At 50.9% G+C, this 461,373-nt stretch carries 450 protein-coding genes, 4 pseudogenes, 2 riboswitches and 1 other annotated feature (1 of these 457 cut by a window edge); of the genes and pseudogenes, 351 read left to right on the top strand and 103 right to left on the bottom strand.

Translation table 11 applies throughout. The features are described from left to right. Nucleotides 1-229: 229 nt before the first annotated feature. Nucleotides 230-388, top strand: a complete 159-nt coding sequence (locus MHI42_RS04875; protein ID WP_179093555.1) for a hypothetical protein — start codon at nt 230-232, stop codon at nt 386-388. 151 nt (nt 389-539) lie between these two features. Here the strand turns inward: MHI42_RS04875 and MHI42_RS04870 are convergent, their stop codons facing one another. The 3 genes from MHI42_RS04870 to MHI42_RS04860 all read right to left on the bottom strand — a co-directional run bounded on the left by MHI42_RS04870 (nt 540) and on the right by MHI42_RS04860 (nt 2,067). Continuing rightward, nucleotides 540-1,442, bottom strand: coding sequence for a manganese catalase family protein (locus MHI42_RS04870; RefSeq protein ID WP_042136694.1), 903 nt, complete (start codon nt 1,440-1,442; stop codon nt 540-542). A 103-nt stretch (nt 1,443-1,545) separates the two neighbouring features. Further along, nucleotides 1,546-1,851, bottom strand: coding sequence for an HNH endonuclease signature motif containing protein (locus tag MHI42_RS04865; protein WP_342422973.1), 306 nt, complete (start codon nt 1,849-1,851; stop codon nt 1,546-1,548). Nucleotides 1,852-1,854: 3 nt separating this feature from the next. Beyond that, nucleotides 1,855-2,067, bottom strand: a complete 213-nt coding sequence (locus MHI42_RS04860) for a hypothetical protein (RefSeq protein ID WP_039298136.1) — start codon at nt 2,065-2,067, stop codon at nt 1,855-1,857. Nucleotides 2,068-2,395: 328 nt separating this feature from the next. Here MHI42_RS04860 and MHI42_RS04855 point away from each other — a divergent pair, with 328 nt between their 5' ends. The 19 genes from MHI42_RS04855 (at nt 2,396) to MHI42_RS04765 (ending at nt 27,512) form a co-directional block, all read left to right on the top strand. Next, nucleotides 2,396-3,757 carry an extracellular solute-binding protein gene (locus MHI42_RS04855; protein WP_342422972.1) on the top strand — a complete coding sequence of 454 codons (1,362 nt, stop codon included), beginning with the start codon at nt 2,396-2,398 and terminating at the stop codon, nt 3,755-3,757. A 121-nt stretch (nt 3,758-3,878) separates the two neighbouring features. Next, complete coding sequence (locus MHI42_RS04850; protein ID WP_039298140.1) at nt 3,879-4,832, top strand: sugar ABC transporter permease; 954 nt, start codon at nt 3,879-3,881, stop codon at nt 4,830-4,832. Continuing rightward, a complete protein-coding gene (locus MHI42_RS04845; protein ID WP_039298142.1) occupies nt 4,829-5,692 on the top strand; it encodes a carbohydrate ABC transporter permease in 864 nt (287 codons plus the stop codon). Before MHI42_RS04850 ends, MHI42_RS04845 begins: the two co-directional genes overlap by 4 nt. Before the next feature lie 84 nt (nt 5,693-5,776). Further along, nucleotides 5,777-7,504, top strand: coding sequence for a sensor histidine kinase (locus MHI42_RS04840; protein WP_171716378.1), 1,728 nt, complete (start codon nt 5,777-5,779; stop codon nt 7,502-7,504). A gap of 14 nt (nt 7,505-7,518) precedes the next feature. Beyond that, the gene (locus MHI42_RS04835; protein WP_342422971.1) at nt 7,519-8,886 is read left to right on the top strand and encodes an extracellular solute-binding protein; all 1,368 of its coding nucleotides are present in this window, start codon (nt 7,519-7,521) and stop codon (nt 8,884-8,886) included. A 21-nt stretch (nt 8,887-8,907) separates the two neighbouring features. After that, complete coding sequence (locus tag MHI42_RS04830; RefSeq protein WP_342422970.1) at nt 8,908-10,503, top strand: response regulator; 1,596 nt, start codon at nt 8,908-8,910, stop codon at nt 10,501-10,503. 718 nt (nt 10,504-11,221) lie between these two features. Beyond that, nucleotides 11,222-12,427 (top strand): MFS transporter, encoded by a 1,206-nt coding sequence (locus MHI42_RS04825; RefSeq protein WP_342422969.1) that lies wholly within the window; start codon nt 11,222-11,224, stop codon nt 12,425-12,427. A gap of 121 nt (nt 12,428-12,548) precedes the next feature. Continuing rightward, nucleotides 12,549-13,616 carry a fatty acid desaturase gene (locus tag MHI42_RS04820; RefSeq protein ID WP_039303661.1) on the top strand — a complete coding sequence of 356 codons (1,068 nt, stop codon included), beginning with the start codon at nt 12,549-12,551 and terminating at the stop codon, nt 13,614-13,616. A gap of 151 nt (nt 13,617-13,767) precedes the next feature. Beyond that, complete coding sequence (locus tag MHI42_RS04815) at nt 13,768-14,904, top strand: sensor histidine kinase (RefSeq protein WP_042136703.1); 1,137 nt, start codon at nt 13,768-13,770, stop codon at nt 14,902-14,904. Beyond that, nucleotides 14,904-15,506, top strand: a complete 603-nt coding sequence (locus MHI42_RS04810; RefSeq protein ID WP_042136705.1) for a response regulator transcription factor — start codon at nt 14,904-14,906, stop codon at nt 15,504-15,506. Before MHI42_RS04815 ends, MHI42_RS04810 begins: the two co-directional genes overlap by 1 nt. A gap of 565 nt (nt 15,507-16,071) precedes the next feature. After that, the gene (locus MHI42_RS04805; RefSeq protein WP_342422968.1) at nt 16,072-17,517 is read left to right on the top strand and encodes an SWIM zinc finger family protein; all 1,446 of its coding nucleotides are present in this window, start codon (nt 16,072-16,074) and stop codon (nt 17,515-17,517) included. Nucleotides 17,518-17,591: 74 nt separating this feature from the next. Then, nucleotides 17,592-19,439 carry a HEAT repeat domain-containing protein gene (locus MHI42_RS04800; RefSeq protein ID WP_342422967.1) on the top strand — a complete coding sequence of 616 codons (1,848 nt, stop codon included), beginning with the start codon at nt 17,592-17,594 and terminating at the stop codon, nt 19,437-19,439. A 60-nt stretch (nt 19,440-19,499) separates the two neighbouring features. After that, the gene (locus tag MHI42_RS04795; RefSeq protein WP_039303646.1) at nt 19,500-20,603 is read left to right on the top strand and encodes an AAA family ATPase; all 1,104 of its coding nucleotides are present in this window, start codon (nt 19,500-19,502) and stop codon (nt 20,601-20,603) included. Beyond that, nucleotides 20,600-22,948, top strand: a complete 2,349-nt coding sequence (locus tag MHI42_RS04790) for a DUF5682 family protein (protein ID WP_342422966.1) — start codon at nt 20,600-20,602, stop codon at nt 22,946-22,948. Before MHI42_RS04795 ends, MHI42_RS04790 begins: the two co-directional genes overlap by 4 nt. Further along, a complete protein-coding gene (locus tag MHI42_RS04785; RefSeq protein ID WP_342422965.1) occupies nt 22,949-24,175 on the top strand; it encodes a VWA domain-containing protein in 1,227 nt (408 codons plus the stop codon). Nucleotides 24,176-24,297: 122 nt separating this feature from the next. Continuing rightward, on the top strand, nt 24,298-25,383 hold the full coding sequence (gene asd / locus MHI42_RS04780) for an aspartate-semialdehyde dehydrogenase (RefSeq protein WP_342422964.1): 1,086 nt from the start codon (nt 24,298-24,300) through the stop codon (nt 25,381-25,383). Nucleotides 25,384-25,529: 146 nt separating this feature from the next. Then, nucleotides 25,530-25,727, top strand: coding sequence for a DUF3934 family protein (locus tag MHI42_RS04775; protein ID WP_171719634.1), 198 nt, complete (start codon nt 25,530-25,532; stop codon nt 25,725-25,727). Between the two features lie 85 nt (nt 25,728-25,812). Beyond that, on the top strand, nt 25,813-26,514 hold the full coding sequence (locus tag MHI42_RS04770; RefSeq protein WP_342422963.1) for a pseudouridine synthase: 702 nt from the start codon (nt 25,813-25,815) through the stop codon (nt 26,512-26,514). Between the two features lie 56 nt (nt 26,515-26,570). Continuing rightward, entirely contained in the window at nt 26,571-27,512 is a 942-nt protein-coding gene (locus MHI42_RS04765; protein WP_342422962.1) for a hypothetical protein, read from the top strand. A gap of 89 nt (nt 27,513-27,601) precedes the next feature. Here the strand turns inward: MHI42_RS04765 and MHI42_RS04760 are convergent, their stop codons facing one another. The 9 genes from MHI42_RS04760 to MHI42_RS04720 all read right to left on the bottom strand — a co-directional run bounded on the left by MHI42_RS04760 (nt 27,602) and on the right by MHI42_RS04720 (nt 36,118). Next, nucleotides 27,602-29,434, bottom strand: coding sequence for an ABC transporter ATP-binding protein (locus MHI42_RS04760; protein ID WP_342422961.1), 1,833 nt, complete (start codon nt 29,432-29,434; stop codon nt 27,602-27,604). Further along, nucleotides 29,434-29,910, bottom strand: a complete 477-nt coding sequence (locus MHI42_RS04755) for a MarR family transcriptional regulator (RefSeq protein WP_042136727.1) — start codon at nt 29,908-29,910, stop codon at nt 29,434-29,436. Before MHI42_RS04755 ends, MHI42_RS04760 begins: the two co-directional genes overlap by 1 nt. A 207-nt stretch (nt 29,911-30,117) precedes the next feature. After that, complete coding sequence (gene thiE / locus MHI42_RS04750; protein WP_342422960.1) at nt 30,118-30,789, bottom strand: thiamine phosphate synthase; 672 nt, start codon at nt 30,787-30,789, stop codon at nt 30,118-30,120. Beyond that, nucleotides 30,786-31,613 carry a bifunctional hydroxymethylpyrimidine kinase/phosphomethylpyrimidine kinase gene (gene thiD / locus MHI42_RS04745; protein ID WP_342422959.1) on the bottom strand — a complete coding sequence of 276 codons (828 nt, stop codon included), beginning with the start codon at nt 31,611-31,613 and terminating at the stop codon, nt 30,786-30,788. Before thiD ends, thiE begins: the two co-directional genes overlap by 4 nt. A gap of 24 nt (nt 31,614-31,637) precedes the next feature. Then, nucleotides 31,638-32,435 (bottom strand): hydroxyethylthiazole kinase, encoded by a 798-nt coding sequence (gene thiM, locus MHI42_RS04740; RefSeq protein WP_342422958.1) that lies wholly within the window; start codon nt 32,433-32,435, stop codon nt 31,638-31,640. Between the two features lie 77 nt (nt 32,436-32,512). Continuing rightward, nucleotides 32,513-33,610: an ABC transporter substrate-binding protein gene (locus MHI42_RS04735; RefSeq protein ID WP_342422957.1), complete on the bottom strand. Its 1,098-nt coding sequence runs from the start codon at nt 33,608-33,610 to the stop codon at nt 32,513-32,515. Then, nucleotides 33,607-34,383 (bottom strand): ABC transporter permease, encoded by a 777-nt coding sequence (locus MHI42_RS04730; protein ID WP_342422956.1) that lies wholly within the window; start codon nt 34,381-34,383, stop codon nt 33,607-33,609. The genes MHI42_RS04735 and MHI42_RS04730 overlap by 4 nt, the downstream gene beginning before the upstream one ends. Next, nucleotides 34,364-35,131: an ABC transporter ATP-binding protein gene (locus MHI42_RS04725; RefSeq protein ID WP_342422955.1), complete on the bottom strand. Its 768-nt coding sequence runs from the start codon at nt 35,129-35,131 to the stop codon at nt 34,364-34,366. The genes MHI42_RS04730 and MHI42_RS04725 overlap by 20 nt, the downstream gene beginning before the upstream one ends. Before the next feature lie 126 nt (nt 35,132-35,257). Next, nucleotides 35,258-35,360: riboswitch (TPP riboswitch) on the bottom strand. A 68-nt stretch (nt 35,361-35,428) separates the two neighbouring features. Next, nucleotides 35,429-36,118, bottom strand: coding sequence for a TetR/AcrR family transcriptional regulator (locus MHI42_RS04720; protein WP_342422954.1), 690 nt, complete (start codon nt 36,116-36,118; stop codon nt 35,429-35,431). A gap of 296 nt (nt 36,119-36,414) precedes the next feature. On the opposite strand from MHI42_RS04720, the gene MHI42_RS04715 reads away from it, so the two are divergent. From MHI42_RS04715 to MHI42_RS04700, 4 genes are all read left to right on the top strand, one after another. Beyond that, nucleotides 36,415-37,935, top strand: a complete 1,521-nt coding sequence (locus MHI42_RS04715) for a DHA2 family efflux MFS transporter permease subunit (protein WP_342422953.1) — start codon at nt 36,415-36,417, stop codon at nt 37,933-37,935. A gap of 497 nt (nt 37,936-38,432) precedes the next feature. After that, nucleotides 38,433-39,287: an amino acid ABC transporter substrate-binding protein gene (locus tag MHI42_RS04710; protein ID WP_171719245.1), complete on the top strand. Its 855-nt coding sequence runs from the start codon at nt 38,433-38,435 to the stop codon at nt 39,285-39,287. A 95-nt stretch (nt 39,288-39,382) separates the two neighbouring features. Further along, nucleotides 39,383-40,051, top strand: a complete 669-nt coding sequence (locus MHI42_RS04705) for an amino acid ABC transporter permease (protein ID WP_042136746.1) — start codon at nt 39,383-39,385, stop codon at nt 40,049-40,051. Between the two features lie 12 nt (nt 40,052-40,063). After that, nucleotides 40,064-40,813, top strand: coding sequence for an amino acid ABC transporter ATP-binding protein (locus tag MHI42_RS04700; RefSeq protein WP_342422952.1), 750 nt, complete (start codon nt 40,064-40,066; stop codon nt 40,811-40,813). 115 nt (nt 40,814-40,928) lie between these two features. Here the strand turns inward: MHI42_RS04700 and MHI42_RS04695 are convergent, their stop codons facing one another. Next, nucleotides 40,929-41,603, bottom strand: coding sequence for an S-layer homology domain-containing protein (locus tag MHI42_RS04695; RefSeq protein ID WP_340987459.1), 675 nt, complete (start codon nt 41,601-41,603; stop codon nt 40,929-40,931). A gap of 132 nt (nt 41,604-41,735) precedes the next feature. Beyond that, on the bottom strand, nt 41,736-42,311 hold the full coding sequence (locus MHI42_RS04690; RefSeq protein ID WP_171719248.1) for a hypothetical protein: 576 nt from the start codon (nt 42,309-42,311) through the stop codon (nt 41,736-41,738). Between the two features lie 253 nt (nt 42,312-42,564). On the opposite strand from MHI42_RS04690, the gene MHI42_RS04685 reads away from it, so the two are divergent. Both MHI42_RS04685 and MHI42_RS04680 read left to right on the top strand, forming a co-directional pair. Beyond that, nucleotides 42,565-43,038 carry a transcriptional repressor gene (locus MHI42_RS04685; RefSeq protein WP_171719249.1) on the top strand — a complete coding sequence of 158 codons (474 nt, stop codon included), beginning with the start codon at nt 42,565-42,567 and terminating at the stop codon, nt 43,036-43,038. Nucleotides 43,039-43,176: 138 nt separating this feature from the next. Continuing rightward, nucleotides 43,177-43,767 (top strand): TetR family transcriptional regulator C-terminal domain-containing protein, encoded by a 591-nt coding sequence (locus tag MHI42_RS04680; RefSeq protein WP_342422951.1) that lies wholly within the window; start codon nt 43,177-43,179, stop codon nt 43,765-43,767. 102 nt (nt 43,768-43,869) lie between these two features. On the opposite strand, the gene MHI42_RS04675 is transcribed toward MHI42_RS04680, so the two are convergent. Next, a complete protein-coding gene (locus tag MHI42_RS04675; protein WP_076244752.1) occupies nt 43,870-44,550 on the bottom strand; it encodes a TIGR00266 family protein in 681 nt (226 codons plus the stop codon). A gap of 269 nt (nt 44,551-44,819) precedes the next feature. Here MHI42_RS04675 and MHI42_RS04670 point away from each other — a divergent pair, with 269 nt between their 5' ends. Continuing rightward, nucleotides 44,820-45,032 carry a hypothetical protein gene (locus MHI42_RS04670; protein ID WP_342422950.1) on the top strand — a complete coding sequence of 71 codons (213 nt, stop codon included), beginning with the start codon at nt 44,820-44,822 and terminating at the stop codon, nt 45,030-45,032. Between the two features lie 2 nt (nt 45,033-45,034). On the opposite strand, the gene MHI42_RS04665 is transcribed toward MHI42_RS04670, so the two are convergent. Next, nucleotides 45,035-45,853 (bottom strand): helix-turn-helix domain-containing protein, encoded by an 819-nt coding sequence (locus MHI42_RS04665; protein ID WP_039303582.1) that lies wholly within the window; start codon nt 45,851-45,853, stop codon nt 45,035-45,037. A gap of 313 nt (nt 45,854-46,166) precedes the next feature. On the opposite strand from MHI42_RS04665, the gene MHI42_RS04660 reads away from it, so the two are divergent. Genes MHI42_RS04660 through MHI42_RS04640 form a run of 5 tightly spaced genes read left to right on the top strand, consistent with a single transcriptional unit; the run spans nt 46,167 to nt 51,126 of the window. Continuing rightward, entirely contained in the window at nt 46,167-46,934 is a 768-nt protein-coding gene (locus MHI42_RS04660; RefSeq protein ID WP_342422949.1) for a sugar phosphate isomerase/epimerase, read from the top strand. After that, nucleotides 46,927-48,024: a Gfo/Idh/MocA family oxidoreductase gene (locus MHI42_RS04655; RefSeq protein ID WP_342422948.1), complete on the top strand. Its 1,098-nt coding sequence runs from the start codon at nt 46,927-46,929 to the stop codon at nt 48,022-48,024. The genes MHI42_RS04660 and MHI42_RS04655 overlap by 8 nt, the downstream gene beginning before the upstream one ends. A gap of 48 nt (nt 48,025-48,072) precedes the next feature. Further along, entirely contained in the window at nt 48,073-49,143 is a 1,071-nt protein-coding gene (locus MHI42_RS04650) for a Gfo/Idh/MocA family oxidoreductase (protein ID WP_342422947.1), read from the top strand. Nucleotides 49,144-49,182: 39 nt separating this feature from the next. Next, complete coding sequence (locus MHI42_RS04645) at nt 49,183-50,151, top strand: sugar phosphate isomerase/epimerase (protein WP_042136766.1); 969 nt, start codon at nt 49,183-49,185, stop codon at nt 50,149-50,151. 3 nt (nt 50,152-50,154) lie between these two features. Then, nucleotides 50,155-51,126 (top strand): aminoglycoside phosphotransferase family protein, encoded by a 972-nt coding sequence (locus MHI42_RS04640; RefSeq protein ID WP_342422946.1) that lies wholly within the window; start codon nt 50,155-50,157, stop codon nt 51,124-51,126. Nucleotides 51,127-51,211: 85 nt separating this feature from the next. Here MHI42_RS04640 and fabV read toward each other — a convergent pair whose 3' ends face one another. Next, nucleotides 51,212-52,402, bottom strand: a complete 1,191-nt coding sequence (fabV, locus tag MHI42_RS04635; protein WP_342422945.1) for an enoyl-ACP reductase FabV — start codon at nt 52,400-52,402, stop codon at nt 51,212-51,214. A gap of 270 nt (nt 52,403-52,672) precedes the next feature. Here fabV and MHI42_RS04630 point away from each other — a divergent pair, with 270 nt between their 5' ends. The 3 genes from MHI42_RS04630 to MHI42_RS04620 all read left to right on the top strand — a co-directional run bounded on the left by MHI42_RS04630 (nt 52,673) and on the right by MHI42_RS04620 (nt 56,116). Next, a complete protein-coding gene (locus MHI42_RS04630; RefSeq protein WP_342422944.1) occupies nt 52,673-53,215 on the top strand; it encodes an HXXEE domain-containing protein in 543 nt (180 codons plus the stop codon). Between the two features lie 140 nt (nt 53,216-53,355). Then, nucleotides 53,356-54,426, top strand: a complete 1,071-nt coding sequence (locus tag MHI42_RS04625; RefSeq protein ID WP_171719257.1) for an ABC transporter ATP-binding protein — start codon at nt 53,356-53,358, stop codon at nt 54,424-54,426. A 295-nt stretch (nt 54,427-54,721) separates the two neighbouring features. Then, complete coding sequence (locus MHI42_RS04620) at nt 54,722-56,116, top strand: glycoside hydrolase family 43 protein (RefSeq protein WP_342424685.1); 1,395 nt, start codon at nt 54,722-54,724, stop codon at nt 56,114-56,116. 117 nt (nt 56,117-56,233) lie between these two features. Here the strand turns inward: MHI42_RS04620 and MHI42_RS04615 are convergent, their stop codons facing one another. Next, complete coding sequence (locus MHI42_RS04615) at nt 56,234-57,400, bottom strand: MFS transporter (RefSeq protein WP_342422943.1); 1,167 nt, start codon at nt 57,398-57,400, stop codon at nt 56,234-56,236. A 166-nt stretch (nt 57,401-57,566) separates the two neighbouring features. Here MHI42_RS04615 and MHI42_RS04610 point away from each other — a divergent pair, with 166 nt between their 5' ends. Then, a complete protein-coding gene (locus MHI42_RS04610) occupies nt 57,567-58,442 on the top strand; it encodes a LysR family transcriptional regulator (RefSeq protein WP_342422942.1) in 876 nt (291 codons plus the stop codon). Between the two features lie 406 nt (nt 58,443-58,848). Here MHI42_RS04610 and fabF (MHI42_RS04605) read toward each other — a convergent pair whose 3' ends face one another. Then, entirely contained in the window at nt 58,849-60,087 is a 1,239-nt protein-coding gene (gene fabF, locus MHI42_RS04605; protein ID WP_342422941.1) for a beta-ketoacyl-ACP synthase II, read from the bottom strand. 171 nt (nt 60,088-60,258) lie between these two features. Here fabF (MHI42_RS04605) and MHI42_RS04600 point away from each other — a divergent pair, with 171 nt between their 5' ends. Continuing rightward, complete coding sequence (locus MHI42_RS04600; RefSeq protein WP_342422940.1) at nt 60,259-61,110, top strand: helix-turn-helix transcriptional regulator; 852 nt, start codon at nt 60,259-60,261, stop codon at nt 61,108-61,110. 114 nt (nt 61,111-61,224) lie between these two features. Then, the gene (locus tag MHI42_RS04595) at nt 61,225-62,334 is read left to right on the top strand and encodes a citrate synthase/methylcitrate synthase (protein ID WP_342422939.1); all 1,110 of its coding nucleotides are present in this window, start codon (nt 61,225-61,227) and stop codon (nt 62,332-62,334) included. Between the two features lie 179 nt (nt 62,335-62,513). Here MHI42_RS04595 and MHI42_RS04590 read toward each other — a convergent pair whose 3' ends face one another. Together MHI42_RS04590 and MHI42_RS04585 are read right to left on the bottom strand one after the other, a co-directional pair. Then, nucleotides 62,514-63,842, bottom strand: a complete 1,329-nt coding sequence (locus MHI42_RS04590) for a site-specific integrase (protein WP_342422938.1) — start codon at nt 63,840-63,842, stop codon at nt 62,514-62,516. A 20-nt stretch (nt 63,843-63,862) separates the two neighbouring features. After that, the gene (locus MHI42_RS04585) at nt 63,863-64,291 is read right to left on the bottom strand and encodes a hypothetical protein (protein ID WP_342422937.1); all 429 of its coding nucleotides are present in this window, start codon (nt 64,289-64,291) and stop codon (nt 63,863-63,865) included. A gap of 114 nt (nt 64,292-64,405) precedes the next feature. Between MHI42_RS04585 and MHI42_RS04580 the strand changes: the two genes are divergently transcribed. Next, nucleotides 64,406-64,726: a LytTR family transcriptional regulator DNA-binding domain-containing protein gene (locus MHI42_RS04580; protein ID WP_342422936.1), complete on the top strand. Its 321-nt coding sequence runs from the start codon at nt 64,406-64,408 to the stop codon at nt 64,724-64,726. 190 nt (nt 64,727-64,916) lie between these two features. Here the strand turns inward: MHI42_RS04580 and MHI42_RS04575 are convergent, their stop codons facing one another. Further along, the gene (locus MHI42_RS04575) at nt 64,917-65,162 is read right to left on the bottom strand and encodes a helix-turn-helix transcriptional regulator (protein WP_342422935.1); all 246 of its coding nucleotides are present in this window, start codon (nt 65,160-65,162) and stop codon (nt 64,917-64,919) included. 207 nt (nt 65,163-65,369) lie between these two features. Beyond that, entirely contained in the window at nt 65,370-65,720 is a 351-nt protein-coding gene (locus tag MHI42_RS04570) for a helix-turn-helix transcriptional regulator (RefSeq protein WP_342422934.1), read from the bottom strand. A 163-nt stretch (nt 65,721-65,883) separates the two neighbouring features. Here MHI42_RS04570 and MHI42_RS04565 point away from each other — a divergent pair, with 163 nt between their 5' ends. The 25 genes from MHI42_RS04565 to MHI42_RS04445 all read left to right on the top strand — a co-directional run bounded on the left by MHI42_RS04565 (nt 65,884) and on the right by MHI42_RS04445 (nt 81,188). Beyond that, nucleotides 65,884-66,123: a helix-turn-helix transcriptional regulator gene (locus MHI42_RS04565; RefSeq protein ID WP_342422933.1), complete on the top strand. Its 240-nt coding sequence runs from the start codon at nt 65,884-65,886 to the stop codon at nt 66,121-66,123. After that, the gene (locus MHI42_RS04560) at nt 66,124-66,438 is read left to right on the top strand and encodes a DNA-binding protein (RefSeq protein WP_342422932.1); all 315 of its coding nucleotides are present in this window, start codon (nt 66,124-66,126) and stop codon (nt 66,436-66,438) included. 129 nt (nt 66,439-66,567) lie between these two features. Continuing rightward, entirely contained in the window at nt 66,568-67,083 is a 516-nt protein-coding gene (locus tag MHI42_RS04555; RefSeq protein ID WP_342422931.1) for an XRE family transcriptional regulator, read from the top strand. Between the two features lie 11 nt (nt 67,084-67,094). Beyond that, nucleotides 67,095-67,388, top strand: coding sequence for a hypothetical protein (locus tag MHI42_RS04550; protein ID WP_336101435.1), 294 nt, complete (start codon nt 67,095-67,097; stop codon nt 67,386-67,388). Beyond that, nucleotides 67,385-67,654 (top strand): hypothetical protein, encoded by a 270-nt coding sequence (locus MHI42_RS04545; protein WP_342422930.1) that lies wholly within the window; start codon nt 67,385-67,387, stop codon nt 67,652-67,654. Before MHI42_RS04550 ends, MHI42_RS04545 begins: the two co-directional genes overlap by 4 nt. A gap of 318 nt (nt 67,655-67,972) precedes the next feature. Then, nucleotides 67,973-68,218, top strand: coding sequence for a hypothetical protein (locus MHI42_RS04540; protein WP_342422929.1), 246 nt, complete (start codon nt 67,973-67,975; stop codon nt 68,216-68,218). Further along, a complete protein-coding gene (locus MHI42_RS04535) occupies nt 68,215-68,445 on the top strand; it encodes a hypothetical protein (protein ID WP_342422928.1) in 231 nt (76 codons plus the stop codon). Before MHI42_RS04540 ends, MHI42_RS04535 begins: the two co-directional genes overlap by 4 nt. Before the next feature lie 104 nt (nt 68,446-68,549). Beyond that, a complete protein-coding gene (locus MHI42_RS04530; RefSeq protein ID WP_342422927.1) occupies nt 68,550-68,810 on the top strand; it encodes a hypothetical protein in 261 nt (86 codons plus the stop codon). Beyond that, nucleotides 68,807-70,795, top strand: a complete 1,989-nt coding sequence (locus tag MHI42_RS04525) for a hypothetical protein (protein WP_342422926.1) — start codon at nt 68,807-68,809, stop codon at nt 70,793-70,795. The genes MHI42_RS04530 and MHI42_RS04525 overlap by 4 nt, the downstream gene beginning before the upstream one ends. Then, nucleotides 70,796-71,863 carry a recombinational DNA repair protein (RecE pathway) gene (locus tag MHI42_RS04520; protein WP_342422925.1) on the top strand — a complete coding sequence of 356 codons (1,068 nt, stop codon included), beginning with the start codon at nt 70,796-70,798 and terminating at the stop codon, nt 71,861-71,863. A gap of 3 nt (nt 71,864-71,866) precedes the next feature. After that, entirely contained in the window at nt 71,867-72,574 is a 708-nt protein-coding gene (locus MHI42_RS04515) for an MBL fold metallo-hydrolase (protein WP_342422924.1), read from the top strand. Nucleotides 72,575-72,795: 221 nt separating this feature from the next. Continuing rightward, a complete protein-coding gene (locus MHI42_RS04510) occupies nt 72,796-73,719 on the top strand; it encodes a hypothetical protein (RefSeq protein ID WP_342422923.1) in 924 nt (307 codons plus the stop codon). Continuing rightward, complete coding sequence (locus tag MHI42_RS04505) at nt 73,679-74,029, top strand: replicative helicase loader/inhibitor (protein ID WP_052429615.1); 351 nt, start codon at nt 73,679-73,681, stop codon at nt 74,027-74,029. Before MHI42_RS04510 ends, MHI42_RS04505 begins: the two co-directional genes overlap by 41 nt. A 4-nt stretch (nt 74,030-74,033) precedes the next feature. Next, the gene (gene dnaB / locus MHI42_RS04500; RefSeq protein ID WP_342422922.1) at nt 74,034-75,425 is read left to right on the top strand and encodes a replicative DNA helicase; all 1,392 of its coding nucleotides are present in this window, start codon (nt 74,034-74,036) and stop codon (nt 75,423-75,425) included. A 12-nt stretch (nt 75,426-75,437) separates the two neighbouring features. Continuing rightward, nucleotides 75,438-75,911 (top strand): hypothetical protein, encoded by a 474-nt coding sequence (locus MHI42_RS04495; protein ID WP_342422921.1) that lies wholly within the window; start codon nt 75,438-75,440, stop codon nt 75,909-75,911. 11 nt (nt 75,912-75,922) lie between these two features. Continuing rightward, entirely contained in the window at nt 75,923-76,084 is a 162-nt protein-coding gene (locus tag MHI42_RS04490) for a hypothetical protein (RefSeq protein ID WP_342422920.1), read from the top strand. Next, nucleotides 76,081-76,263, top strand: a complete 183-nt coding sequence (locus MHI42_RS04485) for a hypothetical protein (protein ID WP_342422919.1) — start codon at nt 76,081-76,083, stop codon at nt 76,261-76,263. The genes MHI42_RS04490 and MHI42_RS04485 overlap by 4 nt, the downstream gene beginning before the upstream one ends. Before the next feature lie 138 nt (nt 76,264-76,401). Then, nucleotides 76,402-76,815 (top strand): RusA family crossover junction endodeoxyribonuclease, encoded by a 414-nt coding sequence (locus MHI42_RS04480; RefSeq protein ID WP_342422918.1) that lies wholly within the window; start codon nt 76,402-76,404, stop codon nt 76,813-76,815. A gap of 53 nt (nt 76,816-76,868) precedes the next feature. Further along, nucleotides 76,869-77,864: a hypothetical protein gene (locus tag MHI42_RS04475; protein WP_342422917.1), complete on the top strand. Its 996-nt coding sequence runs from the start codon at nt 76,869-76,871 to the stop codon at nt 77,862-77,864. A 34-nt stretch (nt 77,865-77,898) separates the two neighbouring features. Next, the gene (locus tag MHI42_RS04470) at nt 77,899-78,135 is read left to right on the top strand and encodes an IDEAL domain-containing protein (RefSeq protein ID WP_342422916.1); all 237 of its coding nucleotides are present in this window, start codon (nt 77,899-77,901) and stop codon (nt 78,133-78,135) included. Further along, complete coding sequence (locus tag MHI42_RS04465; protein WP_342422915.1) at nt 78,104-78,532, top strand: hypothetical protein; 429 nt, start codon at nt 78,104-78,106, stop codon at nt 78,530-78,532. The genes MHI42_RS04470 and MHI42_RS04465 overlap by 32 nt, the downstream gene beginning before the upstream one ends. A gap of 17 nt (nt 78,533-78,549) precedes the next feature. Continuing rightward, nucleotides 78,550-78,984, top strand: coding sequence for a DUF5348 domain-containing protein (locus MHI42_RS04460; RefSeq protein WP_342422914.1), 435 nt, complete (start codon nt 78,550-78,552; stop codon nt 78,982-78,984). A gap of 37 nt (nt 78,985-79,021) precedes the next feature. After that, nucleotides 79,022-79,147 (top strand): hypothetical protein, encoded by a 126-nt coding sequence (locus MHI42_RS04455; protein ID WP_342422913.1) that lies wholly within the window; start codon nt 79,022-79,024, stop codon nt 79,145-79,147. Between the two features lie 152 nt (nt 79,148-79,299). Further along, nucleotides 79,300-79,494 (top strand): zinc-finger domain-containing protein, encoded by a 195-nt coding sequence (locus MHI42_RS04450; protein WP_342422912.1) that lies wholly within the window; start codon nt 79,300-79,302, stop codon nt 79,492-79,494. A gap of 14 nt (nt 79,495-79,508) precedes the next feature. After that, nucleotides 79,509-81,188 (top strand): DNA cytosine methyltransferase, encoded by a 1,680-nt coding sequence (locus MHI42_RS04445; RefSeq protein WP_342422911.1) that lies wholly within the window; start codon nt 79,509-79,511, stop codon nt 81,186-81,188. A 92-nt stretch (nt 81,189-81,280) separates the two neighbouring features. On the opposite strand, the gene MHI42_RS04440 is transcribed toward MHI42_RS04445, so the two are convergent. Beyond that, a complete protein-coding gene (locus MHI42_RS04440) occupies nt 81,281-81,433 on the bottom strand; it encodes a DUF255 domain-containing protein (protein ID WP_342422910.1) in 153 nt (50 codons plus the stop codon). Between MHI42_RS04440 and MHI42_RS04435 the strand changes: the two genes are divergently transcribed. Together MHI42_RS04435 and MHI42_RS04430 are read left to right on the top strand one after the other, a co-directional pair. Beyond that, complete coding sequence (locus MHI42_RS04435) at nt 81,433-82,404, top strand: site-specific DNA-methyltransferase (RefSeq protein WP_342422909.1); 972 nt, start codon at nt 81,433-81,435, stop codon at nt 82,402-82,404. The genes MHI42_RS04440 and MHI42_RS04435 overlap by 1 nt on opposite strands. Continuing rightward, nucleotides 82,401-82,511 carry a hypothetical protein gene (locus tag MHI42_RS04430; protein WP_342422908.1) on the top strand — a complete coding sequence of 37 codons (111 nt, stop codon included), beginning with the start codon at nt 82,401-82,403 and terminating at the stop codon, nt 82,509-82,511. The genes MHI42_RS04435 and MHI42_RS04430 overlap by 4 nt, the downstream gene beginning before the upstream one ends. 45 nt (nt 82,512-82,556) lie before the next feature. On the opposite strand, the gene MHI42_RS04425 is transcribed toward MHI42_RS04430, so the two are convergent. Further along, nucleotides 82,557-82,841 carry a phosphatidylinositol kinase gene (locus MHI42_RS04425; RefSeq protein WP_342422907.1) on the bottom strand — a complete coding sequence of 95 codons (285 nt, stop codon included), beginning with the start codon at nt 82,839-82,841 and terminating at the stop codon, nt 82,557-82,559. A gap of 446 nt (nt 82,842-83,287) precedes the next feature. Between MHI42_RS04425 and MHI42_RS04420 the strand changes: the two genes are divergently transcribed. After that, entirely contained in the window at nt 83,288-83,656 is a 369-nt protein-coding gene (locus MHI42_RS04420; protein WP_342422906.1) for a hypothetical protein, read from the top strand. A gap of 66 nt (nt 83,657-83,722) precedes the next feature. On the opposite strand, the gene MHI42_RS04415 is transcribed toward MHI42_RS04420, so the two are convergent. After that, nucleotides 83,723-84,064, bottom strand: coding sequence for a hypothetical protein (locus MHI42_RS04415; protein ID WP_342422905.1), 342 nt, complete (start codon nt 84,062-84,064; stop codon nt 83,723-83,725). 41 nt (nt 84,065-84,105) lie between these two features. Continuing rightward, the gene (locus MHI42_RS04410) at nt 84,106-84,378 is read right to left on the bottom strand and encodes a hypothetical protein (protein ID WP_342422904.1); all 273 of its coding nucleotides are present in this window, start codon (nt 84,376-84,378) and stop codon (nt 84,106-84,108) included. A gap of 184 nt (nt 84,379-84,562) precedes the next feature. Between MHI42_RS04410 and MHI42_RS04405 the strand changes: the two genes are divergently transcribed. The 25 genes from MHI42_RS04405 (at nt 84,563) to MHI42_RS04285 (ending at nt 106,099) form a co-directional block, all read left to right on the top strand. Then, the gene (locus MHI42_RS04405; RefSeq protein WP_342422903.1) at nt 84,563-85,048 is read left to right on the top strand and encodes a hypothetical protein; all 486 of its coding nucleotides are present in this window, start codon (nt 84,563-84,565) and stop codon (nt 85,046-85,048) included. A 299-nt stretch (nt 85,049-85,347) separates the two neighbouring features. Further along, nucleotides 85,348-85,656, top strand: a complete 309-nt coding sequence (locus tag MHI42_RS04400) for a hypothetical protein (protein ID WP_342422902.1) — start codon at nt 85,348-85,350, stop codon at nt 85,654-85,656. Nucleotides 85,657-85,671: 15 nt separating this feature from the next. Continuing rightward, entirely contained in the window at nt 85,672-85,845 is a 174-nt protein-coding gene (locus MHI42_RS04395; RefSeq protein ID WP_342422901.1) for a hypothetical protein, read from the top strand. Nucleotides 85,846-86,110: 265 nt separating this feature from the next. Continuing rightward, a complete protein-coding gene (locus tag MHI42_RS04390) occupies nt 86,111-86,476 on the top strand; it encodes a hypothetical protein (RefSeq protein WP_342422900.1) in 366 nt (121 codons plus the stop codon). Nucleotides 86,477-87,398: 922 nt separating this feature from the next. Beyond that, a complete protein-coding gene (gene terS, locus MHI42_RS04385) occupies nt 87,399-88,217 on the top strand; it encodes a phage terminase small subunit (RefSeq protein ID WP_342422899.1) in 819 nt (272 codons plus the stop codon). Further along, nucleotides 88,214-89,476: a PBSX family phage terminase large subunit gene (locus MHI42_RS04380; RefSeq protein ID WP_342422898.1), complete on the top strand. Its 1,263-nt coding sequence runs from the start codon at nt 88,214-88,216 to the stop codon at nt 89,474-89,476. The genes terS and MHI42_RS04380 overlap by 4 nt, the downstream gene beginning before the upstream one ends. Nucleotides 89,477-89,544: 68 nt before the next feature. Then, nucleotides 89,545-89,757: a hypothetical protein gene (locus MHI42_RS04375; protein ID WP_342422897.1), complete on the top strand. Its 213-nt coding sequence runs from the start codon at nt 89,545-89,547 to the stop codon at nt 89,755-89,757. Between the two features lie 57 nt (nt 89,758-89,814). After that, nucleotides 89,815-91,314: a hypothetical protein gene (locus tag MHI42_RS04370; protein ID WP_342422896.1), complete on the top strand. Its 1,500-nt coding sequence runs from the start codon at nt 89,815-89,817 to the stop codon at nt 91,312-91,314. Nucleotide 91,315: 1 nt separating this feature from the next. Beyond that, on the top strand, nt 91,316-92,371 hold the full coding sequence (locus MHI42_RS04365) for a phage minor capsid protein (RefSeq protein WP_342422895.1): 1,056 nt from the start codon (nt 91,316-91,318) through the stop codon (nt 92,369-92,371). 174 nt (nt 92,372-92,545) lie between these two features. Next, a complete protein-coding gene (locus MHI42_RS04360; protein WP_342422894.1) occupies nt 92,546-92,836 on the top strand; it encodes a hypothetical protein in 291 nt (96 codons plus the stop codon). Nucleotides 92,837-93,080: 244 nt separating this feature from the next. Beyond that, nucleotides 93,081-93,758, top strand: coding sequence for a scaffolding protein (locus MHI42_RS04355; RefSeq protein WP_342422893.1), 678 nt, complete (start codon nt 93,081-93,083; stop codon nt 93,756-93,758). A gap of 15 nt (nt 93,759-93,773) precedes the next feature. After that, the gene (locus MHI42_RS04350) at nt 93,774-94,355 is read left to right on the top strand and encodes a hypothetical protein (protein ID WP_342422892.1); all 582 of its coding nucleotides are present in this window, start codon (nt 93,774-93,776) and stop codon (nt 94,353-94,355) included. Nucleotides 94,356-94,390: 35 nt separating this feature from the next. Next, entirely contained in the window at nt 94,391-95,476 is a 1,086-nt protein-coding gene (locus tag MHI42_RS04345) for a major capsid protein (RefSeq protein WP_342422891.1), read from the top strand. Between the two features lie 62 nt (nt 95,477-95,538). Further along, nucleotides 95,539-95,898, top strand: a complete 360-nt coding sequence (locus tag MHI42_RS04340) for a hypothetical protein (RefSeq protein ID WP_342422890.1) — start codon at nt 95,539-95,541, stop codon at nt 95,896-95,898. Between the two features lie 10 nt (nt 95,899-95,908). Continuing rightward, nucleotides 95,909-96,295, top strand: coding sequence for a hypothetical protein (locus tag MHI42_RS04335; RefSeq protein ID WP_336101395.1), 387 nt, complete (start codon nt 95,909-95,911; stop codon nt 96,293-96,295). After that, nucleotides 96,292-96,609, top strand: coding sequence for a hypothetical protein (locus tag MHI42_RS04330; RefSeq protein WP_342422889.1), 318 nt, complete (start codon nt 96,292-96,294; stop codon nt 96,607-96,609). Before MHI42_RS04335 ends, MHI42_RS04330 begins: the two co-directional genes overlap by 4 nt. After that, nucleotides 96,602-97,054 (top strand): HK97 gp10 family phage protein, encoded by a 453-nt coding sequence (locus tag MHI42_RS04325; RefSeq protein WP_342422888.1) that lies wholly within the window; start codon nt 96,602-96,604, stop codon nt 97,052-97,054. Before MHI42_RS04330 ends, MHI42_RS04325 begins: the two co-directional genes overlap by 8 nt. Nucleotides 97,055-97,058: 4 nt before the next feature. Further along, entirely contained in the window at nt 97,059-97,460 is a 402-nt protein-coding gene (locus tag MHI42_RS04320) for a minor capsid protein (protein ID WP_342422887.1), read from the top strand. A gap of 164 nt (nt 97,461-97,624) precedes the next feature. Then, on the top strand, nt 97,625-97,798 hold the full coding sequence (locus tag MHI42_RS04315) for a hypothetical protein (RefSeq protein ID WP_342422886.1): 174 nt from the start codon (nt 97,625-97,627) through the stop codon (nt 97,796-97,798). Between the two features lie 20 nt (nt 97,799-97,818). Next, the gene (locus MHI42_RS04310) at nt 97,819-98,370 is read left to right on the top strand and encodes a hypothetical protein (RefSeq protein ID WP_342422885.1); all 552 of its coding nucleotides are present in this window, start codon (nt 97,819-97,821) and stop codon (nt 98,368-98,370) included. A gap of 80 nt (nt 98,371-98,450) precedes the next feature. Beyond that, entirely contained in the window at nt 98,451-98,858 is a 408-nt protein-coding gene (locus MHI42_RS04305; RefSeq protein ID WP_342422884.1) for a hypothetical protein, read from the top strand. A 32-nt stretch (nt 98,859-98,890) separates the two neighbouring features. Continuing rightward, a complete protein-coding gene (locus MHI42_RS04300) occupies nt 98,891-99,157 on the top strand; it encodes a hypothetical protein (protein ID WP_342422883.1) in 267 nt (88 codons plus the stop codon). A 3-nt stretch (nt 99,158-99,160) separates the two neighbouring features. Next, nucleotides 99,161-103,645 carry a phage tail tape measure protein gene (locus MHI42_RS04295; protein ID WP_342422882.1) on the top strand — a complete coding sequence of 1,495 codons (4,485 nt, stop codon included), beginning with the start codon at nt 99,161-99,163 and terminating at the stop codon, nt 103,643-103,645. Further along, nucleotides 103,642-104,436, top strand: coding sequence for a phage tail domain-containing protein (locus MHI42_RS04290; protein WP_342422881.1), 795 nt, complete (start codon nt 103,642-103,644; stop codon nt 104,434-104,436). The genes MHI42_RS04295 and MHI42_RS04290 overlap by 4 nt, the downstream gene beginning before the upstream one ends. Before the next feature lie 16 nt (nt 104,437-104,452). Continuing rightward, a complete protein-coding gene (locus MHI42_RS04285) occupies nt 104,453-106,099 on the top strand; it encodes a hypothetical protein (RefSeq protein WP_342422880.1) in 1,647 nt (548 codons plus the stop codon). Here the strand turns inward: MHI42_RS04285 and MHI42_RS04280 are convergent. Then, nucleotides 106,070-107,458 (bottom strand): oligosaccharide repeat unit polymerase, encoded by a 1,389-nt coding sequence (locus MHI42_RS04280; protein ID WP_342422879.1) that lies wholly within the window; start codon nt 107,456-107,458, stop codon nt 106,070-106,072. The genes MHI42_RS04285 and MHI42_RS04280 overlap by 30 nt on opposite strands. A 209-nt stretch (nt 107,459-107,667) precedes the next feature. Between MHI42_RS04280 and MHI42_RS04275 the strand changes: the two genes are divergently transcribed. The 11 genes from MHI42_RS04275 to MHI42_RS04225 all read left to right on the top strand — a co-directional run bounded on the left by MHI42_RS04275 (nt 107,668) and on the right by MHI42_RS04225 (nt 114,860). After that, a complete protein-coding gene (locus MHI42_RS04275) occupies nt 107,668-108,315 on the top strand; it encodes a hypothetical protein (protein WP_342422878.1) in 648 nt (215 codons plus the stop codon). Nucleotides 108,316-108,366: 51 nt separating this feature from the next. After that, entirely contained in the window at nt 108,367-110,397 is a 2,031-nt protein-coding gene (locus tag MHI42_RS04270; RefSeq protein ID WP_342422877.1) for a phage tail protein, read from the top strand. Between the two features lie 75 nt (nt 110,398-110,472). Then, nucleotides 110,473-111,015: a hypothetical protein gene (locus MHI42_RS04265; RefSeq protein ID WP_342422876.1), complete on the top strand. Its 543-nt coding sequence runs from the start codon at nt 110,473-110,475 to the stop codon at nt 111,013-111,015. A gap of 21 nt (nt 111,016-111,036) precedes the next feature. Next, nucleotides 111,037-111,420, top strand: a complete 384-nt coding sequence (locus MHI42_RS04260; protein WP_342422875.1) for a hypothetical protein — start codon at nt 111,037-111,039, stop codon at nt 111,418-111,420. A 132-nt stretch (nt 111,421-111,552) separates the two neighbouring features. Further along, entirely contained in the window at nt 111,553-111,711 is a 159-nt protein-coding gene (locus MHI42_RS04255) for a hypothetical protein (RefSeq protein ID WP_342422874.1), read from the top strand. Nucleotides 111,712-111,797: 86 nt separating this feature from the next. Then, nucleotides 111,798-112,082 (top strand): hypothetical protein, encoded by a 285-nt coding sequence (locus tag MHI42_RS04250; protein ID WP_042215747.1) that lies wholly within the window; start codon nt 111,798-111,800, stop codon nt 112,080-112,082. A 1-nt stretch (nt 112,083) separates the two neighbouring features. Next, nucleotides 112,084-112,299, top strand: coding sequence for a hypothetical protein (locus tag MHI42_RS04245; RefSeq protein WP_342422873.1), 216 nt, complete (start codon nt 112,084-112,086; stop codon nt 112,297-112,299). After that, nucleotides 112,289-112,657 carry a hypothetical protein gene (locus MHI42_RS04240; RefSeq protein WP_340840956.1) on the top strand — a complete coding sequence of 123 codons (369 nt, stop codon included), beginning with the start codon at nt 112,289-112,291 and terminating at the stop codon, nt 112,655-112,657. The genes MHI42_RS04245 and MHI42_RS04240 overlap by 11 nt, the downstream gene beginning before the upstream one ends. Next, nucleotides 112,657-113,574 (top strand): peptidoglycan recognition family protein, encoded by a 918-nt coding sequence (locus MHI42_RS04235; protein ID WP_342422872.1) that lies wholly within the window; start codon nt 112,657-112,659, stop codon nt 113,572-113,574. Before MHI42_RS04240 ends, MHI42_RS04235 begins: the two co-directional genes overlap by 1 nt. Before the next feature lie 11 nt (nt 113,575-113,585). Further along, a complete protein-coding gene (locus MHI42_RS04230; RefSeq protein WP_342422871.1) occupies nt 113,586-113,948 on the top strand; it encodes a phage holin, LLH family in 363 nt (120 codons plus the stop codon). Between the two features lie 102 nt (nt 113,949-114,050). Then, on the top strand, nt 114,051-114,860 hold the full coding sequence (locus tag MHI42_RS04225; protein WP_342422870.1) for a hypothetical protein: 810 nt from the start codon (nt 114,051-114,053) through the stop codon (nt 114,858-114,860). 41 nt (nt 114,861-114,901) lie between these two features. Here MHI42_RS04225 and MHI42_RS04220 read toward each other — a convergent pair whose 3' ends face one another. Continuing rightward, nucleotides 114,902-115,129: a hypothetical protein gene (locus tag MHI42_RS04220; protein ID WP_342422869.1), complete on the bottom strand. Its 228-nt coding sequence runs from the start codon at nt 115,127-115,129 to the stop codon at nt 114,902-114,904. Between the two features lie 131 nt (nt 115,130-115,260). Between MHI42_RS04220 and MHI42_RS04215 the strand changes: the two genes are divergently transcribed. The 6 genes from MHI42_RS04215 (at nt 115,261) to MHI42_RS04190 (ending at nt 117,218) form a co-directional block, all read left to right on the top strand. Continuing rightward, nucleotides 115,261-115,524 carry a hypothetical protein gene (locus MHI42_RS04215; protein WP_342422868.1) on the top strand — a complete coding sequence of 88 codons (264 nt, stop codon included), beginning with the start codon at nt 115,261-115,263 and terminating at the stop codon, nt 115,522-115,524. A gap of 249 nt (nt 115,525-115,773) precedes the next feature. After that, the gene (locus MHI42_RS04210) at nt 115,774-116,019 is read left to right on the top strand and encodes a hypothetical protein (RefSeq protein WP_342422867.1); all 246 of its coding nucleotides are present in this window, start codon (nt 115,774-115,776) and stop codon (nt 116,017-116,019) included. Between the two features lie 49 nt (nt 116,020-116,068). Next, entirely contained in the window at nt 116,069-116,257 is a 189-nt protein-coding gene (locus tag MHI42_RS04205) for a hypothetical protein (RefSeq protein ID WP_342422866.1), read from the top strand. A 122-nt stretch (nt 116,258-116,379) separates the two neighbouring features. Beyond that, nucleotides 116,380-116,580 carry a hypothetical protein gene (locus MHI42_RS04200; RefSeq protein WP_342422865.1) on the top strand — a complete coding sequence of 67 codons (201 nt, stop codon included), beginning with the start codon at nt 116,380-116,382 and terminating at the stop codon, nt 116,578-116,580. 55 nt (nt 116,581-116,635) lie between these two features. After that, nucleotides 116,636-116,878, top strand: coding sequence for a hypothetical protein (locus MHI42_RS04195; protein WP_342422864.1), 243 nt, complete (start codon nt 116,636-116,638; stop codon nt 116,876-116,878). A gap of 13 nt (nt 116,879-116,891) precedes the next feature. After that, nucleotides 116,892-117,218 (top strand): YolD-like family protein, encoded by a 327-nt coding sequence (locus MHI42_RS04190; protein ID WP_342422863.1) that lies wholly within the window; start codon nt 116,892-116,894, stop codon nt 117,216-117,218. 55 nt (nt 117,219-117,273) lie between these two features. Here the strand turns inward: MHI42_RS04190 and MHI42_RS04185 are convergent, their stop codons facing one another. Together MHI42_RS04185 and MHI42_RS04180 are read right to left on the bottom strand one after the other, a co-directional pair. After that, on the bottom strand, nt 117,274-117,510 hold the full coding sequence (locus tag MHI42_RS04185) for a hypothetical protein (RefSeq protein ID WP_342422862.1): 237 nt from the start codon (nt 117,508-117,510) through the stop codon (nt 117,274-117,276). A 23-nt stretch (nt 117,511-117,533) separates the two neighbouring features. Then, nucleotides 117,534-117,737, bottom strand: coding sequence for a helix-turn-helix transcriptional regulator (locus MHI42_RS04180; RefSeq protein WP_342422861.1), 204 nt, complete (start codon nt 117,735-117,737; stop codon nt 117,534-117,536). 172 nt (nt 117,738-117,909) lie between these two features. On the opposite strand from MHI42_RS04180, the gene MHI42_RS04175 reads away from it, so the two are divergent. Beyond that, the gene (locus MHI42_RS04175) at nt 117,910-118,107 is read left to right on the top strand and encodes a hypothetical protein (protein ID WP_342422860.1); all 198 of its coding nucleotides are present in this window, start codon (nt 117,910-117,912) and stop codon (nt 118,105-118,107) included. A 180-nt stretch (nt 118,108-118,287) separates the two neighbouring features. On the opposite strand, the gene MHI42_RS04170 is transcribed toward MHI42_RS04175, so the two are convergent. Next, nucleotides 118,288-118,575 (bottom strand): hypothetical protein, encoded by a 288-nt coding sequence (locus MHI42_RS04170; RefSeq protein WP_171719264.1) that lies wholly within the window; start codon nt 118,573-118,575, stop codon nt 118,288-118,290. A 359-nt stretch (nt 118,576-118,934) separates the two neighbouring features. Here MHI42_RS04170 and MHI42_RS04165 point away from each other — a divergent pair, with 359 nt between their 5' ends. After that, a complete protein-coding gene (locus MHI42_RS04165; RefSeq protein WP_039303545.1) occupies nt 118,935-119,702 on the top strand; it encodes an exodeoxyribonuclease III in 768 nt (255 codons plus the stop codon). 79 nt (nt 119,703-119,781) lie between these two features. On the opposite strand, the gene MHI42_RS04160 is transcribed toward MHI42_RS04165, so the two are convergent. Then, nucleotides 119,782-121,332, bottom strand: coding sequence for an amidase family protein (locus tag MHI42_RS04160; RefSeq protein WP_342422859.1), 1,551 nt, complete (start codon nt 121,330-121,332; stop codon nt 119,782-119,784). Between the two features lie 30 nt (nt 121,333-121,362). After that, nucleotides 121,363-122,454 carry a VanZ family protein gene (locus tag MHI42_RS04155; RefSeq protein ID WP_342422858.1) on the bottom strand — a complete coding sequence of 364 codons (1,092 nt, stop codon included), beginning with the start codon at nt 122,452-122,454 and terminating at the stop codon, nt 121,363-121,365. A 256-nt stretch (nt 122,455-122,710) separates the two neighbouring features. On the opposite strand from MHI42_RS04155, the gene MHI42_RS04150 reads away from it, so the two are divergent. From MHI42_RS04150 to MHI42_RS04130, 5 genes are all read left to right on the top strand, one after another. Next, nucleotides 122,711-123,058 (top strand): hypothetical protein, encoded by a 348-nt coding sequence (locus MHI42_RS04150; protein WP_171719267.1) that lies wholly within the window; start codon nt 122,711-122,713, stop codon nt 123,056-123,058. Between the two features lie 135 nt (nt 123,059-123,193). Next, complete coding sequence (locus MHI42_RS04145; RefSeq protein ID WP_342422857.1) at nt 123,194-123,742, top strand: hypothetical protein; 549 nt, start codon at nt 123,194-123,196, stop codon at nt 123,740-123,742. Between the two features lie 103 nt (nt 123,743-123,845). Further along, nucleotides 123,846-125,078 carry an aminopeptidase gene (locus MHI42_RS04140; protein WP_342422856.1) on the top strand — a complete coding sequence of 411 codons (1,233 nt, stop codon included), beginning with the start codon at nt 123,846-123,848 and terminating at the stop codon, nt 125,076-125,078. Between the two features lie 172 nt (nt 125,079-125,250). Continuing rightward, entirely contained in the window at nt 125,251-125,787 is a 537-nt protein-coding gene (locus tag MHI42_RS04135; RefSeq protein ID WP_342422855.1) for a sigma-70 family RNA polymerase sigma factor, read from the top strand. Then, nucleotides 125,777-126,910 carry a DUF4179 domain-containing protein gene (locus MHI42_RS04130; protein WP_342422854.1) on the top strand — a complete coding sequence of 378 codons (1,134 nt, stop codon included), beginning with the start codon at nt 125,777-125,779 and terminating at the stop codon, nt 126,908-126,910. Before MHI42_RS04135 ends, MHI42_RS04130 begins: the two co-directional genes overlap by 11 nt. A gap of 81 nt (nt 126,911-126,991) precedes the next feature. Here MHI42_RS04130 and MHI42_RS04125 read toward each other — a convergent pair whose 3' ends face one another. Then, nucleotides 126,992-127,612 carry a histidine phosphatase family protein gene (locus MHI42_RS04125; protein ID WP_342422853.1) on the bottom strand — a complete coding sequence of 207 codons (621 nt, stop codon included), beginning with the start codon at nt 127,610-127,612 and terminating at the stop codon, nt 126,992-126,994. Nucleotides 127,613-127,719: 107 nt separating this feature from the next. Beyond that, a complete protein-coding gene (locus MHI42_RS04120) occupies nt 127,720-128,283 on the bottom strand; it encodes a hypothetical protein (RefSeq protein WP_342422852.1) in 564 nt (187 codons plus the stop codon). A 234-nt stretch (nt 128,284-128,517) separates the two neighbouring features. Here MHI42_RS04120 and MHI42_RS04115 point away from each other — a divergent pair, with 234 nt between their 5' ends. After that, nucleotides 128,518-128,853 (top strand): antibiotic biosynthesis monooxygenase, encoded by a 336-nt coding sequence (locus tag MHI42_RS04115; protein WP_039303525.1) that lies wholly within the window; start codon nt 128,518-128,520, stop codon nt 128,851-128,853. 232 nt (nt 128,854-129,085) lie between these two features. Here the strand turns inward: MHI42_RS04115 and MHI42_RS04110 are convergent, their stop codons facing one another. Next, the gene (locus MHI42_RS04110) at nt 129,086-130,384 is read right to left on the bottom strand and encodes a DUF5050 domain-containing protein (protein ID WP_342422851.1); all 1,299 of its coding nucleotides are present in this window, start codon (nt 130,382-130,384) and stop codon (nt 129,086-129,088) included. A gap of 291 nt (nt 130,385-130,675) precedes the next feature. Between MHI42_RS04110 and MHI42_RS04105 the strand changes: the two genes are divergently transcribed. Beyond that, on the top strand, nt 130,676-130,921 hold the full coding sequence (locus MHI42_RS04105) for an SDR family NAD(P)-dependent oxidoreductase (protein ID WP_342422850.1): 246 nt from the start codon (nt 130,676-130,678) through the stop codon (nt 130,919-130,921). Continuing rightward, on the top strand, nt 130,921-131,151 hold the full coding sequence (locus MHI42_RS04100) for a hypothetical protein (protein ID WP_246354484.1): 231 nt from the start codon (nt 130,921-130,923) through the stop codon (nt 131,149-131,151). The genes MHI42_RS04105 and MHI42_RS04100 overlap by 1 nt, the downstream gene beginning before the upstream one ends. A 93-nt stretch (nt 131,152-131,244) precedes the next feature. On the opposite strand, the gene MHI42_RS04095 is transcribed toward MHI42_RS04100, so the two are convergent. The 3 genes from MHI42_RS04095 to MHI42_RS04085 form a co-directional block, all read right to left on the bottom strand. Further along, entirely contained in the window at nt 131,245-132,402 is a 1,158-nt protein-coding gene (locus MHI42_RS04095) for a hypothetical protein (RefSeq protein WP_342422849.1), read from the bottom strand. A 64-nt stretch (nt 132,403-132,466) separates the two neighbouring features. Continuing rightward, a complete protein-coding gene (locus tag MHI42_RS04090) occupies nt 132,467-134,038 on the bottom strand; it encodes a DUF4179 domain-containing protein (protein WP_342422848.1) in 1,572 nt (523 codons plus the stop codon). Continuing rightward, nucleotides 134,007-134,588 (bottom strand): sigma-70 family RNA polymerase sigma factor, encoded by a 582-nt coding sequence (locus tag MHI42_RS04085; protein WP_342422847.1) that lies wholly within the window; start codon nt 134,586-134,588, stop codon nt 134,007-134,009. The genes MHI42_RS04090 and MHI42_RS04085 overlap by 32 nt, the downstream gene beginning before the upstream one ends. 265 nt (nt 134,589-134,853) lie before the next feature. Here MHI42_RS04085 and MHI42_RS04080 point away from each other — a divergent pair, with 265 nt between their 5' ends. Next, entirely contained in the window at nt 134,854-135,783 is a 930-nt protein-coding gene (locus tag MHI42_RS04080) for a hypothetical protein (protein WP_342422846.1), read from the top strand. Nucleotides 135,784-135,806: 23 nt separating this feature from the next. Here the strand turns inward: MHI42_RS04080 and MHI42_RS04075 are convergent, their stop codons facing one another. The 3 genes from MHI42_RS04075 to MHI42_RS04065 all read right to left on the bottom strand — a co-directional run bounded on the left by MHI42_RS04075 (nt 135,807) and on the right by MHI42_RS04065 (nt 138,836). Further along, nucleotides 135,807-136,652, bottom strand: coding sequence for an ornithine carbamoyltransferase (locus MHI42_RS04075; RefSeq protein WP_342422845.1), 846 nt, complete (start codon nt 136,650-136,652; stop codon nt 135,807-135,809). A 111-nt stretch (nt 136,653-136,763) separates the two neighbouring features. Next, nucleotides 136,764-137,483 carry a L,D-transpeptidase family protein gene (locus tag MHI42_RS04070; protein WP_342422844.1) on the bottom strand — a complete coding sequence of 240 codons (720 nt, stop codon included), beginning with the start codon at nt 137,481-137,483 and terminating at the stop codon, nt 136,764-136,766. Between the two features lie 240 nt (nt 137,484-137,723). Continuing rightward, entirely contained in the window at nt 137,724-138,836 is a 1,113-nt protein-coding gene (locus MHI42_RS04065; RefSeq protein ID WP_342422843.1) for a serine hydrolase, read from the bottom strand. A gap of 159 nt (nt 138,837-138,995) precedes the next feature. Here MHI42_RS04065 and MHI42_RS04060 point away from each other — a divergent pair, with 159 nt between their 5' ends. Further along, entirely contained in the window at nt 138,996-139,922 is a 927-nt protein-coding gene (locus tag MHI42_RS04060) for an AraC family transcriptional regulator (protein ID WP_342422842.1), read from the top strand. A gap of 363 nt (nt 139,923-140,285) precedes the next feature. Here MHI42_RS04060 and MHI42_RS04055 read toward each other — a convergent pair whose 3' ends face one another. The 3 genes from MHI42_RS04055 to MHI42_RS04045 are packed head-to-tail and all read right to left on the bottom strand — an operon-like array spanning nt 140,286 to nt 143,891. Continuing rightward, on the bottom strand, nt 140,286-141,425 hold the full coding sequence (locus tag MHI42_RS04055) for a toxic anion resistance protein (RefSeq protein ID WP_342422841.1): 1,140 nt from the start codon (nt 141,423-141,425) through the stop codon (nt 140,286-140,288). 27 nt (nt 141,426-141,452) lie between these two features. After that, nucleotides 141,453-143,141 (bottom strand): VWA domain-containing protein, encoded by a 1,689-nt coding sequence (locus tag MHI42_RS04050; protein ID WP_342422840.1) that lies wholly within the window; start codon nt 143,139-143,141, stop codon nt 141,453-141,455. 27 nt (nt 143,142-143,168) lie between these two features. After that, entirely contained in the window at nt 143,169-143,891 is a 723-nt protein-coding gene (locus MHI42_RS04045; RefSeq protein ID WP_342422839.1) for a hypothetical protein, read from the bottom strand. A gap of 213 nt (nt 143,892-144,104) precedes the next feature. Here MHI42_RS04045 and MHI42_RS04040 point away from each other — a divergent pair, with 213 nt between their 5' ends. The 9 genes from MHI42_RS04040 (at nt 144,105) to MHI42_RS04000 (ending at nt 154,748) form a co-directional block, all read left to right on the top strand. Beyond that, nucleotides 144,105-145,589: a chromosome condensation regulator RCC1 gene (locus tag MHI42_RS04040; protein WP_342422838.1), complete on the top strand. Its 1,485-nt coding sequence runs from the start codon at nt 144,105-144,107 to the stop codon at nt 145,587-145,589. A gap of 141 nt (nt 145,590-145,730) precedes the next feature. Further along, nucleotides 145,731-146,069, top strand: a complete 339-nt coding sequence (locus MHI42_RS04035; RefSeq protein WP_342422837.1) for a BlaI/MecI/CopY family transcriptional regulator — start codon at nt 145,731-145,733, stop codon at nt 146,067-146,069. 2 nt (nt 146,070-146,071) lie between these two features. Further along, nucleotides 146,072-148,183, top strand: a complete 2,112-nt coding sequence (locus tag MHI42_RS04030) for a M56 family metallopeptidase (protein ID WP_342422836.1) — start codon at nt 146,072-146,074, stop codon at nt 148,181-148,183. Nucleotides 148,184-148,253: 70 nt separating this feature from the next. Then, a riboswitch (purine riboswitch) is annotated at nt 148,254-148,363 on the top strand. 86 nt (nt 148,364-148,449) lie between these two features. After that, nucleotides 148,450-149,415 carry a DMT family transporter gene (locus MHI42_RS04025; RefSeq protein ID WP_342424684.1) on the top strand — a complete coding sequence of 322 codons (966 nt, stop codon included), beginning with the start codon at nt 148,450-148,452 and terminating at the stop codon, nt 149,413-149,415. 330 nt (nt 149,416-149,745) lie between these two features. Continuing rightward, nucleotides 149,746-150,582, top strand: a complete 837-nt coding sequence (locus tag MHI42_RS04020; RefSeq protein WP_342422835.1) for a PRD domain-containing protein — start codon at nt 149,746-149,748, stop codon at nt 150,580-150,582. 102 nt (nt 150,583-150,684) lie between these two features. Beyond that, entirely contained in the window at nt 150,685-152,583 is a 1,899-nt protein-coding gene (locus MHI42_RS04015; RefSeq protein WP_340987426.1) for a beta-glucoside-specific PTS transporter subunit IIABC, read from the top strand. Nucleotides 152,584-152,619: 36 nt separating this feature from the next. After that, nucleotides 152,620-154,077 (top strand): 6-phospho-beta-glucosidase, encoded by a 1,458-nt coding sequence (locus MHI42_RS04010; RefSeq protein WP_342422834.1) that lies wholly within the window; start codon nt 152,620-152,622, stop codon nt 154,075-154,077. A 121-nt stretch (nt 154,078-154,198) separates the two neighbouring features. Next, entirely contained in the window at nt 154,199-154,402 is a 204-nt protein-coding gene (locus tag MHI42_RS04005; protein WP_342422833.1) for a hypothetical protein, read from the top strand. A gap of 25 nt (nt 154,403-154,427) precedes the next feature. Next, nucleotides 154,428-154,748 (top strand): hypothetical protein, encoded by a 321-nt coding sequence (locus tag MHI42_RS04000; protein ID WP_342422832.1) that lies wholly within the window; start codon nt 154,428-154,430, stop codon nt 154,746-154,748. Nucleotides 154,749-154,875: 127 nt separating this feature from the next. Here the strand turns inward: MHI42_RS04000 and MHI42_RS03995 are convergent, their stop codons facing one another. The 3 genes from MHI42_RS03995 to MHI42_RS03985 are packed head-to-tail and all read right to left on the bottom strand — an operon-like array spanning nt 154,876 to nt 156,347. Next, nucleotides 154,876-155,631 carry a class I SAM-dependent methyltransferase gene (locus tag MHI42_RS03995; RefSeq protein WP_342422831.1) on the bottom strand — a complete coding sequence of 252 codons (756 nt, stop codon included), beginning with the start codon at nt 155,629-155,631 and terminating at the stop codon, nt 154,876-154,878. Next, nucleotides 155,609-155,992: a cupin domain-containing protein gene (locus tag MHI42_RS03990; RefSeq protein WP_171719290.1), complete on the bottom strand. Its 384-nt coding sequence runs from the start codon at nt 155,990-155,992 to the stop codon at nt 155,609-155,611. The genes MHI42_RS03995 and MHI42_RS03990 overlap by 23 nt, the downstream gene beginning before the upstream one ends. A gap of 16 nt (nt 155,993-156,008) precedes the next feature. Further along, the gene (locus MHI42_RS03985) at nt 156,009-156,347 is read right to left on the bottom strand and encodes a cupin domain-containing protein (RefSeq protein WP_342422830.1); all 339 of its coding nucleotides are present in this window, start codon (nt 156,345-156,347) and stop codon (nt 156,009-156,011) included. A 147-nt stretch (nt 156,348-156,494) separates the two neighbouring features. Between MHI42_RS03985 and MHI42_RS03980 the strand changes: the two genes are divergently transcribed. From MHI42_RS03980 to MHI42_RS03960, 5 genes are all read left to right on the top strand, one after another. Continuing rightward, a complete protein-coding gene (locus MHI42_RS03980; protein WP_216626738.1) occupies nt 156,495-157,166 on the top strand; it encodes a Crp/Fnr family transcriptional regulator in 672 nt (223 codons plus the stop codon). A gap of 240 nt (nt 157,167-157,406) precedes the next feature. Continuing rightward, the gene (locus MHI42_RS03975) at nt 157,407-158,783 is read left to right on the top strand and encodes a DHA2 family efflux MFS transporter permease subunit (protein WP_342422829.1); all 1,377 of its coding nucleotides are present in this window, start codon (nt 157,407-157,409) and stop codon (nt 158,781-158,783) included. Nucleotides 158,784-158,933: 150 nt separating this feature from the next. Next, a complete protein-coding gene (locus MHI42_RS03970; protein WP_216626728.1) occupies nt 158,934-159,893 on the top strand; it encodes an ABC transporter substrate-binding protein in 960 nt (319 codons plus the stop codon). Between the two features lie 174 nt (nt 159,894-160,067). Then, nucleotides 160,068-160,367, top strand: a complete 300-nt coding sequence (locus MHI42_RS03965; protein ID WP_171719294.1) for an iron-sulfur cluster assembly accessory protein — start codon at nt 160,068-160,070, stop codon at nt 160,365-160,367. A gap of 256 nt (nt 160,368-160,623) precedes the next feature. After that, complete coding sequence (locus tag MHI42_RS03960; protein ID WP_342422828.1) at nt 160,624-162,213, top strand: ABC transporter substrate-binding protein; 1,590 nt, start codon at nt 160,624-160,626, stop codon at nt 162,211-162,213. Between the two features lie 72 nt (nt 162,214-162,285). Here MHI42_RS03960 and MHI42_RS03955 read toward each other — a convergent pair whose 3' ends face one another. From MHI42_RS03955 to MHI42_RS03940, 4 genes are all read right to left on the bottom strand, one after another. Then, nucleotides 162,286-163,635 carry an FAD-binding oxidoreductase gene (locus MHI42_RS03955; RefSeq protein ID WP_342422827.1) on the bottom strand — a complete coding sequence of 450 codons (1,350 nt, stop codon included), beginning with the start codon at nt 163,633-163,635 and terminating at the stop codon, nt 162,286-162,288. A gap of 115 nt (nt 163,636-163,750) precedes the next feature. After that, nucleotides 163,751-164,764, bottom strand: coding sequence for an iron ABC transporter permease (locus MHI42_RS03950; RefSeq protein WP_042136839.1), 1,014 nt, complete (start codon nt 164,762-164,764; stop codon nt 163,751-163,753). Next, a complete protein-coding gene (locus tag MHI42_RS03945; protein ID WP_342422826.1) occupies nt 164,761-165,783 on the bottom strand; it encodes an iron ABC transporter permease in 1,023 nt (340 codons plus the stop codon). Before MHI42_RS03945 ends, MHI42_RS03950 begins: the two co-directional genes overlap by 4 nt. A gap of 95 nt (nt 165,784-165,878) precedes the next feature. Then, nucleotides 165,879-166,850, bottom strand: a complete 972-nt coding sequence (locus tag MHI42_RS03940) for an iron-hydroxamate ABC transporter substrate-binding protein (RefSeq protein WP_342422825.1) — start codon at nt 166,848-166,850, stop codon at nt 165,879-165,881. Nucleotides 166,851-167,074: 224 nt separating this feature from the next. Between MHI42_RS03940 and MHI42_RS03935 the strand changes: the two genes are divergently transcribed. Beyond that, a complete protein-coding gene (locus MHI42_RS03935; RefSeq protein ID WP_342422824.1) occupies nt 167,075-169,459 on the top strand; it encodes a polyprenyl synthetase family protein in 2,385 nt (794 codons plus the stop codon). A 7-nt stretch (nt 169,460-169,466) separates the two neighbouring features. Here the strand turns inward: MHI42_RS03935 and MHI42_RS03930 are convergent, their stop codons facing one another. Next, nucleotides 169,467-170,321 (bottom strand): alpha/beta hydrolase, encoded by an 855-nt coding sequence (locus MHI42_RS03930; RefSeq protein WP_342422823.1) that lies wholly within the window; start codon nt 170,319-170,321, stop codon nt 169,467-169,469. 193 nt (nt 170,322-170,514) lie between these two features. On the opposite strand from MHI42_RS03930, the gene MHI42_RS03925 reads away from it, so the two are divergent. Then, nucleotides 170,515-171,498, top strand: coding sequence for a diaminopimelate dehydrogenase (locus MHI42_RS03925; RefSeq protein WP_342422822.1), 984 nt, complete (start codon nt 170,515-170,517; stop codon nt 171,496-171,498). Nucleotides 171,499-172,165: 667 nt separating this feature from the next. On the opposite strand, the gene gdhA is transcribed toward MHI42_RS03925, so the two are convergent. After that, entirely contained in the window at nt 172,166-173,551 is a 1,386-nt protein-coding gene (gene gdhA, locus MHI42_RS03920) for an NADP-specific glutamate dehydrogenase (protein WP_342422821.1), read from the bottom strand. A 378-nt stretch (nt 173,552-173,929) separates the two neighbouring features. On the opposite strand from gdhA, the gene MHI42_RS03915 reads away from it, so the two are divergent. The 7 genes from MHI42_RS03915 (at nt 173,930) to mnhG (ending at nt 180,427) form a co-directional block, all read left to right on the top strand. Further along, entirely contained in the window at nt 173,930-174,538 is a 609-nt protein-coding gene (locus tag MHI42_RS03915) for a universal stress protein (RefSeq protein ID WP_042136847.1), read from the top strand. 65 nt (nt 174,539-174,603) lie between these two features. Continuing rightward, complete coding sequence (locus tag MHI42_RS03910; RefSeq protein WP_342422820.1) at nt 174,604-177,468, top strand: Na+/H+ antiporter subunit A; 2,865 nt, start codon at nt 174,604-174,606, stop codon at nt 177,466-177,468. Further along, nucleotides 177,468-177,803, top strand: a complete 336-nt coding sequence (locus MHI42_RS03905) for a Na(+)/H(+) antiporter subunit C (protein WP_039306114.1) — start codon at nt 177,468-177,470, stop codon at nt 177,801-177,803. Before MHI42_RS03910 ends, MHI42_RS03905 begins: the two co-directional genes overlap by 1 nt. Then, nucleotides 177,800-179,293, top strand: coding sequence for a Na+/H+ antiporter subunit D (locus MHI42_RS03900; RefSeq protein WP_342422819.1), 1,494 nt, complete (start codon nt 177,800-177,802; stop codon nt 179,291-179,293). The genes MHI42_RS03905 and MHI42_RS03900 overlap by 4 nt, the downstream gene beginning before the upstream one ends. A 6-nt stretch (nt 179,294-179,299) precedes the next feature. Further along, the gene (locus MHI42_RS03895; protein ID WP_042136855.1) at nt 179,300-179,779 is read left to right on the top strand and encodes a Na+/H+ antiporter subunit E; all 480 of its coding nucleotides are present in this window, start codon (nt 179,300-179,302) and stop codon (nt 179,777-179,779) included. Beyond that, nucleotides 179,776-180,069: a Na(+)/H(+) antiporter subunit F1 gene (locus MHI42_RS03890; protein ID WP_039306104.1), complete on the top strand. Its 294-nt coding sequence runs from the start codon at nt 179,776-179,778 to the stop codon at nt 180,067-180,069. Before MHI42_RS03895 ends, MHI42_RS03890 begins: the two co-directional genes overlap by 4 nt. After that, complete coding sequence (gene mnhG, locus MHI42_RS03885) at nt 180,044-180,427, top strand: monovalent cation/H(+) antiporter subunit G (protein ID WP_342424683.1); 384 nt, start codon at nt 180,044-180,046, stop codon at nt 180,425-180,427. The genes MHI42_RS03890 and mnhG overlap by 26 nt, the downstream gene beginning before the upstream one ends. Before the next feature lie 65 nt (nt 180,428-180,492). Here the strand turns inward: mnhG and MHI42_RS03880 are convergent, their stop codons facing one another. Next, complete coding sequence (locus MHI42_RS03880; protein ID WP_342422817.1) at nt 180,493-181,746, bottom strand: MFS transporter; 1,254 nt, start codon at nt 181,744-181,746, stop codon at nt 180,493-180,495. 173 nt (nt 181,747-181,919) lie between these two features. Here MHI42_RS03880 and MHI42_RS03875 point away from each other — a divergent pair, with 173 nt between their 5' ends. After that, nucleotides 181,920-183,032 carry a metallophosphoesterase gene (locus MHI42_RS03875; RefSeq protein WP_342422816.1) on the top strand — a complete coding sequence of 371 codons (1,113 nt, stop codon included), beginning with the start codon at nt 181,920-181,922 and terminating at the stop codon, nt 183,030-183,032. A 124-nt stretch (nt 183,033-183,156) separates the two neighbouring features. Here the strand turns inward: MHI42_RS03875 and MHI42_RS03870 are convergent, their stop codons facing one another. Both MHI42_RS03870 and MHI42_RS03865 read right to left on the bottom strand, forming a co-directional pair. Next, on the bottom strand, nt 183,157-184,527 hold the full coding sequence (locus tag MHI42_RS03870) for a deoxyribodipyrimidine photo-lyase (RefSeq protein ID WP_342422815.1): 1,371 nt from the start codon (nt 184,525-184,527) through the stop codon (nt 183,157-183,159). Then, nucleotides 184,524-185,051 (bottom strand): MepB family protein, encoded by a 528-nt coding sequence (locus MHI42_RS03865; RefSeq protein WP_342422814.1) that lies wholly within the window; start codon nt 185,049-185,051, stop codon nt 184,524-184,526. Before MHI42_RS03865 ends, MHI42_RS03870 begins: the two co-directional genes overlap by 4 nt. A gap of 156 nt (nt 185,052-185,207) precedes the next feature. On the opposite strand from MHI42_RS03865, the gene MHI42_RS03860 reads away from it, so the two are divergent. Beyond that, nucleotides 185,208-187,121 carry a serine hydrolase domain-containing protein gene (locus MHI42_RS03860; protein ID WP_342422813.1) on the top strand — a complete coding sequence of 638 codons (1,914 nt, stop codon included), beginning with the start codon at nt 185,208-185,210 and terminating at the stop codon, nt 187,119-187,121. Between the two features lie 154 nt (nt 187,122-187,275). Here the strand turns inward: MHI42_RS03860 and MHI42_RS03855 are convergent, their stop codons facing one another. Then, the gene (locus MHI42_RS03855; RefSeq protein ID WP_342422812.1) at nt 187,276-189,564 is read right to left on the bottom strand and encodes an accessory Sec system translocase SecA2; all 2,289 of its coding nucleotides are present in this window, start codon (nt 189,562-189,564) and stop codon (nt 187,276-187,278) included. Between the two features lie 263 nt (nt 189,565-189,827). Continuing rightward, nucleotides 189,828-190,586 carry a DUF975 family protein gene (locus MHI42_RS03850; protein WP_342422811.1) on the bottom strand — a complete coding sequence of 253 codons (759 nt, stop codon included), beginning with the start codon at nt 190,584-190,586 and terminating at the stop codon, nt 189,828-189,830. Between the two features lie 131 nt (nt 190,587-190,717). Here MHI42_RS03850 and MHI42_RS03845 point away from each other — a divergent pair, with 131 nt between their 5' ends. Beyond that, entirely contained in the window at nt 190,718-191,401 is a 684-nt protein-coding gene (locus tag MHI42_RS03845) for a type IV toxin-antitoxin system AbiEi family antitoxin domain-containing protein (protein WP_342422810.1), read from the top strand. A gap of 181 nt (nt 191,402-191,582) precedes the next feature. Here the strand turns inward: MHI42_RS03845 and MHI42_RS03840 are convergent, their stop codons facing one another. Beyond that, nucleotides 191,583-192,440, bottom strand: a complete 858-nt coding sequence (locus MHI42_RS03840; protein ID WP_342422809.1) for a sulfurtransferase — start codon at nt 192,438-192,440, stop codon at nt 191,583-191,585. A 153-nt stretch (nt 192,441-192,593) separates the two neighbouring features. After that, a pseudogene (locus MHI42_RS03835) lies at nt 192,594-192,851 on the bottom strand (sigma factor); the annotation flags it as partial. A 117-nt stretch (nt 192,852-192,968) separates the two neighbouring features. Here MHI42_RS03835 and MHI42_RS03830 point away from each other — a divergent pair. Continuing rightward, a complete protein-coding gene (locus tag MHI42_RS03830; RefSeq protein ID WP_342422808.1) occupies nt 192,969-193,934 on the top strand; it encodes a phosphotransferase in 966 nt (321 codons plus the stop codon). 104 nt (nt 193,935-194,038) lie between these two features. Here the strand turns inward: MHI42_RS03830 and MHI42_RS03825 are convergent, their stop codons facing one another. Both MHI42_RS03825 and MHI42_RS03820 read right to left on the bottom strand, forming a co-directional pair. Continuing rightward, nucleotides 194,039-194,971: an aminoglycoside phosphotransferase family protein gene (locus MHI42_RS03825; protein ID WP_342422807.1), complete on the bottom strand. Its 933-nt coding sequence runs from the start codon at nt 194,969-194,971 to the stop codon at nt 194,039-194,041. A 239-nt stretch (nt 194,972-195,210) separates the two neighbouring features. Beyond that, nucleotides 195,211-195,582, bottom strand: coding sequence for a hypothetical protein (locus tag MHI42_RS03820; protein ID WP_042136889.1), 372 nt, complete (start codon nt 195,580-195,582; stop codon nt 195,211-195,213). 271 nt (nt 195,583-195,853) lie between these two features. Here MHI42_RS03820 and MHI42_RS03815 point away from each other — a divergent pair, with 271 nt between their 5' ends. The 5 genes from MHI42_RS03815 to MHI42_RS03795 are packed head-to-tail and all read left to right on the top strand — an operon-like array spanning nt 195,854 to nt 199,385. Next, the gene (locus MHI42_RS03815) at nt 195,854-196,825 is read left to right on the top strand and encodes an ABC transporter ATP-binding protein (protein WP_342422806.1); all 972 of its coding nucleotides are present in this window, start codon (nt 195,854-195,856) and stop codon (nt 196,823-196,825) included. Continuing rightward, nucleotides 196,818-197,567 carry an ABC transporter permease gene (locus MHI42_RS03810; protein ID WP_342422805.1) on the top strand — a complete coding sequence of 250 codons (750 nt, stop codon included), beginning with the start codon at nt 196,818-196,820 and terminating at the stop codon, nt 197,565-197,567. Before MHI42_RS03815 ends, MHI42_RS03810 begins: the two co-directional genes overlap by 8 nt. After that, the gene (locus tag MHI42_RS03805) at nt 197,567-197,941 is read left to right on the top strand and encodes a GntR family transcriptional regulator (RefSeq protein WP_171719315.1); all 375 of its coding nucleotides are present in this window, start codon (nt 197,567-197,569) and stop codon (nt 197,939-197,941) included. The genes MHI42_RS03810 and MHI42_RS03805 overlap by 1 nt, the downstream gene beginning before the upstream one ends. Nucleotides 197,942-197,955: 14 nt before the next feature. Continuing rightward, nucleotides 197,956-198,657 (top strand): ABC transporter ATP-binding protein, encoded by a 702-nt coding sequence (locus tag MHI42_RS03800; protein ID WP_342422804.1) that lies wholly within the window; start codon nt 197,956-197,958, stop codon nt 198,655-198,657. Next, the gene (locus tag MHI42_RS03795) at nt 198,651-199,385 is read left to right on the top strand and encodes a hypothetical protein (RefSeq protein ID WP_342422803.1); all 735 of its coding nucleotides are present in this window, start codon (nt 198,651-198,653) and stop codon (nt 199,383-199,385) included. Before MHI42_RS03800 ends, MHI42_RS03795 begins: the two co-directional genes overlap by 7 nt. A 92-nt stretch (nt 199,386-199,477) precedes the next feature. Here MHI42_RS03795 and MHI42_RS03790 read toward each other — a convergent pair whose 3' ends face one another. Further along, nucleotides 199,478-199,819, bottom strand: coding sequence for a PilZ domain-containing protein (locus MHI42_RS03790; RefSeq protein ID WP_342422802.1), 342 nt, complete (start codon nt 199,817-199,819; stop codon nt 199,478-199,480). Between the two features lie 183 nt (nt 199,820-200,002). Between MHI42_RS03790 and MHI42_RS03785 the strand changes: the two genes are divergently transcribed. Continuing rightward, on the top strand, nt 200,003-200,608 hold the full coding sequence (locus tag MHI42_RS03785; RefSeq protein WP_042136898.1) for a pentapeptide repeat-containing protein: 606 nt from the start codon (nt 200,003-200,005) through the stop codon (nt 200,606-200,608). 126 nt (nt 200,609-200,734) lie between these two features. Here the strand turns inward: MHI42_RS03785 and MHI42_RS03780 are convergent, their stop codons facing one another. After that, nucleotides 200,735-201,022, bottom strand: a complete 288-nt coding sequence (locus tag MHI42_RS03780; RefSeq protein ID WP_231637862.1) for a hypothetical protein — start codon at nt 201,020-201,022, stop codon at nt 200,735-200,737. A 265-nt stretch (nt 201,023-201,287) separates the two neighbouring features. Here MHI42_RS03780 and MHI42_RS03775 point away from each other — a divergent pair, with 265 nt between their 5' ends. Further along, nucleotides 201,288-202,922, top strand: a complete 1,635-nt coding sequence (locus tag MHI42_RS03775; RefSeq protein WP_171719317.1) for a sensor domain-containing diguanylate cyclase — start codon at nt 201,288-201,290, stop codon at nt 202,920-202,922. A gap of 419 nt (nt 202,923-203,341) precedes the next feature. Continuing rightward, a complete protein-coding gene (locus MHI42_RS03770) occupies nt 203,342-203,446 on the top strand; it encodes a sporulation protein YjcZ (protein ID WP_197073088.1) in 105 nt (34 codons plus the stop codon). A 103-nt stretch (nt 203,447-203,549) separates the two neighbouring features. Here the strand turns inward: MHI42_RS03770 and MHI42_RS03765 are convergent, their stop codons facing one another. After that, nucleotides 203,550-204,326, bottom strand: a complete 777-nt coding sequence (locus MHI42_RS03765; RefSeq protein ID WP_340987387.1) for a DUF3169 family protein — start codon at nt 204,324-204,326, stop codon at nt 203,550-203,552. Beyond that, a complete protein-coding gene (locus MHI42_RS03760; protein ID WP_340987386.1) occupies nt 204,319-204,543 on the bottom strand; it encodes a helix-turn-helix transcriptional regulator in 225 nt (74 codons plus the stop codon). The genes MHI42_RS03765 and MHI42_RS03760 overlap by 8 nt, the downstream gene beginning before the upstream one ends. 195 nt (nt 204,544-204,738) lie before the next feature. Between MHI42_RS03760 and MHI42_RS03755 the strand changes: the two genes are divergently transcribed. From MHI42_RS03755 to coaD, 10 genes are all read left to right on the top strand, one after another. Beyond that, entirely contained in the window at nt 204,739-205,542 is an 804-nt protein-coding gene (locus MHI42_RS03755; protein WP_342422801.1) for a glucosaminidase domain-containing protein, read from the top strand. 5 nt (nt 205,543-205,547) lie between these two features. Further along, entirely contained in the window at nt 205,548-205,829 is a 282-nt protein-coding gene (locus MHI42_RS03750; protein ID WP_039305999.1) for a holin, read from the top strand. 100 nt (nt 205,830-205,929) lie between these two features. Next, nucleotides 205,930-206,352: a hypothetical protein gene (locus MHI42_RS03745; RefSeq protein WP_171719319.1), complete on the top strand. Its 423-nt coding sequence runs from the start codon at nt 205,930-205,932 to the stop codon at nt 206,350-206,352. 151 nt (nt 206,353-206,503) lie between these two features. Further along, on the top strand, nt 206,504-206,638 hold the full coding sequence (locus tag MHI42_RS03740) for a sporulation protein YjcZ (RefSeq protein ID WP_099052468.1): 135 nt from the start codon (nt 206,504-206,506) through the stop codon (nt 206,636-206,638). A gap of 142 nt (nt 206,639-206,780) precedes the next feature. Further along, nucleotides 206,781-207,032 carry a hypothetical protein gene (locus MHI42_RS03735; RefSeq protein WP_042136908.1) on the top strand — a complete coding sequence of 84 codons (252 nt, stop codon included), beginning with the start codon at nt 206,781-206,783 and terminating at the stop codon, nt 207,030-207,032. Between the two features lie 52 nt (nt 207,033-207,084). Beyond that, on the top strand, nt 207,085-207,549 hold the full coding sequence (locus tag MHI42_RS03730) for a GNAT family N-acetyltransferase (protein ID WP_171719321.1): 465 nt from the start codon (nt 207,085-207,087) through the stop codon (nt 207,547-207,549). A 77-nt stretch (nt 207,550-207,626) separates the two neighbouring features. Then, a complete protein-coding gene (locus MHI42_RS03725) occupies nt 207,627-209,354 on the top strand; it encodes an alpha/beta fold hydrolase (RefSeq protein WP_342422800.1) in 1,728 nt (575 codons plus the stop codon). A 56-nt stretch (nt 209,355-209,410) separates the two neighbouring features. Continuing rightward, a complete protein-coding gene (locus MHI42_RS03720) occupies nt 209,411-209,791 on the top strand; it encodes a hypothetical protein (RefSeq protein ID WP_171719323.1) in 381 nt (126 codons plus the stop codon). Between the two features lie 361 nt (nt 209,792-210,152). Then, nucleotides 210,153-210,761 (top strand): 16S rRNA (guanine(966)-N(2))-methyltransferase RsmD, encoded by a 609-nt coding sequence (gene rsmD / locus MHI42_RS03715; protein ID WP_342422799.1) that lies wholly within the window; start codon nt 210,153-210,155, stop codon nt 210,759-210,761. Continuing rightward, nucleotides 210,745-211,263 carry a pantetheine-phosphate adenylyltransferase gene (gene coaD / locus MHI42_RS03710; RefSeq protein ID WP_144026102.1) on the top strand — a complete coding sequence of 173 codons (519 nt, stop codon included), beginning with the start codon at nt 210,745-210,747 and terminating at the stop codon, nt 211,261-211,263. The genes rsmD and coaD overlap by 17 nt, the downstream gene beginning before the upstream one ends. On the opposite strand, the gene MHI42_RS03705 is transcribed toward coaD, so the two are convergent. After that, on the bottom strand, nt 211,235-212,488 hold the full coding sequence (locus tag MHI42_RS03705) for a nucleoside recognition domain-containing protein (protein ID WP_342422798.1): 1,254 nt from the start codon (nt 212,486-212,488) through the stop codon (nt 211,235-211,237). The two genes, coaD and MHI42_RS03705, sit on opposite strands and share 29 nt — an antisense overlap. A gap of 160 nt (nt 212,489-212,648) precedes the next feature. On the opposite strand from MHI42_RS03705, the gene MHI42_RS03700 reads away from it, so the two are divergent. Next, nucleotides 212,649-213,689 carry a S16 family serine protease gene (locus tag MHI42_RS03700; protein WP_342422797.1) on the top strand — a complete coding sequence of 347 codons (1,041 nt, stop codon included), beginning with the start codon at nt 212,649-212,651 and terminating at the stop codon, nt 213,687-213,689. Here the strand turns inward: MHI42_RS03700 and MHI42_RS03695 are convergent. Continuing rightward, a complete protein-coding gene (locus MHI42_RS03695; RefSeq protein WP_342422796.1) occupies nt 213,679-214,917 on the bottom strand; it encodes a nucleotidyltransferase in 1,239 nt (412 codons plus the stop codon). The two genes, MHI42_RS03700 and MHI42_RS03695, sit on opposite strands and share 11 nt — an antisense overlap. Nucleotides 214,918-215,121: 204 nt before the next feature. Between MHI42_RS03695 and MHI42_RS03690 the strand changes: the two genes are divergently transcribed. The 26 genes from MHI42_RS03690 (at nt 215,122) to MHI42_RS03565 (ending at nt 242,345) form a co-directional block, all read left to right on the top strand. Next, nucleotides 215,122-215,643: a DUF177 domain-containing protein gene (locus MHI42_RS03690; RefSeq protein WP_171719327.1), complete on the top strand. Its 522-nt coding sequence runs from the start codon at nt 215,122-215,124 to the stop codon at nt 215,641-215,643. Nucleotides 215,644-215,696: 53 nt separating this feature from the next. Next, nucleotides 215,697-215,870 carry a 50S ribosomal protein L32 gene (gene rpmF / locus MHI42_RS03685; RefSeq protein WP_019911234.1) on the top strand — a complete coding sequence of 58 codons (174 nt, stop codon included), beginning with the start codon at nt 215,697-215,699 and terminating at the stop codon, nt 215,868-215,870. A 312-nt stretch (nt 215,871-216,182) separates the two neighbouring features. Next, nucleotides 216,183-216,779 carry a transcription factor FapR gene (gene fapR, locus MHI42_RS03680; RefSeq protein WP_039307413.1) on the top strand — a complete coding sequence of 199 codons (597 nt, stop codon included), beginning with the start codon at nt 216,183-216,185 and terminating at the stop codon, nt 216,777-216,779. Beyond that, nucleotides 216,763-217,752, top strand: a complete 990-nt coding sequence (gene plsX / locus MHI42_RS03675; protein WP_342422795.1) for a phosphate acyltransferase PlsX — start codon at nt 216,763-216,765, stop codon at nt 217,750-217,752. Before fapR ends, plsX begins: the two co-directional genes overlap by 17 nt. Nucleotides 217,753-217,760: 8 nt before the next feature. Further along, nucleotides 217,761-218,750, top strand: a complete 990-nt coding sequence (locus MHI42_RS03670) for a beta-ketoacyl-ACP synthase III (protein WP_144026103.1) — start codon at nt 217,761-217,763, stop codon at nt 218,748-218,750. A gap of 90 nt (nt 218,751-218,840) precedes the next feature. Then, nucleotides 218,841-219,764 (top strand): ACP S-malonyltransferase, encoded by a 924-nt coding sequence (fabD, locus tag MHI42_RS03665; protein ID WP_171719330.1) that lies wholly within the window; start codon nt 218,841-218,843, stop codon nt 219,762-219,764. Between the two features lie 51 nt (nt 219,765-219,815). After that, complete coding sequence (fabG, locus tag MHI42_RS03660) at nt 219,816-220,565, top strand: 3-oxoacyl-[acyl-carrier-protein] reductase (RefSeq protein WP_039307455.1); 750 nt, start codon at nt 219,816-219,818, stop codon at nt 220,563-220,565. Nucleotides 220,566-220,686: 121 nt separating this feature from the next. Then, nucleotides 220,687-220,920, top strand: a complete 234-nt coding sequence (locus MHI42_RS03655) for an acyl carrier protein (RefSeq protein ID WP_039307421.1) — start codon at nt 220,687-220,689, stop codon at nt 220,918-220,920. Nucleotides 220,921-221,141: 221 nt separating this feature from the next. Next, complete coding sequence (fabF, locus tag MHI42_RS03650; protein WP_171719331.1) at nt 221,142-222,380, top strand: beta-ketoacyl-ACP synthase II; 1,239 nt, start codon at nt 221,142-221,144, stop codon at nt 222,378-222,380. Between the two features lie 12 nt (nt 222,381-222,392). Continuing rightward, a complete protein-coding gene (gene rnc, locus MHI42_RS03645; protein ID WP_039307426.1) occupies nt 222,393-223,097 on the top strand; it encodes a ribonuclease III in 705 nt (234 codons plus the stop codon). A 192-nt stretch (nt 223,098-223,289) separates the two neighbouring features. Then, nucleotides 223,290-226,859 carry a chromosome segregation protein SMC gene (smc, locus tag MHI42_RS03640; RefSeq protein ID WP_171719332.1) on the top strand — a complete coding sequence of 1,190 codons (3,570 nt, stop codon included), beginning with the start codon at nt 223,290-223,292 and terminating at the stop codon, nt 226,857-226,859. 142 nt (nt 226,860-227,001) lie between these two features. Then, nucleotides 227,002-228,000: a signal recognition particle-docking protein FtsY gene (gene ftsY, locus MHI42_RS03635; RefSeq protein ID WP_042136924.1), complete on the top strand. Its 999-nt coding sequence runs from the start codon at nt 227,002-227,004 to the stop codon at nt 227,998-228,000. A 761-nt stretch (nt 228,001-228,761) separates the two neighbouring features. Further along, a complete protein-coding gene (locus tag MHI42_RS03630) occupies nt 228,762-229,082 on the top strand; it encodes a hypothetical protein (RefSeq protein ID WP_342422794.1) in 321 nt (106 codons plus the stop codon). A 551-nt stretch (nt 229,083-229,633) separates the two neighbouring features. Continuing rightward, nucleotides 229,634-231,097 carry a circularly permuted type 2 ATP-grasp protein gene (locus MHI42_RS03625; RefSeq protein ID WP_042136925.1) on the top strand — a complete coding sequence of 488 codons (1,464 nt, stop codon included), beginning with the start codon at nt 229,634-229,636 and terminating at the stop codon, nt 231,095-231,097. Nucleotides 231,098-231,155: 58 nt separating this feature from the next. Next, a complete protein-coding gene (locus tag MHI42_RS03620) occupies nt 231,156-232,109 on the top strand; it encodes an alpha-E domain-containing protein (RefSeq protein WP_171719335.1) in 954 nt (317 codons plus the stop codon). After that, nucleotides 232,106-232,972 (top strand): transglutaminase family protein, encoded by an 867-nt coding sequence (locus tag MHI42_RS03615; protein WP_039307438.1) that lies wholly within the window; start codon nt 232,106-232,108, stop codon nt 232,970-232,972. The genes MHI42_RS03620 and MHI42_RS03615 overlap by 4 nt, the downstream gene beginning before the upstream one ends. Before the next feature lie 184 nt (nt 232,973-233,156). Continuing rightward, the gene (locus tag MHI42_RS03610) at nt 233,157-233,966 is read left to right on the top strand and encodes an SDR family NAD(P)-dependent oxidoreductase (protein ID WP_042136926.1); all 810 of its coding nucleotides are present in this window, start codon (nt 233,157-233,159) and stop codon (nt 233,964-233,966) included. 114 nt (nt 233,967-234,080) lie between these two features. Next, complete coding sequence (locus MHI42_RS03605) at nt 234,081-234,656, top strand: TetR/AcrR family transcriptional regulator (RefSeq protein WP_171719647.1); 576 nt, start codon at nt 234,081-234,083, stop codon at nt 234,654-234,656. Nucleotides 234,657-234,724: 68 nt separating this feature from the next. Further along, nucleotides 234,725-235,558: an oxidoreductase gene (locus MHI42_RS03600; protein WP_042136927.1), complete on the top strand. Its 834-nt coding sequence runs from the start codon at nt 234,725-234,727 to the stop codon at nt 235,556-235,558. Nucleotides 235,559-235,614: 56 nt separating this feature from the next. After that, nucleotides 235,615-236,307: an epimerase gene (locus MHI42_RS03595; RefSeq protein ID WP_342422793.1), complete on the top strand. Its 693-nt coding sequence runs from the start codon at nt 235,615-235,617 to the stop codon at nt 236,305-236,307. Nucleotides 236,308-236,343: 36 nt separating this feature from the next. Then, nucleotides 236,344-236,688, top strand: a complete 345-nt coding sequence (locus tag MHI42_RS03590; protein WP_342422792.1) for a DUF1801 domain-containing protein — start codon at nt 236,344-236,346, stop codon at nt 236,686-236,688. Between the two features lie 152 nt (nt 236,689-236,840). Further along, the gene (locus MHI42_RS03585) at nt 236,841-237,635 is read left to right on the top strand and encodes a DUF2087 domain-containing protein (RefSeq protein WP_342424682.1); all 795 of its coding nucleotides are present in this window, start codon (nt 236,841-236,843) and stop codon (nt 237,633-237,635) included. A gap of 56 nt (nt 237,636-237,691) precedes the next feature. Beyond that, on the top strand, nt 237,692-238,081 hold the full coding sequence (locus MHI42_RS03580; RefSeq protein WP_171719337.1) for a GIY-YIG nuclease family protein: 390 nt from the start codon (nt 237,692-237,694) through the stop codon (nt 238,079-238,081). Between the two features lie 64 nt (nt 238,082-238,145). Beyond that, on the top strand, nt 238,146-238,541 hold the full coding sequence (locus MHI42_RS03575; RefSeq protein ID WP_342422791.1) for a DnaJ family domain-containing protein: 396 nt from the start codon (nt 238,146-238,148) through the stop codon (nt 238,539-238,541). A gap of 543 nt (nt 238,542-239,084) precedes the next feature. Next, nucleotides 239,085-241,577 carry an ATP-dependent helicase HrpB gene (gene hrpB, locus MHI42_RS03570; RefSeq protein ID WP_342422790.1) on the top strand — a complete coding sequence of 831 codons (2,493 nt, stop codon included), beginning with the start codon at nt 239,085-239,087 and terminating at the stop codon, nt 241,575-241,577. Nucleotides 241,578-241,688: 111 nt separating this feature from the next. Continuing rightward, a complete protein-coding gene (locus tag MHI42_RS03565) occupies nt 241,689-242,345 on the top strand; it encodes a general stress protein (RefSeq protein ID WP_171719340.1) in 657 nt (218 codons plus the stop codon). Nucleotides 242,346-242,478: 133 nt separating this feature from the next. Here the strand turns inward: MHI42_RS03565 and MHI42_RS03560 are convergent, their stop codons facing one another. Continuing rightward, entirely contained in the window at nt 242,479-242,997 is a 519-nt protein-coding gene (locus tag MHI42_RS03560) for a GNAT family N-acetyltransferase (protein WP_342422789.1), read from the bottom strand. 1,822 nt (nt 242,998-244,819) lie between these two features. On the opposite strand from MHI42_RS03560, the gene MHI42_RS03555 reads away from it, so the two are divergent. Then, a complete protein-coding gene (locus tag MHI42_RS03555) occupies nt 244,820-245,179 on the top strand; it encodes a helix-turn-helix transcriptional regulator (protein WP_039292873.1) in 360 nt (119 codons plus the stop codon). A gap of 34 nt (nt 245,180-245,213) precedes the next feature. Here the strand turns inward: MHI42_RS03555 and MHI42_RS03550 are convergent, their stop codons facing one another. Then, a complete protein-coding gene (locus tag MHI42_RS03550; RefSeq protein WP_342422788.1) occupies nt 245,214-245,777 on the bottom strand; it encodes a TraR/DksA C4-type zinc finger protein in 564 nt (187 codons plus the stop codon). A gap of 190 nt (nt 245,778-245,967) precedes the next feature. On the opposite strand from MHI42_RS03550, the gene MHI42_RS03545 reads away from it, so the two are divergent. The 6 genes from MHI42_RS03545 to MHI42_RS03520 all read left to right on the top strand — a co-directional run bounded on the left by MHI42_RS03545 (nt 245,968) and on the right by MHI42_RS03520 (nt 252,862). Further along, on the top strand, nt 245,968-246,351 hold the full coding sequence (locus MHI42_RS03545) for a DivIVA domain-containing protein (RefSeq protein WP_042136936.1): 384 nt from the start codon (nt 245,968-245,970) through the stop codon (nt 246,349-246,351). A gap of 100 nt (nt 246,352-246,451) precedes the next feature. Further along, entirely contained in the window at nt 246,452-249,193 is a 2,742-nt protein-coding gene (locus tag MHI42_RS03540; RefSeq protein WP_342422787.1) for a CHASE3 domain-containing protein, read from the top strand. 336 nt (nt 249,194-249,529) lie between these two features. Beyond that, nucleotides 249,530-250,396 (top strand): PRD domain-containing protein, encoded by an 867-nt coding sequence (locus tag MHI42_RS03535; RefSeq protein ID WP_171719345.1) that lies wholly within the window; start codon nt 249,530-249,532, stop codon nt 250,394-250,396. 21 nt (nt 250,397-250,417) lie between these two features. Beyond that, on the top strand, nt 250,418-250,927 hold the full coding sequence (locus MHI42_RS03530) for a PTS glucose transporter subunit IIA (RefSeq protein ID WP_342422786.1): 510 nt from the start codon (nt 250,418-250,420) through the stop codon (nt 250,925-250,927). A gap of 42 nt (nt 250,928-250,969) precedes the next feature. Further along, nucleotides 250,970-252,421, top strand: coding sequence for an N-acetylglucosamine-specific PTS transporter subunit IIBC (nagE, locus tag MHI42_RS03525; RefSeq protein WP_171719347.1), 1,452 nt, complete (start codon nt 250,970-250,972; stop codon nt 252,419-252,421). A 126-nt stretch (nt 252,422-252,547) separates the two neighbouring features. Beyond that, on the top strand, nt 252,548-252,862 hold the full coding sequence (locus MHI42_RS03520) for a hypothetical protein (protein ID WP_076244921.1): 315 nt from the start codon (nt 252,548-252,550) through the stop codon (nt 252,860-252,862). Between the two features lie 229 nt (nt 252,863-253,091). Here MHI42_RS03520 and MHI42_RS03515 read toward each other — a convergent pair whose 3' ends face one another. Beyond that, nucleotides 253,092-253,364 carry a hypothetical protein gene (locus MHI42_RS03515; RefSeq protein WP_342422785.1) on the bottom strand — a complete coding sequence of 91 codons (273 nt, stop codon included), beginning with the start codon at nt 253,362-253,364 and terminating at the stop codon, nt 253,092-253,094. A gap of 241 nt (nt 253,365-253,605) precedes the next feature. On the opposite strand from MHI42_RS03515, the gene MHI42_RS03510 reads away from it, so the two are divergent. From MHI42_RS03510 to MHI42_RS03495, 4 genes are read left to right on the top strand one after another with little or no spacing between them, the layout of a single operon-like run. After that, complete coding sequence (locus MHI42_RS03510; RefSeq protein ID WP_042136946.1) at nt 253,606-254,121, top strand: sigma-70 family RNA polymerase sigma factor; 516 nt, start codon at nt 253,606-253,608, stop codon at nt 254,119-254,121. Nucleotides 254,122-254,144: 23 nt separating this feature from the next. Further along, on the top strand, nt 254,145-255,269 hold the full coding sequence (locus MHI42_RS03505; protein WP_342422784.1) for a hypothetical protein: 1,125 nt from the start codon (nt 254,145-254,147) through the stop codon (nt 255,267-255,269). Beyond that, nucleotides 255,266-256,249 carry an ABC transporter ATP-binding protein gene (locus MHI42_RS03500; RefSeq protein WP_342422783.1) on the top strand — a complete coding sequence of 328 codons (984 nt, stop codon included), beginning with the start codon at nt 255,266-255,268 and terminating at the stop codon, nt 256,247-256,249. The genes MHI42_RS03505 and MHI42_RS03500 overlap by 4 nt, the downstream gene beginning before the upstream one ends. After that, nucleotides 256,246-257,127, top strand: coding sequence for an ABC transporter permease (locus tag MHI42_RS03495; RefSeq protein ID WP_342422782.1), 882 nt, complete (start codon nt 256,246-256,248; stop codon nt 257,125-257,127). Before MHI42_RS03500 ends, MHI42_RS03495 begins: the two co-directional genes overlap by 4 nt. Before the next feature lie 74 nt (nt 257,128-257,201). Here MHI42_RS03495 and MHI42_RS03490 read toward each other — a convergent pair whose 3' ends face one another. Next, a complete protein-coding gene (locus tag MHI42_RS03490) occupies nt 257,202-257,528 on the bottom strand; it encodes a helix-turn-helix domain-containing protein (protein ID WP_039292833.1) in 327 nt (108 codons plus the stop codon). A 293-nt stretch (nt 257,529-257,821) separates the two neighbouring features. Between MHI42_RS03490 and MHI42_RS03485 the strand changes: the two genes are divergently transcribed. The 9 genes from MHI42_RS03485 to MHI42_RS03445 all read left to right on the top strand — a co-directional run bounded on the left by MHI42_RS03485 (nt 257,822) and on the right by MHI42_RS03445 (nt 265,741). Continuing rightward, entirely contained in the window at nt 257,822-258,604 is a 783-nt protein-coding gene (locus tag MHI42_RS03485; RefSeq protein WP_342422781.1) for a GTP cyclohydrolase II, read from the top strand. A 110-nt stretch (nt 258,605-258,714) separates the two neighbouring features. After that, on the top strand, nt 258,715-259,770 hold the full coding sequence (locus MHI42_RS03480; protein ID WP_342422780.1) for an ABC transporter ATP-binding protein: 1,056 nt from the start codon (nt 258,715-258,717) through the stop codon (nt 259,768-259,770). Nucleotides 259,771-259,840: 70 nt separating this feature from the next. After that, nucleotides 259,841-260,635: an ABC-2 family transporter protein gene (locus tag MHI42_RS03475; protein ID WP_342424681.1), complete on the top strand. Its 795-nt coding sequence runs from the start codon at nt 259,841-259,843 to the stop codon at nt 260,633-260,635. Between the two features lie 6 nt (nt 260,636-260,641). Continuing rightward, entirely contained in the window at nt 260,642-261,427 is a 786-nt protein-coding gene (locus MHI42_RS03470) for an ABC-2 family transporter protein (protein WP_039292825.1), read from the top strand. Between the two features lie 184 nt (nt 261,428-261,611). Next, nucleotides 261,612-262,586 (top strand): ROK family protein, encoded by a 975-nt coding sequence (locus MHI42_RS03465; protein WP_171719353.1) that lies wholly within the window; start codon nt 261,612-261,614, stop codon nt 262,584-262,586. 319 nt (nt 262,587-262,905) lie between these two features. Beyond that, nucleotides 262,906-263,838 carry an NAD-dependent epimerase/dehydratase family protein gene (locus MHI42_RS03460; RefSeq protein ID WP_342422779.1) on the top strand — a complete coding sequence of 311 codons (933 nt, stop codon included), beginning with the start codon at nt 262,906-262,908 and terminating at the stop codon, nt 263,836-263,838. Nucleotides 263,839-263,869: 31 nt separating this feature from the next. Then, complete coding sequence (locus MHI42_RS03455; protein WP_171719355.1) at nt 263,870-264,616, top strand: 4'-phosphopantetheinyl transferase superfamily protein; 747 nt, start codon at nt 263,870-263,872, stop codon at nt 264,614-264,616. 214 nt (nt 264,617-264,830) lie between these two features. Continuing rightward, the gene (locus MHI42_RS03450) at nt 264,831-265,361 is read left to right on the top strand and encodes a hypothetical protein (protein ID WP_342424680.1); all 531 of its coding nucleotides are present in this window, start codon (nt 264,831-264,833) and stop codon (nt 265,359-265,361) included. A gap of 41 nt (nt 265,362-265,402) precedes the next feature. Then, nucleotides 265,403-265,741 (top strand): DUF6054 family protein, encoded by a 339-nt coding sequence (locus tag MHI42_RS03445; protein WP_042136964.1) that lies wholly within the window; start codon nt 265,403-265,405, stop codon nt 265,739-265,741. A gap of 112 nt (nt 265,742-265,853) precedes the next feature. On the opposite strand, the gene MHI42_RS03440 is transcribed toward MHI42_RS03445, so the two are convergent. Next, the gene (locus tag MHI42_RS03440) at nt 265,854-266,297 is read right to left on the bottom strand and encodes a DUF4395 domain-containing protein (RefSeq protein WP_171719357.1); all 444 of its coding nucleotides are present in this window, start codon (nt 266,295-266,297) and stop codon (nt 265,854-265,856) included. Between the two features lie 185 nt (nt 266,298-266,482). On the opposite strand from MHI42_RS03440, the gene MHI42_RS03435 reads away from it, so the two are divergent. The 8 genes from MHI42_RS03435 (at nt 266,483) to MHI42_RS03400 (ending at nt 274,808) form a co-directional block, all read left to right on the top strand. Next, on the top strand, nt 266,483-267,052 hold the full coding sequence (locus MHI42_RS03435) for a TetR/AcrR family transcriptional regulator (protein ID WP_171719358.1): 570 nt from the start codon (nt 266,483-266,485) through the stop codon (nt 267,050-267,052). A 93-nt stretch (nt 267,053-267,145) separates the two neighbouring features. After that, nucleotides 267,146-268,600, top strand: coding sequence for a DHA2 family efflux MFS transporter permease subunit (locus tag MHI42_RS03430; RefSeq protein WP_342424679.1), 1,455 nt, complete (start codon nt 267,146-267,148; stop codon nt 268,598-268,600). A gap of 468 nt (nt 268,601-269,068) precedes the next feature. After that, the gene (locus MHI42_RS03425) at nt 269,069-269,401 is read left to right on the top strand and encodes a PadR family transcriptional regulator (RefSeq protein ID WP_342422778.1); all 333 of its coding nucleotides are present in this window, start codon (nt 269,069-269,071) and stop codon (nt 269,399-269,401) included. Then, nucleotides 269,398-270,732, top strand: coding sequence for an FtsW/RodA/SpoVE family cell cycle protein (locus MHI42_RS03420; RefSeq protein WP_342422777.1), 1,335 nt, complete (start codon nt 269,398-269,400; stop codon nt 270,730-270,732). Before MHI42_RS03425 ends, MHI42_RS03420 begins: the two co-directional genes overlap by 4 nt. Nucleotides 270,733-270,798: 66 nt before the next feature. Beyond that, nucleotides 270,799-271,575 carry a M15 family metallopeptidase gene (locus tag MHI42_RS03415; protein ID WP_342424678.1) on the top strand — a complete coding sequence of 259 codons (777 nt, stop codon included), beginning with the start codon at nt 270,799-270,801 and terminating at the stop codon, nt 271,573-271,575. A 100-nt stretch (nt 271,576-271,675) separates the two neighbouring features. Then, nucleotides 271,676-272,446: a stalk domain-containing protein gene (locus tag MHI42_RS03410; protein WP_342422776.1), complete on the top strand. Its 771-nt coding sequence runs from the start codon at nt 271,676-271,678 to the stop codon at nt 272,444-272,446. Between the two features lie 208 nt (nt 272,447-272,654). Next, on the top strand, nt 272,655-273,278 hold the full coding sequence (locus MHI42_RS03405; RefSeq protein ID WP_042136974.1) for a TetR/AcrR family transcriptional regulator: 624 nt from the start codon (nt 272,655-272,657) through the stop codon (nt 273,276-273,278). Nucleotides 273,279-273,308: 30 nt separating this feature from the next. After that, nucleotides 273,309-274,808: a DHA2 family efflux MFS transporter permease subunit gene (locus MHI42_RS03400; RefSeq protein WP_171719362.1), complete on the top strand. Its 1,500-nt coding sequence runs from the start codon at nt 273,309-273,311 to the stop codon at nt 274,806-274,808. 25 nt (nt 274,809-274,833) lie between these two features. Here the strand turns inward: MHI42_RS03400 and MHI42_RS03395 are convergent, their stop codons facing one another. Continuing rightward, nucleotides 274,834-275,013 carry a hypothetical protein gene (locus MHI42_RS03395; protein WP_342422775.1) on the bottom strand — a complete coding sequence of 60 codons (180 nt, stop codon included), beginning with the start codon at nt 275,011-275,013 and terminating at the stop codon, nt 274,834-274,836. 316 nt (nt 275,014-275,329) lie between these two features. Here MHI42_RS03395 and MHI42_RS03390 point away from each other — a divergent pair, with 316 nt between their 5' ends. Beyond that, nucleotides 275,330-275,893 carry a PadR family transcriptional regulator gene (locus MHI42_RS03390; RefSeq protein WP_342422774.1) on the top strand — a complete coding sequence of 188 codons (564 nt, stop codon included), beginning with the start codon at nt 275,330-275,332 and terminating at the stop codon, nt 275,891-275,893. Beyond that, complete coding sequence (locus MHI42_RS03385; RefSeq protein ID WP_342422773.1) at nt 275,890-276,807, top strand: alpha/beta hydrolase; 918 nt, start codon at nt 275,890-275,892, stop codon at nt 276,805-276,807. The genes MHI42_RS03390 and MHI42_RS03385 overlap by 4 nt, the downstream gene beginning before the upstream one ends. Here the strand turns inward: MHI42_RS03385 and MHI42_RS03380 are convergent. Beyond that, nucleotides 276,802-277,704 carry a DMT family transporter gene (locus MHI42_RS03380; RefSeq protein ID WP_342422772.1) on the bottom strand — a complete coding sequence of 301 codons (903 nt, stop codon included), beginning with the start codon at nt 277,702-277,704 and terminating at the stop codon, nt 276,802-276,804. The genes MHI42_RS03385 and MHI42_RS03380 overlap by 6 nt on opposite strands. A gap of 119 nt (nt 277,705-277,823) precedes the next feature. Between MHI42_RS03380 and MHI42_RS03375 the strand changes: the two genes are divergently transcribed. From MHI42_RS03375 to MHI42_RS03365, 3 genes are all read left to right on the top strand, one after another. Next, nucleotides 277,824-278,699 carry a LysR family transcriptional regulator gene (locus tag MHI42_RS03375; protein WP_171719367.1) on the top strand — a complete coding sequence of 292 codons (876 nt, stop codon included), beginning with the start codon at nt 277,824-277,826 and terminating at the stop codon, nt 278,697-278,699. Nucleotides 278,700-278,766: 67 nt separating this feature from the next. Continuing rightward, nucleotides 278,767-279,693: an AEC family transporter gene (locus MHI42_RS03370; RefSeq protein WP_342422771.1), complete on the top strand. Its 927-nt coding sequence runs from the start codon at nt 278,767-278,769 to the stop codon at nt 279,691-279,693. 143 nt (nt 279,694-279,836) lie between these two features. Then, nucleotides 279,837-281,000 carry a Gfo/Idh/MocA family oxidoreductase gene (locus MHI42_RS03365; protein WP_342424677.1) on the top strand — a complete coding sequence of 388 codons (1,164 nt, stop codon included), beginning with the start codon at nt 279,837-279,839 and terminating at the stop codon, nt 280,998-281,000. Between the two features lie 57 nt (nt 281,001-281,057). On the opposite strand, the gene MHI42_RS03360 is transcribed toward MHI42_RS03365, so the two are convergent. Beyond that, nucleotides 281,058-281,927 carry an AraC family transcriptional regulator gene (locus MHI42_RS03360; RefSeq protein ID WP_171719369.1) on the bottom strand — a complete coding sequence of 290 codons (870 nt, stop codon included), beginning with the start codon at nt 281,925-281,927 and terminating at the stop codon, nt 281,058-281,060. 124 nt (nt 281,928-282,051) lie between these two features. On the opposite strand from MHI42_RS03360, the gene MHI42_RS03355 reads away from it, so the two are divergent. The 3 genes from MHI42_RS03355 (at nt 282,052) to MHI42_RS03345 (ending at nt 284,846) form a co-directional block, all read left to right on the top strand. Next, nucleotides 282,052-282,939, top strand: coding sequence for a sugar phosphate isomerase/epimerase (locus MHI42_RS03355; protein ID WP_342422770.1), 888 nt, complete (start codon nt 282,052-282,054; stop codon nt 282,937-282,939). Between the two features lie 21 nt (nt 282,940-282,960). Next, nucleotides 282,961-284,025 carry a Gfo/Idh/MocA family oxidoreductase gene (locus MHI42_RS03350; protein WP_342422769.1) on the top strand — a complete coding sequence of 355 codons (1,065 nt, stop codon included), beginning with the start codon at nt 282,961-282,963 and terminating at the stop codon, nt 284,023-284,025. Between the two features lie 227 nt (nt 284,026-284,252). Next, nucleotides 284,253-284,846, top strand: coding sequence for an SAM-dependent methyltransferase (locus tag MHI42_RS03345; protein WP_342422768.1), 594 nt, complete (start codon nt 284,253-284,255; stop codon nt 284,844-284,846). Between the two features lie 94 nt (nt 284,847-284,940). Here MHI42_RS03345 and MHI42_RS03340 read toward each other — a convergent pair whose 3' ends face one another. After that, the gene (locus tag MHI42_RS03340) at nt 284,941-285,147 is read right to left on the bottom strand and encodes a DUF1657 domain-containing protein (RefSeq protein WP_171719373.1); all 207 of its coding nucleotides are present in this window, start codon (nt 285,145-285,147) and stop codon (nt 284,941-284,943) included. Nucleotides 285,148-285,368: 221 nt separating this feature from the next. Here MHI42_RS03340 and MHI42_RS03335 point away from each other — a divergent pair, with 221 nt between their 5' ends. The 11 genes and pseudogenes from MHI42_RS03335 (at nt 285,369) to MHI42_RS03285 (ending at nt 298,516) form a co-directional block, all read left to right on the top strand. Further along, nucleotides 285,369-286,229, top strand: coding sequence for a DUF421 domain-containing protein (locus MHI42_RS03335; RefSeq protein ID WP_171719374.1), 861 nt, complete (start codon nt 285,369-285,371; stop codon nt 286,227-286,229). Nucleotides 286,230-287,404: 1,175 nt separating this feature from the next. After that, nucleotides 287,405-288,574 (top strand): annotated as a pseudogene (locus tag MHI42_RS03330) (right-handed parallel beta-helix repeat-containing protein); the annotation flags it as partial. Nucleotides 288,575-288,670: 96 nt separating this feature from the next. Further along, on the top strand, nt 288,671-289,648 hold the full coding sequence (locus tag MHI42_RS03325) for an aldo/keto reductase (protein WP_342422767.1): 978 nt from the start codon (nt 288,671-288,673) through the stop codon (nt 289,646-289,648). Nucleotides 289,649-289,832: 184 nt separating this feature from the next. Continuing rightward, nucleotides 289,833-291,278, top strand: coding sequence for a spore germination protein (locus MHI42_RS03320; RefSeq protein ID WP_342422766.1), 1,446 nt, complete (start codon nt 289,833-289,835; stop codon nt 291,276-291,278). Then, on the top strand, nt 291,278-292,426 hold the full coding sequence (locus tag MHI42_RS03315) for a Ger(x)C family spore germination protein (protein ID WP_342422765.1): 1,149 nt from the start codon (nt 291,278-291,280) through the stop codon (nt 292,424-292,426). Before MHI42_RS03320 ends, MHI42_RS03315 begins: the two co-directional genes overlap by 1 nt. 18 nt (nt 292,427-292,444) lie before the next feature. Then, complete coding sequence (locus MHI42_RS03310; protein ID WP_342422764.1) at nt 292,445-293,536, top strand: GerAB/ArcD/ProY family transporter; 1,092 nt, start codon at nt 292,445-292,447, stop codon at nt 293,534-293,536. A gap of 94 nt (nt 293,537-293,630) precedes the next feature. Beyond that, nucleotides 293,631-294,608, top strand: coding sequence for an AAA family ATPase (locus tag MHI42_RS03305; RefSeq protein WP_342422763.1), 978 nt, complete (start codon nt 293,631-293,633; stop codon nt 294,606-294,608). A 3-nt stretch (nt 294,609-294,611) separates the two neighbouring features. Continuing rightward, on the top strand, nt 294,612-295,700 hold the full coding sequence (locus tag MHI42_RS03300) for a DUF58 domain-containing protein (protein ID WP_340987325.1): 1,089 nt from the start codon (nt 294,612-294,614) through the stop codon (nt 295,698-295,700). Then, nucleotides 295,697-297,040: a hypothetical protein gene (locus tag MHI42_RS03295; RefSeq protein ID WP_342422762.1), complete on the top strand. Its 1,344-nt coding sequence runs from the start codon at nt 295,697-295,699 to the stop codon at nt 297,038-297,040. The genes MHI42_RS03300 and MHI42_RS03295 overlap by 4 nt, the downstream gene beginning before the upstream one ends. Nucleotides 297,041-297,067: 27 nt before the next feature. Then, the gene (locus tag MHI42_RS03290) at nt 297,068-297,475 is read left to right on the top strand and encodes a MerR family transcriptional regulator (protein ID WP_342422761.1); all 408 of its coding nucleotides are present in this window, start codon (nt 297,068-297,070) and stop codon (nt 297,473-297,475) included. Between the two features lie 99 nt (nt 297,476-297,574). Beyond that, nucleotides 297,575-298,516 carry an alpha/beta hydrolase gene (locus tag MHI42_RS03285; protein WP_342422760.1) on the top strand — a complete coding sequence of 314 codons (942 nt, stop codon included), beginning with the start codon at nt 297,575-297,577 and terminating at the stop codon, nt 298,514-298,516. Between the two features lie 4 nt (nt 298,517-298,520). Here the strand turns inward: MHI42_RS03285 and MHI42_RS03280 are convergent, their stop codons facing one another. From MHI42_RS03280 to MHI42_RS03270, 3 genes are all read right to left on the bottom strand, one after another. Next, the gene (locus MHI42_RS03280) at nt 298,521-298,847 is read right to left on the bottom strand and encodes an AzlD domain-containing protein (protein WP_042137016.1); all 327 of its coding nucleotides are present in this window, start codon (nt 298,845-298,847) and stop codon (nt 298,521-298,523) included. Further along, nucleotides 298,838-299,557, bottom strand: a complete 720-nt coding sequence (locus MHI42_RS03275) for an AzlC family ABC transporter permease (protein ID WP_042141160.1) — start codon at nt 299,555-299,557, stop codon at nt 298,838-298,840. The genes MHI42_RS03280 and MHI42_RS03275 overlap by 10 nt, the downstream gene beginning before the upstream one ends. Nucleotides 299,558-300,151: 594 nt before the next feature. Beyond that, nucleotides 300,152-302,215 carry a beta-galactosidase gene (locus tag MHI42_RS03270; protein WP_342422759.1) on the bottom strand — a complete coding sequence of 688 codons (2,064 nt, stop codon included), beginning with the start codon at nt 302,213-302,215 and terminating at the stop codon, nt 300,152-300,154. Nucleotides 302,216-302,359: 144 nt separating this feature from the next. Here MHI42_RS03270 and MHI42_RS03265 point away from each other — a divergent pair, with 144 nt between their 5' ends. From MHI42_RS03265 to MHI42_RS03245, 5 genes and pseudogenes are all read left to right on the top strand, one after another. Beyond that, nucleotides 302,360-303,193 carry an AraC family transcriptional regulator gene (locus tag MHI42_RS03265; RefSeq protein ID WP_342422758.1) on the top strand — a complete coding sequence of 278 codons (834 nt, stop codon included), beginning with the start codon at nt 302,360-302,362 and terminating at the stop codon, nt 303,191-303,193. Between the two features lie 183 nt (nt 303,194-303,376). Continuing rightward, nucleotides 303,377-305,974, top strand: a complete 2,598-nt coding sequence (locus tag MHI42_RS03260; protein WP_342422757.1) for a hypothetical protein — start codon at nt 303,377-303,379, stop codon at nt 305,972-305,974. A 64-nt stretch (nt 305,975-306,038) separates the two neighbouring features. Further along, a pseudogene (locus MHI42_RS03255) lies at nt 306,039-306,698 on the top strand (ABC transporter ATP-binding protein); the annotation flags it as partial. Nucleotides 306,699-306,940: 242 nt separating this feature from the next. Beyond that, on the top strand, nt 306,941-308,332 hold the full coding sequence (locus MHI42_RS03250; RefSeq protein ID WP_342422756.1) for an ABC transporter permease: 1,392 nt from the start codon (nt 306,941-306,943) through the stop codon (nt 308,330-308,332). 24 nt (nt 308,333-308,356) lie between these two features. Further along, nucleotides 308,357-309,460: an efflux RND transporter periplasmic adaptor subunit gene (locus MHI42_RS03245; RefSeq protein WP_340987318.1), complete on the top strand. Its 1,104-nt coding sequence runs from the start codon at nt 308,357-308,359 to the stop codon at nt 309,458-309,460. 285 nt (nt 309,461-309,745) lie between these two features. Here the strand turns inward: MHI42_RS03245 and nagZ are convergent, their stop codons facing one another. After that, nucleotides 309,746-311,119 carry a beta-N-acetylhexosaminidase gene (gene nagZ / locus MHI42_RS03240; RefSeq protein ID WP_342422755.1) on the bottom strand — a complete coding sequence of 458 codons (1,374 nt, stop codon included), beginning with the start codon at nt 311,117-311,119 and terminating at the stop codon, nt 309,746-309,748. A 116-nt stretch (nt 311,120-311,235) separates the two neighbouring features. On the opposite strand from nagZ, the gene MHI42_RS03235 reads away from it, so the two are divergent. The 5 genes from MHI42_RS03235 to MHI42_RS03215 all read left to right on the top strand — a co-directional run bounded on the left by MHI42_RS03235 (nt 311,236) and on the right by MHI42_RS03215 (nt 315,055). Continuing rightward, nucleotides 311,236-311,739: a ferritin gene (locus MHI42_RS03235; RefSeq protein ID WP_039292730.1), complete on the top strand. Its 504-nt coding sequence runs from the start codon at nt 311,236-311,238 to the stop codon at nt 311,737-311,739. Between the two features lie 325 nt (nt 311,740-312,064). Then, entirely contained in the window at nt 312,065-312,928 is an 864-nt protein-coding gene (locus MHI42_RS03230; RefSeq protein ID WP_171719392.1) for a cation diffusion facilitator family transporter, read from the top strand. A 121-nt stretch (nt 312,929-313,049) separates the two neighbouring features. Next, entirely contained in the window at nt 313,050-313,955 is a 906-nt protein-coding gene (locus MHI42_RS03225; RefSeq protein ID WP_342422754.1) for an NUDIX domain-containing protein, read from the top strand. A 202-nt stretch (nt 313,956-314,157) separates the two neighbouring features. After that, complete coding sequence (locus MHI42_RS03220; RefSeq protein WP_081969990.1) at nt 314,158-314,571, top strand: bacteriohemerythrin; 414 nt, start codon at nt 314,158-314,160, stop codon at nt 314,569-314,571. Between the two features lie 67 nt (nt 314,572-314,638). Next, nucleotides 314,639-315,055, top strand: coding sequence for an HIT family protein (locus tag MHI42_RS03215; protein ID WP_342422753.1), 417 nt, complete (start codon nt 314,639-314,641; stop codon nt 315,053-315,055). Nucleotides 315,056-315,095: 40 nt separating this feature from the next. Here MHI42_RS03215 and MHI42_RS03210 read toward each other — a convergent pair whose 3' ends face one another. Next, nucleotides 315,096-315,731, bottom strand: coding sequence for a hypothetical protein (locus tag MHI42_RS03210; protein ID WP_342422752.1), 636 nt, complete (start codon nt 315,729-315,731; stop codon nt 315,096-315,098). Between the two features lie 201 nt (nt 315,732-315,932). Here MHI42_RS03210 and MHI42_RS03205 point away from each other — a divergent pair, with 201 nt between their 5' ends. The 7 genes from MHI42_RS03205 to MHI42_RS03175 all read left to right on the top strand — a co-directional run bounded on the left by MHI42_RS03205 (nt 315,933) and on the right by MHI42_RS03175 (nt 323,718). After that, nucleotides 315,933-317,123 (top strand): metallophosphoesterase, encoded by a 1,191-nt coding sequence (locus tag MHI42_RS03205; protein ID WP_342424676.1) that lies wholly within the window; start codon nt 315,933-315,935, stop codon nt 317,121-317,123. 1,103 nt (nt 317,124-318,226) lie between these two features. Continuing rightward, nucleotides 318,227-318,778, top strand: coding sequence for a MarR family transcriptional regulator (locus MHI42_RS03200; RefSeq protein WP_342422751.1), 552 nt, complete (start codon nt 318,227-318,229; stop codon nt 318,776-318,778). Between the two features lie 2 nt (nt 318,779-318,780). Continuing rightward, a complete protein-coding gene (locus tag MHI42_RS03195) occupies nt 318,781-319,614 on the top strand; it encodes an SDR family oxidoreductase (protein WP_342422750.1) in 834 nt (277 codons plus the stop codon). 72 nt (nt 319,615-319,686) lie between these two features. Continuing rightward, nucleotides 319,687-320,364, top strand: a complete 678-nt coding sequence (locus MHI42_RS03190) for a response regulator transcription factor (RefSeq protein WP_342422749.1) — start codon at nt 319,687-319,689, stop codon at nt 320,362-320,364. 17 nt (nt 320,365-320,381) lie between these two features. Next, nucleotides 320,382-321,746 (top strand): HAMP domain-containing sensor histidine kinase, encoded by a 1,365-nt coding sequence (locus tag MHI42_RS03185; RefSeq protein ID WP_342422748.1) that lies wholly within the window; start codon nt 320,382-320,384, stop codon nt 321,744-321,746. A gap of 173 nt (nt 321,747-321,919) precedes the next feature. Further along, nucleotides 321,920-323,044 (top strand): ABC transporter permease, encoded by a 1,125-nt coding sequence (locus MHI42_RS03180; protein WP_342422747.1) that lies wholly within the window; start codon nt 321,920-321,922, stop codon nt 323,042-323,044. After that, nucleotides 323,041-323,718, top strand: coding sequence for an ABC transporter ATP-binding protein (locus MHI42_RS03175; RefSeq protein ID WP_042236243.1), 678 nt, complete (start codon nt 323,041-323,043; stop codon nt 323,716-323,718). Before MHI42_RS03180 ends, MHI42_RS03175 begins: the two co-directional genes overlap by 4 nt. Nucleotides 323,719-323,939: 221 nt before the next feature. Here MHI42_RS03175 and MHI42_RS03170 read toward each other — a convergent pair whose 3' ends face one another. Then, the gene (locus MHI42_RS03170; protein WP_039292705.1) at nt 323,940-324,509 is read right to left on the bottom strand and encodes a TetR/AcrR family transcriptional regulator; all 570 of its coding nucleotides are present in this window, start codon (nt 324,507-324,509) and stop codon (nt 323,940-323,942) included. A gap of 119 nt (nt 324,510-324,628) precedes the next feature. Between MHI42_RS03170 and MHI42_RS03165 the strand changes: the two genes are divergently transcribed. The 10 genes from MHI42_RS03165 to MHI42_RS03120 all read left to right on the top strand — a co-directional run bounded on the left by MHI42_RS03165 (nt 324,629) and on the right by MHI42_RS03120 (nt 341,242). Next, nucleotides 324,629-325,639, top strand: a complete 1,011-nt coding sequence (locus tag MHI42_RS03165; protein WP_342422746.1) for an NADP-dependent oxidoreductase — start codon at nt 324,629-324,631, stop codon at nt 325,637-325,639. Between the two features lie 93 nt (nt 325,640-325,732). Beyond that, nucleotides 325,733-326,032, top strand: coding sequence for an antibiotic biosynthesis monooxygenase (locus tag MHI42_RS03160; RefSeq protein WP_342422745.1), 300 nt, complete (start codon nt 325,733-325,735; stop codon nt 326,030-326,032). Between the two features lie 743 nt (nt 326,033-326,775). Beyond that, the gene (locus MHI42_RS03155) at nt 326,776-329,028 is read left to right on the top strand and encodes a hypothetical protein (RefSeq protein ID WP_342422744.1); all 2,253 of its coding nucleotides are present in this window, start codon (nt 326,776-326,778) and stop codon (nt 329,026-329,028) included. A 158-nt stretch (nt 329,029-329,186) separates the two neighbouring features. Further along, entirely contained in the window at nt 329,187-332,189 is a 3,003-nt protein-coding gene (locus MHI42_RS03150; protein WP_342422743.1) for a glycosyl hydrolase, read from the top strand. Nucleotides 332,190-332,330: 141 nt separating this feature from the next. Continuing rightward, nucleotides 332,331-333,293, top strand: a complete 963-nt coding sequence (locus tag MHI42_RS03145) for an ABC transporter permease subunit (RefSeq protein ID WP_342422742.1) — start codon at nt 332,331-332,333, stop codon at nt 333,291-333,293. 76 nt (nt 333,294-333,369) lie between these two features. Next, nucleotides 333,370-334,269: a carbohydrate ABC transporter permease gene (locus MHI42_RS03140; RefSeq protein WP_336100224.1), complete on the top strand. Its 900-nt coding sequence runs from the start codon at nt 333,370-333,372 to the stop codon at nt 334,267-334,269. Nucleotides 334,270-334,320: 51 nt separating this feature from the next. Beyond that, nucleotides 334,321-335,982 (top strand): extracellular solute-binding protein, encoded by a 1,662-nt coding sequence (locus MHI42_RS03135; RefSeq protein ID WP_342422741.1) that lies wholly within the window; start codon nt 334,321-334,323, stop codon nt 335,980-335,982. A 138-nt stretch (nt 335,983-336,120) separates the two neighbouring features. After that, on the top strand, nt 336,121-337,686 hold the full coding sequence (locus MHI42_RS03130) for a response regulator (RefSeq protein ID WP_342422740.1): 1,566 nt from the start codon (nt 336,121-336,123) through the stop codon (nt 337,684-337,686). A gap of 1 nt (nt 337,687) precedes the next feature. Continuing rightward, entirely contained in the window at nt 337,688-339,406 is a 1,719-nt protein-coding gene (locus MHI42_RS03125; RefSeq protein ID WP_342422739.1) for a sensor histidine kinase, read from the top strand. Nucleotides 339,407-339,448: 42 nt separating this feature from the next. Further along, on the top strand, nt 339,449-341,242 hold the full coding sequence (locus tag MHI42_RS03120; RefSeq protein WP_342422738.1) for a glycoside hydrolase family 36 protein: 1,794 nt from the start codon (nt 339,449-339,451) through the stop codon (nt 341,240-341,242). A 222-nt stretch (nt 341,243-341,464) separates the two neighbouring features. On the opposite strand, the gene MHI42_RS03115 is transcribed toward MHI42_RS03120, so the two are convergent. Continuing rightward, a complete protein-coding gene (locus MHI42_RS03115; RefSeq protein ID WP_342422737.1) occupies nt 341,465-342,226 on the bottom strand; it encodes a LysR family transcriptional regulator in 762 nt (253 codons plus the stop codon). Between the two features lie 197 nt (nt 342,227-342,423). Here MHI42_RS03115 and MHI42_RS03110 point away from each other — a divergent pair, with 197 nt between their 5' ends. Further along, the gene (locus MHI42_RS03110) at nt 342,424-343,512 is read left to right on the top strand and encodes a YeiH family protein (RefSeq protein WP_342422736.1); all 1,089 of its coding nucleotides are present in this window, start codon (nt 342,424-342,426) and stop codon (nt 343,510-343,512) included. A 37-nt stretch (nt 343,513-343,549) separates the two neighbouring features. On the opposite strand, the gene MHI42_RS03105 is transcribed toward MHI42_RS03110, so the two are convergent. Further along, nucleotides 343,550-344,404, bottom strand: a complete 855-nt coding sequence (locus tag MHI42_RS03105) for an SDR family oxidoreductase (RefSeq protein ID WP_039292674.1) — start codon at nt 344,402-344,404, stop codon at nt 343,550-343,552. Between the two features lie 137 nt (nt 344,405-344,541). Then, nucleotides 344,542-345,219, bottom strand: a complete 678-nt coding sequence (locus tag MHI42_RS03100; RefSeq protein WP_342422735.1) for a GntR family transcriptional regulator — start codon at nt 345,217-345,219, stop codon at nt 344,542-344,544. A gap of 210 nt (nt 345,220-345,429) precedes the next feature. On the opposite strand from MHI42_RS03100, the gene uxaC reads away from it, so the two are divergent. After that, complete coding sequence (gene uxaC, locus MHI42_RS03095) at nt 345,430-346,839, top strand: glucuronate isomerase (RefSeq protein WP_342422734.1); 1,410 nt, start codon at nt 345,430-345,432, stop codon at nt 346,837-346,839. A 641-nt stretch (nt 346,840-347,480) separates the two neighbouring features. Here uxaC and MHI42_RS03090 read toward each other — a convergent pair. Further along, entirely contained in the window at nt 347,481-348,314 is an 834-nt protein-coding gene (locus MHI42_RS03090; protein WP_342422733.1) for an AraC family transcriptional regulator, read from the bottom strand. Nucleotides 348,315-348,473: 159 nt separating this feature from the next. Between MHI42_RS03090 and MHI42_RS03085 the strand changes: the two genes are divergently transcribed. The 8 genes from MHI42_RS03085 (at nt 348,474) to MHI42_RS03050 (ending at nt 356,160) form a co-directional block, all read left to right on the top strand. Continuing rightward, nucleotides 348,474-349,637, top strand: coding sequence for a Gfo/Idh/MocA family oxidoreductase (locus MHI42_RS03085; protein WP_171719411.1), 1,164 nt, complete (start codon nt 348,474-348,476; stop codon nt 349,635-349,637). A 70-nt stretch (nt 349,638-349,707) separates the two neighbouring features. Then, entirely contained in the window at nt 349,708-350,484 is a 777-nt protein-coding gene (locus MHI42_RS03080) for a sugar phosphate isomerase/epimerase (RefSeq protein ID WP_342422732.1), read from the top strand. Beyond that, complete coding sequence (locus MHI42_RS03075) at nt 350,481-351,569, top strand: Gfo/Idh/MocA family oxidoreductase (RefSeq protein ID WP_342422731.1); 1,089 nt, start codon at nt 350,481-350,483, stop codon at nt 351,567-351,569. The genes MHI42_RS03080 and MHI42_RS03075 overlap by 4 nt, the downstream gene beginning before the upstream one ends. Nucleotides 351,570-351,607: 38 nt before the next feature. Next, the gene (locus tag MHI42_RS03070; RefSeq protein WP_342422730.1) at nt 351,608-352,633 is read left to right on the top strand and encodes a Gfo/Idh/MocA family oxidoreductase; all 1,026 of its coding nucleotides are present in this window, start codon (nt 351,608-351,610) and stop codon (nt 352,631-352,633) included. Nucleotides 352,634-352,808: 175 nt separating this feature from the next. Beyond that, nucleotides 352,809-353,390: a TetR/AcrR family transcriptional regulator gene (locus MHI42_RS03065; protein ID WP_342422729.1), complete on the top strand. Its 582-nt coding sequence runs from the start codon at nt 352,809-352,811 to the stop codon at nt 353,388-353,390. Between the two features lie 24 nt (nt 353,391-353,414). Continuing rightward, a complete protein-coding gene (locus tag MHI42_RS03060; RefSeq protein ID WP_171719416.1) occupies nt 353,415-353,849 on the top strand; it encodes a GNAT family N-acetyltransferase in 435 nt (144 codons plus the stop codon). A 95-nt stretch (nt 353,850-353,944) separates the two neighbouring features. Next, nucleotides 353,945-354,457: a peptide-methionine (S)-S-oxide reductase MsrA gene (gene msrA, locus MHI42_RS03055; protein WP_342422728.1), complete on the top strand. Its 513-nt coding sequence runs from the start codon at nt 353,945-353,947 to the stop codon at nt 354,455-354,457. 344 nt (nt 354,458-354,801) lie between these two features. Further along, a complete protein-coding gene (locus tag MHI42_RS03050; protein WP_342422727.1) occupies nt 354,802-356,160 on the top strand; it encodes a glycoside hydrolase family 64 protein in 1,359 nt (452 codons plus the stop codon). A 110-nt stretch (nt 356,161-356,270) separates the two neighbouring features. Here the strand turns inward: MHI42_RS03050 and MHI42_RS03045 are convergent, their stop codons facing one another. Next, a complete protein-coding gene (locus MHI42_RS03045; RefSeq protein WP_342422726.1) occupies nt 356,271-357,533 on the bottom strand; it encodes a hypothetical protein in 1,263 nt (420 codons plus the stop codon). A gap of 146 nt (nt 357,534-357,679) precedes the next feature. Between MHI42_RS03045 and MHI42_RS03040 the strand changes: the two genes are divergently transcribed. The 4 genes from MHI42_RS03040 to MHI42_RS03025 all read left to right on the top strand — a co-directional run bounded on the left by MHI42_RS03040 (nt 357,680) and on the right by MHI42_RS03025 (nt 363,295). After that, entirely contained in the window at nt 357,680-358,870 is a 1,191-nt protein-coding gene (locus tag MHI42_RS03040; protein WP_342422725.1) for a cell wall-binding repeat-containing protein, read from the top strand. 933 nt (nt 358,871-359,803) lie between these two features. Next, on the top strand, nt 359,804-360,970 hold the full coding sequence (gene ltrA, locus MHI42_RS03035) for a group II intron reverse transcriptase/maturase (protein WP_342422724.1): 1,167 nt from the start codon (nt 359,804-359,806) through the stop codon (nt 360,968-360,970). A gap of 191 nt (nt 360,971-361,161) precedes the next feature. After that, nucleotides 361,162-361,920, top strand: a complete 759-nt coding sequence (locus MHI42_RS03030; protein ID WP_342422723.1) for a response regulator transcription factor — start codon at nt 361,162-361,164, stop codon at nt 361,918-361,920. Next, nucleotides 361,910-363,295: a HAMP domain-containing sensor histidine kinase gene (locus MHI42_RS03025; RefSeq protein WP_342422722.1), complete on the top strand. Its 1,386-nt coding sequence runs from the start codon at nt 361,910-361,912 to the stop codon at nt 363,293-363,295. The genes MHI42_RS03030 and MHI42_RS03025 overlap by 11 nt, the downstream gene beginning before the upstream one ends. Here the strand turns inward: MHI42_RS03025 and MHI42_RS03020 are convergent, their stop codons facing one another. After that, nucleotides 363,296-363,973, bottom strand: coding sequence for a DUF1796 family putative cysteine peptidase (locus MHI42_RS03020; RefSeq protein ID WP_171719422.1), 678 nt, complete (start codon nt 363,971-363,973; stop codon nt 363,296-363,298). A 229-nt stretch (nt 363,974-364,202) separates the two neighbouring features. Next, the gene (locus MHI42_RS03015; protein ID WP_342422721.1) at nt 364,203-364,688 is read right to left on the bottom strand and encodes a DUF6803 family protein; all 486 of its coding nucleotides are present in this window, start codon (nt 364,686-364,688) and stop codon (nt 364,203-364,205) included. Nucleotides 364,689-364,809: 121 nt separating this feature from the next. Between MHI42_RS03015 and MHI42_RS03010 the strand changes: the two genes are divergently transcribed. The 10 genes from MHI42_RS03010 to MHI42_RS02965 all read left to right on the top strand — a co-directional run bounded on the left by MHI42_RS03010 (nt 364,810) and on the right by MHI42_RS02965 (nt 380,876). Then, nucleotides 364,810-365,475, top strand: a complete 666-nt coding sequence (locus MHI42_RS03010) for an HAD family hydrolase (RefSeq protein ID WP_342422720.1) — start codon at nt 364,810-364,812, stop codon at nt 365,473-365,475. A gap of 454 nt (nt 365,476-365,929) precedes the next feature. Further along, on the top strand, nt 365,930-367,843 hold the full coding sequence (gene thrS / locus MHI42_RS03005) for a threonine--tRNA ligase (protein WP_342422719.1): 1,914 nt from the start codon (nt 365,930-365,932) through the stop codon (nt 367,841-367,843). 59 nt (nt 367,844-367,902) lie between these two features. Continuing rightward, the gene (locus MHI42_RS03000; protein WP_342422718.1) at nt 367,903-368,499 is read left to right on the top strand and encodes a GNAT family N-acetyltransferase; all 597 of its coding nucleotides are present in this window, start codon (nt 367,903-367,905) and stop codon (nt 368,497-368,499) included. A 245-nt stretch (nt 368,500-368,744) separates the two neighbouring features. Further along, entirely contained in the window at nt 368,745-369,827 is a 1,083-nt protein-coding gene (locus MHI42_RS02995) for a hypothetical protein (protein WP_342422717.1), read from the top strand. Next, the gene (locus MHI42_RS02990; RefSeq protein ID WP_342422716.1) at nt 369,824-371,329 is read left to right on the top strand and encodes a hypothetical protein; all 1,506 of its coding nucleotides are present in this window, start codon (nt 369,824-369,826) and stop codon (nt 371,327-371,329) included. The genes MHI42_RS02995 and MHI42_RS02990 overlap by 4 nt, the downstream gene beginning before the upstream one ends. A gap of 11 nt (nt 371,330-371,340) precedes the next feature. Then, nucleotides 371,341-372,099, top strand: coding sequence for a DUF6063 family protein (locus MHI42_RS02985; protein ID WP_342422715.1), 759 nt, complete (start codon nt 371,341-371,343; stop codon nt 372,097-372,099). Then, a complete protein-coding gene (locus MHI42_RS02980) occupies nt 372,086-376,579 on the top strand; it encodes a hypothetical protein (RefSeq protein WP_342422714.1) in 4,494 nt (1,497 codons plus the stop codon). The genes MHI42_RS02985 and MHI42_RS02980 overlap by 14 nt, the downstream gene beginning before the upstream one ends. Nucleotides 376,580-376,614: 35 nt before the next feature. Continuing rightward, a complete protein-coding gene (locus MHI42_RS02975) occupies nt 376,615-377,448 on the top strand; it encodes an aldo/keto reductase (RefSeq protein WP_179093643.1) in 834 nt (277 codons plus the stop codon). Nucleotides 377,449-377,573: 125 nt separating this feature from the next. Continuing rightward, nucleotides 377,574-379,217: a TPM domain-containing protein gene (locus MHI42_RS02970; protein WP_342422713.1), complete on the top strand. Its 1,644-nt coding sequence runs from the start codon at nt 377,574-377,576 to the stop codon at nt 379,215-379,217. Between the two features lie 195 nt (nt 379,218-379,412). Further along, nucleotides 379,413-380,876, top strand: coding sequence for a TPM domain-containing protein (locus MHI42_RS02965; RefSeq protein ID WP_342422712.1), 1,464 nt, complete (start codon nt 379,413-379,415; stop codon nt 380,874-380,876). Nucleotides 380,877-380,912: 36 nt separating this feature from the next. Here the strand turns inward: MHI42_RS02965 and MHI42_RS02960 are convergent, their stop codons facing one another. Further along, the gene (locus MHI42_RS02960; protein WP_342422711.1) at nt 380,913-381,764 is read right to left on the bottom strand and encodes an aldo/keto reductase; all 852 of its coding nucleotides are present in this window, start codon (nt 381,762-381,764) and stop codon (nt 380,913-380,915) included. A gap of 166 nt (nt 381,765-381,930) precedes the next feature. Here MHI42_RS02960 and MHI42_RS02955 point away from each other — a divergent pair, with 166 nt between their 5' ends. Then, nucleotides 381,931-382,380: a MerR family transcriptional regulator gene (locus MHI42_RS02955; protein ID WP_340945903.1), complete on the top strand. Its 450-nt coding sequence runs from the start codon at nt 381,931-381,933 to the stop codon at nt 382,378-382,380. Nucleotides 382,381-382,592: 212 nt separating this feature from the next. Here MHI42_RS02955 and MHI42_RS02950 read toward each other — a convergent pair whose 3' ends face one another. Next, a complete protein-coding gene (locus MHI42_RS02950; RefSeq protein ID WP_342422710.1) occupies nt 382,593-382,961 on the bottom strand; it encodes a VOC family protein in 369 nt (122 codons plus the stop codon). Nucleotides 382,962-383,092: 131 nt separating this feature from the next. Continuing rightward, nucleotides 383,093-384,043, bottom strand: a complete 951-nt coding sequence (locus tag MHI42_RS02945; protein WP_342422709.1) for a YafY family protein — start codon at nt 384,041-384,043, stop codon at nt 383,093-383,095. Between the two features lie 254 nt (nt 384,044-384,297). On the opposite strand from MHI42_RS02945, the gene MHI42_RS02940 reads away from it, so the two are divergent. The 15 genes from MHI42_RS02940 to MHI42_RS02870 all read left to right on the top strand — a co-directional run bounded on the left by MHI42_RS02940 (nt 384,298) and on the right by MHI42_RS02870 (nt 401,277). Further along, complete coding sequence (locus MHI42_RS02940) at nt 384,298-385,425, top strand: phosphodiester glycosidase family protein (protein WP_342422708.1); 1,128 nt, start codon at nt 384,298-384,300, stop codon at nt 385,423-385,425. 118 nt (nt 385,426-385,543) lie between these two features. Further along, nucleotides 385,544-386,476, top strand: a complete 933-nt coding sequence (locus MHI42_RS02935; protein WP_039291538.1) for a LysR family transcriptional regulator — start codon at nt 385,544-385,546, stop codon at nt 386,474-386,476. A gap of 15 nt (nt 386,477-386,491) precedes the next feature. Next, nucleotides 386,492-387,607, top strand: a complete 1,116-nt coding sequence (locus MHI42_RS02930) for a 5-methyltetrahydropteroyltriglutamate--homocysteine S-methyltransferase (RefSeq protein ID WP_342422707.1) — start codon at nt 386,492-386,494, stop codon at nt 387,605-387,607. Between the two features lie 476 nt (nt 387,608-388,083). Beyond that, nucleotides 388,084-388,348: a binding site (T-box leader), on the top strand. A gap of 109 nt (nt 388,349-388,457) precedes the next feature. After that, the gene (gene lysS / locus MHI42_RS02925) at nt 388,458-390,011 is read left to right on the top strand and encodes a lysine--tRNA ligase (protein WP_342422706.1); all 1,554 of its coding nucleotides are present in this window, start codon (nt 388,458-388,460) and stop codon (nt 390,009-390,011) included. A 94-nt stretch (nt 390,012-390,105) separates the two neighbouring features. After that, on the top strand, nt 390,106-390,825 hold the full coding sequence (locus tag MHI42_RS02920; RefSeq protein WP_039291545.1) for a YebC/PmpR family DNA-binding transcriptional regulator: 720 nt from the start codon (nt 390,106-390,108) through the stop codon (nt 390,823-390,825). Between the two features lie 139 nt (nt 390,826-390,964). Continuing rightward, complete coding sequence (locus tag MHI42_RS02915) at nt 390,965-391,144, top strand: hypothetical protein (protein WP_042236321.1); 180 nt, start codon at nt 390,965-390,967, stop codon at nt 391,142-391,144. 192 nt (nt 391,145-391,336) lie between these two features. Further along, entirely contained in the window at nt 391,337-391,771 is a 435-nt protein-coding gene (locus MHI42_RS02910; protein WP_342422705.1) for an NUDIX domain-containing protein, read from the top strand. Nucleotides 391,772-391,893: 122 nt separating this feature from the next. Next, nucleotides 391,894-392,658: a TSUP family transporter gene (locus MHI42_RS02905; RefSeq protein ID WP_342422704.1), complete on the top strand. Its 765-nt coding sequence runs from the start codon at nt 391,894-391,896 to the stop codon at nt 392,656-392,658. A gap of 23 nt (nt 392,659-392,681) precedes the next feature. Next, nucleotides 392,682-393,116, top strand: a complete 435-nt coding sequence (locus tag MHI42_RS02900; protein WP_342422703.1) for a GNAT family N-acetyltransferase — start codon at nt 392,682-392,684, stop codon at nt 393,114-393,116. Nucleotides 393,117-393,118: 2 nt separating this feature from the next. After that, on the top strand, nt 393,119-394,291 hold the full coding sequence (locus MHI42_RS02895; protein WP_342422702.1) for an alanyl-tRNA editing protein: 1,173 nt from the start codon (nt 393,119-393,121) through the stop codon (nt 394,289-394,291). Nucleotides 394,292-394,422: 131 nt separating this feature from the next. Then, nucleotides 394,423-395,994, top strand: coding sequence for an ABC-F family ATP-binding cassette domain-containing protein (locus tag MHI42_RS02890; protein WP_340987260.1), 1,572 nt, complete (start codon nt 394,423-394,425; stop codon nt 395,992-395,994). Nucleotides 395,995-396,130: 136 nt separating this feature from the next. Then, nucleotides 396,131-398,482, top strand: coding sequence for an ABC transporter permease (locus tag MHI42_RS02885; protein ID WP_342422701.1), 2,352 nt, complete (start codon nt 396,131-396,133; stop codon nt 398,480-398,482). 42 nt (nt 398,483-398,524) lie between these two features. Next, nucleotides 398,525-399,301 carry an ABC transporter ATP-binding protein gene (locus MHI42_RS02880; RefSeq protein WP_342422700.1) on the top strand — a complete coding sequence of 259 codons (777 nt, stop codon included), beginning with the start codon at nt 398,525-398,527 and terminating at the stop codon, nt 399,299-399,301. 22 nt (nt 399,302-399,323) lie between these two features. Beyond that, nucleotides 399,324-400,004 carry a response regulator transcription factor gene (locus MHI42_RS02875; RefSeq protein WP_342422699.1) on the top strand — a complete coding sequence of 227 codons (681 nt, stop codon included), beginning with the start codon at nt 399,324-399,326 and terminating at the stop codon, nt 400,002-400,004. Beyond that, complete coding sequence (locus tag MHI42_RS02870) at nt 399,991-401,277, top strand: HAMP domain-containing sensor histidine kinase (RefSeq protein ID WP_342422698.1); 1,287 nt, start codon at nt 399,991-399,993, stop codon at nt 401,275-401,277. The genes MHI42_RS02875 and MHI42_RS02870 overlap by 14 nt, the downstream gene beginning before the upstream one ends. Nucleotides 401,278-401,375: 98 nt before the next feature. On the opposite strand, the gene MHI42_RS02865 is transcribed toward MHI42_RS02870, so the two are convergent. Beyond that, the gene (locus tag MHI42_RS02865; protein WP_171719451.1) at nt 401,376-401,579 is read right to left on the bottom strand and encodes a TOBE domain-containing protein; all 204 of its coding nucleotides are present in this window, start codon (nt 401,577-401,579) and stop codon (nt 401,376-401,378) included. 207 nt (nt 401,580-401,786) lie between these two features. On the opposite strand from MHI42_RS02865, the gene MHI42_RS02860 reads away from it, so the two are divergent. From MHI42_RS02860 to MHI42_RS02830, 7 genes are all read left to right on the top strand, one after another. Continuing rightward, nucleotides 401,787-402,629 carry a GNAT family N-acetyltransferase gene (locus MHI42_RS02860; RefSeq protein WP_342422697.1) on the top strand — a complete coding sequence of 281 codons (843 nt, stop codon included), beginning with the start codon at nt 401,787-401,789 and terminating at the stop codon, nt 402,627-402,629. Nucleotides 402,630-403,230: 601 nt separating this feature from the next. Further along, nucleotides 403,231-404,214 carry an aldo/keto reductase gene (locus tag MHI42_RS02855; protein WP_342422696.1) on the top strand — a complete coding sequence of 328 codons (984 nt, stop codon included), beginning with the start codon at nt 403,231-403,233 and terminating at the stop codon, nt 404,212-404,214. Between the two features lie 9 nt (nt 404,215-404,223). After that, a complete protein-coding gene (locus MHI42_RS02850) occupies nt 404,224-406,182 on the top strand; it encodes a translation factor GTPase family protein (RefSeq protein ID WP_342422695.1) in 1,959 nt (652 codons plus the stop codon). A gap of 15 nt (nt 406,183-406,197) precedes the next feature. Further along, nucleotides 406,198-406,599 (top strand): NUDIX domain-containing protein, encoded by a 402-nt coding sequence (locus MHI42_RS02845; RefSeq protein ID WP_342422694.1) that lies wholly within the window; start codon nt 406,198-406,200, stop codon nt 406,597-406,599. 182 nt (nt 406,600-406,781) lie between these two features. Further along, a complete protein-coding gene (locus MHI42_RS02840) occupies nt 406,782-407,207 on the top strand; it encodes a DMT family transporter (protein ID WP_039291582.1) in 426 nt (141 codons plus the stop codon). A gap of 30 nt (nt 407,208-407,237) precedes the next feature. Then, nucleotides 407,238-407,936, top strand: a complete 699-nt coding sequence (locus MHI42_RS02835) for a cyclic nucleotide-binding domain-containing protein (protein WP_342422693.1) — start codon at nt 407,238-407,240, stop codon at nt 407,934-407,936. 48 nt (nt 407,937-407,984) lie between these two features. Then, a complete protein-coding gene (locus MHI42_RS02830) occupies nt 407,985-408,479 on the top strand; it encodes a DMT family transporter (protein WP_042137149.1) in 495 nt (164 codons plus the stop codon). A 573-nt stretch (nt 408,480-409,052) separates the two neighbouring features. Here MHI42_RS02830 and MHI42_RS02825 read toward each other — a convergent pair. Further along, on the bottom strand, nt 409,053-410,099 hold the full coding sequence (locus MHI42_RS02825; RefSeq protein WP_342422692.1) for an anthranilate phosphoribosyltransferase: 1,047 nt from the start codon (nt 410,097-410,099) through the stop codon (nt 409,053-409,055). A gap of 12 nt (nt 410,100-410,111) precedes the next feature. Next, the gene (locus tag MHI42_RS02820) at nt 410,112-410,708 is read right to left on the bottom strand and encodes an ANTAR domain-containing protein (protein ID WP_342422691.1); all 597 of its coding nucleotides are present in this window, start codon (nt 410,706-410,708) and stop codon (nt 410,112-410,114) included. A gap of 342 nt (nt 410,709-411,050) precedes the next feature. On the opposite strand from MHI42_RS02820, the gene nirB reads away from it, so the two are divergent. The 5 genes from nirB to MHI42_RS02795 all read left to right on the top strand — a co-directional run bounded on the left by nirB (nt 411,051) and on the right by MHI42_RS02795 (nt 415,986). Further along, nucleotides 411,051-413,477, top strand: coding sequence for a nitrite reductase large subunit NirB (nirB, locus tag MHI42_RS02815; RefSeq protein WP_342422690.1), 2,427 nt, complete (start codon nt 411,051-411,053; stop codon nt 413,475-413,477). 19 nt (nt 413,478-413,496) lie between these two features. Further along, the gene (gene nirD, locus MHI42_RS02810) at nt 413,497-413,808 is read left to right on the top strand and encodes a nitrite reductase small subunit NirD (protein WP_039291804.1); all 312 of its coding nucleotides are present in this window, start codon (nt 413,497-413,499) and stop codon (nt 413,806-413,808) included. A 29-nt stretch (nt 413,809-413,837) separates the two neighbouring features. Further along, the gene (locus MHI42_RS02805; protein WP_342422689.1) at nt 413,838-414,707 is read left to right on the top strand and encodes a formate/nitrite transporter family protein; all 870 of its coding nucleotides are present in this window, start codon (nt 413,838-413,840) and stop codon (nt 414,705-414,707) included. Further along, nucleotides 414,704-415,471 carry a uroporphyrinogen-III C-methyltransferase gene (gene cobA / locus MHI42_RS02800; protein ID WP_342422688.1) on the top strand — a complete coding sequence of 256 codons (768 nt, stop codon included), beginning with the start codon at nt 414,704-414,706 and terminating at the stop codon, nt 415,469-415,471. The genes MHI42_RS02805 and cobA overlap by 4 nt, the downstream gene beginning before the upstream one ends. 194 nt (nt 415,472-415,665) lie before the next feature. Then, nucleotides 415,666-415,986: an iron-sulfur cluster biosynthesis family protein gene (locus tag MHI42_RS02795; RefSeq protein WP_171719461.1), complete on the top strand. Its 321-nt coding sequence runs from the start codon at nt 415,666-415,668 to the stop codon at nt 415,984-415,986. A gap of 71 nt (nt 415,987-416,057) precedes the next feature. On the opposite strand, the gene MHI42_RS02790 is transcribed toward MHI42_RS02795, so the two are convergent. After that, nucleotides 416,058-416,816, bottom strand: coding sequence for an SDR family oxidoreductase (locus MHI42_RS02790; protein ID WP_039291601.1), 759 nt, complete (start codon nt 416,814-416,816; stop codon nt 416,058-416,060). Between the two features lie 127 nt (nt 416,817-416,943). On the opposite strand from MHI42_RS02790, the gene MHI42_RS02785 reads away from it, so the two are divergent. Then, a complete protein-coding gene (locus MHI42_RS02785; RefSeq protein WP_342422687.1) occupies nt 416,944-418,338 on the top strand; it encodes an FGGY family carbohydrate kinase in 1,395 nt (464 codons plus the stop codon). Between the two features lie 103 nt (nt 418,339-418,441). After that, complete coding sequence (locus MHI42_RS02780) at nt 418,442-419,359, top strand: class I SAM-dependent methyltransferase (protein WP_342422686.1); 918 nt, start codon at nt 418,442-418,444, stop codon at nt 419,357-419,359. A gap of 27 nt (nt 419,360-419,386) precedes the next feature. Here MHI42_RS02780 and MHI42_RS02775 read toward each other — a convergent pair whose 3' ends face one another. Together MHI42_RS02775 and MHI42_RS02770 are read right to left on the bottom strand one after the other, a co-directional pair. Further along, nucleotides 419,387-420,028, bottom strand: coding sequence for an AAA family ATPase (locus tag MHI42_RS02775; protein WP_342422685.1), 642 nt, complete (start codon nt 420,026-420,028; stop codon nt 419,387-419,389). Beyond that, nucleotides 420,028-420,930, bottom strand: coding sequence for a LysR substrate-binding domain-containing protein (locus MHI42_RS02770; RefSeq protein ID WP_342422684.1), 903 nt, complete (start codon nt 420,928-420,930; stop codon nt 420,028-420,030). The genes MHI42_RS02775 and MHI42_RS02770 overlap by 1 nt, the downstream gene beginning before the upstream one ends. 141 nt (nt 420,931-421,071) lie before the next feature. On the opposite strand from MHI42_RS02770, the gene MHI42_RS02765 reads away from it, so the two are divergent. The 10 genes and pseudogenes from MHI42_RS02765 to MHI42_RS02720 all read left to right on the top strand — a co-directional run bounded on the left by MHI42_RS02765 (nt 421,072) and on the right by MHI42_RS02720 (nt 433,063). After that, nucleotides 421,072-421,308: a thioredoxin family protein gene (locus tag MHI42_RS02765; protein ID WP_342422683.1), complete on the top strand. Its 237-nt coding sequence runs from the start codon at nt 421,072-421,074 to the stop codon at nt 421,306-421,308. 170 nt (nt 421,309-421,478) lie between these two features. Continuing rightward, a complete protein-coding gene (locus tag MHI42_RS02760) occupies nt 421,479-421,958 on the top strand; it encodes a GNAT family N-acetyltransferase (RefSeq protein ID WP_342422682.1) in 480 nt (159 codons plus the stop codon). Between the two features lie 159 nt (nt 421,959-422,117). Then, nucleotides 422,118-422,570, top strand: a complete 453-nt coding sequence (locus MHI42_RS02755; RefSeq protein ID WP_342422681.1) for a MarR family winged helix-turn-helix transcriptional regulator — start codon at nt 422,118-422,120, stop codon at nt 422,568-422,570. Between the two features lie 129 nt (nt 422,571-422,699). Then, nucleotides 422,700-423,593: a (Fe-S)-binding protein gene (locus tag MHI42_RS02750; RefSeq protein WP_342422680.1), complete on the top strand. Its 894-nt coding sequence runs from the start codon at nt 422,700-422,702 to the stop codon at nt 423,591-423,593. 346 nt (nt 423,594-423,939) lie between these two features. Next, nucleotides 423,940-427,885: pseudogene (locus MHI42_RS02745) on the top strand (discoidin domain-containing protein). Nucleotides 427,886-428,013: 128 nt separating this feature from the next. Beyond that, entirely contained in the window at nt 428,014-429,603 is a 1,590-nt protein-coding gene (locus MHI42_RS02740; protein WP_342422679.1) for a peptide ABC transporter substrate-binding protein, read from the top strand. 118 nt (nt 429,604-429,721) lie between these two features. After that, entirely contained in the window at nt 429,722-430,642 is a 921-nt protein-coding gene (locus MHI42_RS02735) for an alpha/beta hydrolase (protein WP_342422678.1), read from the top strand. 14 nt (nt 430,643-430,656) lie between these two features. Continuing rightward, nucleotides 430,657-431,568: a fumarylacetoacetate hydrolase family protein gene (locus MHI42_RS02730; protein WP_342422677.1), complete on the top strand. Its 912-nt coding sequence runs from the start codon at nt 430,657-430,659 to the stop codon at nt 431,566-431,568. Nucleotides 431,569-431,823: 255 nt separating this feature from the next. Continuing rightward, complete coding sequence (locus MHI42_RS02725; protein WP_171719474.1) at nt 431,824-432,597, top strand: NAD(P)H-dependent oxidoreductase; 774 nt, start codon at nt 431,824-431,826, stop codon at nt 432,595-432,597. Nucleotides 432,598-432,643: 46 nt separating this feature from the next. Further along, complete coding sequence (locus MHI42_RS02720) at nt 432,644-433,063, top strand: FMN-binding protein (RefSeq protein WP_171719475.1); 420 nt, start codon at nt 432,644-432,646, stop codon at nt 433,061-433,063. Nucleotides 433,064-433,122: 59 nt separating this feature from the next. Here MHI42_RS02720 and MHI42_RS02715 read toward each other — a convergent pair whose 3' ends face one another. Both MHI42_RS02715 and MHI42_RS02710 read right to left on the bottom strand, forming a co-directional pair. Then, entirely contained in the window at nt 433,123-433,806 is a 684-nt protein-coding gene (locus MHI42_RS02715) for a YitT family protein (protein WP_246354495.1), read from the bottom strand. A gap of 351 nt (nt 433,807-434,157) precedes the next feature. Further along, on the bottom strand, nt 434,158-435,141 hold the full coding sequence (locus MHI42_RS02710; RefSeq protein ID WP_342422676.1) for an SHOCT domain-containing protein: 984 nt from the start codon (nt 435,139-435,141) through the stop codon (nt 434,158-434,160). A 225-nt stretch (nt 435,142-435,366) separates the two neighbouring features. On the opposite strand from MHI42_RS02710, the gene MHI42_RS02705 reads away from it, so the two are divergent. The 20 genes from MHI42_RS02705 to MHI42_RS02610 form a co-directional block, all read left to right on the top strand. Beyond that, complete coding sequence (locus MHI42_RS02705) at nt 435,367-438,027, top strand: sensor histidine kinase KdpD (protein WP_342422675.1); 2,661 nt, start codon at nt 435,367-435,369, stop codon at nt 438,025-438,027. Continuing rightward, the gene (locus tag MHI42_RS02700; protein WP_042137193.1) at nt 438,020-438,736 is read left to right on the top strand and encodes a response regulator transcription factor; all 717 of its coding nucleotides are present in this window, start codon (nt 438,020-438,022) and stop codon (nt 438,734-438,736) included. Before MHI42_RS02705 ends, MHI42_RS02700 begins: the two co-directional genes overlap by 8 nt. 229 nt (nt 438,737-438,965) lie before the next feature. Next, a complete protein-coding gene (locus MHI42_RS02695; protein ID WP_342422674.1) occupies nt 438,966-439,292 on the top strand; it encodes a hypothetical protein in 327 nt (108 codons plus the stop codon). A gap of 588 nt (nt 439,293-439,880) precedes the next feature. Continuing rightward, nucleotides 439,881-441,557, top strand: coding sequence for a potassium-transporting ATPase subunit KdpA (kdpA, locus tag MHI42_RS02690; RefSeq protein WP_342422673.1), 1,677 nt, complete (start codon nt 439,881-439,883; stop codon nt 441,555-441,557). Nucleotides 441,558-441,575: 18 nt separating this feature from the next. Further along, the gene (gene kdpB, locus MHI42_RS02685; RefSeq protein WP_342422672.1) at nt 441,576-443,609 is read left to right on the top strand and encodes a potassium-transporting ATPase subunit KdpB; all 2,034 of its coding nucleotides are present in this window, start codon (nt 441,576-441,578) and stop codon (nt 443,607-443,609) included. A gap of 253 nt (nt 443,610-443,862) precedes the next feature. After that, nucleotides 443,863-444,486 carry a potassium-transporting ATPase subunit KdpC gene (kdpC, locus tag MHI42_RS02680; protein WP_342422671.1) on the top strand — a complete coding sequence of 208 codons (624 nt, stop codon included), beginning with the start codon at nt 443,863-443,865 and terminating at the stop codon, nt 444,484-444,486. 77 nt (nt 444,487-444,563) lie between these two features. Continuing rightward, a complete protein-coding gene (locus MHI42_RS02675; RefSeq protein ID WP_342422670.1) occupies nt 444,564-446,885 on the top strand; it encodes a universal stress protein in 2,322 nt (773 codons plus the stop codon). Between the two features lie 171 nt (nt 446,886-447,056). Further along, nucleotides 447,057-447,998, top strand: a complete 942-nt coding sequence (locus tag MHI42_RS02670) for a 2-dehydropantoate 2-reductase N-terminal domain-containing protein (RefSeq protein WP_342422669.1) — start codon at nt 447,057-447,059, stop codon at nt 447,996-447,998. A gap of 185 nt (nt 447,999-448,183) precedes the next feature. Beyond that, nucleotides 448,184-448,519: a hypothetical protein gene (locus MHI42_RS02665; RefSeq protein WP_076245963.1), complete on the top strand. Its 336-nt coding sequence runs from the start codon at nt 448,184-448,186 to the stop codon at nt 448,517-448,519. Beyond that, complete coding sequence (locus tag MHI42_RS02660) at nt 448,506-448,991, top strand: nitroreductase family protein (protein ID WP_342422668.1); 486 nt, start codon at nt 448,506-448,508, stop codon at nt 448,989-448,991. The genes MHI42_RS02665 and MHI42_RS02660 overlap by 14 nt, the downstream gene beginning before the upstream one ends. Before the next feature lie 31 nt (nt 448,992-449,022). Then, nucleotides 449,023-450,768 carry an ABC transporter ATP-binding protein gene (locus MHI42_RS02655; RefSeq protein ID WP_342422667.1) on the top strand — a complete coding sequence of 582 codons (1,746 nt, stop codon included), beginning with the start codon at nt 449,023-449,025 and terminating at the stop codon, nt 450,766-450,768. After that, nucleotides 450,752-452,596 (top strand): ABC transporter ATP-binding protein, encoded by a 1,845-nt coding sequence (locus tag MHI42_RS02650; RefSeq protein ID WP_342422665.1) that lies wholly within the window; start codon nt 450,752-450,754, stop codon nt 452,594-452,596. The genes MHI42_RS02655 and MHI42_RS02650 overlap by 17 nt, the downstream gene beginning before the upstream one ends. A gap of 149 nt (nt 452,597-452,745) precedes the next feature. Then, the gene (locus tag MHI42_RS02645) at nt 452,746-453,426 is read left to right on the top strand and encodes a response regulator transcription factor (RefSeq protein WP_342422664.1); all 681 of its coding nucleotides are present in this window, start codon (nt 452,746-452,748) and stop codon (nt 453,424-453,426) included. Then, entirely contained in the window at nt 453,423-455,177 is a 1,755-nt protein-coding gene (locus tag MHI42_RS02640) for a HAMP domain-containing sensor histidine kinase (RefSeq protein WP_342422663.1), read from the top strand. The genes MHI42_RS02645 and MHI42_RS02640 overlap by 4 nt, the downstream gene beginning before the upstream one ends. A gap of 57 nt (nt 455,178-455,234) precedes the next feature. Beyond that, nucleotides 455,235-455,759 carry a CDP-diacylglycerol--serine O-phosphatidyltransferase gene (gene pssA / locus MHI42_RS02635; protein ID WP_171719489.1) on the top strand — a complete coding sequence of 175 codons (525 nt, stop codon included), beginning with the start codon at nt 455,235-455,237 and terminating at the stop codon, nt 455,757-455,759. 6 nt (nt 455,760-455,765) lie between these two features. Beyond that, nucleotides 455,766-456,260 (top strand): DedA family protein, encoded by a 495-nt coding sequence (locus MHI42_RS02630; protein WP_342422662.1) that lies wholly within the window; start codon nt 455,766-455,768, stop codon nt 456,258-456,260. Between the two features lie 190 nt (nt 456,261-456,450). Beyond that, the gene (locus MHI42_RS02625; RefSeq protein ID WP_342422661.1) at nt 456,451-459,573 is read left to right on the top strand and encodes a GNAT family N-acetyltransferase; all 3,123 of its coding nucleotides are present in this window, start codon (nt 456,451-456,453) and stop codon (nt 459,571-459,573) included. 20 nt (nt 459,574-459,593) lie between these two features. After that, nucleotides 459,594-460,475 carry a TatD family hydrolase gene (locus MHI42_RS02620; RefSeq protein WP_342422660.1) on the top strand — a complete coding sequence of 294 codons (882 nt, stop codon included), beginning with the start codon at nt 459,594-459,596 and terminating at the stop codon, nt 460,473-460,475. A 3-nt stretch (nt 460,476-460,478) separates the two neighbouring features. After that, a complete protein-coding gene (locus MHI42_RS02615; RefSeq protein WP_342422659.1) occupies nt 460,479-460,910 on the top strand; it encodes a cupin domain-containing protein in 432 nt (143 codons plus the stop codon). A 178-nt stretch (nt 460,911-461,088) separates the two neighbouring features. Next, nucleotides 461,089-461,373, top strand: the beginning of a protein-coding gene (locus MHI42_RS02610; RefSeq protein ID WP_342422658.1) for an alpha/beta hydrolase. 474 nt of this gene lie beyond the right edge of the window; only the first 285 of its 759 coding nucleotides appear in the window; its start codon is at nt 461,089-461,091; its stop codon lies beyond the right edge, outside the window.

Below are 461,373 nucleotides of genomic sequence, written 5' to 3'. Positions count from 1 at the left end.
TGAGGTGAAGATCATCACAGGTTGTTCGCTGCTCTCCTCCATTAATGATGTTAATACAAAGATAAGTCTCAGCGGCGGACCCGGACTTTATTTTTCAAGTCTGGGTCCGCTATTTCCATTTTTCTGAGATAAAACTGTTTAGGAACTGAAAGAGCGGGTTATATAAGGGATAAGATATTTCGCACTCACGCAAACTAAGGTGAAGATTACAGAAGGAGGTTGAACTTCAATGAGTATGAGCGTACATAATCTTATGGCTTTTAATCATCAGTTTTTTAGACCTCAGCCCGTTCTCAATCCTAAGCCGCAGAGATCAGAAGACAAAGTCCAGAGCTTTCAGGAAGTTCTCAATGAGAAGCTCAGTGCCTATGGCGATAGGAAGAAATGAATCTTTACTAGGAACCACCAGATGCAGAATATATCGCAGCAAACTATAGAACCAGCAGAAGCAGGTGCCTTCCATCATAGGAAGGCACCTGTTTTTTTTGCAATATTTATTTGTTAACTCTTCTTGCTTATGATGGTTAAACCTTGAAATCCTATTCTCTTATGTTGGCTGCTGACTGCAGACGTGCTGCAATAGCCAGAAATTCCTCTTCGGAGAATCCCGGTGCGAATTCTTCCGGTACTTCAGGTGCATCGGGAACCGGGAATCCCTTAGGCGAGCCTTCGATGACTTCAAGCGGCTGGCCGTCCTCCGGATGCGGTCCCTTCCAGATCTGCTTAATCGCCGTGAAATCACCTTCGCTGTTCGTGTACAGCTTCGTGTGCAGTCCGCGTGATTCGTATTTGCGTGTCTCGTTGAAGGCTTTGTTGCTGAGGGAAGGGATGGGGACGAGTTTGCTTACATCAACTCCCGTGGCCATCTCCAGCGCTTTGGCATAAGCCACGACATGGACTCCGCCGCGGACGAGCAGATAGCCTACTACTTCACGTGCTGCCGGATGATCCGTTAATTCGTACACCTTCATTTTGTGCGCACGGGCTCCGCATTCCAGGAAGAAGTTGTGCAGCAGATCGAGAATCAGGTTCCCGCTGTTGAACACATATTCCCCGCTCCAGGGACGGCCCATCGAGTCAAAGGGCATAGACGACTGCGCACCGCTGAGCGCAAAATAAGTGTTTCGCGCATCTTTGAAAGGTTCAAGCGGAGTCTGATCCGGGTCCTTGTACGATGTCGATCCGAACAGGCATTTATTGACCGCATGTGACACCAGCTCTACATGCCCCAGCTCTTCGGCAGTGATGCTCGTAACGAGGTCATAGAAGGGCTTGAGCTTTTTTTTGCCGCGGAAATTGAAGGACTGGAACAGATAGTTGTTCAGAGTCGACATCTCGCCGAATTTACCGCCCATCAGCTCTTGAACTGCAGCCGCGGCATTTGGGTCTGGACGCTCTACTTCGGGAATCTCAATGGCAATTTCGTCAAAGCGCTTGAACATAAATGCACCTGCCTCACTATAGATTGTGGTTAGCCTGTCGGCCATTCTCTGCTCTATAGTGTCTCTATAACAGGCAATCTATTCATGCATAATGCCAAGCCGCCTAACGTCCGCCCCGCACATGTTTGGATTTACGAAGCTTAGGCTCGGAACCGGGCGGCTGCCTGGTAATCCATTTTAGATAAGCGGCAATCTGTGAGTCGCGCCTCAGGTTGTCCAGCGTGGTCAGGTTAAGAACAACCAGATCACTATTGGTATATAGGGCATGAATCTGCCGGTGGCAAGCCTTGCAGAGAAGTGCGGTAGGCAGCAGCGCTCCGCCTTTCTCCCTGGGAGTCAGATGATGGACGGTGGTTGCGAGAGGGGAACGGCCGCATAGCTCACACTTGCCCAAGGCTTGTTCCTTCATGGGCTACGGCCGGACTTCGAAGAATTCGCAGCGGCTGCGCGAATAATAGGTTAAATCGCTGACCCGGGACTGGATAACAACATCCGAGTCTGTGAAACGGACCACCGTCGCACCTGAATTCACCAGATGGTCATCCTGGAATACACGGACGGGCAGCTTGCGGTCAATCGCTTCCTGCAGATCGCTGTCGGTCAGCAAAGGACGGTTGATGGGCATGGGATAATTCTCCTTTATATCGGGATAACTGCTGTACAGCAAATACAATTAGTATACCTGGGTCCACGCTTCAAATCCACTTCGGCAGCTTCAGTCACCGGAATTCCACCGCGAATAGCAGATGAGATGAAGAAATCCGGGGGCGGGCAGCAGCCGGAAGTCCAAATGTCACCGCAGTGACGATGAAGCTTCAAGTTCAAACTTAAGTGCATCTTATATAAATCATAAATATTTCTACCATAAACCGGGAGTTTGCCTCCTCAAAAAAAACATCTGCCTACTGTACACTAAATCTTGTAAGAGAAACCTTTGAGAGGGGTACAGAGGAATGAAAAAAGGAAAAAACCTGGCGCTGACGCTGGTTTCCATCATGCTCATGAGTTCGCTCGCGGCATGCGGAGGAAACAACAACGGCGGCAACAAGGCTGCAGAAGGTAATACAGGCGGCAACGCAGCAAGCACTAATGCACCGGCAACTGAAGGGGCTAATACAGAGCCAGCAGAGAAGGTGGAGCTATCCTTCTGGACACTGGGCAACGTGAACTATGAAGAACTGGCTACTGAATACACTAAGGAACATCCGAATGTAACCATCAAGGTACAGAACACCGGTGACCAGACGGCCCACCACAACAACCTGACCACAGCGTTGTCGGCCGGTTCGGGCGCACCTGATATTTTCCAGCTTGAAATCGGTTTCATGGAACGCTTCCTGGGCGCACAGGACAAATTCTACAACCTGAACGATCTGGGTGCCAAAGACATCCAAGCCAACTATCTGGACTGGAAATGGAAACAGGCTTCTTCTATTGACGGCAGCTTCCAGCTTGGACTTCCGACAGATATCGGACCTACTGTAGTCTATTACCGTACCGATCTGGCTGAAGCAGCCGGCCTGCCAAGTGATCCTGAAGGGTTCAGCGCAGCGATCGATACCTGGGATAAATTCGCTACTGTAGCCAAAGCCTTCAAAGATAAAACCGGCAAATACTTCTCCGATCTGACGGATCTTACGTACAACGCGCTGCGTGACCAGTCTGCTGACGAAATCTACTTCAGCAAAGCGGACGGAACCTTCATCGGCGACACCAATCCGCAAGTGAAGAAAGCCTATGATTTTACTGTAAAAGGCATTCAAGAAGGCTGGATCAGCAATGTTATGCTCTGGTCGCCTGAATGGGGTCAAGGCATGAACGACGGTTCGTTCGCAGTGGTTATGGGCCCGGCATGGATGGCTGGTAACATCAAGAGCAACGCACCTGATTCCTCCGGCAAATGGAAAATTGCCCAGCTTCCTGAAGGAGCCGGCAACTGGGGCGGTTCATTCATCACCCTTCCTAAGGAAGGCAAGCATTCGAAAGAGGCTTATGATTTCATCCAATGGCTTGTTAACAAAGACAACCAGCTGGAATCCTTCAAGACCAAAGGTCTGATGCCTTCCATCCCTGCACTGTATGAAGATCCTGCATTCGTAGACTTCAAGGATGAGTTCTTCGGCGGTCAGCAGACAGCTGTTGAATTCGGTAAAGCGGCTAACCGCGTTAAACCGGTATACTACGGACCGCTGCATGACCAGACGGATACCTTCTTCAAGAATGCGCTCAAGAACGTACTTGAGAAGAAAGCTGATCCGGCAAAAGAGTGGGAAGATGCTGTAAAGCAGTCGAAAACTCTTGCAGAGCGCGGCTAAATTCCTGGTGACGCTAATCTTAGTCTATTGAGGAAGACGATTCCTCAAATGTCCGGATTCACGGAGAGCGTCATCCTCTGTGAGTCCGGATTTATATTTACGAATTCACTGGAGGTGTGACATGGCTGAGCCCGTATTAGCGAGTCCGCATGCCGAGAGCAAACGTCCTTTTTTGACCGAACAAAGACGGAGCCGCTTCACTGCGTATACATTTATTTCACCGTTCTTTATTCTGTTCTCGATATTCGGACTGTATCCGATCTTCTTCACATTCTATTTATCATTCTTCAAGTGGGATGCACTGGGTCCCATGAAATACGTGGGCTTCAAAAACTACGATCTGATCACCAGCGATCCGACCTTCTGGATCTCATTCAGCAACACGCTGATCATGGGCCTGATGGGTACTGTGCCGCAGGTGTTCCTGGCGCTGCTTCTGGCTGTGCTGCTGCACTCGGGCATGACCCGGTTCAAAAAGACATTCCGCATTCTCTATTTCATGCCGAATATTACTTCCATCGTTGCCGTTACGCTCGTATTCAGCACCCTGTTCGGCAACAACGGGATGATCAACTGGCTGCTTAACGGAATAGGTGTAGAGAGCATGGCCTTCAACTCCGGCTGGTGGGGTGTCAAAATTGCCATTTCAACGATGGTGATGTGGCGCTGGACGGGCTATAACGCGATTCTGTTCCTCTCCGGACTGCAGAGTATTCCGATGGATCTGTATGAATCGGCCCGGATCGACGGGGCTAACCGCAGACAGCAGCTGTTCTCCATCACCTTGCCGCTGCTCAAGCCGTTTATTATTTTCGTAACCCTGCAATCGACGATTGGTGCCCTGCAGCTCTTCACAGAGCCGTATGTCTTCCTCGGCCAATCCGGAACCGGATCTACCCGGCAGGAAGGTATCACGATGGTTACCTATTTGTATAGCGAAGCATTCCGCAACGGATTCTTCGGTACAGCGGCGGCTACAGCAGTTCTGCTGTTCCTCGTCACGATACTGTTCTCTGTCCTGAACATGCTGATTTCCAGAAGCGGCAGCAGAGAGACTGGAGGGAAAAAAGCGTGAGCACACTTCGTATGTTCAGAAAAAAACCGGATGATCTCGGCTTTTTCGGCAAGCTGGGCTTCTATTGTCTGCTGATCCTCGGGGCACTGGTCTCTATCTTCCCGTTCTATTGGATGTTCGTCGTCGGTACGAATGACAAGGGAGCTGTGTTCCATGTACCGCCGCTATTGACGGTTGGAGACCAGTTCTTCGACAACTTCAAGCGTGTGCTGGAAAAATCGGACTTCTTCCAGGCGCTCGGCAACTCGCTGTTCGTATCGTCCATGGTGACGATCTCGGTCGTGTTCTTCTGTACACTGGCCGGTTATGCGTTCGCCAAATATGAATTCCCGGGCAAAAATATGCTGTTTGTATTCGTAATCGCTACACTGATTGTTCCGCAGCAGCTCGGGGTATTGCCGACCTATGTTATTATGGCTAAGCTGCACTGGATTGACAGCTTCAAGGCGCTGATTGTGCCGGCGATGGTTAATGCTTTCGGGATTTTCTGGATGCGCCAGTACATATCCGCTGCGGTTCCAACCGAGCTGATTGAAGCCGGACGGATCGACGGCGGCGGGCACTTCAGAATTTTCTGGAAGATTGCGGTGCCGGTAATTACACCTGCAATGGCTACACTGGGTATTCTCAACTTCATGACCGTATGGAATGATTTCTTCTGGCCGCTGGTGGTGCTGAAGAACAAGGAGCATTATACAATACAGATTGCTCTGCAGCAGCTGTTCACTACCCGTGACGGTCTGGATTATGGAATGATTATGTCCGCAACCTTCACGGCAACCTTGCCGCTGCTGGTCGTATTCCTGCTGTTCAGCCGCTGGGTTATTGCCGGTCTGACCTCAGGCGCTATCAAGAGCTGATGAACTGTTATTGGCTGTAACAGGAAATATAGAATGCTGTGAAGAATAATAATGGACAGAGTCAGCAGGAGGAAGGGACCATACATGAAGCTCCGCCGCAAGATCTTGTTCGCTATTATTCTTCTCGTATTCATTCCCGTGATCGTTATGGGGATTGTTACGTATGTCAATTTCTCCAATGCCATGGAGAAGAAATCAAGCAATTTCTACTGGATTTCACTGCTGGAGACGGACCGCAAGCTCAAGTTCGCGCTCAGCGAGATTTCATCAATTACCAATTCTGCGATCACGCAGCCGGCGATTCAGCAATCGCTCAAGCAGCAGAACTTTGTGCTTACCTATGACCGCAAGCAGGAGATTAACAATCTGCTGATCAATCATCCGATGGTCACATCCTTCAGTCTGTACGGTAAAGACCGGCTGCTGTATCAATATAATGCGCCGATGTCTTTTGCCGATATGCACAAACAGGTCTGGTTCGGAGCGATGGAGAGCGCTGAAGGGCGTCCCGTCTGGTCCGGTCCCGGGGAGAACGGCTCGGCAAGCGCGGGCAAACCGGTGCTGGTACAGGCCAGAGTCATTAAAGATTATTATTCACTGGAGGATATCGGCTACCTGGTTGTGTATGTCAAGCCGGATTTGCTAGATCAGATCTTCTGGGAAGCGGCGACCCTGAAAAAAGGGGATATTCTGCTGGTGAACAAGCAGGGCAATATCGTCTTCAACAAGTCCGGAGAGTATATTGGACAAAGGACGGATTTTCCTTTTTTGCAGGAGAATTATACCCAGGAGCAGGACTATTACATTGACAATTATCAAGGGGAGCGGTCTCTGATCACTTTCCTGCCTTCACATAATACAGACTGGTATCTGGCCGCGATTACCCCTATGAATCTGATTTCATCGGAATCGGTGTCCATCCGCAATATCGCCATTATTCTTGGGATGGTATCGCTGCTGTCTGCTTTTCTGTTCGACCATTATTTCATCCGCAGGCTCGTCCGCAGCATTAACAGTGCGGTGAACGGGATGAAGCGGGTCAAGCAGGGGATATTCATGCCGATCACGGTGCCGCTCCGTGCCAATGATGAGAGCGATTCGCTGATCGACGGCTTCAACCGGATGAGCTCGCAGATCAATGAGCTGATCGAGCAGGTACAGACCGAGCAGGGGCGCAAGAAGGAAGCGGAGATGCAGGCGCTGATGGCGCAGATTAACCCGCATTTCATCTATAATTCACTGGAATCCATTAACTCGATGGCGGTGCTGGCCGGCAACAAGGATATCAGCAAAATGGTCATCTCGCTCGGCAGGCTGCTGCGCATCAGCATCAGCCAGAATCAGGAGCTGATTCCGCTGCAAATGGAGTTCGAGCATGTCCGCCACTATCTTGATATTCAGAAGTTCCGTTTCGAAGAGAAATTCTCGTATGAGCTGGACCTGCCCGATTCCCTGAAGATGGTGATGACCCAGAAGCTGATTGTCCAGCCAATCGTAGAAAACGCTTTATATCATGCCATTGAGCAGATGGAGGAGCATGGCACCATTACGGTCAAAGCCCAGGAGAACGGCAAGGATATCATTATAATCGTCAAGGATAACGGGCCGGGCTTTGACCTTGCGGTGCTGATGAGCCAGTGGAACAAGGAACGGGCCAATCTGAGGAAATACAGCGACAGCGGGGTAGGGCTGAAGAATGTACATGAGCGCTTGAACATCCGGTTCGGCAATCCTTATGGCATTCTGGTCTGCTCATCCCCCGGCTTCGGATCAGCGGTTTGTATCCGCATTCCGAAGATTCAGCCATCATGAGAAGGAGAAACGGAATGAAGGACCAGCGGAACGTTGCGAGATGGTTGACCAACTGGGGGTGGATTCTGCTCTACATCGTGCTCATGTCCGGTGCGGTCTGGTTCATTATGCAGGAGGACCGGGAGCCGATTGAAGATAACTCTCCCGAGAAAATCACCTTAACGTTCCGGCACTTCTGGAACAAAGAGCATGACCGGCCGCTGCTGGCCATCTTCGAGGAGGTTGTGCGGAGCTACCAGGAGAGCCATCCGAACGTGAAGGTGAACTTCGAAGGACTGGACCAGAACATTCACCGGGAACAGAAGCTGAAGAGCGAGATGGTGACGGGTACGCCGCCGGATATGTTCGTTTTGTTCGGCGGGGCGGAGATTGAGCCTTATGTCCGTTCGAACCGGCTGATGGATCTGACCGAATTCACGGACATGAACGGATTAAGCAATCAGTTCAAGGACCTGCATCTGTGGACCTTTAACAAACATATTTATGGCCTGCCCATTGAAGGTAATGCAGAGCCGCTCTATTACAACAAAACTATTTTTCATAAGCTTGGACTGGAAATTCCGGAAACAGTGGCGGAACTGGACGAGACGATTGTGAAGCTGAAGCAGGCGGGCTATATCCCGTTCGCGCTAGGGAATGAGGACCGCTGGCCTGCCGGGATCTTCGCCCATTACTTAATGGACCGCTATGCCGGGCCGGAGCTGATTCAGGAGCTGGTGACAGGCGAGAGTGAAGCCGGATTTCAGAACAGCGGCTATATGAAGGCCTTCCAGCATCTGAACCGGTGGATCGGTGAGGGCGCTTTTAGCAGCGAATCCAACGATACGTCAACCGAGAATGCAGTGCGTCTGTTCACTGACGGGAAGGCGGCGATGTATCTTAACGGTAACTGGGACATCAATCTTTTCTCAGGCCAGACAGCTCCGGCGGAATTCCAGAATCAGGTGGGTGTGATTCCGTTTCCGGCGCTGGTCAAAGGGGCGGAACCGTCGATTGCCGGCGGCTACACCATGGGGATCGGGCTGTCATCGAGCCTTACGGGTGCGAAACGGGAAGCTGCGCTGGAGCTGATGAAAGGCTTTTATACCAAGGAAATCCAGACGCGTATTGTGTACGAAGGCCTGAGAATACCCTCGATGCGGATTGCCTTCGATCCGGATAAGACCGGACCGGTATTCGCTCAGGTGATGGAACTGATGGAAGAGAGCCACCAGAGCTTCGTACCCTACGATAATCTGTTGTCTCCTGAAGTGAAGAAGACATTCTTAAGTGTGATTGAAGAGATGATCGGTGGAGGAATGCAGGCCGATCAGGCTCTGCAGCAGCTGCAAGACGCGTCCAAGCAATACTGGAATCTGATCCGGAGCTCGGACGTTCAATAAAGCCTGGGGGGGTGCAATAAGATGAGTGAGCATCAGGAGAAATATAAAGTATTGCTCGTAGATGATGAGCCGATTATTCTGCGCAGCCTGAAGGTTGCGATTCCTTGGGAAGAGCTGGGTTTGACTATTGTTGGTGAAGCGAAGAACGGGGAGGCCGCTCTGCAGCTGATTCAGGAGACTTCACCGCAGATCATCATCAGTGATATCCGCATGCCGGTCATAGACGGGATTGCTCTGATGAAAGAGGTGCTGCCGCGCAGCTCCAAGCTGATCTTCATCTTCATCAGCGGGTACGGCGAGTTCGAGTATGCCAGGGAAGCTTTGCGGCTCGGCGCGTTTGATTATCTGCTGAAGCCGATCGATCATGAGGAACTGGCGGTCATGCTTGCCCGGGCCAGAGAACGGCTCGACCGCCAGAAGGAGAATGAGCAGCTGATGCTCTCCGTCCAGACCTTGTCGCTGCTTGCCCGTGAGCGGATGCTGGCCGAGTTCACGCTCGGCAATCCGCGCCCGCTGCAGCATCTGAAGTGGCTGGAGAACAGTGAGCTTGAGGAAGAATATTTCATGGCCGTTGTCCGTCTGGACGACTATGCCGGCCTCACGGCCAAGTGGAGTGCAGAAGAGAAGCATCTCTGGCTGTTCGCGGTCCGCAACATTCTGGAGGAATGGTCGCTGGAGAACGGGGCGCTGTCGATCTTCCCGTTCTATAACGGGGAGTGGATCCTGCTTTTCCCGGCCGCCATCAGCACCGGCAAAAGAGCGCTAGGTGAACAGCTGATCAACGGCATCAAGAGATACTCTAAGCTGAACTGCTCTGTGGGCATCAGCCGCACCACCCAGGGGATAGATCAGTTAAGCACGGTGTATCCCTTGGCCGCGCAAGCCTTGTATCAGCGTTTCTATTCCGGTCAGGCGGGCGTGTTCATCGAAGAGGAGACTGCGGCAGCCGGCAGCCGTGAGGTGAAATATCCCAAGGAGCTGGAGCTCTCGCTGATTGAGAGTATCCGCACATTGAACCTGGAGCGTATGCTTGCCCTGTTTGATGAAATGTCTGTCTTCATAGAATCCCAGGCCCTGCCGCAGCAGCTGGCGGAACGCCTGATTATTGAGATGAGTGTGGTGCTTTACCGGCAGTTCGAGCATCTGAACACGCATAATGAATGGTCGGTAGAGAGTCTGTTAAGCAAGCTGCATGGCCTGGGAACGCTGTCGGATATGATTGAAGTGCTCAAGGCGGAATTCCGCGAATGGCTGCAGCAGAGTCACAGTACGGCAGCCCGCGAAGACGGGCGCAGCATCATTGAGAAAGTCAAACGGTACATTGAATCCAATTACCACAAGGATCTCAGCATCGAGGAAGTGTCCGAGGTGGCCGATCTCAGCATCAGCCATTTCTGTACCCTGTTCAAACAAATCTCGGGCTATACCTTCCTGGAATTCGTCACCCACTGCCGGATGGAGAACGCCAAGTACATTCTTCAGAACAGTACGGTGAAGGTCTATCAGGTAGCTCCAATGGTCGGTTATCAGGACCCGCGGTATTTCACGCAAGTGTTCAAGAAGGCCACGGGCAAGACGCCGACGGAGTATCGTGAGGAGCATGTGAAGCAGGCTTGATGCAGCGGGGCGGCTCTAACTGTAAAGAGTAGATAAGGAAAGATAGCATATAGACCATAGGAATGTAGGAATGTAGGAACGTAGGAATGTAGGGAAATAGGAACATAAGAACATAAGAATATAAGCATAAGGACGAGCACAAGCACATTTGGCACCTTCGGGTGCTTTTTTTTATGGTTATAGAAATGATGATATTCTTCAGTAACCCCTCTGGTTTCACCGGACGCGAGCCTAGGGAGAGCCAATGTATGCGAAAAACCGAATACAATGTGTCTCCGCGAAGGTAATCCGGCCGAATGTATGCGAAAAAACGAATACAATGTGCTTCCGCGAAGGTAACCGGGCCAATGTATGCGAAAAACCGAATACAATGTGCCTCCACGGAAAAATGAGGAGGATACGGGCGTTTGTTTGCTGGCGGCGGCCCAAAAGTAATCTAAATGAAGTAATGTGCAGTGGTCTTCTTAAGATTCTTATAAGCTGAACAAGCCGCACAAGCTCCACAAGCTCCAGGATCATTCACTTGATTGGAGCTTTTTTTATGGAACAGTGTCCGTCTGTGACGTTATAGGATTCGAGCTACATTCACAGTTGGAAATTAGATTGATGAAATAATAATCTATTTTATAACTAGACAAAACAACTTAATATCTATATATTAATAAACAAATTAGATATATATCTATTTAGTCTATATTAATGTATGGGGGATAGGATCGTGTTAAGGAACAAATATGTAAGAACGATTATTATGTCAAGGGTTTTGCTGCAGCTCGGAGTATGGGTGAGGAACTTTGCGATTCTGCTGTACGTGACGGATATTACGCATAATGATCCCTTCTATGTCTCGCTCATTTCGGTGGCCGAATATGCTCCGATTTTTCTGTTTGCCATTATAGGCGGTACCTTCGCGGACAGGTGGCTGCCCAAGCGGACGATGATGATCAGCGATGCGTTATCGGCGTGTTCCGTCTTTGTGGTGCTGCTGGTTGTCATGTCCGGATCGTGGAGAGCACTGCTGCTGGCCACCCTGGTATCAGCAATATTGTCACAGTTCTCGCAGCCTTCTGCGATGAAGCTGTTCAAACAGCATGTGCCTGAAGATCAGCTCCAGAGTGTGATGGCCATGTTCCAGTCGCTGTCTGCTTTCTTTATGGTAATTGGTCCGGTAATCGGCGCTTTCATCTATAATCATTACGGGATTGAGGTATCGCTGGCTGTAATGGGCGGTATGTTCATTGGCTCAGCGCTCATACTGGGCCTGCTGCCCAAAGACGCGCCGCAACAGGCCGGAAAGCTCCGGAACGGGATCATGGCTGAAATGAAATCCGGACTGGATTATGTGCGTTCGAGCCGGGTGCTGAGGAATCTGGGCGCGGCTTTTGCGTTTGCGGGACTTGCCGCAGGACTGATCCAGCCGCTGGGGATATTCGTAATCATTGAGAATCTGGGCAGAGACAGAGGGTTCCTGCAGTGGATTATGATGGCGAACGGGGCATCGATGCTGCTCGGCGGAATGCTCATTATGAGCAAAGGCAAGGCCGTGAAGCCACAGACGATGCTTGCATTCGGTCTGCTGGTCAGTGCGGCTGGAACGGTCGGCGTGGGGTGGTCGCATCATACAGCATTGACGATCACACTGCAGACGCTGACCGGATTCTTTTACCCGTGTATCCATATCGGCATCAACACACTGATTCTGCGGAATACCGAGGCCGGCTATATGGGCAGGGTTGGCGGAATTATGGGTCCGATGTTCATGGGCTTCATGGTGATCGGGATGACTGCGGCGGGTTATTTGAAGGAAGCCTTCTCGCTGTTCACGGTATTCACCGGAAGCGGCATACTGTTCCTGATCGCGATGCTGATTCTGCTGCCGATGGTCAGGGCGAAGGAGCCGGGACAGCAATCTCTTCAGGGGTGACTATGACATATGTCATACACCGGGGTTGATGTTTGTGACTTACAGGGGTGACACTTTCTTCTCTATAATGTAGAGAGATAAGTATCCTTGAATGGATGCATCCGAGGAGGAAACGATCCCGATGACTACAAACCAGACATCCCAGCTCTCCAGCTTGAAGAAAAGCGTAGCCCCTTACGAAAAAACAGACCGTAAAGCGAGCATCTACCAGCTCATTAATACACTTGGACCACTAGTGCTCCTATGGACTGCTGCTTATTTCAGCTTATCCGTTTCCTACTGGCTGACGCTGCTGTTCGCCGTTCCGGCTGCAGGTTTTGTCATCCGCACCTTTATTATTTGTCATGACTGCTGTCACGGCTCATTCTTCAAGAACCGCAAAGCGAACGATATTTTCGGAACAATAACCGGTGTGCTCACTCTGGTCCCTTACCGCCAGTGGAAGCACAGCCATTCGATACATCATGCGGGAAGCAGCAACCTCGACAAAAGAGGCATCGGCGACATCTGGATTATGACCGTGGATGAATATGCAGCCGCGAAACCTCTGCAGCGACTATACTACCGGATCTATCGTAACCCTCTGGTTTTGTTTGTACTCGGACCCATTGCCGTCTTCGTGATCCAGTACCGTTTCAACGCCAAAGGTGCCAGACGCAAGGAACGCATGAATACGTATTTGACGAATGTCTCGATAGTAGCTCTGTACGGTACGATGATTATGCTTGTCGGTTGGCAGGCATTCCTGCTGGTGCAGCTGCCGGTTGTGTTCGTCTCCGGGTTTCTCGGCATTTGGCTGTTCTATGTGCAGCATCAGTTTGAAGATACCTACTTCGAGCATGATGAGGAATGGAGCTATGTCAACGCCGCAGTAGAAGGAAGCTCCTACTATAAGCTGCCGAAGCTGCTGCAGTGGATTACCGGTAACATCGGTTTTCACCATGTGCATCATTTGAGCCCGAAGGTGCCCAATTATAATCTGGAGCTGGCCCATAATGCCACACCGCCGCTGCAAAAAGCGACAACCATCACGCTCAGCACCAGTCTGCAGGCCTTGAAATACCGTCTGTGGGATGAGGAGCACAAAACGTTCGTCAGCTTCAAGGAAATGAAGCAGCGGCTGCAGCAGAAGAAGCCTGCGGCAGCCGAGGTGCTGAAGGTAATCAAACCGGGATTCCAGAGTAAATAGAAGCCGTCATAGAAGAGAAAGGCAGGACCGGGAGATCATGCCGCAGGTTCTGTTCTTTCTTTTTGTCCAAATCATTCTGCAGAATTGCCGGTTTACATAAGGTTTGTGCTAAAATGGGGGTATAATCTTGCTGGCAAAAAGGATGGCTAACATGCAGAAGTGGCATCATATTTTTCATAAAAGCACGGGACTGAGCCCCTATGTATGGGTCGTTTTTTACATTCTTCCGTTCTATTCGATCTTTCGCTCGGCCTCGGCAGGCCGCTGGGTATACGGAATTCTGATGATTATCGTCTTCTTCGCCTGCTATGTGCTGGCGTTTAAGTCGAAAGGATGGGTAGTCTATTTCTGGACCAGTGTGCAGATTGTTGTCTCGATAACGATGACGCTGCTCTTCGGGTATATGTACTTTGCGCTGTTCCTGGCTTTTTTCATCGGAAATATCCAGAAACGGGCTGCTTTCTTCACCCTGTATTCGATTCATCTGCTGACAACGATCGTGGCCATCAACTATGAGCTGATTACGCGTAATCCCGTGTTCCTCTCGCAGCTGCCGTTCGTGCTGGTCAGTATCATTGCCGTGGTGCTGCTGCCTGTCACGACCTATAACCGCAACAATCAGGATAAGCTGCAGGGACAGCTGGAGGATGCCAACAAACGGATCTCCGAGCTGGTCATTATGGAGGAGCGCCAGCGGATCTCCCGTGATCTGCATGATACGCTGGGGCAGCGGCTGTCGCTGATTGGCCTTAAGAGTGACCTGGCAGGCAAGCTGATCACCAAGAATCCGGCGCAGGCCCAGATCGAAATTAATGATGTCCGGATGACGGCCCGCAGCGCCCTCAAGGAAGTCCGGGAAATGATTACCCAGATGCGGGGCATCCGGCTTGAAGATGAGCTGATCCGTATCCGGCAATTACTCCAGGCGGCAGAGATTGGCTACATGCTGGAGGGTGACCCTAACCTGACCAACACTTCCCTGATTACCGAGAATGTGCTGAGCATGTGTATGAAGGAGGCCGTGAACAATGTGGTCAAACATAGCGGTGCCTCGCTGTGCCTGATTCAGATCGAACCTTCCCGGACCGACCTGATCATCAAGGTGAAGGATAACGGCGCGGGAATTGAAGGGACTAATCACTACCATAAAGGTCATGGGCTGCAGGGGATGAGGGAACGGCTTGAATTCGTCAACGGCAGTATGGAAGTGGTGCGTGACGAAGGAACAACGATTGTCATTAAGGTGCCCAATGTTGCACAGCGGCCGGAAATGGAGGTAAATGTGTAATGATTACGATAGTGATTGCCGAAGATCAGCGCATGCTGCTGGGGGCGCTCGCTGCTCTCCTGGATCTGGAGGAGGATATGAAGGTTGTGGGCCGGGCAGGCAACGGGGAAGAGGCTGTGAAGCTGGTGAAGCAGCATCAGCCGGATATTTGCATCATGGATATTGAAATGCCGGCCATGACGGGTCTCGAAGCGGCGGAAGCACTGAAGGGATCGGGCTGCAAAATCATGATTCTGACCACGTTTGCCCGGACCGGTTATTTCGAACGTGCGGTCAAAGCCGGAGTTGATGCCTATCTGCTCAAAGACAGTCCAAGCGAAGAGTTGGCCTTGTCGATCCGCAATGTGATGGACGGCAGACGGATATACGCGCCGGAGCTGATGGATGAGGCTTACAGCAGCGAAGCTAATCCGCTGACGCAGCGTGAGAAGGAAGTGCTGGGGCTGATCGCGGACGGCAAGAATACGAAGGAGATCGCCAGCCAGCTGTATATTACGACCGGAACGGTCCGCAACTATATCTCTGTGATCCTGGACAAGCTGGATGTCGGCAACCGGATTGAAGCGATCACGCGCTTTAAGGAAAAAGGCTGGTTTAAATAAAATAATTTGCTTGGAATATTGAAACGGCAGCTGTCTTCTGTGACAGCGGGCCGTTTCTTTTTTTTGCAGACAGAGACAAGGCTTATTCTAGTGGTAGGGCAGACGGGCAGACGTAAGGAGTGGAGCAGAGGCGGACTTTGCTTGAAGCAGAGAAACCAGCCTGGCTCTAACTGTATTTAGTGCAACTAAAATCGCCTGACAGTTCGAGTTAAGCAGGATAACTGTATTTTATACACTTATATAGACTGCCTTTCGTTGAATGATCACTTTTCGTAATTTTTAGTTGTACAGAATACAATTAACGGGACAAATCCGCTGGAAAGCCTGTTTTTAACTGCACGAAATACACTTATTCCCTGCCTGCGCTAACTGGATAAGTAAGCTAGGTCATATTAACTATTTTAACCCTGTGACAGCCTTCTGGATTGGATCGGTGGAATATTTTTGCTAAGATAAATGCAAACATGTGATCTTATCCGTTGAAGTTGGGTAATAACTTGCATGTGTCATAACCGCACTCCTATTTATGCCGCGTACATCCTATTTCAGCCGGGAGGAATCTGATTTGCCTGAACTTACTTCATCATACGTTGATTCACTTGCACCCAATGCTGCAGCCATCAAGAACGGTCAAGGTCTGGTCCGCAAAAAAAGCTTCATAGAGCTCCATCAGTCGGAGGACGGAGAGCTGCTGTTTGGAAAATGTGCAGGGAGCGGCAAGACTCCCTATGAGTGTTCTGTGGATTTCATCGTGCCGGACAATCCGGTATTCCGTTGCAGTTGCCCCAGCCGCCAGTTTCCCTGTAAGCATGCGTTAGGGCTGCTCTATGCCAAGGCCGAAGGCCAGACGTTCAGCCCTGCTCCCGTCCCTGAGGACATAGCCTCCAAGCGTGAGAAGGCTGAGAAGCGGGAAGAGAATAAGGTGAAGCAGGCGGCCGAAGGGGCAGAGCCTAAGCCGAAGAAGATTAACAAATCCGCGCTTAAGAAAAAAATTACCGCCCAGCTTGAAGGGCTCGATATGCTTGAGAAGCTGGTGCTGGGGTTCGTCCGCGGCGGACTGTCCACCATTGACCGTTCGAGCATGAAGACGATTCAGGAGCAGGTGAAGCAGCTTGGCAACTATTATCTGTCAGGAGCACAGATTGAGCTGCGCCGGTTCACGATTCTCATGTTCGGCGGCAAGGACCAGGAACAGAATTATACATATGCGATGGAGCAGCTGTCACGGCTTCATGCATTTATTAAGAAGGGCCGGGCGTATCTGCTGGCCCGGAGCGAGGACCCGGAGCTTGCACTCGACCATGAATCGACCATCGATGAGTGGCTGGGACATGCCTGGCAGCTGAGCGAACTGAAGGAATACGGGCTGGTGAAGGATGGGGCAGAGCTGCTGCAGCTCGCCTTCTACAGCTTCAATGATATGGCCCGGCTGGAATATGTGGATCTCGGGTATTGGGTGGACCTCACTGCGGAAGGCGGGAGGATCCACCGGACGGTCAATTATCGGCCGTATAAGGCCGCTAAGCTGATGCGGGAGGAAGACAGCTTCTTCGAGATTGCTGTTGTCCCTCAGCTCTATACTTATCCGGGCGATATGAATGCACGGGTCCGTTTTGAAGCCATGTCTCCAAGAACAGTGCAAGGCCCGGATATAGAACGGGCTACTGCCCAGGCTCACCGCTCCTACGCGGAAGCTGTCAAGATGGTGAAGAACCAGATCAAGAATCCGCTCAGCGACAAGCTGCCGGTGATGCTGCTGCATGCCGCCAGTCTGGGCATTACGGAGAGCGGACAATATGTCATAACGGATGAATCCGGCAGCAGGCTGGCGCTGGAGGATATTCCGTCCCTGCCGCAGGGAACCGTGCATATGCTGCCGTTTGTGCCGGCTGCCGCGCATACGGATTGCTACCTGCTGGTGATGTTCGAGCATAACCTGGACAAGGGAAGGCTGACTGCCCAGCCGCTGACAGTCATTAAGGGTGAAGAAATCATCCGGTTGCTGTATTAGAAGTTCAAGGAAGGACAGCGGCGAGCATCTGAATTCTAAGGTAACTCAAGTTCATTCATATAGGAGGACAGTCCATGAGCACAGCGTTATTACAGGAGCTGCATCAGGAGATTAGAAGACTGTATATTGCCGGAAGCGGGCTGGCGGCCGGAGACTTCCGCCTGAAACGACTGCTTCCGCAGTTTCAGCAGCTGGGGGAACGCGCACCGGTCTTTAAGAAGCTGGGCGAGGGCGTGGCTTCATTACTGGAGCCTGACGGTGCTGAAGAGGCCGCTCCCGGTGTTCAACTGCAGGAGCTTACGCTGCTGCTGGAGTCGGTGCTGTATACCCAGGGGACAACAGCAGTTGACGGAACCCCCGGACCTTTGCCGGCCTTGAGCTTTGAACTTAAGACGAATCAGCCCTACCGCAAGATTGGTGCCGTTCAGCAGGCGCTCAGTACAACGGGAAGCGGAAGATATGAAATTGTAATTGATGCTTTTAAGGACGGTGTTTTTCAGGATTTGCGGCTGCTCCCGCCGGCAGTCTCGGCACTGAACGATCCATATTCGGAACTTGCAGACTTTGCCATGACTGATATTCTTCCGTCCTATGGACCGGACATTGCCGGATTCCTCTTCGAAAGCCTGGATCCAGCCGGCGGCAGGAGCGAGGTCCGCAAGCTTGAGGTGATCGGCAAGGTGGGAGGAGACCGGTATCTGGAGGAGATGTTCCGCATCGCCGGAAGCGGCAGTGAAGACATCCGGGTAGCCGCTATGAAATGGCTCGCCGGTCATGAGCCGTATGTGGACGCACTCTTGGAGTGGACAACAGATAAGAAGAAGGCCATACGTGAAGCTGCCTTCTCGGCGCTGGCTGCAGGCGGTTCGCAGCAGGGCGGTGAACGGCTTGTGGAGGCTTTCACGGCGAAAAAGGACCGTGAGATGGTTGCCGGTGTACTGGCTGGCAGAGCTTCCGCAGAGGTGTCTGATAAGCTGGCGGCATTGTTCATGGAAGAACTGCAGAAGGCGCCGCAGAATAATGCGGACAAGAAGCTGACAGAGAGTGCATGGAATAGCCTTCTTCCATTCTTGACCGCTCTGCGCCATGAGCGGAGCCCGCAGCTGGATGAAATCTACAGCTATATCCTTCAGGAGTACGCCCGGTTCTCCCCGCTCGGCTGGATTCCGCTCATTGACCAGGCAGCCTGGTATAAAGAGAATACTCCGGGCGGAGCTGCGCTGGCAGAGCTGGAGGCACTGGATAAGCGCAGTGTGCGTTTCCTGCCGAATTATTTCCACGCCGCCCAGCGGGTAATGACGCCCAAGGAGCTGTACAGCCGGTTCGGCGGAACCTTTATGGACAAATTGAAAGCACTGGTGGGCAAGGATGCCAAAGATGCGGCTCAGCGCGCCCAGCTGCTGATTAGTACGATTGAGGAGCAGATCGTGGATATCCGCCGGAGAGCGTATGAGGTAGAGTGGGATGCTGCAGGAATCAGGCAGCCTTACAGCAGGGAGATGCTGTCAGCCGAGGAGATTGCGGCAGCCTGGGATTCCCGGTGGCTGGACTGGTTCATTCAGCATGATGCGGTGAACCTGGCAAGCGCTTTTGCCCGGCCGGGGCATAAGGGCGTGCGGGACTACCTGCTTGGCAAGCTGCAGGAGCCATTTAAACGCACGACTTATGATCTCCTTTCTAATATTTTCAAGGGTCTGGAGAGGGCGGGGGTGCCGGAGCCGGAGCGTCTTGAGCTGCTGATGACAGCCCTGGAGAATAAAAATGTTCATACAGCTTACACATTTGAGCTCTACTTGTTTAAACTGATGGAGCGCTTCCCGGCCAGCTATGCAGGACGTCTGGAAGCGATTGTCCCTAAATATAGATATGAATGCAAGCAGCAGCTGGAGTATGTGCTGAACAGCTTGAAGAGTGTGCAATAATCCAGGGCGGATGTAGCTTAAGAAATCTAATTGATGAGTTCTTATAAAGGAGAGGTGTTCATGTCGACGGAACAAAGTCAGCTTCAGGATTACATGCGTCTGCCAGCCGAGGTTCTATACCGTGAGGAATTGGAGGCGTTGCGCAGGGAAGATACAGGCCGTATCCCTGCCGGGTGGCAGATGTCGCCGCGTTCGGTGTTAACCTTCATTGCCGGAGGCAAGGCGGGCAAGACCGTGATTACCCCGAAATATATCGGTAACACGCGGCTGATAGAGATGGCAGTGGCCACGCTGGTAACAGACCGGGCGCTGCTTCTGATCGGTGAGCCGGGAACGGCGAAGTCCTGGCTGTCCGAGAATCTGGCGGCTGCGATCTACGGCAACTCGGGCCTGGTCGTGCAAGGGACTGCCGGAACCAGTGAGGAGCATGTACGTTATTCATGGAACTATGCCATGCTTCTGGCGAACGGGCCAACGCCGGAGGCGCTGGTCAAGAGTCCGATTATGCGGGCAATGGAGGACGGCGGGATAGCCCGGTTTGAGGAGATTTCCCGCTGCGCTTCCGAGGTGCAGGATGCGCTGATCTCCATCCTCTCGGAGAAGACGATCTCCGTGCCGGAGCTGGGCAAGGAGACCAGTGCCCGCAAAGGCTTCTCCATTATTGCCACTGCCAACACGCGTGACCGCGGCGTGAACGAAATGTCAGCGGCGCTCAAGCGCCGGTTCAACATCATTGTGCTGCCGGCACCGTCTGATCTGGAGACCGAGCTGTCGATCGTGAAGAAGCGGGTTGCAGAGATTGCTTCTTCGTATGAGCTTCAGGCTTCTGTTCCGGCGGATGAAGCACTGCTCAAGGTAGTGACGATCTTCCGCGAGCTGCGCAGCGGCATGACGCTCGACAAGAAGGAGAAGGTGAAGACACCGGCCGGTGTAATCTCCACGGCGGAAGCCATCTCCCTACTGACGAACAGCATGGCCCTGGCAGCCAGCTTCGGCAGCGGAGAATTGACCGATGGGGATCTGGCTGCCGGCCTGCAGGGGGCTATCGTCAAGGATGATGACAAGGATAAGCTGGTCTGGAAGGAATACCTCGATAATGTAATGAAGAAAAAAGGAGCGGACTGGCGCGGATTGTATCAAGCCTGCAAGGAGATGAACGAGTGAGTGGGGCGGCTGTTGCTGCCGTTGTGAATATTTTCGGGGTGCGCCATCTGTCTCCGGGCGGTGCGAAGCATCTGCTGGAATACTTGAATGAGCTTCAGCCGACCGCCGTCCTGATCGAAGGACCCAGTGATGCAACTGATGAGATCCGTCATTTGACTCACACCGTCACGAAACCTCCGGTTGCGATTCTGGCCTTTACTGAGGATTTGCCTGTGCGGACGGTGCTGTGGCCGTTCGCTGTCTACTCCCCGGAATACCAGGGGATGCGATGGGCAAAGGAGCATGGGGCAGAAGCGGAATTCATCGATCTTCCCTCATCCGTAACCCTGGGTCTGCAGGATGCCCTGCGGCTTGAATCCGGGAGCAGGCCGGTGCTTAAGCCTGCGGCGGATGAACAAGGTGAGCCTACGGATGATGAGCTGCAGGAGCAGGAATCGGTATACAGCCGGATTGCCCGGCTCGCCGGTGAATCTGATTATGATATGTATTGGGAACGCAATTACGAGCATAACGCCAGCAGCGGAGCGTACCGTGCGGCGATACTGGCGTTCTCAGCCCGGATGCGTGAGCTGTCAGAGTCCCGGGAGCTGGTAGAGCAGCCACGCGAATATGCTTATAACGCGCTGCGCGAAGCTTATATGCGGCGCCAGATCCGGAAGAAGATTGAAGCCGGCCATCAGCCGGAGAAGATAGTAGTGATCTGCGGCGCTTACCATGCTGCTGCACTGGCAGACCTTGCAGACGGGATGACCGACAGCGAGCTGGCGTCACTGCCTACACGCAGCACGAAGCTGACGCTGATGCCGTATTCGTATTACAAGCTCTCTACAATGTCCGGCTATGGTGCAGGCAACGGGGCTCCGCATTACTTCGAGCTGATGTGGGAGCTGATGGAGTCCGGCAGGGCTGAGGAGCTGCCGCATCTCTACCTTTCCTCCGTGGCTAGGCAGGTACGCGGTTCCGGGACGCACCGCTCCACCGCTGAAGTCATTGAAGCGGTCCGGCTGGCAGAGTCGCTGGCAGCACTGCACGGCGGGAGCGCGCCTACACTGCGTGATCTGCGCGATGCCGCCCAGACACTGCTCGGCCATGGCGACCTCTCGGTTGTTGCCGAATCGCTGGCCCGGGTAGATGTCGGTACGGCGATTGGCAGCCTGGCCGAAGGTGTCAGCCAGACACCGATCCAGGATGACCTGAACCGGCTGCTGAAGCGGTATAAGCTGGAGAAATACAAGTCCACTGTAGCCAGTGACCTGGCGCTCGATCTGCGGGAGAACCGCCGGGTATCCAGCGCCGAAGCGGCCTACCTGGATCTGCACCGTTCCGTGCTGTTTCACAGGCTGGAGCTGCTGGGCATATCCTTCGTGCGGAATATGCCAAGCGGTCAGTCCGGGGCAACCTGGTCAGAGCACTGGATTATCCAGTGGTCACCGGAGGTGGAGATTCAGGTGGTTGAATCGACTCTCCTCGGCGAGACCATTGAAGTCGCTGCAGCTTATGTGCTGAAGGAGAAGCTGCTGGAGTGCCGCTCCATTACTGATGCGTCTGCGCTGATCCGCATCGCCTGCCAGTGTGCGATGACCTCGCAGATGGAGGAGAGCAGCCGGGTGCTGCAGAGCCTGGCGGTGGACAGCCGCGATGTAGTTGCTATTGCCGCCGCTGCCCGGGATATGGCGACAATTATCGGCTTCGGCGATATCCGCAAGGTGGATACCGCTCCGCTCGTGCCGCTGCTGGAGGAGCTGTTCCGGCGCGGCTGCCTGTTCCTGCTGGATGCGAGCGGCTGCAATGACGAAGCTGCGGCGCTGATGATCAGCGCCATGAATGAGCTGAACGGCATCTCGCTGGAACATAGCGGGACTCTGGATACTGCCCTGTGGCTGCAGGAGCTGCAGCAGCTGTCACAGCGGGATGACCGTAACCCCCGGCTGTCCGGCTTCGCCTGCGCGATCCTGATGGAGCGGGCTGCGGTCTCTGCGGAAGATGTGGCTGCAGAGGTGTCACGCCGGCTGTCTCCGGGTATCCCTGCTGATCTGGGGGCGGGCTGGTTCGAAGGGCTGTCTATGCGTAACCGCTACGGCCTGTTATCGCGGATGAGCCTGTGGGAGCAGCTGAATGATTATATTAATGCCCTGGACGATGAGGAATTCAAACGTGCCCTGGTCTTTCTGCGCCGGGCATTCAGTACCTTCTCTTCCCGGGAGAAGACGATGATCTCCGAGCTTCTGGGTGAGCTGTGGGGTGTGAACACTGAACAGGCTGCTGAGATTCTTACAGGCGAGCTGAAGGAGGAGGAAGCCAAAATGCTGGATGAGCTGAATGATTTTGACTTCGGTGACCTATAGATGGCGGAGGATATTAAGGATAACGGGCGGAACGGGGCGGTATCGCGTTGGCGGCTGATTCTAGGCCAGGAAGCTGAGGAAGCCTTATCCGGTTACGGGGCAGGCGGCGGACCTACACTGACCGAGGAAGAGCTGATTATGGATGCGGCGCTGGCTGCCATCTATAATGAGGCAGGTGCTGGCGGAGCTGACGGGACCTCTCAAGCGGGTTCGAAGGGCAGAGGGGCGGGATCAGGGCATGCCGCTATTAACCTGTCCAAATGGCTTGGGGATGTGCGCACCTTCTTCCCGGAGGATGTTGTCTCGATTATCCAGAGTGATGCCATGGAGCGCAAAGGCTGGAAGCAGCTGCTGTTCGAGCCGGAGCTGCTGGCGGCCGTGAAGCCGGATATCCAGCTGGTGGGTACGCTTCTGGCACTCAAAGGTAAAATTCCCGAGAAAACAAAGGATACCGCAAGAATGCTAGTCCAGGCACTGGTTGATGAGCTGGTCAAGCTGCTGGAGACGGATATCCGCCGTGCCGTCACCGGCGCGCTGAACAAGCGGCAGCATTCTCCGCTGCCGTCCCTGAGCGGGCTGGACTGGAAGCGGACCATTGAGCGCAATCTGAAGCATTATGATGCAGAGCGGCGGATGATTATCCCCGAGCGGTTCTTTTATTTCGACAGGGCCCGCCGCAGCAAGGAATGGACCGTGATCGTGGACATTGACCAGAGCGGATCGATGGCCAGCTCTGTCATCTGGGCTTCGGTGATCGGCTCAATCTTCGCCAGCATTCCGGCGCTTAACACGCGTGTGGTCGCTTTTGACACTGAGGTCGTAGATTTGACTGAGCAATGTGCCAATGATCCGGTAGACATGCTCTTCGGCATTCAGCTTGGCGGCGGCACGGATATCCATAAGTCCGTGAAGTATTGTGAGCAGTTCATTGAGGAGCCGAAGAAGACGCTGTTCATCATTGTTTCCGATCTGTATGAGAACGGCAACCAGGCCGGACTGGTCCGGCGGATGCGTGAGCTGCGCGAATCCGGTGTGCGGACGATGACACTGCTGGCCCTGTCGGATGAAGGGAAGCCTTCCTACGACGAGCGCCTGGCCGCCCAGCTCACCCGTGACGGAACCCCTTGCTTTGCCTGTACTCCGGCGTTACTGCCTATTTTGGTCGAGGGAGCGCTCAAGGGCCAGGATCTCGGTGAATTGTCCAAGCGTCTGGGGATGGCGCGATAATTTTTAGGAACAGGAAACACTTACTTTATAATCACATATTGTGTAACATGCATATATCATTTATAATCGGTTATTAAAAAGCACCTATCGCTAGGCGCTGCTTGAAAGGAAATGAATTTCTTATGTCAAGTAAGTTGAGAGCGGGTATTGTTGGCGGTACCGGTATGGTCGGCCAGCGTTTCATTGCACTTCTTGAGAATCATCCCTGGTTTCAGGTAACGGCTATTGCCGCGAGCGCGAATTCGGCCGGTAAGACGTACGAAGAGTCCGTCAAAGGCAGATGGAAGCTGTCTTCACCCATGCCGGAGGCCGTTAAGAGCATTATGGTTCAGGACGCATCCAAGGTAGAGGAAGTGTCTGCGGATGTGGATCTGATCTTCTGCGCTGTAGATATGAAGAAAGAAGAAATCAAGGCACTGGAAGAAGCCTACGCACGCACCGGCACTCCGGTTATATCCAACAATTCCGCGCACCGCTGGACGCCGGATGTTCCGATGGTGATTCCTGAGATCAACCCTGAGCATCTTGAGGTGATTGCCCAGCAGCGCAAACGTCTGGGTACCGAAACCGGATTTATCGCTGTCAAGCCTAACTGTTCCATTCAGAGCTACATGCCTACACTGCATGCGCTTCATGATTTCAAGCCTTCGAAGGTTGTTGTGACGACGTATCAGGCGATTTCAGGAGCCGGTAAAACCTTTGCCGACTGGCCGGACATGGTGGACAACGTGATTCCATTCATCGGCGGCGAAGAAGAGAAGAGCGAGCAGGAGCCTTTGCGGATCTGGGGGAAGGTAACTGAAGAGGGGATTGTCAAAAGCGAACAGCCAGTGATCACCACACAGTGTATTCGTGTACCGGTTGCTGATGGCCATATGGCTGCGGTATTCGCATCCTTTGAGCAGAAGCCTAGCAGGGAAGAGATTCTGGAACACTGGAACAGCTTCCAGGGACGTCCGCAGCAGCTGGGACTGCCAAGCGCACCTAAACAGTTCATTACCTATTTCGAAGAAGAGAACCGTCCGCAGACCCGTCTGGACCGTGATATTGAGAACGGAATGGGAATTTCAGCCGGCAGACTCCGTGAAGATTCACTCTATGACTACAAATTTGTCAGCCTGTCCCACAACACTGTAAGAGGTGCTGCCGGCGGTGCTGTCCTGATCGCTGAACTGCTGAAGGCCGAAGGTTATATTCAGCCGAAATAAGCAGCAGGAACAACTTCATTTCAGTTCGTAATGCAGCCTGCCGGAGCTTCTCCGCGCAGGTTGTTTGCGGTTTTACCTGACATTACCCCAGGAATAATGGTAAGATAGAGGAATGCATGACGAAAACTGAATACTGACGGAGTGATATTGTGGCAAAAAGTAAAGGCGGCGGCACAGGCAGAGGGACAGGGAGCAAGGGCTGGACCCGCTGGAATAAGACGGCGAAACCCGTGAAGCCGGCAAAAAGCGGACCTCCCGGAAGCCCGGGTACCAAACCGGGAACCAAGGGAGCAGGCGCAGCCAAGGGCAGCGGCGGCGGCAACAAAACCGGAGGCAGTAAATAAGGCGGCCTTGTGCCCATATGCAACATCTGATTTGTAAGTGAATCAGGTGTTCTTTAATATGTAGGGCAGGAAAGCGGGTACTGGAGTGAGAATTAATAAATATATAAGTGAGACAGGCGTATATCCGCGCAGAGAGACGGACCGGCTGATTGCGGCGGGACGTATAACCATTAACGGTATAGCCTGTGCAGCGGGGGCCAGTGTTGAGCCTGGAGATACGGTGGCCGTTGACGGCGTTACGCTGAGCCCAGACCGGGAAGAACGGGTCTATCTGGCTCTTAACAAGCCAGTTGGGATTACCTGTACAGCTGCCCGGCAGGTGGAAGGGAACATCATTGATTATGTCGGTTATCCTTCCCGGATCTTTGCTGTTGGCAGGCTGGACAAACAGTCCGAAGGGCTGATACTCATGACCAATGACGGAGCCGTGGTTAACCGGATGATGCGCTCCGAGCATGGGCATGAGAAGGAATATAACGTTACGGTGGACAAGCCGGTGACTGAAGCATTCCTTCAGGAGATGTCAGCCGGTGTGGATATTCTCGGGACCCGGACCAAGCCTTGCCTCACCCGCAGGATCACGGACAACGAGTTCGCGATTATTTTAACCCAGGGACTGAATCTGCAGATCCGCCGGATGTGCAAAGAACTGGGTTACCGGGTGCTCCGCCTGGAGCGCATCCGGGTCATGCACATTACGCTCAGCGGCCTTGAGCGGGGGCAGTGGAGGCATCTGACCGCAGAAGAGCAGGCTGAACTCCACTCCAGACTGGACGCAGAGCAATAGGGATTCACAGCATTTAAGCGTTTGCTGACACACTGACAAACCATCAGGAGGATCAAATGAGAATAATAAGTTTGCTATTAGCGCTAATGGTTATAGCCGGCTGCTCGGGAACCGGCAGTAATGAAACTGCAGAGCCGCCGGAAGCATCTGTATCTTCAGAAGCAGCACAGTCAACTGCACCACAAGCCTCTCCGGCGGATACAACCGCTGATTTTACGGGGGAAGTACCGGAAGTCTCCCCGGAGATTTCGGATGAATATTCAGGATTCTTACATATGGATGCCGTTCAGCTGAACGGGCAGATCTACGAGGTGTATTACTGGAACAAAGGGGAATTTACGTATACGCAGTTTGCGGTTGTGAAGGACGGGAAGATTGTCTTTGACAGCAAACAGGCCGGAATTAAGATGGAAGGCGGCAATATCTGGAGTGAGGAAGATGATCTCTGGGCGGAAGCGCTTGTGCAGAATAACCATGCCACCTTTTTGTTCAGTCTGATGGATAACCGTCCTGAATCATCCTATATTGTCGTGGAGGAAATCGACGGAGTCATGCAGGTAACTGTTAACGATAATGTCTCGGTGAACTATGAGGATACGGATCAGGACGGAGATGAGGATTTGCTGGCAAGTCCCTTTTCCGGGCAAATGCCGCTTGGTCCAGCGCTGGTAGGCGTGTATGAGCTTCAGGGAACGCGGTATGTACCGGATAAGACCCTCACCAAGTTATATGCGGAAGATCAGCTGCGGCTAAGTGAGCAGGAGTACAAAAATAACCCCACAGACCTGACACTGGACAGCTTGCTCAGTGCCTATCTGATTCTGGAGCAGCGTAGTTTTGCGTTGACGCGGTTTGAAGAATTCTATGAGTGGGCAGGACAGCGTGCCGGAGACGGCGGTTTTGTGGACGAATATTATGACCGCTTGAAGAAGAATGAGACGCCGGAATACTTCAGCGGATGGATGGACAAGCTGGAGCCATTGCGTACTGAGAGATAAACCTGGATTTGTCTGTTCAATTATAAAAAGGGATTCTGGAGGCAGCCGTTAATGGCCTTCTGGAATCCCTTTTTTCATTCCGTACAACATCAAGTGGCGGACTCTGACGCCTGAAACTGCTTGTTATACAAATCCCTGTAGACCCCGTTGTCCGCCAGCAGAGAAGCATGTTGTCCAGACTCCACAATAGCGCCGTCCTGAACGACAAGAATGGTATCGGCAGCCATAATGGTGGAAAGCCTGTGGGCGATAACGATGCTGGTCTTGCCCAGCAGCAGCTGATGCATCGCCTGTTGGATATAGAACTCCGACACTGTATCCAGTGACGAGGTGGCTTCATCCATGATGATAATAGGCGGATTCTTGAGCAGCACGCGGGCGATCGAGATCCGCTGCTTCTCTCCGCCGGACAGCTTGATTCCCCGGTTACCGACTACCGTGCTGTAGCCTTCAGGCAGCTTCATAATGAAATCATGAATATAAGCGGCTTCACAGGCGGCAATCATCTCAGCTTCAGTGGCACTGGCGCTTGCATAGAGCAGATTCTCTTGGATGGTCCCGTTGAACAGATACGTATCCTGGGTAACCAGCCCGATCTGAGAGCGTAAGGAGTGCAGCGTGAATTCACGGATATCCTTGCCGCCGATGCTGATCACACCTGAATCCAGTTCATAGAGTCTGGGGATGAGGGTGGTAATGGTTGTTTTACCCGCTCCGCTGGGGCCGACCAGCGCAGTCAGTGATCCGGCGGCAGCCGTGAAGGAAATCCCCTGCAGGGCCGTTTTGCCCGGCTGATAGGCGAAATTTACATTTTCAAAGACGATATTCTGACCGTCAGCACTGCTTGGCAGGGCCAGCGGCGAATCCACAATCAGCGGGTCCATATCGAAATAGTCAAAAATCCGTTTAAACAGCGCCACCGACCGGTTCACATCCACATACAGATTGGTCATTTGCATCACAGGCCCGTATAATCTGCCCAGCAGCGCCACAAAGGTGATAATCGCACCAACCGTCAGCTCTCCCTGAATAAATAAATACCCCCCGTACAGATATATCAGCATGGGCCCGATACTGGTGAAGGTGGTGAGAACCAGCATAAACCAGCGGCCGGCCATCGATTCCCGGATCTGCAGGCGTGTCGCCTGGGCATTAACGGTTCTGAAGCCCGCCAGCTCGGTGTCTTCCTTGGTGAACAGCTTCATGAGCATATATCCGCTGAGACTGAGCGTTTCCTGGATGATCTGGTTTTGCTCGGAGATCTTCTCCTGGGTTTCCTTGGCCAGCTTCCAGCGCACATTGCCCATTTTGCGGGTTGGCATAATGAACAGGGGGACGACCAGTATGCCCAGCAGCGCCAGCTTCCAGTTCATAATAAACAGAGTTGCCGCTGTCGTAGTCAGAATGAACAGATTGCTGGCAAAATTGACGATGGTGCTGTTGAACACGCCCTGTATCCCGGCAATATCACTGGTCATCCGGGTAATGACTTCCCCTTGCTTAACCCCTGAGAAGAACTGCAGCGGCATGCCCTGCAGATGGCGGTACATCTGATTTTTCATATCGTGGACAATATTTTGCGAGATAAAAGAGTTCAGGTAATTCTGCAGCACGCCCAGCAGACCGGACACTACAGTTGTACCGAGCGAGGCGAGGACGAGCAGAACCAGCAGCCTCAGGTTTTTATCCGGGAGCGCACGGTCGATAATATGCTGAATCAGAATCGGTGGAAGCAGCCCGAGCACTGCAGTAATGCACAGCACAATCATCACCAGCAGGGTCTGCTTCCAGTAAGGCAGGAAATATTTCACGATGCGGAGCAGCAGCGTCTTGGATATATCCGGCTTCGCCTCATCATCATCGAACTTTAATTTGCCATGTCCGGGTCCGCCGAATCCCATTGGACCGAAACCTCTGCCCATTATTCATCACCAGCTTTGTGTGTATTTAAGTTATCCTGATCCCGGGTCAGCTGTTCGAGCAGCTGTGAGTGCATTTGAATGAGCGACTGGACTTCTTCTCCGGAAAAATGATCCAGCGCCGCCCCCAGCATTTGGTATGAATAGGCGTCTTCATTGTATTGCCTGCACAGCGCTTCACCTGCCGGGGTGAGATTCAGCCTCGTTTCCCTGCGGTCTGCCTCGGAGGCGGTCCGGGTCACCAGTTCCTTCTCTGCCAATGCATCAATATGCAGGCTTACGCGGCTCTTGGCAAATACCAGACGCTCCGTTATTTCCTTCTGCGATTGACCGGGATGCTTGAGCAGAGAATTCAGTATACCGATCTGATGCACGGTTAATCCGAGATCCGCAGCGCTCTGATGGGCCAGCTTACGGAGCTGGCGGGCAACGGCGAGCAAGGAATGATACACCTCTATCGTTTGCGCCGGATCTGTCATGGGGCAACCTCCTCTGACCTGATAATAGTTTCTTTTGTTAACAGTTAACAATGTAAACTGATTATACGCCTGAATATTCCAAAAGTAAATGTTACGCTGAAATAGCGGTAAACAGGTTATGCCGGAATGCATAAGAAACACCCGCAGCGCCTGTGTGAAGGCAGCTGCGGGTGTTTTTGGAATTGAAATACACTCATTTATTTAAGCTCATTCCGGAAGCATTCCGCTTTGTATAATCCGCCCGAACGCCCTTGCGGTCTCCCGGATATCCTCCGCTCCGGCTATGGCCGAGATTACGGAGATTCCGTCTGCACCGGCCCGGATCACCGGCAGGGCGTTATCCAGGGTTATACCGCCGATCCCTACCAGGGGAATATTAAGTCCGCTGCGGCGGAGCGTATCAATGACAGCCGTCCCTTGAACGGCTTCGGCATCGTCTTTGGAGGAGGTGGGGTAGACCGGACCGACCCCGAGATAATCGGCTCCGTCCGCAATCGCCTGCTGCGCTTCCGCGGGATTATGGGCGGAAACGCCGATGATCTTGTGCTCACCGAGCCGCTGGCGGATCGTCCGGGCCGGCAGATCATCCTGGCCCACATGGACCCCGTCTGCATCAAGTGCAACCGCCAGCTCCAAGTCGTCATTGACGATGAACGGAATCCGCTTGTCCCGGCAGATTGCCCGGAGCTGCTGTCCAAGCTCTAGCAGAGCAGCGCCGGTCAGAGCACCGGGACCCTTTTCACGGAACTGGAATAAGGTGATTCCCCCGTCTGCTGCGGCAGATAAAGTCTCGGCTGGAGAGAGGCGGCAGTTCACGCTGCCCATAATGAAATATACCTTAAGGAGCTTGCGTATATGCTGACTGTCAATCCGTTTCATAGCTGCTGCCCCCCTGATCTGATGCGGTTCCCGTAAGCAAAATGATTGGTCGGCCCATGTCCTGCCCCGATATTCAGACTGTCCTCGATGGCTGCCTGAATGAAGGCTTTGGCTGTATGCACCGCTTCATTTATAGAGTGGCCGAGCGCAAGTCCTGCCGCCACCGCCGCCGAGAAAGTACAGCCGGTCCCATGCGTATGCCTGGTCTCGATCCGCGGACTGGTCAGATATTGGAATTCCCGGCCGTCATAGAGCAGGTCCACCAGCTGATCGCCTTCCGGATCATGTCCGCCCTTAAGAACAATGTACTGCGGCCCCATCTGATGCAGGAGTCTTGCAGCCTGTTCTCTGTCTGCCATTCCATTAATCTTCATCCCCGTGAGCATCTCTGCTTCGGGAAGATTGGGGGTAACCACAAGAGCCAGAGGCAGCAGTCCGGTAATCAATGCCTGCACGGCTTCCTGCAGCAGCAGAGCGGACCCGCCCTTGGCAATCATTACCGGGTCGATCACAAGCCGCTGCTGCCAGCCGTACGCTGTCACCTTATCCGCGACAACACCGATAATCTCACTGCTGAACAGCATGCCGGTCTTAATGGCATCAGGTGTCAAGTCACTTCCAATAGAATCCAGCTGCGCAGCAACGGCTTCCGGCTCCAGCGGATATACACCTTGAACGCCTAAGGTATTCTGTGCCGTAACCGCAGTGAGCGCGGACATTCCGTAGACTCCAAGTTCCTGGAAGGTCTTCAGATCAGCCTGGATACCGGCACCGCCGCCGCTGTCAGAGCCGGCAATCGTTAACGCTTTACGTATACGGGTCATCGGTTATTCTCCTTTAAGGTGCGGTTATTGTTCAAGCAGCTGCAGGCGTGACCGGCTGCTGTAGATATCTGGTGTCACCAGGGACAATTGATTCAGGAACTCCATCTGGAAGCTGCCGGGTCCTTGTCTTTCAGCGGCTTCAGCGGCAATCTCGGCCGCCACGCCGTAGAACGAGAGTGCTTCGGCTGCTGCCTCAAGCACATTCCCTCCGCTTACTGCAAGAAATGCGCCAACTACGGCACTGAGCAGACAGCCGGTTCCCGTGACTTGGGTCAGGATGGAATGGCCGTTGCTGGCGATGTAGGTGCGCGTGCCGTCACTAATGATATCTTCCTTGCCGGTGATGATCACCACGCAGTTCAGCTTCCGCGCAGCCTTGTTCGCCAAGGCGATCACATCGCCTTCACCTGCTCCGGCATCGACGCCTTTGCTGGCCCAGCGCTCTCCGGCGACATTGGCTACTTCGGCCACATTACCGCGCAGAGCGGTCAGCTGCAGCTCACCCAGCAGCTTCGCGGTAACGTCAGTGCGGTACGGTGTAGCGCCTGCTCCAACGGGATCAAGCACGAGCGGGACACCATGCCGGTTTGCGGCTTGTCCAGCCTTCACCATTGAAGCGATGGCGGCTTCATTCAGTGTACCGATGTTCAGCACGACCGCCCCTGACATCGCGGCAACATCCGCCACCTCTTCCAGTGCGTCGGCCATGAACGGGGAAGCCCCCAGCGCCAGCAGTCCGTTAGCGGTGAAATTAGCCACAACAATATTAGTAATGTTATGTACGAGCGGATTTGCCAGCCGTACCTTGGATAGAAAAGACATGAATTATTCCTCCTGAAAGTTTTGATGGCATACGCATCCTTGAGATCACTTCGCAAAACTAACTTCGAAAGCATGTTCTATAAATTAATAAAAGCATCCGCACTGTCAACTTGCTCTGCCAGCAGACCGCCCTCGCTCAGCCATTTGCGGACATTCTCCCAGGAAGCGGTATCCTGATAACCGAAGGGCTGTGACCCGGCGTCCATCAGCGGCAGCAGAATCTCCAGGCTGCGCTTCTCGATGGCTTCATCAAGCGGTGCGGTGGCATCCTGATGCTCCAGCAGAAGCTTCAGCGCCTGCTCCGGCTGCTTAGTGACGAATTGCTGACCCTTGCGCGCAGCATTCATGAATTTCTGGAAATATTCCGAGGAATCCTGCAGACCCTGCTCACTTGCGACCAGCACCAGCTCATAATAATCAGGAACCCCGTAGTCTACCGGATTGAAAGAACGCACAGGATGGCCTTCCTGTTCTAATATCAGCTGCTCATGGTTGATGAAGCCGCCCATAATTCCATCCACACGCCCGGTGGAGAGGGCAGGGATAAGCTCAAAGCCGACGTCAATCAGCTTCAGGGCGGCGGGATCACCGCCATCGGTTTGGATCATAGTGTGCAGCATGGCTTCATACAGCGGAATGGAGGAGTAACCGGCTTGCTTGCCTGAGAGCTCCCCGGGGCGGGTTATTCCGCTGTCTGCGGAAACCATGAGATGGTTCAGGGGATGCCGTACCAGAGCGGCGACGGATTTGACCGGAATCTGCTCTCCCCGGGCCATCAGCACCTGCGGCTGGTAGCTGAGGGCCAGATCGACTTGTCCGGCAGCTACCAGCTTCAGCGCGTCGTTGCTGTCGGCAGGCATCTGTATCTCAACATCGAGCCCCTCTTCGGCAAAATACCCCTCACTCTGTGCCGCATACAAAAAGGAATGAACGGCGTTCGGATACCAGTCGAGCATGATCGTCAGCTTATGGGCTGTACCGTCTGCGGCTGCCGCCGGAGCGGATGATGCCGATGATGAGCCGGAGCCAGCCGGCACGTTATTGCCAGCCGACCCGTTATTGCCGGCGCAGCCTGGCAGAACCAAGAGAACAGACAGGAGCAATACATAAGGCAGCAACTTATAAGGTTGAGCACTACGGGTGTAGGGATAACGGTTATAGCGGATTGGAGTCATGAATAACGTCCTCTTTTCTTCAGAAATAACTTCTCGAGCGTAGCAATACACAGAAACAAAGTGATCCCAAGGGCGGACAGCAGCACAACAGCGGCAAACATCTCGGCACTCTGCAGATTGCCGGCCATTCTCCGGCTGAAATAACCGAGCCCCCGGCTGCCTCCAAGCCATTCGCCGATGGTAGCTCCAATGACGCAGTACACCACCGACAGCTTCAGTCCGGAGAAAAAGGACGGCAGGGCCAGCGGAACAGCAGCCTTGCGGAGAATCTGCCAGCGGTTTGCGCCTAAGGTAAGCAGCAGCTCACGGTACTGCTCCGTATTCTTGCCCAGCCCGTCGTAGGTGCCGACAACCACCGGGAAGAAGGCGGTCAGGAACACTACGGCAACCTTACTCCACAAGGTATAGCCGAACCACATGATAAACAGGGGAGAGAGGGCAACCAGCGGAATCGTCTGGCTGATAATCAGCAGCGGATACAGCGCTTTGGCCAGCGGCCTGAACAGATGCATGCCTGTTCCCAGCAGACTTCCGCAGAAGACGGACAGAGCGAAGCCTGTAAGTACCTCAAGCAGTGTTGCGGGCAGGTGCACACCGAAGAGCAAACCCCGCTCCTCCATCAGAGCGCTCCAGATGGCCGTGGGAGCCGGCAGGATGAACGGAGGAATCAGCCCCAGCCGGGACACCGTTTCCCAGACCGCAAAGATCAGCAGCACGAGCAGAATAGACGGGCTGTATTCCCGCAGCAATCTTCTATAGAAGACGGTTGTCATACAGCTTCAGCTCCAAATCCTGCCGCAGGGCAACAAACTGCGGTTCGTAATTCAGACTATGATGTCTGGGGCGGGGAAGACCGGTGATGAACTCCTGCATACCGCCCCCGGCACCGCCGGTCATCAGATAGATACGGTCACTAAGCAGAAGCGCTTCTTCAAGGTCATGGGTAATGAACAGCACAGTCTTGTCCAGTCCCGACCATAATTCCAGCAGCCAGCGGTGAAGCTCCCGCTTGGTTATGGCGTCCAGTGCCCCGAACGGCTCGTCCAGCAGGAGCAGATCATTCCCGGCGGCAATGGTGCGGAGTACTGCAACCCGCTGGCGCATACCGCCCGACAGCTCATGCGGATACGCAGCCCCGGTCTCACCAAGACCGAACTGCTGCAGCATGCTGCGGATCTGAATAACGGCTTCCTCTTTGGAGCCGTTCCGCTTCAGTTCCCAGGGCAGCAGGCAATTGTCCAGTACGGTTCTCCAGGGCAGCAGGAGATCCTGCTGCGGCATATAGCCGACCTGGCCGAGCCGCTCCGAGGCGCTATTAGGCGGTTGCCCGTGCAGGGCAACCTCGCCGCTGCCGGGTTCCAGCAGGCCGGCGATAATCTTGAACAGCGTGCTTTTGCCGCAGCCGCTGGCACCCACAACGGAGATGAACTCCCCGCGGCGGACCTTCATGGAGATCCCGGAGAAGACCGGAGCCCTTGAAGCTGCGCCGAAAGAATAGGACAGGTTAGCGATGTTGATCATAGGATGGGGAAGCAAGCCTCCTTAGGAAAAGTGATTACGCTACGAAAACAAGAAAGACCCATCCATTTCCGGAGGAAATGAATGGGCCTGAAGGTACAGTCAGTTTGCAAAGACGCGGAACCGCTGATACATTCTGCTCCACTTCCCTCCGCTGGTATGATCCAGATCAGGTTCCAAGGGTCCGGAGCTTAAGCTCCGTCTCAGTCGGCCGACTCCCCTAGTGAAATAACAGGTGCTATTGAATTCGTAATTGCTACTTAATATACCATAATTTCCCCGCTTGTAAAGAGCCTGTGCTCAGCGCTTGGAGAGGCCGGTGATGAACAATGCAACAATTCCCCGCGAGATTTCCTCTTTGGAGGAGCCGTTCCGTTTCTGTTCATACAGGTAAAGATCGGGACTAAGTACAGAGATCAGCGCTGTGGCAGCGAAGCGGGGATCGATCCCGATAATCTCTCCATTCGCGGATGCGCGGTGCAGAAGTTCACCCATAATCACCCCGAGCCGCTGGAAAAAAGGATGTTCGAACTGGGTAAGCTGCTTCTTGCCGGTGAATTCGGATTTGATCATATTCAAGAGCTCCGCATATTGCTCAATGAAACCAACGACCTGCTCAATGCTGCTCTGGAGATGCGTGAGGGCAGCCGTTTCACCGGCGCTGGCAGCGAGCTGCTGTTCCATTCCCGACAGAAACTGCTCGGTGCTGTCCAGCAGCAGGGCGGAACAGATTTCGCCCTTATCAGTGAAGCGGCGGTAGAGCGATCCCTGCCCTATGCCGGCCCGTTTGGCGATGCCGTACATACTGACAGCTTCGAGGCCGCTCTCGGTGAACAGCTGGCGGGCCGCCTCGAGTATCCGCTGCATATAGGGATCGGCGGGTTCTTTTGCAGCGATGTCTGTGTTCACTGTGTTATCTTTGTTCTCTGTGTTCTCTATGTTCCCCGGAGCTGATGTTACAGGTTCAACTTCTGTCTCTGTTTTTTTCATGATGTCCCCTTTCATATTCTTGCATTTCCTACAACAATCCATCCGGATACCCGGCTATCCATGAATCAAAGCTGCAAAATATACAACATTTATGCCTACAGTGCGTACTAAGAAGTCTCTATTCTACCGGTAAACGAATCAAGTGTGGGGAATTGGCGTATTCCGCTTGACACATCGGACAATTGTCCGTAGACTATGAAATGCGATAACGGACAATTGTCCGTTCACTAATTATATAGACAAACCTGCCCGCAGGTCAACGTGGTTGAAGCGGACAGTTCAGGAGGAGAAGGAGTATGAATCAGACCTTGAAGCAGGATGCGGATTTTCGGTTATCTAGCATTTTAGTTCCGCTGCTGGCGATTATTGCCGGCGTATTTATGGTTGTCCTGGACAGTACAGCAATGAATGTGGCTTTATCCAGGCTGGTCGTGGATTTCAAAACAGATCTGCACACACTGCAGTGGGTTGTAACCGGATATATGCTTGCGCAGGCTTCGGTGATTCCGCTGTCGGGCTGGCTGTCTGACCGGTTCGGGGCTAAGAATGTCTTTTTGACAGCCGTTATTGTGTTTACGGTTGGCTCGATTCTGTGTGCAACGCCAAGCAGTGCAGAATGGCTGGTCGTTTTCCGGGTATTGCAGGGTCTTGGAGGGGGTTGTGTGCTCCCGGTCGGGATGGCGTATGTATACAGACTGGCTCCGAAGAGTAAAGTGGGCGTTGTTATGGGGATTATGGGAATTCCCGTGCTGTTCGCACCGGCGATTGGTCCTGTATTGTCCGGCTGGCTGGTGGAATACCACTCCTGGCGCTGGATCTTCCTGATTAATATCCCCATCGGTATTATCTGTGTGCTGATCGGGCTGCGTAAGCTGCCGAATGCGGCGAAGAACACCGTTCCCGGCATGGATAAATTCGGAATGGTGCTCGGACCGCTGGCTTTTGCTTCACTCACTTACGGTGTAAGCCAGGGGGCGCAGAGCTGGACCTCGGACAAAACGCTAATCGGGTTATCTCTGGGAGCTGTTGCACTGATTGCCTTTGTCATTGCCGAGCTGCGTTCCAAGACCCCTTTGCTGGAGCTGCGGATTCTGAAATCTGTGGATTTCACCACCGGAATTATCGTGCAGTGGATCGCCCAGTTCGGCTTATACGGTGCTTTATTTCTGCTGCCGCAGTTTCTGCAGCAGGCCCGCGGCTTCGGCGCATTTGATACCGGACTGACCCTGCTGCCGCAGGCCATTGCTTCCGGGCTGATGATGCCGATTGCCGGCATTCTGTTCGACCGGATCGGAGTGCGCTGGCTGGTGGTCTGCGGACTCAGTCTGGTCTCTGGCGCATTGTTCCAGTATTCCCATGTGGATCTGACCACCCAGAGCCGTGATCTCATTCTTCCGCTGATTATGTGCGGTGCAGGGATGGGGATGATGATGATGCCGATGAATACGCATCTGCTGAACAAGGCGCCAGGCGATCTGGTCAACCGGGTAACCTCCCTCACCAACTCGATGCAGCAGGTCATCAACTCACTTGCAGTGTCGACACTGGTTACGATTCTGACGGCCAGAACCTCCGCGCGTGGTCTTGAAATGCAGGGGGCGGCAGCCGCTGCCGGGCAGACGGTGGACGGAGCCTCGAAGGAGGCCCTGCAGCTGGCCAAGCAGACTGTATTGGCCCAGGGCTTTGCGGATACCTTCCACATTATGATTTTTGTAGCTTTAGGCGGCGCCGTCCTTGGGCTGCTGCTGCGCCGGGGCCGCAAATCAGAAAGCGGAGGCTCCAAGGAGAAAGCGGTGCCTGAAATCATGCACGGTTAAGGTGCAGCTGCCAATCAGCGCGGGTGGTTGTAATAGTTTAAGCAGTCTGGTTGATTTGATACCGTTATAAATAAGAACCCGGTAAGATTTAGAGCAGCGATTCTCCGTTACTGGGGAGTCGCTGTTTTGCGTTTTTGATCATTTAGATTGCCATCCACTTAAACAGCGGAGAGGACGGACTGATTGTGGAAAAGCGGAGCGTTCGCCTTTGTGCCCGGATTTTCACCGCTAAGGAGAATAAATAAAATCTGGGCACAACAGCGATTGGAACAACGGTCCGTTCGTGGAGTGTCCACCCAAGCGCTTACGGTAATCTTTCCTGGGTAATCCTGATGCATAAGCATATTTCGGGGCAAGCTAAACTATCAAAAACCGATATAGCATAAATCCGATGTTTATTATCGGAAAAAGTTATTGACGGATGTAACAGCTCAATGTTACGATTCATTTTGCCGGCAAGTCCGGAACATAAAGAGAGATGAGAGGGGATTAATCTTATGAAAAAACTTAGTCTGACAATTATGCTGCTCCTGACCATGGCCGTGGTTGCGGCATGCGGCAACAACAATAACAATAATGCAGCAACAGGCGGCAATACGGCGGCTGAACCTACTGCAGCAGCTACAGATAGTGCGGCACCTGCTGAGCAGAATAGCCTGGAAGCTGTCAAAGCCAGCGGCAAGCTGCGTATCGGAACAGAAGGCACCTATGCCCCGTTCACATATCATGATGCCGACGGCAAGCTGACCGGCTTCGATGTCGAAATTGCTGAAGAAGTAACTAAACGTCTGGGCGTGGAAGCCGAGTTTATCGAGACTCAGTGGGACGGTATTTTTGCCGGTATGGATGCCAAGCGGTTCGATACGATCTTCAATGAAGTTTCCATTACGGATGAGCGCAAAGTGAAATATGATTTCTCTGACCCGTATATCGTATCCAAGGCTGTGCTGATCGTCAGTGAAGATAATGAAGATATCAAATCATTCGCGGACCTCAAGGGCAAGAAAGCCGGCCAGTCCCTGACAAGTAACCTCGGACAGATTGCAACGGATAACGGTGCAGAGATTGTATCCACAGAAGGCTTCAATCAGGCAATTGATCTGCTGACCTCCGGCCGGATTGATGCAACCGTCAATGATGGCTTGTCCTTCCTGGATCTGAAGAAGCAGAAGCCGGATATCAAGATCAAGCAGGTGGATGAGATTGCAGAAGGCTCGTATAGTGCAGCGGTCTTCCTGAAGGGTAACGATGAGCTTGTACAGGCAGTGAATGAAGCGCTGACTGCCATGCATGATGATGGGACATATCTGAAGATTTCCGAGAAATACTTCGGAGCTGATGTATCGAAATAAGCTTGCCTGTGTAACGGCAGTCTCAAATAACTTATGGACTCAAGGCGGAGCCGGTTGTGCTTCCGCCTTGCCGTTCCAAGAAGGATGTCAGAACGATGGATGACCGCAAAATACAAATATTTCTCGATTCACTGCTGCCTCTGTTCAAAGCCGGGGTGGCTTTTACCATTCCGCTGACCCTGGTCTCCTTTGCGCTTGGGCTTACACTTGCTGTAATTACTGCGCTTGTGCGGCTCTCTTCCTGGAGAATTCCGAAGCTGATTGCCGGCTTCTACGTCTGGGTCATCCGCGGAACACCGCTGCTGCTGCAGCTGTTTATTATTTTCTACGGGCTGCCTACGGTAGGCATTGTGCTTGATCCGTTCATCGCAGCTGTGATCGGCTTCACCCTTAGTGTCGGGGCATACTCCTCGGAAATTGTCCGGGCGGCTATTCTCTCTATACATAAAGGCCAATGGGAGGCTGCCTTCTCCGTCGGGATGAGCCGTGGACAGGCTTTGCGGCGGGTGATTCTGCCTCAAGCTGCCCGGGTATCGGTTCCGCCATTATCCAATTCATTCATTAGTCTGGTGAAGGATACATCACTTGCAGCAAGCATCACATATGTAGAAATGTTCAGAAAAGCTCAGCAAATTACAGCCACTACCTATGAACCGCTGCTGTTGTATTGCGAAGCGGGATTATTTTATCTGTTATTTTGCTCAGTATTATCGGTGCTGCAGAAATACCTGGAGAAGCGGCTGGACCGGTATTCGGCCAGTTAAGGAGGCATACCCATGATTGAAATACGTGATTTACATAAATCCTTCGGTCCGCTGCAGGTCTTGAAGGGTGTTGATCTTACCGTTGAGCATGGCCAGGTGATGGTCATTATCGGACCTTCCGGCTCCGGCAAAACCACCCTGCTGCGATGCTTCAACCTGCTGGAGACTCCCGACAAGGGCAGCCTGGCTCTGAATAATATTAAGCTGGATTTCACTCCCGGCGGCAAAATTCAACAGCGTACCGTGCTGTCTCTGCGCCAGCAGACGGGAATGGTCTTCCAGTCCTACAATCTGTTCCCGCATATGACGGCACTCGGCAATGTAATGGAGGGCCAGGTGACCGTTCAGAAGCGTTCCAGGGAGGAAGCCAGAACGAAGGCGCTTGCCCTTCTGGACAAGGTAGGGCTGGCCGACAAGGCGGATACCTATCCGCATCAGCTGTCCGGCGGCCAGCAGCAGCGCGTGGCGATTGCCCGGGCGATGGCGGTCGAGCCGGAGGTGCTGCTGTTCGATGAGCCAACCTCGGCGCTCGATCCGGAGCTGGTCGGTGAGGTGCTGAAGGTCATCAAGCAGCTGGCCCGGGAAGGAATGACGATGGTCATTGTTACCCATGAGATGAAATTCGCGGCCGATGTGGCCGACCGGATCATCTTAATGGATAACGGGGTCATTCTGGAGCAGGGGACTCCGCAGCAGGTGCTGGAGCAGACGAAGAATCCGCGCGCCCTGCAGTTCCTGAACCGGCTCAGCGGAGAAGACTAAACGAATGTTGGCATTAATGCAAAAAGGCAGTCCGGGAGGGGAATCCCGGACTGCCTTTTCTGCTTGTAAATTCATCATGCGCGGGGGAGGGCATGAAGGATTACTCAGCCATTAGTTAGTTCTGTGTTGCTGCATCACTGCGTGAGTTCAAATAGTCCAGTGCGTTGTAGAGCATAATTGCCGCTTCGGCGCGGGTGAGCTGGCTCTTCGGGTTGAACTTGCCGTTAGCATCCAGTGTGTTGATGTTGTATTTCAGGGACCGCTGGATAGTGCCCTGGTAGGATGGCTCAAGCGCATCTGCATCGGTGATATCCACCGGCACGATGTTGATCATCGGCAAGTTGCCTGCCTTCTCAACGCCTTGAATCAGCAGGCTGGTGAACAGCTCTTTGGTAATCGGTTTGGATGGATCAATATCAGCGGGAATATCCACGTCATTATAGTGTGCATTGATGAAGGCTTCTGCGTACCAGGCGTTGTCTTTTACTTTGGAGAAGATCGCACTGGCTACGGGAGCCTTGTTGAAACTGATTGCGGCCAGACTAAGCTGGAGTCCGCCCGTTATAAACTGAACGCCTTGTGCTGTAGTTACAGTGGATGCGGGCAGAAACTGGGTATCCGATATCCCTTTGATCAGGCCCTGCTGCTTCAGAGAGTTGATTTTGTCCTTACCGGTTACACTGTCAATATCCTTAAAGCTGCTGCCGGCTGCAAAAATTTGTCCGCCGAAAGAGAAGGTAAGAAGCGTTACGGCTGTAAAAGCTGCGATCGTGTTTTTTTTGATACTCATCTGAATTCCACCTCTATTGTAGGTTGTACCACTAGATTTCCCGCTGATCCGGTGATTGTCCGTTACAGGACGGCGTAACCGTTTCAACTTGACTCTAATGACGCAATGACAATAGAAAAGGTTGCAGACGTTCTACATCATTTCCTGAAACAGCAGGTTGCGGTAAGGGTATTTACTGAACCGGGTTCTGAACAGCAGCGCGATCCCGCTCTCTTCAATGGTTACGGATTTAAGCGAATCCGCTGTGACGAGGCTGCGTACCATCGCTGTTACCGCACCGCGGTCCCTGCGCCGGATGGCTGCAGCCAGACTCTCCGCGAAGCTGTTATTTACAGAGAGCTCCCGGTAGAGCGGAATAACGGCCCGTGCGATGCTCCGGTGGGCTGCTGTACTGAAGGTGAACTGGACCGTGCCCGGCGGAATCGTTGTTCCATTCGTGTAGAACGCAACCGGCAGCGGAAAAGGAAACGAGATGAAATAGCCGATGCCGTTCGTCCCATAATTCTCTACCCTGGCAAGGGTGGGAATTCTGGCCAGCAGTCTGCCCATCAGATCAAGATCTGCGGAGACAACAGCGGTTGTCCAATCAGCGGCATAACTGCTGTTGCCGGCAATTTTCCGGTAGAACGGCAGCATGGCCGTGGCTACTCTGCGCAGTACACGGGCTGTCACAAGCCGCTGGGTCTGCTTAGGTTTTATTTTCACCATCCGGATCATCCTCACTTATAAGAGATTTAGTCTATATAAGGTATGGAGGGAGGGCGCACTTCGGATTGGGCGTAAGACTAGCCGGCGATAATATAATCATAATCCGCAGAACCTATTTATACGTTTTTGGGGAAAAGTGATGTTATACTGGTGTCAGGCCTTTTCTTTGACGGACAAGTTTGTTATGCTTATATCGTAAAGATTACTAATTATTGTCGGGAATTGTTCAACTTCCGGAAAGGTGGGAACCCGGGTGAACCGAGTAGCAAATATCAGCCAGCAGTTTGCGGCGCAGAATTATAAGCTTACGCCACAGCGCGAGGCTATAGTAAGAGTATTGCTGGACAACGAGAAGGATCACTTAAGCGTGGAAGAGGTCTATATGCTGGTCAAGCGCAGTTATCCGCATTTGGGACTTGCGACCGTATACCGTACCTTGGAGCTACTGTGTGAACTTCATATTGTAGAAAAGATGAATTTCGGCGATGGCGTTGCCCGCTACGACCTGCGCGGTGACGATCATGTTCATATGCACCACCACCTGATCTGCAGTGTATGCGGCAAGCTGGAGGAGATCAAGGATGATTGGCTGGCGGACCTTGAAGCGCGGCTGGCCCGTGAGTACGGCTTCAGTGTGACCGATCACCGGCTTGATTTCAAAGGCACCTATAATACCTGCAAGGGAAACGGCTGCAAGGGCGATAAAGAATGCCGGGCTGTATCCTGAGCCGCAGCAGGGGCACATTCAAAGACGCAGGGCTGATTTAACAGCCGGCGTCTTTTTATTTGATTGCAGCGGAGAATCAGCGCATTTGCGACTTATGGAGCAGGGATATGAGGCTGGTGCACATGCTATAATGACGTTATGCCAAAAAAAGTGGACCATGACGAACGCCGTAATCATCTGGCGGAGGCGGCTTGGCGGATCATCCGGCGTGATGGTCTGGAAGCTGTATCCGTGCGGAATGTTGCCAGGGAGGCGGGCATGTCGCTGGGATCGCTGCGGCATTATTTTGCCAGCCAATCCGAGCTGCTTGCCTTTTCCATGAGACTTGTGAGTGAACGAAGTTACCAGAGAGTTGAGGTCTTTCAATACTCGGGGAATCCCCGGGAGGATGTGGAAAGGCTGATTCATGAATTAATGCCTATTGATGAAGAGAGGAGAGCGGAAGCGGAGGTCTGGCTGGCTTTTGTCGGACGGGCAGCAGCGGACCCCGCCATACAGGCGCTGAAAAAGGAAGTACATAACGGGCTGTATAGCGGCTTCTGCCAGATGATGGAGTACCTGGATGCCGTGAATCTGTTAAGAAAGGACCTGGATCTGGACCGGGAAATCAAGACGCTGCATGCATTAGTAGACGGATTGGTCGTCCATAGTGTGATCTATCCCGAGATGGTTACACCGGAAGATATGATTCAGCTCATTTCCAGTCATTTCGACAAGCTGATGGCCTAAGTACCCGGTCAAACGCGGATGAAATTCCAAAAAGATTGAACCTGTGATTATTCTATACAAGTTCAATCTATTTTTATGTTCGGAATCGGCAGCCCGCCGCTGCTACGGCCGGTTCGGCACGAAGGACTTGATCCACGTCCCGAAGCTTCCGGGATTGCGGGTCTGGACCAGAACAACACCTTCGCCGCGGAACCGGCAGACCAGTGCCTCCCCGCTGGTTAAGCTGTTCAGCCAGCCGGAGGCTGCCTTTTCCACCTTATAATCCATATAATCCGGCCAGGCCACGAGGTGGCCGTTATCAATGATCATTTCCTCGCCAGGGCCGAGGTTGATGGCGTGAATGGCTCCGAAGGAAGAGAGAAAGACCGTACCTCTGCCGCTGATTTCTACAATGAAGAAGCCTTCGCCGGAGAATAGGCCGCGGGTCAGATTCTGCATTTTGGTGTTCACTTGAATACCGTGGGTTCCAGCCAGGAAACCATCCTTCTGCACCATCAGCTTGTACGATCCGTCCAGCTCAATAGCCTGAATATCCCCGATTGCCCCTGGTGAGAGCAACACTTCACTCTGTCCGCGGGTGGCGGTCAGCTCCTGGAAGAAGAATTTCTCCCCGCTCAGCATCCGGCCGAGTCCGCGCATGAGACCGCCGTCTACCGTGCCTCTCAGCTCCACATTCGGCGACATGGCGACCATCGCCCCCATCTCCGCCTTCACACTTTCGCCTGACTCCAGGACTACCTTCAGCATGGCAAAAGCGCCGTCATACAGCACATCGTATTTCATTAATATCTCCTCCTGATTCTGCCTATTCCATTCTAAGTATAACTGATGACTTTCTTCTGCCAGACGCATGTACCTTGTCCATCAAGAATACTGTAATAAGCTGCACCGCCGCAAGCCGGGGACAAGGCGGTTTAAGCTGACCGAAAAGGAATAAACAATTATAGTTAATTATACCGGGCAGCGGTGTGGTGATTATGTTAAAATTAAGATAACAGTACCGCATGTAACGCATGTACTGAATAAGCTTATGACAAGGAGTGTTACCGCATATGGCACGTACACGCACGCAAAAAGCTCTGCTGAAGGCAGAACGCTCCGGCACCTGGTGTGCCGAAAGAAACCGCAGGATGAATCAGGATTACGGCGCCATCTCCCAGCATGTACGGATGACACCCGGCAAGCGCCAGCAATTGAATAAAGTCAAACACAAGGAGCGGATCTATGGTGATGGCGCTCCTTTTGCATGTCTCCTGGTCTCGTGAGCTTACGCCTGCGCCCTGCTATGAATACGGTACTGCTTGGGTGACATTCCGAACCGGCTGCGGAAGACACGGTGGAAGTACGTATAGTTGGCAAACCCGCAAGTTTCAGATACATGCTCCAGCGGCATCGGGCTGAAGGTAATCTTCTCCCTGGCCATATCCAGCCTGACGTCATTTACATATTTCACAATCGTAGTGCCGAACGCCTCTTTGAACAGATGAACCGCGCGGGAGACGGAAATATCGACATGGCCGGCCACATCCTCCAGACGGAAGGCGTACGCGGCATGCTCTTCGACATATTGCTTCATCCGGTAAGCAAGATAGGCCTTGGGTGAAATTGCCGGCTGCTCGGACATCAGCCTGTCAATCTCCATACATAGAATCTGCAGATAACACGCGGAGATATCCGGTGAAGAATCCGATAAACGGCGCTGCTCCAGTACAAGCTGGCGGAACAGGCCAAGAATATGATCGCTGAGCGGCAGCCGGAGTACGGCCGGGCGATGCTTGCGTCCCCACCATTCTTCAATCCAGGGACCGCTGCAGAAAATATGATAGTCACCGCTCTCAATCCGCGGCTTGCCGACAGGGTAGACTTCCTTGTCGATACTTAAGTAGTAGGGATCGGTCGGTGCGAAGAGCATCAGATTGCCGCTCTCCACAGTAGTGATGACTCCGCCCTCCATGGTCCGGCTGCGTCCTTCGGTCTGGAGGCGCAGCAGATAATACTGGACGCCTTCGCTGCGGGACATATGAAACGGCTTGCGGTGGAAGGAGAATCCGGCGGATAGGATGTGGCAGGCTGCGTTAGGTGTCATGAGTCCTCCTAGTTGTTAAATGATAAGCAGATTGTTCATGTTTTAATCATATTATTCATTTTATTATATACGCTTTCATATTACCATGTACCTAAGCAAAAAACATACAAATGATGTGGGGGAGGCTGTATTGCGGCTCTGATCGCTACATAGGCAAACACTGGAAGCAGCGGATGGCAGATAGACAGCTATATTACATCCTATGTTTACAGCCCGTTTGTTCAGGTGGAATGCCTGGCATAGGTGCGGGGCAAAGGGCGGTGGCGGCAAGATCAGTCGGACTCTCGGATCAAACTTAGGAGTGAGAGCAATAATGTTGAAGGTAGGACTTCAGCTGTATACGCTGAGAGACGAACTGGAACAGGATTTCGAAGGGACAATACGCAAGGTTGCCGAACTGGGCTACAGCGGTGTGGAATTCTTCCACTATTTCGGCCGGACGGCCGGGCAGGTGAAGGCACTGCTTGAGGAAACAGGACTCATTGCTCTCGGAGCGCATCGCCCGTACGATGTTATGCTGAACGATACGGAACAGGAAATCAGCTTCAATCTGGAGATTGGCAACCGTAATCTGATCGTGCCATTTCTGACGGAAGAACAGCGTAATTGGCCTGAAGTGGCTAAGAACCTGCGGCTGATCGGCGACAAATGCCGGGCAGGCGGAGCTGTTCTTTCTTATCATAATCATGATTTCGAATTCACGGAGAAGGTGGGCGGCCGCACAGCTTTTGACTACCTGTTCGAAGAGGTGCCTGCTGAGCAGCTTCAAGTGGAAATGGACACATGCTGGGTGTATTATGGCGGATATGATCCGGTAGAATACATCAATAAATACGCAGGACGCCTGCCGATCATCCACCTCAAGGACCTGAAGAAACGCGAAGACGGTTCTCCGGAGACTGTTGTACTGGGTGAAGGTGAAGTCGATCTGGCTGCAATTATTGAAGCAGCAGCGGCGGCTGGTGTGGAATGGGCAGTGGTTGAACAGGATTATTGCAGCCGTTCACCGCTTGCCAGTGTAGCTGACAGTTTGAATTGGATCAAATCATATGGTAATCAAGGAGGAAATATTCATGTCTAACAAACTCAAAATTGCTATTATCGGTTGCGGTGGTATCGCAAACGGCAAACATATGCCAAGTCTTTCCCGTCAGGCGGATGCCGAAATGGTGGCATTCTGTGACATCGAAGAAGAACGTGCTCAAGAGGCTGCCAAGACCTACGGCGCTGAAGGCGCTGCTGTATTCACCGATTTCCGTGAGCTGCTGGCTGCCGGCGGATTCGACATCGTGCATGTATGTACACCTAACGACAGCCACTCCGAGATCACTGTGGCCGCCCTCGAAGCCGGCAATCACGTGCTGTGCGAGAAGCCGATGGCGAAGACCACTGCCCAGGCGAAGGAAATGCTGGATGCCGCCAAGCGCACAGGCAAGAAATTGTCCATTGCCTATCAGAACCGTTTCCGCGCAGACAGTGATTATCTGAAGGGGCTGTGCGAGAGCGGAGAACTCGGCGATATCTATTACGGTAAGGCTATTGCGCTTCGCCGCCGTGCCGTTCCGACTTGGGGCGTATTCCTGGATGAAGAGAAGCAGGGCGGCGGACCGCTGATCGATATCGGTACACATGCACTGGATCTGACGCTCTGGCTGATGGATAACTACAAACCGCGTATGGTTGTAGGCTCTACCTTCCACAAGCTGGGCCAGAAGAAGAATGCGGCGAATGCTTTCGGTCCATGGGATCCGGAACAATTCAAGGTGGAAGATTCCGCATTCGGCTTCATTACAATGGAGAACGGTGCTACAATTGTGCTTGAAGCCAGCTGGGCGCTGAATGTGTCAGAATTTGGTGAAGCCAAAACGATGCTCGCCGGTACGGAGGGCGGAGCAGACATGAAGGACGGCCTGCGTCTGAACGGCGAACGTGCCGGACGCCTGTACGAAACCAAGGTTGATCTTGGATCAGGCGGAGTAGCCTTCTACTCCGGTGCTGCTGAGACTGAAGCTGACCGTGAAGCGCGTCTGTGGCTGGAAGCGGTAAGAGAAGATAAAGATCCGGTTGTATTGCCGGAGCAGGCTTTTGTTGTTACCCAGATCCTTGAAGCAGTGTATGAATCAGCACGTACCGGTCGTGCCGTTTATTTTGACGGAAGTTCTGACAACTAAGAGCACCTCCGGTTCACGCGACTATTAGAGAAAACAGGAGTGGAATCCATGAGTTCAATCAAACATACTGTAGTTATCGTTGGTTACGGCGGAATGGGAAGCTATCACACGCAATTAATTAAAGAAAGTGACCGCGTGATAGTGAGCGGAGCCTTCGATCTGCTGGAGGAGCGGCGCGCTCTGGCTGCCGAAGCAGGTTACACCGCTTATTCCAGCTATGAGGAAGTACTGGCAGATCCGGAGGTGGACATTATTCTGATCGCTACACCGAATGATGTGCACAAGGATATTGCTGTTCGTGCATTTCAGGCGGGCAAGCATGTGGTCTGTGAGAAGCCGGTGGCCATGTCTTCGGCCGAATTTACCGAGATGCAGGCAGCGGCAGATGCGGCCGGACGTGTGCTGATGGTGCACCAGAACAGACGCTGGGATGAGGATTTCCGCGTAATCAAGGAGATGTATGAGAAGGAGACGATTGGATCACTCTTCCAGCTTGAGTCCCGGGTGCATGGTGCTAACGGGATTCCCGGCGACTGGCGTCATGTGAAAGCACAGGGCGGAGGGATGCTGCTGGACTGGGGCGTTCATCTGCTGGATCAGCTGCTGTTCATGATTGACAGCAAAGTCACAAGCGTAAGCAGCAGCCTGAGCTATATTCTCGGCAATGATGTGGATGACGGTTTCGAGGCCAGCCTGCAGTTTGAGAATGGGATCAAAGCCATCGTTGAAGTCGGAACCACCAACTTTATCACGCTGCCAAGATGGTATGTGAAGGGACTTGAGGGAACGGCTATTATTGAGGACTGGTCTCTGAGAGGAAGAATAGTCACCCGCAATAACGCATCCGAGAAAATAGAACCGACACCGATCCGTGCAGGTGTAGGCTTAACCAAGACGATGGCTCCGCCATCGGAAGGCTCGACAATTACCGGAGACCTGCCGGCGGCGTCTGAGCTATCCTCCAGCTTCTATGATAATCTGGCTGCTGTAATCGAAGGTACAGCTGAACCGATTGTCAAGAACGCTGAAGTGCTGCGTGTGCTTATTCTGATTGAAGCTATCTTTGAAGCGGCAGAGAAGAATGAGACCATCAAGAATTTCGATATCTACGGTGCATAACAAGATACGAGAACTGATCAGGGAGAGGTGGCAACATCAATGAAACTTGGAGTATTTATGGTATTGTTCGGCGGCCGCAAGCTGGAGGAAGCGCTGGATTACGTAGCATCCAAAGGGCTGAAGGCAGTTGAGATCGGCACCGGAGGTTATCCCGGCAACAGCCACTGCGATCCGAAGCTGCTGCTTGAGAATGAAGCGGCGCTTAAGGAATTCAAGCACGCGGTAGAATCCCGCGGTCTGATTATCAGTGCGCTTAGCTGTCACGGCAACCCGCTGCATCCGCAGAAGGAGCTGGCAGCCAAGGATCATGAGGATTTCGTGAACACGGTTAAGCTGGCACAGAAGCTGGGTGTTAAGGTTGTGAATACCTTCTCCGGCTGCCCTGGTGACCACGAAGGCGCGAAATACCCGAACTGGCCGGTTGCACCTTGGCCGAATGATTACCAGGAGATCCTGACCTGGCAATGGGAGAACAAAGTGATCCCTTATTGGACGGAGCAGGCTGCTTTCGCAACTGAGCATGATGTGAAGATTGGCCTTGAACTGCACGGAGGATTCTCGGTGCATACGCCAGCTACGCTGCTGAGACTAAGAGAAGCCGCAGGGGAAGCCATCGGTGCGAACCTTGACCCGAGCCATATGTGGTGGCAGGGGATTGATCCGGTGCAGGCGATTCATATTCTGGGCCGTGAAGGCGCAATTCATCACTTCCATGCGAAGGATACGGTAATCGATCCGGTCAATGTCAACAAGCATGGCCTGACCGATATGCAGTCCTATACGAATATGCTTGACCGCGCATGGCAGTTCCGTTCCGTAGGCTACGGACATGATGTCAAGGTGTGGGCGGACATGATGAGTGCGCTCCGCCTTGTAGGATACGACTATGTGGTCAGCATTGAACACGAAGATGGCTTGATGTCCATTGAGGAAGGCTTCTCCAAGGCTGTAGACAATCTCCGCCAGGTACTTATTGAAGAGCCTCTTTCCGAGATGTGGTGGGTCTAACAGATGGAGAGCTTCACCAAGGTCAAGCTGAATGACCAGGAGCTGAGTCTATTGGCAGCCAGCGCCTTCGGTGCAGATGTAGCGGTTGTCAGCAGCAGAGAGCTGACCGGAGGTTTTTTTAATACAGGATATGATCTGGAGCTAAGCGATGGACGGTCGGTCATCCTTAAGGTTGCTCCTGGGCCGGAGACAGCGGTGCTTAGCTATGAGAAGAATATTATGCGTGCTGAAGTCGGAGCGCTCCGCCTGGTCCGTGCCGCAGGCGGGATTCCTGTGCCTGAAGTCTACAGTTATGATGAGAGCCTGCAGCTGATTCCATGCCCTTATTTCTTCATGGAGAAGATTGAAGGTGAGCCGTACAGTGATGTGAAGGAGAGCCTGTCTCCAGAGCAACGTTCTTCCATCGAGTATGAACTCGGGCGGTACCAGCGTCTGATCAATGAGATTAAAGGGCCAGTCTTTGGATTATTCGGTGCAGATCCTGCCGGAGGCGGAATGGCCTGGAGGGAGACCTTCAAGGCGATGCTGCTGAATGTGCTTCAGGATGCTGTGAGACTGGATGCCGCGTTACCTGCATCGCTGCCGGAAATTGAGCAGGCGCTGGGGCGTTATCTGCCTGCGCTGGATGCAGTGACGCAGCCGCGTCTTGTACACTGGGATTTGTGGAACGGTAATATTTTTGTGCAGGATGGCAGGATCGTATCTATTATTGACTGGGAGCGGGCCATGTGGGGCGATGTGCTGCTGGAGTATTATTTCCGGCATTTCGAGAACTCGGAAGCGTTCTATGAAGGGTACGGGACAGTTTTCAGCAGTCCGGACGAATTGCTGCGGAAGCGGCTGTACGACCTGTATCTGGATCTTATCATGGTAATTGAATGTTATTCACGCCAGTATAAGGATGAGAATCATGTAAACTGGGCCCACGAGAACCTCGCGGAGTCCTGGAAGCTGTTCTCGGCTGTAACAGGATAATACAAACAGGAGGCCGGTTCTCTTCGGAGATCCGGCCTCCTGGCTGTTGTTGAGTACATCAGAACAGAAGGATTTCAGTCAGCACTTAGTACCTGTTACGGATGGCGATAACGGGATTAATGTCTGCTTCGTAGTCAACGCCGTCAGTCTCGAAGCCGAACAGCTGGAAGAACTCACGTCTGTAGCCGTCCAGATCGGAATATTGATAGACATTCTCCGTACTTAGCTTGGGCCAGATGCGGTCCACTTCTGTCTGCACAGCGGGGCTCATCTCATGATCATCAATCCGGATACGCCCTTGTCCGTCTACCGGAGTCCCTTCCGGGTTGTACAGGAAACCGGTATACAGCCGGTATGCTTGTTCGATGCAGCCTTCGTGCAGTCCCTGTTCTTTCATGACCTTGTAGAGGACGGAGATGTAGAGCGGAACTACAGGGATCGCCGAGCTGGACTGGGTGACCAGGCCCTTGCTGACTGCTACATAGGCGCGGCCTCCGCTTGGTGATAATTGGGCATTCAGCTGTAAGGCTGTGGCTTCCAGATGATCTTTAGCCCGGCCGATGGTGCCGTCGCGGTAGACGGCCTGTGTTAGCTCCGAACCTATATAGGAGAAGGCGAGGGTGACCGCATCTGCGGCCAGAACACCGGAATTCCGGAGCGCTTCATTCCAGAGCTGCCAGTCTTCTCCGCCCATCACATGAACCGTGTCATCGATTTCAGCTTCGGTGGCCGGTTCAATCTGTACCGTGCTTAGTTCTCCGGTATGGAAATTGACCGTTGTATTGGTATAAGTGCTGCCGATCGGCTTCAATACAGACTGATGAACTTCTCCGGTCTCTGGGTCTGTTCTGCGTGCCGAGGCTACGCTGTAAATGACAAGATCAACTTGTCCGAGCTCACTGCGGATCAACTCTATGGTCCGTTCTTTCGTTTCAGCGGTGAAAGCGTCCCCGCATACGCTGTAGGAGCACAGGCCGGCTGTATAGGCCATTTCCTCAAAAGCTGCGGAATTATACCAGCCTGCGGAGGCCGTCCGCGTCTCGCTGGCTGTGCTGGGTCTATAGACACCTACAGTTGCTGCTCCTGCACCGAAGGCTGCAGCAATCCTGACTGCAAGTCCATACCCGGTTGAAGCCCCGATTACGAGTACATTGCGGGGGCCTGTAAATTTTCCCTGATTTTGTACATAGTTCACTTGCTGCTGTACCTGATGCGCACAGCCTGCGGGGTGGGCAGTCGTACAGATGAAACCGCGCGTTCTGGGTTTTATGATCATTATAATATTGACCTCGCTTTCATCGATGGTTGCAGGGATTGTAGAATCGAGAGGAGTTGCCTGATTCGGAGTGAGTATTTTCTCATGGTGAACCTCTCAGGTGATCCTTATAATGAAGTGAAGAAACATCTGAGCTCCCAGATCAGGCTGTATGATTGCTATATTGATCTAATTTACTTCATTGAATGTTATTCCCGCAAGTAAGGCAGGGACGACGGGCAGCAGAGAACATACCGGATGACAACTTTCCCGCGAAAGGAGACGGATGTTATGATGTTGAACTGGCTGCAAATACATATGGACGTAACAAGCTTGCTCTGGCTGCTGCCTGTATTCTTCATGTTTCATGATTTTGAGGAAATTCTTACAGTTGAGGCATGGGGGAACAAATACGGTCCAGCTATAACATCGTCGCTTTCCCCGTCATTGCAGAAGCGCCTGGCGCCTATGATGGGCATGACCACCAGGAATTTTGCTATGGATGTGCTCTTCGTGTATATTCTGATAGTGGGGGTAACCTTCGTTGCGGTGTTTTTAGAGTTCTACTGGCTCTACTTAGCCGTGCTCGCTGTGTTTCTGCTGCATGTCTTCACACATTTGGCACAAAGTATTGTTCTGAGGCTGTACACCCCGGGTGTAGTGACTGCTGTGCTCGTAGCATTGCCGTACTCGATATATGCTTTTTACCGCCTGCTGTATGAGAATGTTGTCAGCGAAGCTGACATAGGGTGGTCGGTGCTGCTCATGCTGATCCTGACACCACTGCTTGTATGGGGCATGATGAAGAACAGGACAAGACATAACAGCAGCTGAGAATGATGATTTGTTACGGTGACGTTTTCAGAAAAATCTTGACGTGACCCCCTAATGATAGATAAAATAATATTATTGCGTGTTTTTTGGCTACTGAGAATTATTATCATAATTTGAAAAGAAGCAGAGAGGGTGACAGGATGGAGCGCCTTTTAGAGGTAAAAGACCTAGCTATATCATTCAGAACACGCGGAGGAGAAGTCCAAGCAATCCGTGGTGTCAGCTTTCATGTAAATAAAGGGGAGACTCTGGCGATTGTAGGCGAATCCGGTTCCGGTAAGAGCGTAACCTCGCAAGCAGTCATGAAGCTGGTTCCTCAGCCTGCGGGCGAATATAAGCGTGGACAGATTCTGTTCGATGGACAAGATCTGATCGGCAAGAATGAGAAGCAAATGCAAAAAATCCGCGGTAAAGAAATCGGTATGATTTTCCAGGATCCGATGACCTCGCTGAATCCGATGATGAAAGTCGGCAGACAGATTACCGAAGTACTGTTCAAGCACGAGAAAATCACTAAAGAAGCTGCTTACAAACGCGGCATCGAGCTGCTTAATCTGGTGGGAATTCCTTCACCTGAACGCCGTTTCCAGCAGTACCCGCATGAGTTCAGCGGCGGGATGCGCCAACGTGTCGTGATTGCTATGGCACTTGCCGCTAACCCTAAGCTCCTGATTGCCGATGAGCCGACAACCGCGCTTGACGTTACCATTCAGGCACAGATCCTGGATCTGATGAAGGACCTGCAGAAGAAGATTGATACAGCGATCATTTTCATCACCCATGACCTTGGGGTTGTGGCGAGAATGGCAGACCGTGTAGCCGTAATGTACGCCGGTCAAATCGTTGAAATGGGCACAGCGGAAGAGATCTTCTATGATCCAAGACATCCGTATACTTGGGGCTTGCTGGCTTCCATGCCTAGCCTTGAGAGCAAGGGTTCCCTGCTTACAGCGATTCCGGGAACACCTCCCGATCTGATCAAGCCGCCTAAGGGTGATGCCTTCGCACTGCGGAGCACATATGCCATGGCGATTGACATGGAGAAAGAACCGCCAATGTACAAGGTTTCAGATACTCATCTTGTGAAGTCCTGGCTGTTGCATCCGATGGCACCTGCGGTAGAACCGCCGGATGTCGTGAAGAAGCAGCGCCGCGTCTTGAGCAATGCGTATCCGGAGCCGGTTCTCGTGCAGAACAGCAGCGAGTATTAAGAACCGGGCTATAGCACATACTATTAAGATTAGCGTCAGGCCGATTGCGGCTTGGCGCTTTTTTGACGATTCAGGAAGCAATGAGTTTCTTCGAAGGTGGACGAAGCTTAAAGTTACCGCAAAGAACATGCCCGGCCGATCTGCCTGACTTTAAGTTTATATAAATATAAAATAATACAAATATATATAAATAAAAGTATTGACTAATTTGTCATTGCGCAGCAAAATGTAAGGGTATACATAAGGGGGTTATAAGTTGAGAACAAGAACGCTAACATCTTTGATATCCTTAGCTTTGCTGTCTGCCTGCAGTGGCGGGAATGCTGCAAGAACACCTGAGTTTGAGAATGTATCGGTACACGATCCATCCGTGATCAAGGCAGACGATACTTATTATGTGTTTGGTTCACATTTGGCCTCGGCCAAATCCAAGGATCTGATGTCATGGACTCAGATTTCCTCCGGGGTAACGGATGACAATGTGCTTATCCCCAATGTAACGGAGGAACTCAGTGAGACTCTCAGCTGGGCACAATCGGACACGCTCTGGGCGCCTGATGTCATTCAACTGGCGGACGGGAAATTCTACATGTATTACAATGCCTGCCGGGGGGATTCACCGCTGTCGGCACTCGGCATCGCAGCCGCTGACAAGGTCGAAGGTCCTTATAAGAATAAAGGAATTATCCTTAAGTCGGGAATGGCCGGCACCGGAGATGACGGTGAGGTCTATGATGCTACCGAGAAGCCGAATGTAGTAGACCCTGATGTGTTTTTTGATAAGGACGGAAAGCTGTGGATGGTCTACGGTTCGTATTCCGGAGGCATCTTCATTCTGGAGCTGGACCCGGCTACGGGATTCCCGCTGGCAGACCAAGGGTATGGCAAGAAGCTGCTGGGGGCGAATCATGCCCGGATAGAAGGGCCTTATATGCTGTACAGTCCGGAGACGGATTACTATTACTTGTTCCTGTCTTACGGCGGGCTCGATGCGAACGGCGGCTATAATATCCGTGTTGCCCGCTCCAAGAATCCGGACGGACCGTTTGAGGATTCTGAAGGCAAAGCTATGATTGACGCGCAGGGGACGGCTGGTGTTCTGTTTGATGATCCGGCATATGCCCCTTACGGGGTGAAGCTGATGGGGAATTATGAGTTCCTGAACACGGATCAGGAACCTTCTGCCAGCGGTGCAGGGTATGTCTCTCCCGGACATAACTCGGCATATTATGATGAGAAGAGCGGGCAATATTATCTGATTTTCCATACCCGGTTCCCGTATCTTGGCGAGCAGCATGAAGTGCGGGTACACCAGATGTTCCTGAACGAAGCGGGCTGGCCGGTTGTGGCACCTCACCGCTACAGCGGGGAGAAGATCGGCAAGTACTCCGGTAAGGATGTGACCGGAGAGTACAAATATGTGAATCACGGTAAGGATATCACCGCTGAGATTGTGAAGTCGGAGATCATTAAGCTGAACACAGACGGTACGATAAGCGGCGCAGCAACAGGTACATGGAGCCTGGGTGATGAGCATAATGCGAAGCTGACTATAGACGGGACGGAGTATAGCGGCGTGTTCCTGCGTGAATGGAATGAAGCGACCGCCAGCAACGTAATGACATTCACGGCATTGTCGGCGGAAGGCATCTCAGTCTGGGGAAGTCATGTATCCCCGCAGAACAAGTGAATTTATCCCGGTCAAGGCTATAGTTATTGTAAGCAGAAATATAAAGTAAAGGGTTAACAAGTTATACGAAACAGCGGCAGCAAAGGACCAACTATAGTCCCTGGCTGCCGCTGTTTTTTATTCTGGAGAACTTTTTTTGTTCCCAATTGCCAATTGAACGATAATCTGAAGCACGATGATGCCGGCCAAACCATAGAATGCTTGTACGAAGCTGCCCGTAGCATCGTAGTACCAGCCCATGGCCAGCGGCCCAAGCGCTCCGAGAATATAACCCCCGGATTGGGTCATTGCAGACCAGCTGCTGGCTTCCTGGGCGTTGCTTGTTTCATCAATGGGCAACATTAATGCAATCGGGAACAGTCCGCCCGCACCAATACCGAGCGGGACCGCCGCGAGCCAAGGGCTAACGGACAGGTTCAGCATCAGGACACCGGTCAACTCCATTAACGCACACCCGACAAGCCAGAATACACGTCTTTGGTAGCGGTGTACAAGCATGGGAATGAACAACGTAGAGGGCAGCGATATCAATGTAAATAAGGTTTGGATGTTTCCAGCCGTCTCCTGGCTGTACCCCTGGCTTTGGATGGCTGGCGCGAGCCAGGCGGTTAAGGAATAGAAGATCGCTGCCATCAGCCCGAAGAATAGGGTCAGCACCCAGGCACGCCTGTTTTTCACCGGAAGAGGTGCATGAAGTACACTCTTAGTTATACCGGATTGCCGGTCTGTGTGCTCAGACCAGGCTAACCGCAACCAGACAGGCAATGCAATGGCTGCGGGGAATGCCCATACAGCCAGTGAGCTCCTCCATGATCCCCCCAGCAGATGCTGAAGCGGAACCGAAAGTCCCACACTAATGCTCGCACCCGCCACCATCGCTGTAGAGTAGATCCCTACCATGGCTGCCACCCGGTCAGGGAAATGCTGTTTGATGAAGCTGGACAACAGCGGCCCTGCCAATGCAATCCCTACACCCGACAAAAAAGAAGTGAACATCATCAATGGAGTTGTGTCCACAAACCAGCGTAATCCCGTACCCAGCCCGATGAGGATTAGAGCCAGAACAATGGCCCCTTCATTTCCCCACCTTCTGCTTAATCTAACGGAGAACGGAGCAAATAGGCCCATGCATAATACCGGAAGTGTAGTTAACAGACTGGCGGTAATCCCGCTTATACCCAGATCATTTTGTATGGTGCTCATTAGAGGAGAAATGGATGTAATAGGTGGCCGTAAATTCAGTGAAGCCAGGATAAGCGCCAAGACGATGTAAAAAAGTTTCATTCTGAATCTCCTCATGGTAGTAGTATTGTGGCATTCACCCGTGATCATGAGCCCGTTACAGAGCATTGGGGGATGCACGGTTAAGTATAGAATCATTAGAATGATTGAACAATACTATTGTTTCTATTAAAATGATTACTAAAACCAATGATTGGAGGTGGCCGATATGGAGATTCGTCAGATGGAAAACTTCATTGCGGTGTGCGAGGAGCTTCATTTCACACGGGCAGCTGAGAAGCTTGGCATATCCCAACCTACCCTGAGTCAACAAATACGTGCGCTGGAGGATGAACTCGGCGTTCCCTTATTCGACCGGGTCGGCAAAAGGATTGTGATGACACAGGCAGGAAATCTGTTTCTGGAGCACTGTGTACAGATGATCCGTCATTTACAGAATACCCGGGATGCATTAGCTGAATTCCGCAATGATCAGCGGGGCCGCCTGGTAATCGGTGTTCTCCCTTCCGATCTGGACTACCGGATTACTCCTTTGCTGACAGATTTTCATACCCGGTTTCCCAAGGTGCAGCTGAAGGTTGTCTCTTCGGTCTTCGTCTTGAATCAAGTGCTGGAGAATGAAGTAGACATCGGCATCGACGTCTCGTCTGCTCCGGATGACCGGCTTGTACGCATTTCTTTGTGCAGTGAAGAATATGTGCTGGTCGTTTCCGAGAATCATGATTGGGCGAAGCGAAGCTCGATTGGTATCCGGGAGCTGCGTGATATCCAAACGGTGATGTTCCCCGAAGGATTTACAGGCAGAGAGCTGGTGGATAACTATTGCCGTAAGTATGGCTTCAGCTTAAATACGATTATGGAGATCAGTTCGGCCACTTCCATTATTAGCCTGGTAAAAGCCAATGTCGGAGGCACCCTGCTGCCGTATCCTCTGATCCAAGCGATGAATGAACCGACACTGCGCTGCATCCGAATTACAGATGATCCGCCATACCGTCACTTTGAGATCATTCACCGGTCAGACCGGTTTCTGACTAAATCGGCCAAGGCATTTATTGAGAAAACTATTGCGTATTTCAATTGATTTGTATGCAGATCCTGATAGGGTAACTTCTTATAAAATCATGCCCATAATACAACATTTCCCTGATCCTGGCGGCCGTAATTCAAGATTGTTGTATAGAATGCAGGATTTCAGCGTTTTCAAGCGGCTTAGCCGGATTATTCTTGTATTTTCTACAACAATCCTGCCGAACACCCGGCTACTTATCGGTCAGAGTTGCAGAACGTACAACATTTAGGTGTAGAGTGCTTTCTAAAAGTCCCCATTCTGCCGGTAACGAATCCAATGGCAGGTATTGTCGCCTGTGTTCCAGTCCCGTGGGTGACCGGTAACTTGTATGACAAACAGCGGGTCTCCGCCTGGAGATCCGCTGCTAAGTAGTAACATACTATTCTTAGGCCATTGAATGCTGTAACTTCATCCTGACTTACTCCTCATACCTGCGCAGCACGATGACTGCATTATGTCCGCCGAAGCCAAAGGAATTGGAGATCCCGATCTTCAGATCCGCCTGACGGGCATGGTTAGGAACATAATCCAGGTCGCACAATTCGTCGGGCTGCTCCAGATTGATTGTCGGCGGAATCAGGCCCTCCTGCATGCTTTTGAGCAGGGCGATCGCTTCCAGGCCGCCGGCTGCACCAAGAGCATGTCCGGTCATCGACTTGTTCGCAGTGACCGGAATCCGGTAGGCATCCTCGCCGAACAGCTTCTTAATTGCCATGGTCTCAGAACGGTCTCCGACGATCGTACTGGTCGCGTGGGCACTGATTACATCCACCTCTGCCGGGGCGATTCCGGCCTCTCTTAGCGCCAGCTTCATCGCCTGGTAGGCTCCTATGCCCTCAGGATGAGTGGCTACCATGTGATAAGCATCAGAGCTGGCGCCATAACCGGTTACCTCGCCATAGATGACAGCATTCCGCTGTAAGGCATGGGAGAGCGACTCCAGGATGACAATTGCGCCGCCTTCCCCGATGACAAAGCCGTCGCGGCTCTGGTCAAAAGGCCGGCTGGCCTTCTGCGGCTCCTCATTGCGGGTGGATAGGGCGGTTGCATTGCCGAAGCTGGCCAGGGCAATTTCGGTCACCGCCGCTTCGGCACCTCCGGCGAGGATCACATCGGCTCCGCCGTAACGGATCAGGCGGAAGGCTTCGCCGATGGCGGTGTTACCAATCGAGCAGGCAGTGACCGGTGAGAGGGTCGGTCCTAAGGCTCCAAGCTTAATGCTGATCATTGCGGCTGCCATATTGGAGATCAGCATCGGGATCAGGGTTGGACTTACCCGCTCCGGGCCACGCGAGCGCAGCAGATCACCCTGCTCCATTAGGGTCTGGATGCCGCCTACTCCGGAGCCTACATAGACACCGAGCCGTTCGCGGTCAATCTTGTCCAGCTGCAGGCCGGAATGCGCCCAGGCCTCCTCGGCGGCGGCAAGCGCGAACTGGCTGAACCGGTCCATGCGCCGCGCTTCCTTGCGGCCGAATCTGGCGTCAGGATCAAACTCTTGTACAGAGCCGGCAATTTTGGTCTTGAAATGTGATGTATCAAAAGTAGTAATCGGCGAAATTCCCGATTCACCAGCAGCCAAGCGGCTCCAGAACTGTTCTACGGTATTGCCAAGCGGCGAAATAACGCCCATTCCTGTGATCACTACGCGTTCCATACGATAATCCTCCTAAAAGTTATGTGAGCATAAACTTAAGTGTTGTAAGTATAACCGGATGCTTTCTAGACCTATTGTTCCACTTAACTTATCCTATTACAAGTTGTAGTTTATACTAGTATAATTACTACTACACTAATAGGCAGACCAACCGGAAGGCAGGGAGAATCAATGTCCAATCAGAACAGGCTGCAAGCATTATCCGATTTCCTGAAATCCAGACGTGCGGCCATCTCGCCGGCAGCGGCAGGACTGCCGGAAGGCTCGCGCAGAAGGACGCCGGGGCTAAGACGCGAAGAGGTGGCACAGCTGGCCGGGGTCAGCAATACCTGGTACACGTGGCTTGAGCAGGGGCGTGATATTAAAGTATCTCCATCCGTTCTGGATTGTATTGCCGCAGCACTGCGGCTGACCAAGGATGAGCGGAGCTACTTATTTGCCCTGGCCCTGGATAACGGGCCGGGAAGTATGATTTATTCTCAAGAGGAGAGCTCAGTGATTCATCCGTCCCTGCAGAAGATCCTGCAGGAGCTGAAGAGCTGTCCGACAATTATCTCGGACCGGCACTGCGGCATTGTCGGCTGGAATGAGGCGGCCGCACATGTGTTTCTTGATTTCGCCAAGCTGCCGCCGGAGCAGCGCAATATGATCTCCCTGCTATTTGTACGCAAGGAATTCAGACGGCTGGCCGTGAACTGGGAGCAGTTTGTGCGGGGGTACCTGTCGATTTTTCGCGCCTATTACGGACAATATCTGGAGGACCGCTGGTATGATGAATTCATTGCGGAGATGAAGGATCAGCATCCGGAGTTCAATCAGCTATGGGAGGAGAGCCGGGTAAGCTCCGCTCCGGACGTAGTACTGGAGTTCCGGCATGCCAAAGCCGGCAAAATGCTGTTCCATCTGACCTCGCTTCAGGTGCAGGGCAGCACGGATCTGCGCTGCAGCATCTACACCCCCGCCGGAGATTCCAACACAGAATCCAAGCTGAAGCAGCTGATGGCGCCTGAACCGCAGGGTTGATAGATATTTTTTATGGATTCATAAAAAACTATAAATATGCAATATCGAATTTGACGTTTATACTCCTTATATGATGAATCAATTCCTGCGGGATCGTAAAAGGAGCAAAGGTCAATGGCTAAAGTAACCGGATTGGAAGGCGTAGTTGCCGGAGAAACTGAAATCGGATTGGTCGATGGAGAGAAAGGACATTTGGTATACCGCGGATATTGGGCCAAAGAGCTTGCGGTAAGCAAAAGTTATGAGGAAGTAGCTTATTTGCTCTGGAACGGGCATCTGCCGGATGCAGAGGAGCTGGCGCTGCTGAAGGCACAGATGGCAGAGGAGAGAGTCATTCCGGAATATCTGTGCAGGATGCTGGATCTGTATCCGGCGTCGGTACCGCTTATGCTGGTGCTGCAGAGTGCAGTTGCCGCACTAGGCGATAAAGAGAATACAACCTGGCCGCCAACGCTGAAGCAAGCGGTACGGCTGACGGCCGTTCTACCGGCGATCATCGCATACAGAGCCCGCAGCCTGCAGGGCCTGACACCTCTGGATTCGCTTCCTGAGCTTGGCCATGCTGCGAATTATCTGTATCTGCTGACAGGAAAGCTGCCGGAGGAAGCTCATGTCAAGGCGCTCAGTGCCTATCTGATCCTCTGCATGGAGCATGGCATGAATGCTTCGACGTTTGCCGGCCGGGTAGTGCTCTCGACTGAATCAGATATCTGCGCAGCGGTATGCGGAGCCATTGGGGCGATGAAAGGGCCGCTGCATGGCGGTGCACCTTATGAAGTCATCTCAATGCTGGAGGATATCGGAACGGTAGAGCGGGCAGAGCCTTGGCTACGCAATGCGCTGGATAACGGGACGAAGCTGATGGGCTTTGGACACCGCATCTATAAGACCAAGGACCCCCGTGCAGAAGCGCTGCAGATTGCCACGCTGGAGATGATCGGGAAGGATGTATCCTTTGACCTTGCCCTGCATGTAGAAGCCACGGCAATTGCACTGCTGGAGGAATACAAGCCGGGCCGGCGGCTGTTCACTAACGTCGAGTTTTATGCCGCTGCCATTCTGAAGGCGCTGCAGCTCTCACCGGAGATATTTACTCCAACGTTTACGGCTGGTAGAATTGTCGGCTGGACGGCCCATATACTGGAGCAAGCGGCCAATAACCGGATATTCCGCCCGCAATCTACGTATATCGGACCGATGCCTGAATCAGAGGTTGTATCATAACAGCACAAAAACATCCCCGGCCGTCAAACAGCTGGAGATGTTGAACAAGGGAATGTTAATGAGAGAGTATGAGGGGGATACCTTGTACTGAATGTAAAACCCCTTGAAATCCTTGGTGTTTAAGGGTTAAGAGGGGTTTGTTATTTAGAAAAATCACATAAAAATCACAGCAGCTTAAATTATTTCAATTTCAGTAAGTCGCCGTATTGTATATTTACTTTATTTGCATCATCTTGCTTCATCTTATTTGTGACATGGAGATAAATCTTCGTTGTTGTCTTTGGATCATCATGCCCGACTCTTTTCATGATATTCGCAATGTCCACTCCAGCCTCTGCAAGCATGCTGATGTGGGTGTGCCGGAAGATATGAGGTGTGGCATGCTTGGTGATGTTTGTATATCCTAAGATTCGATCCATTCGATTGAGCACATTAGTAGGATTATACGGATATCCGTTAGGTCGGCAAAACACAAAGTTCTTAGAATGATGATCATCAAAATGAGCTTTGTATCTTTCATGAATCTGAGTCTGCTGCTCCTGGTACGATTGGAGTAGATTTATTATGGCAAGATCTAAATTAAGCGACCGTATCGATCCTGTCGTCTTAGGCGGCGTTAGTTTGTAGTCTCTCATGCCGCCGGGACTATAAAGTGTTTTGGTTACTCGAATCATTGTTGTATCAAAATTGATGTCTGCCCACTTAAGTGCGCATAACTCCCCCGAACGAAGCCCAGTGAAAGCTAAGAAATAGAAAGTCTCCATATCACGCTCTAATCCATGGTTCGACACGGCGTTTAAGAAACTTTCGAGTTCATGACGCTCTAAATAAGACGCTTCTAAATCTTCTTCTTCGATTTCCTCAACGGTCAACGCTTTCTCTTTAATGACTGCACCTTCTGTCGGATCATTCTTTAGTAATCCTTCTTTGATAGCCCATTCAAATATCATTCCTGCGGCAGTGTGAGTACTTTTAATTGAATTGACGGCATACGGCTTATTGATAAATTGGCCGGGGTTATCTTTATCTTTGACTTGGTATCCGATGGTGGCCATCTTATCAAGAAATTCCTGGTATTGTTTTTTTGTTAAATTCGCAATATGCATTTTTCCGATGTTTTTATTAATTATTTTAATTGACTTATCTCTGATTGCTAGTGTGGCATCTTTATCAATCGTCTTAATATATTCTTTACGCCATTCTGCAGCAGCCTCAGCAACGGTAACTTTTTTTGCCTTCTTGACGTTTATTCCTCCGGCTAACCGGTCATATTCTTCCTGGCAGGCCTTTTTCACCTCAGCAATTGTATCCCGCACACGAGGGATTTGTGTGCGTTCATTGGTCACTGGATCAGGCGGCCCCTCAATAACAAGTCGCCACTTGTAGCCCTGTTTATTATTGGCGGGGATTTTCTTTGGAGTTGGGGCGGGTGATCGCTTTTTCCCTTGGGCGTCTTCGCTAATCATATTTCCGTCTGAATCTGGTGAGCCCTTTTTCTTGTTGGCCATGGTGTCGCCCCCTAAACCTTTTATGAATATTTAATTTTCTTTTCTAATTTCTTCTCCAGCTTGGCCAATCTTCCTGGATAACCGCCCTTCGTTTTATCATCAAGCTCATAGTGAATAGCAGCGTTACATATATCAATTGCCTCATGCAGCTGGTTTCTATTTTCATAATGTAAGATCAAGGTTTTGAACGAAGGGAGGAAGGGAAGGAAACCATAGGTCGGATTCCGAAAATGACATTCATCACGGAATTTTGGGAACAACTCGATATCTTTCAGACAAATAGCCACAAGCTTCTCGGCTGCATCCGGTTGGATGAGGTGCATTGTATAAAGCTTGATGAAGTTGTTGTATGAGAAATGGAGCTCATAGGGCTTGTCCTGGACTAATTCCAGATGCTCTAAAAAGTGGTCTTCAGTAGCTTTGTAATTGAGCCATAAGTTCATATACATCTTGTGACCTCCAAGCGACTGTAATATTTTATGCAATGCCGCATGTAGAACTTTGTCGTAAAATAATCTAAAACCATCCAGAATCCGGCAGAGGAGAATTATATGATTAGACGAATGAAGAGGCTACAGATTGAGAAGAAGGATAGTCTCGTATGCAGGGACGTAGATCTCAAGGATGTGAATTACATAGATAAGTGGCAGCGGACTGGTAATTCGCATTCAACGCTGGCTTATCATACAAGTAAAGGATCTTTTCAAGATTTCGATATTCTGGTCGAAGCAGCTGAAGCATATAAGGATCATGGATTTGTATTGGTAGGAAGGACGGCCTTGGTGCAAGAATGCAAGATTGATCAAATCATTTCAATTGAGAATAATGGATCCTTGATAAAATTTAAGGATGGCAGCGAATTGTATGTGCTTAAGCAAATCTAGGTGTGAAAGTCAACCCCTTCAATGGTGTTTAGGGGTATCTTTCGTTCGTCCTTTTTCGACAGCGTTTTCCATCTAGATTTGATAATCTATGTATTACAGCTAGTAGATTTCGTGATTGTGAGGTGATCGAGAGAATTCAATAGTACTGATATAAGTGTACTTGTTCCTCAAGAGCGGCATAGCCACTCAGCTATCGCCATTCCCATTCAAAAAGATCATCAATCTGACAATCGAGGTGATAAGCAATCAATGCAGCCCGCTGGATGCTCATAATTCCAGTTCGTAAATTAATGTAATCGGACATTTGTTGCTTACTGACGCCGATCTTATCTGCTAACCATTGCTGATTGATCTTAATCTGACTCGTCGCCGACTCCATCTTGTGGCGCCGGACAAGCAACTCGGGAATGCGACAGCGGACGGGAACAAGTTCCATCGCACTGCCCACCTAACTATTATACTATTTTTCTGGAACATTTACGAACATGAGTTCGTATGATAATATGATCTACATACCAAGACCGGATGGTGATATCAGATGGATGATAGAGAACACCTAATAAAACTTATATCTGATGCGGACCCTGATGAGATCAAAGCTTTATATTTATTTCTATGTGAAAATGAGAGCCATCTTTCGGATTCATTTTTCCTTAACAAACCTTTTGACTATGATCTTTAAATCTGCAAGATCTTCAGAAGAAGCCTTATTTATCATTTCAATTAACTCTTTGCGTTCAAAAAATGTTTCATCTGAATTTCCTTCGTATTTTAGCTGGTTAAGATGTCTTGGGGTATCAGTCCTATCTAACAAGTAGTCAGTATCGATATCCAAAACATCAGCAAGGGCGGCAAGAGTATCCCCCGATGGAGAACTATGTCCATTTTCATAATTACTCACTGCTGCCTTTGTCATATTGATTTTAGTAGCCAGTTCCTCTTGTGTTAATTTCCGAATTCTTCTCCATTTTTCTAACCTTTCAGGTTTAAACAATTTAACACCTCCATCCCGGCAAAAGTACACTTATATTGTACAGTTACTCGATACTTTTTGAAATAAAGTACATAAAACATGTATTTTAGTATTGACATACACTAATCTTGTACTTATAATCAAAGTATCAAGTACAAGATTAGTGTACGAAGGGGTGAACAATATGAAAAACCAGTCCTTGACACATGCGCGTAAGAATATGGAACTGACACAAGAAGAACTTGCAGGAATGTTAGGATATCAAAAGGCTACAGTGAGTAACTGGGAGAATGGATATTCCAATCCTTCACTTACGGATGCGTTCAAGGTTGCAGAAATTCTTGGTAAGGACATCAATGATATTTTTTCAGGTCTCAAGGTACAAGTATCATGTACTGATAACGAAAAAAGGGAAGTGATCTAAATGCCAGTTGTCGTAATTGAAACCGATGACCTTGAACGTTGGATCAGAGAAACGGTCGCAGCATCAGTACAAACTGCAACTACTCAAGAGCTTCCGCCATTCTTACGCCGTGAAGAGTTCATGAATTTACTCGGCATCGGTGAAGCAAAAACGGCTGAACTCTTCAATCGGCCCGATTTTCCCGTTATCAGAGATTTTGGTCATCCTCGGGTTGTCACTCATCTCCTGATGCAATGGGCTGAGAAGCAAGTCGGTTGGATCAATGAGAACGCCAGCGAAAAGTACAAGGCAAGACGCAATCATGCTACAGGATGAAGAAAACCCGCCGAGCTGTACCGGCAGCGGCGGGCAGGGAAAGCGGCAAGGGGAATTGCTTAAGACAATCATACATCAGGCCTCTGTCCGATATAACCCGCAAAACCGGACAAAGGAGAGGATTATAAGTTGGCAATCGGACAATTCGGACCAGCATTAGAACAAGTGTTAAAGCGCTCAGGCGATACCAGGGAGAAGGCAGGGCTCATCGTCCATGCTGACGCTTCATTAATAGGGAAAATCGCCAGAGGGACGCGTAAGGCATCAAAGCCAGTCATGAGTGCGGCAGTTGAGCATTACGATGACGGTCAACTCTATCTGGCAGCGGCGGCGGAAGTCACCGGTGGTGCTTCTGCTCCTTGGCTGGATAATGTGGACCTACATAGAGCAAGCGTGATGTTCAAAACAATAGAAGAGGTCAAGGAAGTACTGGAAGCCTCCAGCGACGCTCCAATCAGCAAGACAAACAAGCAGCTTAACGATTCAGAACGAAAGCAGATCAAGCGGTTGTTGATGGAGACGGTAGAGGCAATTACGGCACTAACTCATCTGGCCGCTGTGCTTTGCAAGGAATATTCCTTCAGTTGGTTATCGACCTGGAAAGAACACCGCGCAGATCTGAAGGCCAAACAATACATGAAATGAGGGAATCTGAAATGATAACACTCGAACAATTGGAAGGGGAAGCGAGATTCGTGGCACAGAACGCTAAACACAACCTGAAGCTGGTAAAGCAGCAGGCAGCAGTTATTGACCCGGCAAAGCTGGAGAGCAACATTAAATGGCTTGAAATGATGATTTCTTTGCACCAGAAGGATCTGGCAGCAGCTAAGGAACAAATGAAAAAAGCCCGCCTGGCAGGGCGGACCTCGTTGAGAACTCGTCTAAAGTATCTCGTTGCGTCCATTTTACGGGACGATGACCGTAAAAGCAAGGGGGAAGCGGTGTGACGGAGCAGGAAGTGCAGGAATTCGCCGTAGCCCTGGTATCATCTTATCTCCATTACAGACAACGGTGGTTCGAAGCCGTGGACCTGACCCATGCAGCGTACTCAGATCGATTCGCCGATCCTCACCGTTACAACCGAGCTGTTAAGCAGAACGAGAAGGCCACTCATAATTGGGATTTGATTTCAGATATTACGAACCACCTTCTTACTCCCACAATCAAGACAGCGTTCGATGTGGAGTTGAAACGTAGAGAAAAAGCTATATGAGCAGCGGCTTCGGCCCCTGTCTCCAAGCGTCGACCCTTAGAAATAACCTTTCCTCCGGGTTGGCGTTTGGAGATGCGGCTGACGCATCCAAGGTGGTGACAGAACGAGTATGCAGCGCCTTAAAACGAAAAGTGAAGTAGGAGTGAAATTCTCCGGCGCTTATAAGAGTTTGTACGGCATGATCGTACAGAAAAATGCCCACTTAGCCTTTCCGGTGAAGCTTGCCCGAAACATGGCGGCCATAAACTACGATGCAAACCGATGCCGGGTTCAAGTCCCGGCCCACCTTGATCTTACATAGGAAGGAGGACAAGAGAAATGACTTTACAGAAACGGATTGAGAAAGCAGTTCAGACACTTAAAGATTTTCAAGACGCAGTGGACGATGCGAAACATACGACAACTGATATCTTGGTCAGCATTTCGGACTTCATTGATGATGATCTGAACGATTTGGTTGACGAACTCGAAGAAGTTGCAGATGAAGTCGGAGATGTGGAAGAAAAGCTGGAAGTGCTAGAAATTGCGCTGGATGAGCTTAAGGAAGGGAGTGAAGCGGTTTGAATATCGACACAGGCGAATTGATCCGCCTTAAGCAATCTCAGCCCGTATCGGGTGGATTTGTACCGATTCCGCGGGAACTGCAACGCGAAGCCAATAAGCAGCTTGGTGATAACGAAAGCGTGATTGTCGATCTTTCATCCAACGGACCATTGTCCAAATGGGCTAAGGCCCTACGGAAGAAGCGTCGGAAGGCTGCTCGTGAATCTCGCAAGCAAAACCGCAAATAAAAAACGCCCCGTTGCACCGGGACGCCTGCTCTTTGAAAACTGAATTATCAACTTGCCTCCATCTTAGCAGGTGGAGGCGCACTACACAAGAGGGAGTGAATGGAATGTCAACTGCCTATTCTGCTGACATTAGCGGTCAGCGCATCGAAGTAGAGATTGTACCTCCTACTAATTACTCGCCACCGGTGCTTTCGATCCGGCAGCAGTTCGGGAGCTTTCAGCTGCATGCTGATCCAGACCAACTGGCTGAGGTCGAATATGCCATCCGGACTTACCTGAATGGCATCCGTTATCCCGAAACACCTGATCAACAAATGATTTTACATGCCGAGTGTGAAACGGCTATCGAGGAGGGGATCGCTTGAAGCGTATCAATCTGGAGCGCCTGACGCTCCGCAATTTCAAAGGGATTAAAGAACTTGTCCTCGCCATCAACGGCGGGGACGCTGATGTCTATGGCGATAACGCCACCGGGAAGACAACCGTCTTCGATGGCTTTGTTTGGCTCCTGTTCGGTAAGGATTCGCAGAACAAGGCCGATTTTGAAATCAAAGGCTTGGATGGAGCAGGTAAGGTCCTGCGTCACAAGCTAGAACACGAGGTCGAAGGAGTATTCCTGATCGATGGCCGCCGCCGGACGTTCCGCCGGGTCTTCTCCGAGAAGTGGACGAAGAAGCGCGGATCAGCGACGGACGCCTTCGAAGGGCATGAGACGAATTACTTCTTGGACGGTGTTCCAGTGAAAAAGGGCGAGTACACCGCCGAAGTAGATTCCCTCATTAAAGAGGAACTGTTCAAGCTTCTGACTTCACCTTCTTACTTCAATGAACAAATGAAGAAGGAGGATCGCCGGAAGACACTGCTGGAAGTATGCGGGGATCTGACGGATGCCGAAGTGATTCACGGTAACAAGAAGCTTGCTCCCCTGCCCGGCATCCTGAATGGGCGTGACCTTGACTCTCACAAGAAGGTGATCTCTTCCCGGTGTGCGGTGATTAACAGGGAGATCAAGGAGCTGCCAGTGCGGATCAGTGAAGTGCAGCGCCAAATGCCGGATGTTTCGGAGCTGGATGAAGATTCTCTTAAAGAAGACATGGCTGTCCTTCGCAACCGGGTTGTATCAGGTGAAGCTGAGCTTTCTCGAATCCTCTCTGGTGGCGAGGTTGCCGTGAAAGAGAAACGGCTGCGGGAAATTGAGGGCGAGCTGATCGCCATTAAGAGCCGCATGCAGTCAGATGTCCTGGATAAGGTTGCTCTTAAACGGGATGCAGTCAATCAGATGCATATGGAAGTCAACAAATACCGCCGGGACATTGAAGATAAGCAGCAGCGCATCCAGAACAACGAAAGGCTGGCAGCAGGGCGCCGGCAGGAAGCAGAACGGCTACGGGCAGAGTTTGCTGAACTGAAGGGGTTGACCTTTGAACCTGCTGGTGATCACGATGCTCATTGCTCCGCCTGCGGCCAGTCCTTACCTGAAGACCAGGTCAAGGCTGCTCATGACAAGGCAGAGGTTTTTTTTAACCGTAGGTTGGCTGAACGAAAGGAACGTATTAACGCTTCCGGTAAAGCGGCAGTCGCCGAAGCTCAGAAGTTTGAACAGGAGATTGTGCGGTTCAGTGGAGAGGTTGAAAGCCTGAAGAGCGCACTGCAACTGCTCCAAGCAGAGTTGACGGACGCCGAAGCTGAGTTGACCGATCTTCGAGCTGGTGTGAAAGACCCTGCAGCGGATCCGGATTATGCCAACAAGCAGGCTGAGGCAGCGACAGTACAGCAGCAGATCAGCGATCTGAAAGCTTCTTCTAATGATGCTGCAGCTGCTGTTCGGAGCGATATCCGGCAGCAACGTTCTGAGATCGAGGAAATGGAGCGGGATCTTGCTAAATTTGATGGTGTCCGCCGCGCGCAGCTGCGTGTGACGGAGCTGGAGAACCAGGAGCGGGAGCTCGCCGGAGAGTATGAGCGTCTGCAGCATGAACTGTTCCTCTGTGAAGAGTTCACCAAGACCAAGGTCAGTATGCTGGATGCCAAGATCAACAGTAAATTCAAGCTTGCCCGGTTCCGCCTCTTCGAAGATCAGATCAACGGTGGGATTAAGGAAGTCTGCGATACGCTCTATAAGGGCGTTCCGTATGACGGCGGCCTGAACAATGCGGCTCGGATCAATGTCGGCCTGGACATCATTAATACGCTGGGTGAGCATTACGGCTTCAGCGCTCCGATCTTCGTGGATAATGCGGAGGCAGTCACCAAGCTGATCGGAACGGACGCTCAAGTGATCCGGCTGGTAGTAAGTGAAGCAGATAAGAAGCTGCGCATTGAGACGGCAGCTATTCAGGAGGCGATTTAATTGAGTTCTACAGATCAAGCGAGACAGCAGGCAGCTCCGACGGCAGTTGCTAAGAAGGAACCAACCCAATCGGAACGCTTCATGACAAAGGTCATTTCCGAATTTGGTTCCAGTGTCGGCGAGGTTGCCCTCACCAATTTCCAAAAGCGATTGGCTCAGAATTACTTTATTGCTTTGGACGCTATCCTGAAACTTACTGAGGAAAAACGACTGAAGAAAACAGAGAAATACCGCGATGCACTGCCGGTTACCTGGCAGAACGTGAACATGGAAAAACTCGCTCGTGATGTAGTAGCAATGGCTAGGGTTGGCTTTGATCCTTCGCAACCGAATCATATCAACCCTATACCTTACAAAAACAAGCATACGAACAAATACGATATTACCTTTATCGAAGGATACCGGGGCATTGAGCTTAAGGCTACGAAATACGGCCTAGACGTTCCAGATCATGTAACGGTCGAATTAGTTTATTCCACTGACAAGTTCAGACCAGTTAAGAAGGACTCCAAAAATAAATATGAAGGCTATGAATTTGAAATTGTTAATGCGTTTGATCGCGGAGATATCGTCGGTGGCTTCTATTATCACAGCTTTTCTCTGGCTCCTGAGAAGAACAAGCTTGTGATTATGACAAAGAAAGATATAGAAAAGAGAAAACCAGATCATGCTTCAGCTGAATTCTGGGGAGGCGAAAAAGACAAATGGGAAAATGGTAAAAACGTCGGAAAGGAAACGGTAGAAGGCTGGTACGACAAGATGGCCTGGAAGACAGTTTACCGCGCAGCTTATGGAGATATCACTATCGACTCTCAGAAGATTGATGACGATTACCTCCGACTGAAGCAAATGGAGAGTGATTTTGCAGAGGCGGAAGTTGACGAGGAAATCCGAGCTAATGCAAATAGAACGATTATTGATGTTACACCAGAGGAACCACCAGCCAGCACGTCTGATACTCAGCAGGTCGACCCTGCAGGTAGCCCTGACCCATATGATTTCTTTGAGGATGTCCCTCCAAAGGGTGCGTCTTCTAATGCGAATCCAGACGATGAAGTACTCTTTTAGCCTATGATCGACATCCAATGTCTCGGCTCCAGCAGTGCCGGTAATGCCTACCGTATATCGGACGGCCACACCGCGCTCCTGCTGGAAGCCGGTTTTCCTTATAAGTCGATTCAGCGGGCTCTTAACTTCCGAATGTCGGACATTGCCGGTTGCTTGATCACACATGAGCACCTGGATCATAGCAAGGCTGCTCCTGACATTATGCGAGCAGGCATCAACATTTATACCAGCGCAGGGACGGCAGCTGCAAGAGGGCTGTCAGGTCATCGTCTGAAGGTAATCAAGGCGCTGGAGCAGTTCGCGATTGGCACCTGGACGATTCTACCGTTCGATATTCAGCATGATGTGGAGGAGCCCTTGGGCTTCCTGTTGGCGAATACAGCGGGCGATAAGTTGGTCTTCCTGACAGATACCTATTACTGCCGGCATCGCTTCAGCGGGCTGACTCACATCATGTGTGAATGTAATTATTCTCTGGATATCGTCAATGAGCGGGTGGCTGCTGGTCATCTTCATCCAGCACAGAAGAAACGGCTGCTACGTTCACACTTCTCCCTGGAGAATGTGAAGGAGATGTTGAAAGTCAACGATACCCGGAATGTTGAGGAAATTTGGCTGCTTCATCTATCCGACGGGAACAGCGATGCTGAGCGTTTCAAGCAAGAGATTCAGGAGACTACCGGCGCGCTCGTCCGGGTAGCAGATCGATGAACGGCCCGATGGGTGAACGGATCTGGACCAGCATGATCAGTGAACGATTGTGGGCCTTGCGGTCATCTGACCCGGAATCATTCAAAGCAGAGGTCAAAGAGTACTTCGCTCGGGGGCATCCGGGCTTCACCGTGGTCCGAGCAAAGTACCCACACATTTATATTCAGGACGATAGAAATAATTAAGTGAATTAGCACGGCTGCTGCGGGAGGGGGGAGTGAATGACGGAGTCAGCCAGAGAACCAACTATGGCCGGCCTCCTTAACCAGTATGAAGCGATAGGCGGTCCTGAGGAATATGGACCAGAGGGAATTGCAATCATGGTCGCCTTATGGCGGAAGTCTTGCAAGCTGGGATGGAAGCGGGCTTTCCAAATGACAAACACTGAGCTTACACTTCAAACCGGAATTAAGAGTCGGGATACCGTTAACACACATCGTAGTAAACTCGTCAATGCCGGATTGATCGGCTATACTTCCCCTCCTCGGGGGAGTGCCAAGGGCAGTTACACGGTCAGATTTGATCTAATAGTTGTCGGCGAACCTGTCCAAAATTCGGACCACTTTAATATAGTTAGAGAAGAAGTGGTCCGAAAACCGGACTACTTTTCAAAAGCTGACGGTGAAGCTGTCCGAAAATTGGACCACTTTCCCGACACTGTATTAAAAGATCTTAGTACTACTATTACTTCTACTACTGACAATGAGTTCGCTGATGAGATTGATCAAGGCAAGCCAGGAGATATGTTCGAACTTTTAAATGCCTTTTGCAAAATGAATCACAGACTTGATATTCACATTTCCCCACGTGAACGCGAAGCCATGGGTAGGATGGTCGCCGGAGGTACGCCTAACCCTTTTACCATCCGAACTATGGAGAGCCTGCTTCAGGCAAAGCGAGAACGTGAGGGAGACGGCTTTAAGTATCCCACAAGCTTTTTATACTACGTGGACGGGATTGAAAAAGCCTGGCTGAACTCCCAAACTACCGCAGCACCGACTGACGGAGTCGCCCCGGGAGAGACGCCAGATAAGCCGCAACGCCAAACCAAACAGCAACGAGAGCTTGCCGAAATAGACATGATGATCGAGGAGGAACGACGACGTGGAGAAGCTGGAGGTCATTCTTCTGGTCCGCACCATTAAGGCCAACTATCCCGGATTTGACAAGTCGCCCGAAAACATTGAACGGCTGTACAAATACCTGAAGGATTTCCCGTTTGAAGCTGCCAAGGAGAATGTTGACGCCCATATCAAGACAAAGGAATTTCCGCCAAATGTTGCGGAAATTCGCGGCCGTCTCGGGGAGCAGATCGAGCGGGAGCAGATGAAAATTCTGACTGATCAGCACTTTGCTAATCTCGATACCTGGAGCGCCAGCAGCAAGCCGCCGCCTGAAGGGTACTGGGACGAAGTGAAGCGGAAGATTCGAGGCGAAGCAAATGTTGAATCGTGAAGAAATGCTAGAACAGATGGGCATTCAGCCACCGGTTGATCTTGAAGCAGAGCAGGCTGTTCTTGGAGCCGCACTTTTGGACCAGACGGCTTACGATGCTGCTGCAGACATCTTGCAGGGCGGAGAATTCAGCGATAAAGGCCATGCCCGTATCTTCCGGGCTATGCGCAAGTTGAACGACGCAGAACTGCCGATCGATATGGTCAGCTTGACCTCCCAGCTTAAGGACAGCGAGGAGCTCGAGAAAGTCGGTGGAGTCAGTTATCTGGCTCGGATGGCTGGAGCTGTTCCAACCGTGGCGAACGCCGGTTACTATGCGGAGCGGGTACAGGAAATGTTCCTCCGACGCCAAGCCATAGACACTGCAATGGACCTGCTGCGCAACGCTGGAGAGGAACAGGACGTGAAGGGCTTCATCGCGATGGCGGAACATGCTGTTTCGAAACTCTCCGATCAGTCCGTGCCGGTTCGGGAGTTTGCCACCATGAAGGATGTCCTGATGCAGGTCTGGGAAGATGCCGAGCAGCGGTACAGCGTACGGGAAACGTCGCGAGGGATTACTGGCATCCGGTCCGGGTTTGACGATCTCGACAAGATGACTTCCGGCTTCCAGCGTAATGATTTGATCATTGTTGCAGCCCGGCCATCGGTGGGAAAGACAGCGTTCGCCCTGAACATCGCTCAGAACGTGGCAGTCCGCGCCAAAGAGACCGTTGCCGTATTCAGCCTTGAGATGTCCAATGCTCAGCTCGTACAGCGCATGGTCTGTGCTGAAGGCAACATCGATGCGAGCCGGATGCGGACCGGGCACTTTGAGGAAGATGATTGGCAGAAGATGTCCATGGCGATGGGGTCTCTATCCGAGGCCGACATCTTCATCGACGATACTCCAGGAATCACGGTCAACGAGATCCGTTCCAAGTGCCGCCGGCTGAAGAAGGAAAAGGGGCTCGGCATGATTGTCATCGACTATCTGCAGCTTATCCAGGGTAGAGGGCAGCGGGGAGTGAACCGGCAGGAAGAGGTATCTCAGATCAGCCGGACGTTGAAGCAGCTTGCGCGGGAACTTGAGGTTCCGGTGATTGCCCTGTCCCAGCTCAGTCGCGGTGTGGAGCAACGCCAGGACAAACGCCCGATGATGAGCGACCTCCGGGAGTCTGGTTCCATCGAGCAGGATGCCGATATCGTAGCCTTCTTGTACCGAGATGACTATTACGATAAGGAATCCGAGAAGAAGAACATCATCGAGATCATTATCTCAAAGCAGCGGAACGGCCCGGTGGGAACGGTAGAGTTGGTGTTCCTGAAGGAATTCAATAAATTCGTCAACTACGAGCGGGCACACAGCGACATTCCGGCTCCGCCGGATGATATTGATAAACGCAAGTGGGCGTAAGGGAGGGATAGAGTGATTAACCAAATTGAAGCCATAGTTACATTTAACGATGGATTTGCTTATGTGCTATCGAATCCAGTCCAGTTCACTTACTACAAACAAGGCGATTTAATCATCGGATTGGATGACACGTGTACTTTTGTATCGTGCTACTACTATTCCAGGCCGACAATGGGATTTGAGGCTTTCGGTGGCAGAGAGTTTGATATTACGCTTGAGAATGGTGAGGTCATTCACTGTAACGGTCAATGGTGGGATGGCGGATATCAAAAAGCCGAAAAGTTTCTCGGTGAGGAATTAGTTAGAGTTACTTTCGAAGACATAGAGTCTTTGAAAAAATGCTATGTCTTTAGCGGATGCACAGCAATAGCCAGCAGCTTATCCAAGCTTCGCGAGACTTATGACGGCGAGGTGCAAGGCTACTGGGCATATGAGGCGAAATTGAAAGGCTGGGATAAACCTTTTCGTGAAGACAAACCACACTAGGAGGAACGGGAATGAAACAGGAAAAGCGGCCAACACGCCGGCAGATGCTTGAAATTCAGGCAGCTGGATTGATTGCGGGGAATTGGTTTGTGGAGCGGGATACGCGTGAACAGTTAGTACTGATAAATCGGTACTCCGGCAATCCCCGGACGACCCGGAGGGCAGTGTCGTGAATGGCGCTTGGAATTACTGGCACGTGTATCACTTCATGGTCACCTACTACCAGAACACGGGGCTCGTACCGGAGCGCTCGGTTCTGCTGGCAGAATTCGCAGAGTTGGATCCTGAACAGGTGGACGAAGGCATCGCCGAGTTCGAACTTGTGACGGGGAAACGGGGTGAGGCTGGATGATTCCGAATAGACCTATTGATCCTTTGTTCCAGCAGAAGTATTACTTCGCTGTTTTTGATAAACGTGGGCATGTGATCGGCACGGTGTATGTTCTGGACACCGAGATGAAGCCGCGCAGGGAAAGGGGTGGGAAGCCGAATGATTCAGTTCACCGTTTACGGGGAGCCAGTCGCCCAGGGCCGGCCTAAGTTCAGTACTGCGGGCGGGTTTACGAGGGCATATGACCCAGCCAAATCCCGGGACTACAAGGATTATGTCCGGCTGGCCGCCCGGGAGTATGCACCGACCACTCTGCTGGAAGGAGCTTTAGGCATTGCCATCACAGCTTATCGTTCCACACCGAAGAGTTTCAGTAAGAAGAAAGCGGCGGAAGCTGAGCGGGGCGAAATTCTCCCGGTCACTAAGCCGGATGCTGACAACTACCTGAAAGGGGTGAAGGATGCTCTGAAGGGCATCATCTGGAAGGATGACAGCCAGGTGGTGGATGCATTTGTTCGGAAGCGGTATAGTAACCGGCCGCGCATTGAAGTGAAGATCAAGGAATTAACTTAACCCAAACATGAAGGGAATGGGGAATTGTGGGATATCTCGATTTTAAAGGGCTTGTGAAAAAGGTTGACTTGAAGGCTGACGGTGATGTGAACATCTTGCTGGTTGTGTCCGGCGAAGAGCTTCGCGGAAAGATTGAATGGTTGCACGAAATGATTGGAGACAAGGTGACGGCCTCGCTGGACTCCGCGGTCGTTAACTATAACATCGAGATCAATGCCCGGACAGAGAAGCCGATCAAGACCTACAGGGTGGATAACGGTGTTGTGTCCGAAGTGAAGCCAGAAGGTGAGCAGCTTGCGATGGACCTGGGGCTTCCCGCCGAGAAGATCGAGATTAAGCAGCAGCCGGCAGAAATCGAACTGGCCATCATCGAAGAATTCATCCAGTCCGGCCTGGCGCCGACCTTCGAGGATTTGGATTATGATTTTGTCGCCTTCTCCCTTCGTTTGGCCGGCGGGGAGACTTACATGAAGATCGCTTCTGAGCTCGGCATCAGCAGTGGCAAGATCGTCGAAAAGATTGATGAATACCGCAAGCGTGTAGCCCCTTCCGCAGCAGCTTGGCATGAGTGGATGCAGTCCCAGGGTGTAGCCCCTTCCGCAGCAGCTGAGGCAGCTCCAGTCACTGAAGATGGCGGTTCGGCTGAAGGTGAAGACGGAGATATCGTTATTGAAGAAGCAGACGGCCCTGTTCAAGATGGTGAAGGCGATGGATTCGTGCCGGAGTGGGAAAGCGGTGCTGACCAGGGAACAGGTGATCCGTCCGGTGAACCAGGTCAGGACCCGGCAGACCCTACAGATGCTGAAGAAGTGGATAAAGACGAGTTGGATGCCTTCATTCTGAAGGAACGCCCGATCTTCCCGGAAATTGAGCATCAAGGTCAGCCTATCCCGTTCCCGGACCTGATCGAGAAGCGGGCTAAGGAAGACAAGACTTGGCTGGAGAACGCTGTTTCTCAGGGAATGACCAAGGGACAGTTCCAGGGGAAATTCAGCGCCTACAAGAAACTGGCAGCTAAGAAAATGAAGGGTGGCGGAGGAGCAGCTTAACAGCTGCTTCTTCTCTTACAAAGGAGGGAGCGCGATGTTCATCGATTTCGGGATGCTCATGCAGCTGCGTTATGAATCTATGCTGAGCGTTCACGCTGATGCAATTTGGCAAGCCTCTATCCAGCGCTTTAATGAGGAACGTCTACTCAAGATGATTGACCAGGCACTGGATGATCAAAATCCTGAAGCATTTTTCCAATACTCGGCGGAGCTGGCCGGAGTAAGGGCGGTGCAGGCTTATGGGCAAGTCACATCGGCGTCCAAAGGATGAATCCATCCGGAAGTTAGCGGACCGGATTACCCGGGCGGTGAAAGCCCACGGAATCACCGTACAGCGGTATGACGCCTTCACCACCAACAGTGTTTATCTCAAATTCGATTACGGCGTGGCGAACAGCGTCCGGATTAGCGATCACATGGGGAAGCTCAGCAGGTCCAATCGCTTCAACCTATTGAAGAACATCGATCACAGTTATGTCGAACTGGATCGCTATCTCAAATACTTCTACTGTACCAATGATTTAGAAAAGTTGGTCGCTGACATTATCCAGAATCGCAAGGACCAAGTCGAGAAGTACGGACCACGGTACTATGATTTCCTGATGAAACGAAATAAAGAGGCTAACACCGACACTAAGGGATTTTGGAGCAAGGCCAGGATTGTATAAAACGGGAGGGACTTAATATGAAGGACAAAATCAAGGCGGCGTTGGAGAACTTGGAGCCGCAGCTGAAGCGGGTCGCGAAATTAATAGAGGAAGCGGAGAATGAGGGGATTTACAGCAGAGAGGATCCGCAAGAACAATATCTCTGGTCAATGAACAATAAAATCGGTGAAAAACTGAATGATGTTCGCCGGCTGCTCGGGCAAATCAATGCTCCTGTTACTGAAGAAGGTGTTCTTCAAAAGAGAACGAGCGGACGCTACTATCTTCCGAGTGGAGAATATTACACCTCTGGTTCATCGATTGAATATCTAATCACAGATTCTTGGGGCGATCAAGTTTGGGTGTACTCATCCGTTGAACACAATGGCATGGATTACTATATCGTCAACAATCCTAAGCTCTCACTTGAAGGGCTAAGGGTAAGGGTCAAGCGACTGCCAATCTGGGATTAGCATGAACTGGCGCGCTGCGACTCCCCAGCAATTACGAATGATTATGTGGGACACCGGCGCGCACCCGGTTCTGCGGCAGGAAGCTGCCGCGGAGCTGTTCCGGCGGCGCCGGCAGAAGTGGGGCAAGATCAACTACAAAATGAAGAGGGTGTATCCGCGATGAAAACAGTCATTCGCTTCAGAGACGAAAGCGGCCGGATCATGACGGCGCGAGAAGAGGAGCTGCCGAGCCCGAATCGAGTACTCGCCCATTTTAGCATTTCGATGTTTGTACTATGGTTGCTGCTCAGTTGGCTTCTATAGAAAGGGTGATGAATGATGACCAGACTGCAGGCGGTATATGCAATAAGCGATATCCTCCAGCATTGCGGGTCCTGCCCGCAGCGCGTGGAGCTTAATCAACAGTATGGCAGCACTTATTCCAAAATAGACGGGTATTGCAACCGGGAGTGTCCGGTAGGTGGATTGCTGCAGCTGCAGGGAAAAGAACTCATACGTGATCATACGTGAAAGGGCGTGAAGCTTTGGGCTTACCAGATAACATCATCTATAAAACAGCAGCGTTCCTCTTTGCGGGGATCGGTGGGGCCACGGCCGGAGCAATGCGCTCAACAGTTGAATATGGCGGCAAGGTTTATAAGTTCAAGGTACTGTGCTCGATCGACAACGACCCTGTTGCATGCCGGAATCATGATCAGATCTGCGGTGAGAAAACTTCTGTGGTGATGGATTTGTTCAAGCGTTGGCAGTACAAAGCCTGGCACGGACATGAGCCTCCTGAGACTTGGAGGGAAACAACGCCTTGGGATATCTGGCAGGCATTCAAGGAGCAGGTACCGTTCTTTCTGTTCCTCTCACCGCCATGCAAGGGACTGAGCGGGCTACTGCCGTCTGATAAGGCAGCATCCGCTCAGTATCAGGCGCTTAATTTCCTTACTGTTCATGGATTGGAAATGGCTTTGCAGGCTTGTCTGGAATATGGGGGAGCCATCCCGGCAGTCATTCAACTGGAGAACGTACCGAGAATCACCAGTCGGGGCGAACCTTTATTAAAGCAGATTCTGAAGATGCTTAAGAAATACGGATATGAGGTAAGTGTTCGGTCTGATCACAACCTGGGTACCATTGGCGGGCTTGGGCAAAATCGAGTGCGGTTTCTTCTTAAGGCTCGCGATCCGAAGCAGATTCCAAATGTGATTTATTACCCTGAAGCTAAGCCCATGAAGAGCATCGGAGAGGTACTTGGACCCTTGCCTGCTCCAGGAGATACAGTTGCAGGCGGTCCGATGAACAGATTACAGCAGTTGCAGTGGAAGACTTGGATGCGATTGGCCCTTATACTCGCCGGCGGAGATTGGCGAGATCTGAACAAAGTCGATTGGAAGAACTTGCGAATTGCTCATGAACCGCGGCGAGGGGCATATGAAGTGGCTGATTGGAATGAACCGAGCAGGGCTGTAACCAGTACGGCGGGACCCGGTCGAAGTAATGGTGTTGCCGCAGTGTCAGACCCACGGCTTCATATTAACAGCGAAGGCAAGACAAATATTCTGCGGATACAATCGGTAGACGAACAATCCTCCTGCATAACCGGCGCTGCTGGACCATATCAGGGCGGAGCCAGTATTGCTGATCCTGCATTGAAGGAAAGTCCTAGTCGTCACCCGGCAGCCTACCGGGTAGTGCGGGTTGACGAGGTGGCGCCATGTGTGACAGGTACGCGATTTGGCAGCGGGGCTATTGCCATAGCAGATCCTTCACTGAAATGCTCTCCACGTGCGGACAGCTACGGTGTCCAACACTGGGATCAGCCAGCCAAGACAGTGATTGGTAGCGCCGATATTCATGCTTCAGCTGCAGCGGTAGCTGATCCGAGAATTCCGAAAGACAACGAACAGGGAGTTTGGGTGATAATCGCCCAAGATGGTACTTGGCACCGGCCGCTCACTACCTATGAGCTCGCCATGCTGCAGAACTTCCCGACGCATCTTCCAGACGGCAGACCGTTCCAGCTTGAGGGCTGTAATGATGCCAAGGCACGGGAGTACATCGGGAATGCTGTTCCTCCGGGAGCTGAGGAGGCTATGGGCAATGTCATTCTGATGGCGGCAGCGGAAGCTGAAGCGGGCATATCATTCCAGCTCAGTTGGAATCCAGTATGGGTTGCTCCTGGTGAGGAGCAGCGGCCGACAGTGCTGCATTGATTAGGTCTGCTGCGGGACAGATGGAGTTTAGCCTATAGGGCAAGCATTCCATCGGTGGTGTCGGCTCAGCGACGACCGTCGTGTTGGCTAAGCTAGGGGACATAGCTCATCCGGTCTACCGCATCACTGGCAGTGATAGTCAGGACCTCCGGTTCCTGTACCGATCGGGTAGCCGCCTTGTCCTCGAAAGATACATGTTCCATTACATGACACCAATGACAAGTGGTGAGAAAGGGGGTATCCAATGATCCTTCAAGGAGACAACATGCAGATCATGCCGCAGTTGCCCGGAGAGAGTTTTCACACCTGCGTCACCAGCCCTCCTTATTGGGGCTTGCGGGATTACGGCATTCCGCCGACAGACTGGCCGGAGACAACATACACGCCGATGCCCGGGCTGCCGCCGGTGACTGTGCCAGCATGGACCGGCTGCCTGGGGCTGGAGCCGACCCCGGAAATGTTTGTCGCTCATAGTGTGGCGGTTTTCCGGGAGGTTTGGCGGCTGCTGCGAAAGGATGGGACGCTCTGGCTCAACTATGGTGATAGCTACGCAAAAGCAGGCATTTCAGGCATGGGAGACCCGACAATAGGAGAGCGAAACCTTGGCGGAATGAAGCCGTTGAAAAAGGAGATCCCGCTGGGGCTGAAACCTAAAGACCTGATCGGCATTCCCTGGCGCGTCGCATTCGCCCTGCAAGCTGATGGTTGGTATCTCCGGATGGACAATATCTGGAGCAAATCCAATCCTATGCCGGAGAGCGTGACAGACCGTCCGACAAAAGCGCACGAATATTTCTTTCTGCTGGCTAAGTCGGAGCGCTATTACTACGACAAGGCTGCAATCATAGAGCAATTGACCGAATCAAGCACTGCCCGTCTGTCTCAAGATGTGAGCGGGCAACCAGGCAGTAATCGGGCAAACGGCGGGACGCGAGCGGACAGACCCATGAAGGCGGTCGGCAAGGCATATAGCTTTGCGCGGAAGGTGAGTGAGGGAGATGTTCCCGGACAGCCCAAGCAGCACCGGGAGGACCGGGAGGACCGGGAGTATTCCGGATCCCGCAATAAGCGTTCCGTATGGACAATGGCCACGGCGCAATTCAAAGAAGCCCATTTTGCGACTTTTCCAGAAAAGCTGATTGAACCCTGCATTCTCGCTGGTGCGCCACCGGGGGGGCAGTGCTTGATCCATTCGGTGGATCCGGAACGACCATGAAGGTCGCCATGGAGAACAACCGGGAATGCACCATTATAGAAATCGGTTCGCAGTATGTTGAGATTGCGCAGAGGCGGACGGCCATCATACAGCAGCAGTTATTTTAGTCCCAGGGAGGGAACAGATAGCGCCCCTCCCATCAGTGATTTGAGTTAAATAAAAAATGGAAGCAAGTACAAAGCGGTAATGGCACCAAATGGTATGCGTCTCGGATAAAAGCGACGGCGTGGATAGAAACCTGGATAGTATCCAAATTGTCTGTAAGTAGATGCGTTAGCGGGCATTCCGTTCATCATTTCGTTTGAAGGAATAGCAAGCGTTACGTAATCCTGATCAACATGAGCAATAAACCCGTCATGAGTCTGACCGTCATTTGTAGTCATGCCAACATATTTATTCACATTGTTCCAGGCGAGCGATTGATAATTTGTTTCCATGAGTTGCCTCCTCGGATATATATCTCGACAACAGTCTATGGACTACAACCTATGGTGATCACGGCATATGCCTATATTCAAAGATATTTGGATTAATTTAGTCCATTTTAAGGAGAGATGAACGCTGTCAACAGTAAGGCGGCTTAGCAGATTATTATGTATCCTTCATAAGGAAAAAAGAACGCTCAGAAGAGCGCCCTTTAAAATCATCTTAATAGTGCCACCGACGCTTTTTGTGCTTACAAATGATAATCGCTTTTTGACCAGGGTGCAGTTTTACGACAATTACTTTTTTATGTTTTGGGCAGGACATAGTAGTTGCCTCCTTATTGTTTGACATACGACAGATTATGATCCTCAAAACAATATGGATTGGACGTAGCTGCTGCGAAGTGAATAATGGGGCGGGTTAACCACCCTCTCCCCTATAAAGGAGCTGATAAGCAATGAGTAACGAAGAAAAGCAATTAATACTGGATGTCCTGAACAGCCTTGAGGTAATCGAGCAGCAGGGCGGTGATGATGCATATATCCTGGTAAGCAATAGCGAGGAAAACCGCGCCGAGTTGGCAGCTGTCGGCGTTTCCTCTGAAGTGATCGAACGTTATGGAGAAGACGAAACATTCTGTATCCTGGCCTTGGCCTTTAATGAGAAGTATGCGGACGATTACGAAAAAGGAAAATTGATTTTATGGGGTCCGTTGGATGATGAGTTCTGTTACCGTGTGTTGGATGGCGAAGGAACGGCAGTGGATGCTGAACGCTTATTACGTATGTTGGAACCGGACTTATTTGGGATTGTTGGGGAGGCATAAGCGGTATGAGCACTAAGTTGACCCTTCTTCATATTAGTGCTCATACAAGGTGATGTAATGAGAGGATTAATTATACAAATCACACGATTTATCATTATTTATGTGAATCGAGCGAACGGTAATGTTTGGAACAATATTATTTTTTTCGAGATATCTCTTTTTCCATTCTCCTTGATATGTATCGTCTTTTAACTCATTTAAGAATTTTTGAGTGTATCCTTCAACAAAATTACGAGCATCTTCCGCGGTATCTGTATCCATTAAAAAAGTTGCTGTTTTTGCAAAAGGCCAACAAGTTATATCCCGGTCAGATCCACCAATGTTCATGTAAAATCCTATGGCGTCAAAGTACAAAATAACCTGATCTTGCTCTAGATAAAACTTAACTACGATTTCTTGTTGTTGCACGAAGGATTCCTCCAATAAATAGATTGTGGGAAATAAACAATTCATATTTTAAAGATTTTTAGTCTCGCTTCTTTCATTTCAGATAATTTTATAAAGGGTCTTAAAAGAATATGCAGAGCTTCACAGGCGGCTGCATACATCAGGAAAGGAAGCATGGCATTATCAGTCCATTTTAGAAAATCAGCGACTTTTTCGTTGTTGGGCATATCGCCAGCTTTCATCTGTCCCCACAAATACATTGCGATAAGTGCGTAGGCCATGAATTTAAAAATATAGAGTACTGTATCGATAGCATGAATAATTTTACCGAACATTCTGTTCACCTCCTAATCTATCTATCGGATAAAGAGGGGGGAATCAATAAGTGAAAAGCTAACAAGCATAGAAGGTCATTTATTTTTTCCACAAATGCAAAGACCCCCATATCCTTGGCCGGGGCGGGGGTCATTTCGGTAAATCATTCCTCTTGACATTATAACATAAAGGGGAATGAGGGGAATGGCGATGGCATACGAGCAAGGGGAATTGTTTGCTAAAGCATCAGAGGAGGAAATTACAGAGACCGAGTTCTACCTTGAACGATATCGGGACATGATCTTGTTTATAGAAGATTTCAACGGGTTCCAATCAGAAATGGCTCAGGTTGCGATTGATGGAGAGGCTGCCCGCAGGTTGAGTGCGGACGAGCTGCACGCTGACAAGACGGCCAATGCCGTAATCCTGACCGAAAAGCAGAAATGGATGTACGAGCGGTACCGCGTTTATACGTTCATGATCTTCCGGGCATACAACCTGATTCCGCACCAGGGAATAAAGAAGGTAATCAAGGCTCGCTTCATTGAAGGACATAACCGCAGCAATACGATCCTGTTTACTTACGCATCAGGCAGCACCGTGGACCGTTACATTGAGCGGGGCACCAAGATGATAGCGAACTCCTTGGTACAGATGGGATTCTTCGATGAAATTTTGAAGAGGAACTGATGAAAACATGGCGGAATAGCGGGGTTTTCTGAACACCACATGAAGAATCTACCGTGCTATATTGGTAATGTGGAAATCAGGCGAGAGTGACACGCACGGCTGCAGCAATGCAGCATTAACCGAGGCGTACCTCCTCTCGCTTTTTCTTTTACTCCGATCTTGTTACCCTTGTCCCCCTAGAACCGTGACCACAACGGTTAAAGATTGGATCGTGGAGGTCGCCGGCCGCCTGAGTGAGTGCCGGATTTAATTTGTTCCAACCGATGATAAGATCAAATCAAACTTCTGGAGGGTAACCTATGAATGGCATGCCGGTTAAATGCGATAACTGTAAAGGTGGATTTCATATAGACTTGCAGCAGCGCAGGCTAGAGAATTCGGTTGAGGAAACTTACTTCATCTGCCCATACTGCCAGACAGAGTATCCATCGTTCTATACAGACACTGCTGTACGGGAGAAGCAGCGTTCCATCAGTAAGCTGCGGGATAGATTCGCTGCTCTGAAGAATCATGCGAAACGTGATGTTCTCCAGGAGAGAATCGAGCGGGAGCAGGCGGAAGTCAAGGTTCTTATGGACGAAATGAAACTGAAATATAAGCCGGTATAACTGGAGGTGCTCATCGTGGAAGTCGGGAACATTAGGAAATTCGGATATCGGGTAAATGGCAACATCGTGCATGAGTCGGCCCGGGTCATCAGCACAGATAAAGTCACTTCCGGGCTCAAGGTTATAGAAGCTGAGTTTATAGATGGAACCGTCCGGAAGTACTCCCGGCAGCATTTGCCGAAAGAGTGAGCAATGAAGAGAGAGAATGAGATTTCCGGGAGCACATCTGTTGTGATCAGCTGCGGCGGCTTTGACTCTGATTTCTCCAGGTCGGTAAAATGGTGTTGTTCTCCTCTGTAACTATGGAGGTAAAGATTTAAGCAAAGAGCGCAGCGCATTTGCTGCGGATGCGAAGCTGACGCCGCTCTATAGACCAGGCTCATCGCACGATTGAATCGAATACATATTCTGAAGTCGCTCATATATTGGGCGGCTTTTTTATTATGAAGAAAGGGTGATTCTGGTGGAGATAGCAGCAGAGCTTAATGATCTTGAAATGACCTGTGAAGAGGTTGCGGCTGAACTCGCAGGTCCGTATAGGCTCAATAAGAAGGAGCAGCGCCTACTGGCTTATCTACTGGATGACAGCAAGAGTAAGAATATCGGTGATATATGCAGAGCGCTTAAAACCACGGCCCGTACGTTGATCAGCAGGACGAAGCCTGAGTTGGAGAAGAAGATTGACGCTGTTGGTTCTGAAGCATGGAAACGGGACCTGTATGAGGCGTTGAAAAACAGTTCGATATCCAATCGTGAAGTCAGCCAGTGGATATACCTGTTCTCACGAAAGGATGAGCATCATGGCGAGAAAACAGAATAGCATCCGGCCTCCGTTGGTTAAAGAACATCCTAATCAGCCAGCTAAATGCGCACGCTGTATATGGGGGCGCTGGGAAGGAACAAGGCAGTTTTGTGGAAGGCCTGTTTGTCAGAAGGGAAAATCTTCCTGAGCGTCGAAATATGATGTCGAAGGGAGGTGTGGAAAATGCCTGGAGCCCTACCTAAATGCCCTGAATGTGAGATCGAGGGAATTGAGTATATCACTTGCGAAGAGAGTATTATTAAAAGTGGACACGAAAAACCTTGGTTCGAAGTTGCATTCTGTGACGAATGTGGTCATGTTTATGGAGTTTTTGCTAAAGTCATTCAACAAGAATAATAAAAATGAGCACCTTAACTGGTGCTTTTTTCATGTCGATATATGGTCTTCTGTGAGGCGATTTCAGCGTTTATAATGGAGAGCGTCCGTTTGTGAGGATGAAGCCGGGGAAGGGCAGGGCGGCACAAGCCAAACAGCGTGCAAATGGATTACAGCCTGACTCTACAGCAAAACCGACATAACATAAGATTAGGGTAATGATTCCGGCTGGTACAGGCTTTCCAGTCACCTCTGAAGCACATATGGGGACGCTCTTTACAGGGTGGAGTCGGCGTTGATTTCAATGAAATCCCTTATCAGTAAAAGGATTATCATTTACTGCTCATATTTGAAAAGCAAAAGCGAGCCCTCTAAGAGCTCGCTTTTTATATATTTACTCTTCGCCGGACGGGGACAAAATCTCTCCCCTTTGGCGGCAAGTTAAAGTTCTACCTTACCACCACATGATTACAAGCTCTGCTCCCATAAACTTCAGGGACACATAAAATAGCTTCTTTTTCATGTGGATCGCTCCTTCCTATTCAGTTTTCTCTGTATCTTATGCTGTGGTTGTATATATGATTCCGGGGGTGGTGAAATGTAAATGCCAAGAGAAAGAGACCCAAAGAGGGCAGAAGCAGAAAAGTTGTGGCTGGATAGCGGCGGGCAGCTCGATCTTGTGGAAATTGCTGCTCAGCTGAATGTGTCTGCGGGGACGATCCGGGGCTGGAAGAGCAAGGATAACTGGTCCGGTCAATTAAACGGAACGTTCCGAACTGATGAAGGGAACGCTCCGAATAAACCGGAACGTTCTAATAGAAAGATTGGCGCGCCGAAGGGGAACAAGAACGCTGTCGGCAATCGCGGCGGTGCTCCACCCGGCAGCAAGAATGCGTTGGGAAACAAAGGCGGCCACGGCGGTCCATTCCGAAACGACAAGGCCGTCACTCACGGCTTCTTCCGTAAGTTCCTGCCAGACGACACTGCAGAGATCATGGAGCAGCTTGAAACCCGTTCTCCAATTGATATGATGTGGGATCAGATCACGATTCAGTATGCTGCTATTCTCCGGGCGCAGCAGATCATGCTGGTGAAGGACCGGGATGATCTTACGAAAGAGCTTAAGAAGTCCAAACTGGTCACTACTGAGAAAACGGATAATAAGGAAACCGAGTGGGAGATTCAGTTCGCCTGGGACAAGCAGGCTACATTCCTAACGGCGCAGAGCCGGGCAATGACCACACTGCAGAACCTTATCCGGCAGTATGACGAGATGTGCCGGCAGGATGGAGCGGATACAGAACATCAGCTCCGCGTTGAGAAGCTCAAGAAGGAAATTTCGATTCTTGATAAGAAAGGCGGGAGCGACGGCAGCAAGCCTCCTCTTCACATCATCGTTGATTATGGGGATGATGCATCATGAGTGCCCCGGTAGTTGTGGCGTTTAATTCTCATTTCAAGATCATTAACCGTTCCAATCATCGGTACCGGGTTATGCGTGGGAGCGCCGGATCTGGCAAATCCGTTAATATAGCACAGGACTTCATTCTGAAGCTTGGCGATCCAAAGTATGAGGGCGCTAACCTGCTGTGTGTCCGTAAGGTCAATGAGACCAATCGGAACAGCACGTATGCGGAGCTGGTCGGAGCGATCAACCGGATTTACGGTGACCGGGCCGACGAGTATTGGGAAGTCCTTCGTTCACCGCTAATGATCCGTAGCCGGGTAACCGGCAATGAGATCATATTCCGCGGCATGAACGATGTGCGAGACCGTGAAAAGGTCAAGTCCATTACCTTCACGAAGGGTAAGTTGGTCTGGATCTGGGTGGAGGAAGCAACCGAGCTGCAGGAATCGGATGTCGATATCTTGGATGACCGGCTGCGCGGGGTTCTGCTGAATCCTTATCTCTATTATCAGATCACCTTCAGCTTCAACCCGGTGTCGGCTTCCCATTGGATTAAGAGGAAGTACTTCGATTATTCAAGCCCAGACATCCTGACGCACCATTCCACGTATCTGCAGAACCGGTTCATTGATGAAGCCTATCATCGCCGCATGATGATGCGTAAGGAGCAGGATCCGGAGGGATACGAGGTTTACGGGCTGGGAGAATGGGGCGAGCTTGGCGGCCTGATCTTTAAGAACTTCATTGTGCATGACTTTGATACTTCTTTCGGGATGTTCGATAGCATGCATCATGCGCAGGACTTTGGATTTAACCATGCAAATGCCATTCTCACGGTCGGTGTCAAAGACGGTGAGTTTTTTGTATGTAACGAGATATATGTTCATGAGATGGCGACAGACGGGATCATTGAGCTGGCTGATCGGCAGGGCCTCAGTAAGTATCTGGCGATGTACTGCGATTCCGCCGAGCCTGACCGCATACAAATGTGGCAGAATGCCGGATACAATGCTTCCGGTGTCATGAAGGAGCCCGGCAGCGTGCAGGCTCAGATCGATTACCTGAAGCAGCGGAAGATTCACATTCATCCGGATTGCATCAATACCATCAAGGAGATACAGCAATGGTCTTGGCGGAAGGACAAGAAGACAGGGCTTTATTTGGATGAGCCGGTCAATGTGTTCGATGATGCAATGGCTGCGCTTCGTTATTCGGCTGAGCCACTGAGACGGCCAGAGTCGCTATATGCTAATCAACGGCCTTCGGGCTGGTAAATTTTATAAATATTAAGCAGGTGAAAGCTCACCTATGTCGAATTTTGGATAAAAAGGGGGTGTGTTAAGTGCAAACATTTTATGTTCATTTCACTTTTGTTGGTGGTGATACACATAACATGATTATCGAAGCTAACCAGTATGCTGAAGTAGCCATTAAAATTACTGAAAGCAGAGACGGATGGTTTGGAGTCAAAGGAGACGTAGTTAATCTACGTAATGTGACAAAGGTTAAAATTAGAGAGGGCAATGCAGAACCAAAGGAAATAAGAACATTATAATCAAAAGAGGAGCTGCCATTCGGCGGCTTTTTTTATGCCCAGAAAGGAGGAGTAACCGTGACCATCATTTACAGCAAGAAGCGATTCCCACCACCGCCGTATGACACCGAGGTCGAGGACATGAACTATTACCGACTGCTCTATGGTGGAGATCATGACCAGATCTTCCCGCGGGCTCGCAGCATTCAAACCACGGAGCGTGTGTTCCGGCGGTCTCGGCCGGGGTTAATCCGCCGCGGCATGAGTGCAGACATCAAGATCACAAGCGAGCATCAGTATGTCGTGGTCAACTTCGCCTGCCTGGTCGCAGAAGTGCCGGCTGACTTAATCAACCGGGCGCTCGGCAATGTGTCGGCTGATGTGGAAGCTGGCCCGGAACTGGACTTTGTTTCTGCCGTGGTCACCGCGTCCAAACCTAATGACAAGATATGGTCAGCGGTCACGCAGCACCAGGTTGACGGCCTGATCGCTTACCGGATCCGGCGGAGTGCTAAGGGTAAGGTCTGGTTCGAATGGGTGCTGGGTGATCGGTACTTTACGCATGAGGATGGGAACGGGGCTGACCTTGCTTGGACTGAAGAGTGGGATGACGGCAGAGGTGGGAAGCTGAAGTTCCTTCGGGTTGAACGGCAGGAGCTCAGTGATGAAGGCCTGACCATTCAGCAGCAGGTGTATAAGATGGACGGCGAGAGCGTTGGTGATCAGATCGATATCAACCAGTATGCCGTCACTTACGAGATTGAGATCCCGGATGACGAAACCCTGAAGGATGTCAGTGAGCTGCTCTGTGGCTTCGTGATCAACGATGAAACCCTGCTGCATCCCCGGGGCCGTTCGGCTCTCCGGAACATCGACACCATTCAGGAAGAAATCAACTGGACCATTACCCGGGACTCCATTGTTTTTGACAAGCACGGCAAGCCGAAGCTGGCGATTCCCCGAGCATTGTGGGATACGGTCGCCAATCAGAATCAGCGCGATTACGGCGCTCGGTTTGTTCGCGGAGCAGATCTTGAGGTTGTGTCCTTCGATGAGAAGACCGGGGCCATACCGCAATACATCACCTGGGATGCCAAGACGGACCAGTCCTTCAAGCATGTGGAGCGCCTGATCCGTTACCTGCTGGCTGTGTCAAAGACTTCCGTCCAGGCTGCCGGGCTGGAGGATGCTAAGGGAGATACCGGTATTGCGCTGCTCTATCTATGGATTCAGTCGGTTATCAAGGCCGAGGCGATCAAGGATAAATTTGACTCAGCTATCAAGGACGCCATCCGGAAGTGCATGCTGCTTGAGAATGCGATCGGGAAGGGCGGTCTGAAGCCTGTTAACCCGGTCATTGAGTGGGGCGACATGCTGCCGAAGGCGGAGAGCGAGAAGGACGAGGAAGAGAGCAAGAAGTATGTCGATGGCGTCCAATCGCTGGAAACCACGGTACGTCGCATGCATCCGGATTGGTCAGAGGATGCGATTGCTGCTGAAGTTCAGAAGATTCAGGATGAGAAGGCGGTCGACACCTTGAACCCGACCTTCGCACAGCCGCCAAAGGTAACGGTGTAGGATGGCTACCTCAGAGGAACTGATCGCTCAGTATGTCCTGACGGACGAACGCCTGCGAGCCCTCGTACAATCGCTGGAGGACGGCAATATCTCGAACCGCCGCCGGCAACTGCTGCTTCGGCAGGTTGAGGTAATCGTCGAGGAGCTGACCAGCAGCGCCGGGCAAGGTCTGGCTGATCTGATTGGCTCTGAATACCGTAACGGGGCTGCTATAGCGGTTGAGCAGATGACAGCAGCAGGGATAGCAAGCGAAGCGGTTAACAGTTCACTTAAGACTATCATCCACCAGCAGGCGGTACAAACGATCTCAGACGAAGGCTTCTACTCCATTCTTGAGGCGTCGGAACACATGAGTCGTGATGCCAAACGGCGGATCGAAACTGCCGTTAGCCGTGCGAATGAGCAGTCGCTTATCCAGGGCGTCAGCCGGCGGCAAGCTACACAGAATGCCGTTGCTGAGGTTAACAAGCAGGGCATCACCGGGATGATTGCGAAAAATGGAGCGGAGATTCCTGCTGACAAGTACATGGCAGGCGTTGTGCAGTACCATCAGCGCAAGGCACATGTCACTGGTACTGAGAACATGGCCGTGCAGAACGGACAGGACCTGGTGTATGTCAACTCTGTCGGCATCACCTGTTCGATGTGTGCCAAGTATCAGGGCCGTGTCTACTCTATCAGCGGAGCAGACAAGCGTTTCCCTAAGTTGGAGCTGCGGCCGCCGTATCATAGCCATTGTGTTCACTCCATTTCGGTATGGGTGGAGGAATATACGCCTGCTACCGAGGTCGAGCAGACCATCAAGGACAGCAATCGGCCATTCGACCAAGAAAGCCGTACCGAAGCCAATATAAAGCGGTACAACGAGCTGCAGCGTGAGAAGTCACGGAAGAATGAGACCCGGAAGCAATGGATCAGGTACAAGGCCACGCTTCCGAACGATACGCCTGATCTGAAGCAGTTTGCCAGCGGTAAGGTGCGCGGTACCAAGAAATATGGGGAGCTGCAGGAGTTGTACCGGCAGGCAAACATTGAAATTAAGAAGAAGGGAGGCTGATTCAAATGACCAATGACGGAAGGAAAGTTTTAAAAACTCAAGATGCCCCTGTTCGCTGGGACGAAGCATATGGCAATCCGCAGAGCGATTTCCAGACATGGGTTGATAAAATGAAGCAGCCGCAACCATTCCGAAAGCCTCAATGTTCGGGCTGTTACCGCATCATCAGGCTTGATGAATTCCAGAAAAATGGATACTTGTGCGATTCGTGTATGGGGAGGTTATCTACCCATGGATGAGATCAAGGAACGGCGAGACCTTCGCGCAGGCAAGGTCACTCCGCTGGCATGCGCAGGTAGCCTGCAGCAAGCAGCCGAACAGGGGCGGATTGAGGCATTTGTTGCTGTCGTGAAGTTGGCCGATGGAAGTATTCAGACGGTTTGGAGTCATATCCAGAACACTGAAGCGCTTGGACTGTTGGAATGCGGCAAGGATGATGTGATGATCCAGATGAGGGAGGGATGATTTTGAGCGTGCATAAATGTACTGACCTTCCTTCTTACTGGGTGGATATCACTTATGACAAACAGGAAAATGAATGGGATTTACGGATTGATTGCGATCAGTCAACATCAATTAAATATTGTCCGTTCTGCGGATGTGAACTGAAGCCACTCTAACCGAGCGGCTTTTTCTTTTGTCCAAACCGTGGCATGACTTTAAACTGCCTACCGAGGAAGCCTACCCGGGCATAAAACAGGAGGTCAATATGATGTTCACTAAATATAAGCCAGGCCGTTTACCAATGAATCTTCAGTTATTTGCACAGGATCCCCCGGCCGATCCGCCAGCAGATCCACCTGCTGACCCGCCGAAGGATAAAACCTTCACACAGGCAGAGCTGGATGCTGCTGTTCAGTCACGCCTTTCCCGCGCTGAGAAGGCAGCGCAGAAAACGCTGGCCAAAGACTTGGGTTATGACTCCGTCGAAGCCATGCAAGCTGCCCTGAAGCCGAAGGACAAGGACAAGACCGGAGACGGGAAACTTGATCCCGCTGAAGTCGACCGCCTGGTCGAGGACAAAATCAAGGCGCGTGAGAAGGAACAGAACGACAAGACCTTCAAACGCTTGCTAAATGCCGAGGTAAAGGTACTGGCGAACGAACTCGGGTTTGCCGATTGGGAGGATGCTGCTGCGCTGTCTGATCTGACCGCCGTCAAGGAGAATGACAAAGGCGAGCTGGAGGGCGTCAAGGAAGCTCTGGAGGCGCTGGCAAAGAAGAAGCCGCACCTGCTGAAAGCTAAGGCTGGAAGCACTGGCCGATTTGGTGCACCCGTTCCGAACTCCCCGGACCAGAAGAAGTCAGCACTTGATAACATCAAGAAATTAGCCCAAAACGACAGCACTGCAACCGCAGCTGCCAATGATCCTTGGGCAAAAAAATAAGGAGGAATACTCGTTATGAGATTACAACCACGTCCACTCTTTGAAGTGGAAGGCGATTATGAAATCTTCGCTTCGATGGAAGTTGTCCGGTTTATTACGAACGGCGCTACCGTCGATTACACCAAGGTTCCGCTGGATGCCGATGGCAATCGCATTATCAAGAAGGGTACGCCCATGGCGAAGATCACGGCATCTGGGAAGTACCGTCCATACACTGGCGGCCTGGCGCTTACGTCCAATGTCGCGGCAAGCGCTACGACAGCTGTGCTCAATGATGTCAGCCGGTTGGTTGTCGGGGATATCGTCACCTTTTACAACGGCACGAATACCGAGCCGAAGACTATCACCGCGATTAATGCCGGCACTAAGACGATTTCCTTCACGGCGATCACTAATGCCTATACCACCGCTAACGGCGTGCTGACCATGGCAGACGGCGGCGACACTCCGACATTTATCACTGTCCGTCAGACTAACGTCAAGGATGGTGACCATGTCATCGGCGGCGTTGAAGTGGCGAAGCTCATCTCTGCTCGCCTGGCTGTTACTGTTGATGCTGCCCTGAAAGCCAAGATGCCCGGCATTACCTTTGCTTAATCCAATTCTACTCACCTGAAAGGAATGAATAACATATGGATCCAGAACTGTTGTTGTTAGAAGAGGCGCTGTCCGGGGAGGAATTGCTGGTCTATGCGTCCAACCTCACGATTCAGAATGATTACTGGCAGAATATCCTGTTCCCGCCGCTGCAAACGGATGAGCTGACGGTAGACGTGATCAAGTCGGCATCGACACTGCCTGTTATGGCACAGATCGCACACCTTGGTACGGAAACCAAGTACGGTTCCCGGGAAGGCACATCCGGACAGCGCATTGAGATTCCCAAGATTCAGCGCGGCCGTTGGATGGATGAGAAGCTGATCCGTTTGCTGCTCATGGCAAGCCAGGCATCCGGCCTGCGTAGACAGGAAGTTGCCAGCATTGTGCGGGATCAGTTGGATGATGCGAAGTATGCAGTATCCAGTATCCGGGCCCGTAAAGAGTGGATCGCTATGCAGGCAGCGAGCCTCGGTGCTGTAACCTATGTTGAGGACGATGTTCGCATTGCTGTTGACTACGGCTTTACCAATGATCAGAAACCTGTCTTGAGTGGTACTGATCGATGGAGCGATCTGGTGAATTCTACTCCACTCCTCGACATGCAGACATGGTATAACATCCAGAAAGCCCGCGGGGTGATCCTGGAACGCGCCTTTACTAGCCAAACTGTTCTCTCGTACCTGCTGAACAACCTGTCCATGCGGCAATTCTACTTCGGCAACCCAACGGGGACGGCAGTGCCACCTCAATTGGATTCCAGTCAATTGGATCAGATCACTGACCGCATGAAGCTGCCGCGCATCCTCGCTTATGACACTGTGGCGAGAACTGAAAACACAGCTTTGGTGAACGGCAAGACCAGTTACTCCACCGTCCGCATGACACCGGAAGATCGGTTCGTGATGTTGCCAGGCGGAAAGCTGGGTGACTACCTGTGGGCTGAGACAACCGAATCCATGGTATCTGGCATCGAAGCAGAAGCGACTGGCGAAAATGGTATCTACGTTTTCCGTGATCTGGTCAGTAAGCATCCACTGCGGCTCCGCACGGTCGGTGTGAACTTGGCGTTCCCTTCGTTCCCGTATGCCGATTCTGTTATGAGTGCAACTGTAATCTAAGGAGCTCCTTCGGGGCTCCTCTTTTTATCACGTAAGATCACGTAAAGGAAAGGGTGAATCAAGTGGACATCAAACTGAAGGGCGTTGTGAAGAACGGCGGCAAGTGGTTGAAACCGGGAGACATTGTACGCAAAGTGGATGATGAAATCGGCTTGGATCTGATTGCTAAAGGTTATGCCGAGGAAGTCGAACCACTGCCGGAGGATGACACCGAGCTGCAGGCTCTGAAGGAGCGGGCAAAGGTACTCGGCGTGCCGCAGGCTGGACGGCTGGGTGAAACAAAGCTGAAGGAAGCCATCGCTGAGAAAGAGGCCGAGCTGCAGGAGCTCCGCACGAAGGCTGCTGAGCTGGACATTGAAGGCTTTGACACGAAGACTGCCGAGGAACTTACTGCTGCCATCACTGAAGCTGAAAAGAAGTAGGTGATGAGACATGCCCACTACCGAAGAGGTCAACCTCTGGATAGCGGAGAACGTCCTTGACACTGAAGCATGGGATAAGAAGCCACTGAAGCAGCCTTTGGCCGTGAAACAGGCAGAGCGTAACCTCGCTCGCTGGTATCCCGCCGTCATTCTGACCGTGGAGATTGTTGCCCTTCAATCCATTTGGGAGATGCAAGGGTTGGACCCAGCGCTCAAGTTCCAGAAGCATGGCGTCAAGTCTGTAGATGATCACGGAGAGGGCGTCACGTATAGCGGCATCCGTGATGTTGTGGCACCGGACGTGCGGGACCTGCTCGGGAAGACGGCCAGTGAGATTGCAGAAGAAGAAGCTGAAGAGGGCGGTACTGACCTGCAATATGGCGGGTGTCTGATATGAGTCTGTTCGGTTATCCAGCGACCGTTATCCATTATCACCCCGGTGTCGATGATTGGGGGAGGCCTATCCCGGCTGATCCCGTCATCAAGGATGCCAAGGTGGTCGAGGAGCAGAAGCTCGTTAAGAACGCCAAGGGCGAGGAGATTACGGTCGCTTACACTGTCTACCTGGAGGGAATCAATGCAATTGGCTTCGATGACTGGCTTCTGTACACCGATGCAATCGGTACAGAGGTCCGCATCGATGTTAAGCACTATGAGATCCGGAAGTATCTCGGTACCGATGACGTTAAGGAAGTGGTCATCTATGGCTGATAACGGCGCGTTCTCCTTCGAGCTGAACGGATTGGACAAGATCATTGACCGGCTCGATGATCTGGAGAAGGACATTGAGACTCGCCTTGATGCAACACTGACCAAACTGGCCATGAAGATCATCCATGATGCGAAGAGGCTGGCTCCTAATGATAGCGGTGATTTGGAGGGAGCACTGGAAGTTGGGGAGCTTATTCAGCTAATCGGATTATCCTCCATCGACTTTGGGGCTACTGTAGATGTGAATGATTACTCCGTCATCCAGCATGAGGGATTTAACAAATCTTCGCTGGGCAAGGTGATCACACTCAAGCCTGGGGAGAAGACCTTGAGCAAAGGCAATTATAGAGGTTATATGCCGGGCAAGAAGTACCTGGCGAATGCAATTAAATTGAACGAAAAACTGATCAAAAGTGAGCTGTCCAAGATATTGGAAGGATGGTGATGCCATGCTCGCAAGTGATCTGATTAATTATCTGGTAGGAGCGGGCTATTCCGTTTATCCGGATGCTAACTTCATTCCGGCGGATCTCCCTGAGGCAAAGTTTCCCTGTCTGTTTGTTGAAGACTCGGGCGGTCCTCCGCCGGATGACTATGTTCCAACGGAACGGCCCTCCTATCAGATTATCGTCAAGGGCAAGTCCTATAAGGCCGCAGCGGCCAACATGGCAGCTGCTGAAGCTGTGGCGAAGGGATTGTCCAAACTACTGCACCGAGAATCAAATTATATGGTCGGTAGCACCTACGTCTTTTCCAGCACGGCAACGATGCAGCCGATCTTCATTGGGCTGGATGAAAAGGACAGGCCGATCTATTCAACCAATTTTGAGTTTTATGCGAAGGAGGAATAATCATGGCAAGAGCCACGATAGCGAGATCGACCGCGAGTTTGGCGGGAGTAGAATTGGCGACGCAGGCCGCGAACTCTGCCGATGACATGCAATTCCAGAACAACGGTGCTTAGCTGTTGTACGTCGATAACGGATCCGGCAGCGCAGTTAATGTGACAATTCCAATGTCTACCGATAAATACGGGCGAACTGGGCAGAAGGTTGTTTCTGTTCCTGCAGGTGAGCAGTGCTTCATTGGACCATTCGATGCCGAGCTGTACAACCAGGGCGGCTTTGTCCATGTCGATTTTTCCGTAAGCACAGACATCCTCGTGGGTGTTCTGAGCTTGCAATCATAAGAGAGGAGCTGAATTAATTCATGAGTGATATCAATAAGATTTACGCAGGCCCCGGCATTTTCACCTGGGGGATTAATGCGGATGGTACTGAAGAATCTGATGCTATTACCATCGACCTGACCCAGGGTGGTATCAATTTCACAACGACCACAACTTACTTCGAACCAACCGTTGACCAAACAGGTACTGCGCCGGTGAAGTCCATTGTCACCGGTACCACAGGAGCGATCAACTTTGAGACTCCAGATATGGACTTCGAGAAGGTTGTCTCTTACAACCCGAATGCATCCAAGGTTATAGACGGCGACACCCCTGCAAAGGTGAAGTATCAGGTCACAGGTTTGGCTGGTAAGGAGCTGCCGCGCAAGCGGGCGGTTATCAAGCCGCAGGGCATCACTGATCCGTCCCGGTTCATTTACATCGAGAGTGTCGGCATCAAGTTTGATATGAACGCCGCGTTCGTCCTTGATAACAACCTGCGGCTGACTGTTGCTGCTATGGCTTATCCGGATGTTAATGCCACACCAAAGGGCCTGCTCTACACCTGGGGCGATATCACCGCCACAGCGTAAATCATAACTGAATAGAACCATTCTGGGAGAGGGCATTGTGCCTTCTCCTTTTTTTGTATTCCGAGAAATGAGGGATGAACGTGTTTCCACTTACCAGAAAAGAGAAGCTGAAGCTCGGCAACAGGACAGTATCCGTTCCGAAACTCACCCGTAATCGCCTGAAGAAGCTGACCGATCACCTCGGCACGATCGGTGATCTGCTCGTCAAAGTATTCCTGGTCCCACCGGCCGACCGTTCCATTATGATCGTCGCCGGAGCGGAAGTCATGATCGATGAAATCTACGAACTCACATCGCTACTCAGCGATTTGGATATAGACGAACTCAGCGAGCAGGCGAGCCTGGCTGAATGCACGGAGTTCCTGAATCTCACTTGGGCCAAGAACGACATGAATGCAGCCCTAAAAAACTTAAGCGGCCTGATTCCGCCGATGGCGCAGCAGTTCGTGACCTCAATCGCGGCTCGTCAGAATCAGGCCCAGGGTTAACATACGATGATTTTGTTTTACGCTGCTGCACGGTGCTGGACAAGACGCAGTATCAGATCGAGAACGAGTACTTCTTTATTGATCTGCCGCAGCTGTTGCTCCTGAAGGATCAGGCCCGCGCCTCAGATGTGATTGCTCAGCTTGAGATAGCGTCTTACCCACATATCACGGACCAGAAAGTCCGGCAGGAAATCATTAATCGCTATATCAAAGTGCTGCCGAAAGCGCCGGAGAAGCCGCGGGCTTCTGCAGAAGATCAGTATCAAGCGCAGCTTGCGCGCATGAAGGGAGGAGGTTAATCAGTGGCAGGAGGAAACCTTGGGGAACTGAAGGCGCGGCTGACTGCCGATGCCAATGGGATCAAACGCGATATCAAAGAAGTGAAGAAGGATTTCGCCAGTATGGGGGAGACGGCCAAGAAGGCCGGGATGGACCTTCAAACATTGAACAAAGCGCTGGCAGAGTCTGGCGTGAGTGCAGAGCAAATCAGCAAAATCAATAAAAGTATGGGCCAAGCTGAGAAAAGTACAATTGGTGCTGCCGATGCTGCCAAAAAGATGGGCAATCATGCTCACGAGGCAACCGGCAGTTTTATGAAGTTGAACATGGCGCTTCAGGATGTTGGTGCAAGCGGTCAGAATATTGACAACATTAACGCAGCAATCCGCCGGGCTAATCCTGAAGTGTTTGAACAGCAACTTGCCAGTGTCAGAGAGGAACTTGAGAATCTTGGTGTCAGCAGTTCGGTGATTGACGACATCATTGAGCAGATGCAAGAGCTTAATGAAGTAACCGGTAGTGTTGACTTTGAGATTCAGTCACTCGGCGTCGCTTACGCTGCCATGGCGGTTGCTGTTGGAGCTGCGATTGCTAAATCCGTGCAGACGGCAGCTGACTTCGAACAGGCCATGCAGAACGTTAAGGCAATCACGGAAGCAACCGGTGCTGACTTCGAAGCTCTACGTATCAATGCGATTAAGCTCGGTGCTCAGACCAAGTTCTCGGCTTCACAGGCCGCTGATGCAATGTCCGAGCTGGGACAGGCAGGCTTTGACACGAAAGAGATCATTGCGGCTATGCCGGGCGTGCTGTCACTGGCAGCAGCGGGCAATGTTGATTTGGCCACAACAGCGGATATTGCCTCTTCCATCCTGCGCGGGTTTGGTATGGCTGCAACTGAGACCACTCGAGTCGTGGACGTACTGGCATCGTCCAGTATTTCGACCAATGCCGATGTGACTGACCTGGGTATGGCGATGAAATACGTCGCCCCGGTTGCCAAGTCCATGGGGCTGTCTCTCGAAGAGGCCACTGCGGCGGTTGGTGCATTATCCGATGCCGGCATTAAAGGAGAGATGGCGGGTACCGGATTGCGGGCGATCCTGCTGGCGTTGGCTTCTCCTTCCAAGGAAGCTGCCGGATATATGGATAAGCTGGGCTTCTCGATTAAAGATACCGCAGGTAACATTCTTCCGTTATCCGGGATTGTCGAACAACTGACAGAGATTTGGCCGCGGCTGACCCAGGCACAACAGGCTGACGTAGCTGCCACACTTGCCGGACGTGAAGCGGCATCTGCATTCATTACGCTGATCGAATCTGGAAGCGGCAAACTCAATGCTTATACCGATTCCCTTGCCGAAGCAGGTGGAACAGCGGAACGTGTTGCGAAAACTCAGATGGATACCCTGAAGGGTGCTGCGGATAACATGGGCAGCGCCTTTGAGTCTGCCGGGATCATCATCGGGGATATGTTCCTACCGGCAGTCCGGGAAGCAGTTGAAGGTATCACCGCCTTGCTTACTGGATTTTCCGAGCTTGATAAGTCAACGCAGGCTGCACTCATTACGTTTGCAGCTCTGCCACCGCTATTACTTGGCGGCGTTGTCGTTGCCTATCAATTAAAAAAAGCGATAGACGCAGTCAAGGTCGCGTACGAAGCCGCGATATTGGCGGGCACACTCACCGCAAAAACCATTCCAATGTTAGGGCTTTTAGCTGTAGCCATTGGAGCGGTCGCTGCCGGCGCAGCCTTTCTCGTCGGGAAATACAATGAGAGCAAAGAGGCAACTAAGAACTTTGAAGCAGCGCAGGCGGAGCTCAACGATACACTTAATGATTCCCCCGTTAAGCGTTCCGTGGATGATCTGACCGAACTCCGGAAGAAGACGGAGGATCTTACCAAGGCACTTCATGAGCGCGAGAAGTTGCAGCAACGGCTAAATGAGATTCAAAAGAAGGGTGAAGCCGGTCAAGGGAATCCCCAGATGATGTCCGAAGCGATGGACATCAATGAGCAGCTGGAGAAGATCGATAAACAACTTCGGAGTATGGGTTTTGACGGCGTTGAGAAGGCGACTGAGAAGCTTAAGGAAATGAACACGGCGATTAAGGGTTCTGTCGGTGCTCTCTTTGAAGAACAGAAAGCGGAAGTTTCTGACCTAGCTGCAAAGAACGACAAGCTGAAGGCTTTGGAAAAGTCGCTTGCTACCTTCAAAAAACTGTCCTCAGCGCAGAAGTTGGATCAGGCACAAAAGAAGGAACTCGTCGATGCTACGAACGCGCTCAAGCGGGAGTATCCTGGTCTCAATGCTGTCCAGGAGGAGGACGGACGGATCCGCGCTGACAATATCGGTGTTATTGAAGGTCAGATTGAATCAGACCGTCACTTTACTAACCAGGCTATTTCTGGAGCGAGTAATCGGATGCAGGCTCTGGTGACAGAGACGGCGGCACAGAAAGCAGCTGTTGAGGCTCAGATCAAGAATTATGGTGAACTTCTGAAATCAATGAATGCCGTTAATGGTGCTCAGGCTTCTACATTTGAAGAATCGATAAAGCAAAATGAAGAGAAAGCGAAGCGGAAGACTCCTAACGTCATGGACATCGTGAATAATACTTTGAAGGTGCAGACGGAAAAAGAACTGACCAAACTGACAGATCAACAGCGGGAACTGGCGGAGAAACAAAAGGTAATTGAAGTTGCCGCCGCCGCTCTATCATCAGGTAATTTTGACTTGGATGGGCCAAGCGGTCCGGGCATTGATCTGACTGATCCGGAAAAGCCGAAGAAGGATAAACCAGCTACCGGAAAAACAGCTGCTGAGCTTGCCGCTGAAGCCCGAAAGGCGGCTTATGAAGCTGATTTGAAAACGATCCAGTTCCAGGCTGATTATTACGATCTGACGGCCGAAAAGCAGATGGAGAAGTATGAGGCACTCCGAAAGAAGCATGCTAAGTTCTTGGCTGAGTCGGTGGATGATGCTCGCACACTGACCCTGCAACTCAAACGCTTGGGTGAGGATTCGGTTAAGTCCCGGTATGACTTTTCCACCACCTGGATTGATGCTGAATCCAAGCGGATGGAGGATAGCGGGAAGACGGAGCTGCAAATCGCTCAGATGAAGCTGGACTCCTGGACCCGCCTGCGGGATCGCTACAGTAAAGATTCTGAGCAGTACAAGGCGGCTGACGATCAGGTGCGGCAATCACGCAAGGAAGTTGCCACCGAGACGGAGACGCAGATCAGCGAACTGTACGAGAAGCGGTCCAAGCTGATTGAGAAGGAAGCCCGCCGGTTGGAAGAGTCCGGAGCCACCGAATCGGATATCGCTGCATATAAGGTGAAAGCCTGGACGGACCTGCGAAATCAATACGCTATTGATTCTACTTATTACGAGAAGGCGGATGAGGAACTCTATCAGTCCCGGAAGGACCTGACGGACAAGACGCTGGATCTGACCAAAGAACTGGTTGATGCTGAGAAGGACAGGGTTGATGAGGCCCAGAAGGCTGAACTGGCTGCGATTGAATCACGTAAGGATGCTTATGTCTCCGCGCAGGACGCCAAAATTAAAGCGATCGATGATCTGCTGGCGAAGGAAGCTGAAGCGAACAGTGATCTGGATTATGAAGAGGAGCTCGCCAAGAAGAACGCTCGCATCGATTTACTTGCTTCCGCCGTTGGTAAGGATGGCCTTAAGGAACGGCAGAAGACCATTGAGGAACGTGACAAACTCATTGAGGATCATGAGCGTGACCTCCGCAAGCGGGACCTGAACACCCAGAAGGATGCGCTGCAGGATGAGAAGGACGTTCAGCTTCAGGCGTTCGAGGATGAGAAGGATAAGACTGAAGCCCATTATGATGATCTAAAAGAAGCCTTTGATACTTATTCCGATGACATCAAGGTGATTGAAGCGGGCATCGCTGCTTTCCGGGTATCTTCCGCTGGCACGGCCAATACGCAGATTCTGACTGATCTGGACGCCTTCATCATTCAGTACCAATCGAAGATGTCGGCAATCTCTGCTGCCAAGCAAGCGGCCCAGAAGGATGCTGACCTGGCAGAGTACAACGCCAACAAGGATGCGTATGCCGCAGCTGCTGCCGCAGGCAACCGCACTGAAATGATGCGATTAACCTCGCGCAATCAAGCGATTCGTGATCTGTACGGCATTACCAAGGATACAGGAGATAAGCTGCAGAGCTTCGATGTTGGCGGGATTATCCCAGGCGCTGCCGGTGCCCCGGTACCGATCATCGCACACGGTCAGGAAGCGATCTTCAACACGGCACAGCTCAATGGCTTGTTCCGGATCCTGGACAATCCAAGCATTATCGGAGCGGCAGCTGGTGTGGCAAAGTCAGAGACCAAAGTCGAGAACCACATCGACATGTCCGTAAACGGCGTAACCTTGGAAGACCGGGCAGACACGGAAATCCTTTATTCTGAACGAGAGAAGACGGCGCGGAGGATGCAGACGATGGGAGTGAAGTCCGGATGAATGATGTATCAGTAAACGGTGTCTGGCTCTCAACCCTGAACATCCTGCTGGTCTCCCGTGACCTACCGCCCCTGCCGGATACCGAGGAAAACACCATCAAGCTTGCCGGCAGGGACGGCGTAAAGAGCTTCGGCAGTACTTATGCGTCCCGGCCTCTCGGCCTGGGTCTATTTATCATGGGTGACGACTATTACGGCACTGTGGCGAACCTAGCCCGTGCATTTGATGTGAAGAATGGCCCGGCAATCGTCATTTTTGATGATATACCGCAAAAGAGGTTCATCGCTGAATATCGCGGTTCTATGGCATTCGATACTTCGACGGGAAATCGGAAGATTGATGTGCCCATGAAAATGGACGATTCGTGGATCGAGTCGATACAGGATACTGAGCTGCGGGAATATGGAGAGGGCCTTTCCTTCGGGGAGGGCTATTTTTATATCTCCGATTCTTCATTCCCGATCACAGCAAGCGGTCAGACCTTTACCGTTAACAATGAAGGTTCAACCCTGGCTTACCCATTGATCCGTATCACAGGGGCATTTACCAACCTTTCGATGAGTGACGGCAGCCAGACCTTGACCATCACCGGCAGCGCTGGAACTAATGATGTGTTTGAGTTAGACAGTGACTTGGATAAATGCTCGGTGCAGCTTAATGGGGTTAATGCTTGGTCTCGAAGCAATGGATTATTCTTCGTTCTTAAACCGGGGGAGACAACATTCAGCGTGACAGCTACAAGCCCCAATATCACTGTTGAAGTGATCTACCGCTATCAATATCTCTATTAGAAAGGAGCATACGGATATGATTTTTAATCGACGGACTATTACGAAGCTCCTCGATCTCGTGAACCTACAGAGGCACAATGATAACTACGCCGATATTCAGACAGATTTGACTAACCATGAAGGTCGGATAACTGGCGCCCAGAGTGACATTACGACTCATAAGGCCTCAACGGCAGCCCATCCGGCCGAACATGTGACCTATGAAGGCGAGGTTATCGGTGCTGAGAATATCAAAGAAGGCCTTGATATCATCAAGACCGAGCTGGACCAAGCGATTATATCCGGAGACAGCGGGCCGGAGGCTGCTGCATCTCGGTACAACCCATTCACTGGTGTTACACACGCAACTTTGCCTGACCGACTTAATGGAGAATGGGAACAGACTGCTACTCAGTTGGCGGAGAATGCGATTAACCCTGATCGATACACTGGAACAGACCTGCAGAAATTACAGAGTGCTATTAACGATGCGATTGCTCAGAGGCGAGCAATAAATCTATGGCGGTTGTTTGATATCACGGGAGGAACACTTAAGCTAGGGCAGACCTTGAGGATTCCGCTTGTGATTACTGGAATTAATAAAGGTGGGATTAAGAAAACAGACTCCGGCTTTGTTTTTGATTCCGATTTGCCTATGGTCAGTGACTTCTTCTTTAATGATGTCTATTTCGAAAGTGTGCGGTTGGCGGGTACAAGGATTTTCAATGCGGATAAAATCATAGTGGTTAACCTGACTGGATGTATGCTCAGAAACGTGGACACCTTCATCTACTGCTCAGACGCAGCTTATATACAGAGCTATAGGTTGATGGCATGTCAATGTGTCTCTGGTAATGGGGCACTATTTGATTTTGTAGGAGCCTATGACTTCTCAATTTCAAATTGTTATTTTGAGGCGCATGAGAATATAATCGATCATCGAATTTTGGTTACAGGGAGTAATCCAAATACAAAACTGTACAATGTTCGGATTATCGACTCTCTTTTTCAAGGTAATGTCGGTAGGTCAATGAGCCTTAATGATTGCGAATCGTTGAAGATAAGCGGATGTTATTTCGAAGGAGAAATGCTAGGTAACATTACGTTCAAGCCTACAGCTATTTTGAAATCAGTGAAAATTGAGGATTGCAGACATGGAGGCTCTACGTTAAGAGCGATCATTAAGTGGCCTGCAAATGTGGGCGTGGGCGTTATTACAATGAGTAATGTAGGTCAACAAGTACCTGTCCATGACTGCTCGCTTGTAACAGCGGGTACTATCTTATCAATTAAAGATAGCGCCTCTTTTGTGGATACTGCAGTAAATGGACATATTCACTATATGCGTGAGAACCAATATATCCAAGATGGTGCAGCTATCATCGGGCTTGATTGGGGCAACATGAGAAAGCTGTATATGGAAAATGCCTCGCTATCTATGACAGCGGGGCAAAATCAGACCATAACAGTACAGTTTTTGGAGAACATTGCAAAGGACGATACAATAACGCCGATATTGTTTCCCGGAAACTCAACTCACCCGCTATTCACTGTTCACTACTGGTGGAGAGATTATACTGATAAAGCAAAGGTGTACGTTAATGTGACTAACAACAACGCGACAACGGAGTCAATGATCTTAGGAGTGACAGTGCTAAAATTGCTTCCTTCCATTAAAGGATAAGAAGGGATTAGGGGTTTGTAAGCTATCCTCCTCGGCTATTAATGACTTTTTGGCGTGTCTGCGGTGTAGGAAAACTAACACTCCGATAGCTATGCAAGTTCCTGGAGCCGAGTAGTTCCATCGGAACTCTGTTGCGACTAATTGGTAGGTCATAAAGACAAGTAAGGAAAAAGTTAAAATGTTTGTATTAGCGAGATAGTATTTATAAGCTAGTGCCATCACTATCCCTAAAAGCGCAGAAAGTAAAATGACAAGAAGTATTCCGCCATCGAGATAAAAATTCATTATGGCGGAATAGAAGGCATTAAAGGTTATATTATTACCTATAACTATACTTTGGACGGTGAAGGAAGAAGATACTTCATTGGCTGTATGTAATGACATGCCATTTCTACTGAAGAAAATTAGAAAAGTGTTGAATATCTCTTCAACACCTGAGAAAAATGATCGACCAAGTGTATGCCCAGTCACTTCCGCTATCTTAGCGGTTAAAAAGTAATCCAGTGTTCGAAACGGGCCTATAAAATATAAGGCCATTTGTTTGATAGATGTATTTGTGAATATATCAATGGATTCCCGAAGACTCGGAGATGATATTCCGAGTCTTTTGGCAGTGTTTAAATTCATGAAATAGACTCCAAAAAGAATAACTGTCGCATAGAAGAGTTTGTTTATACGCTTAACCTTTTTGAAATTGACAGTGATTTTCTTAAACATGTCGTATTTAAAACCAAACGCAATCAGTACGAAGAATATAATCTCAAAGAATACAAATCGTCCACCTCCAATAAAGGAGAACAGTATGCAATTCACCATCGAAATCCAAAGTGATACATTTTTTCTACCATTCAAAATTAGATTAGATAGGAGCAGAAGAATCGACACTTTAACTATTGGGGTGATTATCCACGAATAAAAAATTGTGCTTACTGAAGAACCGAATAAGAGTCCCTGTTCATAGACAATTCTTCTACTATCTAAAATGCTCATACTGGACAGCAGCAAATTATATTTCCTATAAAAATAAGCGAGCACCAGCAATGTGAAAAGTTGAAGAATTAGAAATTTTTTTGAAAGGAGAAACTCATAGGCTGATATTTCTTTAATGATTACCCTTTTCTGTATGTTTCCTTGATTTATGAGCAGGAATCCTACTGAGGTAATAATCACATGTACCCATACTATTAGATAGGTTCTGCTCGTGACATCATTTAAGGTGAATGGGTTATTTAAAGATACTATGGTCCACAAGCCCCAAAATCCTATGTAAAATGTCAATGGATTAAACCTATTTCCTGTGCGAAATACTCCAGCACAAAAAACAAAAATAGCAGTAACAATAAATAAAATGTATAACATGATGCGGATTTCCTCCTGATCTCAACAATATTTTATCATTATACAACTAAAGCTATAAATCGGCATTATATTCCTTTTAGTTTATGGTTTTGGAATATACATTAATGAATTAACGGACCATACTGCGTAACGTTATTACCAAGTTCGAGAAAAGTCTTGACGTAATTCAAAATCATTTCTATTGTCAATATAGTATAAGGAGGATGAACATGACTATATTGGCAGGAATGGCAGTATTCACAGGCAATGATAAGGGTTATGTATTTATAGCTGCGGACTCAAAGAAGATTGTTGAGGATGTAATTATTGATAATAATGGAGATATTGTTTCGCGCCACAATAAGGTTGTCATTGAAAACGACATAAAAGTTCACAATATCGAGAACATGATATTAATAGGAACAGCGGGTTCTTTAATATCTAGGTATGGTGAGGATGATTTATTAGATGTAATAGTTGACTTTATTAGTTCAACCTTAAAGACCGATAAAGACTTGATAAGCATTTCGAATAAAGTTTTTGACTTTATTGCAGATAATATGGCAAAAGATTCTCACTGTGATGTTATTTTAGGTGGGTTTATAAATAATCAACCTTCTTTAACAACGTTTAAAGTTATATCTGGTAAATTAGAAAAAGAATTAAAAGTTTTAACTTCAAATCATAAAAATTGTTATTCACTATTGACGCATGGTATTGAAGGACAAATTAAAATACAATTTGAAAACGAAATAGCAAGGATGGAGCCAACTAATCAGAACGGAATAATTAAATCTGTATTCCATTACATTAAAGAATCAGCCAAACTCAGTCCTGAAACATGCAACCAGATAGTCAGGTGTACAGTACTTGATTAAATATATTATTTAGTGTAGAAAAACCACATTCAGTTTGATTGTGGTTTTTTCATGTCCATGAAAGGAGCCACCAACATGCAGCAGCATCTCAAATCCTTCGACCGTAACCGTGCCCCAACCGGTCTGCTGGTACAATCCGCGGACGTCCAGCGACGCCGCCGGCTAAACAGCGATTATGAGATATCCTTCACCGTACCAATGACGAGCACCGACTATAAAGAGTTGATCATACCCAAAGGCCATGTTCAAGACGAACGTGGCCAATTTTATGTCGTTCAGTCTCGTGCCCGGGATCGCAGCAACAAGATCATCAGTGCCCAGATCATCTGCACACACATCATGTTCAAAATGGTCGACTTCAAGATGCCCTACGGCGATTACATCGACGAAGCATACGGCGTCCACATCAGCGTTCTGCTCGACAAGATCAGCGCGGCCACGGGTGGCGTGTATTCTTTCGTCACACATGACACCTTTGATCTGAGGGACGTTAAGGACTGGGGAGCGACCACGGCGCTGGCTGCCCTGCAGGATACTGTCAACCTGTATGGCTGCGAGATTGAGCCAGATAACTTCGTCATTCATTTGTACAAGCGGATCGGCAGTGACGATGGATTCGAATATCGGATCCGGAAGAATATCATCAGCGATAGTTTTAAGGACAGTGTATCTAACCTGACAACCCGATTGTTTTCCCAGATGAAGGACGGCCGGACATTCATCGGCCTTTCCGCCGACTATCTTACCGCCGAAGAACGCAGCCTGCTGCAGTCCGTTCCCGGCGCCATTGTCGACAACAAACTGGCCGTCAATTACCTGATATCGCCGTACGCTCAGTACTGGACCAACAACGTCAACACCTTCTATGATGGCGAGCTGATTGATCAGAACATTGAGGATCCGGAAGAGTTGCTGATCGCAACCCGAGAAGCACTCCGAAAGAAGGAAATGCCGGAGTTTGAGATCGGAGTCAGCGCGGCGGATATCTACAAGATTGATCCGGACGAGCAGCAGCCGGGCCTGGGCGATACGGTTTACGCCTATGATCCGGAAATGGAGCTGCAGCGTGTCAGCTGCCGGGTGATGGAGTTGACAGAGTATCCATTTGCCATGGATAAGCACTCGCAGGCGACGCTCTCCAATTACCAGATGCGGGATGATACGCAGGTGCTGGCCGACCTGGAACGCAGTAAACAGATCCTGAATGACCTCCTGTCCGGGGGCCGGTTGCGGGCAGCTGCCTTTGAAGAATTCGCGAAGCAGGCTGTCATCGACATCAATGCTTCCAAGAGCGAGATCATTTACGATAGCCGCGGTATCGTCCTACAGGAAGTGGATCATCCGAATGTTCAGATGGTCTTGACTTCACACGGGCTCATTATCACGGAGGACGGCGGGGCCACAGCGCGAACGGCCATCACCGGCCGGGGCATTGCCGCTGAAGTGATAGCTGGGGTGCTGGGTAGCTTCGTCAGCATGGAGATCGGCGAGGGTAACAACATCACCAAGATCAATCCTAGCGGCATCAGCGCGGGGCATGCGGATTGGGCGAGTGCTCCGTTCCGAGTGGACATGGCCGGGAATGTCGTGGCGCGGTCGATTACGCTGACGGGTCTGATTGAAGAGAGTACTATGACCTATTCGGATATCATTGCCGGCACAGTGACGGGGGCGCTGATCAGGACTGCTGCTCCTGGTGTCTACCCGCGCGTAGAGATTGATCCGTCAAGCATTGCATTTGGTGTATATGCTGATCCTGACAACGGGATCCTAATTCCGGCTTACGACGGGGGAGTCAGCAAGATCAGATTCTTGGCAAACGGTAATGAATCGACAATATTCAATTCCCCGATATCAGGATTTATTATGAGTGCTTATGACAATGCGATGATCATTGGTGACAACGTGATACTGAGCCCCTCGAGCGGATATGTCAGAATTCCTTCGTGGAGCAGTTTTTACAGTGATTCATCCCATAACACTTTGCAATCAGAATTATCTTCTTTACAGTCTCAAATTTCATCATTAAGTTCGGATATAAACTCAATCTGGACTTATCTCGCAAGTGAACCTTGGGCGTAATCTAAGCTAATCCTTCCATCCCTATTTACCGACATATGGTATTATTAGGATAAACAAATAGGGAGGTATGATGACTTGAAGAAAATAATATCTGGGGTGATTGCTGGGGTTTTATTAATTGGTGGAGCATCGGCGTTTGCTGCCTCCAATAATCTCATCGGTCAGAAAGTTCAGGGTCTTTTTTCGATTGAAAAGAACGGTGCGAAGATTGCTGATGCTGTAATCATTAACGGTTCAGCTTATGCCCCGGTTAGGTCCGTTGCGGAAGCGACTGGAGCTGAGTTGACCATTGAAGGGAAGAAAATAATTATGAGTGTTGACGGCAAGACGACTATAACGCCAAAATCAGCCCTGCTATTAAATTTGAATAGCCAGCGAGATCAGGTCATTAGAGAGATTGCTAAAAGAGAAGCAGGAATACAGAACATCGAATCTGATGTTATTCCTACTCACGAACAATTGGCTGAAGAACTGGCCAACAATGGCACTCTTGGTAAACAGCAATTGGGATTGGTTGAATCATTGAAGAAACAAATTGTTGAAATGAAGTCCGAACTTGTAACCTTGAATCAACAATTAGTAGAAATCGATGCTAAAATTGCAGATCTTCTAAAATAAAATATAAATCGGAGATAATTTATGAACAAAATACTGATAATTATCTTTTCATCTGCTCTCCTATTTGGAAATGTTCGAAGCATCCCTTTTAACAGTTTTTATTCAACGACCTCAGTATCAGAGGAAAATGGGTTGGGTAGTGACTTAGAAGTATTATTGATTGAACGTGATGAAGTGGAATCTCAGATTCTAACATTAGAATCCTTCATAGACAGTTATAAGAAAAATCAGGTGGATAAATGGGTAAATCAAATATCAAACAATCCAAACTCTTTTCTGGTTCCAGAATGGAAAGAAGCATTAAATGACACCGGTGAATATTTGAAACAACTTAAAGCCGAACTGGCCACACGCCAGCAGCAACTTGCTGACCTAGACGCTCAAATTACTGCGCTTCAAAAATAACATATTAATACGGGAGTCTCGCTTCGGCGGGCTCTTTTTTTAATCCCTTGAAAGGAGGTGATCCCTCTGGCCAAAGTATTCAATCTCGACATCTCGGTTAATCCGAGCAATCCCGTACAGGAGGCAGTGTCAGTGGTAATGCTGCTCGTCAACTCCCATCCCGGCCGGCAGCATGAGCTGCTTCAGCAGATCGATATGCAGATCGGTGAAGCATTGGCGGCGCTGGACGAAGCCCGCAAGAAGGCAGCAGACAGCAAAGTGGCAGAGATTTTGGAATCACCGGTTGAATAGCGGCACGCCCTGAAGAGGAGCGTGCTATTTTTTTGCCCTCGGAGCCGATCCGCGGGCTATTTCCATGTAGAGAGAGGGGCGGGAGGATGGATTTGCCTAGCTTAAAAGACGCCCTGTCGTTGGCGGACCAATATGGTATTGGTTGGTTGTTTGCGCTCGGGGAAGCGCTGCTGTTGGTCATTGTAGGTAGGTGGTTGGTTATTGGTAAGTTGGTGCCGGGAAAGTCGCTGGAGAAGGCGGAGAAGCAGCGGGATGACGCAATCGAGAAGGCCATATCCGCCGTGGCTGCTCTAAATCGGAGTAGTGATGTTATGGAGAAAATGAAGCCTGCAGATCGTTTGAATCCGGGCGACCAGGACGGAGGTGGGTAACATGCCGCGAGTAAGTTTGTTCGAACTGCTCAGAAAGATACCCGCCATCAAAAAGAAAGAGGCGGAATTAGAAGAGAAGGAACAGGAAGTGAAGTGGGCGATCCGGAGATATGAGGACCTGGACGAAAGACACAAGGAAGTCGTCCGTTCCAATGGCTTCGCCGGCGCTTTTATTTACGATCACAGTACGAGAGAGGGGGAGAACTATGCGCGCTAACGACACCATTACACTCATCTGCTATGCGTTATCGCTGATTTGCATCATTTATATCACAGCAGCCATGCACATCTATTTCAGGAAGAAGTACCGGGAGGGCGTTGTCGGTATCGGGCTGGTTCTTGGTATGCTGATGTTCACGGCCTATGCATTGGAACGGCTGATCGGGTTCGTGATCCGTTTCGGCCGCATTGAAGGTTGGAGCGGTTACTCCTTTCGGTTGTTGCAGGATTGGGGCTGGACCATCGGAGTGATCGGCACGACGGTTACTCTCTGCGCGCTGGCTATCTTGGTGCAAGGCAGAGACTTAGGATTGTTCTTAGAACGGCCGGAAAAGAAGAAGGGAGTTAGACGGTAATGATCAAAAATAAATATACGATCGAGCGGCGCTATATCAACAAGCGCCAGAACGTTCGGCCCGGCACTCGGTTAGTAACGGGCACGCCGGGCTTTTTAGTTGCCCATGATACCGGGAATCCCGGGGCTACAGCGGATAAGCACTTCGAGTATTTTCAGACCCTTGTTAACCGGTCGGCCTCCGCGCAGGTTTTCGTGGACGACAAGCGCATCCTGGAGATCATCCCGACCGGCACCGGAACGGACCAGGCGGAAAAGGCTTGGCATGTGCTGTACAACGTGACCACGGACAACGCCAAATACGGCGACGATGCTAATGACATTGCCCTGGGCGTTGAGCTGTGTTACGGCGGTAAGATCAACACCATAGAGGCATACAAGCGCTATGTGTGGTATCTGGCCTACTGCTGCGACAAGTGGAAACTTAACCCGCTGACACACATCCCTAGCCATAAGCAGCTGGACCCGACCCGCAAGAGCGATGTTGACCAGGCTTTGAAGACAATCGGGAAGACGCTGAAGGACCTGCTCTATGACGTTGCCAGGGAGATGCAGGAGGAGCCGGCGGTCATCGTGGCACCGGCTGCCGTGCAGCTGCCGGCCAGTGTCGCGCAGGCGCTCATTGAGGATTATATATCCCCGGCGTGGTTTGCTGCCCGGAAGGCTGACGATTCGGTAGGTACTCTACATTTGCACAACCTGGCGAATAACCTGCGCCTAGCTGCCCGCATTCCATTGCAGCCGGGATCAGCTGCGCCGTTTACTCAGCTGCCGAAGAGTAACGTCCAGGAGTTGGTGTTCCGGTGGTTATCTCCCGGCTGGCAGGCCGCAAAGGTTAAGGGCGATAAGACGGCAATGGCTTTCTACAACAATACGGCAAATCACCTGCGGCGAGCTGCGGGCATGCCGACAGAATAGGAGAGGATTATATGCAAACCATTATTGATCAAGCCCAGCCCTATATCACAGCCGTCGTGCTGGCTATTGTAGGCATTCTTGCCACGGTTATCCTGCGGACGATAGCACTGCTGCAGGTAAAGGCAGACTCATTTTTCGATGCTCGGCTGTCAATGTCTCAGCGGGAACTGCTGCACAAGATTGCTTCCGAGGGTTTTGCCTACGCTCAGACGGTCTACAAGGAGCTGGGAGGGGAGGATAAGCTGCAGCAGGCGTTGGTATATGCTTCGGATCAATTGGAGGTGCGGGGTATCAAGGCTGCGCCAGAGGAAATCCGGGCGGCCGTTGAGAAGGCGTACCTTGCTTATAAAGCGACAGTATTGACCAAGCAGTAATAATTGCCCACTGGCTTCGGCTGGTGGGCTTTTTGTCGTTTACAATAATAAAAGTGACCTATATACTTTATAAACTATCGATAATTATATGGGGGTTAAGTAATGATGATTGTTAACAAAAGTACAAGCATTGGTTGGACTATTGAAGCTTTAGAAGCTGACAAAAGTGTACTCGGTTTAAAATTAATTAGTGTCCTTGACTGCATTTTGCGTCCTTTACTTGGAGATGTACATAAGCTACGACCTCAATACCAAGGACTAATCGAAGAAGCTCGTATTGCGCTAGTTCATGATATACATGGACTTGCTATACTTAATGATATGTTGCAATTTATTTTCACAAAACCAGACGGAATACAACATAAAGATTTTTTGTATGTAATGGAGATAATTGAAAAATATTTTACCAATATGCGTTCAATCTATGACTTCATGTCAAAAGTTCTGCGCCTAGCAGTTGAAGAAAAGAACATAGGGAAAATCTCATTTGACTCATTTAACTCTTTGTTAACATTTGCTGAATCAAATTCAAAGCCTCAACAACTTCTACCCGAGGATCTTATTTCATTGCTAACAAATATTAAGGATGAATTCAATTTAGTGAAGAACATTCGTGATTTTATTATTCATAATGGAAAACAGATTTCTTTGCTTAAAGATGATAAAGGATACCAGTTAGGCCCTTTTAACAATCAGGGTGAATTAATAGAGTTGCAATTAGGAGAAGAAAATAAATATGAATATCTAATCCCCTATTTATCTCAACGCACAGAGTCAATGCTTAAGTTCGGCGAATCAATTGCTGATATTATACACAGAGAGTTTACTAGAATGAATGGTGAGTTCCCCTTTATGTGGAGTGCACTTGAAGGGGTATGCATTCCATCTTTTGTCGATCTTTTAGGATGGTAATATATAAAATAGGTCAGTGGCTGATTTGTCACTGGTCTTTTTTATTTGTAAAATTGGTTTTTGGTTTGGAATTTAATTATCCTTGAGACGCGCTCAACCTCGTGGATTGGTACCCAAATTGAACCATCAATAGTATTTATCTTCACACGATCCGGATCTACAGACACCTCTGCAACCCCCTTTATTTCTTCTCCATTTTTCAACCAAGCAACAATCATTTCTCGTCTTAAAGCTGCGACCTTTAAACTCTGCTTAAGTTTTTTATCCATGTCCACACCTCGGGTTTTCTTGTTTATTATACACCCCACGTGATATCCGAAGGAAAATTTTCCTTGCCCACATATACATAATGTTCCAAATAAAATATACTAGTCGTATATTCTCTGAAAGTGGGATGATCATGAGTCAAACCCCAACAAGAAGCGATTTTCGCCACGAAGTTAAACGACTAATAGATGAGGCGCGTGAGGCAGGGGCAGAATACGTAGATATTGTATCTGGTGATGTACATACAAAAGTTGGGGGATACCCGGCACAAGATGGAAATCACAAGATGCCAATGTGTTGTGAAGCAATGTACGATTATAAAAAGAGGATTGATAAGATTCTTTTCTCAACACCAAGTGGTCAAAGTAATACATTGAAGATTCGTTATTTTACGTAGGAGTGACGGTGCTCTATCTACAAAGTCCTGGAGTGTGATGCAGACTTCTTATCTGCTTCCCTGACGGAGATAAAGGTTTCTGTTTGGTTCCGCCAAGAAGATGATACCGACGGTTGTTTTATGTATTATGGAGGCTTTGTTGAGGGATATACTCCAGACTAAATAAAGATTGTAAGCACCCGGTTCATCCCGAAAGCTTTGAATCACGAACTATAATATAAAAAAGCAAGAACGATTGGGGCGATGAATATGGTCACAGTTAAAGTTTATAGAGAAAATAATAGTTATGTATTTAAACTTGATAGTGGTCTCCAGGATATTAGGTCAATTGATCCTGAATTTCCAGACGCTAGAATAACAGCTGAAATAGAAACTATGAACGATTTTGAAAATCAGCATGGCATAGGTTCGATGAGAACTGTAGTTAAACAATTCTTTGGATTAAATGGGAAGTTACCGGTGAATTTCATTAATTCAGAGGGTAGAGAAATATAATAGAAATGCGCTTGTCGACTTATAATATTTTAATGAGGTGAAGATAAAAATGACAGCATTTGTCACGGTATTCACAACTGACGTTGGATTAGAAAATCTAATAATTACAGGCTCATGCGGTGCCAAAATTAAACCATCTGGAGATTTTGTTAACCCTATTTTAGCAGAACGCAGTACTATTAAAAACTTTTCAATGGACCCTGACAAGCAATTTGAAGTTGATACGAGGAATAAATAAAAGATGATTTTTTTGAAAAGCACCCTATATTATGGGTGCTTTTTCATTTATTTATCATTGCTTAAAAATCCGTATCATGGTTATAATACAAACAAACGTTCTTGTTTCGGAGGCGATCAATCATGAAAATGAGCATCGGCCAAACGATTGAAATGATATACCTGGACAAAGCAGGCAAGATCACGCAGCGGAAGATTGAGATCCTCGGCATCCGTGACGGCCGCATCCGGGCCACCTGCCTCACTACCGGCGCGCCTCGGGTATTTCTGATTGCTAGTATTTTGTCCTGGAGACCAGTAGCGGAGAATCGTCATGCTGGATGATACGGCGCGCAAGCTGTTGCGGATCATGTTCCAATTTAACGGCCATTTCCGTCGGATGCCTAATCTAGTTGAACTGAAGCGGCTGAGCGGCCGGAGATCTGCAGCGATCAAAGCGGGCATGCTGCAGCTGGTCGAGCAGTATTACATTCAGTGGGACGACAAGCAGCCGGTGGAGACCGCCGTTGTGATCGAGGCATGGGAAAGGGACGTTCCGTTTAAAGATCATGCTGCAGCAGGCCCGCACAAGTCACAGCAAGCACCATTGACAGGAAACATAGATTACTGGACCGATTACTAGGAGGGCAGACATCATGGCAAGGAAATTGGAGAGTGTTTGGGAAGGTAGCCGGTTTATGCTGCCAGAGCATGTGCAGCTGCTGAGGCAGGAAATGCAGGAACAGGGACGACGCAGCCGGCCCGCGATCGACCCTGATGAATGGGAGCTGATTGACCAGGCGCTGGGGTACTCACTGCTGAAGCAGGAGCAGGTCACGATTATATTATTTGACCCTTATAAGGATTTGAAGGTTCGCGGGGCTGTGGTTAAAGTAGATCGGCAACTGAGGAGAATCAAGTTTCAAATGGAAGAGGACTTCAGCTGGATTAAGATCGATGATGTGATCCGGGTCATTACATAAATAATCCCCCGCCAGGATATTTCTGACGGGGGATTTCATTTCGAGAGGAGAATACTTACTCCTCAATCTTATTAATAGTCTGCTGAATGGATACCAAAGGGTTTTCACTGTCGATATCGTGCCTATCCAAAGTACTGAAATCGACAAGTTCCCAATAATCGTACTTTAAACTTTTCTCGCTATTAAAATAGGAATCAGCTTCATCATAAGTGTTGAAGGACAAGAGCATATCATTCATTCCGCCACCCAGGTCATATTTATCCATTCCAAAAATACCGTATTTCCATTTCATAAAACCACATCCCTCACTTTAATTTATTCTTCTATGTACTCAATGAGTTCTCCAGTGCTAACCTTCAGGTGTTTGCAGAGCTTCTCCAGCGTCTCAAAGTCCACGCGTTTGGACGTATTATGGTATAGCCCCGACACAGTGTTGATGGCTAACCCCGTCTCCCTCGCAGTGCTTCGTATCCCTTTATTCTGCTGGTCCATGATGTCCTTTATATTATTTTTTATCACGGACAAGCCTCCTTTTCCAAAAGTATACATCACAAGAAAAAATGTATCAATATCCTCATACGCGTATCATCTTTCTGATACACCTGCATATGATGTATTAGGATGATGATACAGGAGAGTGATTCATATGCTACCGGTACATTTACGCTTGGCAGAGATCTTTCACATTAACATGACTGGACCTTTGACGATCGAAGAGGCTAAGGAGCTGCAATATTGCCTGCGAGAGAATGCCAGGTATTGCTGGGACTGTCTGATGATTCAAAATCAGTCCGTGCTGGCTGGAGCGACACACGACCACGAATGGCAGCTGGAGCTGCAGCGGAAGCTGGAGGTATTGAGATTGACGGGGAGAGTGCCGAAGATTTAACAAGCGATTTTCGAGAATCACAAATCACAAATAAAATCACAAGATTGAAAAAGGCGGCAGTGGTTTGACGAAGTGAATTTGATTAGACATGTCCATGAGAAACAAAAAAAAGACTTAACGGGACTGAGGGAAGTCCCGAAAAGCCCAAGAGCGTATGAGGGGGATACTCTGACATTAGATTTAGAAATCAGAGGTTGCAACTTCGATGGTGCCGAAGACTGCGCCTGCAGCTGAGCTGAGAAGAGCAGCAACAAGCAGCAGGTTTACAGAAACTGTGAGACTGTTCAGCGCAGGAATAGTATAAGTGACGACTGGCGCATTGACTCTGTAAAGAACAAGATCCACAGGGAAACCGGAGTTGTTATTTACAGTTACAGCCGCGTTGATGCCTCCAGCCAGATTCTCATAATAAGATTTACCAACGCCTGCAGCCAGGTTGAAGAATTGTTGCGGTAACAAGATTGCCATGGTAATGACCTCCTTTTTCGTTTGATAGGATATCATATTCGCCGAAACTATGATTGCTGTAACGAATGTCTTGGGAGATTAGCACATTTTAATAGGGCGATGAGAGTTAGAATTAAATAGAAGAAGAGCCTCTACCCATGGCGGGCGGGGGCTCTTTGCGGTTCGATTACTCTATGGATTAGGTCTATGACCTATGAAGCTGGTTTAATATACGCCTTATCTTTGGACCGTTTGCCGTAGAAGCGGTATAAGATAAGCCCGAAGAGCATTCCGGCAAAAGACAGGGCTGCTACGCTCAAATAGAGGACAATATGGTACACTGGAAGTAATTCTAGTGAATGGTAAGGAGAATGACAACGATGAAGCTGGTGTCCTGGAATGTAAATGGTCTGAGAGCTTGTGTGAATAAAGGGTTTAACGAATATTTCCGGGAAAGCGCCGCAGACATCTTCTGTGTGCAGGAAACGAAGCTTCAGGAGGGTCAGATTGTTCTGGACCACGGTGAGGAGTATTCGCAGTACTGGAATTATGCCCTCAAAAAAGGATATTCAGGTACAGCCGTCTTCACCCGGATTAAACCGCTGTCTGTCAGATACGGTCTGGACAAGGAAACCGAAGACGAGGGGAGAATTATTACCCTGGAATTTGCAGACTTCTATCTGGTGAATGTATACACTCCGAATGCCAAACGGGATCTGTCGAGACTGGATTACCGGATGGAATGGGAGGATGAGTTCCGCAATTATCTGCTGAAGCTGGATGCGCATAAGCCGGTTCTCGTCTGCGGGGATTTGAATGTGGCCCATCAGGATATTGACCTTAAGAATGCCAAATCGAACCGTGGTAATTCAGGCTTCACCGATGAAGAACGCGGAAAGATGACAGAGCTGCTGGAGGCAGGGTTCGTTGATACGTTCAGATATTTCTATCCTGAGCTTGAAGGTGCCTACAGCTGGTGGTCCTATATGCCGAAGGTAAGAGAGAAGAATGTAGGCTGGCGGATCGACTATTTCCTGGCTTCCTCGCGGCTGGCCCCGCGCCTTCTGGATGCAGGGATAGAGTGCAATATTCTCGGCAGTGATCATTGTCCGGTAGTCCTTCATCTTGCCGATGCGGCGGAAGTGTAGATTTATATTCGTTATACAAAAGAACATAAAAGAACAGAGGCGGTATCCCGGGTGCGGGGTACCGCCTCTATTTGTAACATCAATCAGCTTCTCCGGCGGTATCAAGAAGCGGCGGACGCCGGTGCTTCGTGGCCTGTTCGAAGCTGTATGCAATGCCGATCAGCACGGCTTCGCTGAAGGCTGAAGCGGAGAAGGTGACCCCCTGCGGACCGTTGGTGATATAGCCTCCCGGTGCAGTTGTCCCGGTAGTGGTATATCCGGCCGGGACTGTAATGAGCGGATAGCCGGCTCTGGCTGCCAGGTCAGTACCGTGAAATCCGGCAAACATGATGGCATCCAGACCGTAATGCTCCAGTGCATAATCGATGCCTTGTCTGCCAGCCATGGACCGGGAGAATTGCAGCTGCTCCAGATATTCCTGCTCCGTAATCTCGTCTCCGGAAGTATCCAGCCATTCAAGCGTTCCCTGACCATATTTCAGCGCCTGTGCGCTGTGCTGGTTGTTGAATTCGATTAACTCCTGCAGGGAATGCACCGGGATAGAAGCAGGCAGGCCGTTTAAATAACGGTTCAAGCCTTTTTTGAATTCATATTGTAGTATAACAGCATTCCACTCGGCATTCTGGCAAGGAAGCTCAATAGGATCAATGACTTCAGCTCCAAGTTCTTTAAGAACAGCTATGGCAGATTCCATCAGGAGCAGTGCCTCCTCATCCAAATCCTTATAATAGAATCTCGGGATACCAATCCGTTTGGATCTCACGTATTCAATATCCAGAGCGGCAGTATAATCCTGTCTGCCTGCTGTCCCATCGGATGAAGCGCTGGGGGGATGCTCTCCGGTACCGGCAATGACACTGAGGAGTAGTGCGGCATCCGATACGCTTCTCGCCATCGGACCCGCTGTATCCTGACTGCCGATCCCCGGTATAATCCCCGCATTGCTTACCAGTCCCCATGTAGGTTTGATGCCAACCAGCGAGTTCTGGGCAGCCGGACAAATGATGGAACCGGAAGTTTCCGTTCCTAGAGCGATTGCTGCCAGATTTGCGGCAACGGCCGCAGCACTTCCCGAGCTGGAGCCGCCAATGAACAGCTCGCCGGGCCAGTATGGATTCAGCACCAGTCCGCCGCGTGAGCTGTATCCCGCCCACATGGTGGGCGACATGAAGTTGGCCCACTCCGTCATATTTGCTTTTCCCAGAATCACTGCACCTGCAGCCCGCAGCATATTAATTACTACGGCATCTTCAGCAGCCCTGTAATCTGCCAATGCCAGCGCTCCCGCACTGGTGTGCAGCTTGTCCGAAGTAGCGATATTATCCTTAACAAGTACAGGAATTCCGTGCAGCGGACTACGTACTCCCTTGTCCCGGCGTTCCTGATCAAGCCTCCGGGCAATCTCCAGTGCATCAGGGTTAATCTCCAGTACAGAGTTCAGCAGGCTGTCATACCGGTCAATCCGCTCTAAATACAGCGCTGTTAACCGCTCGGAACTTAAATTCCCCTGCTCCATTTCCTGCTGCATGGCTGTTATATCCGCTTCAATTATCCATTCCTGCCACTCCCGGGAGGGGGATTGAATGTTGCTGAGGGGGCTGCTGCTAAGGTCTGCATCATTATTTTTCATGGTTGTTTTCTTCCCTCTATACATAGAATTTTAGTTGGTCAGCGTCTCAGCGGCAGCTGCCGGCTGCGTGTCCGGCCAGGTAATCACATTGCGTGTCCGGCTCCACTCTTCGTAGAATAGCGGGCGGTCACGCTTAAACATCCGCAGCAGCAGATGAATGAAGAAGGTCAGATCGGCAAGCGCGGCTGTAATTCGTATAACCGTAGAGCCTGCTGTGCCGAAATTAAGCATTAGGACAGAATCAAGGGACAGGAAGTTTATTCCTCCAAGCAATCCATAGAGTAGTCCATATCTCATCCACACCATCCAGAGTTTGAGCGGACCGCCATCCGCACTGCCCAGCCGGATACGCACCACCCATTTGCCGAGCGTCCGCCCTCCGGTTAAGAGAGGAACGATCAGGAAATACACCACACTTACTGCCCAGAATGAAATATTCAGGGATAGCTGATTGAGCAGAAGTACCGCAGAGATCCATAGGACTGCATCCAGCAGGCAAGCAATGCCTCTGCGGGTGTAGGTAACCTTTTTGGCGGATAAATCCTCCTGACTGTCCAGCTGTTCAATCCGCGGCAGCAATCCGGAGATCCATAAGGCGATCCGGAATCCGGCAATTCCGCCGAATGTATTGGTGATCAGGTCATCGACATCAAAGATCCGGTAAGGATGGTCGAAGAAACCGTAAATCCCGGTAATCTGTGTAATCTCAAACAATAGCGATAGCACGAAGGAAAGCATGATGCACACGACCCAGCGGGTCCGGAAATAGTAGCCCAGAAACAGCCCGAAGGGTAAGGTCAGCACAACATTGAAGGCAGCCAGCAGGAAATCCGTTTCGCGCAGTACGTTAAAATAGCTTGACGGGTCATTACGCGAGAGATGCGTATTGCGCAAGATGTCCTGAATGAACTGCAGCGGCACAGGCTGGAGCATATGCCCGGTAGGCGCAGCGTTATGGCGTGAGTCCGGCATGGGCAGCAGCACCAGGAAAAAGGCGTTCAGCAAGTATAGGAGCAGCAAATAGAGGATCAGCGCCCGAATCTTGTTGATATAACCGTGCCGGCGGTATTGAACGATCAGGAACGGCAAAGTGAAGAGTAGCGCCGCTAACGGAAAAGCCATAAATGCATAAGAGATCGGAAAAAGATAGGATTGAAACATGGTTCACCTGCTGCCCTAGTTTTTGTCTGAACGATTTCACGATAGGATGCTAAACATTATGTATGAGACCCTAGTTCTTAACGTTGCAGACTATTTCCCCTATTATAACTTGCTTGAACCGACTTCAGTATAGAATTAATGCTGAGCTTACTCCATGGAATTAATCATTCTAGCCGTTCTTTCCTGCATACATATGTTGAGAGGAGCGTGATACAAGATGGAGAAGAAGGTGCAGCAGTATTATAAGTTAAAGACTAAGCAGAAGGAGCTGGAAAAGGAGCTGGCCGGGCTGAGGCAGGATATTCTGGCCTACTTTGCTGAACAAGGCAAGGCAGAGTCCGTTATCGGCAGCTACAAAGTGAAGCTTGTCACGCAGAACCGGAAGGAATATGATGATGATAAGCTTTACCAGACATTGTCAGATCCGGAACTGTGGAGGCTGCTCTCCAAGGCAGACCCGGCCAAAGTAGCGAGTCTCACGAAATTGAAAGTGATTGACGAAGAGAAGATTTCACATACGTATGATGTGAAGACAATTACGCTGCTGCAGGTGGACAAACAGTAGATTCTGCGGTACCGGAGGCGGAAGGGGAATGCACTTTCCGTTTCCGGCACAGCAGGCCCGGGAGATCCGGGTGTAAAAGTACATAATATTGAGCTGCTGCAGCAGGGAGATTAATACGACTTGAGGGGGATGGAAATGAACAGGACAAGGACCGGAATGAAGAAGCCCCAGTTTCGCCTCGTTGCGGGAGTGCTGCTCATTATCGCTCTAGGATTGCTTGCCTTTTTTTACAGGGAGATTTCTTCCGGACCGGAGAAGCTTCAGGCATGGCAGAAGGTATTTAGTCTAACGGTTCATGCTGCAGACGGAGCACCGGAGCTGGCGCAGCCGGATCGTGAGGCTTCTTATGGAAGCTACCGTGTAACCGACAGCAAGGCCCCCGGATATACGCTGATTGTGAATGCTGAAGATGCGGATGAGATTAGGTTGAGCGCAAGTACGGGCAGCTTCATACGCTGGAATGCGCCAGACTATAAGGTGAACCAGGTGGGTAAGGAGATTACGATAGCGCCGGGTGAGACGATCTATTGGAGTCCGCTAACCGGAGAATCAACGGAGAGGATTACAGAGAGTGAGCTGACAATGTCTGCTTACCGGCATAACTCGGTATTCAGCGAAGCCCGGTTTATGATCCGGAGTGATGAGAACGGCGTCTATACAGGAAAATGGGCAGAGGGGGATTAACTGATCGCCACATGCCCTTTTTTGCGTTAAAATAACAAGTGGGTTTGTTCAAAGCAAGGCAAGAATCATTCACAGACAGAATAGATACGGAGGAAGAGAAGACATGAAGGATTTTGATCTGTTGCTGGAGAAATATGCAGAGCTTGTGGTGAAGGTTGGCGTGAACGTACAACCGGGGCAAGTGCTGATGGTGCATGCACCGCTGGAGACCGTGGAGCTTACCCGGCTGATCGTGGGCAAAGCCTACGAGGCCGGGGCTAAATATGTGCTTGTGGACTGGGATGATGAAGCGGTAACGCGCATCCGTTACGAGAAGGCTTCGGAGGACTCCTTCGGATATTATCCGCAGTGGCATGCCGATATGCTGGAGGGATTCGCTGAAGAAGGCGGAGCCATATTACATATTAAGGTACCGGACCCGGAACTGTTCCGCGGAATTGACTCTGCCAAAGTATCTACAGCGGTTAAGGCTGCTGCGGTAGCCCGCAAGAAATATCAGAACTATACCCGCAACAACCGAATCAGCTGGTCGCTGGTCAAGGCACCTACTCGCGCCTGGGCGGACAAGGTATTCGCTGATCTGCCTGAAGAAGGCCGGATTGAGGCGATGTGGGAAGCGGTGTTCCAGATGAACCGTGTGGGCAGCGAGGACCCGGTTGCTGCTTGGCGCAGTCATATCGGTGACCTGAAGCAGAGCCAGGAGCGGATGAATGCCAAACGGTATAAAAGCCTTCATTACCGTGCACCGGGCACGGATCTGCGCGTAGAACTGCCGGAAGGCCATCTGTGGCGCGGGGGCGGAGGCGAGAATGCCGGCGGTGTATATTTTGTAGCAAATATGCCTACGGAAGAAATTTACACGATGCCGCATCGCACCGGTGTCAATGGTACTGTCAAAAGCACCCTTCCGCTTAATCTGAACGGACGGCTGGTGGACGGAATTACGGTTACCTTTACGGACGGTAAGGTTACAGCCTATGATGCTGAATCCGGACGTGAGCATCTGACCTCACTGCTGGACACGGATGAAGGGGCCTCTTATCTTGGGGAGGTGGCACTGGTGCCGCATGACTCTCCGATCTCCCGGCTGAACAGAGTGTTCTATAATACCGGGATCGATGAGAATGCATCCTGTCATTTCGCCCTGGGCAGTGCATATCCGGTTAACATTGAAGGCGGGACTTCCATGACAAGCGAAGAACTGATTGCCAGGGGAGCCAATGTCAGCCTTACGCATGTCGATTTCATGATTGGCTCGGCGGAGCTTGATATTGACGGGGAGCTGGCCGATGGGACCATTGAGCCGGTGTTCCGCCAAGGCAATTGGGTACTGTAGCCGGAGGATATCCGGCGGCGGCTAATTAGCTGCGTTCCACAAGTAAGGCCGCATTTTTTCCCGGTCAGCGGGGAATGCGGCTTTTTTTGTGATAATAATTGCCGCAGGATAAAACTGTTTGTGATACCTCTCCGTCTAATTCATGTAAAAGTGATGGAGAGGAGAGGGAGAGATGACGATGTCCGGGGCTGAGATGAAGCGGGTTGCTGCCGCTGTGCCGCATGAAGAGACGGATTTTGTTAAGGCGGTTATGGAGCACAGTGATCAGCTGTATCATATTGCTTACAGTTATCTGGGCAACCGCAACGATGCGCTGGAAGCCTTGCAGGAAGCAACCTGCCGGGCCTGGGTGAAACGAAGAACCCTGAAGGCCCCCCAGGCGTTCAAATCCTGGCTGATACGGATATTAATCTATGTCTGCATTGACGAACAGCGCAGAAGGAAGAGGGCAGTCCCAACCGCAGCGGAGAATATGATGGAGCCGGTCATTCATAACAGCACTCATACAATGGAGATGCAGTGGGCGCTCTCGCAGGTGAAGCTGAAATACCGTCATGTGCTGCTGCTCAAATATTACAACGATATGACCTTGGCCGAGATCGCGGTGCTGCTTAAGAAGCCGGAAGGGACAGTCAAAACCTGGCAGCACAAAGGACTGAAGCAGCTTAGGATGATTATGAAGAACCGGGGTGAATGGAATGAACAGTAGCAGGGAAGAACAGGCGATGTTGTCTGATGCGGTCCGTATACACGAGGCAGCTGAAGCGGACGCCGGAGGCAATGCGGTCAGAATGGCAGTTCAGACGGGAATGGAGAGCGGACGCAGGAGAAGCTGGCAGGGCAGATTCACCAAAGGTTCCTTTATCGGCCTGGCTGCCGCTGCGGTTGCCGCAATGATCCTATTTTTCATTCCAGTAATCCACGATTCTGAATCGCCTACTGCCGCACCTCCTGGAGTAGTGAATTGGGGAGAGCTGGAAAAGTTTAAACGGCTCTATTCTTTTGATATGGAGGCGGCGACTCTGGATTCAGCTATCCGGCATGATTATATCCAGATGATTAATCAAAGTGCCGCTAGCGGAGATTATAAGATTACATTGAATGCCGTTACAGCGGATGAGAACCGGATTATCTTTTTGTATACCGCAGAAGTGGCTGAAGGCCAGGAGGTCTATGGTACCAGCAGTGCACGAATGAAGGATATATCAACAGGACAATATTTGGAGAACGGTGGCGGAATCGGGGGCAATGCTACGGCTTCTGGCCTGCTCAATAACCGTATTTACTACGGCCGAAGCATTATCAATCTGGACCGGAACAAGCCGTTCCCGGAGCAGCTGGAAGCGGATTTCCAGATCGCCTCTGTGGACACCGGCAAGCTTGGTCAGCCGAAGACAGGGACAATTGTAGCCGACATGCATTATTCTCCCAGACTCAAGGTCAGCTTCAAGCTGGACCCGAAATTCAAAGAGCAGCAAACTGTCATTGTTCAGCCGGATGAAGACTTCGTCCTCGACGGGATCGAAGTGACACTGGAGAAGGTTGAAATCTCACCACTTCTGATCCGGACGATGATTAAAATTAAGAATGAGTCAGATATTACCTGGCAGAACAGGCAAAATATATTTGAGGCTGTATACGGGAATGAAATTCAGTCGATTACAAAATATGGAACTGTCCATCTAGGAATGACGCTGGGTTCCGGAACTTATGAGGGGTTTGAACGGAGATACGGCAGCAATCTGCTGGATCAGCCCAAGTCCCTGAATATGATCATGAAGACAGGTACGGGGAAGAATGCCAAGGAAATTAACGTGCCCATTCTGCCGTAAAATATGATGAGAAAAGGCTGGCCGCTGTATTTGCAGCGCGTCAGCCCTTGTGCTGTGGATCCTGTGGAGCCTCAGGAATATCTATCCTTGCAGGTGGGAGGTGTCATTAAATAAATTAAGTGTCTGCTGACCGAAGTTATTCTGACCCAAACGGGAGAGGCTGCCTGCAGAGGCAGGAAAATAAGCTTGGGCCAGCATATGCAGTTCAAACTTCAGCCACCAGGCAATGATATAAGAGATCGTTCCTCCATGGGTCACGATAATAATATTATTGTGTTCCGTCAGTGTAATCCGTTCCATGCAATGACTGACCCTCGCATAGAACTCCCTCCAGGTCTCTCCTTCGGCGAACTCCCGGTAATCCAGCTCGAAATCATGGCCTGCGCGCGGATTCCTATGTTCATTGGCCCATTCTCTGGTTTGCCCGGCGGCAATGCCGCTGTTGATCTCCCGCAGTTCACCGTCTACGATTATAGGCAACTCAAGCGTTGCATTTATAATGTCTGCGGTTTGTTTGGCGCGCAGCAGATCGGAATAGTAGAGGACATATTCTTTTCCGGAAGCAACCTGGGAGAGTCTCAGAGCTATACGTTCAGCCTGCTGCCGGCCTAGTTCAGTTAAGGGAGTATCTGTCCAGCCACCGGTCATATTGTTGATGTGATGCTCGGACTGGCAATGCTGCACCAGCAGGATATTTTTCATTATAATCACCTCATTTCGGGCTGAGTACAATGCTACTCAAGTTTATGACTCGGAAACAGAGAGGGAAGCTTAACAAATTTGGGGACGGGTAGCCAGAAATAGTGGAGTTAACAATCAGCCTGTAAAGCACGGTTATTAAACCGGAAGGCAAGCATATTTCCGTCGAACGTCTCTCCGGTGCGCTCTGTATATTGACCCTGCGTATAGCGGGAGACTGTCTTCCGCCAGAATTTCTGACCGGTTATATTCCTCGCCGCCGGATTGGTGAACAGCTCCCATTCGCCCCGGAACCGTTCAAACACCTCCACAGCCGCTTGCTCCGCGATGCCATTCCCCCTGAAGGGCTGCAGCAGAAAAAAGTCATTCACGAAATAATTAACCCCCTGCGCACAGTGCGGCGGAGTGGCAATCAGTGCGAACCCGGCCGGCAGTGAATTCACCATGATCAGAAAAGGGTAGAGAATCCCGGGTTTCTCCCACCAGATATTCTGTACTTCGAACTGGTCCGCAAGTGTGCGGCAATCGTCATCATCCTCAAATATACCATGCCGGTTAGGGGTATGCCCTTCCACAAGTCCGTAATGTCCCGACAAGTCATGCAGATAGAGCGGGTACATATTTTTGATGATATAGGCTTCATTAAGCCCGGTAAGCTTAACTTCGATGTTCATCTGATACTCTGCCTGCTTTCTATGCGTATTGGGTAACAACAACTATTAAAACTTTATACCGGAAGTTCTATTCTTTCTAGTGAGATATCTGTTATAAAATAAACTTTATCTATTGTGCTGCAGCTTGGCTGGAAATGATAACGATTATCAATTAGAATGAGAGTATTAAAATTTAGCTCGCTATAGCCGAACTTCATTGCATTATAGCAGCATTCTCAGGAGGAATAGATCAATATGTACGTGCAAACCAGATCCATCGTTGTAGAAAAAGGCAACAGTAGCGCCGTAGTGGAACGCTTCAGCAAACCGGGGGCACTGGAGGAAATGGACGGGCTGATCGATGTCAGCGTGATGGTCAATAAGAAGAGTAAGGAGCATGAAGAGGTTCTCCTGCTGATCCGCTGGGAATCGGAGGAAGCCTGGAAGAACTGGGAGAAGAGCGACGCGCATCTTCAGGGCCACAAGAACAGCAGAGGGCAGGAGAAGCCTGCATATATCATTAGTACTACAGTAAATATGTATCATGTGCAGACGGTAAAAGAGGGCAAGGCCTACGGGAAACGCTCCTAAACCGGGCTAATTCAGAATGCCTTCTACGCTTGCCGCTGAATTGCTGATTGAAATGATGAATGGCGGAGCCGGAAGAAGTCTGCGGCTTGCTCCGGAACTTTTCAGACGGGATACGGTTATTTGTGTGAATTGATATTTAAATGAAAAAAAAGGCCATGCAGCTGTTATATCAGTGCATGGTCTTTTCTTCTGAACCAGGGCTTCAAATAGAAGCTCCGTCATGGTCTGGTATTTAATGTGTGGAGAGCAAGCCGATAAAAGTTACCGGGCCAGCCGAAAGCTTGGTTTTGGTTTTACCGTCATTGCTGAACCGGTACAAACAATCGTTGTCTCCAGCGTTAATATAATATATACCCGGGATATCGTTTGTAATTACGGAGTAGTCAGATTCTACACCCGCCATCTTGGTCAGTGTTGAATCGGCATTCAGTACATAAGCATCGGTTTTGGTATAAAAAATGGTAGTAAGCGTGGTTCCATTCTTTACGGTTTGGACATTGATAACATTAGTCAGTGCAAGTGCCTTGGATGAGGCTATTTTGCCATTTGCAAGAGTGCTGATATATGCTTTGCCCTTGGAATCCACATATGCCAGTTTGGTATTGCTTAACTCGCTGATGCTTAGGACACTATTCTGGCTAAGTTGAAGGATCTTTCCGTTTTTGTCTATCAGGAAGCCTTTGCCAGTGCTGAAATTGTTCTCTCCTTTTGCATCAAGTTTAATCCCTTTGTTAAACAGGAAGTAATTATTGGACCAGGTGCCAGCGTACACTTCATTTGAATCCAGCGGACTTTTGGCATTGGCTGCTTTGGGAGCCCCTCCGCTTAAGGGAAGCGTGTAGAGCACCTTAGAATTAAGGGAATATTCTGTTTCACCAGAAATAGTGTCAATCATCAGGTTTAGGCTGGCACCATACGGGTGGATGAAACTGGCATCCTGAATAGCTCCGCTGGCGATCCATTGAATGGCTCCGCTCCCGTCACTAGGCTTAGAAGCTACCCAGGTAGTGGTTGTATCCTTCAAGGCATTATAGTAGATTCGTCCATTCAGGACGTCGAAGCACTGGAAGTTCGCATCTGCATTGTCTGCGACCCGCGTAAGCTGGGTATCATCTTCAGCATTGGCTGAAGTCCGGTAGATGCTGCCCGTGTCATCCATGAAGTACAGGAAGTCACCATCGATCAGGAAATAGACAATATTGCGATCTCCGCTAAAATTGGTGATTAAGGCATCGGGATCAGTTAATGACAGGCGCTGTATACCCATGATGCTCTCATAGTAAAAATAGAGATATTTACCTGTCGACATTAATCCGTTGCCATCGAAATTCTCGGCGATTTTCTGTGTTTCGCTTCCGTCTGTCGTTACACGATATAGAACTTCATTGGATACATAATACACATATGCTTTGCCTGCTGTTGCCGCTGAAGCTGTTTGTGTCCGGCTGGCGCCGGCTGTACCGATGGTCACCAGTAACAGTACAAGCAGAATACAACCTAGTTTTCTGGATAATAACTTTAAAGCGTTCATGTGAAGTCTCCTCTTTGGCAGTGTGGTATACAGTAAATACTGTCCTAATAAGATATCGGAGAGATTCACAATATGGAATATAAATCTAAAGAACCAATTATTAACTATAACATTAAAGTTATCAAGGAAGTTGCTAGGGGATTCTGCGTTCTTATGTATGCTGAAAGGCGGTAATCCTACGGTAAGGAAAGGAAATATAGTCTGACGAGTGATGGAAAGAGTCCCAAGGCTTGCACGAATGAGAAAATGTAACCGAGCCGCCCTTCGCGGAATGCGGCAAAGGCGGAGGGCGTGGAGCTCGAGGTGCTGAAGCTGGATGTGAACAATAAGCTGGACCGCAGCCAGCTGGAAGCCTATGATTTTGATATCTATGTAGCTAACGCAGGTATCGGGGAAGCCGGGCCACTGGCGGAGATTCCGCTGGAGAATGTCCGCCGGGTTTTTGAGACTAATGTATTCAGCTCACTGGAGATGGCCCAGACGGTTGCCCGTAAATTCGTAGCCAAGAAGAAGGGGAAGATTATCTTCGTCAGCTGATGTTTGAAGAGAAAGAGAAATGGTATGACGAGAAAGTCAATTTCACCAAACGCGCGGATATGCTAAAAGGTGCCGCAATGCTTGCATTGCAGCAGGACCCCCAGGAAATGATTGATAAAATGGTGGAGGTCATCGAAGCCAAACATCATCCGTTCCGGACGGTCTACCCCGAGGCGGCTGAGCTGCTGGTGAAGGAGAATGAGCGGAAGATTTGGGATGAGAAAATATAAATTTGTAGTGAACACAGGGAAGCGGGGACCGGCGCATAGGCTGATCCCCGCTTTTATTGCGTGTGGTAGATACGGTATCGAAAAGACTGCATGTTATAAGGAATCTGTTCCTATATAGGCCTCCAGCAGTTCCCCTGAGGTTTTGCCTATCAGCAGGTTGCCGTCAGTGGTCCATTTCAGCAGACGTCCCCTCTCCAGCTTCACGGCTTGCCGGGTCTTCTGATTAAGCAGCCAGATATCCGAATTCATGCCTTGAACCGCATAATACGCGGGCTGGTCTCCAGGCTCGGGGAGGAAGTGCAGCTCTTCAGGGAATTTCAGCTTTCCGGCGGATTCCTCGAAGAGAAGCACCAGGTCAGCGGGAAGGGAAGGCTTCTCCAAGAACTCGGTTACCCCAGTATCGGTATGAACCAGATTTACTCCACCGTTGCCATATTGCTCATATCCGCTGACCGGAACTGTGAGGATACCGGGATCTTTCCAGGCCATCGGATAAATAAACAGAAATCCGTCACTGTGGCTTTGAACGCTGGCCCTCGATTTGGTGAATACTTCTTCGCCCTTGCGGTTCAGCACAATCAAATCGGCGTCAGGACCTATATACGGCTCAGAGGCAACAAGCAGGGCAGCCTGGCTGTTATCCGGGGATGCGGTGAGGCCATAGACCGGCCGCTCGGCAGAATACAGCTTTTTGGCTTCTCCGGTTGTAATATTCACCAGGTATAAAGTGCGGTTTCCTTTGACGGCAAAAATCTCATCATTCAGCAGCCGGTCGGCATAGAGCACATCATTGCCGTAGTCATTACCGTAGGGAGGTTCCTCACCGGACCATTGCGGCGCCGGCCAGGATGTTATGCTTCCGTCCTCCGCCAGAAGCTCAGGCTGCTCACTGCCGATGTGGTAGATAAGCAACTGCTGCTGTTCGTTCAGGCCGGTCCTTACCGGTTGGAACAAGTTAATGGCTGCTGAAGCCCATTCTCGTATAACCTCTCCCTGTTTGCTGACAAGCCGGACACCCCGGAAGGAATCTGCCGGATCCGGCACAGCCGCCGCAGCAGGGGCTACGGTAATTCCAGGAGCAGCAGACGGGGAAACGGCAGGTTCAGGTGTGCTTGTGGGCACCGTTCCCGTGAATCCGGGAGCAGCGGATGAGGAAGAAGGCTTAGGTGAACCAGTCTGCTCTGAACTGCAGCCGCCGAGTGCGGCAATGGATACAAGCAATAGCAAGAATAACCTAATACTGCGGTTCATAGATTCACATCCATTTCCTATTATTGGGATGAGGAATCCCTATTATTAGGAATAGACGCGGAAATTATTGTGAAGTTGCTGCCGAGCGAGGCAATTCGAAGCTCCAGTCGGCGTCATTGAAGAGTTTGTCTGTGACTGTGCGGATTAGCGTCAGCTCCTTCGGGATGGATTTCATACCGTCAACAATCAGATACATAGGATCAGCGTTCTCACTACTCCCGCCAAAGGTAACGAGATCCCCCTCCCGGTAGGAAACCCAGCGGATTACATCATATTCAGTGCCATTGCCGTCGCGGGCCATCCATTTGTCCATATCGAATTCATTGCTGAATTTGCCGCTGACAGCCATCCAGGCCGACAGACCCGGCAAGGTTTGAGTCTCAGTGATTTTTATATTATTCACATTCAAGATATCGCCCTCTGCTGCAAAAACAGCAGGCTGCGTCTTCAGAAGCGCCGGATTGAACGTTAATGAATCATCCGATTCAACAGGGATGGAGAAGCCGTCGAGTACGAAATAAATAGGCTCGCTGAGATATGGAAGCTCCGTTAAGTAATAACTCCAGTTCAATTGGAGATCATGACCGACTCTGTTTATCTCAGACATTCCGCCATATTTACTATTAATGAGTGATCCCACAATTTGACCGTTGGCATTCTCGAAATGATACCTGACACCCAGATTAACCCTGCGGTTCTCCGGAACTTGGGAGGCCAGCTCATCCTTCAGCAGGGTACTGAATTCAATTTTGGCACCTGCAGGAGAATGCGTGATGCCTTTCATCAGAATTTCCAGCCCTTGAGGTGTGGTGTAGCTGTATTTATTCAAATCAGTGTTCACTGTCAGAGCATTGGCGGTTGTCATGTCTGCAGCATAACTGAAGCTCCAATTCCCCGAAATCCTATCATTGGTTTTGTAGTCCAGCATCAGTTCATGAACCTTCCCTTCGATGAATACGGTATCCCCGGGCTGTTCTCCTTTGAAATTATAGGTTAATAACAGATATTCAATCCTGAACTTATCGGGGCCGAGCTTAGTACTCATATGATTAATGCCCTGCAGGTCTCCAATTTCAAGCCCTTCCTCGTTACGGAGCTGCAGCTGGGTGATATCAAACATATTCATCATTTCTTCATCAGGCTGCCCGTTGGCATCGGTAATTCTGAGATTCAGAATCATCCGGTTCGGGTCGGCAACAACCTCTTGCAGCGTCAGCGTATAGCCCTGATCCGTGACCTCAATATCAGGCAGCTTCACTACCCCGGCTTTCATGGCTTCCAGCAGGTGATGGTCACTCCACTCCGAAGGCAGTATGAGCAGCCGCTGGGATTTGGCGGATTGGATCTGCTGTAGAGCAGATAAGTCCGGGAGCAGGAACAGCAGGACCGCCAGCGCAATGGCAGTTGTACCCAAACCTGCCCATAGTACATTACGCCGGAACCTTCTGCGGCCGGGATTGCTGGTATAGCCAGCCATGGACCCGTTTGATGCGGGCAAAATCTCCGTCTGGCGGATTTGCTCCATAACACGCCCCGTGAAATCCTCATCCATCTGATGATCATCATAACCGGACAGAGACATCAGCATTTCCTCATCTGCCACATTATCGTGTGTGCGGTAATCCGATATTTTCATTGGAATCCTCCTTCGGTTTCGGCCATTGTTTTTTGAGCTTCAAGCGGGCGCGGTGCAGACGGTTCTTCACCTGATGCAAAGTAATTCCCGTGATGGCGGCAATCTCCTCATAGGTCAATTCATTGGTATAACGCAGCAGTAGCACGATCCGGTAGCGTTCCGGAAGCCGGGCTAGCTTTTTTTGCAGCTCCAGCTTGTTTTCCTTGATCATATACCGCTCTTCAGGTGTTGGAGCCTGATCCCTCTCCTCCAGAATCGAGCCCCCCGAGAAAGAGAATGCCTTGCGCCGCTTCTGTGATCTGAACAGGTTGATGGCAATGGCGTAGAGCCAGGCGGCGAAGCTGGACTGTTCATTATGGCTGCGCAGCTTCTGATAGGCCTGAATGAAAGTCTCCTGCGCCAGATCCTGCGCATCCTGATGGCTCGCACCGATGCCCAACAGCAGACGGTATAAACCGGATTTATACTGGTCTACCAGTATAGCAAAGGCCTCACGATTTCCGGCCAGCACCTCGGCAATTATGATTTCGGCATTGTCTTGTTCCTTCATCTATTGCCTCCAAATGGACGTATTTACTTATAAGACGTGCGGACGGTCTGATCTTTCTCACTTTTTCTGCCAAAAAACAAAAAGATATCTTCTCACACCTCAGCCGGTATGTAAATATTATCCGCCTGGAGCGATGCGGCCAGTTTCTGCAAACAGCTCAAATTCTGTCATCCGGGGCCATCTTATCTGGTAATCGGGTAATAAGAGAATAGCTAAACTTAAGTTCAGCTATCAGACAGACATCTATTCTTCGGGAGGTTAGCAGATGAGAAGATTACATTTCAATTTGCCGGTATGGTGTAAAGGAGCTTTACTAAGCCTAGTTCTGATCTTTGGCAGCATATTCGCAGGGAATTCTACACCTCAGGCCACTGCGGCAGCATTCTCACAGAAGGAGGCCGTGTATAACCAGTTTCAAAAGTACATTAAGAATCCCGCCAGCCTCATACAGGCGCGGAACTATTTGCTCAATCATATCGGTGAAGCGGGCTCCTGGTATGCTACTGTAATGACGCTCCAGCTGGAGAATGCACAGGCAGCCCGGCTTGACACTTTCGCGGAGAAACTCTACCCGGAGCAAGTCCAGCAAGTAATTGATAGAGCTGCAGCCAAGAGCGGGCTAACATACAGCGGATTGTTGAGCTCGGTTCAGGAGGCCAATATCCGGAAATTGTTAATAGAATCGAGAGACATGGGTTATAAAATGGAGACCAGTGAGGGAATGTATTATCCTATTATGCATTATGAGGGCTTCAAAGCGTTTAAACCGTATATTGCAAAAGATATTGCCGCCTATATAGATCTCATGGCCACAGAGAGCAACCGCCCGGCGACCTACGATGCCGGAATCGTCATTACGTGGGATGAGGTTATTGCCAGGGCGGTAATCATGGAGGATTTTGTCCAGAAATATTCGAAGTCCAACCGGGTCAGCGTTGTCCAAACTGAACTGGGATACGCAGTGTCGAGAACGTTCTATGGGACGGACAACACTCCGGCTTATGATTATGAGGATGAAGCTGTTGACCCTGCACTTAAAAAAGCCTATGAGAATGTGCTGCTGGAGGGGCCAGGGGATAGCCGTATTCTGCAAATAATCCAGAAGCTGCTGCCTATGCTTGATGCCTCGGATGACCGCTTCACACCTCGAATTGAAAGCTATCTGAAAACTGCCCTTAAGCCCATTATTAATTGAACAGAATTAATCAGGTCCTGCAGTTAACGGGACAAACAATAGATAAGAATGGCCTGCTGCAGATAGATCAGGCTTTTCTTGAATCCGAATCCGGAAAAATAAGGCGAAGCAATCGCATCTTCACTTACTTCCTCATTGCGGAAGAAGGGAGGGCAAGGATTTAAGATCGCCTCCGGTTTGGCACATCTCATCCGCTCAAGGGTAATTTGATAGGCGCTAAGATACTCCTGGGTCAGGCATGTCACTGGCAAAGAATCGGTAAGAATAACGTCGCTCTCCGGCAGAATGCTGTCAAGACTGGTGTGATATTTATAGTTAGGTGTATCTGTTCCCATCTCTTTTCCAGCCGTGCATACATGATTGAAAGAGAGGTTCAGGGTCTTGGCGGCTTCCATCCAGGTTCTGGATATATTGCCTGCCGGGCCTACGAAGGTATAGGTTAGGTCCCGGTAGTTGTCCCTTGTGGACCGCAATGCGTACAGGTCAGCCAGAATTTCACAGGGGTGATTATGTGATGTCATGGCATTGATTACAGGAATAGAGGCATGGGAGGATAAGGCCTCCAGCTTGGACAAGTCCGGATGCCTGGCGATAATACCGTCACCCCAATTCTCAAGATAGCGGATCATATCGCCGGGAGACTCTTTCTTGTCCAGGGCTTCCGGCGGAAATGTGATATACGCTCCACCCAGGTCCCGGATGCCTTTCTCGAAGCTGATCCGGGTCCGCAGACTGGTGTCAGGGAAGAACAGAATCATCGTTTTTCCTTCAAGTAAAGGCTCCGGGCTTCTGTAACGAAGCTGATCGGTTAATTCAAATATTTCAAGGATCTGCTCAGCGGTGAACTGGCTTATATCCAGAAAATGCATCGTGGTATCCCTCCTTGGCACAGGTATATTCATTACAGCAGCTGTATAAATATACATTAGTACGGAAGGATATACAAACCAATATTTGCTAAAAAAGTCGCTGGTTTTGTGTCAGCCGGATATGCCAATAGCAATGGCCGGAGATAGGTCAGGGTTAAGCAGCCTCATCAGCTGAAGCAGATTAGACTCCGACATGGCAATGCAGCCGGCAGTAGGCTTGCCAGCGGCTCTCCAGATATGCAGAAAGATAGCGCTGCCTTTGCCGGACACAACCGGATCATCGTTGTATTTCAGAATGACAGCGTATTTATATAGGGGCTGCTGGAGCCGCTCATAAGACCGCCAGCGCTGATCCGGATTGCCGGCATAGTTCACCCATTGATTGTACTGGCTGGAGAACGGATCATCGACCCAGTAATCCTGATTAGACGTTCTTGTATAGGAGATACGAAGTCTGCCGGGATCCGCTGCTGATCCGAAGCCTGAGCCGAGGCGGTAGATGCCGGAGGGGGTCCGCCCGTCGCCTTCATTGATTTTGCCGATGCCCTTGCTGCCTAAGGTGACGGGAATTTCTGAGAGGACGGATTGCCATTGCCCGCCAGCTTTCTGATAAAGAGAGAGCTGGCCAGTCTGAGAATGGATGGACTTCGCTTCGACAACAACCATCTGCTGGCTATGTATAACATCTGCCTTGTAGGGCCAGGAAGCGGCGAAGCCGGCTGCTGAGGACCGGGGAGACCAGGTGGCGCAGCTTAAGAGCAGGAAGAAGAGAGACAATAACCAGATGATAGGTTGTACAGAAGTCCGCGGTTTCGTGTTATGGCAACGCATAGCTCAGCCCCCTTTGTCTTCTTATTACCTCTGGAGCGCTGGGGGGAATCGGCAGAATAATGGAATGTTTTATAGAATAATACGTAATCGAAGAGCAATCTGTACAAATAACTCATGACAGTATTGACTATCACTTGAAAAAAATGACCTTGGATAACATTCTTGATTATTTGCCTCTTGGTTGGCTGTTCCATCCCGGTTCAAACGAATGAAAGTTGTAGAGCGATTCTTAGGATTTCCTCAATCTGTTCTCACGGCTTTGACCAAACGCTCGATAAACTGAATGGGGAGGAGGGTATCTTGGGGATTCTTGGAGAAAGCCGAGTTTACGACAATTACTAGATCAAGGTCAGGTACGAGGGTCAAATATTGGCCAGCATAACCCATACCGAAAATGGCCTTGTGTCCGCTGTACTGATTCATCCACCAATGGTAGCCATAATTTCCAAAATTCGCATTTCCCTCCGAATGCGGAGTGGTCGAATCCTGGATCCATGCCTCCGATACAATGCGTTTACCATTCCATATGCCATGGTTAAGCACCAATTGGCCAATCTTCGCTAGATCCCTTGGCTCCATCTTCAGTCCGAAACCACCTGAATTCGAATCGTCCGGTGAACTAGGCCACTCTACACTATTAATGTCGAGAGGACCTAACAGATGCTCCTTGGCAAAATCAAGTTCGGATTTTCCAGTCGTTTTTCTGATAATCGCCGCCAGCAATTGGGAACCGCCCGTATTATAGTTCCAAATAATACCTGGGGCGTCATTCATTGATTGGCTAAGTATAAATTGGTTCCAATCCTTGGTCTCTGTCATTGGTTTGAGCATATAGTTCCACTCAGTCCATTCCGGGAAATGCCAGCCACTTGTCATACTGAGCAGATGCTCTATGGTAATGGATTTCTTAGCTGATGAATCGAACGAATCTTTATATTCGGGAAAAAATGCCTCGATCGGCTCATTAATTCCTTTCAGATAGCCTTTATCGATAGCTATCCCGATTAAGAGCGAAGTCACGCTCTTAGTGATGGAGTTTACAGCCAGCATAGAATCCGGCATGCCATCCTTATAATACTCGGAGACGATTGTGCCGTCTCTAACAACAAGCATGGAAAGAACCGCCGATCCCTTGGCAAGTTGCATCACTGCCTCGATTTCCTTGGAATCCATCTCAACCTGATCTGGAGTGCCGATCTGCCACTCCCCATTAGGCAAGCTAATCACCTTGGAGCTGTTGAGGGTTGGCACAGAGGTTGAGGACTTTTCGGAAGAGCAAGCGGAAGTGGCAAGTATCAGACAAAATGCCCCAGCCACCATGGCCAGCTTAGCGAAGCTGAATAATTTGTTCATAGAGTAACACACCCCTTAAATTTATAATTCGAACTCCCTTATGGTAGTGTAATGGGCGCGTATCGTCTTCCAATTTCTTGCTAACGAATTAACAATTCTTGCTATAATAAAAAAAGACTGAATCTATGAATAGGAAAAAGGAAAGGAGGGAAACGGATAGTGGCAGCAAAAGCCTTGGAATTGGAATATCGGTACCGGATCAACCATGTCGTCAACTACATGGAAGAGCATCTTACGGAGCCATTAACCCTTGAAGAAGTATCGGACGTGAGTGCCTACTCACCCTATCACTTTCATCGGGTGTTTAAAACGGTGATGGATGAGAATGTGCACGGGTTTATCCAGCGGATCCGCATTGAGAAGGCAATTAAGCTGTTATTGTTTCATCCAGGTAGAAGTATAACTGATATCGCCTTGGATTGCGGTCTGCAAACTCAGGCCCACTTTTGCAGAGTATTCCGCAAGCATACCGGTCTGAGCGCTTCTGAATACCGGGACAGATTTCGTCTGCGGACGATCGCAGAACGGTTTAGGACTAAAGTCACCTTAGAAAAGTCCACCGAACTGTCCTGCAAGCTGGCAGAGCTTCCGATCGAGATTCGGAGCCTTGCTCCGATGAATACGATCTATGCCCGATATAGGGGTACTATCAATGAAGGAAGGATTAATTCGGATATTACAGGGCTCTTTGAGCATGTAGCCTCATGGTTGGTCGCGAGAGAAGCCTTGAATAAAGACAGCTTAACTGTCGGACTCATCTTAGACGACCCTTACATCACGCCGGATGGCAGACACAGGTACGATGCTTGTATTACAACGGAGCACCGGATGACACCGACTGGCGATCTGGGTGTCCGGACGATTCCCGGTGGCAAGTACGCCCTTGTGCAGTTGAAAGACAGACCGGATAGGGTGAGAGATCTGCTCCACTTAGTCTCCACCGAGTGGCTTCCTCTAAGCCCGTATGTATGGGACGTCTCGAGACCAGCCCTGGAAATTTTCTTCCCCAACTCGCTTGACCATACGGCAGGACAGTGGGAAATGGAATTTGGCATCCCTGTTAAACTAAATGAAGCCGGCTTCTGAGGTATCACGTACTGACGGTATTCCGTTGTGGCGGTAACGCCTGCCTATTACTCCAGCTGTTTCGGGTAGGAGGTGATTATAGTCTAGCGCTGAAGAGCGACGGTACCGTTTAGTTACTCAAGTTCCAGGTATTTCATGCGCGGTTTCCAATTCTTGCGGTGGGTGCAACAGTATACACTTTTGGGGTACAGACATGTCCAATCTTGGGGGGGAATGCCTACAGGATTATAATTATTATATAGTTCGCTAAACGTTATCTATCAAAACAGCGACAGCTAAGGACAGGAAATAGCGTCCTTGACTGTCGCTGTTTTGATTTCGGAGCTCAGTCCAATCCTTTATTTTAAGCTGACAACAGTAGTGCTATAACCCCAGCGTACTGCCTTTTTCCAGCCGCCGGATCTGCTGTTCGCCGCTATCCGCCAGTTCCCGGAACTGGTTGATCGTCTCCCGCATCTTGGGAAGGGCCTCCTGCTTGTAGGTGCTGATAGAATCAAGTGCAGAGAGGACATCCGTGAACGCCTGCTTCAAGGTGTCAGCGGAAATACTGGTTTCGAGCGACTGCTTGTGGATGGCCGCGCCCTGGTCCTTCAACATTTTGGAGGTGCCGCTGATCAGGTTGTTGGTGGTCTGGTTCAGCAGCTCGATCTTTTTGAGCACGATCCTCTGATTGTATAAGGCACTTGCGACCGTAACCGAGATTTTGAGCGCAGATACCGTAACGTTCCGTGCTCTGTCCACACCGCGGATCAGCTCTTTGTTGTTGCGGATGACGACTTCGATGGCCATAATCCCCTGCTGGTTGACCACCAGCATCTGCTGCAGATCCATTACCCTCTGACGTAACGGGAACAGGACTTCTTCGGTGATGAACCGGATTTTATCCTCGTCTTCACTGCGCTGTTTAGCCGCCTCAATCTGCGTCTCGATCTCCTGATCCATCAGGATGCCGAGCTGAATTTCCTTTTTGAGCCGTTTAGTCAGCTCCCGCAGAGTCTGCTGCTCAATCTCTAAGGTGGTATTATCATTTTTCAGCACGCTTTTGCCTCTATCCAGAGACAGAATGATATCGGAGATGACACTATCCGCCTTCTGGTATTTGGCGAAGTAATTGCGCAGGGGATGGAAGAACTTGCCCAGGAAGCCGCTTTTGGCGAAATCAACTGCACTCGGGTCCAGATCCTTCAGCTGCAGATGCAGCTCTGTTAATCCCTTGGCGACCTGGCCGCCTTCATCACCGGTCTTGGAGAGATTACCTACAGATACCTGCAGGAGCGAATTCTTCTCCGAAGAGGAGCGCATGGTGCCCATCCCGAAGCTGTCAATCGACTGCAGCACTGATTTACGTTTCTCCAGTGAATCGAAATCCAAGGCAAGAATATTGGATACATTATTGACCGCCTGTTCCTTCAGCTGCGTAACTTCCTCCGGCTCCGGCTGCACCTGCTCTTCGACGGCCTCTTTCAGCTTCTCAGATCTGGGAATTTCCATTGAGAATGACATGGGAACCCTCCTTCGGGATTATGGGACTTACATTTGCACATTGAGCAGATTGCCGATTTTGTAGACCACATCTTCAGTATCTGCATTGATATTAGCCGCCTCGTTGATGCTTGAAATGCTCTCCAGCGCCTTGATGTTGGCGTTATATCCAATTGTATACACGGGGATTTTGTAGCTCTCAATCAATCCTCTGATCTCATCCAATGAATGTCCTTCGTTCGTTTCCCCGTCGCTAAGCACGAAGATCAGCGGTTTCATCTCCGGGTGCAGCGCGAGTTCCTCCTTCAGCATCTTCATGGCCACGACCATTCCGTCAAAAGTAGCCGTCCCCCCGGTAGCCTGCAGGCTATTGATCGCCCCAACGAACATGGACTGCTGATTGGTGTCGTATTTGCCGATCGGCAGATTAATCGTCACATCACTGGAGTAGGAGACAAACCCGATGCTGTTGTCCTTGCCCAGAAACTTCTGGCCCTTCAGCAGTGATTCCTTGAGCCGGTTCAGCGGTTCGCCGGCCATGCTGCCTGATACATCAGCTACGAATACTGCGGCAATCGGTTTGCTGCCGTCTTTTTTCTCCTTCCACAGCTTCTGGGCTGAGGAGAGGAGGGAGCCGTCCACCGGAGCCAGCTCGGACTTGTAATCATTCAGACCGTTAAAGCCTCTGTCCGAGGCTGCTGTCTGGTATTTGTCCTGCACGGCAAATTCGGCGAACTTGCGGATGATCTCCAGCTTTTCTTTTGGCAAATCACCCAGTGCATAGAGCGGACTGTCATGCCGTACCCCGAAGGGAGTAAACACATACCCGCTGGTCAGATCCGCCGCATTGACATACGTCTGATATTCCAGCACAAAGGCATCCAGCATGCCCGACTTCGCCGCATCCCGCATCTGCAGGGTAGTGGAGGCAATGAAAGGCACATTCGCCTGGAACTTCTCAAAGCCTTGAACCGCCTTGTCCCCCAGCAGATCCGTACTGTCGAACGTGCCCAGTGCAGTCACGAGGAAATTCAATCCCGTGGAGCTGGCAAAAGGATCAGTGTAGCCCATCGCAAGCTCATTCGCTGCAATGGCATCGGTGATCGTCTTCACATTAATCGAGCCGTATTTGCCGACCAGCTGATCATATTTCTGCTTGCTCATGACCACCCCGGCCACATTGCCGGCCAGCCGTTCAGATACAAGTTCCGCAGAGACGCCGCTTGCCTTGACCATTTCACCCCATAGCTCATTGGACGGAGTGTAGGCGTCAGGCACATATTTGCCGGAGCGGATATAATCTGCGGCTGTACCCGAAGCAATATTACGGATGCTGACTGAGACAGGCTTGCTGTCCACAAGGATACCCGCAGCGTTGAAGTCATTGGCCACTTCATTCAGCCAGCCGTCGTTGCCGGTGCCGGATTTCTCGGTCGAGGAGAAAATTTCGGCATAGCTGTCCGTTGTACTGTTCACAGAAAGCGGGAATTTGGAGATGTCGGGCAATGAATCGCCGACTGCTGCCGGATCAAGATCAATTTGCCCTTTTACAGGTGCGGTACTGCTCACGTTAATATCTTTATAGATCCTGTTCAGCCTTTTATCAGCATCTTCTGCAGAGATCTCTGTCTTGGATTTGCCCAAGTTCGCGGTCAGGCTGATTCCGAAGTAGACAAGCGCAAAGACGGACACGGCAATGAGGCCCAGAACGATGAATGTTTTGCTTTTCCTGGCCATAATCATCTTCCTTTCCTTACTGATTCACTATTGATAGAGTTTCGTCTGCCCGATCAGGGCGGTCAGCTCCTGCATGCAGGGCATCTCCAGAGCGGCGTCATAATCAGCACTTCCGAGCTGGGAGATCTCCAGCAGCAGCTGGTCCAGCTTCAGCAGAATCTCCTCGTTGGCTGCCAGACAGCCTTTGACATGGGTGAAATATTCGTTGAACAAGGCGTTCTTCTTCTGGATGAATGTACTTGTGAATCTGCCGGAGTTGATTGTACCCGTAAATTGGGAGAACTCGGCGGCATCGAATACACTTAGCTTGTTCAAGATACTGCGGATATTCAGGTATAGGAGCTTCTCAACGTCTTGAATCACCGTGTGGAACTTCCGGAAACTGAGCTCTGTCCGCTCGAAACGCCCGGAAAGAACATTCAACAGCGTCTGCTTCTTCTTATCCATCCGCTCCAGCTGATCCAGGGCCAGGGCGACATCCTCTTTCAGTACCCTCACATTACGGTAGCGGTTAAGTTCAGCTATATAGTCTTCCCGTGAATCGAGAGAGGGGACAGCGGGAACAATTGCCCGTTTGAAGAGCAGGGTATAACTCCCGTAGAGCACAATCAGCAGGCTGACAACCAGCAAGGTTACCCCTGTTGCAGTTTCAAGAGCACTGGACCCGCCGATGGCTACTCCCAGCAGTCCTGGCGATAAGATAGCAATGTTCAGAACGACCACTCCGGCAATTACGCCCAGCAGCTTCACAGGTCCGGAATTATTCAGGATTAACACCCCCTCCAAGAGTATATTTAGCTACTGCTCCTTTTGATTCGTAAATGGAGAGAAATACTGTGTATGTAACGTTTAGCATGTTGGGATTTTACATTTCCCCGCTGTGCTGTACTAATAATTGGAAGTATACTAGTCTAGTTGATAGGATAATTATGGGGAAAAGAAGAGTGCGAGGGGGAAAAGACTTTGCTTTTACGTAAAACAGTTATTCAGCTCATAGTATGTATACTGGTGGTGTCCGTATTCCTGCCTTCCGGCAAGGAAGCAGCTGCGGCGCCTGCGTTAAAAGTGGTAAGTGCATCCGGCGGTTCTGCGCATGGAATTGCGGCCTGGAGCGACGGGACAGTGACCGGCTGGGGATACAACAAACAAGGCCAGGTCGGCGACGGTACCAGCATTAATCAGTACGTTCCCAGAAGAGTGGAGGGTCTAAGCGGTATCGTGCAGGTGGCGGCAGGCGGGAATACATCCTTCGCGCTCAGCGGGGGCGGTGAGGTATGGGGCTGGGGTCAAGCCTACAGCAGCTTCATTCCGAATGACCCCATTCTGCCCAATCAAAGAAGGGGAGGTCCGGTTAAGCTCGAAGGTCTTCAGGACGTTTCATTCCTGACTACGGACGGCTCCAAGGGAATTGCTGTGAAAAAAGACGGGACCGCAATGCTGTGGTATCCGTCCTATGATCAGGCTGACAGCACGCTGGTGCAGATCCGGTATCTAGCGCTTGAAGGCGTTTCAGGAATTAAATCCGCTGTGATTAATGGTAACGATGCGTTGTTTCTTACCGGGGCTGGCAGTGTGAAGCAGGTGAGCCTCTATAACAGTGTCCTGAACCGGATGCGCCTTGAGGGTGATCCGGTCAGTATAGGAAAGCTGGCTTCATCCTCTATAACAAGTATGACAGCCTCCCAAGGTGAGGTGTTCCTGCTCCGAAGCGACGGCCAGATCCTGCGCTGGAACAAGGAGCTTCAAGCGACGTCACCCGTTGCCGGTCTTAACGGCGTCTATCAGCTGCAGGCGGGATTCTACCGGCTCTATGTACTGAAGAAGAATGGGACAGTCTGGCAATGGAATTACAACTCAGGAGCGCAGGTTAAACCGTTTCAGGTAAAAGACGGAGCCGGCATCACCAACATTTGGGGAAGCAGCGGGAACTTCGGATTTGCCCAGCGCAAAGAGGGTGCTTTTCTCGGTTGGGGGGACGGTTTTGACTCGGGACTTGCGACTGGCAGCGGTACGACAACCAGGGATGAAGAGGGTTATGTCCTGGCGCCGGTCCAGCATCCGCTAACTTTCGCCGTGAACGGGAAGCCGTTCTCTTTTTATGGAACCGCAGCAGTGATTGACGGCAAACTGTATGTTCCGTTAACCAGTGTATTCAAGGCGCTTGGTGTACAGGTCAGCAGGGGGATATCCAATCCGGATCCGAAGCTCGGCAATTATCATTTCACTGTCTGGTCCTTTGTTTACGGGAATTCGACGATTCAGGTTAAGGTCAGCGATCCGCTCGAATTGTATATCAATGGCAAGAAATCAGGCCGTGAGTTTAAAATAGGCAGCTTGCCCGATAGCACAATGTTCCCGCTGGAGGAAATCTGCGGGATTCTCGGTATCGGCCTGCAATGGAATAAAATCACAGGTGAAGTGAAGCTGGGGACTACAGTAGAACAATAAAAGGAGTGCTGCTGGCACGTTGAACGGGCTGGGTTTCAGTTCTGGACATTCCGGTCTACAAGTTGTAAACTGAACTCAATTGAGTCTACAACTTGTAGACCGAAAGGGCTGAATAACTTGAGAAAAAATGCATTAACGGATATGGAGTCCAAATTCGCAGATTTGATCTGGAGCCATGAACCTATTCCTTCAGGCGAGCTAGTAAAGCTGTGCGAGACTGAACTGAACTGGAAGAAATCAACAACGTATACGATGTTGAAGCGTTTGGAGAGCAAAGGCATATGTGAGAACCGGAATGGTATAGTCACGGCAATATTGAATAAAGAGGATTTCTACGCCGAACAGAGCAAGCAGTTCGTGGAGGAGACCTTCGAGGGCTCCTTGCCCAGGTTTCTGGCGGCATTCACCAGAAGCCGGAAGCTTAGTGACAGCGAAGTAGATGCCTTTGTGAAGCTAATCAAGGAGCATAAGGAGGAATAGCCGTGGATCAGCTGTTGGAACACCTGATGAAGATGACTATTACAGGCAGCTACTGTATTGTAATTGTAATCCTTATGCGGCTGATGCTCCGCAGGGTTCCCAAGATCTATTCCTATGCATTATGGTCCATAGTCTTGTTTCGGCTGATCTGCCCTTTCTCTTTCGAGAGTGCCATCAGTCTAATACCGGCGGAGGCGCAACAGATTTCAGTGAAATTGACGGCTTCACAAGCTGCTGCAGGGGCAGTCCTGCCGGATTCCCGGTCCGCTCAAGTCCTGCAGGTACCGGAGGAGAGCCAAGGTGCTGCAAGCCTGCAGCCAGTGAATGCTGTATCACAGTCAGTGACTGCTACAGCTCAATCTGCAGACAGCCCGGCTTCCGGTAATCCATGGGCCCAGACTGCGCTGTATATTTGGCTTACCGGGATTGGCATTATGCTTGTACACAGCCTGACTGCCACAATCCGCCTGAGACGCAGGCTGGAGAACGCGCGGCTCTTATCCGGGAACATCTACGAAACCAGGCGGATCTCAACCCCGTTTGTCTCAGGTATGCTGAGACCGCGGATTTATCTTCCCCCCGGTCTGCAGGATCAGGAGCGGGCTTATATCATCAAGCATGAGCAGGTGCATATCCGCAGATTTGACCATATCATCAAGCCTCTAGCCTATGTTGTACTCTGTATCCACTGGTTCAATCCGCTGGTCTGGCTCGCATTCTTCCTGATGAGCGAGGATATGGAGAAATCCTGCGATGAGAGTGTGATCCGGCAGCTGGGCAGCGGGATCAAGCAGGATTATTCGCTTTCGCTGTTAGCTTTGTCAACCGGGAGACGTTTTACCTACGGCTCGCCGCTTGCTTTTGGAGAGAGTGGTACGAAAGGACGGATCCGTAATATTTTACATTACCGCAAACCCGCATTCTGGGTAGTCCTGCTCTGTATTGCCGGAACCGCCGCGATCAGCGCGGGGCTGCTTGGCAACCCCAGACAGCAGGCAGAAATGACAGAAAGGGATTACGCAGAACAATACATTGAGGCGAATATTGCGTCCTATCAAAGAGCGGTGCCGGATCTAACTTTTGAGAATAGCACCATCACTAAATTTGAGCGCATCGGTGAATTCGATCACCTGCTGGATACGCCTGTACAGCTCTGGGCATTGGAATACAGGCTGAAGCCGGATGATGCAGACAAATTAATGCAGCTGGGAAATATAAATATAGAAGACGGCATGCTTACCGAAGACGGGAGTATGGGCAAGCCGATACTTGTATTCTCCTATCAGGATTCTATACCGGAGTATCTGGGGGAGATCAGGAGCGGGGAGAACGACATGTCCCGGCCAGCCGGTCAGGAGATAGCTCTCCGCAAGTTCTTCAAAGGGAAAGGCATACTTCCGCATGAGACATTCAGCGGCAATCATATCCTGGTCAAATTTATTTTGACCACTGGCGAGACCAGCCAACTGTTATTATCCCAGCCGGTGAAGCAGGGGGAGCAAGGTATCTGGACCGTTGAACGCTGGATGGATACGCGCGGCAATGAGTATTACGAAACACCGGAGACGGAAGAGACTCTGGCTGCATACTATGCCGGCCTGCAGGCGGGAGCTGATGGGGGGACGGAACAGGCATGGCTTGACCCGATTCAGGTGGCGGTTCAATATATCAGAACTGAACTGGGCCAGCCGGTATCCAGAGACCATCTTGTAGTAGATTATGAGGCAACTGCCGCAGATTTTGCAATTGCACCTGTGAGCAGCTTCCTTGGTTACGTTACAGGTCTTGCCATGGACAGCGACACATTGAATTTGGATCAGGTGGAGTGGCTGACGCTTGAAGATTCTGAACGTTTTGCCGCCCTGGGTATCACGGAGGAGGATCTGCCGGGAGGATTCTATATCCTCAACAAATATAAGATTAACGATCTCTACACTGTCACGGCGGAAACGGAGTATAAGCTGATAGACCGTGTGAATCCCGGAACGCTCCAAAGCGTCAGCAAAGCGGAGTTTATTGCGTATTATGAGCAGTTTACCGGCTTCGCCCCTCCTTGTATGATTACGGTGAGCAATAACACGGTTAATACCGTCACAGAGGTTTATGTTCCGTAACTCCACAAATTTTAAGAATTAAGGGTTGACGCCAGCTCACTTGACGTGTAACATATGAACAGTCGTCAACCCGATAATTACATATTGTTCTCGTATAACCTCGCAGCCATCAGGTACATCAGGGCGAGGGTTTCTACAGGAAGCCTACTCTTCCTAACTACGATGATAAGGACTTTGTTACACAGGTCCCTATCCCGGAGTTAGGATTATTTGCGTGTTGCGGCCGACACAACAGAGAATCAGGAGGCATAATTGAAATGAAAGATATGAAATACTTAATCTCCGTGCTCGTAGGCGCTATGAGCTACGGCATTTTATCCACAATCGTTGTATTAGCATACGGAGAAGGCTATAAGCTGGGCGAAGTCGTTGGTACACAGCTGCTGACCGGCTGCATTCTTGCCTGGCTGCTGGCCTTATATACTAAGGTTAGAGAGAACCGTAAACAGCGCAGCCGCAATAATACTGCGGCCGCGGCTGCTGTCAGCAAGGCTCCGGCCATGAAGCTGGCCTGGAAGCACAGATTGCTGCTGATGCTCGCCGGCGCGCCAACAGTGGTTACCGGTCTGCTGTACTACCAGTCCCTCCGGTATATTCCGGCGTCGCTCGCGATTATTCTTCTGTTCCAGTTCACCTGGATCAGCGTTCTGATCCAGGCCGTAAGCAAACGCCAGCGTCCTGATAAGATCACCGTGTTGACCTTGATCCTGCTATTCGGGGGAACGCTGCTGGCAGCCGGGATTCTGAATCAGGGAGCTGCCGAGTTTAACGCACTCGGGCTTATGCTCGGGCTGTTATCTGCGGTAAGCTACTCTATGTTCATTATCTTCAGCGGCAAAGCCGTTCCGGCTGCGCATCCGGCCTACCGTAGCGCCTGGATGGTTACCGGCGGCCTGCTGCTGCTGTTCATCCTGTTCCCGCCATACTTCCTGTTTAACGGTTTGCTGTGGAGTCAGCTGCTGCTGTTCGGCTTCCTGCTGGGATTGTTCGGCGCCTTTATCCCGCCAGTCCTGTTCGCCATCGGTGTTCCGCATATTGGCGGAGGCATGGCTGGTATTCTCGGTGCCGCTGAACTGCCGGTTGCCGTGCTGCTGTCCTCGTTCGTACTGCATGAGCATGTAAGCGGCCTGCAGTGGACCGGAGTGATTCTGGTGCTGATCGGAGTTGTCCTGCCGGAGCTGTATAAGCTGCGTTGGAGAAATTCCCGGTCGGTCACTTCATCATCCGTGTAAGTTCTTATTCAACAGTAACATGAAGCAGAGGATTAATTTCCGTATTACCCGGAAATCATTCCTCTGCTTATTTGCGTACGCAGAATGTTCCGGTCATCCGGACGGAATAAAGCTCATTGAAAGCGCAAACATTTTTGTTGCCAAAAGAGAAATAGAGTGCTATTCTGAATTTGGGATTGTTACTGAAAAGGCAAAACCCAAAACATGGTCACGTGTTTTGGGTTTTGCCTTTCTTTATGTTAAGGCCTGCGGGACGCCGCGGGAATCCTTGATTAATCCGTCTACATCCTGTATTGATGAATGAAATTCGGGATAAAGGAGGGCAGAGGGTTGATTATCGAAAAAATTTTCAATAACAATGCCATTATTGCCAAGGATTCAGGTAAAGATGAGCTGGTGGTCATGGGACGCGGCATCGGATTCAAGAAGAACGCCGGCGATCCGGTCGATGTATCCCTGATTGAGAAGACGTTTGTACTGAAGCAGAATGATGCTTCGGAGAAATTCAAAGCATTAATGGCAGATGCACCCGCCGAATATGTAGCTTTAAGCTACGATATTATCGAATATGCCAAGCATTCCCTGAAGGTGCGCCTAAGCGATTATATCTATGTTACATTAACGGATCATTTGACCCATGCACTTAGGCTCTGGGACCAGGGGATCCGCAATACCAATCCGCTCATCTGGGAGATACAGCGCTGTTATCCCAAGGAATATGGTATCGCACTTCAAGCCTTGCAGATCATTGAGGGTTATACCCGCATCCGCCTGCCGGAGGATGAAGCCGGCAATATTGCCCTGCATCTGATCAATGCGCAAATAAACAGCTCCGGTCATAGAATTGCTGATGTCACCAGACAGACGCAACAGATCGATGACATTCTCAATATTGTTAAGTATTCCTATAACAACGAGATTTATGAGAGTTCGGTCAGCTATGAGCGGTTCATTACCCATCTCCGGTATTTTTTTCAGCGGTCACGCAAGAAGGAAGCGGTGGAGCCGGTTGATGATTTTCTGCTCAAGCAGGTACGGACCAAATACAAAAAGGCGCATAGCTGTGTACTCAAAATTGAGCAGTACCTGGACACCCGGCTTCTGGATGAGGAAAGGCTGTACTTGACGATTCATATTCAGCGGGTAACACAAAGACAAACTGAATAAAACCTTTGGATTGTTACTGGTCATGCAGGCGAAACCAAATCGGCAGAATATTGCCGTGTGGTTTCGTTTTTTGTTTTTTAATCGGGAATGGGAGGGTTTAGGATGAAATATGATGCACTCGCGAATGAAATTATCAGGAATGTCGGCGGCAAAGAAAATGTTAACGGATTAACCCACTGTGTGACCCGTCTGCGCTTCAAACTTAAGAACGACACACTGGCGAACACAGATGTGCTGAAAAATATGGATGGAATCGTTACAGTCATTCAGAGCGGCGGCCAATATCAGGTCGTCATCGGCAATCATGTATCTGAGGTATATGCCCAGGTTATGGCTGCTGGCGGATTTCAGGAAGACGGGTCAGAGGCAGCCACGGCCGGGAAAACAAGCTTGTTCAACAGATTTATCGATATGATCTCCGGGGTATTCTCTCCGACGCTTGGTGTGCTGTGCGCAACAGGAATGATTAAGGGGTTCACTGCCCTGTTTGTGACGCTGGGACTGATTACGAATACTTCGGGTACCTACCAGATTCTTAATGCGCTCGGGGACTGCCTGTTCTATTTCTTCCCGATTTTCCTCGGATATACGTCGGCGAAGAAGTTTGGCGCCAACATCTTTATCGGAATGGCTATTGGTGCTACATTGGTCTATCCGACATTTAGCAGCACCATGGCAACCGGCGTGCCGCTCTATACGCTGTTTAGCGGAACGATCTTTGAATCTCCGGTCTATATTACCTTCCTTGGGATTCCGGTCATCCTAATGTCTTATACGTCCAGCGTCATTCCGATCATCATCTCTACTTATATCGGATCTAAGCTGGAGGGCTTTTTCAAAAAGGTGATTCCGAGTGTGGTACGCACATTCCTGGTCCCGTTCTTCACCCTGCTCGTCACCGTTCCGCTGGCCCTGATCGCCATCGGCCCTATCTCCACCTGGGCGGGACAACTGCTGGGAGAGGGAACCTTGTTCCTCTACAATCTCAGTCCGGTTATTGAAGGCTTGCTGGTTGGCGCGTTCTGGCAGGTATTCGTCATCTTCGGCCTGCACTGGGGTCTGGTGCCGATTGCGCTCAACAACATGGCTGTGCTGAAATCCGATCCGATTCTGGCAGCTTCCTTCGGGGCTTCCTTTGCCCAGACCGGTGCCGTGCTGGCTATTCTGCTGCGGACCAAGAACGTCAAGCTCAAGTCATTGTCTATTCCGGCAATCATCTCAGGCATCTTCGGTGTCACTGAACCTGCTATATACGGGATTACGCTGCCGCGCAAGAAGCCATTTGTCTTAAGCTGTGTCGCTGCGGCAGTCGGGGGCGGTATTGTCGGTCTGATGGGCACCAAGGGCTATATTCTCGGCGGTCTGGGCATCTTCGGCATCCCAAGCTATATCAGTCCGGACGGTATGGATAAAGGCTTCTACGGGGCAATTGCGGCGATTGTAATCAGCTTCATTCTAGGTTTTATTCTGGTATTCTTCTCCGGATTTAAGGATGAAGAGGCTGCAGAGAGCAAGAGCACAGGCACCCCGCGCAATACGCTGGTGAAGCAGGAGACTGTGGGTAGTCCGCTGAAGGGCCAGGTCAGAGCGCTGTCCGAGCTGACAGACGAAGCCTTCTCTACAGGAGCCATGGGCAAGGGCATCGCGATTGAGCCGCTGGAAGGCAAGGTATACTCACCGGTAGACGGGGTACTGACCACATTGTTCGCATCCGGGCATGCCATAGGGATCACCAGTGATAACGGGGTCGATATTCTGATTCATGTGGGCAAGGATACCGTCAAATTAAAGGGCAAATACTTCACCCCTAAGGCCAAGCAAGGAGATCTGGTCAAAAAAGGCCAGCTGCTGATGGAGTTTGATGTAGCGGCGATCAGAGAGGCCGGTTATACCCTGACCACACCGGTCATTATTTCAAATTCCGCCGAGTATCTCGATGTGATTGAGACGGACCTGAAGAGCATTGATTACAGGGAGAATCTGCTGACTGTCATGATCTGATCTGTGCAAAGAAACCCCAAACGAGGAGGAACTATAATGAGCACATTGTACAAAAGTTTTCCGGAGGATTTCCTGTGGGGCGGCGCAACCGCTGCCAATCAGCTGGAGGGCGGATTCGATGCTGGAGGCAAGGGACTAAGCACTGCCGATGTGATTACTGCCGGAACGCATATGGTATCCAGAAGAATCACACCTGTTCTTGAAGCCGGTTCTAACTATCCTAGCCATGAGGCAGTGGATTTCTATCACCGCTACAAGGAGGATATCGCTTTGTTTGCCGAAATGGGCTTCAAAGTATTCCGCTTGTCCATCGCCTGGTCACGGATTTTCCCGAATGGGGATGATGTACAGCCGAATGAGGAGGGCCTTCAATTCTACGATCAGGTCTTTGCCGAACTCAAAAAGCATCAGATCGAACCGCTGGTAACGATCTCCCATTATGAAACCCCGTTTCATCTGGCTGAAGCCTATAACGGGTGGGCCGACCGCAGAACGATTGACTTCTATGTCCGTTATTGTGAAGTGATCTTCAATAGGTACAAGGACAGTGTGAAATACTGGCTGACCTTCAATGAGATTAATATTCTGACGATGCCGTTCGGAACATTCATGGCTGGAGCGATCATGCCGCAGGGCAATGCAGAGCTCGGCACTTCGGCAATCGGCGACAATGAGCAACTGCGTTATCAGGCGCTGCATCACCAGTTCCTCGCGAGCGCCAAAGCCGTGAAGCTGGGGCATGAGATCAATGAGAAGTTCCAGATCGGCTGCATGATTGCCTACATGTGTTCTTACCCGCTGACCTGTAATCCGGAAGACGTTCTGCTGGCGCAGCAAAAGGATAATCTGAGCAATTTCCTCTGCTCGGATGTACAGGTCAGAGGCGCATATCCGGGCTTCGCCACAAGATACTTCAAGGAGAAGAATATTAAGCTCCAGGTGGAGGAGGAGGACGGGCAGACACTGCGGGATGGCTGTGTAGATTTCTACACCTTCAGCTACTATTCATCCACCTGCGTGAGTGCAGCGCCGGATCAGGAGGCTATTGGCGGCAATCTGTCGATGGGGCTGAAGAATCCATATCTGCAGGCAAGCGCATGGGAATGGCAGATTGACCCGCAAGGACTCAGATGGTCCCTGAATCATATTTACAACCGGTATGGTATTCCTATGATGGTAGTAGAGAATGGACTTGGCGCTGTAGATACCGTTGAAGCGGACGGTTCAATCCAAGACGGTTACCGGATCGATTATTTGCGGGAACATGTCAAGACCATGGGTGAAGCGCTGGAGGACGGGGTAGAATTGATCGGCTACACTCCGTGGGGCTGCATTGACCTGGTCAGTGCAGGAACAGGCGAAATGAAGAAGCGCTACGGATTCATCTACGTCGACAAGGACAATGAAGGGAACGGCACACTGGCCAGATTCCGCAAAGACAGCTTCTACTGGTACAAGAATGTAATCGCCAGCAACGGAACACAGCTGGATTAATCAGGCTACCAGCAATGAGTTCATAAGCATAGCAGCCAACAGTGTTCTGCACTGCTTGGCTGCTATTTGATTTTGTAATGAGCATGCTTGCACAAAATCAAGGATCGGACTCGGCCCATCCTTGATGAATACGATCATTATCGCCCTGATCGGGCTGCCTTCAGCTATCCCGGTGATTCAGTTCGGACTCGCTACGGTAATTGATTATATATTAGTCTGGCTGGGCGTATTCATAGCGATGCATTCCTTCCCGTGCACCGGCGATGCCAAGAATATCTGGAGCATGTACATAATCCAGCTACATTGGAATTTCAGCTTGGAATGACTATAACCACTAAAGGGGAATTACAATGATCATAAAAGGCATCGAGGGTATGGACAGCGGAAGTATTACGAGTCAAATACAGCAAGGCGGAAAATTCGTTATTTACACGTATTGCTTCTCGGTTATCCTGATGACGTTCAGACGAAGCTCCAATATCTACTTTATCCGAGCTGACGAGAATGCCGTTGCTAAGGGACTCAAGTTCACACTGCTTAGTGCAGTGGTAGGCTGGTGGGGAATTCCCTGGGGGCCGATTTATACCATTGGTGCATTGATTACGAACCTCAGGGGCGGAAAAGATGTAACGGCCGAAGTAATGGCCTCTATCTCAGAGCAGAGCGCTTAACGTAGCCCAGCCAAAGAAGGCTGTTACAAAAGCAGGAGCTATCCCAAGCAGCCAGTTCATGGCTTTTGGGACAGCTCCTTTTTGTTGTGTATGAGCTCTTTAGTCCAGGCGGCACAGGGATTTTTCATCAGTCCTTGCTGCTGCACACGGCGATATAATTCAGGTCCTTGCCTGTTGTATTGAAGAAGGTATACATCTTCTTGAACTGGGCGCGGTTTTCTTTTTTGAGTGCATTCTTGAAAATACGCAGCGTACCGGGGACACCTTCATCACGGAGCATGCCTTTAACACTCATCAGCGACATAGTGCCTGTAGAATGTTCGATCTTCTTGAATCCGGTGGAGTTGAACAGTCCTTCCCATTCTGCCACAGGCAGCGGCTCTACATTAATATGAATTGTCCGGCGCAGCTCCGCCAGCTCCCCGGCCATATTGTCCTTCGCAAAAGTGATGTCATGCGTAAGCAGAACTCCGCCGGGTTTCAGCACACGGAAATATTCAGCTACAGCCTTCTGCTTTGCCGCCTGATTCAGCATGGTCAGCATCGCTTCGTTAATCACGACGTCGAAGCTGTTATCCTCAAAAGGCAGCTTCATCGCATTGGCCTGTCTGACCTGGATGTAACCCTCCAGATTGGCATCTCTAATATTCTTCTCAGCCTTCTCAAGTGCTCTGGGGTCCATATCAATCCCGGTAATCTGGCACTTATACTCCCGCGCAAGCTGGATAGAGGTGGTACACATGTTGCAGGCCACTTCCAGCACCCGGCTGTCTTTAGTCAGCTTCGCATGCCGGATCAACCAGTCCGTAGCAGCGACACCGCCGGGACGCAGCCGCTTTTTGCCCAGTTTGGCCAGGAAATTATGCCCGACTTCTTTTTTCAACGTGTCTCAGCTCCTTCTTCTCCGGTTTGACCACAATCAGCAGCATTTGGAAGGCTTCTGTAGCATACAGCGCATGGGGAATATTAGCCGGCAAAATGATCGTTTCCCCTGCCAACACCGTGTATGGTTTATCCGCAATGGTGATCTGAGCCTCGCCCGACAGAATATTCACCATGGCATCGCCCGGGGAGGAGTGGCCGCCAATCGATGAGCCTTTATCCAGGGAGATCAGTGTCATGGCGAGACTGGAGCGCTGTACCAGGGTCAGGCTGGATACCTGCTGCTCCTCCACCGTAATGATCTTCCGTAAATCCATAACTTCTGCTTGCGGCAATCTTTTAATATAGTGTTCTTGCTCCATACGATCTACCTCCAGGTTATATGCTGATTTGCAGAAATTTGCAGCTGCTCTGCGCAGCGAATTCATGCCAGGTACCGGCTTGGACGATTACCGCTGCCCCGGCGGTTAATGGACAGGGCTGCTCTGCTATGAGCATGTGGAGCTCTCCCTCCAGTACGTGAATGAGCTTGGATCTGGGCGAGGTCTCCGAGCTGATGGTCTCATCCTTATCCATGCCGTATAGTACCCATTCAGGTGCTTCAGCGGCTTGTCCCGAACCTTCTGCGATATTCAGTGTTCTGCTCGATATCTGATAGGGCCGGATGCTAATCATGTCATTGAAATAAAATACTGTGCCTGCAGTCATTCCGCTCATGCCGTCCTCCTGTATATATTGAATGATTCTTAACATTTGGTATAATGAGAAAAGGTGAGAATCGTTCTCATTTATTGAATTGTAGCAGAGTTTGTACAATGACTCTGTTGCCATGGCAACAGGAGGCGGATAAATGTGCAGCAATATATGAACAAAATCCAAAGCACGGTCTTATTTAAAGGATTTATGATCAGCGAGGTGCAGCAGGCACTCGGTTGTCTTCAGGGTACCATCAAGGATTTCGCCAAGAAGGATGTCATCTTCAAGCAGGAGGAATATCTGGATTCGGCGGGTATTATTCTGCAGGGAAATGTATTGCTGTGCAAGGAGAATAGTTCGGGCATGCGGTTCATATTCTCGGAGCTTGAGAGCGGGGAGATTATCGGGGAGACCGCCCTTCGTCTGGAGCAGGAGCCCAGCGGCTACGAAGCGGTTGCAGGCTCGGCGTGCCGCGTGCTGTTCATCAAGATTAACAAAATTGTACGTCCGGGCCAGGCGACCTGCCATTTGAGAAGCCGGATTATTGAGAATATGCTGACCTTGCTGCTGGAGAATAACCGGTCGATGGTTCAGAAGCTTGATCTGGTCTCACACAAATCACTGCGGGAACGGATTATCCACTACTTAAGCCTGCAGGCCCAAAAAAATAATTCGCCCGTCTTTGAAATTCCATTCAGCCGGAATGATCTGGCGGATTACCTGACTGTGGACCGGAGTGCCTTATCCAGAGAGTTGCAGCGGATGGCACAGGATGGACTGATCCGGTTTACACGGAACCAGTTTGAATTGCTGAAGGCAGATTATGAGAAGGAGTGGTAAAAGAAGCAGTGGTGAAAGAATCAGTGGTAAAAGCATGCGGACTCCTGTAAGTACAGATTGACAATCTGTACTTTTGAATATATTGTAGATACATTAAGTCTTTGATTGAAGGTGTTTATTGCCTGTCCAATTAACCGGAACAATCTGTCAGAAGTTAAAGTGGAGGGCGTAGTCCGCTTTTATTAAGGACTTAGTATATCTTTAATATATTTTATAACAAGAGAGACAGGTGGAGACGGAATGAAAAGCAGACCCGGATTAATCGTATCTTCGCTGGTCATCGCGAATTTCCTCGGGCAGCTGATGCAGACGATGCTGAATACGGCATTGCCCAGAATGATGCTGGATTTGGGGATTAATGAAGGCAGGGCCCAGTGGCTGATTACTGTATACTATCTGACTGCAGGCATAACGGTGCCTGTTGCCGGATTTTTAATCGGAAGATTCACGACAAGAGGTTTATTCTTCACTTCGGCAAGTGCCTTTGCAGCAGGTACACTGGTCGCGGGAATATCCCCGGACTTTATCTTGATTCTGAGCGGGCGTATTATTCAGGGCTTGGGCGCAGGACTGCTGATGCCTCTGTTCCAGACAACGATTCTTAGGGTGTTCCCGAAGGGGAAGATAGGCTCGGCTATGGGGTTAATCGGATTGGTAATGGGCCTTGCTCCGGCGCTGGGTCCGACCCTGTCAGGATTAGTCGTTCAGGATCACTCCTGGCGGATTCTCTTCTATGCATTGCTGCCTGTAGTGATAGCCAATCTGCTGCTCGCTGCGTTCAGTCTGCAGAATGTGGGGGAGAGACACCGGGAGAAGCTGGACTACATATCTATTCTATGTTCAACAACCGGATTTGCCGGTCTGTTATACGGTGTTAATCTGGCAGGAGATCAAAGTGCCTCGCGGGTATGGGCAGGGGCCGTTATCCTAAGCGGGATATTGTTCATAATTCTATTTATCAGGCGTCAGCTGAAGCTTACCGTTCCATTGCTGGATTTCAGGCTGTTCAAGAGCAGGAGCTTTAGCCTCGCCACAATTATTGGGGTGCTGATGTTCATTGTAATGGTGGGTGCTGAGCTGCTGATTCCGTTATATGTGCAGAATGTCCGGGGGCTGACGCCAAGGGAGTCAGGTCTGATGCTGCTGCCGGGTGCGCTGCTGCTGGGGGGTACCAGTGTAATCTCCGGAAAAATATATGACCGCTATGGAGTGAGGCTGGTGCTTCGCGGCGGGTTTACCCTCATTGCCGGGGTAGCTTTGCTAATCTCGCTTATGTTATCCCAGGATTCATCCATACTTATACTCGCTGTGCTCTATGTATTTCTAATGGTGGGAATCGGGTTTATTATGACCCCTGTTACCGCCTATGCGATGGCAAGTGTATCTCCCAGGATGATTGCACATGCCTCTCCAATGACGATTTCGATCCGCTCGTTAGCCAGCTCTATGGGAGGGGTTCTGCTGATAGCCATAATGACGATTACGATGAATTACAGTTCTTTCACCTTCCCGGTGAATATGATGCAGGGATTCCATGCCGCTTTTTGGAGCCTGACCGTAGTAGCCATAGCCGGATTAGGTTTATCGTTTAATCTGAAGGGGCGGACTCATTCGTAAAGAATAGTTAAGGGAATATTCACTTTACGCAGATCGTCCATGGTTTTAACGACAATAATCCATGTTCAAAAAGGGGAGATGAATCTATTATATTAGTAATGGTGATAATGATTATCATTATTAATAAATGATGGAGAGTGGTAGCAGGCTATGATTAAGAGAATAACAGGTTTGGTACTTGCTGGTGTTATGGCGCTGGGTATCGTTTCTGCCGCAGGTGTAAATGTCGTACCTGTAGGCGTTGCGGAAGCCGCACAGGCAACGCAAAAGATTACCTATAAAGGCAAGGTATACACCGTTCCGGTCAAAACCAATAATATTGTCATTACCGGTGCAGTAGAGGCGCTGGAAGACGCACTGGTACTCAATTTCAAACCCAAGGGAGCACTGACTGTCGGTGGTGAGTTCCCTTCAATCTTTTCCAAAATAACAAGCGGCGTAACAGCGATCGGGGAAAAGGCAGAACCTGACCTGGAAGCGATCCTGAAGCTCAAACCGGATATTATCCTCAGCAGCACGAAGTTCCCGGCGGAGACCAATGAGAAGCTGGCGAAGATCGCGACAACCATTCCAGTATCGCATATCGCCACCGATTGGATGGACAACCTGAAGCTGCTCGCAGCACTTACGGGCAAACAGAAGGAAGCGACCACTGCGATTTTGAAATACCAGAAGGAACTGAAGGAAGCCAAAGTGAAGCTTGCACCGAAGCTCAAGGACAAGAAGGTCATTGCTCTGCGCATCCGCTCAGGCAGCCTGTTCCTCTATCCGCAGGACGTATTCTTTAACCGCTCCCTGTATGCCGATCTGGGCGCAACTGTGCCGAAGGAAGTACAGCAGGTCAAAGCCCAGCAGAATATTTCCCTGGAATCCTTTGCCGCAATCAACCCGGATTACATCTTTGTACAGTTCTCGGCGGATGAGAACAAAGACAATCCTAAGGCACTGGAAGAGCTGCAGAAGAACGCCATCTGGAAGAGCCTGAAAGCTGTGAAGGGCGGCAATGTATTTGTCAATCTGGTTGATCCGCTGGCACAAGGCGGGACTGCATTCAGCAAGTTCTCCTTCCTTGAAGCCCTGATGAAGACTAAGCTGTATACAGCGAAGTAAGATTAATTCCAGCCAGTATAAGCAAATGGAAGAAAACAGGAGAGAGCCCAGGCCGGCTCTCTTTTTGCTGCACCAACAGCTGGCGCAATTTATTGCTGAATTATATATAGCACCTTATATTATGTTATAATGAATTTCTTATTGTAAATTACAAAGAATAGAGGTCGCTAGAGGATGAAAGTTAAAGTTAACCGCAATGCTGCAAAGGTTCTGAAGGATATGCTGAACACTCCTGAAGCGGAAGGCAAGAAGATCCGCGTCATTATTACTCAGGATCACGGCAATCACGGCCACTATGATGTTGCTCTTGATACACCGACTGAGCATGATGAAGTCATTGCCACGGATAAAGGTATCGAGATTGTGCTGGATACACGTCAACCGCTGCTCGACGGTGTCTGGATTCAGTATTTCTATGTTCCCCAAGAAGGCTTCTTCATTACGAATCCCTCTACAGGATTTCTTGAGAAATAAGCAGCTGAACCTGATATAGCACCATATGGTTTGAGACGGCATTGTCTTAACAGCCTTATAAGGGCTGCTAAAGATAATGCCGTCTCTTTGGGTTGTTTAAATAAACAGAGCGGTGATATTCATCATTTATTGCACTTCCGCCCAAAAAGTCGTTGCAAAAGTATGTATAATCGTTGACTGCCTACATTAGACGGGCTTGAATTTTTTATTATACTGTAATTGTAAGCGATTACACATACGCAAGGGGGAAATTTAATTGAATAAGAAAAAAAGATTAACACTAATGTCCGGTATACTGATGATCTCTCTGCTTGCTGCATGCGGCAATAACAACGGTAATGCCGGAGGAAGCACGGCGGAGCCGCAGGCTTCGGCAGCCGCGACAGAAGCTGCAGGGACGAATGCCAGCCCAGCCGGAGATTCCGGCACAGTGGATACGTCCCAGCCCGTAACACTGAAGATGATTTTTGTAGGACCTAAGCCGGTCGACTATGACCTGGTATTTGGAGAGATCAACAAGAAGCTGAAGGAGAAAGTTAACGCTACGCTGGAAGCCGAGTTCCTGGACTGGTCGGATTGGGCGCAGAAATATCCGCTCAAGCTGGCGGCGAATGAGAATTTTGACCTCATCTACTCTGCCAACTGGGCAGGCTATAATGATCAGGCCCTCAAAGGCGGGTTTCTTGAGCTGACCGACGAATTGCTGCAGAAATACGCGCCGATGACCTGGGAAGCCATGCCGGAGGTGGGCTGGGGTCAGGCGAAGGTGAACGGCAAGCTCTATATGGTGCCTCAGAACCGCGGGGAAACGATTGAGAAGCTGATCCTGTACCGGGAGGACCTGCGCAAGAAATATAATCTGCCGGAGATCAACAGCCCGGAGGCGTATGCTACTTATCTCAAGACGGTCTCCGAGAAGGAGCAGGGTGTCACTCCGTTCGTACCGGAGACAGGGGACTGGAAGCTGCACAATCTGGACCGGGTCCTGCTGAAGCAGCAGAATGAATGGAACATGTTCGACTTTGATCTGCCGATTGGCTTCAAGCTGACAGATCCGGCCGGTAAGGTATTCAATGTATATGAAACTCCGGAATTCAAAGAGCTTGTCTACTATTATAAAGATCTTGCGGATCACAACGCCTGGTCGAAGAGCGCACTCAACAGCAAGCTGGATCACCAGCAGGAGTTCCGTGCAGGCAAGACAGCATCCATCACACACAATCTTGGCACACTTGGGGCTTTAATGACAGATATGCGCGAGAAAAATTCACCGTATGAGCTGGCTCTGGCTGATATTACACCGGACAAGAAGAAGTCTGTGGCTGTCTCCACCCAGAACGGGGTCTCCATTCACGCTACGACCAAGAACCCGGAACGTTCACTGATGGTGATTGATCTGCTGCAAAATGACAAGGAACTGCATGATCTGATGATGAACGGCATTACGGCTGTGCATTATAATCCGGTTGGCGATGATAAATATACGAATGCAGAGAAAAATGCTAACTATACCGGATTCTCCAACTGGGGCTTTAACTCCCCATTGAACCGGGACAACGCCTCCTTCCCTGACGAAGGCAATGCGCTGACCGACAAATGGGAAGCTGAGGTTTACCACTATCCGCTGGAGACCTTTGTCTTCGATAACAGCAAAGTGAAGACCGAGGTAGCTAATGTCGGTAATGTGATGCTGCAATATGGCATTCCGCTGGAATACGGTTCAGTGAAGGATGTGGACGGCGGACTGGCCAAGCTTCAGGCACAGGTGAAGGAAGCTGGAATTGATACCATCATCGCAGAAGTTCAGCGGCAGATTGATGAATTCCTGGCTAATTCCGGACAGTAAAAGGCTGCAACCATAAGAAGGAGGCCCGCGTGGATACATGCGGGCCTCTTTATGTTCAGCGTAATCTTATTCTTATACTTTACGGGCCGGAGGAATGCTTTGCGGATTGTTGAATACATTTCCGGGATCATATTTGGCTTTGACTCTCCGTAACCGGGGATAGTTCGCTCCATAATAGACCGGTCCGGAATGTTTGATCCCCTGGTCCGGAACATTAATATAGCTTCCCACGATGAACGGCTGCAGCTTCCGGCGTGTATTCCGCACTATGGCAATATTTTTGGCAGCATCCGATTTCTTGACCCATGAACTGTTCCACTCTACATAGAATTTCGCTTTACGCCAGTAGAAGGCGGTAGATCTGGGTGATTTACGGCTTACAGCCCCGCCCCAGTTGAGGAAATAGAACCCTGCGAACTCGCCCTCCACGTTCTCAAGGAACTCACGCATAGATTTAATCGCTGTGTCCGGGAAAGGTTTTCTTCCGAAACCGCTGGAGAACTGGTTGCTGAATCTTTGGGTCTGCACCGGATCGGGAGCCAGCAGGAAACTCACTACTTTGGGATAAGGTAATGAGCGGATCAATTGATTCGTGGGCGTCCCTACGTCCGTAATGGGCTTTAAGAGGCGGACCGCCTCCGCTTTTGATCCGAGGAACAGGCCCAGCATGCTGACATTACCGCCCTTTTTGGGACCAATGGATAGCTCGCTGCCCAGTCTGGTGTTAACGGAAGGAGCCCAGCGCTGCCAGGCTTTGAGTACCTTCTCGAACTGGTTCCAGGGCCAGGTGATGCGGAAGACGGTCGCCGTGGCCGGCGCGGGACGCACTTTGAACTTATAACGGGTGCAGACTCCAAAATTACCTCCGCCACCCCCGCGGGAAGCCCAGAGGAGATCGGCGTTGCTGTTCTTATTGGCGATAATAATTCTGCCTTTGGCATCCACCATTTCAAGCTCAATCAGATTATCACTGACCAGACCTACGGTCCGCTGAAGCGGCCCAATTCCCCCGCCTAGTGTAATGCCCCCGATTCCGACAGTGGGGCTATCCCCAAAAGGGGCCATGTATCCCTGCCGCGCAAGCGTATGGGCGATTCTTCCCACCGTATTTCCGGTCCCCACAACTGCAGTTCCCGATTTTTTATTGAGCTTGATGCTCTTCAGTTCACTTACATCGATGACAATGCCTCCGTTGACCTGGGACAGATTGACCTCCAGCGAGTGCCGGCCGCTTCTTGGCCGGATAGGGATGTTATTCTCGTTGGCCCAGCGGATGGCGTTGGCTACATCCTGCGTTTTCTGTGCAAAGACAAATACCTTCGGGAATCTGTCCGTATGCGGATCCCAATTTTTGCGTGCCGTTTCATAGCCCGGATCACCTTTATAGATAACCCGCCCGGTAAGTCTCGTTCCTGATTTCACTGATTCCAGCTCCTTTTGAGCTAACAATTTAACTGCATGTATGCAGTCAGGTCCCAATATAGTATGTAGGGCGTTAGTCTATGGAGTGGGCTTACGCGGAGAGTTTGCGTCAGTACTACCCTTCTTTCTTCAATAGAAGATACAGGAAATAAGGAGCGCCGATAAATGCAACCATGATCCCGGCAGCGATACCGTCAGGCTGGGTCAGGTTACGGCCAATCGTATCCGCCAGCAGCAGCAGCCAGCCGCCGATTAATATGGATACCGGCACGAATTGCTGATGCCGTGCTCCTACCAGGGCTCTGGCAATATGCGGAGCCATCAGGCCGACAAAGGCGATGCCGCCGGTCATCGAAACAGCCGATGCCGCCAGTGCAACCGCCGCCAGCATAAGGAGGACCCGGTCTCTGGAGACCGCCACACCTGCCCCGATAGCAGTAGGCTCGTTCAAAGCAAGCAAATTCAGTGTTCTGGATTTGTATAGCACATAAGGGACCAGAATGATCAGCCAAGGCAGCAGGGCGAGAACGAAAGGCCAGTCTGTACCCCACACATTACCGGCCAGCCATTTGGAGATGAAGTCCACCTTGGTCCGGTCCACCGAAGAGATGAGTACGATCATCACGCCGGAGAGCGCCATGGAGAACCCGACTCCGGTGATGACCAGCCTGATCGGCTGAACGCCATCGGTGCGGGTGTAGGAGAAAGCATAGATGAGTACAGCGGTTACCAGGGCTCCGGCGAATGCTGCAAGCGGAATCATATATATGAAGGACCCGGCGTCAATGGATGCAAAAATGAAAAAGACGGTAACCCCGACCCCGGCCCCGGCATTAATGCCTATAATTCCCGGATCAGCCAGCTCATTGCGCGTAATGCCCTGCAGAATAGCACCGGATAAAGCAAGCGCCATACCTGCGAGCAGCGTAATCAGTATCCGGGGGAGACGGATGGAGAACAGTACAAAATTATCCTCGAAAGAACCGTGCCCGAGGATTGTCGGAATCAGTCTCCCGTAAGACACCGGGGAAGATCCTATCCCTATTCCGATAACGATGGTGGCCAGGATAAGAAGCATAAGCAGCGATACGACAAGCGGTTGATTACGATACAGCCGGGCTGGTTTCATGAGAAGGATCGCACTCCTTTACGGACAATGAACAGGAAGAACGGCAGGCCCAGCACAGCCACGATCGCGGCGACTGGCGTTTCGAACGGGACGTCAATCATCCGTCCGAGTGTGTCGGCGAACACCATAAAGGTGGCGCCGGCAATGGCGGACAGCGGCAGAATGGCGCGGTAATCTGTCCCGGCAAATACCCGCACGAGATGGGGGATCATCAGGCCGACGAAAGCGATGTTGCCGACAAGAGCAACAGCAGCGCCTGCGAGCAGTGTGATTAATATGTACAATGCAATCTTAACCTGAGTCGTCTTGAGCCCAAGACTTACAGCTGTTCCTTCGTTCAGACTAAGGATTGTCAGCTGACGGGACAACAGAATGGAAACGATGAGGCAAATGATAATAATAGGGGCAATTGCTGTAATCTGGCCCCAGGTGGTGCCAATCAACCCGCCGGATGTCCACATCGATACATTTTTAGAGATCTTGAATTGAAGGCTGATTCCTTCGGCTACAGCGGTCAGCAGAGCTGATACGGCAGAACCGGCCAGCACCATCCGCAGAGGCGACATATTCTGCCTCCGGAGTGCAGCGATGCCGAACACCAGCATCACGCCACAGGCTGCGCCGATGAAACAGGCGATCATGATTCCGTAGTATCCGATGGAGGGGATGAAGGCAAAGGATACCGCAAGTGCAGCATTGGCACCTGCCGTCAAACCAAGCAACCCCGGGTCGGCAAGCGGATTTCGGGTTAGTCCCTGCATGATTGCCCCGGCAACAGCAAGGGCGGCGCCTACCAGAATCCCGCCGACTTCGCGGGGGAGCCGCAGTTCACGGATGGTAGAGATATCACCACCCGTAGCCTTCGGGTTGCTGATGGCGCTCCAAATATCCGCCAGTGAAACATTTTTGGCACCGAGCCTGACCGCCACGGCAAATACAATCACAAATAAAATCATGCTGACGAGCAGCTTAAGCACAAAAGTTGAGTTTATCGGCTTTTGCGGAGACTGTTTCTCCATTTCGACCATCCGTTCCTTATCAATTTGCGAAAAAAAAGAACGCGATTTGCGCTCCTTTTTTTCGGTTTCAACCTGGCTGGTTTCCTAAATAATAATTAATTTCCCAGCAGTGATTTGGAAATGAAATCAAGCTGATAGTCAAGCGACAGAGCATCGTTGAAATAGAAAGATGTAGCATCTATTTCGTAGACATGATTATTTTTGACGGCCGGGATATCCTTGTAAGTGGAAGTGTCCTGGAAGGAAGCATCCCCGGCAGGGTCTTTGCTGTAAATAACGTAATCTCCCATATAATCCGGCAGGATTTCCAGTGACAAATTGAAGTATCCGTCTTTGGCTGTCATTTCCTTCACTTTATCCGGCATCTTCAGCCCCATGGCCTGATAGATTATTTCTGTACCGCGTCCCCAGGCGCTGCCGAAAGTGTACAGATTCTTGGAATCCCCTTCAATAACCGAGATCGTGCTATCCGCACCGATTTTGGCTTTGATTTCTTCACCGGCGGCCTGGGCACGTGCCTTGAAATCAGCAATCCAGTCAGCGGCTTTCTGCTCCTGGTTAACCGCTTTGCCGATCTCCAGGATCTGGGTCAGATAATCCACTTTGTTGTATGTATAGGTAACCACCGGTGCGATTTGTTTCATCTTGTCCAGATTCTTGGTGTCTGACGAAGCAATAATTAAGTCCGGTTTGAGATTCAGAATACTCTCCACATTCTCCTCGGAGACTTCGGCGACATCCTTCAATTGATCCTGGAAATTCGGATTTGCTTTGATATAGGAATCCACTCCGGCGAGGGGGACATCCAGAGCGAGCAGGTTACCTGCGTACCCTGCAAGAACTACAACACGCTGGGGATTGGCGGGAACTTCGATAGGTCCGGTTTCGGACTCATACGTAATGGTATCTGTGCTGCTGTTGTCAGCACTTGCAGTTGCGCTGGCTTCGGGTGCCGGTGTAGCTGTGGCAGCTGCCGTGCTGTTGCTTGCACTGTTGCTTGCATTATTGCCGCAGGCACTTAGTAGCAGGAGGGTAAGGATGAGTAGAGGTAACAACAATTTCTTCATTTCTGACAATCTCCCTTTCAATGATAAATTTATGAAATTGATAATCATTATCAATGATGTAACTGTTAAAACTTTAATTGTTTATTGCCCGTTTGTCAATCCTTAACTTGATTTCGTAACCATGCAGCCACTTGTTCGTATAAGGATAAAAAGCAGGATCCCCATTTGTTCAAAGACCCCCATACAGCATGATAAACCAATATGAAGCTAAGGTTGTGCATCCAATGAATGAAACTGTCAGAGATCATCCCCAAACGGGTTATCAATTGGCTGAGCAGAAGGCCGCCCGCTACTTAAGCTCACTCCATGATCAGCTGAAGAGCCAATCTTATGTGACGGCGTTGACGGCGGATATCCATGAGTGGAAAAAGAAGCATATCCGGCGCTTCTCCGTGTTGTCCTTGTGGTCACCCGGAAAGAAAAAGCCGGACACCCAAGATTATTACCGCTACATCCAATGGCTGAATTACACGAAGAAGCTGGATGATTATCTGGACCGGAGCGTCTCCTACATTTATATGAGGGATCTGGGTAAGGCGCCGGATTCTCCAGATACACAGAAACGGATCAGGAGAACCATCGCTGAACTGAACCAGCATCTGCTGAAGTCAGCCCGCTCAGGCAGCGGAGAAGTGCCGGATTTCATGAATCTGGATGGGGTATACCGCTGGGCCCAGAAGGAAGGGATAGAAGCTGCAGTGATCTGGGTGTTTGCCAAATTAAGATCTGTAGCTGCCCATATACCGGAGGGAATGAACGCGGAGCATGCCCAGCGCAAGCTGATCAAGATTATCGTTGGCGTTATTCTGCATGTTATCGAAGAGCTGGACGATGATACTGCGCCTGTGGAACGGTCCCGCAGATTGAATGAAGCGATCAGGCTTGGCTATTCCTATGGACTGACGTATCCTTTCGTTGACGATCTGCTGGATTCTCGGATACTGACGCTTCAAGAGAAAGAGCAATACTCTGAGCTGATTCGTTCAGCACTGCTCACAGGAGTTGTGCCGGTACTTGGGGATTGGTCCGGGGAGAACATGGAGCTGATCAAGTATATTCATTCGGAACTGTCTGAGGCATTCGAGTATATTAAGCAGCAGCAGCATCCGGAGACACAGCATATCTTTTTCGGACAGTCTTATGTCTTTTTTCAGGCTCAGGATATGGACCGTGTCAAGGTACTCACCAGGGGAGATTATACTAACGAGGATCTGTACATCCCCGTTATCTTGAAGTCATCGTCATCCCGGCTCATTGCGCGTTCGGTGATTAGTGCGCCTGCGGATGAGGGATTTGAGGAGCGGACTTTCTTTTTTGGCCTCTACAATCAGCTTGCCGATGATTTCGCGGATATGACCGAGGATATGCGTGATGGAGCCGTTACACCGTATACCTATTATTTGAAATATCATGAGCAAAAGCCGGATCTGATGAATCCCTTTGAATTATACTGGGCGGTGATCTCCAATCTGATCCACAATGTATATCATTCCGATGCCAAGGCCCGCGAGGTTATTCTTGACCGGGCAATTAACGGGTTGAAACGTTATAAAGAACGTGTCGGGACGGAAAAGTATAATGAGACGATGAGGATTTTTGCAGCAGGCAACCCGGAGTTTAACAGGCTCATCCAGATGATGGTAGACAAAGCGGATGATGTGGATTTTTTTGATAAGCTGCTGCGGGACCGGATGATTGAGCACTTGAAGAAGGATGCCAGAGAGCAGAAGGAGTTCTTCGCTACGTTTAAAAGTGTCCGCAGTCTAATCAATGACGAACTGCTCTTCGCTAAGCCACAGGAGCTTCCGGCCATGAAGGAGCAGCTGATCGATGCGGCCAATTACAGTCTGGAGGGTGACGGCAAGCGGGTGCGTCCGATTCTAACCTGGGTGATGGGTGTGAAAGAATACGGCTTGGAGCCAGCAGCTATAATTCCGCTTCTCCGCTCGCTTGAATACATGCATACCGCCTCCCTGATCTTCGATGATCTGCCTTCCCAGGATAATGCCTCTACCCGCAGAGGGCGCACGACCCTGCATGAGATTCACAGCAGTGCAGTTGCGGAGTTAACCGGTCTGTATCTGATCCAGAAGGCGATTGGGGAGCAAGCCTCGCTTGACCGCTTTAAGGCGGAGACTGTGCTTGCCTTGATCCGTTATTCGGCCCGGAAGGCAGAGGAGATGTGTATGGGCCAGGCGATGGATTTGGATGCAAAAGGCAGAACATTGACGCTGGAGCAGCTGAATAATGTGTGCTTTTACAAAACAGGAGTGGCCTTTGAGGCGTGTCTGGTCATGCCGGCCATGCTGGCTGAGGTTAGCGATACGGAGATCGCTGCACTCCAAAAAATTGCTTATCATATGGGCATTGCTTTTCAGATTAAGGATGATTTGCTTGATGTGGAAGGGGATATGCATGTTCTTGGCAAGCCTGTCGGCAATGATGCTGTTAACAATAATTCGAATTTTGTCTCGATTCTTGGCCAAGAAGGGGCCAGTAAAGAGATGTGGGATCACTATTGCAAGGCCAATGAGGCACTGCGCGGGATCCCGCGTAATATCACCTTCCTGAAGCATTTAATGAATTATGTGGTGAACAGGGAGCGGTAAACCCGGACTAATCGATCATCCGTCTGATCTCATCTGCGACCAGTCCGGGCTCGCTGTACATGATCATATGACCGGATTGCCGGGCTTCGACCAGGCGGCTGTGTGCCAATCCTGCTGCCGTCTGCTTATGTGCTGCATGAAGCGCCGGCCGGAAATTCCGTTCCATCCGGGTGATTAGCGTTCCGGAGAGCACGGATACCTCTATGCCTTCCAGCCTCAGCGGATGCGCCAGAAGTGCGCGTAAATCCTCCAGGAAGGCTGCTCCCTCAGCAACCATGGTATGAGCTGCCCGCATAGTGAAATCCTCCTGCCGCTGTTCCTTGTAGACATCCGCTGGCAGCACCTTGCCCGGCTTGCTTCCCATCAGCTTGTATAATCCGGTTCCGGCAAGCAGCGGAAGAAGAGTATTCATCTTGGCAAAATGCTTCACGGAAGCTTCCTCGAAATAGAGTCCGCAATGCTCGTCTGTCGGATCGACCAGAACGAGTCCCCGGATGATGCCAGGGTTCCGGGAAGCTGCTGTGCGGACAACGGGGCCGCCCCAGCTGTGTCCGACGAGAATGAAGGGGCCCGCTCCCAAGCGGCTCAATAAGCACATGAGATCATCAGCCATTCTGCTGAGGGTCCTTGGGGCGCGGTCCACGTCGCTCTTTCCGCTGCCCGCCCTGTCGTAGACGACAGCCCGCGCGTATCTGGCGACTACCGGCTGCACCAGCCCCCAGGCAGAGCGGGACATGCCCATGCCCGATTCGAATACCACAGTTACCGGACCGGCTCCGTTCTCCATGTAATGGAGCTGACGCCCGTCCGGTGTTTGTATGTAATGACTGTCTCCATACGTATGAGAGATCACAGCTGGCATCTTCATTTTCCACCCCATCATTAAGAATGATTATCAATTGGACTCATTGTAAGTGAAGAACGAGGAAAGGACAAGTCCGGGAAAATTCAATTTATATACTCTTAAATGTTTACATTTCGTGTAATGTATATATACTTATAATTTAAAGGATTCATATCTCCGGGATAACCGGCAAGGGAGGACTATATTAAACATGACTTCAAACATCAGAGTTGGGATTGTCGGTTACGGGAATTTGGGCAAAGGGGTACAGCAGGCGATTGAACAAAATCCGGATATGGAGCTTGCAGCTATTTTTACCCGCAGAGACCCGCAGCAGCTGGCGGAGATCACAGGAACAGTCACAGAGCATATATCCGCAGCCGAGCAATACATAGGCAAAATTGACGTAATGATTCTGTGCGGCGGATCAGCAACAGACCTGCCGGAGCAGACTCCGCAGCTGGCCAGATTGTTTAATACAGTGGACAGCTTTGACACCCATGCCAAAATTCCTGACTTCTTCACTGAAGTGGATAAGGCAGCCCAAGGCGGCGGGACAGTCAGTGTGATCTCAACGGGCTGGGACCCAGGAATGTTCTCCATGAACCGTCTGCTGATGCAGTCCATCCTGCCGGAAGGTGAGGATTATACCTTCTGGGGCACAGGGGTCAGCCAAGGGCATTCGGATGCGATCCGCCGCGTTCCCGGTGTGAAGGCAGGCGTGCAATATACCGTTCCTGTCCAGGAGGTCATTGACAGTATCCGGGGCGGAGAGACCCCGCAGCTGACTACCCGCGAGAAGCACCGCCGCGAATGTTTCGTGGTGGCGGAAGAAGGGGCGGACCATGAGGCTATTACCCGGAGCATTGTGGAGATGCCGAATTATTTTGCCGATTATGATACAACGGTCAACTTCATTTCGGAGGAAGAGCTTGCTGCGAAGCATTCCGGCATGCCGCATGGCGGCTTCGTTATCCGTAGCGGTATAACCGGCGGCGGAAGCAAGCAGATTGCCGAATTCGGGCTGAAGCTGGACAGTAATCCTGAATTTACGGCCAGCGTGCTGGTAGCCTATGCCCGCGCAGCTGTCCGCCTGAAGCATGAAGGCCATAAGGGTGCCAAGACGGTATTCGATATTCCGCTCGGCCATCTGTCCCCTAAATCGGCAGAGACGCTGCGGCGCGAGCTGCTGTAGTCTGGCGAAGAGTGCGCAACGGGCATGCTGGTGCGAGCAGCCGGCTGCTGTGATGACGATGATCCGGCCGGGGCTCGCCCGGGGGAAACCCTGATCCTGCTTAAAAAGCACAGCAATTGGAACAACGGTCCGTTCGCGGAGCGTTCTCACCGCAAACTTAAGTATTGCTTACTCAAAAAACGAGGGGTGTCTCAAGCAGCCATTGCATGGCTATTGAGACACCCCTTCTGCAGGTTCTGCTGGAATCAAAAAAAATCAGAGGTAGAAGTACCTCTGATTCATAGTGAGTGGAAGTAACCGGACAAATGCGGTCACTAAATAAGCTGGACTTAATCGTCATACTGAAATCCTGCACGAAATACAACATTTCCCTCATAATATCGGGTCTAATCAAGAATTGTTGTATAAAAAGCAGCATTTCCCACGCATTCACGCGGCAAAAGGGACAATTGTTGTATTTCATACAACAATCCTTACAAATTCCCCAGTATCAGTGAATCTATGTTGCACTACGTACAATAATACATTCAACAATACATTCAAGAATAGATTCAGGCCTAGCTCTACAGGGAAGTTCTATACGTATAGCAACGCATCTTTCCGGGTAGTCCAAGCTACTCGCTTGTATTAACCAAGGCTGTTGCGCCCGCCGTTGATCTGCTGCTTATTACACAATCCCCTGCGCCAGCATAGTGTCGGCAACCTTCAGGAAACCGGCGATGTTAGCTCCAGCCACCAGGTTACCGGCCACCCCGTATTCCTCTGCCGCCTGTACCGTTCTACGGTAGATATTCTTCATAATCTCCTGCAGCTTGGCATCGACCTCTTCGAAGCTCCAGGCCAGCCGCATGCTGTTCTGGCTCATTTCAAGTCCCGAGACAGCTACACCGCCCGCATTAGCCGCTTTGGCCGGAGCGAACAATACATTATTCTCAAGGAACAATTCTACCGCTTCAATTGTCGTCGGCATATTAGCCCCTTCACCGATGGCTTGGACTCCATTCAGGATCAGCGTCCGGGCGGATGCCAGATCAAGCTCATTCTGGGTGGCACAAGGCAGGGCGATGTCGCAAGGCAGACTCCAGATTCCGCTGCAGCCTTCAATATATTGTGCATGCGGATGCTCCTTCACGTATTCGCTGATGCGCAGGCGTTCGGTTTCCTTCAGTCTTTTGACAGTAGCGAGGTTGATGCCTTGCGGATCATGAATGTATCCGTTCGAATCACTGCACGCGATAACAAGAGCTCCCAGCTGCTGAGCCTTCTCGATAGCATAAATAGAGACGTTTCCTGATCCCGAGATAACTACCCGACTGCCCTCGAAGCTGGTTCCCCGTGTCGATGACAGCATTTCCTGCACGAAGTATACACAGCCGTAACCGGTTGCCTCCTTACGCGCCAGACTTCCGCCATACAGCAGCCCTTTTCCGGTGAGAACCCCGGCCGCATGTCCTCCGTGAATCCGTTTATATTGTCCGAACATATAGCCGATCTCGCGTGCGCCGACACCAATATCCCCTGCGGGAACATCCGTATCCTGGCCGATGTGGCGGTACAGTTCCGTCATGAAGCTTTGGGTGAAGCGCATAACTTCCTGATCGGATTTATCCTTGGGATCGAAATCACTGCCGCCTTTGCCGCCGCCCATGGGCAGGCCGGTCAGGGCATTTTTGAAAATCTGCTCGAAGCCCAGGAACTTGATAATGCCAAGATAAACGGATGGATGGAAGCGGAGTCCGCCTTTGTAAGGGCCGATGGCGCTGCTGTATTGAACGCGGAAACCGCGGTTGACCCGGACCTTGCCGGCATCATCGACCCAGGGCACGCGGAAGGATATGCTGCGCTCGGGTTCAACCAGCCGTTCGAGAATCCCATGCTTCATATATTGCGGATGACGGGCCAGGACAGGCACGAGACAATCCAGGAACTCCTTGACCGCCTGATGAAATTCGGGCTCCTGCGGGTCGCGCTGCTGGACCTCCGCGTAGATCTGATGAACATATTGTACAGCCTGGTTAGTAATTTCTGAAGTAACGGAATGAACGATGGACACTTTAGCTAGCACTCCCTGTCTGATAGTGGATTCGGGCAGCCCCGGAATTATTTTTAATTTAAAAGAATTCTATAAAACCTAACATCAATTTACCAATCAATTATTTTTGGGGTGGTCATTAAGAAATTCTATGAACCTTACATGCGATGCCAGATATAGCTTGGGAAAGGACTGATTTAGGCTTCAATATAATGGTAATTATGTTTCAATGTTGTCATATCCTTGTCCGTAAACTTTACAAACAGTATCGGAATAGATATAATTTAAGTATAATTTTTAGGGTTTGAAACAACAGAAAGGGGCCTAACGCCAGTAGGCTCCTTTTGTATTTCTTGCCCATGTTACAGGAGGGCGAAGGTCATTCACAAGGAAAAAATTATGGTATGCGTTCATTATGGTCCGCACGGGGAGCGTTTAATCCGGCGTGGAGTCGAGCTGTCTGAGATGCTGGGGGCACCGCTCTATGTGCTCAATGTGGATAGTTCGGATAGTGATGAATACAATCAGAGCAAAGAAATGTTCATGGCGGTCTGGAAGCGTCTGGCCGAGGAGGCCGGAGCAGAGTTTATGGTCCGCAAACGCCGGGGCCGCAAGACAACGGATGTAATCGTTGAAGCGGCAGAAGAGAAGGATGTCACGCAGATTATTATCGGACAATCCGCCCAGACACTGTGGCAGGAGCTGACCAAGCGCAATTTTGTCAATGAGCTGATCAGCAAAATGAAGATGATGGATCTGCATGTTGTGGCAGTGCAGCGGATGCGCGCCGGTCTTGAAGAGACGCATGAAGAAGGTGTAATCTCCTATCTGGTGAAGAATGAGGGCGTTTATCAGCTCAGCGATGAGCCGGAAGGTCAGGATTTCATCAAAGGGAAGTTTTTTCACGAATTGCACACGGAATTTGAGAATGGCTTGTTCAGAATTGAGCAAGATGGTAAAGCGAGATATTTGCATATCTGCGAGGGGACACTAAGCGATCCCTTATAATCGTTGTTACTTCCAGAAGTAAGTACCATTGTTCACAACTTATTTTGTAGAGTGGAAAAGGAGGCTTGCCTTTGCTGCATATAACCGTACTAGTTCCGTTTCTGCTGGCCCTAATGATAGCGCTTCTACGCGGGCGGATGGCCAGGCTCCATCGAGGTTGGCTTGTACTTGCCGGACCGCTGGCGTTGTTCATTTATTTCTTGACCCGGATTCCTGTCATTAAGGGAGGGGATTCCGGATATGAGACTGTATCCTGGATTCCGTCCCTTGGCATTAATCTGGTATTTCATCTGGATGGATTAAGTTTGCTGTTCGCCTTGTTAATTACGGGAATGGGGATGCTGGTCATCTTCTACTCGATTTATTATCTGGACAAACGCAAGGAAGAATTGACTCCGTTTTATGTGTATCTCCTGATCTTTATGGGCGCAATGCTCGGGGTGGTGCTGTCTGATAACCTGATGGTCCTGTACGGCTTCTGGGAATTGACAAGTGTATCCTCCTTCCTCCTGATTGCTTATTGGCACCGCAGACAGAAGTCACGCTACGGCGCACTGAAGTCGATGCTGATCACGGTCTTCGGCGGCCTGGCGATGTTCGCAGGTTTCCTGATGCTGTACGGCATGACCGGGACGTTCAGCATCCGCGAAATCTGGAGCCAGGCCGGGGACATCAGCGGACAGCCGCTGTTCATACCGTCGATGATTCTGATTCTGCTGGGGGCTTTCACCAAATCGGCCCAGTTTCCGTTCCATATCTGGCTGCCGGATGCGATGGAAGCACCGACCCCGGTCAGCGCTTATCTGCACTCGGCTACGATGGTCAAAGCAGGACTGTATCTGGTCGCGCGTTTCAGCCCGGTGTTTGCGGGGCAACATGAGTGGTTTTGGATTGTGTCGGGCGTCGGCCTGATCACCTTGATCTATGGATCGATCCAGGCGATGAAGCAGACGGACCTGAAGGCTCTGTTAGCCTATTCTACAATCAGCCAGCTGGGGCTGATTATGGGATTACTGGGAATGGGATCGGCAGCTTCATTCTATACGGGCGAAGAGGCTGTGTTCTTTACCGCCGCAACAACGGCTGCCCTCTTTCATTTAATTAATCATGCCATATTCAAAGGTTCGCTGTTTATGGTGGTCGGGATTGTCGACCATGAGACGAATACACGTGATCTGCGCAAGCTGGGAGGACTGGTGTCACTGATGCCGGTGACCTTCACGGTAGCGCTGATCGGCAGCTTCTCCATGGCAGGCCTCCCGCCGTTTGCCGGATTTCTGAGCAAGGAAATGTTCTTCACGGCTGTACTGAATATCAGACAGCTGGATATCCTCAGCCCGCAATCTTTCTTCACGATCTTTCCGGTGCTGGCCTGGATTGCAAGCATATTTACCTTTGCATACAGCATGATTATGGTTTTCCATACCTTCTTCGGTAAATACCAGCCCGAGAAGCTGGATAAGAAGCCGCATGAAGCACCGTTTGGGCTGCTGCTTCCTCCGATTCTCCTGGCACTGCTGGCTGTTATCACCGGACTGTTCCCGAACATCCTGTCCAAGACACTGATTGTGCCGGGAATGAATGCTATTCATCCGCAGCTTGCGGCAAGCTCGCCTTTTTATGTGAACATTTATTTCTGGCATGGCTTCACAGCTGAAGTGTGGATGACTCTGGGTGTGATCCTGCTGGGAATTGTCGTATACCGTGTGTATGGCCGGTTAAGTCTGGTCGATAAGGAATGGCGCAGCGGGTACACACTGAACCAGGTATACGATGGCAGTATCCGGCTGGTGGAGCGGGTGTCCCGTTCGGTGACAGGGCTATATATGACAGGCTCCATGCGCCATTATCTGATGTATATTTTCACCTTGATTATTGTTGTAGTTGGCGGTTCATTGCTGTACGCAGACGGAATAACGTTTGGCCAAGGGCAGTATGCTCCGGTCACCTTCTTTGAAGTCGTGGCCGTGCTGGTCATGCTGACAGGTGCGCTCGCGATTCCGTTCGCCAAGTCCAGGATTGCGGCAATTCTGTTAACGGGAATGGTAGGGTATATGGTGACATTGCTCTTCATCTTGTTCCGTGCACCCGATCTGGCGCTTACGCAGATGATCGTCGAAGTGGTGTCGGTGACGCTGTTCCTGCTCTGCTTCCGGCATTTGCCCCGACTGAAGCGGGAGAAGGTCAAATTCCGCGTGAAGATCCCGAAGCTGATCATCGCCGTAGGATTCGGGGCAACGATGACACTTGTCGCACTGGCGGCGCTTGGAAGCAGTCCGTTCGAGTCCATCTCAAGCTACTACGTGGAGAACAGCTATACCCTCGGCGGCGGCAAGAATATAGTCAACGTGCTGCTGGTGGATTTCCGCGGCTTTGATACCATGTTTGAGATTACGGTGCTTGGTCTGGCCTCGCTGGCTATCTATTCAATGATTAAGCTGCAGCTTGAACCGGGCAGCAAGCCTAATCTGGTCAGAGATGTGCCGGACGATAACAAGCCGCGTTATGCGCGCAGTAATGATGTGCTGCTGCAGTCTGTGGCCAAAGTGGCCTTCGTGATTATTATTACCTTCTCTGTGTATTTGTTCTTTGCCGGACACAACCATCCGGGCGGCGGATTTATCGGCGCATTGATGGCTGCAGCCGGGCTCGTGCTGCTCTCGATTGCGTTCGGTACAGAGTTTGTAGAGAAGGTGCTGCCTGTCGATTACCGTAAGTTAATTGCGGCCGGAATTTCTATAGCTTTTCTCACAGGGATAGGTTCCTTTGTATTCGATGTTCCGTTCCTGACCCAGACCTTCGGCTATTTCGAGCTGCCGGTGATGGGCAAGACCGAGCTTACTACAGCAACACTGTTCGATCTGGGCGTATACCTGTCAGTGATCGGTGTTACCATGAATATCATCTTTACGATCGGGAGGGATAACTGATGGAGATCCTTATTGCCCTGGCGATCGGCGTCTTGTTTACCGTAGGTGTATACCTGGTCTTATCCAAAAGCCTGCTCCGCATCCTTCTGGGGACAACACTGCTGACTCACGGTGTTCATCTGCTGCTGCTGACCATGGCGGGACTTAAGACTGGTGCTTCACCGCTGCTTGGCGAGAAAGCGGACAGTTATGTCGATCCGCTGCCGCAGGCGCTTATCCTTACTTCGATTGTAATCAGCTTTGGGGTATCCGCGTTCTTCATCGTGCTGGCTTACCGGGCATACCGCTCGGCAGGCATGGATGATGTGGAAGGAAGCAAGGGGGAGAGACCATGAACAATCTGCTGGTACTGCCTTTGCTGATTCCGGCTTTTACAGCGGTAATCCTCATTTTTCTGAAAGAAAGAATTAACCTGCAGCGTATAATCAGTGCAATCAGTGTATTTGTCAATATTGCTGTTGCGATAATTATTGTGTACCAGGTGAATACAAACGGGATTCAAACGCTGTACATGGGAGGGTGGCTGCCGCCCTACGGCATCGTCTTCGTTGCTGATATGTTTGCGGCATTGCTGGTATTAACCACGGCGGTTGTTGGCGCGGCCTGCCTGTTCTTTTCCTTCGCAAGCATCGGGGAACAGCGGGAGCGGTTCTACTACTATACCTTCTTCCACTTCCTGCTGACCGGTGTGTTCGGCTCCTTCCTTACGGGAGACCTGTTTAACCTGTTCGTATGCTTCGAGGTATTGCTGGTTGCCTCCTATGCGATGATTGTTCTGGGCGGAACCCGGGTTCAGCTGCGGGAGACACTGAAATATATTCTTGTCAATGTGATCTCCTCCAGCTTGTTCGTAGCGGCAATTGCTTATCTGTACGCTGCGACAGGTACGCTTAACATGGCGCATCTGGCGGTCCGTGTAGCGGAGGCGGGGCAGGGCGGTGTCATGAATGTAATTGCTGTACTGCTGCTGCTGGTCTTCTCGCTCAAAGCCGGTCTGCTGCTGTTCTTCTGGCTGCCGGATTCATACAGTGCTCCTCCCCTGGCTGTAAGGGCACTGTTCGGTGCCTTATTGACCAAAGTTGGTCTGTATGCCATCACACGAACATTCTCCCTGATTTTTGTTCATGATCCGGGGCTGACACATACGCTGATCGGCTGGATGGCCGGAGCAACAATGATTCTTGGAGCTGTCGGCGCGCTGGCTTACAATGATCTGAGCCGGATTTTTAATTACAATATTGTGATTAGCGTAGGCTTTATTGCCTTTGGCATATCGGTGGCAACCCAGGATTCATTCAACGGGGTAGTGTTCTATCTGATGCACGACATGATTGCCAAGGCGCTGCTGTTCTTCCTGGGCGGTATGATTATTGCAGCGTCAGGAACGGAGCAGCTACGGCAAATGGGCGGCCTGATCCGCCGGTATCCATGGACGGGCTGGATGTTTTTCATCCTGACTCTGGCGCTGGTGGGCGTTCCGCCGCTTAGCGGTTTCGCGGGGAAAGTGATGATGGTCCGCAGTGGCTTCGGGGAGCAGCATGTCGCTCTTGCACTTATTGCACTGGCTTCAAGTTTCGTTGTGCTCTATTCGCTGATCAAAGTGTTCCAGGAAGTGTTCTGGGGTGGTGAAAGAAGCGAGGAAGAAGTCCATCCGCTGCGCTACAAAGCAATGATGGCACCGGCCGCCGTGCTGTTTGTCCTCATCATCATGATGGGGGTCGGCGCCGAAACGGTGAACGGGCTTGTGGCCCAAGCCGGGGCCGTGCTGGCTGATCCCGCAGAGTACATTAACGCTGTGTACATTAACGCTGTCATGAAGGAGTAGATGAAGATGGCCTTTCAAATATTATTAAATCTCATGATAGCGTTCTTGTGGATGTTCCTGAATAATGACTGGACGGCCTCCGGCTTCATTGTCGGGTATGTGCTGGGTATTGCCGTTCTTATGGCTATGCGGCGTTTCTTCGACGGGCGGCTGTATCTTGGCAAGGTATGGGCTATTGTGAAGCTGGCTGGCCTGCTGCTGCGGGAACTGGTTGTATCCAGCTATATCGTGGTCAAGGCGGTGCTTCGGCCGAACCTCAACATCCGCCCGGCCATCCTAATGTACCATACGGAGCTGGAGTCGGACTGGGAGGTTGCCGTGCTGATTACACTGCTCTGCCTGACTCCGGGCTCTGTGGTGCTGGAGGTATCCAAAGATAACCGGACGTTATACATTCATGCGATGGATATACAGGATGTGGAACAGTTCGGCGCGAATATCCGCAATACGTTCGAACGAGCGATTCTGGAGGTGACCCGTTCATGATTCATTTTATACTCATGCTGTCACTTTCGATCATGGTCATATCGATTGCGATTTGCGCCTGGAGGCTGGTCAAAGGACCCTCGCTGCCTGACCGGGTCGCAGCACTCGATACAATCGGAATCAACCTGCTGGCGATGGTGGCGGTTCTCTCGATCCTGTTCAAGACTGAGGCCTTCATTGAATACATTCTGCTGATCGGCATTCTCTCTTTCATCGGAACGATGGCGCTGGCCAGATATATCGAAAGGGGAGTGGTGTTTGAATATGGAAATGATCAAGACGGCCGTTGAATTGCTGTTCGTATTGCTTATCCTGACTGGTGCACTGCTCAGTGCTGTCAGCTCTGTGGGGCTGATCCGTCTGCCGGATGTCTATTTAAGATCACATGCTGCTGCCAAAAGCGCTACGCTTGGTGTATTGTGTGTGCTCACCGGGGCGTTTCTCTACTTTGCTTTTTTCCTGGATTTCATCAGCGCGAAGCTGCTGCTGGGGATCGTCTTCGTATTTATGACTTCACCGTTGTCAGCCCACCTGACCGGCCGGGCGGCTTACCGCTCCGGTGTTCCGCTGTGGAACCGCCGTATCCAGGATGACCTCAAAGAGGTGCTGGAGAAGGAACGGATCAAGTCGGATTCTTCAACGTCATAGCCGTAAAATAGAAACAGGGATGTCCTCCAGGCCATAAATGGTCTGAGGGACATCCCTGTCCTGGTTTATTGTGAAAGCTGCTGCGGAGAATTGTGATTCCGCGCAGTCCGTCTGCGGTACAGATGCAGCAGGGCGTAAGAGAGGACGAACGCAGCTGTAACCAGCCATAGCGGGATTCGCGGATCGAGCTTGTACGCCCAGCCGCCGATGATGCCCGCAGGTGCAGTGAACAGCAGGATCAGCACAGACAGCGTGGAAAATACTTTGGCCCGCTTATCGTCATCGATGGCGTTCTGTACGGCAGCCTCCAGATAAGGGGAACTGATCATCAGTCCCACGGCTGCCAGTATGGTGCTGAGTCCGATCCACAAGAGGCTGGACGAAGGATATAACACCAGCATGGCATTGGACAGCGCAGAGAGTCCGAAGCCGGCCATCATGGAGCGGTGGGCGCTCTGGTCCGGGATTTTGGGCATAAGCAGCCATAGGGTCAGCAGCATGATTATAGAGGAGACTGCGGGAAACAGAGAAAGGATACCGCTATCTATGTGCAGATAATCAGCCAGATATAGCGACAGATAGGTGCTCTTCAGCGTGGCCTGAAAGTTGAACAGGATGTATACGCCGAAGATCAGCAGCAGATTGCGCTCCACCCACAGCTCACGGAAGGCGCCGCCATATTCGACCATAATTTCCCGCAGTCCAAGTTCACGTGTTTCCTGACGTTTCCTTATTCCGGCTTCGGTTTCGCGGGTCGTTAGCTGGCGGCCGACGAACTGGAAGGTCATGAACAGAAACGCGAGCACATACATCATACGCATTCCCTGAATCATGCCGTACTGGTGTACAAGCAGACCGCCCAGCGGTGCAAACAACCCTCCGATGACACCGATAATCTGCAGCAGGGTGAAGACATACGTCCGGTCAGAGGGCCGGGTGTCTTCGACAATCAGGCAATAAAAAGCAATATGCGGAACACGCTGGAAGCCGTTAATGACCGCAGCTGCCGCAAAAAACCACAGATTCTGTGATGCGGCCCATAACAGGGTGGCCAGGCTCCAGCTAAGCAGGTCAAAATATAAAATAGCCCGCTTGCGTCCCAGACGGTCCGTTAAATATCCGCTGATTAATGAAGAGAATACCTGGACGATCAGTCCGATGGTGGTAATCCAGCCGATGTTCAGCTCCGTCAGTCCCAGTTCGTACATATAAAGCGTGGCATAGGTGGAGAACATGCTGTAGGGAATCAGGAAAAAGGGCTCAAAGGTTAAGCAGCCCCGGCTGTTTCCCTGCAGCCGCGGAAAGAAAGGTTTGGCCATGATGAAATCCTCCAGGGTTGTCTGTAAAGTAAGGAAAGGTCCAAACCATTAAATGATAATTACAGGACAATGTCAACAACAAAACACAGCTCAGTTGCAGTAGTGCCTGAAGTTACTGTAGACTGGTTAGAAAAGCTTTTGTGCTCGGATGAAATTTACATAAGGTGGTTAACATGTATATCCTTATCGGAATCGTATTTATCATTGTATATGCCTTAATTGTATTCTACATCGGCTGGAGCGGCTGGGGCTGGATCAAGCCGGTAGTGTCTGGCAGGTTCCGGCTATTCTATATCCTTGCGCTTGTTTTTCTGGCCAGCTCGCTGATCCTGTCCAGAGTGGTCGCAGGATCGGCCATTTTAAGTGTTATCGGCAGCTACTGGCTGGCATTGTTCAGCTTATTGATTATGCTGCTGCCGCTTGTTCATCTATCGGTCTGGTTAACGAAGCTGAGCAGGCTGCCGCGTCTTGCTGTTCAGAAGTGGTCGGGGATTCTTACTATGCTGCTGCTGGCCGGTCTGCTTGGATTCGGGAGCTTCAACGCTTACAGTCCGGTTGTCCGTTCGTATGACATACTGATCGACAAGGCAGGTCCGGCGCAAGGTGAACTTCATATTGTGATGGCATCAGACATGCATTTTGGCTATTTATCAGGAAAAGGCCATGCGGAGCGGATGGTAAAAGAGATCAATGCGCTGAAGCCGGATATTGTATTATTCCCCGGTGATATTGTAGATGATGATATTGTGCCGTATAAAAACAAGGGCATCGGTGCGATTTTAGCGGAGATTGAAGCGCCGCTCGGCGTGTATGCTTCACTGGGCAATCATGACCGCTTCAAAGGCGGGACGGAGGAGATCATCAGTCTTCTGGAGGAGAGCGGGATTCAGGTTCTCTATGATGAAGCCATTGAGGTGGGAGACTGGCTGACGCTGATCGGGCGGAAGGATTACAGTGATAAGGATAGAGCGGAGCTGTCTGTTCTGATGGAGAACATAGATGGCTCGAAGCCGGTAGTTATGCTGGAGCATCAACCGGTCGGCTTCGACACCGCAGAGGAGCAGGGGATTGATCTGATGGTATCCGGTCATACCCACCGCGGGCAGATTGCGCCTGCCAATATATTGACTGACAGATTGTTTGAGAATGACTGGGGTTATCTGCAGAAAGGGCGGCTCCATTCCATAGTATCTTCCGGATATGGATTCTGGGGTCCGCCGATCCGTATCGGATCGCGGTCGGAGGTAGTGTCCATTCATGTGAATTTTAATCATTCAGAGCGATAGTACAAGAAGGGTCCATCCGAATGTCCGGATGGACCCTTCTTGTTATAAGCCACTCTGATTCTTGTGGAAATAGACTGCCTCCGCACAGCCAGCGGAATCCGCGTCTGCCGTGGGTTCCGGCAGCTCACTCTTGAGACGCAGCTCCTTTGCTGCTCAATATTTCCTTGTAGAGTTCTATTGCCAGCGCCCGTGACCGCTTAAGATCAACAATGGCATCAGCGCGGGGCAGGTGGATGGCTTGGTCTGACAGTTCTGACAGCTCAGGCATCCAGGTGCGGATATAGCTGCCGCTGGGGTCGTGGGTCTGAGACTGGGTTACCGGATTCATCACCCGGAAATAAGGCGAGGCATCGTATCCGAGTGAAGAGCTCCACAGCCAGCCGCCGCGGTTCAAAGTATTGTCATAATCGCTAAGCTTCAGCCGGAAGTAACGCTCGCCGTAAATAAACGGACAGCCGAGATTCTTGGTCAGGAACATCGCCGTAATCATCCGCAGCCGGTTTGGCATCCAGCCCGTTTCATTCAGCTGGCGCATAGCTGCATCAATGACCGGAATACCGGTCTTGCCGAGGGACCATGCCTCGAAATTATGTGTCCCCAGAGCTGAAAGATCATACATATTCTCGTAGTTGAAAAACACAGGATCCAGCCGTGCCTGATACAGATAGAAATCCCTCCAGGCCAGCTGTCTCAGCCACTCTTCCCCTAAGTGCTCATTCTCCGTAAGCCGGTTATAGACTGTCCGGACAGAAATCGCCCCTGTATTAAGATGCCTGCTGAGCCGGCTTGTCCCTTCCTGCGAATAGTTATCACGGTGTGCCGCATAATGCTGCAGCTCCTTTTGCAGGAAATCCTCCAACAGATGACAGGGGCGCATAGTCTGCGCAGGCTGGGCAAGCGCTGTGAGCAGCCGGTTAATCTCTCCGGGAATCCGGAAGGTGTCTGTTATTTGCGGATGAATCTCCACGGTTTGCAGTTCGTGAAGACCCGTAGAGTAGGGAGGCCGGAAGCGTTCCGAGAGGAAGCTGCGCCAGCGGCGGTAAAAGGGGGTGAATACCTTAAAGGGCTCACTCCGCCCGCACCAATCCATGAAGTCTTCCAAGTCACAGAGCATACTGTCATGATGGGTGTGAAACCGTAGGCTCAGCGCATGGGCCGTGTCACGCAGAAGCCTGTCTCTTTTCAGAGCATAGGGGGTATAGTCGGCATGGACCCTAACCTCATGAATCGGATGAACCCCGGCCAGACTCCTTAAGATAGCATCCGGCTCCCCGTAAAGAATATGCAAAAGCTTACCTTTATGCGCATATTCCTGCTGCAGGCTGGATACATGCTGGAGGAAATTCAGGCCGCTATGCTCAAGATAACGTTCATTCCGTAACAAAAAAGGCTCCAGAATCAATACATGCAGGGAGTTTTCCTGCGCAGAGCAGATGGCGTCAAAAGCGGGAAGATCATCCGTCCGCAGATCCTTCCGGTGAATGAACAGAATCATAGCTGTAGCTCCGTTGGTTCATACAACCGGGTTAAGGCCTGCATATGCTGATCGTTCATGGGAGCTATTCTCGAAAAATAAGGCAGCTGCCATTTCTGCGCAGCAGAAGCCTGCTTATTAGTCACGGTATCCCAGTCCGGATACACGCGCATTGCCATTTTCCCTGGTGTATCCTTGTCCGCCAGCACCCCGTGCATTCTCAGCACGTCTTTGGGAAAGACGAACTGTCCACTCTCCCCGCTGAAGGGATGGAAGGTATGGATTACCAATATATCGGGAGCGTCCATATAGGCAAATGCCCGGTTTTTCCGCTCCGCATCCTTTTCCCAGAAGACGACAAACTGCCCTGTCTTCGTTGGGGTGATTTTTGCAACACGAAACCGAACGGACCGGGTATTCAGCTGGAACCGCCCTGCGCCGTATTCGGCATTCTGCGGTTCTTCCCGCACTGAATCAACAGTGAAGCGGGCCGGTGCATAAAATGTATCAGTTATATAAGCTAACGTATGATAAAAGTTATTCATGAGATGCCTTCTTCCTGAGTGGGTATAATGCTGTCTCCAATTAAGATAATACCAGTCCATCCGGCATAAATGTAAGCTGTTTGTAATGTTATGGAGGAAGATATTTGTTAGAATGGGGGAACTGCAGGAATTTACTCGACTAAAGGAGAGGTTTAATTGTTAAGAAAAGGATTTACCGTTATGTTCTCAATACTATTGCTATTATCCGGCAGTATCACGGCATTTGCTGCCGGGAAAGGCAGCGGGGGAGCAGAGGGAGCAACCCCATCAGGGATTCCGCTGACCCGTTTGGAAGCTTTTGTCGACGATTATGTAAAAGAGTACATAGGACAACAATCCGTAGGTGCGTCTGTTGTTATGGTAAAGGATGGCCGGGTGGTACTGTCCAAGGGTTACGGATACGCTGACTTGGAGCAGCAGGTCCCTGTTTCGAAGGATACGGTAATGGAATGGGGCTCAATCAGCAAGCTTACCGTATGGACCTCTGTAATGCAGCTGGTTGAGCAAGGAAAGCTCAATCTGAATGAAGATATCCGCAAGCTTTTGCCGGACAATTTCCTGACCAGGCTGAAATATGATGATCCCATAACGATGCTTCATCTGATGAACCACAATGCCGGATTCGAGGAGTATATGTTCGACATGGCTTATCAGTCCCCTGAGGAAGTACGCTCTTTGGAAGAGGGTCTGCAGCTGGCCCAGCCGGCCCAGATTTACAGACCGGGTGAGGTTATAGCCTACTCTAACTACGGCAACTCACTGGCTGCCTATATTGTGGAGAGAATCAGCGGCCAGCCATATCATGAATACGTTCAGCAGCATATTTTTGATCCCCTCGGGATGAAGGATTCGATTGCCTATTCTGTTGTAGAGGACCGTCCGGAGCTGCTGGAGCATAAAGCTAAAGGTTATTTCTTCGAGGGAGAAGGGGCCTTTACGCAAGGATCATGGAATTATATGTCCATGTACCCTAACGGAGGCAATAACGGCACTGCAGAGGACCTGGCTAAGTTTGCGATGGCGTTCATGCCTGCAGCCGGAGAAGCATCCCCTCTATTTGAGAAGCCGGAGACACTGGGCACGATGCTGACTCAGAGTTATACCTCAGCTGAAGGAATGCCGGGTATTGCCCATGGGTTCTGGGAATATCCCGGAATGAAGCGTACGCTTGGACATGGCGGAAATACGATTGCATTTGCCACCAATCTGCAGATTGTGCCTGAAGACCGGTTCGCGATTATAATTATGACCAATCAGGCCAGCGAATCCAATATTGTACATGGTCTGACCAAAGCTATACTGGGCACGCGTGAGCAGGCAGATGCCGGTGATCTGCCGGATTCGTCAGAGGTTCAAGGTGAGTTCATGGCTGCGCGGCGCCCCGGACACGGCTTCATGAATCTATTCCCCTATCTTACGCTGATGAAGCTTGAGCCGCAGGGGGAAGATCAACTCCGGGTATCACTTGCCGGGATGACCGGAAGCTATAAGCAGGTTCAGCCCTATCTCTATGAGAAAGTAAGCGGAGACTCGGCGCTGGATGCCTGGCCAATGCTGCATGCCACAGTCAGTGAGGGGAAGGTGGAGGCCATCTCGGTATATACGACAGATTATTTGCCGCTGCCTGCTGGGAAGTCAATGCCGGTGCTGCTCATGAATGCTGTGCTTGCGGTACTGGCCATCCTCTATTTCGTTATCGCCCCATTTGTATTGCTGATACAGGCAATATTGAACAAGCGAAGAGCCGGAACACGCCCTGCACCTCGTGCCGTCAGCCGTATGCTGGCAGCTGGCCTCACCTTGACAGGTACCGGCATTGTGGTGAACAACCTGATTCTGGCCTTGAGGATGCTAAGCAACAATGAACGAGCCTATGCAGAAGTGTATCCGCAGATTTTGGTTAACTATGGTCTGACTGGACTGGCGGTGTTGTTCTTGGCCGCGTTGCTGCTATCCTGGAGGAAGAACCGCTCTGCTTCAACTGCCCGTGGCAAGTGGTCTGCTATTCTTCCTATAGTCATGATGGCTGTTCTGGTGGGGTTGCTTGTATTCTGGCAGTTCTACAGTTAAGCAGGGGAATTACATTGTAAATAACGCCTGACGAATTGAATTTTCCTAAGCTGATTTCCAATTGTTCGTCATTACTGAATACATCGCCAAGTGCCGTATACGCACCGGCGATGTATTTTTGTGTGTTCCTGATTAATCAGCTGCGCTGCAACAATTAATATTTAGGCAGCTTGAGTACCGGCCATAATAGCTTCCTCAATACCGGACGAAGCCAATAAGCCAATACAGTCGTTCCGGTCCATGAGCTGCGCTTATTCTGCAGGTATTGATCGTTGATAATATAAGTCCGGGTAGAAGGGGGACTCTTGAGACCGAACTCATCCCATTTTGCCGGATCATTCGAGCCATTGAGCCTTTTAAGCATATTTGCTGTTTCATGGTCTATTTTAGCGGGGATCTGTTCGTAGGCCTGGGAAATTTGCATATGAAATTCATCGATCGGACTGCGGCTGGCGAGGCTCTCCAGGTGGATGCTTTCACGAAGGTAAGAGACGTATGCCAGATGGTCCGCCCAGAACGCGTCGATATAAAAAAGCCGTACCCGTTGCTCCGCAGGGCTCATCGGTTTCGTGCCTTGCAGAATTCCGAGCCGCTCCGCGTATAGAATCCGCCTCTGATCCTCCAACATATCCGAATAACCGTTCAGTTCCTGGTGGATATCGAAGTTTTGGCTCATAATAACGCGCTGGGTATGCGCGATTTTGCTGCGGAGCAGCGGACCATCGAGAGCCTCATCCTGCCTGGGAACGCGAACCGCTTTATCGAATCCGAACCGCAGCATCAGCTCGTCCTCTAAGCTTACGTAGAATACGGAGGCTCCCGGGTCGCCTTGGCGGCCGGAACGCCCGCGCAGCTGGTCGTCGATCCGTACGCTTTCATTCACATGGGTGCCAATCACGTACAACCCGCCCAGCTTGGCTACTACCTCTGCCTGCGCGGGGTCACCACCACCGAGCCGGATGTCGACGCCGCGTCCCGCCATATTCGTAGACACCGTGACGGCGCCGGCTGCTCCGGCTTTGGCGATGATCCCGGCTTCTTCTGCATCGTTTTTTGCATTCAGAACCTGACAGGGTACACCCGCAGCCGCTAATGCCTCTGCCAGCATGTCAGACTCCTGGACACTGGATGTTCCAATGAGAATAGGACGTCCCGCCTTGTGAACGGACGAGATTTCTTGTACAAGTGCTTTAAATTTGGCTTCTTTATGGGTATAAATCACGTGCGGATGGTCGATTCGTATGTTTGTCCGGTTCGGTGGAATTTGCACGACCTGCAGCATGTAAACCGCTTTGAATTCCATTGCGGAAGCGTGCGCGGTCGCCGTCATTCCGCAAATTCCCGGATACAGGCTAATGAAATGCTGGAGGGTAATTGTGCCGAGAATTCTCCCTCCAACGCTCCACTGCAGCCCTTCTTTGACCGCAAGCGCGGCTTGCAGCCCGTCCGGTAAATACCTATTCTCGGCCACGCGGCCGGTATATTCCTCGATCTGCTCGATTTTACCGTCCCGGACGATATAATCAATGTCTTTGTTTAATAACGATTCCACATGCAGCGCGCAATTTAATAACGTTAACAAGTGAGAATTATGGCTATCGTACAAATTTCCGCAACCCAGCAGGGATTCCGCCTTCGCAGCGCCGGCTTCATTCAAATAAACATTCCGCTGGAACTCGTCGAAGTCGTAATGCTCCACGGGCTGGAGGTGCCGGGCCACTTCTGCGAACAGAATGCCGTCACTGATGGAAGAGTCCGACTCCCCGCTGATGACCAGCGGCACCCGCGCTTCGTCAAGAAGCAGCGAATCCGCTTCATCGACGATGACATAGTGGAACGGACGATGAACGGTATCGGCTTCGCTTAGTGCGATCGTGTCGCGCAAGTAATCGAAGCCTGCCTCTTTCGCCGTAACGTAGGTTATATCGGCGGCGTATGCTTCCCGTTTCCGGGACAGGCTCATGCCCGCCTGCACCGGCTGAACCGTTAATCCGAGGAAACGATACACCGGACCCATCCACCCGGCATCGCGCTTGGCCAAATAATCGTTAAAGGTCAGCACATGAACCCCTTCGCCGGTCAGTGCATTTAGATAAGCAGGCATAACCGCAGATAGCGTTTTTCCTTCACCGGTATGCTGCTCGATTAAGAATCTCTCATGCAGTGCGATCGCAGCCATGATCTGGACATCGTAGGGCTGTAGTCCGAGCGTTCTTTTCGCTGCCTCACAGACAAGCGCATATGCATCAACAAGCAGCTCGTCCAATGGCGTACCCGACCGTGCTTCTTTTTGCAGCCGTAGGGATTCCGCTTGAAGCTGGCTATCCTCCCATGCTTGCAGATTCCGGCTCCTGATGAGCTCCGTTTGGTCCTGATAGATCTTCAGCTTACTCCGGTTATCGTAGTCTTTGAATCGATGCATCAGCTTGACGGCTATATTCATAGGAATATCTCCCTTCGGTAGTAGAATGAAGTCCAATCGCTCCACAATATGGAATGCTTTGCCGGGCTTCAAGCTCATAAACTTCGTATTACTACGTAAAAGCCTGCCCAAAGTTTCTATTTATTTCCTCCCGGGCAAAATTGCCCGAAAGACGCGGTCTTACATACAAAAGCAGCAGTAACCTCCGGTCTACGGGGCTGCTGCTGCTTTTTCATAGGGTGCAATCTGTCCTAAATAGTGGTATGCAGATAACAGATAGGTTTCTAGTAAAAGGGGGTCTGTGCTAACCGGAGTTCATGGGCTGTTGTCAAATTATACGAAAGCGCATTGTGGCGCAACTCCAGGTACAGCTCGGCCTTCGTGGCGTTGATATAGGGCTGGACAAATAAGACGCCGATGCCGAGTGCCAGCAGGCCCAGCAGAATCCAGCCAATGAAGCTCAAATCAAGCACAAACATGCTGAATTTATGACCGCGTGTCATTTGCTTGCTTAATTCTACTGCGCGGTTATATCCAATGTGCGGATTGTCCGCAAGGATGTAAGGCACCTGGCTGTACGCATAGGATTTTACAATGCCAGGAATGATCAGCAGCAGGAACCATAAGAAATTCAAAAAACCTCTCCAGAGCATAGTTAGAACAATAGCCCAATACCGGTCCCTGTTAAATGCATAGCCGACATTGCCCATCCGGACTTCTCCCTCGGCAGATCGTTTGAAGTAACGCAATGAACCAACAGCAAGGGGGGAAGCGATCAGGATGTATAACGCTATTCCAATTACTGCGAAGATGCCAATTATGAATAATGCGATTGCAAGAAAAGATCCTAACACGCTCCAATCTAATTCCACACCGGAGCTGGAAATTTTAGAACGTGCCGACGATCCCCAGTTCCGATCAAAGCTTGGAATACCTGAGCCTTCTCCGAGCAAGACCAGCAGTAAACTTACTACAAAAGCTTTCCAATACGAGGTGCGGAGGACATTCTTAGCCCTTCCCTTTATTTCTTTACGATCCCACATCAAAAAACCTCTTTCCTTTTGCATTTTGTTCTTCGTCTTACAATTGATACCATAGATTATGTCATTAGACAAACAATTAATTACTGTGACTTTTGACTGGAGAGTGAAGATTGCAGAGTGAGGGAAGGACAATGGGCTTTAGGGAAGAACATGAGCATTGGCTGGGCGAACATGTTAAACGAAGAAAGGGAGAACGCCTGGATGCACTAAAACGCGGTCATGGCTATGGTAACCGCTTGTTTATCGAAGAGGTATGGTGGCCGCTGGCGGGACATTATCAGGGACTACACCCGGAATATGAAGTTAAGGATGGGCGTGGCAGATCCTATTTTGTCGATGTACTATGGGAGGTCGGAGCCTCGCGTATTGCATTTGAGATTATGGACTTTGGCTCACATGGCACGGACCGGAGCAAATACCGGATGGACCTGAACCGCGGGCTTTTCCTACAGTCACAGGAATGCATGCTGCTTTTTATATCGCTGGATGAGCTGAAAGAAAATCCGTCTTTCATCCTCTCCGCGCTGCGGAGCATTCTGTATCCATATTTGTCGGCAGGAATGTCTGCACATAGAATCGCTGAGAGAACCTATTCTAAAATCGAATGTGATTTGATGCGGTCAGCCATCCGTCACCATCGTGTCCTTCGCCCGGCAGATGCCGCGAGAGAGCTGGAGCTGCACACGATGACGGTCATAAAATACTGCCGCAAGCTGGTGGATAAAGGGAAATTTCGCCCCGTGGCAAGAGGAGTATCTCAGCGGGTGATTTATTATGAGTATATGGGTACGCTCCAAAGTCCAGATTTGATCTGAAGAGTAATATGGCCCACGATACTTATGGAAAGCCAGACATTTAAAGAGGCGGGACGGTGAATTCGTGTAATTGTATGCGGAAAACCGAATACAAAGTACGGCTGCGAAGGTAAATTGCTTCTCTAATTGGCTGGAAAGTAACAAGAGCCCGTGCCAGGCAGGCACGGGCTCTTCATGGTAACTATTCGCCAGTGGCGACAGCGTTCTCTTCGTACGAAATCCAGTCACTCCAGCTCCCCGCATACAGCCGCACGTTCTTGTACCCGGCCTTCTCCAAGGCCAGCACATTCGGGCAGGCGGTTACGCCGGAGCCGCAATAGACGATAATCTCAGCTTCCTTGTCTAATCCGGCAAAATGCGCCGCAAGTTCATCGGCGCTCTTGAAGCTGCCGTCTGCGTTCTGCGTGTCTTTCCAGAAGTAGTTGACCGCACCGGGGATATGCCCCCCGACCGGGTCCAGGGTCTCATTCCGGCCGTGATAGCGCTCATTGGCCCGGGAATCGATCAGAATGGTATTGGCAGCATCAGCCCCAGCATCAGCCGTCTTCTCCGACACCCGGCGAACCTCTTCAACATCCACCAGCATCTGCGTCTGCACATTTGCTGTAAAAGTACTCGGCACCCGCACCGGCTGATGATCTGTCACCGGGTATTTCCCGGCTTTCCACTGGCTGAAGCCGCCTTCCAGGATGAATACCTGCTCGTGTCCGAGGTAGCGCAGCAGCCACCACAGCCGGGCAGCGTTCATGCTGCTCTCATCGTCATAGGCAACGATACGGGAATCGTTCCCGATTCCGAGCTTCGCGAGCCGTGCCGCCAGCACCTGCGGATCAGGCAGGGGATGACGGCCGCCATGCATGCCTACCGGACTGGACAGATCCAGCTCCAGATCGAGATAGACAGCGCCTGGAATATGTTCTTGTTCATAGCTTTCCCGGCCTGCTTCGGGTTTGCCCAGGGTGAAGCGGCAGTCGATGATAGCCTGCTCCGGCTCATAGAGCCTAGCCAGCAGCCAGCGTTTGGTAACAGTAGCGTCCATAAGTATCCCATCCTTTGCATGTTTCATATGAAATACATTATAGCGGAAAAATCACAGCTTGGCAGAATATGCTCCCTAACAGTTAATTCTGTTCTGCGAATTGGGCTTCAACAGCTGCAGTTGCAGGAGGCAGATCCATGTCTTGCTTCCAGATCAGAATCGGATTATTATCCTTGGGGCCATAATAGATGGCCTTGATTTGAGCTTTTGTTCAAGATTAAGACTGCTTGCCTGCAGCGTTTCCTGCGGCTCAGCGGGTTCCCGGCGTTTTTGCTTCTCCATATAAGTGAAGTAGGTATTTTTAGCGATTTGACAGAGCCAGACACTGATTTTACAATTGCCTTTGAACTGGTTAATATTTTTCACGGCTTTGACAAACGTTTCTTGCGTAATTTCCTCAGCAATTTGTGTATTCCGGCGTAGATATGCTCTACCTCGGCCACATGTTCACCACCTTACATAGATAAGAACCGGCTGCGGAAGATTCGTTACAGCTCAGCACAAAAAATGAGAAAGGGGTACAAGCCTATGAATACCATTGTAAGCCAGGCCTGGCCGGAGTGGAATGGAACGTTAAGGAAGCGGAGCGGAGGCTGGAATAACACCACCTACTTCGTGGAGAAGGACGCCCGCCTCGCTGTACTAAGGATCTATGATACACATCGGGACCGGAATAAAATAGAGTTCGAGCATGCTGTGCTGCAGAAGCTGGCTATACTGGATTTGCCGTTTAAAACCCCCGTTCCCATTCTTACCTCCACAAGGGAAACGATGGTTCAGCTAGATGAGGGGGAAGGAAAACTCGCTTGCCTGTTCGGCTATATTGATGGTGAATCTCCCGCTGAACAGGATTCCGGCTTCTATGAGTCGTTCGGTGAGGCGGCCGGGACATTATCTGCTGTGCTCGCTGATGTGAAGCCGGAGAGCCCTCCTGTATACAGGCCCTACTATGAGCTGGGGCGGTCGTACCCGCTGTGCACCCGGGAAGCGCTCCGCGACCTGTTGTTGAATCCACCTGAATCTCTCCAGGGTTTGCTGCCCGAACTGAAAGTGCTGGTTGAGGCTTATGAAGGTGTGGCAGACGCACTGGAGCAGCTGGAGGAATTACCCCACCAGCTGGTGCATGGCGATCTTAATGCCTCCAACCTGCTGGTGGATGCGGAGGATGCTGCGCAGGTGACGGCGCTGCTTGATTTTGAGTTCTGTACCTGGGATGTGCGGGCCATGGAGGCTGCGGTCATTCTGTCCGGAATGCTGTGCCACGAAGAGGAAGAGCGGATTATCCGTGATTTCTGGCGGGGCTTTAGCCGCAAGATCATGCTTACCGCAGAAGAATTTGCAGCGATTCCGACGCTGATCCTGCTGCGTAAGGTCGACGTCTTTCTTCATTTTGTCACCCGTTACTGGAAAGGCATTGATGAAGTGAAGGTGCTGCAGGAGCAGATCGCAGTGCTCGCTGCAGAGGTGATACAGATGTCGGGCGGGAAGGTGTAGCTGGAATTTTATTTGCTTAAAAGCGAGCGAATAACAAATAAGACCTGTAAGTAGAAGCTTAGCTGAAAGAGAGCTTCTTACGGGTCTTTTGGCCGTATTCAATCTTATAATAAATTATTATCATAAATCCTATGTAAAAGCTCCCTGCCATAATGGATGACGTTCGGCTGTTTGTTGAGGGTGCCCCAATATATATCGCCAATTGCCATCTTAATGCAGCAGATTTGCACTTCTATATTCCTCTCCTTAAGTATCTCGGCTCCATAGCCTTCGAAATATGCTTTCATAGCACGTTTATTATCTTTGAAATACCGCCCGAATAGAATGGAGAAGTTATCCACATCAATACCCCATAACATATTCTCAAAATCAATCATTCCGGTGAAAATACCGTTATTATCAACCAGCCAATTCCCTGGTGTAGAATCCCAGCTTATGGGGACTGGTTTAGCAGGCTCAAAAATTTGAGTGTTCTGAAGAGCCCAATGGGTTAACTCGATCTCTGAAGATTGCAGCAACCCTTCCTGAGTACACCGCTTACTAACATCAATAATTGAATTGGATATATATTTAACCGGGTCTGCATTATGGTTTAACTCAATTGGATTTCCATTCTTATCGGGGCGGCCAAACCAACGGCCATTCTGTGAATGATGTAAGACTCTTGTAAGTTCACCAGCTTTACGGTAAGCAGCATCATTAGCTGCGGAACTTAGTTCCGCTTCTCTCAGGATTGTCCCATTAATCGAAGTTATCAATATCGCTTGCCATTCATCGCCCTCAAAGGAACTGATCAGCTCTGGTACATACGGCTTCAAGTGACCTGTCCAATGAGTATAAGCAAAAACTTCCGGATGCCATCTTTGTTTTCTGGTATAGGTTTTTAAGTAATAACATTTGTTGCCGGTGTCTGAACTAAGCTTCCAGACTCCTGTCCTTACGCTATTTAATCTTAAATTAGCTATGACTTGAAAGGTGCCAATGGCGGATAGAACCAATCCGCTTAATTCAGGTGGATATATTTCTAGATTGAGCATGCTTATCCTAATCCTCCTCAAGCGTTGCCGATACTATTGACATTTCTAACATATCATATTGTTCAGTCCGCGGATATTTTTGTTTACTGCCTGCCGCCCTTGAATTTGTCTCTTACCTAATAGTGATGCCGTACAGTTTGAATGTTAATAACAGTCCGGCTAACAGCCTTGAACAACCAAATAGGGCACACTCCGGCTGGGTGATACCGGAGTGTGCCCTATTTGTCTTGCGGATGCTACTAGATCAGCCGGTAACCCGAAGGCAGATTTCCGCTGCTGCGGATGCTGCGGATTTGTGCCAGGGTCAGCCTTTGGTTAGTTGAGATAATCGACTCTACATCGTTGCCGGAGATAAAGTCATCCAGATCACGGATGCTGTGGTTCCCGCGAAGCACACGGAAGCTGCCTCTGAACCGGGTTCTGCTGAACAGGACGAGCGTAGCATTGCTGCTGGTGGAGAAGAAACGGAGACTTTCGATTCCGTCCAGAATATTGTCGGTATTACGGATACCCAGATTGCCCCGGTAAATTCTGCTTCTTCCCCGGTAGTTTTCTTCGCTGTACACGGTCAGCCGCGGATAAGTCTGTGAGATATGAACCTCTTTGTCCATGCGAACTCCTCCTCGAAGCTGGAATGGCAAATGCAGTACGATACTGTCAGATGCAATACTATTCTATGATTGCTTTGGAAGACTGGTATGGTTAAACCCCCCGCATGAATAGCCTGTTTCCGGAGAGGAAAAGGAAAAAATTAACAAACGGTCTTTACAGATCGAAATGTCTAGTGTACTATTTAACTAACACACCAATACAATGTTGGGAATACACAGTTGGAACAAAGCTGGAAACAATAACAATCCCGTACTACACAAGGAGGCTGTCATGAATTCGTCCACTCGTAATCAAGGGCTGTCAGGCCCCATAAAGGAAGAAACCGTATTGGAAATGCAAGGCGTCAGCAAGGTGATAAAAGGGAAGGCGATAGTAGATAACCTTAGCTTCGATATCCGCAGAGGGGAAATTATCGGACTGCTGGGTCCGAACGGGGCGGGTAAAACGACCACCATCCGCATGATGACCGGACTTATCCGAATGAGCAGAGGAGATGTCCTTATTCATGGGCACAGCATACGCAAGGATTTCAAGCGGGCCATCTCGCAGATCGGAGCGATCATAGAGAACCCGGAGTTTTATCCCCATATGACCGGTTATGACAATCTGAAGCAGTATCTGCGGATGAGTGACGGGGCCGGAGAATCGCGGATTGATGAAGTTGTGGCGCTGGTTGGACTGCAGGAAGCGATGGATAAGAAGGTAAAAGCGTATTCGCTGGGTATGCGCCAGCGTCTTGGCATCGCCCAGGCCTTGCTGCATTCGCCCAAGCTGCTCATTCTGGATGAACCGACCAACGGGCTGGATCCCGCCGGAATCCGGGAAATGCGTGATTATATGCGCACGATTGCCGAGGTGGAAGGCATTGCAATACTGATCTCCAGCCATATGCTGGCCGAGATTGAACAGATCTGCCACCGCGCGGTTGTAATTCAGAACGGGAAGCTTGTAACGGTTACGCAGCTTGCTGAGGCGCCGGAAGCGCGCAGTGAAGTAGCCCTTACCATCCGGGTGGATAATGCCGGGAACGCGCGTACTGTTGCCGAAGCACTGCAGGGAGTGGAGGTTACCGGGACAGATGAAGCTCACTCCGAGCTGCATGTAAGCCTGCCCGACGGGAATGTTCCGGAGCTTGTGGCTGCACTCAGTGAAGCCAAGGTTGGGGTATACCGGATTACCGAGAATAAACAGAGCCTGGAAGATGATTTCCTGAAATGGACAGGGGGTAACCGCATTGCGTAAATTTAATCAGCTCGTACAGAATGAATGGCTCAAAATATCGAAGAAACGCAGCTTTACTGTTCCATATGCCCTTCTGGTGCTGATGGTATTTGTGATAGGTTATATTGTGCACACGGTGGCAGGGGCGGATACGTATGCCTCCGCGGCGGAATTCACAGCAGACTCACTGCTGCCTACAGGAATCGGTCAGGTGCTGGTGATCCTCGTCATTGTAGGGATAGCGGGGATAGTATCCAAAGAATACAGCCAGGGGACCATCAAGTTTCTGCTGATCCGGGCCCGCAGCCGGACTGCGATACTGGCCTCTAAATATGTAACCGTACTGCTCTATTCATTGAGTATGCTGCTGATTGCGACAATCGCGCTGTTTGTCTCAGGAATGATCTTCTTTGGACTCAGCGGAGGGGATTCGGGACTCAGCGATATCCTTACCTCACTGTTGTACTCATCCGTATACTGCATCGTGTATGCCACGATCGGATTTATGCTTGGAATACTGACCCGTTCAACAGGAGTAACGATCGGTGCGACTATCTTTGCTACTACCATAGATAAAATCATCATCTACCGTGATTTCTATAAATACTTCCTGTTCCCGAACCTCAATCTTGCAGCTTACAAAGATGGCGGTGCGCCGATGCAGGGAATGACGTTGAACTTCTCCATTGTGCTGCTGTGCATATATATGGCGTTGTTCCTGCTCGCGGGATTTGCGGTCTTCAGACGCAGGGATGTTGCTTGATGGTTATTGAATTTGATAACAACCAGCCGATTTATCTTCAGATCATGAATTACATCAAAGGGGAGATCATCACAGGCAAGCTGAAGCCCGGTGACAAAATCCCCTCAGTACGTGAATTGGCCGCAGAACTGCAGATTAATCCGAATACGGTACAAAGAACCTTTCAGGAACTGGAGCGTGAGACAATCGTGGAGACCCGCCGCGGCATGGGCAGATATGTTACCGGAAGAGAAGAGACGATTCTGACCATCAAGAAGGAAATGGCACAGGATGTGCTGGACCGTTTTATCCGCGGCATGCAGGAGCTCGGCTTCCAGGGTGAAGATATTCTGGCGGCCGTAGCGGAGAATATACATCAGCGTGACCAAGAATAGGGGGATTACCAAGAGTGGATGAGTTACTTGAAGTACAGGGCGTGACCAAGAATTTCGGCTCCAAACAAGCGCTGAGCAATGTCTCCTTTACGCTGGGAGTAGGCAGAATTACCGGACTGCTCGGCAGCAACGGCAGCGGCAAAAGCACCCTCATGAAGCTGATCGCAGGATTGGCACAGCCGGGCTCAGGCCGGATTTTAGTCCTCGGTGTTCCCATTGGGGTGGAGAGCCGGAAGTTTGTATCCTTCATGCCTGATGTTCCCGTTACGGAGTCTTGGATGAATGTGGGGGATGCGTTGAAGTTCCAGCGGGATTTCTACCCGGACTTCGATCAGGCCAAAGCCCAGCGGATGCTCGATTTCATGAATCTCAGAGTACAGGATAAGGTCCGGACGTTATCCAAAGGGATGAACGAACGTCTCCAGCTCACCCTTGCGCTGTCGCGCCGGGCCAGACTCTACATGCTGGATGAGCCAATCGGCGGTGTCGACCCTGTAGCACGGACCAAAATTCTCAATGCGCTGATGGAGTTCTATGAGGAAGACAGCAGTATTCTGATCTCTACACACCTGGTGAACGATATCGAACGGATTTTTGACGAGGTTATTTTCTTGAAAAACGGGGAGATCGTTCTCCAGCGCGAAGTGGAAGAGCTCAGACTCGAGCGCGGGAAAAGTATAGATGAGCTGTTCAGAGAGGTGTTTGCCGAATGCTGAAGCTGTTAAAATATGACCTGAGACGCAGAAGGGAACGGATCCTCGTCTTTATTGTTATTGCTCTGCTGGTTCAGCCTGCGATTTGGATATCCAGCACTAAGGTCAATGAACAACTAATTTCGCTGAATCTGGTTATCTACTTTATACTTGCATTGGCGCTTGTATTTATAGCTGTATTCAGTTATTTCCGGAATCTGAAGTCTTACCAGCGGCGGCTTATCCCGGTTACTGCCCTGCAGACGGTCATGTCACCGTTGCTGTTTGCGCTGCTGCTAATCTTGACGGTGATTACTCTCGGTCTGGTGCATTTTGGCATTTACCAGCTGATCTACCCGCTGGATTTCCTGCCGGATAATATAGTGTCAGTTGGCTTAAGATGTTTATTGCAGTTTATGTGGTCAGTTGGTTTCATGATGATTATGGTTATGTTCTCTATTACTATAGCATTAAGCTTTCGCTTCAAGGGGAGAGTATGGATAGGGATTGTGATCCTCACACTTCTGCAGAATGGTATAGCCTATCTTGAAAAGTTTATGTTTAACAGCTATTTCATTGGTCTGGACAATACCTTTAATTTTGAGATTTACGAGAATAATCTGCGGCCAGACAGCGGAGTAACGATCAGATACCTCTCTACGAATCAATGGCCGCTTTTGTTCGAATTTGTAGTTGCCATAATACTGATCTATTCAATGGTTGTAATGGTGAAAAAAAGAATTGAAGTTTGATCGCGTAGGGAGCTGCCCTGTGCAGATGTCCATTCAACGAGAAAGCAAGGCTGACGATGTCAGCCTTGCTTTCGTTTTTGTGCAAATTACAGTTACAATCCTTGAGCCCTTCTGCCGTGGGTCCAGATCTCCAGCTCCCGCAGCAGCTGTTCTTCCTCGGCTTCCTGCAGATCAAGTCTTACCCCGTACTGGAATTGTCCAAGGCCGAACATCCAGCCCCAGCGGACACTTCCTTCATACTGAAGCTTCTCTTCCGCCAGCTGGAAATGTATAATCAGCTTCGTATCGCCTGCAGTGAAACGGAGGTTCAGAGAAGTACGTACCTTACAGCCGGAGCGGCTAAGGTCTAGCAGGATGCCTTCCGTCAATTTTCCGGCTCCGGGCCCGTTATTACTGGCCGGGATTTCAAGCCAGCAATCGATGGGCTGGTTCATAACATAACGGAACGGTTCTTTTCTGCTGGAGTCATCCATCATTTACCTCCGCGAGTTTATTTGCTATTATATCGAAACGGCTACACTTGGACAATCTCCTAAAGTAGTATATTTTAAAATAATTTATAATCCGGTATTCAGAACTTTAGATTCAATACCCATAAGAAGAGGGGTCAAAACATTATGTATCAGTACCACAATGAAACTTTTCAGAATCAAAATTTTGACTATGCCAATATGCAGGATGGAGAGATGAACGGTTGCACCTTTGAACACTGCTCGTTCAGAGGGGCTTCCATGGAAGAAATGACCTCCAGCGGCTGCCGTTTTGTGAATTGTGATTTTACCGGTGCGCTGCTGAATGCTTCACTGCATAGAGACGGGGCTTTTACCAATTGCAAGTTTACCGGGGCGAATCTGTTTGTGTCGAAGTTCGAGAATTGTAAGATGATTGGTTCCGATTTCGCGAATGCCTATATGGATGGGATTACTCTCACCGGAGGGGACTGGGCTTATACGAATCTGCGTCATCTGAATCTCAGCAGGCAGGATCTGCGGGGCATCCGGTTCGCCGAGGCAGATATGCAGGGCTGCAATTTGCAAAAAGCGGATCTGCGCGGTGCCGACTTAAGCCGTGTACAGCTTGCGCAGTGCCAGCTTGCAGGAGCGGATCTGCAGGGTGCTAAGCTGGAGGGGATTGACCTGAAGAGTCTTGATCTTAAAGGGGTACGGCTGGATGTGGAGCAGGCTGTGCTGCTGGCCCGCTCGATGGGAGCCAAGGTGGGATAAGCGGAGGGTCTGGCCGACTGTTCACTATATACCTGCATAAGTGAGCAACAAAGGAACTGCCGCCCCGGAACGGGACGGCATGGCTGCAGTGTTTGTTGGAGCTGCTTTATGTAACCTGGTGAAGAATTAGAGGCTATAGAGTGAAGCCATGCAATCTACGAACATTTTGTTGTACTGGGAACGGGTCAGATCACTGGAAGAGGCGATATCTCTGCCCAGGAACTCAAACCAGGTAATTTCCGTGCCGTCTTTTTTGTAGAGGAATCTCTGGTGTTCAATGGCAAAAACCTCATTCTCATAAGAAGGAACATGCTCAAATTTCAGTTCGGTCCCCTGTTTCTCCGATATAAGCGTTGCCAGCAGAATAAGCATCTTGAACGGATCATCATACATCTCAAATTGTTCTGTCATCATCAATCACTCCTTAAGGTGGCATGTGCTACAGGGCAGATTATACTATAATGCCAAAATGTAAACACTATCATCCGCGCAACTCAGCACAATATTGATACAACCTATGAGCTAAATTAAGGAAATCCGCAAGTCTGCCGGAAGCTGTATTATATTTCCGCTTATTCCTTCCGATAAATAATTATCGACCCTTTTCGACATAGAGTGAGCTACCAGGCAACCTCGGCGGTCGATGCTATGAAAAGGTCTTCCGAAGAGGAGAATGTGAATGTCTTTAAATCTGCGTACGTTATTTTCAACGGCTTTTGCGGTCATTATCATCCTGTTAACGGCATTGCTCAGCTATGTTATCGGCAACCGGTCTACACAGTCCGTAGAGGTCAGCATTGGCAGCTCTCTGGCGGAAGAAGCCTACCAAATGTCTGAGAAGCTTGATCATTTCATGTGGTCGCGTTCCGGAGAAGTCGAGGTATTGAGCAAGCTTAATGCATTTCAGGAGCCGGTTGACTCCTCAGAGGTCAGCGGATTGCTTAATCAGCTGAAGAAGAGTCTGCCGGTGTTCACCTGGGTGGGTTTCCTCGATAATAAAGGGAATGTCCTTTCTTCCACAGATCATATACTCCAGGGTACGAATATTAGCCAGCGGCCGGTATTTCAGGAAGGCCTGAAGGGGACCTTCACCGGTGATGTCCATGATGCGGTGCTGCTCTCCAAGCTGCTTCCGAATCCTACCGGCGAAGCCTTACAGTTTGTGGATGTGAGCGTGCCGGTTACTGACAAGCAAGGCCGGACAAGCGGTGTACTGGCTGCGCACCTCAGCTGGGAGTGGTCGCGTGAGGTCGAGGCTTCCATTGTGACCCCGCTCAAGGAGCGCCTGAAGGGTGTGGAAGTGTTTGTAGTCAGCAGGAAAGATGACACGATCCTTCTCGGTCCCGAGGCACTCGTCGGCAAAAGAATGCCGAATGAAGTGCTGCAGAAAGCCCGCAGCGGTAATAGTTCATGGATTATTGAACAGGAGCGGAACCAGGACTCCTATCTTACCGGTTATGCCTACGGGGACGGCTATCTGAATTATCCCGGGCTGGGCTGGTCAGTCATTATCCGCCAGCCAGCGGATATTGCATTTGCCTCGGTGCATCAGCTTGAGCGCTTTATTCTGATCAGCGGACTGATCACCGCAGCTGTCTTCGCGGTTATCGGCTGGCTGCTGGCCGGATGGATCAGCCGCCCGCTGAGGAACATTACCCGCACAGCCGATCTGCTCAGCTCCGGTGCTGATGTGGAGATTCCATCCTCGACCCGGTTCAAAGATGTGGCGATTCTGTCTGCGTCACTGCGCAACCTGGTGAATAATCTGACCAAGACAGAGAACAAGCTGAGCTACATGTCGGATATGGCGCTGCATGACAAGCTTACGGGCTTGCCCAACCGGGCAGCGCTGGATGAATTTCTGGCCCATGCGGTCAGCAAAGCCAAGCAGAACCGCACAACGCTTAGTTTCTTATACCTTGATCTGGACGGCTTCAAAAAAGTAAATGATACCTTCGGCCATGCAATCGGCGACGCCTTGCTGCAGGAGGTAGCCTTCAGACTGATGGACTGTACACGTGATAATGAAATCGTAGCCCGGCTGGGCGGGGATGAGTTCGTCATTATCCTTAATACTTCTGCCGGTAAACCTATGAAGGAGGCAGAAATTGTGGCTTCACGGATTATCAGTAAAATCAATCTGCCCATTGTAATCAGAGGCGAGAATCTGCATGTCGGCTGTAGTGTAGGCGCTGCAGTATGGACACCGGACGGGGGCAGCGACACTGTTGAAACCCTGCGGCTGGCGGATGAAGCATTATACATTTCCAAGCGGAGCGGAAAGAACCGGATTACTTTTGAGGCGGCTTCTTAAGTTCTCCAGCGCATATTCATCACAGCAAATAACCTTTCTCCGTCAAATGACAGAGAAAGGTTATTTGGCATTCTGGTTATAGAGAACTATATGCAGATATGTATCGAACGAAGTCAGCGTAATCTCTTGCGTGGCTTAGACCACCATTTAATCCATAGAAATCCTTCGTCATCCCGGAAAAACTTAATACCTACCCAACTCAGCGGTGTCCAGAATTCCTTAAAATAATATGAAGGCATAGTAAATTAGTCCCTCCGATATAGTTAATTATTACTAGTTTACGCTACGATGGAAGATTTCACAATACTTTTTTTGCTTATAATTACCATATTGTGCATCAGCCCAGTTTTTTCAGGACCTCAGGCATATGATGCTAAGGAAAGACATAAACAACGGCACAGGCTGAGGGAGGAATTGTAATGGGAGAGAATGTGGCTGGTTACGGCTATGGCTGTATTGGAACATCTGCTGCTACCATTTTGGTACTGTTTATCTTGCTGGTTATTATCCTCAGCGTATTTTAGCTGAAGCTAACCGGACGAATAACTTAAAGAAGCGCCGGGGCGGGAGCTCCGGCGCTTTTTGCATAAATGATCCTTAAGGTTATACAGGTGCTGAATGCTGCAATCAGCTGTATTTATGGACTTGATGATAATAAACAGCTTGCTGGATAAGGAGAATTAGCGCGAGGACCATGATAGGCACCGGGGCAAAGCCAAATACCAGGGAGTACAAAGTGAAGAAGACCATCCCTATGAGCAGGGAGATGGATGTTACTGTGAAGGAGGAATAGGAGGAGCGGTATACAATCCACCGTTCGCCTTCATCCATTTTGGCAAAAAGCTCCCGCTGGGCGTCCCGCGAATTACCCAGACTAATATTTATCTGACGATCCGGATAATTGTTGTTGTACAGCTTGAAAGAATAGTGCAGCAAAACGAAGGAAAACAGCATGACAACTAGTGCGGTAAGCATGTTGGCTAACATGAACGGTGAATCCGAAGATTCTTTGCCTCCGGGTCCAAGCGCATGTGCGAGACTCATCAGAGTCCACAGTAATGAAATAATCATAGTATAGAAGCTTAACTGTATTACACTGCTCAGCGCCTTATCTTTAGAGTTCTCAATCTCTCCGTCATGCTTAGGCTCATCTTTCATCCGGCGGGCCTTAACCAGATTATAGAGAGTGAGCGCGGTCAGCAGCAGCGAGAGCAGGGCTATACTGCCAAACAGCACATCATAATCGTAAAAGATAGAAGGATTCAGATGGAAATCCTTAGGCACAGTAATCACGCCGGAAGCAAATACATAACCGATAGCTCCTCCAAGGGTCATGCTGCCGATCAGCATGATAAGCCCCCGGGGGTTCGTTCTCTTCTTAGTTTTCTTAATCTTCTTATTCATCGGGTTCACTCTCCTCTTTGTTAATCCAGAATACCGACTCCACCGTTACCGCAAATACCTCTGCGATCTTGAGCGCCAGCACTACTGAAGGCGAATAGTCTCCGCGTTCTATAAGGGCAATGGTCTGCCGTGAAGCGCCTATCCGCTGGGCTAGCTCGTTCTGGGACAATCTGTCCCTGGCCCTGAATTCTCTGACACGATTATTCAGCTCAGTCAAGTATTTCACCCCCTAAATTGAATTGTATATTATTATTGTCTAAATGTAAATTATAATATACAAAAAGACGATGATCATAGTCAAAAAATAATATTTCAGGTATGGAAAGATCCAATTTGAATAGTGTATATCAGGGATAAGCACAGGCAGCATAACTGAACGAGCATTTAATATAGTAGGAAGGGATGTGATGAAATGACGGATTCTGAGTTTATCTCCCGAATGGTCTCCTTTGCCGTGGCTGATATGCAGCGCAGTCATATTGCGGCTTCCCTGACTATTGCCCAGGCCGCGCTGGAATCCGGCTGGGGGAACAGCAGCCTGACCTTGAAGGCTAATAATCTGTTTGGCATCAAAGGCAGCGGACCCGCCGGATGCTTGTCAATCCGGACTACGGAATATAGGAACGGCCAAGCTGTGCAGGTATCTGCGCTTTTCAGAGCCTACAATAACTGGGGTGAGTCTGTGGCCGACCATTCTGCGCTGATTGCCCAGGGCGTATCCTGGAACCGGGATTTATACAGCAAGGTGATTGGAGCGGACGGCAGAACGGCTGCCAGGGAGATTGCCGCTGCAGGGTATGCGACCGATCCGAACTACGCGTCAAAGCTGATTCAGATTATGGATGCTTATAACTTGTATCAATACGATGAGCTGAAGGAGGATGAGGAGATGTCGGCTGAAGATAAACAAAGGCTTGCGACTCTGGAAACGGAGCTTCAGGAAATGCGGGTATTGCTGGCAGGACTTACAGTGAGCCGGGATACGCTCAAAACAGGTGTTCTGGAACAGGGACAGGCAATTAAAGGAGTAGCAGAACGGCTTACCGCAATAGAAAGCCGAGCTGCAGTCAGTATACCTGCCTGGGCAGAGCCGGCGGTTCAGGCAGCGGTAGCAGCGGGATTGCTCGATACCCCTACAGGAGGAAGCTATGATTTCTACCGGATATTGACGGTGCTGAACAGGGCCGGACTGCTGGTTACCGGGAAGGAGGTGTAGACCTTATGTACAACGATGCGCTTAACAATGTGCTGGCGTTTGCGTCGCTGTTGGCCGTCTTTGTAATGGCGCTGGTTCAACTGGTGAAGAACAGTGTGAATCTTCCGCGCAACGTTGTTCCCGCAGTAGGACTGGGTATTGGTCTGCTGGTCGGAGCTGTAGCCTATCCTTTTACGGACATGAATCTAATTCTGCGTTTATGGGCAGGCGGGCTTGCGGGATTGTCGGCAACAGGTTTGTTTGAACTGGCCTTTAACAAGCGTGGAGGGACCACCAAGGAAGATTAAGCAGGCTGCTCGTAATATGGGGAGATGTGCATTGGCGATATATCCAAGCAATCCCGGGGACTTGTTAATACACTGTATATGAAGAAAGGAGGTGCTTGATATGGGAACTTATGTTGATGGAAGAACTTCGCAGAATGCCAGTACTGCCAACTCTATTGCGATACCGATTCTGGTTATTAATACCCCGCAGCTGTTTGGGCAGATTGGTATTATCACTCAAGGTGTAACGACGAATCCGCGTGTAATTCTAAAAGGAACGGTATCTGTGCAGCTTCCGCTGGCACTGGTTGGTGTCACTATTAGTATTGTAAGAGGAACTTTGCCTACGGATCCGCTGGTGTATTCCGCTACCTCTACTTTCAGCCTTAGTGTGCTGGCTCCACAGGTTATCACCTTCTCTGCGGATGACTTCATTCCGCCGATTACTCCGCAGCTGACTTATACTGCATTCATCACCTCTAACCTTCTCGGTACGGTCCGTGTAGGTCCTGAGAGCTTTGACGGAATTCTGGTTTCCGATTAATCTGCAGATTCATGCATCCTGTCCGGTTCGGTTGACCGGGCGGGCAGGATGCCCTTGTACATACCCCCAAATTTTGACCGTTTCGCCCAATCTGTTAAGGGATTTCGCTCATATTCTGTTCTGTAGTCATCATTTTGAAGGAGGTAATCTCATGGGTGCAGATTGCGGATACGGTGGTAATGTAGGCGGCGTTAATGTGGTTCCGGTAAGTCCTTGGACTTCAACCGGTGCGATTCTGGTACTTTATATCCTGCTGGTCATTATTCTGAGTGCCTGCTTCTACTAGAACTTAACGTCAGTCAGCGCAGTCCGGGGCTAAGGCCTTGGGACTGCGCTTTTTTTTCTGATTAGCTATGTCTGGCAGAAATATGCGATAATAGTAGTCATTGTCTTCATGGCAATCAGTGCAGTTATGAAAGAGGTGCTTCATGGAAGAGAAGGAATTGGTCTATGCCATACTTAAGCGGATTGAACTGGACAAGCCGGTCGGTCAGGATGAAATGGGGCTGGAGGCCGGGGCGTATGCCGATATTATGGAGGAGCTTGTGGACAGCCGGATGGTGGAGAATGTGAGCTTCCTGAGAGCTGGCAATGGCACTGTAACCGTCCGGACAGCCGGAATGAAGATGACCCGGCGAGGTCATGATTTTATTTTATTGAAAGAATCGGGCAGAATTTGAATTTACGCTGGTTGAGATACAGGATTTGATGTTTCAGAACAAGGGGGCATGTATGGATATCAGGAAATTGCTGCCCGGCGAATTGCCGCCGATGGATTTGCTGCTGTCTGCCGATCCGTCCGAATCATTGGTGAAGAACTACCTCACAAGAGGAGACTGCTATATGGCTGTCCAGGATGAGGAGGTATTGGGTGTGTATGTGCTGCTGCCTACCCGGCCGGATACAGCCGAGCTCGTGAATGTGGCAGTTGCTGAAGAGCATCAGGGCAAAGGGATCGGCAAGATGCTGGTGCAGCAGGCCATTGAGACGGCGAGGCAAACGGGCTATACAACTATTGAACTGGGGACGGGGAATTCAAGTGTGGGACAGCTGGCGTTATATCAAAAATGCGGCTTTCGGATCGTTGGCGTAGATTTTGATTTTTTCACCAGACATTACGCGGAGATCATATACGAAAATGGCATACATTGCAGGGATATGGTGCGCTTATCACAGGACTTGAATGGCGGAAAATAAGTTTGTGAATTATGTAACTATCTGCCAAATGCTCCGTAAAAACAAAAGGATGTGATTATTGAAGGGAGTTGTAATCAATGAGAAGACCAAGACGATTCTTGTTGTCCATGCTGGCCTGCTCTCTGCTGTTATCTGCGGGCTTTGTCACACCGCGGGTAGCGCAGGCAGCGGATAACAAAGTAACTCTGAGTGTGAACGGTGAAGTATTGAAGTTCCCCGCAGCCGAGGCGCCATATCTGGAGGGTACAATGATCATGGTGCCTGTTCGTCAGGCGGGAGAAGCTTTGGGGTTTCAGACGGCTTACATAAAAGAGAGCTCCAGTCTGCAAATCAAGCTCAGCGGTATTGAGCTCTTGATGAAGCTGGGAGGCGGTCGGTTTATCCTAAATGGAAAGGATACACTTACCATTGAAGGTGCAGCTGTTCTGAAAAACAATCGTATCTATGTGCCGTTGCTGCTGCTGGATGAGATCGGCTATATCACCAAGCCCGGTCCGGGCTCCGCCCAGGCAGAAGTAAGCACACCGCAGAATTACACCGAGTCAGTAATGAAGCTGCTTGCCTCCGGCCAGTATGAAGCATTATCAGACCGGTTCTTCAGTACAGAGGTGCGGAATAACTTGTCGAGTCTCAAACTTCAGCAGGTCTGGGAGGGCTTTACTGCTGCTTATGGAGAGTATGGTAAGGTCGATTCGCTGAAAAGCAGCCGTGACAATGGGCGGTATTCTCTGTCCGGTATCGCTGTATTTACACATGGAAAGCTCACGGTGACGTTTACAGTCAACAGCAGCGGCCAGATTCAGGGGCTGTGGTTTACTCCGTACGAAGATCCGCAAGCAGCGCCGGAGCTGGCTCTGCCGGCAGGTGTTACCGAAGAAGCGGTTACAGTAGGAGCAGGGACTTTACATCCGCTTAAGGGCATTCTGACACTCCCCAAAGCTACCGGCAAGCCTTTGCCTTCTATAGTACTGGTGCACGGATCGGGTATCTCTGATCTTAATGAAGCGGCATATGCGTACAAGCCCTTCCGTGACATTGCATATGGCCTTGCAGAGCAGGGAATTGCAGTTCTGCGTTATGACAAGCGGGGCTACAGCTATCCGCAGGAATTCATGGGTAGTGCTGCCGCATCGGTTACCGTTAAGGAAGAAACGGTTGAAGATGCCATTGCAGCGGCAGCTCTGCTTAAGCAGGACAAGCGTCTGGATGCTGCTCAGGTATATCTTGCCGGGCACAGCCTGGGCGGGATGCTGGGCCCGAGAATCGATGCGGATGGCGGCAACTTCGCCGGGTTAATCCTGCTTGCCGGCTCACCGCGAAGCTTGTGGGAGATTATCTACGACCAGAATATGAGAGTGATCTCTAGGCTGGATGATGCTATCCCAGCTAAGGCAGAGGCCGCTTCCAGCGTGAATGCGGAGCTGGCCAAAGCCAAGGCGCTGCCGGCACTGACAGACGAGCAGGCCAAAGCAGCTCCGGCTGTGTTTGGTGCAGCTGCCTATTACTTTAAGGAAATGGATCAGCACAGTACCGCCGAGCTGGGCCGGAAGCTGACCAAACCTGTGCTTGTTATGCAGGGAAGCGATGATTTCCAGGTGTATGCGGACGTGGATTATCCGCTCTGGAAGGATGTTCTGAAGAATAATAGCTTGGCAGAGTTCAAGCTGTATCCGGGCCTGAATCATTTCTTCGTAGGTTATGACGGAGCAGGGGCAGGAACACCGGATGAATATAATGTCCCGGGTATGGTCGATGACCAGGTGATTAAAGATATGGGGCAGTGGATTTTGAAGCAGAGCAGGTAGAATAAGAAGCTTGGTTCTGGTACAATCTATTTATTAAGTTTTAAGGAGCTGGATGCATGGATAATGATCTGGCAAAGTTGTTAAGATCCGTCATTCGTGAAGAATTAGAGCCTGTGAATGAGCGCTTGGAACGGATTGAGACTGAACAGACCGGCTTGAAGCAAGAAGTGCAAATAGTGAAGCAGGATCAACAAACGCTGAGGCAAGATGTGCAAATAGTGAAGCAGGATCAACAGACGCTGAAGCAAGATGTGCATATATTAAAGCAAGATGTGCAAATATTGAAGCAGGATCAGGAATTGATTAAACGTGCGGTATTGGATACCAATGAACGGGTAATCCGGATGGAGTCCATTCTGGAGAATCAGCATCGGATTATCGAACTCCTCTCGGCACGCTCGATTGAGCAAGAGGCTCTCATTAAACGAATTAAATAAATTTTCTTAGTCCGGCACCGCATGGTACCGGGCTTTTCTTTTCGTATAGGTTTCCCAACACACAAAAAATCGAGGCTCCCTTTCGGGAGCCTCTTTCATGGGAGAGGAGAAACCGGACGAAGAGCTTATGGGGAAACGTAAGCCTGCTCCGCGGTTGTCTACGACATTTTGCGATGTCGATAGTTACAGGATGGCCCGGTTGCCGGACTTTTATACATCCGTTCTCCAAAACTTCTGAACTGCGCATTGTGACAAAGTCGGACAATCTTTTTATTTCACGGAATAATTGTGGTACTATAGGCTTGGACTTATGCCCGGAAACGGCATAATAAATAGAGACATAAAAGCAGGTGGATGATCGGTGAGAGTAATATCGGGCACTGCAAAGGGCAGGCCGCTTAAGAGTGTTCCAGGCAAGGGCACCCGGCCTACAACCGATAAAGTGAAGGAAGCCTTATTCAGTATGATCGGGCCTTATTTTGAAGGCGGAACGGCGCTGGATCTGTATGCCGGTACCGGGGGGCTTGGGATTGAGGCCTTGAGCAGAGGGATGGAAGCAGCCGTATTTGTGGATATGGAGCAGAAGGCGCTCGACACTGTGCGGGCGAATCTAAAGGCAGCCAAGGTGGAGGCGCAGGCCGAAGTCTACCGCAATGATGCCGGAAGAGCACTTGCTGCGCTGGAGAAGCGGGGGAGAGCGTTTGATCTTGTTTTTCTGGACCCTCCGTATCGTCTGAAGCACGGGGATGAGCTTATGATGACGATGGCAGCCAAGAATCTGCTGAAGCCTGATGCCGTAATTGTGCTTGAGCATGAATCGGGTTATGAATATCCGGAGAATATACCGGGATTCAGCAGGACACGGCAATCCGTATATGGGGAGACTACGATCTCAATCTATCAGTATGAAGCTGCTCTGCCAGAAGTTGGCGTCAGTGGCAAGGAGGTTAATGATGAGTCTGCAAATTAGAAAAGAGCGTGTGGCAATCTATCCCGGAACCTTTGATCCGGTAACCCTGGGGCATATGGATATTATTCACCGTGCAGCGAAACAGTTCGACAGGCTGATTGTGGCGGTGCTGAACAATTTAAGCAAGAATCCGTTATTTTCAGTCGAGGAGCGCACAGAGCTTCTGCGCCAGGCTACAGCGGACATCCCGAATGTAGAGGTCGACAGCTTCCGTGATCTGCTCGTTAATTATGTCCGGCAAAAGGATGCACAGGTGATTGTCCGGGGAATCCGTACGGTCACGGACTTTGAGTATGAGCTGCAGAATGCATCCATTAATCATAATCTGGATCCCGAAGCGGAAACGATATTTATGATGACCAATCCGAGATATTCCTATCTTAGCTCAAGTGTGGTTAAGGAAATTGCCCACTTTGGCGGGAACGTCTCGGATTTTGTAACGCCAGAAGTGGAACAGGCCATGAAGCTTAAGTTCAAGCGGATGGATGGCGGCGCCAAGTAAAAAGCTTCAGAGCCACTGATAAGCTTAACAGGAGCAGGAGTATTAGTCCCTGCAGACTAAGGATCTGAGGGAACAAGCTCCATATTCCGGTTGCAGTGCCCAAGCCGGGTTCCAGACTGCCTGAACCGGTACCGGTGAAGACCGGAAGTACAGCGGCGCGGATACTTACGAGCGGCTTCCATAGCAGGAAGGTTAGTGCAAAGGCGGTTAGTCCATGCAATAACCGGACTGCAGCAAATGGGAGAAAGCGGACATTAGCCGGTTTAAGCACCGTCAGCGCCTGAAGCTGTGCGCAGATTCCGCTCCAGGCAAGCAGAGCTGACAGCAAAGCGGGACCGAGAAGACTGCCGGACAAGAACCCTCCAGGGCTGGCAGAATCCGAGGTTAACGCATGGGCACCGAGGTGAATCTCAAACACTCCGGCAGCCAGCGGAGACGGAAGCTGCGGGAGCAGCCTGGTGATGATGTTAATAACTACAGCGAACATGATCATATAGCCGCCTACGATCATCAGATTCTGGACGGCGGCGGATACAGATTCGCCGAGCACCTTGCCGAAGCCCCGTCCGTCTCTGGCACGTGCATCCAGTGCCGCCTGATGGATTCGCCCGGGCAAGGATGCTTTTTTGGCGTGCGGGCCGCTGCCAGGCAGTCTTCTGACAGTGGCGGCGGCCCCGCTGCTCTTCCGCGTTCCGCTGAAGAGAGCGGATAGCCATCCGGCGGCAAGGCCTGACAGCCAGTGAATGGCAAGCAGGGCATATCCGGCTGCCGGACTGTGCAGAAAAGCGGTGCCGACGACAATAAGCAGTGTAACCGGGCTGGCATAATGGACCATGGAGGCCAGACGTCCGGCATCCTTGTCCGTGATATCCCCCTGCTTATGCAACTGCATCACCGCTCCTGCTCCGGCCGGGAAGCCGGCGGTGATTCCGAGCACAAGCGTCCAGCCGCCTGCTCCGGGAAGCCGGAACAGGCGTTTCATCAGCGGCTCCAGCAGGACGCCGATGCCATGCACGAACCCTGAAGCGGTCAGCATCTCTGACAGGATCAGGAATGGCAGTAGTGCCGGGAAGACAAGGGTCCACCAGAGCTTCAGTCCCGCAAGGGAAGCCTTGAATGAGGATTCCGGTGCCAGGACGATCGCTATAGCGAGCAGGATCGCAGCCGCCCCTGATAGGAATGGAGCTGAACCCCGGAAGAACCGCCGTATTGTAAAGTTAATCATTAGTAGCATCACCTCTTCATAGCTTAGGACATGGGCAGAGCTTGTTATCAATTTATGCAGGGGAGACAACCATCATGCCACAGCCGGAGAGAAGCTCCCGGCTCCTGGCAGCACATTCCAATGCCGGGGCTGCATGCCGCGGGAAAGAAGGGGAAGAGACTTGAGGCAACAGAAACGCCGTGTGGGTATCCGCGCCACAGCCTACTTATTTACATTTGTGGTCATTCTCTATGTTGCTGTCTTTATGAATACTCCGTATATTGTGTATCAGCCGGGAAGCGCCTCCGAGGTAGCCCCGATGATCAAGGTGGAGAATGCTGATCCCGAGGAGCAGGGCACGTTCATGATGACTACCGTATCCGCCAGTTATGCCAATGTGGCTCTTCTGGTCGCCTCCGTATTTAACTCGAATGCAGAGGTTGTCCTGAAAGAAACCCGCCTGCAGGATAAGACGGAGCAGGAATACGCGGCTGAGCAGGTCTTTTATATGAACAGTTCACAGTCGTATGCTGTACAGGCCGCTTATCATGCTGCCAAAGTGCCGTATGAGGATATTGTGGATTATTTGTACGTGTTCTCGGTGCCGGACGCAACCAATCAGGGCCAGTTCAAGCCGGGCGACAAGATTATCAGTGTGAAAGGACAGCACGCAGCCGATCCGGCGGCTCTGTCCGCCTTGCTGTCCGCATACAGAATCGGCGATACCGTTGAGGTAGTCCTGCAGCGTGGAGGCAAGGAAATTTCCGAGCAGGTGAAGCTGGTGGAGGTTAAGGATAAAGAAACCTCGGCCGGACGGCCGGGCTTCGGGGTTGTTATCGGAGCCGTTCAAAAGGTACAGCCTAAGGAAGAGGGGAAAGGCGTCAGTTTTGTGGATACGAATGTAGGAGGACCTTCCGCAGGACTGATGTTCACCATGGAAATCTATAACCGGCTCACTCCGGGGGATTTGACCAAGGGCCACCGGGTAGCAGGTACGGGTACAATAGATGCAGAGGGAAATGTGGGGGCAATCGGCGGAGTGAAGCATAAGATTGTGGCTGCTGACCGCAAAGATGCCGAATTCTTCTTTGTTCCGGTCAAAAACTATGAAGAAGCCAAGGCGAAAGCTGACCAGATCGGCACAGACATGAAGCTGATTCCGGTATCGACTCTGTCAGACGCGCTGAAATATATGGAAGAACAGCCGGTCATCAAATCCTGACCGGCGGCTCCAGATAATCGCTGTACAGATCATTTCGTACAGGATCGGCATAGGCAGCGGCGAACACAGCTGCCGCCTGCAGATCCTGCTCCAGCATGGGATGGGAGAAGCGCGCAGGGCTTGTGACTACCGGAAGTGCCGCGCGCTGCTTCATTTGCTTCAGCAGCCTGCGGCCGCTCTCCCGGAAGCCGAGAACCCGGATATAACCCGGACCCTGGGCCAGTGCGGCCGGGGTCATTTCTTCTTTGCTGTGATTCAGCAAGGTATGAAGCAGCAGACGCTGCAGCCGTGTATGGGTGTAGCGTCTGCTCTTCAGCTCCTGGAGAAGACCGGCGACCGTGAACCTGCCGAGCTGGGGAAGGATGCGGAGTATCCGGTTCTCCAGCCCTTCATTCATATCCTGCACCGTCCGCAGCTCGGCTGCTGAGTGTGTGGAGAGCACGTGGCGCAGCGGAGCCCGGAAGTCCTCGAGCATGACCGGCCCCCGGCCCGCTGCATGCTCTCTCTCCAGGATGGACACGCTATACTCCGGCATGTATGCTGCCGGAGAGCCGCCTTCCTGCAGCAGCCTGCGGATTGCTGTCGCACTGGCAATGGACGACCCGCCCTGCAGCGGGTCGTGGAAGCCCGCGCCGGTCCGCGGCACGGTGAAGGGCCTGATCGCGCTGCCGAGCCGCTGCAGCGCGATCAGATAGTGCAGGCCGAGGCTGTTGTTGGGCTGCCGCAATAGAATTTCGGCATCTGCCGGTTTCTCCTCTCCCATGAAAGAGGCCTTCCAGGCCGCCGCCGCAGCTGCGCTGTATGCGGCGGGGAATCCCGCGCCCTGCGCCATGCGCGCGCGGATCTCGTCCTTAAGCGCGCTGCTCTCCTCGGCCAGGAATCCGGCCAGGGGGAGCAGTGCGCCCAAAGTGCCGGCTTCGGAGCCGAAGCACAGGCTGTCCACGACGCCGGTCGCCTCCAGCAGGAATACCGCTCCGAAGGCGAACCATTCCGCCGGCTGGACGGCATACGCCACCGGCAGCTCAATCACGAGGTCGGCGCCCATATGGAGCGCCATCTCGGTGCGGGCGCGCTTGCTGACCGCCGCCGGCTCGCCGCGCTGGGTGAACGGGCCGCTCATGATGACGATGGAGCTTTCGGCTCCGGAGATTCTTTTGGCCTCGCTGAAATGGTGGACATGCCCGTTATGTAAAGGGTTATATTCGGCTATAATGCCTACAGTTGTCACGTTTGCTTCACACCCTATTCTGGGATATCTGACGATCCGGGTTCCGGATTCAGGCTCATTCCTTCCCGTTTTTTGCAGATTTCTTGCATTAAACTTATGTATATCATAAATTGTCTCTGTGCCTGAAACAATATAAAGGAAAAATGGTTGACAAAGTCCGGTAATAATAGGTATAATAAATTTTGTTTGTTTGGAGTGATAACTATGAACATTCACTTTCGCAAATTAGCGAATGCCGACGAGCCCCTGATCCTTCACGATGTTGTGGATGTCAGTGAGGTTGTCAAAGGGCGCAAGGATATTCTTGCTGTTGCACCACTCTCAGTAGACCTTAAAGCGCTGCCCGCGGGAACCGATAGTGTGAACGTGGTGGGAACGCTGAGTGGAGAAGTGGACATGTTATGTTCACGTTGTCTCACGGAGGTTAACAGTAAGCTGAACATTCCTTTCGCTGAGACTTTCAAGTGGCTTAAACAGCCAATTCTTCCGGAAGATGAAGGTGAGGAACTCATTTACATCAAGGATGAGATTGTGGATCTTATCCCCTATGTGGAAGAAAATTTCGTACTGCACTTACCGGATTCGGTATTGTGCAAGGCAGACTGTCTTGGTCTTTGTCAGAAATGCGGACAGAACTTGAACGAAGGCACCTGCAGTTGCGACAACACAGTGATCGATCCAAGACTCGCTGGGTTGAAAGGATTCTTTACCAAGCAAGATAACTAAGAACAAATCCCGGGTTATTACGGGTCAAAACCAAAATCAGGAGGTTGATTAACATGGCAGTACCACAACGCAGAACGTCTAAGACACGCCGTGACAAGCGTCGTACTCACTTTAAACTGGTAGTTCCAGGTATGGTGAAATGTGAACAATGCGGAGAGCTGAAGCTGGCTCACCACGTATGCAAAGTTTGCGGAACATACAAAGCAAGAGAGATCATCAAACAATAGTTTGCATATTTGCATATAAGAGTAGCACTTCATCTGCCGGTGAAGTGCTATTTTTTTGGGGATATATGAATTTATATGCTTTACATGATAGTTTCCTTCTGATTCTTGCACCGTATCTCCAAGCCCGCCGCGGGTTTGCGCGAGTTTTCAAGTCAAAGCTTTATTTTTGCGGCGTCATGCTTTATACTACATATTAGTACCTGGTTCTAATTGTTAATTAAGAACAGAGAGTTATAACTACAAGCGGCCACTCTTGCGGCCGGATGCTTTTCATTAAAGGCATGTGCCAGGAGGTGAGTCGCCATCGAACGGTTGTCCAAGAAAGAACGGCAGCAGCAGCTGCTCTCCATCATTGAAGGTAATCCTTTTGTAACGGACCGGGAATTGACCCGCCAGCTGAAGGTGAGCATTCAGACGATCCGGCTGGACCGGATGGAGCTGGGGATTCCGGAGCTGCGTGAACGGATGAAGCAAATGGCAGAGCACTCCTATGATCAGGTCCGCTCGCTGCCTGTCGACGAAGTGGTTGGTGATATAGTCGATTTGCAGCTGGACCGGAGCGGGATTTCAATTTTTGAGATCCGTGAAGAGCATGTCTTCTCCAGAAACGGAATTGCCCGCGGCCACTATGTCTTCGGCCAGGCGAATTCGCTGGCAGTTGCTGTTATCAATGATGAAATTGCCCTGACCGCTTCAGCCGATATCCGGTTCGTGCGCATGGTCCGGCTGGGTGAGAAATGTATCGCCAAAGCGCAGGTACGCTCGCTTGCGGGCCGGAACGGCAAAGCTGAGGTGGACGTGTTTACATATGTTGGAGAAGAACTTGTATTTCAAGGCCATTTTGTAGTGTACCGTTCTGCAATCGAAGAGTACAGCGAAGGGGGAAACCGGAGTGCTGATCGCCATTGATGCCATGGGCGGGGATAATGCTCCTGAGTGTAATGTAGAAGGGGCCCTGGCCGCTGCAGCGGAGTGGAGTGATACGCAGATCGTGCTGGTCGGTGATGAAGCCAGACTTGCGCCGCTGCTGAAGAACAAGCCGTCTAATGTGACGGTGCGTCATGCGGGGGATGTAATCGGTTCCGATGAGGAGCCGGTGAAGGCGGTCCGCCGTAAAAAGGATTCGTCCATGGTAGTCGCCGGACGGATGGTGCGCGAAGGTGAAGCCGATGCCATGATCTCGTCAGGCAATACCGGAGCACTTATGACTACGGGGCTTCTGGTTGTGGGAAGAATGCAGGGTATAGAACGTCCTGCCCTGGCACCGATGATACCGACGCTGGATGATGTCGGCGTATTAGCCCTGGACCTGGGTGCCAATATGGATGCCAAGCCGCAGCATCTGGCCCAATATGCCCTGATGGGCAGCATATACCGCAATAAGGTGCATGGTATTGCGAAGCCCCGGGTAGGCCTGCTGAACGTAGGGACTGAGCCGGGCAAGGGGAATGAGCTGACCAAAGAAGCTTATCCGCTGCTTGAAGCTTTGACAGGAATTCATTTTGTCGGCAATGTGGAGGCGCGGGATGTGCTCACCGGAGCCTGCGATGTGCTGGTCTGTGACGGGTTTGCCGGCAATATCCTTCTGAAGACGCTGGAAGGAACGGCAGGGGCCATGTTCGCTCTGCTCAAAGAGCAATTCAGCAAATCGCTTAAGACTAAGCTGGGCGCAGCCATACTGATGCCGGAGCTTAGAAGTCTTAAGGGCAAAATGGATTATAAGGAGCACGGCGGAGCGCCGCTGCTCGGTCTTAGCGGTCTAGTCGTGAAGGGGCATGGTTCCTCCGACGGCAACGCGGTGAAGAATGCGGTAAGACAGGCCCGGATTGCGCTGCAGGCGGATCTGGTAGCCAGTATATCCAGAGAAATTAGCGGGAAGTGAGTGACGATATGAAACAATTACGTCCGGTAGGAATCATTGGTACAGGTAAATATGTACCCGAAAGAATATTGACCAACAGCGATCTGGAGAAGATCGTTGACACAAACGATGAATGGATTGTCAGCCGTACAGGAATCCGTGAACGGCATATTGCCGCTCCGGAACAAGCCACATCCGATCTTGCTTATGAAGCAGCGCTGAAGGCACTGGAATCCGCTGGCATGAAGGCGGAAGAGCTTGATCTTATTATTGTGGCCACAGTTACACCGGACAGCACTTTCCCATCCACAGCCTGTATTCTTCAGGACAAGCTGGGCGCGAAAGGGGCTGCGGCCTTTGACCTGTCGGCAGCCTGCTCCGGGTTTGTCTACAGTCTGGCTACGGCAACCGGCTTTATCCAGAACGGCATGTATAACAATGCGCTTGTTATCGGTGCGGACACATTGTCGCGCATCACGGATTATACAGACCGCAACACCTGTGTACTGTTCGGTGATGGTGCCGGCGCAGTCATCGTAGGTGAAGTTCCGGAAGGCCGCGGCTTCCAGTCCTTCGATCTTGGCGCTGAAGGTTCCGGCGGCAGCCTGCTCAAGATGGAAGCAGGCGGTTCACGTCTGCCAGCCTCCCAGCAGACGGTAGAAGATAAGAAGCATTTCATCTATATGAACGGCCGTGAAGTATTTAAGTTCGCAGTGCGCGTGATGGGCACGGCTACGGAACGTGTGCTTACCAAAGCAGGATTGACCAAGGAGAATATCGACTTGTTCGTGCCTCACCAGGCCAACATCCGGATTATTCAATCGGCGATGCAGCGTCTGGATCTGCCGCCTGAGAAATGTGTCATCAACGTTGATAAATATGCGAATACTTCAGCGGCATCCATTCCGCTGGCACTTGTGGAAGCAGCAGAGGAAGGCCGGATGAAGGAAGGCGACACTGTGCTTATGGTCGGCTTCGGCGGCGGACTCACCTGGGGAGCTTCCGTACTGATCTGGTAAAGAACAGGGCAATACTAACAGAACGAAGCGGTTCTATCCTGGCGTAAGGCGGGAGGAGCCGCTGTTAACGGGAAGGGAGCTTTTAGCATCATGGGTAAAATCGCATTTGTCTTTCCCGGTCAGGGTGCACAGGCAGTTGGTATGGGTAAGGATGTATATGAAGCCCTGCCGCAGAGCCGTGCAGTATTTGAAAAGGGTGACGAAGTACTTGGATTTCCGCTAAGTAAGCTTATATTTGAAGGACCTGAGAGCGAGCTTAAGCAGACTGTCAATACACAGCCGGCATTGGTTACAGCCAGTGTGGCTTATCTGGAAGCACTGCGGGATTTAGGGGTAACGCCTGATTATGTAGCAGGTCACAGTCTTGGTGAATACAGCGCTCTTGTAGCCGCCGGGGTCCTCTCTTATGAGGATGCAGTGCGGCTGGTACGTCTGCGCGGACAATTCATGGAAGAAGCTGTACCAGGAGGACAAGGGGCTATGGCTGCTACACTTGGCGCAGACCGTGCGGCCCTCTCGGAACTTTGCCGCAGTATTTCAGAGGCTGGCAATTCCGTTGAGCTGGCTAACGTCAACTGCCCGGGACAGATCGTGGTTTCCGGCACCGTGGCTGGCGTGAATGAAGTGGTGCAGCGTGTTAAGGAAGCAGGCGGCAAACGGGCAATTCCGCTGGAGGTCAGCGGCCCGTTCCACTCTTCATTAATGAAGGAAGCAGCTGAACAGCTGGCTGCAGAGCTGCAGAAAGTAACCTTTAATGCTCCTGTTATGCCGGTAATCGTCAATGTCACAGCTGCCCCGGTTACGGATCCGGAAGAGATTCGTAATCTGCTGGTAGCGCAGGTATTCTCTCCTGTACTCTGGCAGGACAGCGTGGAATGGCTCATTGCAGACGGCGTGGACACTTTTGTAGAGATCGGCTCCGGCAGCGTGCTGGCAGGCCTGATCCGCAAAATTGACAAGAATGTTAAGCTCGTGAATATCAACAGTCTGGGGAGCGCTCAGACTGGCTGGTAATCCGCTTGGCATGAGAATAGCGGCATGATTATTGAAGGGGGACAACTGGAAATGTTTGCAGCACTCAAAGGTCAGACCGCCCTTGTTACCGGCGGTTCCCGGGGGATTGGCCGCGCAATTGCACTGGCACTGGCGGAGCAGGGCGTGAAGGTTGCCGTGAACTACTCGGGCAGCCTTCAGGCGGCAGAGGAAACTGTAGCCCGGATTCAGGAGCTGGGCTCGGAAGGAATTGCTCTGCAAGGGAATGTCGGTAATAGCGAACAGGCTGAGAACCTCGTGAAAGAGGTTATTAACACTTGGGGAAAAATTGATATTCTTGTGAATAATGCCGGCATTACCCGGGATAATCTGATTATGCGCATGAAAGAGGAAGAATTCGACCAGGTCATCGAGACGAATCTGAAGGGTGTGTTCAATTGCCTGAAGGCAGCGACACGTCCGATGATGAAGCAGCGTTACGGCCGGATCATCAATATTTCCTCTGTCGTGGGTGTGACGGGTAATCCCGGTCAGGTGAACTATACGGCTGCCAAAGCAGGGGTTATCGGGATGACGAAATCCGCGGCACGCGAGCTGGCTTCACGGGGAATTACCGTGAACTGCATTGCGCCGGGGTTCATCGATACCGATATGACCCGTGAGCTGTCCGATGAAGTCCGCAGTGAGCTGGTTAAGGGCATTCCCCTTGCTAAGCTTGGGCGGGCGGAGGACATTGCTAATACGGCGGTATTCCTGGCCTCGGAAGGGGCAGCCTACATGACAGGCCAGACACTTCATGTGGATGGCGGAATGTACATGTAAGGTAACGCTAGCGTTAGATCATTACGGGGGAAGAGAGCAGAGGCGGCCAGAAAGCGTTTTTTGTGCTCTATGGTATTTTGACTTCATATCTCGTATAATACCAAAAGAGGAGGTGAACCGGATGTCCGATGTATTGGAGCGTGTAAAACGCATTGTCATCGACCGCTTAGGTGCCGATGAAGCTGAGGTAACATTAGAAGCGTCTTTCAAAGATGATTTAGGTGCTGATTCTCTTGATGTAGTAGAATTGGTTATGGAATTGGAAGATGAATTCGATATGGAAATCTCTGATGAAGATGCAGAGAGTATTACGACCGTGGGTGAAGTTGTGAAGTACATACAATCTCATACCTAGAGTCATATGATTGAGGGTCCCGTTCCTGCCAGGGCGGGACTTCTCCTCATTTTAAGGTAATTTAAGGGCAGCAGCAAAGGGTGCATGAGCATCTTTATGGGGAAAATAACAGAACCGCAGATTGGTTAATCTTGCGGCGACTGCAGTTTATATAGACTTCTGGCCGGAATACTTTTACATGTTGTGGAAGTATTTACAGCCTACAGATGGGGTGAACGCGTTTGAGTCAAAGAGTGGTTGTTACAGGTATGGGAGTGATGACATCGCTGGGCAAGGATCTGGAAACGTTCTGGGACAGTCTGATGAGCGGTACATCCGGAGTATCTCTTGTTGAAGCTTTTGATGTCAGTGAATATACTACGCGAATCGCGGCTTCGGTCAAGGATTTCAATGCTGAGGAACGTTTCGGCCGTAAGGAAGCCCGCAAGATGGACCGTTTCGTGCAATTTGCGGTTGCTGCCGGCGAAGATGCCCTGAAGGACAGCGGACTGAAGATTGGCGAAGATATCGATGCTGAGCGTATCGGTGTTTCTGTCGGCTCCGGTATCGGCGGTCTGGGTACTTGGGAAGACAATCACAATCTGCTGCTGGAAAAAGGCCCGAAACGGGTCAGCCCGTTCTTCATTCCAATGATGATTGCCAACATGGGCTCCGGCCAGCTGTCGATCAATCTCGGCGCCAAAGGGCCGAATACAACGACGGTAACCGCTTGTGCCACAGGTAGCCATTCCATTGGCGAATCCTTCCGCCTGATCCAGCGTGGTGATGCGGATGCGATGATCTGCGGCGGTGCAGAAGCAACCATCCGTCCTACAGGTATGGCAGGCTTTTGTGCAATGAGAGCCATGTCCACCCGCAATGACGAGCCGCAGAAGGCAAGCCGCCCGTTCGATGTTGACCGTGATGGTTTTGTTATGGGTGAAGGCGCAGGAATCCTGATTCTTGAATCTCTGGAGCATGCAGAGAAACGCGGAGCCAAGATTTACGCCGAAGTGATTGGTTATGGCCTGAGTGCCGATGCCCATCATATGACGGAGCCAGATCCTGACGGTGCAGCACGCTGCATGAAGATGGCGATCCGCGATGCCGGAATTAATCCGGAGGATATCGATTACATCAATGCGCATGGTACATCTACACCGGTAGGCGACAAGTCGGAAACCGCGGCTGTGAAGAAAGCTCTGGGTGAGCACGCGTACAAGGTAGCAATCAGTTCCACCAAATCAATGACAGGCCACTTGCTTGGCGCTGCCGGCGGTGTGGAAGCGATTATCTGCGGTCTTTCGCTGCAGAAGGGCATAATTGCTCCTACGATTAATTTGGACAACCCTGATCCGGATTGTGATCTGGATTATGTTCCGAATGTGCCCCGCAAAGCGGATCTAAATATCGCGATGTCGAATTCATTCGGATTCGGAGGCCATAACGCGACTGTTATACTCAAAAAATATAATAAGTAGGGGGACAGTGCAGTGAAAGGAGACCTGAAGCAGTTACAAAGCCAACTTCAAATCCAATTTCACGATCCTGTACTTCTGAAGCAGGCTTTTACCCATGCATCTTATGTGAACGAACACCGTTTCAATCAGCATCAGGACAACGAGCGCCTGGAATTTCTGGGTGACGCTGTGCTGGAGCTTACGGTGTCCGAATACTTGTACAATCTGCTCCCGGACAGGCCTGAAGGTGAACTGACCAAGCTGCGTGCCGCTATTGTATGCGAGCCGTCGCTGGTCCGGTTTGCCGAGACGCTCGGTTTCGGACGGTTTGTGCTGCTGGGTAAAGGGGAAGAACTTACGGGCGGGCGTACCCGCCCGGCTCTGCTGGCCGATGTGTTTGAAGCCTTCGTGGGAGCGCTTTATCTCGATCAGGGACTGGAAACGGCCCGGAAGTTTCTGGATAATCACGTTTTCCCGCTGGTCGAAACCGATGGTAAGCTGCAAATGCAGATGAGCGATTTCAAAACTGAGCTTCAGGAACTGATACAGCATCATGGCATGGGTACGCTGGAATATCGGATTATTGAAGAACGCGGACCGGCGCACGAGCGTGAATTCGTATCTGAAGTGTTCATGGCCAGCCGTTCGCTGGGCAGCGGCAGCGGCCGCTCCAAGAAGGAAGCGGAACAGCAGGCAGCCGCAGCGGCGTTATTGCGTCTGAAGGAAGACGGTGCCTGAGGTAGACTTGAACAGCAAAGCTGAGCAAGCGGAGTAGAGCAGCAATGGTCTGAATGCCGGCGTTTAGGCGGAAGTCAGACTTTTGCTGCTCTTTTTCGAAATGATAGATGTAACAGGGTGCCCGGATTGGAGTTTGACGATTCTAGGCAAGGAAACGCTATGGTATAATGGGTTAGAGGTGATAGGCGAGTTATGTTTCTGAAACGGATTGAATTAGCGGGCTTCAAATCATTTGCCGACAAAACGGAAATGGAATTTGTGCGCGGAATTACGGCCGTAGTCGGCCCGAACGGAAGCGGCAAAAGTAATATTTCCGACGGCATACGCTGGGTGCTTGGCGAGCAGAGTGCCAAATCACTGCGCGGCGGTAAAATGGAGGATATTATCTTTGCCGGAAGTGATGCCCGCAAAGCGGTCAATTACGGCGAGGTCTCCCTTACGCTGGATAATGAGGATCATGTACTGCCGCTGGATTTCAGCGAGGTTACGGTTACCCGCCGTGTGCACCGCAGCGGAGAAAGTGAATATTTAATCAATAAGCAAGCCTGCCGGCTGAAGGATATCACAGAGCTGTTTATGGATACCGGGATCGGACGCGAGGCTTATTCGATTATTGGACAAGGCCGGATTGAAGAGATACTCAGTACCCGTTCTGAAGACCGGAGGGGGATTTTTGAAGAGGCTTCGGGGATTGTTAAATATAAATCACGCAAAAAAGACGCCGGACGCAAATTGGACGAGACCGAGCAGAATTTGCTGCGGATTCATGACCTGATCAGTGAGCTTGAGGATCAGGTGGGGCCGCTGAAGGATCAGTCTGAGAAGGCTATCCGTTACAAGGAACTGCGTGAGCAGCTGAAGCATCTGGAGATCTCCGTATATGTGCATCAGATTGAAGGCATACATACGGCCTGGCAGGAGGGGAATGCCCGGCTAGAGCTGCTGAAGGATGAACAGCTGGAGCTGTCAACGGTAGTCTCCGCCCATGACGCCAAGCTGGAGAGCGGCCGTGCCGAGCTGCGGAGCCTGGAGCAGGAAGTGGAGAAGCTGCAGGAGCAGCTTCTGCATTACAGTGAAGCGAATGAGAAGAGCGAAGGCTACGGAGAGCTGCTCAAGGAACGCCGCCGCAACCTGGAGAACAACCGCGAACAGCTGATGCAGACCCTGGGTTCTGTAGGGGAGCGTTCGGAGGGACGGCAGCGTGAGCTTGCCGAGCTTGAGCATAAGCTGAAGCAGTCCCGGCAGGCGCTGGAGGAACTGCGTCTGCAGCTGGCTGATGAAGAATCCCGGCTGCAGGGTGTTGCCGGGGGCATCAGCCAGAGCAAGGAAGAGAAGCTGAAGAGCGCGCTGCTCGAGCTGATGAACCTGATGGCTCAGGCGCGCAATGAAATCCGCTATGCGGATCAGCAGAAGGAGAGCCTGGAGAAGCGGATGAGCCGCAGCCAGGAAGAGAGCGGCAAATGGACAGCCCGGCTGGAGGAGCTGACCTCTGCCCAGAGCGGGCTTAAGGATAAGATTGCCGGACTCGGCAAGGAAATCGGCCTTTTGCGCGGTGCGTACATTACGGAGAGCGAGCAGACCGGTAAGCGGCAGAAGCTGCTGGAGGAAACGCAAAGCGGCCTGCGTAAATGGGAGCAGAAACGCGAAGCCCAGGTCTCCCGGCATGAGACGATGAAGGAAATGCAGGATGATTTTGACGGCTTCATGCTTGGGGTTAAGGAAGTGCTGAAAGGTGCCCGTAAAGGACAGTTAACCGGTGTACACGGCGCGGTTGCTGAACTAATCTCCGTTCCGGAGAAGCTCGAAATGGCTATTGAGACGGCCATGGGCGCTTCACTGCAGCATGTTGTTATGGAGAACGAAGCTGTGTCCCGGCAGGCGATTGCTTTCCTGAAGCAGCGCCAGCTTGGACGGGCGACCTTCCTGCCGCTGGATGTCATCCGGCCCCGGCAGATTACCGGCAGTGACCGCAGTATGGTGGAAGGTGCCGAGGGGTTTGTCGGAATCGGTTCTGAGCTGGTTGGTTTCGAGGAGAAGTATTCTAGCATTGTAGGGAGTTTACTGGGGAATGTGGTTATCGCTGAGAGCCTGGAGCAGGCGAACCGCATTGCAGCCAAATGCCAATACCGGTACAGAGTCGTAACGCTTGAAGGAGATGTTGTCAATGCCGGCGGTTCGATGACCGGGGGCAGCCAGCATAAGAAGAACAATAGTCTGCTCAGCCGCAAACGGCAGCTGGACCAATTGTTCGGCGAGATTGAAGAGAGCGAGCAGCAGATTGCCAAGCTGAAGCAGGGAATCCTCCGTCTGCGCACCGAGCAGGACAAAGCGGCTCAGAAGCTGGAAGAGCTGCGGCATGACGGTGACGAGAAACGTCTGGAAGAGCAGCGGGTATCCGGTGATCTGAAGCAGCTGGAGCAGGAGCTTCGCCACGTCAAGGAGCAGGTAGAGGGTGCGGGCGCAGAGCGCAGCGGATTCGAGAATGAGGTCCGCGGCTTCGAAGAGACCCGCAAGCAGGCGGAGGCGGAGCTTGCACGGCTGGAGAAGGAAGAGAAGGAAGCTCATGAGGCCATCCGGAACGCCGAATCCGACCGTAAGGCAAATGAAACCGCTAAGGAAGAGCTGCAGGGTAAGCTGACAGGCATGAAGGTTACGGAAGGGAAGCTGGACCAGGAGATTTTCTCCCTCGAGGAGCAGCTGCGGCGTATGCGACAGGATGCCGGCTCGCAGGAGAAAGAGCTGCGGCAGAGCCGCAGCCTGCTGATGACCATCGAGCAGGATCTGGAAGAGAATACACGCGAAGCTGTGAAGCAGAAGGAAGATGTGAACAGCTTACGGCTCAAGAAGGAAGATACCTCAGCGAAGCTCGACCTGGCCCGTGCCGACCGCACCGCGATCTCTCGCAAGCTGGAACTGGCCGAAGGAGAGACCAAAGACCAGCGGCAGGCGCTTAAAGTGGTTGAAGACAAGCTCCGTTCAACAGAGGTTGCCGTCGGGCGGCTGGATGTAGAGCTGGATAATATACTGCGCAAGCTGAGCGATGATTATGAACTAAGCTATGAGCTGGCTAAGCAGCGTTATCCGGTTCCCGAGGATGTGCCTGCAGCGCAGATGGAAGTACAGCGTCTGAAGCGCAGCATCTCCGGACTGGGTGAGGTGAATCTGGGCGCCATTGAAGAGTATCAGCGGGTGCATGAACGCTATACGTTCCTTAGCGGACAGAAAGACGATCTGGTCGAAGCCAAAACTACACTGTATCATGTCATTCATGAGATGGAAGAGGAAATGTCCAAACGCTTCAAGCAGACCTTTGATGCTATCCGCCGTGAATTCGGCACGGTATTCTCAAAGCTGTTCGGTGGTGGACGGGCAGACCTGATGCTGCTTGATCCGGAGCATATGCTGGATACGGGGATTGATATTGTTGCTCAGCCTCCGGGCAAAAAACTGCAGAACCTGCAGCTTCTGTCCGGCGGGGAACGCGCATTGACCGCTATGGCGCTGCTGTTCGCGATCCTTCAGGTTAAGCCGGTACCGTTCTGCGTACTGGATGAAGTGGAAGCGGCGCTGGATGAAGCCAATGTCGTGCGCTTCGCCCAATATCTGCGCGAGTTCTCGGAGCAGACGCAGTTTATCGTAGTCACCCACCGCAAAGGAACGATGGAGGAAGCCGATGTTCTCTATGGCGTGACAATGGAAGAAGGCGGCGTATCCAAGCTCGTATCGGTGCGGCTGGAGGATGAAGAGGCGGAAATCGCCTGATAGGCAGATGCTTGCGAAGCGAGTTTGCTCGAAGCAAAATCAATGAAGGTAATGCTCACAAACTTAGGCAGATGCTTACGAAGCGGGTTTGTTCGAAGCCAATCAATGAAGTTAATGCTCACAAACTTTTAGGAGGAACAATATGAGCTTTTTTAAGAAACTGAAAGAAAGCATCTCCGGCAAAACGGAAAGCGTAACGAAACAATTCCGCGACGGCCTGGAGAAGACCCGCAAGGGCTTCGTTGAGAAGGTCTCTGATCTGATCATCCGCCGCAAAAAGATAGATGAAGAATTCTATGAAGAGCTGGAGGAGATTCTGATCGGTGCCGATGTTGGCGTCAATACAGTAATGAATCTGGTAGAAGAGCTTCGCATCGAAGTGAAGCAGAAGCGGATCGAGGATGCTGCAGAGCTGCAGCCGATTCTATCCCGCAAGCTGATGGAGCTGCTGCGAGGCGATGACGATAACAGTCTGAACGAGAATCCGGACGGCATTACAGTCATTCTGTTCGTCGGCGTGAACGGGGTCGGTAAGACTACAACGATCGGCAAGCTGGCGCACCGTTATAAGCAGGAAGGCAAGAAAGTACTGCTGGCGGCAGGCGATACTTTCCGTGCGGGTGCAATTGAACAGCTCGAGGTCTGGGGCCAGCGCGCTGGCGTGGATGTGATCAAGCAGCAGGCAGGTTCTGACCCGGCAGCTGTTATGTTCGATGCGGTACAGGCTGCCAAGCAGCGTAACGTAGACGTACTGATCTGCGATACCGCCGGCAGACTGCAGAACAAGAGCAATCTGATGGAAGAGCTGAACAAAATCTTCCGGGTCATTCAGCGCGAAATACCGAGTGCCCCGCATGAGGTACTGATGGTGCTGGATGCAACGACCGGCCAGAATGCACTGAGCCAGGCCAAGCTGTTTGGAGAGAAGAGCGGCGTGACCGGGCTGGTGCTGACCAAGCTGGACGGCACCGCGAAGGGCGGAATTGTAGTAGCCATCCGCCAGGAGATGAATCTCCCGGTGAAGCTGGTGGGTCTGGGCGAGAAGATGGAAGACCTCCAGCCGTTTGATTCCGACCAGTTCGTGCATGCCCTGTTCGCAGGCATGATCTCCGAAGAGGAAGAGACCGAAGGACAAGCGTAATATCCGGGTCTCAACTCCTGCTGCACCAGTATGAACGTAATCTATAAGGCCTCCAGGGAGCGAAAATGCCCTGGGGGCTTTTTTGTTGTATAGGAAATTACGATATTCGTCAGTTGTGGATAAGCTTTTCTGGAAATTGGAGCAGGTCCGTCTGAAGGACGAATGTGTTCTTGTATCCGGAATTCCACAGAATCCCCGGAAGTTGGAGGCTTGGAAAATCAAAGGGATAAATCCCTCTGATTCCGCTGAAAGTGGGAGGCAGGAGGAAATCAAAGGGATAAATCCCTCTGATTCCGGCGAAAGTGGGCGGTAGGAGGAAATTAAAGGGATAAATCCCTCTGATTCAGCTGAAAGTGAGCGGAGGCGGGAATGAGGGGCAAAGGTGCCCCTGAATCCGCCAAAAGTGGGCGGCAGGTAGGAATGAGGGGCAAAAGTGCCCCTGAATCCGCCAAAAGTGGGCGGCAGGCAGGAATGAGGGGCAAAAGTGCCCCTGAATCCGCCAAAAGTGGGCGGCAGGCAGGAATGAGGGGCAAAAGTGCCCCTGAATCCGCCAAAAGTAGGCGGCAGGCAGGAATGAGGGGCAAAAGTGCCCCTGAATCCGCCAAAAGTGGGCGGCAGGCAAAAATGAAGAGCATAAGTGCACTCGATTTCACCAGGTTCTGCCCCGGAAGCAATCAGAATAGAGCAATGTGAGATGGCTTAAAATCTACATCAGCTGTACAGGCTGCATAGCTCAGGCTGATTCACCCGTTAGGGTGATTTTGTTCGTATGGGAAACTATAGACTGCATGAATTGTGAAAAAGGTATAGTTGAATCTGGAAATCTGGAAATCTGGAAATCTGAAAATCCGGAAATAAGGAAGTTTAGCATTCGAAGAACCAGTTTCATGGGGGAAGTGGAAGTGGAAGTGGAAGTGGAAGTGGAAGTGGAAGGCAAAGGTAAAGGTAAAGGTAAAGGTGAGAGTGAAAGTGTAGATGTCAGTGTAAGGTTAGAAGAAGCTGCAGCTGCAGCCAGTATGGGGAGCGGACTGAGAGGAGCTTATTTCCTGAAAAAACCGCTTAATGATAGTGAAGCGGACTGAGATTCCGTTATCCTGTTCATTTGAGCTGAAAATGAGGCGTCAGAAGTCATATAAGGGATTCTCAGTCCGAATGCTCCGCAAATCACCGGAATTTGCAAGAATAGCTGAATTTCAGTCCGCATCATAGGTGATGAGCATGAAGAAGCCCCACTCACTTCTTTGAGGCATGAAGCGATCGAACCCACTTTTTTAAGGCATGAAGCAGCCCGCCCACATTTAAATAGAAGGAACGGCCGTTGTTTTACCAAGAACACTATAAAATAACAGCATATGAAAAATTCATAATAGTACTGCTTGTCAACGCTCCTGCATACAATTTGATGTATGATTCCCATTAGCACGCCTCCAAGGCACCTTTAAGAGAAAGGAAGCGATTCCAATCATGCGGGATGGTTCATAAACTCCATTTTGCTGTTATATATATTGACATGAACATTATCATTTACGTATTATGAAGTTAGTATTTAATATTTTCATGATAAATTCCTAAAAATTAAGCTAATTTGTCAACAAACTTTACACACCACACTGATCCGAGAGGAGTCGGGCTCATGTCCAAACTAGATCCTTTGCCCGGTGTAGCTCCGTATCCATTGCAGCATTTTTACGACGAAATGTATGCCGATGAACGGAGTATCCGGCCTCATTACAAGCATGTGAACCGCATGTTTTCCGGGATGAGCCCCGAAGAGCTGCAAGGCAAGCAGAAGCTGATGCAGCGTCGGATGATGGAAGAAGGCATTACTTTTACACTCTACAACCCGGCACAGGATCAACCGATGGAGCGGACAATTCCCTTCGACATGATTCCACGGATCATTCCAAAGGCAGAATGGGAGCGGCTAGAAGCCGGCATTGTGCAGCGGATTACAGCACTTAACCTGTTCATTCATGATATTTACCATGAGCAATATATCGTGAAGGACGGGATTGTACCCCGGCGGATGATTATATCCAACTGCTATTTCCGGCCGGAAATGACTGGACTTCGGGTCCCTGGCGGTGCGTACGTTACTACCTCGGGGATCGACCTGATCCGCCATCATGACGGTGAGTATTATGTGCTTGAAGATAACTTGCGTACGCCTTCCGGATTCTCCTATTTATTCAAAGGCAGATCCCTTATGAACCAGCTCTTTCCCGAATTATCGTTCGCCAGCTCGATCCGCGATGTGGATCACAGCCTGAACCGGTTCCTGTCGGTACTGCGCAGCCTTTCCCCTTCGCGCACCAAAGATCCGGTGATCGCTCTGCTGACCCCTGGTGAATATAACTCTGCGTATTACGAGCATGCTTTTCTTGCCCAGCAAATGGGGATCCACCTGGTAGAAGGACGGGATCTGGTAGCCCAGGACCATAAGATCTACCTGAAGGAAATGAATGGCCTGCGCCGCGTGGATGTACTATACCGCCGTCTGGATGATGATTTCATCGATCCTTTGGCTTTTCAGCCCAGCTCACTGCTTGGGGTTGCCGGCTTAATGAATGCCTACCGTGCCGGGAATATCGCAATTGCCAATGCACCAGGAACCGGCGTCGCAGATGACAAGGCCATGTATGTGTATGTGCCGGATATGATCCGTTATTATCTCAATGAAGAACCGATTCTGGGCAATGTTCCGACATACCTGTTATCCCGGCCGCAGGAGCGGCAGTACGTGCTGGATAATCTGTCCGAAATGGTAGTGAAGGAGACCTCACTCTCCGGCGGATACGGCATGCTGATCGGAAGCGAGGCGACCAAGCAGGATCTGGTGGATTTCCGGCTCAAAATTCTGGCGGAACCGGAGCGGTATATCGCCCAGCCCATAATGTCGCTCTCCCGTGCACCGGTATTGTCGGGGGCGTCCATGGCGCCGCGCCATATTGATCTTAGAGCATTCGTGCTAATGGGGGCTGACCGCAAGCCCCATGTGATTCCCGGCGGTCTTACCCGGGTGGCGATGCGCGAAGGCTCGCTGGTCGTGAACTCATCACAAGGCGGCGGAGTGAAGGACACTTGGGTAATGGCCTAGCGTAATATGGATTCACCAATAATGCAGCATCAATATGTAAGGTGAAGGGGTGGCTACGATGCTGAATCGCAATGCGGAGGCTTTATTCTGGATTGGCCGGTATATAGAACGGGCCGAGAATCATGCAAGGCTGATCGATGTGCATTATCATATTCAACAGGAAGAGGATTTCCAGGCGGAGGGCCATAAGTGGTCGAGGCTGATTGATGCGCTTGGTGTCCGGAATGAATATCTGCAGCAGTTCGAGAGCTTCGGCGAGCAGGATGTGCTGTCCTTCATTACACTGGATCTCGGTAATACGAATTCATTATTCTCCTGCGTGCATCAGGCCAGGAACAATCTGCGCACCCTGCGCCAGCATTTGCCCAGTGAGCTGTGGGATATAGCCAACAGCTTCAATCTGTGGCTTGGCGAGCAGTCAGTAGCAGATATTATGAACAGCCCCCACCAGTTCTATCAGCAGATCAAAGAACGCGCCGCCATGTTCCTCGGAGCAGAACAGTCGGTGATGCTTCGCGGCAACGAATGGCATTTCATTGAAAGCGGCCGGTTCCTGGAACGGGCCGAGAATACAACGCGTATTCTTCAGGCAGTAACGGTATCCTGCAAATCGAAGGACATCAATTCGATCTATACGCAGTTGCAAGCGGTGCTGAAATCGGTGAGCGGGTATCAGGCATTCCGCCGGTATTACGCGGATGATATGTCACCGGAGTGCATTTTGGAATTCCTGATTGTAAATCCGCATTTCCCGCGTTCCATAAGATTCTCCTTCCATAAGCTGGAGGAGCATCTGGCTAAGCTGGAGCTGGATAGCTCCGAGAAGGGCTCGGGACATGAGAAGGTCATCCGTCAGGCGGGGAAGATCAAAGCCGAGCTGGACTATATGGAGAAGGAAGAAATGTCTGGCGACTTGGTCGAGGATGTTCTGCAGGCTCTGATGTTATCCTGCCAGAAGCTCGGCAAAACGATGGAGGGTGCATTTTTTCGCCGTGAAGGAGTCTCGGTATGAAGATCCAAATCAATCACACGACAACTTACACTTATTCGGAGCCGGTGACGGACAGTGTCAATGAGGTCAGACTGACGCCGCGCACCAATTACCGCCAATCCTGTTACCATCATGAGGTGGAGGTGCATCCGCCGGCCAATCTGTTGACCTATGAAGATTTCTTCGGCAACCGCGTCCATGCCTATTCAGTGAACAAGCCGCATACCGAGATGGTGATTCATACCAAAGCGACGGTGGTGACGCTTGACAAGGCCCAGGGTGCGGACCTGCCGCATATCCCGCTGGAGGAGCAGGTAAAGCTGCTTAATGACGAGAAGTTCCAGAACCGTTATGTGGAGTTTATTCTGCCGACAAGGTATACCGAGGTGACGCCTGAGCTGGTGGAGTTTGCTTCACAGCATCCTTTTGAGGAAGCCGAGGATATGTATGAGTGGACCAAGAAGCTCTCCTCAACGATCTATGAACAGTTCACGTATGACCCTGAAGCGACCAGTGTAAACACAACGGTCAAAAAAGCGCTGAAGCTCAAACGCGGGGTCTGTCAGGATTATGCGCATCTGATGATTGCCGTCTGCCGCAGTGTAGGGCTGCCGTCGCGTTATGTGAGCGGGTATCATTTTGTCGGTGATCTGCAGGGAGGCAATGCCAATTTCGAGCAGGCCTCGCATGCTTGGGTAGAGACCCATATTCCGGGAACGGGCTGGCTGGGCTTCGATCCGACTAATAATGTTGAAGTCAGCTGGCGGTATATCAAGCTTGGGCATGGACGGGATTACAAGGATATTGTTCCGGTCAAAGGCGTCTACCGCGGGGTAGCGGGCACCCTTACTGTTAAAGTGGATGTCCGGCGGCTGGATAATTAAAGACAACAGGCGGGGCCTCACAATGGTGGGGTCCTTTCTTAATGTAATGGTGTGATTAACCTGTGCAAGTTGCACAAGTTTTGTGCAATTTTTGCATAAAATGATTATAATCCAGGCTCAAATGGGTAATCTTGAAACAGAGCCATTCACATGAAGATGGACGATACGGAAGGAGAGTGTACATATGAGCCCAAATATAGCTAAAAAACAGCGTTTTCTCGGGAAAACAGCCATAATTACAGGTGCGGGCTCGGGGATCGGCAGAGCGGCTGCGATTCAGATGGCACGCGAAGGTGCGAATGTGGCCTTATTCGATCTGGTGAATGAACGTACCTCGATCCTAGAGCAGAAGCTGAACAAGCTGCGCAAAGACTGCGCATTAGCCATTGATGTGGATACTTCGGATGCCGTCCGGATGGAAGAAGCGGTGCGCAGGACCGTGGAGCATTTCGGGGGGCTGGATATTGTCTTCGCGAATGCCGGCATTAACGGAGCGGTCGGTCCGATTGAGGAGCTGAGCCTGAGTGATTGGGAGAAAACCATTTCAGTTAATCTGACGGGTACCTTCCTGACGCTGAAATACAGTATTCCCCACCTGAAGGAGAAAGGCAAAGGCAGCATCATTATCACCAGCTCGATTAACGGCAACAGCAGATTCGCCAGCTTCGGCTGGTCACCATACAGCACAACGAAGGCAGGCCAAGTGGCGTTTGCGAAGATGGCCGCACTGGAGCTGGCCAAGTTCAAAATCCGCGTGAATGTCATTTGCCCGGGAGCAATATCCACGAATATCGATGAAAGCACAGAGTTCAATGAGGATGTGGAATCGATTGTGATTCCGATTGAATTCCCCGAAGGTGCACAGCCGCTCGCAGACGGTCCGGGTAAACCTGAGAATGTGGCTGATCTGGTGGCGTTCCTGGCCTCGGATGAGTCGATCCATATTACCGGTGCACAGATTGTTATTGATGGAGCGGAGTCATTATTATCTTGAGTAGCTTGTATAAATAGATTGTAGAAAATAACCTTGTCCCAAGATCCGCATGATCTGGACAGGGTTATTTTATGCCGGCTTGACGATAATCGAATGATCGTTTATTATAGCCTCATGAGACATAAAGATGAGAATAAAAGTGAAGCTATTTTTCAGGCAACCCTGGAGCTGTTGAATGAGATCGGATTCTCCGACACTTCAATGTCCAAGATTGCGAAGCGTGCCCAGGTGTCACCATCAACAATTTACGTTTATTTTGCGAATAAGGAGGACATGCTCGGCAAGCTGTATACCCGTGTGAAAGAGAAGATGAGCCTGAATATGGTACACGGACTTGAGGCCGATCAGCCGGTGCAGCAGGGAATGGCGGTTATGATGAGGAATCTGCGTGATTTCTTACTGGAGAACCGGGATTATTTCCTGTTCCTGGAGCAGTTCAGCAATTCTCCGCTGCTTGCGAAATTATGCCTTGATGAGAGTATGGCGCTGATGTTCAAGCCCCTGCATGATTATATCGGGCGCGGGAAGCAGCAGGGCGTGCTGAAGCAGCTTGACGCCAGTCTGCTGTTGACCTATTGTTATTTCCCTGTCACCGCCCTGGCCAAGGAGCATTTCAAAGGAAACGGCGAATTTAACGAGGACAGGCTTTCGGAGATTATCAAGCTTAGCTGGGATGCGATTAAGGCTTGATAATTTCTTTTTTTGATTATAAAAGAACGAACGATCGTTTAATAAATAAGAGAAAGAGGTTAAAGGATATGTCAAAAGTATGGTTCATTACCGGAAGCTCGCGCGGATTAGGCCGTGCCCTTGCTGAGGCTGTATTGGCTAATGGGGATAAACTTGTGGCCACGGCCCGCAATCCGCAGCAGCTTGCGGATCTGGAAGAACGTTACGGCGGGCAAATATTCGCGGTTACACTGGATGTGACTGATCCGGGGGAGACAGAGGCGGCTATCGCAGCTGCAGTTGAACGGTTCGGGCGTCTGGACGTTGTTGTAAATAATGCGGGTTATGGTAATATCTCTGCAATCGAAGAGACTTCTCTGGATGATTTCCGGGCACAGATGGAGACAAATCTATGGGGGGTCATCCATGTCACCAAGGCAGCGCTGCCTGTTCTGCGTGAGCAGGGAAGCGGGCATTTCCTGCAGATATCCTCTATCGGCGGACGTGCAGGGGCTCCGGGACTCGCGGCGTATCAATCGGCAAAATGGGGGGTGGAGGGCTTCTCGGAAGTACTCGCCAAAGAGGCTGCCCCGCTGGGAATCAAGGTAACTATTGTTGAACCGGGGGGATTCCGTACAGATTGGGCGGGGCCTTCCATGAGTCATGTAGAACCCGGAGAACCGTATAAGGACACAGTAGGTCAACTGCTGAAGCATGTACGGAGCCGCACAGGACAAGAACCCGGAGATCCGGCCAGAGCGGCGCAGGCAATGCTGGCGATTGTGGAAGAGGCCCATCCGCCGCTCCGTCTGCTGCTGGGCAGTGATGCTGTAGGGATGGCCAAGGAGATCGATCAGGCCAAGCTGGCCGAAACCTTACGCTGGGAGGCGCTTAGCACTTCTGCAGATTTTGCCGCGGATTGATAGGATAAGACGCAGAGCGGTTAGAGCTAATAGTTACAAAGAAAGCAGGCGAATATATGAAATCATCCCAACCGGCAGCAGCCGGAGGCAAAATCCGTACAATCATTACCGGCTCTACCGGCATGGTGGGTGAGGGTGTACTGCATGAATGCCTGAAGCATCCGGATGTAGAACAGATTCTGCAGATCAACCGCCGCCCCTGCGGCATTTCCCATCCCAAGGTAACCGAAATCATTCATGAGAATTTCTATGATCTCAGCAGCATTAGCGGACAGCTTGCGGGCTATAATGCCTGTTACTTTTGCCTCGGGGTATCTTCGGTCGGGTTGAAGGAAGAGGAATACCGCAGGCTGACCTATGATCTTACGATGCATGTGGCCCGGCAGCTGTCTGCCGTGAATCCGGACATGGTCTTCTGCTATGTGACCGGATCGAGAACGGATAGTACAGAACAAGGGCGCAGTATGTGGGCAAGAGTGAAGGGCAAGACGGAGAATGATCTGCGCAAGCTGCCGTTCCGGGGAGCCTACTTCTTTCGTCCGGGGTTTATCCGGCCTACTCCGGGCTTGACCCGCACACATAAATATTATTATGCTATTGGATGGATGTACCCCGTGCTTCGCGCCTTATTTCCGGGGTATGCTGTAACTCTGCAGGAAATGGGACTGGCAATGATTCATATTGTGAGCCGGGGCCATGACCGTGATATTGTGGAGAACCGGGATATTGCTGCTATAGCCAAACCGTAAGAGCCTGCATCACATCCTCCAGAAAAAGGTGATTCCATGAACGAAGAGGTTACAAATTTCATTGCTCAAATCAAAGTATCCTGGCAAGCGGAGATATGCTCTAAGTTGCGTCAAGTGATTCACGAAACGGTCCCTGACGTGACGGAACGGATTCAGTATGGCAAACCGCATTTTCTCAAAAACGGGAAATATGCAGCTGTAATCTCCACCGCCAAAGGCTGGGTAAGCTTCTCTATATTCAATGCAGCAGCGCTGGAGGTACCTGAAGGGCAATTCGAAGCGGGAAGCGGAGACCGCCTGACAACCAAGCTAACGGAGGGCAAGACTGTCGATTATGAACTGCTGTCCTCCTTGCTGAAGCAAGCCTCGGATTCACTATAGAACGGTTAATCAAATAACCACCTCCTGTTTCCAGAGACACTGCCATGATTGGCAGTGTTTTTGTTTTTTAAACAAACAATCTAATTAGATAGTTGTAAAATAACAAACGTAATGATATTATGTCTATATAAAAACAAACAAAGAATGTGGTGATCCAGTTGTCGGAAGGAAATGAAGCGATCCGGATTTCGGAGAAATTCTGGAATGCTTCCATTGCAGTATTGAAGAAGGGCTACACGTGTGAAGGTGACGGACACCTGGCTGTGTTCCATTGTCTGGTCTGCGGTGAGCAGTTCGAGAAGGGTATTATTTATAAGGATGGGGACAAATTCTATGAAGCTGAGAGGTTCGCAGCCCTGCATGTAGAGAGCACGCATGGGGGGATGTTCACTTGGCTGCTTACGCTGGATAAGAAGCTGACCGGATTAACGGAGCTGCAGAAAGGTCTGCTGCAGGCCTTCCGTCAAAGTCTCAGTGACGCTGAGGCTGCCAAAGAGCTGGGAATCGGCAGCACGTCCACCGTTCGCAATCACCGGTTCACCCTTAGGGAGAAGGTGAAGCAGGCCAGGCTATTCCTGGCTGTAATGGAGCTGGCCGAAGAGAAGCCGGGGGCTTCATCCCCTTTTGTCAGTATTCCGCGTACGGCTGTGATGGTTGATGAACGGTTCGCCATTACTGAACAGGAGAATAGCGAGATATTGGGTGCCTATTTCAAACAGGGCCTGGACGGCCCTTTATCAGAGTTCCCGAAGAAACAGAAACGCAAAGCGGCAATTCTGCGGCATTTGATCCAGCGTTTCGAGACGGGACGCCAGTACAGTGAGAAAGAAATTAACGCCGTGCTGGAATCGGCTTATTCCGATTATGTGACGCTGCGGCGCTACCTGATCGATTACGGACTGCTGGACCGCGAAGATGATGGAAGCAGCTACTGGGTGAAATTATAGCAGAAGCTTATGGAAGAATAGATAGGCTAACGCAGATGAGAAGGAGAGACAAGAGAATGGATAAATCAAGACGCAAAGAGCTGGGATATAATTATGCGCACTCGCACAGGCCGATGGGGGTATACAGAATTGTAAACACCGGCAATGACAAAGCGTATGTAGGAAGCAGCCTGAATCTCGACGGAGTCTGGAACAAGCATAAGTTCATGCTGGATATCAACAACCATGACAACAAGGAGCTGCAGGCCGATTGGAATAAATATGGTGAGGCCGGATTCCGTTTTGAGGTATTGGAGCAGATTAAGCCTGAAGAGGATTTCGTGGCAGATGTACAGGAACTGAAGAAATACCGCAAAATGCTGCCGGAGCTGGAGACCAAATGGCTGGAGCAGCTGTCTCCTTACGGGGAGCGGGGTTATCATAAGGAGAAGGTAAACCGGGAATGAATTTCATCAGCGCCTGTGCTAAAATAAGGGCAAACAGCAGGTGCTGGCGAATGGAGCGGTGTGTATGGCTATATTATCTTGGCTTGCAGAACAGAGAATTCAGGAGGCCATGCGCAGCGGAGAGTTTGCTAATCTGCCGGGGCATGGCAAGCCGTTGGAACTGGAGGATCTCTCGGGAGTGCCTGAGGATCTGCGGATGTCCTACAAGATCATGAAGAATGCAGGGCTGCTCCCGGAGGAAGTCTCTCTGCGTGCGGAGTGTGTAACCCTGGAAGAATTGCTGGCCGCCTGCCATCGCAGCGGGAACAGCGATAGCGGCGAGCGCAAGGAGCTGGAATCCAAGCTGTCCCTCAAGCGCCTGCGTCTGCAGGTTCTGCTGCAGGAGCGCGGATTGGACGGCAGTGCGGCTTATATGGATTACGGCGATAAGATCCGGCAGCGCCTTGAAGGAATGGACTAGTAGGGAATATGTAGGAGCAGCCTCCGGTTTGAAGAACTGGGGGCTGTTTCTCTGTGTACATAGGTGGAGCTTAAAATATACATAGTCTGTACAGCAGAGGGTTGTAACGTGAGCTCTTATAGTGCAGACAATAATACAGAGCGTTAGCGGATAGTTGTATTTCCTGCAGTTAAAAGACGGAGATGAAGTGGATGATCCGGGATAACAGCATTCTGTACAACTAAAAATAGGAGAATTGTTCTTTTACGGCATAAGAGAATTTAATAAGTGTAGAGAGTGCAATTAAACCGGCTCTAAGGCAGAAATAGCCCGTTATAGTTGTACAAATTACAGTTAAAACTTGAGCCAGAGTCTCCGGTAAAGGAGAGCCTTCAATTCAAACAAGTCGTCCGTTGTTAGTCCGCAGGCAGTTTATAATCTTAATTTGAGCTGAACTCCTTGATATCCGGGACGGTTTCGCCCATGATAATGAAATGGATATAGCTGATTAAAGTATGTTAATTCCAATTATACCTAATTTGTAGCGGATGATGGAGAGATGAAATGAAGCAGCTTCCAATTATGCAGGTGCTCCCTGACCTGAAAAGAATACTTACAGATACTACTGCGGCAATACTGATCGCCGAGCCGGGAGCGGGTAAGACCACAGGGACCCCTCCGGCTTTTTTGGACGAGCCCTGGCTGGCCGGCAAAACCATTCTCATGCTGGAGCCCAGACGTCTGGCAGCCCGCTCGGCGGCGGCTTATATGGCTTCCTGTCTCGGGGAAAGTGTCGGTCAGACGGTCGGATACCGGATGCGGATGGATACCAGGGTCGGCAGGAATACGCGTATTGTTGTTGTTACAGAAGGCGTACTAACTAGAATGCTGCAAAGCGATCCTGCACTTGGTGATGTCGGACTCGTGATTTTCGATGAATTTCATGAGCGGAGCCTGCATGCTGATCTGGGGCTGGCGCTGACGCTCGAAGCGCAGAGTGTACTGAGGGAGGATCTGCGCATTCTGGTGATGTCGGCGACACTGGATGGTGAGCGGGTATCGGCTCTGCTTGGCGGGGCGCCGGTAGTCAATTGTCCGGGACGGACGTATCCGGTTGAAACGGTGTATGTACCGGGCCCCGACAAGATCTATCCCGAGATAGCGGCGGCGGGTGCCGTGCGCCGGGCACTTGCCGAGCAGCCGGGGGATGTACTGGTCTTCCTGCCGGGCGAACGGGAGATCCGCCGGACGGAGCAGGAGCTGGCCTCCGGAGGTCTTCCGGAGGGAACTGTGCTGCGTCCGCTCTACGGTCAGCTGCCGCAGCAGATGCAGGATGCAGCGGTCGCAGCGGCTGTACCGGGAGAACGCAAGGTCGTTCTGGCGACATCCATCGCTGAGACCAGTCTGACGATTGAAGGTGTGCGCACGGTGATTGACACGGGTCTAAGACGGACCCAGGTATTCTCTCCGCGCACCGGCATGCCGCGCCTGACCACGGTGCCGGTCTCGAAGGCCTCGGCGGATCAGCGGCGCGGCCGGGCCGGCCGCACGGCGCCGGGCGTGTGCTACCGGCTATGGAGCCGTGAGGAGCATGACCGCCTTCCGGACGATAACGTACCGGAGATTATGGAGACCGACCTGGCGCAGCTTGCCCTGGAGCTGGCGCTGTGGGGCGTGCCGGAGCCCGGATCGCTCGCCTGGCTCGATGCGCCGCCTGCCGCGCCTTACGCGCAGGCCACGGCGCTGCTGCGCCAGCTCGGCGCGCTGGACGCCGGCGGCGCCATTACGCCGCACGGCCGCAGCATGGCCGCGCTCGGCGCGCACCCGCGCATCGCGCACATGCTGCTGCGCGCGGCAGACCTAGCAGCGGCGCCGCTCGCGGCACTGCTCGCGGCGCTGCTGCAGGAGCGGGACCTTTTCAAGGGTCCCGCGGCACTAAGCAGCGACCTCACGCTGCGCGTGGAGGCGCTGCTCGGGTCCGGGCGCTCCGCGGCCGGCGGCGGAGCGGACCCGCAGGCTCTTCGCGCGGTGCAGCGCGAGAGCCGGAACTTCCTGGCGCAGCTGCAGGCAGCGCCGGGCGGACCGCCTGACAACATCAGCCTCAGCGGGCTGCTGTTGTCGTTCGCCTATCCCGACCGCATCGGGCAAAAACGCGGCGATGGCGCGTTTCTCCTCTCCGGCGGCCGGGGGGCGGCGATGCGCGAGGGCCAGCCGCTGGCGCGCTCGCCCTATATTGTGGCGCCCGGCGTGGATGACCGTGCCGGGCAGAGCCGGATCATGCTTGCCGCAGAGCTCTCCGAGCAGGATCTGCTGAAGCATCATGCGGACAGCCTTCTTGAAGAGCGCGAAGTCTACTGGGACAGCGAGAGCGGAAGCGTGAAGGCGCGCAGAGTAACCCGGCTGGGCGCACTCATCCTGAAGGAGACGACGCATGAACGCGCAACCGCAGAAGAGACGGAACACGTACTGCTTAAAGTGATTGCTGCAGAAGGGCTGGAACGGCTGCCGTGGGACAAGGGAACTATCCAGCTTCGCCAGCGGATGGGCTTCCTTCATGCCTTGCGGGCGGACTTTCCGGATATGTCCGATGCTGCGCTATGCGATACCCTGGACGAGTGGCTGGCCCCGTATATCCATGGAATGCGCAATCTGCGCGATCTGCAGCGTGTGAATCTGACGCAGGCTTTGGAGAATATGCTGGACTGGAACAGCAGGCAGACGCTGAATAGAGAAGCGCCCACACATATTACCGTGCCTAGCGGTTCGCGTATTCCACTGGATTACAGCAATCCGGGATCTCCGGTATTGGCCGTGAGGCTGCAGGAAATGTTCGGGCAGACCGATACGCCGAGGATTGGCGGAGGGAAGATTCCGGTGCTGCTGCATCTGTTGTCTCCGGCCAGAAGACCGATGCAGGTGACCTCAGACCTGGCCAGCTTCTGGCAGGGCACTTATTTTGAGGTCAAAAAAGATTTGAAAGGCCGCTACCCCAAGCACTACTGGCCGGATGATCCGCTGCAGGCTATTCCAACCAACCGCACCCGTCCGTCCAAATAAACATTTTTGCATATTAACGCAAATTAGCCCGCAAAGAATTGGAATCGCTGTTTGGCACACCTGTGAACGGGTAATACAATAGCGAACGACAATTTCGAAGGAGGGCTTCAAGTGACAGATAAAATCGTAGGTGTATTCGATACAGAACAAGAAGCGACCAGAGCAATTGAAAGTTTACAGAGTCAAGGGTTCACTAACGACGATATTTCAGTAATTACACGGGATCGTGATGATTTAAAAAGCATTTCCGAGGATACAGGAACGATGGCGCCGGAAGGCGTAGCAACAGGAGCGGCAACCGGGGGCGTAGTCGGCGGAATCACCGGATTACTTGCAGGAATCGGCGCACTCGCTATCCCGGGGATAGGACCGATCCTTGCAGCAGGTCCCATTGTAGCCACTTTAACAGGTGCTGCAATCGGCGCAGGTGCAGGCGGACTCGTGGGCGGATTAATCGGACTCGGCATTCCGGAGGATGAAGCGCGTGATTACGAAGGATACGTGGACAGCGGCAAAATCCTCGTCCTCGTTGACGACAACGGCCGCGGCAGGGATATCCATAATGTTTTCCGGGGCAACCGTTCCCTTAATGCAAGCCGTTACGACAGTCTCTATGCAGACAATACCGTAAACAGCACACTGGCAGACCGCGGACCTACGAATCCCGATATTATTCCTGAGGATACGAGGGTCGGTAACACGCTGGGCAACAGAGGTGCGATGAACGCCGACAGCGATCCGGATCTCTATAACCGCGACAAATTCTAAATGAGCAAATTGCCTGAACATGATCATAAATGATAACAAGGACTGCCTTACAGGAGCATTTGGCCTGAGGCAGTCCTTATTGCTTTTATCCAGAGGTTACCTTTTTGCAGAGTAAGGCCATGTCAGGGTTAAGCTAAATAAGCTTTTTCGTCATTATATAATCCGTCTGTTCCTCATCGCCCATATAGAAAGAGTGCATCCCCGTCTGGACAAACCCCATTTTTGTATAAAAAGCAATCGCACTCCCGTTTCGTTCCCACACGCCGAGCCAAATTTTCTCGATATTCCGCTCTACCGCAATTGCTATGGCTTTATTTATCAGATATTTTCCAAGTCCCTGTTTGTGAAAAGGCCTCCTGATATAGATCCGCTCAATTTCAAGCGAATGGTTACCCATATATTCAGATTGGGCCTCATTCGTGTTTACCTTTAAATACCCGGCAAGCTCCCCTTTAGAATAGATGAAATAGAATTCAGAAGCGGTATTAGATAACTCGATATTTAATTGCTCCAGGTTAAAAGCTTTCTCTAAATAGGCTTGCATAACTTCCGCAGAATTTTGATGCTCAAATGTATCCCTGAAGGTCTCAACACTAATTTCTTGAAGTAAGCCCAAATCGCCGGCCGAGCATTTTGTTATAGTTATATTCATTTACGATTCCTCCTTATCTCAAACATTCTTCCGTTATTACAACTAGCCTGTATAAGCTGAACTTCAGAGACTAACGACACTAACTAAAATCCTGCACGAAATACATCATTTCCGGCAGAATATCGAGTATATTCGAAAATTGTTGTAGAAAAAGCAGCATTACCCTGTGTTTGAGCCGCTATGCGTGGTCGATTCTTGTATTTCATACAACAATCCTTACGAATTACCTTGGATCAATACATACAGGTTGCAATTTGTACAACATTGAGGTCTTGTTCGGTTCGGGTAATCTTGCCGTGTCTGCTGCAGCCCGCAATATTATTTTCACAGGGTGGTAAAAAAATAGTACATGATTTATGTTGCATTTACAACAATAAATCTGTGAATTGAAGTGTAATTTCAATACATGAAAAATTCACATTAGAAACTCCAGCATTAAAAAGAAGTAAAGTACCAAACAAAGAAAGAAACAGACAATACAAACAGACAGGGAGGCAGACTAGAAAAACATACAAAGAAAAACCGATGAGAAAAACACACAAACTAAAACAGATGGAGAAAAACAGACGAGAAAGACACACAAACAAAAACAGACCAAGAACACACACAAACTAAACCCGGATAATTAAAACACAATAATAAAAACCGACCAAAATAGCACACAGACAAAAACAAATGAAATAAAAAGAAGGACGAAATCAGATGGATAAAATAACTCAATGTAGACCAGCAGAAGAGCAACAAAAGACCAAGAAAAGAGGAACAGAAGACCAAGAAAAACAGACCAAGAACACACACAAACTAAAACCGGCTAAGTAAAACACAAAAACAAAAACCGACCAAAATAGCACACAGACAAAAACAAATGAAATAAAAGGAAGGACGGAATCAGATGGATAAAATAACTCAATGTAGACCAGCAGTAGACCAGCAGAACACCAACAGTACACCAGCAGAAGACCAACAGAACACTAGCAGAACACCAACAGAACACCAACAGAAGATCAACAGAAGACCAAAGAACAAACCAAAAATCCTGTTGATATAATAACACTATGTGAAAAATTCATAATAGTTTGATAAAATTAAACAAACTCAACATCTATATTTACTTTTTTAGATGCTCAATAATAGATCACTATAAATAAACTCCCAAATGAAAAAATCATAATGAATAAGTCCAGTCAGTAGGGGATCAAGATGGAACTGACCAATTGTATATTTCGTTACCTTAACTTGGCGGTCTCTTCATGACTAATCCGCATGTAATGCGGACTGAGATTCCGCTAACCTGTTAATTCTGGCTAAATACAGGGGGATGCGGACTGAGATTCCGTTAAGCATTCTGAAATGCCCCGATTTACACTCAAATGAACAAGATAACGGAATCTCAGTCCGTTTCAGCCGTATAAAGTGGGTTTTCAGCGAAATAACGATTTCTCAGTCCGCTTGAGCAAGCAAGGGCAATTCGCCGCACTGACCCTAGGTATTCTTCAAATTCATCATATGAAAAATTCACAATAGAAGTACAAAAAAATACCACCGCGTACCTACCTACCCATACGCCTTAAACCAAACTCAACATATACCTATCAAACTTTTCGAACCGGAAAAAGGAACCTTTAATTCAAACCCTTCCGATATCCTGAATTTTTACTTGGGCATTACTTGTTGTGAATGATGGGAAATAGGGTTTATACTAGGGATACAAGTAAGTTAAAACAAACTGTAAACAACCCTATCAAAGAAATCATATCAAACAAATCTATCAAACAATCTATATCAAACAATCCATATCAAAAAAACACCCAGGAGGTGTCCTATGGCGTTTATGATTGCCCAGCGGGCGTTTATAAAGGTATATCTGATTACGATGGTGGAACAGCACAAAGGATACGGTTATCAGATGCTGGAGGATCTGCGGAGAGATTTCAAAGCGTATGGGTATTCTCCTCCCCAAAGTGAAATTTACCGTGCGCTGCATGAATTAGTGCAGCAGGGAATACTTTACCGCACGAAGCAGCTAAAGGGCAGTGATCCCAAAGTCGATTTTCAGGAGATTGTCCTATACCATTTCACTGCTGACGGGGAGGAGAAGGCCAAGCTGTACAAAAAACAGGTGAAGACTGATCTGGACCGCTGTCTGGGGATACTGAATAAGGCAGTAGCAGACAACTTCTGAAGCTAATCTATTGATCCGTCATTCCGCCCGTAGCTCAGGAATCCTCATCCTCCGTATCCTGCCCGGGAGGGGTGACAGGTGAGCTTGCACTGCCGTAATCCTCGACAGCTTCCCAGGCACCGGCGTCATCGAATCTCCCGCTATGCTCCTGCCGTCCCTGGCCCGCGCCGGAAGGCGGCGGAGTCATGACTTCTTCTTCCACGGGACGCACGTCTGAATTCCGGCTGGACGGTGCATACTCAACGGCGTAACGGGTGTAGGGGATGGCTTCAAGACGTTCATAAGGAATCTCTTGCTTGCTGATTTCACAGATTCCATAAGTACCGTCTTCGATCCGCTGAAGGGCAGCTTCGATATCGGTTAATTCTTCGGATAGTGAAGTGTTGATGGACAGGTCGCGGCTGCGTTCAAAAGTTTCGGTTCCTGTATCGGCAGGGTGGTTATCGATTGAAGAGAGTTCTCCCGTAGAGAGTGTGAGTGAATCGCCCAGCAGGCTGTCTTCAGCTCCATTGCTGGAGAAATGCTGTTCCAGTTCTGTTCTGCGCTCCTCAAGTAGCTGCCGGAGCTTAGTCAACTCTGATTTTGTTAAGTGGCTCATCGGGTCATCTTCCTTTCGGGTGTACGTAGTGGTTATACTGTTGTAATCTTTCCTTACCCTATTGTCCCAGAGTGCAATCAGCAGGCTCCGTTCTGCTGAAATGCAACTTTAGTGATGTTTTCAGGTTGCTTTCACCCTGTTATAATAATTACTGCCGGATGAATGCAGCATAACTTTGGAGGTTACTTAAATGGACGAACATATGAAACGCCGGTTGGACAAGCAAAGAAAGCTGTTCAGCCAGCTCGGAATTACTCTGGATGCACTTACTATTCATGAGAAGGAGTTCAGCATGAAGCTTCGCGGTTACGATGCCGAGGAAGTGGATACGTTTCTGGATAGTGTAATTAAGGATTATGAGCGGTTCTATGCTACCATTGCCGATCTGATGGACAAGTGGCAGGAGCAGCAGATTGAAATGAAGGAGTTGAAGGCCGAGACCAAGGCAGCAACAGCACCTGCTCCGGTTATCAAAGGGATCGATCCGCTGGATTTGGAAGAAATTATTATTAAACTGGAAGCCAATGTACGGCAGCTCAAGGATAGATTGCCGCGCACAGAAGGATATTTGTAGGGCTACACACAGGCAATCCGGTCTACTTGTTAACCTTTGCTCCAGCCTTTACAATTATAGGAAATGCAGTATATTATAACGCAAGATGGGGGTTGGACCATTGCCGGAGAAGCATGCGTGGAGCTTGAAGATCCGTGGCAAAATCGCACTTGGATATGTCATCATTTTATTAATGCTGGGGCTGTTTCTGGTTATCGTCTCCAACAGGATTACCAGCCTGGAGAAAGAAACCGTGTTTCTGAGTGACCATGATATCGAGGTTCATGAACTTACATATCAAATTGAAAAAAATGTACTGGATATGGAGACCGGGCAAAGGGGATACGCCCTTACCGGGGACGAGTCTTACCTGGAGCCATATAACAACGGTCTTGTAGAGTGGCGGATTAATTTCGCGAAGCTAAACGGTCTGATTATAGATAATCCAGAGCAAGTGGGGAACCTGAATAACATTTCAGATAATATTGAGAAATGGATCGATGAGGCCGGCCAATATGTGGTTGATCTGAAGCGGAATGGCCAGAATGAGACTGTAAGTGCTTTTTTTCGCAATGACGCAGGTAAAATTGTAATCGATGCGATTCGCTCGCAATCCGATTACTTCCGCGATATTGAACGGACGCTTACCAATGAGCGTATAAGCAATCTTAAAGACAGCAACCATAAGCTGCTCATTACGATGTACATTCTTTGGGGTCTCGTTGCCTTATTAGCCTCACTCATTACCTATCTGCTCTCAGCCAGCATTGTGAATCCTTTGCACAGTGTGATCCGGGCCATTAACGAAATAGCCAGCGGAGGGAATAAGTCAGAGCGAATCAAAGTGAAGACGTTCGACGAGATCTATGAATTGGGAGAAGCGACCAATGGCCTGCTGGACACTGTGCAGCGGGATCAGTGGAACAGTGAACAGCTTACTTCGATGTCCATTGCACTGCAGGAAACGACGGATATGGCTGCTTTGTGCCGGATCTTTATCAACCGCCTGTCGCTGATGCTGGAAATGCAGTACGCCACTATATTTGTGCTTAACCGGGATGAGCTTTTTGAGCGGATGTACTCCTATGCTGGAGCCGAGAATAAAGAAGCCCGTTTAAGCGGAGATCTCGTTCAGCCTGGAGCGGGTTTGATTGGCCAGTGCGCATTGGATCAGCGGGTTAACATTATCGAGCATCTGCCGGAGGATTATGTTTATATCTCTTCCGGGCTGGGCAGGACGGCTCCGCGGTTTGCGGTTATCGCTCCGATTGTTTTTGAGAACAAGACGGTAGCGGTGCTGGAGGTTGCTGCGCTTACCCGGTGGGCGCCTTATCATTTCGAGCTGCTGAATGAATTGCTGCAAATGATGGGCGTGACCGTCAATTCCGTGATGACCCGGATGGAGATTCAGAAGCTCCTGCATGATTCACAGGTTATGAATGAAGAGCTGCAGGTGCAATCCGAAGAGCTTCAGGTGCAGTCGGAGGAGCTTCAGGTACAGACTGAGGAGCTGCAGAACCAGACCAGTGAATTGCTGACAGTGAACAAGGAGCTTGAGGATCAGAAGTCTGTGGCAGAGAACGCAGCAATAGAGCTGGAGCGGTACAATGAACAGCTTGAGCTAAGCTCCCGCTATAAATCGGAGTTTCTGGCCAATATGTCACATGAACTGCGCACACCGCTCAATAGCATGCTGATTCTCTCGCAGCTGCTTACAGAGAACCGCAATCACACATTGACAGAAGAAGAACAGGGGTATGCCTCTGTGATTTACAATTCCGGCAGTGATTTGCTGAGTATGATTAATGATATTCTTGATCTCTCCAAGGTGGAGGCCGGCAAAATGCTGGTGGAAATGGATGCCGTTAATCTTACAGAGCTGCCGTCCCTGCTGCAGGGTTATTTCGGTAAGCTCGCTGAGGGAAGGAATTTAGAATTTGAGGTGAACATTGGCGCGGAGGCTCCCGATCTGTTCTTCACCGATGAAATGAGGATGCACCAGATCCTGCGTAATCTGCTATCCAATGCATTCAAATTCACACAGCATGGTTCAGTCTCTGTCGATGTCCACAAGCTGGATTCCTACTCGGATATGAATTACGCCATGAATGAATCCTTACTGTCCTTTGCTGTAAAAGATACGGGTATCGGCATTTCGGCGGAGAACCGCGAACTGATCTTTGAGGCCTTCCGTCAGGCTGACGGGACGACTGCGCGCAGATTCGGAGGAACCGGATTAGGGCTATCCATCTCGCTACAGTTGGCTAAGCTGCTGGGCGGACATATCAGTCTGGAGAGTGAAGAGGGTGCAGGCAGCACGTTCACGCTCTATCTTCCATGCCGTGAGCTGGACAGCGGGGAAGAGCCAGATAGCCTCCTGGGGCAGACTCAGGCAGCAGCAGCCTCTGAACAGTTAGAGTCTGCCGATCGGGAGACTCAGGTCAACAGCAAGGATTTGCTGTTTGAAAAGGAATTCCAGAAACTTCAGGGCAGAACTGTGCTGATTGTAGATGATGATGCACGTAATATTTTTGCACTGCAGAAGGGCCTGGAGCCTTATGAAATGAATATCCTCACTGCCCAGACAGGTTACGAGTGTCTGCAGATGGTCAGAGAACAGCCTGACTTGGATATTGTATTGCTTGACATCATGATGCCGAATCTCGATGGCTACGATACCTTGTCGATTATCCGGGAAGAACTATTACTCACAGAGCTTCCGATCATTGCGATTTCAGCCAAGACTATGAAGGAAGACCGTGAACGGTGTCTGACTGCAGGAGCATCAGATTTCATAAGCAAACCTGTAGTAATGAAAGATGTAGTCACCAGGATGTGCCGGTGGATACAGGAACGGACTTAATAAGCATACAACTGAAGAGTCAGGCAAGAACTCCTTCTAGAGAGCTCTGTCTGACTCTTTTTTATACGAAATTAAGGGATTATTATGCATAAATACTGAATAATGGTGCAGACTACAACGATACAGCCAGAGGGGCAGGGGCAAAACTTGACTTTTCGAAAAAGCCATTGACGGAATACAAGGTATGATTTATTATGAGATCATAAATGATCATTTATATGCAAGTGGCGTGTTACCTTAATAGGGCATGAGCCAAGATCTGATCTCATTCGTTTGAGTCAGTCTTGGCTCTTTTTTGTGCGAAAAATCAGGCAATGGACGGAAAGGAGGGAGAACTTGGCGAGGGAAAATGAACAATTTCAGGTTTTGCGGGTGATTGGAAATAATGTCGTGATGGTCCAAGGAGGCAAGAAAAGCAAGGAATATGTGATTATCGGCAAGGGCATCGGTTTTGCGCTTAAAGACGCAGGTGTGATTGATGCAGATGATCCCCGGATTGAGAAGCTGTTTCGGCTGGAGGACCGGGAGGAATGGAGCCAGTATCAGATTCTGCTGGAAGACATAGATCCCAAGGTCATGAGGATTACGGATGAGATTATTTCGGATATCGCCCGTGAGTTTCCCGGCAAGTTAAACGACAAGATCTATTTGGCGCTCCCCAGCCATATCCAGTTCACCATATTCCGCTTGCGGAGCGGTATGGACATTGTCAATCCGTTCCTTGAGGAAACCCGGATGACCTTTCCCAGGGAATTTGAGATCGCTTACAAGGCAGCGGAGAAGATCAGCGCGGAATTCGAGGTGCGGATTCCAGAAGATGAAGTCGGGTTCCTCACCTATCACGTATATTCTGCGGTCAGCAATGTGCCGGTTGGTCAGCTGGTCAAAGCCTCTAACATCGTCAGTGATCTGATGGATATGATCCGCAACGAACGCAATATTATTTTTGAACAGGGCAGTATGAATCATGTCCGGCTGATGGTACACCTGAGATTCTCTATTGAACGGATTCTGCAGGGTTCGCTCATTGATAATCCATTCGTGAAGCACATCAAGAAAGAATATAAGGATGAATACAAGCTGGCTCTCAAAATGGGAAAGATCATGCAGGGCAAGCTCGGTGTAGATGTACCGGAAGAAGAAATATGCTTCCTTGCCATGCATCTGCACCGGTTATTCCAGACCTTAGAGAAAAATAAATAAGAGCAGCAAGGAGTGACATTTATGTTTTCCAGATGGAAATCCAAAAAAGAAGAGAAACATGCTGAAGCAAGTATTGAGATAACCGCTCCAGTCAGCGGGCAAGCCGTTCCGTTAACTGAAGTGCCGGATGAGACGTTTGCCGGCGGGCATATGGGCAAGGGAATTGCCATAGAACCGACCGAGGGCAGATTAATCGCTCCCTTTGACGGAACAATCGCCCATGTGGTCAAAACCAATCATGCACTTATCCTGGAGCATTCCTCCGGTCTGCAGCTCCTAATGCATATTGGGATCGATACGGTCAGCCTGAAGGGAAACGGCTTCATCAGCAGTATTGCTACCGGAGATGAAGTGAAAGCAGGCCAGACGCTGATTGAATTCGATCTGGAGGCTATCCGCACCGCCGGATACCGTACCATTACACCGGTCATTGTGACCAGTAACGCGGAGTATACGCCTGTTGTGGACTTTCATTACGGCTCCGTTACTGCAGGGAAGAACAGTATTCTTACAGTGGCTTCAAAGCTATAAAAACATATACGTACTAATATGAAACCGGGAGATGATTTCATTATGTTAGCTTTTTTACAGAAGTTGGGTAAATCATTGATGCTACCAGTCGCCACATTGCCGGCGGCAGCGATTCTGCAAGGGTTCGCACTCATTAACTATGAGAAGGATTTCCATCTGGGGGCAGCAGGCAGATTCCTGAATCAATATGTTGCACCATTCCTTAATGCAGGCGCAGGTGCAATCTTCGGCAACCTTGCTCTAATCTTTGCCATTGGGGTGGCTATCGGATTCGCAGGGGATGCAGTGGCCGCGTTATCGGCACTCATAGCTTATCAGATTCTTGACAGTATTCTCAAAGTAATACCGGCCCAAATGCCGTTCATCGGTGACGATGTTAAGCTGAACATGGGTGTACTCGGCGGTATCTTTGCCGGGGCCTGGGCAGCATTCCTGTACAAGAAATATCACAATATCAAGATGCCGGATTGGCTTGGCTTCTTCGCAGGCAAACGTTTCGTTCCTATCATTACTGCAGTAACTACAATGGTTCTTGCTGTTCTGCTCGGTATGATCTGGAGTCCAATCCAGGATGTTATCAGTGACTTCGGTACCTGGGTCGTCGGTCTGGGAGCAGTAGGTGCATTTATCTTCGGCACCGCCAACCGTCTGTTGATTCCTTTTGGTCTGCATCATGTCATTAACGCAATTGCCTGGTTCCAGCTTGGTGATTTCACGAATGTTGCCGGAGATATTGTACATGGTGACCTGACGCGCTTCTTCGCCGGAGATAAATCTGCAGGGATATTCATGACAGGCTTCTTCCCGATTATGATGTTCGCACTGCCTGGTGCGGCACTGGCATTTATTCATACCGCCAAGCCTGAGAAACGCAAAATGGTCGCTTCCATCTTTATCGGTTCGGCGATTGCCTCCTTCCTGACAGGTATTACTGAGCCATTGGAATTCTCTTTCATGTTCCTTGCACCGGCTCTGTATGTTGTACACGCTTTGCTTACCGGTTTTGCCGGATTCCTGATGTATGTGCTGGATGTGAAGCTCGGGTTCGGTTTCTCTGCCGGGTTAATTGACTACCTGCTTAATATGAAGCTCTCCACCAATGCGTGGGTACTGATTCCTGTGGGGCTTGCATTCTTCGTTCTGTACTATGTACTGTTCCGGTTTATCATCGTCAAGTTCAACCTCAAAACACCTGGCCGTGAAGATGATACAGATGATGAACTGATTGACCTCGGCAAAGGTACAACAACCGTATCAGCTTCTTCCCGGGCTGCCAAGATTCTGGAGAACATCGGTGGCCCTGCGAACATCCGCAGCATTGATGCCTGCATTACCCGTCTGCGACTTAACGTTAACGATGACAAGGCGGTTAAGGACTCTGCACTTAAGCAGCTTGGCGCTTCCGGTGTAATGAGACTGGGGCAAGGGGCTGTACAGATTGTATTCGGACCGCAGTCCGAGCAGATTAAGGATGATATCCAAAAGCTGATGTAACTCTGCAGCGTAATAGTTATTCCGAAGCGGACATCTTGGATGTCTGCTTTTTTTTATGCAAACTATTGCAATATACATAATACCGAGTATAATACTTGGTATAAAGAAATTAAGGAGTCGGTACACATGTCAATCGATGATTATCTGGATCTTCTAAATTACGCCATAGCAATTAACGATGAACAGTGGCAGGCTGATCTCCTGGATCGCTTGAAGAACTATAAAGAGCTTGCGGAAGCACAGAAACAAGTGGATAGCGTAAGAGAGCTTTGGTCGCGGTTCGATCACATTAACTTCATGCTGCTGCAGTTATTCGATAAGCTGAGAGATCATGAGGATGATGAGGGTAGCGACCGGTGGAAAGAGCAGATTTGGGAGCTGAAGATGGAGCGGATTACCGTAGCCAAACAGATTCAGGATCGGTATATCAAGATCAGATAAGCCAGGCAAGGGATACACGGAGATATAATAAGGTAGAAGATACAGAAATATAAATAAGAAATAGACATAAAAAATAGACATAAAAAATGGCATGCAGTTAGTCTGCTCTGCCATGATATGCGAATATACTGTTAGAGTGAATTTAGCGGATTCACTTCAACAACTTGCGGTCACTTACTTGGACATTTGCATTCCTTCACGCATCATGGTCATACACATAGTCATCATTTCATCGCATTCCTGCATTTTCTTCATCATCATGTCCATATCCATGTCCATCATGCCCATTTCGGTCATTTTTTCCATGCACATCTTCATGTTTTTCATCTTGCACATCATGTCCTCCATACACATGTTCATCATCATTTCCATACACATCTTTTCCATCGTTAGCTCCACCTCTCAATTTATAATAGCTTACACTTTTTAAATTACTATATTTTACCGCCCAGAGCAACCTGTCTATACTAAATAGGTGCGTTATTTCATTAATTTTTGTCACATTTATGGATATTCTGACCTTGCGGATGGTAATTATCTGAATACTTAACATGGACATGTAGGGTACAGGTAGTGCCTGTTAATTGAATATTCATCGAACTTAAGGCCCCACTTTGTGGGGTTATTTTGCGTATCGGCAGCTCTTATGGTAAGAATGGGATGAATATTTGAAACGGGAATGATACAAATATGCTTCAGCCTTCGTCTTACTTATAGCTGCAGCGGATAAGGAGGATTACCTGATGGACATTCCGGAATCAGACAACTTTAAATCGATTTTTTATACACATTATCCAATCGTGCGCCGAAAGCTGTCCGCGCTTGTAAGGGATGAGAGTGCAGCCGATGATTTGGCGCAGGAGGTATTTCTGAGACTGTACAGAAATCCGCCGGATGATCCCGAAGCTCTGGGAGCCTGGCTGCATAGAGTGCTTACACGGATCGGATACGATTACCTGAACAAGCAAGTGCGGGAGCGAAGACTGATTAATAAGCAGGAGTTAATGTACGACACAGATGCCTCAGCCCCTACGGGGGAAGAAGTAGTGCTGGGCAAGCTGGACCAGGAAGATGTGCGGAGCTGGCTGGACGGGCTTCCCGAGCGGGACCGGCAGGCTCTGCTGCTTAAGTATTCGGGTTACAGCTATGCAGAGATCGCCGGAGAGCTCGGTGTGAAACCGCCGGTGGTAGGCACGCTGTTAAGCCGGGCTACCGCCAAATTGAAACAGCATGCGGTGAAGTCGCTTCCGCAAGAATAAGATCATCCGGGAGGAATGAAGCAATGAACAGTAGAGCAAACGGGAATTCTCAGCCCTTGGGAACAGATGTGGCATGGACTAAACTACAGGAGAAGCTCGCACAAGAAACGGTGAATCCGGTATGGGCGGATTGGGGCAAGCAGGAGGCGGCATTAGCGGGTCAGACAGAGGAAACCGTTATAGCGGATTCTGCGGCAAGAGAAATCAATTCTATATCTTCAGTAAGAGCAAGAGAAAATACAGGTTCAGAGCTTCCGCAGAATTCCATCCGCAAATCACGCAGACCAGTGCTGAGCCGCAGCCGTAAGTGGGCTGCTGCCGCTGCAGGGGTTGCCATCTTCGCCGCTATTCTGGCTACTCCAGTAGGCAATACCGCCATGGCAGCTATTCTGAACCAGTTCCGGATGCAGGATGTAGCGGTAGTGGAAGAGAGCGATCTGCGCGATATGTTCTATCAGGTGAGCGGGGAAGGGGATTTCCACAAGACGATGAATTCCTTTGGCACCTTCTCGATAGCTAACGGAACTGTCGAGGGCAAGCTACCGGTTGGGGAAATACAAGGAGTGCTGGGATATGAACCCCTGAAGGGCCAAGATATTACTGGTATGAAGACTGTAGAGGTGAGTCCGTCCCGTGATATTACCCTTACACTGAACGTGGATGAAGTGAATCAGGCGTTGAAGCGTGTAGGCTCGAACGATCTGCTGCCGGAGTCTGTGGACGGCAAACCGCTTACGCTGCATTTGCCCGAAATTGTGAATTATGACCTGTCTCCAGATCAGGAGCATTGGGCTACCCTGTCACAGATGAATACACCTGTAGTTACCGTTGATCCTTCTATAGATATAGATGAAGCGTTGGATGCGGTAGTTAACTTTCCGTTAATTCCCGATTATCTGAGAAGCGACCTGCAGAAGAGCCGGATTCTGTCCGGTGATATTCCGATGCCGCTGATAAAGGGAAGCAATGATGAACAGATTACGGTGGCCGACACCCCTGTTATTCTAACCGAAATGAAGTTCAGCAGAGGCTATAGCTATTCTGCAGTCTGGGTACAGGATGGTCAGATGCTCCAGCTTACGGGCGGAGATGTCTATCCGGATAGAGACAAGTTCATTCAGAAGGTACAGGAGTTGATCACACAATGAGCAGCGTACCTGCGATTGATGCTAACGCCCTGACCAAAGAGTATACTAATGGACGCGGTTGCCGGGATGTTACCATCACTGTGGGGAAAGGGGAAGCCTTCGGCTTCCTCGGCCCCAACGGTGCCGGCAAGAGTACGTTTGTCAAAATGCTGGTGGGACTCATCTCGCCCACGGGCGGGAATGCTTCCATCCTGGGTCACCCGCTCGGTTCTCTTGAAGCCAAAGCCAAGATGGGTTACTTGCCGGAGCTATACCGTTATCAGGAGTGGCTAACCGGAGAAGAGGTAGTCAGACTGCATGCCAGGCTTTGCCGGATCAAGAAGACTCTGGCGGATCGAAGGATTCCACAGCTGCTGCAGGAAGTGGGCATTGGTCAGCGCGGGAAGGACCGGGTTAAGCATTATTCCAAGGGAATGCAGCAGCGGCTGGGACTGGCTTGTGCGCTGGTCAATGAGCCGGAAATTATTTTTCTCGATGAACCCTCCTCTGCTCTTGATCCCATCGGGAGAATGGAAGTACGGATGATTCTGGAGCGGCTGAAGGAGAGGGGGATCACGATATTTCTCAACTCCCATTTGCTTGAGGATGTTGAAGTGCTGTGCGACCGGATGGCCCTGCTTAATAACGGGGCGGTCCTGCGGCACGGCAAAGTATCAGAGATCCTGAGCAAGCGGACCAGCTGGCATTTCAAAGTGGGCGGGTATACGCCTTTTTTGCTGTCCTGGCTAAATGAGCATACAGGGCTTACCATCCGGCAGACGGCCGCTGGAGCCGGAAAAACCGGGCAAGAACCGGAAGTAGGCAGCAGTGTCGTATGGCTGGAAGCAGAGCTGGACAACGAGGAGCAGGCGGGCTGGCTGAACGGGCTGATTGTGGAGCAGGGGATGACTCTATATGAAGTCACCCGCAAACAAGAACGGCTGGAAGAGTGGTTCATGGATGCCGTATCCGGACTTAGCCATAGGGGTGAGAGCGAATGAGTACCATACTTGAAATGACATGGAAGGAAATGCTGCGCAAAAAGGTGATGCTGCTGACTCTGCTGCTCACGGTTGTCTTTCTGATCGCCTTCTGGTTTGTGGCCGATACGGTTGGAAAGAATGACCCTGGGGCAGGGTCCATACATAACGGGAGCGAGCTGTTCACACGATTTACGAACGGAGCCTTTATTCTTAGTCTGGGATACTTCTTCGGCGCCTTTGTAATCGCCTTTCTGGCGATCTTCAGCTCGTTCTCGGTAATTGCCGGGGAAGCGGAACAGGGAGTCATGCAGGCACTGCTGCCCCGGCCGCTGCCCCGCTGGAAATGGTATCTTGGCCGCTGGCTCGGTTTCGTAACACTGGGTGTAAGTTATGCCTTCATTCTATTTCTGGCTATCCTGCTGATCACAAATGTCCATGCGAGTGTTCCCAGAGATCCGGCAGCACTAGTGAAGTCATTTCTGCTGTTTGCTTCTGTGGTTCCATTGTTAATCTCCGTATCCATGCTGGGCTCAGGGATCTTCTCGGCGCTGGGTAACGGTGTGTTCATGACGATGCTCTATGGGGCAGGGTTTCTGGGAGGAATGCTTGATAAGCTAAGCGGTTCGCTGCGTCTGGAGAACGACGCGCTGAATGTGCTGCATAATCTGACCGGAATTATGTCGATGCTGATGCCGGCAGATGCCTTGCAGCGCAGAATGACCGCAGAGCTGTTCAGTCTGAATGAGATTGGCGGTCTTGTTTCTCTTAGTAACGGCGGATTCAGCATCATTAATATCAGTGCGTACCCGTCAGTGTCATTCATCGTATATGCTGTGTGTTATACCGTAATTGCCTTTGCGATAGGGATTTTGCATTTTCAGCGCAAAGATTTATAAGACAAACAAACAGCGCCCTCAAAGTTTCCTGGTTAAGGAACTTCAGGGGCGCTGCTTCGCATGCAAGCCGGCAATCATTTGGTCACGCCAATCTCGATCCAATCCGTGGACCAGTTGCCGATTTCACCAAGAATGGGAGCCAGTGCCGTGCCTTTGTCGGTTAAGGAATACTCAATACGCACAGGCATTTCAGGATATACCGTCCGCTGAATAATCCCTTCGTTCTCCATTTCCTTCAGCCGGTCGGATAATACTTTGCCGCTTAGATTGGATAAGCAATGCTCGATTTCCCCGAATCTCCGCGGACCATCCATCAGTACGAATACGATCAGAGCAACCCACCGTTTACTAAGCACATCGACCGCTTTCTCGAAGCGTGGACACATTTCGAAATTGTTCATTAGCATCACCTCAACATTCATTATATCATAAACTTACAATAAGTAATCATTAATATTTAAATATATATTATAACTTGACGAACTTATATTACAATGATAAACTAACTTACAAATAGTTACTAGTGCAAATAATGAATATTAAAATTTTACGAACCAGGCATAGGCTATTACGCATTTTCGGGAGAAAAGTTGCTTGGGCTATGCTATCAAAACTAAGTGTATGCTTCCGAAGCAAGTTTTGCGAAACGGAATCGAAGAAGCTAATGCTATCAAAACTTTAGGACGGTGCACTCATGATCAAACCCGATATCCTTTCCATATTACAGAACAAAATCAAACGGATCTCAATGGATGATTCCACGAATATACTGGTTGGTCCCATTACCTTGCCGGTGAACCTGGACGGGGAGACCGTTACCTTCAAATGGTACAGCTGGCTGAAAGTGACGGATGAAGAGCTTCAGCAAGCGGAAGGTAAAGAGGCTACAGAGCTGCTTATCAGCCGGTTGTCTTCAATGAACCTTGCGGATGGACAACAGTCGAGCGTTCTTGTCTATGGGGATTTCGAGAACTCCGACGAAGCGCTGATCCGGATGCACAGCATTTGCCACACGGGTGATATTTTTGGCAGCAAACGCTGCGATTGCGGCTTCCAGCTGCACACATCGATGAAGATGATTGCCCAGCATGGTTCCGGTGCCCTCTTTTACCTGGCTAATCATGAGGGACGAGGCATCGGCCTGTTCAGCAAAGCCATGGCTTATATTTTGCAGGAAGAAGGATATGATACTGTTGAAGCTAATCTGGAGCTGGGCTTTGCCGATGATTCCAGAGATTACACAGACGCAATCAGCGTGCTTCAGCACCTGCGCAGCAAACCGGTGACCCTGATCACCAATAATCCGAAGAAGATGGAAGCTCTGAGAGCTGCCGGAATGAACACGGTCAAAAGAGTACCGCTATGGGGCGATGTCTCGGTCTTCAACGAAAAGTATCTGCGGACCAAAGTAGCCCGCTCCGGACACCTGGAGACTGTGCAGAGCGCGGATTTTTTTGAGGGCAGAGTAGCTAAATAAGCCGGCCGTACTCTGGCAGAGCAGAATGGTAAGGGAAATAGGTAGTACTTTTGGATTCATTCTATTATAATGGGGTACTGAACCCAATACTTAGCTTAGTGAGGTAACCTATGAATGCTATTCAAGTGCAGGACTTGCGCAAGACATTTAAAGTCCAAAAAAACCGCGAGGGCCTCAAAGGGGCCTTCGCTGATTTGTTTAAACGGCAATATTCCGAAGTGACCGCAGTGAAGGACATTTCGTTCAGTATTCCGGAAGGCGAAATATGCGGATACATCGGGGAGAACGGGGCCGGTAAATCGACCACGATTAAGATGCTCACCGGGATTCTTGTACCTACCGCCGGCAGTCTGTCTGTAGGCGGCTTCGTGCCGTATGCGGAACGGGAGAAGTTCGTACAGAATATCGGAGTCGTATTCGGACAGCGCAGCCAGCTCTGGTGGGATATCGGTGTCATCGAATCGTTCCAGCTGCTGCGCAAGGTGTACCGGGTCTCCGAGCAGGATTTCAAAAAACGGCTGGATGAGCTCGTCGAGCGACTGGAGCTGCAGGAGCTGCTGAACCGTCCGGTACGCAAGCTCAGTCTCGGACAGCGGATGCGTTGTGAGCTGGTCGCTGCGCTGCTGCACAATCCGTCGATACTGTTTCTGGATGAGCCGACGATTGGCCTTGATATTGTCGTGAAGTCGGAGATTCGTGAGTTTCTCAAGGATATGAACCGTGAGCATGGCACGACCATCCTGCTGACGACACATGATCTGCAGGATATTGAAGCGCTCTGCTCGCGGGTAATCATGCTCGATGACGGGCGGATTATCTATGACGGGGGTCTTGAGGATCTCAAGCAGCGGTGGGGAACCGGACGTGAGGTGCAGTTCCAGTTCGGTACTGCGACGAAGCTGCAGCAGCTTATGCAGTGGACAGAGGGAATGCCGGTTACCTGGACCGCCGAGAATGAGCTGGGTGCCAAGGTATGGATTCCGCTCGAGCTGAATGTATCGGATGTACTGGGCCGTGTGGTTGGACAGGCAGATATTACCGATATCAAAATCATTGAGACGAACACGGATGATATTGTCCGCAGTATTTATCAGTCAGGTTCGGCAGAGAAACCGGAAGAGAAGATAGCTGCACTCCTAGATGAGAAAGAGGTTATCCATGTCTGAGCAGCTTAATGGCGCAGTTGCCTCCTCCGGGGGCTCTTCAGGCGGTTCCGGAGAGAACGGACGCAGGCTGCTGCTCGGCGCTTATTTCGATTTCATCCGCATCCGCTTCCTGACGATGCTGGCCTACCGGATCAATTACTATTCAGGAATTCTGATCTACACGCTGAATATCGGGGTTAACTATTTCACCTGGAAAGCTATATATGGCAACGGGGAGTCGCTAGGCGGCTTTACCGGAGCACAGATGACTACGTATGTAGCCGTCTCGTGGATGGCCCGGGCGTTCTATTTCAATAACCTGGACAGGGAGATTTCTACCGATATCCGTGACGGCAGCATCGCGATTCAGTTCATCCGCCCTTATAACTATGTTCTGGTCAAAATGATGCAGGGACTTGGCGAAGGCCTGTTCCGCTTCATGATGCTGATGATTCCGGGCATGGTGATTGCCATTCTGCTGTTTCCGGTACAGCTGCCGACAGAACCCTCCGCCTGGATCGGTTTCCTGGTGATGCTCTTCTTCAGCTTCCTGATCAGCTCACAGATTAATATCATAACGGGGCTCTCTGCATTCTTCGTCGAGAATAATGAAGGGATGATGCGCATGAAGCGTGTTATCGTTGACCTGTTCTCCGGCCTGATCGTACCGATTACGCTGTTTCCGGTCTGGTTATCGTCCATTCTTAAGGTTCTGCCCTTTCAGGCCATCACGTATCTGCCGGGTTCCGTATTCACGGGCCGTGTGCAGGGAGTGGGCATATGGAATGTGCTGGGCATCCAGGTGATCTGGTTCCTGGTCCTGCTGGTTCCGATTGTCTGGCTATATCACGCAGCGCGCCAGCGGCTGTTCGTGCAGGGAGGTTGAGCCGGAATGTACTATTTGGGCTTGTTAATTGAATATCTGAAAAATTATATGAAGACAAGGTTGACTTACCGCGCTGATTTCTGGGTGGAGGTTGTTTCCGATCTGCTCTTCCAGGCAACGAACTTTATCTTCATTCTGGTCATTTTCATGCATACCGACAGCCTGGGCGGCTGGAATCAGAACGAAGTGGTGTTCGTCTACGGCTTCTTCATGGTGCCGTTCGGCGTGTTCAGCTGCTTCGTGAATATGTGGGGCTTCAGTGAGCGCTATATCGTCAAAGGCGAGATGGACCGCATTCTGACCCGTCCGGCGCATAACCTGTTCCAGATTTTCCTGGAAAATGTGGACCCGCCTTCACTTGTGGGCTCCTTCATCGGACTGATTGTTATGGCCATCAGCGGCAGCAATCTGGGCTTGCCGTTCGAATGGTGGACCATTCCGATGCTGATTATCCTGACACTCAGTGCGGTAGCAATCTATACCGGCATCTATACGACATTGACTTCACTGTCGTTCTACTCGGATGCGCCAACTGGTATTCTGCCGCTGATGTATAATATCCAGACCTACGGCCGTTATCCGGTTACGATCTACAACCGGGCGATTCAGGTGCTGCTAACCTGGATTATCCCGTTTGCCTTTGTTGGGATCTATCCGGCAGCCCTGTTCCTCCACCGTGATGAGATGAAGGGGATGGCGCTGCTGACCCCCGTAGTGGGTGCAGTGTTCCTCGGCATCGGCCTGATGGCCTGGAGCTATGGCGTTAAGCGGTACAAAGGTGCGGGGTCTTAAGGGATTCCGCAAAGAACATTATACAGGGTCGTCCAAGCAGCTATTCATTGGCTGGCGCGGACGGCCCTTTTTGTGTAGAAAATACTATAACAATGCTCAAAAAATCCTACCTGCCCAATCAATGAAAGCGCATAATAAGTGGTGAGAGTGAAGCCAGGACTATTACTGTAAAGGAGCAGAAGCGATGAACAATTATACTATAGGCGTCGATTTGGGCGGAACCAATATCAAAGCGGGATTGTTCGATGGGGATTTCAACGCAGTCGAGGAGCTGTCTCTGCCAACGGAAGCGGCGGCAGGACCGGCGCATGTGCTGGAGCGGATCAGGTTGGCCGTTACACAGCTGACAGAGGGCAAGGGGATAGATCAGCAGCAGATCACCTGTATGGGGATGGGCATTCCCGGTCTGCTGGACCCGGAGGAAGGCCTGTCGATCTTTTCGCCGAACTTTCCCGGATGGGAACAAATACATATAGTGAATGCAATGAAGCAATTTTACGATTTTCCGGTCTACATCGATAATGATGTGCGGGTTAACTTATATGGGGAATGGCAGCAGGGAGCCGGAAAAGGATGCCGTAACCTGGTGCTGCTCACACTTGGAACCGGACTCGGCTCAGGCATTGTCCATGACGGCAAGGTGTTGTACGGAACAACCTTCAGTGCTGGTGAAATCGGACATATGAATATGTACAGGCAGGGCCGGCCCTGCCGCTGCGGGAGCTCCGGCTGCCTCGGGAGGTATGTATCTGCTGTGGGTATGGTCAACACGTTCAAAGAGAAGCTGCTGGATGGCAGGAGCAGTCTGATTCAGACTTGGACGAATCAGGATGACGGACAAATTACCGCAAAAATGATTTCGGAGGCTTATGATCTCGGGGACCCGCTGGCGGTCGAAGTCATGCATGAAACCGGAGAACTGCTGGGGTACGGTCTGGCTAATGTAATTAATCTGCTGAACCCGGAGCTGATCATTATTGGAGGCGGCATGGCTGCCGCAGGAGAACGGCTGCTGGGCAGCGTCCGCGGCACTGTAAATGCTCATGCGCTGAAGCTCTCAGGGAGCAAATGCAGGATCGTTCAAGCCGAACTGGGGAGCAGGGCGGGCACACTTGGCGCAGCGGTATATGCGGACCAGAGACTGAATGCTCTTAAATGATGATTGACACGGGACAATGATCGGCGAAGATAAGCTTAGGGTGCTGCAAAACTATTGAATCGCAATAATTCACCATATCTACATATTAAGGACCTCAAACGACAATAATCGTCAAATTATCCCAATGATGACAGCATATTCTTGGCTGTATACTAATAGCAGGTTAAGAATTCGGCAGCAGTTCTATATCCGGCAGTTCTTGAGGAAGCGGCATGTAACGGTTCTTCATAACTGCTAAACATCATCCCGGGCAGACTGAATAAACCGTAAAGCTGGTGGCTGAAGGTATTCATACGCTCGATAAGGAGCCGGTAATGTTATGAATCTCGTAATCGGAGGCAATGGCGGTTTAGGCCATTCCATTACCCAAGAATTACTGTGGCGGGGGAAGCTGGTAACAGCGACCTATCATCGTTCTAATGAGGCACTAAGCAGACTGAGAGGACCGCTGCTGACTATGGCTTCACTGGATATACAAGATGAGAGGGCTCTTGCTGCTCTCCTGACAGGAGTGAAAACGGTCTACTTCTGTCTTAATGTGCCTTACCAGGACTGGTACACGATCATGCCCAAAGCGCTGGAACGGGTTACCGCGAAGCTGCATTCCGGGCAGACGCTGGTATTTCCCGGCAATGTCTATGGATACGGCAGATTCAAATACCTTCCCGCGGATGAGAACCATCCCAAGGCGGCTCTTACCCGTAAAGGAAAGCTCCGTAACCAGCTGGAAGAGCTCCTGAAGAAGCGGGCAGCGGAGAACTGCTTCCGCTATGTCATTCCGCGTTATCCCGACTACTATGGCCCCAACGTTACGAACAGGGTATTCGGACCGATATTCAACGGAGCGCTGCGGGCCAAAACCATCGCCTGGCCGGTCAGGCTGGATGTTCCCCATGATCTGGTCTATATCCGTGATGCGGCCAAAGCAGCCGTCCTGCTGGCGTATAGCGGGGAAGAAGGGGAATGGCATGTGTCGGGCTCCGGGGCGATTGAAGGCCGCCAGTTCCTGAATCTCATCCAGGATGAAGCAGACAGTCCAAGGAAATGCCGGACCCTCCCGGGCTGGGCCGTTGGTTTGGCAGGTATATTCGATAAAGAAGCTAAGGAATTCCATGAGCTGCTATACGAATTCCAGTATCCGCTGGTACTGAGCGAGAACAAATTCATGAAGCGGTTCCCGGAATATTCTCCAACCGCCTACAAGGACGCAGTCAAAGAAACCTTGGGCTGGTTCCGGGAGCAGCAGGAATAGACCGGAGAACCGATAGGAGGCTTGGCCGTTCATGCATATCATTGCTGTATCACTCGGGACCGCTTTTTCGGTTCCTGAGCTGCTGCCCTATGTGTCACCGGAGCGCCGGATGAGCAGCAGCCGGCTGAAACGTGAAGACGATGTTCGCAGGTCTCTTATCGGAGACATCCTTGCCCGGATGTTCGCCATGGATATGGAGGGAATGCGGAATGATGAGATCTGTTTTGACAAAGGGGTGTTTGGCAAACCCCGGCTGTCTGCTATGCGCGAACCGTGGGACTATAACCTCTCACATTCGGGAAAATGGGTAGCAGGTATCGTCAGCCGCAAGGGACAGCGGGTAGGAATCGACATTCAGAAGATGGCTGCCATAAATCCGGCGTTAGCCCGGTACAGCCTGTCCCCTGAAGAAATGGAGCAATACCAGAGCCTGAAATCAGAGGCTCAAATACGCTATTACTATGACCTGTGGACGCGGAAGGAGAGTTATCTGAAGATGGAGGGCATTGGCCTGACGGTTCCGATCCGTTCGGTATTCTCTGAGCAGTATGCTTTGAAATATGAGCAGTCTGTGCTTAGTGACCGGCTGCCCGATCATGCGTTCAGGCAATATCCGGTAGATCCGGGCTACGTGCTGACCGCTTGTTCAACAGATTTCCGCTTTCCTGATCAGTATTTGGTGGTCCGGGCTAAGGATCTAACCGAAGTGTTTCTGCGGCGCTGCCGGCTGCAGGAGGAGCAATCCGCTCCAGAGCCTGACGGACTCACCGTCTTGTAGGAATGAGGGCACCTGCCAGCCGGTATTAGATATGAGGGCACAGAATGTCCTTGCACTGCGCAACACTTACATATAGCAGCGATTGCCTGTCATGGCACCGCTGCTTTTTTTGGCGAGTATTACCATTCAGGGCATACGTTCTAGGTCCAGGAATTGTACGCGATCCGGGGTAGCATGATATGCTGTGGATATTGAAGCACACAGGAGGGTAATGATGAAACGAGACATTCAGCATGTGCCTTATGGTTATGAACCCCCAGCCGGTGAACGCAAAGGGACCTTAATCTTCTATGATTCATTCGAGCATATCTCGGATATGGATTTGTTGAAGGCGGCTGAGACAGCGATAGAGCGCAAATTCACCAAGCTGGTGCTGTATCCGCTGCATGAAGAAACCGTGAGACGGATGACGAAGGAGCCGGTGCAGGCTTTTTATAAACGGGAGGACCGGCTGCATGAGTGGAAAAGAGATCAGGGGCGGTCTTTCATTACGGTGGAAAGTCTGGAGGGGAAACGCAAGAAATACACCCCGCTCGATTCTGCGCTGCGCCATATCAGCGAGGTCTATTCCGCACCTTACTTTCTCTATCTGACTCCGGAGATGGCTAATCTGTTCGCGTCCTATTCTTCATTCGAGGAATGGATCGTCAAGCTGCGTTTGCTGTTGTCAGAAGCGCCGGCACAACTGCATCCGCGGCTGGAGAAATTCCGTCACCGCTGGGATGTGGCTGGCGAAGTCCGCTAGGCAAATAGTTGTATACCTAAACCCGTGGGAGAGTGATGAGCATGAATGAGGCCTATCAACTCGATGTTAGATTGCAGCCCAATGAGACGCTTGCGCTGATCAAAGAGGGAATGACGCAGGAGTCGGAGCTGTTGTACGAGGAGCTGAATGATCTCGGTGAAGGTAAGATGATCGGAACGCTGGTCTATGAGCGGTATTATTTCCGGTCCGGTAATCAGGCGGCGCTGGTAATTCTAGTGGATAATCTGAAGGGCAGAAGTAATGTCCGGCTTATTCCGGCGGGAGGCTCCAACGGGTTGATCCTTAAGCTCGATTGGGGCGCCGGCAAAAGCTTCGCTTCTTCAGTGGAGCGAATTCTGGCGGATTATATTGTGGAATAACCGGGGATGTTAAGGAGAAGGAGCTTGGAGGCCAGCATAGGTCTGGCAGCATACTGCTGCTGCGGCTTACTGGCCCTGTAAAATTCACCGTACGGGCAGCACAGACTCCTGCTTATTTGTGGAGGGCTGCCTGTTTGCGTCTATAGGTATACATTCTCCACTGGTAGTGGATGAAGCACCCGATGCAGAAGCCGAGGATAGCTACTGTGGCTGCTACTGCGACCATGATCGTGAAGATATAAGCCGCTACGGTCCAGCCAGCTAGGAAGCTGACCAGTCCTGCAGTCAGGCAGAAGACGGCAATGCTCTGGTTGAACTGCTGCTGTTCCCAGTCTTCCAGTACATAGGCGGAGCGCTCCTTAGTCAGGAAGTTCGCCGCAACCTTGATCACCGGATTATATCCGAAGAGTAGACCAGACAGTCCTGCGGCAAGCGGCAGGGCAAGAATCCAGTAAGCTCCCGTAAACAGTGACAATAATACAGAAATTACGATAAAAGCCTGATTAGTTCTGACTAACGGCCGGGGAATTCCCTTAATGATTGAAGGCTCACTCATTGAAATCACACCTTTCGCATTGGAATAATTAAATTATAACCAATGATCCGCAATGTGGCAATCGGTAAGCGTAAACATTAAAATTTGAAATTATTATCCATTGACAGCCGGAGCCCACTCATGGTTTTATTATGTAGACCAATTGTTATAAAAGTGCAGAAACATCTATAAAGGAAGTGTCCGGCTTGTCAAACAAGCATAATGCACGTGAAGCTATTCTGGATACGGCTTCAAGATTGTTTTTCACACAGGGCTATCATGCAACCGGGCTAAATCAGATCATCAAGGACAGCGATTCGCCCAAAGGATCATTGTATTATTATTTTCCTCACGGCAAAGAAGAGCTGGTGTTGACCTGTATTAACCGGACAAGTGAAATGGTCTCCCAAAATTTGCGGCATTATGTAGAGGGTGAAGACTCACCTGCTCAGGCAGTGCAGAATTTCATTCTGTCTATGGCGAGGGAAGCGGAGGAATCATCTTTTGAAGGATTGGTGCCGTTCAGCTTCTGGGTAGCCGTTGAGACTTCCTGTGTCAGTAATGAGCTGCGAACCGCTTGTCAATGTGTGTTCAAGGATTGGCAGGATGTGATCGCCCAGCGTCTGATGAAGGATGGCATGCAGGAGGAAGCTGCTGTGGGAAAAGCGACTGTTGTGGTCTCCTTGTTTGAAGGTGCGCTGCTGCTGGCGTTAACCTGCCGAAATGTCCAGCCGCTGGTTGCGGCAGCAGAGAGTATTCCGGCAATACTGGCTTAAGGTTTCAACAGTACCATCGTAACACTGCAATACCAGTAACAAATAGAGAGAGAACAAACAGATTATCAGGAGGATATGAGAGTGAACGCAACTATGACTGGTAAAGGGCACACAGAGCCCCGCAAATTCAAGACCCTTCCAATTCTCGTCTCCTTATTGCTTGCCGGATTTATCGGCATGTTCAGTGAGACCGCATTAAATGTAGCCTTAAGTGATCTTATGAATGTATTACAAATTACTCCGACCACAGCGCAGTGGCTGACTACGGCTTACCTGCTGACGCTGGGGATTCTGGTTCCGATCTCCGGGCTGCTCCTACAGTGGTTCACGACCAGACAGCTGTTCATTGCTGCGCTATGCTTCTCGATTGCGGGAACATTCTTGGCTGCAATGGCGCCGAATTTCGAATTCCTGCTTACAGCGCGTGTGGTTCAGGCGATGGGAACTGCACTTCTTTTGCCGCTGATGTTCAACACGATCCTGATTATTATCCCCGCTGAGAAAAGAGGCGCAGCGATGGGTCTCATCGGCCTCGTCATCATGGTAGCTCCGGCGATCGGCCCTACTATTGCTGGCCTGCTTATTGAGAGTCTGAGCTGGCACTGGATCTTCTGGCTGTCCCTGCCGTTCCTGGTGATCGCGCTGTTCAGCGGAATTTTCTTCATGCAGAACGTCACAGAAGTGACCAAGCCGAAGATTGATATCCTCTCGATTGTATTATCCTCACTTGGTTTCGGCGGCATTGTGTATGGATTCAGCAGCGCCGGTGAAGCGGAAGGCTGGGGAAGTCCGAAGGTGATTATCGCCATTGCTATTGGTGTAATTGCGCTCGTTCTATTCTGCATCCGGCAGTTGACGATGAAGCAGCCGATGATTAATCTGCGTGCCTTCAAATTCCCGATGTTCGTGGTCGGTGTTCTGATGGTCTTCATCTGTATGATGGTGATTCTGTCCTCGATGCTGATTCTTCCAATGTATCTGCAGCAGGGACAAGGCTATACTGCGTTCAAAGCAGGCTTACTGCTGCTGCCGGGCGGAATTATCAACGGACTGATGTCACCGGTAATGGGACGCCTGTTCGATAAATACGGTCCGAAATGGCTCGTTATTCCAGGACTTGTGCTCGTTGCTGTCTCGCTGTGGTTCTTCTCGAGTATTACAGCAACTTCTACCGTTATCTTCGTAATTGTACTTCACAGCGTGCTCATGATCGGAATCTCGATGATTATGATGCCTGCCCAGACGAACGGGATCAATCAGCTACCGCTGGAATACTATCCTGACGGTACAGCGATCATGAATACTCTGCAGCAGGTTGCAGGAGCGATTGGTACGGCTCTGGCAGTAAGCATTATGACCTCCGGTTCCAAGAGCTACATGAAGACTGTAACTGACCCTGGTGATCCGCTGAATATTGGCGCTGCATTTACCCATGGGGTACAGAATGCGTTCATCTTCGGTATGGTGATGGCCATAATCGGTCTGGTTGTTGCTTTCTTCCTTAAACGTGTTATTGTCTCGCACAAGACGCAGGCTTCCATGCACTAATCTCATTAATTGACTGCAAGCACATCCGTAATCCGGGTGTGCTTTTTTGCTATGTGCAATATGGAGCTCACAGAGCATTCATTGTATAAAATCCTGCCCTAAATACAACATTTCCCTCATGATAACGCTCCTAATTCATAATTGTTGTAAAAAAGGCAACATTTCTCCTACTCCAAACCGATTATTGGGACAATTCTTGTATTTCGTACAACAATCCTCTCTGACGCCCAGGTATCTGGGGATCAAAGTTGTAAAACATACAACATTAATGCCCCAATAGGCAGCTTATGCGCAAATATTAACGGGTTACTTGTCTGCCAGCGTTAACTGTTACTCATACGCAAGTTAACGGATTACTCATATGGCTGACGTGGAGACAATCTCTGGACATCAACTGGGAATTAAAGTATATTAAGCATAGATTAACGATGTATCAGTGAATTGCCATTCGAACAGGAGGGGATGCCAATGAAAGTCAGTAAAGAAATGCTGAAGGGCAGCACAGGGACCTTGATTCTCACTCTGCTGCTCGATAAGCCGTTATACGGCTACGAACTGATTAAAGAGCTGGAGCAGCGCTCGCAGGGGGTATTTTCCCTGAAGGAGGGCACGCTCTATCCGATACTCCATGCGATGGAGAGCGAACGCTGGGTAGAGGCGTATTGGCTTGAGGTAGAAGGGCGCAAACGCAAATATTACCGGCTGCTGGATGAGGGCAAGGCGAAGCTGCAGGAGAAGAGAGCGGAATGGAATCTTTTTAAAGGCGCGGTGGATTCTGTGCTGGGGGAGGGCGGCGTATGATGGAGCAGCGGAAGAAGCTGGACAACTATCTGGACAGGGTGTGTGCAGAGGTTAGAGCCAAAGGGATGCACAGGGAGATAAGGGAGGAGCTCAGCGGGCACTTCCAGGACTTAATGCTGGAGCGGCAGCAGCTTGGCGCAACTGAAGAAGAAGCACAGCAATATGCTATCGCGCAAATGGGTGATCCGCAGGTGATTGGCCGGGATCTGCACAGAATCCATAAACCGCGGATTCCGTGGGGGCTGCTCACCGCAGTAATGATGTTGTCAGCTGTAAGTCTGCTGGGGATGGGGGCTATAGAAGCCGGAACATCCTTCAACCCGGCCCTATCTGATCTGACGATGCGCCAGACGGTGTATATCATCCTTGGGATCGCCGTTATGACAGGAATGTACTTCGTCAATTTCAAGCTGCTTCAGAGAGCATCAGGATTCATCTATGCTGCAGCATTAATGGCTATTGTTGCCAGCCTATTGCTGGGTCCTGAATTAATCAATGGGAATAGACGCTATGTTGGTTTTATGGGCTTATATTTTGATCTGGTTGGATACAGTCCTTATATATTTGTTGTCGCTCTGACAGGAATATGGACCAGCCACAGCTTTATGCTGAAATGGCGCAGGCGGACCAGGGAATTAGCGGAGGTAGCCTTCCTGCTGCTGCCTGCGGTGATCTATGCGGCGATCCGGTCTTTACCGGAGCTGGTGGTTTATTTGGCAGTATCGCTGACGCTATATGTATGGATAACACGGCGCTGGATTACAGCCGGATTAATGGTTATAACATTTGTGTCGGGCGGAGCCATCTATGTTTGGAATAATTTGAACTTGCGTGACAGGGTCATCGGAGCGATAAATCATAATTACATGCTTAATGGCCCGGGTTACCTCAACCGCAGAATTCACGAGACCATTACATCCGCAGGCTGGAGAGGGTATGGCTTCGGAGGTGCGGAAGAAGGACTGCCGTATGCGTATTCGGATCTTTTTCCGGTATTTCTGGTTCAATGCTTCGGCTGGGCCGGGGGCTTGCTCTTCATCGCGGCAGTGGGCTGGTTCGTTCTCAAAATGATCTCCTATACCCGCGCTGTACGCGATACCTACGGGCGGATGCTTATCCTTGCTCTGGCCCTTATGCTAGCCCTCCGCTTAGCTTATGGTCTATCGATCCTCAGCGGAAGAATGCCAATTACAGCTATACCGTTCCCATTCCTCAGCTACGGACAACATGTCTTCATTGAATTCGCCGCTGTCGGGCTGCTGATGGGTGTCTACCGGCGGAAGGATATGCTCCCTGCGGACACAAGCCTGGACTTAACTATGGACGCCTAGTGCGGCTGCACGTATACTTGTAGGGTGAAAAAATACGGACGAGGCTGGAGAGGGGGGAGCATTGTGATGAAGCTGCGAAATACAGGTAGAAAATTAGGGCTGGTCTCATGTGCGCTTATTCTAGGCGGAGCTACGCTTTTAACGGCAACAGCAACAGCAGCCACAGCGGCTGCTCCTAAGCTACAGAATACAGCCGCAGCCCCGGCGCAAAGCAAGGTGGAGAAGAAGCACAACCTGCCAGGCGGCTTTGTGTATCTGGATGAAGTGATTCCTACGGCGCAATATGAGATACGCTATTACAGTGAGAATAATTTTACCGGAACAAGGGTGGACGGGTATAAGGCTCCGCTGGCGATTTTCTCGCGGACAGCAGCGAGTGCGCTGAAGAAAGTCAGTGAGGATCTGGCTGGCAAAGGGTATATCCTGAGAATCTATGATGCCTACCGTCCGCAAAAAGCCGTTAATCACTTCGTACGCTGGTCACAGGATGCCGCGGATATTAAGATGAAGCAACAGTATTACCCCAAGCTGGACAAGCGTAATCTGTTCAAGCTGGGCTTCATCTCCAAGAAATCGGGACACTCTCGGGGCAGTACCATTGATCTGACACTGGCTGATAAAAAAACAGGGGCGCTGGTTGACATGGGCAGCCCGTATGATTTCTTTGGTGAGATTTCTTATTATAATACCACTTTGGTCAACAGTACCCAGCATGCCAACCGTAAAGTTCTTAAGGATGCCATGTCGAAGCAGGGCTTCAAGCCCTATACCAAGGAGTGGTGGCATTTCACACTGATCAAGGAGCCTTATCCACAGCAGTATTTTAACTTTAATGTGGAGTGAGGCTGTTCCAAAGCTGCGCAGAACGGTTAATGATTAATATAAGTTTAGTCCCTGAAGTTTGCGTGCATAATAATTATATTACAGGAGAGGTGGGATCGATTTGAAGAACAGAATCGCAGCCGTTTTCCTAAGTGTACTGTTATTGGCAGCAGGATCGGGAGTATTAACCGGAAATAGTGTCCACGCAGCACCGGGTGTAAATATTATTGTGAACGGACAAGCCTTGCAGCTGGATGGACCGCAAACCTATATCAGCGGAACAACCCTCATGCTCCCGCTCCGGGAGACTACGGAAATCCTTAAGTATAAGACTACCTTTGTAGGTGCCACAGGACAGTTCAAGCTGAACCGGTTCCAGGAAACGATTGAGTTCAGATTGAGCGGGAAAGAGATCATTCTGAACGGCAAGGATCGGGTGCCTTTTACAGATAGTATTGAACTGAAGCAGCAGCGCGCATATGCACCCTTGTCGTTTTTTAGTGCGATCGGGCTGGTTACATCCTATAATCCGGCAAAAGGGCTGGTTGAAATCTACTCACCGGAGGTAACTGCCGGAGCTGTAGCCGGATTGCTGGCCGCAGGCAACTATACAGGACTCCGCGAGCGTTACTTCACTGCGGAAGCAGAGCAGCCCCCGCTGCCCGTCATTCAGCAGAGCTGGGAGGGTGTAAGCGCTCCGGCAGGCCAGTACTTCGGAGTGAAATCTACGGAGAGCCGGCAGCATGACGGGAATATGACAATAACAAGCGTGTTGTCCTTCTCCAAATCCGAGGCGCTGCTGACACTGGAGCTGAATACATCGGGCAAAATCGTGAAGCTGAGCCTGGCGGCGCTGCAGGCAGCGGAAGTGCTGGCCAGCCCGTCGAAATAACAAATAATTAATCATTCATAGCAGGAGCATCTCGCAGCTGTAATCCGCTGCCGGAGATGCTTCTTTTTTTATTAATGCTAACTCTTTTGAAAATTCCTGAAAACTTCTGTTGACAGATCACTCCAAAGAGAGTAATTTTAAATTCTGATTAAACGCTGTTTAAATCGATGATTAGAAATCGCGGCAAAGGAGGGCGACAAGCTGCATTATGGTTAAATCTGACAACAAAGCTGATTCTTCAGATAAAGATACGAAGCAGATTATACTCGATGCAACCGTGGATTTGATCCGCGAAGAGGGGTTCAGCTGTATCACCCTTCGGAGTATCGCAGCAAGGGCAGAGACGAATCTTGCACTGGTGAATTATTATTACGGCTCCAAGGAAAAGCTGTTTGGCGACGCAGTGAAGAGACTGGTGTCTACCTTTGATGATGCCTTCAAAGCACTGGAAGATGACAGCCTGCCGCCGAAGGAGCGGATGAAGCTATTTTTCATGCGTTATATAATGAATCTCAGCCGTTACCCGGGAATGGCCCGGCAGATGCTTGATCAAAGACATCATATTATGGGCTCACAGGATGAATATGCGAAGTACTCCAAGCTGATGAGGCTGGAGCGCATTAAGGAAGTGCTCAGTGAGATCACCGGGGAGCAGGACCGCGACAAGCTCATGATGATGATGATGCAAGTCTATGGGGCCATTGTTTTTCCGGTGATTATGGTCTCCAGCCTGCCGAAGGAACGGGAGGATCTCAAGGAGATGTTCAGGCTTTCGCCGCTTGAGGAGCAGATTGACGGGTTATTTGAACTTTATTTTCATAAGTATAACTAATTATAAACAGAGAAAAGAGTGGAGAAGAGAATGACAAACACCACAAATAAAGGAAACAGTGCAGCAGTGGAAGCACCGTTCTCGCTTAAAGCCATTATTCCGCCGTTAATGGCTATTATCGTTGGCATGATTATGGTTATCCTGGACAGCACTGCTGTAAACGTTGCGGTACCGAATCTGGTGCAGTATTTCGCAACAGATCTTAAGACCGTTCAGTGGGCGATTACGGGTTATACGCTGGCGCTGGCTGCTGTAATTCCGCTGGCTGGCTATATGACTGACCGCTTCGGTTCCAAGCAGGTCTTTCTAACGACTATTGTTATGTTTGTACTGGGGTCCGTTCTTTGTTCGGTTGCCCAGACCTCGACGCAGCTAGTCATCTTCCGTGTTATTCAAGGTCTAGGCGGCGGTATGGTAGCTCCAATTGGTATGGCCATGGTCTTCAGACTGGCTCCGGCAGAGCGCAGAGGTTCTATTATGGGGATGCTCGGAATTCCCATGCTGCTGGCTCCGGCACTTGGTCCGATCCTCTCCGGCTGGCTGGTAGAATACGTGAGCTGGCACTGGATCTTCCTGATCAACCTGCCTATCGGTATCGTTGGTATTATTCTGGGAGTTAAATATCTGCCTGTTACCGAGAAGAAGGGCAAAGCGCATCTGGATATCTTCGGTATCATTCTGGCTCCGCTTGCGTTCTCCATGCTTGCTTATGGCGTCAATCAAGGCGGAGGTGAAAGCTGGACTTCGACGGGGGCTCTTGTAGGTTTGTCTGTCGGCGGTGTGGCGCTGGTGCTGTTCGTTATCGCTGAGCTGATGCAGAAGCATCCGCTGCTGGAGCTGCGCGTCTTCCGTTCATCGGACTTCACACGCGGCATTATCCTATCCTGGGTGACCCAGGCTGCCTTGTTCGGTTCCATGCTGTTCGTTCCGTTGTATCTGCAGCAGATCCGCAACTACACACCGCTTGAGACTGGTCTGATTCTGCTTCCGCAGGCGCTGGCATCCGGTATCGGTATGCCGGTGGGCGGCCGCTTATTTGATAAAATTGGTGCACGTCCGCTGTTGTTCGTCGGACTCAGCGTCATTTCCACTGCACTGTTCCTGTTGTCCGGTGTTACGGTAGACACCAGTCTTCCCGTTATCATGGGCTGTCTCGCTATGATGGGTCTGGGTATGGGCTTGTCGATGATGCCGGTTAACACTCATGTTCTAAACTCTGCGCCGCGTGAATGGGTTGGCCGGGTGACTCCGCTGACCGCCGCAGCCCAGCAGGTCGTAGTATCGTTCGCGGTTGCCGGTATGACCGGATACTTAACCAGCCAGATTACCGTTCATATGGGTGAGATGGCTGCCGGAAGCAATCCGCTTGTCGCCGCTGTACAGGGCTTCAATGATGTATTCTTCCTCTCCGCCTGCATCGCGCTGGCCGGAGTGGTCATCAGTCTGATTCTGCGCAAGCCGAAGACAGCCGGTTCCGCCGGAACTCCGGAAGGACAGCAGGCCGACGCTGCTGTAATGATGGGACATTAATTCATATCTTGGGTTTACGGCCGCCTCAGCTAATCGCTGGGGCGGTTTTTTCGCATTTTACCCCCGTTGTCGCGATTGCGATTCGAAATCCTGCACGAAATACAACATTTCCCGCGTCATATCGATAATTTTTCCAAAATTGTTGTATGAAATGCAGCATTTCTGCTCCTCCAAGCGGATTAGCGGGGTTATTCCTGTATTTCATACAACATTTCTCCCAACCATACTCGTATCTCTGCATCAGAGTTGTACTACGTACAACATTTATGTCTTTACAGCAAGAACTTAAGTAACTCAATTGCTGTCATCTTATAGTACGGCTATACAGAAGGGCAAAAGGAAGAATTAAAGGTATACATCACATCGCTTTGGATGCGATACAGAAGGCGAAATGGAGGAATTACGGCGGTATGTGGAATTGTATCCGTGACAGGCGCCAGTTGGTGTACTTTGTTAACCGCTTGACAGCTGAAAAGGAATTCTATATAGTTTTATTAAAACTATCGATAAGGGGTTTCCTTATGTATGAATTACTGGTCCTGTCATTGCTGATGCATTTCCCGCTGCATGCTTATCTAATTGCGAAGATTATCAGCCCGTGGGAGAAAATCAGCCGCGGAACGCTGTCCACCCTGTTGTCCAGACTTGAGAGAGAGGGACTGATCTGCGAAGCCGATCCTTCTTCAGTGCCTTATCCCAGTGAACGGCCATCCCGTGCGCTGCAGCTCACCGGTAAAGGACGGGCCCGGTTCACCGAGCTGATGATGGATACGGGGACGGAGTCGGCAACCTATCAGAAGCTTTTTCATATTAAAGCCCAGCATTTGGAGTTCCTTGCCCCTGAAGCGCAGCTGGCGCTTGTAGACCATTATCTTGCGTACGCCGCTAAAGGCATTGCAGAGCTGCAAAAAGGGATAGACGCCTTCCGGAAAGAGACTGCTCCTGATGCTGCCGCGCCGGGAGGGCGGTTCTATGCGACAACGATGGATCTGCTGCAGGTGCGCCTGGAGGCGCAGGAGCTGGATCTGGCCTGGGCGCAGCGTTTGCGGGAAGCCGTGATGACGCAGAAAGAAGGACAACAATGAAGGGTTCCAAAGAAAGCTGGCAGAGCATAGCGGTTAAGCTGGGCCTGCGCCTCATAAGGATTAACGCCATGTGGAAGAAGACAGGAATAGCTTTGCGGAAGGAAATTGAAACGAAACAGCGGAAGGAGAGCAGTAAGCCGCCGGCTAAAGTGTATACATTATGCAGCGTCGAAGAGCGTGAGATAGCCGGTTATCCTTACTATGTGATTTCAGCAAAGTCTCTTTCGGGCGGCAATCAGATCCTATATCTGCACGGCGGGGGTTATGTACTGAAGATATCCCCGCTGCATTGGGAGTTCCTGGCCGGTATGGCGGACAAGCTGAAGTGTACGATTGCAGTTCCCATGTACCCTTTGGCACCGCAATATGGACATAAGGAAGTATTTCAGATGCTGGTACCGTTATATGAGGAGATGTTAGCGCAGAGTTCAGAGTGTGGAGACAAGCTTGTGGTCATGGGGGATTCGGCTGGCGGGGGAATGGGGCTTGCACTAGTGCAGCTGCTTAAGGAAAAAGGGATACCACGGCCTGCACACACGATCCTGATCTCCCCGGTGCTCGACATGACCTTCAGCAACCCGGAAATCAAGGCAGTGGAGCGTAAAGATCCTGTCACGGCAGTTCCTGCCATCAAAGAAATTGCTCAGTGGTATGCGGGGGATCAGGAGATTACTTCTCATTTGATCAGCCCCGCTTATGGGGAGGTCACGGATATAGGTCCGGTCAGCATCTTCACGGGGACGCATGACATTGTGTATCCCGATGTCAAGAGGTTCAAAGACCGTTTACTGGTTGAAGGAATAAAGATCGGTTACTATGAATATCCGCAAATGCTGCATGTCTGGCCGCTGTTCTTCTTCCCGGAATCCAAGACAGCGAGAGCGCAGATCAGAGCAATTATTGAAGCCTTATAGATCTGCCCGCCGTTTCTTGAGCATCCTTGCCGGAAAAGGGGCTAAGTGCAATCTGCCGAGCAGTTCGGAAGCTATAATGCCCAGCAGGACAAGGGCAGCGCCGGTGTAGCCCTGCAGCGAAAGCTGTTCATGTGCGAACCAGTAGCCGAAGAAGGCGGCAAAGACCGGTTCGAGGGCGAAGATTAATCCGGTGCGGGTCGGCGTTGTGTATTTCTGGGCAACGGGCTGCAGGATGAAGCCGCAGGCGCTGCAAAAAATGCCGAGTGCGAGGATGGCGATCCAGCCGGGAAGTGTCGAAGGCAGTGCAGGAGTCTCGAAGACTGCTGACAGAATCAGGGCATATCCTCCCGCGAACCCCAGCTGCAGAATGCCGATATTCAGCGAATCGCTGCTCTTGACAGCGCGGCTGGTAACCAGAATCTGCACTGCGTAGAAAATGGCAGCCAGAATACAGAGCAGATCACCAGGCTGTACTTGCAGCGACCCGTTCAGAGTGAGCAGCCCGATGCCGGCGATGGCCAGAATGGCACCGAAGATTTGCGGAGGGGCGACCTTCTTTTTGAAGATCAGAACATCCAGCAGCGGTACAAAAACAACGGTCAGAGCGACCAGAAATCCGGCATTGGAGGTCGTGGTGGTCTTCAGTCCGAAGGTGATGCAGGTGAACACACCGAGCAGAAGAAAGCCGAGCAGGGCTCCATATTTCAATGTTCTGGCATCCACACTGCGCAGCCGTTTGCGGAACAGCAGAGCCGCCAGAATGAAGGCCAGCCCGAAGCGCAGGGCAATCAGATTGAATTCCCCCAGTGTGCCGAGTCCCATTTTCATGAACAGGTAGGAGGAACCCCAGAACATCGTTACTACTATGAGCATCAGCTCGGCCTTTAGCGGCTTCATTCCATCATCATCCTTCTTTATTTCAAGTGATTATAGTATAATACGCTCAAATACATAAGGTAACTGAATGTTTATCATATGAAACATGAGTAATTCTCATGCAAACCTGGGGGTCAGCAATGAGCATAATCAAATATGAAGTGTTCCTCAAAGTGGTTGAACTGGGCAGTCTGACCAAAGCCGCCGAGGTGCTGGGCTTCACCCAATCCGGTATCAGCCATACGATCAGCAGTCTGGAGAACGAATTCGGCTTCCCGCTGCTGGTACGGAATCGTTCCGGTGTGAAGCTGACGGTGAACGGGGAGCAGGTGCTTCAGCCGATCCGCGAAATCCTTAACTGGAATGAACAGCTGAAGCAGCAGGTGGCCGATATTCACGGTCTGGAGACAGGGACAATTACGATTGGGACGTTCACGAGTGTCTCTGTACACTGGCTGCCGGGGATGATCAAACAGTTCCGCAAAGAGTACCCGTATATTGAATTCAAGCTGATGGAGGGCGGATATCTGGAGATTGAGCAATGGATTGAGGCTGGTGTGGTCGACTGCGGCTTCCTGTCGTTGCCTACCCGGGAGAAGTTCGAGGTCTTTCCGCTGAAGCAGGACCGGATGCTGGCGATTCTTCCGTTGGACCACCCGCTGAGCAAAGCCCCGTATATGCCGCTGGCCCAGATCGCCTACGAGGATTTCATCATTCCGAGGCCCGGCTCGGACTATGATGTGCAGCGGGTGCTGGAGAAGGCGGGGATTAAGCCGAACATCAAATTCTCGGCCGGGGATGACTATGCGATTATAGCTATGGTGGAAAAAGGCCTGGGCATCAGCATCCTCCCGGAGCTGGTCACCCGGTTCCAGAATCATAATGTGGCCATGCTTGAGCTGGAGGAACGGAGTTTCCGCTCATTGGGAATTGCCGTCAGCTCGATGAAATATGCATCGCCTGCAACAAGCCGGTTCCTGAAGTATGTGCAGACCTGGATGAACGATAACCCTTAACTTATACGAAGCAGAATGATGGACAGCTGAGGCTGCGTACCATGCTGCAGGGAGGCTGACACGGGATATGATTATTTTTACCTCGATTCTGCTGAATAACGTGATTCCCCTGTTTATCGTTATCCTCCTGGGAGCGGTATTATACCGGGTATTCAAGCTGGACATCAAAACCTTGTCCAAGCTCAATTTCTATATGCTTACCCCGGCTGTGGTATTTCAGCTGCTGTACGGGACGGACATTTCGCTGGTGCTGTTCGGACAGATCATTTTATTTTTCTGCATATATATGCTGCTGCAGTATGCGGTGCTGGAGATTGTAGTCCGCGCCAGGGGATTGAAGGGCGGAATGCCTGCTGCGCTGCGCAACAGTGTGCTTTTTGCCAATAGTGCGAATTACGGGCTTCCAATTAACCAGCTGGCCTTCTCCGGTAATCCGCTAACACTTGCCGTACAGGTCGTTATTCTAACCCTGCAATCCTTCCTGCCGAATACTTATGGCATTTATAGTGTTAATGCTCACCGGAGCAGTCTGCGGAGGGTCCTCCGTACGATTGCCGGACAACCTGTTATATATGCCATTCCGCTGGCACTGGTCATGCGGGGACTGGAGATTCCGCTTCCTGGCTTCCTTGCAGCCCCGATTGGCTATGTGGCGAATGCGTTTATCGGCCTGGCACTGGTAACGCTGGGTGTGCAGCTGGGTTCAATGAAATGGTCGTTGCCATCCGGGAAAAGGCTTGATCTCACCTTGTCTGTTACCCTCAGACTGCTTGCCGGACCGGCCATTGCTGCGCTGGCATTATGGCTGCTTGGGATGGAGGGGCTGGTAGCCAAAGCGCTGATTGTCTCCTCTGCTGTGCCGACCTCACTCAGTTCTGTGCTGCTTGCTGTTGAATTTGATAATGAACCGGAGTTCTCTTCGCAGGCCGTGTTCTTCTCTACATTACTAAGTACGCTTACGGTAACAGGGGTGATCATGCTGGTGAATATCTAGCCATACGCGTGGACAAGGGGAGATGCAGATTGACTGAGACCGCTCTCAATGAGAAAATGTATGCGTGTACAATAATTTCCCGCAGTGTAATATAGCTGATTGAAGGCGGCTTGAAATCAGGAAGTATTCTTTGAGGAGGATTCATATTGAAACAGCTACGGATCGGAATGATAGGTTATAAGTTCATGGGCAAAGCCCACAGTAATGCCTACCGCAGTCTTCCTATGTTCTTCCCCCAGGCACTCAAACCGCAAATGTCCGTCATTTGCGGACGGAATGAGGAAGCGCTGCAGGAGGCCGCCGGCCAGCTGGGCTGGTCGGAAGGTGTGACGGACTGGAAGGAGCTGGTCTCCCGCAGCGATATTGACCTAATCGACATCAATGCGCCGAGCAATGCCCATAAGGAGATTGCGCTGGCTGCTGCTGCTGCTGGCAAGCATATTTTCTGCGAGAAGCCGCTGGCGCTGAATCTGGCAGATTCGCGAGAAATGCTCCAGGCTGCAGAGGCGGCCGGTATTGTTCATATGGTTGGCTTCAATTACCGTTTCTCCCCGGCGGTGAGGCTGGCGAAACGCTTGATTGAGAGCGGGCGGCTGGGAAAGATCTATCATTTCCGTGCCTGGTTCCTGCAGGACTGGATTCTCGACCCTGAATTCCCGCTGGTCTGGCGTCTGCAGAAGGAGATTGCCGGCTCAGGTTCGCATGGGGATCTGGGGGCGCATCTGATTGATCTGGCCCATTTCCTGGTAGGGGATGTGCAGGAGGTCATCGGCATGAGTGAGACGTTCGTCAAGGAACGGCCGCTGGCAACGGAGATGACAGGTCTCAGCGCCCGGGCCAGCAAAGATGCACCGCGCGGCGCGGTAACGGTGGATGATGCTACTTTGTTCCTGGCCCGTTTTGCAAACGGTGCATTGGGCAGCTTTGAGGCGACACGGTTCGCGGCCGGCCATCGTTCGACCAATTCTTTTGAGATCAACGGCAGTCTGGGCAGTGTGAAATTCGACTTCGAGCGGATGAACGAACTGGAGGTCTATCTGACCTCGGATGACGAGGATGTGCAGGGCTTCCGGAGAGTGCTCGCTACCGATCCCGCACATGACTATGCTGAAGCCTGGTGGCCGCCGGGTCATACCATTGGATTTGAGCACACATTCATTCACGAGATGCTGGAGCTGTCGAATGCGATTGCCGAAGGCCGTCAGCCTGAGCCGAATTTCCGGGACGGTGTGAAATGCCAGGCTGTACTGGAAGCTGTGGAACGTTCGATTGAAGAGCGGCGCTGGGTTCCGATATCTGAAATGTAGATTCTAAATGTAAAAAACAAACACCGCACATTAATGGATGTGCGGTGTTTGTTATGGCTATTTACGAACCATAGAGGGTGTCAGGCCTTTGTACTGCTTATAGAGCTTCGTGAAATAATTGGGATTGTCACAGCCGACTCTGCCGGAAATCTCTGTAATGCTGAAGCCGGTCTCCCGCAGCAGCCGCTCGGCTTCATCCATCCGGCACAGGTTCACATAGTCGATGAAGGTGCGTCCGGTCAGCTTCTTGAAGGTTTTGCAGAAATGGAAAGCGTTCAGATTAACGAATCGGGCAGCGCTCTCGACCGACATTTTCTGATCAACATGTGTTTCCAGGTATTCCAGCAGCGGCTTGAAGCGTTCGCGGTTGATAGAATGACGTTCGCTCTGCTGGGCGGGGAAGGTACGGGACAGGTGTGTGAAGAATAAGTGGAGCTGGTTCTTCACCACGAGCTGAAAAGCCGGTTGTTTAGCCTGCACCTCCTCAATAATCCGCTCAAGCAAGGGATAATACGAGGCGCATTCCGGATTATGCACCACCGGCATGACCGGAAACTGATACTGATTGCTAAGATAAGGGGCCACAAATTGCTCATGCTGGGAATCCTGATTCCGGTCCTTGAACAATGAGGCATGAAAAACAATCGAGACATAAGATACATCTCCGCTATACAAGCTATAGCCGACATGAAGCCCGCCGGAAGGTACCACGATCACGTCTCCGGGTCCGGCTTCATAAGGTTTGCTGTCCACATGAAAGATCGCCCGGCCTTCACGCATCACAATAATTTCGAAATGCTCATGCCAGTGCAGGAACAGGATGTTCTGCTCGGGCTTGGCGCCCTGGCACTGGTTGAAGAATAAGCGGAATGGATAGATCTTCTCCTCGAGCGCAGGATATTCCTTCAGTTCCTTCGGATAAGTCAAGATGGCTTCAACTCCCACAAGATTCAGCTAGTTTAACACAAGATAAGAAGAGATTTTGCCCGAAATGAAGGATATACTTGGGTTGTTGAACTAACTATAAACCAATATTGGAGTGGTATACAAGATGCAGGATACAATGAGAATCGGGACACTGGTGGGAGGCGGAGACGCACTAAGAGTGATTCCGCAAATTATAGGTCACGGGTTCGAATCATTCAGCCTGACCTTCTGGCAGACAACGGGAAACACGGATCTGACAGAAACTGCTGCACGGGTGCGTGAACTGGCTGCGGAGCATGATTTCGTAATCTCTTCTGCAGGGATATTCGGGAATCCGCTTACAGGCACTGGGGATAACTCGGATGCGCTGGGCAGCTGGGAACGGCTGATCGACCACGCCCATTTGTTTGGAACCGATATGGTCTCCGGCTTCACCGGACGACTTCCCGGGGTTTCGATTGACGAGTCCATTCCGAAATTCGCAGAGGTGTTTGGTGAGTTGTCCAAAAGAGCCGCGGACCGTGGCGTCAGAATCGCCTTTGAGAACTGTTCTATGGACGGCAACTGGCAATCCGGGGACTGGAATATCGCCCATAACCCTATAGCATGGGAGAAGATGTTCAATGCGGTGAATGCCGATAACCTGGGTCTGGAATGGGAGCCCTGCCACCAGATGGTACAGCTGATTGATCCGATTCCGCAGCTGCGCAAATGGACGGACAAAATTTTCCACGTGCACGGCAAAGACGCAACGATTGCCTGGGATATTATCAAGGAATACGGAATTCACGGACCTAAACCGTATGTGTGGCACCGGACACCGGGCTTCGGGGATACGAATTGGACCGATGTAATCTCGGTACTGCGGCAGGCCGGGTACACAGGAACGATTGATATCGAAGGCTGGCATGATCCCGTTTACCGTGACGATCTGGAAATGACCGGCCAGGTTCATGCACTCCATTATTTGAAAAATTGCCGGGGCGGCAGCTTCGTGCCAAATCCGGTCTAATCCAGAAAGCGGGGAACACCTATGACAGCAGAGTATCGTGTAGTTGTTGCGGGCTGTGGAGCCATGGCTAATGAATGGATCAGCTATGCGCTGAAGCATGCTGATATTGAAATCGTCGGACTCGTAGATATCCGGGTGGAATCCGCGCAGGCGATGGCAGAGAAGCATGGACTCACCTGCCCGGTATTTACAGATATATCACAGGCAATAGAAGCTACAGCGGCCAATCTGGTGTTCGATATCACCGTGCCGTCCAGCCATTTCAGTATTGCCAGTAAGGCACTGGAAGCCGGATGTCATGTCTTCACCGAGAAGCCGCTGGCGGAAACGATGGAGCAATGTAATGAAATCGTTAACATGGCCGGACGCACAGGGCTGAGCCATGCCGTAATGCAGAACCGCAGGTATGATCCGCATATCCGCTCTTTGCGCGGGCTAATCACCGAGGGAGCCATAGGGCGGACGGGTTCCATAAGCGCAAGCTTCTTTCTGGCTCCGCATTTCGGCGGATTCCGGGAAGCGATGGACAGCCCGCTGCTGCTGGACATGGCCATCCATACCTTCGATCAGGCCCGCTTTATCAGCGGCGCCGATCCTGTAAGTGTGTACTGCCAGGAATTCAACCCTCCAGGATCGTGGTATGAAGGGAATGCGGCAGCTATCTGTATATTCGAAATGTCAGACGACTCCGTATTCTGTTATCAGGGCTCGTGGTGTGCGGAAGGTGCGCCTACGTCCTGGGAAGCCTCATGGCGGGTTCAGGGGGAACGGGGGGCAGCGATCTGGGGTGGCCGGGATATGCCGTATGCCGAGATTATCGGTGGCGGTGAAACCTCCGGACAGTTCCTCAATGAATATGAGCGGGTAGAAGGGCCGGCTGTGCAGATGGAGGAGACCTTCCATCAGGGCTGTCTTGAAGAGATGTTCCGCTCGCTTGCGGAGCAGCGTCCCGCCGAGACCGACTGCCGTGATAACCGCTACAGTATGGCGATGGTGCTTGGCGCTTTGGAGAGTGCGCGGACCGGCAGCAAGCTGGACATTGCGGAATTCATCCGGAAGGCCGAGCCGAATGTGCCGGATAAATAAAATGAACGGAAGAGGGGAGGAGCAGCCAACCGGCGGCTCTTTTCTTTTGTTAAAGATAAGGAAATCGGCGATGATCTGGGAAACATGTACTTCAGGTTACTGGTAGTGCTGGAGCAGGGGTGGAGAGTAGCGTGGCGCGGACTGAGAATCCGTTATGCAAAATAAGTCACATAAATCCATATCAATCTGACAAAGCTGTATTCCGGATATCTCCAATTGGGATTACAATGAATACCAGGGTAGTGGATGCTAAGCAAGGAGTGATCCGGTTGAATGAACCATTAAGAGTAGTGATTGGAAGCGGCGGGAGTCCGCATAACAAGGGATGGCTGCATACGGAAGAGTCAGAGTTGAATCTGCTGCGGAACGAAGACTGGTCGCGCAAATTCAGCGCTGATTCCTTGATGGCTATTCTTGCCGAACATGTCTGGGAGCATCTGACCTATGAGGAAGGTGTGCAGGCAGCAAGCAACTGCTATACCTATCTGGCTCCAGGCGGATATATCCGCTGTGCTGTTCCCGACGGGTTCTTCCCGGATGAAGCTTATCAGAACATTGTGCAGATCGGCGGGCCGGGACCCCTGGACCATCCTGCTGCTTCTCACCGGATCGTACATACTTATATTACTCTGCAGAAGATGTTCACTGCCGCAGGGTATCAGGTTAAACTGCTGGAGTACTGTGATGAATCCGGCCAATTTCATGAATTTCCCTGGGATGAGCGCAGCGGTTTCATCTACCGGTCGAAGCGTTTTGATCACCGAAATGCGGAGGGGAAGTTAGGTTTTGTTTCATTAATTGCAGATGCAGTTAAAGTGTGAGACTTGTATTCATAAGTAACAAATAGACTGATCCGGTAGCAGAGGAGTCTGCGTATGGATCAGCCTATTTGGCGTTCATAATAACTAATGATGGTCAGAACCCTTTATACTGCGGCTCTTCTTTCTCAATTTCCGCTACGCGGCCCTCAACCTGCTGAACGATCTGCTGGGTTTGCTCGGCTGCATTGGTGAACAGGGTCTTGGCTTCCTCGTTCTGGGTTTCCATGGCGAACTGCTCAAGACTGGCTTGAGCGCTCTTCAGCGAAGCTACGCAGGTTTTGACCTGTGATGCAACAGTCATGGGATCATTACCTCCTAGGGTCTGGGTTGGAACAGAATCTCACGGTGTAGTATCCGCATCCGGTAGCAGGACATACAGGTAACAAATCCCATTTAGCAGATAGCCTGTGCGTCCGTTTGGCAGCAGGAATTTATTCTCTTGGTTATTTTCCGCCTGTTTTGACAAATAATGAAGCTGAAGCAACATATGCGGATAATGAATAACTTACAGGGGGTTTACGAATGCCGGAAGCACTGGAAGTCGTAGTGAGAACCATTTCTGCGGTAATCATGCTGTTTTTGCTAACCAAGCTGCTGGGAAAGCGGCAGGTTTCGCAGCTGTCTTTTTTCGAATATATTACGGGAATTACAATAGGGAACCTGGCGGCGTACGTCTCGCTGGATACAGACAAGACCTGGCATCTGGGCCTGATCGCTTTGGTCGTCTGGGGGGCATTCTCGCTGGGGATTGAATTCCTGCAAATCAAGAGCAAAAAGGCCAGGGATTTCATTGATTTCAAGTCTACCGTGCTGATTCAGGACGGCAAGATTCTGGAGAACAATATGAAGAAGGAGAAGCTGACCACAGATGAATTGCTGGAGGAGCTGCGCAAGAAGGATGTCTTCAAAGTGGCTGATGTTGAATTTGCCATTATGGAGTCGGACGGTGCGATCAATGTGCTGCTCACCCGCGAGAATCAGCCGCTTACACCCAAGCATCTTGGGATTAAGGTTGCTCCAGAGAGAGAGACTCAGGCTGTGATTATGGACGGCGAAATTATGGATGAACCGCTCGATACCCTGAATCTGTCGCGCGGCTGGCTGGAGGGGGAACTTGGTAAGCTCGATCTGAGCGTGGAGAATGTATTCCTGGGCCAGGTAGACTCTTACGGCGAGCTTACCGTAGATCTGTACACGGATAATGTGGAGGTTCAGCAGCCGCAGGACAAGCCCCAGCTGTATGCGCTGCTGAAGAAATGCGAAGCCGATCTGGAGTTGTTCAGCTTGTCTACGAAGCATAAAGAAGCCAAGCAGATGTACGAAAATTGCTCAGAACAGCTGCAGACCCTGCTGAAGAAACTGAAGCCTTTTATCCAAAATTGACACCAAATATTAATTAAAGCTAAGACCCCACATAGTGGGGTTATTTCGTATGCACATCTCTGTGAATTCAGAAGAGTCCCGCAGAAAATTCATAGAAAATTCTATAATTCAAAGAAATACAATAAAATGGTTCTGAAACCTCTGTACAATTACAAATATTTACTTATAGTGGAGATTAGATTGGCTGCTGCGAAAAAGAACACAAAGCAGTGATCTGCATAGTCGGACAAAAGGAGGAACGCCATGGCGTATAGCTGCTGCACTTAGACATACAAGTTTTCGTTGGAATTGCAACCGTAATGCAAACGCTGCAAATGGTTATTAAATAAACCAACACTTTGGAGGTTAATGTTAACGTGAAAATAAAAAAGCGATTTACTTATGCTTTAATGATTGCGCTTTCTTCTGTGCTCGTCTTGGGCGGGCTGCAATGGGGCATACCTTCGGCTGCTGCGGCAAGTCTGTTCAATGATGATTTTGAATCCGGCAGTGCAGGCAGCTGGACCAGTACCACGGGCACATGGTCTGTAGTTCAGGATGGCAGCTCCAAGGTATATTATCAATCTGCCAGTACAGAAGGCCGCACCTCCGCAGGCAGCAGCACATGGACTGATTATAGCGTGCAAGCGGATGTGAAGGTGGATAACTTCAACGGAAGCAACCGGACTTATGTGTGTGGACGGTATACGGACGGCAACAACTACTACGCTGCCTCCTTGTCGAACAGCAATGGCGGCACACTCGAAATCCGCAAAAAAGTCTCGGGTTCAAGCACTACGCTGGCCTCCAAAGATTTCGCGGTTTCTACAGGCACTGTATACACAGTGAAGCTTGAACTGAGTGGAGATTCAATAAATATGTATGTGAATAATGTGCTGCAATTAAATGCACACGATAACATTTTGACTGCCGGAGGTATTGGCCTTGTCGCTTACAAGACTTCAGTCAAATTCGACAATGTCGTAGTCAACGGGGCAGGTTCCACGGTTCCGACCGCTGCACCATCCGCAACACCAGCAGCGACAGCAACCGCAAGTCCTACTGCAGTCCCTACAGCAACGGCGACTACAGCGCCAACGGCAACTCCTGTAAGTACACCTACAGCAACAGTAACACCGACCACAGCTCCAACTCCAGTTCCTACGGTCACCCCGGCACCAACAGCAACACCGGTATCCGGAAGCCTGTATGTTGCACCAAACGGGGCAGCCGTTAATCCGGGTACAATTGGCAGCCCGACGACACTCTCTTCGGCACTTACAAGAGTGGCTGCCGGAGGAACAATTTACATGCGCGGAGGTACCTACTCCTTCACAGCTCCGGTAACGGTTGAGCGCGAGAACAGCGGAAGCTCAGGGCTGCGCAAGAACCTGGTGGCCTATGGAAGTGAGAAGCCGGTACTGGATTTCTCCGGGGAGACCTTTGCTTCCACTGAGCGCGGCCTGCAGATCTTCGGACACTACTGGAATGTAAAAGGCCTTGAAGTGAAAGGCGCGGGAGATAACGGTATCTTCATCGGCGGTAACTACAACATTATCCAGAATGTTGAGGTTCATCATAACCGGGACTCCGGGCTGCAAATCAGCCGCTATTCCTCTACCTTGTCCAACATGGCCGATTGGCCCAGCTATAACCAGATCATCGGCGTGTATTCCCATGACAACTTCGATCCGGATAATGGCGAGGATGCCGACGGCTTTGCCGCCAAGCTGACGATTGGACCCGGGAATGTGTTCGACTATTGCATCTCCGCCTGGAACACAGATGACGGCTGGGATCTCTATACCAAATCGGATACCGGCCCTATTGGGGTGGTCACGATCAAGAACAGCATTGCTTATAAGAACGGCCAGACCTCGGACGGAAACAGCACAGCGAACAGTGACGGCAACGGCTTCAAGCTCGGCGGTGAAAAGATTGCTGTCAATCACATCGTGCAGAACAGCATCGCTTTTCAGAACAAAAAACACGGGTTCACCTACAACAGCAATCCAGGTTCCATCCAAATGACCAATAATACCTCGTGGAGCAATGGTCAGAGCAATTATGCTTTTGATACAGGAACGCATCAGTTTACGAACAATCTGAGTTTTGCCGGCGCTTCCAGTGATAAAACCAGCGGAACGGATATCCTCAGCACCAATGTATGGTGGAAAAGCAATGCCAGCACGAATGCCAAAGGTCTTGCCGTCAGCAGTGCCGACTTTGTCAGCCTGACTCCTTCGGTGGTAAGAAATGCTGACGGTTCATTCAGCCTCGGCAGCTTTCTGAAGCTGGCCGCCGGAAGTGATCTGATCGGATCAGGCACGCCAAGCGGTACGAACATCGGTGCTACGTTTCAATAAGCCGGATAACAGGACTGATTTCCATTTCCGGCCAGCAGCGGTATACTATAATCGGTTTCATAGGATCTAATTTGCTAGAGGGAGGATCTGCCGATTATGGAATATGTGAAGCTGGGAACAACTGGACTGGATGTATCACGGATTTGCCTGGGGTGTATGAGCTACGGGGTACCGGAGCGCGGGACCCATCCCTGGTCACTGAATGAGCAGGAGAGCCGGCCGTTTATCCGCAAAGCGCTGGAGCTGGGCATTAATTTCTTCGATACGGCCAACATTTATTCTGACGGTACCAGCGAAGAGATTGTCGGACGTGCACTCAAGGAATTCACCTCCCGTGATGAGGTAGTCATTGCCACTAAGGTCCATGGTAAAATGCGCCCGGGCCCCAATGGCGGAGGCCTGTCGCGCAAGGCTATTATGAGCGAGATCGACCATAGCCTGAAGCGGCTGGGGACGGATTATGTGGACCTGTACCAGATTCACCGCTGGGACCCGTCGACACCGGTTGAAGAGACGATGGAAGCGCTGCACGATGTGGTCAAGGCAGGCAAAGCACGCTACATCGGAGCATCCTCGATGTCTGCCTGGCAGTTTCTGAAGGCACTGCATGTGGCGCAGCAGCATGGCTGGACACGGTTCGTATCGATGCAGAATTATGTGAATCTGCTGTATCGTGAGGAAGAACGGGAGATGCTGCCGCTGTGCGAAGCGGAAGGGATCGGAGTGATTCCCTGGAGTCCGCTGGCCCGCGGGAGGCTGACCCGGGACTGGCAGGAGACGAGTACCCGATCGGAAAGTGACCAATTTGCTAAGCTGCTGTACTCCCAAACCGAAGAAGCAGACCGCCTTGTGGCGCTGCGCGTGAAAGAGATTGCTGAAGAACGGGGTCTTCCGCGTGCCCAGGTTGCACTAGCCTGGGTCCTGCAGAAGAAGCCGGTCACAGCACCGATTGTCGGAGCGACCAGCATGAGCCATCTGGAGGATGCCGCCGCAGCGGTGTCGGTCACGCTCAGTCCGGAAGATGTACTCCGTTTGGAGGAGCCTTATATTCCTCATCCTGTGATGGGCTACTAAGGACAGATACAGTAACGATAATACACCGTTTAATGAAGGAGCCGGGATGATCCGGCTCCTTTTTTAATGAAATTTATATATTTTGGGGCCCGCATAGTGGGGCTATTTGCGCTTAAGGGGCATAAATTCAGGGTGTTCTGGCACACTAAGGAAGATTCTCTATAACCGGAAGGAGGCAGGCAGGGTGCCGGACAAGAATATACTGGAGCTCATCAAAGAACAGCTCACGGATTGCAGCGATGCTGTATACCAGTCGATACATGTGTACGGACACTCCTGCATGCTGATCTATATTCCTGCCATTGTGGACATGCTCAGCCTGCAGGAATTTGTTTCCAGTCCGCTGAAATCAGAGGCTAACAGTGAACCGGCCTGGCCGCAGTTCATGGAGCGTCTGGACCGCGGCTCAGCCTTTGCGATTCCTTATATGAAGGCTTTTCATCCGGACAGGGCCGTGGAGCTGATTGTCAGCGGGAATCCGGTTCTCTGTATTGAAGGACTGCCGTATGTCTATTATTTCGAAATTACCCAGTATCAGAAGAGAGCAGTGTCCGAATCGCAGAACGAGCTGGTGGTCATTGGACCCCAGGAGGCTTTTATCGAGGATGTTCAGACGAATCTGTCCTTGCTGCGCCACAAGATCAAGCATGCTGATCTGAAGACCAAACATTTCTCGATCGGCAGATACACCAAAACCGATGTATATCTGGTTTATATCGAAGGGCTCTGTAAACCGGAAATCCTGGCTGAAATGGAAGAGAAACTAAATAATCTCTCAGTCGACGGAATTCTGGGCATCAGCTATTTGGCTGAGCATATGCGCCAGGGGCATTTTTCACCTTTTCCAATCTATCAATATACAGAACGTCCCGACTCTGTAGCCGCATCATTGATGGAGGGCAGAATCAGCATATTGCAGGACGGTACCCCGTCGGCATTACTGGCACCTGTAACTTTCTTTGCGCTCCTGCAATCCTCTGAGGATTACTACCAGAATTTCTACGCTGGCAGCTGGATCCGGCTGGTCCGCTTCTTTTTCTCGCTGATATCGATGATTCTGCCTTCTTTATATGTGGCGATCACAACCTTCCACGCACAGATTATTCCGTCCAACCTGCTGATCACCATTGCTGCCGCCCGTGAGAATATCCCTTTCTCCGCACTGACGGAAGCTTTGCTCATGGAACTTACTTTCGAAGCACTGAGAGAAGCAGGGACCCGCATTCCGAAGCCGGTTGGCCAGACTGTCTCTATTATCGGCGGTATTGTCATAGGGCAGGCTGCGGTACAGGCGGGAATTGTCTCAGCACCCATGGTCATTGTAGTTTCCATCACGGGTATCGCCTCCTACATCATCCCCCATCTTGAGCTTGGATTGACCTTCAGGCTGCTGCGATTCGTGCTCCTGATTCTGGGAGGGACGATGGGACTGATTGGTGTCTTTATCGCCGTTTTTATCATATATGGCCATCTGGCTAATCTAAAATCGTTCGGTACTCCCTTTCTCCAGCCGGTGGCTCCGTTGGTTCTGGAAGACTGGAAGGATACCGTGGTCCGTGTTCCGTCCCAGTATATGACGGAGCGCAGCTCCTCCTATACCGACAGGAAGAATAAAAGGAGACAGAAGTAATGAAGCCCCTCAAGCTGATCCTTGTGTTAGTGCTGCTTTTGAATCTGACCGGCTGCTGGTCCAAGCTGGAACTCGACGAATTGACCTTTGTATATGGCTTGTTTATTGATGTTGGTGAGGAACCCGGAACGGTTGAGGTGACTATCAGTTCACCGCTCCCGAACCGTCTGGATTCAGGCGCACAAGGGGGCGGGGCTGGAGACGGAAAGAGCTACTCTATGGTATCCAAGACTGCACCGACCATTCCGGAAGCTATCCTGCTGATTCAGAAGGATTTGTCACGCAAAATGGAGGCTTCACATCTCAAGATTATTGTACTGGGCAAACAATATGCCAAGCAGGGGATAGGAGATATGCTGGAATGGTTCCAGCGGCAGCCTGAGAATTCTCTCGGAACCTATATTATGGCTGCTCCAGGCAAGGCTAAGGAGATCCCGATGCTGACACCGGTCTTCGAGCAATTGCCCGATCAGGTGCTCAATAATATGGCCAGGCAAAAGATTCTGTTAAGTACTACAATCAGAGACTGCATCCTGTCGGAATCTTACCATATGGGCTATGCCATGAATTATTTATCTTTCGGCAAAAAAAGTGAAACTTCCGAGCAGGGGAAAACGGAATATTGGTGCGGGGTAGACGGTGTGATGCTGTTTCAGGATAAGAAGATGAAGGCCATACTGAAGGTGAAAGAGGGTAGAGCCTTGGCTTGGGCAGCAAATCATTACGTTCAATCTGTAAATTCGTTTGCATGGGATGATGATGGCAAGGGGACTGCAACTGCGTATTTTCTGAATGACAAAGCCTCCTCCTCTGTCAAGATGACTCCTGAAGGGCCAGTCTTTCATGTGAAGCTAAAAGGCCGGGCGAGTATAACCTCCTTCAAGGACTCCAAACAACGTAAAGCGGACCAGCTCAGCCATCTGCTTAAGACCAAACTTCAGGAGAAAGTGGTAAAGGAAGTTTCGGAGACGCTGGAAAATGTGCAGAAGGCGGGAGTAGATGTACTTCAGCTCGGTATGCTGCTGGAATGGAATTATCCGAAAGAATGGAAACGTCTGCGTGATCACTGGGAGGATTATTACAGCAGGGAGGCCCGGATCAAGGTGACAGCTGATTTTAAAATTGCAGATTTTGGTTCGGAGAAATAAGGGAGCGAAGGAGGAAATATGCGGACATCTAAATGGCAAATGACTCGGTTCTCGATTGTATACCTTGGCTCTCAAAGTACGATGTTTCTGATTCCCGGTCTCATTGAAACCTCATCCTATCAAGGATGGATAAGCCTGATTCTTGGCGGTTTCCTTGGGCTGATTCTGTTATATTTCACGATCATGGTGGGAAAGCTCAAGCCGGGAATAGGCTGGGTTGAGTTCGGGGCAGAGATTATGGGGAAGTGGCTGCATGGAATCATAGTGATTCTGCTCTTGTGCTGGTGTATTTATTACGTATCATATGATATACACAATTTTGCACTGTTCTTCGGAGGCAATTATTTGCGCGGAACTCCCCCGCTTTTTATTATACTTGTTGTGGGTCTGGTCATTATGTACACCGCTCATCTGGGTTTTGCCTCTATGGTGTATATGTCGGAAGGCATTGCTCTGATCTGCATTGTTTTTGCCATTCTAAGTACGTATTTATTCATCCAGCATGCAGAATATTCTATGCTTCCGGCATTTCTCCATTATCATGACCCGCACATCGTCATTAAGGATTCGATTACGGTGATGTCCTGGTTTGGCGAATGGGTTGTGTTTCTTTTTGTTGCCCCGGAGCTTAAGATCAGCAATAAGATCATGAAGCCACTTAGTTTGGGGGGGATCACTGTGATACTGATTGTTCTGATAGTATGGCTTATGACCATGCTGAATTTCGGCCCGTATCTCGGGAAGGAACTGCAGTTTCCCTTCCTGCAGATGATCCGCAGTTCCTCAAATGATGATCTCCTGGGAAACTCTGATCCGATTCTGATTGGCATATGGTCGTCCTCAATGTTCATTCACAGCTCTTTTATGATCTATGTTGCTTATAAATGTGCCTTGTATCTTACCAGACAAAAAGCAAAAAAAGTTATGATTCCGCTCCTGACGGTCTGTTCCATTACAATTGCATTTGTATACTCGATGAATGTGGCCGTATATTACCACAATTATTATTCTTTCAATACGACTATTTTTTGGCTGATTGTGGAGTTTATACCGGTGTACTATTTTATCGTGGCATGGGTACGCTCGAAGTCCGGCAAGCAGCTGAAATGACTGTTGATTCTCCCAATTATATAATGTAGACGCTTTCTGGTATGATTAAGCTATAGTACATACCTTTTTTTGGAATAGGATGGTGTCATTATACATGAATCTTCAAGAAGCATCTGCTCTAATCGAATCGATAAGGGGAAATTTGGCTAAGGTAATTGTCGGAAAAGAAGATGGTGTAAACCTGCTGCTGACAGCATTGCTCGCAAATGGTCATGTACTCTTGGAGGATGTGCCCGGAACAGGCAAAACGCTGCTTGCCAAAACACTGGCCCGCTCGCTGGACTGCGCGTTCAAGCGGATTCAGTTCACGCCCGACCTGCTGCCTTCTGACTTAAGCGGCATCAACTACTACAACCAGAAAAGCGGGGAATTTCAATTCCGTCCAGGTCCGGTATTCGCCAGTATCCTGCTCGCTGATGAGATTAACCGGGCAACTCCGCGTACCCAGTCAAGCCTGCTGGAATGTATGGAGGAGCGGCAGATTACCATCGACGGTGTGACTCATGAGCTGCAGCGGCCGTTTCTGGTCATTGCCACGCAGAATCCGATTGACAGCCAGGGGACGTTCCCGTTGCCGGAGGCACAGCTCGACCGGTTCTTAATGCGGATTACAACAGGGTACCCTACGTTTGATGAAGGGGTTCATATTCTGCAGCGGTTCCGCCAGAACAACCCGCTGGAGGATACCGGTGCGGTTGCAGGTGCACAGGAAATTCAAGAGATGCAGCGGCTTGCCGCTGGTATTAATGTAAGTGATGAACTGCTGGCTTATATGATCCGTGTGGTCGAGGCTACCCGTAAATCCCCTGCTGTCCGGCTTGGCGCGAGCCCCCGGGCAGGCTTCGCCCTCCTGCGCGCTTCGCAGGGATATGCTCTGATTCAAGGGCGGAATTATGTACTTCCGGATGATATTAAGTCCGTGGCCGTTCCGGTGCTTGCACACCGGCTAATCCTTCAGCGCGGACCCGGAGTCCGCGAGGGGCAATCGGCTGAGGTCGTGCTTCAGGTGCTGCGCGAGGTGGAGGTTCCGGCGGAGGCTGCTGTCCTGTCCAGAGGCGGAAGGGTGGAATGAGCCATGTCGCTGCCGTGGTTCATTGCAAGCACGCTGTTTCTGCTGTTATTCGTCTCTGCTATATACGACCGTAACGCGCTTAAGAAGGTCACCTATACCCGCTATTTCTCGGCCAAGGCCGTATATGCAGGAGAACAGGTGGAGATGGTCGAGGAGATCATGAATAAGAAGCTGCTTCCGCTGCCTTGGCTGCGTCTGGAATCCAGTATCGCCCGGGGGCTTGAGTTCGGCTCCCAGGAGAATCTGGGCATCAGCAGCGGCGAGATCTCACAGAATCATGTCAGCCTGTTCTTTCTCAGGTCTTACCGCCACATCAAACGCCGGCATAATGTGATCTGCCGGGAGCGCGGATTGTTTCTTCTGGAGACCGCAACGATGACCACGGGGGATCTCTTCGGGATGAGCCGCAAATCGAAGACCTTCCCGCTGCAGCTGGAGCTGCTTGTCTACCCGGGGCTGCTTCAATTTCATGAGCTTCCGCTGCCGGTGCACAGCTGGCTCGGCGAGCTGCCCGTCAAGCGCTGGATTGTAGAAGATCCGTTCCTGACCGCTGGTACCCGCGAGTACAGTGCAGGGGATTCCCTGGCTTCGATCAACTGGAAAGCGACAGCCCGGACAGGAAGCATGCAGGTGCATCAGAAGGATTACACGGCCGATTCGAGGCTTGTAATCTGCCTGAATGTGGAGATCAGCGATTCCATGTGGCGGACCGTAACCGATGTGGAACGGATTGAGCTAGGCATCCGGTATGCGGCGACCGTGGCTGAATATGCCATCAGCCATGGCATTGAGACCCGGCTGCTCAGCAACGGAAGGCTGGACGGCGGCGGGGCAAGAGATCCGGTGGATACCTGGCCGATATCACATGCTGAAGAATTCCTGGGCATGCTGGCCAGACTGAATCTGGACAGAACATTGCCAATGAGCAGGCTGATGGAGATTGAAGCAGAGAAGGATGAAGGCGATACGGATTATCTGATCATTACCTGTCACCGGGGAGCGGAACTGCAGGATGCCGCTGCGGTATTGAGTTTCATGGGGAATGGCGTAGAATGGCTGGATATTCCGGAAGAAGGCGGTGCAGCGCTATGAAGCTCCGTTTCTCGTCTTCATTCCAGGCCAACCTTGCGCTATGGATTACTGCTTTCATAGACTGGCTGCTGCTTCTGCCTGTCTGGCTGGCGCTGCAGACTTATCTGCAATCGGGTGAAGCAGCGGTTCGGTGGATTTACCTATTACCGCTGCTGGTTGCAGGCGGTGTACTGCTGCGGCATAGATGCAGCCGGTTATGGCAGCAGCTGCTGGCGGCGCTGCTGCTGGGTCTCTTGTCCGGACTGATAAGCAGCACACTGACACTCCCGGGCATCCCGCTGGTAGCGGGTGCCGCAGTCTGTGCGTATCTTGGCATGACTACAGCTTCACGGGTGAACCGGTTCAGAATCTATCTGGCCGGAATCACGATCTATTTCATTGCTTCCATAGCCTTCTCCCAGATTCCGGAGCTTCAGGCTAATGTGACTATTCTAACCTGGAGCGGAAGCTTATGTCTGGTGCTGGCACTGATTGATTCCAACAGCAGCCATCTGCGCTACAGCTCCTTAAACAGTGATTCAGCACGTCTGCCTGAAGGCCTGCGGCGGCATAACCGCCTGTATCTGGCGGGATTCATTGTCCTGGCGGCAATCCTGGCGGCGGGCGGCGGCAAAGCGGTGGGTATGCTGCTGTGGAATGCGGTGCGTCTCTTCTTCACCTGGCTCAGCCGGCTATCCTCTGGTGCAGAGGATCCTCCGCCGGAGGAGGCTCCTCCACAAGCCATTCAGGAATTCCCGGCAGCCGAAGCCGGTGAACCTGGCATTCTGGCCGCAATTCTTAACATTGGCTTCTATATTATAGGGGCGGCTGCAATAGCTGTGGTGCTGTATTACGGAGTACGCTGGTTATACAGAAATACCGGTGGACTGCTCCGCAGAGCAATGGACTGGCTATTGACACTGCTGCGCAGAGAATCGCCTGCAGCTGCTGCCGGTTATCAGGATGAAGAGACCAGCCTGTTCACTTGGGAGCAGACCGTTCAGGGCTTCAGGGATTACTTGCGTACCAGGCTTACACCATCCAGCCGCCGGGACCGGTGGGAGACAATGGACGGAAGCCGGGCACGCATCCGCTGGCTCTATCGTCATTGGCTCCGCGCCAAGCATACTGACGGATATGAGGTGAAGGCCTATCTGACCCCTCAGGAGACGGCTGCCGACGTGGCAGCATGGTCGGAAGGACAGAAGCGGCAGCGCAAAAACCCGGTTAGCGAAGGGGAAGCCTATAACCGCCTGCTTGCATTTTATAATAAAGCCAGATATGCAGACGAGGAACAGTCAGACCTCACTGAGCTCTCTGCTGAAGAGATTACAGCACTTAAAGAACAGTTGAAGCTGTAGCTAATCCTGCAGGAAGGAGAAATAGGGATGACCCCATATTTACGAGGCGAGCTGGCCAAAGAGGCCGGAGTAAACATAGAAACGCTCAGATATTATGAGAAATACGGGCTGATTCCGCAGCCTCAGCGCACGTCCTCCGGATACCGGATGTATCCGGAGGAAGCGCTGGAACGGATCGCTTTCATTCAGAATGCGAAAGCTTGCGGTTTCACTCTGCGTGAGATCAAGAAAGCTTTGGTCAAATCTTCAGACGGCAGTATCGGAATACCGGACTTTATTACAGTCATAGAGAGTAAAATGGCCGCTGTTGATCTGGAGATTGCCAAACGGCACAAGACCCGCACAAAGCTGGAAGAATTGAAGAGCAGCCTCCTTACACAGGACAGACATCCGGGTGTCCAGGAGACTCTTGATATCTTGAACATGAAAGGCTGAATCTGCCGGGAATATAATCTGAGATAGCCACTTGACCCTGTACTCCGGTACAGGGTTTATATTGTGTCTATGAACGATTAAGAGGAGGAATGAACCGTTATGTTATGCCCTAGTGTTACTCCAGCCGGACAGCTGCAGGTCATTTCCAACCAGTTGAAGCACAATAAACCGTATCCGGGACAATCGGTCCAAGAGATCCGCGCCGCCCTTGCGGAATCCGCCGGACAACTGCCTGTGCTAAACGGTGTGCAGGTTGAGCAGGTAAGGACAGAGAGGTTCAGTGGGGAGTGGGTCAGAACTGGTGGAAAAAAGGATGCGCATTGGGATACAAAGGTGATTCTGTATTTCCACGGCGGAGGGTTTGTGGCCGGCAGCTGTGCAGTCTACCGGGATCTGGCCGCAAGGATCTCGGCCGCCAGCGGAATTGCTGTGCTTACTGTGGAATACCGGCTGGCTCCGGAATTCCGTTATCCGGCTGCGGGTGAAGATTGCCTGTCTGCGTACCTGTGGCTGCTGGACCAGGGCTTCAAGCCCGGGCATATCATATTTGGCGGAGATTCCGTAGGTGCCACGCTTGCCCTTATGACGCTGATCTCTCTGCGGGATGAAGGGAAGCCGCTTCCGGGCGGGGCATTCCTGCTCTCGCCTCATGGAGATCTTGTTCATTTGGACGGAGAGTCTTATACGAGCCGGGCGGATAGAGATCCCACAGGAAGCCGGGAGACTAATCAGCGTATTCTGGAAGATTATCTTGGGGAGTATGCCGGGGAAGCTCCTGCACTATTATCACCGCTGAGACAAGACCTCACTGGATTGCCGCCTCTGTTCATTCAAGTAGGTGATCACGAGGTGCTGCTGAGCGATGCCGAGCGGCTGGCCGGTAAGGCACTTGTGGAGGGGACACCCGCCAAGCTGGAAGTGTGGGAGAACATGTGGAGTGTGTTTCAGATACTGGCTGCGCTGCTGCCTGAAGCGCAGCAGGCGATTCATCATATTGGCGAATATGTAAAAAAGACCCTGAAGCTGGAAGCTGAAGTATAAGGGCTTAAAACAGCAGACGCAGCAGCATCAGCGCCAGGATACCGGTAACTACGGTTCCGAGCAGGCTGCGGGTTTTGACGGCTACCCAGAAGGAGGGCAATGCCGCGATCAGCTCCACATTCGTGGAAAGGCCGGCGAACCTGCCATCTGTTACGAATAGCTCCTGGGCGACCAATGCAGCCATTACCGCAATCGGTACAAAGCTTAACCAACGCATCCCCCAGTCCGGAATGGAGATCCGGCTAAGCAGCATAAGCGGAAGAACGCGCGGGATGAAGGTAACGAGTGCAGCGCCCAGGATAATGAAGAAGATGTCCAGTCTTATTTCCATTGTTCAATCACCATTCCAATCGTAGAGGCTATAAGGGCTGCCGCAATCACGCCCATGCTGGGCGACCACAGAATAGAGACCAGAACGGCAACAATGACGGCTATGAAGCCGACGGTAATGTCCAGCAGATATTTGCGCCGTGCCATGACCGTCAGCACCAGCAGTCCGATGAACATGGCAGGCAGAGCGAAATCCAGCCCCCACTTCTCCGGACTGGATATCCACTGTCCGAGGAAGGCGCCGGCGATATTGGCCAGGAACCAGTTCAAATAGGCTGTAATATTAAGCCCGTGCATCCATTTCTCGCTGATCCGCTTCCTGGAGGCGCTCTTCTGGATGGCTACCCCGAAGGTCTCATCGGTAAGCAGTGAGCCAATCAGCAGATTGCGCAGCGGATTCAAATGGCGGAAGTACGGCGATATCGCCGCGCTCAGCAACAGATGACGCAGATTGACCAGCAGAATTGTGATGATGATACTGGAGGCGCTGCTTCCGGCCGCAATCATTCCTGCGGCGATAAACTGGGCTGATCCGGCATAAAGAATGATGGAGATCATGGCTATTTCGGCAATGGAGAGGCCGGCCGTTTTCTCCACGACGCCTGCTGCAAAGCCAATGCTTAGATAGCCGAGCAGAGTAGGGAGGCAGTCTTTGACCCCTTGCAGGAAGGTGTCATTCCCCTCCGGTACCTCTAGGGCATCCCGCTGCAGGCGGCCATTCGCCGGAGACTCCTGTTGTATAATTTCTGACTTCACGGATTCACTCGCTCCTCTATATTCCAAACTATTCATTTCCAAGCTATGTATAGCGTCAGATATAAACTTGTGATAACCACTTTGGTTAACCGCTTGCTGAAGGTTTGACAGTGACTGGTTACGATATATCAGGTATGCTTAATTGTACTTTGTACAACTAAATCACCTGATTTACTAGTGTTTAAGCGTTTAGTGGTATTTCGTGCAATTAAACTGCCCTATGTAGAGGGGTGCTCGCCCATTCGGGCAAATTTAGTTGTACAGACTACAGTTATAAGAGGCAAACATGCTTTTTCTCTGTTTTTAATTGCACATAATACAACTATCACTAACTTCCACGTTGAAACTGAATATGAATTTCAGTTTTTAATATCTAATAATTCACAGCGAATTGCAAGGAGATTCTATATTTTATATGCTGCAATGCCCTCGCCAGTTTCGGTACCGGCCAGCTTGCAGAAGCAAAAGGGTTCCGCTATCCACAGAGCAATCTGCGGCGGCGGAACCCTTTTATATTGATTTAGTCATGCCTTGGCTTAACAGGAATTGTTATTCCAGCACCAGAACGCCATATCCGTCCAGCGTATAACTTCCCGTGAGGGTTTGTCCGCTCAGCAGATCCGTTCTGGATTCCTTAAGCACGATCTCTGCCGGTTCTTCACTATAGTTAAGCAGGAAGGTGAGTCCTGCGGCGTTATCTTCCTCAGAAGCGCGGATCTGCAGCTCAATCTCCGGCGGCAATTCCAGCCATTCGGCAGCTGGTGAATTCAGCCCCAAACTTCCGATCATTTGCAGCACGGCCTGCTCATTGAATACAGCCCCGTAGTACCAGACTTCCCCCTTGCCGCGCTTGTTGCGGGTTACCGCCGGTTTGCCGGCATAATAATCGGTAGCGTAGGTTCCCATAACCTCGACACTGTCCTCTTCCACATGAAGAATATCATTGAAAGCATCCGCACCCGTAAGCGTCCCTGGATTATTCGTCCAACGGATCGAGGTAGGCTGACGTGTTCCTTTGACCATAGTGAACTCTTCCACGGTTACACCGCACATCTCCTGGGCTGCTCCGGGAAAAGGCCGCATATAACATTGTCCGGTGGTATCCTTGTATCCGGTGCGGCAGCCGAAGATCAGCTTCCCGCCTTGCTGTACATATTGATCCAGCAGGGCCGCTGTGTCGTCGCTCATAATGGCCGGATGCGGGTAGACCAGTACCTCGTAACGCACAAGCTCCGCAAGCGTTGTATTGCTGCGCATATACAGAACATCATTGGGGATATGCTTCCGCTGCAGTGCCTTGAACCATTCCTTGTTGCTCTGCCACATGAATGGCCCGTGCCAGATGTCATATTCCCCGTCCCACTCATTATCATAATCCCGAACGATGGCGATATTAGCCTGAGTCCGGCTGCCGATGAAGGCTTTGCCGATCTTTGCCAGCTCCTTGCCGATCTGCTCAGCTTCCTTCACGCGCCGGTTCGGCTGGTTATGATAGTCATTCAAGCCGTGCCAATAGATTTCGTTCCCCATAGTAGCTGTCCGCCAGCGGAAATAGAGCAGCATATCTGCACCATGGGCGATGGACTGATAAGTCCACAGCCGCATCTGCCCGGGCTTCGGAGATGGCATATCCATCCGGTTGACCCAACCGCCGGGTCCTGACTGCTGTTCCATCACACAGAAGTTGCTGCTGACCGAGCGGACCGCAGAGAGTGACAGTCCCCAGCCGCGGTCACGCAGCGGGTTCACCTCTGCCGGATCAAAGTAAATGGTTGAGAATTGCGGATATGAATCATAGCTGAAGAAGTCCAGCAGCTCGTCATTCAGCTCATGGCTGTCCAGATGTCCGAATAAGCCGTTCGTAGTCACCCACTGGTCAGGGGCCAGTTCACGGAGGATATCCGCCTGGATTTTGGCAAAATAAATCGTGTTATAAGAGATGAAACGCTTCTCATCCAGTGCCTGATGCGGATTGGGCTGGTTAGGCGAGGGGGTTGGCCGGGTCAGATAGACCTGTGACCAGCGCGTATAAGTCTGATTCCAGAACACGGTGCCCCAGGCTTCGTTCAGCTTATCCAGTGTTACATATTTGTCCTGAAGCCACGTCCGGAAGGCAAGATGGTCACTCTCCGAGTAGAACACATTTACCTCACAGTTCAATTCATTATCGATCTGCCAGCCGGTCACTCCGGGGTGACTGCCGTAATGCTCTGCAAGCTTAGTCACAATTCTGGCGCTGAGCTCACGGTATTTGGGGCTGCTGTAATTATAATGACGGCGCATGCCATGCTGCATCGTCACACCTTCATGAGTCACATTTAATACCTCAGGATATTGTTCGGTAAGCCAGGCGGGCGGAGTGGCAGTAGGTGTTCCCATAATCACCTTCAGCCCGTAGCTGTGCGCCAAATCTATAGCACGGTCAAACAGGCCGAATTGAAATTGGCCTTCTTCCGGTTCAAAGAGTGACCAGGCGAACTCGCCCATACGTACAATTGTGAATCCGGTTTCAACCATCCGCCGGTAATCATCCGCCCACATGGATTCAGGCCAGTGCTCGGGATAATAACAGACGCCAAGCTCGAATCGTTCTGCAGCAACAGGTTTCTTCATAGTAACCTCCAAGTGTAAATATATGCTTTATTGTTGGTACCAATCTATTGTATTATCAGCAGTATATACACTTATATAACATAATATTGCTATTGTATTACTATATTGCGTGCTTGATTCAAGGCGGAGAGAAGAGGGGATCGTATGAAAAAGCATTATGTTCTACCGCAGCCAGCGTATGCCCATTATGTATGCTATCCGGAGATGCTGGGCCATTACAGCGACTTCCCGCAGCATGCGGAGCGCAGAAGCGAAGGTTTCCTGGGCAGCTATAACCTTCATATGGTTTTTGGCGGAGAAGGGTATGTGTTCCAGGAAGGGGAACGGATATCGATGAAGCGGGGGAGCGGGTTTCTGTTCCCGCGGGGGGCTTACCAGCAATACGGTTCTGATCCGGGCCAGGCCTGGAATGTGCGCTGGGTCCATTTCGCCACAGCTTTATCTTTGCCGATGCTGGAGGAGGCGGATCACTCCCGCGGTTATTTTTTCACCTTCGATCCCGGAACGGGCTATGAACCGGTCTTCGAGGAGATGTACAGGCTAAGTGCGGCTTATGAGACCCGGAGTGAACCGCGTCTGTCTACCCTGCTCTATGAGATTCTTGTGACGCTGATGCAGAATTCTGAACCGCTGCACGGGTCGGTGCCGCTGGAGATCAGACATTCCATCCGGCTCACGGCCGACAGGATACACAGCGAATGCGAGCGGCCCTGGACACTGGAAGCGATGGCCAGGCTTGCCGGTTACAGCAGCTATCATTTTCTGCGGTTGTTCCGGAGCATAATGGGCAAGACGCCGAACCGTTATTTAAGTGACTGCCGGATGGCCCGTGCCAAGCTGCTGCTGGTTTCGACTGAGCTGTCTGTCTCGCAAATTGCGCTGCAATGCGGTTTTCACCAGTCCAGTTACTTCATTAAGGTCTTCAGACAGCTGGAAGGCCTACCGCCAAACCAGTACAGACGGCTGTTCAGCTCATAGAATCATAGCGTAGCCGAAACAATATTAACAAACTTTGTTACATTATCCGCGCTTTTTGTGCTGTACTTGACATGTTTTTGCTTGAGAAGGTTACAACCGGAGGCGAAGGGTTACAAAGTGGATACAATTTCCACGCTGTCTGCAACTATAATATTGCTAGTAAATACATCTGGAGGGAAATAAATGAGAAAGTATAGAGTTACATATGCTGCTCTGCTCGTGAGTACGCTTGTAGCCGGCCAGCTGGCCGGCAGCATCGCTGCCCCCGTTGCCGCCGCAGCCGCAACATCAAAGAACGCGGCGGCACCCGCCGCTGCACCAGCATTCAAATTCAATTCCGTTCCGCTGGGAGCCGGGGTGACTGCAGTCCTTGAGAACGTGAACATCTGGAGTCAGACCGGCGGAAATATCGTATCGTATACGCTGAAATATACCAATTCCGGAAATTCAAGCGCGAGTCTGCTGAAATATTTCTCACGGGTTGTAACACCTGGCGGTTCAGTGCTTCCGGGGAATCCGGTAGGAACGGATGCACTGAAGAAAAAAGTCGGCGCGAAAGAAAGTCTGAGCGTTACCTACTATGTAAATGTGGGACAAACTTCATCCTTGCAGGGCCTTAAGATCTCCATGCTGGTCTGGGACGCCAAGGCGAAGGGGTATCTGAAGCAGACGGGCTCTTACGCAGTTCCGGCGAATTACTCTACAGCTGCTGCAGCCGGTACAAGCCTGAATACCACCATGAACGACATTCCTGTTACAGCCAGTGCGGATTCACTGCAGCTCTACAAATACGGCGGCAAAGTCTATGCCAAGGTTGGACTCAATCTGACCAATAAAGGAAATAAGGTGCTGGGTGATCCGGGGTATTCCGCGTATCTGGTATCCGCCAGCGGGACTTCCTTTGAGCTTGCATTAAGCAGCACTCAGGCAGATTACAAGATTCAGCCGCAAGAGAAGCGGAGCATCTATTATCTGGCCGAAATACCAGCCTACCTTAAGACGGATAATATGAAGCTACAATTTACGCAAAAGGATGAAACTACGAAGCTGGAGCTGCCGAAATCGGCCTATAAGCTTCCAGCGGCCACATCACCTAATCTGGTCGTCGGCAGCGGCGTAGTCAAAAAAATCATCGTGAACAGCAATACCATAGAAACGCTGATACGCAATGCCAATGTATATTCCCAGGATGCGGATGCGGTATGGACTTTTCAGATGCAGATCAAGAATACCGGCAACAAAGCAGTAACGCTGCCAAGCTATGAGCTGGCGGTCAAATCCCAGAAAGGCACAACCTTTCCGGTGAGTGCGAAGGGGTTAAGCGGAGTTACACTCAAGCCGCTAGAGACCAAAATCATTCCGCTGACGGTCCGCGTACCGCTTGAAGTGGAGCAGTCCGGCCTGCAGCTGATGATGATCGAAGCGGTTGGCGCGGATACAGCAGTTGGATCTGGTACGGCAGGTTCAGAAGGTACAGAAGGAGCGTCTGGTGCAGGGAATGCCGGCAGCGGAGCGACGACATCCAAAATGATTTTCCCGGTTGCCTATTTCGTCATTCCTTACGCGCTTCGTGCGGATGTGCAGACGGGGCAGGAGTACATGATGACGAATTCATACGGCTCTTTCTCCTATAGTATTCAATCTGTGCAGCGTTACCCTTGGAGAGATGATGATATTGTAGCCGCCAGACTGAAAATTACCAATACACAATCCGTGTCGCTGACCCTGCCGGAACTTAAGGGTTCCATTAAGCTCGACAATGACAGCCTGCTCGTGACTACGGATCTGTTCATGGACAATAAAGAATCATCGGTCCTGGCCCCCGGCAAGTCAGTGGTACTGTATGTACTCGGCAAAATCGCCTATACGGCTGAGTTCCAGGATATCCGAATCGCCTTATACGGCACAGTGAATACAGAAACTGTTCCATTCCTGGATCTGAGCATCAACAACTCGATTAACAGTATTGCCATCATTCCGCAGGGCAAGAACTACACCGTCAATGGAAAAGGCAAAACAGCCACTGTGCAGGAGAACAGAACCACAGTCTATGAAGGGGAAAACTATAATCTGGTCTATACTGAGCTGCTCATGAGCAGTGAAGAGAAACGACAGAGCAAGATGGCCCGGCTGCAGGCGTATTACAGAACCAAAGATGGCCAATATTTTGAGGCAACGCCTAGCCAATCGGATAACAGCGCTGCTCCCGGTGCGAAACAGCTCGTGGTCTTCTGGACCAAGCTGCCCAAAACCACGGACATCAGTGACATCTCCCTCTATCTGGGTGCCGGTATCAACGGAGGCAAGCTGATTGAGAGTAAAGAGGAAGCGACCGGATTTGTGGATGTGGCTGCGCTCCAGCTGAATCCGCAGGCCAATGTACCGGCAACCACACTACTGAATACGGTTCTGTATCCTTATACCATTTCCTTCCTGAGCTCAGAAGGCAAACATCTGATATCCACGGATACTATCAATATTTCAATTAACTACAATTTGAAGCGGGATTATCAATACGATGCAGGAGCGTTGGAGCATAAGCTTATTCTACAAATTACCGATCCTTTCGGAATCTCGCAGGAAAAGACGCTCACCATAGGTACCGACCTGATAGAGGGAACGAACAACGTCTATTCGCTCTCCATCAACAGAAGCCTGTACAAAACTCTCGGCGGTGGTACTTATAAATTAACCTTGTATGATGAATTCCAGGGCGAACGGCTGATGCTCGGCGGCCAGGTCTATTTGGTCAAAGAAGAGCTTCCGCCTAAATCAGAGTAATTGATATTCACATCAGCCTAACTAAATATATAAATTCTTGTATTCTTAAAAAGGAGCAGCTTCCATGTTGCGTGTTGAAGATATAACGCATTCGTTCAAAACCGGCAATGAATGGACATCCGTTCTCCATAAAATCAATTTTGCCGTCAAACAGGGAGAGATGGTCGCACTGCTGGGGAGTTCCGGGTCCGGCAAGTCTACACTGCTCAACCTGATGGCCGGACTGATGAAGCCGACGGAAGGTCATATTTACATTGCCGACCAGGACATTGTGAAGATGGGCGAGAATAAGCTTGCCGAGTTCCGGCGCAAGCATATCGGATTTATCTTTCAGGCGTATGAGCTGATTACCAGCCTGACTGTCCGGGAGAATGTGGAGCTGCCGCTTGTATTCCAATCGGTGTCTCCATCCGTCCGCAAGAAGAAGGCGCTCGCCCTGCTGGAGCAGGTGGGCATTCCCGACAAAGCGGATTTATTCCCTTCCCAGCTCTCCGGGGGACAGCAGCAGCGGGTCAGTATTGCCCGGTCACTGATCACAGAACCGTCGGTCATCTTCGCAGATGAGCCTACCGGGAACCTGGATTCCAAGACCGAGGAGGAGATTATCAGCATTCTGCTGAATCTGAACCGTACGATGAAAACCACGTTTATTGTAGTTACACATGAATATAAGGTGGCGGAACAAATGCAGCGGATCTTTACGCTCAGAGACGGCTTCCTGATCACTGAGCAGCAGACAGCTGCGAAAGCCGGGCAGCAGGCAGCTGTAGAGACTGAAGAGCAGACAGCTGCAGAGACTGAACAGAAGGCAGCTGTGGAAGACGAGCAGCAGGCAGCTGTAGAGACTGAGGAGCAGACAGCTGCAGAGGCTGAGGAGCAGACAGCTGCAGGGACTGAAGAGCAGACGCCTGCTGAAGCTGAGCAGCAGACACCTGCTGAAGCTGAGCCTGCAGAGGGAGGGAAGCCGTGAAGATCAGAGATATTTCACGGATGGCCTGGGAACAGGTCAAACGGCGCAAGGTGGTTACAGGTCTATGTATGACCGGGATTTCCATCGGCTGCGCAGCAATTATCGTGGCCTTGAGTGTGGGCCAATCTGCTCAAGTCTATGTGACCGAACAGGTGAACCAAAGTTTCAAAATGGACGAAATTATGGTCTCGCCGGGCGGGGGGATTCCTTCAAACGGCAAGGGTGGCAGCGGAGGCGGCGGTTCTGGAGAGGTGAATGAGAACCTCGACCCGGGCAAGCTGACGGACCAGAAGCTGAAGATTATCCAGGGACTGAATCATGTGAAGGCCGCTTCACCTTTTCAGGAGGCCGGATATCTGCAGCTGGTGACGATCGACAATAAGATTGCTGATGTCAGGATCATAGTCGCCGATCTGCAGATGCTGACGGAATACGATCATAAATTCAAGCAGGGCGGAGCGAATGGCCAGCCGGGAACGATCGTGCTCAATTACGGGGCGACGCTGGGCTTAATCGACTTGGAGACCCGCCAGAAGCTTTATGAAAGTATGGGCAATGATCCGTTCAATCAGGATATTCAGGAGCAGTATAGAAAACTATCGATCCAGCCCTCCGAGCTGTACCGCAAGCAGATTCAGATTCAGGCGCAGGACTATAGCACAACTACACCTGCAACGAAGCTTAGCTCCCCGCTTCAGGTGGGCGGCATTCTTGAAGGAGCAAAAGGGATCGACGACATGCAGGCTTCGTATGACAAGATTATGTATATATCACCTGAAACTGCAGCGCAGCTCTCCAAGGAGCTGGTATTTGATAATTCCACCACCAGTGTCCTCAATCTCCCGGAAGAGGGCAGCTATAACGCAGTTACAGTGAAAGTGGACGATGTGGCGAACATCAAATCGGTCGAGCAGATGATTCAGAAGCTGTCACTGAACGCTCAAGACAATCTGTTCCAGCAGGAGATGCTGAAGGAACAATTTGACATGATTAAGATGGCAGCACTCGGCATCGGTGTATTCATTCTGATTATCGCCTCGATCTCCATTATTGTGGCTATGACGATGTCCACCCATCAGCGTCGCCGGCAGATTGGCATTATGAAAGTCCTGGGGGCTAACATGGGTCAGATCCGCAATATGTTTATTACAGAAGCCGCGCTTCTGGGATTGCTGGGCGGACTGCTCGGTGTCTTGTTCTCCTATTTAATTGTCATGGGGCTTAATAAGCTGGTCGGTTCGGCAGGCGATGGGATGAATTTCTTCATCCCGCCGATGAATTTGCCGATCGGGATATCCTTTGCCATTATGACCGGAGTTCTGTCCGGAATCTATCCGGCCATCAGCGCCTCCCGAACCGATGCGTTGACCGCTATTAAACGAGATTAAGCCTAAGCTAGAAAGGAAGCCGAAATGATGAAGAGGACTCTAAAGAAGAGCCTGAAGTGGATCATAATCTTAGGTATCATCAGTACCGCAGGTTATCTGGGGTATACCAAGTTCTTCAAGGGCAAGGAGGCGGCAGAGCTTCCGCCGGAAACGATGCAGGTAATCAGTTTCCCGGTAACGGAGGAGACGCTGACCAGCTCGATACAGGTAAAAGGAAGATCGCAATACCAGCAGGAGACGCTGGTGTATGCACCGTTTGCCTCTAAGGTGACCGCCTGGAAAGTAGAGAACGGGGCACAGGTCAAGAAAGGGGATGTCCTCTTTACCCTGGATCAGAGCACACTCCGCAATGAGATTGCGACGGCAGAAGCTGCCAACCGCAAAACGAAGCTGGAGGCGGAGCTGAACGCTTTTGTCAGCCAGCAGGAGGATGATAGTGCGGCTCCGGCCGGTACGGAAGCGGAACGGCTGAAGGCGCTGGCTGCCCAGGAGGCTGCGCGTCTGAACGACGAGCTGAATCAGGTGAATGCGGAGATCCAGGCCAAGGAGCTTGCGGATAAAAAAGCGAAGCTGAACACGGCGGTCTATCATGCACCCGAGAACGGCATCTTCCTCTACGACAGCAGTACTGAACGTCCGCAGACAGTTACAGATAACCAGTACATCGGCAAGATCGTTGATCTGAACAAGCTGGAGTTCATTGCACAGGTCGGAGAGCAGGATATCTTCCGTATCAAAAAAGGGATGAAGGTACAGGTGAAGATGACAGCGATGAAGGATCTGATCCTTAATGGGGAAGTAACCGAGGTATCCAAATTTGCGACGACGACCACCGGCCAGAATACGGCTGGGCAAATCCCGCAATTCGAAGTAGTCATCTCCCTGCAGCCCGACGAGCATCTGATCGGCGGCCTCAGCCTCAGCGGTGATATCGAGACCTCGCGTAAAGAGAAGGCGGTAGTGGTCTCCAGTATTGCCGTTGTCCATGAAGGAGATCTGGCTTATGTCATGCTGGACAAAGGGAACGGCCAATATGAGCGCACGGAGATCAAGATCGGCATGGAAACGACAGAGAAGACTGAAGTACTCTCAGGCTTGAAGGCTGGGGATACGGTAGTTCTTCAGTAGTATAGCAGCAGTGAAAAGCCCCAAACCTGGTTGATTGCCGGGTTTGGGGCTTTTTTTAAATATAAATTACAGGCGGAGCGCGGCGGATGATCTAAGTGGAATTAGTACATCTAATTTGATGTCTGTACTTAATCCAACTGCTTCCCTGAAGCGCATGATTTCGGCAGAATTAAGTGCCTTTTTTCCAACTCTGCTGGTTCACAACTCTCGCTACTGCATAAGGAGTAAGCTTCACTTCCCCAGACCGTATAAATTGTTGAGAGTGGTACCGATTCCGCTTGTTAACTACTTGTTCTGCTGAAATGGCTTACGCCAGGCTTTGATCTCGCTGTTCAGCCCGGTAAGATCCGGGACGGGGACCGCCTGATCGGTCAGCTCATATTTGGCTTTCAGTGCAAGAATACGGTAGACACTTTCATCAATCCGTGCCTCTGTGATCGTACCGTCCTTCACGCTGCTGAGCAGAGCGGCCCGCACCGCCTGCTCATTCTTGTACTCGTGGGCGACCAGCAGAATATCGCTGCCGGCCCGTACAGTATCGACTGCAGCCGCAGCGAGGCTGTAGTTCTTGACAATAGCGCCCATCGTAAGATCATCGGTAATGACGACTCCCTTGAAGCCCATCTCTCCGCGCAGTTGCTCACCGATGATTACTCGGGACAGGGAAGCGGGTTTCTCGGGGTCCAGCTTCGGATACAGGATATGGGCTACCATTACTGCATCTGCCTTCTCCTTAATAGCCGCCTGGAAAGGCAGCCATTCCAGCTTGGCGAGCTGCGCCTCTGTTTTGTTAATTACCGGCAGCTCCAGATGGGAATCGACGGAAGTATCCCCATGGCCGGGGTAATGCTTCACTACAGGCACAATTCCTTCAGACTCTAAGCCCTTCATTTCGGCGATGCCGAGGCGGACTACCAGATCTGCAGTGCTGCCGAAGGAGCGGTCACCAATAACCGGGTTATCCGGATTGCTGTTAATATCAAGGACAGGTGCGAAATCCATGTTGAAGCCGGAGGACTTCACCGCCCGGGCCAGAAGTTCGCCCATCGTTCCGGCAGCGGCAGCATTATTCCCTTTCCCTACCGCTGCATTGGAAGGGAACACTGCATATTCATTAGGAAGTCTGCTCACCTTGCCGCCTTCCTGGTCCACGCTCATGAACAGCGGGGCCGGATTGCCGTTATTGCTCTTCTTCAAGGCATTGGTCAGACTGACCAATTGCTTCAGGCTGCTGATATTATCGGAATAGAGGATGATTCCGCCAACCTTGTCTTCGGCAATCATCTTCTGTGCCGCTGACGCTGCCGTAGTTCCATCGATTCCGACCAGCAGCATCTGCCCGATCTTGTCCTCCAGTGTCATTCCGGCTAGCTTCCGGGAGATAACGTCATTAGTGTCTGTACTGTCTGCTGCCGAAGCTGGAGTAGCGGAGGGCTGGACACTGGCTGCAGGTGTTGCTGCTGCTGTTGCTGCCGGTGTAGTCACCGGAGCAGAGGGTGAAGCTGATGCCGGTGCCCGCGAAGGACCCGTGCCTGCCTGTGCAGAGCCTCCGCTTCCTTCACAACCGCTTGCCAGCAGAAGACATACAACGGTTGTCAAGAGGAGGAGCGGGTGCTGATGCGGGGTCGACTTATATTGCCGTGGGCTGAACCATTTCATTGTTGAGATTCGTCCTTTCGTTTGCTGATTGGCGTGTAGGAATGATAAGATGAAGTAGATTTTACATAAGAACTGCTTACTGTGTACACAAATGAGAAGGATGAGGTGACCTGTCAATGAAAGAACAATTAATGAACACGCTTAATGAACAGATGAATTTCGAGTTCTACTCCGCTCATGTATACCTGGCAATGGCCGCGTATTGTTCCGGTGAAAGTCTGGATGGATTCGCCAACTTTTTCCTGGTGCAGGCTGAAGAAGAGCGGTTCCATGCAATGAAAATCTACAAATTCCTTAATGACCGTGACTATCGTGCCACCCTTGCCGCCCTGCCGGAGCCGAACAATGAATATTCATCCATGCTGGATGCGTTCGAGCATGCCTTCGCCCATGAGCAGCAGAATACGAAGAAATTCTATCATCTGGCTGATTTGGCCCTGGATGAACGCGAGCATGCTACAATCTATTTCCTCAAATGGTTCATTGACGAGCAGGTGGAAGAAGAAGCGCTCTTCAGCAATATTATCGCCAAGCTCAAACGGATTGAAACGGACAGTAATGCCTTCTATATGCTGGATGCCGAGTTCGCCGCCCGTTCCTTTACACCTCCGGCGGAATAATATGATTCCGGACTTGTCCCTTTCGTTTGCTTTTACAGCGGATGCCTCCTTTATAAGGATGGTATCCGCTTTTTAATGCGGCTGCCGTGACGGCTTCTTATTAGTTAGACGATGTTTGCAATGAAAAGTTACTGGGTTCTGCAGCAGGGATTGTGCTCAATGTTGAACCGGGGCAAACAATGTTGTGCGAGGCAACATACTTCCGGCTCCGCAACTCTATTTGGCGGGGTTAACTCTTGCGCCGTCCGGCAACACTGTTTCTCTAGACCCACCCGCTAGTCAGCGTGTAGTATGGAACAATACTATTATTTGGAGGTCCTTTTTCTTGGATAATTACAGCGATATCAAGCAAAGTGAAAAAGGGGCTTGGCTTAGTCTACTAGCCTACATACTGCTATCTGCCGTCAAATTGTTCATCGGCTCTGTTTCAGGCTCGCAGGCATTACTTGCGGACGGACTGAATAACAGCACCGATATTATTGCTTCCATAGCAATTTTGACAGGCCTGAAGATTTCCCGCAGACCCCCGGATTCCAATCACAGCTATGGTCATTTCAGAGCAGAGACAGTTGCTGCATTGATCGCCTCCTTCATAATGATTGCTGTAGGCTTTCAAGTGCTGTATCAGGGTGTCAACAAGTTCATTCAGCCTTCACTGGAAACCCCTGATCTAATTGCCGCGTGGACGGCAGCTGCCTGTGCTGTGATTATGATCGCTGTGTTTAGGTATAACATCAAGCTTGCCCGCAAATTGAACAGCAATGCGATGCATGCCGTTGCGCAGGATAACCGTTCGGATGCACTCGTAAGCGTGGGTGCCTTCATAGGTATCATCGGCTCACAGTTCGGCATTCCGTGGCTTGATCCGCTCACCGCTACCATTGTCGGTCTGCTGATCTGCAAAACCGCTTGGGATATCTTCCGCAAAGCCACTCATGACCTGACAGACGGATTCGATGCAGGTGAGCTGGAATTAATGAAGCAGACGGTATCGGAGATTGAAGGCGTAGAGTTAATTAAGGATATCAAAGCCCGCATTCACGGAAACAATGTACTAGTGGATACTACGGTACTTGTGGATTCCAGACTGAATGTGGTGCAGAGCCATGACATTACGGAAGAGATTGAAGATCAGTTGAAGGACCGCCATCAAGTAGCTACAGTGCTTGTCCATATTGAACCCTTGTGATGATATATAGATGGATTCAACACCTTTTTACTTGACGCATACCTTGGCAGCGGGTATATAATAACGATATGTTATTAACAATGGGATAATATTAAGATATTCCTATAAAAGGAGCCTGCCAATGCCTAATCAACCTGTCATTGATCACAACGGTCTAACCGAGGAGCAGTTCCTGAAGACGTATGACGCCGGGAACTATGAACGTCCGTCAGTTGCTGTGGATATGCTGATCTTCACCGTAATGGAGGAACAGCAGGATAATTACCGCAAGCTGGCGGAGAAGTCGCTGCAGCTTCTGCTGATACAGCGCGGTGAACATCCTTTTCTGGGACAATGGGCGTTGCCTGGAGGATTCGTGGGGATCCACGAAAGTGTAGAGGAGGCAGCCCGCCGGGAGCTGTACAGTGAGACTAATATCGATAATATTTATATGGAACAGTTATATACCTGGGGCGATGTTCAGCGTGATCCGCGGATGCGGGTGATCAGCTGTTCTTACATGGCACTCGTGGACCGCAAAGCCTTGACTGTACAAGCAGGGGATGATGCGGCAGCCGCCGCCTGGTTTGAGGTTTCCTACAATATCCTGGAGACCCGCCGCGAGGAGCTGGAGCAGGGTATCCGGCTGGAGACATTTGTGGAGATTATTCTGCAGAATGAACAGGCGAGGCTCAGCGGTGTGGTCAAGCTTACCGAAACCATCCGGGGCCATGTCCGCCATATGGACCGTGAGATTGTCCGGAGCTCGGGTTTCTCTTTTGACCATCTGATGATGGTGCAGGCTGCAATCGAACGCTTGCGCGGCAAAGCTGAGTATACCGATATTGTGTTCAATCTGATGCCGCCGCTGTTCACCTTGTCCGAGCTTCAGCGTGTGTATGAAATCATCCTTGGCAAAGAGCTGCTCGCCGCCGCATTCCGCCGCAAGATTGCTGAGCGGGTAATTGAGACGGATGAGAGTACCCGTGATGCCGGTCACCGCCCATCGAAGCTGTACAGATACAATCTGGAGTGGAATCTAACTTGAGAAGGCGAAATACAGGCTCGCATATGAACAGGTCAATGACTTAGCTATATCGTACTCCTTCCATAACAAACTGCAACGTCAATTCCGCAGAAATTTGTTTTCTGCTGTCGTGTGATGTTGTTAATAGAAGTTTTATGCGGAAAAGCGGACAATGAATTATGCTTTTCATTATGTAATTTATGGAAAAGGGTAAGGTGAGTCAATGATTAACTGGAAGGATTCATATGACATCGGAGTAGAGAAGATTGACTGCCAGCACAGACAGCTGCTTGTGAAGCTGAATGACTTTTTTGAAGCGTGTACCAACCAGCAGGGCAAAGAGAAGATCGAAGAAACACTGAAGTTCCTTAAGGACTACACCGTGGAGCATTTCGGCAGTGAAGAGCAATTGATGAAGGACATCGACTTCCCTGAACTGACAGAACACCAGAAGACGCATGCTGAATTCGTACAGACCGTTCTGGATCTGGAAGAGAGCATTAAGACCAAAGGCGTATCCGTATTGTCAACAATCAAGCTTAACCGTACTTTGACTGACTGGCTGATTAATCATATTCACAAATGTGACAAGCTGATCGGGGACTGCATCGCTGCAAAAGGTAACAAAGCCGTTTAACTACATAATCCGGAACACGAAGATGCCGCAGGGCATTTTCTTTTTTTAGAGGGGAGAGAGGCGCAATATGGATTGCCTGGGATGCAGAATCGCTAATGGTATTGAACCAGACCTCAACATTATTTACGAGAATGAGTATGTAACCTGTGTACTTGATATCGCTCCGTTTAATGAAGGGCATACCCTGATCCTACCTAAAAAGCATTACCTGGATACTGACGAGCTGGACCCGGAAACCGCGCATGCGGTTATGGATGCTTCGCAGAAGGTGACTGCGCTGCTCAAAAGCCTGTACAAACCGGACGGAATCAGAATTTGTGCTGACGGCGGTAAATTTAATGATCTGACCCATTACCATATGCATGTTGTTCCACGCTACGAGGGTGACGGATTGGCCTGGAGTGAGCCCTTGCACCCGGATCGTGCAGAGACACGGCTAAAGGAGACTAAAGCAAAAATTCTGAAAGCGTTCAGTGAAGTTTAAAAGGAGCCCGTTGGGCTCTTTTTTACTGTGCGTACACAGCTTAATAATCTACCAGCAGCAATTCTTTATCCTCAGGCAGAAGTTTTGCAGCAAACGCTGACGGATCTTGTTTGGTGTGCTCGATCGAATCAACAACCCAAGCGTTATTGCTATATGTATAGCTAATAATCATTACTCCATCATCGTCTAGCTTATGTTCACTCGTTGCCATCTTTTGCTGATCAGAGTAATTAAACTCCATGAAGTAGGGATCAATTTTTCCCACATCGCTTAGTGTACTTTCTCCGATATTAATCTTGCTAAAGCTGTCCTGACTTAACAAGTGCGTTAATCTCCATACGTTAGAAACATAGTTGCTTCTCATATACATAACAAAAATATGGCTGCCGTCAGAAACATTGCGTATTTCATAGGAATAGCCTTTCATGCGTCTGGTGATATCGGCTTTTCCCAATTGCTTCTCAATTTCTGCCTTATGAAATGCAAAAGACATGCTCGAACGAATGGAATAGGGGATATTTGAAACGGAGCTTTTGTTAAGCTCTATTGGAGTGGTTTGTATATTTGCATTTGAATCACTGCCGGTTAATACGACAACCAGAATTAATAATGAAATGAATAGAGAAATCTTTGAATAAATACTAAACGAAATCTTAAAAGAGTGATCCAAGGACATCCTCACCTTTCTCCCGCTTAACCTAAATAGTTACTCAACTGTTACATAGAACGGATTCGTTTTTACTATGCGTGGTTCCTGCATCTATCTAAGATTTTTCATAGTAGCGGAGCACAATTTATTCCTTACTAATACTTTGTGATATGATCTGAAGTAGATATTATAGAAACTTACCTTAAGGGAGTGAATAGGGTGAAAAACATGCGCATGCTGGCTTCGGGAATTATCATGCTTCTTGTGCTTGGACTTGTTAATTTCTACATTGGATGGCATCTGTGGGTTCTGCTCCAGGAATGGCTGCCGGGTATTCATGCTGCTGCTTACTGGCCTGTCTTTCTTGTGATTGCCTTCTCTTATATTATTGGCAGAGTTCCGTTGCCGAAGGCGCTTAAGCCGGTTGGCCGGTTGTTCAAGGTGGTCGGCTCCTATTATTTGGCCTGTATGGAGTTTGCCGTGATTCTGCTGCCGTTGACCGATCTGGTATATGGAGTGCTGGCGCTCACCGGTGTGGGCCTCTCGGCGTTTGTTACCGAAGCTGGAGCTACCGTACTGGCACTGCTTACCGTATTCCTGCTATGGGGTTCACGCAATGCCTGGAGTACAGTGGTGCGGAGCCACAGACTGAAAGTCGATAAGTCTATCGGAACCAGCGTTCCGCTGACGGTAGCGGTTGCCTCTGACCTGCATCTGGGCAACATTGTCGGGAACCGCCATTTACGCCGGATGGTCACGGAGATTAATGCGATGAATCCCGATATCGTGCTTCTGGCCGGAGATGTGCTGGATGACAGCATTGAACCTTTTATCCGCAATGGAATGGACCAGCAGCTGAAGCAGCTTAAGGCACGTTACGGGGTCTATGCTGTGCTGGGGAATCATGAGTATTATGGCGGGTCGATTGCACAGTACACTGAAGTGATGAAGAACATCGGCATTAAAGTTCTGCAGGATGAGGTTGTGGAAACCTCGGGAGTATATGTTGTGGGCCGCAAAGATAAGACGGCGGAGGCGATGGAAGCGGGCGGAAGGCTCAGTGTAGAGGCGCTGCTGGACGGACTTGACCGCACGAAGCCGATTATTATGATGGATCATCAGCCGACCGGCTTCGAGCTTGCTGCGCGGGCTGGAGTGGATGTACTGCTGTCGGGACATACCCACCGCGGGCAGATTGCTCCGAATCACTGGATTACGAGACGCCTGTTCGAGCTGGACTGGGGTTATCTGCTCAAAGACAAGCTGCATGTCATTGTCTCCTCCGGCTACGGAACCTGGGGACCGCCGATCCGTCTGGCCAGCCGCTCTGAGCTGATCAAGCTGGAGGTTGTTCTGGAGGGTAGCATGAGCTACAACGAAGAACCAGTGACTTCAACGGCTAAGGCGGTATTGATCTAAAGGATCGTCTAGTGGAGGCAACATTATTGTACGTGAGCCAGCTACTGTGTTCTGAACCATCTTCCGTGACTGTAACGTCTACTGGAACTGAACCATCTATCGGATGTGTACCATCTACGGTAACTGTACCATCTACCGGATCTGAACCATCTACTGTAACTGTACCATCTACCGTAACTTGTACCTTTTGACGTAATCCGTGTGCCTTCCGCCATGCCCCCTACCTTCGACTGAAGGATAGGGGGTTTTATGTTATGCGAAAAGTGGGACAAAGCAGGCCTGATCTCATCAAGCGAGGGAAATCCTGCAGAAAGTACAACAATTCAAATTCGATCTCGCTAATTTACCGGGAATCTTGCACAAAATACAACAATTCAGTCCGATAACCCGCTGAATCGTAAGAATTGTTGTAAATAGTACAACAATAACCAATTTTCCAAGTAAATAAAGAAAAAATCTTGCATTTAGTACAACATTCCAGGCTTAGTCCGGTTAAATCACCAGTAATCCTGCGCAAGATCCGAATGAATCCCCCAACCCAATCCCAACCCAATCCCAACCAAATGCCTAACCAACCAAGTACTGAAAACGTATGATCAAACTAGCTAGTACCAAGACCGCGTGTCCAAACGCACACACAAACACCCATACAAACGCACATACAAACGCCCATACAAACGCCCATGCAAACGCCCATGCAAACGCCCACACAAACGCCCATACAAACGCCCATACAAACGCCGACACAAACGCACATCCAAACTATATGTCTTTAATGGCTTTTAGTATAAACCCACACCTGCCGGGGGTGCTCTGATGCAACATTTTGACAATAAGAGCTGGTTGAGTTAATCTCTATATAAATATAGTTAAGCCATTAACTAAATTGAGCTTGCGGCATTAAGAGGCGTTAAGGGGTGTTATGTCTCGTTAAGGGGCGATATTTCTCGTTATGAGGCGTCATATCTCGTTAAAGGGCGTTATGGACGGAACTTCGAATGATAGAATAGGTGATCAAAATGAGCGATCGAATGAATAAACCTGCCGACGAACAATTGAACGAACAGAGGGATGATTCTATGAATGGACGAATGAATGGACGAATGAATGAAGGAATAGGCGCTCGGATGGAGGATGAACAAATGGATGAAGATGAACAAATGGAAGAACTAAAGGAAGAACTAAAGGATGATCGGATGGATGCCCTGCAAAAGTATGTGCTGGAGCTGCCGCTCCACAATGAGGTTTTCTTCGCGATGGTGGGAGCGACAGCAACCGCAGTAGCCGTATCTGAGAAATACTGGCAGGCTCAAGGGCTGAACGGGGCAAGAATCCGCGTACTGGTTGAGATTGCGAAGCACGGGGGAACGGTACTCCCTTCGCTGCTCGCAGAGAGAATCGGTGTAACCAAAGCCAATATCAGCCTGCTGCTCACTCCGCTGGAGAAAGACGCTTATATCTCCCGTGCGGATCATGCCAAGGATGGCCGCAAGACGGTGATTTCGATTACCGAAGCTGGCCGCGCCCTTCTGTCTGAACAGCTGCCTGGAAACCGGGAAGCTGTTGCCGGCGTGATGAAGCGTCTGGAGGATACGGAGCTGCACCAGCTGCTGGGTCTGCTGAACAAATTGAGCGAACATACAAGAGAGAGTTAATAATGAAGATAATGATTACTGGCGCCACAGGACAATTGGGAAGTCTGATCATAGAAAATTTGCGCAGCCGTATCCCCGCAGAACAGATTGTAGCCGGAGTACGGAAGCTTGAGCAGGCGGCGTATCTCCGGGAGCAAGGCGTAGAAGTCCGTTATGCCGATTACGATGTGACGGAATGGCTGGACGAAGCCTTTCGCGGGATATCCCGGCTGCTGCTAATCTCCAGCTCGAATACGGATGACGCCGTCCGTCTGACCCAGCACAAGCGGGTTATTGATGCTGCTAAGCGAAGCGGGGTCGGGCATATTCTCTATACGGGTTTTGCTTTTCCCCGGCAGAGATCAGAGCAGAGCAAGCCGGACAATGTGCACACATTAACCGAGCAGGCGATTATAGAGTCCGGACTGGAATATACCTTTTTGCGCAATGCCCTATACATTGATTTCGTAGGAGTGCTGGGGCTGAAGGAAGCTCTGACCAGCGGGGAATTGATTACCGCTCCGGGTGAATGGAAGTTCAATTCGGTAACACGTGGAGACCTTGCGCTGGCAACAGCGGCTGTGCTTAGTGAAGGTGAGGCAGGCAATCATATTTATGAGCTTGCCGCTGCACATACCTGGGATTTTGCAGATCTGGCTGAAGTATTAACCGGGGTTGCCGGGAAGCCGGTGGTGCACCGTCAGGATGCCGCAGTTCAGCACTGGATCTACGCTTTTATGAGCAAGCTGGATACCTCCTCCACTTCCGGGGATTTGGAACGGCTAATGGGGCGTCCTGTCACACCGCTGAAGGAGAGCATTATGCCTTTTCTCACAAGGGCGGGTGAAGGTTCATAGGCTTGTCTTGAGAATGGTTTGTTGCTAGTATGATGTCATTGAATTCGGCAAGCCCGGAGGGAGAGCTTACAGTTGAAAAAGATTATAGTAGCCGACGATGATGTCCATATCCGCACGCTGCTGCGGCATGTTTTGACGAGAGAGGGGTATCATGTCCTGGAAGCCGGCGACGGCCGGGAAGCGGTAACTCTGATGCAGGAGCAGACAGTGGATCTCGCGGTGGTGGATGTGATGATGCCGCACATGGATGGCCTGGAGCTATGCTCGTACATAAGGGAAACTTACGATATTCCGGTGATCCTCCTGACGGCCCGCCAGCAGCTCAGCGACAAGGAGCAGGGGTATCTGCGCGGGACGGATGATTATGTGACCAAGCCTTTTGAACCGGAGGAGCTGCTGTTCCGCATTAAGGCACTGTTCCGCCGTTATTCGATTGCCTCTGATGACAAAATCCGCCTGAACTCACTGGTGATTGACCGTAAGAATTATGAGATCAGTGACGGGAATGAGGTGTTTTTGCTGCCGGTGAAGGAATTCGAGCTGCTGGCCCAGCTGGCGCAATATCCCGGACGGCTGTTCTCGCGCAGTGAGCTGATCGAACGGGTCTGGGGAGCGGATTATGAGGGGGATGAGCGGACGGTGGATGTGCATATCAAACGGCTGCGCCAGCGGTTCAGCGACTACCAGAATGATTTCACGATCCGCACGGTACGCGGGATTGGCTACAAAGTGGACATGGTGAACACATGAGATCGCTGTACGTAAGAATGAGTATTGTGTTCTGCTCGGTTATAGTGATCAGCAGTGTACTGGGGTTCCTGGTTTCCAATCTCTATTATCAGGCCAAAATCAAACCGCAGAACGATGCCAAGCTGACCAAAATGGCCATCGGCTTGCAGCAGTTCATTCAGGACCACCCGGATGCGGTGGAAGAGTATCTGCTGAGTACAGCCTCGTTAGGGTACAAGATGTATCTGTCCAATGACAACGGCGATGAACAATTCTACGGCCTGCCTTTCCGCAAAAATGACCTGCAAGAGGGAGCGCTGCAAAAGGTGCTGGCGGGGGGGATTTACCACGGAGTCGGTAATTTCCCCAGCTCAGCATTTATCACCGGCTTCTTCGATAATCAGCTCAGCAATTCGATTGGTGTTCCTGTTCAGATCACCGGACAGACTTATGCGTTGTTCATGCGTCCGGATGCTGAGGTGCAGTTTGGGGAGCTGCGGATCTTTTTTGCCGTGCTGATTGGCGTCATTATCTTATTCAGCCTGTGGTTCATGCTCATTACGGTATTCCATGTGGTGAAGCCCATAACGCGGTTAACCGAGGCTACGCTCAAAATATCCAAAGGCAGGTACGACATCAAATTATATACCGCCCGGCGCGATGAAATCGGCCAGCTGGCCTCCCATTTCATGACGATGAGCCGTGAGCTGGAACGGACGAACCGGGCGCGTCAGGAATTTGTCGCCAATGTCTCGCATGAAATTGAATCCCCGCTGACGTCCATCCAGGGCTTTGCCCATGCGCTCAAAGACGGTGCACTGCCCGAACCCCAGAGGCTGGAGTACCTGTCGATCATAGATGAAGAGAGCCGCCGGCTATCCGTGCTCAGCAAGCAGCTGCTCACGTTATCCTCACTCGACTATGAAGAACATGCCTTGCAGAAGCGAAGCTTCGACCTCCGTGCCCAGCTCCGCCAGGTCATGCAGATTATGGAATGGCATCTTACAGAGAAGGAGCTTGCGGTCCGGCTGCACGTAGCTGACATTACACTGGAAGGCGACCCTAACCTGCTCTATCAGGTATGGATGAACCTGCTCTCGAATGCCGTGAAATACACTCCGGCGGGCGGCACAATCAGTATTGCAGCACGTGCAGACGATCATACCTGCACCGTAACGGTGGCGGACAACGGTGAAGGTATTCCTGCGGAGCAGCTGCCGATGATCTTCGACCGGTTCTACAAAGTCGATCAGGCGCGCACCCGTGACAGCAACAGCAGCGGGCTGGGACTGGCCATTGCACAAAAGATTATCCAGGCGCATAACGGTACGATCGAGGTGGCAAGTACGGTTGGAGAAGGGACTACCTTTACTGTCTGCCTGCCCTGCCAATATATTGATTGAGCAGACGTTTAGTAACTGATGAAAGCAGCGGAAGTCCAACATTCACCGCAGCCTGCGCATAACATCAGTTTTGGAAAGTCTATAGTTCAATCCGTATAATGTAATTCATTATTCATACTCCGTTCATTTTCATCCTCTAAACTGTGGATATACAGATTAGAAGGAGTGGTTATATGTTTTTGGCATTACGGGAGATGAGGCATTCCAAAGCACGCTACAGCCTCATAATGGTGATTATGCTGCTGGTTTCGTTTCTGGTTCTGTTCGTAACGGGATTGGCCAGAGGACTTGCCTATGCGAATATCTCGGCACTGGAGAATATGCCTGCGAATTATTTTGTCGTGCAGAGCGACGCTGACCATACGTTTAGACGTTCACAGTTAGGCGAATCAGAGCTTGCAGCAGCCCGTGCGGTAGCCGGGGAGGCGAAGGCAACTCCGCTTGGAGTGCAGACCAGTACTATTACAGCTGCCGATGCGGATGTGAAGGCGGACATTACTTTTTTTGCCGTAGATATGGCGGGGATGCTGGCTCCTGAAGTGACGGAAGGTACTGGAATCACCAATGAAGTTCTAGGGAGTGCCGTGGTAGATTCGAAGCTGGAAGAGTCCGGTGTCACGATCGGCAGTACAATAAGTGATCAGGCAACAGGCATGAGCTGGACGGTTAGCGGTTTTGTGAAAGACAGCTCATACAGCCACACTCCGGTGGTATATATTAACCACCTGGATTGGCAGGCCATGAAGCAAGGGGCGGTTCAGGGCGGCAGCTCAGACAGCACAGGCAATGCTCCTTACAACGTTATCGCGCTAAAAGTATCTTCTGCACAGGCATCTGAAATTGCCGGACAGCAGCAGGCGGTAGAGGTGATTACCCAGAAACAGGCGATTTCCAGTGTCCCCGGATATGCGGCTGAACAGAATTCACTGCTTATGATGATAGCCTTCCTGTTCGTTATTGCTGCAGTTGTACTTGCTGTATTCTTCTACGTCATCACAATCCAGAAGACCAGCCAGTTCGGTATTCTTAAGGCAATGGGTACCAAAATGTCCTATTTAGCCTGGAGCGTAGTCGGCCAAGTCCTGATTCTGTCTGTAGCCAGTCTGGCACTGAGCCTGCTGCTTACGTTCGGAATGAATATGGGGCTGCCGGATGCGATGCCGTTCCAGCTGGACGGGCAGACGATGATTCTGACCAGCTTGCTGTTCATCGGAATGTCGCTGCTGGGTTCACTGATTTCTGTAGCAAGAGTAGCCAAGGTGGATGCCTTGGAAGCGATAGGGAGGACTGGAGCATGAGTGCCAAATTAATCATGAAGCAAGTGACCAAAACCTACGGGGACGGAGACGGGGCAATGACTGTTTTGAATAACCTGGATTTTACGGTGAACGAAGGTGAATTCGTAGCAGTACTGGGTCCTTCGGGTTCCGGCAAAAGCACTTTTCTCTCTGCCGCCGGTGCTCTGCTCACCCCGACAAGCGGGGAAATCTTCATAGATGGCGAATCGCTGCGTGACAAAGACAAAGGGGCTTTGACGGAGCTGAGGCTGCAAAAGATCGGCTTCATGTTCCAGAGCGCACAGCTGCTGCCTTTCCTGAAGGTGGAGGAACAGCTGCTCTATGTTGCCAAGCTGGCCAAGCTCACCACGAAGGAAGCCAAGGTTCGGGCAACCTATCTACTGAAGCGTCTGGAAATCTGGGAGCGGCGCAATCAGTATCCCGAGCAGCTGTCCGGCGGTGAGAAGCAGCGTGTGGCCATTGCCCGGGCGTGGATGAACAAACCGGCTATCCTGTTCGCAGATGAGCCTACAGCGAGTCTGGATTACAGCCGCGGCAGAGAAGTAGTGCGGATGATCGCTGACGAGGTGCGGAGCGAAGGCAAGGCAGCCGTTATGGTAACCCACGATGACCGCATGCTGGAGTGGTGCGACCGTGTGCTTCATCTGGAGGATGGCGTGCTGGTTCAAGCCTAGGTTATGATTTGAGTGGATCGTTGAGACTGAATCCCGGAGACGGGGTTCGGTTTTTTTTGTTAGTTAGGAAGATGCTGTACATCAGTTGTGGACAACTAAGTTTTAGACTGATCCATAAAATGAAGCAGCGGCAGAAGAAGACTGCATAGATAAAGTCTTCTTCTGCCGCTGTTGTTGTTTAACTAACCTCGACTAAGGATCCCACCTACCTAAGTTCGCAGCTATGCCTTGAAATCGCTGCTCGCTCCATTCGTTAGAATTGCGCTCACAATAATACTGAAAACATGCTCAGCTCGTGGCACTGACGAGGGCTGGTCGCCGAGCCATGCAAGTGCAGCAGCTAGCGCGAACAGGTCATCACCGTTCATGTCGGTACGCGCAAGTCCCCTGGACTGAGCGCGAACGAGAAGCCGTGCACCTGCCTCTCGTAACGTGACGCACGAAGCGTGGAGTGCGGACTCCGTGTCCTCCATAGCCTCAACCATAACTGTCACAACACCCTGATAGATCCCAGTGAATGTAACGACCTCACGTAGCCAAGACACAAGTGCATCACCGGGTGAATCCGCAGTTTCGAGCTCACATGCCTTTACGGTCAACTCGTCGAAGCCTGCACGGAGCAATGTATCAAGTAGCGCCTCTCTGGTCGGAAAATGACGATATAGTGTGCCGAGCCCGACACCAGCTCTGCGTGCGATATCGCGCAGCGAGGCATCGGCGCCGTGCTCAGTTACAACGACGTTCGCGATTGTCAGTATGTGCTCATAGTTTTTCTTTGCATCTGATCGCATAGTTATCCCCCTTGACAATAGGAGCAGTGCTCCGTATAATCATAAACGGAACGGTGATCCGTTTAAACGGAGCGCTGCTCTGGTAAGTATAACTCATTTGCATGAAGGGAGAAAGCCAGATGTCTAAAGATACAATGAAAGCAATTCGCCAGTATGAATTCGGCGGCCCAGAGGTACTGCGTTACGAGGAGGCGCCGTTTCCCGAGCTGAAACCAGGTGAGGTGCTGGTCCGCGTTCACGCGGTTGGCATCAATCCGCCTGACTGGTATTTGCGCGAAGGGTATAAGGATCTTCCTCCTGAGTGGCAGCCAGCGGTCTCCTTTCCCTTGATTCTGGGGTCGGACGTGTCGGGCGTCGTCGAGGCGGTAGCTACGGATGTGCAAGGCTTCTCCGTCGGCGATGAAGTTTTCGGTATGGTTCGTTTTCCTAGTATGGGGGAGAGCACTGCTTATGCCGAGTACGTCACCGCACCAGCATCAGATCTTGCGCTGAAACCGGCTGGCATCGATCACGTGCTTGCTGCAGGAGCGCCAATGGCAGGTCTCACCGGATGGCAGTTCCTGATTGAGCTGGGGCATAGTGAAGCGAATCCGTTTCAACCGGAGCCGCATCGTCCGGTGCCGCTTAAGGGCAAGACGGTACTCATCAATGGCGCTGCGGGCGGCGTGGGGCATATAGCGGTACAACTGGCTAAATGGCAGGGCGCGCATGTCATCGCGGTCGCATCGGGTAAACATGAGTCATTCCTGCGCGGGCTTGGTGCTGACGAATTCATTGATTATACCAAAAACTCTCCTGAGGATATCGCCAAAGAAGTTGATCTCGTCCTCGATACCCTTGGTGGTCCAACAACCGGTCGATTCTTGCGCACGCTCAAGCGGGGCGGAGCTTTGTTCCCGGTATTCATAGGCTTCTCTGACGCTGAGGAAGCCGCGAAACTGGGCATCACGGTATCAATGACCCAGGTGCGCTCAAACGGTCCGCAGTTGGCGGAATTAGGACGCTTACTCGATGCCGGGACGGTTCGCGTCGCCATTGATAGTACTTTCCCGCTCGCCGATGCTCGCAAGGCGCATGAGCGGGCATCCGGTGGGCACATTCAAGGAAAAATCGTGCTCACGATCGTGTAAGGATGGCAGCTCGAACGATTATCACTCTCCTAGCAGAACGAGAATCAGTTATGAAGCAATTTACTCACTTGGTTAAGAAAAGGATGAAAAGCAATGATGATACTCATGGGTTACGCTCACCTACATCCGTCTGATGTGAATGAGTTCACTGCAGAAGTTCAGGCCGTTGTTTCCAGCACCAGAGCTGAAAAGGGATGCCTGTTTTATGCCTTTACTTTGGAAGATGCACGCACCGGACGTATGCTGACTGTCCAGCGGTGGCAAGATCAAGAATCGCTGACCACCCATGTTGAAAGACATGAGTTAGCGCCTTTTTTGAAAAAGTGGGGGAACAGGATGACAATGGACATTCTAAAATACGACGTCTCGAACGAGCGCTCATTTATGGAGTGAAAATTGTTTAGACCGGGGAACTCCCCCAATCTCTAACAGTAAAGAACAGAACGTGAAGTTTCCCGCTCATTCGGCTCTTTTTATCCAATTGCGGGCACTAGTCTCATTTTCCACTACTAAAAGAGATTTGAGCTGTTCTTGGCAACAGAAGTAAGAAGGATCCGCTGCGGCGGATCCTTCTGCTTTGTATTAATAAAGTATCGGCTCCTTAAACATAACTTCCTTTTGCTTAATGAAACATCTGCCAGTCTACAACTTTATTTTCTTCCAACCGCAGATTCGTCTGAAGGACGAGTATGCGAAAAACCGAACACAATGTGCTTCTGCGAAGGTAACCAGGCCAGATGTATGCGAAAAACCGAATACAATGAGCTTCCGTGAAGGCAACAGGGCCAGATGTATGCGAAAAACCGAACACAATGTGCTTCTACGAAGGTAACCAGGCCAGATGTAAGCGAAAAACCGAATACAATGTGCTTCTGCGAAGGTAATCGGGCCAGATGTATGCGAAAAACCGAATACAATATGCTTCCCTGGATACTGCTCCCGCATAAGTCTGAATGGAGTTTTGTAAGGTAACTTTGTCCTTAATTAGGCAATTATGAATTTGGAAAAGAAGCAGCAGCTTTGTACTGCGATTCACATTCTTTGTTCAGCGGTAGATATCGTTGCTGCCGGGGATGCCGCTCTGGTCAGCTCCAAGTTATGCTTAAAGGAACTGAAGCGAGGGGGAAGAAGCTGACATGGAAAATTCATTGAATCTGCCGGGTGTCTTGCTGCCGGCGGCGCTGGGCGGAGGCGGTTATATTACCGGCCTGCTGCAGCATCCGGCGGACAACCGTGTATTATATGCCCGCTGTGATGTGGCGGGCGTCTTCTGCAGCAGTGATGGCGGGGAGAGCTGGGAGACCCTGAACCGGGGGTTGACCCAGGCTTACCACCATCAGGTGCAGAGCTTTGCCATTAGCTGTCATCACCCGGAGGTGATGTTCCGCTGCTGCGGCGAAGTGAGGAGCAGGACCTTCTACGGCGCGGTGCACAAGTCGGCAGATGGCGGGAACAGCTGGTATGAGGTCTGCGGCGGGATGGGCTTCTACGGCAACGGGCCGACCCGGATGTACGGGGAGGTCATTGCCGTAGATCCCGTTCATCCCGGTATTGTAGCGGCCGGAGGGTATACCGGCGGACTCTGGATCAGCAGGGATGAAGGAGAGAGCTGGGAGCAGAGCAGCCTTCCGGAGGAGCGTTTCGGGTGTGTAGCTTTTCACCCGGATCAGCAGGGTATGTTATATGCCGGAACGATCAGCGATGAGGAGCTGAATATGGATTATGCCGATCCGGGGGAGTACGGCATATTAGGACTGCTGCAGGACCGCCCGCGGGGGAAGGCGGGCAGGCTGTATCTCAGCCGTGACTCGGGACAATCGTGGGAGCTGCTGGTTGAAGGTCCCAGCTTTGCCGGGCTGTCATTCGACAGCCGGGACCCGCAGCGGCTGCTGGCCGCCTGCATCTGGGGCGGCATCAAGAGCAGTGCAGACGGAGGGCAGACCTGGCAGTCTGCCGGAGAAGGTCTGCTGAAGGGAGAGCAGCGGTACGGGGCCCTTGTCCAGGATTGGCATATCCCGGAGCGCTGGTATACTGCACCTGATCTGCGCCCGCAGATGCAGGACATTCCGCCGATACCGCTGTATGTTTCAGACGATGGCGCGGAGCGGTGGAAGCTGCTGCATCATCACAATGATAATGATTTAAGCGGCTTTCCGGCATACATGGACAGCTTTAACGGAGGTTCACGGGCTTCTGCTGCCGGCTGGGCGATCTCCAAGATTATCGTAGACCGGTTCACACCAGGCCGCCTCTATCTCTGCAACTGGTATGGGGTAGCCTACAGCGGGGATGGAGGAATGACCTGGCGGGCCGGGCAGTTCCGGGGGCTTGAGACCACCTGCATGGAAGCGGTGGTGGCAGATAAGCTGCAGCCCGGCAAGTTCTGTGTAACCATGGCGGATCATTCCCCGAAGGTGACTGAGGATGGCGGTCTCTCCTTCCGCAGTCTGCCCGGACTGTCCGGCTATTCCGGAAGCTCTGCGGCTGTTATTTCCGCAGCAGATCCGGGATTGTATCTGTACGGCCTCATCGGCCACGGCCGTACAGCCTGTATCGCTGTATACCGCGATGGTGAAGACCGTGCCCGAGCAGCTCTAACACTGGGTCCCGGGTTATTCGTGCAGGCTTTGCGTGAGGACGGCAATCAGCCGGGCATCTATTATGCCTATGTGGACGGGGCAGTCAGTGCAGGCGCAGGAATCTACCGGTCGCGGGACGGCGGCACTTCATGGGACCGCACAGCTTTTCGGCCTCCGGCTTATGTGGAGACACTTCCGCATCAGAAGCGCTGGATTGAAGCCGAGCTGCTGTCCGTTGTAGTCTATCAGGTCAAGAATGCCTGCGGGTCCAACCAGCTCATGGATACGAATCCGCATCAGGCAGGACAGTTAATTGCCGGAGAAGCCACGGAGGGGATTTGGCAATCCTCAGACCATGGTGACACCTGGGATTTCATAGGAGAGGGGCTTCCTTTTCAGCTTGGCGGCCCGGCTTCAGTACTGAGCTCAGTGGCGTACTCTCCCTCCTGTCCGGGGACAATCTATGCGGGGTTTATTTCGGAAGGGCTATGGCGCAGCAGTGACGGCGGACAGAGCTGGCACAAGCTGTTTCCGGTTATGGCAGGCAAGCTCTTCAATGTATCAGCACTCTGTGTTGGGCGGGGTGAACACGGAGAGGATGTGCTGATATCGGCCAGCGAACCGATGGTCAGGACCTGCACAGAATCTGAAATGGCCTGGAGCCGGGATGGGGGAGATACCTGGGAGGAGTGGGAGCATGCCCCGCTTGGAGCTGTCCGCTGGAAGGGGATTGCGCTTGATTGTGAGGTCAGACAAGTGCTTGCCGTCACCTGCGGCAACGGTGCTTTCCGCGGGACAATCAGCCTGTAGCGGGTATTGCTGCTTTTAACTGCGTTGTCATTGCTGAAACACAGTTTTCGTTGCTGCGGGTTCTTGTTGAGTCTCAAGGAAAACGCTTACATTTGATGGGCCGGACGATGTAATCATCGAATATAATCCGGCTCTATTCAAATGGAGGACTGAACAAAGTGGCTGCACGAACGAGCAAAAAATGGTTGCATGGTTGCCTGGCCCTCGCTCTGTTTGTTGCATCAATTCTCCTGCCGCCAGCGGTATCTTATTCGGCAGGGGAGAATCTGCTTGGAAATCCCGGCTTCGAAGCGGGAGATGTGTCGTGGGAGAAATGGGGGAGTCCGGTGGTGACAACCGCCGAGAAGCATGGTGGCGCGAAGAGTCTTCAGGTAAAGCGGAATACAGGCGGGGCATCTGCGTCCGTAGCAGTGCAGGAAGGTAAAACCTACAGGGTAGGCTTGTGGGTCAAATTCGCAGGAACGGGAGTGACGAGTGCGGCGATCGATCTGGATGCCTTCGGCAGTCAGCAGACGAAGCAATATCTCTATTTCTCCGGTTCGACCCAGTGGGAGTACAAGCAGCTGCTGTACACACCGGCTCCCGGGGTGCAGTATATCCGCTTCTCCTTCTGGAACAGCACCAGCAAAGATTACTACATTGACGATGCGGTGATCCGGGAGAATGTAGATATTGAACGGCCGTCAACTCCCGGAACCTGGACAGCCGAGCATGAGCCGGATTCACTTAAGCTGACCTGGGCGGGCTCTACAGATGATATGGCGGTCGAATCTTACCAGCTGTCCTACAAAAAAACAGAAGACTCCGGCTGGAATACCTTATCGGTTCCCCATCAGGAGACCGTCACATCATACACCTATACTTTGCAGAATCTTGATCCATTCTCTGTGTATGCCATTATGCTGCGTTCCAGAGATACGGCCGGCAATACATCCGGTGCTGTGATGGGCATGGAGGCGACACCGGGCGTGAATCTGCTCACTAACGGCGGTTTCGAAACGGCTTCGATCAGCCCGTGGACCGAAACGGAAACAGTGCAGACAACAACCTACGGAACATACGCTGGACAATATGCGGCGCGCCTGACGGGCAATTCGGCAATCAGAAGCGAGGAGATTCCTGTGTACGGGGAAGACTCTTATCTGGTTTCCTACTGGACCAGGTCAGCAGCTGTACCCCCGCAAGCATCTACCGTAAGCCTCAGTGTCTATCAGGAATCCTCTGAAACTGAGCATCCGCTGATCACAAATACTGCTTCGGTATGGGTACGCTCGGAGAATCAGCTGCGGACAACAGGTACCACCGAATATATACAGCTGACAGCAATGAATCAGACAGGGACGGATCAGTTCCTGGATCAGGTATATATCGGCAAGCTGCCGGAGCTTCCAGAGGACCTTGCACCTGGGGCGCCAGCAGGGTTTACCGTGAACCTTGCTGATGGTGTGTCCGCAGATCTGGAGTGGCTGGCGGCTACGGGTCCTTTTGGTGTGAAGAATTATAGCATTACCTTCAAAAAGACGGCGGATACTGAATGGAGCAGTATAACGGTGCCTTATGTTCCTGGTCAATCCTTGTATGCCTATAAGCTGGAAGGTCTGTCACCTGAGAGTCTCTATGAGGTGAAGGTGACAGCAGTCAGCGAAGGGACGGCAGTGTCAGCGGCGAGTTCACTGGAGCTCACTACCGGCAAGATGTTCCCGGTGAATCCTGGAGCGTCGGAGGAAGCGGAGTCTCTTCTGGACCGGCTCTATGCCACGGTCGGCAATGCTGTGTACACGGGGCAGCATAACTATTACGAAGCGCCATCCCTTTGGTATGATACGGCAGCAGAATTGACCGGATATTATCCGGCGATCTGGGGTTCGGATTTCGCCTATTATACCGGCGGGGATTTCAGCGCCCTGCGCCAGGGCATGATTGACGAGGCAATTGCCCAAGGTCATGCGGGCAGCATCATTACCCTGACGTACCATGAGCCCCGTCCAATGGATTCTGCCACCGCAGGGTGGGAAAGTGTCACAGGAGATGTAACGGCAGCTCAGATGACGGAGATTGTTACTCCGGGGACTGCACTCTACAATCAGTGGGCCGCTCAAGTGGATGAAGTTGCAGAATATCTTGCCCAGCTGAGAGACGAAGACATTCCGGTGCTGTGGCGGCCGTATCATGAGATGAATGCCGAATTCTTCTGGTGGGGCGCGCGGCCGGAGCTGTTCAGGCAGCTGTGGGACAATATGTATGACCGTTTCACCCATCTGCATGGTCTGGATAATCTGATCTGGGTATGGAGCCCGAATGCCGAGAGCTCATGGGCCTATGATTCGGCTCCTTATTATCCCGGTCATGATGCCGTAGATGTGCTGGCGATGGATATCTATAACAACGATTACCGGGATACGTATTATAACAAGCTTGTGCAGCTTAGCGGCGGCAGACCGATTGCTATCGGGGAGAACGGGGAGCTGCCGGACATGGATATGCTGATGGAGAAGCAGCCCCGGTATGCGTATTTCATGACCTGGTCGCAATATTTGACCGACAAAAATTCACTCAGTGCCATTCAAGCGCTCTATAGCAATCCGCGTTCGCTCCATAACGGCGAAACAGGCAACGGCCCGTATGTGCCGCCGCCTGCGGACAGTTATCTCATTGATGATTTCGAGCAGTATGGCAGCTCGAACAGCAGCCTGCGTGCCAAATGGCAGCGGAATGTCTCTGGTAACCTGGCAACGGTCACGCTGGACACTTACCATCTGAACAGCGGTACCTACGGGCTTAAGCTGGACTATACGGTAGGAAATCCCGGCTATGCGGGGTTATACCGCAGCATGGGCAAGGAATGGCCGGGGATGGAAGCCATCTCCTTCTGGCTGCAGCCGGATGGCTCGAACCGGCAGCTTGCGGTTCAGTTTCATGAGACGAACGGTGAGGTATGGGAAGCGAGTATTCCGGTTCAAGGCACAACGCCAGTGCTTGTTAGCATTCCTTTTACCGAATTCCTGCGGCCCGGCTGGTCTACCGGCGGCAACGGCGTCATCGATCTGGGTTCCATTAAAGAGTTCGCATTCTATATTGCCCAAGGCAGCGGGACACAGGGCAGCGGAACACTGTATATAGACGATGTAAAAGCTATCAAATTACCGGTGGAGGAAGAATAAGCCCACTGTAACTAACTCAAACCAGCCGGAGTGATCCGGAAAAAATCTCCGTTGCTGGACCACAGTTTTCGTTGTCTGCGCTACTGGTAGCTCCTTCCTGGAGATCATAGAATGAAGGTGTAAAGCAAAGAAACAGGAAGGATGACCAATGTGGAAATCGAGCGGAGATTGCATATCCGTAAGGAAGGGAGCCGGGTATCCTGGTGGACCGGCTGGATCAGGCAGTGGGATCTTCAACTGATGGTTGTGCCGGCTATGATCTTCATTTTCATCTTCAGTTACCTGCCCATGTACGGAGTTCTAATGGCTTTCCAGGATTATCAGCTGTTCGGCGGATTTCTACACAGCCCATGGGTGGGGCTGAAGCATTTCGAAGCTTTCTTCAATTCCCCGGACTTCTGGAGAGTCATGCGCAACACGATGGTGATCAGTCTGCTGAAGCTCTGCTTCGGCTTCCCGGCACCGATACTGCTGGCACTGATGCTGAATGAGGTCCGGAGTATAATGTTCAAGCGGGTCGTGCAGACCGTCAGCTATCTGCCGCATTTTCTCTCGTGGGTGATCGTCGGCGGTTTCGTAGGCTCGATGCTGTCGACTGATAATGGAAGCGTTAACATGCTGCTGATGAGCCTGAATCTGACATCTGAACCGATCAGCTTTCTGTCTGTGCCTGAATATTTCTGGGGCATTCTCGTAGGGACGGGGATGTGGAAGGAGATGGGGTTTGCCGCCATTGTCTATCTGGCTGCCATTGCCGGAATTGATCCGCATCTGTATGAAGCCGCTTCCATCGACGGGGCGGGGAGATTCAAGCAGATCCAGCTGATCACACTGCCTTGTATCAGGCCCGTCATTATCATCTTCATGATTCTGGCGGTGGGCAATATTCTTTACGCCGGGTTTGAAGATATTCTCATTCTGGCCACCAATCCGATTCTCCGTGATGTGTCGGATGTGATCGATACCTATGTGTACCGGATGGGGATTCTGAATAACCGCTTCTCATACGCGGCAGCAGCAGGGTTGTTCAAGGCAGTTGTCAGTGTAACACTACTGGCACTGGCCAATAAGGCAGCCAGAAAAATGGGCTCCAGCCTATGGTGAGCGAAGAAGCATCAAAGCGGTATAGATGCAGAAATGTTCATGAAATCAGACGCTGCGGGGAAAGGGGTTACAGGTTATGATGAAGCTGTCAACGGGGGATAAAGTGCTGCAGCTGTTCATTTATATCGTTCTGATCCTGCTGGGCTTCGTCACCCTGTATCCCTTCTGGAATTCCCTGATTATCTCTTTCAATATGGGCTCGGATACATCGCTGGGTGGCATCACGTTCTGGCCCCGGGTCCCAACGTTTGATAACTATGAGGTCGTCTTTCAGGACAGCCGGATCGGGCAGGCGTTCATGATATCCATTCTGAGAACGCTGACCGGAACGATCCTGTCCGTGCTGTTCACAGCTATTCTGGCTTACGGGCTATCGCGTCATGAGCTGATCGGGCGCAGGTTCTATATGGTCTTCTGCATCATTACAATGTATTTCAGCGGCGGCTTAATTCCTACCTTTCTGCTGCTGCGGGAGTTTGGCATGATGGACACCTTTTGGGTTCTCGTTATTCCCGGGTTAATCAGTGTTTATAATATGATTATTTTTCGGACCTTCTTTCTTGGCCTGCCGGCGGGACTGGCGGAGTCGGCACGGATTGACGGCTGCAACCATATCGGTGTGCTGATCCGCATCGTCCTGCCCATATCAGGTCCCGTCGTGGCCACACTTTCCCTTTTTACCGCCGTCTATCACTGGAATGACTGGTTCTCAGCCAGCATTTATATTAACGATCCCAGCCTGATTCCGATCCAGACGCTGCTGAAGCAGATCCTGAGCTCCAATATTGTGACCGATCAGCTTCAGTCCGTCGGCAATGCAGCAGCCCAGGACCGTCTGGCTCTGGTGCAGTCTGTCACCACCAAGTCGCTGATTATGGCTACCACTATGGTGGCAACGCTGCCGATCATTATGGTGTATCCGTTTCTGCAAAAATATTTTGTCAAAGGGGTACTCATCGGTTCCTTGAAAGAGTAGCGCAGATTTCTTGAACTCACATGTAGAGAGGGGTTACTTAATTTGAAACGGATGACCAAACGATGGACACAAATGACGGTTGTATTATGCACGGTGCTGCTGATGGCCGGGTGCGGCGGAGGGAATAACGCGGCAGTTCAGAGTACGGCAGAACCCGGTAAAGAACCGGCGGCAGCCACTGCTGCAGCGGAAACAGCGGTACCCGCATCCACGGAGCCTTCCACAGACGCAGTAAGCACAGTGAAGCCGGTAACCTTCAGCTATTACAGCAATTATGATTGGGATACTACTGAGCAGTGGGGCGCCGACTCAACCACACGCTGGATTGCCGATACCCTGAAGGTCAACATGACTCCCGTTCAGTCAAGCGGCGCTGCCGAGACGAAGTTCAGCACCATGATTGCTTCAGGCAGTCTGCCGGATGTTATTATGACGGACCGCGGTGCAAGTGTCGAGCGTCTGCGGCAAGGCGGAATGCTGGTGGCACTGGATGATTATCTCGACAAATATCCGAATCTTAAGAATAACGCCGGGGAAGCCACACTTGGTATGCTCCGCTCAGACGACGGCAAGCTGTACCAGTTCCCGAACTGGTATACCTCAAGCCCCAACGGCAACGGCGGATGGATCATCAATAAGAAAATTTATAAAGAGCTGGGCTCGCCTAAGCTGGAAACCTTCGATGATCTGTATGCCTATCTGAAGCTGGTGAAGGAGAAGTACAGTGATGTTGTTCCCCTCGAGGTTGGAGCCAAAGGCCGGGGCATTGATACCATGTATGGCGGATGGGCGGAGAACAAACCTTATCTGACAAGAGCTAATCCTGTGGGCAATGAACTGAAGTCGATCTTTGAAGATCCGATTTTCATTGAGAATATGCAGTATGCCAGCAAGCTGTTCCGCGACAAGCTGATTTCACAGGATGTATTCACGCAGACCGGCGACCAGATTAACGAAAAGCTGAAAACAGGCCGCGTCGCGGTATACGTGGATGGCGATGTGGTCAATCCGGGCCGGGGAGCGGACGGTGCCCTGAAGGCAACCGATCCGGAAGCGGGCTACGAGATCATCTGGCCGATCCACAAAGCCGGCCTGGATGCCACCAAAATCACTCCGAATAATTACAATTCCCTCGGCTGGAATGTGCTCGTGATTACGAAGAATGCCAAGGACCCTGAAGCGATCTTCTCATACCTGGACTGGTTGACCGGGGAGGAGGGCCAGCGGATTATCAACTTCGGACGTAAGGGGCTCTACTGGGATGAGACTGACGCAGACGGAGTACCGATTCTGAATGCCGGGGGACTTAGCACAGAGCAGGCAGGGAAAGACAAGGAAAGAATCGGCCGCTTCAACTGGGTAGGCAACACGACATTCATCGATCAGACCAAAGCCAAGATGGATGCGCAGCTGCCGGCTGATAAGCAGAATTGGACGACGCTGGCCCAGCAGAAAGTGACCTGGAAGACTTCCCGGAACTTCACGGAATTCGTGAACCTTGATCCGCTTCCGGATTCGGAAGAAGGAACCATTGCCACTGCCGTTAACGATATCTATCAGGAGGCTTTTGCCAAGACACTGTATGCCAAAAGTGATGAAGAGGTGCTGAGCCTGATTAACCAAGCGAATGAAGATGCCTCAAAAGCGGGGTACGGGAAGCTGCTGGCGTACCAGACAGAAAGATGGCAGAACAACCTCAGCAAGATGAAATAACAATAGAGTCTGCCTGGGGCGTGGGGTATACTGAAGCCAAGTATACCCCATTATTTGGGAAGGGGCTGCCTTCCGCCTTATGGGGATAACCTCCGCTCTTGCGCCTTGGCAGCAAGCGGGTCCGAAGGAGGGGATGGAATGTATAAGGTGCTGCTGGTTGACGATGAGCTGCTGGACTTGAAGGGGCTGCAATACTTCATGAACTGGGAAGACATGGACATGGAAGTGTGTGCAGCTGCAAGCAGCGGCTTCGAGGCGCTTGAAGTGCTGGAAGCGCAGCAGGTGGATATTGTCGTCACGGATATCAAGATGCCGATTATGACCGGGATGGAGCTTGCCCGCAGAGCACTTGAGCTGAATCCGAAGCTGAAGATTGTTTTTGTCAGCGGCTATGAGGATTTCCAGTATGCCAAACAGGCCATTTCCATGAGTGCCTGCGGTTATGTTCTGAAGCCTGTGGACGATGAGGATATGCGGCGGACGTTGATTGATGTGAAGGAGGCCCTGAACAAGGAACGGGCGCATAGCCATCTGGAGCATTATTTCTCGGAGTCGGAACCCCTGCTGAAGCGTGAGCTGTTCATGCAGCTTCTCGATGGAACACCGGAGGAGGACCGGGTATTGCCGCTGCTTCAGCGCATGGGGATTGCTTGGCAAAGATCCCGCCTGTACACCGCTCTGCTGGAACCGGATGACCTGGCCTGGAAGCTGAACGGCTATAGTGAGGAGGCCCAAGCGGCAATAGAGCGGCAGCTGAGCCTGTCGGTTGAACAGTTCTGTGCGATGGAACGGATTCAGGTCTGCAGACTGGATCAGTTCCATTTTGCTCTAATCCTTGAAGAACGTGTAGACCATGGACGGCTAAGGGAATTCATTCACCATGCGGTCAGCGGAACTCCGCTGACAGTGACCATAGGAGCCGGACCGCTGGTGAACAGTCTGAAGGAGCTGCATTACTCCTTTCAGCGGGCCAAGGAAGCCCTTGGATTGAAGCTGTTCCTGGGCAAAGGCAAGCTGATCCTGCACACGGATGCCAGAGGGCCGGTTACGGCTGAAGCCAAGGATCTTGACGATATTCTCCAGGCCTTGTTTCAGGCCATGTCCTCTTACCGGCTGGTTGCCATCGACGATTGTAATGAAGAGCTGTTCGTGTGGGTAGGGCATATGGAGACCAAGCTGGAGATCTATCAGCTGTTTCTGCATGTGGTGTCGAAGCTCGATGCTTATTTGCATACGATTAATGAGGACTTCTACGAGGTGCTCGGACTGGACCGGAAGCATCTGAGTATTCTCTATCATTTCGAGACTACCCAGGATATGAAATCCTGGCTGCGCCGCCGTATGTTCGAGCTGTCGGAGCATTTGCAGCGCAAACGGCAAGGCAAGAAACGCAAGCTCGTACAGGAGATTGAAGCTTATATAGAGGAACGTCTGGAGCACAACGTGATGCTGCGGGATGCTGCCAATCATTTCTCCTTCTCGCCTAATCATCTGGGTCAGATTTTCTACGAAGAGAAGGGAATCTATTTCTCCGACTATGTCTCCTTAAGACGGCTGGAACGGGTGAAGCTGCTGCTTGGAGACCCGAAGCTTAAGGTTTATGAAGCTGCCCAGCGGGTCGGCTATAAGAATCTGTCCCATTTCAGCAAGCAATTCAAGGATTATTACGGAGTCAGCCCGGGCGACTACAGGAGACATCTGTAAGATGCGGCGCAGGCTAAGCATGCCTTACGGATACAAGCTGATTCTGCCTTATGTGTTCTGCCTTCTGGTAGCTGTGGGCACAGTAGGCATGTTCGCTTACAGTCATTCCGTGAACTCGCTGAAACAGAAGACGAGGGAGAATATACAAGGCACACTGCAGCAAATGCGGGATAACATCACCTACCGTACGGATAATATTGAACGGATATCCAGCACTTTATACTACAATTTCAATCTGCAAAGTGCCCTGCGGCGCTATGATCAAGGCTGGTACAGCTATGAGACCATGACGAAGACCCTGATGCCTACGCTTGAGAATCTGCTCAATTACACGGCAGGCAATGTCGGACTGTCGCTGTATCTGGAGAATGAGTCCATTCCTGAACTATACTACAGCGAGATTGGACCCAATCCGCTGCTCTCGACCAAGCGGTATGAGATATTTCATCTGCAGAGAATCCGGGGAGAAGACTGGTATCATGACCTCGTGGCGCCGGAAGCTAAAACGGGTGCCGGTCAATGGCGTCAGATTCTGCGCGATGAAGAGAACAGCAATATCTCGCTGATCCAGAGGATGGATGATATCCAGAAGCAGCGGAGCATCGGTCTGATCCGGGTAACGGTGCAGATGCGGGATCTGCTGGATTCGGTGGATTACCGCAAGATCGGCGAATATGCCACCCTTGTGGTGACCGACCGCAGCGGCAGAATGGTGCTGGAATCTTCGCCGGAGAATACGGAAGCCGCCAGCCTGCAATCCGCCGGTAACCTGCTGCAACTGAGTGAGCCGCTGGAAGGCATCGGCTGGGTGCTGCAGGCCTATATTCCGAACAGCCAGTTCGATGAGAGTGCAAACGAAGTGCGGAGAATGACACTGCTGGTCTGTCTGGCCAGTGCGCTGGTCCTGGCCTGTCTCGGCATTGGAGTATCCAGCTATTTCACCCGGCGGATTCAGAAGATTGTGGGATCGCTTAACGCTTTTCACGATGGAGACTTTCACAAGAGAATTAAGTATAAGGGCAATGACGAACTTGCACAGATTGCCGTAGCCTTCAACCGGATGGGCAGCAATATCGAAGAGCTGATTCACAAGAATTATGTCGCCAATCTTCAGAAAAAAGAAGCGGAGCTGGAATCGCTGCAGGCGCAGATCAATCCGCATTTCCTCTACAATACACTCTCCTCGATCAATCGTCTGGCCCAGTTCGGAGATATTCAGAAGCTGCACACCCTCGTTCAGGAGCTGGCCAAGTTCTACCGGTTGTCTTTGAACCGGGGCGGAATTATTACAACCGTGGGCAATGAAATCGAGCATGCCAAGGCTTATATCGCCATTCAGGGCATCAAATACGGGGAGCGGATGTCGGTATATTACGATATTGATCCCGGTGTGCTGGAGTATGCGACGGTGAAGCTGATTCTGCAGCCGATGATTGAGAATGTGCTGGAGCATGCCTGGTTCGGCAGCACCATCGGAATCCGGCTGGTGGCAGAGAAGAGGGAGGACAGCATCATATTCAAGATTATAGACAATGGGGTAGGCATGAATGCGGATACCATCCGGCAGATTCTGTCCCCTGAGGGGACCCGGATCGGCTACGGCATCCGTAATGTAGATTCCCGGATTAAGCTGCATGGAGGCAGTGAATACGGAGTGCTGATCGCCAGCCGCTCCGGAATCGGCACCTGTGTGCAGATTTCGATTCCCTGCCGGTTATAACTGTATAAGCAGTCAATCGGCTACAAAGGAGTTTGGATCGTATTGAAGACCATTCACACAGGAGATTACGAGATCCTTCTTGAAGGAAGCAGTCCGGACTTTCAATCTCAGCTTCATGTGGAGCATGGAGTTGATGGCGTTGCCTACGCCATCCTGACACTCAGTGCTCTTGTTCCGGCAGCTCCCCCCAAGCTAACCCTTCGCTGGAGCTGCCAGGCCATTGATATTCAAGGAATGTGGCATCCGGCAGCGGAACGAAACAGGGGACTGGTTCCCGACTGGCGGGAGGGGTTCCTGTCCAGATCCACTTTCTCTGCACCGGTTGTCAGCCTGTATGGCAGCAGGGGGAACAACGCTCTGACCTTTGCCTGTTCAGACGTTTTGAATCCGCTGGAGCTGCGTGCGGGGCTGAATGAAGAAACGTCCAGCTTTCAATGTGCTGTAACGCTGTTCGCAGGCGATGTCTCTCCCATAACACATTATGAGCTCATCCTGCGGCTGGATTCCCGCAGCGTTCCTTACTATGAAGCACTGGACGCAGCGGGGAAATGGTGGGCAGGCTTGAAAGGGAGTGAGCCGTCCCCGGTTCCTGATACCGCAAGGGAGCCGGTATATTCCACCTGGTACAGCTTCCATCAGCAGCTGAAGCCGGAGATCGTAGAGCTGGAGTGCAGACTCGCAGCTGAACTGGGCTGCGGCGCGGTAATTGTGGATGATGGCTGGCAGACGTCAGATGAAGCCCGAAGGTATGCGTATTGCGGAGACTGGAAGGCCAGCCCGGACAAAATCGCGGATATGCAGGCTCATGTAGCCCGTGTCCATGATCTTGGCATGAAATACCTGCTGTGGTATGCCGTGCCGTTCATTGGCAAGCATAGTGAAGCCTGGCTGCGCTTCAAGGATAAGTTACTCTACTATAGTGAGAGCTTCGGAGCAGGCGTGGCCGATCCCCGTTATCCGGAAGTCCGGGAATACTTAATTTCCTTATATGAGCAGGCACTGCTGGATTGGGATCTGGACGGCTTCAAGCTCGACTTTGTAGACAGCTTCTATGTGGAAGGGCAGGCTGCCAGCCAACACGAGGACGGAACGAACGGCAGGGATACAGGCTCGGTTCCGGAAGCCGTCGATCTGTTGTTAAGCGGAATCCTCTCCCGCTTGCGGCAGCTGAAGCCGGATATTATGATCGAATTCCGCCAGAATTATACCGGACCGCTGATGCGCAAATACGGCAATATGTTCCGGGCAGCAGATTGTCCGAACGATGCCCTGCAGAACCGGATGCATACAATCGATATCCGGCTGATCTGCGGGGATACCGCGGCACATGCCGATATGCTGATGTGGAATCCGGAGGAACCGGTAGAGGCAGCGGCATTACAGTTCATTAACATTCTGTTCGCTGTGCCGCAGATATCCGTCCGGCTGGATACTCTGCCGGAGCCGCATAAGGCTATGCTGGGCTTCTGGTTAAGCTTCTGGCGCGGGCACCGGGATGTACTGCTGGACGGCACATTGGAGCCTGTGAGTCCCGAGCTGCTGTATCCGCTTGTCATCGCCCGGACCGCGCAGAAGTGGGTGTTTGCCGCTTATCATGATACAGTAATCCCTGTAGCAGGGGATTTGCCCGGGCTGGTTCTGGTAATCAACGGGACGCTGAACCCTCGCCTGGTACTGGAGCTGGACCGCGATCCGGGTCTGCTTCTTGTGAAAATCCTCGACTGCCGGGGAACGGTTGTAGCGGATCACAGGCTGCTGTGGAATAAAGGAGTGCATGCACTAGAGGTGCCGCCGGCAGGGGTAATCATGATTCGGCCTGCCAGAATAGCTGAATAATTGATCTTACAAGACGCCTGGTCCCCCACACATATTCCAGTGGGGGGCCGGGCGTCTTGAAGCTGTTCTGGTCTGGCTACTGCCGGCTGATTAATGGGAGCAGAGTTAATCAATCCAGCAGCTTCCCGATAAAGACCCGCATAGCCAGTGTATCTGGAGCATTCTTCTGCCGGATGATCCGGAAATCCCGTTCAGTTAGTGTATGCCTGATTCTTAGTTCACTTAATTCGCCGCTGGCCAGCTCTTTGCGTACAATCCATCTGGACAGCAGGACAGTCCAAGTCCGGCGCTGACCGCTTCCTTGACACCCTGACTGCTGTTGAATACATAGGAGCGTTTGACCTGAATACCTGATTCCTGCAAAAAACGGTCGCTGAAAGCCCGGGTGCCGGAACCCGGTTCACGCAGCACCCAGACTTCATTATGCAGCATCTGATCCTCTACAGCGAGTTCACTGCTCAGCGGGTGAGCGGAGGGTGCGACCAGAATCATCTCGTCCTTCATATACGGGATGATGGACAGATCGGAGCCTGACGTTTCACCTTCGATGAAGCCGATATCCAGCCGGTTAGACCGGACCGCAGCAATAATCTCTTCCGTATTGCCTATTGTTACCTGGAGCCTGACCAGCGGATATTGCCGGGCGAAATCGGCCAGGCGGGCCGGGAGCACATATTCCCCAATCGTGAAGCTGGCTCCGATCTGCAGGGTGCCGGTCACTTCATCCTGCAGCAGCCGGATCTCCCGGCCTGCCTCTTCATAATGCATGAGCATCTGTTTCGCATGCTTGTAGAGAATGGCTCCGGCTTCAGTAAGACGTACTTGCTTGGGGGAACGGTGCAGCAGCTTCACTGCGAATTCGTTCTCCAGATTGCGGATATGCAGGCTGACCCCGGGCTGGGAGAGGTTGAGCAGCTCGCCCGCCTTAGAGAAATGCTGCTGCTCTACTACGGTAACGAAAACGCGGAGCCCATCAGTAATCATAATAATCCCTCATTTATTGAAGATGGATGTAGCTGTAATTACGGTTTTTTTCTATTTTAACATAGTGAATTCGCCTAAACATAAGTATTTGTAATGATTGAAATAGCAAACCTGTATTTCACATTCCGTAAACATGCTTATATAGTAAAGCTATAAAAGCGTTGTTATAACGAAGTAGTGAATGGGGCGCGGGACGGATGAATGGAAGCGGAAGTTACAGATTGCAGCGGAGTAATCATAGATATTTCTACTTTGCCGGCGGGATTGTGGTTACACTCACTCTGGCGGTTGCGGCGAAATATTTAGCCTTGCTGCCGGTCCTCGGCATTATGGGCCAGCTGGTGCTGGCCATTCTGCTGGGGATTGGCCTCAGAGCAGTAGCTGGTGTTCCGGAGCAGGCCATGGCAGGCGTACGGTTCTCGGGCAAAAGACTGCTCAGAGCAGGAATCATTCTGCTGGGGATGAGACTAAATCTGGGAGATATCGTTCAGACGGGTCCAAAGGTGGCCGGGATTGCAGCTATTAACCTGGTGTTCACGCTGTTCACTGTGTATGGTTTGGCGCGTTGGCTGAAGATGGACAGAAGACTGGGGCTGCTGACCGCGTGCGGAACAGCCATCTGCGGCGCGGCAGCAGTAGCTGCCATTGCCCCGCAGATCAAAGCGACAGACAACGAGACGGCAGTAGGAGCGGCAACAGTAGCGATTCTGGGAACTGTTTTTACACTTGTATATACGATTCTATATCCATACATGGGCTTAAGTGCTTCGGGGTACGGAATCTTCGCAGGAGCAACCCTGCATGAGGTGGCACATGTCATCGCTGCAGCCGTACCTGCCGGGCAGCAAGGCTCCGATCTGGCAGTACTGGTGAAGCTGACGCGGGTAGCAATGCTGGTTCCGGTCGCTCTGATTCTGGGCCTGATAGAAGGCCGCAGGGAGCGGAAGCTACACCGCCGCATGAAACTATCCAATGGAGCAGAAGGATATGCCGCCGAAACGGAAGGAAACCGGGAGCGCAAGAAGCTCCCGGTTCCCTGGTTTATTGCAGGCTTTCTGTTGATGAGCGGAATTAATACACTTGAGGTCATCCCTCAGCAGCTTGCGTCAGACATGATCACACTTGCCTATCTGCTGCTGGCCATGGCGATGGCGGGACTTGGACTCGGGATAGACCTCAAGACCTTCAGCAGTATGGGGCGTAAGCCGGTAATCGCCGGATTCATAGGTTCGGTATTCATGTCGCTGCTCGGATTTGGGCTGGTACATTGGTTGGGATTATCTTAGTCCAGTGGAACGGAACACATCACATCATAGATCACGCTCAAACCCCTGAGTAAGCCATGAATCCGCCGTCCACAGGCACGGTGATTCCGGTGACGAACCCCGACATTTGCTCATCTGCCAGCCAGAGCAGGGTGCCGAGCAGATCCTTGGGCGTACCGAAACGGCGCATCGGGGTTTGGGAGATGATTTTGCGGGAACGTTCTGTCAGCTCTCCATTACTGTCCACAAGCAGCTGTTCATTCTGAGCGGTTACGAAGAAGCCCGGGGCTATAGCGTTAACCCGTATTCCCGCATCTGCCAGATGGACGGCCAGCCATTGCGTGAAGTTGTTAATTCCCGCCTTGGCAGCACTGTATGCCGGAACTTTGGTCATCGGCGAAGCGGCACTCATAGAGGAAATGTTGATGACTGATGTTCCGGTGCGCCCGAGCATCTGCTTGGCGAAGATCTGGGTCGGAATTAACGTTCCGGTCATATTTAAATCAAGGACATTGCGGAACCCGCTTACAGACAGATCGAAGAAGGAGACGATATCCGGGTTCTCCAGGTCTCCGTCCGCGAAGGTCTCATGGGTCGTAATAGCCGAAGGCTGATTACCGCCGGCTCCGTTAATTAATAAATCACAAGGCCCCCAGTGCTGCAGAAGTTCATCGGCTGCCTGCTGCACATTGTTGGAATCCATAACATCACAGGCGAGGGAAAGTGCTTGGCCTCCGGCTGCGGTTATCTGCGCAGCCAGAGCGGCGCCTTTGTCCGCAGTGCGGTTCAGAATGGCGACCTTGGCGCCTTGACGGGCTAATTCCAGGGCCATCACGCTGCAAAGTGCGCCGGCTCCTCCGGTAATCACGGTGATTTTGCCTGCCAGTTGAGGCTGTAGTGCCAACTCAGACATAAGTATCCAACCCTTCTCTAATTTAAGTATATTCCTAAGTAGGACTAAGTCTGTTTACTATCGGGCATCATTACCCGCCGGGCGGGGCTTCTATTCAGTTCCTCGGATTCCTTGTTAAATGGACGGATAAGCCGTTTCTACTTGTAGTACTGCGGGTATTTCTCCATCAGCATTTCCTGATCGGCAATGGTTAATGCCATATGCTCCTGCATCATATGATCACCCTGCGAAACATCATGTGTCTGAATCGCTTCATAGAGGCAATAATGCTGCTGATACAGATGCTCCCAATTATGATCTGCCGTAAGCTTAAGCATCCGGCTGCGGTTCAGATGGACCTTGATCTGCTGGACTACTTCCCAGGTATTCTTTTTGCTGCAGCCTGTAAAGATCAGATGATGAAATTCTTCATCCAGCATGAACATTTCCTTATAGTCCTGATCTTCAATGCAGAGTCTCTGTTTATCCAGATTCGCCTTAAGATCTATAAGATGTTTGGCCTGAAAAGAGCTGCAGGCCTCGCGCATAACCGCCCGCTCCAGATGTTCGCGCATGAAGCGGGCTTCCTCGACGAGTCCGGAATCAATAAGAGAGACAACCGTTCCGCGCTGGGGATAGACATCGAGCAGGCCCTCTTGGGCCAGCCGGACGAAGCTCTCTCTGACGGGAGTTCGGCTAACATTGAATTTAAGTGAAATCTCCTTCTCCGAGATGCTGGTGCCGGGAGGGAGCTCCAACAGCAAAATCTGATCCTTCAAAGAACGATACACGATGTCCCGTGTGGAAACCGCTTGTGTACCGATAATGTATTCCATCGCGTAGCCCTCCTGTTAAGTTGTTCAGAAGCACTACCATACTACCATACAAGTATGGTAGTATGGTAGTGCAAACAGGCAGAAACGGCTAATACCGTCCTTACCAGGACAAATTTCCGCTTCTGCGGGAAAGATAAGAACGTTATATTGCGAGTAGCTTATACATTCTTATCTTCTAAAATACGGTATGACGAAAGGCTGGAGAACACATTGAGTACCTCACCTTTTATTCATGAAGATTGGCTGCTCCTCAACAAAAGTGCGCAAACCCTGTACCATGACTATGCCCAAAAAATGCCGATCTACGATTTCCACAGTCATCTGAATCCTCAGGAGATCAGCAGCAACCGCAAGTTCCGCAATATCGCCGATCTGGCGTTATCGGGGGACCATTACAAGTGGCGTGCGCTGCGCTGGCTCGGCATCGATGAACAGCTGATTACCGGGAACGCTCCGGACAAAGACAAATTTATGGTCTGGGCGCGTTCAGTACCCGAGATGCTGGGCAATCCGCTGTACCATTGGACACATCTGGAGCTGAAGCGCTACTTCGGCATCGATGAGCTGCTCTCGGCCGATAATGCGGAGAGCGTCTGGGGCCGCTGTAATGAACAGCTGCAAGGAGACGGCATGACTACACAGGGCATCCTTAAGAAGCAGAATGTTGACGTCGTCTGCACAACGGATGATCCGGCTGATTCCCTGGAGCATCACATTCTTATTAAGAATGACAGTGCACTGGAGACCGTGGTTGCTCCAACCTTCAGACCGGACCGGGTGCTGAATATCCGCGATGAAGGTTTTGCCGGCTATGTTGCCACGCTTAGTGAAGCCAGCGGACTGGAAGTTCACTGTTATTCCGAATTCATGAAGGCTGTGACTTCGCGGATCGATTATTTCCACAAGCATGGCTGCCGCCTGTCGGATCAGGCCTTCGGTGAGCTTCCGCACGCACATTCGACGGAACATGAAGCAGCTTACATATTTGCCCGTGCCTTCAAAGGCGAGGAGATCAGCGCCCAGGAGGAACAGAAGTTCCAGAGCTACACACTGCTCAAATTAGGCCGGCTGTATCACGAGCGGGGCTGGAGCATGCAGCTGCATATCGGGGCGCTCCGCAATAACAACTCACGGATGTTCGATGCGCTTGGCAAGGACAGCGGGTTCGATTCCATTCTGGACTTCAATATGGCCCGCAGCCTGAACGCCTTGCTGAATGATCTGGACGCCAGCGGACAGCTTCCGAAGACCATTGTGTATACGCTGAATCCGTCACAGTACGAGATGATTGCAACATCGATCGGTAATTTCCAGGGCTCGGGGATCAAAGGCAAAGTGCAGATGGGCTCAGGCTGGTGGTTCCATGATCAGAAGGAAGGCATGCTGCAGCAATTGAAGGCGCTCTCCAGCATCGGCCTGATCAGTCCATTCGTCGGCATGCTGACCGACTCCAGAAGCTTCCTCTCCTTCACGCGTCATGAATACTTCCGCCGGATTCTCTGCAACCTGTTCGGCACATGGATTGAAGAGGGCGATCTGCCGCGTGATTATGCTTTTGTGGGCCGGACGATTGAGAATATTTGTTACAACAATGCCGATGCGTATTTCGGGATAAAATAGGTTGTGGCTAAAATGGAGTAGGATTAACATCAGCGCCTGGGTGGACGCTCCGCAAACGGACTGTTGTTACAATCGCTGTGCTTTCCGGATTTTTTTCATTCCCCTTAGCGGTGAAAATCCGGAAACCAAGGCGAACGCTGCCGCTTTTCCACAATCAGTCCGCCCGCTCCGCTGTTTAAGTGTAAGGTGCTACTACAATCTTAAGAACAACAGTAAATGCATCCATTGATTTGAGTTTCAATCAAAAAACAGCAGGTCTCCTTTTTGGAGGCTTGCTGTTTTTTTGTTTTTTTAGAAAAGAATGATGCCTCTTCAGGCAATCTCCCTCTTAGTGTGCTCGTATACTCAGGGGATGCTAGTTGGATAAACGTCATCTAATACTGCAACAAACTCTGAATCTGGAGATTTAGTTGGAAAAACTCCACTTAGTCCCGATCAAGTAAATCCAGCAGAAAAATTAAGTGTAGAAAATCCAACTAGCTTCCTACAGGCGGAGGGGGCTACATAACAATCGGGTCAGCGAAGGTTCAACTCGCAGTTTGAATTGATGAATGGTACTTCGAATCTCGGGAATGTTGAAAAGCGTGAGCGTCCATCCAAATGCGCTGATGTTGATCCAACTCGAGGGTAAGTGTTTAAGCTCACTTCGTACTGCTCCGGTAAGCAGATGGAGAAACGCCAGTAGTCTTCTTGAATACCTTGGAGAAATGGGCCAGCTCCATGCCGACCTGCTCGGCGATATTGGAGATGCTGAAGTCGGTGTAGGAGAGCTGTCTTTTGGCGAGCTCCATCCGTTTCAGCTGAACGTACTGCATCGGGGGAACGCCGATGAATTTCTTGAAATAGGGAATGAAATAGTTCGGATGCAGATGAACGAGCTCCGCCAGCTCCTCCACATCAAGCGGACGCATCAGTCGCTGGTCAATGTAAGTCAGCACATTCGCCAGCTTCCCCTGATCGCTGGTATGTGTCAGGTCATCCAGGAAATTGCTGTAGCCTCCCGATTCCAGACACAGCGCCAATAGCGTGAGCAGCGATGCCTGTGTCCGCAGAGTCGCCAGAAAGCCGGTATCCTGAAACAAATCAATCATTTCCGTGAAAATCGCCCTTACCGCATCCGGGTCCGGCACATCGCTGATATAGAGCTTATTGGCAGAATGAAACAGCGGCCATTCCCCGATCTGCGCATCAAAGTGACAATAGTAGCGTGTGTAGGGATCATTCGGCGAGGTATCGGTAGTCTGGGTAGAGCCGGCCGGCATGATCATTAATTGCCCGGGCTTGGGATAATAGGCCACGCCGTTGATAATCACCTTGCCTTCGCCGGAATCAATATAGTACAGCCGGTTGAAGGAAGGGGTCTCGTTTGTCCTATTCCATCCGGGGTATCTGCTGGTCAACTGGGCATGCGTAACTGTAACGGTCAGATTCTGCAGCAGGCGTCCGGTCAGATTTCCGCTGGCATTCATATTCATAGGTTTAGCTCCTTTACAACGCTCATAAACTCATTATACCGCTTTCATTTATCTAATACATCTTATTTATATACAAAAACACCTTAATTACAGTCATGTTCAGCGAGGGCGATTAAGGTTATCCTCATATCATAAACTGTAATAGGAAGTGATTGGGAGATGGAAAAGGTACGATTTGGCATCATCGGAGTGGGCAATATGGGGCGAGCGCATGCGCAGAGCCTGCTAAGTGATATTAAGGGGGCTGAGCTGGCAGCCGTATGTGACACCAGCCCGGAAAGGCTGGACTGGGCGGAGGAGCATTTGCCGGATAGCGTGCAGCGGTTCCTGTCACCGGAAGAGCTGTTCAAGTCCGGGACCATTGATGCTGTGCTGATTGCTACACCGCATTATGACCACCCGCCGCTCGCGATTGAAGCACTGGGTTACGGGCTGCATGTTCTGATAGAGAAGCCCGCAGGCGTGTACACCAAAGCTGTTCAAGAGATGAACGACGCTGCTGCGAAGTCTGACCGCAAGTTCGGCATTATGTACAACCAGCGGACCAACCCGCTCTACCAGAAGCTGAGAGAGCTGATCAAGTCAGGGGAGCTGGGGGAGATCCGGCGGACGAACTGGATTATCACCAATTGGTACCGCTCACAGAGCTACTATGATTCCGGCGGCTGGCGGGCGACCTGGGGCGGAGAAGGCGGAGGTGTACTGCTTAACCAGGACCCGCATCAGCTGGATCTCTGGCAGTGGACGACGGGAATGATGCCGAAGCGGGTACGGGCTTTTTGCCAATTCGGGAAGTACCGCAACATAGAGGTTGAGGATGACGTGACGGCTTATGTGGAATACGAGAACGGCGCAACGGGGCTGTTCATCACCACTACAGGGGAGGCGCCGGGAACGAACCGGTTCGAGATCACAGGCGACAACGGTAAAATCGTAATCGAAGACGGGAAGCTGACGTTCTTCCGCCTGCGCACACCGGAGCCGCAATTCAATGCTGAATTTACCGGAGGATTCGGAGCACCCGAGTGCTGGAAATGCGAGATTCCGGTTGCACCTGGTGATGGAGATCAGCATAAAGGCATTATGCGAAATTTCACCAATGCCATTCTTCATGACGAGCCGCTCCTGGCGCCTGGTGAAGAGGGGATTCACGGATTGACTCTTTCCAATGCGATGTACCTGTCAGCGTGGACTGACAACTGGGTAGACCTGCCGATCGACAGTGACTTGTTCCACGAGAAGCTGATGGTGCAGGTGCAGAACTCTACTTTTCAAAAGGCACCCGTCAGCCAGAAAGCCCTGGATGTATCGGGAACCCACTAGCATCGCTCTTTAACCTGCAGGTATAACATCATCTAACCAATTCAAACTAAGCTAGGAGTGGATAAATGAGATGGAACGTTCAACGATTGCCGCACAAATGTATACCTTACGTGAATTTACCCAGACCCCGGAGGGGTTAAGAGAAAGTCTGCGGAAGGTGAGTGAAATCGGCTACCAGGCCGTGCAGATCTCGGGGATTGGTCCCATTGACCCACAGCTGGTGAAGGAGTATGCGGATGAATACGGTTTGAAAATATGTGCAACGCATGTCCCCTGGAACCGGCTGGTGAATGATCTGGATGCGCTCGCAGCTGAACATAAGCTGTGGAACTGCAAGTACATCGGCCTTGGCGGACTGCCGGCAGAGTATCAGACCAGCCAGGAAGGCTACCGCACCTTTGCCAAGCTGGCCTCCGGTATTGCGCGTACCCTGAAGGAGCAGTATGGCCTGCAATTCGTCTATCATAATCATGATTTTGAATTTGAACGTTTCGAAGGTATGACTGGTATGGAAATTCTGCTGCAGGAAAGTGATCCGGAGGTGTTCGGCTTTGAGCTGGATCTGTACTGGGTTCAGGCAGGCGGCGGCGATCCTGTAGAGTGGATTCATAAAGTGAAGGGCAGAATGCAGGCCGTGCATTTCAAAGATATGACGGTTCTGTCGCGCAAACCAATTTTTGCCGAAATCGGCCAGGGGAACATGAATTACGGAGCGATTATTGAAGCCTGCCGCAAGACAGGTGTGGAATGGCATATCGTGGAGCAGGATGTGTGCCAGCGTGATCCGTTTGAGAGCCTGGAGATTAGTCTGAACTATCTGCACGCTAAGCTGGAGGTTGAGGCATGAGCCGCAAGGATGGGATGATGTATGCCCCTGTGCATGAGGCCAAGCCTGTAGTTGGCCCCGGTGAATTCGTAATTGCCGCACTGGCGCTGGATCACGGGCATATCTACGGGATGTGCAACGGGCTTGTGGAAGCAGGAGCACAGCTGAAATGGGTATACGATCCTGACCCGGAGAAGGTAAAAGTGTTCCAGAACACCTATCCCGGTGTCCGGGCCGCACGCTCGGCTGAAGAGATTCTTGAAGATCCTGAGGTCCGGCTTGTAGCGGCGGCGGCTATTCCGTCAGAGCGTGGTCCGCTGGGTCTGCGCGTCATGGCACACGGCAAGGATTATTTCACGGACAAAACACCGTTCACCTCGCTGGATCAGCTGGCAGCAGCACGGACTCAGGCGGAACAGACGAAGCAGAAATACATGACTTATTTCAGTGAGAGACTGCATGTGGAGAGCGCTGTGTATGCAGGTCAGCTTGTGCAAAAAGGCGCAATCGGCCGTGTTCTCCAGGTCATTGGAATGGGACCTCACCGGTTAAATGCGCCAAGCCGTCCGGACTGGTTCTTCCAGCGTGATAAATATGGGGGCATTCTCTGTGATATTGGCAGCCACCAGATTGAACAGTTCCTCTTCTACGCCGGCTGCCGCGATGCCAAGGTTTTGCATAGTAAGGTAGCCAATTATAACAATCCGGCTTACCCGGAGCTGGAGGATTTCGGTGATGCCACGCTGGTGGGCGATAACGGGGCGACCCAATATTTCCGCGTAGACTGGTTCACTCCGGAGGGGTTAGGAACCTGGGGCGATGGACGGACGATCATCATGGGCACCGAAGGGTATATCGAACTGCGCAAATACAGCGATATTGGCCGCTCCAGCACCCCTGACCATGTCTACTATGTGGACCGCGAAGGAGAGCATTATGAGCATGTAGCAGGTAAAATCGGCTTTCCGTTCTTCGGCGAGCTAATCCTGGACTGCCTGCAGCGTACAGAAAATGCCATGACCCAGGAGCATGCCTTCAAGGCGGCCGAACTATGCCTGGAGGCACAGCGGCAAGCGCTCAATCTGACCCCGGATACTCTCAAATAGTTGCATCACAGCTATCAGAAGAACGGAAGGTGTATAAGATGAATCCAATTGGAGCAGCGATTATCGGCTGTGGTGCGATTGCTCCGCTGCATGCCAGGGCCATTGCTTCTATAGATTATGCGCGGCTGCTGGCCGTGGTGGACAGTGATCCCGTTCAGGCAGCGCAATCCGCCCAGGATTACGGCTGTGAGGGCTTGACGGATTACAAGCAGCTTCTGGAGCGGGCAGATATCGGAATTGTCCATTTGTGCACGCCCCATCATCTGCATGCCGGGATGGCGGTTGAACTGCTGAAGGCCGGCAAACATGTATTAACCGAGAAGCCGATGGCACTGGATGTACCTTCGGCCCGGTTAATACAGGCAGCAGCGGATCAAGCGGAGGGACAGCTCGGTGTAGTCTTCCAGAACCGTTACAATGACCCTTCGGTCCGGATCAAGACGATGATAGATTCCGGCGAACTGGGAGCCCTCATTTGTATGAAGGGGGTAGTTACCTGGACCCGTAGCAGCGATTATTACAAGAATAGCAGCTGGAGAGGACGCTGGGCCACTGAAGGCGGAGGTGTGCTCATCAACCAGACTATTCATACTCTGGATCTGCTGCAATGGTTCGGCGGTGAAATCTCTTCCGTGAAGGGCAGTGTCACCATTGATGTGCTGAATGATGTTATTGAGGTGGAGGATAGTGCACATGCCTGCATCAGCTTCAAGAACAAGGTGCGCGGACTCTTTTACGGAACCAATGCTTATGGGGTGAATTCTCCCGTTGAACTGGAGCTGGTCTTCGAGCAGGGAACGCTGCTGCAGCGTAGGGATTGCCTGTATCTGTTGAAGGACGGGCAAGAGACGCTGCTCAGCGAACCGGCAACCGGCAGCACCGGAGGTAAATCGTATTGGGGGACCGGACATTCGCGGTTAATTCATGATTTCTATGCCCACATCCGTGACGGCCGTAAGTTCTGGATTGACGCAGCAGAGGGCATTAAGGCGCTGGAGCTGATCGATGGAATCTACAAGTCCTCGGCGGGCAGAACGGGTCTGACGGCAGGACAGTATGTGTAGAATGATTGGAATAAGATGATACGTAGTACACTCATGGTGTACAAGGCAAAAGGATCACGTGCTGTGATCCTTTTTTGGCGTGCTGCAACGATCATACAGGGGTGTTACCTGCAAGATTGACAAATTATAATCTGCATGTGATAATTACCTGACGATCGTCAGGGAGGCTTGAGAGATGACTGCTAACGCGATTCTGCAGGCTGCATGTGCACAATTTGCCGAGAAGGGCTTTGAAGGAGCATCATTGGCCGGCATAGCCCAGGCGGTAGGGATTAAGAAGCAATCCATTGCCACCTATTTTCCGAAAAAAGAAGATTTGTTCATGGCCGCCTTCGGCGAAATGGCCCGTCATTACTATGAATTTCTTGAACAGCTGTATAAGGGCCTCAGGGATACACCTATAGAGATGAGGCTGCGTGAGATTATGTATAAGAACTACTATTACAAAGTGGAGCACCCGGTATTGACCGCATTCTATAAAATGGCCGTGCAATTTCCGCCTCCTTTCTTCCAGGACTTGCTGGAGGCGCAGATTGCGGGGATGGAGCAGCGTTCCGCTGTATTGTACCGGGCGATTTTTGAGGAAGGCATGAACACGGGGATCATACGGCAACAGCGGGCAGACAGTCTGCTCTCGGCGTATTACTGTTTGCTTGACGGGATCGCCATGCAGATGTTTTTTTACAAGCAAGACGAATTTGAACAGCGCCTGGAGGATATCTGGGGGATTTTCTGGGCGGGCATTAAGCAATCCTAACTGGAGAGAGAGGGGCAGAATGATATGCATGTAGATAAGGTTACGAATGAAGCAGGATTACAAGAGGCCTTCCGGATCAGACGTGAAGTGTTTGTGGAGGAGCAGGGCGTACCGCTGGCTGATGAATTTGATCAATATGAGAGCCAAGCAGAGCATATATTGGTGTTTCACGAGGCGGAGGAGGCTGCTGTAGGGACAGCCAGATTGCGGGTTGTGGACGGATGGGCCAAGCTGGAGCGGATTTGTCTGCTGGCCCCGTACCGCCGAAGCGGGCTAGGGTCCGTAATTATCGGCACACTGGAGGCTATGGCTGCTGAGCAAGGACTCCGGCAAGCCAAGCTGCATGGCCAGAAGCAGGCCGAAGGCTTTTATCAGAAGCTGGGGTATGAGACTTCCTCGCCTGTCTTTATGGAGGATGGAATTCCCCACGTCATTATGGTCAAAAGTCTGCAGGTCTAATCTCTCAAATTGACTTTATGACCAGCAGGCCTTATCTTCATTACATGTGATAATGTATGAATTGCAGATGAGAGACAGGGAGAGGGATTAAGCTTATGGAACAGGCGATGTTTGCCGGGGGCTGCTTCTGGTGCATGGTTACACCGTTTGAAGAGCTTCCAGGGATTCACGGAATCGTATCAGGGTACGCCGGAGGCACGGTGGAGAGCCCTACATATGAGCAGGTCAAGACAGGGACAACGGGTCACTTTGAGGTGGTTCAGATTACGTTTGATCCGGCACTTTTCCCCTACGAGAGACTACTGGAGCTGTTCTGGCCGCAGATTGATCCGACCGATGACGGCGGGCAGTTTCAGGATCGCGGTACGCAGTACCGGACAGCGGTATTCTACTACAACGAAGAGCAGCGGCTGGCGGCTTTGGCTTCCCGGGAGCAAGTGGCGGTCAGCGGCAGATTTGAGCTTCCTGTGGTGACGGAGATTCTGCCTGCACCCCATTTCTATCCGGCTGAGGACTATCATCAGGACTATCACAAGAAGAATCCGAAGCATTATAAAGAGGACCGTGAGCAATCCGGACGGGATACCTTTATTTCGCAGCACTGGTAAAAGCGGATAGGGGAATTAGTTTTAAGAAAGCCTTTAATCACCTGGCATCTGGGGATTGAGGGCTTTTTGCTATTTTTGCAGCGCTCTAGAGGCGAAACGGAAGAAATTAAGTCATAAAACCAAAAAATGGGAACCTAAATCCGAAATTTCGAGCCTACTAAATGAAGATTTGCCCTACTATAATCATATTTGTAAACGCATACAATTATAGATGATTCTGGCTTTGATCCGGGGAATGGAGGAGGGTGGAGGCTTTCTGAAATGCTGAATGATCTGTCTGTAGCTTCCGGTTGCCAAAGGTAATGATTACAGTAATACCACTATAATTCAGGAGGAATATTACGATGCCTAAAAAATGGCTAATGTCCATGCTTGCGTTCGTGCTTCTGCTCTCTTGCCTGCCTTTCTTTGGTTCCAAAGCTGCCGCCGCTGATTATACACAGGGAGTAGATTTGTCGGGAACTTCAGCGACGATCTGGTTCAAATCTACGGTAAGCACCAGTTGGGTCGATGTACATTATAAGGTCAATTCCGGAACGCAGCTCAATTACCGTACAACCTACAACAGCAGCAAGGCCCGCTATGAGCAGGTGGTCACAGGCGTTGCCAGCGGAACGGTTCTCACCTATTTCTTCACGTACAATAATGGAACACCGGCATATGATACCGGTTGGTTTACGTATACTGCCGGAACGGCGCCGACTACCCCGCCTGGGGGTTCCTCTGCTTCGATCTATTCCATAGCCGCCTCTTCCATTCCCACCCCGCCGGGAGGTTCCGTGTCGGTGAAGGTCATGAACGGCACGGGCGGGGCCTATCCGGACAATCAGGTATATTGGGGAGTCATTGGCATCAATCCGGCCAACGGCAAATGGAGTTATCTGGACCTGAGCGGCAATCTGCTGCCAATCTCTAATGCGCTGAATGATGCCTCCGGCCATCTGACCAAAAACGGCGTGAATTACGCGAATATCTACCATACCGTAAGTCAGGCTTCCTGGGTAACGATGCCCAAAATCACCTCCGGCCGCATGTTCCTCAGCGTAGGCACGCCGCTGTACATCAAGACTTATGATGACGGCTTTGCCGGACCGGATATTGATAATCCAACCGACCCTAACCGTAATCTCTATTTCGACTTCGTTGAATTCACGGTGGATGCTACAGGCTATCACGGCAACACGACGCGCGTAGATGCCTTCGGTTTCCCGATCCAGCACCGGCTGGTTGGCCTGTCTGGCGGCTATGATAAAACCGTAGGCGAGCTGGAATCGGAGACACGCGCCGGAATCTTCAGCAAATACCAGAATGAAGTGCCATCTGCTTTCAAATCACTTGCTACGGATCAGGCACCTTACCGGATTATCGCTCCTGTCCATGGATCGTTTAAAGCCGGCGGGGCCAACAGCAATTATTTCGCAGGTTATTCCAGCTACAGCACCCAGGATATTCTCCGCAACGATGGCTCGCTTATTGACGCAGCCACCAGCGCTGCCATTAACCGCCATGTCTACACCTCCGGCAACTGGAACAATGTCGCGGACTATTACAAAGCGGCTCCAGCCAATTACTATGCGAAGTTCTGGCATGACCACAGCATCAGCGGGCTGGCCTACGGCTTCCCTTATGATGATGTCAACGGCCAGGCGGCCTATCTCGAAGTCGGCGATCCCAAAGGCCTGATTATCCGCGTGGCCTGGTAGTAATCCGGTTTGATGTTTGAGCGAGCTGGAGATTGGACTACAGCCCAGGCAGGGTGAATCCTGCCTGGGCTGTTGGTTCACAGCGTGATTATCGTGTGATTCCGCCGTCGTTAACTTCTTACCGGCTTTCTGGATATTCCCTCCAGCACCTCATGTGAACGACCGTATTTGCACATGGCGTCACATTCACACTGCAGATCCGAGAATAAAATATAAGATATGTGCCCTGCGTTGTTCTGCTGTAAGGAAGGACGCAGCAACTGGGCCTGAATTTCTTTTTCCCTGCTGTCAGGAGAAATAAGGTATAAGCTGCATTCTGGCTCATTCAGTGACAAGGCTAGATCGTACAGCCTAAGGATGCCCGAATAGATGGACGTGCTTTTCTCCACTTCAAAGGCAGCAATCATTCTGTTCTTATCATCAAGCCAAAGCACATCAATGAAGGATATGGTGTCAAAGGCTGCTTTGGATACCTGAAGCGGAGGCAATGCGGGCAGTGAAAGCTCGCCGAGCTTTGCGCTGTTCCATTGTCTCTTGTGATCATTCTGGGCGATCCATACCTTATACCCGAGCGAGCGGCCTAATCTTGCCAGATGATATTGCATTTCGCTATGTGTATTATCTTCACGGATATCATTCATGAACTCGGTATGACGTTTTAACCGGGTTTTCTCCTGCTTGACTGCCTCAGATTCCAGAATTCGCTCTGCATTACCGCTTACAATGAGACGGCCGGTGCCAATTTCAAACACAAACCCTCCAATAGCACCTAAATCATTGGACAGCAGGGAACGTTGTTCATTATTCATTTGGAGCAGGCCTTCACGCATTTCCAGATATGCAGTCCATGAACCCAGCTTGATCTTCTGGCCCAGAAGTTCGTTATAGCCTTTTACAATTGCGGTATTGAACGGCGGGAACAGGGTGGGATGAAGAAAATATATAATATTGGCTACGGCAGGGCCAAGCCCTTTGATATGCATATTGTCGAGTTTATAAATCTCCTCCAGAATTTGCTTCTCCTGGCTGGCTTGCTGCACTGCCTTCAGAAAGCGTCCAAAAGCGAGCTGATGGACATCATTCTCATAAATATCCGGAATACGCAATTTAGGTTTCCAGTAGAAGGCATGAGCCGCTCCTTCAAAAATCTGTTTCTGCTCACAAATGGCGGACATTACAAACTCCAAGGATGAACCTTTATAATCATTGCCGAATGTCCGGGCTTCAATGCTGCGGATGACGTCTGTCAGTCCGTTTTTGATTGTACGGAATGCCTTTAACCGCTCGCTATTATTCAGAAACCAAGTGTTGTAAACAGACTCCGGGTCTGCCTTATAAGCTTTGATACGATCTGCAATATAGTGATTGTCCATGCCGCTTATCCTCCAGATACCATAGTATCCATATTGTACAGAAGCAGGAGGAGGCTCGCAGTATACTTTGTTGCTTCATTCTTTCTACACATTTGTCCTGTACACTTCTAGTTATTCGCGAGAGCAACTGAAGTGGAGGGACAATAATGAAGAGTAGACTACTGACGGCGACCTTTATCCTGCTGCTTGGAGCTACATTGGCGGGTTGCAGCCCGGGCGCGGATAACAAGGAAGAATCAAGTGCTATCACTGCACAAACAGCGGTAACTACACCTTGGATCGCTACCAAGAATACAACACGGATCAACACCTCTGACCCTGTTCAGGCGGCTGTGCTGGTCTCCCGGACCTTATGGACGGCTGAAACGAAGAGCAACCGGCCATCGTCTGTAGTCCTGACAAGTGTGGATAACTGGCAGATTGCCGCGGTAAGCACGGATCTGATCCACCATCCCAGCAACGGTCCGGTGCTCTTTTTCACCAAAGACGGTGTGCCGGATGAGACTCTGGCTGAGCTGAAGCGGCTGAAGCCGCTTGGCGCAGAGAGCAATGACGGTATTCAGGTAGTAATTGTCGGGCCTTCGTCCGAAGCTGTCGAGACTCAGCTCAGCTCGCTTAATCTGAAGCTGGACAAGATTGAAGGGGATGATCCAGCCGCTGTAGCAGGCGCTATTGATGCTTACTATGCAAAGGTGTCAGGCGAGCTGCCGCAGAGTGTCATTATCGGCTCGATGGATAGTCCTGAATATACCCTCCCGGCTGTCAACTGGATCGCTCATATGCCGGAGCCTTTACTATTTGTGGGGAAAAGCGAAATCCCGGCTGCAACAGCAGAAGCGCTCAAGGAACGCGGCGGCAGTGCAGCAATCTATATTCTCGGTCCCCAATCTGTCATTTCAGCAGGTGTGGAGGAGCAGCTCAAGCAATACGGAACGGTTACGCGCATAGCGGGAGAGGATCCTTATGAGAATGCCATTGCCTTTGCCAAATTCAAGGATACGGCGAACGGCTTCGGCTGGGGAATCACTACTCCCGGACATAACCTGTCCTTGTTGACTACGGATTCTACGATGCTGGCGATTGCCGCTGCCCCCTTCTCCCACTTGGGCAAACACGCGCCGCTGGTCTTCATGAAGCAGGAAGGATTGCCGGATTCTCTGATGAATTATACGATGGAGCTGCAGCCCAAATTCAAGGATTCACCGGCTGAAGGGCCGTATAATCACGCATGGCTGACCGGTGATACGGCAACGATTAGCACCGCAGCGCAGAGTGAGATCGATGACATGCTGGAGATTTCCTCCGCCTCCGGTGATAATCCGCACTCGGGGCATTAGACAGAGCAAGCCGGCAGCGGGACCCGCTGCCGGCCTCTTTGGTGCGCCTCACAGTCGCATCATCTAGGTGGTTCAAATCCACCCGGTAACTTTACCCTTTAAAGTGCCGTAGCCAAAGCAGACATCCGTCAACCGAAGGTAGACGGATGGGCAGGGTGTCTTCCGTGAGGAAGAATCTGAAGGGCCTGCAGGCAAAGTCCAGCCCGGAATGCAGTGAACCAGAGGTGGCGGCGATGCTGGGCGACCCGCCCAAAGAACGGGGAAGCCTATACGAAATCGTATAGCCTACAGGAAAACAAACAAAGGGAGATGACCTGTAGGACTCATCGACGTGATTAGGGTCAGGATGGATGGAACAGAAGGTGCAGATAACTGAGGGAAGTCTCGTAGTCTCCTTGACGCAAACGCGGACAAGGTAGGGGCGGTATAACCGAAAGGGAAAGCCAAATCGAAGGATTGCGAGATGGCGGATCGTTCCGTAGTAGTGAGGAAGTCCAGGCCAATGAAAGCTGGTAACAGACTGGAGGAGAAGACCTGGACGAGTATGTGCCCGATTTTTTTTTTTTTTAGGGGGCAAGTGCCAGCAAAAAAAAAAAAAAAAAGGTGGTGTCGCATACCCTGCTCTCACTCCAAAAGAGGAGAGACAGAGGCGAAGGGAACGTGCTTCGTCAAAGACTGTGAGTGTTCGTGAGTGGAGATCGTAAGCGTCTTAAACCAGCGAGGGTTTGACCGAGAGGGTACGTCCCGCCGAGAGCGAAAGAGCGCTTGAGGATGAGGCAAACTGGCGACCTGAGTACATCCAAAGGCAGCAGGAGCGATTGAAGTTTTTTTTTTCTAACACGTAGTTGCCGGGATGGAACAAGCAAGGAATCGATACTCTGTAGCGAAAACAAGACCAGCTTGGTGAGTAACGGTAAAGGTGGTGAAACACCAATGAAACCGAAAAGACGTTACTACTCCTTAATCGATAAGGTATACCAAATGAACAATCTGCACGAAGCCTGGCTATGGGTAAAGAAGAATCAAGGAAGTGGCGGTGTGGATGGAGTCAGCACCCTAATGTACGAAAAGAATGTGAGCATGAACCTAAGGGAACTCCAAAGGTTATTGCAGCAGGGTCGTTACGTACCCGATCCGGTGCGCAGACGTTTTATCGAGAAGGAAAATGGGAAATTAAGACCGTTAGGCATTCCCACGGTCCGGGATCGGATCTGTCAGCAAGCCGTCCGTCAAATCATTGAGCCCATCTTCGAAGAGGATTTTTACTATTATAGCTTTGGTTTTCGGGCAGGATACTCGGCGCATCAAGCCATACACACGATCCGGCGGGCTAAACGTAGCGGATATGAACATGTAGTAGACCTGGATATTGTATCTTTCTTCGATGAAATCCCCCACGAGGGTCTCATGAAGAAGGTACAAGAAAGAATCTCGGACGGCAAAGTGCTGACGCTCATTCGCGGATGGCTGACGGCGGGAATCATGGAAGATGATCAGTTCCATGAAACGAAAATCGGGTCTCCTCAGGGCGGAGTGATCTCGCCGCTCTTGGCGAACATCTATCTGAATACGTTTGACTGGGGAATGAAGGAGCAGGGATTTGCCGTAGTGAGGTATGCGGACGATGCTGTGATCCTGTGCAAGACCAGGGAGCAGGCAAAGGCAGCATATCTGGTGGCAAAGAAGATGCTGGAAGAAGAACTGCATCTACGGATGCACCCGGAGAAAACAAAAGTGGTGGATTTCGAGGAAGGATTTCGTTTTCTGGGTTTTGACTTTAAGAGGGAATATGTGACCTTGCCGGACGCGAAAGTGAAGAAATATAAAGACAAAGTGCGAAACGCGACCCGCAGGCAACAAGGAAACAACCTGGACGGAATGCTCAAGAAATTAAATGAAATTGTCCGAGGCTTTGGAAATTATTTCGGTATAGGAAATGTGAAGAGGAAGTTTGAACGTCTGGATCAATGGATGCGAATGAGGGTGCGAGCCTTTATGCGTCACAAGAAATCTACGGTGTCAAACCGGCTGATACCAAACAAGGCATTGGAATCAGCGGGAATGGTATTTCTAACAAGTTTACTCACCACACGTTCCTAATTCAGGAGTGAAATAGGCAATCCGGCGACGGATGAAGGAAACTCACTCCTGAAGATGGGGAACTGACGGAGGAAAGCCGTGTGCGGGAAATCCGCATGCACGGTTTGACGGGGAGCCCGAGGGAGTAATCCCTCGTCTTACCCTACTTTATATAACAAGTAAGAAGGCATAACCGTTTCCACTTGGGTATAATGAATGCACGAACTACTAACCAGTCCACGAAAAGGGTGAACGGCTTGTCCAAATCTCAAATACTTATAGTAGACGACGAATGGAATATGCGGAATTTGCTGCGTATATATCTGCTGAACGAGGGCTTCACCACCAGGGAAGCGGCCACGGGGCAGGAAGCCATCCGCATGGCGGGGCAGCACGCGTTTGATCTGATTCTGCTCGATGTGATGATGCCTGACATGGATGGCTGGCAGGTCTGCCGTGTGATCCGGGAGCAGAGTCATATCCCCATCCTGATGCTCACCGCGCGTTCGGAGATTAAGGATAAGGTGCAGGGTCTTGGCATCGGCGCAGATGATTATCTGACCAAGCCGTTTGAGCCGGAGGAGCTGCTGGCCCGGATACATTCGCTGCTCCGCCGTTCTGCACTGACGCAGTCACTGGCGCCCCGGGAAGTAGTACTGGAGTATCCCGATTTGCGGATTTACCCGGAGGCACGCGAGGTGCGTGTACAGGGCCAGAACGTTGATTTTACATTAAAAGAGTTCGATCTCCTGGTCTTGCTGGCGCGCAGCGGACAACGGGTATTCACCCGCGATGAGCTGGTCGAACGGCTGTGGGGCAACGATTACGGCGGTGAAACCCGGGTCATCGACACCCACATCAAGAATATCCGCGAAAAGATGCAGAGAGCGGGCCTGGCGTATAATCCGGTGCAAACGGTATGGGGCCTCGGATATAAATTCCAGGTGACGGGTAGTCCGGATGAAACATAATATCATCGGCTCCAAGCTTGGGCTGGTCATTATGTCCGTATTCCTGATCGTGCTGCTGTCGCTGGGCATGGTGATCGACAGGATGTTCACCCGCTTCTATTACAACGAAATGCAGACGGAAACGGAGGAGCTGGCCTCCCATTTCACGGTCATGGCCCAGTCCAAGGAGTCCACGACCAGCCAGATGATGACGACGTTTGCTGAATTCTCCAATGTCAGTATATTTAACATTCTTCCTGATGGCCGTACGAATCTGCATTCAGGCGTTCACGATTCTGCGGACCGGGCGTTCATCCGGACCGGGGATCTTACAGACATTTTTACCGGCAAAACAGTCAGCTTCCTGTACAAAGATCCAGCGGGGCACCGGTATTTCGTCACAGGACAACCTATCACAGGTGAGGATGGGGTCAGTTCGGCGTTGTATGTAATGTCCTCTACCACGAGTATGGAAGAATCGCTGGCTTCGGTGCGCAATATTCTGCTGCTCGCGGGGATTGGCGCGTTCCTTTTGGCGCTCGGCATCACCTGGATCATTGCCGTGGTCCTGTCCCGTCCGCTTCTGCAGATGCAGAGAGCCACCCGCAAGATCGCCGCCGGTGAACTGGAGACACGCCTTACCATCCGCGGCAAGGATGAGATTGGTTTCCTCGCAGGAGCCATTAACGATCTGGCCGTTGACCTGCAGCGTTACAGGGATACCCGCCAGGAATTTCTGGCCAACATCTCGCATGAGCTGCGGACACCGATTACTTATCTGCAGGGGTATGCCAAGGTAGTGAAGAGCGGGTTATATGAGACGGAGGAAGAGAAGGGGCTGTATCTCGACATCATCGATCAGGAAGCGCACCGGCTGCAGCACCTGGTCGATGACTTGTTCGAGCTGGCGAAGATGGAAGAGGGCAGAATTCCGCTGAACCTGGAACAGGTCAATCTCAGACAGATCGTGGATCAGGCGGTCCGCAGGGTGGAATTACCGGCGAAGGAGAAAGGTCTGCTGCTGACAGCTTCGTACGATGACGGGCAGGAGGTAAGAGTATTAGGCGATGGCAAACGGATGGAGCAAATCGTGATGAATCTGCTGGAGAATGCTGTCCGCTATACCGAAAAGGGACAGATCAGGGTGAATCTAAGATTCACTCCGGACTCGGCAATATTTGTTGTAGAGGATACGGGAATCGGTATTCCGGAGGCGGAGCTTCCCTTTATTTTTGACCGTTTTTACCGGGTAGAGAAATCCCGCTCGCGGCAATACGGAGGCTCCGGCCTCGGGCTTTCCATTGTGAATAAGCTGGTCGAGCTGCTCGGTGGTACGATTGTGTTTACAAGTAAGGTGGGCGCAGGAACACGCTGTGAGGTTGCTTTTAAGAGATAACTAAGAATGTTTTAGACTTATACCTTGCAGGATGTAATCCCAATTCGCATAATCATTCATATCACCGGGCACTTCCAGAACGCAGACATTGCCGATGCCCCATTCCGCTTCTCTTGTTGCACTAAGGCCGGGTATAGGATTAAGGATGAGGATTGTGAATTTCTTGTTGTTTAAAAGTTTTGATAATATCATATGCAGCTCCAGCACCTGTTCAGCGCTTGCAAACCATCTGACAAATAAACTATCGTCGCTGCTGAGCAGACTGTTCCAGAACCGGCCGATCCGGTATTCCAGCTTCAGCCTGTAAGCGGGATAGGAAGCGCTCCAGCCCTGACCTGTAATAATCGGGAAATCGTGGGCGGAGATGATGTTATACAAAGAGTCTCGTATGAAATAAGATGGTGACAGATTGTTCCTGGAATGATCCAAATACACGGGATCTCCATCATCCAGTAAAAAATGGGTCTCATCCAGCGGATGCAGATTTTTGAAATCCATAAAGTTCCTGAACTCATTCTTTAGAAGCCGGTTAATGTCGGTCAGTGAATACGAAATCATCCAATCTAGAGGCATTGAGAATTTCCGAAGGCCGTATCTCTTCAGGTTAATTGCTGGCGCACAAGATGAACCTAAGCTGACGATCAGTCCATAGTCCTTTTTGACGTCTTGTAATTTCATGAATTCACCCATCTCTATCCAGTCTCCATCGTTAGTAAATCATATACGCGATGCTCCGGGAATGATTGGACGGATGAGACAAAATTCAGCAGCGCACATGCTTCGGATAGCTGAGAGGCGATCTCTTTCTGCCGGGTTTGTGCGTAATGAACAAAAAGGTGCCCGGGCAGCCATTTCTTTAGCCTCCCTGGACACCTGTCAATCTTTTATAAGCTTAATGACTCAACTCTTAGTGGTTCATTCCAGCCATTCCGCCCATAATTTCCGGATTCACCATCCCGAAGATCATGGCGATGTGGGCAACAACGAGGAAGCCGCTGATTAGCATGAAATGCAGCTTAAGCTTGCTCTCTTCACTGCGTTTGCGGGCGATGAGACCGAGATCCAGCAGGGCCAGAGGCAGCAGGAAGATGACTCCGCTCAGATAAAAGCTTACCGCAACCACATCCACCCAGGTGTGCCATTCACCATTTGCGGTGAGCGGGATGAAGGCGGTAGGGAACAAGTACAGGAAAACTCCGGTGAAATAAAGTCCGGCAAGAATACTGCATACCCGGTTGAACGCTCGGAGCGGCCCGTTCAGCTTCTTGGTGAACAGAATAATAAACTCCGTAACCGTAATCGTCTCAGCAAAAATCACGGGAATCGCCATAAAAAGAATCAAATTCCATGGCTGATTGTCCGCGAGCAGGGACATATAATGCGTCATGTTCATGTTACATCCTCCAGGTTCAAATATAGCTTACATAGTGATGTTAGTAGATAAGTGTGTGGAAAGTATGAAGAAAGGAAGGTATGATGGACAAAGTTAAACAGGAAGGGAGCACGAACTTGAAGTGAAGGACGCGTTGCATCATATCTTATTTGATCTGGACGGCACATTAACCGACCCCAAAGAAGGCATCACCAAGTGCGTGGAATATGCGCTAAATAAATTAGATATTGAGGTGGAGCATTCCGACCTGCTGATCCCGTATATCGGGCCGCCGCTCTATGATTCTTTTGTTCACATCCAGGGTCTGACACATGAAGCTGCCCTGCAAGGTGTGGACTTCTACCGGGAGCGTTACCGGACGCTCGGCATGTTCGAGAACAGTGTGATTCCAGGGGTTCCGGAGTTACTGGAGAACCTGCGGAATCAGGGATTCAGCCTGTATGTGGCGACATCCAAACCCACGGTCTTTGCTGAGGAAATTCTCCGCCATTACAAGCTGGATCACTTCTTCAAGTTCACCGCTGGCAGCAATCTGGACGGGACGCGCTCGAAGAAGCGCGAGGTGATCCAGTATGTGCTGGACCAGAATGATATTCCTGCCACACAGGCGCTGATGATCGGGGACCGGGAGCATGATATTATCGGGGCGAAGGCCTGCGGTGTGCCCTCCATTGGCGTGTTATTCGGCTACGGTTCGGAGGAAGAGTTATCGGCTGCCGGAGCGGATTATATTGCTGCTACGGTTGAAGAAGCAGGTATGATTATTTCGCGGATTTCCAGTGAATGATATTAACGGATAGATTGCCGGGGGGACAGCGGCATACAACTATTTTTTCACCGCAGTATTGACTTTTAGCGAAGGCATTCAGTATTATGTAACCAGCAACACCATATCTAAGGCAATGACCAGAGACAGGATATCCTCCCAGGACTGACCAGAGAGAGAAGTGCAAGGTGAGAGCTTCTTACAGAGACCAGCCGGATGTTACCCCTTTGCAGCCGTGACACTGAACCCTCCTGCTGTTAGTGAGGCTGTAAATGTCACCGACCCATCCCCGTTAACGGATGCCATGAGGATTGTGCTTATCACGTTTCCGCCGAACAGCCGGGGGTCCGTAGATACATAGTCGAATTAGGGTGGAACCACGAGCTTAGACGCACTCGTCCCTTTCCGGGATGAGATGCGTTTTTTTGCGTTCAAATCACACTAACAGAAACCTGAAGAAATGGAGGCCACAATCATGGAGATTCAAGTGAAACTGCCGGATGGAACAATTAGGAGGTATTCGCGTAACACCACAGTTGCGCAGGTTGCGGAGTCAATCAGTGCAAGTCTGAAGAAGAATGCGGTAGCCGGTAAAATCGACGGCAGGCTCGTTGACCTTGATCACCCGGTTGAACAGGATAGCCTCGTTGAAATTATAATGGCGGACAGCAGTGAGGGTCTAATGATCCACAGACATAGTACTGCTCATCTGATGGCCCAGGCTGTCAAACGGATCTACGGGGATCAGAATGTTAAATTGGGTATCGGTCCGGTCATAGAGGATGGATTCTATTACGATATTGATATAGCACGGCCGTTGTCCGTAGAGGATTTGGGTGCGATTGAGCGGGAAATGGAGAAGATAATCGGAGAAAATCTGCCGATTCTGCGCCGGGTTGTCAGCAGAAGTGAAGCGATGGAACGGTTCCGGCAGCTGAAGGAGCCCCTTAAGCTTGAACTGCTCCGTGACCTGCCGGAGGATGCAGTGATCAGCTTGTATGAGCAAGGAGAATTCACTGATCTGTGCCGGGGGCCGCATTTGCCGTCTACTGGGCGGATCAAGGCCTTCAAGCTGCTTAGCGTAGCGGGAGCCTACTGGCGCGGGGATTCAGATAATCAGGTGCTCCAGCGGATCTACGGAACTTCATTCTTCAAGAAATCCCAGCTGGAGGAGCATCTCCACATGCTGGAAGAAGCGAAGAAGCGCGACCACCGCAAGCTGGGCAAGGAACTTGGGTTGTTCATGTTCTCCGAAGAAGCGCCGGGCATGCCGTTCTATCTGCCGAAGGGCATGATCATCCGTACAGAGCTGGAGAACTTCTCGCGTGAATTGCAGAGGTATAGTGATTACGATGAGGTCCGTTCACCCCTGATGATGAACAGAAGGCTATGGGAGCAATCCGGGCACTGGGATCATTATAAAGACGAGATGTATTTCACAAAAGTGGATGATACAGATTTTGCGCTCAAACCGATGAACTGCCCCGGACATATGCTGATCTACAAGAACAGTCTTCGTTCCTACCGGGAGCTGCCGATCCGGATTGCTGAATATGGCCAGGTCCACCGCCATGAATTCTCAGGAGCGCTGAATGGAATGATGCGTGTCCGCACTTTTTGCCAGGATGATGCCCACCTGTTTGTCCTGCCGGAACAGATCGAGGATGAAATTAGCCGGGTGCTGGAGCTCATTGATCAGATGTACAAAGTATTCGGTTTCGAGTACAAGGTGGAGCTGTCCACACGTCCGGATGATTATATGGGGGCTGAAGAGCTCTGGGATCGGGCGGAGCTGTCGCTCGAACGCGTGCTGAAGAACAACGGGACCCTGTATCGGGTGAACGAGGGGGATGGCGCTTTTTACGGGCCTAAGATCGATTTCCATGTCCTTGATGCCTTGAAAAGAAGCTGGCAATGCGGTACAATCCAGCTGGATTTCCAAATGCCGGAGAAGTTCGATCTGACTTATATTGGTGAAGATAACGGAAAGCACCGTCCGGTAGTCATTCACCGTGCTGTATTTGGCTCCATTGACCGGTTTATGGGCATTCTTACAGAGCACTTCAGCGGAGCATTTCCGCTGTGGCTGTCTCCCGTGCAAGTCAAGCTGCTGCCTGTATCCGGGGTTCATGCTGATTATGCCTTTCAGATTAAAGGCCAGCTGCAAGCCGCCGGACTTAGAGTGGAGCTTGATTTGCGGGATGAGAAGCTGGGCTACAAAATCCGTGAAGCCCAACTGGAGAAGGTACCTTATATGCTCGTACTCGGAGATCAGGAACAGAACAACGGTACTGTTTCCGTTCGGAGCCGTGCGGAGAGTACACAAATCTCGCTTAGCGTGCAGGAATTCATTCAGCTGCTGACCGGCCAAATCGCAGAGCGGAAATAAATTGCTTCATTAAATAGGTAGCCAAAAAATAGGTAGTCAAAGGTCTGGAGGACTGATGCATGATTTCAAAGAATGCTGAGCAACTGGAGGGCGGCGTGATCAGGCTTGTGCCCCTGATGGAAGAGCATAAGCCGGAGCTGGTTAAGGTGCTGAACGATCCGCTGATCTGGGAATATACCTGGAGAAGGATCAGTACAGAAGAGCAGGTAGGACAATTGATAGATGCGGCATTGGTGAACAAGGCCAAAGGCACGGATATCCCTTTTGTCATCATTGAGCAGGCTTCCGGCCGGATTGCCGGCACTACACGGATCATGCATCTGGACCGGACGCACCGCAATGCAGAGATCGGCTGCACCTGGATTTCGCCGGATTACTGGAGAACAGCTGTGAACACAGAGTCGAAGTCGCTGCTTCTGCAATACTGCTTCGAGGCACTCGGATTAATCCGCGTTAACTTCTCTATTGTCAGTACCAACCTCCGGTCGCAGCGGGCGGTTGAACGGATTGGCGCTGTCCGGGAAGGCGTGCTGCGCAAGCAGCGCCTCACCTCTGACGGCATGGTTATGGATAATGCGCTGTACAGTATCATTGATGACGAGTGGCCTGCGGTGAAGGCTAATCTTGATTATCTGTTGAATGTGAAATATAAGTAGCTGCATCCATCCGGGTGCCCAAGCGAAACTTAGAGGGGTCCCATCGCGGGCTCCTCTATTATTTTTTGCAAATAGCCAGATCTGAGAAACATTGATATAATAGAAAGACATGAGGATAGAAACATACATTCCCATTTTTTATGGGTCCTAATCATTTACTCAACGTCTATATCTCTGTATGTTCTGGCCCATACTTCACCCCTCGGGGAGGATTTGGGTTTATGCTATGTTGTGAGGGTGAAGGCATGAAAGAGCGAATCAAGGAAGTTATTGAGAGTAAGTTTAGGAATTCGCGCAAAACCAGAAGTATTATTAATCTTGGAGACCTTGTGGAAGCAATACAGAAATCCTTCGAATACCGGGGTGACTACGAGGATAGTGCAGGAGGATTCTCGGCGTTTCAATCCGGGATTATACAGTTGGTTGATGAAGGATATTTAACAGCCATGTCTAAACCCAAGCAATACATGCATACAAAACTGGATGAAGTCTACTGGTTGGCTGCACCAGTTTATTCTCTGGCAGGCTGGAGTGAAGCTGCTATGATGCGTGTCATCGGTGCCAAAGAGCTGAATTTGGATTATTACAGGAATCATCCTGAAGCGCAGTCCGCAGTCGTGTGGGAATACATAGAGCGCATATATCATTTTTTGCGTACAGCAGAGCATAGAGAGTCAATAACTCGCGAGGAGCGTTCGCTGGAGCTTTTTGATCAGGAGAAGTTTCTGTCGAAGCCCGAAGGTAAGCAATTTCTAACCAGGCTCGGCATGAACCTGGAAATGCTTAAAGCTGATATTGTATATGAAGATTTCGAACATTATAAGACACCGAATAGACCTACACGGAAGGTACTGATCACGGAGAACCATTCATTCTACAATTCCGCCAAAAGATTGATGGTGAACGGACTAATGGTATGCGGATTGCAACCGGATATGCTGATCTACGGGGAAGGCTGGAAGATCATCAGCAGTTTGTATTTTTTGAAGGAACGGGTGGATCATCCGCTTGAAGCTGAGCTCTTCTACGTTGGTGATATGGATAAGACGGGCTGGGACATCTATGGAAATTTGAAGCGAAGCTATCCGGAGCTGAATATTAAGCTGGCACTCCCGGTGTATAGTTATATGCTCAGCAAGGCCCATCAATCGTACGATTATGAAAAAGAACAAAACGACTGCCCTCCGCATCATTTGAAGATTGTGCGTGAAGAAGTATCCACTGTTCCCGAACTGCTGCTGTGCATGAATACACTGCTGAAAGAGAACAAGAGGATTCCCCAGGAAGTCCTAAATTATGAAGTGATGGCGAGGTTGGCTGGAGCATGAACTGGAATGATTTTGGAGAACGGAATAAACGGCTGAATCCCCTATGGAGTCTGGGGGCAGGCATGAATCTCGGCGAGCTTCAGCCTTATAAGGAAATGATTGCTCTAAGCGTGCTGCTGCAGGTCTATTATCTGGAGCTGGAATCGAATGAGCAGAGATCCAGGGAGGACCTGGTCGAATTGACATGGAACTCACTTGAACGCTTCGGCATCGCGAAGCTTGGCAGTCCGGAATCGGTAGAACGGCTGGTGGACGGGCTGCTGTGGAGCGGAGGCGGAGGGGATTTCGAGGCGAACTATTATGATGATCAGTCCCGTCAGATGGCGGTGCAGAAATACAAATATTTCACAGTGGATGAAGATGCCACCCGGACCAGCTGGGAAGAGAACGGGACCACAATCTACCGGCTCTCTGAATATGCGATGGAGCTGATCTTCATGAGCCATGAGATCATTGACGAATTTCAGATCAGCATTAAGCTGCTCGAGATTCAGATGCATATCAAGCATGGACGGGTAACCCGGGCGATGCAGGATGTGAATGAACTGATCTCCCGGGTGCGGAAGATGACGCAGCAGCAGCAGGAATACCGCAATGCGCTGCGTCGCAATCCGAAGCATATCTTCAGCGAATATGGCGCCCAGCGGCACCAGCGGCTGGAGGAGATTCATCAGCAGTTTGACGAGGAACGGAAGCATTTCGATAATATTCACCGCTCGCTGGCCCGGCTGGCCAATGATGAGAAGGATGTCATCGACTTCAATGAGCTGCGGCTGCTCTCCGAGCGGGTCGAGCTCTCCCGTCGGGTGCATGATGAGCTTGCCGAAGTGGTACTTAGCATTTTTGAAGCGGAAACCAATCTCAGGCTCAACTTCCCCGAGCTGTTCTGGGGTGCCGCCGGCTTCAACTTCCGTACCCATGTCTGGGAGGAATGGGTGAAGCCGGAAGGGTTGCCGGATGGAGACAGCATGGAAACCCTGATCAGTGGACTCTTCTCTCCCAGCCAAGACTTCATTTATCCGCTGGCCTGGGCCTGGGAAGAGCAGGATGTCGGCTTCCTGCCGGATGAATTACCGGACGACCCGGATGAAGCCGGGGAGGAGGAGGAACTCCACTATGTCCCCAAAAGCATACCGTGGACCGAGGTATCTGAGCTTTGGCTGCCGGTCTTCGCCGGACTGGCAGAACAGGGAAGCTTTACATTCTCGGCAGAGGCTTTCACGGAGGATGAACAGCGGCGCTGGGCGGATACACCCAATGCAGTGGACCTGTGGGTTCAATTTTCCCATACCGAAATTAGGGTGCTGGAGCAGGAATCAGAAGGTCACGGCGGGGCTGACGAATGTCAGAAGCTGATTGGGCGGCTGATCGCGGACCACCCGGAGCTTGAGACCTTGCGGGGTAAAGTGCTGCAGACCAGGATTGCTAACGGGCAGCAGGACAGCATCCGCTGGCCCGGCCTGGAGATCAGTCCTTATACCATTACTATAGTAGAGAAGTGAGATGATTCTGCATGAGTTATTCGTTAGAGCAAGTACAACAGGCTTCACGGCTGTTCTTCGACCTGCTTCGCCGCAAGGTGATATCACTTGATGATCCCGCTGCTGCTGAATGCCTGCAGGATACCATTGCTTATGATGCCTTACAATATGTAGCCAAGGAAGCCGGCTGCCGGATTATGAACTCCGGGCATCGTCTGCACCTGCTCGTGAGTCCAATGGGCTCCGGCTTTGCCAGTAACTTCACACAGCTGCGCAATAAATATTCGCGCATCGAACGCAAGACGCATCTGCATATCATCAACGTAATCATTCTGGTGTTCCTGGCTGAGATGGATCAGGATGAACAGCATTTCAAGCCGGGTCAGGACAGCATGTCCTACATACAGCTCTCGGATCAGGTATCCGCCCTGTTCCAGACATGGATGGATATGGACGAAGACGGCAGCTTCAGCAAGCAGTGGCGGCTGGATATTCAGGCGATGCACAAAGTATGGAGCAGCCTGTATATGCAGACCAAAAGCCAGGAGGAAGGCGATTCGCTGACCCGCGGCGCCGGCTCAAGGATCGGCCTGATCCATGAGGGGATGAAGCTGCTGGAGGAAGAGCATCTGGTATTCATCTCCGAGAATGAGAAGCGGATTTTCCCCCGGGAAGAGCTGTATGAGCGGATGCGTTATCTCTATCATGATGTGGACCGCTATAAGGAGCTGAAGGCCCTGATTGGCCGGACACTAAGCGAGAAGGAGGAGGAAGCCCATGCCGCGCATTGAGCGAATCCGCATCGCCGGACTTAAATATGAGAAGATGCTGAAGAAATATGAGGATATGATCCTCGACCTGTGCAATGAGGAAGGCCCGTCCAACACGCTGATTACGCTGATGAACGGCGGGGGAAAAGGAGTGCTGCTGCAGTCGATATTCCAGCTGCTGATGCCCAAGGCGGCCTGGGGTAAAGATAACGAGAACCAGGTAGAAGCCTTCTTCCATAATCACAAAAAACAGCTGAAGCCCTATACGTTCCACGTTGCCATCGAATGGCGGCTGGACGAGCCGGAACGGACGGAGTACATAACGACCGGAATCGCAATGACTGCCCAGAACTCGATGGATCAGCTGGAGATCAAAGTAGATTATCTGCTCTATGCGCTGCTCAATTATGATGAGAATGCGGAGCTTACATTGTCTACCCTGCCGCTCTATGATCACAAGCTGAACACTCCAGCCAGCTTTGAAGCGATTCAGCAGTTTGTCCGTGAACGGCGTAATGAGATCGTTGCGTATGGCAGCCACAGCTCGGATCTGAAGAAATATTATGCTTTTCTGGCGGACCGGGATATCCATATTGATGAATGGCGGAATATGCGGAGAATCAACGGTGAAGAGGGCGGAATTAAAGGTTATTTCCAGAAGAATGATGCTTTCACCAACCATAATCTGTTCGAGAAGCTAATCATTCCGGAAATCGGGTCCAGTCTGAACGGCAGCATGCGCGAGGATGAAGGCTCGCTTCAGCGGATGTTCATAGATTCCGCTACGGTTGCACAGCGGCTGCCGATGCTGGAGCAGAGAGAGCGGGCTTTTGCCGAATTCACTTCACTTGCCGCCCCGCTCTATGAGGCCGTCAAGCAGGGGACTGAGGCTGACCGCAGCTTTCAGGAGACCGAATTGTTCGGGCGGCAGCTGTACACGGTGATCTATGATGAGCTGAAGAATGCCGAAGACAAGCGCCGCAAAACTGCGGATGAGCTGGCCGGGCATTATCAGGAAGCGAAGCAGCTGAAATTTGAGACGGATAATCTGAAATATCTGAAGCTCAAGGAAGAGCGTGACCGCAAGCAGGATGATTTCAAAGCGGTCTCGGATAATCAGGCGCGGGCTAAGCAGCGCCTGGAGGAATCGAAAATCAAGGAAAAGGATCTTGAGGTTGCCCATTATCTAGCCAGACGCAGACTGCAGATCCGCCAGATGGAGCAGTGGCAGAAGGAAATTGAAGCCATCGAAGGCTCCCTTGCGATGAAGGAGCGCCAAGAGGTCATTCAAGCGGCCAAGCAGGAGCTTCGCCGGCAGTGGGATGAGGTCTACCGGCTGTGGCAAACGCGAATACTGTTCTTCAGCGGCCGCCAGCAGGCACTGGGTGCAGAAGAGACCGTTCTGCGCAAAGGACGGGAGGCATTCCTGCTTGAACTCGGCGGACTTGAGGGCAAGATTCATGAATTGACGGCGCTCATCCGCCAGTATACCGAAGATCTGGGGGTGTTTGCTTCCCGCCACGGGCAGGAGGCTGCCCATTCCCCGGCAGCCGCCCTTCAGCGCACGCTGATTGCAGCCAGAAGCATTGCCGAGAATATCATTGCCCTGAACGAGCAGCGCCAGTCCGCAGAAGAAGAGAAGCTTGCTCTGCATACCAGACATACCCGGCTGACTGAGAAGCTGCTGGGGGCTGCAAGCCAGGCGGAGGAGCTTACGGACCGGATTGAAGCCCAGATGGGCAAGGAATCACAGCTCTGGTCACAGCTTGTAGTCCTGCTGGAAATGTATGAAGAACATCAGCAGCTCGGGACGACAGCATTGTTCGAGGCCAAATCACTTATCCAGGAACGGTTCATCCGCAGACTGGATGATGCCGAGCAGCAGACGAAGCGGCTTAGACGGGAATACTATAATCAATTGCTGGATGTAGAGCTGCAGCAGGAAGCCTATTGGCTGCCTAATAATGATATCCTGACGGTGAAGGATGCCCTGGATGCGCTGAAGATCAGCTCCATGATCGGCAGTGCATATCTGAACGACCAGTCTTACCTGGTCCGTGAAGAGGAGCTGGAACGTCACCCGCTGCTCCCTTACGGGCTGATTGTAACGAAGCGTGAATCGGCTAAGCTTCAGCCTGAGCTGCTCCAGGAGCTTCTGCTCAAATCGCCTGTCCCGGTCTTCGTGCGTGAGGAAATGGCGGATGCCACAGGAGATTCATTCCTGCTGCTCTCCCATCAGGGGCCGCAGATGGTGCTGCAGCCGGAGCGTTTCCTGGACTGGAAGCAAGGGATCGCCTCCCGGCTCAAAGAACGGGAAGAAGAGCTGCAGGATGCGGAAGGGTATCTGGCGAAGCTGAAATCAGCCAGACAGGAGTATGACCGTCTGCTCCAGGGTGAACACACCGTAAGTCTGCGGGCCAGACAGAAGGTATTAGAGACCCGGCAGCAGGAGCTTGGCAAGAGTCTGAATGAGTTGAACGCTGAAATGTCGCTGAATGAAGAGACTCTATCCGGAATTTCCAGAGACCTGGCTGTCAGTGAGGCCGAGAAAATGGAACATGAGGCCAGGGAAGCGGCGCTGCGTGAGTGGGCGGATCGTAGCCGGAAGCAGGAGCAGGATTACAAGGACAAACAAAAGTCAGTTGAATTGAAGACAGGCTTAAGCAAAGAGATTGCCGTTAAGGAACAGCAGCTGGCACATTTGAAGGCAGATATGGACAGCCTCGCCTTGCAGCGTGAGAAATGGCTGGGAGAAGCTAAATATTCCTTGTTCCCGCGGCTGCAGAACTGGTTCCCGGAAATTCACTTCCCAAGTGAACATGCTTCTACCACGGATAGTGATATAGAGCAGGAAACTGCTGTGCCGGATGAAGGATTACAGGATAAGCTGCTGCAGCTGCTGAGTACCGTGGAAAGTCTGCAGCAGTCCCTCAGCCAGAATGAGCTGGAAATCCGCACACGGGCTGCCCAGATCAAAGCGGCAGGTCAACAGCTGGTTGAACTGGAAGCAGCAGTACAGCAGGTTGATGACGGATGGCAGTCTGCACCCGAACCGGATGAATCACCGGAGGTTATTCAGTCGGCCAGAACACGGCAGAAGAGTGACACGGCGATTCTGGATGAGGATTATCAGCATATCCGTGATTCCTACATCCGCTGTATGGCGGAGCTGGATAACCTGCAGAAGGAGCTGGGCAAATCCGAGAAGGCCATCAAGGAGAAGCACGAGCGTGCTGTAGAGCTCTGGCATGAGCCGCTGGGCCAGAAGGAAGAAGAGCTCAGTGCGCGGTTCCGCGAGAATGAGCATCTGCTGAGTACCTGCAAGCAGGCGCTTGCCTCTATGGATATTTGGCTGCAGACCCTCTCCAATCAGAGCAAGGTCATGGATACCCATGTGGAGAGCCGCATGCCGCTGCGGGATGTGCCCGAAGACGTGCAGCTGGATGTGCGGGAGAACTGTGAGCAGCTGGTTGCAGACTGGCTGCTGCGCAGCAAGGAGAGCCGCAGCCAGCGTGCGGAGATCTCCCGCAAAGTCAAAGAAGAGAAGACAACACTCAGCGGCAGATTGGCCAAGTCCGGCTGGAACGTTGAGCTGGAGACCAAAATTCAGGATCGCCTGAACACAGTTCACTGGGATGATTTCTCGATTGCACTGCAGGTACTGGACTCCATGCTCCAGAGCTCACGTGATCAGATTGAGAGTATCCGCAGTGACAAGGAAGATATGGAGCTGTCGCGCAAGCTGTGGGTAGGACGTGCCGCGAAGCGGGTCGTGCAGATTACCGACATTCTCAAGCGGATGGAACGCCGGATGATCATTCATAATGAGAACGGGCATGCTTTCCCGCTGGTCCGGCTGAATTACAAGAATATTACTGTTCCGAGAACGACAGATGACATCGAACCGCTGGTCAGTGAGTATTTCAACCGCTGCATCAGCAGTCTGCTGGAGAAGTTCCCGAAGATCGAGCAGGTTCCGGCTTCCGCAGTCAGAGAGCTGATTAATGACGGGCGGATGGTGTATGCCGCACTGCAGAACCGCTTCCCGGTGCTTCAGGTATATAAACCGGTCACCGAGAATTATTTCCTCTACGCAGCACCGGAAGAGTACCATTACTCGGATTGGGAGGTCATTAACCGCGGGGCGCTGGATGAGGCCGTCGGCAGCGGCGGTCAACGCCAGTCGGTTCAGCTGCTGGTGGCGATGATGATTATGACCCACAAGCGCGTCAACCGTGAGAATAAAGGCTGGACGGTCTTCCTGTACGATAATCCGTTCGGTGAAATGGTCTCCAATAACGTGCTTGATCCGGTATTCGAGATTTCCAAGGCGCTGAAGTTCCAGTGGCTGATCGTTACGCCGCCGGAGCTGGTGAAGAATGATGTCAGCATCCGCTTCGGCGTGTACTGGCAACTGTATTTTGGCGGGGATAAAGGAGATGCACTGGATTCAACCCTGATTAAGGGCGGCCGCAAGCTGATCCCTGCCTCATTGTTCTAGCAACAATCCAAATTATATAGATGGGTGGTATTCTGATAATGATGAATCTAAAATCGGCAACGAAGTTAGCTAACGGTGTAGAAATGCCTTGGTTTGGTCTGGGAGTGTTCAAGGTCCAGGAAGGTCAAGAGGTTGTGGATTCTGTCAAAGCAGCAATTAAGGCCGGATACAGAAGCATTGATACAGCAACTGTGTATGGTAATGAAGAGGGAGTCGGCCAGGCGATCCGTGAATCCGGGGTTGCCCGCGAAGAGCTGTTCATCACCACCAAGGTATGGAATAACGATCAGGGGTATGATTCTACGCTGGCGGCATTTGACCTGAGTCTCAGCAAACTGGGATTGGACTATGTAGATCTGTATCTGGTGCATTGGCCGATCCGAGCCAAATATAAAGACACCTGGCGGGCGCTTGAGAAGCTGTATGCGGATGGCAAAGTCCGGGCGATCGGTGTCTCGAACTTCCAGATTGATCATTTGGAAGATCTTTTAACTGAAGCTAACGTGAAGCCGATGGTTAACCAGGTGGAACTGCATCCGCTGCTTAGCCAGCTTGAGCTTCGTGAGTTTTGCCGGGCGCAAGGTATCCAGATTGAAGCGTGGGCTCCGCTGGCCCAAGGCCATCTGCTGGACAATGAGGTGATTGCTGACATTGCGGCACGCCATAACAAAACGCTGCCTCAGGTCATCCTGCGCTGGGATCTGCAGAACGGCATTGTGACGATTCCAAAGTCGGTCAAGGAAGAGCGGATTATCGCGAATGCCGATATCTTTGATTTCGAGCTGTCAGAGGATGAAATCAGCCGCATTAATGCGCTGAACAACAACCAGCGTTTTGGATCGCATCCGGACAGATTTAATAACGAGTAACCTCCGGGCAGTCTCTTTTGAATATTTACTAGATTCGGACATAAGTATAAGGGGAATGGAACTATATCCCATTGTGTGCTTAACCGATATAGTAGAGTAGAGATATGAGAGCCGGAGGGGTATTAATGTATGGGAAAACTTTAAAAACTGCGCTTATCGCTATCCTGATGATTCTGCTACTGCTGCCGCTGGCGCCAAGCCGCACGGAGGCGGCTGTTCCGGCACACTCGGAGTCCTTCTACGTGAATGACTTCTCGGAAGTCATTGATCAGAAAACAGAGAACTATATGGTCAATTATGGCGTGAAGCTGCATCAGCAGACCGGTGCACAGGTTGTACTGGTAACAGTGGATTCTACAGGCGGAACATCGATGGAAGATTACGCGACTTCGCTGTTCAATGCATGGGGAGTCGGCTCTGCGGATAAGAACAACGGAGTCCTGTTGCTGCTCTCCATCGAAGATGATGATTACTGGGCGGTTCCGGGCAAAGGCCTGGAGGATACGCTGAACGACAATGTGTTATCTCAGATTCTCTCGGAGTCACTGGAGCCGGATTTCGCGGCGAAGAACTATAGCGCTGGTGCGCGCAAAACCTATGGTTCATTAATTCAGGAGCTTGGCGGAATCTATTCGGAGCAGGTTGGCTCCAAGAACTATGTCGCAGACAATGCCGGAGTCTTCAAGCAGGTAACGAAGGATTATCTGAACCAGTCCAGCAACCGATATGCGGCAACGACCGGCAGCGGGATCTATGTAGTGACAATCAAGAATTCCGGAGATACAAGCCTGCAGGATTATACGTATGCAAAGTTCGCCGGTGTAGCCGCAGGGCCTAAAGATGTGATGCTGGTGCTCGATGTCGGCGGAGATAATTATCATGTACTTCAGGGCAAGGATATCGACAATCTATTGACTAATGATATAATTGGCGGGATTCTGGATACTGCGCTTGAACCGAAATTTGCGGCAAAAGATTACGCCGGCGGGGCAACCGCTACGGCGAATGCCTTCTATAACTTTTTCCTGGCTAGAGCGGATCATAGCCAACAGCCTGCAGTTCAAAGCACTGAGCCGCCTGCAGAGGTAAGCTCTCCGGCTGCGGTCAGCTCATCGAATGTGCCGGTGCGCACGTATCCAGCCTCTACTTATGATCCGCTGGACAAGCGGCCGGTTCCCCGCTTAGACGGAACTGCTGTAGTTCTTTGTTTTCTTATATTGGTGTGGGGGTTCAGTGTATCCGCCTCGCGCCGCAACCGGAATATTGCCCGGTACGGAATCGGAATTAACCCGTATCACCCAAGCAATATAGAGCGCTATGGTGTTTGGACGGGGCAGCCGGATTATGGCATCAGGCGTAGAAGCAATAACCAAAGAAGCCATAACCAAAGAAGCTATAACCAGCGGCCTCAACCCCGGAGCTCATCGTCCCGCAAAGAATCACGGAGCAGCTTCTGGGGCAGTAATTCGGGAGGCAGAGGTTCAACAAGCGGTGGCGGCTCGGGCCGCTCTTCCTCCTCCAGCAGAGAAACGAATCATGGGGGCGGAGGCTTCTCAAGCGGAGGCGGCTCAGGGCGTTCATCCTCCTCCAGCAGAGAAACCAATCATGGCTCAGGCGGATCTTCAAGCGGAGGCGGCTCAGGCCGTCAATCCTCGGGATCTTCCAGCAGCAGCGGAGTGGGACGCCACTCCTCAGGTTCTTCTGGGGGCGGCAATTCCGGCGGAGGCGGCAACGCAAGTGGCGGCGGTGGTGTAGGCAGACACCGGTAATCTGTTCTTTTCAATTCTTATATCTGTAATAGTCTGACTAGAGATAGCAGAAATACAACGGCAGCGCCTCCCCTTTTGCGGGCTGGCCTGCCATTTTTTTTGCTTCATACATAAGCACAACCGGAATGGAACTATATACCATAATGTGCGTAACCGATATAGTATAGAAGAGATATAACTAGCGGAGGGGTACGAATGAATCGTAAAAGTATACTAGCAGCGTTTACCGTCATCCTGATGATCCTGCTTCTGCTGCCGCTGGCGCCAAGCCGGATGGAGGCAGCTGTTCCCGCTCATTCGGAGTCCTTTTATGTGAATGACTTCGCGGGCGTAATCGATCAGAAGACAGAGAATTATATGGTCAATTACGGCGTGAAGCTGCATCAGCAGACTGGTGCTCAAGTTGTGCTGGTGACGGTGAATACTACGAACGGAACACCGATGGAAGAGTATGCGACCTCGCTGTTCAATGCATGGGGAGTCGGTTCGGCAGATAAGAATAACGGAGTCCTGCTGCTGCTCTCCACCCAGGATGATGATTACTGGGCGGTTCCGGGCGAAGGCCTGGAGGATACGCTCAACGACAATGTGTTATCCCGGATTCTATCGGAGTCGCTGGAGCCGGATTTTGCCAAGAAGGATTACAGTGCTGGCGCGCGCAAAACCTATGGTGCGTTAATTCAGAGCCTTGGCGGAATCTATTCGGAGACTGTCGGCACCAAAAACTATGTATCGGATAATGCCGGGGTCTTCAAACAAGTTACGAAGGATTATCTGAACCAGTCCAGCAACCGTTATGCGGCAACGACCGGCAGCGGGATCTATGTAGTGACAATCAAGAATTCCAGTGATAAAAGCCTGCAGGATTATACCTATGCGAAATTCGCCGGTGTAGCCGCAGGGCCTAAAGATGTGATGCTGGTGCTCGATATCGGCGGAGATAATTATCATGTATTACAGGGCAAGACAATCGATGGAGTCTTGAGCAATGAACGCATTGGCGGAATACTGGACACGGTGCTTGAACCCGAATTTGCCGCAAAAGATTATGCGGGCGGGGCAACCGGGACGGCGAACGCGTTCTACAGCTTCTTCCTGGCCAGAGCAGATGCCAGCCAGGATGCTGCGGGCACCAAATCAACCGCTGCAGCAGGAACCAAATCACCTGTGAAATCGAACATTAACGTTAAACCGAAGCCTGTCAGCGCATCTACAGGATTAAAGATTATGGGAGTGTATCTGATAATCATTGCTCTATTCAGTTTTGCAGCTTCCGGCCGAAACCGTTTAATTGCCCGTTTCGGATCACGGCTTAATCCGTTCAATCAGCAAAATATGAACCGCCTCGTTACCAGGTTCGGCTCAGGTTCTACTATGAGGCAGCGGCGGCACCGCCGGCATGAGCGGCGTCGTAACGAAGCCTTGAATCGCAGCAGTTCGCAGAGTAGCTTCTGGGGAAGCAATGAAGGAGGAGGCGGTTCATCAAGCGGAGGGGGAGTAGGGCGCTATTCCTCTTACGAGGATGAAAATGAGGGGGACGGCGGTTCTACCAATGGTGGTGGAGCGGGGCGTTATTCTTCCTATGACGACGATGACGATAATAATTCCGGCGGAGGCGGCAGTGCAAGCGGCGGAGGCGGTGTAGGCAGACACCGGTGATAGGCTGGAGTTGCAGACTAACGGTTTGATCAAGGTTTACAGATCGACTCTCAAGGTACCCAGCATCTTGACGAACTTCGGATCGTGATAGGATAAGAAAAGGCTGTCCCGCGTATCGAGGGCGGTAATTTGTCCGATGTCATCCGCGCTCAGCTCAAAATCGAAAATATTGAAGTTTTCCGCGATCCGCTCTTTTCTCACTGATTTTGGAATCACAACGATACCACGCTGAACAAGCCAGCGCAGCACGACCTGGGCGACGGACTTGTTGTGTTTCTCAGCAATTGAAGCCAGTACTTCGTTGCCGAACATGTTGCCCAGTCCTTCAGCGAACGGCGCCCACGACTGGTGCTGCACGCCCTGATCTTTCATAAAAGCAGCGCTCTCGGCCTGCTGGTAGAACGGGTGCGTTTCAATCTGGTTGACGGCAGGTACGATTTCATTATGCACAATGAGGTCCATCAGACGGTCGGGCAGGAAGTTGCTGACACCGATCGCCCTGATCTTGTTCTCACGGTACAATTCTTCCATCGCACGCCAAGCGCCGTAGTAATCCCCGAACGGCTGGTGAATAAGGTAGAGATCGAGATAGTCCAGCTGCAGCTTATTCAAGGATTTGGCGAACGCCAGCTTGGCACTCTCATAGCCGGCATCCTGAACCCAAAGCTTGGTCGTGATGAACAGCTCCTCACGCTTCACGCCGCTACGCTTGATTGCGCGTCCGACCGCTTCCTCGTTGAGGTAACCGGCCGCCGTGTCAATGAGGCGGTATCCAGCCATCAGAGCTTCATATACGGCGTTTTCGCATTCTCCAGCATCCGGGATTTGGTAGACACCAAAACCGATGATCGGCATTTGCACACCATTGTTTAAGGTTACGTTTAGCATTATAATTCCTCCAAGTATTCAGATGTGTAACAGCAAACGGTGTGTATCCGGAAGAAGGATACTGCAGCGGGGGTTCCACTTCCATCCGAGTTGCATTACAATAAGCCTATCGCCTTCGTGTAACACGAAGTCAAGCGGTCTTATCATTTTTTAAGGAGGATCACACATGCATACGGTCAAAGAAGCCGCCCAGATTACAGGACTCACTGAGCACGCTGTACGCTTTTACACCGATAAGGGGCTGGTGCCCAGCGTACAGCGAAACCAGAATAATATCCGGCTGTTCGATGAAGAATCGATCAACTGGCTGCATGGCGTCAGATGTCTCAAGCAATCCGGGATGCCGATTGAAGTTATCAAAATATACATTGATCTCTGTCTCGAAGGAGATTCGACCCTACCGCAACGCAGTGAACTCATAATGAAGCATAAAGAAGCAGCGCTCATTAAGCTTGAAGAAGCCAAACGGCATATAGCCCATCTGGAACAAAAAACTGCCCTATATCAGGACATTCTGGAGCACGGTGCACCAGATACGACCAATCCCCGCAACTGGGCCGAAATTCAGCATATGCATGCTGACGTATTTTACTCGCCCGCTGTCCGGAAGGCGTGAGATGCTCTGAATCGGAAGAGAAGCAAACATGAGAAAACTCGTATTGTTCATGCATGTGTCGCTGGACGGGTATGCGTCGGATTCGTGCTCTACTTAGCTTGACAATTCGCCGGCATGAAAAAGCTCCCCATAAGATAGAAAGGTTGTAAGATCTCACCTGTCTACCCTATGGGGAGCCTATCACTAGTTATTAAGCGGGATACTTTTGCGTATTAGGCTTTACTGTGAAGAGTAACCTGGTAACCGTCCGGGTCGGCAAATGTAAAGGTTCGCCCGAAGGGTCCGTCTATGGGTGCGGATGTAATTGTTACGCCTGCTGCAATAAGCTTGTCGTGGATGTCTTGCGTATCAGGGGCATGAAGCCACAGAGCGACACCAAGTCCAGGTTGAGTACCTGCACCGAGTTCGATTCCAGGCATTAGTTCACGAAGAGCAAATGCAATAGGCTTGGTATCAAAGACCACAGCATGAGGTGGTCCCGCCTGAGAGCGGACCAGTCCCAGATAGTTTTGATAGAATTCCGCAGAGCCTTCAAGATTGCTCACCTGAAGTGAAATGAAGTCGGGTCCAATTGCTGACATAATAATGTCCTCCTGTTTATGTTATTAGAATAATCCTCTGACTCGCCATCGCCTCAAAATCAGCATTTGCAAATCTTCAATGCACTATTCGTATGTCTTGATTATACAAGCCCCCTACTGCCAACAGCATGTCAGTAGCGTTCTTTCATTTTTTCGATTTCTTCTCTTATCCGGTTTTTGAAGGATTCAGGTTCAGTGACTACTACATCTGCCCCCCATCCAAGCATCCAACTCAGCAATTCTTCCGGCTCGCGGACACGAAAGGTGACATGGTAACCGTCCTCTTTAGATTCGGCAGTCTCCATATAATAGTTGTTGGCTTCTTCAACTCTGTCTGTAATGTCTGGATTAAAAATGGCGCAGACCCGTATGCTGCGGGTATCCTTCGGCCGGTAGGACTCAAGGTTGAAGTTATCGGGAGTCTGAAACGTATCCTCAGTCACGGTAAGGTCACTGATCCGGGAGACCCGAAAATGGCGGATATCCTCCCTTAGGTCGCAGAAAGCAAGTAACAGCCAGCCATTCTGCTCATCATGTGCCAATCCGTATGGCGATACAGTTCGCACATTTACCCGGTTCCCATCAGCTTCAGCCACCCGCTTGTGATAGGTGAAACGAATTTTCTTGCGCTCCAGCATGGCTTCACGAATGATTCCCAAATTTATTTTCTCCCGGGCCATTACGGCCATTTCATCCTTTTGGAGCAACCGGATGCTTCCTTGTATTCGGGTTGTCTCCTCACGGATGGGCCGGGAAAGAATGGCTTCTATTTTTCTGCGGGAAGAACGGGCACTATTGCGATAAGTCGGATCAAAACGTTTCTCTATGAATTCAGCTCCAAGAAGAAGTGATACTGCCTCTTCTGTGGTAAAACTGATGGGTGGAAGAAAATAGCCTTCCATTAAAGAGTATCCTAATCCTGTCTCACCGATGACGGGAACACCCGCTTCACTCAGAGCCTGCATATCACGATAGATCGTTCTTACACTAACCCCTAAGACCTCTGCTAATTCATCAGCTGTCTGCAATTTGCTTCGCTGTAGTTCCATCACAATTGATAAAAGACGCTCTGTTTTATTCAATGGAAGCTGCACTCCCTTGCTTAGAATTCAATCGTTGATCATATCTTTCGTGGTTTCAAAATAACGTATGAGAGTTTCTACATATCTCTAATTGCTGCATTCTGATTGATTCCTATCCATGAGCAGAAAACAACAGATAATGGGCAGAGAATTGACCAAACTGAAACTTTTAAACTTCTATATTGGTCTATTATGAGATATGTGAGTTTATAGAAGTATACAACAAAAGGCTTGTTTAGGGAGGATATCTAGAAGTGAATTCTTCATCATTACCGCAACGTTCCACTATCCGCAAGAAGAAAAAACCGGCCCGCAAGCGCAAGAAAAGGGGCTTTTTCCGTACAGTCTTCAGAGTATTTATGTTCTGCCTCATACTGCTGATTGTAGCCGGAGGCTGGCTCTATCTCGCGCCGTCTGCCCAGAACACCCGCTATTTGATAGCGGATACGCTAATTACGACACAACACCGGTATATGGCCAAATATATTATTGGTGAAGATGAGCTCAAGAACCGCGTCAGCGAATATACAGAACGGTTTCAGGAGATGGGCAACGAGGTGGACACCCATGTGATTGAACCGGATCCCGTGGTAGAGGAAGATAAAGATAAACCTCTGGTCGAGATTGAAAAGGTGAATGGCAGCGGGTACGTAGGTTATGTGATGATTGTTAACGATCCGAAGAAGGTTCGCCTCGGTGTACCTAATAAGATCGGTTCAGGGGAAAAGGTATCCAGTATGGTGGCGCGGACTGGCGCAATCGCCGGGGTGAACGGTGGAGGCTTCGCCGACCCGAACTGGAAGGGCAATGGCTTCAAGCCGATCGGACTGGTCGTCTCGCAAGGGAAGCTGTACTATAACGGACTTGGCGGCAAGAAGTCTACGCAGATTGTGGGTCTCGATAAAGAAGGCAAAATGATTGCCGGAAATTATACGTTAGATGAGCTGAGCAAGATGGGTGTGCAGGAGGCGGTTACTTTTCAGCCGCGGATTATCGTAAATGGTAAAGGTCAGATCAAGAATGCCGCTGAAGGCTGGGGGATCGCCCCAAGAACGGCTATGGGCCAGCGGGCGGACGGTGCACTGATCTTCGTGGTCATCGACGGCCGGCAGCCGGGCTACAGCATCGGGGCGAACCTGTATGATGTGCAGCAGATTATGCTGAAGCAGGGTGCAGTGATCGCAGCCAATCTGGACGGGGGATCATCCACTGTACTGGTGAAGGACAACGAGATTCTTAACAAGCCTTCTTCACAATACGGGGAGCGTTATCTGCCTACGGCATTCCTGGTGTTTGAGAATCCCGAGCAGGCGGATATCAAGAACATCTGGGAAGGACTTGATCCGTCCAAAATCGATGCAGGCAAGAAGCGGACCCAATAACTTCAGCTTTTCACGCTACATAATCCCTAGTAGATTGGGCGCGGCAAGGTGTGATAGGATAACTATTAAATTCTTATTTGTAGCATAGGTGAATTCCTTGATCAGAGGGGGAAGAGGTTTGACATTGCAGCAGCTCCGCTACGCAATTGAGATTGCGAACAGCGGCTCTATGAACGAAGCGGCCAAAAGGCTATTTGTGTCACAGCCCAGCCTCTCGAATGCTATCAAGGAGCTGGAGAGCGAGCTTGGCATTACAATCTTCGAACGCAACAACCGCGGGATCAGCATCTCGGCGGAAGGTATGGAGTTTCTGGGCTATGCCCGGCAGATTATTGAACAAACGGAGTTTATGGAGAACCGCTATACCGGCAAGAAACGCAGTCCGATCTATTTTTCGGTATCAACGCAGCACTATGCTTTTGTTACGGACGCATTTGTGAAGCTGATGAAGGAGAGTAAGATAGCGGAATACAATTTCAGCCTGCGGGAGACGCAGACCTATGAGATTATTGAGGATGTGCGTACCCTGCGCAGCGATATTGGTATTCTGTATATCAATGAGAGTAACTATAAGGTAATGAACAAGCTGTTCAGCGACGGGAACCTGAAGTTTACACCGCTATTCAATACGAATCCGCATGTATATGTGCGGGCAGGACATGTGCTGGCCGGCAAAGAAAGAATCACTATTGATGATATTCTTGCGTTTCCTTATATTACTTTTGAGCAGGGGGATAACAATTCACTGCACTTCTCGGAGGAAATGCTTAGCTTCACACAGATTGAGAAGAATATTAAAGTTACCGACCGCGCCACACTGACTCATCTGCTGCTCGGAAGTGATTCGTATACGGTAGGCACAGGAATAATGGCCTCTGAACTGAATGATGCGGGACTGGTCACTATTCCTTTTGACAGCAAAGAGGTGTTCTCTGTCGGCTGGATTGCCCACAAGGACCGTAAACCGAGCGAGATTATGTCGGGGTATATTAACATTCTGAATGATCTGGTGTCGGATAATTATTTCGAGCTTGAATCATTCTTACTTTAACAGCAGGAGGGACGTATGAGTAGTCCAGTTATCGGATCGACAAGAAATGCACCGCCCTTTCGCTATGACATTGTCGGAAGCTTCCTGCGGCCAGAAGCGCTCAAAGCTGCGCGCAGCCTGCATGCCCAAGGTACCATGACCGCCGGGGAACTGCGTGAGGTGGAGAACATAGAGATTGCCAAGCTGCTCCAACAACAGAAATCCCTGGGGCTGCATGCCGTAACCGATGGCGAGTTCCGCCGCTCCTGGTGGCATCTTGATTTCTTCTTCGGGGTACAGGGGACGCAGAAGATCACACTCGGGCCGGCTGGCAGCTCCAAGGAACCGGTGAACCGGGCCGAGAGCTTCAAGATTACCGGTAAAATCGCATTCGGCGACCATCCTATGGTGGCAGACTTCAGCAGTTTGCAGCAGATGGCCGGAGACACGTTTGCCAAAATGACCATTCCCTCACCGGCGCTGTTTCATTTCGTGCAGGATTATAACGGAAATGAGGTCTACTCGGATTCCGCAACGCTGTATGGAGATATCATCCGGGTGTACCGGGATGCGATACAGGCCTTCTATGATGCCGGCTGCCGGTATCTGCAGCTGGATGATACCACGTGGGGCACACTTTGCAGCGGCAAACACCGGGCGCATCTGCGCAGCAGAGGCGTCGATCCCGACCAGCTGGCGAAGGACTATGTCCGGCTGATTAATGAGAGCATCGCTGCGCGCCCTGCGGATATGACGATTGCGCTGCATGTTTGCAGAGGTAATCTCCGCTCGACCTGGTTTGCTGCCGGGGGCTACGGGCCGGTTGCCGAAGAGCTGTTCGCTGGCGCCGAAGTGGACGCGTTCTTCCTGGAGTATGACAATGAACGTTCCGGTGATTTCGAACCGTTGCGCTACATCCGTGGGCAGTTCGTCGTTCTGGGACTGGTCACCACCAAGCATGGCGGCCTGGAGAACAAAGAGCAGCTCAAAGCCCGGATCGCCGAAGCGGCAGAATATGTGGATATTAATCAGCTCTGTCTCAGCACCCAATGCGGCTTCGCCTCCTCCGAGGAAGGGAATATCCTGACCGAAGAAGAGCAGTGGGACAAGCTGCGGCTGGTGATTGAGACGGCGGATGAGGTTTGGGTGTAGAAGGTATATGCTGCATAGAGAGCGGGGTTGTACGAAGGAGTGACCTGCTCTCTTTTTTGAGGGGAGATATAAGATATATGCTTCGCCAGGACCTGATGGGATGGGGGGGTGACCACCACCTTGGGCCAAGCACCACGCGCCGGGATGAGGACCCGGAATTAGTTGGATTTAATCCACTTGCTGATGAACAAATGGTCCCTGTCAAGGTAGCAGTTGGAAAAACAACACTTAAATGATCATCTTTCACCCAGAGCAGCAAAAACCAATAGTATTAGATGTCATTTATCCACTTGCTTTCACTAATACTTCAGAAATGGGGAAATTAAGATACGTTTTTCCACTTGCTTATCGTGCGAGGCGGTACCCTAACAGCTTCCACACCGGCATCTCCCAAGGGGGGACTGTTCCCGGTTAATGCTTTGTTATTGACAGAACCCTCCCTCCCGCAGTACACTTGCAAATAATTACTTACATACACACAAGCGATGAAGAGAAGAGTAGGCAGGCGGCAGCGTTCACAGAGAGCTCCAGAGTGGTGAAAGGGGGCAGCGAAGCGTCTGATCTGAAAAAAGTCTCTGAGCTGCATACGGAATTGGGCACAGCCCCAAGGATGCTATGCCGGGATCTCCCGTTACAGAGATAGGGTATAAGCGTAATGGCCGTACCCGAAGAGGCGGGCCTGGCAACATGTCCGCGAACAGAGGTGGTACCACGAAGCTTATTCAAGCTCTCGTCCTCAAGATAACAATCTTGAGGGCGGGAGCTTTTTTGCGTTCCCGGGCAAGCCGGCTTCGTGCCAAGTCAAACAGGTTCCACATGAGCTCCATACTAACAGTAGAGGTGATTGGCCATGCATTGGGCAGAGAGAATAGCAAACCAGTTAATAGAAAACCATCCAGAGCGTAAGACTTTTGTATGTGCATCGGGGATCAGTCCGTCCGGATCGGTCCATATCGGAAATTTCCGCGAGATTGTAACCACTTCGTTTGTAGCCAAAGCACTGCGGCGGGCGGGGAAGGAGGTACGGTTCATTTTCTCGTGGGATGACTTTGACCGGTTCCGCAAGGTTCCGAAACATGTGGACCCCGCGTTCGGACAATACATAGGGCTGCCGTATTCGCAGGTTCCCTGTCCGCATGGCTGCCATACTTCGTATGCGGCACATTTCGAGGCGGAGTTTGAGCAGGCGCTGCAGGCGTTTGAGATCGAGCCTGAATTCATCTATCAGAGCCGGGAATACCAGTCACACCGCTATAATCCGGCAATCCTGCATGCCCTGCGCCACCGGGAAGAAATCTACGATATTCTGATGTCGTTCAAAACAGGCGAGAGCTCTGCGGAAGAGCGGGCAGCTTTTTATCCGGTGAACGTATACTGCGGACGGTGCGGAAAAGATGCGACAACGATTCACAGCTTCGATGACAGCGCAGAGACCGTGGTGTACAGCTGTAAGTGCGGTCATGCCGATACCATATGTGTTCCTGAGGCTGACAACCTGAAGCTGCACTGGAAAATCGACTGGCCGATGCGCTGGAACATGGAGCAGGTGGTGTTTGAGCCTGGAGGACGTGATCACTCCTCTGAAACCGGAAGCTATAATGTGGCCGCAGTAATCTCGGAGCGGATCTTCGGCAACCCGCCGCCTATGTATGAGCCCTATGAATTTATCAGCATTAAAGGCAGTTACTCCAAAATGTCCAGCTCTTCCGGGCATAATTACACACCCGATGATCTGCTGAACATATATGCCCCGGAGAATATCCTGTTCCTGTTCGCCAAATACCAGCCGAATGCGGCTTTTCATATTGGATTGGATGAGGATGTGCTGCGCAATTATGCGGAGTTCGAGCGATATGCTGCTGCAGTTCATGCCGGAACATTAACGGGTGATCTTGCGGATGCGCTGGAGTTATCGTTGCTTAGCGGCTCTACCGGAACGTCCCCGAGCTTCAATCAGGTGTCCAGTCTGCTGCCATTAATCAACTTCGACCGGGAACTGCTCCGGGATATTCTCACCAAGAATGGGGAGAAGGCAGATGAGCATCAGCTGCTGCTGACGGCGGACCGGGCGGAGCACTGGATCAGAAACTGGATGCCGCACAAGCTGATTACGGTCAATTCTTCGCCGAACTTAGCCTATTATCATTCACTGGACGCGGCAGAACTGAAATGGCTGCGCACCCTCTGCAGTCTGCTAAGAAACTGTGAGCTGGACGAAATGCAGAGAATGACCCAGATCTACGCCATCTGTCATCATGAGGACAAAAAAACGATGCGGACTCAGCAAAAAAGGCTGTTCACCATTATCTATCAGCTAGTTCTGAGTGCGGATGAAGGCCCGCGTCTGCCGATGCTTATTCAGGCTGCGGGGACGGACCGGATGCTGTCTTTACTGGATTTATGAATGGAGCCGGACGGCCCTTTACGGGATATATCGAACAGAGGTATAATATACAGGACTGTTTTTAATCAAATGTTGGAAAGCGAGCGGTAACGATATGGGTCGTAAGTGGAATAATATTAAGGAAAAGAAAGCATCCAAGGATGCCAATACAAGTAAGGTCTACGCCAAGTTCGGTGTAGAAATCTATGTTGTCGCTAAGAAGGGTGAACCTGATCCGGAATCCAACCGTGCACTGAAGGTGGTTCTGGAACGCGCCAAAACTTACAATGTGCCGAAGGCGATTATCGACCGTGCACTTGAAAAAGCAAAAGGCAGCGGCGACGAAAACTACGTGGAGCTGCGTTATGAAGGCTTCGGTCCAAGCGGTTCGATGATCGTGGTCGATGCGCTGACGAATAACGTTAACCGTACAGCTCCGCTGGTACGCTCCACCTTCAGCAAGAATGGCGGCAATATGGGCGTCAGCGGCTCGGTAACGTATATGTTCGATCCGACAGCTGTAATCGGTGTGGAAGGCAAAACTGCGGATGAAGTGATGGAGCTGCTGATTGAAGCAGACCTGGATGTCCGTGATGTGCTGGAAGAGGATGAAGCAGTGATCGTGTATGCCGAACCCGACCAGTTCCACGCTGTACAGGAAGCTTTCCGCGGCGCAGGCATTACGGAATTCACCGTAGCCGAGCTGACTCTGCTTCCACAGAATTATGTGGCCCTGCCTGAAGATGCACAGGCGCAGTTCGAGAAGCTGATTGACGCTCTCGAAGAACTGGACGATGTGCAGCAGGTCTACCACAACGTGGATTCGGAAGAATAGAATAAGCTGCTTTGCTAAGCGGACAAGCCTATTTCGGGCTTGTCCGCTTTTTCACTTCTTCCATGCTGTGTATATTCTCTGCTGATCTTTGCCAAAATAAACCGAACCGAGTAGCACACTACTTAGAGGAGGCAATACAGTGGAAGAATATACAGCACCGGATAAGAACCTGGTCAATACCGTCAAGGAGCTTGATCAGGACCCGGTCACCAGTCAGGAAGCGCAGCAAATGGAACAGAAGAAGAGTGACATCCGCAAGGAATCCCTAAGGGATGACAAAACGACCTATAAGAAAAATGAGCAGAATACGTATAAATGATTTGTTCCTGATAATGTAGTAGCAGGGGCCAAGCGGGCGGTGAGGGCAACCTCACCGCTTTTTTGGCATTCAATGAAGAAGACAGTACCATTCCCGTCTGACATAGATCACCCTGATATGATATAGTCGATGATATATGCAAACTAATGTTCCCGTATATTAATTGGCTGAACTAATAGGAGGAATTACGAAATGGAACCTTTCCGGTTGTTGAGTGTAGTCCATGTATTTCTGATCAAAGACGGGCAAATATTGCTGCTGAGGCGCTTGAACACAGGACATCATGATGGAGAATACGGTCTGCCTGCGGGCAAGCTGGATGGAGGAGAAGAGCTTCATTCCGCCGCCATCCGTGAAGTCCGGGAAGAATGCGGTGTTGTTATCGCTCCATCAGACCTTGAAATGCTCGGAGCGATGCATATCCGGATTTCCGGAAATGAACGGATTGATTTCTTCTTCAAAGCGGAGCATTGGAGTGGTGAGATTAGCAACACCGAGCCTGATAAATGCGATGATCTGCGCTGGTTCCCGCTGGATGATTTTCCTGATAATATGATTTCTTATGTAAAGGAAGCCTGGAGCAAGTTCAGGGAGGATGTCTGGTTTGCTTCACATGGCTGGGCGTGACAGGAGTAAGCGTAGCCGTGCGCATTTTCACAAATCTATGGTGCATCCCGCCAAAATTGTGTATGCTGAATGAAGTTTACTGAAAACAAATGTAAAGTACATAGCAGGAGGATTTCCGCAGGATGGAAGATTGGACGATTGGCATGGTGGCAGTATTGGTGCTTTGCGGTTTTTTGGCCGGATTAATTGACTCTGTGGTAGGCGGGGGAGGACTGATTGCAATTCCTGCACTGCTGTCCGTAGGGATTCCGCTTCCTCTGCTGCTGGGCAGCAGCAAATTAGCCGGGTCCATGTGCTCGCTGACCAGTACGGCCTCTTTCGTGCGCTCCGGCAAAATCAATTTCAAGCTGGTCAAAACACTGATTCCGTTATCCATCATTGGGGCGGTGGCCGGTACACTTACCGTCCGTCAGGTGCCATCAGAGTTTCTGAAGCCGCTGGTCATTGTGATGCTGGTAGTGATAACGGTCTATACTTTGTTCAAAAAAGCATGGGGGGACGTATCCACCTTCTCCGGCAGCAATGGCAGAACACGGCTGATCGGGATTATCGCGGCACTGGTCATAGGCTTCTACGATGGCTTCTTCGGACCGGGAACCGGATCTTTTCTGATCTTTGCTTTTCTGATGTTGGGCTTCGAATTTGTTACGGCCGCCGGCAATGCCAAAATGCTGAATTTCGCTAGCAATATCACGAGTCTGCTTACGTTTATAGCCCTTGGCTTTGTCAGCTATACCCATGGGCTGATTCTGGGCATTCCGATGGTGATCGGAGCTGTTGTCGGCTCCAGAATAGCTATCCGAAATGGAGCGGCTTACATCCGCCCGCTATTCATAACAGTCACTGTCATATTGATCGGCAAGCAGATATGGGATACGATGCATTAAGTACATATATTGGAGTGGATGAGATGGAGATCAGGATCATACAGAAAGAAGAAGCATGGAAACTGAGGCATGAAGTGATGTGGCCCGAGCGTGAGCCGGATTACATCAAGCTGGCGGATGATGAGCTGGGCGTGCATTACGGGCTGTATCTGGCAGAGCAGCTGGTGTCAGTGTTATCCCTGTTCATTAATGGTTCGGAAGCGCAGTTCCGCAAATTTGCTACGCTGGAGCTGGAGCAGGGTCTGGGCTACGGCAGCAGACTGCTGCAGACAGTATTGAAAGAGGCAGAGCAGGCAGGCGTACAGCGGATCTATTGCAACGCAAGAACCTACAAAGCAGGCTTCTACAAGAAGTTCGGCATGCAGGCTACAGAAGAAGTGTTCAGCAAAGGCGGCAAGGACTACGTTGTAATGGAACGGTTCTTCGGTCCTGATGAAGCTGCGAACGGAGGAGTCTAACCATGACTAAGAAGCTGTACTATGATTCGGCCTACTTGAATGAATGGAGTACAACCATAAGCGGTTCCGTTGAACGTGAAGACGGGATCTATGTGACGCTTGCAGAGACAGCCTTCTATCCCCATGGCGGCGGACAGCCTTGTGATACAGGGTACATAGGTGAACTTCCGGTACTGGATGTAGTGCTGGAAGATAATGAGGTGCTTCATAAGGTAGCGCAGCTCCCTGATCAGGCTGAAGTCAATTGCAGGCTCGACTGGAACCGGAGATTTGACCATATGCAGCAGCATAGCGGACAGCATTTGCTGTCGGCGGTCTTCCGTGATTTGTACCAGGCCATGACACTCAGCTTCCATCTCGGCAGTGACTATGCCACGATTGATATCGGGCTGCCGGAGCTGTCTGCTGCGCAGATGGCGGAGGCTGAACAGGAGGTCAACCGGCAGATATACCTGAACCGGAGCATTGTCAGCTACTTCGTAACAGCAGAAGAGATGGCCAGGCTGCCGCTTGTGAAGCTGCCTAAGGTGACAGAGGATATCCGGATTGTGGAGATTGAAGGTGTTGAACATAATGCCTGCGGAGGGACGCATGTAGCTTCAACAGGAGCCATCGGCATGATCAAGCTGCTGCGGTCTGAGAAGCAGAAGGGCAATATCCGGATTACTTTCAAATGCGGAAGCCGTGCACTGGATGAATTCAATGATAATGTACGTATTCTGGGGCAGCTGTCAGCCAGATTCAACACCGGTAAGGACGAAATTATCGACCGGATAGAGAAATGGGAGCATGAGCAGAAGCTGGTGCAGACTGAACTGGCTGCGCTTAAGGAACAGAATGATATCTATCTGGCCCGGGAGCTAATATCCGCACTGGAACCCGGCAGCGGACTGATTACACATATTTCTGATACCCGACCGCTTAAGGATTTGCAGAGTCTGGCGGCGAAGCTTACAGCGCTAACGGACCTGCCTGTTCTGCTGCTGAGCGCGGCGGATAATAAAACGGTGCTCGCCCACAGCGGTGCTGCTGATCTGTCCTGCGGAGCCTTCTTCAAAGCCCATCTCGGCGAATACCAGGGCAAAGGCGGAGGCAGCGATAAGCTGGCCCAGGCCGGCTTCCCGGCTTGGGAAGCAGCAGTGGCGTTTTATGATTTTGCCCAAAAACAATTCTAATTTCAAGCACAAAAGGCCGCGGATCGCGGCCTTTTGTGTAATCGGAGAACGGGAAAGCGGATTTAATGTTATAATCACCTCTGTGTGCGGATAGATGAATTCTGATGTTATGAACCAGAGGGGCGATAGGTTTGAGTGTAATACGTATGGAGAACGTGACTAAGAAATATGAGGATACATTGATTTTCAGAGATATCTATTTCCGTGTAAGCAAAGGCGAACGCATAGGTCTAATCGGACGCAATGGTGCAGGTAAATCAACGGTGTTCAAGCTAATCATGGGACAAGAACAGCCTACGGCCGGGAACGTGGAGCTGGACCCGAAGGTTAAGATCAGTTACTTTTCCCAATTCTCGGAGCTATCCGGGTCCTTGTCTGTTCAACAGGAGCTGGAGCTGTGCTTCGGGCAGGTGACGCTTATCGAACAGGAGCTGCATCAGATCGGGGAACAGCTTGGGCAAGTAACGGATGATAACCAGATGAATACCCTGTTAGAACGGCAAGCGGAGCTTTTTGAACAGATGGATCATTTGGATGGCTGGAATGTCTCGGTGGAGATTAATACGGTGCTCACTAAACTGGGGTTTGATGAGAGATCACGGCATCAGCCTGTAGAGGAGTTATCGGGAGGGTGGCGGAACCGCGCGGCACTGGCCAAGGTCTTAATTGAGGTGCCCGATGTCGTATTGCTCGATGAACCTACCAACTTTTTGGATATGGAAGGAATCGTATGGCTCGAGCAGTGGCTGCACCGTTTCACCGGGGCGATGCTTCTGGTCTCACATGACCGGCAGTTTATTGACAGGGTAGTTACACGGACTATAGAGATCGAGAATTATCATTTTCAGGAGTACGAAGGCAATTATACCGATTATGTTCAAAAAAAGAAGATGCGCAAAAAGGTACTCGACCGTCAGTTTGAATGGGAAGAAGAACTTCTGCTTATGGAGTCTGAAGCCATTGATACCCGGGGCCGTAAAAAGTCTCCCAAAGACCGCTTGTCGCGCAAGCTGACGGAGATCAAAAAGCGGGTGGAGCCGCATCCGGTGAATGTCCTGATTACCGATATATATAGCAATTTGCGTTTTCCGGACAAGCTTGCTGAAGTGAAGGGAATTGGCCAGACCTATGATGGCCGGACTATCTTCCAGAACATTAGCTTCGACATTCAAAAGGAAGACCGGATGGTCATAGTCGGCCCTAACGGAAGCGGGAAATCGACGCTAATCAAGGTGTTGACGGGTCAGGAGGAGCCGGATTCCGGGGTTGTGACTTGGGAGAGAGGTGTCAGTTACGCGTATTTCAATCGTATGTGGGACGAGCTTGATCCTAAAGATACAGTAAGTCATGCGGTTAATGTGTATGGTCTGGGACTCGATGCGCCGCGGAAAAAAGTGAACAAATTCCTGTCTATGCTGCAATTCTCGGAAATAGATCTGAGCAAAAGGATCGGACATCTGTCCGGCGGCCAGCAGGCCAGAGTAGCGTTAGCGAAATGTCTTCTCTCCGGAGCTGCTGTGATCATCCTGGATGAGCCTACCAATCATCTGGACCTGACCAGTATTCAAGTGATGGAGCAGGCACTCATTCATTTTCCCGGAGCGGTAGTTACCGTCAGCCATGACCGGTTCTTTATTGATAAAATAGCGACGAAGATGCTTACCTTTGACCCGGAATCGGGGATCTCGGAGCAGGACGTTTAGGTAAGAAGTAATTAGAGAGCTATGGATCATTCCGTAGCTCTTTTTTTGCGCGGACTTCTTTTGCAGCGACTTAAGGATTATTTAATAATTGACCCGCTATACTCAGGACAGAGCTTGACGAAAGGAGAACAACATCGTGTTCCTGAAAATACTTAAAAAAGATCTGCGGCGTAAAAAAGTGATGAATACCGTTCTATTGGTACTCATTATTCTGGCTTCAACGCTCGTAGCAAGCAGCTCCAGCCTGATGTATTCGACGTCCAGTGCCCTTGCCAGCTTCATTAGCAAAAGTAAAGTGGCTGATCTTAATATCACATTGGCGGATACTCCCGAATATAACGGGGCGGTCCAGGACTGGGTTAAGAATGAGCAGAAAGTGGGGACGGCGTATACGGAGAAACAAATCAGTCTTTCACTGGAGCAAATCAAGATGCCAGAGGGGCGTACCAGCTTTTCCGGCAATACAAGTCTTGTGCTGTCCGCCATCCCGGAACAGGTGAACCTGATCTTCGGCGCAGATAATGAGCCCTATACCCTTCAGCAAGGGGAGATTGGACTGCCTACGAACCTGATGCTGACTAGCGGCATCCAAACCGGAGACCGGATCAGCTTCCAGCTGGAAGGGATTACGAGAACTTTTACCGTCAGCGGTTACTTCAAGGATGCATTTATGGGTTCGAATCTGCTGGGCCTCAAACGTCTGATAATCTCCACAGAAGACTTTAACGAAATTGAGAAGACGCTGCCGGAGAATTCCCGCGTGAATTTATGGAGTTTCAACGCTGTTCCGGGTATCGAGCCTACTGAACTGTCCGGAGCCTTTGCCGGTGCGGATCTGCCGATTAACTTCGAGGTCGACAAGTCGCTCGTTGCTATGTCCTATATGACGGACCGGATCATCTCCGCAATGATGTTTGCGATCAGCCTGTTCCTGATCTTCATTGCCTTTCTTACCCTGCGGTTCACGATTGTCTCCACATTGCAGGATGAGTACAAGGAGATCGGTGTGATGAAGGCGATTGGCTTCAGGAACCACGCGATCAAACAGCTCTATTTAACGAAATATATGGGGCTGTCCTTGTTTGGCGGCATCATCGGACTTGGAATTAGTCTTCCGCTTACAGGGCTGATGTCCGGCAGGACTTCGCAGTATATGATTCTGCCGGGCGGCAGTATCAGCATCATTATATCCGCGTGCAGTACTGTAGCCATTATAGGTTTCATTCTGCTGTTCTGTTTGCTCTGTATGCGCAAGATTAACAAGGCTTCCGCCATTGACGCCATCCGGCAAGGGCAAACCGGCGAACGCTTCAAGGCTTCCCGCAGAATTCATTTACATAAAAGCCGCTTCCTGCCTACGGCATTCTTCCTTGCACTGAGCGATGTGCTGAACCGGTTGAAGAGCTACACTTCACTCATCCTGACTCTTGTCCTGAGTACAGCGATCATCCTCATCCCGGTTAATCTGACCAATACGATCGTTACACCTAAGTTTTTGGAGTATTTCGGCACAGTCGGTGCGGATTTCTATACCAAAACGGAAATGACTGAGAAGTCTGTGGATGAGATCCAGCGGGAAAAGGCGATACTCAGCCAGAGCTTCCGCGATAAAGGCTTCGATGTCTCGCTCACGGCCAACTATGCGCTCATGATCAAATATATCTCTGATGACGGTCAGGATAACCGGAGGATTAACGCCCAGAAGAATGATCAGGACGAGTCCATCCCATATCTGGAGGGCACTGCCCCTATACTCAAGAACGAAATTGCCATTACGACCATCATGTCCGAAAAGTATGGCAAGAAGGTGGGGGATAATATCCAGTTTGAAATAAATGGGGAAAGAAGCAATTTCATTATCAGCGGACTGTTCCAGAGTATCTCTAACGAAGGTTATGGGGTCTGGATTGCCCGGGATTACAACCCGCAGGTTGTATCAGCTTATCTGTTCTCAGGCAATATCAATGACCCGGAGGAGCAAAAGGCGGAGATTATGAAAGGAATTCAGAGTCAGTTCAGCGGGCTTAACATCAAAACAGGTATGGAAATGCTGGGCGAGATCACTGGAGGTTTCATGGGCCAGCTGCGAAGCATTAATGCACTGCTGACTGCAATTATCTGCATCATTACATTCTTCATTACCAGTCTGTTCGTCAGGTTGATGATTACTAAGGAAGTACACGGCATTGCAGTGATGAAAAGCATCGGCTTCACGAATTCAGCCATCCGGCTGTGGCAGGTACTGCGCATTCTGATTATCATGGCTGCCTCATTAATCCTTGGGGTGATTGCAGCGAATACCCTTGGAGGACGTCTGCTTGGAATCATCTTCCGGATCTTCGGCCTGACGAAGCTGGAGCTTACGATCGTCCCGCTTCAGGTCTTTCTGTTCTATCCGCTGCTCATCCTCGCTGTCGTAATGCTGGCGGTATACACCAGCTGCGGCCAAATCAGACATGTGCAGATCTGGAATATGAATAAAGAATGATTGTAAGAGAACCGAAATCATCTACCCAAGGAGGAATACAGCATGACAGCAGTACTTGAAGTAACCAATCTATGTAAAACCTATATCGTTAATAAAAGCCAGAATAATGTCCTGCGCAATATTAATCTTACGCTTCATGAAGGAGAGTTCGTGTCCGTAATGGGGCCGTCCGGCTCAGGTAAATCGACACTGCTCTACACGGTCAGCGGGATGGACCAGCTTACGGCGGGAGAAGTGGTTTTTGACGGGCAGAGCCTCTCGCAGCTCTCCGAGAAGGGGATGGCTGAGCTGCGGCTGCATAAGATGGGTTTTATCTTTCAGCAGATGCATATGCTGAGCAATCTGTCCGTTTATGATAATATCATTCTATCGGGCTATCAGGCGTTATCCGGGAAGGGAAGCAGGCGCAGCCGCAGTGATGTCAATCAATACGCCGATGCGCTAATGCGGAAGCTGAACATTATTGAAACTGCGGCGCATGACATTACGGAGGTATCCGGGGGACAGCTGCAGCGGGCCTGTATATGCCGGGCGCTGATTAACGAGCCGGCGATGCTGTTTGCCGATGAGCCGACAGGTGCGCTTAACTCAAAAGCTGCGCAGGAAGTAATGAATGAGCTGTGCCGGATCAACCGTGAAGGGACCACACTGATGATTGTGACCCATGATGTGAAGGTCGCCGCACAGAGCGATAAAGTATTATATATGGTGGATGGCAATATTCAGGGCGAGCATGTCCTGGGCAAATATTCGCCGGAGCAGGGTTCGAGGGAACGTGAGCGCAGCCTGACGGGCTGGCTGATGGAGATGGGCTGGTAACAAGCAGCAGGGGGAGATAGCCGTGGCGGATATTCTGATCATTGAAGACAATGCGGAGCTGGCGGAGGTGATCAAGGATTTTTTGCAGGTGGAGGGATATTCTGTATTCATTGCAGCCTCCGGGGAAGAGGGACTGGCATATCTGGAAGTGCATGCGGTTAAGCTGCTGCTGCTTGATATTATGCTGCCGGAGCTTGACGGCTTCGCCGTCTGCAGACTCGCCAGAGAAAAGTTCAATTTGCCGATTTTGATTATGAGCGCACGCCATGGGGATGACAATAAAATTATCGGTCTGGAGCTGGGTGCGGATGACTATCTGGAGAAGCCTTTTTCGGTCAACCTGCTGACAGCCAAGGTCAAAGCGCATCTGCGGCGCAGCTATGATATGAACGATGATAAGCAGCTGCTGGCTGATGGAGACCTTACAGTTAACCGGACCTCGATGATGGTATATAGAGGCGGGCAGCAGCTCGGGATGACGGCCAAGGAATATGAGCTGCTGGTGCTGCTGATGAATAACAAGGGGAAGGCTCTGCGCAAAGAGTGGCTGTTCCAGCAGGTATGGGGGGCAGACAGCTTCAGTGAGCCTTCGACGCTGACGGTACATATGAATAAGCTGCGGGACAAAATCGAACTGAACCCCAAAGAGCCGAGGCGGATTGTAACCGTCTGGGGGGTAGGGTACAAGTATGAAGGCATATAACAAACTGATTCTCTGGACAATACTCGCCGGGTTCATCGTGATTGCCATTCTGAATGCATATGTATCCTACCGGGAAATACGGGAGCCCGGCAAAGCTTACCGGGTGGAGATCAACCGGATCATTGAGCAGGTGCAGCGCGGGGTGCGGCCGGAAGAGATTATACTTACTCCGGGAGATTATACATACGTTAACGGCTTAAGCTGGATAGATCAAGGGGCGGAAGCTCAGGCTGTTGAGCGGTTTTTTGCCGGAATAGGTGTAGCGGATTCATACGAATTCACGGTCAAACCTGTCTATCTGGAGCAGCAGCTGACAGGGTATTTAAGGTTCTCATACCGGTTGCCCGGTGCGGATCACAGCGTATTCCTAATCCTGAATGTGTTCCTGCTGGCGGCGCTTGTGGCTGTAACTGTTCTGCTGTTCTATATCCGGAAGCAGATCCTGCAGCCGTTTCACACCTTACAGGAGTTGCCTTACGAGTTGTCCAGAGGCCAATTAAATACAGGCATGAAGGAGCACCGGAGCCGGTTCTTCGGCCGTTTCGTATGGGGGCTGGACCTGCTGCTGCAGACACTGGATGCCCAGAAGCAGACCAATCTCCGCCTGGAAAAAGACCGCCAGACGCTCGTCGCCGCCCTGTCACATGAACTCAAAACACCAGTCGCTACAATCAGGCTATACGCCAGTGCTCTGGATGGAAGCCTCTATGACAGAGAAGAGAAACGCCAAGCGGCCGCCAGACTGATCGGCCAGAAAGCGGAGCAGATGGAGCAGCTGATCGGGGATATTATCACGGCCTCGGTCTCCTCCCTGCAGGAGATGGAGGTCGTGCCGGGAGAGTTCTACATCAGTGAGTTGATCCGGAAGATTGTCCCGGGTCATAAAGAACGGCTGGAGCTGCTGAAGATAGAGCTGAAGGTGGGGCCTTATCAGGACAAGCTGCTGCTGGGTGATCTGGATAGGCTGCTTGAAGTACTTAATAATCTTATCGAGAATTCGATAAAATACGGCGATGGCGGTAAGGTCAGCATGACCTTCCGGGAAGAGGATTACCGCCAGCTCATCGTCATTGAGAATTCAGGCGAGCCGCTATTGCCGGGCGAGCTGCCCTATATCTTCACCAGCTTCTGGCGCGGCTCCAATGCGGACGGGAAGCCGGGCAACGGCCTCGGCCTATTCATCTGCAAGCAGCTGCTGGTGAAGATGGGCGGCGACATCTTCGCGGAGCCGCTGGAGCATGGAATGCGGTTTGTGCTGGTGCTGCGGTATTGAACCAATAAGACCTGATCAGCGGCGGATAGCCGGATCAGGTCTTTTGGCGTGCGGGCGTGTACAGGCTATGAGCTTACCCGGCGCAAGCCGTAAGCCGGTTATGCCATCAGCAATACGGAGGAAGCTTTGATAATTGCGGTAACAGGAGAGCCTTCCTTCAGTTCCAAATCGCGCAGCGCTTCTACTGAGATAATAGAGGTGAGCTTCTGGCCTCCGGTATCCACCACAACCTTAGCATTGACTTGTCCCTCTTCAATCGACACTACAGTTCCTTCAAACTGGTTTCTGGCGCTGATCTTCATGATTTCACGTTCCTTTCATGTATGGAGTGTATAGATTCTATTTAGTGGTTCTGGATGTTTGCTAATTAGAGAAAATTAATACTGAATATATCTAAACAATACTAAATATATAGATAATCCACAAGTGAAATGCTACCATTGTCGACAAATAGCATAATAGAATATTATTTTAAACGGAAACATGGATTGTATTGGAGGTTTAATGCGATGATTGAGCTGAAATTTGAGGATTATCCTGCGGTTAAAGTTTTCTTTGCCAGTAAGAAGCAGCATATTCCCGCATTGTCAGTCTTGCAGGGGAATTATCCCGGACGGGTATTTGCCGATGATGCAACTGCACCCTCCCTTGCCGTGGTCTGGGCTACAGGGAGATGGATGTATGCTGCCGGTGATATCAGTACAGAGCTGAACAGGATGAAACTGACAGCATTTTTGCAGACCCAAGTGATTCCGGATTGCCGACGGCGGCAAGAGAATTGGTTCGAGATATACACGGATGATTGCGAGGCATGGACGGCGTTATTTAGGCCCGGGTATGCCGGACTACAAGTATATAGACATATGGAATCGGTATATGAGTTCAATCGTGCGAGGTTCAATCCGCTTGAGGGCAAGGTTACGGAAGACGCTTCAGGTAGCAGTGTGACCGTTGACTACAGGCAATTTCCAGTTCTGGAGGAGCATGAAGATGATATGTCCGAAATACATAGCCGCTTCAGCAGCCTGACAACCACCGGAGCTGTGGTGAAGGTAGAGGGTCAGGCAGTCTCTGTCTGTAAGCATAACGGCTTCACCGTTAACAACAGATATTTCATTGATGTGGATACATACTCAGAAGCTGAGCGAGGCAAAGGGCATGGAACGTTTGCCGCACGGTCACTGATTACTTATTACCTGGAGAGAGGCCAGCTACCCTTGTGGGAAACCACACATGAGAATACCGCGTCACATAGGTTGGCACTGAAGCTGGGATTCGAGCCTGTGGAGAGCTATCCGGTGTTTGCTTTTGTCATGGAGAGCCTGGAGCTTAAACTTCAGTCACCGGGGTAATATACAATATAATCCAGTGACAGGAGGAGAGTATTATGAGAACTTTTGGCAGAGGGATGTTGTATTCCATTATCGTGGTAGTCTTTTCGAGAGATGAGGACCGTTCTACCGGATAGAGCTATAATGTTGTACCGGAATTTAGTGAAAGACTGTGCTCCGTTATAATGGAGGCGGTCTTTTTTATTGTAAGCAATTCTATGTTGCATTTGGGTAAGAAAGCCAGTGTTGTACGGAGCGGACTGAGAGGACCCTATTTCCTGAAAAAACCACCTTTTGAGGATGAAGCGGACTGAGATTCCGTTATCTAGTTAAATCGTGCCCCAAATGCACAGTATCGAGTAATATAAGCGATTCTGAGTCCGATGGGTCAGCAAATCATCCTATTCTGCTCAAATAAGGGAATCTCAGTCCGCGTCAGAGGTGGATGGACTTGAAGCCCCCCGCCTAACGGACTAGTATGCAATCTGCGATTAAGCATGGTGCGGTATAACTATAGAGAGACTGGACCTTCTCGCGCAAACCATTCATAATAATAAAGTCACTTGTTAACGGTTCCATAGGGTTCATTACACTAACTACACTCATAAACGGAGGTTCTACGATGAAATACCGCAAGCTGGGAAATACAGGTTTGTCAGTAAGTGAAGTCAGCTTTGGCACTTGGGCAATCGGCGGGGACTGGGGCAGCAGCAGGGATGAAGACGGGCTTAAGGGCTTACAGCTGGCTATGGAGCAGGGCGTTAATTTCTTTGATACTGCCGATGTATACGGCTCCGGGCATGCGGAAGAGCTGCTGGCCAAGGCAACCAAAGGCAAGCAGGATGAGATACATATTGCTACGAAATTCTGCCGTGCCGGTGATATTCATGATCCGGAGAATTACTCTGCGCGCAGAATAAGCGAATATTGTGAACAGAGCCTGCGGCGGCTGGAAAGGGAAGCGATTGATCTGTATCAGGTTCACTGTCCGCCTATGGAAATTCTGCGGGATGGCAGTGTCTTCGGGGCCCTTGACCAATTGAAGGCCGAAGGTAAAATCCGCCACTACGGTGTAAGTGTAGAAACGATAGAGGAAGGACTGCTCTGCCTTGAATATCCGGGAGTAGAGGCGCTTCAGGTGATCTTCAATCTGTTCCGCCAGCAGCCGGCGCTGGAGTTATTACCGCGTGCGGCTGCCCGCGGCGCAGGGATCTTGGTGCGTCTGCCGCTGGCCAGCGGTCTGCTGACCGGCAAGTTCAAGGAGACCAGTACCTTCCAGGAGAACGACCACCGCAGCTTCAACGCGAACGGCGAGCAATTCAACGTTGGTGAGACCTTCGCCGGACTTCCGTTTGTTACCGGAGTGGAACTGGCCCGCAAGCTGGAGTGGATTGCTGAAGGACGCGGCAATATGGCCAGAGCGTCCATGCGCTGGATTCTGGACCATCCGGCCGTCAGCTGCGTGATTCCGGGGTTCAAGAATGAAGTTCAGGTAGCGGATAATCTCGCTACACTTGAAGTCCCTTCCTATAGTTCAGCTGACATGGAGCGCCTGAGCGCATTCTATCAGTCCGAGGTTGTTCCGCATATCCGTGGAGGTGTGTAACCGCACCTTATGAACAATATAACCGTCGGACTGCTTGCACATGTAGATGCCGGCAAGACGACCTTCGCTGAGCAGCTGCTCTACCATACCGAAGCGATCCGCAGCCGGGGCCGGGTGGATCATCAGGATACCTTCATGGATACCCACGAGATTGAAAAAGCGCGCGGTATCACTGTTTTTGCCGATCAGGCGGAATTTATATATAAGGATTCGCGGTATTTCGTGCTGGATACCCCGGGCCATGTTGATTTCTCTCCAGAGATGGAGCGCTGTCTGCAGGTGCTGGATTATGCGGTGGTCATTCTGAGCGCGGTGGAGGGTGTAGAGAGTCATACAGAAACTGTGTGGAAGCTGCTGCGCCGGCATAACATTCCCACCCTGTTCTTCATTAACAAAACCGACCGTGCCGGTGCGGACCCGCAGCGTGTACTCGAAGAGATCCGGCAGCAGCTCAGCGGTAATGCCTTAATGCTGCCGCAGCTGCCGGGGGAGGCGTTGACTGATGAGCTGAGAGCATTTATAGCGGAGCGTGATGACGCGCTGCTGGAGATGTATCTGGAAGGAGCTCTGCCTGACAATGTCTGCCGCAGTGCACTGCCTGACATGTTGAAACGGGGCGACATTTTTCCTTGTATGCAGGGCTCCGCATTGCTTGATCAAGGGGTGGACGGGTTCCTGGAGGTTCTGAACGCGTTAACCTTCACGGAGTACGATCATGAGCTGCCATTTGCGGGGAGAATCTATAAGATCCGCCACGATGACAAAGGCACCCGTATCACCTACATCAAGGCTCTACAGGGAGTACTGAAGAACAGGGACAACTTAATGTATGGACATGGACCGGAACGTGTATCGGCGCGGGTTACCGGAATCCGCAAATACAACGGCACCAAATATATTTCCGCCGATTGGGCTGCCGCAGGGGAGCTGTTCGCGGTTGTAGGGCTTACTGAAGCCCTGCCGGGTGAGGGCGTTGGTGAACTGACGTACTCACAGGAAAGCGGCCTAATTCCTACGCTGAAATCCAAAGTCCTTTTTGAGCCGCCGGTACACCTGAAAGAACTGATGAATGCCTTTGGACAGCTGGGCGCGGAAGATCCTTCGCTCAATGTTAGCTGGGATGAAGAGCTGCAGGAGCTGCATATTCATGTGATGGGCGGAATTCAGCTGGAGATTCTGGAGCAGATCATGGCTGAACGGTTCCGGATCCGGATTGCTTTTGGGCCACCGGAGATTCTCTACAAGGAGACGATCACTGGCACCGTCTACGGCTACGGACATTTCGAACCGCTTGGCCACTACGCTGAGGTTCATCTGAAGCTGGAGGCGGGGGATCGCGGCAGCGGTATTACCTTCATCAACAGCTGTCACCCGGATGATCTGGCCGTGGGCTATCAGCATCAGATTGAGCAGCATTTGCTGGAGAGCAGCCATCACGGCCTGCTGACCGGGTCACCGCTGACTGACCTCAAGATCACCCTGCTTAGCGGCAGAGCGCATAATAAGCATACGAGCGGCGGAGATTTCCGTGAAGCAGCTTACCGGGCCTTACGCCAGGGGCTGGAGCAGGCCGTGAATCTGCTGCTGGAGCCGGTCTATGACCTGAAGCTCCGGATAGATTCAGACTACGTGGGCAAAGTAATGAGTGATATCCAGCAGGCCAGCGGGAGCTTCAATCCACCTGAGATTACGGAGTCCAAGGCTGTCATTACCGGTACGGTTCCAGTGGCAAGCTTCATGAATTATGGGGTGAGACTGGCTTCCATGACCCAGGGCAAGGGTTCGCTGTCGCTTAGAGTCGCCGGTTATCAGCCGTGCCATCAGACCGAAACAGTAATTCAGCAGCGGAATTATAATAAAAATGCCGATCAGGCTTACTCCTCGACCTCGATCTTCTGCGCCAAAGGCCAGGCGTATCCGGTCCCCTGGGATGAAGCGGAGCAGCATATGCATATTAAAGTACGATGAAGGAGCAGATGAACAATGGCTGAAATCATAGATAAAGTTGCCTGGATATATATCGTGGATGGCAAGGTGCTTGGCGCGCGTTCCAAAGGAAAGGACACCTATTATTTCCCCGGAGGCAAACGGGAGTCTGGTGAGAGTGATGCACAGACATTGATCCGGGAGATCGAAGAGGAATTATCTGTTCATATCATACCGGAGACCATTGCAGAATTCGGAAGCTTTGAAGCTCCCGCGCATGGCAAAGCAGAAGGCGTTTCCGTCCGGATGACCTGCCTGACCGCAGAGTTCACGGGTGAACTGAGCCCGGCTTCCGAAATCGAGGAATTGGCCTGGTTAACCTATGAAGACAAAGCGCGCGTGTCAGCTGTCAGTGTGATGATTATGGACAAGCTGAAGGAAATGAAGCTGCTCTCCTAAACCATACCGTTATAAGCCCGTTTCGAGCCGGAAATCCGGTTTGGAATGGGCTTTTTATCTCTTTACCGGCTGCTTTCGGGCAGCCGTCCGCAGACACTTTTACAATTCAGGACATATGTCCTTCCCGAATCCGGCAAACTGGCTTTTAATTAAAGCAGACAGTATATAGAGGAGAGAGACAGATGAAGGGGATAATTTTCGCATTTATAGGCGGGGCCTGCATTACGCTGCAAGGGGTAGCGAATGCAAGAATCAGCCAGGATATTGGTACGTGGCAGGCAGCGACGATCACGCAGTTCACCGGGTTCCTGATGGCGCTGGTCATTGCGCTGATCGTACGGGACGGGAAGAAACACGGCTTCCGTAAGGTTAATCCGTTGTATCTGATCGGCGGCGGATTTGCCGCATTCGTTATTTTCAGTGAGGTTACGGCGATTCAGAGCATCGGTGTCACCTTAACCATCTCTGCTTTGCTGATTGCCCAGCTGTGCCTGACTTTTGTTATCGACATCAAGGGCTGGTTCGGGGTAGCCAAGCAGAAGATGAAGCTGCCGCAGTTTATCGGGATCGGGATGATGATCCTGGGTGTGGTTGTGCTGAAGTTCTGATGATTAGGTCAAGCGGAGGTGAACCTGTGCATGAAGGAAATTCAAGATTCCGGGCGGCTGCAGGCATATCTGCAGAAGCATCAGCTCGATCATATTTTCACAGAGCCGCTCAAACCGCTCTTGTCGCTGCTAAGCTACGATCCGGGAGAGCATATCTGCTCCAAAGGAGACCCTTCAAGCACACTATATGTGCTGGTCAAGGGGAAGCTTAAGATTTACACGACCTCGGCAGAGGGCAGAACACTAATCATCTCATTCAAAACACCGCTGGAGCTTATCGGCGATGTTGAATATATTCAGGGTACGGAAATGCTCAATACGGTAGAGGCGGTATCACCGGTTCACATGATTGCGGTGCCGTACCGCTGGCTGAATAAATATGCGAAGGATCATCCGCCGCTGCTGCATTTTATGCTGGAGATCATCACTCAGAAGTTCTACCGGAAGTCCAGCTTCCTCAGCCTTAATCTGATGCATCCGGTGGATGTGCGGCTGGCCAGCTACCTGCTGTCCATCTCCTACGACGAATCGGATCCGCAATTTACCGGCCAGCTGAATACGATTAATCTGGTGGATACCGCGAATTTCATCGGCACCAGCTACAGGCATTTGAACAGAGTGATCCGGAAGTTCTGCCAGGAAGGGCTGACCGAGCGCAGCTCCGGGGCAATTATCGTCAAGGACAGGGAAGGGCTCTCAGCTCTGGCCAGCCGCAATATTTACGAATAAACCCAGGCAATAAGGCAATACAAATCAGCATATAAGGGAGCAACAGATATGTTAGCAGGAATACTACTCGCGCTGATCGCGGGTGCACTGGTTAGTCTACAGAATATTTTCAATGCCAAGGTCAATGAGCATACAGGCTCCTGGACAACCACCACACTGGTGCTGGGCATGGGGTTCGCAGCTTCACTGATTATGGGGCTGATTATGGAAGGGAAGAACATGTTCACGCTGCAGCATATGCAGCCCTGGTACTGGTTCAGCGGTATGATCGGTGTAGGCGTCGTCATCTGTCTGGTCCAGGCCACCCGAATTCTAGGCGCAACTTATGCCATCTCCATTGTCCTGACTGCTCAGCTCGGCTTCGCCTTACTCTGGGATTCCCTGGGCTGGCTGGGGCTGGAGAAGGTTCCGTTCTCGTTCAACCAGCTGATCGGCGTGCTCATTATCGTCGGGGGTATTCTGGTGTTCAAATTAGGAGGCAAAAGCGATTCTAAAGACTCCGCCGGAGCCATCGAGCGCCGCAGTGCGCTGCATACGGATTAAATTAAATGCTAGGCGCGCACCCGTTCAAAAACGGACTGCGTGCTTTTTTTCAACAGACAAGAATTTATTTGCTTCACACTAGCTGAAAAGATACTGTCTTTATAGGGACGGGTAAGCCGCCGTTTCAGGAGAGATGCGGATAAGTGGAGGGCTTGCTAAGAACGGGTGCTGGTGGGGCTGAAGGTGCTGGTGGTACTGGGAGTGCTCGTGGTACTGATGGTGTTGGAGGTGCTGGAACTGAATCTGGCGATGGTGATGTTCGAATAAGTGAAGAAGCGGACTGACATTCCCTTATTTCATGTAAAAAGCTTCTATTGGTGCGTACGCGGACTGAGATTCCGTTATCCTGTACATTCGGACATAAAATAAGCGTGTTTCGGACACTTAACGGAATCTCAGTCCTCGACATTAGCGAATGAGTCGTGTAGAACCCCGGTATGCTCCCGCAGAAAAAGTGCCTGATTGCCGGTACTCCCGCAAAGCAAAGCAACACCAGGCCAGCCCGGCGCTCAACCGCGTGCAAAAAGCAGACCGCAATACGGTCTGCCGCCATATATACGCCTGCAAAGCAGGCTACACCTGCCCGAGAGAGGCTGCTGTGCTTCCTAGCATCACGCTTTTCCATTTCGCATACGTGTTCCACGCCTGGCCGTTATCCAGCAGATGCTTGCAGGTATAGACGCCTTCCTCAATAGAGTTGACCCTGCCGGCGGCATGGAGCCTGGCTGCACCATTCAGCAGTGTCTGATTGTAGAACGCCAGATGTCCGCCGCCCTGCAGCACTTCCTCGGCGGTACGCAGCTGTCTTTCGGCTGTCCAGTCGACCTCCGGAACGGGCACTTCCAGTCCGAGCGACTCCGGATCAATGATATCCAGCTCCGCCGCTCCATCCTGAATGCGGTATACGCGGTTCGGCCGGTCGATATACAGATCCTCCGAGCCTTCCACGCCTTGAACAACCAGTCCCCGCTGATATCCGAGCTTCACAATCAGCCGGGAGATGCGGTCGAATACCGTATTATGAAAAATGCCGAAGACGATATAAGGTGAACAGGAATAATCAATCAGCTTCTCGGCTGTGTTGAATATCGTACGCAGCCCAATATCTTCACGCAGGCCGCGCAGAGCTCCCAGCGGCGGGCACCACTGCTCCGATTTCGCAAACAGCACACCGCTGGCCTCCGCCGCCTCAATGGCGGCACTGCGGCTCAGACCGGCAATATCAATTCCGGATGCATGAATGATATCCTGCAGCGTAATTCCCCACTTCGGAGGCAAGCCTGCGGAGCCATGCAGGGTAACCGGCAGACCGGCGGCAGACAGCAGGAAGGCAGTAGGGAACGTGGCGATGAAGGAATGAACCCTGCCGTCATAGGGTCCGGCACAATCGATCCCCTGTTGGACAGGTTCCCGTGAGGCATATTTGCGGCAGACCGCGACGAAGGCTTCCAGCTCTTCCAGGCTCTCCAGCTTCATGCGTTCGGCGATCAGGAAAGCGCCAATCTGCACCGGAGAAGCAGTCTGTCCGAGAATGGCTTCCGCCGCATATTCCGCTTCCCCGTAGCTTAAATCCTTGGCACCGCGTTTGCCGCGGGCCACTTCTTTCAGAATATTAATCATATGGAAGTCTCCTTAAGTTTGATCCTGCAGCATCTGATACACCTTGACGATGGAAGTAGCGACATCGACCATCCGTTTCCGTTCGTTCATGGCCTGCTTCCGCAGCAGGTCGTAAGCTTCGGATTCGCTGATGTTCCTGGCTTTGGAGAGAATACCTTTGGCCATGTCGATCCATTTGCGCTCCTCAAGCCGGGATAACAGCTGTTCCCGTTCCTTGAGCCATTGCTGGCGCTCGAAGCATTGCCTGGAGCTGAAGTGAAGAATCCAGTGGATCTCCTGGGGCTGCATCGCCGGAGACAATATTCCGTCCACCATAATATCATCTCCACAGGCAGAGACGGATAACGTTGCGGTCCGCGGGGTACACCACCAGAGTACCGGGGCAACCTTGTGCTGAACCAGAATACTTCTCCAATAGCTGATCTCAGTAACGGGGAGATGGAGAATGAAGGCATCCGTGTCACCGATCAGCGGAAAGACCTGATCTTCCGTAGCAGCCGTTCCGATCACATAACCACAGGAACTGAGGATACTGTCAGGAGTTGGGGAGGAGCGTTCTTCTGCGGAATTCTCTGTTCTGCCCGGATCTATAACTAACAGGGAATGCATAGTTGACGACGCTCCTTTTACATATAATAAGGGGATAAGTCTGCACACCAGTGTAGAATAAGTACAGTCGGGATAAAGATGATGTAATATTATATAACACAGTTCAGGTAATTTTGTCGATGAATTAAAATAATAAAATTTTATATGTCATAATTATTGACGTAATTAGGATGGCTGTAGTATAGTCGTTTTAACAAATTCATCAATTCTGCGAATACAACGATGTATTCGGTTGAAGCGGCAATGGCGCCTGCTTTCACTTAAATCGCAACGGAAGAAGTATGTTTCCGGGCGGAGTGAAGCGGGCTATTTCTGTTGTTTACCTGGAGAGGAGAGAGATACATGTCAGCAATTCGCAAAAAACTGATATTAGTCGGTAACGGAATGGCGGGGGTACGGGCGATTGAGCATCTGCTCAAATTAGCGCCGGAGGTTTATGACATTACAGTCTTTGGTTCGGAGCCGCATCCCAATTATAACCGGATCATGTTGTCTTCTGTTCTTGCAGGCGGTGCAAGCCTTGATGAGATCGTAATCAACGACCTGGAGTGGTACCGGAGCTTCAATATTCAGCTGTATACGGGACACACCGTAACCTCCATTGATCCTGTAGAGCGCAAAGTCCATACGGATAAAGGAATTACTGCAAGTTATGATGAGCTGATTCTGGCAACCGGCTCCAACCCCTTCATGCTGCCGATCCCAGGTGCCGAGAAGGAGGGCGTCATTGCCTTCCGGGATATCAAGGATACACAAATCATGCAGGAGGTATCGCAAAAATATGGCAAAGCGCTGGTGATCGGCGGCGGTCTCCTCGGACTGGAGGCGGCAAGAGGGCTGCTGCATCTGGGGATGGAGGTATCGGTAGTCCACATCCATGAATATATTATGGAGCGCCAGCTGGACGAGTCCGCCTCCGTAATGCTGCGCAAGGAACTGGAAGCCCAGGGAATGAAGTTCCTGCTGAAGAAGCAGTCTGAAGCGGTTCTTGGCAAAAAGCGGGTCAAAGGCCTTTTGTTCGCAGATGGCAGCATTGAAGACGCGGATCTGATTGTGATGGCTGTCGGCATCAAGCCGAATGTAGAGCTTGCCCGCAGCAGCGGGATTGAAGTCAACCGCGGAATCATCGTAAATGACTATATGGAGAGCAGCCTGCCCGGCATCTATGCCGTCGGGGAGTGCGCGGAACACCGGGGTATTGCCTACGGGCTAGTGGCTCCGCTATATGAACAGGGGGCTGTCCTGGCTAAAAGGCTGGCAGGTGTACCAACAGAAGGCTACGCCGGTTCGGTTACCTCTACCAAGCTGAAAGTATCCGGCGTCGATGTGTTCTCGGCAGGACAATTCACCGAACAGCCCGGCACCAAGGCGCTGCGGTTCCAGGATGAGACCGATGGTGTGTATAAGAAGCTGGTCATTCACGGTGATAAACTGATTGGAGCCGTGCTGTTCGGAGATACAGGTGACGGGGCGCAGTTATTCTCGATGATTAAGAAGGGCGAGAATATTAAAGGGGGAGAGAAAGAGCTGCTGCTCGGAATATCTGCTGATGCGCTGGCGCCCAAAGGGAACCGGCTTGAAGGAATGGCAGATGATGAGATCATCTGCGGCTGCAATGGAGTCTCGAAAGGGGCGATTGCCGAGGCGATTACCTCCGGCGGCTGTACCAGTGTAGGGCAGATCAAAGCCTGCACCAAAGCCTCGGCTTCCTGCGGCGGCTGCAAGCCGCTGGTGGAAGGACTGCTGCAGCTATATGCCGGCGAGGCTGCCGTAACGGTCAAAGAAGGAATCTGCGGCTGCACCACGCTCGGGCGGGATGAGATCGTCGCCGAAATCAAGCGGATGAAGCTGATGACCGTCAAGGAGGTCATGAATGTCCTGGAGTGGGGCAATGAAGAAGGCTGCGCCAAATGCCGGCCTTCCCTGAACTACTATCTGGGGATGCTCTATCCTGAAGAATATATTGATGAGAATGAATCGAGATTCACCAATGAGCGTTACCATGCCAATATCCAAAAGGACGGTACGTATTCCGTGGTGCCGAGAATCTACGGCGGTGTTACCTCTCCAGCTGAACTGATCAAGATTGCCCAGGTTGCGGTGAAGTTCGAGGTGCCGCTGGTCAAGTTCACCGGCGGACAACGGCTCGATCTGCTTGGGGTGAAGAAGGAGGACCTGCCGAAGATGTGGGAAGAGCTGGATATGCCCTCCGGTCATGCCTACGGCAAGACACTGCGGACAGTGAAAACCTGTGTCGGCTCCACCTATTGCCGGTTCGGTACGCAGGATGCCCTTGGAATGGGTATCCGGCTGGAACAGGCTTTTGAACGGCTGAACACACCGGGCAAAGTGAAGCTGGCCGTATCCGGATGTCCGCGCAACTGTGCGGAAGCGACAATTAAGGACTTCGGAGTCGTAGCCATTGACGGCGGCTGGGAGCTGCATATCGGCGGTAACGGCGGCGTTCATGTCCGGGCCACGGAGCTGCTCTGCGTGGTGAAGACCGATGATGAGGTGATGGAGTGGGCCAGTGCGTTCCTGCAATATTACCGTGAGAATGCCGGGTGGAATGAACGGACTGCCCAGTGGGTGGAACGTGTCGGGCTTGACAGCATCAAGCAGGCGCTGGAGTCCCGCGAGGCACGATTGGCGCTGCAGGAGAGAATTCAGAAGACGCTTAGTCTTACCACCGATCCATGGAAGCAAATTGTGAATACACCGGAGCTGCGCAAAAATTTCGAACCGATCTCCTTGCCGGAGACAGTCTAAGGGGGCCTTACAAATGACAATGACCAAGATGCTCATTGGTAACTTGAACGATATTGACATCAAGGGATCGCGTAAGTTACGGGTGGGAAATACCGAGATTGCCTTGTTCCGGTTAAGCAGCGGGGAGGTGCTGGCAGTGGAGAATAAATGCCCGCATAAAGGCGGAGTCTTATCCGAAGGGATGGTCTGCGGTTCCAAGGTGCATTGTCCGCTCCATGACTGGCGGATCGATCTCCATAGCGGTGACGTGCAGGCACCCGATACAGGGCATGTGACAACCTATGAGGTGGAGGTTGATCACACCAGCGGCAGCTTGTACCTAACGATATAATTCATCCGAGCATATAAGGGGGATTCCTAATGGACTATGTCAAACCAAGTGAAGTATTGGCCTCAATGATTGAAGCCGGCAAGACCAAAGCGGAACTGGGCATTATGCAGCTGATTGTCCGCGGCAGCCTTGGGGGTGCCATACTGGCCTGTGCCACAACGCTGGCCTTTACCGCCACCGCCCAGACCAAGATCCCGATGGTTGGTGCACTTCTGTTTCCTGTAGGCTTTGTGATGATCATTCTGCTTGGGCTAGAACTCGTCACCGGCAGCTTTGCCCTGGTCCCGCTGGCTGTGCTGGAGAAGCGGACAACAATAAAACGGATGCTGGGCAATTTCTTCTGGGTTATTATCGGGCATCTGATTGGATGCGCAGTATACGCAGCTCTGTATGGACTCACAATTACGAAGATGGGGACGGATATGTCGAATCCGCTGATCCAGACATTAATTACGACCAGTGAGGCTAAGACTACAGCATACAAGAGCATGGGGGCTGAGGGGATGACCCTTGTCTTCATCAAAGCCATGCTCTGCAACTGGATGGTTACGCTGGGTGCGGTAATGGCTATGACCTCGAAGTCCACATCCGGTAAAATCTTCGCCATGTGGCTGCCGATCCTGACCTTCTTCGGGCAAGGCTTCGAGCATACGGTTGTCAACTTCTTCGTTATTCCTGCCGGAATGATGCTTGGCGCGAATGTCAGCTTCGCGGACTGGTGGATCTGGAACGGCATTCCCGTTCTGATCGGCAATTTCGCCGGAGGCCTGCTGTTCACAGGCATTCTTCTCTATCTGTCGCAAAAAAGCTTCAAAGCCGGAGCCTCTTCTGAAGCCGGATTGACGCCGGGACGCGATACAGTGATCTCAGCCACAGCCGCCCTGGAGAAAAGCCTATGAAGCGGGGCAGCATATCCATTGTCGGTGCAGGCCCCGGTGATCCCGAGCTGATTACAGTCAAGGCACTGCGGCGTATTCAGAGTGCAGATGTGATTCTGTATGACCGCCTGGTGAATGAAGAGCTGCTGGGCTATGCCAAAAGCGATGTTCTGCGCATCTACTGCGGCAAAGCGCCCGGACTTCACTCGATGCCGCAGGAATCCACCCAGCAGCTGATGATCAACTATGCTGCAGCCGGATGTCACGTGGTACGCCTGAAAGGCGGAGACCCGTTTGTCTTCGGACGCGGCGGAGAGGAAGCGCTGGAAGCCGCTGCAGCGGGAATCCCATACGAAGTGATTCCCGGGATCACCTCGGCGGTCGGCGCAGCCGCTTCTGCCGGAATCCCGCTGACCCATCGCGGATTGGCGGCTTCATTCGCTATCGTGACGGGCAGCCGTTGCCATGATCAGGACTCTCCGGTACGATGGGATGCACTTGCCCATAGTGTAGACACCCTTGTCATCTATATGGGAGTCAGGAAACTGGGCGAGATTTGTGATCAGCTGCTTAAGCACGGCAAAGATCCGCTGACACCTATTGCCCTGATTGAGAACGGGACAACAGTGCGCGAACGGACAGTGACCGGAACGCTCGGCAGTATCGGCAAACTGGCAGCGGCGATGAGAATCAGCAATCCGGCCATCATCATTATTGGCGAAGTGGTTAAGGTAAGAGAGGAACTGCTCAGCTTGGAAAAGACAGTGCGCTCACAGATCGGCTAGGATATAGTATAATCCCTAATCAGGCGTTGATATGTCCCAAGCACAGGCTTGGGCACGTCAACGCCTGATGATATGTTATATTAATGTCATACCCAAAGTGACTGCTATCACAGGAGTCCGGGCAAAATACACACTATACTGGACACCTGATCGAATTCGCAGGCATTTTGCCCTACAAAGGAGAGAAATATCTGATGCAAATACAACTAAACCCGCTCACCGAAGAACGGCTTGCGCAGAGCCTTGCCGGCCAGCCCGGGCAATTCAAAATGTTCTATGATACAGAGGATTGCGGCTGCAATGGCGTGCTGGTCATCCGGATTGTAAACGGGCCTTCCCCGACGGATATCGTATTTCAAACCGAACCCTTCACCTTTCTGTGTGACCGGCAGCAGGAATCCCTATTCGATGATGTGATGCGTCTGGAAGCAGAGGCAGGCTACCCAGCCTACAAACTGACAAGCGATTCGACATTGTTCGGGAGTAATATCAGGGTGCAGGATGCACGCAACTAACAACGGTATGTAATAGGGCCATCAACCGTGAATAACGGGAGATGGCCTTTCTTTTGAAGCAGGGCAGACTCTTAATAAGCAGTCCATCCGCCATCGGCCGTTACCACCGCTCCATTAATAAAGCTTGCTTCGTCTGAGCCGAGGAACAGGGCAAGCTGCGCGATTTCCTCCGGTTTGCCTGTGCGCGGGTTAAGAGCCAATCCCGGCTGCGTACGTCCCATCCCGAATTCATTAATATGCGTCATGGTAGATCCGATATTGGTCTCCACCCCGCCCGGAGCAATCGCATTGCAGCGGATGCCCTGAGGAGCATACATGAATCCGGTATTCTTGGTGAATCCGACAACCGCATGCTTGGAGGCTGTGTAAGCTGCACCTGCCCGGGCACCAAAAAGTCCGCCTGCGGATGCTACGTTAATGATCACCCCTTGCTGTTTAGCCAAGAAGATAGGGAGTACTTTACGTGTAGCACGCATTACGGATGTAGTATTGACGGCAAAGATGCGGTTCCAGCTGTCATCCTCAATGTCACCTGCCGGTTCAAAGTTATCCATAATCCCTGCGTTGTTCACCAGGATATCTACGGTTCCGTAGGTTTTTACTGTAGTGTCGATCAGGTTCTGGATATCAGATTCATCAGCAACATTTGCTTTCACCGCGAGGGCTTCACCGCCGCCGGACTTAATCTCCCCGGCTACCGTCTCCGCAGCCTCCAAATGAATATCCGCCACTACTACCTTAGCGCCTTCTTTGGCATAGAGAGCCGCAATCGCCTTGCCCATCCCGGATGCCGCCCCGGTCACTATTGCCACTTTGTTCTGAAGTCTCACATGTACGCCTCCCGCTTGAATTATACTTTGTCTGGTCTAGTATCATTTGATCCATGGGGTTTTATACGCCGGGTTGACGCTATACTTCGTGAAGGCTTACCATATAGGCTATATGAACGGAAAGAGGATGAAGTACATGATCGTGATCGGACTGGATATCGGAACCACCTCAATTTCCGGATTGCTCTACGATCTGGAGACACGAACCGTGCTGCATTCGCTGACAGAGGAACAGGCAAGTAAACCCTTCAGCCCGAATCATGAATGGGAACGTCTGCAGGAGCCGGGGATTATTCTGCAGCAGGTTGAACGTATCCTTGGTCTCCTGCTGTCAAGGGAGCCGGAAGCAGCAGGAATCGGCCTGACCGGGCAGATGCACGGGATTGTATATATAGACCAGAGCGGCAATCCTCTGGGCCCGCTCTATACCTGGCAGGATGGGAGAGGCGGCCAGCCTTGTGTGGAGGACAGCAGTTACACTTATGCGCAGAAGCTAAGTCGACTTGCCGGATATCATATAGCTCCCGGCTACGGACTGGCCACTCACTATTATAATTTGCAGCATCAGCTGGTGCCTGAGCACGCAGTCCATTTCTGCACGATTGCGGATTACACCGCGATGAGGCTGGCGAACAGCGCAGTACCTCTAATTGATGCAACGCAGGCGGCCGGCATCGGGGGCTTCAATATACAGACAGGTGATTTTGATCAAATAGCACTCATTCAGGCTGGAATCGATGTGGCGATATTGCCGCAGGTCGTCCCTTCCGGGACTGCAATCGGTGTAACACCACAGGGAATACCTGTGTACACTTCGCTCGGGGACAATCAGGCCAGCTTCCTGGGCAGCGTGCCGCAGCCCGCCGGTTCATTGCTGCTGAACATCGGTACGGGCAGCCAGCTATCGGCCTGGCTTCCTGAATACAACCCTGCTCCGTCAGCAATGGAGGTGCGCCCTTATCCGGGCGGTGGAGTACTCATGGTAGGTGCTGCGCTTAGCGGCGGCAGATCCTATGCTCTGCTGGAAGGCTTCTTCCGGCAGCTGATCACAGCTTACACAGGAGAAGCACCTGCAGATATCTATTCTCTGCTGGCTCAGTTGCTTACGGAAGAGCCAGCAGATGGTATGACCGCCGGACTACAGGTAAATACACAGTTTCTAGGTACAAGAGCAGAGCCGGACAAGCGCGGCAGCATCGAGGGAATCACACTGGATAACTTCACACCTGCCGGACTGGCCCATGCTTTTCTCCAGGGGATGATTGATGAATTATACGGCTTCCTGAAGGATCTGGAGCAGCAGGGGGCGAAGGGGTTCACCCGCCTCATAGGTTCCGGTAATGCATTGCGGAGTAATCCTGTGCTGTGTGCCAAGGCTGAAGCAGCATTCGGAGTGCCGTTCACAGCCGGTGCGCAAACTGAAGAGGCTGCTGTAGGAGCAGCGCTCTGTGCAGCTGTCGGCAGCGGGGTGATCTCCAGTTTCAGGGAAGCTGGTGCTTTTCTTGGAGAATTTTATCATTGACAAAATATATTAATTATGCTATAATTTACATATTAATAGTTTGTGTATATAATAAGATTCTCCCGGCCGGGGGAATCTTATTTTTATATGGGAGGATACACGTTTGAAGCAGAATGAGTCCAGTTTGACTTCCAAAGTAGCAGCGTTTGGCCGAGCCTATCACAGTAAATATGACACACCCAAGATTTTCGATGATTATTTGGCCCAAGACTTGATTTCACCGCAGGAGTTTTCAGACATCCGCAAGAATATGGTGCAGGGCATCTCTTTTTTCAACACAGACATTGCAAATCAACATAAGGATGATCCGGACGCCATTTTGAAATGGATTACACATGTACAGCTGTCTCCGACACCGCTCGCGCGTGCTGCTTACTGTGAGGCCATATTACTGCATGAGCTAACCTTAGGACTGAAGCAGTATGTCATCCTTGGAGCCGGACTTGATACCTTTGGCTACCGTCATCCTGAATTGAAAGACCAGCTGGAGATATTTGAAGTGGACTATCCGGCTACACAGGAGTTCAAGAAGCAGAGGCTTCATGAAGCCCAGTTGGAGATCCCGGGCAATCTTCACTTTGTACCCATGGACTTCACCAGGGAATTCTCTTCTTCCAATCTGATTGGGCAAGGGTTTGATTCACAAGCCAAGACCTTCTTCAGCCTGCTGGGTGTTTCCTACTATCTGACGAAAGAGGAGAATGCCAGACTGATTACTGAAGTATTCGCCGGTCTCCCGGCAGGCAGCTCTATCGTATTTGATTATGCGGATGAGCGGCTTTTTGAAGAGAAGGGACTGTCCGGCCGGGTGGAAAAGATGCTACAGATGGCTGCCGTCAGCGGTGAGCCGATGCAATCCTGCTTCGCTTATCATGAACTGGAGCAGCTGCTGGAGCAAGCAGGCCTGCTGATTTATGAGCACTTGTCCCCTGCGGAGATCAATGACAGGTTCTTCAGCAACCGGAGTGATGCTTTGACCGCTTTTGAGACGATTCATTATATTCATGCGATAAAACAATAATAATTATCCGAATTACAAAGGAACCTCTCAGTCTATTATTATAGGCGGGAGGTTCTTTTCGATAAGGAATGCGGAGGAAGATGCCTCCCCGTAAATAAAAGCTTCCACAGCCGCAGCAGCAACGTTCCTGTCCGGATGGGAATTATCGATCTGTGCCACATGGGAAGCCGGAAGCGGCCATGCCACAGTGCGGCTGCCCAAGGAAGCGCTGAACTCATCCCAGTGTGCGAACTTCCAGGCATCCAGCGGGGACTGTCTGCCCTCAAGCCGTTCACGGAACGTTGCCGCATCAGGAAGACTGACCATCACAACTTTGACCTCGACCTCCGCCAGTGTACGTCCGATGCGCGACAGTTCACGCCCGATCCACTCCGGGTCGGCGGCCTCCTTGGTGAAAGGACCTACGACGAATATATCGCTTTGCAGGCCGATATTGTCCAGTGCAGCGTCCATTGTAATCCGGTACCCCAGATCCCGGCATAAGCTTTTATATTCATCCGAATCCCTGTCATCGGGGTCCAGTCCATGCATAGTCATGATCGCGGTAGCTGCCGGACGCAGCAGAATATCCATATCGAATACAGAGGCCGGGCGCCGGACTGCTATGGTTTTGGCGAGTGTTGTTTTGCCGGCCCCGCCCGGACCGAGGAAAAATACAAGTTTGTTCATTAGACGCTCTCCTTGAAATGTGCAGCATTCTCTTGCAGCTCGCGGATGAAGCGCTTGGTCGCTGCACACATGTATTTTTCTTTGCGGAACACAACGCCTATCCGGCGTGTCGGCGAAGGATTAATAATCGGAAGCACCCGTACCGAATCCTTCTGCAGATGCTCCATTAAGCTGCGGGGCAGAACCGTACAGCCCATGCCGCTCTCCACCATATGGACAAGTGCCTCTATCGTGGTCATCTCCAGAAAAGGCTTAATTGTGAATCCTAATGATTCACTGTAGTCATTCAACAGCTGCCGGATGAAGAAGTTGTCCGGCAGGAGAACGAGCGGAAGCTCCGCAAGCTGCTTCATAGGGATGCCGTCCTGCCAGGCTTCATACGCAGGTTCCAGGGGGGCGATTAGGCATAATTCCTCCATGAACAGCGGAATGCTATCCAGCTCCGGGTCCTCCGGCGGGAGGAAGAGGATACCCAGATCCAGCTGATTCATCAGCAGGCCCTCTCTGATCTGGCTGGTAGGCAGCCCAAGGATGGACAGCCGGATATTCGGATACTCCTTGTGGAACCGGATAACCGCAGGAGAGATCAGGTAGCTCTCCACAGTATAAAGACAGCCAACGGATAGCGCACCGCGTTCCAGCCCGTGGAGCTCGTCGATCGCATTTTTGGATTGATTCAATTCGTAGAAGATATTTTGGCTGTGATGCTTGAGTATTTTGCCCGCTTCGGTCAATGCGATCTTCTTGCCGATCCGGTCGAACAGCGGGGTGCCGACCTCATACTCCAGATTCCGGATCTGCTGGCTAAGCGAAGGCTGCGATATCCGGACCTTGTCCGCTGCGCGGGTAAAATGCATTTCTTCACAAACGGCCAAGAAATACTCCAGCTGCTTCATTTCCATGAGGATTCACTTCATTCCTTTGTTTAATTTGCATTGGCTGAAACTATGATAATGATAGCCTATTCTGAATAGAAAAAGCACCTGCCATTCTCTAAAATAAGAGTTGTCAGAAACAACAAAACTTAGAAAAGAGGAATTACAATGGCAAAAGCGGTGTTTTATCATGCGGGCTGTCCGGTATGTGTAGATGCGGAGCAGATGATTCTGAACTATCTGGACCCGGCCAAAACCGAAATCGAAGTCGTGAATTTCAGCACGGATACCTCCCGGATTGAAGAAGCTGAGCTGGCAGGAGTGAAATCCGTTCCGGCACTTGTTCTGGATGGATGGGTCTATCATATTAATTTCGGAGCCAGCATGGAGGATGTTAAAAAGTAATCAAAGTATAATCTTTTAGATATTGAGCTGCAAATACATCCTATTCCACAGGTATGAAGGGGTGTGTTTGCGGCTTTTTGCGATTGTTGTGGAGTAGGAAGTCTGCTGTTATGATAAAGTGTATAGGATAACGGGACATAGCCCGGAAGAATGGCGGGAGGCTTAACAGAATGTTGAATATCAGATACATAGAGCGCAGAGATAATACGGCTATTGAAGGGATTATCCGGGATTGTCTGATTGAATTCGGGGGCAACCGTGACGGTCTCGCCTGGGCTGATGACAGCATGCATGACCTATACACCTATTACAATAGTGCTGCGAACAGGGCTTACTGGATTGTTGAAGAAGATGGGGAGGTGCTTGGCGGCTGCGGAATTGCACCATTTGATGAGGAGAACGGGATCTGTGAGCTGCAGAAAATGTATCTGTCATCCGCCATCCGCGGCCAGGGTGTTGCTGCAGATTTATTAGGCACGGCGCTGGCCTTCGCCAGGCAGCATTACAGCAGATGTTATCTGGAGACGCTGCAGACCATGCAAGCTGCAGGCCGTTTCTATGTCAAACACGGTTTCGGGCTGCTGGATGCTCCGCTTGCCGGTTCAGAGCATTATGCCTGCGACGCCTGGTATATCAAAGAGTTGTCTTAGAAATTCAAACCATTGTATCCACAATCCTTCCTTGAAGATTCAGGGAGGATTATTTTCATTTTTCAAATTACGCGTCCTTGTGATAAATGACTCTGACAAAAGCTCTCCATTTTGAAATAGTGTATGTACACGATAAATACAACAGGAGGAGAATAATCTATGACAACAGCCGGAGACCCTTCTTCACCCATTATCCACGGTTCTAGTGTCTGCAGCTGTATTAATCTGCGGAGGGCTTCCTCAGCAGTCACAGGAATATATGACGGATTTCTGTCTTCAAGCGGTTTAAATAACAGCCAGTTTTCTTTACTGAAGCATATTTACTCCCTAGGACCGGCAAGTGTCAGCGACCTGGCGCTTGAGATGAGACTGGACCGGACCACTATTGTCCGCAATCTCAAGGCACTGGAACAGATTGGCTATGTGGAGGATATTTCTGCGCAGGGAAGCCGGAACCGTCTGCTGATCCTGTCGGAGAGCGGGAAAGTGAAATATATAGCTGCCGGGAACCAATGGGAGCAGGCGCAGAGTTTTTTGCAGGAGGCATTGGGCGATGAAGATATGAAAGTACTTACTACCCTTTTATCCAAAGTGGAGAAACTGATGGCCTGAGCATAATCTCGACTCTTGGTTCATCAATCTTTACGCAGTAATGACGCAACAGCAGTTGCTTATCGCCATTTCGTGTATGTACACGATAACTTCCGGATAGAAAGAGTACACTCAAGAGGAGGGAAGACCATGCACCCAGACAGTGCTGCAATTAATGAAAGAGCGGAAGAGGAACAGAAGCAGCTCATTATTGAAGTGATGAAAGCCTTTGTTAAGGAGAGCCCATTAAACTGGTCAGATGTACTTCAGGGACCTTATTATGATGAGCCTATCATTCAATTTGCTTCAGCTGACGATCCTTTGTTTGAGGAGTATAAAAGCATTATTGGTCCCGGCCATGCAACGCCAAAAGAGGTAATAGAGCGTTCATTCGGTTCAGGGACCTACAATGGCGGTTCGGTGATCAGCATAGTGCTGCCCATTCATGAATCCATCAGGAAGGCCAACCGTCAGCAGAAGGATAGAGCTTCACGGGAGTGGGCCCTGCTGCGTACGTTCGGGGATGAATATTTCTTGAAGGCGGCACGCATTCATCTGACGGACTATATAATAAACCTTGGCCGCCTTGCGGCTGCGCCGCTGGATACGGATTGGTACGGGATCTCCAGTACAGAAACGGGTCCAATCTCCAATTGGTCCGAACGTCATGTTGCTTATGCTGCCGGGCTGGGCACCTTCAGTCTTAATGATGGATTCATTTCGGAGAAGGGAATTGCCATACGGCTGCTGTCGGTAGTAACGGATTTGCAGTTACCGTCTGATCCAAGATCTGCGGCTAGTCATACGGGAAATTGTTTGTTATGCAGCAAAGGGAACTGTGGCGTCTGCATTACCCGCTGCCCGGTGCAGGCGATCAGCACAAACGGCCATGACAAAATCGCCTGCATGAAATTTGTGTATGGCCAGAGTTCACGGGAGTGGGCGGTCCAGAACGGCGGAGAGGCTACATCAGGAGCTGGCTGCGGGTTATGCCAGACCAAGGTGCCCTGTGAGAGCAGAAATCCGATGCGAAATGTTAAGTGAAGTACGAAGCACTTCCCTGGCGGAGGTGCTTTTTTGTCTATTCAGGATGTTTCAGGCTGACCCGCTGCTGCAAATCATCACGATCATTGAATCGCCTATCTTTTCCGTAGAATTAGCTATTATAGATTGCACTGCGTTAAAACTATAATGAGTGTGTATTGCAGTGAGAGGGGGCTGGGCAGAACTATCGCAAGCCGGTTGAGAAGAGGCAATATCAGTAGAGGGGCACCTTCACGTTGGAAGCGAATGATGGATTGGTAAGGATTTATTTTTTTGTAATCGCTATCATTCTAGTACTTCAGAAAATTCTAGGTGCCGTTCTAACATCAGATTAAGGAGGATTATAATGCGCAACAAGTATGTCGTATGGTCGCTTGTAGTAACGCTGCTAATCTCAACTCTGTTTATGGCCGCTGGACCACTGACACATTCGTCTGCAGCGGGCGGACAGAATCTGACACTTAACAAAACCATTACTTCCAGCGGTCAATCGCAAACGTATACGCCGGATAACGTTAAAGACAGTAACCAGAGCACCTATTGGGAAAGCGCGAATGATGCTTTTCCCCAATGGATTCAGGTTGATCTGGGCGGACTCACCAGTATTGACCAGCTTGTGCTGAAGATTCCTGCAGGCTGGGAGACACGCACGCAGACGCTGGCCGTACAAGGGAGTACGAACGGTTCCACATTTACGGATATCGTGGCTTCGGCAGCGTATGTATTTAATCCATCGGCTGCTGGCAACAGTGTCACGATTAACTTTGCAGCAGCCAGTACGCGTTATGTGCGCCTGCTCGTAACCGCGAACACCGGATGGCCGGCAGCCCAGTTCTCTGAGCTTGAAATTTACGGCTCCAGCAGCCCAACGGCCACGCCTGCAGTCACTCCTGCTGCAACTCCGGTTCCAGCCGGTACCTATGAAGCAGAATCTGCCGCACTCTCCGGCGGGGTGGAAAGTGAACACAGATCATGCGGGTTACTCCGGTACGGGTTTTGTTGACGGTTATCTGACCCAAGGACCGGCAACTACCTTCACGGTGAGTGTAGCTGCAGCGGGTTCGCGGAATGTTACGCTGAAATACGCTAACGCGAGCGGAAGCGATAAGATCCTCAGCATCTATGTGAACGGAGTCAAAATCCGCCAGTCCACCTTGCCTAATCTGGCGAACTGGGATACCTGGAGCACGAAGGCCGAGCTGCTGACGCTGAACTCCGGCAGTAATACCATCGCCTACAAATATGATGCCGGTGATACGGGTAACGTCAATCTGGATCAGATTGCAGTAGCGGCAGCAGTGACCGCCACGCCGACACCTTCACCTACAACAGCTCCTACAACGGCTCCATCACCAACACCGGTACCTACGGCTACGGTGGCACCTACTTCCACAACTACACCTGCGCCTACCGCAACCCCAGTTCCGACGGCATCGGCAACACCGACAGCCACACCGGTGCCCACACCAACGGTGTCCCCTGGAGGGAACATCGCTATTGGTAAGGCAATCAGCGCATCCTCCAGCACACAGAATTTCGTTGCCGGTAATGCCAACGACAACAATACGGCTACTTACTGGGAAGGAAGCGGCAATCCAAGTTCGCTCACGCTTGATCTCGGCGCCAATCATAACATCACTTCGATTGTACTGAAGCTGAACCCGGCCACGGAATGGGGGACACGGACTCAGAATATTCAAGTACTAGGTCATAATCAGAGCACGACAACCTTCAGCAATCTGGTCTCCGCTCAGGCGTATACGTTCAACCCAGCCAGCGGAAATACGGTGACCATTCCCGTTACGGCAACCGTCAAGCGTGTCCAGATCAATATTGCTTCCAATTCAGGTGCCCCTGCGGGACAGATTGCCGAGTTCCAGGTCTATGGAACACCTGCACCGAACCCGGACCTGACGATTACAGGCATGTCATGGACTCCGGCTTCTCCCGTTGAAACGAATGAGATTACATTGAATGCCATCGTGAAGAATAGCGGCAGTGCCGCAGCAGCGGCCACGACAGTCAATTTCTATCTGAACAATGAGCTGGCAGGCTCGGCCCCGGTAGCAGCTCTGGCAGCGGGTGCTTCGGCAACCGTGTCATTGAATGCCGGTACCCGAACAGCCGCCACCTACCCGCTCAGTGCCAAAGTAGATGAGACTAATCAGATCATTGAACAGAATGACAGCAACAACAGCTACAGCAGTCCTTCATCACTTGTTGTTGCTCCTGTATCAAGCTCTGACCTTGTAGGTACGACATCCTGGACACCGGGCAATCCGGTAGCTGGTAATAGCGTATCCTTTGCAGTCAATCTCAAGAATCAGGGGACGATTGCTTCCGCAGGAGGTGCGCATGGAATCACTGTAGTATTGAAGAATTCAGCTGGCTCCACCGTGCAGACCTTCACCGGATCCTACAGCGGAGCGATTGCTGCCGGTGCTTCTGTGAATGTCTCCATCCCGGGGACATGGAGCGCTGTCAACGGCAATTACACCGTCACCACAACAATTGCTGTAGATGCGAATGAAGTTACGACCAAGCAGGCTAATAATGTGAATACCGTTAATCTGGTTGTATATGCCCTGCGCGGAGCAAGCGTGCCCTATGCCCGCTATGATACGCAGGATGCGACCCGTGGCGGATCTGCTGCACTGAAATCTGCTCCAAACTTCGATCAGATGCTGATTGCTTCAGAAGCATCGGGCCAGAGTTACGTAGCACTTCCTTCGAATGGCTCTTATGCCCAGTGGACCGTCCGTTCAGGTCAAGGCGGCGCCGGGGTCACGATGAGATTCACCATGCCGGATTCGGCAGACGGTATGGGTCTTACCGGAGCGCTGGATGTATACGTAAACGGCACCAAAGCCAAAACCATCCCGCTTACTTCCTATTACTCCTGGCAATATTTCTCCGGCGACCAGCCTGGTGATGCACCAAGTGCCGGACGTCCGCTGTTCCGCTTCGACGAAGTACACTGGAAGATGGATACACCGCTCCAGCCCGGCGATACGATCCGTATTCAGAAGAATAACGGGGACAGTCTGGAATACGGTGTAGACTTCCTGGAAATCGAGCCAGTACCGGCGGCAATCGCCCGTCCGGCCAACTCGGTATCGGTAACCGATTACGGTGCAGTTGCGGGTGATGGACAGGATGATCTTGCAGCCTTCAACAGTGCAGTAACAGCAGCAGTCACAGGCGGCAAATCGCTCTATATTCCAGCCGGAACCTTCAATCTAAGCAGCATGTGGGTGATTGGCTCTGTCAGCAATATGATCAATAACTTTACGGTTACTGGTGCTGGTTACTGGCATACCAACCTGCAGTTCACCAATCCTAATGCTGCGGGCGGCGGGATCTCGCTCCGCATCCTGGGTAAGCTTGATTTCAGCAATGTCTATATGAACTCGAACCTGAGATCGCGTTACAACCAGAATGCCATCTACAAAGGCTTCATGGATAACTTCGGCAATAACTCTATTATCCATGATGTCTGGGTTGAGCATTTTGAATGCGGCATGTGGGTGGGGGATTATGCACGGACCCCGGCAATCTTCGCGAACAATCTGCTTGTGGAGAACAGCCGTATCCGCAACAACCTGGCTGACGGTATTAACTACTCCCAGGGTACCAGCAACTCGACCGTCCGCAACACCAATGTGCGCAATAACGGAGACGATGGTCTGGCCGTGTGGCCGAGCAACACTTTCGGTGCTCCGGATGGGGTGAATAATACCTTCTCATACAACACCATTGAGAATAACTGGCGTGCAGGCGGGATTGCCTTCTTCGGAGGCAGCGGTCATAAGGCGGATCATAACTACATTATCGACACGGTAGGCGGTTCCGGCATCCGTCTGAACACGACCTTTCCGGGTGCTCATTTCAACAACAACACGGGCATTCTTTTCTCGGATACCACGATTATCAACAGCGGCACCAGCCGTGACTTGTATGACGGGGAGCGCGGCGCGATTGACCTCGAAGCTTCAAGTGACCCGATCAAGAACGTAACGTTCACTAACATCGATATCATCAACACCCAGCGCGATGCGATCCAGTTCGGATACGGAGGCGGATTCTCCAATATCGTATTCAACAACATCAACATTAACGGCACAGGGCTCGATGGAGTAACGACCTCACGCTTCTCCGGCGCCCATAAGGGAGCTGCGATCTACACGTATACCGGCAACGGCTCGGCTACATTCAACAACCTGACTACCAGCAATATTGCTTATCCAAGCCTGTATTATATTCAGACCGGCTTTGGGCTGCTGATACAGTAGACAGGGATAGTAAGGGGAGGGGCTCAAGCGGGCTCCTCTTTTTTTTATTGAATATAATTCATGATCTTCGATAAATTACGACAGCGTAATATCTGCCCTCCATGCTATCCTACAAAGGGGAAACGTTGATGAAAAGGTTGCTTCATATCATTTTGGCAGTAGGTTTAATGATGAGTGTAACGCTCACGGGAGAGACGGGCAGTTCATATGCTGCACAAGCTAATAAGGTATTGCGTATTGGTCTGGGAAGTCTTCCAGAGGTACTTGACCCGGCAGTAATTGCAGATGACAGTTCAGTTACGGTTGTTAAAGGATTGTTCGAAGGCTTGGTCCGCCTGAATGCTGCTGGCCAGGCTGTGCCGGCAATTGCGAAAGCATGGACCCTATCGAATGATGAACTAACGTATACTTTTACCCTTCGTGCTGATGCGAAATGGAGCAATGGGCAGCAGGTGCTGGCCTCGGACTTCGAGTATGCCTGGAAGCGGGCGCTCGCTCCGGAAACAGATAATCTTTTCGCGTTTAATATGTACGTCATTATTAATGCTGAGAAATATCATCAGGGAATCCTGAAGGATGCTTCTTCTCTCGGTGTTAAAGCATTGAGCAGCAACACACTTCAAGTGACCTTGAAGGAGAAAACCTCCTATTTCATTCAGTTGCTTGCGGAAAGTACTTATCTGCCGGTTTACGCTAAGACCGCAAAGGGCAACAGCAAATGGGCAACAGACATCAAATCAATGATAACTAATGGTCCATTTAAGCTAAAAGCATGGACGGATAATGAAATTTCCTTAGTTAAAAACCCTGATTATTATGCAGCCAAGGATATTAAACTGTCAGAGGTGCGTCTGCTGCTGCCGGAGAATCCGACAATCGCTTACATGAATAAAGAGGTCGACTGGGTTGGAGGCGGAGGAGAGGAATCGGTAGATTATGCTTCATTAGATAGCGCAACCGAAAGGTCTTTAGATGAGGCCCCTTATGCTTCAACCTATTTTTATCAATTCAATCTGAGTAAGGCTCCTTTTAACAACTTGAAGATCCGAAAAGCGTTGGCGATGGCGATTGACCGTGAAAGTCTGCGTTACGGTAATCCGGCGTTTGGATTTGTGCCGCCAAGTATTCACGGAGCGAAGCTGAATTTCCGCTCAGAGATGTCCGGCCGGGCATATTTTAGAGAGGATGCTGCGGCGGCCAGGGTATTGCTGAAGGAAGGATTGAGAGAATCGGGACTTGCCAAACTGCCAGTATTTACAATTATTGTGAATGATGGCAGTAATCATGGCGCTATCGCCAAAAAAGTCATTGATGGCTGGCATAAGAATTTAGGAATTGATGTAAATATAGAAATTCAAAGCTTCCCGGAGCTAGTGAAAAACCGCGAGAATCAGAATTATACCATGGCAAGAGCGGGCTGGACCGCTGACTTCAATGATCCGGCTTCGATGATGGAGCTATTCAGTTCACAAAGCGTCTCTAATGATACAGGGTGGAGCAATACAGTGTATGATCGTTATATGCACCAAGCCCAGCAGACAACAGACACTGGAAAACGTATGGAAATTTACGCCAAAGCAGAAAAGCTGCTTATCGAGCAAATGGCGGTTATCCCGCTATTCTATTGTGTCACTGATCTTTTGAGTAATCCCAATATCCAAAATGTATACGTCGACTACGACGGGTCTATAGCTTTTACAAGAGGGTTTTGGATGTGAATCTATACAGGAGCTCGGTATCTTACCGCAGCTCTTTTTTTTGCACCTGAATGCATCGGCAAGACAAGGTATGAATAGAAGTGGTAAAATTTACTCAACTGATTTCAACAGGAGGCAAATGATGATGCGGATTGAACCCAGAGAGCTCAGCTACAAAGCATTCCCTGCATCGGAAGCGACAGCGACAGGGATGAAAGTACTGAGTATGAATCCTGATGCGGTCTATTGCACGGTGTTGCACAATCATACCTATTGCGAGAGGGTCGGTCGGCCCCTGCATATGCATCTGATATTACCGTCACAGCATGAACGTCCGGATGCAACCTGGCCGCTGCTGGTGTTCGTGCAAGGTTCAGCATGGAGACAGCAGCATCTGGATGCGAATCTCGCACCGCTGTCCTGGATATCCAGACAAGGCTATGCTGTTGCAATCGTGGAATACCGCCCGTCAGACCTAGCGCCGTTCCCCGCGCAGATCCAGGATGCCAAGACAGCTATACGGTATCTCCGGAAGAATGCCGGGCAGTTTAATATTGATCCGGAGCAAATCGTAATTTGGGGAGACTCCTCCGGCGGTCATACGGCGGTGATGACGGGGATAACTCCGCGTGACAGGAAGCTCGATACGGATGTGTACGACGGATTATCCTGCGAAGTGAAGGGAATCATCGACTACTACGGTCCTGCAGATATTACGCGGATGAATGAGGCGCACTCTACGATGGACCATGCCGGAGCAGATTCTCCCGAAGGTCTGTTGATCGGAGGTCTGAATGTACTGGAGAATCCGGTGCAGGCGGAACCAACCATTATTATGAATCATATTTCGCAGGAAGTGGATATTCCGCCTATCCTAATGATCCATGGCAATAAGGATCGTCTGGTTCCTTTTGAGCAAAGTGTGCTGCTGTACAACGACCTGAAGCAAAAGGGCAAGGATGTTGAGTTCTACAAAATAGAGGGAGCCGATCATGGCGGCCCGGACTTCTGGTCTGATGAAGTGCTCGGTATTGTCCAAGCTTTTATTACAAGACTATAAAGGGCGGTTTAGATATGAAAATACTATCCTATATTCAAGAGGGCGTCACCCGCGTTGGAGTACACACGGAAGCCGGCATACTGGATGTTGAACATGCTTTAGCAGCATCTGGTTACCTGAAAGGAACAAGCTCCGTAACACTGCAGAACGTGATTGCCGGAGGGCCGGAAATGCTATCGCATCTTAACGGACTTGCCGGGCAGGCAGTAAGCGGATTAACTGTGCCAGAATCAGATGCCGTAGTTCTGCTCGACGAATCCACACTGCAGCTTGCCCCCTGTGTTCCCAGTCCCGGCAAAATCATTTGTGTCGGACTCAATTACCGCAAGCATGCAGAAGAAACGAATGCTCCTATACCGCAGACGCCAATTCTGTTCAGCAAATTCAATAACGCGCTGGCAGCTCATCTGGAGCCGGTACCGCTGCCTGCTGCCTCGCAGAAAGTAGACTATGAGGCCGAGCTTGTAATCGTGATGGGCCGGACGGCCCGGAATGTCTCCAGGGAGGAAGCCTATAAGTACGTTTATGGATACTGCTGCGGCAATGACCTCTCCGCCCGCGATCTGCAGATGCGGACCCAGCAGTGGCTCCTGGGCAAAACCTGTGATAAATTCGCTCCGGTCGGACCTTATCTCGTAACTGCGGATGAAGTGGGGGACCCGAACCAGCTTGCGATTTCGTGTACTGTTAACGGCGAGCTTCGCCAGTCATCCAATACAGCCGATATGATCTTTAAGTGTGATGAGATTATCAGCTATATTTCACAGCATTTCACACTGGAGCCGGGAGATATGATTATGACAGGTACTCCGGAAGGCGTTATGCTGGGGTATCCGCCGGAGCAGCAGGTATATCTGCAAGCCGGGGATACAGTAACCGTAGAGATCGAGAAGCTGGGACGGTTGACGAATACGATGACAATTTAGTATGGACTAATCCCGGTTGAATACTATACGGGCATGATGAGGTCATGAGCGGATAACGCTTGTGGCCTTTCTAACATGCAGGAAGGGACACAATAATAAGTAGCAAGTCTTCACTAATCGTTCAAGATCAAGCAGAATCCGGACAGACAACGGGGCATATCTATGTTATTATATGAAATGAATGAATATAATTATATTCATTCACAAAGATTCGAAATGAAAGTAGGATCTCATCACTACTCTGGAGGGACAGTCATGAAGAAAGTCACCGCAATCATTGGTAATCAGCAAAAGCATGCCACGTACAGGGCAGTCTGCGAATTTGAAGCTCAGCTAAGGACATACGGGGAGATTGAGTTTGAGTACATTTTCCTGAAGGATTACAGGCTTGAGTTCTGTCGGGGCTGCAAGGTCTGCTTCAGTAAAGGCGAAGAATTCTGTCCGCTCAAAGATGACAGGGATGTGCTGATCGGGAAAATGGAGAACTCCGACGGCGTTATTATGGCCACTCCGAATTATGCATTCCATGTATCGGCATCGATGAAGAATCTGCTGGACCGGCTGGCTTATGTATTCCATCGGCCGCAGTTCTTCGGCAAGACCTATACAGCGGTCGTCAACCAGGGCATTCACGGCGGCAAGGGTATCGTCAAATATCTTAGCAGTATGGGGGAGAATCTGGGCTTCCAGGTAACCCGTGGCTGTGTGCTTCATACGATGGAGCCGATAACACAAGCTGCCCAGGTGAAAAATTCACAGGAAATCCGCAAGGCCGCCGCCAGATTCTACAAAGGGCTTATGCGTTCGTCACCTCCGGTGCCCACGTTGTTCAGACTGATGCTGTTCCGCTTGTCCCGGACCAGTATTCATAACATGCTGGATGACAAGTCGAAAGATTACCGTCATTACAAGGATAACGGCTGGTTTGAGTCGGCTTATTATTATAAAGTTCCTTTGGGCCTCTTCAAAAGACTGGCCGGACGCCTATTTGATCGGATCGGTCGAAGAATGGCTAAGAACGCTAAATAATGAATGAATAAGATAATATTCATTCACAGAGAATGGGGGGATTGAAGTGAAACCAAAGTGGAAACGCAACCTGCTCATTATGTGCATTTCTGTAATTATTATTGTATTGGTTGGACTTGCTGCAGGCTGGCTGTTCACGGAGAAAGAGCGGCGTGAAGCCCGGAATGTTCAAATCGGTGAAGTGGATTTCAAACAGCTGCATGCAGGCAATTATGTGGGTGAATACGCAGGCGGGATGTATAAATGGAGGGCGAATACGGTTCAGGTAACTATTGCAGCGCAGAAAGTAACAGCGATTAAGCTACTGGAGCACGCGGAGAATCAGCCTGCGGCTTCTACGGAGGAGCTGTTCGGCAGAGTGATCCAGGCTCAATCGCTGCAGGTAGACAGTATCAGCGGCGCTACGCTTACGAGCAAGGCTTATCTCAAAGCGATAGAAGATGCACTTGATCAAGCACAGCGGTAACAAGCATCAACCAGTGCTCGGGATCGCTGACTTGGCTGAGGCTGCTTCAATAATGTCAATTAAGAAGCTTCCGCCGCCGGGACGATACGGGTTCGGGCCGGGGCTTTGGCCGGAGCAGCGAAGCGGCTTTTGAACAAATGAATCATGAAGGACAGGATGACAATCGAAAGAACGGAGTAGATCCCCTTGAACAGCCCGATGGAGTAGTACGACCCGGCGATGATCAGACCGTCTAGCACGAACATAACTTTCCCCGGATTCCAGCCGAACTTTTTATGGAAAATTAGAGCCAGGATATTGCTCCCGCCCAGCGATGAGCCGTTCAGGAACAAGTAGGACATCCCGAGACCCATGACAGAGCCGCCGATTGCTGCTCCGAACCAGCCCGGAAGTACGAATTCAGGCAAGCGGGCAGCCGCAGCTGACATCAAGCTTAAAGCGGAGACAGCGAACAGCGTGGATACGGTGAATTTCCAGCCCATTTTGAACAGGGACAGCACGTAAAAGGGGATGTTGACCAGAAGATACGTAATGGAGAAAGAAGTACCCAGCCAATAGGATAAACTGAGCGACAAGCCCACGGTTCCACCGGTGATGATCTCGGAATGCTTGAGGACAAGTACACCAATGCTCACGATAAGTGTGCCCAGCAGCACCTTGAGGATTTGCAGTATTCCTTGTTGTAATCTCCGGTTGGCCCGGATTTTTCTTGGCTCAGTGAATTCCAGTTGAATTGTATTCATGTCAGGTTTACTCACTCCATCTCTATATTGAATCATTGTTATGATTATAAAGGGAGTTCGGAAATCCGGCAAAAACATGCATTGCTGCGCGTCCGCTTGTGCGCGTATATCCTTTAAAAGGATAAAGTGACGCTTGATATAGTTGGCTTTTCGGATTTTTTATATTGGGCTGGCAGTGCAGTCTTGTCGCCAATTCTTGAAACAGAGGCTATTATTAAATAAGAACATACATGTTATATTTACTGACTTCTGTTTCTTCTTAGATCAGAGCATCATGAATTTTACTCACAAAAAAGAGCTATGCCTCCTGCAATAGCAGAGGGAATAGCTCTTCAAGATTCATGCGAGAAATCAGCTGTTCAGCAGCTCGGATTTCTTCCGGTCGAATTCCTCTTGCGTAATTGCGCCCATATCGAGCAGCTGCTTGAATTTCAGCAGCTCATCCGCGGCACTAAATTTCTCCGGTCTTGCAGCAGCAGTTGTTGCCGGCTCTGGCTTCGAATCAAACCCTAAGTCAAAAAATTCGCCTTCAATTACATTAATCTCCGAATCTGCAACCGCACGCTGCACCTTATCCCTGTCCTGCGCCAGCTGAGCTTCCGAATAATGATCGCAAGCATCATACAAAGCTTCCCGCAGGCGGTGCCCCATAGGCTTCATGGAGAAATAGGTCATCCCGCCGGAGAGAAGTCCGCCCAGAACAGGTATGAACTTGGATGCGCCTTGGGCAAAGGTTTTCTTGGTGATTTTAATCCCGATATAAGAAGAGATTTTCTTCAGCAGCGGGTAATACATCGTCTGGGCCAAGTCTTGCCGGGTCTGCTCATTCAGCAGCTGCCGGGAATTAGGTGCGTTCAGAATGCGCAGCATCGGAGCAGAGCCGGCCACTCCGAACATCACTCCCAGATATAACGTAAGCTCACGGCTAACCTGCTCCGAATCCGGGGTGTTGCCTTGCCACAGATCCGCGCCTCCATACAGGTAGGCTAATTCCTGGGACAAGCGCATCGCTACGCCAAAAAACTGCAGGGTGTCTGCCGGAATGGTCGCCGCCATGGCTAATCCGCCGGGAAGTCCGGCTGCTGTGGAGACTGCTGTACTTAAGATGGTACGCTTTTCAATTAGCGTCTTGGCTAGTTTGTCAATGACCGATAGGCTGATCCCGGCCTCAAGCGGTCCTCGTTCCAGAATGGTACTCATATTTCCATAAGTATCATATTTGGCAAACTGCTGTGCAAGGAATTCACTCCGGTCTACTTGTACCCCGGGAAGCTTCACTGCACCTGCCAAAATCATCTCCATTGTCCCTTGTCCGGATTGCTGTTCGTTTGTCATCTCAGATCCCCTTAGATTCGGTATGTTGTAATTTGCTACTCTACAATATTCGGCACCGCCTGCGGATCACCTCCTAAATGCTTCCATCCATCTCCTCATCTTAATGCAATCTTAATGCCACAGCCAATTCCGTAATGTCATGCTGATTGTGCACATGCTATACTGACGCTATCATTAAGAGTACGAACGCACGGCATGATGCCCATATAGGAAGGAACCATTCGAATGGCAGGATACACAACGGCAGAGAAGCAGCGGGGCAGGCTGAAAATATTCTTCGGATACGCACCCGGGGCAGGCAAGACCTGTGCTATGCTCTATGCCGCCCATGAAGAACAAAAGGAAGGTATTCAGGTGGCCGCAGGCTTTATCGAGTCTCATAACAGAGCAGATACGGCGGAGCTGCTGTCAGGGCTGGAGCGTCTTCCACCGCTGGAAATATCTATTCACGGGGAAATAGTCCGGGAGTTTGACATTGACCTCGCGATCCGCAGAAGGCCGGAGCTGATCCTGGTCGATGATCTCGCCCACACCAATGCTCCGGGAGGCCGCCACAAAAGAAGATATCAGGATGTGGAGGAGCTGCTGCGGGCTGGAATTAACGTATACACCACGGTAAATGTGGAACATATAGAGAGTCTGACCGATGTCGTGACCTCCATAACGGGTATTCCTGTGCTGGAGCGCATTCCGGACAGCGTATTTGACCGTGCGGATCTGGTGGAGTTTGTTGATGTCGGACCCGGCGATCTGATAGACCGTTTAAAAAAAGGCCGGATATACCCGGATGAACAGCTGCAGCAGAAGCATGCCGGTTTCTTTATTCCCGAAAAGCTGATTGCCCTGCGGGAAATTGCACTGCGTTATACAGCTGACCAGCTGAACAGAATTGCCGTACAGCTCGGGGAGAAGGCGGCCAGTGCTACCTTTTATACGAAGGATCATATACTGGTCTGCCTGTCCTCGGCAATCTCCAGCAAGAAGGTGATCCGCACTGCGGCCAGAATGGCCGACGCCCTGCATGGAACGTTCACAGCACTGTATGTGGAAACGTCGAGGACGAAAGAATTAACCGCCAAGAACAAGGCAGAGCTGCGTGAGAATCTGAGACTGGCAGAGCAGCTCGGGGCACAGGTCGCGACCGTATATGGGGAGGATGTTCCCGGACAAATTGCCGAATACGCCAAAACAAGCCGGGTCTCCAAGATCGTTCTGGGACGTTCGCAGCACAAAACCCGCTGGCCGGCCAAATCTAACATTGTCGACAAGCTGACGGCGTCCGCTCCGAATATTGATATTTACATTATTCCGGATAATGGGCCTTCCTTGTACAAAAAATTCCCGCAATATGCCAAATCTCCGCTTCTGACGCTGGCTGATACCGGCAAAACTATAGGCATCCTGCTGGTCTGTACATTGATCGGGTTATGGTTCAAGTATCTCGGCTTCAGTGAAGCCAATATTATCACCGTGTATATCCTGGGTGTTCTGCTGGATGCGATGGTTACGAAAGGGCGGCTGTACAGCGCGGTTACTTCGATTTTGAGTGTGCTTGTCTTTAATTATTTCTTTACGGCGCCTTTTTTCTCTCTGCAGGCCTATGATTCCGGTTACCCGGTGACTTTTCTGGTGATGTTCTCAGCCTCGTTCATTACGAGCACATTGACTTTGCGGGTGAAGGAGCAGGCCAGGGAGTCGGCGCAAAAGGCTTACCGTACCGAAGTTCTGCTCGAGACAAGCCGGAAGCTGCAGCAGGCCAAGGATACCCCGGCGATCATCAATGAAACGGCACTGCAAATGGTCAAGCTACTGGACCGGAGCATTATTGTCTATGAGGTAGTGGATGGTGAGCTTGCCGAACCGCTGATTTTTGCCAAGGAGGAAGCTGCAGTTGATCCCCAGAGCTATATCTTCGATGATGAGCGCAAGGTTGCGGAGTGGGTGCTGCAGAATAATAAACGGGCAGGAGCTTCTACAGATACGTTCTCGGCAGCTCATTGTCTGTATCATGCGGTGCGCGGAGGGGATACGGTTTTTGCGGTGGCAGGTATTGTCATGGATGAGGAAGAACCGCTGGAGGTTTTTGAGAAAAGCCTGATGATTGCCATGCTGGGTGAATGTGCCCTTGCCCTGGAGAAAGATAAGCTGAATGAAAAGCAAAAGGAAATCTCTCTGCAAATCCAGCAGGAACAGCTGCGGACCAATCTGCTGCGGGGCATTTCACATGATCTGCGCACACCGCTTACGAGTATTTCCGGCAATGCGGGCATACTGATCGGCAACTCGATGGTCCTGAATGAAGAGCAGAAGAAGGAACTGTATAACGATATCTACGATGATTCCATGTGGCTGATTAATCTGGTGGAGAATCTGCTGTCCATTACCCGGATCGATAACGGCGCTCTTCACCTGAATTTTCAGGCAGAGCTGCTGGAGGAAGTGATTGCCGAAGCGCTGCTGCATGTAAACCGCAATAAGGATGAGCACCATATTGAGATCCGGCTGGAGGATGAGCTGCTTATGGCCAGAATGGATTCACGGCTGATTATTCAGGTCATCATCAATCTGGTGGATAACGCGATCAAATATACTCAATCCGGGTCACATATAACGGTATCCGCCAGACGCGAGGCGGGCTGGGTAGTGGTGGAGGTTGCTGATGATGGCCCCGGCATTTCAGCTGAAGCCAAAGCCAAGGTGTTCGAGATGTTCTACACGGCAGACAACGTGCGCGGCGACGGCAGGCGCGGATTAGGCCTAGGGCTGGCACTCTGCAAGTCGATTATCCACGCCCATGGCGGCAATATTGAATTACGAGATCACGCACCGCAGGGGACGGTATTCAGCTTCACCCTGCAGGCAGAAGAGGTGAATGTCCATGAATAAACCTTTGATACTTGTGGTAGAGGATGACAAACCTATCCGCAAGCTGATTACGACAACACTGGAGACCCAGGGCTATAAATATCATACGGCGGAGACAGGGGAAGCTTCGATTCTGGAGGCCGTGTCCAGTCAGCCGGATATTATGATTCTGGATTTGGGACTGCCCGATATGGACGGTGTCGATATTATCCGGAAGGTCCGGGCCTGGTCCAATATTCCGATTATTGTGGTCAGTGCGCGCAGTGAAGACCGGGACAAGATTGAAGCGCTCGATGCGGGGGCAGATGATTATCTGACCAAGCCGTTTAGCGTGGAGGAGCTGCTGGCCAGGCTGCGGGTCAGTCTGCGCCGGATCCGGGGGGACAGCGAGAAGCTGATGAAGGATTCGTCTGTTTTTACCAACGGGAATTTACGGATCGATTACTCGGCAGGCTGTGTCTGGCTGGAGGATGACGAAATCCATCTGACACCGATTGAATATAAGCTGCTGTGCCTGCTGGCCAAGAATGTGGGTAAGGTATTGACCCATAATTACATCCTGCATGAAATCTGGGGCAGCCATACGTATGATATTCCGGCACTGCGTGTATTTATGGCTACGCTCCGGAAGAAGATCGAGAGTACACCCTCACAGCCGAAAATTATCCAGACACATATTGGTGTCGGTTACCGGATGCTCCAGGCGGGAGACGACAGTAAGGTGATCTGAACCGGCTGGCGGAATTCGCACAGCATTGCTTGTCAAATACTTCGATAACCATGTCCTTAACGGACATGGTTATTTGTCGTTCCAGCTATGGAGGCGGCTACCTGGAGCGGTTGCGCTACCGGCATTTTAACGAAATCTTAATTCGCTGAAGCAAACCCTAATCCTGAACTAATGGCGGGAGTGGTAAGCTGAACCGGAAGTGAAACACAGAAGAAAGAAGGCAATATTCATGGATCTGATGTTTAGAAATATCGGTCTGCTCACGGTCATAACAACATTACTGGTGCTGATCAAAAAGAGATACGACTGGATCGGCCTGCAGCAGGAAGGCTGCTATGAGAACTGTGATGTATATAAAGCAGCGGACCGGTTCGCTAATGGAGCGTCTCCAGAGGAGGTCAGGGTGATTCTCACAGACAGCTTCGAGTTCGATCCGAAGGGGACGGAACAGATTCTTGCCCGGGCGCTGCCCCGCAGAATGGAACCGGACGGGGGCCATCAGGCTTTTATCCAGGCGGTCAATCAGGTGCTGGGTGAGGATATTTACCGCTCTTAATGTCATCTTAATACGCCTGCTGAAACCCTAACCCTGAACTAACGGGAGAAATGTTACGCTAGACCGGAAGTTACAAGAGAGAGATTCTTATAAATTCGGATGAGGAGTGGCAAAGACAATGATGGATGTGTATATGACGGTGGCCTTGGCAGCGGTATTCGCTTTGTTCTACGCATTTGTGCAATGGTGCGGTCATGTAGTGGATGAACAAGGGGGGAATGAGTGATGGCGGTAGTCCTTGCGGCAACGTTACTCCTGTTTCTGTATCTGGTTTATGCTTTGATTCATCCGGAGAAATTTTAAAAAGGGGGCTGTATAAAAAGATCTAAAAATCAGTGTCAAAAAGGTTAGTCGTGACTGCGTGAATATTTGGACTTCCGGCCGCTGTTGTCATCAGATTTCTTGATTTATACCGCTGATCGCGGTGGAAATCCGCTGACAAAGGCGTACGCATTCGCTCCTACAGTTCCAAATATCCCCTCCGTCACTTTACCTTATAACGTTGATTTTTAATCTATTGATACAGTATGGAGAGAGAGTAGGCAAGAAAGAAATGAAGGTTAGTTTGTATATTGAGGAGGGTCATCCGTGGGTATTGTGCAAATTGTAGCAGTTATTCTAATTCTGGTGCTGCTGGTGAAACCGGCAGGAACTTATCTATATCATGTATTCTCAGGTGAACCGAACCGGACAGACCGGATCTTCGGCGGAACGGAGAGAGGTATTTACCGTCTGATCGGGCTGAAGCAGCGGGGCGGGATGTCCTGGAAGAAATATGCGGTCAGCTTTATTGTAACGAATATTGCCCTGGTAACATTCAGTTACATCCTTCTGCGGCTGCAGAAGGGGCTTCCGCTCAACCCGGGCGGGATTGGCAACATGGAAGAGACGCTCACCTTCAATACGGTGATCAGCTTCATCACCAATACGAATCTTCAGCATTACAGCGGGGAGACAGGCGTGTCCTACTTCTCACAGATGGCTGTAATGACGATGCTGATGTTCACTTCGGCGGCCAGCGGATTCTCGGTAGCTGTCGCTTTTGTCAGAGGGATTACAGGACGCAGCTCGGTGGGGAACTTCTTCGAAGACTTCGTCAAAGCGCATATCCGGGTCTTCATTCCGCTCGCGCTGCTTGTAACACTGGCGCTCGTTGCGCTTCATGTGCCGCAGACACTGAAACCTGCACTTGAGGTTACGACGCTCGAAGGACAGAGCCAGCAGATTGCGATCGGGCCGATTGCCTCACTGGAGTCTATTAAGCATATCGGAACGAACGGCGGGGGCTTCTTCGGAGCGAACTCGGCGCATCCTTTTGAGAACCCCAGTCCGCTGAGCAATGTGCTGGAGATTCTCTCCATGTGGCTGCTGCCCGCTTCCCTGCCGTACATGTACGGGAAGTTTGCCAAGAACAAACGCCAGGGCTGGATGATTTTTGGTGCGATGATGACGTTGTTCGTCGTGCTGCTGGGACTGAATTATGCTGCTGAAAGTGCGGGTAATCCGGCGGTTAACGCGATGGGCATTGATGCCTCGCAAGGCAGTATGGAAGGGAAAGAGGTGCGGTTCGGGATTGCGCAGTCCGCTCTGTTCACAACAGTTACTACAGCCGCCACAACCGGCAGTGTGAATAATATGCATGATACGCTGACGCCGCTCGGCAGCATTACGCCTCTAACGCTGATGATGCTGAATAACGTGTTTGGCGGTAAAGGTGTCGGGCTGGTCAATATGCTGATGTATGCAATACTCGGAGTCTTCCTATGCGGGCTCATGGTCGGCCGGACGCCGGAATTCCTTGGACGGAAGATTGAAGCGAGGGAAATGAAGCTGATTGCCATAGCCATTCTGATTCATCCGCTGATTATTCTGGTTCCGACCGCCGCTGCTTTTCTGACCGACCTTGGTCAGGGGAGTATCAGCAACCCCGGATTCCACGGGATGACCCAGGTTCTGTATGAATATGTGTCCTCTGCAGCCAATAACGGCTCTGGCTTTGAAGGACTGGCCGATAATACCTCCTTCTGGAATATCACAACGGGTATCGTCATGCTGCTGGGCCGGTATGTCTCGATTATCGCCATGCTGGCGGTTGCAGGTTCACTGCTGCGTAAGAAGCCGGTGCCGGAGACGATTGGTACCTTCCGTACGGATAACGGACTGTTCACCGGAATACTGATTGGTACGGTGCTGATTATCGGCGCGCTGACCTTCTTGCCGGTCATTGTCCTCGGTCCAATTGCAGAATATTTGACTTTACGGTAGGGAGAGGGAGAGAAGAGAATGAGTACTGTACAAAGAAAAAAACTGCTGACAGGTCCTATCCTTCTAAGTGCGGCCAAGGACAGTGTAGTGAAGCTTAATCCGGTAACGTTAATGAAGAATCCGGTCATGTTCGTGGTTGAGGTCGGCACGGTAATCGTACTGCTTATGGTGCTGGCACCAGGCTACTTCAATGCGGAGCATTCGGTAGGTTTCAATATTTCGGTATTCTTCATCCTGCTGTTCACGGTGCTGTTCGCTAACTTCGCGGAAGCACTGGCTGAGGGGCGCGGCAAAGCGCAAGCCGATTCGCTCAAAAAAACGAAGCAGGACATTACAGCCAATAAGCTGGCTGGATCAGCGATCAAGCAGGTTCCGGCTTCCGAGCTGCGCAAAGGCGACGTTGTTCTCGTCAGTCAGGGGGAAATGATTCCCGGTGACGGTGAGGTGATTGAAGGCTTGGCCTCTGTAGATGAATCAGCTATTACCGGAGAATCGGCGCCTGTCATCAAGGAAGCCGGCGGGGACTTCGGCTCAGTTACAGGCGGTACCCGCGTAGTTAGTGATCAGATCAAGGTGCGGATTACGAGTGATCCGGGCGAATCCTTCCTGGACCGGATGATCTCGCTGGTTGAAGGGGCGAAACGGCAGAAAACACCGAATGAAATTGCCCTGAACACGCTTCTGATCAGCTTGACGATTATATTCCTGATCGTTGTAGTTACGCTGCGTCCAATAGCTGATTACATCGGCGTTCAGCTGGAGATCCCTGTGATGATTGCTCTCCTGGTCTGTCTGATCCCGACTACGATCGGCGGACTGCTGTCAGCCATCGGGATTGCCGGGATGGACCGTGTTACCCAGTTCAATGTGCTGGCAATGTCCGGTAAAGCGGTGGAAGCCGCCGGGGATATCAACACAATGATCCTTGATAAAACCGGGACGATCACCTTCGGCAACCGGATGGCGAGCGAATTCGTCACGGTAGGCGGTGAGTCAGGAACTGAGCTGGCCGCCTGGGCGGCAGTCAGCTCGCTGAAGGATGAGACCCCGGAAGGACGCTCCGTACTGGAGCTGGCCAAGAAGCTGGAGCTCAGCTATGACGGCAGTCTTGCCGAAGGCGGAGCATTCGTCGAGTTCAAGGCTGAGACCCGGATGAGCGGTATCGATCTGCGCGACGGACGCCTGGTGCGTAAGGGAGCCGTAGATTCCGTGAAGAAATGGGTGCTGTCCCAGGGCGGCGCAGTACCGGCTGATCTGGACAGCAACTCGGATGCAATAGCCCGGTTAGGCGGCACACCGCTTGCGGTTGCAGTAGATAACCGGATCTACGGGCTGATCTATCTGAAGGACACGGTTAAACCCGGCATGAAGGAACGCTTCGATGAACTGCGCAGCATGGGGATCAAGACCATCATGTGCACAGGCGATAATCCGCTGACGGCGGCTACCATTGCCCGTGAAGCCGGAGTCGATGACTTCATTGCCGAGAGTACACCGGAGGACAAGATCGCGGTTATCCGCCGCGAGCAGAATGAAGGCAAGCTGGTAGCTATGACCGGTGATGGAACCAACGATGCGCCTGCATTGGCTCAAGCCGATGTGGGGCTGGCGATGAACAGCGGCACGACCGCTGCCAAGGAAGCCGCGAACATGGTCGATCTGGATTCTGATCCCTCCAAAATCATTGAGGTTGTAGCAATCGGGAAGCAGCTGCTTATGACCCGTGGGGCGCTGACTACCTTCAGTATCGCTAACGATATTGCCAAGTATTTCGCGATTATCCCGGCGATGTTCACACTGGCGATTCCGGAGATGGAAGCCCTCAATGTGATGGGACTCGGCTCCCCAAGCTCTGCCATTATCTCGGCGCTGATCTTCAACGCCATCATTATCCCGCTGCTGATTCCGCTAGCTATGCGCGGTGTCTCCTATAAGCCGATGAGCTCTACGAAGCTGCTCGCACAGAATATTGTCATCTACGGGCTTGGCGGCGTCGTTGTTCCGTTCGCAGGGATCAAGCTGATTGATATGATCGTTAGGATTTGGATTTAGTGAACGTTAGAAATGGCATTGATACAATATATGATGATAGTAACGGAGGGGGATTTTGGAACTGTAGGAGCGAATGCGTACGCCTTTGTCACCGGATTTCCACTGTGAACAGCAGTACAGATCAAGAAATCTGGGGACAACAGCGGCCGGAAGTCCAAATATTCACCGGAGTTACGACCAACATTCTAATTGGGACAATCTCAATTTCAAGTATACAAGCACACGATTGAATTCTTAAGGAGGCAACACCATCATGGCCAATTCCAATAAAGAGACTGCCGAAGAGCAGCAGTCACCTTCAAAAGCTGCCTATATCTTCACAATTATACGGCTAAGCGCAGTATTCATTGTACTCTGCGGAATCATATATCCGCTGGCGTCTACCGCGCTCGCCCAAGTGTTAATGCCTTCGCAGGCCAATGGGAGCATGCTGAAGAATTCAGCGGGGCAGGTGGTCGGTTCCACACTGATCGGGCAAAATTTCACGGATCAGGCATTGTTCCAGAGCCGTGTATCCAGCATTGAGTATAAGGCTGAAGCCTCGGGTTCGAACAACTATGGACCATCAAATCCTGATATGCTGCAGCGCACAAGCGATTCAATTACCCAGTGGAAGCTGGATAATCCCGGTGTACCCGTAAGTGAGCTGCCTATTGATCTGGTCACGAACTCCGGTTCAGGTCTCGATCCGCATATTTCACCGGCAGCAGCGATTGTGCAGATTCCCAGAATCAGCAATCTGAGCGGAATTCCTCCAGAGACACTTACAGCCTTGGTGTCTGAGTATACCGAAGGCCGGGATCTGGGACTGTTCGGTGAAAAGCGTGTCAATGTACTGAAGCTGAATCTGGCATTAACGGAACTCAAAGCGAAGTAATACCGGTCTGAACCCTGCCCGTAAGCTATACGGACAGGGTCATTTCCGGTTAGTGCCGCAGGAAAGGAGGTTAACTTATGGCACCATATAAACGCAAGTCACCGGAGGAAATCCTCTATTCCATCTATCAGCTGCAGCGGGGGCGGCTGAAGATTATTATCGGCTCGGTTAGCGGATCGGGCAAAACCTACCATATGCTGGAGGAAGGCAAGCTGCTGAAGCACCAGGGCATCGACGTAGTGATCAGTGCGGTATCAACCATGGGCCGGGCGGAAACCGTTCAGCAACTTGGCGATTTGGAACGGGTTCCCAGCATCCACTGGTGGAAGGACGGGAAGGAAGAGAAGGATCTTCCGCTGGAAGCATTGCTGGAGCGTAATCCCGAGGTGCTGCTGGTCGATGGCCTGGCGCACCGCAACCGTGAAGGCGCCCGGTTCCCGACACGGCTGGAGGACATCCGTTATCTGATGGATCAGGGGATCAGCGTGATTACTACCATTAATGTCTATGAGCTTGCCGGTATGGGTGAGAGAATCTATGAGATGACCGGTATCCGTGCGGAAGACACCGTACCGCTGAACACACTGGAATTCGCGGATGAGGTACGGCTAATCGATGTCTCTCCGGAAACGATTCTGAAGCGGATGGAGGAAGGGGTGCTTGGAGAAGGGGCGCATCCGGCCCTCTCCCGCCGGGGGAATCTTGGCGTGCTCCGCGAGCTGTCTCTGCGGCTGATGGCGGAAGGGGTCAATGATTCGCTGGAGAAACACCGGGAAGCCGAGGGGCTGATCGGACCCTCCGGTGCAACGGAGCGGATTCTTGTCTCTGCGCAGTATCACTGGAATGGGTCACTCTATATCCGGAGGGGGCAGCAAATCGCCAAACGGCTGAACGGTGACCTGATTATTGTTACATTTCTCGTGCGCGGCCGCCCGCTGACCAAGGATCAGCAGGTCTTCAAGCGTTCCATTCTCAAGCTGACGGAACGGATTAATGCAAGGTTTGAAGAGTTGGAGGTAATCCGCCTACGGTTGCTTCCTTCGCTGCTCGTACGTTATGCGATTCAGAATAATGTCACACGGATAGTCATGGGCCATTCGCAGAAAAGCCGCTGGCAGGAGAAGTGGCATGGCTCCATCGCCAGCCGTGTCCTGCGGCGGACACGGAACATCGATGTGTTCCTGATGGCTGACCGCGCTGAACGGGACGGGGAGCGGATTCTGCCGGTCCGCTCGGCCCCTAAGGGAACAGAGGAGCCCTTCCACCGCTTAACCAGCCAGGAGCTGGAGCAGCGGATTGAGAAGATCCGCCGTGGTACCTTCAAGGTCTATATCGGCGCAGCCCCAGGCGTGGGCAAAACCTACAAAATGCTGCAGGAAGGCAATCTGCTGCTGAACAGAGGGATTGATGTTGTAGTCGGTCTGCTGGAAACTCACGGCAGGCTGGAAACGAAGGGGCAGGTGGGCGGATTAACGACGACCCCCAGAGCACAGATTCACTACCAGTCTGCTGAACTTACGGAGATGGATACGGAGGCGATCCTTGCCCGGCATCCCGAGGTGGTGCTGGTGGATGAGCTTGCCCATACCAATGTTCCCGGAAGCCAGACCAAGAAACGTTATGAGGATGTAATCAGGCTGCTGGAGAACGGGATCTCCGTCATTACCACAGTCAATGTGCAGCATCTGGAGAGCTTGAATGATGCCGTGGAACAGTTAACCGGAGTGCGTGTCCGCGAGACTGTGCCGGATGCGATCCTGCGCATGGCGAGCGAGGTGGAGCTCATCGATGTTACCCCGCAGATGCTGCAGCAGCGGATGCGGGAAGGGAAGATATACGCTGCCGAGAAGGTCAATCAGGCGCTGGAGTCTTTCTTCCGCATTGGCAATCTGATCGCGCTGCGAGAGCTGGCTCTGCGCGAAATTGCCGATGATGTGGATGAACGCCTGGAAGCGTGGGACCGCGAGCCCTCCCTCCGGGGTCCCTGGAGCAGACGGGAAGTGATCTTCGTCTGTGTGGACACCGGCCCGCAGGCCGAACGGTTAATCCGCCGCGGTTTCCGCATAGCGCACCGCCTCAAGGCCGAGTGGCATGTGCATTATGTTCATTGTACCCGCATACGGACAATAGAAGAGCAGAAGCGGCTTGATACGCTGAAGCATCTGACGGAGCGGCTGGGCGGCGTCATGGATATTACCGAGGCCGTCAGCCGCAAGCATCTGCACAAGCATCTGCTGCAGCGGATGAATGAAATGCAGACGACACAGCTGATCATCGGCCAGTCGCGCAGGCCTCTATGGCGTGCGTTGTTCAAAGAAAGCTTCGTCCATTACCTGCTCCGGCATGCCCGGCATATGGATATGCTGATCGTCGCGGTTCACACCCCGATTGTAGAATGAAGAAGATCCGCCGGGCCTGGGCTCAAGCTTATTAATAGACAATCACCTGCCCAATGTTCATAAATGTACAGACATGCCCGCATTGGCAATTGCGCAACATCCCCTCTGCTGATAATCTAATGAACAGATGTTTAGAAAAGAACAAATGTTTGAAGATGAGAGGGGATTAATATGCGGATATTAGTTATTGGAGCAGGTGTACTCGGCAGTTATTTGGCACATGTGCTGGTGCGGGGCGGCAATGACGTAACGGTGCTCGCCCGGGCGAAGAGAGCGGCTCAGCTGCGGCAGGACGGACTGGTGATCCGGCATTATTTTCAGCGTAAAACGACTTTAGATCAGGTGAAGGTCATTTCTGAACTGCGGACGGATGATATCTATGATCTGATCTTCGTAGTGATGAAGTATAATGACTTCCCGGCGGTGCTGCCGATTCTGGCGGACAACCTGAGCACCAATATTGTTCTGGTCGGCAATAACGGAGATACTCACGGCATGCAGCGTTTCTTCAAGGAGAACAGCCGGACTCCACAGAATATAGTGTTCGGGTTTCAGCTTAGCGGGGGGATCCGGGAGAAGAACGGCCGTGTGATCAGCATTCGTATGGGCGTTCAAATGGTGCTGGGCAGCCTGGAAGGGGAGGTTCCCTTCAAGCCCGAGCTTGCACAGGCCTTCCGGCAGACGAAATACAAGCTTGATTATCCGGAGGATATCAACGCATGGCTGCTGAGCCATATTGTTCCAATTGTAGCTATCACTTCAGTCAGTTATCTTCATAACGGCGACTTGGCAAAAGCAACAAAGGATAACGCCCGCTGGAAACAAGCCGTTGCGTTGATCGATGAAGGATTCAGTGTGCTTGACAAGCTTGGCATTAAGACGAATCCGGCAGCACTCGTCAAAGGGGTTAAGCGGCATCCAACGATGCTCTACCAAGGAATGAAGTTTGTTCATAAATTGCCTTTCATGAAGCTTGTCGATGGCTCCTTCAGCGAGATTTCCGCACTCTATCAAGCGTTTGAGCCCCTTAAACAGCAAGCAGGTCTATCCACTCCGGCCTGGGATGATTTCAAGCAGCAAACGTTCACGAAATATGCCCTGGAGCAGAAATGACGAACCAAATTGTAACGGATACCGTATAATTGCACTATCCAGAAACAACTCATGAAGAGACCGCTGCTGCGGACCTTTATGAGTTGTTTTTGTCATGCGGCTTGACAATCCCCTGAATAAGAGTATACATTTGTATACAAGTGATATTCGTATACATATGTATACAACAGAAGGAGGAGAGTATCATGCGCGAAGGAAAACATGAACATAAAGGGCACAAAGAGCACAGAGAGAACTGTGGCCATCCCCATGATGACGGCAAGAGGAATTTCCAGAGCGCCCAAACCTTTCGCCGCGGCCGGGCAATTGCTTTTCTGGACCGGCTCCATGTTAAACGCTCAACCTTAATGCAGCAGCTGGACCAGCCGGAATTCGAAGCTATCAGACAGGTGATCAGCGGTGAGCTGAAAGCAACGGATGGAATCATCCAGGAATTCATCCAGGCCTTCGAGCTGCGTGAAGTACTGGCAGAACAAGAGAATACAACTGAAGGAGTGGACATAAACCATGACAATCATTGATACCATCCAGACCCGCAGAACAATTAAGGCTTTCAAACCTGACGCTATCAGCGAGAATGAGCTGAACACATGGCTGGAGGCGGCAAGCTATGCTCCGAACCACCGGATGAACGAGCCTTGGGAGCTGCTGTTTATTGGACCCGAGACAAGAGCCGCGCTGAACCATAAGACAGATTTCGGCGGTGCTCCGTTGTTAATTGGCATTCTCTCCAAGCCAGCCGCCAGCCCGATGGAACGTGATGAGAACGTTATGGCCGTCTCCTGCTATATTCAGAATTTCATGCTGGCTGCCCATGAAGCAGGCGCAGGTGTGTTCTGGTCGTCCCTGGGCGCTTCGGTCCGGGGCCGTGAGATTCTAGGCGTACCGCAGGAGCATGATGTGATTGCTGTACTCGCTGTGGGTTATCCGGCGGAAATCCCTGCTGCCAAGCAGAGAACGCCAATTGCTGATAAAATCACATACTTGCCGTAAACGGACGACTGATGAGATGAAGGTGACCTGAATGTGGAAACTCAGGGGGTTCATGAAGCCGTACGTACTCTGGTGCGTGCTCGCCCCGCTGTTAATGGTAGTTGAGGTTGTTATGGACCTGCTGCAGCCGGCGCTGATGGCCAGCATCGTAGACAAGGGCCTGATGATGAATGATCTGCCGCATATTATTTCGACAGGCGGGATCATGCTTGGGGTTGCCATCATAGGTATGGTCGGCGGTGTAGGCTGTACTGTTTTTTCAAGTATCGCTTCACAGAATTTCGGAAATGATCTGCGGATTAAGCTGTTTGAGCATATCCAGACCTTCTCTAACCGGAATCTGGACCGGCTGAAGACCGGATCGCTGATCACCCGTTTAACGAATGATGTGGTGCAGCTGCAGACTTTCATGCAGATGATATTACGGATGTTTGTACGATCTCCACTGCTGCTGATCGGCAGTCTGGTGATGGCGATCCGGATCAGCCCGTCGCTGGCGCTAATCCTGCTGGCTGCAGTCCCGCTGCTGTTCATTCTGCTATACGTGCTGATTCGTCTATCTTTTCCTTTGTTTGCTAGAATGCAGGAGAAGCTGGATGGGGTAAGCAATGTGCTGCAGGAGAACCTGTCCGGCATCCGCGTAATCAAGGCTTTTGTCCGCGCGGGACATGAGCAGAAGCGGTTCGATGCCGCTAACACAGACTATACCAATACCGGAATTAGAGCCATTCGCCTAATGGCGCTCAACATGCCGCTGATGATGCTTATCCTGAACGCAAGTATTATTGCCGTCCTCTGGTTCGGCGGGCTGCAGAACTGGAGCGGGAAGCTGCCGGTGGGTGAACTGATCGCATTCATTAACTATGTAACCCAGCTGCTGATGTCCATGATGATGCTAAGCAATATGCTCGCGTTCGTATCTCGGGCTAAGGTGTCAGGAGACCGGGTGAATGAAGTGTTCGCAACCACAAGCGAGATTACAGAAGCTCCTTCGGCGAATAGTGATGTAATTACGCATGGACGGATCGAATTCAACCATGTCTCGTTCGCCTATAACCGGGCAGATGAGAATCTTGTGCTGGAGGATATCAGCTTTGTTGCGAATCCCGGTGAGACAGTTGCTATTTTGGGGGCTACCGGTGCCGGCAAATCGACTCTGGTCAGCCTGATTCCACGGTTCTACGAGGTGTTGTCCGGAGCTATTGCCATTGACGGAACAGACATCCGGCAGATTGGCATTGATCATCTGCGCAGCCGGATCGGCTTCGTAATGCAGCAGTCGCTGCTGTTCAGCGGCAGCATCAGGGACAATATCCGCTACGGCCGTCCGGAAGCAACAGATGCAGAGGTAGAGCAGGCAGCTATAGCCGCCGAAGCACATGGATTTATCAATACGCTGCCGCAAGGCTATGATACCTTGCTCGGGCAGCGCGGCGTTAATCTGTCCGGCGGACAGAAGCAGCGGCTATCCATCGCTCGTGCGCTGCTGATTCAGCCCGCCGTTCTGATTATGGATGACAGCACCAGCGCGCTGGATGCGGTAACGGATGCGCGGATTCGTCTGCTTTTGAAGACTCAGCTGCGGAACTGCACCATAGTGATGATTGCCCAGCGTGTATCATCAATTATCGATGCGGACCGGATCCTGATCCTGGAGAATGGCCGGATTGCTGCCCAGGGCACCCATAAAGAACTGATGGCAGACAGCGAGATTTACCGGGATATCCGGGAGTCGCAGCTGAAGGGAGAGGAGGAGCCTTATGTCCAATCATCCTAATCAGGCACAGGCCCCCGTTCGTCCAGGCGGGTTCGGCGGGGGTCCTCCCGGCGGACGAGGAGCTGTGGTGCCGAAGGTTCGAGCGAAGAACCGCATGGCTACGATCAAACGTATCTGGTCCTATCTGAACCGTCAGCGTACGGGACTCATTATGGTCTATATATTTACAATACTTAACGCCGTAGTAGCACTAATAGGGCCTTACCTGCTCGGAAAAGCGATAGACTCGGCAATCATTCCCCATGATTATGGGCTGCTCGTCCGGTTCTGCATCATGCTGGGCGGTGTTTACCTGCTAGGCAGCGCCGTCTCCTGGGTGCAGGCCTATGTAATGACTTCCGTGTCACAGAGAACGGTGTTCGAGCTGCGGCGTGATCTGTTCGCTAAATATCAGGAGCTGCCTATAGGCTTCTTCGATACGCGTGCCAATGGCGAGCTGATGAGCCGGGCAACCAATGACATCGACAACGTGTCGAACTCATTGAATCAAAGTGTTACCCAACTGCTGAACAGTCTCATCACATTAAGCGGTTCACTGGTCATTATGCTGATGCTGAATGTTCCGCTGACGGTAATCGCATTGGTGACAATCCCGCTGGTCCTGCTGGCCAGCCGTAAGATTACAGGCTTGAGCCGGATCTATTTCAAGAATCAGCAGCAGTATCTGGGTGAACTCAACGGCTTCATTGAAGAAGCGATCAGCGGCCAGAAGGTAATTAAGCAGTACCGCAGAGAAGAAGCTGAAACGGTAAGGTTCCGAGGAATGAGCAGTGAACTCAACAAGGTCAGCATTAAGGCGCAGATTGTATCCGGGCTGGTCGGTCCGGTCATGAACCTGATTAACAATCTGGATTTCGCGCTGATTGCCAGTGTGGGCGGATGGATGGCATTTAAAGGGCTGGCTACGGTCGGGGTTATTGTCAGTATGCTGAACTACGCCAAGCAGTTCAGCCGGCCGATATCCGAGCTTGCGAATCAGTACAATCTGATCCAGTCGGCAATTGCCGGAGCGGAGCGTGTATTCGAAGTGATGGATATGCCTTCGGAGTACACCGGCGAGCAGCCGCAAGAGCTGCCCCGGGTACACGGGGAAGTGATTTTCCGTGATGTCGTCTTCGGATATCAGGCGGATGCTCCGATTCTGAGCGGTGTAAGCTTCGAAGCGAAGCCTGGCGAGAAGATCGCACTCGTCGGCCCGACCGGGGCAGGGAAGACCACTATTGTTAACCTGCTGACCCGCTTCTACGAAATTAACAGCGGGGAGCTGCTGATCGACGGAAGAGATATCCGCAAGCTGAACAAAAATGAGCTGCGCAGCCAGTTAGGGATGGTACTGCAGGACGCGCATGTATTCTCAGGAACGATTCGTGAGAATATCCGGTTCGGCCGTCTGGACGCTACCGACCGTGAGGTTGAAGAAGCTGCGAGCCTGGCTAACGTCAGCGGATTCATCGCAAGATTGCCGCAGGGATATGATACGATGCTGGGTACGGAAGGAACGACACTCAGCCACGGCCAGCGCCAGCTGCTGACGATTGCCCGTGCCATCCTTGCCGATCCGGCTATCCTTATTCTCGATGAGGCGACCAGCAGCGTCGATACCCGGACTGAAATGCATATCCAGCAGGCGATGCGGACCCTGATGAAGGGCCGGACCAGCTTCGTGATTGCCCACAGGCTCAGCACGATCCAGGATGCGGACCGGATTCTCGTCATCCAGGGCGGTCAGATCGCCGAGCAGGGCAGCCACGAGCAGCTGCTTGCCCTTAAAGGTGTATACCATGAGCTGTATAACAGCCAGTTCAAGCATGCGGTTCAGGCAGGGTAAGGCAGCAACAGTACATTTGAATAGTTACTTTTCAGGAGGGCAGCGCAATGCGCTGCTTCTTTTTTTGGGGAAATATGAATCAGGGCACATAAAGGACATAACACTCGACTATGCTGAGTGGTATAAACGGGCGGAAAGCGGGGACTACATTGAAGAAAAAATTGCTGCTCGTCGAGGATGAGCTGCGTATCCGTGAACTGGTATCGGATTATTTCATCCAGAACGGCTGGGAAGTGCGCGAAGCCGACAACGGACAGGATGCGCTCCTCTGGTTCGATTCACTTCTGCCGGATCTGCTGATTCTGGATATCATGATGCCCAAGCTGAATGGATTTGAGGTCTGCCGGGAAATCCGCAGGCAATCAGCGATCCCCATTATTCTGCTGACCGCCAAGTCTGCAGATGACGACAAAATATACGGCTTTGAATTAGGTGCAGATGATTATGTAACCAAGCCCTTCAGTCCCAAAGTGCTGGTGGCCCGGGCAAATGCGCTGATGAAACGGGCCCAAGGCACACATCTGCCGGATTCGGGCATTGTGAAGTTTGGTTCGGCCATCTTCAACACGCTGGCACACCGCCTGGAGGTAGAGGGTGCAGAAGTCGAGCTTACCCCGAAGGAATATGATCTCTTATGGCTGCTGATCCGCAATAAGGGGATTGTGATTTCCAGGGATACGATCCTCAGCCGGGTCTGGGGAATTGAATTTGAAGGAGACTCCCGTGTCGTGGATAGCCATATCAAGAAACTGCGCAGCAAGCTGGGTTATGAGTCCCGCTATATCCGTACGGTCATCGGTACAGGGTACAGGTTTGAGGTTGAGGAATGAAAAGACGCGGAATTACCTTTAAGCTGTTTGTGATGACCGTGATCTTTTTTGTATGTTTTTACGGGATGGTGATCTTGAGCCAGCTGCTGTTCTTCGACAGCTTCTACCAGAGCCAGAAGGAGAACAGGGTGGAAAAGCATCTTAAGAGCTTCGGGACGGGCTATACAGAAGAATCCTGGGGTCGGAGCCGTACTTCCCGCGAACTGGTCCGCTTCATGCTGCGCAATAAGACTCAAATGGTCATTCTGAAGCTGGATGGCCGAATGAAGTCTGAGGATCCGTTCCGGATGAAGGTGATGGATGGAGACGGCAAGATTCAGGTGATTCCGATGTCCCTGTTCATGAACGAGTACGGGGATCCGCTTAGGGCAGCCAATCTCAAGGAAAATGATCAAGTCACCGTCCTGGGCGAACGTCTTGAGGAAGACAATGACCCCGGGAATCTGATCTATCCGCTCACGATTACGAAGCAAGGCGGTCCGCAGATCGGCGAGGAGCCCGAAGATGGGATGAGTACTATTTCCGGGACAATCACTGAACTTGTATTACCGGATCTGAAAGTCTGGAATCCGCGGCAGGGCATCCTCTTCGAGGCCTTGGAGGACTGGTTTCCTCTGACACTTGATCAGAATGAAGAACTCCGTAATCTGAACATAGTGAAAGAGGAGTGGACCGCTCCCTGGAGCGGCATCCGGAATTCTATCATCATTCTTCCGGTCAAGCAGGCGAACGGGGAAGTAGAGCTCTTATTCACGGTCACCTCCCTGCAGGATGTTAAGGATTCGAATGTAGCGCTGCGCTGGTTCTTTTTATATCTGGGGATCGGCGGGTTTGTTCTGATACTGGTCCTGTCACTGTTCTATTCCAAGATGGTTACCCGTCCGCTGATTAAGCTCAATAATATCGCCAAACGGATGGTGTCGCTCGATTTCACAGGTCATTCTTCGATCCGTCAAAAGGATGAGCTGGGCAGCTTGTCCAAAAGCATGTTCACTTTGTCGCAAAGTCTGGATGCTGCACTGGGTGAGCTTCGTGAGGCGAATCAGCAGCTGGTTGAGGATATGGAGCAGAAGAAGAAAATGGAGCAGATGCAGCAGGACTTTTTTGCGAGCGCCTCTCACGAATTGAAGACTCCGCTCAGTATTATCAAGGGATTCGCCGAAGGTCTGGAGGATGGGGTAAGCGCCGGCAAACAGGATCATTATATCAAGGTCATTATCGAGGAAGCCGACAAGATGGAGTTTCTCGTCAAAGATATGCTCGATTTAGCCAAGCTGGAGTCCGGAACCATCAAACTCCGCAAAAGCTCCTTCATGCTGAGTGAAATGACGGAGAATGTGACGGACAAGCTGATACATTCACTCGGTGACAAGCAGCTGAATGTGGTTATTATTCCTGCGAACGAGCGGCCGCTTTATGCCGATGCGTCCTGGATTGAGCAGGTAATCAGCAACCTGCTGACCAATGCGATCAGACATGCGGAGCATGGCAGTACAATAACCGTTGCCGTGGAGGGTCAAGAGAAATCACTTTCATTCAACATACACAATAAGGGTGAGAATATTCCCGAGGATCAGCTGGAGCAGATCTGGGAGCGCTTCTACCGGGCGGAGGCTTCACGCAGCCGTTTGACAGGGGGAACCGGACTCGGGCTGTCGATTACGAAGCAGATATTGGATATGCACGGCTGCCGGTATGCAGTGATAAACACAACGGACGGCGTCTGTTTTAGTGTGACCTTTGAAGGCTGAACGGACTCATTACAACCTGTCAAGAATTCTTATATTTTGAGAAAGGAGTGAAACAGCATGAAATGGAACTGGCTGCCTTCAATGTGCACACTGGGAAACCTGGGACTTGGATCAGTTTCCTTGCTTTTCACCATTCAAGAACGTTATAATCTCGCCTTACTAATGATACTGCTTGCGGCAATATGTGATGTCATGGACGGATTACTGGCTAGAATACTCAATTGTACCAGCGATTTCGGCAAACAACTGGACTCTCTGGCAGATATTATTTCCTTTGGACTTGCTCCAACCTTCCTCATATTGCTGTACAGGCTGGAGAATATGCAGTGGCTTGGACCTGTTGCAGCGATTGCATTCCTGATCTGCGGGGCGCTGCGCCTGGCCAGATTTAATCTGTCTGCGCCTTCGAAGGGGTTCACGGGGATGCCAATTACGGCTGCAGGCGTTATTTTATCAATGATTGCATTGGTGGATGAACGGATGAAGCCGGAGCTGGTCATCGCCGTAATGGGGCTGCTGTCACTGCTCATGGTAAGCCGGATTCCATTCCCGTCGTTCAAAAAATTCGTCAACAGGAAGTGATGCCTTATGCCCTGGATCATGGAGATGATCTCGCAATACGGATATATAGCTATATTTGCACTGCTCGCGCTGGGACTTCTTGGCCTCCCCGTTCCCGATGAGCTGCTGATGCTGTTCGTGGGCTATCTATCTTCGACAATGGTGCTGGATTTCTCAGTTTCGGTGCTGGTGTGCTTCATCGGCTCAATAACAGGTATGCTGATCAGCTATACGATCGGTCTGAGACTCGGGCAGCCGGTGGTAGACAAATACGGGAAGTGGATAGGGCTTACGCCGAAGCGGTTCGCGAGTGTGAAACGATGGTTCTTCCGGTTCGGCAACTGGACGGTCTTCATCGCTTATTTCGTCCCGGGCCTCAGACATGTTACGAGCTATATCTCCGGAATCAGTGCAATGTCTTTCAGGAAATATCTGATTGTCACCGTTGCCGGTGCATTTATCTGGTCGCTCTTGTTTGTTTCTATCGGGTATCTGGTGGGTGCAAGGTTATCCTTTGCGTAGCTTTGCATAGTTTTGCAATGACCGGAGCGGGCAGGGTATGATGATAGCTGTAGGTAATAATCTTTTATAATCAAAGAAGATATTACTATGGTTAAACCTTCTATTATATACTGTAAAAAACATCCACTTATTGCCGTGTGTGCATTGCATTAGGTGAGAAGCTATAGTGATCTGAGGAGGGAATACCGTAATGCCGGAAACACAGGAAATAGTTATTGAAGAATACGTGCCTGCCAAACATGCCGCGTCCATTGCCGAGATGTGGAATCGGAGCTTTGAGAGCTGGGGCGGGGACAATACTTACCGGACAGAGGAAAGTGTACTCCGTGAACACGAGAACAGCACGCTGCTCAAGGTATTTCTGGCCGTTGCGGGCGGAGAGGTTATCGGATATTGCAGCTTCTCCCACTACAAAGAGGATACAGGCGCGCTTTATATTCCACTGCTCAATGTCAGACCGGATTTCCATGGACGTAAGGTTGGCAAGAGACTGGTAAGACAAGCTGTCGAGGAGACCATCCGGCTTGGCTGGCCCCGGCTTGATTTGTACACCTGGGCAGGGAACGTCAAGGCGGTTCCTACCTATAAGAAAAGCGGTTTTTTCTGGGAGAAACGGGACGATACCACCCACCTGATGAATTTTATCCCTTCAGTGCTGCAGACCGGAGCGGTGAAGTCTTATTTCGGGAAGATCGACTGGTATAACGACAGCATCCGCGAGATCAACGTTCAGCCTGACGGCCAGGGGGATAACGGATTTGACTATTTTACATATGAATGGCTGAAAGACGGCCTGCAGCTGAAAATGCAGTATGAGCGGAGCGGCCGCGGCCTGCGCCTGATTGAGACGGAGGATTACCGGATACAGGCAACGATTCCTGACCGGCATGAGCTGCCTTTTGGAGCCCGATACCCCATTGTCTATGAAGCTGTGAATAAAAGCGGAAAGCCTTTGGCTCTGGAGATTAAGGGTATAAGCAATCCGCAAATCAGCTTTGAGCTGAACGGAGCGCAGGAGATTGAATCCGAGGCAAGGATCGAAGGCAGCTTTTTCATCCATCCGGCAGAAGAGGAACAGAGTATCTATCAGACCCATCCGGTTGTTGAGGCCGAACTGCTCATTAATGGGCTGCCCGCCGTATTCAAACTCGGGGTTGAACCCAAATTCCCGGTCAAAGTACAGCTGCAGCTGCCGGACAGAATAGCTTATATAGGCGAAGAGCTTGAAATTGATGTGATTGTCGAAAATGAATACAACGCAGATACGGTGTTCGTCTTCGACCTGCCTGATGATGCTATACTCGCTTTCGGGCAGTCTGCACTTAAAGTCGAAGTTCCGGCAAAGGGCCGGAGAACGGTTACTGTACAAGCGCGGCTGCAAGCCTACGGCATTTGGTATCATAATGTGAAGATCCTTAATGAGGGCAGCAGTCCGGAGGAGGCCGCTTCATTAATTCTCCAGCAGGAGATGAGCCTGGTCTTCCCTGGGGCAGATGCTGCCTTTGGCGGCAAAATGGAAAAGGAATGGATCATCAGCAGCGGAAGATATTCGGCAGTCCTGGAGAAATCCGGCAATACGCTGAAGCTATATGACGGCCGTAAGAATGTCGTTAGCCTGCCTTATCCGAAGTTCGGTCTGCCGTATACCAATGAGTTCAAGAAGGTATCGCCTGTTGAAGTGCAGTATGATACAGATGATGGAGCGATTGTGCTTGAAGCCGTCTATGAACTGACAGCAAGAAAGGGCATGCTGCTGACCATGGTGGTGAAACTGAACAGCAATGGGCTCATCTCCCGGCATTTCAGGATTCATAACCCGCTGGACACGGATCAGGAGGAAGAATTGGTCTTGAAGGACAGCTTCGAGTTCAGCCTCAGGGGAGGCGTTATTCCTTATAACGGCAAGTATCTGGATTTGAAATCAGGTGTAGAAGCTTCCAGCCCGGACTACTGGGATGTGCAGAAGTTCACAGAGAACTGGATGTTCGCTTCACATGGGGCAATCTCGCGGGGAATCAGCTGGCCGGCAGAATTAATGCTTATCCAGGAGTCGTGGCTGCATGCAGTTGAGCATTCGCTGGGCCGGATTCCGGCTGGAGGCAAGCTGGAGACAGCTCCGCTGCGGATTGCGCTGGGAACTTGGAACACCTGGCAGGATTTCCGTTCGTTCGCACTGCAATGCAGCAACACACGCGATCTGAATGCTGCACAACAACTGGAAGTGAAGCTTAATCAGGGTAACCCGTTCATCAGCGGTCCGCTTACACTCTCCATTCTGGAGCAGAAGAAGAGTTATTTGGATGGCGAGATCACTGTTTCTTCTTGTGCAGGCAGCATTGAGGAGACATCGATTACGGTACAAGGTGAACACAAGCTCTCGGAAATCAGCCTTACGCTGACCCGTTCTTCAGGCTCTGAGCCCGATCTCCTTACGCTGCAGCTGGATATGGATATTTATGAGAGCTCCAGAGCTTTCCTTGTCCTTCCTGTGTCGGATCAGGTTATCCACCGTCAGACGCTGGAGATTGAGCAGTCCCAGGTGCTTGCCGTAGACAACGGAATTCTGCGGATACAGGCCAGCAGCGATTTTGCTCCGGGATTATTCTCGCTGGAGTATCGGGGACAGGAATGGCTGGATTCCTCTTTTCCACAGCCCATAGCTAAATCATGGTGGAATCCCTGGGTGGGTGGGATTTTAACTTCGGTCACTGACATGTCATTACGCAGCTTCATGGAGGAGCCGCGGACCGCTGAGTTCGCTGAGCTCATGGACGATAAGGGTAACCGCTGGTCGGGCATACGCATGAGCGTTACCATTCAGCAGAATGATAAGTACAAAGGACTTATCCTGAATCAGTATTTCATGATGCTTCCGGGTGTGCCTGTGCTTGCCTCTACTGTACACATTGAACAGAATACAGGCACGCCGTTATATCCGCTCGAGCTTGAAACCTCGTCCCATTACCGTGCGGCCGCTGACCTTAAGGACAGCAGAGGGTATCTGAAGAACAGCAGTGGTGAAGAGCTGGTGTATAAGGCAGGAAGAGTCCAACTGGGGGTTAGAAGTACTAACGGAATCCTTCAAGTGGGCTCCACAGAACGTAATCAGCGCCTGACTCTAGTTACTGCACCGGATCTTACTTCTACAGCCTTAATGGCCAACACTCATGCGGCACTGTCGTATGCCATAGACCCGCTGTATCTTCAAGACGGGGAAGAGCGGTTCAGCAAGCCACAATTCTATCTTATCTCGGATCTGAAGATTCCTGAGCAGGCCTACGCCGATCTACTGGGAATCCGGTTCAACAAATGAGCTGAAGAAAGGAAGCACCCATGAAAATCATTGATGCACATGTGCATTATTCGAATATTGATACCTTTCACGAGACAGCCCGGAGTTTAGCGCATATCGATTATACCGGCAAAGGACTTCTGGAGGAGTTCCGCCGCTCCGGTGTTGTCGCGGGAGTCGGTATGGGCGTAACGGAGACGGCCGCAGGTAGCTTTCCGGATTCCGAAGCGCTTAATCCCATGCTGCTTGATCTTAGCGGGACACTTCCTGACAATTTGTTTACCTGTGCCGGAATTAATCCGCTGACTCTCCATCTGGACGGGCAGCTGGAGGCGCTGGAACAATCGCTGCAACAGAAGGATGTCGTTGGAATCAAGCTCTATGCCGGGTATTATCACTTCAATGTGGGGGATGAGATCTACGATCCGGTCTACAAGCTGGCCTCTGCTTACGGACTGCCGGTCGTTATTCATGGAGGGCTAACTTACTCTGACCGGGGACTGTTGAAATATTCGCATCCGCTGTCTATGGAAGAGACGTTCCTGAAGCACCGGGATATTACCTTTATGCTCTGCCATCTGGGCGATCCCTGGGTTATGGACACAGCGGCGCTTTTGGAGAAGAATCCGAATCTCTATACCGACCTGTCCGGCTGGATCGTCGGAGACCAGGCCAAGGTGGACCGTCTGCTGACCGAGCAGACCTACACCGATCATTTCCGCAGGGCGATTGTATTCGCCGAGAAATATGACCGGCTCGTCTTCGGTACCGACTGGCCGCTGGTTCCGCTGGATGCCTACATTACATTCGTGAAGCATCTGATCCCGGAAGCACACTGGGAGGATGTCTTCTATAATAATGCACTCCGCGTGTTCCCTAAGCTGGAGGAGCGGATTAGAGAACTGGATTTGGCGGAGGCGTAAACGATGCACAGAATTTCTGACGAAGATGCTTATAAGTATGGCATTGAAACCAGACATGATCTTATGGATAGCGGTGAGCGCAGATTCAGATTAATCTGCTCAGCGGACGGAAGCTCCTATTGCCGGACGGTAGCCTCTGAGAAAGGTGCCTGGCAGAGCAGTCATTATCATAAATCCGTCTCTGAGATCTACGTCGTGCAGTCCGGCTGGATGGTCTATGCGGAACTGAAAGAAGAAGATTTCAAGCTTCGCGTATTACGTGAAGGAGAAACAGTCTCGTTTGCGCCTTTCGTGCATCATAATATTTATTTGTCCTCCGAGGCAGTCATCCATACGATTAAATACGGCAAATCAGAGGACAATGACTGGCACGCCTCCCCGGAGCTGGATAGTCTGACACAACACCTCTCTTCGGAAGCACTTTTATCTATCTGAGACTTAGAACAGTGATCCTCCTCTAACCGGGGAATTACTGTTCTTTTTGTTTTTTGCGTGAAATGGGTTGGGGCCAGGGTTTACTCCCGCCTGATGCTTGATGAGGCAACCTGTGCTAAGCTGTTAAGGGTCAGACTTGCCGAAATATAATTATTCCTGCAGATGGAGGGTTATTATCATGCCTCATGTTAAAGTTAAAGACCTGGAATTGTTTTATGAAAAAATGGGTACCGGAGAGCCAGTTATTTTTCTGCACAGCAGTTATTCGCGCGGGTTATTGGCCTTTTCTAGTCAAATTCTGGATTTCCAAAATAAGTACACCTGTTATTTCATTGATTTCCGCGGTCATGGCAGAACCAGGTGTAAATGTCTCGAATGGTCTACGCCTCAGCTGGCGGATGATATCGCAGCCTTCATGGATTGCATGAGTATTGAAAAAGCGCATCTGATCGGCTACAGCATG

This window comes from Paenibacillus sp. FSL E2-0178 (genome assembly GCF_038593005.1).
Taxonomy (GTDB): Bacteria; Bacillota; Bacilli; order Paenibacillales; family Paenibacillaceae; genus Paenibacillus_AQ; species Paenibacillus_AQ phytohabitans.
This window is presented reverse-complemented; position numbering and strand designations above follow the sequence as displayed.

Bases quoted from the DNA above. Each gene is read 5' to 3' on its own strand.
- MHI42_RS04410 (WP_342422904.1), bottom strand. From the start codon at position 84,378: ATGTTCGGTAAAATTATTCATGCTATCGATACAGTACTCTATATTTTT.
- MHI42_RS04615 (WP_342422943.1), bottom strand. From the start codon at position 57,400: ATGAAACTTTTTTACATCGTCTTGGCGCTTATCCTGGCTTCACTGAAT.
- nagE (WP_171719347.1), top strand. From the start codon at position 250,970: ATGTTAGCTTTTTTACAGAAGTTGGGTAAATCATTGATGCTACCAGTC.
- MHI42_RS04835 (WP_342422971.1), top strand. From the start codon at position 7,519: ATGAAGGACCAGCGGAACGTTGCGAGATGGTTGACCAACTGGGGGTGG.
- pssA (WP_171719489.1), top strand. From the start codon at position 455,235: ATGAAATGGAACTGGCTGCCTTCAATGTGCACACTGGGAAACCTGGGA.
- MHI42_RS03110 (WP_342422736.1), top strand. From the start codon at position 342,424: ATGAATGGAAGCGGAAGTTACAGATTGCAGCGGAGTAATCATAGATAT.
- MHI42_RS03405 (WP_042136974.1), top strand. From the start codon at position 272,655: ATGGTTAAATCTGACAACAAAGCTGATTCTTCAGATAAAGATACGAAG.
- MHI42_RS02630 (WP_342422662.1), top strand. From the start codon at position 455,766: ATGCCCTGGATCATGGAGATGATCTCGCAATACGGATATATAGCTATA.
- MHI42_RS02615 (WP_342422659.1), top strand. From the start codon at position 460,479: ATGCACAGAATTTCTGACGAAGATGCTTATAAGTATGGCATTGAAACC.
- MHI42_RS04200 (WP_342422865.1), top strand. From the start codon at position 116,380: ATGAAAATGAGCATCGGCCAAACGATTGAAATGATATACCTGGACAAA.
- MHI42_RS03510 (WP_042136946.1), top strand. From the start codon at position 253,606: ATGGACATTCCGGAATCAGACAACTTTAAATCGATTTTTTATACACAT.
- MHI42_RS02715 (WP_246354495.1), bottom strand. From the start codon at position 433,806: ATGAATACAATTCAACTGGAATTCACTGAGCCAAGAAAAATCCGGGCC.
- nirD (WP_039291804.1), top strand. From the start codon at position 413,497: ATGACCAAGATGCTCATTGGTAACTTGAACGATATTGACATCAAGGGA.
- MHI42_RS03245 (WP_340987318.1), top strand. From the start codon at position 308,357: ATGATGAAGAGGACTCTAAAGAAGAGCCTGAAGTGGATCATAATCTTA.
- MHI42_RS03350 (WP_342422769.1), top strand. From the start codon at position 282,961: ATGACAGCAGAGTATCGTGTAGTTGTTGCGGGCTGTGGAGCCATGGCT.
- MHI42_RS02755 (WP_342422681.1), top strand. From the start codon at position 422,118: ATGACAACAGCCGGAGACCCTTCTTCACCCATTATCCACGGTTCTAGT.
- MHI42_RS03145 (WP_342422742.1), top strand. From the start codon at position 332,331: ATGACCAATGTGGAAATCGAGCGGAGATTGCATATCCGTAAGGAAGGG.
- MHI42_RS04310 (WP_342422885.1), top strand. From the start codon at position 97,819: ATGAGTGATATCAATAAGATTTACGCAGGCCCCGGCATTTTCACCTGG.
- MHI42_RS04245 (WP_342422873.1), top strand. From the start codon at position 112,084: ATGCCGCGAGTAAGTTTGTTCGAACTGCTCAGAAAGATACCCGCCATC.
- MHI42_RS03970 (WP_216626728.1), top strand. From the start codon at position 158,934: ATGATTAAGAGAATAACAGGTTTGGTACTTGCTGGTGTTATGGCGCTG.
- MHI42_RS03945 (WP_342422826.1), bottom strand. From the start codon at position 165,783: ATGGAGAAACAGTCTCCGCAAAAGCCGATAAACTCAACTTTTGTGCTT.
- MHI42_RS03950 (WP_042136839.1), bottom strand. From the start codon at position 164,764: ATGAAACCAGCCCGGCTGTATCGTAATCAACCGCTTGTCGTATCGCTG.
- MHI42_RS04230 (WP_342422871.1), top strand. From the start codon at position 113,586: ATGCAAACCATTATTGATCAAGCCCAGCCCTATATCACAGCCGTCGTG.
- MHI42_RS03855 (WP_342422812.1), bottom strand. From the start codon at position 189,564: ATGAATATAGCCGTCAAGCTGATGCATCGATTCAAAGACTACGATAAC.
- MHI42_RS04530 (WP_342422927.1), top strand. From the start codon at position 68,550: ATGTCAACTGCCTATTCTGCTGACATTAGCGGTCAGCGCATCGAAGTA.
- MHI42_RS04290 (WP_342422881.1), top strand. From the start codon at position 103,642: ATGAATGATGTATCAGTAAACGGTGTCTGGCTCTCAACCCTGAACATC.
- MHI42_RS02820 (WP_342422691.1), bottom strand. From the start codon at position 410,708: ATGCATTCCCTGTTAGTTATAGATCCGGGCAGAACAGAGAATTCCGCA.
- MHI42_RS03620 (WP_171719335.1), top strand. From the start codon at position 231,156: ATGCTGAATCGCAATGCGGAGGCTTTATTCTGGATTGGCCGGTATATA.
- MHI42_RS04425 (WP_342422907.1), bottom strand. From the start codon at position 82,841: ATGGAAACAAATTATCAATCGCTCGCCTGGAACAATGTGAATAAATAT.
- MHI42_RS04815 (WP_042136703.1), top strand. From the start codon at position 13,768: ATGCAGAAGTGGCATCATATTTTTCATAAAAGCACGGGACTGAGCCCC.
- lysS (WP_342422706.1), top strand. From the start codon at position 388,458: ATGCATTGGGCAGAGAGAATAGCAAACCAGTTAATAGAAAACCATCCA.
- MHI42_RS03775 (WP_171719317.1), top strand. From the start codon at position 201,288: ATGTCTTTAAATCTGCGTACGTTATTTTCAACGGCTTTTGCGGTCATT.
- MHI42_RS03865 (WP_342422814.1), bottom strand. From the start codon at position 185,051: ATGAATAACTTTTATCATACGTTAGCTTATATAACTGATACATTTTAT.
- MHI42_RS04015 (WP_340987426.1), top strand. From the start codon at position 150,685: ATGAAATATGATGCACTCGCGAATGAAATTATCAGGAATGTCGGCGGC.
- MHI42_RS02660 (WP_342422668.1), top strand. From the start codon at position 448,506: ATGACAATCATTGATACCATCCAGACCCGCAGAACAATTAAGGCTTTC.
- MHI42_RS04850 (WP_039298140.1), top strand. From the start codon at position 3,879: ATGGCTGAGCCCGTATTAGCGAGTCCGCATGCCGAGAGCAAACGTCCT.
- MHI42_RS04715 (WP_342422953.1), top strand. From the start codon at position 36,415: ATGAATCAGACCTTGAAGCAGGATGCGGATTTTCGGTTATCTAGCATT.
- MHI42_RS02650 (WP_342422665.1), top strand. From the start codon at position 450,752: ATGTCCAATCATCCTAATCAGGCACAGGCCCCCGTTCGTCCAGGCGGG.
- MHI42_RS04580 (WP_342422936.1), top strand. From the start codon at position 64,406: ATGAAGAGGCTACAGATTGAGAAGAAGGATAGTCTCGTATGCAGGGAC.
- MHI42_RS03795 (WP_342422803.1), top strand. From the start codon at position 198,651: ATGCTGAAGCTGTTAAAATATGACCTGAGACGCAGAAGGGAACGGATC.
- MHI42_RS04855 (WP_342422972.1), top strand. From the start codon at position 2,396: ATGAAAAAAGGAAAAAACCTGGCGCTGACGCTGGTTTCCATCATGCTC.
- MHI42_RS03260 (WP_342422757.1), top strand. From the start codon at position 303,377: ATGAGAAAGTATAGAGTTACATATGCTGCTCTGCTCGTGAGTACGCTT.
- MHI42_RS03745 (WP_171719319.1), top strand. From the start codon at position 205,930: ATGGGAACTTATGTTGATGGAAGAACTTCGCAGAATGCCAGTACTGCC.
- MHI42_RS04160 (WP_342422859.1), bottom strand. From the start codon at position 121,332: ATGAAAAATAATGATGCAGACCTTAGCAGCAGCCCCCTCAGCAACATT.
- MHI42_RS03345 (WP_342422768.1), top strand. From the start codon at position 284,253: ATGAATACCAGGGTAGTGGATGCTAAGCAAGGAGTGATCCGGTTGAAT.
- MHI42_RS04075 (WP_342422845.1), bottom strand. From the start codon at position 136,652: ATGCATTTTCTGGATATAAGCCAGTTCACCGCTGAGCAGATCCTTGAA.
- MHI42_RS03580 (WP_171719337.1), top strand. From the start codon at position 237,692: ATGGATAAATCAAGACGCAAAGAGCTGGGATATAATTATGCGCACTCG.
- MHI42_RS03720 (WP_171719323.1), top strand. From the start codon at position 209,411: ATGGATAATGATCTGGCAAAGTTGTTAAGATCCGTCATTCGTGAAGAA.
- MHI42_RS02655 (WP_342422667.1), top strand. From the start codon at position 449,023: ATGTGGAAACTCAGGGGGTTCATGAAGCCGTACGTACTCTGGTGCGTG.
- MHI42_RS02965 (WP_342422712.1), top strand. From the start codon at position 379,413: ATGAATCGTAAAAGTATACTAGCAGCGTTTACCGTCATCCTGATGATC.
- MHI42_RS03265 (WP_342422758.1), top strand. From the start codon at position 302,360: ATGAAAAAGCATTATGTTCTACCGCAGCCAGCGTATGCCCATTATGTA.
- MHI42_RS03160 (WP_342422745.1), top strand. From the start codon at position 325,733: ATGATGATACTCATGGGTTACGCTCACCTACATCCGTCTGATGTGAAT.
- MHI42_RS04100 (WP_246354484.1), top strand. From the start codon at position 130,921: ATGTTTGAAGAGAAAGAGAAATGGTATGACGAGAAAGTCAATTTCACC.
- MHI42_RS04460 (WP_342422914.1), top strand. From the start codon at position 78,550: ATGAAGGACAAAATCAAGGCGGCGTTGGAGAACTTGGAGCCGCAGCTG.
- MHI42_RS03340 (WP_171719373.1), bottom strand. From the start codon at position 285,147: ATGACTGTTGCATCACAGGTCAAAACCTGCGTAGCTTCGCTGAAGAGC.
- MHI42_RS04665 (WP_039303582.1), bottom strand. From the start codon at position 45,853: ATGACACCTAACGCAGCCTGCCACATCCTATCCGCCGGATTCTCCTTC.
- MHI42_RS03100 (WP_342422735.1), bottom strand. From the start codon at position 345,219: ATGGAATACATTATCGGTACACAAGCGGTTTCCACACGGGACATCGTG.
- MHI42_RS02930 (WP_342422707.1), top strand. From the start codon at position 386,492: ATGAGTAGTCCAGTTATCGGATCGACAAGAAATGCACCGCCCTTTCGC.
- MHI42_RS03830 (WP_342422808.1), top strand. From the start codon at position 192,969: ATGAATACCATTGTAAGCCAGGCCTGGCCGGAGTGGAATGGAACGTTA.
- MHI42_RS03560 (WP_342422789.1), bottom strand. From the start codon at position 242,997: ATGAATATAACTATAACAAAATGCTCGGCCGGCGATTTGGGCTTACTT.
- MHI42_RS04765 (WP_342422962.1), top strand. From the start codon at position 26,571: ATGAGAATAATAAGTTTGCTATTAGCGCTAATGGTTATAGCCGGCTGC.
- MHI42_RS04010 (WP_342422834.1), top strand. From the start codon at position 152,620: ATGAGCACATTGTACAAAAGTTTTCCGGAGGATTTCCTGTGGGGCGGC.
- MHI42_RS02760 (WP_342422682.1), top strand. From the start codon at position 421,479: ATGTTGAATATCAGATACATAGAGCGCAGAGATAATACGGCTATTGAA.
- MHI42_RS04175 (WP_342422860.1), top strand. From the start codon at position 117,910: ATGACTGGACCTTTGACGATCGAAGAGGCTAAGGAGCTGCAATATTGC.
- MHI42_RS02625 (WP_342422661.1), top strand. From the start codon at position 456,451: ATGCCGGAAACACAGGAAATAGTTATTGAAGAATACGTGCCTGCCAAA.
- MHI42_RS04540 (WP_342422929.1), top strand. From the start codon at position 67,973: ATGACTTTACAGAAACGGATTGAGAAAGCAGTTCAGACACTTAAAGAT.
- MHI42_RS03890 (WP_039306104.1), top strand. From the start codon at position 179,776: ATGATTCATTTTATACTCATGCTGTCACTTTCGATCATGGTCATATCG.
- MHI42_RS04405 (WP_342422903.1), top strand. From the start codon at position 84,563: ATGGCGATGGCATACGAGCAAGGGGAATTGTTTGCTAAAGCATCAGAG.
- coaD (WP_144026102.1), top strand. From the start codon at position 210,745: ATGAGTCTGCAAATTAGAAAAGAGCGTGTGGCAATCTATCCCGGAACC.
- MHI42_RS03115 (WP_342422737.1), bottom strand. From the start codon at position 342,226: ATGATTACTGATGGGCTCCGCGTTTTCGTTACCGTAGTAGAGCAGCAG.
- MHI42_RS03045 (WP_342422726.1), bottom strand. From the start codon at position 357,533: ATGGACAATCACTATATTGCAGATCGTATCAAAGCTTATAAGGCAGAC.
- MHI42_RS03195 (WP_342422750.1), top strand. From the start codon at position 318,781: ATGAAGATAATGATTACTGGCGCCACAGGACAATTGGGAAGTCTGATC.
- MHI42_RS03205 (WP_342424676.1), top strand. From the start codon at position 315,933: ATGCGCATGCTGGCTTCGGGAATTATCATGCTTCTTGTGCTTGGACTT.
- MHI42_RS04365 (WP_342422895.1), top strand. From the start codon at position 91,316: ATGGCTACCTCAGAGGAACTGATCGCTCAGTATGTCCTGACGGACGAA.
- MHI42_RS02725 (WP_171719474.1), top strand. From the start codon at position 431,824: ATGAAGAAAGTCACCGCAATCATTGGTAATCAGCAAAAGCATGCCACG.
- MHI42_RS03590 (WP_342422792.1), top strand. From the start codon at position 236,344: ATGAACGAAGAGGTTACAAATTTCATTGCTCAAATCAAAGTATCCTGG.
- MHI42_RS03725 (WP_342422800.1), top strand. From the start codon at position 207,627: ATGAGAAGACCAAGACGATTCTTGTTGTCCATGCTGGCCTGCTCTCTG.
- terS (WP_342422899.1), top strand. From the start codon at position 87,399: ATGCCAAGAGAAAGAGACCCAAAGAGGGCAGAAGCAGAAAAGTTGTGG.
- MHI42_RS04345 (WP_342422891.1), top strand. From the start codon at position 94,391: ATGGATCCAGAACTGTTGTTGTTAGAAGAGGCGCTGTCCGGGGAGGAA.
- MHI42_RS04330 (WP_342422889.1), top strand. From the start codon at position 96,292: ATGAGTCTGTTCGGTTATCCAGCGACCGTTATCCATTATCACCCCGGT.
- msrA (WP_342422728.1), top strand. From the start codon at position 353,945: ATGGAACAGGCGATGTTTGCCGGGGGCTGCTTCTGGTGCATGGTTACA.
- MHI42_RS03140 (WP_336100224.1), top strand. From the start codon at position 333,370: ATGATGAAGCTGTCAACGGGGGATAAAGTGCTGCAGCTGTTCATTTAT.
- MHI42_RS04225 (WP_342422870.1), top strand. From the start codon at position 114,051: ATGATGATTGTTAACAAAAGTACAAGCATTGGTTGGACTATTGAAGCT.
- MHI42_RS04025 (WP_342424684.1), top strand. From the start codon at position 148,450: ATGAAATACTTAATCTCCGTGCTCGTAGGCGCTATGAGCTACGGCATT.
- MHI42_RS04325 (WP_342422888.1), top strand. From the start codon at position 96,602: ATGGCTGATAACGGCGCGTTCTCCTTCGAGCTGAACGGATTGGACAAG.
- MHI42_RS03200 (WP_342422751.1), top strand. From the start codon at position 318,227: ATGAATGAAGGAATAGGCGCTCGGATGGAGGATGAACAAATGGATGAA.
- MHI42_RS04350 (WP_342422892.1), top strand. From the start codon at position 93,774: ATGAGATTACAACCACGTCCACTCTTTGAAGTGGAAGGCGATTATGAA.
- nirB (WP_342422690.1), top strand. From the start codon at position 411,051: ATGTCAGCAATTCGCAAAAAACTGATATTAGTCGGTAACGGAATGGCG.
- MHI42_RS03335 (WP_171719374.1), top strand. From the start codon at position 285,369: ATGCCGGAAGCACTGGAAGTCGTAGTGAGAACCATTTCTGCGGTAATC.
- MHI42_RS03470 (WP_039292825.1), top strand. From the start codon at position 260,642: ATGTACTATTTGGGCTTGTTAATTGAATATCTGAAAAATTATATGAAG.
- MHI42_RS04145 (WP_342422857.1), top strand. From the start codon at position 123,194: ATGAACAGGACAAGGACCGGAATGAAGAAGCCCCAGTTTCGCCTCGTT.
- MHI42_RS02970 (WP_342422713.1), top strand. From the start codon at position 377,574: ATGTATGGGAAAACTTTAAAAACTGCGCTTATCGCTATCCTGATGATT.
- MHI42_RS04710 (WP_171719245.1), top strand. From the start codon at position 38,433: ATGAAAAAACTTAGTCTGACAATTATGCTGCTCCTGACCATGGCCGTG.
- MHI42_RS04260 (WP_342422875.1), top strand. From the start codon at position 111,037: ATGAACAAAATACTGATAATTATCTTTTCATCTGCTCTCCTATTTGGA.
- MHI42_RS04210 (WP_342422867.1), top strand. From the start codon at position 115,774: ATGGTCACAGTTAAAGTTTATAGAGAAAATAATAGTTATGTATTTAAA.
- MHI42_RS02960 (WP_342422711.1), bottom strand. From the start codon at position 381,764: ATGCTAAACGTAACCTTAAACAATGGTGTGCAAATGCCGATCATCGGT.
- MHI42_RS02905 (WP_342422704.1), top strand. From the start codon at position 391,894: ATGGAAGATTGGACGATTGGCATGGTGGCAGTATTGGTGCTTTGCGGT.
- MHI42_RS03385 (WP_342422773.1), top strand. From the start codon at position 275,890: ATGAAGGGTTCCAAAGAAAGCTGGCAGAGCATAGCGGTTAAGCTGGGC.
- MHI42_RS02950 (WP_342422710.1), bottom strand. From the start codon at position 382,961: ATGTCAGCAATTGGACCCGACTTCATTTCACTTCAGGTGAGCAATCTT.
- MHI42_RS02785 (WP_342422687.1), top strand. From the start codon at position 416,944: ATGAAGTACATGATCGTGATCGGACTGGATATCGGAACCACCTCAATT.
- MHI42_RS03615 (WP_039307438.1), top strand. From the start codon at position 232,106: ATGAAGATCCAAATCAATCACACGACAACTTACACTTATTCGGAGCCG.
- MHI42_RS04455 (WP_342422913.1), top strand. From the start codon at position 79,022: ATGATTATGTGGGACACCGGCGCGCACCCGGTTCTGCGGCAGGAAGCT.
- MHI42_RS03520 (WP_076244921.1), top strand. From the start codon at position 252,548: ATGTCAATCGATGATTATCTGGATCTTCTAAATTACGCCATAGCAATT.
- MHI42_RS03455 (WP_171719355.1), top strand. From the start codon at position 263,870: ATGCATATCATTGCTGTATCACTCGGGACCGCTTTTTCGGTTCCTGAG.
- MHI42_RS03165 (WP_342422746.1), top strand. From the start codon at position 324,629: ATGTCTAAAGATACAATGAAAGCAATTCGCCAGTATGAATTCGGCGGC.
- MHI42_RS02770 (WP_342422684.1), bottom strand. From the start codon at position 420,930: ATGGAAATGAAGCAGCTGGAGTATTTCTTGGCCGTTTGTGAAGAAATG.
- MHI42_RS02730 (WP_342422677.1), top strand. From the start codon at position 430,657: ATGAAAATACTATCCTATATTCAAGAGGGCGTCACCCGCGTTGGAGTA.
- thiE (WP_342422960.1), bottom strand. From the start codon at position 30,789: ATGAAACGGATTGACAGTCAGCATATACGCAAGCTCCTTAAGGTATAT.
- MHI42_RS04600 (WP_342422940.1), top strand. From the start codon at position 60,259: ATGTCCAATCAGAACAGGCTGCAAGCATTATCCGATTTCCTGAAATCC.
- MHI42_RS04335 (WP_336101395.1), top strand. From the start codon at position 95,909: ATGCCCACTACCGAAGAGGTCAACCTCTGGATAGCGGAGAACGTCCTT.
- MHI42_RS03125 (WP_342422739.1), top strand. From the start codon at position 337,688: ATGCGGCGCAGGCTAAGCATGCCTTACGGATACAAGCTGATTCTGCCT.
- MHI42_RS04645 (WP_042136766.1), top strand. From the start codon at position 49,183: ATGAAACTTGGAGTATTTATGGTATTGTTCGGCGGCCGCAAGCTGGAG.
- rpmF (WP_019911234.1), top strand. From the start codon at position 215,697: ATGGCAGTACCACAACGCAGAACGTCTAAGACACGCCGTGACAAGCGT.
- MHI42_RS03925 (WP_342422822.1), top strand. From the start codon at position 170,515: ATGACTTCAAACATCAGAGTTGGGATTGTCGGTTACGGGAATTTGGGC.
- MHI42_RS03625 (WP_042136925.1), top strand. From the start codon at position 229,634: ATGTCCAAACTAGATCCTTTGCCCGGTGTAGCTCCGTATCCATTGCAG.
- MHI42_RS04550 (WP_336101435.1), top strand. From the start codon at position 67,095: ATGATAACACTCGAACAATTGGAAGGGGAAGCGAGATTCGTGGCACAG.
- MHI42_RS03940 (WP_342422825.1), bottom strand. From the start codon at position 166,850: ATGAAGAAATTGTTGTTACCTCTACTCATCCTTACCCTCCTGCTACTA.
- MHI42_RS03015 (WP_342422721.1), bottom strand. From the start codon at position 364,688: ATGAACATGACGCATTATATGTCCCTGCTCGCGGACAATCAGCCATGG.
- MHI42_RS04695 (WP_340987459.1), bottom strand. From the start codon at position 41,603: ATGAGTATCAAAAAAAACACGATCGCAGCTTTTACAGCCGTAACGCTT.
- MHI42_RS04250 (WP_042215747.1), top strand. From the start codon at position 111,798: ATGGATTTGCCTAGCTTAAAAGACGCCCTGTCGTTGGCGGACCAATAT.
- MHI42_RS04320 (WP_342422887.1), top strand. From the start codon at position 97,059: ATGCTCGCAAGTGATCTGATTAATTATCTGGTAGGAGCGGGCTATTCC.
- MHI42_RS03460 (WP_342422779.1), top strand. From the start codon at position 262,906: ATGAATCTCGTAATCGGAGGCAATGGCGGTTTAGGCCATTCCATTACC.
- MHI42_RS03085 (WP_171719411.1), top strand. From the start codon at position 348,474: ATGGAAAAGGTACGATTTGGCATCATCGGAGTGGGCAATATGGGGCGA.
- MHI42_RS02640 (WP_342422663.1), top strand. From the start codon at position 453,423: ATGAAAAGACGCGGAATTACCTTTAAGCTGTTTGTGATGACCGTGATC.
- MHI42_RS04510 (WP_342422923.1), top strand. From the start codon at position 72,796: ATGACGGAGTCAGCCAGAGAACCAACTATGGCCGGCCTCCTTAACCAG.
- MHI42_RS03875 (WP_342422816.1), top strand. From the start codon at position 181,920: ATGTATATCCTTATCGGAATCGTATTTATCATTGTATATGCCTTAATT.
- MHI42_RS03850 (WP_342422811.1), bottom strand. From the start codon at position 190,586: ATGTGGGATCGTAAAGAAATAAAGGGAAGGGCTAAGAATGTCCTCCGC.
- MHI42_RS04110 (WP_342422851.1), bottom strand. From the start codon at position 130,384: ATGAACGCTTTAAAGTTATTATCCAGAAAACTAGGTTGTATTCTGCTT.
- MHI42_RS03550 (WP_342422788.1), bottom strand. From the start codon at position 245,777: ATGAGCCACTTAACAAAATCAGAGTTGACTAAGCTCCGGCAGCTACTT.
- MHI42_RS04480 (WP_342422918.1), top strand. From the start codon at position 76,402: ATGATTCAGTTCACCGTTTACGGGGAGCCAGTCGCCCAGGGCCGGCCT.
- MHI42_RS02775 (WP_342422685.1), bottom strand. From the start codon at position 420,028: ATGAACAAACTTGTATTTTTCCTCGGTCCGGGCGGGGCCGGCAAAACA.
- MHI42_RS04560 (WP_342422932.1), top strand. From the start codon at position 66,124: ATGCCAGTTGTCGTAATTGAAACCGATGACCTTGAACGTTGGATCAGA.
- MHI42_RS04610 (WP_342422942.1), top strand. From the start codon at position 57,567: ATGGAGATTCGTCAGATGGAAAACTTCATTGCGGTGTGCGAGGAGCTT.
- MHI42_RS04185 (WP_342422862.1), bottom strand. From the start codon at position 117,510: ATGAAATGGAAATACGGTATTTTTGGAATGGATAAATATGACCTGGGT.
- MHI42_RS03825 (WP_342422807.1), bottom strand. From the start codon at position 194,971: ATGCTCAATCTAGAAATATATCCACCTGAATTAAGCGGATTGGTTCTA.
- hrpB (WP_342422790.1), top strand. From the start codon at position 239,085: ATGAAGCAGCTTCCAATTATGCAGGTGCTCCCTGACCTGAAAAGAATA.
- MHI42_RS03815 (WP_342422806.1), top strand. From the start codon at position 195,854: ATGAATTCGTCCACTCGTAATCAAGGGCTGTCAGGCCCCATAAAGGAA.
- MHI42_RS03025 (WP_342422722.1), top strand. From the start codon at position 361,910: ATGAAACATAATATCATCGGCTCCAAGCTTGGGCTGGTCATTATGTCC.
- ltrA (WP_342422724.1), top strand. From the start codon at position 359,804: ATGAAACCGAAAAGACGTTACTACTCCTTAATCGATAAGGTATACCAA.
- MHI42_RS04655 (WP_342422948.1), top strand. From the start codon at position 46,927: ATGTCTAACAAACTCAAAATTGCTATTATCGGTTGCGGTGGTATCGCA.
- MHI42_RS03175 (WP_042236243.1), top strand. From the start codon at position 323,041: ATGAGTGCCAAATTAATCATGAAGCAAGTGACCAAAACCTACGGGGAC.
- MHI42_RS02865 (WP_171719451.1), bottom strand. From the start codon at position 401,579: ATGAAGATCAGCGCCAGAAACCAGTTTGAAGGAACTGTAGTGTCGATT.
- MHI42_RS03495 (WP_342422782.1), top strand. From the start codon at position 256,246: ATGAGTACCATACTTGAAATGACATGGAAGGAAATGCTGCGCAAAAAG.
- MHI42_RS04085 (WP_342422847.1), bottom strand. From the start codon at position 134,588: ATGAAGGAACAAGACAATGCCGAAATCATAATTGCCGAGGTGCTGGCC.
- MHI42_RS03210 (WP_342422752.1), bottom strand. From the start codon at position 315,731: ATGTCCTTGGATCACTCTTTTAAGATTTCGTTTAGTATTTATTCAAAG.
- MHI42_RS04240 (WP_340840956.1), top strand. From the start codon at position 112,289: ATGCGCGCTAACGACACCATTACACTCATCTGCTATGCGTTATCGCTG.
- MHI42_RS03555 (WP_039292873.1), top strand. From the start codon at position 244,820: ATGGCGTTTATGATTGCCCAGCGGGCGTTTATAAAGGTATATCTGATT.
- MHI42_RS02920 (WP_039291545.1), top strand. From the start codon at position 390,106: ATGGGTCGTAAGTGGAATAATATTAAGGAAAAGAAAGCATCCAAGGAT.
- MHI42_RS04830 (WP_342422970.1), top strand. From the start codon at position 8,908: ATGAGTGAGCATCAGGAGAAATATAAAGTATTGCTCGTAGATGATGAG.
- MHI42_RS03215 (WP_342422753.1), top strand. From the start codon at position 314,639: ATGGATTGCCTGGGATGCAGAATCGCTAATGGTATTGAACCAGACCTC.
- MHI42_RS02895 (WP_342422702.1), top strand. From the start codon at position 393,119: ATGACTAAGAAGCTGTACTATGATTCGGCCTACTTGAATGAATGGAGT.
- MHI42_RS04720 (WP_342422954.1), bottom strand. From the start codon at position 36,118: ATGAAAAAAACAGAGACAGAAGTTGAACCTGTAACATCAGCTCCGGGG.
- MHI42_RS03155 (WP_342422744.1), top strand. From the start codon at position 326,776: ATGGAAAATTCATTGAATCTGCCGGGTGTCTTGCTGCCGGCGGCGCTG.
- MHI42_RS04170 (WP_171719264.1), bottom strand. From the start codon at position 118,575: ATGGCAATCTTGTTACCGCAACAATTCTTCAACCTGGCTGCAGGCGTT.
- thrS (WP_342422719.1), top strand. From the start codon at position 365,930: ATGGAGATTCAAGTGAAACTGCCGGATGGAACAATTAGGAGGTATTCG.
- MHI42_RS04095 (WP_342422849.1), bottom strand. From the start codon at position 132,402: ATGAACCGCAGTATTAGGTTATTCTTGCTATTGCTTGTATCCATTGCC.
- MHI42_RS04800 (WP_342422967.1), top strand. From the start codon at position 17,592: ATGAGCACAGCGTTATTACAGGAGCTGCATCAGGAGATTAGAAGACTG.
- MHI42_RS04000 (WP_342422832.1), top strand. From the start codon at position 154,428: ATGATCATAAAAGGCATCGAGGGTATGGACAGCGGAAGTATTACGAGT.
- MHI42_RS02695 (WP_342422674.1), top strand. From the start codon at position 438,966: ATGGATCTGATGTTTAGAAATATCGGTCTGCTCACGGTCATAACAACA.
- MHI42_RS02675 (WP_342422670.1), top strand. From the start codon at position 444,564: ATGGCACCATATAAACGCAAGTCACCGGAGGAAATCCTCTATTCCATC.
- MHI42_RS03595 (WP_342422793.1), top strand. From the start codon at position 235,615: ATGAAATCATCCCAACCGGCAGCAGCCGGAGGCAAAATCCGTACAATC.
- MHI42_RS03485 (WP_342422781.1), top strand. From the start codon at position 257,822: ATGATCAAACCCGATATCCTTTCCATATTACAGAACAAAATCAAACGG.
- MHI42_RS02840 (WP_039291582.1), top strand. From the start codon at position 406,782: ATGAAGGGGATAATTTTCGCATTTATAGGCGGGGCCTGCATTACGCTG.
- MHI42_RS04700 (WP_342422952.1), top strand. From the start codon at position 40,064: ATGATTGAAATACGTGATTTACATAAATCCTTCGGTCCGCTGCAGGTC.
- MHI42_RS03440 (WP_171719357.1), bottom strand. From the start codon at position 266,297: ATGAGTGAGCCTTCAATCATTAAGGGAATTCCCCGGCCGTTAGTCAGA.
- MHI42_RS04355 (WP_342422893.1), top strand. From the start codon at position 93,081: ATGATGTTCACTAAATATAAGCCAGGCCGTTTACCAATGAATCTTCAG.
- fabD (WP_171719330.1), top strand. From the start codon at position 218,841: ATGGGTAAAATCGCATTTGTCTTTCCCGGTCAGGGTGCACAGGCAGTT.
- thiM (WP_342422958.1), bottom strand. From the start codon at position 32,435: ATGTCTTTTCTATCCAAGGTACGGCTGGCAAATCCGCTCGTACATAAC.
- MHI42_RS02765 (WP_342422683.1), top strand. From the start codon at position 421,072: ATGGCAAAAGCGGTGTTTTATCATGCGGGCTGTCCGGTATGTGTAGAT.
- MHI42_RS03505 (WP_342422784.1), top strand. From the start codon at position 254,145: ATGAACAGTAGAGCAAACGGGAATTCTCAGCCCTTGGGAACAGATGTG.
- MHI42_RS02740 (WP_342422679.1), top strand. From the start codon at position 428,014: ATGAAAAGGTTGCTTCATATCATTTTGGCAGTAGGTTTAATGATGAGT.
- MHI42_RS04470 (WP_342422916.1), top strand. From the start codon at position 77,899: ATGTTCATCGATTTCGGGATGCTCATGCAGCTGCGTTATGAATCTATG.
- MHI42_RS02705 (WP_342422675.1), top strand. From the start codon at position 435,367: ATGGCAGGATACACAACGGCAGAGAAGCAGCGGGGCAGGCTGAAAATA.
- MHI42_RS02900 (WP_342422703.1), top strand. From the start codon at position 392,682: ATGGAGATCAGGATCATACAGAAAGAAGAAGCATGGAAACTGAGGCAT.
- kdpC (WP_342422671.1), top strand. From the start codon at position 443,863: ATGGCCAATTCCAATAAAGAGACTGCCGAAGAGCAGCAGTCACCTTCA.
- dnaB (WP_342422922.1), top strand. From the start codon at position 74,034: ATGCTAGAACAGATGGGCATTCAGCCACCGGTTGATCTTGAAGCAGAG.
- MHI42_RS04650 (WP_342422947.1), top strand. From the start codon at position 48,073: ATGAGTTCAATCAAACATACTGTAGTTATCGTTGGTTACGGCGGAATG.
- MHI42_RS03705 (WP_342422798.1), bottom strand. From the start codon at position 212,488: ATGATTAACTTTACAATACGGCGGTTCTTCCGGGGTTCAGCTCCATTC.
- MHI42_RS04660 (WP_342422949.1), top strand. From the start codon at position 46,167: ATGTTGAAGGTAGGACTTCAGCTGTATACGCTGAGAGACGAACTGGAA.
- MHI42_RS04035 (WP_342422837.1), top strand. From the start codon at position 145,731: ATGGAGTCCAAATTCGCAGATTTGATCTGGAGCCATGAACCTATTCCT.
- MHI42_RS04275 (WP_342422878.1), top strand. From the start codon at position 107,668: ATGACTATATTGGCAGGAATGGCAGTATTCACAGGCAATGATAAGGGT.
- MHI42_RS03985 (WP_342422830.1), bottom strand. From the start codon at position 156,347: ATGAGCGGAATGACTGCAGGCACAGTATTTTATTTCAATGACATGATT.
- MHI42_RS04640 (WP_342422946.1), top strand. From the start codon at position 50,155: ATGGAGAGCTTCACCAAGGTCAAGCTGAATGACCAGGAGCTGAGTCTA.
- MHI42_RS03465 (WP_171719353.1), top strand. From the start codon at position 261,612: ATGAACAATTATACTATAGGCGTCGATTTGGGCGGAACCAATATCAAA.
- MHI42_RS03765 (WP_340987387.1), bottom strand. From the start codon at position 204,326: ATGAATAAGAAGATTAAGAAAACTAAGAAGAGAACGAACCCCCGGGGG.
- MHI42_RS02995 (WP_342422717.1), top strand. From the start codon at position 368,745: ATGAAAGAGCGAATCAAGGAAGTTATTGAGAGTAAGTTTAGGAATTCG.
- MHI42_RS03430 (WP_342424679.1), top strand. From the start codon at position 267,146: ATGACTGGTAAAGGGCACACAGAGCCCCGCAAATTCAAGACCCTTCCA.
- MHI42_RS04090 (WP_342422848.1), bottom strand. From the start codon at position 134,038: ATGAAAATATCGGATTACCGCACACACGATAATGTGGCAGATGAGGAA.
- MHI42_RS04875 (WP_179093555.1), top strand. From the start codon at position 230: ATGAGTATGAGCGTACATAATCTTATGGCTTTTAATCATCAGTTTTTT.
- MHI42_RS04070 (WP_342422844.1), bottom strand. From the start codon at position 137,483: ATGCGTTGCCATAACACGAAACCGCGGACTTCTGTACAACCTATCATC.
- MHI42_RS03690 (WP_171719327.1), top strand. From the start codon at position 215,122: ATGAACATTCACTTTCGCAAATTAGCGAATGCCGACGAGCCCCTGATC.
- MHI42_RS04785 (WP_342422965.1), top strand. From the start codon at position 22,949: ATGGCGGAGGATATTAAGGATAACGGGCGGAACGGGGCGGTATCGCGT.
- MHI42_RS02910 (WP_342422705.1), top strand. From the start codon at position 391,337: ATGGAACCTTTCCGGTTGTTGAGTGTAGTCCATGTATTTCTGATCAAA.
- MHI42_RS03090 (WP_342422733.1), bottom strand. From the start codon at position 348,314: ATGAATATGAATGCCAGCGGAAATCTGACCGGACGCCTGCTGCAGAAT.
- MHI42_RS02835 (WP_342422693.1), top strand. From the start codon at position 407,238: ATGAAGGAAATTCAAGATTCCGGGCGGCTGCAGGCATATCTGCAGAAG.
- MHI42_RS03750 (WP_039305999.1), top strand. From the start codon at position 205,548: ATGTACAACGATGCGCTTAACAATGTGCTGGCGTTTGCGTCGCTGTTG.
- MHI42_RS04590 (WP_342422938.1), bottom strand. From the start codon at position 63,842: ATGGCCAACAAGAAAAAGGGCTCACCAGATTCAGACGGAAATATGATT.
- MHI42_RS03790 (WP_342422802.1), bottom strand. From the start codon at position 199,819: ATGAACCAGCCCATCGATTGCTGGCTTGAAATCCCGGCCAGTAATAAC.
- MHI42_RS03600 (WP_042136927.1), top strand. From the start codon at position 234,725: ATGTCAAAAGTATGGTTCATTACCGGAAGCTCGCGCGGATTAGGCCGT.
- MHI42_RS03655 (WP_039307421.1), top strand. From the start codon at position 220,687: ATGTCCGATGTATTGGAGCGTGTAAAACGCATTGTCATCGACCGCTTA.
- MHI42_RS04755 (WP_042136727.1), bottom strand. From the start codon at position 29,910: ATGACAGATCCGGCGCAAACGATAGAGGTGTATCATTCCTTGCTCGCC.
- MHI42_RS03730 (WP_171719321.1), top strand. From the start codon at position 207,085: ATGGATATCAGGAAATTGCTGCCCGGCGAATTGCCGCCGATGGATTTG.
- MHI42_RS02990 (WP_342422716.1), top strand. From the start codon at position 369,824: ATGAACTGGAATGATTTTGGAGAACGGAATAAACGGCTGAATCCCCTA.
- MHI42_RS04585 (WP_342422937.1), bottom strand. From the start codon at position 64,291: ATGTATATGAACTTATGGCTCAATTACAAAGCTACTGAAGACCACTTT.
- MHI42_RS03770 (WP_197073088.1), top strand. From the start codon at position 203,342: ATGGGAGAGAATGTGGCTGGTTACGGCTATGGCTGTATTGGAACATCT.
- MHI42_RS04515 (WP_342422924.1), top strand. From the start codon at position 71,867: ATGATCGACATCCAATGTCTCGGCTCCAGCAGTGCCGGTAATGCCTAC.
- MHI42_RS02955 (WP_340945903.1), top strand. From the start codon at position 381,931: ATGCATACGGTCAAAGAAGCCGCCCAGATTACAGGACTCACTGAGCAC.
- fabG (WP_039307455.1), top strand. From the start codon at position 219,816: ATGTTTGCAGCACTCAAAGGTCAGACCGCCCTTGTTACCGGCGGTTCC.
- MHI42_RS03610 (WP_042136926.1), top strand. From the start codon at position 233,157: ATGAGCCCAAATATAGCTAAAAAACAGCGTTTTCTCGGGAAAACAGCC.
- MHI42_RS03310 (WP_342422764.1), top strand. From the start codon at position 292,445: ATGCGGACATCTAAATGGCAAATGACTCGGTTCTCGATTGTATACCTT.
- mnhG (WP_342424683.1), top strand. From the start codon at position 180,044: ATGGAAATGATCAAGACGGCCGTTGAATTGCTGTTCGTATTGCTTATC.
- MHI42_RS04860 (WP_039298136.1), bottom strand. From the start codon at position 2,067: ATGCCCATCAACCGTCCTTTGCTGACCGACAGCGATCTGCAGGAAGCG.
- MHI42_RS04690 (WP_171719248.1), bottom strand. From the start codon at position 42,311: ATGGTGAAAATAAAACCTAAGCAGACCCAGCGGCTTGTGACAGCCCGT.
- MHI42_RS04050 (WP_342422840.1), bottom strand. From the start codon at position 143,141: ATGGCCAGGAAAAGCAAAACATTCATCGTTCTGGGCCTCATTGCCGTG.
- MHI42_RS04140 (WP_342422856.1), top strand. From the start codon at position 123,846: ATGAAGGATTTTGATCTGTTGCTGGAGAAATATGCAGAGCTTGTGGTG.
- kdpB (WP_342422672.1), top strand. From the start codon at position 441,576: ATGAGTACTGTACAAAGAAAAAAACTGCTGACAGGTCCTATCCTTCTA.
- MHI42_RS03170 (WP_039292705.1), bottom strand. From the start codon at position 324,509: ATGCGATCAGATGCAAAGAAAAACTATGAGCACATACTGACAATCGCG.
- MHI42_RS03530 (WP_342422786.1), top strand. From the start codon at position 250,418: ATGTTTTCCAGATGGAAATCCAAAAAAGAAGAGAAACATGCTGAAGCA.
- MHI42_RS02845 (WP_342422694.1), top strand. From the start codon at position 406,198: ATGGCTGAAATCATAGATAAAGTTGCCTGGATATATATCGTGGATGGC.
- MHI42_RS03040 (WP_342422725.1), top strand. From the start codon at position 357,680: ATGAAGAGTAGACTACTGACGGCGACCTTTATCCTGCTGCTTGGAGCT.
- thiD (WP_342422959.1), bottom strand. From the start codon at position 31,613: ATGACCCGTATACGTAAAGCGTTAACGATTGCCGGCTCTGACAGCGGC.
- MHI42_RS03235 (WP_039292730.1), top strand. From the start codon at position 311,236: ATGAAAGAACAATTAATGAACACGCTTAATGAACAGATGAATTTCGAG.
- MHI42_RS04450 (WP_342422912.1), top strand. From the start codon at position 79,300: ATGATGACCAGACTGCAGGCGGTATATGCAATAAGCGATATCCTCCAG.
- MHI42_RS03755 (WP_342422801.1), top strand. From the start codon at position 204,739: ATGACGGATTCTGAGTTTATCTCCCGAATGGTCTCCTTTGCCGTGGCT.
- MHI42_RS03480 (WP_342422780.1), top strand. From the start codon at position 258,715: ATGAATGCTATTCAAGTGCAGGACTTGCGCAAGACATTTAAAGTCCAA.
- MHI42_RS04630 (WP_342422944.1), top strand. From the start codon at position 52,673: ATGATGTTGAACTGGCTGCAAATACATATGGACGTAACAAGCTTGCTC.
- MHI42_RS04125 (WP_342422853.1), bottom strand. From the start codon at position 127,612: ATGAAAAATATCCTGCTGGTGCAGCATTGCCAGTCCGAGCATCACATC.
- MHI42_RS04870 (WP_042136694.1), bottom strand. From the start codon at position 1,442: ATGTTCAAGCGCTTTGACGAAATTGCCATTGAGATTCCCGAAGTAGAG.
- MHI42_RS03380 (WP_342422772.1), bottom strand. From the start codon at position 277,704: ATGAAGCCGCTAAAGGCCGAGCTGATGCTCATAGTAGTAACGATGTTC.
- ftsY (WP_042136924.1), top strand. From the start codon at position 227,002: ATGAGCTTTTTTAAGAAACTGAAAGAAAGCATCTCCGGCAAAACGGAA.
- MHI42_RS03305 (WP_342422763.1), top strand. From the start codon at position 293,631: ATGAATCTTCAAGAAGCATCTGCTCTAATCGAATCGATAAGGGGAAAT.
- MHI42_RS03060 (WP_171719416.1), top strand. From the start codon at position 353,415: ATGCATGTAGATAAGGTTACGAATGAAGCAGGATTACAAGAGGCCTTC.
- MHI42_RS03050 (WP_342422727.1), top strand. From the start codon at position 354,802: ATGCCTAAAAAATGGCTAATGTCCATGCTTGCGTTCGTGCTTCTGCTC.
- MHI42_RS04360 (WP_342422894.1), top strand. From the start codon at position 92,546: ATGAATTCCAGAAAAATGGATACTTGTGCGATTCGTGTATGGGGAGGT.
- MHI42_RS03895 (WP_042136855.1), top strand. From the start codon at position 179,300: ATGGCCTTTCAAATATTATTAAATCTCATGATAGCGTTCTTGTGGATG.
- MHI42_RS03105 (WP_039292674.1), bottom strand. From the start codon at position 344,404: ATGTCTGAGTTGGCACTACAGCCTCAACTGGCAGGCAAAATCACCGTG.
- MHI42_RS03935 (WP_342422824.1), top strand. From the start codon at position 167,075: ATGAATGAAACTGTCAGAGATCATCCCCAAACGGGTTATCAATTGGCT.
- MHI42_RS03840 (WP_342422809.1), bottom strand. From the start codon at position 192,440: ATGGACGCTACTGTTACCAAACGCTGGCTGCTGGCTAGGCTCTATGAG.
- asd (WP_342422964.1), top strand. From the start codon at position 24,298: ATGTCAAGTAAGTTGAGAGCGGGTATTGTTGGCGGTACCGGTATGGTC.
- MHI42_RS02855 (WP_342422696.1), top strand. From the start codon at position 403,231: ATGAAATACCGCAAGCTGGGAAATACAGGTTTGTCAGTAAGTGAAGTC.
- MHI42_RS03295 (WP_342422762.1), top strand. From the start codon at position 295,697: ATGAAGCTCCGTTTCTCGTCTTCATTCCAGGCCAACCTTGCGCTATGG.
- MHI42_RS04795 (WP_039303646.1), top strand. From the start codon at position 19,500: ATGTCGACGGAACAAAGTCAGCTTCAGGATTACATGCGTCTGCCAGCC.
- MHI42_RS04115 (WP_039303525.1), top strand. From the start codon at position 128,518: ATGTACGTGCAAACCAGATCCATCGTTGTAGAAAAAGGCAACAGTAGC.
- MHI42_RS04215 (WP_342422868.1), top strand. From the start codon at position 115,261: ATGAGTCAAACCCCAACAAGAAGCGATTTTCGCCACGAAGTTAAACGA.
- MHI42_RS02795 (WP_171719461.1), top strand. From the start codon at position 415,666: ATGCAAATACAACTAAACCCGCTCACCGAAGAACGGCTTGCGCAGAGC.
- MHI42_RS02830 (WP_042137149.1), top strand. From the start codon at position 407,985: ATGTTAGCAGGAATACTACTCGCGCTGATCGCGGGTGCACTGGTTAGT.
- MHI42_RS03425 (WP_342422778.1), top strand. From the start codon at position 269,069: ATGAAAGTCAGTAAAGAAATGCTGAAGGGCAGCACAGGGACCTTGATT.
- MHI42_RS03075 (WP_342422731.1), top strand. From the start codon at position 350,481: ATGAGCCGCAAGGATGGGATGATGTATGCCCCTGTGCATGAGGCCAAG.
- MHI42_RS02870 (WP_342422698.1), top strand. From the start codon at position 399,991: ATGAAGGCATATAACAAACTGATTCTCTGGACAATACTCGCCGGGTTC.
- MHI42_RS04420 (WP_342422906.1), top strand. From the start codon at position 83,288: ATGAGTAACGAAGAAAAGCAATTAATACTGGATGTCCTGAACAGCCTT.
- MHI42_RS04400 (WP_342422902.1), top strand. From the start codon at position 85,348: ATGAATGGCATGCCGGTTAAATGCGATAACTGTAAAGGTGGATTTCAT.
- MHI42_RS02735 (WP_342422678.1), top strand. From the start codon at position 429,722: ATGATGATGCGGATTGAACCCAGAGAGCTCAGCTACAAAGCATTCCCT.
- MHI42_RS03990 (WP_171719290.1), bottom strand. From the start codon at position 155,992: ATGGAGCAAGAACACTATATTAAAAGATTGCCGCAAGCAGAAGTTATG.
- fabV (WP_342422945.1), bottom strand. From the start codon at position 52,402: ATGATCATAAAACCCAGAACGCGCGGTTTCATCTGTACGACTGCCCAC.
- MHI42_RS02700 (WP_042137193.1), top strand. From the start codon at position 438,020: ATGAATAAACCTTTGATACTTGTGGTAGAGGATGACAAACCTATCCGC.
- MHI42_RS03545 (WP_042136936.1), top strand. From the start codon at position 245,968: ATGGACGAACATATGAAACGCCGGTTGGACAAGCAAAGAAAGCTGTTC.
- MHI42_RS03905 (WP_039306114.1), top strand. From the start codon at position 177,468: ATGGAGATCCTTATTGCCCTGGCGATCGGCGTCTTGTTTACCGTAGGT.
- MHI42_RS03080 (WP_342422732.1), top strand. From the start codon at position 349,708: ATGGAACGTTCAACGATTGCCGCACAAATGTATACCTTACGTGAATTT.
- MHI42_RS04235 (WP_342422872.1), top strand. From the start codon at position 112,657: ATGATCAAAAATAAATATACGATCGAGCGGCGCTATATCAACAAGCGC.
- MHI42_RS02980 (WP_342422714.1), top strand. From the start codon at position 372,086: ATGCCGCGCATTGAGCGAATCCGCATCGCCGGACTTAAATATGAGAAG.
- MHI42_RS02620 (WP_342422660.1), top strand. From the start codon at position 459,594: ATGAAAATCATTGATGCACATGTGCATTATTCGAATATTGATACCTTT.
- MHI42_RS04190 (WP_342422863.1), top strand. From the start codon at position 116,892: ATGGCAAGGAAATTGGAGAGTGTTTGGGAAGGTAGCCGGTTTATGCTG.
- MHI42_RS04135 (WP_342422855.1), top strand. From the start codon at position 125,251: ATGACGATGTCCGGGGCTGAGATGAAGCGGGTTGCTGCCGCTGTGCCG.
- MHI42_RS03355 (WP_342422770.1), top strand. From the start codon at position 282,052: ATGCAGGATACAATGAGAATCGGGACACTGGTGGGAGGCGGAGACGCA.
- MHI42_RS04465 (WP_342422915.1), top strand. From the start codon at position 78,104: ATGGGCAAGTCACATCGGCGTCCAAAGGATGAATCCATCCGGAAGTTA.
- MHI42_RS03225 (WP_342422754.1), top strand. From the start codon at position 313,050: ATGCCTAATCAACCTGTCATTGATCACAACGGTCTAACCGAGGAGCAG.
- MHI42_RS03280 (WP_042137016.1), bottom strand. From the start codon at position 298,847: ATGGAAATAAGACTGGACATCTTCTTCATTATCCTGGGCGCTGCACTC.
- MHI42_RS03870 (WP_342422815.1), bottom strand. From the start codon at position 184,527: ATGATTCTGTTCATTCACCGGAAGGATCTGCGGACGGATGATCTTCCC.
- MHI42_RS03880 (WP_342422817.1), bottom strand. From the start codon at position 181,746: ATGGCCAAACCTTTCTTTCCGCGGCTGCAGGGAAACAGCCGGGGCTGC.
- MHI42_RS04490 (WP_342422920.1), top strand. From the start codon at position 75,923: ATGAAACAGGAAAAGCGGCCAACACGCCGGCAGATGCTTGAAATTCAG.
- MHI42_RS03065 (WP_342422729.1), top strand. From the start codon at position 352,809: ATGACTGCTAACGCGATTCTGCAGGCTGCATGTGCACAATTTGCCGAG.
- MHI42_RS04055 (WP_342422841.1), bottom strand. From the start codon at position 141,425: ATGTCATTCTCAATGGAAATTCCCAGATCTGAGAAGCTGAAAGAGGCC.
- MHI42_RS03450 (WP_342424680.1), top strand. From the start codon at position 264,831: ATGAAACGAGACATTCAGCATGTGCCTTATGGTTATGAACCCCCAGCC.
- MHI42_RS03300 (WP_340987325.1), top strand. From the start codon at position 294,612: ATGTCGCTGCCGTGGTTCATTGCAAGCACGCTGTTTCTGCTGTTATTC.
- MHI42_RS04220 (WP_342422869.1), bottom strand. From the start codon at position 115,129: ATGGATAAAAAACTTAAGCAGAGTTTAAAGGTCGCAGCTTTAAGACGA.
- MHI42_RS03930 (WP_342422823.1), bottom strand. From the start codon at position 170,321: ATGCCAGCTGTGATCTCTCATACGTATGGAGACAGTCATTACATACAA.
- MHI42_RS04670 (WP_342422950.1), top strand. From the start codon at position 44,820: ATGGCACGTACACGCACGCAAAAAGCTCTGCTGAAGGCAGAACGCTCC.
- MHI42_RS03030 (WP_342422723.1), top strand. From the start codon at position 361,162: ATGAATGCACGAACTACTAACCAGTCCACGAAAAGGGTGAACGGCTTG.
- MHI42_RS03000 (WP_342422718.1), top strand. From the start codon at position 367,903: ATGATTTCAAAGAATGCTGAGCAACTGGAGGGCGGCGTGATCAGGCTT.
- MHI42_RS03185 (WP_342422748.1), top strand. From the start codon at position 320,382: ATGAGTATTGTGTTCTGCTCGGTTATAGTGATCAGCAGTGTACTGGGG.
- MHI42_RS03445 (WP_042136964.1), top strand. From the start codon at position 265,403: ATGAATGAGGCCTATCAACTCGATGTTAGATTGCAGCCCAATGAGACG.
- MHI42_RS02850 (WP_342422695.1), top strand. From the start codon at position 404,224: ATGAACAATATAACCGTCGGACTGCTTGCACATGTAGATGCCGGCAAG.
- MHI42_RS03915 (WP_042136847.1), top strand. From the start codon at position 173,930: ATGGTATGCGTTCATTATGGTCCGCACGGGGAGCGTTTAATCCGGCGT.
- MHI42_RS03315 (WP_342422765.1), top strand. From the start codon at position 291,278: ATGAAGCCCCTCAAGCTGATCCTTGTGTTAGTGCTGCTTTTGAATCTG.
- MHI42_RS03130 (WP_342422740.1), top strand. From the start codon at position 336,121: ATGTATAAGGTGCTGCTGGTTGACGATGAGCTGCTGGACTTGAAGGGG.
- MHI42_RS04675 (WP_076244752.1), bottom strand. From the start codon at position 44,550: ATGAAATACGATGTGCTGTATGACGGCGCTTTTGCCATGCTGAAGGTA.
- MHI42_RS03020 (WP_171719422.1), bottom strand. From the start codon at position 363,973: ATGAAATTACAAGACGTCAAAAAGGACTATGGACTGATCGTCAGCTTA.
- MHI42_RS03975 (WP_342422829.1), top strand. From the start codon at position 157,407: ATGAAAAGCAGACCCGGATTAATCGTATCTTCGCTGGTCATCGCGAAT.
- MHI42_RS04285 (WP_342422880.1), top strand. From the start codon at position 104,453: ATGATTTTTAATCGACGGACTATTACGAAGCTCCTCGATCTCGTGAAC.
- MHI42_RS03135 (WP_342422741.1), top strand. From the start codon at position 334,321: ATGACCAAACGATGGACACAAATGACGGTTGTATTATGCACGGTGCTG.
- MHI42_RS03965 (WP_171719294.1), top strand. From the start codon at position 160,068: ATGAAAGTTAAAGTTAACCGCAATGCTGCAAAGGTTCTGAAGGATATG.
- cobA (WP_342422688.1), top strand. From the start codon at position 414,704: ATGAAGCGGGGCAGCATATCCATTGTCGGTGCAGGCCCCGGTGATCCC.
- MHI42_RS04565 (WP_342422933.1), top strand. From the start codon at position 65,884: ATGAAAAACCAGTCCTTGACACATGCGCGTAAGAATATGGAACTGACA.
- MHI42_RS03605 (WP_171719647.1), top strand. From the start codon at position 234,081: ATGAGACATAAAGATGAGAATAAAAGTGAAGCTATTTTTCAGGCAACC.
- MHI42_RS02670 (WP_342422669.1), top strand. From the start codon at position 447,057: ATGCGGATATTAGTTATTGGAGCAGGTGTACTCGGCAGTTATTTGGCA.
- MHI42_RS03180 (WP_342422747.1), top strand. From the start codon at position 321,920: ATGTTTTTGGCATTACGGGAGATGAGGCATTCCAAAGCACGCTACAGC.
- MHI42_RS04130 (WP_342422854.1), top strand. From the start codon at position 125,777: ATGAACAGTAGCAGGGAAGAACAGGCGATGTTGTCTGATGCGGTCCGT.
- MHI42_RS04730 (WP_342422956.1), bottom strand. From the start codon at position 34,383: ATGACAACCGTCTTCTATAGAAGATTGCTGCGGGAATACAGCCCGTCT.
- MHI42_RS03400 (WP_171719362.1), top strand. From the start codon at position 273,309: ATGACAAACACCACAAATAAAGGAAACAGTGCAGCAGTGGAAGCACCG.
- MHI42_RS04430 (WP_342422908.1), top strand. From the start codon at position 82,401: ATGAAGGTCGCCATGGAGAACAACCGGGAATGCACCATTATAGAAATC.
- MHI42_RS03220 (WP_081969990.1), top strand. From the start codon at position 314,158: ATGATTAACTGGAAGGATTCATATGACATCGGAGTAGAGAAGATTGAC.
- MHI42_RS03325 (WP_342422767.1), top strand. From the start codon at position 288,671: ATGGAATATGTGAAGCTGGGAACAACTGGACTGGATGTATCACGGATT.
- MHI42_RS03285 (WP_342422760.1), top strand. From the start codon at position 297,575: ATGTTATGCCCTAGTGTTACTCCAGCCGGACAGCTGCAGGTCATTTCC.
- MHI42_RS02665 (WP_076245963.1), top strand. From the start codon at position 448,184: ATGCGCGAAGGAAAACATGAACATAAAGGGCACAAAGAGCACAGAGAG.
- MHI42_RS03805 (WP_171719315.1), top strand. From the start codon at position 197,567: ATGGTTATTGAATTTGATAACAACCAGCCGATTTATCTTCAGATCATG.
- MHI42_RS03395 (WP_342422775.1), bottom strand. From the start codon at position 275,013: ATGAAATACAGGAATAACCCCGCTAATCCGCTTGGAGGAGCAGAAATG.
- smc (WP_171719332.1), top strand. From the start codon at position 223,290: ATGTTTCTGAAACGGATTGAATTAGCGGGCTTCAAATCATTTGCCGAC.
- MHI42_RS04065 (WP_342422843.1), bottom strand. From the start codon at position 138,836: ATGAACAAATTATTCAGCTTCGCTAAGCTGGCCATGGTGGCTGGGGCA.
- MHI42_RS03290 (WP_342422761.1), top strand. From the start codon at position 297,068: ATGACCCCATATTTACGAGGCGAGCTGGCCAAAGAGGCCGGAGTAAAC.
- MHI42_RS04120 (WP_342422852.1), bottom strand. From the start codon at position 128,283: ATGAACATCGAAGTTAAGCTTACCGGGCTTAATGAAGCCTATATCATC.
- MHI42_RS04195 (WP_342422864.1), top strand. From the start codon at position 116,636: ATGCCTAATCTAGTTGAACTGAAGCGGCTGAGCGGCCGGAGATCTGCA.
- MHI42_RS03375 (WP_171719367.1), top strand. From the start codon at position 277,824: ATGAGCATAATCAAATATGAAGTGTTCCTCAAAGTGGTTGAACTGGGC.
- MHI42_RS03420 (WP_342422777.1), top strand. From the start codon at position 269,398: ATGATGGAGCAGCGGAAGAAGCTGGACAACTATCTGGACAGGGTGTGT.
- MHI42_RS04760 (WP_342422961.1), bottom strand. From the start codon at position 29,434: ATGGGCAGAGGTTTCGGTCCAATGGGATTCGGCGGACCCGGACATGGC.
- MHI42_RS04735 (WP_342422957.1), bottom strand. From the start codon at position 33,610: ATGACTCCAATCCGCTATAACCGTTATCCCTACACCCGTAGTGCTCAA.
- MHI42_RS04725 (WP_342422955.1), bottom strand. From the start codon at position 35,131: ATGATCAACATCGCTAACCTGTCCTATTCTTTCGGCGCAGCTTCAAGG.
- MHI42_RS03780 (WP_231637862.1), bottom strand. From the start codon at position 201,022: ATGATGACAGAACAATTTGAGATGTATGATGATCCGTTCAAGATGCTT.
- MHI42_RS02710 (WP_342422676.1), bottom strand. From the start codon at position 435,141: ATGACAAACGAACAGCAATCCGGACAAGGGACAATGGAGATGATTTTG.
- MHI42_RS02825 (WP_342422692.1), bottom strand. From the start codon at position 410,099: ATGATTAATATTCTGAAAGAAGTGGCCCGCGGCAAACGCGGTGCCAAG.
- MHI42_RS02860 (WP_342422697.1), top strand. From the start codon at position 401,787: ATGATTGAGCTGAAATTTGAGGATTATCCTGCGGTTAAAGTTTTCTTT.
- MHI42_RS04595 (WP_342422939.1), top strand. From the start codon at position 61,225: ATGGCTAAAGTAACCGGATTGGAAGGCGTAGTTGCCGGAGAAACTGAA.
- MHI42_RS04315 (WP_342422886.1), top strand. From the start codon at position 97,625: ATGTCTACCGATAAATACGGGCGAACTGGGCAGAAGGTTGTTTCTGTT.
- MHI42_RS03845 (WP_342422810.1), top strand. From the start codon at position 190,718: ATGGGCTTTAGGGAAGAACATGAGCATTGGCTGGGCGAACATGTTAAA.
- MHI42_RS04840 (WP_171716378.1), top strand. From the start codon at position 5,777: ATGAAGCTCCGCCGCAAGATCTTGTTCGCTATTATTCTTCTCGTATTC.
- MHI42_RS04270 (WP_342422877.1), top strand. From the start codon at position 108,367: ATGTCCATGAAAGGAGCCACCAACATGCAGCAGCATCTCAAATCCTTC.
- MHI42_RS04820 (WP_039303661.1), top strand. From the start codon at position 12,549: ATGACTACAAACCAGACATCCCAGCTCTCCAGCTTGAAGAAAAGCGTA.
- MHI42_RS03415 (WP_342424678.1), top strand. From the start codon at position 270,799: ATGAAGCTGCGAAATACAGGTAGAAAATTAGGGCTGGTCTCATGTGCG.
- MHI42_RS04380 (WP_342422898.1), top strand. From the start codon at position 88,214: ATGAGTGCCCCGGTAGTTGTGGCGTTTAATTCTCATTTCAAGATCATT.
- MHI42_RS04705 (WP_042136746.1), top strand. From the start codon at position 39,383: ATGGATGACCGCAAAATACAAATATTTCTCGATTCACTGCTGCCTCTG.
- MHI42_RS02805 (WP_342422689.1), top strand. From the start codon at position 413,838: ATGGACTATGTCAAACCAAGTGAAGTATTGGCCTCAATGATTGAAGCC.
- MHI42_RS04205 (WP_342422866.1), top strand. From the start codon at position 116,069: ATGACAGCATTTGTCACGGTATTCACAACTGACGTTGGATTAGAAAAT.
- MHI42_RS04080 (WP_342422846.1), top strand. From the start codon at position 134,854: ATGAGAAGATTACATTTCAATTTGCCGGTATGGTGTAAAGGAGCTTTA.
- MHI42_RS03390 (WP_342422774.1), top strand. From the start codon at position 275,330: ATGTATGAATTACTGGTCCTGTCATTGCTGATGCATTTCCCGCTGCAT.
- MHI42_RS04280 (WP_342422879.1), bottom strand. From the start codon at position 107,458: ATGTTATACATTTTATTTATTGTTACTGCTATTTTTGTTTTTTGTGCT.
- MHI42_RS04625 (WP_171719257.1), top strand. From the start codon at position 53,356: ATGGAGCGCCTTTTAGAGGTAAAAGACCTAGCTATATCATTCAGAACA.
- MHI42_RS03370 (WP_342422771.1), top strand. From the start codon at position 278,767: ATGATTATTTTTACCTCGATTCTGCTGAATAACGTGATTCCCCTGTTT.
- MHI42_RS04155 (WP_342422858.1), bottom strand. From the start codon at position 122,454: ATGGCTTTTCCGTTAGCGGCGCTACTCTTCACTTTGCCGTTCCTGATC.
- MHI42_RS02750 (WP_342422680.1), top strand. From the start codon at position 422,700: ATGCACCCAGACAGTGCTGCAATTAATGAAAGAGCGGAAGAGGAACAG.
- MHI42_RS04150 (WP_171719267.1), top strand. From the start codon at position 122,711: ATGGAGAAGAAGGTGCAGCAGTATTATAAGTTAAAGACTAAGCAGAAG.
- MHI42_RS04810 (WP_042136705.1), top strand. From the start codon at position 14,904: ATGATTACGATAGTGATTGCCGAAGATCAGCGCATGCTGCTGGGGGCG.
- MHI42_RS03735 (WP_042136908.1), top strand. From the start codon at position 206,781: ATGGAAGAGAAGGAATTGGTCTATGCCATACTTAAGCGGATTGAACTG.
- MHI42_RS02880 (WP_342422700.1), top strand. From the start codon at position 398,525: ATGACAGCAGTACTTGAAGTAACCAATCTATGTAAAACCTATATCGTT.
- fabF (WP_342422941.1), bottom strand. From the start codon at position 60,087: ATGGAACGCGTAGTGATCACAGGAATGGGCGTTATTTCGCCGCTTGGC.
- MHI42_RS03980 (WP_216626738.1), top strand. From the start codon at position 156,495: ATGAACAAAATCCAAAGCACGGTCTTATTTAAAGGATTTATGATCAGC.
- nagZ (WP_342422755.1), bottom strand. From the start codon at position 311,119: ATGAAATGGTTCAGCCCACGGCAATATAAGTCGACCCCGCATCAGCAC.
- MHI42_RS03270 (WP_342422759.1), bottom strand. From the start codon at position 302,215: ATGAAGAAACCTGTTGCTGCAGAACGATTCGAGCTTGGCGTCTGTTAT.
- MHI42_RS04865 (WP_342422973.1), bottom strand. From the start codon at position 1,851: ATGAAGGAACAAGCCTTGGGCAAGTGTGAGCTATGCGGCCGTTCCCCT.
- MHI42_RS04165 (WP_039303545.1), top strand. From the start codon at position 118,935: ATGAAGCTGGTGTCCTGGAATGTAAATGGTCTGAGAGCTTGTGTGAAT.
- MHI42_RS03785 (WP_042136898.1), top strand. From the start codon at position 200,003: ATGTATCAGTACCACAATGAAACTTTTCAGAATCAAAATTTTGACTAT.
- MHI42_RS04435 (WP_342422909.1), top strand. From the start codon at position 81,433: ATGATCCTTCAAGGAGACAACATGCAGATCATGCCGCAGTTGCCCGGA.
- MHI42_RS03900 (WP_342422819.1), top strand. From the start codon at position 177,800: ATGAACAATCTGCTGGTACTGCCTTTGCTGATTCCGGCTTTTACAGCG.
- MHI42_RS02985 (WP_342422715.1), top strand. From the start codon at position 371,341: ATGAGTTATTCGTTAGAGCAAGTACAACAGGCTTCACGGCTGTTCTTC.
- MHI42_RS04575 (WP_342422935.1), bottom strand. From the start codon at position 65,162: ATGGAACTTGTTCCCGTCCGCTGTCGCATTCCCGAGTTGCTTGTCCGG.
- MHI42_RS03575 (WP_342422791.1), top strand. From the start codon at position 238,146: ATGGCTATATTATCTTGGCTTGCAGAACAGAGAATTCAGGAGGCCATG.
- MHI42_RS03740 (WP_099052468.1), top strand. From the start codon at position 206,504: ATGGGTGCAGATTGCGGATACGGTGGTAATGTAGGCGGCGTTAATGTG.
- MHI42_RS03500 (WP_342422783.1), top strand. From the start codon at position 255,266: ATGAGCAGCGTACCTGCGATTGATGCTAACGCCCTGACCAAAGAGTAT.
- MHI42_RS03670 (WP_144026103.1), top strand. From the start codon at position 217,761: ATGAAACAATTACGTCCGGTAGGAATCATTGGTACAGGTAAATATGTA.
- MHI42_RS03490 (WP_039292833.1), bottom strand. From the start codon at position 257,528: ATGAACAATTTCGAAATGTGTCCACGCTTCGAGAAAGCGGTCGATGTG.
- MHI42_RS03070 (WP_342422730.1), top strand. From the start codon at position 351,608: ATGAATCCAATTGGAGCAGCGATTATCGGCTGTGGTGCGATTGCTCCG.
- MHI42_RS03820 (WP_042136889.1), bottom strand. From the start codon at position 195,582: ATGGACAAAGAGGTTCATATCTCACAGACTTATCCGCGGCTGACCGTG.
- MHI42_RS04680 (WP_342422951.1), top strand. From the start codon at position 43,177: ATGCCAAAAAAAGTGGACCATGACGAACGCCGTAATCATCTGGCGGAG.